Source organism: Microbacterium sp. HA-8 (assembly GCF_046111165.1).
Lineage (GTDB): Bacteria > Actinomycetota > Actinomycetes > Actinomycetales > Microbacteriaceae > Microbacterium.
Window position 1 is genome coordinate 1,086,259 of sequence record NZ_CP162025.1, and the last position, 456,367, is coordinate 1,542,625.

Genomic DNA, 456,367 nt, shown 5'->3' on the forward strand with positions numbered 1-456,367 from the left:
TCGCGCACGGTGTGATCCCTTTCCCGGCAGACGGACACGGCGCCGCACAACCTCCGCGATCATCCCGAGCGAAGGTTAACGATTGGTGCCTGAGCGGTGAATACTACCGGCGCGCCGACGGGGGCAGAGGGGGCTTGCGCGATCGGCGCGAGTCCGTGACCGTACGCTGGGGTCTTATGGACCCCGTGCAGATCGCGCTCCTTGCGCTGCTGGGAGGAGTCGTCATCGGCGTCGGTCTGACGGCGATGATCTTCACCGCCCTCCGTATCGCGCAGCGCGCCGAGGCGGCGGCGTCGGCGATCGTGCCCGACGGCGTGCTTCAGGTGCTCGATGCGATGGAGGGTGCCGCGTCGGTCGTGGATGCCTCCCTCACGGTGGTCGCCGCATCGCCCGCCGCGCCGAGTTTCGGGATGTCGTCGGGCGAGGTCGTCACGGTCGAGGACCTCCGCGCGCTGGTGCGTGCGTCGCGGGCGTCGGGGCAGCCGCAGACGTCGCGTTTCCGCATGCGTCGTGCGGCGGGAGGGTCCGGCTCCCTCGCGACGGAGGGACGTCTGGTGTCGGCGCGCGCGGCGGCGCTCGATGGCACGCACGTGCTGCTCGTGGTCGACGACGTGACCGAGCAGGAGCGTCTCGAGCAGATGCGCTACGACTTCGTCGCCAACACCAGTCACGAGCTGAAGACGCCGGTCGGAGCCGTGAGTCTGCTCTCGGAGGCCATCGAGTCCGCCGCCGACGACCCGCCGCAGGTCCGCGTCTTCGCGGCCCGACTGCAGGCGGAGGCGGCGCGCCTGACGCGTCTGACCGGCCGCATCATGGATCTTTCGCGGCTGCAGTCCGCCGACGAGCTGCCCGAGCCTCGCGACGTGTCGATCGACGAGGTCGTCGCCGCCTCGGTCGAAGCCCACGCGGTGCAGGCCGACTCGGCGGGCGTGAGTCTTGTTCGCGGCGGCGATCGCGGTGCGGTCGTGCGCGGCGATCCGACGATGCTCATCGAAGCGGTCGGCAATCTGATCGCCAACGCCATCGCCTACTCGCCGCGCGGCGGTCGCGTGGGGGTGGGTGTGCGCGCCGACGACACGATCGTCGAGATCGCGGTGGCCGATCAGGGCATCGGCATCGCCGAGAGTGATCAGCAGCGCATCTTCGAGCGCTTCTATCGCGCCGATGGTGCACGCTCGCGCCGCACCGGCGGCACCGGGCTGGGCCTCGCGATCGTCAAGCATGCCGTGCAGCGTCACGGCGGTGAGGTTCGGGTGTGGTCGCGGCCGGGCCGGGGGTCGACGTTCACGATCCGGCTGCCGCGCATCGCCGCCGAGAGTCATCCCGAGAAAGCCAAACGCCGCCGTCGCGGCGCCGACCCGCTCGCCCGCAAACGACGCCAGGCCGCACCGTCGCGACCGGCCGCTGGCGGCACGACACGCACGACCACCACCGAGGGAGAAGCAACGACATGACCCGGGTTCTGCTCGTCGAGGACGAGCCCGATCTCGCCGATCCTCTCGCCTATTTGATGCGGCGCGAGGGCTATGACGTGGAGATCGCCGAGGACGGTCCCGCGGCGATCACGTCGTTCGAGGAGCACGGCTGCGACATCGTGCTGCTGGATCTGATGCTGCCCGGCATGCCCGGCACGGAGGTGTGCCGGCGCATCCGTCAGACCTCCGCGGTGCCGATCATCATGGTGACGGCCAAGGATTCCGAGGTCGACATCGTCGTGGGGCTGGAGCTCGGTGCCGATGACTACGTCACCAAGCCCTACTCCTCGCGTGAGCTGCTCGCGCGCATGCGTGCGGTTCTGCGGCGGACCGCTGAGCCCGAGGTCGATCTCGAGGACCACATCCTCACGGGGGGCCGGGTCACGCTCGACATCGACCGGCACGCGGTGTCGGTCGATGGCGCCGAGATCAGCATGCCGCTCAAGGAGTTCGAGCTGCTCGAGGTGCTCATGCGCAACGCGGGGCGCGTGCTCACGCGTGGGCAGCTGATCGATCGCGTGTGGGGGAGCGACTACTTCGGCGACACGAAGACGCTCGACGTCCACATCAAGCGCATCCGCTCCCGCATCGAGCGCACGCCCAGCGAGCCGTCGATGCTGGTGACCGTGCGCGGGCTCGGCTACCGCTTCGAGTCCTGAACGTGGCACGGTCGCTTCGGCAGCATCGCTGACGGCGTGGGCGGTGCTGGCGGTGCTGGGCCCCTGGCGGTGCTGGGCCCCTGGCGGGGCCGGGGTGGCTGGGGTCGGAGCTGGCTGGCGCGTCCGAGGTCGGGATCAGAAGGGTGCGTCCTCAAGGTCGGGCACGAATCCGATGGTGACCGGTGGTGGGGTGTCGATGTAGTGGAGTCCGCCGGGTGATATCCACTCGATCACCCCGCCCGGATGATGTTTCACCCGCCAGGGCGTCTCACCCTTCAGAGTGTGATGTCGTCGACACAGCGCGCAGAGGTTTCTGTGGTCGGTGGCTCCGCCGAGGGCGAAGTCTTGGCCGTGGTCGACGTCGCAGCGGTGGGTGGGCATGCGGCAGCCCGGGAATCTGCAGTGCGGATCCCTCACCCTCAAATGTCGGGTCAAGTCCGCCGAACGCGTGTACCTGTCGACGGCAAGGACTCCGCCGGTGATCGGATCAGCCAGCACCCGTTCCCATCCCGGTACCGAGGCGGCGAGTATTCGTGCGGTGTCGAGGTCGATCGGCGCCCGCCCCACCAGCTCCGCGGGGTCATCCGTCACCCCAGCGAGTGCGAGGGCGGGGACGGTGACGTTGACCGTCGCGCGGATCGACGCGAGCTCACCGTGCCCGTCACCGAGCCCTTCACCGGTCTCGGTGTCGATGCGGTGGGTGAGGACCATCTCCATGAGCACGTCGGCACGCACCTGATCCAGCGTCCGAGAATCCACCGGGGCTTCGCACTCGGCGTCGGACTCCTCATCAGCCCCGGCATCCGCGGCTTCAGCCGCGCCCGCGTCCGCGGCTTGAGCCGCGTCCGTGTCTTGGGCGGCGTGTGCGGTGTTGAGGACGTCGCGGGCGATGTGGGTGATCATGTCGTGGATGCCGTGCACGGGCACCGCCGGGCCCCGGAGGAGGAGTTCGGTCATGCCGTCGGCGACGTCCTGCACCCACACCCCGCGTCCTTCCCGCGCGGTCTTGTGGCGCTCGGCGAACGTCGTCGGCTGCACCTGCTCCACGAGCCGCGCGAGCTGCGGTCCGAGCCGCCCGGGCGTGGTGGACGCGGCCCGCTCCAAAGCCTCGACCTCGAACGAGGCCCGAATCTTCGGGTCGGTGAGTTTCACCCCGTGTTCGACGATCGCCCGCACATGCCCGACCGACACGACACCCGCGGCCAGCGCCTCAAACGACGCCGCGAAGCGCGTCACGAGGGTGTGGGCGTCGTTCATCCGCCGCTGTACCGACCGGTCGGGTTGCCGTGCACACGCCCCCAGCTCCGCAGCGAGGGCCCGTAGCGGAAGTTCGGCTTCGCGGCCAGCGCTGCGGGGGATCTCCGCGACCCGCTCCAAACCCACCGCCTGCGCCTCAGCCAGCACCGCCATGACCTCAGCTTCGGCCGAGGCCACCCCTGCCACCGCGGCCGCGTACTTCGCCGCAAGGGCCGCCGCGACAGCATCCACACCGTCGACGCCAACGCCCTCGACGTCAACGTCAGCGTCCACGCCGACGGCGCTGTCGACACGATCGACGTTGTCGTCGGGTGCGTCGCCGCCCGGTCTGGTGTTCATATTCGAACTCTAAGCGGATCCTCCGACATTGACCGTCGAAGCTATGTACTTCCGACGCCCCGCGGCGAGATACTTAGTGAGAATGCTTTCATCTAGGGCGCGTGACGGGTATGCGCCGCCCTTCGACGAGCTCAGGGCGCGTAGCACGGGCTCACGGGGGCCCTTCGACAAGCTCAGGGCGCGCCACGCACGGCCACCCGTCGAGGACGTCAGGATGTGAAGCGGGGCCCGCGTTCACGGTGACACTATCTGGCCTCGAAGAGCCCCGCCGCAGAGACTTGGATCCGGGGTACCGAAGGGCGAGGGTCGGTCACCGCCTTCGTCAAGCTCGCGGCGCAGCGGCACGCTCCGAGCAGTCCCTACGGGACGAAGGGCGCCAGGTACTCGACCGATCCGTCGAGCACTGGAACCTGGATGAGCTCGCCCTCGGCATCGCCGGACTGGAAGTAGATCGGCAGCGTCGCGCCCGGAGGTGTGTCGATGCCCTCGAGCAGAATTGGCTCGCCGCCGTCCACGCGCCCCTCGGCCGTCTCGGAATCCGCGTCCGGGTCCATGCCCAGGCTGATGCTGCTCATGGCGGGGATGCGCAGAGTCTCGGTCGAGGACGACCCCTCGAACTCGATGCTGACCGTCTGGGCCTCGTCGCTCTCGTTGGTGAAGGCGGCGATGAGGTTGCCGTCCTCACCGTCCTCCGAGACGACGACCGCGTTGCTGACGACCACGGAGCCCGTCGTGGCGCCCGCGCCCTCGGCGGGGTTGTACTCGATCGTGGTGGCCTGCGGGGCGAGCATCGCGCATCCCGACGTGCCGACCATGACGGCGGCGATGAGGGCCAGGGGTGCAAGCCGACGGGATTTCACGGGTCCTCCAGGGAGATGACGGGCGTTCATTGCATTCTAGGGCGTCGCACGGGCGGACCCTCGGACCGTGCTCGGCGAACCTTAGCGTATGGCCCCTGTGGTATTCTGTTGGTTGCCGAAAGGACATAACTGCATGCTTTTTGAGGTTGGCGAAACGGTCGTTTACCCGCACCACGGGGCGGCCACCATCGCCGAAGTGAAGACTCGGATCATCAAGGGCGAAGAGAAGATCTATCTCAAGCTCAGGGTGACGCAGGGTGATCTGACCATCGAGGTTCCGGCCGACAACGTCGACCTCGTCGGAGTTCGCGATGTGATCGGCAAGGAGGGTCTCGAGCGCGTCTTCGAGGTGCTGCGCGCCCCGTTCACCGAAGAGCCCACGAACTGGTCGCGTCGGTACAAGGCGAATCTCGAGAAGCTCGCCTCCGGCGATGTGATCAAGGTCAGCGAGGTCGTGCGCGACCTGTGGCGCCGCGATCAGGACCGCGGTCTGTCGGCGGGTGAGAAGCGGATGCTGGCCAAGGCCCGGCAGATCCTCATCTCCGAGCTCGCCCTTGCAGAGAAGACCGACGAGGAGCGCGCGAGCGTCGTCCTCGACGAGGTCCTCGCCAGCTAGGCTCCCGGCGTGAGCATCACGCCATCGCCGCGCGTCGGCATCATCGTCGTCGCCGCCGGATCGGGCACCCGACTCGGCGCGGGCGAACCCAAAGCGCTCGTCGGCATCGACGGCAGCAGCATCCTGCATCACGCCCTTCGGCGAGTGCTTCGGGCCCCGTCCGCGCAGATCGTCATCGTCGCACCATCCGGGCGCGAGGGTGACGCGCTGACCGAGGCGCTTGCCGTCGCCGACGCGATGGATGCCGTCACCCCGCCTCCTTCGGGGCGCCGGCGGGATCTGGTGCATGTCGTCGTCGGGGGCGCGACGCGTCAGGAGTCCGTCGCCGCGGGCCTCGCGGCCCTGTGGGCCGACGTCGAGGTCGTGCTCGTGCACGACGCGGCCCGCGCGCTGACACCGCCGGCGGTGTTCGAGAGGGTCGTCGCGGCGGTCGAGGAGACAGCATCCGGCGTCGTCCCGGTGTTGCCCGTCATCGACACGCTCAAGCGCGTCGAGGGCACCGCGGTCGTCGAGGCCGTCGATCGCGAGCCGCTCGCGGCCGCACAGACACCGCAGGGCTTCCCGCGCGCGATGCTCGTGGCGGCATATCGCGCCGCGACGCGCGAGTACACAGACGACACCGCGCTCGTGGCGGCACAGGGCCACGCCGTCTCGACGGTCGAGGGCGACGCGCGGGCGTTCAAGATCACGACGCCCGCGGACCTCGAGCGGGCGCGGGCGCTGGTGACGGATGCCGAGCCCGGAGCCGAGCCGGAGCCGCCCGTTGCGCTGGAGGCCGCTATCGCTGCGCCGCGCGTGGGTATCGGCACCGACGTGCACGGTTTCGGGGGCGAGGGCGATCTGTGGCTGGCGGGGCTTCGCTGGCCAGGCGAGCAGGCGCTGTCGGGTCACTCCGACGGCGATGCCGTGGCGCACGCGATCGTCGACGCGGTGCTCTCGGCAGCCGGTCTCGGCGACATCGGCACGCACTTCGGCACATCCCGTCCCGAGTTCACCGGCGCGCATGCCGAGGCGTTCCTCGCCCGCACGCGTGCGCTCGTCGGCGAGGCGGGCTGGCGCATCGGCAACGTGACGGTGCAGGTGCAGGCCAACCGGCCACGCTTCGCGGGGCGTCGCGCGGAGGCCGAGCAGGTGCTCTCGGCCGCCCTCGGCGCGCCGGTCGCGGTGTCGGCGACGACCACCGACGGGCTGGGCTTCACGGGTCGGGGCGAGGGTGTCGCGGCGTTCGCCGTGGCGCTGCTGCTGCCCGTCTGACCTGACCTGACCTGACCGCTCGCCGTCGCTGCCCGGTCAGTACCCGCACCGGCGTGACGCCGCCGCCGTCGCTTGCGGCGCCTGCGATCGCCAGCACCCCGAACCCACATTTTTGCAGCGAGCCACCATGCGACGAGTGTGGGCTCGCTGCAAAAATGTGGGTTCGCCGCCGCGGCGCGCCGGGCGCGCCGGTCGCGCGGGTCGCGCGGGCCGCGCCGGACGGAAGGGGCCCGCGTCAGCGCTGAGCGATATCGAGCGTCATGAACACCGAGAACGGGTCCTCGACGTACGGCGGGAAGGGCCCGCAGGTGACAAACCCCTCGCTCGCGTAGAGCCGGCCGGCGGGTTCGAACGAGTCCGGCGACCCGGTTTCGAGCCAGAGGCTGCTCAGCCCCGCGACACGCGCGGCGGCAATCGCGTGGCGCAGCAGCGCGCGCCCGACACCGCGCCCCAGAAATCGATCATCGACGCGCATGGACTTGAGCTCGCCGCGCTCGTCGTCGAGGCGTTTCAGCGCGGCCACGCCGGCGAGCTCAGCCCCATACCACGCCGACCACACCCGCATCCCGGGCCCCGTCAGGGCGTCGATGCCCAGCGCGTGCACGCTCTCCGGCGGCGAGTCCTCGTGCATCCCGGCGAGGTGACGCGCGATGAGGGCTCGGGTCGCCGAACCCGTCAGGTCGTCGTCGCGGATCTCGAGCGGGGCGTCGTGTGCGTGCGGCATGGCGCTCACGCCTCCACGGCGAAGGGCTTCGGGTCCCGGGGCGTCCGCGAGCCCCACGCGAGGGCGGCCAGGCCCGCGGCGAGCACGATCAGCCCCGCGATCGCCAGGGCGCTGAGCCGCTCGCCGAGAACGCTCAGACCCAGGATGCTGGCGGTCAGCGGTTCGCCGAGCGTCAGCGTCGCGGCGGTCGCCGCCGTGAGCCCGTTCAGGCCCCAGGTGAACAGCACGTAGGCGATCGATATCGTCGCAAGGCCCAGCCACAGGGCCATCACGAGGCCGGCCGGCTCGCCGAGCCAGCGGAGGTCGACGAAGGGCAGGACGAGAGCGGACAGGCCCGCAGAGCTCGCCCCCATCGCCCCGACGACCGTGAAGGGATCCCAGCCCGCGTCGAGCAGCCGGCGCTGCGCGTTGGCGATGATCGCGAACGTCGCGCCCGCCCCGACCGACCCCGCGATGCCCAGCATGTCGGTGCCCCCGGTGCCCCCGGCATCCGCGCCTCCGCCGAACCCGAGCAGCACTACCCCGGCCGTGGCGAGACCGGTCGCGACCATCCAGGTGGCGCTCGGCATGCGGCGGGTGAGGGCCCATTCGAGCAGTCCCGCGAGGATGGGGGCCGAGCCCAGGGCGATCACGGTGCCCACGGCGACGCCGTTGCGGTCCGTGCCGAGGAAGAAGAGCGGCTGGTAGAGCGCGAGGCACAGGCCCGTGAGCACCATCAGGAGGATCGGCTCACGCCCGAGCCGGGGGTTGGGCGCGGCGCGGCCGCGCCGATGCGCGCGTGCCGCGAGCGCGAAGGCGAACACCGCGAGCCCCGTGCCCCCGACGACGAGACGCACTGCGCCGATCGACAGCGGAGTCGTGCCGTCGGGGCCGAGTGCCTGAGAGGTGCCCGTGGTGCCGAAGAGCATCGCGGCGGCGAGGACGGCGAGGGCGGAGATCACCTCTCAGTTCTATCGCGTCGCGACCGCTGCGCCCGCCGCGTCCGCTGCGCGATCCCCCGGGCGGCGGGGGCCGCACGGGTAGGCTGTGCGGGTGACTGTGCGGCTCTACGACACCAAGGCGCAGGCCCTGCGCGAGTTCGTGCCGCTCGACGCGTCGAAGGTGACGATGTACGTCTGCGGCCCGACCGTCCAGTCCGGCCCGCACATCGGCCATGTCCGCGCGGCGCTGAGCTTCGACATCCTGCGACGCTGGCTCGCTCACCGTTTCGGGCGGGTGACTCTCGTGCGCAACGTCACCGACATCGACGACAAGGTGCTGCAGAACGCGACCGACGACGAGCCGTGGTGGGCGCTGGCCTATCGCATGGAGCGCGAGTTCACCGCCGCCTACAGCGCGATCGGGATCCTGGCCCCCACGTACGAGCCGCGTGCGACGGCGTCGATCCCGCAGATGCAGTGGCTCATCGAGCGACTGATCGAGCGCGGGCACGCCTACCCCGACCCCGCCGGCTCGGGCGACGTGTACTTCGACGTGCGGTCGTGGTCGTCGTACGGCACGCTGACCAATCAGTCGCCGGACGCGATGGAGGCGGCCGAGGACGCCGATCCGCGCGGCAAGCGCGACCCGCGCGACTTCGCGCTCTGGAAGGGTGCGAAGGCCGGTGAGCCCGAGAGTGCGGTGTGGGATTCGGCGTGGGGTCCGGGACGCCCCGGCTGGCACATCGAGTGCTCGGCGATGTCGCGCCGGTATCTGGGACCGGACTTCGACATCCACGGCGGCGGACTCGACCTGCGTTTTCCGCACCACGAAAACGAGCTGGCGCAGTCGACGGCGGCCGGCGACGGGTTCGCGCGGTACTGGGTGCACAACGGCCTGGTCACCGTCGACGGTCAGAAGATGTCGAAGTCGCTCGGCAATTTTGTGCTCGCCGAGGACGTTCTCGAGCGCCACGATCCGATCGTCGTGCGGTATGCGCTGGCCGCGGCGCACTACCGATCGACGCTCGACCTCTCCGAGCGTTCGTACGAAGAGGCCCGAGCGGCCCTCGAGCGCATCGAGGGGTTTCAGCAGCGCTACCTGCGCGCGGTCCCCGCCGACGAAGAACTCTCATTCGCGTGGTTCCGTGGCCAAGCCCTTCCCGAGGCCTTCGCCGAGGCCATGGACGACGATCTCGGCGTGCCCCAGGCGCTCGCGGTCCTCCACGAGACGGTGCGGGAGGGCAACGCCGCGCTCGACCGGGGCGATCGGGATGCTGCCGCGACGGCGTGGACGCGCGTCCACGCGATGCTGGACGTGCTGGGCATCGACCCCCGGCAGTCCCGTCGCCGCACGGATGACGCGGCGCAGCGGATGGATGCGGCGCTCGACGCGCTCGTGCAGACGATGATCACGCAGCGTGCCGAAGCGCGCGCCGCGAAGGACTGGGCGGGGGCCGACCGCATCCGCGACGCGATCGCGGCGGCCGGCATCGCTCTCGAAGACGGTCCCGAGGGGACCCATTGGAGTGTTCAGAATGGCTAAACCAGCACGCCCGGGCGCAGGCAAGGGCAAGAAGAAGGGGCCGCTGAAGGGTACCGGCGGTCTCGGCCGCAAGGCCCTCGAGGGCAAGGGGCCCACGCCCAAGGCCGAGGATCGCAGCTGGCACGTCGCCGGCAAGCGCAAGGCCGCGGCCGAGCGGTACGCCGCGGCGGGAGGCCGGGGAAAGCCGCCGCAGAAGCCGGGTTCCAGCGGGCGCCCGCGCGCGAAGAAGGACGACGACACCGAGGTGGTCACCGGCCGCAACTCGGTGCTGGAGGCGCTGCGCGCGAAGATCCCGGCGACGGCGTTCTACATCGCCCAGCGGGTGGAGATGGACGACCGCGTGAAGGAGATGCTCTCGATCGCGACGCACCGCGACATCCCGGTGCTCGAGGTCACCCGCCCCGAGCTCGACCGCATGGCCGGATTCGACGGTGTGCACCAGGGCGTCGCGGTCAAGGTGCCACCGTACGAGTACGCGCATCCGCACGATCTGCTCGAGAAGGTGATCGGCGAGGGGCGAGTGCCGCTCTTCGTCGCCCTCGACGGCATCACCGACCCGCGCAACCTCGGCGCCATCATCCGCTCGACCGGTGCGTTCGGCGGCGACGGCGTGATCGTGCCGCAGCGACGGTCTGCGAGCGTCAACAGCGCCGCCTGGAAGACGAGCGCCGGCGCCGCCGCCCGCATCCCGGTCGCGGTCGCCCCCAACCTCACCTCGACGCTCAAGGACTTCAAGCGCCAGGGGGTCTTCGTGCTGGGCCTGGACGGCGGCGGAGACGTCTCTCTTCCCGCGCTCGAGCTCGCCGACCGGCCGGTCGTCATCGTCGTCGGCAGCGAGGGCAAGGGGCTCTCGCGTCTCGTCACCGAGACGTGCGACCAGATCGTGTCGATCCCCATCGAGGCGGCGACCGAGTCCCTCAACGCCGGCATCGCCGCATCCGTCGCCCTGTACCAGGTGTCGACGATCCGCGCCGCCGCCGCGGGCTGAACGATCGGGAATGCGCCCGCGCGGGCGCGCCTTGTCTCTGACGAACCCCACGCGAGAGGAACAGACGTGACACGTATCGCCGTCATCGGAGGAACCGGCTACGCCGGCAGCCACATCATCGACGAGGCGGTGCGCCGCGGTCACACCGCCGTGTCGGTCGCCCGCACGGTGCCCGCCGAGCGCGCCCCCGGCGCGACCTACATCGAGGGCACCCTGCTCGATGTGCCGAGCCTCGTCGCAGAGCTCGAGGGCGTGGATGTCGTCGTGGTGTCCGTGCCCGCCCGCGGCGACATGCTCGGCAAGGTGCGTCCCAACGTCGCCGAGCTGCTGCGGGAACTGCCTTCGTCTGTGCGGGTGGGTGTGATCGGCGGCGCCGGCGGCAGCCTCGTCGCGCCCGGTGGCCCGCGCGTGATCGACACTCCCGGGTTCACCGAGGAGTACAAGCCCGAGGCGTTCGAGGCCATCGGCGTGCTCGAGGACCTCCAGACGCAGCCGCACGGCCACGACTGGTTCTTCATCCACCCGGCCGGCGGCTTCGGGGCTTGGAACCCGGGGGAGCGCACGGGCACGTACCGCGACGGGGGCGAGGTCATCGTGACCGACGACGCCGGCGAGTCGTTCATCTCGGGTGCCGACCTCGCGGTCGCGGTGATCGACGAGATCGAGACGCCGAAGCACTCGCGCGAGCGATTCACCGTCGGGTACTGAGCCGACCCGCGGGACCGTCCCGGTGCACGGCTCGGTCCCGCGTATGGTCGCGGGGTCGCCGGGGCGACAGGTGCCGCTCAGACCAGATCGCGCCAGTCGACCTTGTCGGCCTCCTCGTCGGCGACCGGGATGCTGTCGGTGATCACCGGGATCGCCAGCGTCTCGGTCGGCGGACCCATGATCGTCGCTTCGTCGCGGCGATGACGGAGCACGTCGTTGACGTATGACGTGAGCGACTCGGCGAGGGGCACGGAGGTGCCGCGCTCCTGAGACAGGTACCAGCGGTGCTCGAGCACCTGGTGGTACACCTCGGCGGGTTCGAGCTTGGCGCGCAGGTCGTAGGGGATCGCCTTGACGACCGGCTCGAAGACGCGGGTCAGCCATTCGTGCGCAACCATCTCTTCGTCCGCGCCGAGTCGCGAGATGCGCAGCGCGAAGTCATCGAGGTCGTTGAGCAGTCGGCGCGCCTGGTTCTCCTCGACGTCGAGTCCCGTGAGCCGGATCAGGCGACGCTGATGGTGGCCGGCGTCGACGACCTTGGGCTGGATCGAGACGCGGGTGCCGTCGGGGGTCGCCTTGATCGACATCTCGCCGATGTCGAACCCGAGGGCGTTCAGCCTCTGCACCCGCTCGGTGATGCGCCACGACTCGGTCGAGGAGAACGACTCCTGGTCGGTCAGGGCCGCCCACAGCGACCGGTACGACGACACGATGCCGTCGGCGATCGTGAGCGCGTCGACCCCGCCCTCGAGGCGCCCGCCGGCCTCGAGGTCCATGATCTCGCCCGCGATGTTGGTGCGCGCGACGTCGAGGTCGTGCTCGCGCTGGCCCTTGGTCAGCCCCGCCTCGTGCAGCTCACCGGTCTCGGCATCCACGAGGTAGGCGGCGAAGGCGCCCGCGTCCCTGCGAAAGAGGGTGTTCGAGAGCGACACGTCGCCCCAGAAGAAGCCGACGTTGTGCAGGCGCACGAGCAGCACCGCGAGGGCGTCGACGAGGCGGGTGGCGGTGTCGGGTCGCAGTACCTGTGTGAACAGAGCCCGGTAGGGCAGTGAGAAGCGCAGATGCGCGGTCACGAGCGCCGCGGGCAGGGCTGTGCCCTCGGCATCCGCCCGCCCCGCGATCACCGCGACGCGATCGACGCACGGGATGTCGAGCCGATGCAGGTTGCCGAGCATCTCGTACTCGCGGCGGGCCATTTCGGCCGTGGTCTCCTTGACGGCGACGACGCGGCCGGAGAGGTTGGCGAAGCGCACGAGGTGGCGCGAGATGCCTTTGGGCAGCGACACGATGTAGCTGCTCGGCCACTCGGCGAGGGGCGTCGACCACGGGAGCGTGAGAAGCCCCGGGTCCACCTCGCTCGCGGTGATGCTCAGTGCGTCGGTCAATGGAACCTCCCTGGACGGCGGCCTCGATTGTGGCACAGCCGAGGTGGGCGCGCTCTGTGCGCGGGCGCAAGTCCCACGCGCCGTGTCCGGAATGCGCAGCGGCGCGGGTGCCCGAGGGCCCCCGCGCCGCTGCGCGTGATCAGTGCCTCACGCCGAGGCGATCGCCTTGTCGTTGAGGCGCTCGCCCGACTCGGCGTCGAACACGTGCACGTGCCCGGGGATCGCCGAGAGCGTGACCGTCTCGCCGGCGTGCGGGTGACGACGACCGTCGACGCGGGCGACCAAGTCGGTGCGCTTGCCGTTGATGTCGGCGTGGCCGTAGAGGTAGCCGTCGGCGCCGAGCTCCTCGACGAGGTCGACGACGACCGAGAGGCCGGTGCCGTCGGCGGGACCGACCTGGACGTCCTCGGGACGCACGCCGACGGTGACCTCGGTGCCGTGCGCCTTGCCCAGGGTGTCGGCCTCGATGGGGACGACGCCGTTGCCGAACTGCACGCCGCCCTCGGCGAGGTGCACCGGGAACAGGTTCATCGCGGGGGAGCCGATGAATCCGGCGACGAAGACGTTCTTGGGTGTCTCGTACAGATCGCGCGGGGTACCCACCTGCTGCAGGAGGCCGTCCTTGAGCACGGCGATCCGGTCGCCCATGGTGAGGGCCTCGGTCTGGTCGTGCGTGACATAGACGGTCGTGACACCGAGGCGGCGCTGCAGCGACGCGATCTGTGTGCGGGTCTGCACGCGCAGCTTCGCGTCGAGGTTGGACAGCGGCTCGTCCATGAGGAACACCTGCGGCTGGCGGACGATGGCGCGGCCCATCGCGACGCGCTGACGCTGACCACCCGAGAGGGCCTTGGGCTTGCGGGTGAGGTACTGCTCGAGGTCGAGCAGCTTCGCGGCCTCGAGCACGCGGGCGGCGCGCTCTTCTTTGCCGATGCCGGCGATCTTGAGCGCGAAGCCCATGTTCTCGGCGACGGTCATGTGCGGGTACAGCGCGTAGTTCTGGAAGACCATCGCGATGTCGCGATCCTTGGGCGGCACGTCGGTGACGTCGCGATCGCCGATCAGGATGCGGCCGGAGTTGACCTCTTCGAGACCCGCGAGCATGCGCAGGGAGGTCGACTTTCCACAGCCGGAGGGGCCGACGAGGACGAGGAACTCGCCGTCGGCGACGTCGAGGTTGAGCTTGTCGACCGCGGGGCGAGTGCCCCCCGGGTACAAGCGCGTAGCGTTGTCGAACGTCACGGATGCCATGACTCTTCTCCTTCACCGGCAGGTACGTGCCGGACGATCCGTAGTGAATGGAAACGACGGGGGTCAGCCGCCGGGACCCGCCATCGGGCCTCCAGTGAGTATGGCACAGCGAATCGCCTCCCGTCTGGGTGTTTCCCAGGGTGGATCGTTAGCATCGGATCCGGAAAACGTCGCACCCCGTGCCGCGATCCCCGCCCGGGTCCCGCCTTCTGCGGATCCGGGCCCACAGTCAAGACAAGAGGTTCCATGTCGAGCGATGAGACGCCCCACGTCCCCGCGCGCCGAGAGCGGCGCGAGGCGGTCCGCGAGAAGGCGGCAGCGGTTCAGGCCCGCCAGCGCCGCGCGCGCGTGATCCGCACCGGCGTCGTGGCAACCGTCGTCGGCGCCCTCGTCGTCGGCGCGGGGCTCACCGTCGCGTGGACCCTCACCTCCGACGCGTCGCAGCCCGAGCTCGCCCCCGCCGGAATGCAGGACGACGCGATCGTCATCGACACGATCCCCGCGAGCGTGAAGGCTTCGTTCTCCGGCGGCGGCGCAGACGCCCCCGCTGCCCTGTCGGCAGAGCAGACACCCGCTACCGAGGCGGAGGAGTCGCCGACCCCCAGCGCCACGCCCGGCCGGCTGACGATCGACGTGTACGTCGACTACCTCTCCGAGTCGTCGGCGCAGTTCCAGCTCGCGAACGCGCAGCAGCTCACGGAGTGGGTGTCCGAGGGTGCAGCGACGATCTCCTACCATCCCGTCGCGCTGCTGACTGCGAAGTCGAACGGCACGAAGTACTCGCTGCGTGCCGCGGCCGCGGCCGCGTGCGTCGCGACGCACTCGCCCGACACCTTCTTTGCCTTCAACCACGAACTGCTGGCCGAACAGCCCGAGATCGACACCGACGGTTTCAGCGACGAAGAGCTGGCCACCCTCGCGCGGGCGACCGGTGCCGACAACGCCAAGCTTGTCTCGACCTGCATCCAGGAGGGCAGCTTCGTCCCGTGGGTGCAGCAGGCGACGGCGCGCGCGCTCAGCGCTCCCCTCGGCGACACCGAGGCCACGCTGACCGGCCCGACGGTGCTTGTCGACGGCTCGCCCTTCGTCGGCGACCTCGCCGACCAGAAGGAGTTCGCGCAGTTCGTCCTGACGCTCGCGAGCGACGCGTATTACTCGACGCCCACGCCCACTCCGTCGCCGACCGCGACGACGGAGCCCAGCCCCGCGTCCTGACGCGTGCCTCGGCGCCCGTCCTCGGCGCCGTTAGACTGGACCCTCCGCCGGCTTGGCGCAATTGGTAGCGCACCTAACTTGTAATTAGGGGGTTGCAGGTTCAAGTCCTGTAGCCGGCACGCATGAGGGGGTCGCGGGTGCACCGACGGCTTCCCGCTCCGGTCGCCGTGGGCGGCGCCGTGCTGGTGGGGGCGCTCACCGCCGTGCAGACCCACATGAACGGCGCGCTCGGACGCGCGCTGGATGACGGCTTCGTCGCCGCCGCGATCTCGTTCGGGTCGGGACTCGCCCTCGTGCTCGTCCTCGTCGCCGTGCTGCCCGCGGGCCGCGCGGGAGTCGGCCGGCTCGTGCGCGGCATCCGCGTGCGCGGGGTGCCGTGGTGGATGCTGTGCGGCGGCGCCGCCGGAGCCTTCACGGTCGCGAGCCAGGGCTTCACCGTCGGTGTGCTCGGCGTCGCCCTCTTCACGGTCGGGGTGGTGGCGGGGCAGACCGTGTGCGGGCTCGTGCTCGATCGCGCCGGCTTCGGACCTGGCGGCGCCGTCGCGGTGACGCTCGGCCGCACGGCCGGCGCGGCGCTGGCCCTCGCGGGCGTGGCCGTTGCGGTGGCGGGAGTTCCGGCGGGCGTGCCGTGGCCCCTGCTCGTGCTGCCGTTCCTCGCCGGCGCCGGTATCGCGTGGCAGCAAGGTACGAACGGGCGCCTGCGCCAGCGGATCGACTCGGCGATCGTCGCGACCGCCGTGAACTTCGCGGGCGGCACGCTCCTGCTCGTGATCGCGGCGGCGGTGCGCGTGGCGGTCGTCGGACCGCCCGAGGCTCCACCGGCCGATCCCTGGGTGTGGCTGGGCGGCGCGACCGGTGTGGTGTACATCGCCCTCTCTGCCGCCCTCGTCCGCCACACGGGCGTGCTGCTGCTCGGGCTGGGTTCGGTCGTAGGCCTGCTGACCACCTCGCTCGTGCTCGACGCGCTCGATCCGCCGGAGGGAGGCGGCGCGCTCGTGCCGGCGGCGGTCGCCGCGGCGATCGCCCTACTGGGTGTCGTGGTGGCGGCGCGCCCGTGGCGCCGCCGGTCGCGTCAGGGCTGAGGCATCCGCGAGACGAAACGGCGCGCGTCGACGCCGCGCCGGTACCCGCCCCGGCGCCGGTCGGGTTTGCCGCCGACATAGAGCCAGCCGAGCAGGTCCTCGCTCTTCTTGAGCCCGTGCGCCTTGGCGACCGCTTTCGCGCGGGTGTAATGGCCCGTGCGCCAGATGACCCCCCACCCCGCCTCGTCGAGCAGCAGGCTCAGCACGTGGGCGACGCCCGAGGCGACGGCCTCCTGCTCCCAGCGCGGCACCTTGTCACTCTTCCGGGGGCTCGCCACGACCGCGATCAGCAGAGGGGCGCGCAGCGGCTTGCTCGAGATGCCCTTGTCGCCCTCGGCCTTGGCGATGGCGCGGCCGAGGGTGTCGCGGTCTTCGCCGCGCAGCTCGATCAGGCGCCAGGGGGCGACGAGACTCAGCTAAAAGGTCCGGGAAGGGCTGCGCGTGCCTCACGTAGGAATGTCCGCGTAGTTCCCTGGGGTGATGAGCAGGGAGTTGTCGATGGCGGCGCGCCGTGAGATCACGAAGAAGTTCGCCCGCGAGTATGCGAAAGCAGGCAAGGAAGAGAAGGGCCGGCTGCTGGACGAGCTTGTGCACGCGACAGGCTGGACGCGTGATCACGCGCGCCGCGCGATCCGTGCCGCGAACGCACGCAAAGGTGCCGCGCGCGATCAGCAGCGTAAGCCGCGTGAGCGGAAGTACTCCTACGATGCGCTCGTGGTGCTGCAAGAAGTCTGGCGGCTGTCCGGGCAGCCGTCGGGAAAGTACTTCGCGGCGATCATGGACGACACCCTCGAACGCCTCGTCCGCTTCCGTGAGCTCGGCAAGGTCGAGCAGCGGGTCACACCGGAGGTGCTGGACGAGTTGCGATCGATGAGCGCCGCGACGATCGACCGGTACCTGAAACCGCACAAGGACGCCGCCTACCCGGTCGCGGTCTCGGGCACGAAGCCGTCCCACATCCTGCGCTCTTCGATCCCGACGCGCACCAGCATGGACGCCCCGCTGACCGTCCCGGGGTTCCTGGAGCTGGACACCGTCGCGCACTGCGGCCACTCCCTCAAAGGCGAGTTCCTGCGCACCCTGACCGGCACCGACCCGGTCGCGGGGTGGACGATGCTGCGCACGATCCGCAACAACGCCTACGTGCACGTGCACGGCGCCCTGGAATGGATGGTGAAGAACGCGCCCGTCCCGGTCGCCGGGCTCGACTTCGACAACGGATCCGAGTTCATGAACTGGGGCGTGATCGCCTGGGCGGACAAGAAGGAGATCCCCGTCACCCGGGGGCGTCCCTACAAGCACAACGACAACGCGCACGTCGAGCAACGCAACGGCGACTGGGTCCGCAAACACGCGTTCCGCTACCGCTACGAGACCGAGGCGGAGATGACCCTGCTCAACGAGCTCTGGGATTTCGTGATGGCCCGCAAGAACCATCTGCTGCCCTGCGTGAAAGCGATCGACTGGACCCACACCGCAGCCGGCCGGAAGAAGCGCGTCTACGACAAGCCACGTACCCCCTACCAGCGGTTGCTCGACGCCGGTGTGCTCGACGAGAAGACCCGCGCCCGACTGGAGCGCGAGCATGCGAAGCTGAACCCGGCACGGATCACCCGACGGATCAACCAGATCCAGCAACAACTCATCGAACTCGCCGCCGCCCGCACCCAGGGCACCCGCCCCGCCGCCTGAGCTACGCGGACATTTCACGTGAGGCAAGCATCACTCACTCCCGGACATCTTGACGTGAGGCAAGACGGGGGGTGAGGCCCGAGTGGTCGGCGACGCGCCCCGCAGCCGAGACGAGCTCGAGCAGTTCGGCGTGCGAGGGCGCCTCGGCGGTCACCTTCGACCAGGAGCGACGGGCGCGGACGGCGTCGAAAGCGGTCACGAGGCTGCGGTGAACCCGAGCGCAAGCGAGTTCATGCAGTAGCGGTCGCCGGTCGGCGTGCCGTAGCCGTCGGGGAACACGTGGCCGAGGTGCGATCCGCAGGTGGCGCAGCGCACCTCGGTGCGCAGCATCCCGTGCGTGCGGTCCTCGATCAGCTCGACCGCCTCGGGGCGGACGGATTCGTAGAAGCTCGGCCACCCGCAACCCGAGTCGAACTTGGTGCCGCTCCGGAACAGCTCTGCATTGCACGCGGCGCAGGTGTACAGGCCCGCGCGGCTCTCGTCGAGCAGCTCGCCCGTGTAGGGGCGCTCGGTCGCGGCCTGGCGCAGCACGGCATACCGGTCGGCGTCGAGCTGCTCACGCCACTGCGCGTCGCTCTTGTTGACGGCGTAGGTCATGTCTCCTCCTGTTCGCCTTCTATTCAACCCCGGATCTGTCGGGTCGGTTCCCGGTTCGCGGGATTGAATGGGGGGATGCCGTCACACGATGCCGCTTCGCGCTACGCGCGGTTCGCCCGCGACGAGGCGCCGGGCCGCTCGCCGGTCTACGAGGAGTGGGCGCGTGCGGTGGCGGACTCCGCGTCGGCGTGCGCCGTGATCGACCGGCTGCCCGCGAACCGGCGCCAGCCGCCGCTCGTGTTCGCGGTGGCGCGGATGCTGGGGGCGCGGCCCTTGCCGGGCGTGCCGTTCGTGGAGTGGCTCGTGCGTCACGCGGACGCGCTCGTCGCCGAGGCCGCTCGACGCTCGGTGCAGACGAACGAGCCGCAGCGCTGTGCGGCGCTCGTGCCCGCGCTCAGTCTGATCGAGGGGCCGATCGCCCTCATCGAGGTGGGGGCCTCGGCCGGGCTGTGCCTTCAGCCCGACCGGTACGCCTACCGGTATCGCGGGGCGGCCGAGGTCGATCTCGACCCCTCGGGTGGGTCCTCTGTCGTGCTCGAGTGCGAGGTGCGGGACAGCAGCGTGCGGGGCCGCGGCGTGCCCGCGCTGCATCTGCCCGAGATCGTCTGGCGCGCGGGCATCGATCTGGCACCCCTGAACGCGGCGGATCCGAGTGATCGGGCGTTCCTGACGACGCTCGTGTGGCCGGGCGAGACGGGCCGCGAGGCGCGCATCTCCGCGGCGCTTGACGTCGCCGCGGCCGACCGACCGACGATCGTCGCGGGCGATGCGACGGATGCCGGGGCGCTCGAAGCCCTCGCCGCCCGGGTCCCATCGGGGGCGACACTCGTCGTCTCGACACCCGGCGTGCTCCCGCACGTGCCCTTCGCGGGCCGGCAGCGCATGCGGGCGGCGATCCGCGATGTGGGCGCGCGCTGGGTCTCGCTCGACCCGCCGGGGCTCGAGGCGAGTGCGGGGGAGGGGGTGGACGGGGCGAGGTGGCCGGGCTTCGTGCTCGGGCTGGACGGGCACGCGCTCGCCGCGTGCGACCCGCTCGGGGGCTGGCTGGAGTGGCGTAACGGCTCGTCGCGCGCCGCGGGTTAGCGTGGGGCCATGCCCGAGCCCCTCACCGACGACGAGCGCGCGATCCTCGCGTTCGAGGGCGAATGGCTGCGGCACGCGGGCGCGAAGGAGCAGGCGATCCGCTCCGACCTGGGGCTCGCCCCGGCCCGGTACTACCAGCTGCTCGGCCGGCTCATCGACTCGCCCGCCGCCCTCGCGCACGACCCGATGCTCGTGGGGCGACTGCGCCGACTGCGCGACCAGCAGGAGCGCACCCGGCGCGCGCGGGAGCGGGCGCTTCCCGCCGAGTTCCGGGGCTGACGCGCCCCGACCTCTGCCGGGCCTCGCCCTGACGCGCCCCGCCCCCTGCCGGGGCCGCGGGGACGCCGCCGGTAGCATTCTCTGGTGCCCACGCCCCCGAAGGACCGATTCGACGACCTGCCGCCGTCCGCCGGTCGGGTCGGGGCGCACCGCGCCGAGAACCCTCGCGTGCGCGGGTGGGTCGTCTTCCTCTGGGCGCTGGTCGCCACGATCGTGCTCGTTGCGGCCGGCATCTTCGCCACCCTCCTCGGGCAGGGCCGGATCGTGCTGTTCCCCGAGCCCGTGCCGACGGTGGCACCCACACCCACCGTCGCCCCCGTGGTCGATACGTCCTATTCGGTGCTTGTGCTCAACGGCACCCCGCAGGACGGTCTGGCCACTCAGCTCAAGGACGAACTCGTCGCGCAGGGCTGGGCGGACTCGAACGTCATCGCCAGCAACGCCGGAGACCGCGAGTTCGCCACGACGACCGTCTACTACGCCGCGTCCGAGGCCGAAGCGGCCGCCCGCGGACTGGCCGATCTGATCGGCGCGGCCGAGGTCATCCTCGACCCCGAGTACCCGCTGCCGGGCACCGCGGCGACGCAACTGACGGTGGTCATCGGTCTCGATCGAGCGACCGAGGCCCCCGCTCCCGAGGAGTGATCCGCACCCGCTGAGGGGTGGATGCCGCCCCTGATGTTTCCGCGGAGTTAAGAGTTCGCGGCCTGCATGTCAACAGTGGCGCCAGCGGCGTTTCAGGGCGCGCGGCGCTGGTTATTCTGGCGCAGACGCACCCCCCCGCAGCACAGGAGTACACGCATGGCCCAAGGCACTGTCAAGTGGTTCAACGCCGAGAAGGGCTACGGATTCATCACCGTGGCGGACGGCGGTCAGGACGTCTTCGTCCACTACTCGAACATCGACATGACGGGTTTCCGCGTGCTCGAAGAGGGACAGGCCGTGGAGTTCACGGTCGGCTCGGGGCAGAAGGGCCCCCAGGCCGAGTCCGTCCGCGTCGTCGCCTGACCCCGACGTGATCGGGTCCTCGCGGAGGACACATCGCGCCCGTGCCGCCGTGTCGACCGGTCTCGGTCGTCGCCGCCGCCTAGTGTGACGCGCATGATCCCGACCGCGCGCCGGCGCGCGACCTCATCGCGCGCGCCCCGCCGCCGCTTCGTCATCGCCGCGACGTCTCTGGCGATATCGCTCTCCGCCGTGCTCGCCGGGTGCGCGGGCGCACCGGTCGCAGACCGCACGAGCGCGGCAGCCACCCCGACCGCCACGCCCTCCGAGACGGCCACCCCCACCCCCACGCCCGAGCCGCCCGCGACGGCGCTCTCGCCGCTGCGGGGAACCGAGGTGCTCGCCGACTCGATCACCGGTCCCGCCCTCACCGCCAAGATCGACAACCATCCCGCCGCCCGCCCGCAGGTGGGGCTCGAGCGTGCCGACATCGTGTTCGAGGAGCTGGTCGAGGGGGGGCTGACCAGGTACGTGGCCGCGTGGTACTCCGATGTGCCGGAGCAGATCGGACCGGTGCGCAGCATCCGCCCCATGGATCCCGACATCGTGAGCCCGTTCGGCGGGGTCATCGCCTACTCGGGCGGTCAGCAGCGGTTCGTCGACATGATGGTCGCAACGAACGTGCACAACGCCATCCACGGCGGCGCCGACGATGCCTACATGTTCCGCACGCGGACCAAAGCCGCCCCGCACAACGTGCTCGTCGAGGCGCAGCGGCTGCGGGCCGCCTATGCCGGCATCGCCCCGCCCGCGCAGCAGTTCGCGTACTCCGCGCGGCCGCAGACGGCCTCCGCGGCGGCGTACGGGTCGCCGGCCGCGGGCTTCGACCTCTCGTTCTCGCCGCGCGAGACCCGCTCGTGGCGGTGGGATGCGGCATCCACGCGTTATCTGCGTGCACAGAACGGCGTGGCCGATCTCGACGCGTCGGGGGCGCAGCTGGGAGCGACGAACGTCGTCGTGGTCTCGGTGGACATCGACTGGGCCTACGGCGAGATCCCGCGCACCGTCATGGTGGGCTCGGGCACCGCGTGGATCGCGACGGGCGGCAAGGTCGTGCAGGCGACGTGGACCAAGCCGTCGCGAGAGGCCCCGATCGCGCTCACGAACGCGTACGGCATGCCGATCTATCTGGCGCCGGGCAACACGTGGGTCGAGCTCGTGCCGGCCGGATACGGCGGGGCGGTGGGCGTCGTCTGAACGCCGCGCCACGGGGCGGCGCACGGCGGCTTGCACTCTCCAGGGGCGAGTGCCAGAATGGGTTAGCACTCGATCAAGTTGAGTGCTAAGTCCAAACGCCTACGTCCGGGAGGGACGACACACTTATGGCAAAGATCATCGCTTTCGACGAAGAGGCCCGCCGTGGCCTCGAGCGCGGCCTGAACATCCTCGCCGACGCCGTCAAGGTGACGCTCGGCCCCCGCGGTCGCAACGTCGTGCTCGAGAAGAAGTGGGGCGCTCCCACCATCACGAACGACGGCGTCTCGATCGCCAAGGAGATCGAGCTCGACGACCCGTACGAGAAGATCGGTGCGGAGCTCGTCAAGGAGGTCGCCAAGAAGACCGACGACGTCGCGGGTGACGGCACCACCACCGCGACCGTGCTCGCTCAGGCGCTCGTCAAGGAGGGCCTGCGCAACGTCGCCGCCGGCGCCGACCCCATCTCGCTCAAGAAGGGCATCGAGAAGGCCGTCAAGGCCATCACCGACGAGCTTCTCGCCAGCGCCAAGGAGGTCGAGTCCAAGGAGCAGATCGCTGCGACCGCCTCGATCTCGGCCGCTGACCCCACCATCGGCGAACTCATCGCCGAGGCGATCGACAAGGTCGGCAAGGAGGGTGTGGTCACCGTCGAGGAGTCGAACACCTTCGGCACCGAGCTCGAGCTCACCGAGGGCATGCGCTTCGACAAGGGTTACATCAACCCCTACTTCGTCACCGACCCCGAGCGCCAGGAAGCGGTCTTCGAAGACCCGTACATCCTGATCGCGAACCAGAAGATCTCGAACATCAAGGACCTTCTGCCCATCGTCGACAAGGTGATCCAGGAGGGCAAGGAGCTCCTCATCATCGCCGAGGACGTCGAGGGTGAGGCTCTCGCGACCCTCGTGCTCAACAAGATCCGCGGAATCTTCAAGTCGGCCGCCGTCAAGGCCCCCGGCTTCGGCGACCGTCGCAAGGCGCAGCTGCAGGACATCGCGATCCTCACCGGCGGCCAGGTCATCACCGAAGAGGTGGGCCTCAAGCTCGAGAACGCGACGACCGACCTGCTCGGCCGCGCCCGCAAGGTCATCATCACCAAGGACGAGACCACCATCGTCGAGGGTGCCGGTGACTCGGCTCAGATCGAGGGTCGCGTGACCCAGATCCGTCGCGAGATCGACAACACCGACAGCGACTACGACCGCGAGAAGCTCCAGGAGCGCCTCGCCAAGCTCGCCGGTGGCGTCGCCGTCATCAAGGCGGGTGCCGCGACCGAGGTCGAGCTCAAGGAGCGCAAGCACCGCATCGAGGACGCCGTGCGCAACGCGAAGGCGGCCGTCGAGGAGGGCATCGTCCCCGGTGGTGGCGTCGCGCTCATCCAGTCCGGTCGGGTCGCCCTGGCCACGCTGGAGCTCACGGGTGACGAGGCGACCGGTGCGAACATCGTCCGCGTCGCGATCGAGGCCCCGCTCAAGCAGATCGCCCTCAACGCGGGTCTCGAGCCCGGTGTCGTGGCGAACAAGGTCGCGGAGCTGCCCGCGGGTCACGGCCTCAACGCCGCGACCGGCGAGTACGGTGACCTGTTCGCGCAGGGCATCATCGACCCCGCCAAGGTGACCCGCTCGGCGCTGCAGAACGCCGCGTCGATCGCCGGCCTGTTCCTCACGACCGAGGCCGTCGTCGCCGACAAGCCCGAGAAGGCCGCCGCCCCCGCCGGTGGCGACCCGACGGGTGGCATGGACTTCTGAGTTCCCGCCGCTAGATCGACAGAAGGGCCCCTCCATTGCGGAGGGGCCCTTCTTCGTGCGCCCGGCGTCGGTGTTGTCAGCGGAAGAGGCTGAGAGCGGCGAGCTCGGTGTCGGCGTACTGCCGACCTGCTGCGGCGAGCGATTGTGTGATCGCGGCGAGCGAGTCCTCGACCTGGCGCTGCGTCGCGCGCCACTGGTCGATGACCTGCTGGAACGATCCCGCGGCTTGACCGGTCCAGGAGGACTGCAGCTGGGTCAGCTGCGCGAGCATCGCCTGCGACTCGGCGTGCAGGCGATCGACGGTCGCGCGCACGGCGGCGGACTGCGTGAGGATCGCGTCGGAATCGACGGTGAAGACGGCCATATGTTGCTCCGGATCTCGAAGGGACGTGTCGCGCCAGGCTATGAGCGCTGTGCATCGTGCACGCGCCGAGGCGACAGCATCCGTGGAGCCCGTTCTTCGCGCCGGCGTCGGGGAGGAGTCGCGTGCGGCGCGGTTCGCTGTCATCGCGCGCTGGCCGAGCCCGCCTCGCGCGGTGGAAGTGCGTCGCCCGGCCGAGGCGCATCGGCCGGGGATGCTGCTCGCCTGTCGCGTTGTGCGGGTGTGCGGGGCTGCGACCCGCATTTCGCGACAGGGGAGCGGGCGGGCTGCGCGCGGTGGAGGGGGGCGCGCCGGGGATGCTGCTCGCCTGTCTCGTTGTGCGGGTGTGCGGGGCTGTGACCCGCAAGAAGCGACAGGGGAGCGGTCGGGCTGCGCGCGGTGGAGGTGGACGCGCCGGGGATGCTGCTCGCCTGTCGTATTGTGCGGGTGTGCGGGGCTGCGATCCGCATTTCGCGACAGGGGAGCGGGCGGGCTGCGGCGAGCGTGAGGTCAGGCGGAGGGCGCGGAGAATTTGGGCAGGGGCTGCGTGTCGAGGTAGAGGGTGGCCTCGCGGGCGAGCGGCAGGTAGACGCGGAATGTCGCGCCGCCGCCGGGAGTGTCATCGACCTCGACGGCACCGTGCAGGGCATCGACGATCGACGCGACGATCGCGAGTCCGAGCCCGGTGCCCCCGGTCTCGCGCGTGCGCGAGGTGTCGGCGCGCCAGAAGCGCTCGAAGATGCTCGAGCGGATCTGCTCGGGGATGCCCTCGCCGTGGTCGGAGATCGCGATCCAGCCCATGCCGATCGGGGCATGTTCGCCGGTCCGGCTCGGATCGGTGCCGACGGTGATCTCGATGGGGGAGTCGTCGGCCGTGAACCGGCGCGCGTTGCCGAGCAGATTGGCGACGATCTGACGGATGCGGTTCTCGTCGCCGAGGACGACGGGAGGCAGGGAGATCGCGGGTCCGACGGCATCCGTGTCGAACGACAGGGGTGTCGGCAGTGCGGCCTCGCCCGCGGCGGCGCGCGGGGCCGGCACAGGCCGTGAGGCGCGCCGCAGAAGCGAGCGGCGGTTCGTTCCCGAGCCGCCGCCGCGGCCGGCCCCGCCACCGCGGCGACGGGGGAGCGCAGCGGTGTCGGTCGTCGGCTCCTCGCCCGTGCCCGTGCCCGCACCCGCTGCCTCGCCCGCTACGGGGCGTGGGCGCGGCGGTGCCGCCGAGAGGTCGATCACCGTGACCGTGCGACCGGGAGCGGCCGCGCGCACATCCATCGCGGCGTCGCGGGCGACGGGACGCAGATCGACGGGGGTGATGTCGACCTCGCGCTTCTCGTCGAGGCGGGCGAGGGCGAGCAGGTCCTCGACCATGCCGCCCATGCGGATCGCCTCTTTCTCGATGCGCTCCATCGCCTGCGCCGTGCTCTCCGCGTCGCGGATCGCACCCATCCGGTACAGCTCGGCGTAGCCGCGCACGGTCACGAGCGGCGTCCGCAGCTCGTGACTGGCATCGCCGATGAATCGACGCATCTGCCGCACACTCGAATCGCGTTGCGACAGCGAAGCATCCACCCGATCGAGCATCGTGTTCAAGGCACCCGTGAGCCTGCCGACCTCGGTGTTCGGGTCGCCGGGGGTGAGGCGCTGGCCGAAGTCGCCCGCAGAGATCGCCATCGCGGCGCGTTCGACCTGCCCGAGGGCGCGGAAGGTCTGCGTCACGAGGAATCGCGTGAGGAACGCGCCCGCGAGGATCGTGATGAAACCCAGGATCGTGAACGCGCCGAAGAAGGTGGCGAGCGTGCGGTCGATGGGCGCGAGAGGCAGAGCGATCACCTGCGTGTACAGCTGCCCGCCGAGCTGCAGGTCGAGGGGACCCGCGCTCGCGTGGAATACGTCGCCGTCCTCCGACACGAGGGCGAAGGGTGCCGTGCCCTGCGTGATCGTCTTCTCGAGCGGAAAGGACTCCGGCCAGATCGGGCCGCCCGCGGAGGGCACGCTGCCCTTCGACTCGCCCTCCGGGGTGTACACGGCCACGTAGTAGTCGGTGGCGGCGGCCTCGGCGGTGAGGGTGATGCCTACCTCGCCGGTCTCCTCGTCCGCGGTGATCTCGAGCAGGCCGGCGGCGAGGTCGGACTGGGCGCGGGCGATGAGCTGCTCGTCCTGCGCCGTCACCAGCGCGTTGCGCACGAACCCCAGCGTCGCGATCCCCGAGGCGAAGAGCCCGATCGTGAGGATCGCGACGGTGACCCCCGTGACCTTGGCGCGGAGGCTTATGCCTCGCCACCAGAGGGTGAGGGTGTCGGGTTCTTTGTGCTGCGCCAGGAGGTGCCCCCTAGGCGGGCTTGCCGGCCTTCAGCATGTAGCCGAAGCCCCGCTTGGTCTGGATGAGCGCTTCGGAGGAGTGCGGATCGATCTTGCGGCGCAGGTACGAGATGTAGCTCTCGACGATGCCGGCATCGCCGTTGAAGTCGTATTCCCACACGTGGTCGAGGATCTGCGCCTTCGACAGCACCCGGTTCGGGTTGAGCATGAGGTAGCGCAGGAGCTTGAACTCGGTCGGGCTGAGGTCGATCGAGATCTCACCGACCTTGACGTCGTGCGTGTCCTGGTCCATCGACAGCTCGCCGGCGCGGATCACGGCTTCTTCGTCGGCCTGCATCGTTCGGCGCAGGATCGCCTGGATGCGCGCGACGATCTCGTCGAGGCTGAACGGCTTGGTGACATAGTCGTCGCCCCCGGCGTTCAGGCCCTCGATCTTGTCTTCGGTCTCATCCTTGGCGGTGAGGAAGAGGATCGGCGCCGTGTAGCCCGCGCTGCGCAGGCGTTTGGTGACGCTGAACCCGTTCATGTCGGGCAGCATCACATCGAGCACGATGAGGTCGGGTTCCTCCTCGAGCACGGCCGAGATGGTCTGGGCGCCGTTGGCGACGGCCCTGACCTGGAAACCCGCGAACTTCAGGCTCGTGATGAGAAGGTCGCGGATGTTCGGCTCGTCGTCCACGACGAGGATGCGAGGTGCGCTCATCCCCCCATTATCGCGATATGACCCCTCGGGATGCTGGACGTCACCCGCTGCGGCGGGTCACGGCATCCCGACGCCCGGCCGATCAGTCGAGGCAGGCCCGGACCGCACGCTCGATGACCGGCCGGATCTGCGCGTCGGGGTCGACGGTCAAGCGGTGGAAGGTGATGCCGTTGCCGGCGGCGAGGAGGAAGCGCGCGGCGGGCACGGGATGCTGCGCCCCGACATCGCGCAGCAGGTCGGCCATCCAGTCGACGAAGACCTCGCGCTGCCGCACGAGCGGTTCGATGAGGTCGGGATCGAGCGAGGCCTCGAGGGAGAGCGCCAGACGGACGCGGGTGCGAGCCGCCGATTCGCCGGTCTCGACCTCGATGAACCGGCACAGCATGTCGACGAGTTCGCCGGGCGTGCGGGGCCGCGGTCGCGGGCCGCGCGCGGCGTCGGAGCGCTCGCCCTCGGCGATGGCCGTGATGAGTCCCGCGATGAGCGCGGCGCGGGTGCGGAACCAGTTCGACGTCGAGCCCTTCGGCAGCCCCGCCCGCTCGTCCACGCGGGCGTGTGTCAGGGCGCGGATGCCCTGCTCGCCGACGAGGTCGAGGGCGGCGTCGAGTGCGCGTTCGCGGGTGGTGGCCATGCAGGCACACTATGCGCAGCATCCACACTATGAAAGTAGTGACACAGCACTATGGAAGTAGTACCATGCACGCATGGAGTATCTGGTGCTCGCCGCCTGGATCGTGCAGGGCTCGGTCGGGGTGTGGCTTCTGATCGGCTGGGCCCGTCACGGCCGCCGATACGCGGGCGCGATGATCGCGCACGTGGCTGCGGTCTTCGTGATGCTCGCGCTGTGGATCACCTTCCTCGTGACGGGTGCTGTGGCCTTCGCCTGGGCGGCCCAGATCGTGCTCGCCGCCGGGATCCCGTTCGGCGAGACGATGATGGTGCGCCGCTCCCGCGAGCTGCGTGGCATCACGACCAAGCGCCTCTCCGACTACGGCGGTGCCGTCGTCGACGTCTTCCGCGGCCGTCTTCCGGGCCCCGTGGTCTTCCACGCGCTGTTCGCCGGGGTGGTGTTCTTCTCTGCGCTCGGCGTCTGCATCGGCGCGACGATCTCCGCCGCGGCGCAGTGACGCGTCCTCCCGCCGAGTGCACGACTTCTCTCCGAGTGCACGACGTGGATGCTGTAGCCAGGTCGTGCACTCGGCGACAGCCCGTGCACTCGGCGGAGAAAGAGGAACGGGCGAGGGTCAGGCGGCGAGGGCCGAGCCGTCGAGGATCGTGTAGGCGTAGCCCTGTTCGGCGAGGAACCGCTGGCGGTTCTGCGCGAAGTCCTGGTCGACGGTGTCGCGCGCGATGAGGGTGTAGAAGCTCGCGGTGTGCCCGTTGGTCTTGGGGCGCAGCAGGCGGCCGAGGCGCTGCGCCTCCTCCTGGCGCGATCCGAACGACCCCGACACCTGGATGGCGACGGATGCCTCGGGCAGATCGACCGAGAAGTTCGCGACCTTCGACACCACGAGCACCGAGAGCGAGCCCTCGCGGAACGCCTGGAAGAGCAGCTCCCGCTCATCGACGGGGGTCGCTCCCGTGATCTTGGGGGCGCCCAGGGCCTCGGCGAGCACGTCGATCTGATCGAGGTACTGGCCGATGATGAGGATGCGTTCGCCCTCGTGCCGCTCGACGAGGGAGCGCACGACGTCGATCTTGGCGTCGGCCGTGGCGGCGAGGCGGTAGCGCTCGTCGTCGGCGGCCGCGGCGTACTCGAGCCGGTCGGACGCGGGCAGGTCGATGCGCACCTCGTAGCAGGCGGCGGGGGAGATGAAGCCCTGGGCCTCGATCTCCTTCCAGGGGGCGTCGAACCGCTTCGGGCCGATGAGGCTGAACACGTCGCCCTCGCGACCGTCCTCGCGTACGAGGGTGGCGGTCAGGCCGAGGCGCCGGCGCGCCTGCAGGTCGGCGGTGAGCTTGAAGACGGGGGCGGGCAGCAGGTGCACCTCGTCGTAGACGATGAGGCCCCAGTCGAGCGCGTCGAGGAGCGCGAGGTGGGCGTACTCGCCCTTCCGCTTGGCGGTGAGGATCTGGTAGGTCGCGATGGTGACCGGTTTGACCTCTTTGACCTGGCCGGAGTACTCGCCGATCTCCTCGGGCGTGAGCGAGGTGCGCTTGAGCAGCTCGTCGCGCCACTGGCGGGCCGAGACGGTGTTGGTGACGAGGATCAGCGTCGTCGTCTTGGTGTCGGCCATCGCGGCGGCACCGACGAGGGTCTTGCCGGCGCCGCAGGGAAGCACCACGACTCCCGACCCGCCGTCCGAGAAGCTGTCGACCGCCTGCCGCTGGTACGGCCGCAGGTTCCAGCCGTCCTCGGCCAGGTCGATCTCGTGCGGGGTGCCGGGGCTGTAGCCGGCGAGGTCTTCGGCGGGCCAGCCGATCTTCAGCAGCTCCTGCTTGATGTGTCCGCGCGCCCACGCGTCGACGGTGAAGGAGTCGGGCGTCGGGTGCCCGGTCAGCAGCGGCTGGATGCGCTTGTTGCGCGCGACCTCCGACAGCACGGCGCGGTCGGTCGATCGCAGGACGAGGGTGCCCTCGTCGTCGCGCTCGATGACGAGACGTCCGTAGCGCCCGACGGTCTCGCGGATGTCGATCGACACCGAGGGTGGCACCGGAAAGCGCGACCACCGATCGAGCGTGTCGAGCATGTCGTCGGCCTGGTGCCCTGCAGCGCGCGCGTTCCACAGGCCCAGTCGCGTCACGCGGTAGGTGTGGATGTGCTCTGGGGCGCGCTCCAGCTCGGCGAAGACGGCCAGCTCGTGGCGGGCGGTCTCGGCATCCGGGTGTGCGACCTCGAGGAGCACGGTGCGATCGCTCTGCACGATCAGGGGGCCGTCAGACATAGCCTTTGAGTCTACCGGGGCGGGCGGGTTGCGGGCTCTGCGGGTCAGTGGCGGCGAATGCCGCGGATGCTGGAGACCGGCAGTGTGCGCTCGACGTCGGTGCCGCGCTCTCGGCCCCGCAGTCGGCCGCCGCCGAGGCCGGTGGCCTCGAGCGTGAACACGCGGGTCTCGCCCCCGGGCAGCGCGACCTCGACCTCGAGCACTCCCCGGGCGCGGACGGCGGATTCGAGTTCGCGGCCCATCCAGGCGGCGTCGGCGTCGCCGGAGTCCGCGCCGCGCAGCATCGCGATCAGCGGCGCGTACGCGACCTGCGGGTCGGGATGCGGGGTGGGGCCCGCAGCAAGGCGGTGCCGGGTGAGCGGTTCGATGGCGCCGTCCGCGTCGACCGCGACGGCGGGGTAGCGCGCGTCGACGAGAGCCCACAGCACGGCGTTGCGCTCGACCCGGGTCGTCAGGGCCGAGCCGTCGTCGGTGCGCACGAGCCCGAGTGGCCGGAGCGCCTGGTCGACGGCGATCGTCTCGAGCACCTGCGCATCGGGACTGCGCACGACCGTGCGCGAGGCGCCGGAGCTGTCGGGCGGAGCCTCCGCCACCCGCACGAGACCGTGCGATTCGGCGGTGGTGCGTACGAGGTACTCCAGCGGCTGGGGTACTCCGGTCAGCGACAGCGTGGTGAGGAACTCGAGCATCGACGGTTCGGTCTCGCCCTCGGTGAGGGCGGCGGCGACGCTGTCGGCGGTGAACCGGTAGGTGGATGCCTGGGCGTGCGATTCGCGGCGCGCCATGCGTCGCAGCCGCACGTCCAGCCCCGCCGCCAGCGGGCCGGGCGAGATCGCGGTGAGGTCGTTCTGCAGATAGATGCGGTCGACTTCGTGCGGCAGAAGGGCGGCGAGCGCGGTTTCGGCGGACTCGGCGTCGTGCGGCATCAGCAGCATCCATCGGGGGAGCGTGTCGTCGGCGGCGACGAGCCCCCACACTCGAGCCTGGGCGCGCAGCGCGCCGGCGAGTTCGGGCCACGCGGGGTCGGCGGGGTACGCGAGGGGCCACTCCTCGGGGGCGACCCATCCGGACTCGGTGCGCAGGCCGCGGGCGAGCCCCTCGCTCCAGCGTCGAGCCACGAGCGCCCAGCGTCTGGTCGTGCCCTCGGCGAGCCAGTCCTCGCCGGCGGGTGTGGGGAGGAACACCCGCCCTTCGACCGAGAGCAGGCCCGCGCGCTCGGCGAGCGCGACGAGGGTGTCGAGATCCTCGGGGCGGGTGAGGTCGTCGGCGATGCGCCGGCGATCGGCCGCCCCCAGCGCCCCCGAGCCGATGCGCGACAGGGGCGTGTGCAGCGCCTGGATGATGACGTCGCCGAGAGCGGCGACGCTCGTGAAGGCGCGTTCGGCGGCGGCACCTTCGGCGGCCGGTGCGGCGGACCGTGCGGGGTGAGAGGCGTGCGGGGAGGCCGTGCCCGCACGTGCGGCCAGCAGTCGCTGAACCTGCGGCAGGGGTCGGCCCTCGGCATCCATCAGCGCGAGGCGCCGGGCGGCGGCATCGTGGCCGTCCGCGGGGTGGCGGGCCGCGGCCGGATCCATGGCGGCCTCGAGGGCCGTGAGCTCATCGGCGGTGAGCTGTTCGAGGGCGCGCACGAGCGAGGCCTCATCGGTCAGGCCCTCGGCGGCGTCGAAGAAGTCGCGCCACGGCGCGGTGGGCGACACCCGCCGCGCGGCGAAGAGGGCGGCGAGGGTGGGATCGTCGAGCGCCGCGAGCGTCGCGGCGAACTGTCTCGGCCCCGCGCTCACGGCGGGCCTCAGCCCTGAGCCTTGTTGGCCCGTGACCTGCGGATCCACGTGATGACGAGCAGCGCGATGATGAGCACGAAGGCCAGCGGCAGGCCGATGCTCGGCAGCAGCGCGACCATGGGCCAGATGCCCGAACCGAAGTCGTCGGCCGTCATTCCGGCCGCCGTGCCGATCATGATCGCGAAGAAGCAGCCGATCGACAGCAGCGCGATCCCCAGCGACATGAAGGCCAGGACGCGGTCGAGCCGTCCCGGCGCAGGCTGGGGGGAGTCGGGAGACGTGCTCATCCGTCACAGCCTAGTGCTGCACGGCAACGGCATCATCCCGCGCGCGGGGAACCGGTGGCGTAGGCTGGTGCGTCGGGGCGTTCGTGGCCCCTTGTTTTCGCGCCCACAGGCGCCCGATCAGCGAGGTTTTGCGATGCCCACCGGCAAGGTCAGGTTCTACGACGAAGAGAAGGGGTTCGGCTTCATCACGACGGATGACGGCCAGGACGTCTTCTTGCACGCCACGGCCCTGCCCGCAGGGTCCGCGCCGCCCAAGACCGGCGCGCGGCTCGAGTTCGGCGTCGCCGACGGCAAGCGCGGGCTGCAGGCGCTGTCGGTGCGTGTGCTCGAGGCGCCGCCCAGCCTGGTCAAGGCCAAGCGCAAGCCCGCCGACGACATGGCGATCATCGTCGAGGATCTCGTGAAGCTTCTCGACGGCATCGGCGGGGATCTGCGCCGCGGCCGCTACCCCAGCGGTTCGCACGCCAAGAAGGTCGCCGCGGTGCTGCGCAAGGTCGCCGATGAACTCGACGCCTGAGGCCGATCCCGCGCTGCTCGAGGCGCACGACGTCGCTCTGGCTGCCCTGCGCGAGATCACCCACGCCCACACGATCGGCGACCCCGTCGGTCACCGTGTCGAGGCCGACGGCGTGGTGTCGCTGCTGTTCGCCAACCGGATGCCGGGATACCCGGGCTGGTTCTGGACCGTCTCCCTCGCCCGTGTCGAGGGCGAGGCGCCCACCGTGCTCGAGGTCGAGCTGCTGCCCGGCGAGAGTGCGCTCGTGGCGCCCGAGTGGGTGCCGTGGGCCGTGCGCCTCGCGGACTACCAGGCGCATCAGGCGCAGGTCGCCGCCGAGCGCGAGGCCGAGGGCGACGCGGAGGGCGATGAGGGGCTCGACGACGTCGACGACCTGGATGCTGCCGACTTCGACGACGACGGATCGCCGATCCTGCACTCGGGCGATGTCGACGGCGTCGACATCGACGGGTTCGACGAGGACTCCGAGGACGACTCGGACGACGACGAGGACGACTCGGACGACGATGAGGATGACGAGGACGACTCGGACGACGACTCGGACGACGACGATTCCGAGGACGACTCGGACGACGACGACGACGATGACGACTCGGGCGACGACGATTCCGACGACGACGAAGACTCGGATTCCGACGACGATTCCGACGAGCTCGACGACGACGCGTTCCTCTCGGACGAGGACGACCTCGGCGACGGCGAGCTGAGCGAGCGCTGACGCCTCACCCGGGCGCGGCGTCGGCCGCACCCGGGTGCGCAGATCAGATGTGCTCGAGCGTGTAGTCCACGCAGCGGATCAGCTGGCGCACGTCGTCCGGGTCGATCGAGACGAACGTCGCGATGCGCAGCTGGTTGCGCCCGAGTTTGCGGTAGGGCTCGGTGTCGACGATGCCGTTTGCGCGCAGCGAGGCGGCGATTGCCGCAGCATCCACACTGTCGTCGAAGTCGATCGTCACGACGACGGGCGAGCGGTCGCCGGGCTCGGCGACGAACGGCGTGGCGACGGCAGACGCGCTCGCCCAGTCGTAGAGAGCCTGGGACGACTCGGCGGTGCGCTGGGCGGCCCAGCTGAGCCCGCCCTGGTCGTTGATCCATGACAGCTGCTCGCGCAGCATGAACAGCGTGGCGACGGCCGGCGTGTTCAGCGTCTGGTTGAGCCGCGAGTTGTCGACGGCGTTCTTGAGGCTGAGGAACTCGGGGATGTAGCGGTCGGAAGCGGCGATGCGCTCGATGCGCTCGATGGCCGCGGGGGAGGCGACGGCGAACCACAGGCCGCCGTCGGAGCCGAGGTTCTTCTGCGGCGCGAAGTAGTAGAGGTCGCTCTGGCTGACGTCGACGAAGATGCCGCCGGCGGCGCTCGTGGCATCGACCACCGTGAGCGCGCCGGGGTCGCCCGCAACGCGGGTGACGGGGGCGGCGACACCGGTGGAGGTCTCGTTGTGGGGCCACGCGTAGACGTCGACGCCCTCGAGGGGCTCGGCGACCGCGCGGGTGCCGGGCTCGGCCTTGCGCACGTCCGGCGCCTCGAGCCACGGGGCCTTGGCTGCGGCGGCGAACTTGCCGCCGAACTCGCCGAACACGAGGTTCTGGGCGCGCTTGTCGATGAGGCCGAAGGCGGCGGCGTCCCAGAAGGCGGTGGATCCGCCGTTGCCCAGCAGCACCTCGTAACCCTCGGGCAGCGAGAAGAGGTCGCCGAGGAGGCGGCGCACATCGCCGACCAGGTTCTTGACGGGCGCCTGGCGGTGCGAGGTTCCGAGCAGCGACGCGCCGGGGCCGGCGAGCGCCTCGAGCTGCGCCGCGCGCACCTTCGAGGGGCCGCATCCGAATCGTCCGTCGACGGGCAGGAGTTCAGTGGGCAGCGTCACGTGGGGCATGGCACGATTCTAGGGTCGTGGCCCGTTGGCGCCGGGCTTCGTGTCGGCTGCCCGGGTTAGGATTGCCTACATACCTCGCAGAGCAAGGAACGCACCCGCATGACCGATCTCATCGACACCACCGAGATGTATTTGCGCACGATCCTCGAGCTCGAAGAGGAGAACATCGTTCCGCTGCGCGCGCGCATCTCCGAGCGCCTGGGCCACTCCGGGCCGACCGTGTCGCAGACGGTGGGGCGCATGGAGCGCGACGGGCTCGTCGTCGTCTCCGACGACCGGCGGCTCGAGCTCACCGACGCGGGCCGGCAGAAGGCCGTCGACGTGATGCGCAAGCACCGACTCGCCGAGCGCCTGCTCTCGGATGTCATCGGCCTCGACTGGGCGTACGTGCACGAGGAGGCCTGCCGCTGGGAGCACGTGATGAGCGAGCAGGTCGAGCGCCGGCTCGTCGAGCTGCTCGGTCACCCCACCGAGTCGCCCTACGGCAACCCCATCCCCGGTCTCGACCAGCTGGGCGACGTGCCCGCGGCCACGTTCGCGCAGGGTGTCGTGGGTCTCGTGCGTCACCTCAACGAGGTGGGCGGTCCGATCGAGGGCACCGTCCGGCGCCTGGCCGAGCCCGCCCAGGTCGATCCCGAACTTCTCGAGCAGCTGCGCGGCGCCGGGGTCATGCCGGGGGCGCGCGGTCGCTACCGTTACAACGAGGGCTACGTGCTCGTGGAGATGGACGGCTCCGACGAGGGGCTCGAGCTTCCGATCGAGGTCGCGGCTCACATCTTCCTGGTCGACACCACCGCCTGACGCGCCCGCGCGCCGGTCGCGATCCTTCCTCCTCTTCTCGGTCCTGGAGGCCGCCGTCCACAGGGCGGCCGCCACGGAAGTGACAGAATCGTTACCTTCCGGTACCCTCGAAAAGTCCGCCGACGAGAAGCCAGTCGACGGAACCCGACACGTACGCCCCACAGGTTCGTCACCCGAGTCGGCTGAATCCACGCCCGATCGTGCCGACGAACCGCCGCCCACCCGAGGGCGCAGGGGCCGGAGGACCAGCTTGGCTGCACACGACCAGACGCCTGAAGGCGAACCCGACGCGCAGGCGCACCGCCTGAACGACGGAGCACAGCCTGCGCGGCGCGCGGCCGGCATCTTCTCCCTCTCCCGCGCGGTTCGTCCCGCGCGTACCGCGGTCGCCGTCACCTCTCCGGCGCCGAAGCCGCCGCGGGCCGCACGCCGTGGTCCCGTGCGCAGCATCCTCACCATCGCGGTCGTCACCGGTCTCGTCGCGACGGTCGCGATCCCCGCCTACGCCGCCGTGCAGCCGCAGGAGGCGACCACGACGATGCAGCAGCTGGCCGCCGAGGGTGCGCAGTCGCTGGTCGTGGCCTCCGAGGTCGAGTCCTCCGCCCTGACCCGCGGCTCCTACGCCGCGACCACTCCCGACGAGATCGCGCAGAAGAAGGCCGAAGAGGCCGCTGCCGCGGCTGCCGCGGCTGCTGCCGCCGCGCGCGCCGCCGCCGTCTCATCGAGCTCGAGCGGTGGCTCCTACGCCGTGCCCGCGGGTGTTCCCCTCGTCGCTCCCGGCTCGGGTGTCGTGCGCCGTCCGCTTCCGTACTTCAACAACTTCGGGGCGCCCTACGCAGGCCACCGCGGCACCGACTACATGGTCGGGCGCGGCACACCCATCTACTCCGTCGCCGACGGCGTGGTGACAGCATCCAGCGATGGTGGCGGTGGCCTCGGCGTCACGATCACGATCATGCACAACATCAACGGCCACGCCGTGCAGTCGGTGTACGGGCACATGCTGCCCGGCAGCCGCACGGTCAGCGCGGGCGCCACGGTCAGTGCCGGCCAGATGATCGGCCAGGTCAGCGACACCGGGTTGGCGTTCGGCACGCACCTGCACCTGATGATCCACGTCGACGGCACGCGCGTGGATGCCGAGGGCTGGCTTGCGGCGAACGCGGGCTGATATGCGCAATCCTCTGGCGAAGAAGGCTCCCGCGCGCCCGCTCGATGGCGCTGCCTCGGGCGTGACCGACGCGACCGCACGCGGCGTCCGCACGTCGAGCGATCGTGCGGGCGGCAGCCGACGCGGTCCTGTGCGCAGCGTGCTGACGATCGCTGCCGTGACCGGGCTCGTCGCGACGGTCGCGATCCCCGCGTACGCTGCATGGCAGCCCGAGAGCGGGTCGACGACGCTGCAGCAGCTGGCCGAAGACGGAGCGCAGACGCTCGTCGTCGCCTCCGATGTCGCGGACTCCGCGCTCACCCGCCATTCGTACGCCGCGACCACCCCCGATGAGATCGCCAAGAAGAAGGCCGAGGAGGCCGCAGCCGCCAGGGCTCGGGCCGCGGCGGCGTCGGGCGGAAGCGCCAACATCGACCTCAGCAGCATCCCGGCCGGCAGCGGAGCGCTGAGCTGGCCGCTGCGCAACATCACCAACATCAGCGACCGCTACGGCGCGCGCGGGGGCAGCCACCGCGGTGTCGACATGCTGGCGCCGGCGATGTCGCCGATCTACGCCTCGGCCGACGGCGTCGTCAGCCAGTCCACGGAGGGTGGCGGCGGCGGGTACGGCGCGTACGTGCGCATCGAGCACGTCATCGACGGGCAGCGCATCAGCACGCTGTACGCGCACATGTCGTACGGCACGCGCACGGTGTCGCCGGGCGAGACGGTGAGCAAGGGTCAGGTGATCGGCGGGGTCGGCAGCACCGGTTACTCCACCGCCAACCACGTGCACTTCGAGGTGTTCGTCGGCAACACCAAGGTCGACCCGATGCCGTGGCTCGGGGCCTACGGCAGCTGATCGACCGGGCCGCAGCATCCCCTCGGCTTGTCGCGGGGTGTCGGATGAGTGGATGCTGCGACACGAGGCTGTTCACCGGCCGTTGGATCTGGCGGTCGCTGGAGTGATGTAACCTGACCCCGAACGCGTGAGCGAGCGAAGGGGGGAGCCGATGGATATGAAACCCCGCATTCGAACCAGGAATGCGCAAGGTCGTTATGTCCTTCGGCATCGTGTGCACACCTGCCGCGGTTCTGCCGTGGTGACTGGGCGCTGTCTGTAGACAGCGCCTTTTTTGCGCCCGAAATCCTCTCTCGCGAGTTCGCGCGTCGCTGATTCGAATACCGCTGAAGCCGTCACGGGCTATTCGAGAGGACACCCGATGCGCACTCTGGTGCTGAACGCAGGATACGAACCACTGGCCGTGGTCTCGTTCAAGAGAGCCCTGGTGCTCGTCATGAACGCCAAGGCCACCATCATCGAGTGCGCCGAGGGCGACCCCGTCTGGGGTGTGCGCGGGGCGCTCGACCGGCCGGCGGTGATCGTGCTCACCCGCTATGTGCGCGTGCCGCAGTCGCGCCGTGTGCCCGTCACCCGACGCGGGGTGCTGCGCCGCGACGGGCATCGCTGCGGGTACTGCGGCAAGGGGGCGACGACGATCGATCACGTGCTCCCGCGCTCGCGCGGGGGAGCGGACTCGTGGGAGAACCTCGTGGCCGCCTGTCTGCGCTGCAACAACGTCAAGGGTGATCGGACGCCCGCCGAGATGAACTGGGAGCTGCGGATCACGCCGCGTCCTCCCCACGGCGCGCAGTGGACGGTGCGTGGCACCGAGCGTGCCGACCCGCGGTGGGAGCCGTACCTGGCGCTCGCGGCGTGAGGTCTGGACTGCGGGCCGGGCTCGGCTTGCGCGTGCGTCGCGCGGCGCGCGGCGTGCGCATGCACAGGTGCGGACGCGTCGGCCGCTGCCCCGGCGTGTCGGCGCGCTTGTCCGGCGTGTCGAGGCTCGGGTCCGCAGCTGCGCTCGCGGTTGGCGTGACCTCGGCCGGTAGACTTTCGGGGTCAGCCTCTGTAGCTCAATGGAAGAGCAGCTCCGTCCTAAGGAGAGGGTTGGGGGTTCGAGTCCCTCCAGGGGCACAGTGCGCCACCGTTAACCGACCGACTCAGTAGTGGGGGCCCGGCTTTGGAATGGGACCCGCCCCCGGTGTCGCGAGATGTCAGAACGAGATGTATCTTCCGTTGTCGTAGAGCATGAATGACTGAGCGGCCTCGGGCACGATGTACGCCGTATACCCCGTGAAGACAGAGCCTGGGTAGAGAGTCGGGCCGTCTGACATAGAAGCCATGCCGTCGCCCAGCACGATGAACTCACTCGAGTATCGATTGCCTTCGTCAGTGGCGAGATAGAGATCCAACTCCGCCAGGGACGGCTCGACGCCGTCGGGGTTGATTCCAGTCATGGTGAGTTCTACGACGACGTACTTGAAGCCGGCCGGGGCATCGGAGTTGAACTGGTTCCAGCCCTCGACAAGCGCGTTAGCGTTCGGATCCATGATCCGGCCAGTGAGACTGTAGTTCTCGCCTCCGAGCCACCCTTCTGCTACATACGGTTGAGAGAGAGGATTCTGGGCTGTTCCGTCAGCGGAAGGCTGTTCGGGCTCCGCATCGGACGGTTCCGCAGCGGATTGCTCCGCATCCGGCGCGCCCGCGACCGCGTCGCCCTCCGTATCCGCCGCGTTCGCAGATTCGTCGCCGACTTCCGCGACCGAGGCGCTCGAGGTGGAGGCCGTGCTCACGAATGCAGAGAACGCGACTGTGATGACCAGCGCCGCGATGAGCGCAATTCCGCCGAGCGCAAGCCCGGTAACTGCCATGCCTTTGGGCTGCCGCTTGGCCAGCGCGAAAATTCCAAGGACGACCGCCGCGACGGCGACAGCGAGCCCAAGCCACGGAATCAGACTGGTCAAGAACGCGACGATACCGAGGACCAGTGCCGTGATCGCGAGGCCCTTCGCCTGTCCTCGCGAGGGGCTTGGCCCAGAGCCCGACGGTGCGTGTTCGGTCAGCGTCGTCGTGTGTGCCGCCGCGGGTGGTGCGGATTCCGCCCATCGCTGACCATCCCAGTACCGAATCTCATTGTTGGCGTGCGGCGCCGGATACCATCCGGCCGTCGGCGTATCAGTCATCTGTCCCCCAGATCTTGATTGAAGTGAGCTTTCTGCCCATTGGCAGAGTAGCGAAGGGGCTCGGCTCCTGCGGCGCTGCTCGTGAGGGTTGCCCCGCGCATTTTGAGCATCAAGTGTCAACGGCCAGTAGGAATTGCCCATAGGCGGCCAGCGGAAGTGCCCGCTGGTGGCCAGTGGAACTGCCCATTCGCGGCCAGGAGTTCTGCCCACCGGGTTGTGGTGGCCCTGGCCGCGTGAGGCAGTCCCGCCGGGTCAGGTCATGGGGGTCACCCCCGTGCCGGCGAGGGCCTGCGCGAGGCGGATGGACTCGCCGGTGGTCTGCGCGAGGTGGGCATGGTGGAGGAGCCGGTCGACGGTCGCGGTCGCGAGGGTCTTGGGCATGAGCTCGTCGAACCCGGAGGGGTGCAGGTTCGAGCTGATCGCGATCGATCGTTTCTCGTAGGCGGCGTCGACGAGCCGGTAGAGGCCTTCCGCGGCGTCGTCGCCGACGCCGAGTAGACCGATGTCGTCAACGACGACGAGGTCGGCGCGGAGGATCCGGGCGACGGTGCGGGTGACGGTGTCGTCGACGCGGTGCGCGCGGATCAGCGCGCCGAGGTCCTCGAGCCGGAACCACGCGACGCGGAGGCCTTGTTCGACGGCGTGCTGGCCGAGCGCTTCGAGGAAGAACGTCTTCCCTGTCCCGGCGGGCCCGCAGATCACGAGGTTCTCCCGCCGGTGCACCCATTCCAGGGTCCGCAACGCCTGCTGGGTCGGCGCCGGGATCGTCGACAGGGACTGGTCCCAGGAGTCGAAGGTCTTCCCGGTGGGGAACCCGGCGGCCTTGCGGCGGGCGGCGAGCATGGACCGGGACCGGCCGGCGATCTCGGCGTCGAGGAGTGCTTTGACAACCTCCGCGGGTTCCCAGCGTTGTGCCCTTGCGGTCGCGAACACGTCGGGTGCGATGCCGCGGGCGTAGGGCATCTTCAGCTGCCGCATGGTCTGCTCCAACTCGGCCGGGATCGGCGGGGCGGCAGGGGTCGCGACGCTCACAGCTCGTCCTCCTCGTCCGTCGCGATGATCTCGACGACGGGGACGATCACACCCCGCGGCTGGCCGATCGCGGCCCACCCGGACGTGCCCTGCGCGAGCGACCGGGTCTCCGACGCCGCTCTCGCCGGCGTCGCGGTGATCCGGCTGCCGAGGATCGACGTGAGATCACCGGTATCGAACCGGCCATACGCGGCTGCGGTGCCGAGGGTTTCGTCGACGACCTCGATCCCGTGGATCCGGGCGAGCTGGACGGCTTCCCGCATCTTCTGGTTCATCCGCTGCGTCCCGGCCGCTGCGGCCTCGAGCAGCCAGGCCGCGGCGCCGTGACCGATACCGAGGAACTCCGCCTCCTCGGTGCTGCGGGCCTTGATCGTGTAGTCGCCGGGAACCTTCACCCCCGGCTGGGCGGGGAAGTGGGCGTCGTCGATCCTGGGGGTCCCGGGGCGGGCGCGGTCGTGTCGGGCGACCTCGACGGGCCCGTCGATGCCGTGGTGGACGATCACGACCCGCTCGGAGTCAGCGGCGCCCTGGACACGGACGAACACCTCCGCGCCCATCAGCAGGTGCGGGACGGAATACTGCCCGTTCTCGAACGCGACCATCGGCGTGTTCTCCCCGACCCGCCGGGACACTCCGAACGCGATGGTGTGAGCACGACCCGGGACCGGGTGCAGCCGCTGCTGCTCCTCAGCGAGCATCTCGACCGGGCGCCGCTTGGTCACCCGGTGCTCCCGCCCGTTGACGTCGTCCATGAACGCGTCGCAGGCCGCCTCGAGTTCGCCGAATGAGGCGTACTGGTCGCGGAGGTTCGCATCGGTGGGCACCAGGTCCGCTTTCGCGAGCTTCACCGACGCTTCCGCGCCACCCTTCGAGGCCGGGTCCGCGGGCTGACAGGTCAGCACCGTGACCCCGTAATGCGCGGCGAACGACACCGTCTGCGCGTTGCGGACCGGGACCCCCGCGATATGCATCGTGGTGACCGTCTTCTCGTTGTCGGTGAGGACATACGTCGGCGCGCCCCCGACCGCCCGGAACGTCCGATCCAACGCGGCGAACACGCTCGGGAGGGTCTTGTCGCGGATCGGGATCACCACCCGGAACCGACTGAACGCGAGCCAGGCGACGAACAGCACCGTCTTCACCCCGCCGACCACGGGCCCGTCGCCGAAGTCGTACTGCAACCACAGCCCCGGCTCGGTGACCCACGGCCGATGCACCCGACGGTTCCCCGCCCGCCACGACGCCTTCACCGCAGCGACCGCCCGCCTGGTCGACCGCTCCGACCCTTCGAACCCGATCGAGGTCAGCACCTCGTGGACCTTGTCGGCCCGAACCTTGCCCTTCGTCTTCTCGACCAACTCCTCGACCTTCGGCAGGAACTCGTCGATGACGCGCGGCCTGCGCGCCGCAGCGCCGACAGGCCGGCCCGCGTCCCGCGCCGCGACATACGCGGCGACCGTGTGATGAGAGCAACCCGCGAGCTGCCCCGCAGCCCGATACGACCCCGTCGCATCGAACGCTTCCAGAATCTCCATGACTTCTCCGTCAGACTTCAACACAGCCCCTTCCCGGGCGACGACGACCTAAGCACCCGTCATCGAACCGGGAAGGGGCCCCACCATCGCGACGACGCGCGGGGCGGAACCATCAGACGTGGGCAGAACTCATGGCCACCAACGGGCAGTTCTCCTGGCCACCTACGGGCAGGTCTCGTGACCGCCTACGGGCAGTTTTCCATGGCCACCGACAATCAAGACAGACTCAGCCCTCTATACCAACGAGGGGCAGCTAGGGCGACTCGCCTCGAACGCGAAGGTGCCGGTTCGCGATGGGATTTCGGGGAGGCGCGGGACGAGGTCGAGCGGGGATGAGGATTACGCGAATGGCGCTACATCTTCAGGACTCGACTTGTCAGATCTGTGATCACCTGATCCAGGGCCTCGCGTGCAGCCCGGTTCCTCGCGCCAAGGTCGGACATTGACCTCGGCTCCGCGGAAACCTCCCGACAAATCCTGATCACATCTTCAGCCGAGGCAATGAGTGCGGCGTCGCTCTCGGGATCGCTCACGAGACGTAGCCGGTAGAGAGCTGAGCTTGTCCGGGTCCGCTGATCGTAGGCGTCTTGACGCGCTCGTGCCCTCAACTCACCGTCCTCCGACGAGAGACGGCGCTTCGCGCGGTTGTACTCGACCTGGATGAGTTGGGAGGCGGCTGTCGCGAAGTCCGCCGCGGCGGAAATGAAGTCCTCTCGTCGACGCTGTCGCCGCGCTTGATGTGAGGCGTAACGCTGGGTGGCGAATCCGACTAGCGCGCCGACCACAACGCCCAGCAATGCCAAGAAAGGCGCCCAAGGCTCAATCATCGCCCCAGAATCCTCTGTTTCGTGGGCGGGCCCGAAATGTAAGGACGTGCACCTCGATGGTCGATCTCAGCAACATCACTCAGGTCCCCACGCTGTCAGCCACGACGAGGATGCGCGCGAGAGGCAGGACGGCCTTCCAGATCTCCGGGAGATCCGCGTAGTTGTCGAGGACGAGGCTGACGACATCCTCGCCGGAGAGCAGCCGCAGCCCCGTTCGCTGGCGTTCGATTGCCAGTGCGTCGCGCGAGTAGCCTCCGAGCGTGACGAATATCGACAGGTCGCCCACGCCCTGTGTTCCGATCAACTGCTGGACTTCAGGAGCGCTCACGGTGGCTGTCCGGTGCTTGCATTGCACCTTCAGCTGGGGCGGCTCGACGCCAAGGGGGTCTCGATGTGCGATGACATCAACACCGCCGTCTTGGGAGAAGGGCGTCACGCGAGCTTGATAGCCGAGCGTTCTCAGCAGCGCGGCGGTGAACTCTTCGAACTCGCGGTGGGTCAAATCTCTATGAAGGGTCTCAAGCACGAAATCCCGTGTGTGCCTTTCGATCCGGGAGGCGCGCGGTTCGTCGCTCTCGCCGTCGATTTCGGTCTTGTCGACGACGTGGTCTACGGCCTCTGCGAGGTCGTCTACCGAGCCCTCCGCGCTGTGGAAGGCGGTCAAGAACTCCTGTTCATGGCGACGGATTCGGAACACTGTAAGTACCGAACCGATTTCATATAGCGCGGACTGCGAGAACACTGTCCGCGGAAGTCCAACTTTGCGCCACTCGACTCGTCGGCGATGGCGGTGGGTGACGGCGCCGGGTTCGTAGTAGTACTCGCTGGTGACAACGCCCAGGTTGATTGTCGATTCGGGCTTGTACGGTGCGACGACCAAATCACCCTGCTGCATCTCGTCGCGGAACCTCAAGAGGACGCCTGCCTGGCCCGCGATGGATCGCGGTTTCGCGTCGGGGTCGTGCTTGGTCAAGGCCTTCTTCAGTCCCTCTCGACCGTTCGGGATAGTGGTCAAGTCCGGAAGGCCGTCCCATCCCACGCTGATGAATCCGTCGTCCACGAGTTCGGTCGTGAGCGAGTCGTTGTGCACGCCCCATATGTCCATCGACGGGTCCTCCGGTTTCAGCCTGCATCGAGCCATGCGCGGGCGCGTGCTCTTCAAGCATGCCAGTCAGCGCATTCTTGGCGTGCCGGGCGTTGCCCGTACCCGTCGCGGGGCATCACCCGGCAGGTCTCATCGAGGTCTTCCAGTAGCGCAATAAGTGGTAGTCGAGACTGCTCGCCCGGCGCGCGGACCGATCGACCTCGTGCTGCCGCCGCGATCGACGGGCAAGATCGCGGCGGACGACTTCCCATATACCGGCGACGGCGACGTCGGTGAGCGCAAACGCCTGCGCGACAGCATCCTGCCTCTGATCGCGCCCGACCCGCGCTTTGCTCGCTCTTTCGCACGGGGCGTCGAATGCCGGTGATACGGTCAGCCCGTGGTGAGCGAACCGGTTGCGGCTGAAAAGCGCATGCGTCTGCGCTACGCAGGCACTTGTCGGCTCTGCGGCACCGAGCTGCCCGCGGGGCAACACGGGATCTACGCGCGCGAGACGAAGACCGTGCGCTGTGTTCAGTGTGAATCGCGCTGGGTTTCGTTCCGTTCTTGAAGTAAGGATGGAACCTGATGAACCAGAAGTATTCACCGGAGATGCGTGAGCGTGCGCTGCGGATGCTGGATGAGGCCAAGCCCGACCACCCGAACCTGATGGCCGCGGTACGGCATGTTGCGGACCTGCTCGGGATGAGCGCCGAGACGCTGCGGGTCTGGCACCGTCGCCGGGAGGTCGACGCCGGCGAGCGTCCGGGCGTGCCGACCGATGTCGCCGAGGAGAACAAGCGGCTGCGGCGGGAGAACGCGGAGCTGCGGAAGGCGAACGAGGTGCTCAAGGCTGCGAGCGTGTTTTTCGCGAAGGAGCTCGACCGCCCCTCGACGAGATGATCCGGTTCATCGACATGCACCGGGATCAGTTCGGGGTCGAGCTCATCTGCCGCGTCCTCAAGGACGCGGTGCGAGGGTTCCTCACGTCCCGCGGGTATCGGGCCGCGAAAGCCCGCCCGGCGTCGGCGCGGCAACTGAAAGACGAGTCGCTCGTGCCCGAGGTCGCGCGGCTGCACGCGGAGAACTACGGCGTCTATGGCGTGCGGAAGATGCATGCGCTGCTGCGCCGGCAGGGCTGGGACGTCGGCCGCGACCAGACCGCCCGCCTGATGCGGCTGGCGGGAGTGCGTGGGGTGAAGCGGTCGAAGAAGGTGTTCACGACGAAGCCCGATCCGACGATCCCGCAGCCGCAGGACCTCGTGAAACGGAACTTCACCGCGCCCGCGCCGCGCAGGTTGTGGGTCGCGGACATCACGTATGTCGCGACGTGGGCGGGATTCGCGTACGTCGCGTTCGTGGTCGACGTGTTCTCCCGGAAGATCGTCGGCTGGAACGTCGCGTCGACGCTGAAGGCCGACGTGCTGCCGCTGCAAGCGCTGAACATGGCTGCGTTCACCGCGACCGGCCCCCTCGACGACCTCGTCCATCACGCCGATCACGGGTCGAACTACCTCTCCGTGGTCTACACAGACCGGATCGTCGAGATCGGCGCGAAGCCCTCCACAGGGACCGCGGGCGACAGTTACGACAACGCCCTCGCCGAAGCGGTCAACGGGCTCTACAAGACCGAACTGATCCGCCGTCGCGGACCCTGGCGGACCATCGAGCAGGTCGAACTCGCGACCCTCGAATACGTGTGGTGGTGGAACAACTCCCGCCTCCACGGCGAGCTCGGCTACCGCACCCCCGCCGAGGTCGAGGCCGCGTACTACGCTGGCCAAGAATCAGCCCAACTAGCGATCGCTGGACAGGGAAACCGATAGGAACGAAACCCAGGGCGATTCATTCCGCCAGGTTACGGAAGAACGTGTGCAACAAGACCCTTGTTCGCGCGCCGACCGGATCAGCACGGCTGATTCAGAGCCGCGCCGTCACGGTGTCGACCGGTTCTCGGGGATGCTGATGGGCCGGATGGTTCGGATGGGCGGGTCACGCGGCGCCAACGGGGTGGGCGGCCACCCAGACGCGATCGGGGTCGACCGACTCGCGCACGCGCACCAGTCGCTCCCAGGACTCGGCGTCGAACGCGGTCTCGACGTCGATCGTGTGGTCGGCGAAGTTGAGGAAGTGCTGCCGCGAAGCCCACGGGGCGAGGGCGGCGACCACAGCTCGGGTGGCCTCGGTGCCCGCGGCCACGAACTCCGGGGTGGGCGCCATCGCCAGGGCGAACAGCAGGTAGGCCGCGTCGAGTCGCGAGGTCGCGCCGCCCTGGGGTGCGGCCAGGGCGCCGCCGAGGTGCCGCAACTCGACAGACATGACCAGGCTCTGAGCCTCGGGGCCGGCGACCGCGAGCAGAGCGTCGATCGCAGCATCCGAAAGCTCGGCGACCAGTGCGTGGTGGGCGACCGCACCCGATGGCTCGGGCGGATCCATGTGCAGAGAGAGCATCGCCGCTGCCGGGATGCGCGTGCGCAGCCGCCGCGAGCTGATCTCGCGGGTGTACTTCGACCAGTACGTGCCCCGCAGGGGCGGTGACGTCGGGCCGACCGGCTGGTTCGCCTGATCGCCTGAGTATCTGCACGCCGCTCACCTCGCCACGCGGAGGTGTGCCTCCAGTCGGTTGGTGGCAGCATCCAGCTCCTGGTGTGTCAACGACAGCGCCCGCGGACACGTGCCCACTACCCTCGACCTTCTGCCCAGGTGCGTCGCAGCTCATCCCGGCCGGCCGACTTTGAGAGAGTGAGACGTGGTCTTCCGGCGAGTCTCAGCATTCCCGTTTGTCGGAGCGATGGGGATCGTTCTTGCACTCGCCGCCTGCACTCCAGCTCCTGCTGCGACCGCCCCGGCATCCGCCTCCCCACCGCCGCCCGCGACCGCCGAAACCGTCGCGTTCGCCGCGGTGATCGACGGCGACACGATCGAGACCAGCGCGGGCATCGTGCGCATCATCGGGATCGACACTCCCGAACGCGGTGAATGCGGCTACGACGAGGCATCCGCCGCTCTGGGACGTCTCGTCTCCGTCGGCGATCCGCTGGTGCTCTCGCTGCCGGCCGCCCAGAACGACCGGGACGACTACGGCCGGATGCTGCGCAGCGTCGCCACGGCCGACGGCACAGATCTCGGCCGCGTGCAGATCGATGCCGGCAATGCGGTGGCGCGATACGACTCGAGCGACGGTTACCCGGCGCATCCGCTCGAGGCCGAATACCGCGCGGCGCAGACCGCCGTGCTGGATGCGGGCCGCAACGTGGTCACGGCCGCCTGCCAGGGCGAGATGGTGCCCGCTCCGTCGCTCGGCGACAGCTGGTGGCAGGCGTACTCGTCGTGCACGAAGCTCTCACGCAACGAGGTCGGGCATCCGACCGGGCCGTTCGACCGCGACGATCCCGCCGAGGCGGCGATCTACGACTGGTTCGCGTTAGGCACCGGAAACAACGGCGACGGCGACGGGGACGGACTCGCCTGCGAGTAGTGCGACGGCGGGGGCCGTCGGACTACTCATCGCGATCGTGCTGTACCTCGGGATGCTCGCGCTCACGCTGTGGGTGTTCTCCCTGATCATCCGCACGGCCGTGAAGAACGGCATCCTGAAGGCCGACGAGGAGCGTCGGCGCCGGTCGTATCCTCTCTGCAGGAGGTCGGAAGCAGGGCGACGCGTCATCCCGTCTACGCCCACACGAGGCCGGCTAGCGCCGCTTCTCTGACTGCGGCATCCCATCAAGGCACGTCAGGCTGAGCGCTCCCGAGCCTTCACGGCAACCACCTGGCCGACGAAGATCGCTGCGGCCACCGCGGCGGCGACGACGACCGTGAGCAGGTCATCCTGGATCTTGAGGATGGTGAAGGGGATCAGGATCGCGAGGTCGAGGACGATCGTGAGCACCGGCAGCCAGCGCACCGCGTGGATCTTCTGACGCAGATGCCGGATGACGCCCCACTGCACGGCGATGTCCATCGTCAGGTACAGCAGGGCGCCCATCGAGGCAATCTGCGTAAGGTCGAGGAATGCGGTCGTGACGATCGCGAGGCCCGCCGTGATGATCAGCGGCTGGTGGTGCACCTTCGCGGGCAGCGCCGGCGCCTGGCGCATGTCCTGCAGCATCGCGAACAGCCGAGAAACGGAGTAGAGGCTCGCGAGCAGCCCCGAAACGGTCGCGACGACCGCGATCGCCACCGTGATTCCCACACCCCACGACCCGAACAGCGGCTCGGCCGCCTGCGCCAACGCGTAGTCGCGGGCGTCGGTCGCGCCCTCCGCGCCGATGCTCGAGGCGACGGAGATCGTGATGAGCAGGTACAGGGCCGCGCAGATCGCGAGTGAGATCATGATCGAGCGGGCGATGTTCTTCTTCGGGTCGCGGATATCGTCGCCTTGATTGGTGATCGTCGTGAAGCCCTTGTAGGCCAGCACGCACAGGGTCGTGCCCGCCAACAGACCGAACACGTCGGGCGCATCACCCGAGGCGTGGGCGAAGAGCCCGTCACCTGCGACGGCGGTGCCGACGATTCCGGCGATGGCAAGGACGGCGATGCCCAGGATCTTCGCCACGGCCGTGGTGGTGGCGGATGCCTCGACCAGCCGGTTGCCGACGAGATTCACGATCGCGGCGGCGGCGATCACGATCACGCCGAGCAGCGGCACGAGCACGGCCGAGTCCTGCAGGCCGAAGGGCCGGAGCAGGTACGTGCCGAACGTACGGGCGAGCAGACTCTCGGCGACGACCATCGACACGTACATGAAGAGCGAGAAGGAGCCGGCGATCACACCCGGGCCGTAGGCATCCTTCAGCAGCATCGCGATGCCGCCCGAACTCGGGTTGACGCTGGAGTATCGGATGTAGGAGTAGGCGCTCGCACCCGCGACGATCGCGCCCAGCAGAAAGGCGAGGGGGAACCAGTCGCCCGCGAGGCCGGCGACCTGGCCGACGAGCGCGAAGATGCCGGCGCCGATCATGACGCCGGTGCCGAGCGAGACCGAGCCGGCGAGCGAGATCCGGGCCTTGTCGTCGCTCATGCGTGTCTCCCTGATCGCTACGTCGGCAACCGGCCTCCCCGCGCTGCGTCGGCCACGGTAGCGGGGTGACCCCGCGATGCGCACGCCCTTGACACGGTCGCGATACGTCTCCGAGGCGCTGAGAGATACGCGTGGCTGCTATTCCGGTTCAGGCAGCTCACCGGAATAGGGCTGCGCACTGTTCCGACTCAGCGCCGCATAAAGACCCCACCCGGATCGTGCGCGCTTCGCGCGTCGTCGAGCCGCGTGCGCTGGTCGGCGCTCCACGCGTTGGCGAAGGCATCCGGAGCGTTCGCGCGTCCCACGAAGTTCACCAGCGGAGTCGGCGCGTGCCAGGGCGCGGTCGCGTCGAGCACCGAGCGGGCGGCGGCCAGGCGCACCTCGTCGGTGAGCGTGTGCACCGGCGCGGCATAGACATTCAGCAGGTGCTGCGTGGAGCGGGCGCCCACGGCGTCCGGGTCGGATGCGTGCCGCGTCGCCCCGCCGATCGTGCGGATCTCGACGGCGGACAGGGGCAGGTCGACGTCGAGCCCGCCGGCGAGATCTCGCGGTTCTGCGCATGCCTGAGGGTGAGCGCGATGCGCACTCGTGTTCGCGTCTCTCGGGGCGCCCCTCAGCGCACGGTGGGCTTCCCGTCCGCGGCCCACGCCACTCCCAGGGCGAACAGCGTCGACACCCCGTACTGCTCCATCGCCGCCGCGATGCGTCGCCGGCCCGTGCGCGGATTGATCCCGAGCCTGCGGGATGCAGCATCGAGCGTGACGCCCTGCTTCATCAGCGCAAGGAGTGGCGTCCACGGCTGCTCCACACCGCCGATCGGCTCGCCGCGACGCCAGAGCTCGCGGTACAGGCTTCGCCCCAGCTCGGCGAGCGACGCGCTCCGGAGCCCGATCACGCTCGACGGCCATCCCTCGCCCCACTCGATCGGCAGCGCGAGCACCTCCCCGTCGATCCAGAACCAACTGGGCAGGTCGTCGAGCAGGCGGAACTCCACGCCGACGGCCCCGTAGCGCTCGGCGATCGCCACGAGCCGAGCGTCCTCGGCCATGGAACGCGGGACGAGCGCTCGCACCGACCGCTTGCCGGCGAACACCTCGGCGAACCGGCTGGCGCGCGCGGGATCGGTCTGCAGGAAGCGTCCGAGATCGGGAAGTACCGCCCAGGCCGTGTCGCTCTGCTCCCGTGCGATGTCATACCAGAGGTCTTCTGCCGCCCGCGGTCCGTGTCGCACGAAGACGGGAACGACGTCGCCGGATGCTTCGCCCACGGCCCAGTGGCGCAGCAGGCCTGGAAGATCTGCGACGAGTGCCTCGATCTGCGTCGCGGCCTGGTCTGCCTTCTGCCGCATCGCACGGATCTCGCTTTCGACGACATCGGCCGTCCACACCGCCGGCGTCGCATACGCGATCGCGCCGTCGCGCACCGAGACCGCGCCTTCCCGCGCGAGCCGCGCAACGGCTTCGGCGGTGTCACCCTCATCGGCGTGCGCGGTGGTGGCGAGCTCCGCCACCGTCTGCGGGCGGCTGCGATAGATCAGTTCGAGAAGGGCCCTATCGTCCATGTCGACCTCCGGAGCACGCGTGGACACCATCATGACGCATGTGACCGCATCCGGACGTCCTCTTGAGGTCATGGCCGGAAGCGGAGCTTGTGATGTCCGCTTCCGTCCAGCCACACTGACGACTGTGGGGGGACTCGGGGCCCATGGCTTCGTATGCGGGAATAGGGAGTCATGGGTCCGCCAGCGACAGACAACGGGGGAGCCAGTGACGTGAACGGTATGAGCAGCAGCACGAGCAAGGGCATCGTCCGCTTCGTCGCCGTCTCGGCGGTGGCAGCACTCGCGCTGGGAATCACGGGGTGCACCTTCGAGGCGGACGACAGCGAGTCGTCAGCGAGCGGGCTGCCCGTCGCCCTCGGGCAGGCGCCCAGCCAGGACGTCGTCGATCTCTACACGGATCGCGACACGGCAGTGTCCGCGGCCGTCGATGCGCTTCCCGAGTTCATCGAGAAGGCGCTCGAGCAGACCGGAGTGCCCGGCGCGGCAGTCGCCGTCGTCTCGAATGGCGAGGTCGTGTTCGAAGAGGGATACGGCGTGCGGGACGTGACGACAAACGAGCCCGTCGACGTCGACACCGTGTTCCAGATCGCGTCTTTGTCGAAGCCGCTCTCGTCGAGCGTCGTGGCCAAGGCGATCACCGACGACGCCGATCTGTCGTGGGAAGATCCGGTCATCGAGTACCTCCCGGACTTCGCGCTGAAGGATCCGTACGTGAGCGAGCATGCGAAGATCGCCGACTTCTTCTCGCACCGCACGGGCATCCCGACCGGTGGCGGCGACGACCTCGAGGACATCGGCTTCGACGTCGACTACATCATGGCCCACATGGACCAGATTCCCCTGGCATCGTTCCGCGACACGTATCAGTACTCGAACTTCGGGCTGACGGTGGGCGCCGAGGCGGTCGCGGCGTCGCGCGGCCAGTCCTGGGCCGAGACGGCGCACGAGTTGCTGTTCGATCCGCTCGGCATGACGTCCACGACAACCGTCCACGACGAGTACCTCGCCGCGGAGGATCGTGCGGCCATGCACGCGCGCACCGGAGAGGGTCAGTACGAGCAGCTGTTCGACCGTGACGCCGACGCCGAGGCTCCCGCGGGTGGCGTCGCCTCCACCGCCGGCGACATCGCGAAGTGGATGACCATGGTGCTGGCGGGCGGCGAAGTCGACGGCGCGGAATTCATCGACCCGCTCGTGCTCGCGAAGACCTACTCCGCCCATTCGATCACGGGCGGCGATGCCCAGAACCTGACCTCGCGCACATCGCACTACGGCTTCGGCATGAACGTCGGTACCACCGTGGCCGGCCGCGTGAGCATCAGCCACTCCGGCGCCTTCGGGTGGGGCACCGCCACCAACGCCACGATGATCCCCGACCTCGACATCGGGATCGTCGTGCTCACGAACGGAGCCCCGTCGGGAGTTCCCGAGGCGATCGCCTCGGAGTTCGTCGACCTCGTGCAGTTCGGGGAAGAGACGCGACCCTGGCTGGAGCTGTGGCCCGCCCAGTTCGCGCACTTCGCCGACCCGGCGGGCGACCTCGTGGGCGAGGAGCCCCCGACGGATGCCGCGGCGGCCGGCCCTGCCGGCGACTACGTCGGCACCTACACTAGCCCCTATTTCGGCGACTTCGTCGTGACAGAGGAGAACGGCACCTTGACCGGCGCGCTCGGCCCCGAGGGCGGGTACACGTTCGAGATCCTTCCGTGGGACGGCGACACCCTGTCGTTCGTGCCGACGGGGGAGAACGCGCTCCCCGGATCGCTTTCCTCGGCGGTCTTCGTCCGGGAGGGTGGACAGATCACCGGAGTCACCCTGACGTACTTCAACACGTTCCCCGCGCCCGGTCAGGAGCCGAACGGGCTCGGCGTCTTCACGAGGGCCGGCTGACGTCCCGCGACAGCGGCGCCCGCTACGTCAGCTGGTCATCGAGCCGGTCGAGCATGCGCTGCGCGGTGAGGATGCGTGGGAGAGGTGACACGCCCGGCCGGTGCTCAATAACATGCCGTCCATAGACGTCGTCAATCCCGTCGTGGTCGGCCGGGCGACCGAGCTGGGGCGCTTGAGTGCCCTGGCCGCTGCGGCGCGCAACGGGCACGGCGCGGCGTTGCTCATCCGGGGTGACCCGGGCATCGGCAAGACGGTACTGATGACGGAGCTGGCGCGGACGGCGCCGGGCACGAGGGTGCTGCGCGCAGACGGATTCGACGCCGAATCGGAGATGCCCTACGCGGTGCTGCAGCGCATCGGACGGCCGCTCACGGCCCACCTCGATTCGTTGCAGCCGACGCATGCGATGGCTCTGCGCATCGCGGCGGGCATCGCCGAAGGTCCGCCGCCGGACCGTTACCTCGTGGGTCTCGGGATGCTGTCGCTGCTGGCAGCCGCCGGCGAGCACGAGCCGATCACCTGCCTCGTCGATGACGCTCACCTCGTCGACACGGAGTCGCTCGAAGTGCTGGCGTTCGTCGCCCGGCGGCTCGAAGCCGAGCGGGTTCTGCTGGTTCTCGTCGCCCGTCCCGATGCCCGAGTGGATCTCGTTGCCGCGGGTGTCCCGGTTCTCGAACTCGAGGGACTCGACACGCTGTCGTCGGTGCAACTGCTGAATCGGACTGCGCCCGTGCCTCTCGATCCGCTGCTGGCGACCCGCGTCGCGGAGCAGACGGGCGGCAACCCGCTCGCGCTCGTGGAACTCTCCCGGGAATTCACGGCCGCGCAGCTGACACATTCCTGGGCCGCGCAAGAACCCGTGCCCGTGGGGTCTCGTTTGGAAGCCCACTACGTGCAGCGCATCGAACGGCTTCCGCGGGATTCCCGGCGCTGGCTGCTCCTCGCCGCGGCCGAGTCCGTGGGCGACATCGGGCTCATCACGTCGGCCGCCCGACGCCTGGGGCTCGCCCCGGGCGCATCCACAGCTGTCGAGTCCGCGCAGCTGGCCACCGTGCGCGACGCGGTGGTCTTCCGCCACTCGCTCGTCAAGTCCGTCGTCTACAACACCGCGACGGACGCCGATCGGCGTCGCGTGCACGACGCGCTGCGCGCGGAATCGGATGCTGTCGGGCGCGCCGATCTGGCGGTCTGGCATGCCGCCGCCGCCAGCGCGGGGGCCGATGAAGCGATCGCCCTGCGGCTGGAGTCGGCAGCCGAGTCGGCGGGCGAACGCGGGGGCAGTGCCTCACAGGCGCGACTGCTCACGCGCGCCGCCGAGCTGACCACCGGGGGGTCTCTTCGCAGCGGGAGACTGCTCAACGCGGCCGAGGCGGCGGCACAGGCGGGCGCCGTGACGCTGGCCCTCGACCTGATCGATCAGATCGATATCGACGGTCTCGACCCGGTCAGCAGCGGCCGGGTTTTGCAGCTGCAGGCGCTCGTCGCCCTCTTCGTCGCCGACCGCGAGGGCGTGGTCACCGGCGCGGCGCACATGCTTCGCGCCGCGGAGCTGTTCCACGGGGCGGCGCCGGAGCTCGAGCAGCGCGCTCTCATCCGAGCGTTCGAGATTCTGCTGGTCGCGGAGTGGGCGGCGCAAGACGTGACGCTGCCCGAGCTCGGCAAGAGGCTTGCCGACGGCGTCGGTGTTCGCGACGGCCCGATGTCACGCATCCTGCGTGGACTGAGTGCACACATCCTGCTGCCGTATGAGCAGGCCGTGCCTCTCATGCGGGACGCGCTGGCCGCCCTTTCCGCTATGGATGACGAGGGGTTCGACAGCGGCACGGTCGGTGTCGCCCTGACCATGGCGCTCTGGGACGACCGAGCCTGCGTGGAGCTTCTCGACAGGTCCCTCCGGACTGCACGCGACCGCGGGCGCCTGCGCGAGGTCGACACCACACTGTGGTTGCTGGGCTTGGTCGAACTGGTCCGCGGCGACCCCGCGACGTCCGACCGCTACATCGAGCAGGTCCGCGAGCTGCGGCGCGCCATCGGGTACAGCGCCGAGCAAGTCGTCAACGCAGCGTTCCTCGCATGGGCGGGCGCGCAGCTGGCAGAAGTCGAGTCGATCGCGGACGGGGCCTTGGTGACCGGGTTCGCAGGCGCGTGGACGATCGCGATGATGGGCGTCAGCATCCGCGACATCGCCGACGGGCATTACCGCGACGCCTACGAGAGACTCCGTCCGATGGTCACCCGCGAATTCCTGCAGGTGACTTATCAGCAGTTGCCGGAGTACGTCGAAGCCGCGGTGCGAAGCGGCCATGCCGAGCAGGTGCGAGGATCGGTCGACAGATTGGCGGAGTTCGCTCGGCACGCGGGCACCCCGTGGATCCGCGGGGTGGCGGCGCGCAGCGCGGCTCTGCTGGCGGAGGACGACCGGGCGGAAGCGCTGTATCTCGAAGCCATCGCGCAGCTCTCCGCCTCTACGCTGGTCGCCGATGTGGGGCGGGCACACCTGCTGTACGGCGAGTGGTTGCGGCGCGGCAAGCGCCGCCACGATGCCCGCGAGCACCTGCAGAAGGCGCTCCTCATTTTCGAACGCTGCCATGCACCGGCTTTCGCCGGGCGCGCCCGCCGTGAGCTGGAGGGGACCGGCGTCAGGGCCGGTGTTGATGCATCCCGATCGGCCGACGACCTCACCCCGCAGGAGTCCGCCGTCGCGCGTCTCGCCGCCAGCGGTCGCACGAATCCCGAGATCGGCGCGGCACTCTTCATCAGTGTGAACACCGTCGACTATCACCTGCGCAAGGTCTTCCGGAAGCTGGGTGTCACCTCCCGGAGGCAACTCTCCGAACGGTTCCCCACGGACTGAGTCGTCACGACTACGTGAACCACGTGGTTCGCCGAACCTGCGGCCCAAGGGAGCATGGGGCATCCCCATCAACCCCATGCCGAGGAGGGACATCCCATGCCTTACGTCGTGACCGATGACGGTGCGCAGATCTTCTACAAGGACTGGGGAGGTGATGGATCTCCCGTCATCCTGAGCCACGGGTGGCCGCTCAACGCGGATGCGTGGGAAGCGGCAGCGCTCTTCCTCGCCCAGCATGGACACCGCGCGATCGCCCACGACCGTCGCGGTCACGGACGCTCGAGCCAAACGTGGGACGGGAACGAGATGGATACGTATGCCGACGACCTCGCGCGCCTCATCAACCACCTCGACCTCACCTCCATCACGCTCGTCGGCCACTCCACCGGGGGCGGAGAGATCGTCCACTACATCGGTCGGCACGGGACGGACCGCGTCGCCAAACTCGTGCTGGTCTCGGCGGTGCCGCCGTTGATGCTCGAGCGGGATGACAATCCCGACAGCGTGCCGTTCGCGGTCTTCGACGGACTGCGCGCCGGCGAAGCGTCCGACCGCTCCCAGCTGTACCGAGACCTCGCCAACGGTCCGTTCTTCGGTCACAACCGCAACTCCGACATCTCGCAGGGCGTGCGGGACGCCTTCTGGCTGCAGAGCATGGCCTGCGGACATCGTGCCGCATACGAGTGCATCGCCGCCTTCTCGGCAACCGACTTCCGTCCCGACCTCGCACGAGTCGACGTCCCCACCCTCGTGATCCATGGTGACGACGATCAGATCGTGCCCTTCGCGGTGGGCGGCCAACGCTCCGCCGCGGCAATCCCGGACGCCCAGCTCCTCGTCTACGAGAACGGGGCGCACGGGCTCCCGGACACAGAGCGCGAACGCCTGCACGCGGATCTGCTCGCCTTCATCGATTCCTGATCGACCGACCGTTCCACACCGCTGAAAGGAACCCGCATCATGACCGACAACGCAGACGCCCCCGACACCATCGTCCTCGTGCACGGACTGTGGATGACCCCGCGCAGCTGGGAGGGCTGGAAAGCGCACTACGAAGCGAAGGGCCTCACGGTTCTCACGCCCGCGTACCCGGGTTTCGAGATCGAGGTCGAGGCCCTCCGCGAGAATCCCGACACCATCGCGAATCTGACCGTCCCCGAAACCGTTGAGTACCTCGCCGCACAGATCGACGCGCTGCCCAAGCCCCCCATCATCATGGGGCACTCGTTCGGCGGGACGCTCACCCAGTTGCTGGTCGCACGCGGCCTCGGTGCAGCGGCGGTCGTCGTCGATTCCGCGCCGACCGAGGGCGTGCGCGTGACCCCCCTCTCGCAGGTGCGCTCGCTGTTCCCGGCGCTGAAGAATCCCGCGAACATCCACCGGGCCGTCGCGTTCACGAAGGATGAGTTTCACTACGCGTTCACGAACACGCTGTCTCGCGAGGATTCGGATGCGGTGTGGGAGCGGTACGCGATCGCTGCCCCCGGCAACTGGGTGTGGGCATACGGGCTGATTGCGAACTTCAAGCCCGGGCGGCAGGAGACGTGGGTCGACTACTCGCAGGAGCGTGCCCCGCTGCTCTTCATCGGCGGCAGCGAAGACCACATCATGCCGCCGGCGGTGAACAAGTCCAACGCCAGGCACTGGGCGAAGTCTCCATCGCTGACGGAGTACCACGAGTTTCCCGGCCGCTCGCACTGGATCTGCGCGGAACCCGGATGGGAAGAGGTCGCCGACTACGCGCTGGAGTGGGCACTCGCGCACGCCGCGCCGTTTCGCATGCCCGCTACCTGATCCGGCTCGGCGTTCCGGGCAGGTCGTCGATCGCGGGCCAGCGCTTCACGGGCAGACGCGGACGCTGCGCCCTTCGAAGGTGACGACGTCGCCGAGCTGCAGCTGTCGACCACGGCGGCGGTCGACCTCGCCGTTGACGAGCACGAAGCCGTCGATGATCGCCTCTTTGACGTCTCCGCCGGAGTCGAGCAGACCCGCGAACTTCACGAACTGACCGAGGCGGATGGTGTCGCCGCCGATCGGGATGTCGTCGATCGGTGGCGGGGCCGTCATCCCGAAATGGTAGACCGTCATCGGTCGCGTCGCCCGCGTGACCCCCGCCGGCACCGGAATGGCGCACTCGATGTGGCGACAGCATCCAGCCCTGTATGCCGCGCGACGCCCGCAGTAGGTTGAGGACCGTCCGGTCACGCCGTGCCGCGGAACTCGAGGGAGAGCGACGAGATGAGACCAGTTCGGTATGCGATCAACGTCACGATCGATGGATGCTGTCATCACGAGGCCGGGGTCGCGCCCGATGCGGAGTCGATGCGCTTCTGGGTCACCGAGGTGGGGCGGGCGGATGCGCTGCTGTTCGGGCGGGTCACGTACGAGATGATGCAGTCGGCGTGGAGACGACCGGGCACGGGTGTGTGGCCGGACTGGATGAAGGAGTGGGAGATTCCGTTCGCCGAGACCATCGACACGGCCAAGAAGTACGTCGTATCGAGCGCCCTCGACGGCGTCGACTGGAATGCGGAGCTGCTGCGGGGCGATCTGGCGGACGCGGTTCGGCGCCTCAAGGAGGGGTCGGGTGAGGGCCTCTTCGTGGGTGGTGTGACGCTGCCCCTCGCCCTGGCGGATCTGGGACTGATCGACGAGTACGTCTTCATCGTTCAGCCCGTGCTTGCGGGGCACGGCCCGACGCTGCTTGCCGGTCTGCGCGAACGGATCGCGCTCGAGCTGGTGGATCGTCACGAGTTCCGGTCGGGGGCGATGGCCGTGCGGTACCGGCCGGTGCTCGTGGCGGGCTGAGGTGTTCGTCCCCGCGTGACGGGCACCGACTTCGCTCGTGCGTCAGCGCGGCCGCGAGTGCCTGACGGACCGTCGACGCGCCGCCCGCGATGTGGAAGCCCGCGCCGCCGGCGACCTCGCGCCCGGGCGTAGGCGGCATCGAAGCCCTCCGTGACGAGCGGCGGCGCTCTCCCAGTGCGCCTCTCGGCTCAAACCGGTCAACATTCCGGACCCGTGCCGCCGCTGGATCCCGATCGGGGGCGATCCATGCTGAGCCGCCCGATCCCTCCGGATCTTTGGCACGCAAACCGATCTTCTGCACTGCTCGATGGAGGTCCTGCGTCCCCGAGCGCACCCGATCCTGCCGGCCGACCGGCCTGCGTGGAGCGTCCGATACTGCAGGGCATGTCCGCCCTGCGTCCCGAACGCCGCCGCCAAACGCCGCTGCGCCGCAGGGCTGGAGGCGGCGCCCGTCGGGATCAGAAGGGTGCGGGCTCGAGTTCGCACTCGGGATCGGGCGCGAACGCGATGCGACTGATCGGAGTGTCGGTGTAGCGGCGACCGGTGGGGCTGGTCCACTGGAGCACCCCGCCCGGCAGCTGTCTCACCGCCCACGCGGAATGGTGCTTGAGGATGTGGTGCCGCCGACACAGCAGGGCGAGGTTGTCATCGCCGGTGCAGCCGCCGTGCGCGGCATCGATCGTGTGGTCGGCGTCGCATCGATGCGGGGGCATACGACACCCCGGGAACCGGCAGTGTTGATCGCGGACCACCAGATGTCGGCGCAGCTGTTCGCTCGGCCGATATCTGTCGACGGCGAGCACCTGGCCCGAGATCGGATGTGTCAGGATGCGATCCCACCCGGGCGCCCCCGCCGCGAGCATGCACGCGGTGGTGTTGTCGACGGGCGAGCGACCCGCGAGGAACGGCGACTCGTACGGATCGGTGACCGCCTGATCGATGAGGCTCATGACCGGCACCGTGATCTGCACGCTGGCGCGGATGGCCCCGAGTCCCGTGGGCCCGCCGTCGTGTGCCGCGGGGTCGGCCGCCAGCAGCAGATCCGCGAAGATGTCGGCGCGCACCTGATCGGTCGAGCGGTCGTCTGAGTCCGCGTCCGCGCCCGCGCCCGCGCCGGCATCGGTGTCGACGGGCTCGGCGTCGGGTTGCGCCTGGGCGCCAGCATCCACCGTCTCGCTGCCGGTGACCGGTGTGCGTGCGTCGGTGACGGTGCGCGCCATCTGTGAAAGACGATCGTGGATGCCGTGGGCCACGACCGCGGGAAGCACCGCGCGCAGCTCTGCCATGCCGTCATCGAGGTCGGTGACCCAGACGGTGCGGTCGGCGAGGGAGCGGCGGTGGCGCTGTTCGAAGGTCGTCTCGGCGAACCACTCGGCCCGGCGCTTGGCGACCGGAGTCAGCCGCGACGCCGACTCGGCGCAGGCGAAGGAGAGGATCTCTTGCTCGTACTCGGCGCGCAGCTCGGGCTTGTCGATCACGGCCCCCGCCGACATGATCGCCCGGGCATGCGCGATCGAGATCTGCCCGGCTTCGAGGGCTCTGGTCGTCGCGGCGTAGGTGGCCACGAGGGTGGCCGCCTCGTGGATCTGGCGCTGCACGGTGCGATCGCTGACCCGCCACGCCGCACCGATCTCGGCGGCGACCGTGCGATGCGCGAGATCGGCACCGGACCCCGAGTGCCCGCTGCCGGAATCGGTCGTCCAGTCATCGGCGATGCTGCGGGCCTCGGCCAGCAGACGAGCCTCTTCGGCCTCGAGCTGCGCCTTGCGCACTCGCACATCGATCAGCCGCGGCAGCAGTGCATCGAGCCGCGCATCGGCTCGGAGCAGGGCCTCTCGTGCGGCTTCGGTCATGCTTTCATCTTGCCCGGGGCCACCGACATTCCAGCATCGAATAGTGCCTGGATCAGGGCTTTGAAGATGAGAAGCAGGTGAGAATGCCGTCATCTTCGGGTGCCGCGACGGTCGCAGGAACGACCCCGCACCGTTACGGCCGCGCGGGCGCTCCACGTGGCAGCTGCACCGTCACGATCGTGCCCTGGTCCGCGTCGGAGGCGAGGCCGATCGTGCCGCCGTGGGACAACGCGACGGCCTGTGCTATCGCCAGCCCGAGACCCGTACCCGTGCGTCGGTCGCCGGTGACGAAACGGTCGAACGCGCGCTCGCGCACCGACGGCGGGATGCCGACGCCATCGTCGGCCACCGTGAGCGTCACACGGCCCCGCCCGCCCTCAGGTGGAGCGCCCGACGCGCGATCCGCCCCGCTTCCCTGCGCGCTCTCGAGCGCGATGGTCACCGAGGCATGCCGACCGGCGTGCACAAGCGCGTTGCCGACGAGGTTGCGCACCAGCTGCGTGAGGGTCAGCCGATCACCCTCGACGAGGGCGCGGTCGGGGGCGTTCACGGTGATGCGGCGATCGGGATCGAGCAGGGCCGCGTCGTCTGCGGCCTCGCGGCAGATCGCCGCGAGATCGACCGTCTCCGACAGACCGGGCGCGCCCTCGGCGCGCGCGAGTTGTGCGAGGCGATCGACAAGCGAGCGCATGCGCTCCGACTCTTCGACGATGCTCGCGAAGGCGCGATCGGTGGTGTCTGCATCGTCGGGGCTCTGGAAGTGGAGCTCCGACCAGCCCTGGATCTTGGTGAGCGGGGTGCGCAACTCGTGCGATGCATCCGCGACGAAGTCCCGCAACTGTCGCTCCGTCGCATCGCGCCGGGCATCGAGGCGAGCGATCGCGGTCGAGATCGCGTGCGTCTCGGAGAACTCCGAGAATCCCGAACCCCCCGAACCCCCCGAGACGCTCGGTCGCCCCGACGCTTCGGTCGCCGCCGTGTCGAGCATCCCGTCGAGGCGGCCGTCCTCGACCCGGGCGGTCAGCTCGGTCAGCGATCGGGTGGTGCGGGTGACGACGAGGGTCACAACCACCCAGACCGCGATCAGGACGCCTGCGATGATGCCCACCGCAGCCAGCGCGAGGGCTGCGACCAGCCGGTCCGAACCCTCGACGCTGATTCCGACCAGCGCCCGATCGACCGGGGTGCGCTCGCCGTCGTCGACCACGGCGCCCGGGGGCAGATCCACCGCGGCGAACAGCGTCGTGCGTCCGTCCACATCCACGCGAGACGTGCGCCCCGCACCGGTGTCGGCGGCGATGCGCTCGAGAGACGAGACTGTCGCCGAGGGGGCCGAGCTCGCTGCGACGACCCGATCGTCGGGGCCGAGCAGAGCGACGATCGTGGATGCTGCAGCCGCATCCGCGAGACGATCGGTATTGATGACCCTGTCGCCGTCGTCGTCGGTGCCCCAGGTCGCGACCGCCTGCGCGGCGATGTGGACCTGTCGTTCGGCGTTGATATCGGTCACGATGCGGATGCCCCAGACGCTGGCGACTCCCACCAGCAGCACCGCGATCGCGACGACGAGGAGCAGGCGACGCCGCAGCGTGCGCACCATCGTCCGCGGTGCTCGAGCCACCCTCATGCGATCTCCGTGCGGAGGCAGTAGCCGAAACCGCGCACGGTCTGGATGAGCGGCTGACGGCCGGCATCCACCTTCTTGCGCAGGGTCGAGATGGCCTTCTCGACGACGTCGGCCCCGGTCGCCAGGTCGTACCCCCACACATGCTCGAGAAGCTGACCGCGCGAGAGCACGCGCTCGGCGTTCGCGGCCAGGAAGGCCAGCAGCTTCAGTTCCGTCGGCGTGACCGGCAGCACCTCGCCGGACCGGCGGGCGCGGCGACCCGCCACATCGATCTCGAGGTCGGCGTAGCGGACAGTCTCGGGGTCATCGGCCGCGACCTGTCCCCGCCGGCGCACGGCGTCGATCCTGGCGATCACCTCCGAGACGTGGAACGGTTTGGTCAGAAAATCGTCCGCACCGGCCCGGAGGGCCTGCACCCGCCCGTCGACGTCGTCGACGGCGCTCAGCATGATCAGGGCCGCGGCGGGCGCCGCCACCCGCAGTGGTGTCAGCAGCTGCACCGCATCGACCTCGGGCAGGAACCGGTCGAGCAGGATCACGTCGTACGCCTGCGCCCGCGTGGCGACCAGCGCCTCGGCCGCGCCCGCCACGCCCGACGTGTCAAAGCGAGGAGCGGCGAGGATCGACTGCAGCAGGACGCGGATGCCCTCGTCATCGTCGACGACGAGCACGCGCACGGCAGCGTGGGCGCTCGCGGATTGCTCCATGCGCCCATGGTAGGGATCAGCCCCCGCCCCGCGAGCGCCGTCGGCCGCCGTGCCGAGATCGTCAGGATTTCGTCAGCATCACGTCCGGGTGTCGAGAGGTCGGGCCGTTTTGCTGGCCACATGCTCACCCGACGTGCCCGCAGATGGACAGTGGCGGCCGGCGCCGCGGCGATCGTGCTCGTCTCCCTCGGCGTGAGCGTCGAGCTCGCCGCCCGCGAGCGCGTCGAGGCGCGTCTCTCCACATTCGAGCAGAGGATGCCGGGGGTCGATGCTGCGCTCGCAGACACCCCCGCTCTCTGGCAGCTGGCCACGGGCCGCATCGCGCTGCGGGTGACGGTGCCCGATGCCGCGCTGGATGCCGTCGTGCGGTGCTCGTCGGAGCAGGAGATCGATGTCCGCTCCGTCCCGGACGGTCTGGTGATGACGCGTGAGCGCGCCCTGGGTGGCGCCTCCCTGCCCGTCGAACTCCTCCTCGTCCCGCAGCGCAGGCCCGACGGGGGCTGGCTGCTCGTCGCGGACTCGGTGAGCGCGGGTGGCATCAGTATTCCGGCCGACCGAGCCCTGCGGATGCTCTCCGGGCGGGCCGGCGACGATGCGGGGTTCGCCTCCCGTCTGCTCGATGGCATCCCGCTCCCGAGCGGCGGAGGGCTGACCGTCACAGGCATAGCGTTCGCCGACGGGTCCGCGCAGCTCGACCTGAGCATCCCGACCACCAGAACCGACCCCTCCCCGGGCGACGCGCTCGAGCACACCCGAAGCTGCATGGGGAGCCCCGAGAGCCCGGAGGGCTGATCTGTGAAGAACCTCGTCTCGACCATCGCCCGAGCGTGCGCGCGGCACCGCTGGCTCACTCTCGCCTCCTGGGTGGTCGTGGTGGCGGCTCTGTTCGGCACGGCCAGCCTCATCGGGCCGGACCTGCAGGACGAGGTCGAGGTGATCGGCAGCGACAGCTGGGCCGCGGCGCAGCTGCTGGACGAGCGTGCCGAGCCCGACGAGGAGCCCGAGGCGCCGTCGAGCCGGATCGTGATCGCCGGCGACGACATCGTCGCTCACACGGACGTCATCACCGAGGTGGTCGACGAGCTGGCCGAGGCGTCCGGCGCCGCCGTCGACAATCCGCTCGACGATCCAGAGACCGCCGCGCGCTCGGGCTCGATCGCACCCGATGGCGACGCCCTGCTGCTGACCGTGCGCGGCGACCCGAAGGAGGAGGGCCGGGCATGGCAGGCGGCGGTCGACTCGGCGCTGGATCCCGCCCGGGGCGCGGGCCTGGACGTGGCGATCGGCGCCCCGCTGGGCACCCAGGTCGATCAGGCAGGAACCGTCAACAGCGAGCTCGTCGGTGTCGTCGCCGCGCTCATCGTGCTCTTCATCGCCCTCGGGTCCGCGCTCGCGGCGCTCGTCCCGGTGGGTACGGGGGTCATCGCCGTCGCCGGCGGTGTCGGCATCGTGTGGATGCTCAGCCACGGGTTCACGATTCCCGACAGCGCCATCACCCTCGCGATCATGGTCGGCCTCGGCGTGGGCATCGACTACGCCCTGTTCCTGCTCTCGCGCTTCCGGCAGGCGCTGCGCGAGGGTGCCGAAGTGGTCGAGGCCGTCGCCAAGACCGGGCACGGCGCGGGCGAAGCCGCGATGGTCGCCGGGATCACCGTCGCCGTGTGCACGGCGGGCCTGGCGATCTCGGGGGTCGAGTTCGTCGCCTGGCTCGGCTATGCCACCGCGATCGTCGTGCTCGTGGCCGTGGCATCCACCCTCACACTGACTCCGCCCGTGCTCGCGCTGATCGGTCGCCGAGCCCTGCCGCGACGTGAGCGCGCGTCCGTGCCGGCTGCGCAGGCGGCGCCTCGCCGCAGCGTGTGGGGACGCCTCGCTCCGCGCCTCACACGCCATCCGCTCGCCGCGGCGGTCGCCGCACTCGTCGTGCTGGCCGCGATCTCGCTGCCGACACTCGCGCTGCAGCTCGGGCAGTCCAGCCCCGGCAACGCCGTGCCCGGCTCCAACCAGCGCACGTCGTTCGATCTCACCGCTCAGCACTGGGGCGCAGGCCAGAACGCGCCCCTGCTCGTGGTGGGCGAGGGGGAGGACGCTGCGGCCTGGGCGGACCTTCGTGAACAGATCGCGCGTGTGGAGGGGGTGGCATCCGCAGCGCCGCCCGCGGCAGCGGACGGCGTGATCACGATGCAGGTGCTGCCGGAGACCGGGCCGAGCGATCCCGCTACGGCCGATCTCGTACACACCCTGCGCACGGATACGATCGCCGGCAGCGGTGTCGACGCGCATGTCGGAGGCGCCGTGGCGAACCGCATCGACCTCAGCGATCGTATCGCCGACCGCCTGCCCTGGCTGATCGGAATCGTCATCGCCGCGGCGATGGTGCTCGTCGCGTTCACGTTCCGGTCGATCCTGCTCCCCATCAAGGCGGCCCTGTGCAACGTGCTCTCGATCACCGCGGCGTTCGGGGTGGTCGTCTGGGTGTTCCAAGAGGGCCACGGTGTCGAGCTGTTCGGCCTGGACGGGCCGGTGCCGCTCGATCCGTACGTGCCGATGATGCTGTTCGCCGTGCTCTTCGGTCTGTCGATGGACTACGAGGTCTTCCTGCTCACCGCCGTGCGTCAGGCGTGGCTGCGCGGCGCGACGGCCAGGGACGCCGTCACGCGCGGACTCGCCGAGACCGGCAGTGTCATCTCGGCGGCGGCGATCATCATGATCGCCGTGTTCCTGAGCTTCACCTTCAGCCCCAACCCCGTGATCAAGGTGTTCGGCGTGGGTCTGGCCGTCGCGGTGTTCGTCGACGCGACCGTCATCCGGCTGCTCCTGGTGCCCTCGATCATGACCCTGATGGGGCGCGCTGCGTGGTGGTGGCCCGGCCGCGGGCGGACCGGACCGGCGGACGCCGACGCCGGCGCGCGGGCCGTATCCGCTCGCGCGAAGGATGCCCGGCCTGCCGATACCACTGGGCGCACAGAACGGTGAGGAGAACGGCATCCACCACGTCGCCGCCGTAGTACATGATCAATGCCCCCGCCCGGCCGTCCACCACGGGGACTCCGTCCGGCGGCGATGCGTAGATCAGCTTCGCGAGCACGTTGTGCGCCGCGAGGGCCGCGACCAGGACGAGGAGGCGCGTCGGGAACGAGGCGCGATGCGGGGACGGATCGAACGGGATGACGGCGACGGTGAAAAGCACGCCCGCGAAGAGCACGTGCGTCATCACCGCCAGATGCAGCAGCAGGCTCACCTGCATCCACTCGTACAGGTCGGTCCGGTACAAAGCCCACATGCCGCCGAGGTTCAGGAGGGTCGCCACGGCGGGAGACACGAGGAATCCGACGGGGCGGCTGCGCAGCACCCTGGAGATCTGTCGCGCTCTGCGGACATGCAGTGACCGCAGAGCCAGGGTGACGGGACGTGCGATCACCAGGAGCACGGGCGCGAGCATTCCCGCCAGAAGATGCGACCACATGTGGGGGACGAACCCCTGGGGAGCGGACACGAGAGGACCGACGAACGCGAATGCGGCCGCTCCCGCTCCCGTCAGCCACGACAGCGTCCGGTACCAGGGCCATCGGCGCCCGGACCGCAGCTGGACGCCGACGCCGCCGCAGTAGAGCAGCGCCGCCAGCGCGAAGGGCAGGCCGAAGAGCAGAACGATGCCCGACGTGCCGCCGGCGCTATGGTCGTGCACGCTCACCCCGCGCGGGGATCCTCGATCGCCGCGTGCGGACGATGAGGACGATGCCGGCAACCAGCAGGCCCACGGCGACGAGGTTCCAGACCACGTCGTATACGAGCAGTTCCGGGACGTATCTGATCTGGTGGATGCCGAGAACCTTGTGCTGGATGAGGCCGTCGTAGAGCTGGAAACCACCGGCTCCCGCGAGCACGCCGCCGCACCATCGGGTCAGCCAGAAGGCGCGACGACGGCGCAGATCGGCGAGCAGGAACAGTCCGCCGATCGTCGCCGCCCAGCTCAGCGCGTGGAAGAAGCCGTCCGACACGAGACCGATGTCGGTGGTGGAGAGATCGTAGAAGTGGTGCCAGTGCAGGACCTGGTGGAAGAGCGTCTCGTCGAGAAAGGCGACCAGTCCGATCCCGAACAGGATGCCGGACCACGCGTTCCGCGAGGACAGCCGCGCTCGCTCCGCCAGATCGATGTCGCTCGGCGCTGCCGTCCCCGTGGCCATCAGCCGTTCCTCTCCACCGTCCAGCCCGTTCGCCGCGCAGTCTCCGCCGCGCTCCCGCGTGCCCAGGATGCCCCGGCCGCGGATGCCATCGCAGGGGGTTGCGCCCACGTGCGAGGCATGTCAAGGGCGAGATCGGGCTGAGCGGTCTGACCTAACCTGAGCAGATGACGTCCAGGCCGGCCGAGCGTGCCGATTCCGATACGCCGTCGACGGCGGCGGTGAGCGACGGAGCGGGGCGGGCGTATCGGGCAGACGGCGTGCAGTGGCGCGAGAGAAGCCGCCTGGTACGCGCCGTGAGGATGTGGCGCACCCGAGATCCCCGCACCTTCCGCGAGAAGGTGCGGTACAAGATGCTGCGCGATCGCCGCGCGCTCGTCGTCACGTTCGCTGACAAGGCCGCGGTCCGCGAGTACGTCGCCGAGATCGTCGGCCGAGAGTTCCTGCCCACGGCGTATGCCGTGGTGGACGACCCGGACGATCTGCGCCGACTCGACCTGCCGTCCGCCTACGTCGTCAAACCCACGCACGGAAGCGGCGCCGCCCTGGTGGTCTCCGACGCCGCGCCGGCCGATGCGCGTGTCCCGAGCGAGCCCGGCAGCTGGGTCTACAGCCATGTGCGGCCCTCGCGGATCGATGCGGACGAAGTGGTCCGACTCGGTCGGGGCTGGGTCGCGCAGCTCTACGGCCAGGGCCCCAACCGGGAATGGGCGTACGGGCGGGTACCGCGGCGCGTGATCGTCGAAGAACTCCTCGTCGGTGCGGACGGGGGCATCCCCGATGACTACAAGTTCTTCGTCTTCCACGGTGCGTGCGCGTTCATTCAGGTGGACTCCGGCCGCTTCGGTCGCCGCACCCAGGATTTCTTCGACCCGGCGTGGACCCGCCTGCCGCTGAGCGGCGGACCACCGTGGGCGGACCCGACGCCCGCCGCGCCCGACCGGCTCGTCGAGATGATCGACATCGCGCAGCGGCTCGGTGCAGACACCGACTTCGTTCGTGTGGACCTCTACGACATCGCCGGTCGCATCGTCTTCGGCGAGCTGACCAGCTATCCGGCCGGCGGTGACAGCCCGTTCTTCCCCGCGAGCTTCGACGAGGAGTTCGGTCGGCCATGGACCGTTCCCCGGCGGTACCGATGACGCTCGCGGGCGGGGTGGCACCGAGCGAGCGCTGGCTGGTCGCGACCACGGAATACGCGGGGCTGACCTCGTATACGGGCGGGATCGGGCGCCACTACGCCGCCCTGCTGCCGGCCCTCGTGCGGCAGGGTGTGGAGATCGACCTGGTGGTCTTCTCGGATGCGCAGCCCCGGGCCGACGCGGAACTGCATGGGGTTCGTCTCGTCGCATTCGAGCGCGCGGGCGGGACCGCGCCCATCCGGACGCTGTTCGCGAATGCACGCCGTGTTCGCCATCTCTACGAGGCCGGCGCGTACGATCGCGTGTTCGTGCCGGAGTGGTGCGCGCTCGGGGCCGCCCTGCCGCGGCGCGCGCCGCTGCTGACCAACCTCGCCACCAGCGCGAGGCTGGCGAACCGCGTATCCGGACTTCGGCTGAGGGACCTGCCCCGAGCGCGCCGCCTCCCCGTCGCCCTGCAGATGCACCGGGAGTCCCGTCAGATCCGCCGTTCCGCGGGACTGATACCGATTTCCACCGCGATGCTCATCCGAGCGGGCGTGGGCGCGTCGTCGCGGGCTGCCGTCGTGCGCAATTGCATCGACGTCGAACACGTCCGGGCTGCGTCGACGGCGGCGGCACTTCCGCCGGGCTGGCCGGAGGGTGGCGACCCCGTCATCCTCTTCCTGGGCCGTTCGGAACGCCGGAAGGGCGTGGTCGATGCCGTCGCCGCGTTCGGGCGGCTGAACGATCCTCGCGCCCGTCTCGTGCTCGCCGGTGCCGGCGGCGACGCCCGGTTCGAGCCGACCCGGGCCGACCTGCTCGCCCTCGTGCCCGCTCCGGTACGGGAGCGCATCACCTGGCTCGGCCATGTGCCGGGAGATGACCTGTACGTCGCCATCCGGGAAGCCACCGTTGCCATGTGCCCGTCGCGCTGGGAGGGCTTCGGCAACGTCGCCCTCGAGGTCAAGGCGATCGGAACACCGCTGGTTGTTACGTCCGGCAGCGGGTTCGACGATTTCTGCGTCGACGGCGAGGACTGCCTCATGGTTCCGCCCGCCGATCCCGACCGGCTCGCGCTCGCGCTGCGTGCTCTTCTCGACTCACCGGTTCTGGCCCGGGAGCTGGCCGCGCGTGCGCGACGGGGCATCGATCGATTCGCCCCCGATCCCGTCGCGGCCGACCTGATCGCGGCCGCGGATCGTCTGCTCGGCGGATCGGGGCGACGCCGAGGCGGGGAGTGACGGGCTAACCGCCGCGGGAGGACCGGGGATCCGGCGCTGACCCGGTACGTCGCCAGGCCGATCCGTCCCACGCCACCGCGCCGGCCTCGGCAAAGGCCTCGAGCCAGCCCGTCATCGGCCACTCTCCCCAGCGCGCCGCGAACCGTGCGCCGTTTCGCAGGATGTCATCGAGGTGCTGCCACGGCGGTGTGGATGTCGCGTGATGCTGGTGGTACACGTGTGCCCCTCCGACCCACACGAGGGGGATGCCGGCGCGGCGCAAGCTGAAGCCGAAGTCGGTGTCCTCGCCGCCATATCCCTCGTACCCCTCGTCGAATCCCCGGGTACGCGCCCATGTGCGGGCGGTGGCGGCGAAGGAAAGCGACCAGAACAGGGCGTACTCGGCGGATGTCGCCACCCGCGTGCGCCCCGGGGGCGGGTCCGGCCGGGACGGGTGCGGTGCCGTCGCTGCGGCGAGCGTGCCCGGATCAGTCACATCGACACCCGCGGGCAGGTAGGTGACCGGACCGCTGAGGACAGCATCCGGGTGCGATGAGGAAGCCGCCCGATAGCCCGCGATCAGGTCGGGGCCCGGTACACAATCGGCATCCAGGAAGACCAGCAGATCGGCGCCCGCGGCTCGGGCGGCAGAGGCGCCGGCGTTGCGCGCGGCCCCCAGGCGCCACCCGTCCGCGCCGGGCGGCACGCGGAGGACGGACTCCGCTTCCAGCGCCGGGGGGTCCTCCTCGGTGATCCACACCACGATCCGTGCGAGGTCGCGCTGATGACGCAGCGCGGCGAGCTGGTTGCGCACATGACCGACCCGAGCGGAGGAGCAGAGGGTGACCACCGCCGTCGCGCCTGCGAGCGCCGCGGTCATGGACGCGGGCTCGCGGTTGCGCGGATGGCTTCGGCGGCGCGGGCAGCGGCCCCCTCCACCTGCCACTGCGACCAGTCCGGGTGCAGCGAGGCGGCGTCCTCGATGAGTTCCGGCCAGGCGCTCGCCGGGGGCCAGCGGGTGACGACGACCGCGAGCCCGGCGCGTTCGACCGCGTGCGCCGTCTCGAGCTGCTCCGAGAACGGGCGGTCCTGGGGGATGACCACCGCAACCGCCCCGGCGACGGCGAGGTCGGCAATGGAGTTCTGACCCGCCCATGCGACGACGATCCCCGCCGAGGTGAGATCCTCCCAGGGATCGGTCGTCCACGGTGCATCCGGTGTGGCGCCGAGGTTGCGCCAGGTGAGCCCCGTCGCGGCCGCGGCTTCTGCCACCGCCGCGTCGGTCACGTCGCTGCCACCGCGTCCGCCCAGCACCACCACGTCCCGGCGGTCGGCCCCGTCTCCCGTCCTCTGTGGGCGAGGTCGATGCTCGAATCGGCTGATACCGCCCGTGTACACGACCTTGTCGGCCATCGCGTCGAGGTGCGCCGGCTGCAGAAGCGCCCGAGGCCACGGTGCCAGGATCGTCGTCGCTGCCCGGTAGCCGAGCCGATGCGGGACGTCGTCGCGGCGTCCGGGCTGGGCGATCACCACGGTGCGGATCCCCAACAGGCGCACGAGCACCGCTACTTCCACCGAGACGTCCACGACGAAGGCATCCCAGGGGGATCGGGAGAGAGTCGCGGCGATGGCGGCCAGCCTTCCGAGATGCCCGGGATGTCCCAGAGGCGCCCAGTGGAGCAGCCCCCCCGCGGTCGGGTCGGCATCGGCGGGCGCGGTGATGCCCGCCCGTACGTCGTCGTCGCGCTCCAGCACGATCCATGAGCATCCTGCCGGGAGCGTCTCCGGCTCGGGCAGCGAACTGAAGCACGTGATCTCGGCGTCCAGATGACGTGCGATCGACAGCATCCGGGCGAGGTGTCCGCCGCCGTGGTGGTGCACATACCAGCCGATGCGGAGCGTCATGCGGTGAGCCCTTCTGCGAGCGGGGTGCCGGCGGCGAGTTCGGTGAGGACATCCTCGAGCACGCCGATGCGCCGTTCGAGCGAGAAACGGCGGAGCGCGCTCGCGCGAATGCGACGCCGGAAGGAGGCATCCTCGGCCGTACGTTCGATGAGTCTCTCGGCACGTTCGGCCATGGCGTCCACATCGCCGGGCCCGACGATCTCCATGCCCGTGCTTCCCGCTGCGATCTCAGGCACGCCGCCCACGGCGAAGCTCACCACGGGCGTTCCGCACATGAGCGCTTCGGGCGCGACGAGTCCGAAGGGCTCTGCCCACGCGGGTGTCGACAGCGCGGCGGCACCGCCGCCGACGATCGCGGCGAGCTGGGCGGGTGCGAGGGCGCCGGTGACGGTCACGTCGTCGCCGATCAACGGGAAGAGCACGCGTTCGGCGTAGGCGTGATCGCCGATGCGTCCCGCGATCGTGAGCCGTCGACCCAACCGGCGGGCGACGTCGACGGCCAGGTGGGGAGCCTTTTCGGGCACGATCCGCCCGAACCAGACGATTCCCTCGCCGCCTCGGCCCTCCGGCCACGCGTGGGGGTCGACTCCGTTCGGCAGCACGTCGGAGTGCAGCCCCGCGCGCGCCCACTCCCGGCGGGTGAAGTCACTGACGGCCAAGAAGGCGCTGCCCCCCGATCCGGCGGTCGCATGCGCCGCGATGAACGCGGCATCGGGCGGCGTGTGAAGCGTGGTGACCATGGGGGTCCCGAGTTTCGCAGCCCATCTGAGGGGGAGGGGATGCAGGCAATGATTCGATACGACGTCGAAGCTCTGCGCGCCCAAGGCGAGCGCCTCGAGCGCCCGCTCGAGCGCCGGCACCGTCGTCGCTTCGTAACTGAGGGGATAGGTCATGTCGGACAGCGCTGCGCCCCGTGGCCAGTCGAGGATCGGCAGCTCGAACGGACTGCCGGGGATGACGAAGTCCGAGCCCCGGACGGCGACCATCGTGACCTCGTGTCCGCGAGCGCGCAGAGCCGTGACCTCGGACCACACTGCGGATTCCAGCCCGCCCGAGTGCGGCGGGCGGATCGGAAACCGCAGGGGGGCGATCACGGCGATCCGCAGGCCGCCGGCGCCGCTCACGCGACCGATCCGTTCGCCAGCAGTCGGCGGTACAGCGCGGCGTGGGTTTCGGCTGCCGCGGCGTCCGAAGCGCGGCGCCGCGCACGCCGAGCGATGCGGAGATCGGTTCGCGCGGGGGAGCCCGCCCGGTTCGCATCCGCATCGTCGAGCAGCGCCGTGAGGGCCGCAGCCAGGCCGGCGACCTCACCGGGCGCGTAGGACGCCACGGAATCGTCCGGGTGCTGCTCGGCGTAGAAGCCCACGGCGGGCGCGACGACCGGGACGCCGAGATCCCAACACAGCTCCAGCCAGCCCGAATGCGTGCCGTGCCGGTACGGCAGCACAGCGACATCGAGCCTGCTGAGCGCGACGTCCAGCTCGGCGTCCGACAGGCGCTCATGCTCGACGAGGGTCGCATGATCGTCCTTCGCGCAGAGTCTGCGGACCTCGCGACGGGAGTCCTCGTCGCGAACCCCATGGTGCAGGCGCACCTCCACGCGAGCGTGCACGCCGTGTGAGCGCAGTTCGGCCGCCGCCTGCAGAAGCGTGCGGACGGTGCCCGGCCCGTCCACGTTGGGGCGGATGTCCTTCAGATGCACCCCCATCAGCGTCTCGTCAGACGTGCGCACGCGCGGCGGGAGGGCATCCGGTGCGACCATCGAGGGATGCGGGATGACAAGGCACTCCCGGTTCCATCGTCCCGCGATGGCCGATGCGGCGCCGGGAGTCAGGGTGATCACGGCGTCCGCGCCGCCCACGAGCACGTCGAGTTGTTCCGCATATCTCGTCTGATCGCCGAGCTGGGGGTGATCGAGGTCATGCACGGTGAAGACGACCGGCCAGCCCGCATCATGAGCGGCATCGATGGCCGCCGCCAGCTCACCGGCTGAGTACGACTCGGTGCCGAAGTGGATGTGCAGCAGCTGCGCCGACGACGCGTTGCGCGCGATCCAGACCGGATCGAGGACCGCGGGGGGCCACCAGACCCCCGCGGGTGCTCCCGGGACCGGCGGGTCGGGCAGGAGCGTGATTCCCGGGGCAGCGGTGATCCGGGCGACGAAGGGGTGTCCGGCCGGGGCCGAGGCGACGGTGACGGCACCGACGGGGCGCACCGATTTGTCGGGGGGTGCCACGGGAATCGCGGAGGTCGCCATCGTGTCCCTTCTGGGTGACGGGCCGGGAACCCGGCGCGCTGTCGCGTGTCGAGCACATCGAACGATAGGGGGGCGGAGACGGCACCGGAGGCGGCTTGACGCGGAGGGCCCCGGCGTATAACCATGAGCCGAATGACCCGCGTCCCGCCGCTCCAGCTGATCGTGGGCCCCGAAGGGCACGGTGTCGTGGCCTACGCCGCGGATGTTGCGGCCGCGCTGCGTGAGACCGACGACCGGACCGAGGTGGCGTGGGTCGACAGCCTGCCCGACGCGCAGGCTGTCGCGCGACGTGCAGGGCGAGTCCACCTGCACGTCACCGATCGCCTCCTCGGGCGCTCTCCCGAGGAGGCTGCCGACAGGCTCGAAGGCCTCGCCTCCGTCACGGCGCTGACGGTGACGGTGCACGACGTGCCGCAGACCTCCGACGGCACGGGTCTCGAGCGGCGGGTCGCTGCCTACACACGCATGTTCGCCGCCGTGGACGCCGCCGCGGTGAACAGTCAGCACGAGCAGAGGCTGGTCGCCGACTTCCTCCCCGGCGTCGCCACTCCTCACGCGATTCCGCTCGGCGCTCGCCGCTCCTCACCGTCGGGCTTGCGCGCCCGAGAGCACGATGCGGCACGAAGCGGTCGCCGCGACCTCGTCGTGCTCCTCGCCGGCTACATCTACCCCGGCAAAGGGCACGCGCAGGCCATCGAGGCGGCCGCGGACGCGGCGCGTGCGCTCCGCCGCGCGGGCGAGCCGGTGGGGGCGGTCGTCGTCCGCGCCATCGGCGCGCCCTCGACCGGACACGAGGGTGATGTCGCGGTCGTGCGCAACGAGGCCGAACGCCTCGGCGTGCGCTTCGACGTCACCGGCTTTCTCGCCGACGCCTCGTTCGACGAGCGCATGATGGACGAGGGCATCCCGCTCGCCGCGCACGAGCACGTGTCGGCCTCCCGATCGATGCTCGACTGGGTGGAGGCGGGGCGGCGCCCCCTCGTGGTCGACTCGCGTTATGCGCGGGAGATGGATCGGCTGCGTCCCCGCACGATCGCCCGGTACGAGCCGGCCGAGCTGGCGCTCCGGCTTGTGGAGGCGTGGCGCGATCCGGAGCGGACCGCGCTGCCTGCCGGGGCGAGCCTACGACCGACACTCGCCGATGTGGCGGCGGATTACCTCTCCTGGTGGAACGGACCGGCACGGTGACAACGCCTCCGGCCGGCACCGCGCTCCCCGGCAACCGGTGGGATCTGCTCGCGGGCGTACGCCCTGATGTGCCGCCGATGGTGTCGGTCGTCGTCGCGCACTACCGCCAGCCGCAGCAGCTGGCGCGCACCCTCGCCGCGCTGCGGCGGCAGGATCACCCGTCCCACCGCCTGGAGGTGATCGTCGCCGATGACGGCTCGCCGGAGCGTCCGCGCGTGCCGGACGACGTCGTGCTGGTGCGGCAGGAGGACGCCGGCTTCCGCCTGGCTGCGGCGCGTAACCTGGGGGCGGCGGCCGCTACCGGAGAGATCCTCGTCTTCCTCGACGCCGATACGACTCCCGAACCGGCGTTCGTCCGAGAGCTGGTGCGGCTTCCCGCCCTCGCACCGGATTGCGTGACGGTGGGTCGCCGTCGTCACGCGCGTCTGGACGGTGTGCCGGTGACCGAGGACATCGAGCTCGCAGTCGCGGGGCGCGAACTGGTCGAACCGCCCTGGCTGAGAGAGGCGTATCGCACCTCGCGCAACCTGCTCGATGCCGATGACCGCAGCTACCGCTACGTGATCGGTGCCGCTCTGGCCTGCTCGCGGCGGCTGTTCGCCGAGGTCGGCGGCTTCGACGAGACCTTCACGTCCTACGGAGGTGAGGACTGGGAGTGGGCCTATCGCGCGTGGATCGGCGGGGCGCTGCTGGCCCATGCACCCACGGCCGTCGCCTGGCACGACGGTCCCGACGCCTCTGAGCGCCCGGCGGCGGGCCGGAGCGCGAAGAACGCCGAGGCGATCCGGCTCTCGGACCTGATACCCGTTCCCGGGTCGCGCGGTCGCGGACTGCGCAGCGCGAAGGTCGATGTGGCCGTAAGCGGGCCGCCAGCACCCGCGACCCCCGCTGATGTGTTCGTGAGCGTCGACAGCGTGCTGGCGGCGATACCCGGCGCGGAGGCGACCGAAAGCGAGACGGGCACCCGAGCCCCCCTCGGACGAGGACGCTTCGATCGGGTGCGGGTGCACCTCGACATCCTCCGCCCGGTCCTTGCCGTCGGTGGTGCGCTCGCCGCACAGGTCTCGCACGTCGGGCGCGGACAGCTCGGCGAGCTCCTGATCGTGGACGACGCCGGTACCGAGCTGATCCGGATCTCCTCGATGCGCTCACGGGCGCGACACCTGAGGTGGGCTCGCGACGATCTCTTCTCTCGGGGACGCGCGACGTGCGACGGCGTTCGCGCGCTGGAGGGCGAGGTGGACGTCGAGGCCTATCTCGGTGGTTGGACCCGGGGTTGATCGGCCGCGCGAGTGCGCCGTGCGATCAGGCATCGTGCGTCCGCCGAGGTGCCGGAGTCAGGGGGCGTCGTGCGCAGGCGGTGCGAAGTGCGGGATCGGCTGCGGCTTCTGTGCCTTGCTGCGAGAAGCGGAATCGTGACCGGCCGGGCGTGGGGCGTCGACCGTGGCGGTGCGGACCGGGGCATCCCCACCCATGCGCGGCCGCATTCCCTCGGGCGAGCGGAATCGGCGACCGGACACCGAGGCGGGGGTGATGCGCACGAAGTTGTGCTTCTCGGTCGGTGTCCATGTCACGAGGTCGAGCACCCCCGACGCCTCGATCTCGTCATCGGCGTCGAGCCGATCGGCTGTGCCTCGGATCACGACGCTCCAATGGTGACCGTGTTCCTGCCCATCGATCTCGAAGGCGACGGAGGGGCGCTCCGACAGCGCGCGAAGCTTCGACCCCGGCGCGGAACGCACGAAGATGCACCCGTCGTGCACGAGGTAGTTGAGGGGAAAGACATCGGGTGCACCGTCCGGTCCGCCGATCGCGAGCCGACCGAGCTGATGGGACTCGATGAGGCGCCAGGACTCGCCGGTCGACAACTCCTCGATGCTCTGGTGGGCGGTTCGCGGGGCGGCTTCGTGGCGTGCGGCGTCCATGGCGTGTCCTCTCTTCTCACCTGAAAGCACACACCCGCACGCGGCGCCGCGCAAGAGGTCAGGCCACGGGCGGCGGCTGGATTCTGCGCCCGCGAGTTGCCCGTGTCACCGCGTCATCGAGCGAAGCGGTGACACGGGCGCGGATCACCCGAGGACGACCACGAAACCGAGGACGGCGCTGACGATCGAGACGACCGCGAGCACGATGGCCGGGGTCGCGGCTTCCTTGCGGCGCACGTGCACGACCGCGGCGGCGATCATCACGATCGCAAGGCCCACGGCCGCGATCGGGGTGAGGATCGGTGCGATACCCGTCAGCAGCGGCACGATAAGACCGACCGCGCCGATGACCTCGAGCGCTCCGATGAGCTTGACGCTCGGGCTGCCGAAGTCCTCGGTCCAGGCCATACCCGACGCGGCGAGGGCGGGCTTCGGCCGGGCGAGTTTCATCAGGCCCGCGCCGAGAAAGGCGAAGGCGAGCAGTGCGTTGACGATCCAGAGTGCGATCAGCATCCGGGTTCCTTTCATGACGATGCGCGACCGAGAAGCGGCCGGCAGATGGGGGGATTCGGCGACGGCCGCACGCCACCGAGTGCACGGCGTCCGACGGTGACCTAGAGTGCCTAACGGCCGACGATGCGGAATAATCCCGACGGCGCTCACGCACTTTGAAGTGCGTGAGCCGAGAGAGAAAGAGGTCGATGCCATGGCGAACTCCCTGCAGGCGCTTCCGGATGTCATGGTCGACGGCTGTGACGCGGATACGCGCGACCTCGTGCGCGAGATGATCGTGCGGATGGCCGACAAGTGGAGCCTTCTCCTGATCGAACACCTCTCGCACGGTCCCGAGCGCTTCACCGGGCTCATGGCCGCCGTGCCCGGCATCTCGCATCGCATGCTCACCCACACCCTGCGCACTCTCGAGCGCGACGGCATGGTGACGCGCACGGCCCACGCCGAGGTGCCACCGCGTGTCGAGTACGCGCTGACTGATCTCGGCATGAGCCTGAGCGCGCCCGTTGCCGCCTTCGTCGTGTGGGCACATGAGCACCACTCGGAGGTCGCCGCTCACCGTGCCACGTTCGACGCGCGCGGAGGCCGCTCCGAGCGTTGACCGCGGTCGGAGCGATTGTCAACCCCCGAGGAGCCGAGGCCCGACCTCGTTACGGTGACCGGAGGGCGCGATCCGCGCAGGGCGGTCGCGGGAGGGAACCCGATGAGCGATCCGACGCGCGCCGACACGGGCACGCAGGAGCTGCTCGATGGTCGCTACGTGCTCGGCGAGTGTCTCGGTGAGGGCGGCATGGCGCGCGTGCACCGTGCCGAGGACGTCGTACTCGGGCGGGTCGTCGCGGTCAAGATGATGCGCGAGAGCTCCGACCCGGCTCTGGACTCGGGGCGCCTGCGCACCGAGTCGACGCTGCTCGCCTCGCTCGCGCACCCCTCGCTCGTCACGCTGTACGACGCGCGCATCGTGCCCGGCGAACGCGGATACCTCGTGATGGAACTCGTCGAGGGCCCCTCCCTACGAGAGCGCACCGATTCGGGACCGCTGCCGGCCACAGCGGTGGCGGCGCTCGGCCGCGACCTCGCCGACGCGCTCGCCACAGTGCACGCCGCCGGCATCGTGCACCGCGACGTCAAGCCCTCGAACATCCTGCTCGCCCCTCCCGGCGCGTCCGGCGCACCGTTCCGGGCCAAGCTCGCGGACTTCGGGATCGCCTACCTCACCGACGCGACCCGGCTGACGGCGCCCGGCACCGTGCTGGGCACGGCGGCGTACCTGGCTCCCGAGCAGGTGCGCGGCGCACCCGCCGGTCCCGCCGCCGACATCTACGCGCTCGGTCTCGTGCTTCTCGAGAGCCTCACCGGCGACCGCGCCTTTCCGCACTCTTCGGGCGTCGCATCCGTTGTCGTACGGCTCTCACAGAGCCCCGGCATCCCGGATTCGCTGCCCCGGCCTTGGCGTGAGCTGCTCGCGGCGATGACGGCGATGGATCCTTTCGCCCGGCCGAGCGCCGCGGCCGTGGTGGATGCGGTGACCGCTCTGGATGCCGCGGCCCTCGCGTTCTTCGCCGCCGACATGCCGCCGGCGCCTGCACCGGATGCCCCGGAGGCGACCCGGCGGTTCGACGCGCTGCCCGCGGACGCCCCGGCCTCGGCTTCGCTCCTGACGCCCGAGGGCGCGCCGCCGCACACGCGCGCGGGAGCGCGGAGCGCGCGGCGCCGACGCCGGCCCGCCCTCGTCTGGGGTGCGGTCGGAGCGTCGGCCGCGGGCATACTGGCCCTCGCGCTGGCCCTCGCACCGGGCGCGGGGGACACGGTCGATCCGGCCCCGTCGATCAGCCCGGTCGCGGAGGACGAGGGCGTCGCGCCCACCGACCAGCCGTCGGAGGACGAGAGCGTGCCGGAGACGGTCGACACCGTGCCCGAAGAGACCATCGTGGTCGACCCGCAACCCGACATCGTGCCGGAGGCGCCGGCCGAGCCCGCGGCCCCCATCGATGCGCCGGTTGACCCGCCCGGCCAGGACAACCGCGGGCCGGGTAACAACAACGGCGACGGGGGCAACAATGGCAACGGCAGAGGGAGCGGGTGACGCCGAGCCACGAGCGGCGTCATCGGTCCGTGGGTGTCACGTGCGCACGAATGCCCGGAGCGCCGATGCCACGGTGCGCGGGGCCGAGTGCTGCACGGCATGATGATGCCCGGGGACGAGGATCAGCTCGGCGGCCGGCGCGAGGTCACGCAGCCGTCGGCACCATCGCAGACCGGCGATGGGGTCGCGAGATCCGCGCATGACCAGGACGGGCATCGGGAGCGCGCACGCGATCCTCGATCGGGTATCGGAGCATGTGGCGCAGCTGTCTCGCGTACCAGCGCGGCCCGCATCGGGCGTAGTCCGCGAACGCGACGGCGTTGACGCATGGCGGCTCGCAGAAGGTGTCGAGCGCGAGTGACCCCAGCTGAGCGAAGAATGAGCGGCGAGCGGCGTCGGTGACCGCACCGATCACGACGACCCGAGACACGAGCTCCGGCCGCCGTGTGGCCACTTCTATCGCCCATTGCGCGCCCATAGAGTGCCCGACCAGTACCGCCGGACCGAACCGTGCGTCCGCCAGAAGCTCGCCGAGGACGCGGGCCGCGGTAGCGACGTCCATGTCTGCCGAGGGCTTGGGAAGCCCGCCGAAGCCCGGCAGGTCGACCGAGTACACAGGTCCTTCCGCCGCCAGCAGACGATGCAGACCCGCGAAGGAGCGGTGCGACATCCCGATTCCGTGGATGAGCACAACGGCAGGCTGTTCTGAGACCGTGGGCCCGGATCGGAGGACGCGGAAGGAAAGCGATCCGGGTTCGAATCGCCGGCGATAGACGCGGGGCGGTGGGGGGTCGAGCGCGCGGATGTCGGGCATCCTGCACACGGTACCCGGTATCGCGGCGCGCACGACGAAGCCCCCGCCGCGCAACGCGACGGGGGCTTCGAGAACCTGTCTCAGGCCTGGCTGGCGAGGGCGAATCGCACGGATCCGTCTTGGCCGACCTCGGCATCCAGGATCTTGTCGTCAAGCTGAAGCGCTGCCTGCTGGTCGACGAAGACGCGGGCCGAGCTCTGCTCGACTACGGCGTCGCCGGCCTCGGCGGCGGGGACGACGGCCAGCTCGTAGCCGGCGTCGGGGGTGCCGTTGCCTCGGATGCGCAGGCCGCCATCGGCGGTGTCGGGCACCTGCGAGACGATCGAGCGGACGGCGGTGGCGGCGTTCTCGGTGAGGGTGAGCATAGGGCTCTCCTTTCCCATAGGGGACGACGAGTCAGCCACGATTCCGAGAATCCGGGCGCGGATCAACCTCACGCGCGCATTCGGAGGGTTCTCACATGTTCGGCGCGATGCCGCGCGGCAAGGCTCGTCCGAGGGCGGGTCAGGCGCCCTGGGCGGCTTCGTAGGCCTCGATGACGGATGCCGGAACCCGGCCGCGCTCCGACACCTGGTGGCCGTTGGCCCGGGCCCACTCGCGGATCGCGCCGTAGTCCTGCTGCCCCGTACGCCGCCGCTTGCGTGCGGGCCCCGTTGCCGCGGCGCCGCGCGTGGAGACGGGGCGAGCGGCGGAGATGAACCGGTCGAGCGCGCCGCGCAGCGCAGCGGCGTTCTCATCGGTGAGGTCGATCTCGTAGGCGATGCCGTCGAGCGAGAACAGCACCGTCTCGCCTTCACCGACTTCGAGGAGGGAGCCGTCGAGGTCGTCGACGAGCTGATGCACGATTCTGCGGGCCATGCCGACACCTTAGCGAGTGCGGCGGGCGAGGCGGCGGTCGCCACGGCGCGGGCGCGTCGGCCGGGTCAGGGCAGCAGACCCGCGCGGCGTGCCTTGGCCACCGCGGCGTGCCGCGTGGAGGCATCCAGCTTGGCCATCGCCGTCGACAGGTATGCCTTCACCGTGCCCTCGCGAAGGCCCAGGGTCGCGGCGATCTCGGCGTTCGTCGAACCGAGCGCCGCACACGCGAGCACGTCGGTCTCGCGCGGGGAGAGCGCCACATCGCTCTCTGCCGCAGCGCCGTCGTCGTCGCCCGAGAGTGTGGCGAGCCGGCGCTCGATGTCTTCGATGCGAGCGCGCACCTCGGGGTCCGGCACGCGCGCTGCGATCAGGCGCAGCTCGGCATAGCTCGCGCGCAGCTCTTCACGGTGCGACGCCGACAGGCCGTGGACGATCGCGGGGGAGGGAGCGGGGGCGACCGGTTCGAGTTCCGCGAGCCGACGCTCGACGTCTTCGCGCACCCGCAGCTCGGCTGCGAGGGCGTCGGCGACCTGGAACGCGGGGGCGGCGATCACATCTCCGACGTCGGAGGACACCCACGCGCCGCCGTAGAGGACCCCGCGTGCACGACCGCGCACGACCACGGGGACGGCGAGCAGCGACGCGATGCCCTCGCCGAGCACGTGACCGTCGTAGTCATGCGTGATGCCGCGGGCGGTGCGGTAGTCGGGCGTCATCCGCGGGCGCAGCTCGATCATGGCTCGGCCGCCGAGTCCGCGTTCGGGGCGCACGCTCAGCCCGTCGAGGCTGCGGGTGCGGTTTCCGACGATGCTCGTCACGCGCACCGTGTCCTCGTGCACCAGTCCGCCGAAGGCGATCGGAAACCGCGTCCGACGGGCGAGTTCGCGCACCGCGCCCGCGACGAGCTGGGCCTGCGTGGGATACCTCTCCTGCGTAAGCATCGCTACCTACCTTCGGGGGCGACGGCACCGTCGCCGCCGTTCGTAGCGTCGACCATATCACCCGCCGGGGGCAAGGAATTCGGTCGGAACCAGGCTCATTCGTCGTGCGTTGACGGCGGTTCCGGCCTGCCCGAAGGCGCGGCGGGACTATAGGGACGGGTGTGGACGGCGGGCGGCCTGCACGCCCTCCGTCCACACCCCGCTGGTGCCGCGCCGATGGCTGTCGACGAGGTGCGTGTCGACGATGCCGACCGCCTCCATCAGCGCGAACGCGGTGGTCGGCCCGACGAAGCGGAAGCCGCGGGCCTTGAGTGCGGCGGCCAGAGCGATCGACTCGGGTGAGGTCGTCGGCACCTCCTGCGGCGTCCGGGGCGCGGGCGTGCGGTCAGGCTGGAACGACCAGATCAGGTCGGGCAGGCCGCCGGCGGCGCGCAGGTCGATCGTGGCTCGCGCGTTGCCGATGGTCGCGAGGATCTTCGCGCGATTGCGGATGATGGCGGCGTCGCCGAGCAGTCGCTCGATGTCGCGCTCGCCGTACGCGGCGACGAGGTCGGGGGAGAAGCCGGCGAACGCCGCGCGGAACGCGGGGCGCTTGCGCAGCACCGTTGCCCACGACAGGCCGGACTGGAACGCCTCGAGGCTGATCCGCTCGAACAGCCCCCGCTCGTCGCGCACCGGCATGCCCCACTCCGTGTCGTAGTACTGCCTGAGGAGAGGATCGGCCGATGCCCACGCCGGTCGGGCGAGCCCGTCGTCGCCGACGACGACGCCCGTGCCGGCCATGTTCTCGGCCTCGCTTCCCGTGCCCTGATCGGCGCCTCCCGTGTTCCGGGCCTCGCCTCCCGTGCCCAGGGCCTGTCGAAAGGCATTCATCGCTCGGCCTGGGCGGCCAAAGTGAGCGCGTGCACTTCGAGATCGAGCAGAAACCGTTTGGTCTCGGGGTCGCCGCCGTACTCTCCGATCGAGCCGTCCGCCCGGACGACGCGGTGGGCCGGCACGACCACCGAGATCGGCGTGCGGGCGCAGGCCGACCCCACGGCTCGGGCGGCGCCCGGGGCCCCCGCCCGGACCGCCACCTCGCCGTAGCTCGCCGTCTCGCCATAGGCGATCGTGCAGATCGTCTCGAGGGCGGCGCGGACGAAGCCGTGGGTCTGCGAAAGGTCGAGGGGGATGTCGAAGTCGCGTCGCTCGCCGGCGAAGTACTCGTCCAGCTGCATGAAGACAGGTGTGAGGGATGCCTCGTCGTGCGTGAGCGGGGTGCGCCAGGCGAGTGCCGCGCGTTCGAGGACGTATTCGGGATCGCCATCACCGAAGTGCAGCATCCCGAGGCCGGTATCGGTGAGGACGGCGGTGGCGATGCCGAGAGGAGTGGGGGCGCTCGCGTGACGAAGGGGCATGCGCCCATCCTGCCCCGCGGGGTCGTGCCGGTTCGAGGCGCCGGCGTCGATGGGGGTGCATGCCCGCCCCGGGGCGCCTGTGGAGGAGCCGAGCGCGCCGCCGGGCTCAGTGCCCATCGCCCCGCCGCCCATCGCCCCGGCGTTGGGGCGTCAGAATCGCGTTGGGGCGTGCTGCAGCGCGCCCCAACGGCGTTTCAACGCCCCAACGGCGTTTCAACGCCCCAACGGGGATGAGAACGCCCCCGCCGGCGAGAAGAACAGTGCGCAGACCGGCCAATCCCGCGAAACCCGGGCCGCTATGCGCCCGTCTGGGCAGCGGGAACGTAGGGTGACCCTGTGTGGCGAGCAGAGGGCAGCACTATGGGCGCGGATGAGATGATCCCCGACCCCGGCGCGGCGTCCCCGGATGCCGAGCGCGGCGAGCGTATCGAGCCCCACGACCTGCGCATGAGCGAGCCGGGTGTGCGCGTCGCGCACATCGCGTCGGACGAGCGCACGCGGCTGCGGGCCCAGGCCTCCGAGCTGGGCGGTCGCTCGCCCCTGCTGCAGTACGTCGACGCGCCCGACACGGGCATCGACATGACCAACGCCCACCCCGGCAGCCTGCCCGCCTTCATCACCGGGCAGTCGACGCTGCTGTCGGGTCTGTTCCGCGACGAGGTCGCGCTGCGCACGGCGCGGCTCGCGGCCGAGGCCATCACCGCCAAGAACGTCGAGCTGCGCACCGTGCGCTCGATCGATGCCGTGCACCTGGCCGTGGGACTCGCCTCGTGGCGCATCGGCGGAGTCGCCTATACGGCGCCCGTTCTGCTGCGCCCGCTGGCGATCCGCCGCCACGGAGCGGACTTCGAGCTCAAGCTGCACGGCGGCTTCCACATCAACCCGGAGCTCGCCTCGGTGTCGCGCGAGCACTTCGGCATCACCCTCGACGGTCCGGGGCTCGCCGCCCTCGCCCACGAGAACGGCGTCTTCAAGCCGCAGCGGGTGATCGACCGCCTGCGCGCGATCACCGCGCCCGTCGACACCTTCACCGTGCAGCCCCGTCTGCTCGTGTCGACGTTCGCCGACGTCGCCCGGGCGATGGTGCGGGATGCTGCCAACCTCGACGCGCCCGTCCTCAACGCGCTCGCGGGTCACGCCGGCGACCGCGCCGCTCTGCTGCAGCAGCGGGAGGAGGTGCGCAGCGTCGGCCCCGATGAGCGCTCGCCCGCCTCGGACACCCTGCTGCTGGACGCCGACGCGGAGCAGGAGCGGGTGCTCGCGCAGATCACCGCCGGACGCTCGATCGCGGTGCAGACCCTGCCCGGAACGGGCGGCACCCAGACCGTCATCAACGCCCTCGGCGCCCTCGTGCAGGATCACAAGCGCGTTCTCGTCGTCAGCGCCCGGCGCTCGACGATCGAGGGCGTGCGCCATCGCCTGCAGCAGGTCGGTCTCGCCGGACTCGCGTGCTCGCCCGTGCACGTCGCGCGCGACCTGGTGCGCGCGATCGGGCGCAACGAGAAGGCCACGGCGCCCCAGCTCGCCGACGTCGACGATGCGCTCGTGCGCCTGCGCGCGCTGCTGATCGCCTACCGACGCTCGCTGACCACCCCCGCTGCGGGCCTGGGTGTGAGCCCGCTCGACACCCTGCGCGCACTCGTGCAGCTGCAGCAGACCGAGCGACCCGGCACCACCACGGCGCGCTTCGACCTCGAGACCCTCACCCGCCTGGCGGGCGACCGCTCGAGCGCCGCGGCCAAGCTCGAGCTCGCCGCGTCGCTCGGCGAGTTCCGCTTCGGTCCGGGCGACTCGCCCTGGTACGGCGCCAGCTTCGCCACGACCGACGAGGCCCAGGCCGCGCACGCGCTGGCCAAGCGGCTCCAGCTCGGCGAGGTGCCGCGTCTGCTCGAGCGCGGCTACGAGCTCATCGCCCAGACCCGCATGCGACCCTTCGCCTCGATCGACGAGCTCGGGGAGTACCTGCGGCTGCTGATCGACATCCGCGATTCCCTCGATCGATTCAGCCCCAGCGTATTCGAGCGCCCGCTCGCCGACCTCATCACCGCCCTCGGCTCGCGCCGCGACTCGGCGACGATGCGCGGCGGCGAGCGCCGGCGCCTGCGCCGCCTCGCCCGCGAATACGTGCGACCCGGGGTGCACGTCGCCGACATGCACGAGGCGCTCGTGCGCATCCAGCGCCAGCGCACCCACTGGCAGCGCTTCGTCGACGCCGGGGTGGCGCCCGAGGTGCCGCTCGGGCTCGCCGATGTCCACGTCGCCTGGCAGCGCGTGGCGGCAGAGCTCGCCGAGCTCGATGCGCCACTCGGCCGCGCCCACGATCAGCGCCTCGCCGCTCTCCCGGTCGACCGTCTCGTGCGCACGCTCGCCGGCCTCGCCGCCGAGTCCGAGGTGCTCGAGAACCTCATCGAGCGCACCGCGCTGCGCGCCGATCTCGCGCGACTCGGCCTCGGCCCTCTGCTGGCCGAGCTCTCGGTGCGGCACGTGCCCGCCGACCGCGTCGCCGGCGAGCTCGAATTCGCCTGGTGGCAGTCCGCACTCGAGCACATGCTGCGCAGCGACAAGGCTCTCCTCGGCGCCAACACGAGCGTCGTCGACCGTCTGGAGCGCGACTTCAGGCTCGTCGACGAGGCCCATGCGGCAGCATCCGGCCCCCTTCTGGCGTGGCAGCTGGCCCGCCAGTGGAAGATCGGGCTCGTTGATCAGCCCGGCGAGGCCGACGAACTGAAGAAGCTGCTGACCGGCCGTGAGCCCACGGCCCTGGGCCTCAGCATCGTCGCGCCCACCCTCGGCCGCGCGCTTGCGCCGGTCTGGCTGGCCTCGCCGTACGACGTGCCCGAGCTGCCCGAGACGCTTTCGTTCGACACGGTCATCGTCGCCGACGCGGGCGGGCTGAGCCTCGCCGAGGCGGTGCCCGCCCTGCGGCGCGCCCGCCAGATCGTCGTGCTCGGCGACCCCGTGACGCAGAGGCCCTCGCCGTTCGCGCTCGCTGCGGGATCGGTGCCGCAGGAGGAGCCCGAGGTGCCCTTCGACGAGACGTCGCTGTTCGAGCGGCTCGCCGACATCCTGCCCGTCTACACCCTCACCCGCAGCTATCGCGCGGGCGGCGAAGACCTCGCCGAGCTCGTCAACGACGCCTTCTACGGCGGCGAGATCGTCTCGTGGCCGTGGGCGGGCTCGTACCTCGGGCGCGGCAGCCTGACCGTGGACTACGTGGAGGGCGGCTTCGGCATGCCCGACCCCGTCTCCGGCGCCGTCGAGAGCCCCGAGACCGAGGTTGCGCGGGTCGTGACGCTCGTGATCGAGCACGCCGTGAACCGGCCCAACGAGTCGCTCATGGTCGTCACCGCGAGCGCGCGCCACGCCGAGCGCGTCCGCGCCGCGGTGAACACGGCCTTCGCAGGCCGCTCGGACGTCTCGGCGTTCGCCCTGCGCGACACCGCCGAGCCCTTCGCGGTGCTGACCCTCGAGCAGTCGGTGGCCGAGAGTCGCGACCGCGTGATCTTCTCGCTCGGGTTCGGGCTGACCAAGCACGGACGCGTGCTGAGCGACTTCGGCGACCTCTCCACCCCCGACGGCGAGCGCCTGCTCACGGTCGGCATGACGCGCGCCCGTCGCTCGATGGTGATCGTGTCGTCGATCCGCCCCTCGGCGTTCGACGACGGACGACTCGAGCACGGAGCGGCGACGCTCATGTCGATCCTCGGCGGCATGGCCTCCCGGCAGCGCGAGGCCCGCCTCGAAGACCTCGCCGATCCCCTCACGCGACGGCTCGCCGACGAACTGCGGCGCCTGGGCGTCGCGGTCGACGTGCAGTACCGCGGCCTGCTGCCCCTGGTCGCCCAGCACGCGGGCAAGGCCGTCGTCGTCGAGAGCGACCCCGAGACGCACGACGAGTCCCTGCGCGAGGCGCTGCGCCTGCGCCCCCAGTTGCTGCGGCGACTGGGCTGGCACTACGTGCGCGTGCACTCGTTCGACCTCTACACCGACCCCGCGGCCGTCGCGTCGCGGATCGCGGCGATCCTCGGCATCGAGCCCGACGCGGCGGTGGCCGACGGGGCGACCCAGCCCGTCGATGTCATCGAATAGCGGGGCCGAACCCGAGCCGCGGCAGCGGGTGGTGCGGGTGCCCGGGTCGCGGCGCGCGCGGCTGACGCCGGCGCCGGGCGCGATCGGCGAGCCGGACGCGCGAGAAGACGACGGGGATGCTGTCGCGACAGCATCCCGCGACACCCCCACGGTCGAGCGCGGTCCCAACGACGAGCGGCTGCGCCGCGACGTCCCGCCGCACTACTGAGCGCCGGAGCCCGTGTCAGGGCCTGGCAGCGGTGCCCTGCTTCTCGAGCAGATCGCGGATCTGCACGAGGATCTCCTGCTCGGTGGGCAGCTTCGGCTCCTCGGCGGCCTCGCTGAGTCCCGCGCGGGCGGCGGCGCGCTCCTTGAGGCGGTTCATCGGGTAGACGAAGACGAAGTAGACCACGACCGCTACGGCGAGGAAGCTGATGACGGCGCTGATCAGATCGCCGAGCGGAAAAACGACCGTCTGCCCGTAGAGGCCGGTGAGGGTGGGGCCGAACTGGCCGTCCTCGTTCGGCTGGTAGAACAGCGCGACGATCGGATTGATGACGCTCGCGACGATCGAGTTGACGACGGCGGTGAACGCACCGCCGATGACGACCGCGACCGCGAGGTCGATGACGTTGCCGCGCAGGATGAATTCTTTGAAGCCCTTGATCATGCGATGCTCCCCCTCTCGCCGACCCGCGCTCGCGCCCGTGCCGGTCTGCCTATGACGAGGCGCTCGCCCCGGACTTCGATCCTGTCGAAGATGACCCGGAGCCGCCAGCCGACGAGCCGGAGCCCGACGAAGACGTGCCGGACGAGGACGTGCCCGACGAGGACGTGCCCGAGCCGGAGGTGCCGGAGCCGGCCGCGGAGGCCGAGGATCCGGCATCCGCCCCCTTCGAGCCCTTGCCCTCGCCCGCCCGCGAATCGGTGCGGTAGAAGCCGCTGCCGTTGAAGGTCACACCGATCGAGCCGTACTCCTTGCGCAGCACGCCGCCGCACTCGGGGCACTCGGTCAGCGTGGGCTCGGAGAAGGACTGCACGGCGTCGAAGCGGTGTCCGCAGCTCTTGCAGGCATAGGCGTAGGTGGGCATGAGGGCAGCTCCAGGGTCAGCGCCGGGTCGGCGCGAAGGTGACGGTGCGGGCGGGGGTGACGGCCCCCGAGACAGGCTGATCGTGCACGTCTCGAGGCACCTCGTCGAGGATCTCGGAATCGAACACGACCGCGTAGACCGGGGGGCAGCGCTGCATCGACCCGATCGTCTTGTCGAAGTACCCGCGGCCCCAGCCGAGCCGCATGCCCGAGCGGTCGATCGCCGCCGCGGGGATGATCATGAGGTCGACGTCGTTCACCGCGATGGGCCCGAGCAGTTCGCCGACGGGCTCGGGCAGACCGAAGAGGCCCTCGGCCACGTCGCCCTCCTCGGTGGCGACGACCCAGTCGAGCAGGCCGTCGGCCCGTGTCACGGGCAGCAGCACGCGGATGCCGCGGCCCACCGCCGAGGCGACGAACTCGCGGGTGCCGGGCTCGGTCGAGGTCGAGAGGAAGCACGAGATCGACCGCGCACCGAGGCCGTCGACGAGGGCGTCGAGCTGCGCGCGGACGCCCTCCGCGGCGGCGTCGCGCTGCGCCTCGGAGAGCACCTGGCGGCGCTCGCGGAGGTCGGCGCGAAGGGCGCGTTTGTCATTGTCGATGTCGTGCGACACGCCGCCCATCATATGTCGCGGGCGCCTCGTGTCCCCCGAACGGAGGATCCGGCTGTCCCCCGAATGGGCCGGTTTGTCCCCCGAATGGGCCGGATTTGCGGGCTCCCGCGGGACTATACGATGGGCGCATGCCCACAGCGAAGTTCAAAGCCGTCATCCCTGCCGCCGGACTCGGCACGCGCTTTCTCCCCGCGACAAAGGCCATGCCCAAAGAAATGCTGCCCGTCGTCGATAAGCCCGCGATCCAGTACGTGGTCGAGGAGGCCGTGCAGGCCGGCATCGAGGATGTGCTGATCATCATCGGCCGCAACAAGAACAACCTCTCGAACCACTTCGACTCGGTGCCCGAGCTCGAGGAGAAGCTGCGCGCCAAGGGCGACACCTCCAAGCTGCAGAAGGTCATGGCCTCTTCCGACATGGCCGACATCCACTTCGTGCGCCAGGGTGAGCCCAAGGGCCTCGGCCACGCCGTGCTGCGGGCCAAGGCACACGTGGGCACCATGCCCTTCGCGGTGCTGCTCGGTGATGACCTCATCGATGAGCGCGACCCGCTGCTGACCAAGATGCTCGAGGAGCAGACCAAGCGCGGGGCGTCGATCGTCGCCCTCATGGAGGTCGACCCCGAGCAGATCCACCTCTACGGCGCCGCCGCGGTCGCAGCGACCGACGACCCCGACGTCGTGCGCGTCACGGGCCTCGTCGAGAAGCCCGCCAAGGAGGATGCCCCCTCCAACCTCGCCATCATCGGCCGATACGTGCTCAGCCCCGAGATCTTCGATGTCCTCGAGCACACCCAGCCCGGCAAGGGCGGCGAGATCCAGCTCACCGACGCGCTCGAGGAGCAGGCGGCGGATGCTGCCGGCCCCGGCGTGTTCGGCGTCGTGTTCCGCGGTCGCCGCTACGACACCGGCGATAGGGTGGATTACATCAAGGCCATCGTGCAGTTGGCCTCGGATCGTGACGATCTGGGACCGGAGCTGCGTCCCTGGTTCAAGGAGTTCGCCGCGGGCCTCTAGCCCGGTTCGAGGGGAGTGTGCATGGAGCTCTCACTCCCACGCGAACACGAACAGATCTCGATCCGCCTGATCAAGCCGCGCGACGCGCGGGTGCTGCAGCAAGAGCTGCTGAGCAACCGCACGTGGCTGCAGCAGTGGGAGGCGACGAGTCCCGACGGGCCGGTCTCGTTCGACATGCGCCTGGGCGTGCGCCGGCTGCTGCAGCAGTACCGCGATGGAGCCGGCGTCCCCCTCGTGATGGAGTACGGCGGGCGGGTGACCGGGCAGCTGAACGTCTGGGGCATCGCCCGCGGGTCGCTCGCGAGCGCAACCATCGGGTACTGGGTGAGCGAGCGCTTCGCGGGCAAAGGCATCACCCCGACGTCCGTCGCGATGGCCACCGACCTCTGCTTCACCGATCTGCGCCTGCACCGCATGGAGATCTGCATCCGCCCCGAGAATCGTGCGAGCCTGCGCGTGGTCGAGAAGCTCGGCTTCCGCTACGAGGGGCTTCGTCGTCGGTACATCCACATCGACGGTGACTGGCGCGATCATTACGCCTTCGCGCTGACCCGCGAGGAGGTGCCGCACGGCGTGCTCGACCGCTGGGTGCGGGGCCAGGCACCGCGCGACGCCGCGACCGTGCCGCCCGCGGACCGCCCGACTCCGGCCGTCGGCCCGTCGGGAGCCGCGGGCGCATAGCGTCGCGCCCCCGCCCGCGCAGAAGTCGGCGCGAAAGGGGTCGGCGACACGCGCCGGGATGCCGGGGGATCGCCGTGCCGTCGCATACCGTTGTCGCCATGGGTGGGCAGGTTCTCGGCGGCGGAGTGATCGTGCTCGTCGCCGTGCTCCTCTGGCTCGTCTATCTCCTGCCCACGTGGCACAGCCGGCATCAGTTTCACGCCGCCGAACGCAACGCCGTGCGGCTGAACCAGGCGCTGCGCGTGCTCGCCGAGACCAGCGAGACGCCCGCCGAGGTGCGGCTGGAGCTGACCGCGCGCACCGCGCTCGCGCAGCAGAAGCTCGCCAAGCGCCTGCAGGCCGAGAAGCAGGCCGCCGAGCTCGAAGAGCTGCGCGCCGAAGTCGAGGTCGCCCGACACGCACCCGCCGCCCGCCGTGCACGGGCCCGACGCCGCGCGCGACTCGTGGCGACGGGGCTGCTCACCGCCGGTCTCGCCGTGATCGGGGTCGGCGTGTGGCAGACCGTGCAGTCCGGCTCGCAGCTTGCCCTCTGGTCGGGCGTGGGCATCGTCCTGCTCGCTGTGGCGGTGCTGCACCGCATGGCCCGGGTCGCCACGCGCGCCGTCATGCGGGAGAGCGCACCCGCGATCGTCCGTACCGCCGCCGTGATGCAGGACGTGCAGCTGGCCGAGCAGTCTCGCGCCTGGACACCCCGCAGCCTGCCCCAGCCTCTCGCCTCGTCGGCGGGATCACGTGCTGCGGCAGAACTCGACGCCGCCGAGGCGCGCGACGCGCTGCGCCTGGCCGCGCAGGCCGAGGCGATGCGCGCCCAGGCAGAGTCTCTCGCGCCGGTGCCGATCACGGCCGCGAGACCCGCGGCGCCTCCTATGGGCCCGTCTCGATATGCGGCGATGGGCGTCGTCGACGACGCCGAGATCGAAGCGCACGTGCGCCAGCTGCTCCGCTCCCGCGCCGCGGGCTGAGGTCTGCGTTCGCCTGTCGCGTTCTGCGGGTGCGTGGGGTGTGGATGCGCAGTTTGCGACAGGGGAGCATCCCGGGGTGGATGCTGCGGCCCGCCGCACGCCGAAGCGGCCCGCCCCCGTGGGGAACGGACCGCTTCGGCTGATGGGATGCCCTACTTGAAGGCGTCCTTGACGTTGTCGCCGGCCTTCTTGACGTTGGCGCCGGTCTGGTCCGCCTTGCCCTCGGCCTCGAGGCGCTCGTTGTCGGTCGCCTTGCCGGCGGCCTCCTTCGCCTTTCCGGTGAGGTCTTCGGCGGTGTGCTTGATCTTGTCTCCGATGCCCATGTGAGGCTCCTTCCGTTTCCTTCTTCTCCAGCCTGCGCCTCTCGGGCGCAGGACGTCAGTGGGTTGTCTTTCGGGGGGTGAGGGTGCTACGCATCCCGTTCGTGAGGTGCACGACGACGGGCAGGCCGCGGTGAAGGTTCGGGTGAGCCGGGTGCTCGTCTCGGGCGGCGGCCTGGGGGCGGCATCCGGGGTCTGATCGCCGTGATAACCTAACGGAGGTCTACGGGCCTGTGGCGCAGTTGGTAGCGCGCTTCGTTCGCAATGAAGAGGTCAGGGGTTCGAATCCCCTCAGGTCCACCATAGGAGGCTTACTCGAAACAGCACCTGCTGCAGAGCCGGTGAAGAGTGAGCTCCAGGCCGTTGTCGCGACTGTTGAGTTGTCAGCAAAGAGACCGCCCTTCGGGGCGGTCTCTTTGTGTTTGGCGGGGATGGTCTGGCCCTGGCTGCGGGCGAAGGCAGCGGCGAAGTGCTGCCGGATGGCGTCCTCGTTCAGGCCGAGGGTAGCGGCCTGGTAGGCAGCTTCGGTGGCGAACAGCGCGTCATGCGGAGAGGTGAGGCGGCTGCCGACGACGTCTTCGTCGGTGATGTAGATCGCGCCGAACACGGCCTGGTTGAGGCGGCGGCGGACTTCGTCGGTGGTGTTCTTGTACAGCTCGTGCGGGTTCTCCAGCAGGCTGAGCTGGGAGTCGAGGAACTTCGCCCCGGAGGTCAGGTCGACCGCGACGGCGTCGCGTTGCGTGGTGAGCCGTTCGCGTTCCTGCCCGATCTTCCGCAGTCGCACCTTGATCTTCCCGGGGGCGACGGTGCCGTCGGCGGCGAGGTCGAGCAGGTTCTCTTCCTGCACGTCGAGGGCGTCGAGTTGGCCGTCGAGTTGCTTCTTGAGGAGTCGCTGGGCTTCGTCCTGGCTTCCGAGGGTGTCGGCCATGAGCGCGCGGAAGGCGCGGAGGAACTCGGGCGTGTAGCGCTTGGTCTTGTAGTGGCGTTCGACGGCGTCCTCTACGCGGTAGAGGTTGTGGTGCGGGCTGGTGCAGGTGCCGTCCTTGGTGCCGGGGCAGAAGTAGTAGAAGTACTCCTGCCCGTTCTTGCCGACCGTGCGCTGGACGAGCAAGCGCCGGTCGATGTCGCGTTCCTGCTTGCACTGCCCGCAGAACACGGTGCCTTTGAGGTAGTGATGGTGCTCACGGCGGCGTTCGCCGGATTTCCCGCGGATGCGGCTGACCTCTTGCGCCTTGTCGAAGAGCTCCTGGCTGATGAGCGGGTGGTGCTTGCCGGGGATCTGCTCGCCGTCGTACGTGACCACGCCGGTGTAGTACGGGTCGCGGAGCATCTGATGCACCTTGTTCACGGACACCGGCCCGGCCGGGCGCTTCGCCGTGGCCCGGGTGGTGAGGCCGCGGTCTGTGAGCTCGTCGACGATGTCGTTCAGCGTGTACTCGCCGGTGGCGTAGAGCTCGAAGGCGAGCTTCACGAACGGGGCGCGTTCGGTGTCGATTTCGATGGTGCGGATGTCGCGGCCTTCGGAGATGTCGCGGACGTTGAGGTAGCCGAGGCGGGCGCGGCCGAGGGTCTGGCCGCGTTTGGCGGCGGCTTCCATCTTGCGTTTGATGTCGGCACCGCGGGAGGTGGACATCATCTCGTTGAACACGGAGATCATGCCGCGCATGGCCTTGCCTGCCGGGGTGTCGTCCATCGGCTCGGTGACGGAGATGAGTTGCACGCCGAGGGATTGGAACACGATGCCGAGCACGGCGTCCTCCCACTGGTTGCGGGCGGCGCGCTCGAACATATAGACCAGCACGACGTTGACGTCTCGGCGGGCCTGGATGCGGGCGAGCATCTGCCGGAACACGGGCCGCTTCTCGATCGACATCGCGGACTTGCCGGGCTCGACATACTCCTCGATCACGGTGTAGCCGAGGGCGGTGGCGCGTTCGTAGCAGAGCTGCCGCTGGGTCTCCATCGAGGCGCCGTTGGCGTAGTCCCGGGACGTCTTGGTCTGCGAGGGGTCGGAGACGCGGAAGTACACGACGGCGCGCTGGCCCTTCGGCACCGCGTCCAGGTCGAGCGTGGCGTCCAGGACGTTCCCGAGCTGGAGCTGGCGGACGTGCGGCGCGGTGAGTTTGTCGAGGTCGGGCATGCCGGGCAGGTCCGGCAGGCCGTAGTTGATGCGGGGCGTCATGCTGCTTCCTCCATCGGGTCGAGGCGGTCGGTCGGGATGAGGCTGAGGGGGAACGCGGCGCGGGTCTGCTGCGCTGTGTGTGCGTTGCCGAGCACCTCGCGGAGCGCGATGAGGTCACTGAGAGCGGCCTGCAACCGGGGTGCCGATGCGACGGTCGATGTGACGATCTGACGGCAACCGTTGACGGCAACCGCGCCGAACAACTGGTTACGCGCGCGTACTTCCAGCAACACGATTTGGTCGTGTGGAAGGTCCGCGAACACGGAAATAACAGGGGTCGAATGTGGTGCCCCGGAGCGGATTCGAACCGCTGGCCTGAAGATTAGAAGAGCGCTAGGGTCGTTCGGCTTCTCATGCTCTGCATCACGTTGCGACCCCTGTAGAACGGTCGCTGTGAGCGGGAAATCGTTGACGGCAACGTCGGCGTCCTGACGGCTACCGCGCGAGTCTTCCGCAGACTCCGACGCGCTCGTGGACACGTCCGGCGACGGTTGCCCGAGGCGTGCTTCCAGGGTGTTCGTGACGGCCATGATGGCGTCGCGTCGGCGCTCGTGGTTGCCGTGCTGGTATATCTGCATCGTCGTGGAGACGTTGGAGTGCCCGAGGATCATCTGCACGTCCTTCGGGTCGATCTGGAGCCCGCCGAGCAGTGTGGCGACGGTGTGGCGTGCCTGGTGCAGGGTGATGCGGCGAAGTCCCGCGCGTGCGGTAAGGATGTCGAAGGTGCGCAGGAGGCCACGAGGTTCTACAGGCGTGCCGACCTTACTGGTCAGCACGGTGCCTTCCGTCGTGAACGTCTCCGGCGGGATCGGTGACAGGTGCTCGTTGATCACGGCGCTGGTCGCCGCGGCGTGCTCGAGCAGGGCGTGCCTGATGAACGGGACGAGCGGCAGCCGCCGGTTGCCCGCGTCGGTCTTCACGGACGCGGCCCGGAGCGAGCCGTCGATACGGCTGATCTGCTGCCGGACGGTGATCTGGTTGGTAGCGAAGTCGACGTCCGCCCAGCGCAGCCCGGCGATCTCTCCGGCTCGGAGACCGTAGGTCAGGGCGATGAGGTACCCGATGTACCACGGGTGCCCGTGCGCGATGCGCAGGAACGTCGCGACGTCATCGGGGTTCCAGGGCAGGAACTCCTTGCGCTTGGCCATCGGCAGTTCGATGAGGCGTGCGACGTTCCGGCTGACGAGCTCGTCGCGCATAGCCCGGGTCAGGGCTGCGGACAGCACCGTGCGGAACTTCTGCGCGGTGCGGATCGAATGGCCGTCGTCGAGCAGTGCATACGCGGCGTTCTGGACGTCGCGCACCGTGAGCTGGGTCAGGCGCTTGTCGCCGATGCGAGGCACGATGTGCAGCCGGACGACGCCCTCGTAGCCCCGCGCCGTGTTGCGCCGGTTGCGGCGCGGCACGACAGACTCCAGCCACTGCTGCAGGTACTCGGCCACCGTGACCTGCGAGTTCGGGGTCAGGAGGCCGCGACGCACTTCCTCGTGCTTGGCGACGAGCTTCTCGTGGGCTTCCTTCCGCGAACGGGCGTAGAAGCGGACGCGCTTCATTCGCCCGTCGAGTGTCGGCACGTAGGAGGCGGCCTCCCAGCGGCCGTCCTTGCGCAGGGTGATGGTTCCTTCGCCGTTCGCGCGCTTAGCCATGATGCGCTCCTGGCCGCTGGGCGACGCGCTGGTGTGTGAGGAACCGCTCGAGGTCGGACTCGAAGATGAAGCGGCGGGCAGCGATCTTGACCGAGGGGATCTCCCTGTCTCGGATCAGCCGATACAGCGTCGCCTTGCTCACTCGTAGCCGTTCCATGCTCTCCGGGAGCGTGAGCAGGCGCCCGGTGGCGGTGTGTTGGATGGTGTCGTTCATGAAGGGATTCCCCTCCTTTCGTTAGAGGTCAGTGATCTTGTTGATGAGGTTCAGGTCGTTCAGGCGCAGCACGACGCGGTGCTTGGGCACGTCGAAGTGCTTCGCGAGTGAGCCGGTGGTTGTCAGCCCGTCGCGGATGGCGCGGCGCATCTCGGCCGCGGGCATGAGGACGCAGGCGGCGAAGTGGTCTCCGGCCATCTGCGCCTGCAGCGGGCCGCGACGGAAGTGCGGGTCGTAGAGATGGACGGACTTGCCGTGATCGAGGATGTGCTTGAGCTCGTGCAGGATCAGGAACCGGCGAGACGCGGACGAGCGGGTCTCCACGATCTGGATGACCCAGCGCTTCGCGGTCACATCCCAGTGGCTCTCGCTGGAGCGCGGCAGGTCAGGCACGAAGCGGACGACGATCGCAGGGAGGTTCTTCACGAACCCGACCGGGTCGGTTGCTGCGGTGCGGGCCAGCCGACGCAGCAGCGAGGATTGGTGCTCCGCGATGCGCTCCGCGGCGCGCCAGCTGAACGGGAAGCTCTGCTCGGGCACGAGCTTGCGCAACCGGCGCAGCACGGATCGGCGGGAGACCTGCGTGGTCGTCGTCGCTTCAGATACTGCGGCGTGTGTCAAAGGTGTCATTGGTTGTTTCCTCCTTCCCCCACCCGGGAGTGACTGGTTGTTGTGGTGTTCGCAGCTTGCGCTGCGGGTCTACTGCTCGTCTTCGCCGGGAGCGGGGCCGTCGACGAGGACGCCTTCACGCTCCGCGAGGGTGCGGAAGTAGATGTCGAGTTCGGTGATCGCCTGTACCGACAGTCCCTGGTAGCGAGCGCGCAGGTACGGCGCGAACGACGGCAGTGCCGTGACTGTCGGGTAATTCGCCAGCGAGTACAGATCGGGTACGGCCAGGCCGAGGGCCTCTCCGAGAGCATGAAGAATGTCCGGCCGAGGACGTTCGAGCTTCTCCTGCTCGATGCGTTCGATTGTGGTGCGGGGAACGCCTGTACGTTCCGCGAGCCGGCGGAGAGAGAAGCCTTGTTGGGTGCGCGCCTGTTTTATGGAAGGGCCCAGGCGCATAGCCGCTGTCGCGCTATTCATGGTGCGGGTCTCCACTTACATATCTCACCCATTTTACTCCCTTGTTGTGGAAAAGTCCTGATTAAAGGCATTTTTTACAACACTTTCCGTCTGCCTTCGGCGAACTCCGGCTATTGCGCTTATGCATCTGACAGGGGTGCTATTTCGTTATCTCCTCCTCCGCGTAGTGGTTCTTCTTGAACAGGTGGATCTGTCCTGCGACAGCGACGGCGCTCCAGTGCTCACCGGCGCCCTCGTGCAGCTGACGCCGTGCGTCGTCGCTGAGCTCGCGGTATGAGACCGGGGTCGTGTGGTTGTCGTCATCGAGCTGGAAGACCCTGGTCGTCGTGTCGAACAGCTCGGCCAGGTCGGCGTAGGAGCCCACGTAGTCCGACGCGAAGCCACGCTCGACGTCGGGCCGACTCGTGTCGGTGGTCGGGAGTCGCAGGTAGGCGACTCCGGGGATGCCGTGATCGAGTGCGAACCGCTCGGCGCGGTCGAGCACCGTGCCGTCCTCGAACAGGGCCTCGTCGCCTCGGCCGTGGATCGCGACGGTGAGGCCGAGATCCTCCTTGTAGGAGATCAGGTGCCGCCACTGCGTTTCATCGGCGGGAAGCTCGGGACGTAGCTGCGGCACGACGGCGTCGAGAAGGTGCCCATCCAGCCAGTTGAGGACTTCGCGGGTTTCCGGGTAGACGTTCGGACGGGACGCGAGTTCGAGGCATTCGGAGCGGACCTCGTCAACGTCGACTTCGCGGCCGTCAGCGAAGTCGCGCAGTGCCGTGCCTTTGTCGATGCCGAGCGCGAGGAAGTGCGCGACGCCGCGGGCGTCCTCCGTGCTCAGGGGCCGGCCTTCGGTGTGGGCCATGACGCAGGCGCCCATCATCGCGCCGATGACCTCGATGGCGCGGTGCGAGGCGTGCTCTCCGGTCCCGGGCAGCCGCTCGATGATCTCGGCGCGCAGGTGCTGGTCGTCGGGGCGACGTTCCGGGTCTCGGGGGATGTGGCTATCGCGTTCCATTGCCAGCCTCCTCACCTTCTGCCAGGCGAGCGTTGTCACGCTGAACCAGGTAGGTGCCGAGCCAGTCGATCCATTCCTTCGCGTGAGCCGGGATGGTCGGGTCGGCGTATAGCTCGAGGTACTCCTCACGCAGCTTCAGGTAGTCGCCATCGCCGGTATCGGAGAAGTGCTCCAGCGCGGTGTTCGGTCGTCCGAGGAGCCGGACGAGGCCGTGCGCGATCGCCTTGGCGGCATCGGTAGATATCTCGCTGTCGGCCTCCTGCGCAGCGGCGATGCCATCGCTGGCGATCCGATCGATGGCGTCAGCGGGTTTAATACGACTCTCGGCTTGCTCGGGGCCGTGATCCTGGGGTTGTTGTTCCATAGGGGTTCCTCCTTTCGAGGGATGAGTGGCTATTGATCGAAGACGTGGAATCTGCCTTCGTGGAAGATGACGTCCTTGTGCTCGCGGAGTTCCTCGAGGAGTCCGGCTTCGTCGAACTCGACCCAGTAGCCGCCGACGAATCTGTCTCGGAGCCCGTCCAGGACGTCGCGGATCTGCGGGGCGTCGGTGAACGCATCGAGCAGCTGCTTCTCGCTCTCGAACGCGCCGCGGTAGCTGGCCTCGAAGGCCTCCACGAGGTGATCCGAGGCGGCGTCGACGTCTGGCAGGGCGAGGAAGAGCCGCCACGGCACAGGGTCTTGAGTCATCAACGGACCCAACCGCTCACCGAGGGTCTCGACGGCCTCGACCGGAGTGTCGGCGCGGACACTGACCGAGAGCAGAGCCTCATCGACGGTGATGTCGGTCTGCCAAAGGATATTCCGCAGCTTCGGGGAGCCGGGTGGCCGCTTGACCGGCGTTGGGCGGGCGTTGTCCGCCGTGACCAGGTGCGCGCCGAGCCAGTCGATCGCCTCGGTGACTTCCTCTGGCGCGCCCGGCTGGTGGTAGATCGGCAGGTACTCCGCCCGGAGTGAGGCGTTGGTGCCTTCGCCGGTGTTGGCGAATCGGGCCAGTGCGGAATCCGGCGAGGGTTGCAGGAGCGACGCGAACATGCGCGCGGTTATGACGTCGATGTCGCGGCCTTCGCGGCGCGCGACCTCGATGTCGTGCATGGCGAGGAACTCGCTTGCCAGCTTCGCGAGGTCGTTCGGCTGCTCGCCACTGGGAATCAGCTCGTGTTCCATCACAGGTCGTCCTCCCGCTCGGGCAGCCCGAACTTGCGGGTGAAGACGTGGACGCGGCCTTGGTGGCCGTCGAGGACGAGCCATTCGCGGCGCAGCCGTTCCTCGTGTTCATCGACCGTGTCCTCGCGAGCTTGGGTGGCGACCTTTCCGGCGGCTTCGACCGCGGCGGCGAGCCCTTCAGTGTGATCGGCCATGAACTCGGTGATGGTGTCGTAGGTGTTCTCGTAGCGGATCGAGAACGCGGCAGGCCCCACCGGGTATCCGACGAGCCGAGCGAAGACGCCGTAGGCCTCGCCGTAGCGGCGGATGCCGTCCGCGTAGGTGATGACGTCGGCAGCGCTGGCGTCTTCGGGGATGTCGATGCCGTGGAAGCCGACGGAGGCGGTTACGACGATGCGGTCGCTGTATGGGGCGTGCTCGGTGAGGAGCTGTTCCATCTGCTCGCGGAGTTCGGCGGCGGGTACGTCGGTGTGCAGCCAGGCGCCGCCGGGGCGTGGTCCGATGTCGGGGTCGTCGGCCTGGGCGAAGACCATTGGGGCGGGTTCGACGTGCTCGGTCTCGATGAGGTCAGGGTCGGCTCCCTCGATGCGTTCCAGGAAGTCCCAGAGCGCGACGACCCAGGGCATATGCTCGAGGCCGAGGCTGCGGATCTGATCCAGCTCGGACAGGACGCCATCGGGGTTCAGATCGCCGGTGGCGGCAAAGCGCTCCATGTGCGTGCCGTGGCCGTTGTGCAGCGCTGCGGCGATGATCCGCGCGGTGGAGGCGCTGAGGCCGAGCCCTTGCCTGTGGGCATCCTCGATGCCTCGGGAGATCAGGGTGGTGGCGTGCTCCTCGTGGTAGCTGTTCACGAAGCTCGGCACGTCAGCGGTTCGTTGGCGGACGGGGTGTTCGCCGGGTGTTGGTGATGGTCGTTCCATGCGGGGTTCCTCCTCTCTTCGGATCGCGGTGAACGTGGGGATGGTCGATGCGTTAGCCGTGGAAGACATAGCTGCGTCCTCCGATCTCGACGGTGCTCCAGGTGATGGGGTGCGTGCTGTCGGGCGCGTTGCGGACGGCGTCGAGCTCGTCTCGCTCACCGATGTAGGCGGTGCGGAACAGCGCCTCGATGTCCGGTGCGGTGGCGTCGACAGCCGGGGCGCGCAGGAACGCGACGAGCGGCTCGCCGTGATCATGAGCCAGCCGGGCCAGGCGAAGGCCGAGCGCAGCAGCTCCCAGTTCGCCGACCTGAGCGCGGGTCTTGAACAGCAGGCCGTCGCGGTGGCCGTCGGCGTGCGTGAGAAGCGCGAACAGCACTCGTCCCATCCGCCGCGCCCGATGACGCTGCCGTGGCCGGTCGCCTTCCCTGTTCGCCAGGTAGGTGCCGAGCGAGTCGATGAGCAGATGCTCTTCGGGCTCCATCGCCTGGTGTTCGCGCAGCGGCAGGTACTCGGCTTTGAGGTGCTCGTGTGAGCCGATTCCGGTGGCGAAGAAGCGTCGGAGCCGTGCGGTCTCCAGCTCGTCCGGGGCGTGCGCGGTGAGGTTGTACGCGATCAGGCGTGCCGTGATCGGGTCGATGTCCTGCCCGGCGGCCTGCGTCTCGAAGATGACGTCCTGGGCCTTGTCAGAGAACATCGCCGTGACGAAGATCCCTGCCTCCTTCGGCTCCGGCAGCGTGTGCAACAGTTCTTCCAGCTCGGGCAACTCGTCGCGGCGTTCGGGGTCCGGGGTCGGTCGTTCCATCACGACTGCCCTCCAGTGAGGCCGGAGACGTCGAAGACGTGGATGCGGCCGTTCAGGTCGATGGCATCGATCGCCACCGGCAGCGCCGGGTCGTGCAGATCATCGGGAGTGTCGACGGTGGTGACATAGGCCGCCTGGAACTTCGCGACGAGGGCTGGGTCTTGGGCGTTGACGCCCGAGAGTCGAAGGAAGGCGCGGAAGGGCTCGCCGTGTTCGCTGACGTGGGCTGACAGCTGTTCGTGGAGCGTCTCGTGTTCTGCTTCGGTCAGCTCGTTCTGGGTGGTGTAGGCGATGGTCTTCCAGATGCCGTCGCGCTCCGCGGGGCTATCCGGGAACCGCACGACGGCGTCGGCCATCAGCGGGAGCGGGCCGCGTGCCAGCTGCGGATGCTGAGCATGGATGAGGTGGGTGCCCAGCCAGTCCGCCGTGGTGACCGTCTCGCGGCTGTGCTCGCCCCGGTAGGCGGGCTGCAGGCTGGCGCGCACCTCGGCCGGGTCGCCGCTGCCGGAGATCATGAAGCGCTTTCGGATGTCGATGTCGCGGGCGTCGTCGCCGGCAGGGATCGTCGATATCAGCAGGCGCGCTTCCGCATGGGTGAGCGGCCGCCCTTCGGCGAGCGCGCCGAGGATCGCTTCGCGGGTGCTGTGCTGGAGGGCCTCGATGAGGAAAGCCATCCTGTCCTCCGGGAGGCTTTCGCCGGTGTCGGCGTGTTCGTGCTGCGTGGTGTTTCTGTGCTCCTGGTCGCCGTGGCCGGCGCCGGATCGTGGAATGTGTTCCATAGGGGGTGTCCTCCTTTCAGAAGGTCAGGGGTTGGTGGTGGTGAGGTGCGCGGCGAACTGCTCGGTCGTGACGACGCGGAACAGGTCGTCCGGGAGCGAGGGGTCGCCGCGGATGGCGCGGATGAGCTGCGCCTGGCGGGCCTTATCGGGTACGACCCAGAGCACGATCGGGAAGACGCCCGCGGACTGCTGCTCGATGCCGGTGGCGGCGTAGCGCGCGTAGAGACGGCACTTGGCGAGGATCACGGGAAGGTGCTCGGTGGAGCGGTCGGCTTCCACGAACCAGGAGTCCTCCCACGCCCCAGCCGCGGTGACCGCGTACAGGTCCGGCTTGAGCGTGAGGACGGTGCCGTGCGGGCCGGTGAACTCGCGCCAGCAGCTCGGCTCCGTCTCGACCTTCAGCAGCTCGACCTGACGCTCGCGGTCGAGGACGCGCAGCGTGGTGACGAGGTCGGTGACGGCGAGCGTGTGGTCGACGAATTGCGTCGAGGGCTCGGTGTAGCGACGGCGTCCCTTCTCGCCTCTTCGGGCGCGCTGGATGCGATCGCCCAAGCTCGTGAGTTGCCAGATGAAGCCCTGCGACCCGCGCCGGGCTCCTCCCACGCGCCGGGCCAGATGCGAGATGAGGCGTTCGCCCTTCAGCCGGTTCAGCACGCGCATCGCAGCCCTGGTGGCGCCGGTCATCGTGGCATGGGCGTCGGGGGCGACCGGGAAGTGCAGCTGCTGGATGGAGCGGGACGTCAGCAGGCGCAGCTGCTCGAGGTCGTCCAGGATCGCGAGGTCGCGGGCCGAGAGCGTGGCGAGCAAGGCGGCATCGACGGGGTTCATGCTCCCCTCCTCGTGCTGGTCGGGATGCTCCGGTACCGGCGTCTGGTCGGCGGCTCGGCGCAGCTGGCGTCACCCCTGAACAAGGGGTGAGTCCCATCCGGGACAGAGGCGACAGGGGCGGAAATACGCGGGTATCGGGGCATCGTGAGCGTCGCGATGTGACGGTCGGTGAGACGGTCGATGCGACGAGGCGCGTCCGTCTCCGCCGCCCTGCGCTCGGGTCGGGAGAGGGCGTTCATGGCTGCCTCCTGCGGCGTCCGAGCGGCCCCGGTGCGGGCTGGAGCAGGTCGGGCGGCGGCTCCGTTTCCTCCAGCCCCGGCGTGACGTCGACAAGGTTCTCGTGGTCGAACGGCACGGGCTGATGGTGCTCGCGGGAGGCGTGGCGTACCTCGGTCACCTTGTGAGCACCGGCGACGGGCGGCAGGGTCTTACCGAGCGCCCAACAGGTGGTGATGCCGTCGACCAGGGGTCGGAGGTAGACCTCGTACTTGCCGAGGCTCATGAAGTCCAGCGGCTCCAGGTCCGGAGCGAGCTTGGCGATCGTGCGAGCGTCGTCCTCGTCTTCGAGCCGGTAGATGACCTTCGTTCTCGCGTTGGACTTGATGGCGGACTTCATCTCCTTCGGGAGCTGATCCCAGTACTGGGTCGAGAGCGCCCAGCCGACCGAGAGCGACCGACTCCGCGCGAGGGCGTCGGCCAGCGACACGGTGAGGGTGCCGTTCATGAAGCGGTCGGCCTCGTCCACGAACACGAACCCCGGACGCTTCTGATGCCCTTCTTCCGAAGCGCGCTCCTGGGTGGCTTGCCAGGCTTCGGCCATGATGAGCCCGCCGATGAGGTTCGCCGTCATGGGGCCGATGAGGGCCTCGTTGAGCGGGACGATGACGATCTTCCGGTCGCGGAAGATGTCTCGGAGCCGGAAGGCGGGCCGTCTCTGTCCGAGGATCTTCACCGCGCCGGGGCGCAGCAGGATCTGCCGCAGCCGGTTCATCACGGGCGCGACGACGGACATCTGCGCGGCGGGCTTGAGGGACTCGTACCAGGCCCAGAAGCCGGCGAGCGTGACGTCGCCGGCGATCTTGCCTGCCTGCACTCGACGGAACGTGGCGTCCGTCCAGAGCCGGGGCAGGTCGAGGATCGTGTTCGGCTTCTCGGGAGTTCCGGTGCGAAGCAGCGTCCTGACGGAGGCGCTGAGGATGTCCGAGGTGCGCGGGCCGAGGTCGATGAAGACCTTCTCGAACACCGCCAGGATGCTGTCGGCCTGTACGTCGGGATCGCGGTCGCCGGGATCGAACGGGTTGAAGCCGTTCGGATGCTCGTCGGCGGCGTTGATCTCGTAGACGTCCGCCCACCGCTCCTTCGGGATGCGGGGCAGCAGCGCCGCTGGCGTCTGGTCTTTCGGGTCGAGGATGAGCGTGGCATGCCCCGCCTCGATGACCGTCGCCATGAGGTGTTCCAGCATGGTGGTCTTGCCGACGCCGGTCGGGCCGAGCGCGAACAGATGGTGCATGGCGGCGGCGAACGAGATGCCGAGGCTTCGGTTGTCGCCGGGAACGAGGGAGGTCGCGATGGCGAGTGGGCCGTCCGAGACGTTGCTCTCGGCGCGCAGCAGCTTCGGATGCGCGGGCGGCATCCCGGGAAGCGGATCGGCGCCGAGCGGCCAGCCGGAGAGCGGCACGAGCTCGGAGACGGCCAGGTGCGCCGTGAAGGAGCGCGGGCGGCTTGGGGTGTTCAGCGTCGAGGACTGGTCACGGTACAGGCGGATGCTCGTGCCGGCGGACTCTGCCAAGCGGAGCCCGGCGAGCAGTTCCAGGCCGAGGCGGCGGCGCTTGTCGTCGTCCACGGCGTTCACGCCGATGCGGATCGTGCCGTCGATGCCGTACTGGGCAGCACGGTCGCGCACCGCGTTGCGGATCTCGTTCGGCGCGTCGGTCTTCCCCTTCGTGAGAGCCTGCCAGACGCCCATCCCGCCCGGCGGGGCGATCTTCGGCGGCACCTGACGCGGCGGGATGCCGGGGCCGAGCAGCACGTGCAGGACGACTTGTTCGCCTGGCTGGAAGCGGCGCGAGAGCGTCGAGTAGAGGGCGCGGCTGATCCGGTCGGGGTCGTGCACGTTCAGCGGCAGTCCGACCGGCGTGATCTTCACGGTGCCGCTGGTGCGCAAGGGACTACGGACATAGCCGTCGAGGCCGGTCATGAGGGTGCCAGGGATGAGATCGCCGAGCAGCCGGCGCAGCTCTTGGACGTAGGTTGCGTCGCAGCCGACGAGGTGCACGATGCCCTCAGAACTGGCGCGGGTCTCCAGGATGACGGGTTGATCGCGGCGGTCGGAGGCAAGACGAGTCAGGAAGGCCTCGACGTGATCCGCGGGGAGCGGATGCGGCAGGAACAGGCGGGAGAACACCAGGGAGGACGTGGGCTTAGGCATCGGGGGCCTCCGTGTTCTCCATCGCCAGCTCCGGCCGGAATCCGGCCAGCTTCTGCACCCCGGCGAGAAGACCCGCCGGGCGGTGCTCCGCGTCGGCCTGAGCTTGGGCCGTGTGCAGCCGCAAGGCGTCAGCCAGCGCGAGCATGTCGGTCTGGTACGTCGGGTCGGAGAATGCGCGCAGCTGATGGTCGCTACTGCGATATGCGCGCTTGGTGGCACGCTGGGGCTTCGGATTAGGCATGAGGGTGGGTCTCCTGCTTACGGTTGCTATTACTTGAGCGGAATGACAGACCCACCGTCTGTTGTCCACAAAATGGGACAGTCCTTCCCGACTTGCTTATACGAAATAGGGTGCGAATCGTCAAGAGGTGTTGCGTATTCCACAACATCCCTTCAGAGGTGAACGTGCTCACGCTTTTCACCACCGATTCCGGCGTGCCATCCAAATGCGGAAGGCGATCCATCCGGCCGCGAAAGCCGCGAGCCCGATGACGACCCAGACCCAAATCTGGGACAGCAACTGGATCGCCAGGGCGAGGACGATGACCCCGCCGAGGATCAGCAGGCAGGCGTTGAAGAACTTCTGGCTCATGGTGTCCTTCTTCTTTTCGTCGTGCTTCTTGTCGTCATTGCTGAACCAGGACATGGGTCAGCTCCTCTCGGTCTGGTCATCGAAGTCGCTCGGAACCGGGTAGTCCGGGATCGAGATGTCGGAGTCGATCTCGTTGCCCCACGCGCTCCACGGGCTGTCCGGTGTCTGCGGTGGACGGCGCCGTGCGAAGAGCTCGAGCTTCGGGCCGGCGCCGCTGACCAGTTCGATGGTCGAGAACTGGGCTTCCGGCTTGTGCGAGTGGTCGGTGGTCGGCGCGGTGAACCAGGTCGGCTGCGAACGGTACTTGACCGGTGCTTTGCCGCGGGTGGCGAACAGCAAGTGCTCGGTGTTGTTCCGCAGGTAGTTCCCCAGACCGATCCGCGGCCACTTCACCCAGGTCAGCGGACTGCGCACGGTGAAGCCCCAGGCTTCGGCCACGTCGTACCCGTCGCGCAGCGTCGCGTTCGTCACCCAGAGCCAGAGGTGCGCATCCTCGGTCGCGATCTGCTCTATGGGCATTGCCTTGATCTGGTCGAGCGTGAGGAGGTCGTACTTGCGCTCGGCGCCCCTCGCGCCCTTCTGCTGCACATCCCAGGGCGGGTCGGCCAGGATGGTCGAGAAGCGCGGGCCGGTATAGCGAGAAGACGGTGCTGTCTTCTCTGGTGGTGGAGTTGTGGTTATAGCGGGTGTATTCCTTTCTCCCGGCGCGAGCTGATGAAGAGTTCGCCTCCTCGATGATCGAGGGGGCGATGAATGGCCGGGTGCCGTCGTTTGTTATACGTGACGGTTTCGGAGACACAACCGTCTCATCGCATGTCACATCGGGAGAACAGAGGTAACGATTCCCGACTTTCCCTGGAATGCGACATGCGCTATCGCCCACCGCGACAAAATGTCGCATTTCTCTTGCGGAAATGTCGCGGTTGGGAGTGTGTGTCGCAAACGTGTATTCGCCTCCCGAGTATTGGAATGCGCGGCGAAATGAAGTAAAATACATGCAGAAGTATGGAAAAGAGTTCGAAGCCGACACCATCACCAGTGCAGATGACACCTCCACAGAAGAAGGTGCTGATTGAAGCCGCCGTGAAGCGGACGGTGAAGCGCTACCGCAAGACACTGGAGCTCCTTGCGCGTACGTGACGGCTGCGCTGACGATCGCTGACGCCGAGGTCGCGTTCGAGAGCGCGCAGTTGCTGCTCACAACGGAGCCGATGCCCGCGCTCCACACGCGCGCCCCGCACCGACTCGAAGCGGTGCTGGCTGCGCCGTTCGCCTCGTTCGACGGGCGCGAGCAGTACCCGAGTCTGGAAGAGAAGGCCGCCGTGCTGTTCTATGCGGCCTGCAAGGATCACCCGTTCCAGAACGGCAATAAGCGCATGGCCGTCGTTCTGACCAACACCTTCCTGATGCTCAACGGCGCGGAGCTCGACACCGACGCACTCACGCTCTACGACGTGGCCTACGAAGTCACCGAGACGATGAGCGACCGGCGTCCGGAGGCGCTCACCTACCTGACGCGCTTCGTCCAGGAGAACGTACGAGCACTCGACGTCGGCGACATCCACGAACCCCTCGCCGCCTAACACGAGGCCCCACTCGAGGGCACGAAGAACCCGCCCGCCTGTAGCGACAGGCGGGTTCTTCGTATAGGCGGCCGCGATCACGTCCGCGCCGTCCAGTGCGTCGGCTCGACGGGCGTCTCGGCCGCAGTCGTGATGTCGATCCCGATCGGCAGCACCTGCGGGGCGAGCTGCCCGGTGCGGGCCATCTCGGCCAGCACGGCGTCCTCGACGCCGAACCGGAGGTAGTTCACGATGAAGGCGCGCTGGTCGATGAGGAACTCGCGCCGGACAGCCCAGTGCAGCACCTGGCCCACGGCATCGGCATGGAGCAGCCGCCAGGGCAGGCTCCCGCGCTCCAGCCCGTGACGCTCCGCCTCCCAGAGGTGGAAGACGGCCATGTCCAGCTCGTGCGGCGACGTGAAGTCCCGTCCCCGCTCCAGGTGCGTCACGTCGTGCCAGAAGCGGTACGCCCAGTTCGCCTCCGGGCCGGCAAAGATGACGGCGTCGGAGCCGCCGTCGAACACCGGCAACGGTTCCCTAGTGGCGAGGCTGTGCTGCCAGGCGGTCTTGAGAGCGCGCCAGGTGTTCGGCGCGTCCGGGTGCGGCGTCCAGCCGAAGCCGAGTCGCTCCTTCGTCTGGTCGGCCATGAGGTGGACGAACTCGGTGAGCTCGATGCGGGCCTGGAGCAGCTCGCCCTCGGTGAATGAGAGCCGGGGCAGGTCGTGGGTGCGCATCAGCGGTTCCCCTTCCGGGAATGCTCGGGCGAGAGCGGCGGGATCGATGGACGGGTCCGGTCGGCGTGCAGTACCGACAGGCGTCGGCCACGCCGGGTGGCCGTGAGAGAGCGGTGGATCGCCGCCGACAGCGCGCCAGGGGCGTCTCCGTGCGCGATCTCGGTGATCGTGATGTTCTCCCCGGCCAGATCCGGCGGCGCGGGGGCGTTCAGCAGCACGGCGTGCACCTGCCCAGGGAAGTCCGCGAGCCGCTTGAAGACGTTCTCCGGGTCGAGGTCGGTGATCTGGAAGTCGCTGAGGATCGTGAAGCGCACGTCATGATCCGGATGCGCCTTGGCGAGTTCCTCCGCCACCGTCAGCGACGGGGCGAGGTTGCTCGACCCCATCGCGTCGATCGGCACCTTCAACGCGGCGGCGAGTTGCCGCCCGGCGTGCGTGGAGTTCAGCGGCACCGCGCCGCTGTTCCCGGCCGAAGGCTGGTCGAAGTGGATGACCGCGACCTTGGGGCGGGACGTGTAGGTCCAGGCCTGCACGATGCGAATCGCCTGCTTCGCCTCCAGGAACCGGCGCCCGATGGGGTCGGTGCCGCCAGGGGCGACGACGGAGCCGGAGTGGTCGAAGCAGAGGATGTCCAGGCTCGGTCGCACCGGGTCGAGGCCGGGGAAGCCGAGTTCGAACCACGGCTCCCCCCGCTCGCGCCCATAGACGGTCACAGGGACTGGCAGGAGCCCTGCGGGCTGCAGCCGGGGCGGCTGGATGCGCGGAGTCACCGGGAACCACCCCCGCCCTGCGTGCGGTCGGTGCGCCCGACCGGCCCAGGGACACCCGCAGCGGGGCCGTGACCGGCGACGCCAGGGTTGCGGCGCAGGATGCCCCACTTCGTTGCCCGGATGCGGTGCCCCGCAGCCTCGCCACGCTGGATGTGCTCGTCGATGACCGAATCAGCGTCGGCGCGCCGCTCGAGCTGGGTGCGCCACGGGCTCGATGCGGCGAGGCGCTCGTGGCGGGCGATCTCCGCGTCGTAGGCCTTCGCGGAGCCGTCGATGACGTCGGCGATCTCGTCGGCGTGCATGAAGGACTCGATGAAGCTCGCTCCCGCGACGGCGAGGGCGATGCCGCCGTAGAGGGCACCGACCAGGCTGCCCTCGATCTCAGCGCGTCCAGCGAAGATCGCCGCCGCGATGAGCGCCGCGGCCGTCAGGGAGATGCCGGTGACGAGCTTCAGCATCGAGCGGCCGAAGTTCGCGCCGGTGAACAGGTAGCGGAAGGGCTTCTGCTTCTCGGTGAGCGCGTCAGGGTCGCAGGCGCGGCGGTCGGCTGCCTGGAGCACCCGGTACTCCGCCCCGACCAGCCCCGCCGTGACGGCGGCGGTCGCGGCGGAGACGGACATGAGGCCGGCGAGCAGCGGGTAGTCCCCGATGTTGATGCCGAGCAGGGTCACCCCGACCGCGTCCCCGAGCACCAGCGCGCCCTTGATGGCGTAGTGGATGAGCTTGCCGCCGGTTCGGCGGCGGAACGGCGCAAGCGCCTCCTGCGTATCCACGTAGCGGGCGGCGGCCGCTTCGAGCACCGGCGTATGCCCGGTGACGATGCGCTCTGCGGCGTCGGCGGCGGGCTGGAGGCCAGCGGCCTCGACCTCGACAGGGCGGGCGGTCTCGATGCCCGCGGCCGTCCAGGAGGGGGCCTGTTCGGTTTCGAGGTCGTCGTACTCCTGCTCGACCCAGGTGCCAGAGATGTTCCCCGGCTTCGCCACCGCAGCGGCCTCATCGACGCGCTGCAAGGTGATCTGCTCAGCGTCCTGGAGCTGCTCCAGCGCCGCCACGCTCGGCCCCGGGATCGGGGACGAGACGCGGCGGACGAGGAGGCCCAGACGGTTCTGATGGGTGCTCATCGTGGTCACCGCCAGTCCGTCACAGCGAGGCAGGAGGCCGCGCCGGTGCGCTCGCAGAGGCGGTCGTAGTACGCCACCAGCGCCTCGGCCAGGTGCGAGGAGACCGGGGCGCCGGCGACGCGCCCGATGCCCGCGACGGTCACCTCGGCCCCGTCGAGTTTCGGCACCGTGATCTGATCGGCCAGAGTGGTCGCCCGCTCCGGCGTCAGGCCGGCGTCGAGCGTGACGCCGACGTTGTCGAGCCCGTCCGTGAGGTTGACGTACTGGAACTGGTAGCCGTCACCCAGCTGGGCCTGCTGCTCGCTGGCGAGACGCCAGACGCCCGTGATGTCCGAGCCGTCCGTGGGCAGCGAAGCGAGCGCGTCCGGGTAGGCGTCCTTGATCTCGGTCATGAGATCCTCGACGGCCTGGGGGACGCGGCGCAGCTGCGCGTTGGAAGTCGCGCCGGGCATGGTGATCTCGGCGTCGTAGAGCGTGACGGTCGCGCCGGAGGAGGACGAGTAGCCGGTCACGGTGAAGTGGCCGCCGCAGATGGCGACCTCCGTGGCGAGCTCTCGATGATGGCGAGGCGCTCCGTGTCGAGCTGGGTGGAGCGGCCGGAGCCGGTGCCGTCCCAGTCGACGCGGGTGGCGACCTTGAGGCCGTCCGGGCAGGACTGGAGCTGCTGCTGGAGCTGCCCGAGCTGGCCCGGCGCGTTGTAGTCGCCGCAGGCCGTGAGGGCCAGCGCCGCAACGCCGGCGAGCGTGACCGCCGCGAGAGCGCGGGGTACCGTGATGTACGTCATGAGAGATGCCTTCCGTGTTCGTTTTCGCAGATGGATGGGGTGGGTTTTCTTGAGGTGACAGGGAGCGATCGGAGGGCCTAATCCCCGATCGCTCCCGCCGTTTCACGAGGCGAGAGCGCCGCGCGGATCGAGAGGGCCAAGGCCCAGCGGGCGGGCGAAGACGAAGGTGTCCTGTCCGACCGTGATGAACTGCAGCAGGTTGAGCGCGTCGAGCAAGGGCGCGTTGGTGTCGCCGGTCACCGTGCTCATGAGCGCCTTGAGGAAGCGGCTGGCGTCGTTCCAGTCCGTGAAGGAGCCGACGTAGCAGGAGCGGTACGCACCGTCGAGGGCGTCCGGGGTGAAGTCGTCGTCGCTGGCGACGAGGAGGACGTAGACGGTGAAGCTGGTGCCGTGGCGGCTGATGCCCTCCTCGATGGCGCTCGCCAGCGCGCGGGAGGTCGTGATGCGCGCGACGCGCTCCACGACCTCCACGTCGACGGAGAGCGCGACGTCAGAGAGGTCGAGCGACTCAGCCACCGGCGGGCTCCCCGTCGGCCTGGTTGGCGATGGCAGTGAGCGCCTCCGCGAACGCCGTGGTGATGCCGGCGAGCTCGTGAGCAAGCTCGAGCGTGGAGGCGTCGATCGAGAGGCGCCCGTGGATCTCGAGCTCCTCCGTCACGACGGTCATGGCGCGCATCGCGGCGGCGTTCGCGTCGCTGACGTAGAAGATGACGATCGGGTCGACCTTCGGCGGGATTGCCGGGGGCGACGTGGGGTTGGCGGTGGGTTCGAGCGTGGGAGCGATGCTGTTCATGCCATCGACTCTGGCTGGCATATCGGCAGACTCAACGGGACGGTTCTGCCGTTGTGCCGAGGTTCTGCCAGTCGGCTTCACTGCCGCATCCGGGCATGAGAAAGGCCCCGTGCCGATGATAAGTCGGTACGGGGCCGGTGGCCCATTGCTGATGGTTTGGTGGGTTCAGTTCAGCTCGTAGCTGGCCTGTCGCCTTCTTCGTGCGTGCTCGTACGTCTCGCGCTGAACTGCGGGATGCAGCAGTGTCGGCACCGGAGGCAGCGGCTGGAAGCCGAACAGGAGCTCGGCGGCAAAGCTGCGCGGCTTCGCCTCTTCCAGCGTGAGGATGTCGGTGAGCTTGCCGCCGTATACGGCGACGAGTTCGCCGACGGAGGTGAGGTACTTCTCGTAGGTGTCGAGGAAGTCGACGGCGTTGCCGTGCAGCACCCAGACGTGGACGAGCTCCAGGATGCCGATCTTGGATGATCCCGCGAGCTCCTCGGCGCTGGCCTTGCGGTCGCCGTAGAAGATGAATAGCTCCTCGAGTGCACTCGCGGCGAGCGAGTGCATCTGCGAGAGGCGGTTCGGCGAGGATGGGATGGTGAACGCCGGGCGTCCAGGTCGTGTGTGTGAATGGGCCATTGTGGGGTGGCCTCCTTCCGGATTGGAGGGGCCACCCTCGACTGCGTATTATATCACTAATGATAATGATTGTCAATAAGGCGACGAGACTCAGCTAAAAGGTCCGGGAAGGGCTGCGCGTGCCTCACGTAGGAATGTCCGCGTAGTTCCCTGGGGTGATGAGCAGGGAGTTGTCGATGGCGGCGCGCCGTGAGATCACGAAGAAGTTCGCCCGCGAGTATGCGAAAGCAGGCAAGGAAGAGAAGGGCCGGCTGCTGGACGAGCTTGTGCACGCGACAGGCTGGACGCGTGATCACGCGCGCCGCGCGATCCGTGCCGCGAACGCACGCAAAGGTGCCGCGCGCGATCAGCAGCGTAAGCCGCGTGAGCGGAAGTACTCCTACGATGCGCTCGTGGTGCTGCAAGAAGTCTGGCGGCTGTCCGGGCAGCCGTCGGGAAAGTACTTCGCGGCGATCATGGACGACACCCTCGAACGCCTCGTCCGCTTCCGTGAGCTCGGCAAGGTCGAGCAGCGGGTCACACCGGAGGTGCTGGACGAGTTGCGATCGATGAGCGCCGCGACGATCGACCGGTACCTGAAACCGCACAAGGACGCCGCCTACCCGGTCGCGGTCTCGGGCACGAAGCCGTCCCACATCCTGCGCTCTTCGATCCCGACGCGCACCAGCATGGACGCCCCGCTGACCGTCCCGGGGTTCCTGGAGCTGGACACCGTCGCGCACTGCGGCCACTCCCTCAAAGGCGAGTTCCTGCGCACCCTGACCGGCACCGACCCGGTCGCGGGGTGGACGATGCTGCGCACGATCCGCAACAACGCCTACGTGCACGTGCACGGCGCCCTGGAATGGATGGTGAAGAACGCGCCCGTCCCGGTCGCCGGGCTCGACTTCGACAACGGATCCGAGTTCATGAACTGGGGCGTGATCGCCTGGGCGGACAAGAAGGAGATCCCCGTCACCCGGGGGCGTCCCTACAAGCACAACGACAACGCGCACGTCGAGCAACGCAACGGCGACTGGGTCCGCAAACACGCGTTCCGCTACCGCTACGAGACCGAGGCGGAGATGACCCTGCTCAACGAGCTCTGGGATTTCGTGATGGCCCGCAAGAACCATCTGCTGCCCTGCGTGAAAGCGATCGACTGGACCCACACCGCAGCCGGCCGGAAGAAGCGCGTCTACGACAAGCCACGTACCCCCTACCAGCGGTTGCTCGACGCCGGTGTGCTCGACGAGAAGACCCGCGCCCGACTGGAGCGCGAGCATGCGAAGCTGAACCCGGCACGGATCACCCGACGGATCAACCAGATCCAGCAACAACTCATCGAACTCGCCGCCGCCCGCACCCAGGGCACCCGCCCCGCCGCCTGAGCTACGCGGACATTTCACGTGAGGCAAGCATCACTCACTCCCGGACATCTTGACGTGAGGCAAGACGTAAGGCGACTGTGGTGCGCGGCTGAGGGAAACAGGTGCTCTCATACGATGAGAGGCATGGCCTTCGACTCCGCGACCGTAGTGAGCGAGCTGCGTCACCTGCTGATCGGGCAGTACGAGCGCGAAGGACAGCGGCGCGGCACGCGCACCGTCGACGCCTTCACCACTGTCGTCGGATGCCCGAAGACGAACGAGGAGTTCATCGCTGTCTCGGGCGTCGGCGTCGAGTGGACGAAGGAGGACACCTGGCAGCAGGTGAAGCGCGTTCTGGAGGCGCCGCGATCTGACTCGCCAGAGGCGAACGCCGCTCGGTACCTGCTCTACCTGCAGAAGATGTGGGTCACGCCCGGCTCGGTCGACGAGCGGGAGTGGCGACAGCAACGAGCGGCCGAAGTCCTGGGCCTGGACTGGGACAGCAACAAGTTCCGGTTCCGCGACGACCGCACGGTCAAGTTCGCGTCGGACATCGTCGACCGCGCCCTGATCGCGCTCCAGGATGCCCTCCTGACTGCGACGCAGTCGGCCGCGGCCCGCGCATCCGCGGCGGCGTCGCTGCACGCCGAGCATTCGATCGTTGCCTCGGGGTGGACGGAGGACGTCGAGGCGGAGCTTGTGCGTCGTCTTGCGCGGCTGCCGCTGCACTACCCGGCCCATCTGACGACCTCGATCCTCGCGCCGATGCTCAACCCGCACATCCGCGTTCCGGCAGACGACCCCGACCCGGACGCCGTACCGACCTTGCCGCCACTGTGGCGAGACGAGTCGGAGGACACGAGCGAGCTCCTGCGGGCCGCCGGCGCGCGGGCCTACGTCGTGGGCGAGCCGGGCACGGGCAAGTCGACCCTGCTGCGGAGTATCACCCTCACGCAGATGAAGGAACTGCCCGGCGCGGTGGGCGTGTTTGTACCGTTGATCGACTTGGCCGAAGAGCTCCCCGAACGCACCTTGCCGCTGCCGGAACTGCTCGGCGTTCTAATCGATCTCAGCGCACGCCTTTACGCCCCCGTCGACGCCGAGGCCCGGAAGCAGGTGCTGCGACGGCTGGAGGCCGACGACAGCACTGTGCTCTGTCTGGATGGCCTCGACGAGGTTCCCGAGGGCGCTCTCGCAGATCGGGTGCGGCGTGCGATCGAAGCTCTGGCGGACGTCCCGGGCGCGGTGGTCGTGTCCTCGCGGCCCGGGCCGCGGGTGAGCGTGCCCGCAGGCTGGGACACGGTCACGATGCAGTCGGTGCGCAGCGAGAGCGCGAAGCAGCTCCTCGAGTTGTGGTTCGAGAGCGCGGACGACCCCCGGAAGGCGCGGGCGCTCGCGATTCTGGAATCGGATGTCGCCTCTGACATCAGCGGCAGTCCGCTGCTGCTGGGGTTCGTGGCCTACGCGGCGAGCTTCGACCGTGAGTTCGACTCGCTCTCCGACCTGTATGAGCAGTACATCGCACTGACGCTCGAACGGATCTGGAAGACTGCCGGCCTTCACGAACCGAGCGACGTCGTCATCGAGAACCTGATGCACCTGGCCAGGCTCCTCGCCTGGCGGATGGCATACGGCGACGACGACCAGAAGGACGCAAGTCGGTGGCGCGAGAGCGAGACGCTCAGTCAGATACTCCGCACCGTGGAACGGCCCGATCGCGAAGACCTGGCTCGCATCGTGCAGGCCGAAGGTCTGTTCACGATGGCGGTCGCAGCAGCGTCGCGCCTGCACACCTCGTATCGCTGGGTGCACCGCACCGTGCAGGAGCATCTGGTCGCCATGTACATGCAGGAGCGTGAAGGCGGCGATCCATCGACAATGGTGGAGCGGCTCCTCGGGTTGCTCGCCAGCGGTGACGACTGGCGCGTGGTCGCTACCCACCTGTTCACGCGAATGACGTCGGACGCGCAGTTGGCGCTCATTCGCCGGCTCATCGACGCCCAAGACGACCCCCGATACATCACAGGAGAGCCGGACAAGCTGCTCGAAGGCCTCGCCGAGCATTTCCAGGACGAAGCCGCTCTGGCGATGCTTGCCGAAGACGCGCGCCAGCGCGGCGCCTGGCCCGCCTGGTTCTACGTCGACCCAGATGGCGCGCGTACCGCGCTCCTGGCGGCCGCAGACACCGAGGCCCCGATCGACGTCATCGGGGCCGACGCACCGCAGACCAGCCAGCACTTCGATGTCGACTATCTGCGCGACCTCATCTCGCGCCTAATCAAGAGACCGAAGCAGCACTACGGGGCGCTCCTGGAGGCGTGCACGGCGCTCGAATCCCGTGAACCGCTCGCCGGGGTGTTCGCATTCTTCGACGTCATCGCGGCCGGGCCGCCTGGACTTGCTCGGCACCCCTGGCCGAAGGATCTGCTGGAAGGCATGGACCTCGCGACCGTCGCGCAGCGGATCAGCGAGCATCCCGACCGCGCGGTGCGCTGGCGGCTGCTGCACTTCTTCATGTTCTGCCTGCACGGTATGGCGTCATTGTTCCTCGTGCCCGAGGGGCCACTCGACCCCGTCGACTTCGACCTGGTGCAGATCGTGGAGAAGAAAATCATCGGCAGCGCGCACCGCCTCGGCAACACCATGCGGGGCGCGATAGCCGGCGACTACGGCGACGTCATCGCCTACGTCGCAGCCAAGGGACTTACCGCTGATGCCGTCCGAGAAGTCGTCGAGCATCCCTGGGGCATTGTCGGCGCCTGGGAGCACGTCCTGATCAACGGCGGCAACGCCGGGGGAACCGCCCTAATCCGCGACGAACCGCACAGTGCTGTCGAGGTGATGGCTGCGTATGACTCGGGGTGGCGCTCCGACCCTGAGCGGATGCGCCAGCTCTACCGGGCGTTCGCGGAGAGCATGCTCCGCCCGGACACCGTGGACACCGCAACCTTCACCGAGCTCTACCGGAAGGTGCTCTGCGACCCTGATCGCTCAGAGTTCGACTATGTGAACGCCCGTGTCGCCATTGAGGCGATCGAGAAGACTCTCGACGCGGTCATTCGTATCCGCGGGTACGTCGACATCGCGGAGGAGATTCTTCGGCAGGAGCCAGAAGCCTGGGCGGGCTCGGACGGCCGGATTCCCGTGCTGGAGGCATACCTCTCAGACCGATACCGCCAACGGGAAGACGACTGGGGCGACGAGGAGTACGAGCAGCACTGGCATGAGGTCTCCCAGGTGTTTTACGACGTCACGAACTGGGGTGCTCGCGCCGGCCTGCCCCTGATGCCGCTCTTCGTCACCCACTTCATGGAAGCGCCAACCACCAGAGAGCTGACCCTCGGCTCACTCAACCGGGACGTGCTCTCCATTCCGAGGAACCTCTCGTGGCTCGACCACACGATGATGCTCTTCTACCGATACTTCTGGCGTGAGAACCGATCGAAGTACCTCGCACCTCTGCTCACAGAAGGGACAGGCACCGATGGGCCTGCTTGACGATGCCGATGCACTCGAACGACGGAGGGCGGAGGAGGCTGCCGCGGAGCTTGCCCGAGCGGCCTCGCGGAAGGCTGCCTGGGTTCCCGAGTGGGCCCCGGAGCTCATAGCGCTGCTCGAAGAGCGGGGTATCACGCCTGTGCCCGTCTATGTGACTCACTCATTGAGCGCGGAGACACTGACGTACTCCTTCCGCGTCTTCGGTGGGAACCTCTTCCATCGGACAGCCACGAGCGAGTTCTGGGGCATGGCTTGGGCACTCGAGGGACGCCGTCAGGACAGCGAATGGGGCTGGCAGACTGTGTCGATCCTGCTCGGGCAGGACGGTTCCGTATGGAGCAACGGTAGCTACTACCCGGCGATCACAGCATGGTGGGTGGAGATCGTAAGCTCCGGCTCCTGGGCGCAGAAGTTCGGCCCTTATCGGCGGAGTGGGGCCGGAGGCATGATCGCCTATCCGCAAGTTGCCCAGAGCCACTGGGCCGGATTCCTTGAGCTCCAGCAATCTCGCCCAGAGACCATCAACCCGTCTGCCCGCGAGGATCTTCGGGAGTGGGTTGCAGTTCCGCTGGTTGCCGACATCGTCGCCGGCGCAGTAACGACTGAAGGCAGGGTACGACGCAAGACCGATCTGGGACGCTCAGACAGCGCAGTCACCGGCGCGCCCTCGGTATCCAGCTACACAGCCAGGCAGCGTCAGAAGATCCTCGAACGTATCGACCAAGCGAAGTCGGCGGAGCGAGAGGCGTTGGAGGAGGAACTGCGACTCTTCGACGGCTTCACACAGTAGGAATTCGGGCAGCTACCAGGACTCAGTCGAGGTGACTTTGCAGCCGTTCGTGCTCCTGTCGCTGGTGCACGACCGCGAGCACCTCGATGACCTGCAGCTCGTCGTGGATGCGGTACCAGACGAGGTACGGGAAGATCCTCAGCGCGGCGCGGCGGGCGTCACGGCGAAGAACGCGGAACGCATAGGGCGACTGGCGGATCGAGGTAATAGTCGCGGCGAGGTCGTCGGTGAAGCGGTCGACTTGCTCCGGGGCGTGCAGGGAGTACCAGTCCTGGGCGCGTTCGGCATCGCGTTCCGCGTTGTGGCGGAACAGGACGGAGTAGCTCACCGGACTCGGGCGCGCAGCGACGCCTCGACCTCTTCCCACGACCGGCCCGCGAGAGGCTCGGCGTCGGCCTCGGCCAGGCGCTGGTCGATGAGGGCAGCTTCTGCGGGGGAGACGGGCAGCACGTCGGCGTCGATGGAGGCCCAGAGCTCGTTGATCAGCTCGACGCGCTCGGCCACGCCGAGGCCCTTCGCCTGGGAGAGGAGCGTCTGATCGACCATGAGCACATGCTACCCGCCCCTGTCGACATCGGCGGGGACAATCGGGGGATGCGGATCGGCGGCGGGATCGTGCTCGGCATCGTGGCGACTGTCGTCGGGGCATCTGCGGCGTTCTGGTTCGCGCTCTCGGGGCTGATCTGGTCGGGCGGGTTCGCCCACGGCTACGGCTGGGAAGAGGGCGAAAGCGAACTCGGCGTCGCCCTCGGCGTGGCGGGGCTGTTCGGATGGCTGGTGCTACTCGCGCTGGCGATGGTCACGTTGCTCGCCGGCGCCACACGCCGCCCGCGGTCGTCACGGGTCACAGCGACGCTGGTCGTTGTCCTCAGCGCGGCCGTGGTGGCGACGTTGTGCGTCCTGGCGCTGCTGACGCCGCAACCGGCGAGCGAGTACCCGCTCCCGCCGTGGAACCGCGCGTGACACGTACAGCACGGCGTAATGAGCATCAGGAGTCCTTGAGCCATTCCTCCGGGAAAGCCGAGGGCTCTTCTTCGTACTCGTCCTGCAGACGGAGGATCTCGGCGGCGTGTGCCGTCGAGATACCGAGCAGGTGCGAGTAGTCGGCCAGGGTGAGATCCCAGGTGTCGAGGTCGGTCGCAGCAGCACGCAGCAGCAGCGCCACGCCAAGCCGATCGTCCTCGATCAGCTTGCGTATCCGCACCCCGAGCTCAGCGAAGGAGGCGATGCCGGTACGTGCGTCCGAGTAGTCGTACTCCAGCTGGATCGGCTCGACGAGCGTGCCGACGCTGGCGGCCCCGTCGTAGAGGCGGATCGTCTCGCGCACCAGGTGATCGAGAGCCTGGAGGTCGGGCGCGTGAATCGTCGCATCGGGCACGGCCGGGATCGTGGCCGTCCACTCGGCTCCGCTGAACGCGACGCGGACGCCGAAGCGGCTGGGCGACGCAGGCGCGCTCTCGGACTCGGTCATGGTGGAACGCTACGCGGCGCGTGTTGTGATTTCCACACTCTCGGGCGACCACTGGTGCCGCCGAGAGGACGCCGCACAGGCCTTGAAAGAACGGCCGCGATTCCTCATAGTCAGGGACGGATATGTAACGGAGCAGCTGCTCCAGGAGACCCCGACCATGAAAGGCAAACAGCTACACGACTTCCTCTTCGCCCTCTTCGACTACGCCGACACCATCGCTGAGATGATCCAGCCGGAGACGCAGGGATCGGCCGGCGAGCGAGAACAGGCGCACTACGCGAACACCAGGTACTTCCTCACACTCGTCTACGTCGAGTGGATCTTCGACAAGTACGCACGCGAGACCCTCTACGTCGCAGCCAAGGAATCCGGAGAGCTCGATCCTTCCGCCACGCTCCAGGAAGCGAACCGACGCCTTGATCTTCTCCGTCAGCGTCTCGACCACCTCACGCACGAGTACGACTTCGATGCCGACATCGATGGCACCCTGGACAAGCTCGCCGGCGAATGGCGCACCGCTGAGCGCGGCACGAGCGCGCCAGCTGCTACGAGCATCGAGCCGTCGGCTCAGTGAGCAGCGTTGTACGCCTCAAGGACGGTCGCGGGCACCCGGCCGCGGTCGCTGACCGTGTAGCCGTTGTCGTTCGCCCAGGCACGGATGGCGGCGAGGTCGGCCTTCTGGTCGACGCCCCGCTTGGTGCGCGAGCGATCTGACTTCGCCACGGCAGGGACAGGCGTCGCCACCTCGATGAAGGGCGCGAGCGCGTCGCGGAGCTTCTGCGCGTTCGGCGCGGACAGGTCGATGTCGTAGGAGCGGCCTTGGAGGGAGAAGCGGATCGTCGTCCCCTCGCCCTCATCGAGGACGGCACCGTCGAGGTCGTCGATGTACTGGGTGATCTGCTTGCGAGCCATGTCGTTGATTATGCCGAGAGGGACGCTGACACGTGGGGTTGCGCGCCGCCCCCAGCCTCAAAGCCGCAGAGCACGCTTCTCCTCTTCGCGAAGGTAGTAGACGGCCTTGTCGACCTTGGCGGTCAGTTCCTTCTGCGCGTCGATCTGGGCATCGCCGTGAAGTCCAGCTCGCGTCGAGGCCTGCGAGACCTCAGCACCCACGCCACGCACTTCCGCAGCGAGCGAGTTGATCGAGGAGTTGAGCGAACTCGACATGCGGCTGACGGCGCTCTCAAGATTGGCGAACCCGGCGATGACGGCGGACGTTGTGCGCCGCTGCTCCCAGATCTGAGCGAAGATGGCGTCGCGCTGTGCCTCGTAGACGATCTTGTTCAGAGTGCGAGTGATCGTCTCGGCAGCCTGTGTCGCGTTCGCGGCGTCAAGCTGTACGGGGAATGCCGGGAGCCGTTCCGTCCCGCCCTGACGGATGTAACTCCGCACCGCCTCAGCATGCTGGCGCAGGAGTTGAGCGATCCTCGTGAGGCGCTGGTTATAGTGGCCGAGGCAATCGTAGGCGTGCTCGACCGACTGCCAGAACGGCGAGTAGGCGTGCTGGCTGAAGTGCTGCCGAGCCTCGGCGCTCCAGCCGCGAGCGTTCGAGAGATCGGCCGGAAGCTGCTCGAACGCTTGCACGGCTTCGTTGCAGGCGTTTCGTGCTTGCGTAGCGGTTCCGTTGAGCTGGTCACGACGGCTACGCTCGCCCTCCTCGCGAGCACGGACTTCCCGCTCGCGCTGCGCGTTCGCTTCCTTTGCGTGTCCGGCTGCGGCTTCGATGCCGAAGATGAGCCCGCCACCGATTGCACCGACTATGGCGCCGGCAATCATCAGGTTGAAGCTCGAGGAACCGAGGAAGTGGATGCCGGTGAAGATGTCAAGCACGATGCCGACGACGAGACCGGCGATTCCCAGCCAGAAGCCGCAGACGATCGCCATCCATAGGGTGAATGCAACCGACCCCGCCTTGGTGTTTGCCATGTCTTCCTCTCCATCCCGAAGAGTAGCGGTAGCGGAGTAGCTGGAGAGATCGGGCTCACCGCCACCCGATCCACCGCTGCGCGATGTAGTCGAGCCGCTCCCAGAGCGTCGGGGCGATGTCCGGTGCCGCGGGCACCACCTCTGCGACGCGCGCAAGTATCTGCTCGTCGCGATCGTCGTCGCCGGTGAGCGCGATCTCGACCGTGCCTTTGCCGTCGCGGCGGAGGAGGATCAGCTTGCGGCTGATGTCGTTGAGGCGGTCTGCGGGGTACTCGATGATCTTCCAGGTGGCGAACTCGTTCAGGTTGCGCTCGATCGTGAGGCGCCCGCGCTTCGCGTCACGGACTTCGAGGAGCTGGCGGTTCAGGCGCGCTTCGTACTCACGCGACGGTGCGAGCGACGTGCAGATCACGATGCTTGCCCAGAACAGCATGCTGAGCAGCGGGACGAAGGTGTCTCGGGAAGGCAGGTAGATGAAGAGGCCGATGGCGAACGCGATGCCGAGCACTGCGGCGTACCACTGCCAGGGCCGAGTCGGCGGCCCTTCCCAGTAGCGCCATTCGAAGATCGCTTCGTCTTTACGGCGTCGGTCTTTCGTGTTCTTCGGTTTCTGGCTCATTCCTTTCGTCTCTCCTGGCATCTCGCCGTTACGTTCACTCTGCTGCGGGGCTAGATCGAGCCCATGATGTCTTGCGTGTACTTCCTCGTTGCTACGGCGCGAGTCCTCGTGAGAGGTTCTCGATCGCCGTCGCATTGTGCTTGATCTTGCCTCGGAGGGTGTCATTGCCCTTCACCTCGAGAGCTGCATCACGAAGCATCTGCTGACCCCTCGGGCTGGCATTCGCGTGGGCGAACTTGAGATCGCCATTGCTGGCGCCAACGGTCTTTTCTGCGGACAGTACGCCTTTTTCGACGTTGTCGCGCACGGTGAGCGCGACGGTATTCGGTGCGCCGGCTCGGGTGGCCAACGTACCGGTAGCGATGGCGTCAATGTCCCCAGCCTTGAAGAGCTGGCTATCGGCCGCAACAGCTCTCGCCACTGTCTGCCGCATGACGTTGGTTTCGGCGTCATTGCCGGTTGTCGCACCAACGCTGTCGACTATGTCGTGGTAGTCCGCAGGATCTCCGATCGTGATGGCCCTTTCAGCGAGGGCGGCCCGTCGCGCGGCAGACGCAATGTGCGCGCCCGAAGCGTCTCTCGCGTTGAACTCGGCTTTGAGCGCAGTAACGTCCGTCATATTCGCTACAGACGAGCGTTCAGCTTCTACATCGTCAGCAACGGCCTTCTGCAGGGTGTGCTGCGTAGATGCGAGTACACGGCTCTGCGCCGCCGCCCCACCGATGCCTGTCGCGCGGCTGAGCAACGCCGGATCGGTCTGCACCTGCCTTGCATACTCCTGCTGCTGTAGGCGTCCGGCAACGTTCGTTGCTTCGCTTGCCAGCGCGGCATCGGTGTGAGCCGCGTGGAGGTCGTGAGCTATCGACAGGTCGCCACCCGCTCGCAGACTTGCGCGGTACTCCAGTTGCGCCTTCTTGACAGGATCTGATTCGTTCGCGGCCTGAGCCAAGAGGGTCGCCGCTTCGACTGCCGCTTGATTGGTCTGGGCCTTCTCAACCTTCAGCTGCTCATCGGCGAGCTTCGCCTTGAGCTTCAGATCCAGCGGAGCAGTCGCTTCGAAGTTGGTCTCCCTGGCCTTCTCGTCGATCGCGTCCTGGAGCGTCGCGGTGCGCAGCGCCGCATCAGCAGCCTGCCCAGCAGGGGTGTTGGCGTAGCCACGCTTGACGTCCATCTCGTTCGCTTTCGTGTGCACTTCGTCCGCGTGCTTCGATGCGCCGAAGGTGTTGAGGACACCGCCGACCAGCCCTCCGGCCGAACCGCTGATCTTGCTCAATGTGGTCTCTTGGCCGCGACGGTTGTATCGGCGCGTGATCTGCCCGGACTGGAGGCGGCTCATAGCCAGCTTGCGCTTGCGGTCCGCGAACGGATCGGAGTACTTGCGGACGCCGTTGATCGCCTTCATGCCCGACGCGCGGAGCTTGCCGGCCAACGCGCCCAGCTGCGAGCCGCTGAACTTGCCAATGAGCGTGAAGAGGAAGAAGAACGGTAGCACCATCACCAGCTGGCCGACGATGATCGCGAGTCCGGCAGCAACCGGATCGGTGGCACCCTCAGCCGTCGAGAGGATCGCGAGTCCGGCTACTTGAGCACCGCCGAAGACGAACGACACCAACGGGAACATGGTGAGCATCGTCATCAGCAGCTCGAGCCACTTCTTGTAGTACTTCTCGGTGTTCGGGAAGAGCATCGCGACGAACGCGAGCGGCGAGATCATGATCAGGATGATGACGATGGCCTGGCGGGCGATGAGTAGGAACGCAACGACGAACACCGCCAGCACGGCCAGCAGCAGCATCGGCAGGGCTGTCAGCACGACGGCGAGGATGCCGCTCGATCCCGCGGCCCAGGCGGCGAACCCGAGTACCGCGGCCGAGCCGATAACCAGGGTGCCACCTTGGACAGCGAGCGCTTGACCAGCGAGGAGGCCAACGATGATGTTCCCCCAGTTCTCACTGATGCCGATGTTCATTCGGTTCTTCACGGACGCGAAGATGTCGTAGATGCCGTGACCGATGATGTTGGAGACGTCGACGGCGATAGCGCCGATCCAGTACGAAACGTTGACGAGGATGGCGACGACGATGAGCCGAGGGAGCAGCTTCTTCACGCCGTAGTTCGAGACGCCGGTGCTGGTGAGCTGCGAGTAGATGATGACCAGGAACGCGATCACGAACACGACATTGGCAAGCTGGCGCATGATATTCCATGCGTTGTAGGCGCCATTCGAACCGTCATCCACATTGACGTTGATCGGTGGAACCTCAAGAATGTTAGCGACCATTCCGTAGATGGAGTCGGTAACGTTGGCGAGGAAGATCGCGGCCGAGCAGATGATCCAGCCGACGCCGTCGATGATGCAAGAAGTGGCCGACTCGCTTTCGGAAGACTCCTCGGTCGAACCCGGAGGCGGAGTCACCTGATCGGCGTTCTTCTCCGCCCACAGACTGTAGGCGTTGGCGTAGCTCGATCCCGGCTCAACTAGCGCAGCGAGCTCGTCACAGGTCTTCTCCGCATTGGGATTCGTAGTTGCCCACCGCTTTGTGCTGCCTTTCTGATCGCCTACGTAGTAGACACTGGAGACAGCGCCTGTGGCGGCGACAGATGCGATCTCGTATACCTGCGATCCTCCAGGGTCGCTCGTCAACGGAGTCGCGCCGTAAGCGCAACCATTCGCGAAGGTATCGCGGTAATAGATGAAGTTTGCCGCGCCGCTCAATGACGGAGTTGCGCCGCCATACACCTGGGACTCGATGAAGGTCTGGAAGGCTGTTCTCTTCGCGTCCCCGCTCATCCCTGACTCTTTCCAGCTGAAGCCGCCGTTGCCGCCATCGCAGGTGGTGTCGTTGCTGCGTTTGAAGAACGTGCCGCAGGCCAGCTCCGTGCCCGAGATGCCCCAATGTGCCAGTGCGGCGCGCAGGAGCTCGTTGTCGTTCGCGGCGCAGTTCATGAGCCCGTCGTCACCGATGTCCGAGAGCACGTCACGCATCAAGAAGCCGCCGGGGCCGTCTCCAACTGAGCTGATCGTGAAGCCGGAGTAGTACCACTTCCCGGCTGTGATGTCGCTGCCGTCGCCTGAGACGTTCCAGGAGCCCACCGACCCCATGCACTGCGAGACCGCGTCGTAGTACCACTTGGACTGCGCGAGCCAGGTGAGATCTTTCGCTTTGCTCGCCGCGCTCGTTGCGGCCTGTGCGTTCAACGGAGAGAGCACTGTCGAGAATGCGATCACTGCGACACCGAGCACCACACCGAAGCGAAGGATCTTCTTCCTGTTAAACAAAGAAAGGCAAGCCCTGATAGGGCTTGCCTTTTCTAGTACTAGAAAAGCTCTCCGAGAATGGTATTCAGTTTTTGGGCGCATCATGCCTATGGCTATTGAACCACAAGCGGGGCAATCTGTGAAGAGCTGGATGCTATGAGGATGGTTTGAAGTCCATTATGCCTTGGACTCTCTCGTGTGAACCGTCGGTGACGAATGCGACGTTCCAGAAACCCTCAATTCCTTCAGAGAGGGACTGATTGTCACCCAAGGCGGTATTCTTGTCACCGTTAGCCTTTTCGACATACGCGATCTGCAGAGAGCGGGTTCCGTCCTCTGTCTGATAGGTAGATACATCCTTGACGCTTACGAGTTCACGCCACCGCAAATAGGGTTCAGTGTCTTCTGGATCGAGGTCGGGGAAACTCGTTCGCACGTAGCGATATATGGAGTCTGCGTTTATCTCCTGCATGAGCGCGAGGAGGGATAGATTGCCTTCGGAGGTAATTGCCTCCTCGGCAAATAGTGCGGGTGAGATCGCATCCTCGTTGTTTGAAGCGACGGCGCCGTACTCCGTTAGCCAACCATCACTGCCTTTCCACCTGTCCGCGAGCCACTCTGCGGCCCGCTCCGGGGTCGCTCCGTACATCATCCATGCGTTCATGCGGTCGATGAAGGCTTGCGCGAGTTCCTCATCGCTGAGGCCGGCGGGGATCTCGAATGCTGCGGTGAGAGCTTCACCTTCGAGGTTGGGCTCGATGCCTCCATATGCCTCGGCGGTCACCGCAGGAGTCGGCGTCGGCTCCTCCTCGACTTGGGTCTGCGTTGTCTCGGACGGATTCGGAGCGGCACCAACGTTGTCGGCGGCGCAGCCGGTCAGCGCGAGCGTGGATAGCGCACCAATGGCGGCGAGGCGATGCAGCCCAGTGAGCCGGTTCTTCTTGTCGATGTTTGTTTCGGTCGTGTTTGTGTGAAGGAGTTCATGCTGCTGCTTCACGGCGCTTGGTTCCTTGCCGCTCGAAGCGGCGGTTACTGATGACCTATCCGGAGCCGGGAGGCTATCGCCTGCGACCGGAGCTACTGCGGGTAGTTGTGTATACATTAGCACATTTGTTCGATTTTGTAAAGACATTGGACTCTCGCTCGCACTTGTGCTTAGCGGAGGAGGGTCGCGTAGAAGATGACGATGATGCCGACCCCGATCCAGCCGATGATGATCGCGGCGAGGGCGAGACCAGCGCCGCTCTCCCCGGTACGCCGAATCTGCGAGCGAGCGACGTGGCCGAGGACGATCCCCACCACCGAGCCGATGATGGAGAACACCAGGGCGAGAATCGCCAGCTTGTTCATGCTGCCTGTGCTGGTGATGACGTTCACGTTCGAGATCGGCGGGTAGGAGCCGGCTGGAGGGCGTTCACCGTTGTGGGTCAGGGCATAGGCGTCTTCCCACTTCTGGATCTCGGCAGCGCGCTGGTCGTCGTTTGGCATCACTATCAGTTCCCTGCCTACGTGTTCGGCCACTCGATGGCGAGCTCTTTGGTGAGCTCCTGGTTCTGGTGGATCGCGATGACAGATCCCAGCAGAGACACGAAGCCCTCGGTACGCGTGGGGATCATTGCCGTCGCGGCAGCGGCGGCGGTGACGAGTGGGTCTTGTGCGCCCGTGGTCGCGTCGAAGAGGTCGAGTCCGTCAACTCCGCTGATCCACACCACCCCGTCGGTTGCGCCGAGCAAGCTTGGGTTGTCGAGGGCGGCGAAGTTGTCGGCGCTGATCGAGAACGTGACGTTGCCCGAGGCGTCCGCAACGTGTAGCCCGCTCTGAGAGTCGCCGTCGAACGTGCCGACCGCGACGAAGCGTTCCGTCACGGCGTCGTAGAACACCGAGGACTGGTAGCCGGGCACCTGGAGGACTGCGTTGCCGGTGCTGGTGTCGATGACGACGTTGAGGAAGTCGTTCTGGTAGTCGCCGGTGGACGCGAGGATGTAGCCGTTGCCGAGGGGCTTCTCGAAGTTCCAGAACGTGAAGCCCGCGTCGGCGAGCGTCCAGACCGGCTGGCCCGTTGCGGCATCGATACCGGCGAGGTCGCCGTCGATCTTCCCGTTTGCGCCTTCCCAGTGGCCGATGGCGGTGGTGAGGATGCCATCTCGGGCGTAGTACACCTCGGAGTCGGCTTCGCGTTGCCAGGCGATCGAGCCGTCCTTGTTGACGCCGATCAGGATGCGGTTGTAGTCGGCATCGGTGTACGCGAGGGCGACGATGTCGCCCACGAGCCACACGTTGACGAGGTACTTCCCATCGAACTGGTCAATGACCGGCGCCGCCTCACTGATGGCGTCGCCGTTCCCGTCGAACTGCTTGACCATGATGATCGTGTTGTGCGGTTGGGCTCCTGCGGCAGGGATCTCGTCGACATAGGCGATGACGAACCCCGGGTCGGCATCGGTGTTGGCCTGCGCGCCGTATACGGCGTCGCTGATCGAGCCGGTCGCACTTGAAGCAGTGACGGTGGCTGACGTGTCAACCGCGACCTTGCCGGGAGGAACGGCGACCATCCGGAACTCGCGAGTCGTCTCCGCCTGCTTGTTGTCGCCAGCGGCGTAGATGACGGAGTGCGGCCCGATGGCGTACTCGTCCCAATCGGCGATCAGGCCGCCTGCGGTGGAGACAGTGATCGTCGCCAAGTAGTCCTCGGGCTCTGGCTCTTCCGCGACATCCGTGTCGGCGCCGGTTGCGGTGTCGACCGTGTAGTCGCCGTCGCAGTTCTCACGGACGTAGGCGTCGACGCGGGACATCGAGCCGCTGTTGAGCAGCGCGGTGGTGATGGAGGCCATCCAGTTGCCGGCCCCGGCGTTGTCTTCCTGCTTCTGCCAGGCCTCGCTGACCGCTTCGACATCGGTCTGGATGTCGCTGGGCGCGACCTCAGCGAGTTCCTTCCACATGAGCTTCAGGTCGCCCACGGCGCTGATGGCGGTGAGCAGGCCGTCGATGCCGGCCCCCTGCGCCGCTTCCATCTGTCCGAGGTAGGCCTGCTTGTGTTCCTCCATCGTTGAGCAGAATGCCTCGACGCTTCGGGTCGATCCGCTGCACGCGGTGAGGCAGCCCGCGGCCGTGCTGACGAGTGCCACTGCCGCGATGACGCGCCCGATCTGCCGAGCCATGCCCGTTCCTCCCCAGCTCGCCCACGACCAACGGCGGCGGTTGCCGCGTCGTCTCGCCCAGAGGTGGCCAGCCTTCGGGACTTTACCAATTCCTATTGGTTCTCACCAACTCTTATTGGTCACAACCTGGGGTGATGGTGATCGGTCCCGAGACGCGCGAGGAGTGGGCGACGTTCTCTCGGGAGCTCGGACACCGTCTCCGCCGCGCCCGGGCCGGTTCGGGTCTCACGCAGGAGCAACTCGTTGAGCTGGCGGGAATCTCGCTGTACGCCTATCAGCAGTACGAGCGGGGCGCGGCGACGAAGGGCGGGACGCCGACGAATCCGCGGTTGGCGACGATCCTCGCCATCTGCCAGGTGCTCGACATCGGGATCGACGCGCTGCTTCCTGACGTGCCGAAGCTGACGACGCGGTAGCGCGGGACTCGTCGGCGCCTGGCGTCACGCCATGCGGCGCAGCAGCCCGTCGAGTTCGGCGTGGAGACGCTTCGCGTTCTCGTGGGAGAACTCGAGCTGCTGGGTCTCCGTGGCAATGGCGATCCAGGTGTCGCGCTCGCCTACGTAGCGGACCGCAACGACGCAGAACTCGGTCGCGGTCGGGAAGCGGGTCGGGTGGTGGCCGTCGTGGTCGCGGTGCTGCATCACGGCGGGGTGCCAGTGCGGCGGGGACTGGTGGTGGCGGTCGGCCGGGTACTGCTGGCCGTCGTGGTCGCCGCTGCACCACGCGGGGCAGGGCTCGGTCAGCCAGTCGGGGCGCTCGGTTGGCATGGGGTCTTCTCCTCTCGCCCCGTCGCCTTGTGCGCCGGGGCCAGGAGAACAGACAGCCCGAACCCGGCGCGGAAGGCCAGCAAGATCGCTGAAGGAGAACGGGCGCGGCACTGCTGGCCGTTTCTCGCATTTGAAGAAGGCCCCCGCCTCTACCGCGTTGTGCGGGAGGCGGGGGCCTGGGGGTGGTGCTGTCAGCCCTCGATGGGGCCGACGGCACCCTGGTGGCGGCCGGCGTGGTAGTAGAACTCGATGTGCTTGTGCTCGATCTTCGTCACGCCGAGCAGCATGCTCAGGTAGCCGTTCAGCATGAAGGACTGGCCGGAGCCGTCCTCGTACTGGAGGCCGTTGAGGCCGACCTGGAAGTCGATCGGGAAGTCGTCGGGGATGACCATCGTCCCGATCAGCTCGGTGGCGTCGCGACGGGTCGCGATGCCGGTGAACCGGAGTGTGCTCGGTCGTGATGCGGCCGCCGTTGACCATCAGCGCGGCGAAGAGCTCCTCGCGGCTCGGACCGTCGATGATGGCGATCTTCTCGAGCGCCAGCTTGGACAGGGTGTTCGTGGGCATTGCTGCCGCCTTTCAATGTGCGTGCCGGACGGTCCCAGTGATGTCTGGCACTCCTCTTCCGGGAGCGGATCTGACCGTTTCGGCAGACCGAGGCGCGTTCACGTCGTTGTGAGCGGGCTTCGGCGGGTCGAAGAGGTGTGTCCGCCCGGCCCCGACCGTCACCGCATGATGCGGGAGGTCGGGGCCGAAGCGGGGTGAACACTAGGCGTTCTGCGCGACGCGGTCGTCGATCGGCTGGAAGCGCGAGGCGCTGGTGAGGCGGGTCTCGTGCTCCAGGCGGCGGTTGAATCCTGCGTTGTGCTGAGCCGCGCGCTGCGCGATGTCGACCGAGACGTACCCGGCGGGCATCATCGACTCGGCGAAGGCCATCGGGATGGCCTGGTCGATGAGGACGAGCCGGCCGTAGCTGGCCATCAGGTGTCCGCGCCGCATCTCCAGCACGGAGAGGGGCAGGTGCCACCACTGCCGATTCTGGATCTGGGACTGGGTGCGCCGCAGCTTCTTGATGATGCGCAGCTGCGCCTTGCTGGGGTTGCCGGCGAGGGCGCTGGTGATCGTGTCGAGCATGGTGCTGTCCGTTCTGCGAGGAGGAATGCCGTGCCCGATTGGGCGACCTCTCCCTGCAGGAGTGAGAGGGCGGCGCACCAGGCCCCGACCGCGTGAGTCAGGATCGGTGCGCCACCCTCGCGTGGACCGTCCGTAGGTATGACACATCTGCCTCGCTACGTCAAGAGCGCGACGGCCGCCGAGCAAGCCGCCAACAGGGGCCGAGATGCCTGTCGTGAAATGCACAACAATGACGCGCCCTGAATGCCTGTCGTGGCGGGCATCACGCCAGTTCCGGTGCTCCGCTCATCCAGCCCCGCGCGACGACGGCACGAGAGCCGCAGCGTCGCGCTTGGCGGTGGGGCCGGCGCGGCCAGCAGGAAGCGGTCTGGCCGTGGGTCGACGCGCTACTTGCCGGGTCGACCATCCGGGGTGCTCGCGTCGCCGCGCGACACGCTGAACCGGCCCGAGTAGGCGTTCTATGGTATGTGTAGTCTAAGAGGCCATATACAGGATGCATCTGGGCCTTGTCTGGGGGCTTCCCAGATTGAGCCTGGAGGTGTATGGCGTGGCCGTGCGAGTCGTCGATGTGCGTTGTCCGGGGTGCGGCAGCGCCTGGAGCACCAACCAGCAGTTCTGCCAGTACTGCGGCCGCCAGGTGCTCATCAGCTCGATGTCCGACCTGATCAGCCTGGATGCACGCGACCTCAAGAAGCACGTCCGCACCTACGAGGACGCGCTGGACGAGGGCGCTGACGATCCGAGCGTGCATGCGGCGCTCGGCATGTGCCTGCTCAAACTCGGGCTGCGGGACAAGGCATTGGCGCACTTCGAGGACGCGCTGCTCGATGACATCGAGAACTCGGAGCCGTACTTCTACGCTGCTGTCGCGTCGCTGGGTGGCAAGAAGCCGTTCCTGGTTCCACTGGCGGGCATCCGCCGCGCTGAGGAGTACCTCACGGCGGCGCTGCGGCTGGAGGAGCGCGGGATCTATGCCTATCTCTACGGCTACATCCGCTTCGACTACTACGAGCGCAAGTCGCTGAACGTCGAGCCGTCATACCAGCACTACCTGCAGCAGGCGGTGCTTCGCGGCGTGACCGATCTGGACATCCAGACGCTGTTCGAGCTGCTGGAGATCGACCCTTCGTCCGCTTCCATTCCGACCAGCGTTTCCGCCTGACCCTGTACTAACCACCAGAGAGAGGTTCCTCCGCAATGGCCATCAACTACGAGCGCAACAAGAAGTACTTCAAGCAGTCCAGCCCCAAGGCCGGCATCATCCTGATCATCATCGGCATCATCCTGACGCTGATCCTGTCGCAGACGGCGGCGATCTTCATCGGCCTCCTGGCAGTCGCCGGCGGTATCGCGCTGCTGTACTTCACCTTCGCGGGCAAGCCGACCGACGCGGACATCGACTCGGATGCGGCCAGCGCCATCGCGGACGTGAAGAAGCGTGCGCTGGGCAAGCTGGGCCTGGACGAGGACGAGGTCAAGCTCATCGACCCGGTCATCGTGCACGGGTACTACTACAAGAACATCGCCTCCGGTGTGCAGGTCAAGCAGGGCAAGGACCGCGTCTTCCGCTCCTCCAACTACGAGGGCATCGTGCTGTTCTTCAGCGAGCACCAGCTGCACGCCTACAAGTTCCAGTTCTCCCTCGTCACCCCGCAGGAGTCCCGCGAGCAGACCGACGAGTACTTCTACAAGGACATCGTGTCGGTCTCGACGCAGTCCGAGACCTTCCAGGTGAGGGACATCAAGAACATCCAGCAGCAGGTGAACTTCGAGGAGTTCAAGCTCACCACCACGGGTGGCACCTCGATCACCTCGTCGATCCGCGACGAGGGCTCGGTCAGCCGCGTCATCTCCGGCGCGCGCACCCTGATCCGCGAGAAGAAGATCGCGTCCTGACCCCGAGTTCCCCGCGCGCCGGAGCCGGTAGGCAATCGCCACAGGCTCCGGCGCACCGATTCCGCTGCCCGGGTGACGTGAGGAGTGTGCCGTATGCCTGCAAGCGACGCGCCCCTGACGTTCACGCCGCTCGCGCAGGGTGAAGTAGCCGCCGCAACGGTGGTCGAGGTCGTCCGCATCCCGCACGTCTCGGTGCTGGGCGACGACCCGGCTGCCGAGCTGGTGCAGCAGTCCAAGCGCGACTTCGTCAGCCTGCTGTTCGAGGCGTACCAGTCGTACCGGGGCCAGTATGAGGACGGCCCCGACCGGGCACGGGAGTGTGCCCTGGAGCTGCTCTGGCAGGCGCACGCCGTCGAGGGGCAGCCACACGCCGCCGACCTCAACCTGTACGTCATCGTCCGCGCTCTTGGCGGGAACCGGGATGATGCGGCGGCGGCCGTTGCCGAGCTGCGCGCCGTCGTGATCAGCGCGCTCACGCTCGGCGGCTTCGACTACGCTGACCGACCTGCCTCCGTACTCGGTAACCGGAAGGCGGAGCGGTCAGTGGGGCTGGTGAAGGAGGAGTGGATCGAGAACCTCGGCAACCAGATCCTGCCGAGCGCGTTCGCCTTCCACCGCATCCCGGCAGGCAGTCGTGACCTCTCACGGATCGCCAGCGCCCTGACCGAGGTGCCCGGTGCGTCCCTGTCGATCCAGCTCATCCCCGCGACGCTGGAGCCCGATGAGCGGGCGGCGATCGAGCAGCTGACGCTGGCGCTGACGACCCTCGCCAACGGTGTGATGGATCAGTCGATCGGCACGGTCAGCTTCACCGCGGCGAAGCGGCTGTCGGAGATGTACTCGTATCTGGACGGGCATAAGGACTCACCTCTGTTCCTGTTCAACGTCGTCGTCGCAGGGCCGCGGGCCGCGGTGCCGGTGATCGCCAACCGGGTGCTCGGCCACCTCTCCGCCGACGCCGAGGACGGTGCCCTGGCAGCGCGCTTCGTAGATGCCACGCCACTCGTGCCCCGCGGCGATGCGTCCTTCGCGGCCGCGCCGTGGCAGCTGAACGAGATGCTGCTCGACCAGACGCGTGACCCGTCGCTGTGGGCCGCGGGGCGCAATCCGGGGGAGGTGTTCTACCGGCTGCCGTTCCTGCTGACCGCGTTCGAGGCATCGGAGCTGTTCCGCCTGCCGATCGGCAGCGACACGGTCGGCGCCGGCCTCACGGTGAACACCACGACCCGGCACTCGCGCAACTACTCGACCGGAGTGATCGGCAGCACCAGCATCGAAGCCGGACGCCTCGCCGGGACAGCCGACGTCTCGATCGGGTTCGGGCACACCGACCTCACCAAGCACGCCTTCGTCACGGGCACTCCTGGTTCGGGAAAGACCACGTTCACGGTCGGACTGCTCGACCGACTCTGGCACGACCACGGCATCCCGTACCTCGTCATCGAACCGGCCAAGAACGAGTACCGGGCGCTGATCGAGACGACCCCAGACCTGCAGGTGTTCACGCCGGGCAAGGATCACCTGTCGCCGCTGGTGATGAACCCGTTCCTGCCGCCCAAGGGGGTACGGGTGCAGAGCTACAAGTCGACCCTCAAGACGGCGTTCGCGGCCGCGGTGACGATGACGAGCCCGCTGGACAAGATCTTCGAGGACGCCCTGTCTGCCGCGTACTCACGCTTCGGCTGGTTCGACGCCGACACGGCAGCCGATGGCCGCGAGGTGTTCTCCATCCGCGACTTCCTCACCGTGTTCCAGGAGACCTTCGCCCGCATCGGCTACACCGGCGACGCGGCGAATATCGGACGGGCGGGCCATGTGCGCCTGCAGAGCCTCGTCGGCCTGTTCGATACCTACCCGTCGATCCCGGTCGAGGATCTGCTGAGCAGGCCCACTGTGATCGAACTCGCGGGAATCGAGAACAGCGACGACAAGGCCCTCTACATCGCGCTCATCCTGCTGCAGATCCTCGCCTACGTGAACGCCAACGTCGCCGGCGACGGGAAGCTCAAGCACGTCCTCCTGCTCGAGGAAGCCCACGTCCTGCTCGACGCCGACGACGCCACCGGCCCGGGCGAAGCCAACCCCGCCGCGATCGCGAAAAAGCTGCTCAAGCGGATGCTGGCCGAGATCCGCTCCTACGGCGTCGGCATCGTCGTGGCCGACCAGTCGCCGCGTAAGGTCGGCTCGGACGTGGTCGCCCTGACGAACATCAAGCTCGGGTTCCGGCTGGTCGAAGCGGCAGACAAGGAGATCCTGGCCGAGAGCACCAACATGAGCGAAGCGCAGCGCGAGCGCCTGGCCCGACTCCGTCCCGGCGAGGCGCTGCTGTTCTACGACCGCCTCGAAGACCCCGAAGAGATCGCCACCGCCGACTGGCGCGCCCAGCGCGGCATCCCGACCTTCGTCCCCGACGACGAGATCGCCCGCAAGGTCACCTACTGGCCACGGCACCCGGAACTGCTCGTGCCCTACCCGGAGAGCACCTACGTCGGCAGCTGGGACGCCTCCGTCGCCGGTGCGGGCAAGGAGATCGCTCGGCGTCTCTTCGCCGCACACGTCCCGGCCGGTGACTTCGGCGTGAAGAAGTTCGGCGCCCTTTACCGGCAGCTCGATGCGCTCATCGCGGCGGAGCTGCCCGCGTCGATCCCGAACACGCCCGCTCTCCGGCGAGCGGTCAAGGTCAACTTCCTGCGGCTGGTCAAGTACGAGTCCCAGATCCCGCTCTCTGACGCCACCATCCGCAAGACCCTCGAAGCCGAGAGGAGCCGGACAGCATGAGCGACTACGGCACCGACATCGCCGACGCACCCACCGAACCCGTCGACACCGGCGCAGACGTCAGCGCACCCGATACCGCGGACTACACCGACGAGCCGGTCGATCTGACCGACACCCCTCCTGAGCCGGAGGTGCCCGAGGTCGAGGAAGCACCGCCCGCAGAAGACCTCTCTGATCCCACAGCAGACGAGTACAGCGACCCCGTGGAAGCACCGGCAGAGGCCGAGGAGCCCGTCGACCTGGGTGAAGCCCCGGAAACGGCCAACCTCGCCCCGGAAGAGCCCCAGGACTGGCAGGAGGGCGAGGTCGTGGATTTGGGCCACGACGCGGCCCCTGACGGTCCCCAGGAGGCCGAAACGGCGGAGGCGGACGACCTCGCCGGGGCGGACTTGGGCGAACCCGACGTGGCCGACACCACGGTGCCCGATGCGCCTACGGATAGCGCCGGGGAGGATCTGACGACGCGAGTCGACGACGAACCCGACGCGAGCGAGGCACCGACTGGCGATCTGGCGGAAGCCGCCGCTGAGGGTGTCGAGGAGAGCCACGAGACCGAGCCGGAAGCCACCGAGAGGGAGTCAACCCCGGACGCCGACGCGCAGGAACCTGACACGGCAGAGATCGAGCCCGAAGCCGCAAACGAGGCGGTAGATGCCGAAACGGAACCTACGGTCGATGAGTTGACCGAGGTCGCTCGTGATGAGGCTCGACCCACCTACGAGCTGCGTGCCGAGTACGACGCCAATGTGGCCGATGTGCTGGCCGATGACACGCCTTCCCATGCCGAGCCGACCGAGACGCAGGACGCCCCCGAGGCAGACGCTGCCGAGGTACCGGAGACGAGCGATCAGACGGATGCACCCGCCGACCTCGGCAACTCGCCGGAGAACGAGGCGCTGACTTCGGCGCTGGCGGATAAGGGACTGTCGTTGGAGCCGGTCGAGCGGTTCGACTACAGCGACAACCCGATCCTCGGCTACCGCGAGTCCGCCCCGCCCGAGGACGTCGCCTACGCCGTCAACGCATGGAATGACCAAGTCGCGCCCGGCATCGCGGCCGGTGCCACCCGGGAGGACTTCGCCGCCTACGACCACGAGCACGGTCTCGAAGGCCACCAGCAGCTGGCCGGCGTCTACGACTACATGCTCGGAGACGACGCGATCAAGAGCGGCGGCGAACGCGAGGACGGTTCGCTCGACGTCACAGGCGGCAGGCACCGCCTCGAACAAGCACGCCAGAACGGCATCCAGTACCTGCCCGTGAGGAAGTAGCCGACCCGGCACCCGAGCCGACGAAAGCGAGCACGCATGAAGATCTACGACGTCATCAAGAACGAGACCGGCCTCCTCAACGACAGCCTCGGCACGAAGGCCGTGCTGGCGTGGAAGTTCACCGGCGAGGACTTCAACGACAACACCCAGCTGATCGTCTCTGAGTCCGAGGAAGCGATCTTCATCCGCGACGGCATCGCCGTGGCGACCTTCGGCGGCGGCCGCTACACCCTCAACAGCAACAACCACCCCTTCATCGGCAAGCTCCGCAACCTGCTCTCCGGCGGCGTGAGCGCGTTCAGCTCCCGGGTCTACTTCGTCAACATCGACCACAAACTCGAGCTGCTCTGGGGCACCGACAGCCCGATCCAGCTGCGTGACCCGGTCTGGGGGCTGCAGACCAGCGTGCAGGCGCGCGGCTCGTACTCGATCCAGGTCGCGGACGCGAAGAAGTTCCTGATCAAGCTGCTCGGCACCAACATCCAGGTGTTCGACGAGCAGCAGTTGGCTGGGTACTTCCGCAGCGCGTTCTCGCAGCACATCCGTGGTCAGATCGCCCGCTACATCCGCGACGCCGGTCAGGAGATCCTGGAGATCACGTCGGATATCGAGCTGCTGGCCGAGCAGTTGCACCCGAGGCTCGCACCACTCCTGGACGAGTACGGCGTGAAACTCGTCAACTTCTATATCGCCGCGATCGACATCCCCACCGACGACCCGAACCGTCAGGTGCTGGAGAACTCGATCGCCGAGAAGCAGGCCAAGCTCCAAGGCGCGCAGGGCGACAAGGCCGTCATGGGTCTGCTCGGGGAGGACTGGGCTCGCCAGCAGTCGGCCACCATCCTCACCGAGCTCGCCAAGAACCCCGGCGCCGGCGGTGTCGCCTCCGCGGGCGCTGCAGCGGGCGTCGGCCTGGCGGCGGGCAGTGTCTTCGGAGACATGGCTTCGCAGATGTTCACGCGCCCCGTTCAGCCCGCAGGCGACCCGATGGCTGGCAATGTCGGTCGCAACCGCACCTCGCGCTTCTCGCCCGCCGAGCCAGCCGCACAGGCCGCGACGGAAACGTGTCCGGGCTGCGGCGCGAGCGTGGCAGCAGGAGCGAAGTTCTGCCCGGAGTGCGGCAACCGCCTCGCGCCCCAGCAGGTGCTGTGCTCGGGCTGCGGAACCGCCATCGCCAGCACCGCGAAGTTCTGCCCCGAATGCGGAACGCCGAACAACCAGGGAGCATCCTCATGATCCGCATGATCCTGCGCGCCGTCCTGTGGCTCGTCCCCGTCGCCGTCTACATCGCCATCTTCCTCATCCTTGAGGTAGAGCAGAACGCGACGTTCTGGACGTCCGTACTGGTGCTGGCGTTCGCCTACGTCATGCTCGCCGTCAGCTTCGTCGCCGTGCCGCGCAGCCGGATCGCCGCGATCCTCGCCATGCCACTCATCCTGGTGGCCAGCATCTACTTCACCGCCGAACTCATCGCGGCGAGCATCTTCATCTACGTGCCGGACATCCCGTACCCGTGGGTGATCATCACGCAACTGATCCTGGCCGCGCTCTTCCTCGTCGTGTTCCTCACCACGATGTCCTCGAACGAGGCCATCGCTACGCAGATCGAGACGCAGCACGCCGACGTGCTCGTGATCAAGAGTGCTGTCACCCGCATCACCGCTCTCGGTCGGGTTGCCCACGATCCGCGTCTGGCGAAGTCGCTGGAAGGACTGGCCGAGGAGTTCCGCTACAGCCCGACGATGCGCTCCAACCAGGTGCGCGAGGTCGACGCGCAGATCGCCGTGCAGCTCGAACGGCTGGAGAGTCTCGTTCACATCCAGGCATCCCAGGAAGAGACGGTCGGTCAGATCGCGGCGATCTCCGGCGCGCTTGCCTCACGCAACGAGGCGATCAAGCTCCGCCAGTAGGAGGAGGTGCATACGGCAGACCAGCACGCAGATCCGGCCACGGCTGCGGCACCAGCTCGTCGAGCGTGACGCCGAGCACCTGAGCGATGGCCATGATATTGCGCAGGCTCGGGTTGGCCGGAGTCTCCGGCATCGACTCGCCCTTCTCGAACTTCCGGAAGGTGTAGCGCGTGAGGCCCGCGGCATAGGCGACCTGCTCCTGGGTGAGCCCACGATCGATCCGGTGCCGCTGAATGCTGGCACCGAGCTCGCGCGCGTACTAGGCCGTGTTGATCAAGTCGCTTTTGATCCAGATCAGGGTGGTGGCGAGGCTGATGGCGGCTCGGTAGCTGCGGGCGGTCTTGTCTGATCGCATGGCGATGCCGCGCCACTGTTTGAGCTTGTTGAAGGAGCGTTCGACGACGTTGCGGCCGCGGTAGCGGAGCTTCTGCTCGTCGCCGAAGTCGATCGGGCGTCCCGGCTTCTTGCGGCGGTGAGCGATCTGGTCGTCACGCTCCGGGATGGTCGCGGCGATCCCTCGCTGACGCAGCCAGGCACGGTTCGTCTTCGACGGGTAGCCCTTGTCGGCGAGGACTCGATCTGGTCGCGTTCGTGGTCTTCCGACGCCTGGGCGGGGGACACGGATGTGTTCGAGGGTGGTCGCCAGCATCGTGGTGTCGTTGATGTTGCCGCCGGTGAGCACCCATCCCAGCGGCCGCCCCTTGCCATCGGCGACCAGGTGAATCTTGCAGGTCAACCCGCCACGGGACCGGCCAATCGCGTGGTCAGGCGGCTCGAACCACGGATTCTTGTGATTCGGTGGAGCCCCCTGTGTCCCGGGCGAGGGTCGCACCGTGCTGATGCACGCGGGTGATCGTGGAGTCGATCGACACCACCCAATCGAGCCGGCCCGCCGCGTCGGACTGCCGCTGCACCTCGGCGAGCAGCCTGTCCCAGGTGCCGTCGTGCGCCCACCGGGTGAACCGCTTATAGACCGAGTTCCACTTCCCGAACCGCTCCGGCAGATCACGCCACGGCGCACCCGTCCGGTACTTCCACGCCATCCCCTCAACCGCGAGACGATGATCCGTCCACGGCCGCGACCTCCCCGTCACCGTCGGCATCAACGGCTCCAGAACGGTCCACACCTCGTCAGAGACCTCGCGACGCGTCATCCCTCAAGACTCGCCCATCGACCACCGAAACCACTTGATCAACACGGCCTAGGTGCGTGGGTCAGATCCTTCCGTTAACGCGCCGGGGTGAATCCGGTGGATAGCGCGGGGTGCTGGGAGAATCGATTCATGACGGTGACTGCCAGCCTGGAGGGTCTGTTCGAGGTCGAGCCGGGTGAGGCGCGGGCGCCGGGATCGGCTGCACCGGCGGGTGCGGGCAAGACGTTCCGTGGGTATGACCAGGGGCAGTGTTTCCTGCTCCCGCCGAGTCTGGATGACTGGCTGGACGAGGATGATGAGGCCCGGTTCATCTCCGAGGTCGTCGAAGAGCTCTTGGATCTGACGCCGGTCTACGCGTCGTACGCGTCCGCCTCGGGTGCGCCTCCGTATGACCCGCGGATGATGTTGAAGCTGCTGCTGTTCGCGTACGCGACGGGCGTGACCTCGTCTCGTGAGTTGGAGCGGCGCTGCAAGCGCGATATCGCCTTCCGGTGGCTGTCGGGCAACCAGGCGCCCGACTACCGGTCGCTGGCCCGGTTTCGTCGGCGTCACCTGGATGCCCTGCCGGGGTTGTTCCTGCAGGTGCTGCGGGTCTGCGCGGAGGCGGGGCTGGTGCGGTTGGGGCGGGTCGCGCTGGATGGCACGAAGCTGGCTGCGAACGCGTCGCGGCATAAGGCGATGAGCTATGACCGGATCGTGCCGAAGATCGATCAGCTCCAAGCCGAGGTCGCTGCGCTGCTCGCCGAGGCGGAGGCGGTCGATGAGGCCGAGGATCAGCAGTTCGGCCAGGACCGGCGCGGGGACGAGGTCGCCCCGGAGCTGGCCCGCCGTGAGGGGCGCCTGGCAAAACTACGTGCCGCGAAGGACGCGATCGAGGCCGACGCCGCCGAGAAGGCGGCAGCCGTGGCGCGGAAGAAGGCCGACGCCGCCGGTCAGCCCCCTGAGCAGGCCGACGCGGCCGTCGCGACTGCGGTGGACACGGCGGCGCCGAAGCCGAAAGCGCAACGCAATTTCACCGATCCTGAGGCGCGGATGATGAAGACGGTCCGCGGCTTCGATTACGCGTTCAACGCGCAGGCCGTTGTCGATGAGGGCCACCAGATCGTGTTGAGCGCCGAGGTCACCCAGCAGGCCACCGATATCCAGCAGTTCGTCCCGATGGCCGAGCAGACCCTACGGAACCTCGACGCGGCAGGAATCGAGCGTTCCCCAGAGGTCGTCCTCGCTGACGCGGGCTACTGCTCGGAAGCCAACCTCGAAGCCGCCGACGATCTGGACGCACAGGTGTTGATCGCGACGGGACGGCAACGTCACGGCGAGAGCTTCCCTACCGCCGGCGCCCCGGACCCGGCCCCAGAGGACGCGAGCCGGCGGGAGCGGATGGCGCACGCGCTGCGCACCGAGCAGGGCCGCACCGACTACGCGCGCCGCAAAGCCATCGTTGAACCCGCGTTCGGGCAGATGAAGACCCGGCAAAACGCCGGACAGCTCCGGCTACGCGGACTCGCCGGCGCCCAAGGCGAATGGCTACTCCACACGATCTGCCACAACCTCCGCAAGCTCCGCGTCGCTACAGCCGCCGGGCTGGCGCCCGCATAGGCCTCCCCAGGGGTCCCTGGGCGTCACAGCACGCACCGACAGTCGCCACGAGCCCCTCGCCGTGCGATCCCGCACGCTCTCACACCGCAACGGCCCGCCCGTTCCCGTTCGCGACCGTCAGCGCGCGATGCCAGAGTCAACGCCGCGCGCCACGCCACCCGATTCTGACCCGCGCACCTAGTGCCAGGGGCCATCGGGTCGTCGCTTCGCCATCACCCCAGGCTGAGCAGATGGCCTCCTGCAACGAACCTCCTGTATATGACAATGGGTCTGCGCTGCCAGGCGATTCGCGTGCCGCCACGATCGGCGCGCCAACGAAATAGCCCAGGAGTCGCTCCGGCCGAGGACTCGTGGTTCTCAAGGCCGGAGTGAACTCCCGGGCGGGCGGCGGGCTGACGAATCAGCCGCTGGATGGTGAGACGGCGCGGATGCGGGTCTCGTGGAGGGCGGGGTCGCGCTCGAGCAAATACATCGCCCAGAACGCAGCGTCGGTGTACGTTGCGTGCAGATCCGGATGGGTCTGCCAGCCGCGCGCGGCGGTGCGCCGGTAGTCGACTTCGTATGGCCCTCCGTGGAGAAGTTCCTGTACGAGCGATGCCGGAACGTCTCCGACGGCGAGCGTGCTGCCGACGTCCCCGACGAGGAGAACGTCGCCGTGCAGCGCCGGGAGCCGTCTGGTTTCTGCGCTCCAGAACCAGCGCAGCGATGAGGCGCGCAGGTTAATCTGGAGGCCGTTTCGGCGGTCGTCGGCGTCGACCACATCGTGACTCCTCGGCTCTCGATGTCGATCGGGATCACCAGATCAGCGAGTCGCTGAATGTCCGCGAACCCTGCGACCTCCTGCGTCTCGAGCGGCCGCTCGATCTGCGCCGGGATGAGAACAGCCGTGACGGTCTTGGCGTTCACGACGGCTCACCCGCAGTGAGTCCGCGCTCGATGCCTTCCTGCTCGGTGAGCGGGAGGATGCGCACGGCCTTGGCCTGTGTCCAGCGCTCCAGGAGCGTCATGGCCCAGACGGCGGCTTCGAAGTAGTCCGGATAGCTGGCCTGGTTGCCATACCACTTCGGATCGCCGTGAGTCAGCACTTCGACGCGATGGCCGTAGGGGCTGAGCAGGCTGGCCGCGAGCGGCTCCGGGACATCGGTCTCGTCGCCGCGCTGGTCGGACGAGCCGACCAGGATCGCGTCACCCACGAGCATCGCCTTGTATCGGGCGGCAGGTACCCAGAACCACCAGAGGAACGTCGCCCTCGGGTTGAACGGCAGCTTGCGGAGCAGCCCTTCCTCATTGACGAAGAGCGTTGCGCCGGCCTCGGGGAGATCGACGGCTTCGATGTAACCGCCGACCACCGTCTGGTAGTCCTCAAGCCCTTGGAGTTCGCGGTGTTCCAGCGGCGCCTCCTGGTCGGCGGGGATGTAGATGCCTTTCGGCATGGTGCACCTCCTTGATGCGAGCGGCCGGCGATCCGGAATGGATCACCTGGGAAGCCGCAGGGCAACAACGAGTGGGAGAGAGCGGGAAGCCGCCCCGGAGGAGACCTCGATCAGTCTCGACTCCGGGGACAGCTTCCCTCGGGTGGTGGTTCAGCTCGCCTTGCGGCGCGGGGTACGCGTCTGCTTGACGGGCGTCTCGGTCGCCTCGGCGTTGTCGCCGGGCTCCGAGTCGGCCTCCTCGGCGGGCGGGGTGTCCTGCTCGGAAGCGGACTCCTCCTGCTCCACCGGCTCAGCCTGCTCCGTGAACTCGACGTCGTCGAACTCCGACTCCGGGTCGTACTCGGCTTCCTCGGAAGCCTGCACATCGAACTCGTCGTCCAGCTCCGGCTGGGTGCCGTCGACACCGAGAACGGCGGCGATGGCCTGGCGGCGGTGCTGGGCGTCGCGCTCGGCGGAACGGCGCTTCTGCTCGACCTCGCGGTCGATCTCGGCGCGGACACGATCAGCACGCTCCTTGAGCGAGGGATCGGTCTTCGCCTTCTCGACCCAGTGCTCCAGCGCCAGACGAGTCTCCTCGGTGACGCTGCGGTTGTTGAGCTGGGCGAGGACGTCGAGCTGGGCGCGGACGCTGTCGCGCATCCGTACAGACAACGGACGAATCTCGTCGTATGCCGGTCGGCCGGAGTTCGGGACGTAGCCGTCCCCGTCTCCGGTGAGGGACATCTGGCTCATCTGAGCCACCTCCTTGATGTGAGCGGCCCGCGATCCTTGTGGATCACGTTGAAGCCGCAGGGCATCAACGAGGAGATTCGGGGCGGATGTCTCCGCCCCTATTCATGAGAACGTGACGCGCAATCCACTCGCGTCGTCCAGGCCGCATCCGGCGCGGACTTCCCTTGTTATACAGAACGGTTTCGGAGGATCAACCGTCATATCGAACCGTTGTAAAAACCACGGCGATTCTGACCGCCTACGCGCGTGACGCGGCATGCGTGCGGCGCTCCACTCCGGCGTCATCGAGTGTCCGGGCGACCACGCGCTCGGTCGCGCCGAGCGGTGTGGAGATCCGCCGCACCGACAGCATGGAAGCGCTGGAAACTGTTGGGGTCCGCCGTCTCGATCTCCCACCACACGATGCCCGCCATGACTCCATGCCTATGACTCTGGCTCGCAGGCGATACCGGCGACCAGACGAACTTCTGTCATGTCGAAGCCGCTCTTTGTATCGACTTGCGCGGCCCTCGAACAGTGCTGACCGCTTCGGTAGCCTTGGGGCGACGGAGAACAGGACCACGTGGGCCGAGTTGGATGCGAGGAGACACACGGACCATGGGAAGAAGACGGAACAACGCCGAACTTGTCGACGAGCTGATCGATCGGCGGTGGGATACCACGATGAGCGATGAGGAGTACACCGAGAAGTACGACTCGTTGAGTTCTAGCGACATGTCGAAGGTGTCCGCGGCGATCTACAACATGGAGGACGAGCTCATGGAAGATGACGACGAGGACTAGGGGTGTAGCTGTCTGAACCGGCCCCTGTTCATGCCGCGTCGTTCCGGGCCTGCTCGAACTCGGTGAGAGGTCGTCAGGGAGGTTCGCTCCGGGGGTCAAAGCTGCAACCCGCCGCAGCACGTAGTCTCTTGCTGACTTGGCTCTCGTTTCGGAATGTGAGCGGGGCTGGCGCTCACCCAAGACCGGGCCGCAACTGGGCTCAGATAGAAGGCTGTCGTCGTGGAACGGTTCAATCCGCTGCGAGCTCAGCTTGAGGCGCACGAGAATACGCTCGGCGAACTGCGGGTGACGCAGGCGGCCTTGGCTGCGGACATGGCGTGGTACGACGAGTGTGATCCCGCCAAACTCACCGCACAACTTGCCGCCGAGCAGGAGAGCGTCGCCGCCTACGACGTGCAGCTTGAGGAGATCAAGACCACCCTGCGCGATGTGGGCAGGCGCGCCAAGGAGTTGATGCCGGCGACGCGCATGGGCTGGAATCCGGCGTACTGGATGTCGAGCGAACGCTCTGCCGCGAAGTCTGGCCTGGCAAAGCGAGTTGCAGAGATCCGACGGCTCCAGGCTGAACGCGATCGTGTCTCGGGAGAGCGAGAGATCGCCGCACAGCGTCTCAGCGATGTCGAGGCAGCGGTGGCCCGTTACGCAGGGTTCAACCGACCGAGTGCTGTCGGTGCACTCTCGCAAGCGGAGGCAGAGGTCTCGTCGCACAGCGCTTCGATCGAAGACCTGCGCATGCGTGCTGATGCGCTGGACGAAGAACTGGACGCTCCACGAACTCAGTTCGTAGCAATAGGCGAAGAAGTCGAGGAGCTCACACGCGACCTGGGCCGTGCTGAACGCCTCCTCCGCGAACTCAAACATGCTGACAACAGCTATGAGCGAGCGATGGTGCACCAAGAGTGCGAACGCCGGTTCGGGACAGGCAGTCCGGCGGCGGCAATTGGTCGTCTGCAGAAGGAGCTCGCTGCGAAGGAGCGTACGAGCGAGAAGCTGGAGCGTCGGCTTCATGACATCGCACGGCGCGGATCGCGGGAGATCCGCTCGCTGGTCATTGACGGGAGCAACCTCTGTTACGAAGGCGACAAGCTCGTCGGCCTCTTCGCGCTGAGGGAACTCTGCGCTCGGCTGCAGGACGAGTATGAACTCACGGTCATCTTCGATGCTTCGATCCGTGCGCGGCTGGGGCTGCCGAGCGATGATCGGCTTCGCGAGCAGCTCTCCGGCGTGACGGTGCACGTGACAGCCCCGGGCACCAGCGCTGATGAGACGATCCTTGACCTCGCTGATGATCCGATGACGTTCGTCGTCAGCAACGATCGGTTCGTCGATTTCCCGGAGAAGGGAGCGGTGCGTGATCGTCGAGTCATCCGCCACGAGATCGTGGGAGGCAGAGTCTTGGTGCGCGATTTGAAGGTCGATGTCGAGTTCAGCAACCGCACGTCATAGGCGGTGGTTACGCAGTGGTCATTCGAGGATCGTCCCACCGCGTCGATCCCAGACCATTGCCCAGAACTGCTGGCTCCAGTTTGTTGCGTGGCCATCGAGGTAGCGCGACTTACCTAGCGCGTCGCCGACGCGCTCCACCAGCTGGCGGAACTCCGCATCATCGGGCCGACTGGTCGCGACAATGCGGCCGAGGACGTAGGAGATGAGTCCGTGGAAGAGCGTGATGCGCGTCGCCTTTTGCGCGTCGTATGCGCGTGGCGTGAGCTCAATGACCGTGCTCAACTCTTTGCTCCCATCGTCGTTCGACGGTAGCGGGACGTGATGCAGCCGGTACTGCCACTGCAGGAGAGGACTGCTGTAGTGTGCATAGGGCTGGATGGCGCTAGCGAACTCTCGCATGAAGTCCGACCAGTGCTCGTTCCAGAGGCCCGTTCCATACTGGGGCCAGACGTTGGCCTGCAACCAAGCTCGCAGCTTTCCGGGTGTTAGTTCATCGGCCTCCCACTTATGCAGGGTTGCCTCGGCGTCGGGGTGCCCGCAGATGCCGAGTTCGATGATGCTCATTGCCTAGACGCACTGCCTGGTCAGGGCGAGGGCGTTAGCGTGCATCCCGGCACGGTTCGCCTGATTCGCGAGCAGAAGGCCATCGAGAAGGAACCAGTGCGCGAGCGTCGGGAGAGCTTGGACTTGTGGTGCCATCGCGTTGGCCGACACCGCTTCGGAGACCCTGCTCATGATCTCCGTTGTGGCTGCCTCGGTGAGACGGAACCACGGTGACGTCCCTCTGTGTGGATGCTCCTATTGCTGTCAAGCGGCCAGTGGTGGGCTGATTCGTTCCAGGACGGCGGTCGCTCGAGCTTCGAGGTCGGGGTCGGCGCGGGTGCCGATCTCGAGTCGTCGTAGCCGCTGGTAGGGGACGCCGAGAGTGGCGGCGAGGACGCTGATCGGGATGCCGATCGCTTGTCGGCGGGCTCTGAGCTCGCGCCCGGCTGGGTTGTCGGTGGCGGGGTTGAGCAGGGCGGCGTAGACCTCGTTCGCGACGTGCCGTTTGAGACAGCGCATGATGTCGCGGTCGGTGAGCTGCTCCGCGCGGCGCCGTTCGAAGTAGGCCATCGTTCGAGGCTCGCGGTGTCGCATGCGTAGAAGCACGATCCGGTGCAGGGCGGCGTTGGCGTGCCGGTTGCCGCCGCGCGAGAGCCGGTGCCGCGTGCGTTGTCCGGACGAGGCGGGGATCGGGGCGACGCCGGCGAGAGCGGCGAAGCTCGCGCGGGTCCCCAGCCGCTCAGGGTTGTCGCCCGCGGCGACCAGGAGCGTCGCCGCAGTGACGGGACCGACTCCGCTCAGAGACAGCAGTGTGGGGTTGACCTGCCGGACGAGCAGCTCAAGCTGGTGTTCGATCAGGTCGATCTCGGCTTGCATCGTGAGGTGCCGGACCGCGAACCGCCGTAGCGTCTGGCGGGCGACGACCTCGGGATCGGGGGACGCGATCGCTCCGGGCCTGGTCTTGGCGAGCGTGGTCACCAGTCGCTGCCCGCTGAGGGCCCGGAACGCTTGTCGCACCAGCTCGGGCGCGGTGATCAGCAGCGCATGGATCTGGTTCATCACCTGCGCCCTGGCCTTCGCCGCGGAGCGTCGCTCTGCCAGCAGGATCCGCATCGACTCCACTGCCCCGTCACCAGTCTTCGGAATCGCGGTGTCGGTGCCGGCGAGCACGGCGACAGCAGCCTGGTGCGCGTCGAGCGGGTCGGACTTGCCTCGACGCCGCCGGGCTTGCCGGTCCTGCCGTGCGACTTCGACGACGGTCAGCCCCGCGGCGTTCAGCGCGCGTGAGAGACCAGCCCCGTAGGAGCCTGTGCCCTCCACGCCGACGCGCACGACGTCGCCGTGCGCGCGGAGGAACGCGATGACCTGCGCGTAGCCGCGACCATCAGCGCGGAACTCACGGTCGGCGACGGGTCTGCCGACGAGATCCAGGATCGCGACGTGATGCGTGTTCTTGTGCGTATCGACGCCGGCGACCAGCTCGACCGCTGGAGACAGCGGGTTGGGCAGCGGCGGGCCGAGTGTCATGCTCGTCATTGACGGGATTCCCTTCCAACGGTGATGAACGTCACCGCGGGTCGGGTGAGTGCAGACAGCACAAAGGTGAGACGACTTCCCGGTCAGGCTCCTATCAAGTCATGTGCCCGCCCGGCCCGCAGCGACCCCGGCGTCGACGGACAGATCCACAAAAAGACAGCCGCGAACGGCGTCCGTGTAATTTCGGGTCACGCCGGCGCCGGAGCCGAATCCATCATCTCTGTGGAGTTTCTCGACACCGTGCGAGGTCAGTTGTTCTGATTATGCCGCGGTCAGTTCCGGGATGCTCACCTCCTCGGGTTCGGCGAGTAGGAGTTTCATGGAGTGCTCGCTGAAGTAGCGTCGGTCGGCGCCGTCCCATTCGTCGTGTTGCTCGATGAGGACGTGCCCGGCCAGGCGCAGGAGTGCTGCGGGGTTGGGGAAGGTGCCAACCACGTCGGTGCGGCGCTTGATCTCCTTGTTGACCCGTTCGAGCGGGTTCGTGGACCAGATCTGACGCCAGTGCTGAAACGGAAACTGGCAGAACGCGAGCAGATCGTCCTTGGCGTCTTCGAGCATGTCGGCGATCTTCGGGTGTGACCGGCCGAGCATGCGCACGACCTCGTGGAACTGGGTGAACACGTGCTGGGTGTCGGGTTGGGCGAAGATCGTGCGGATGATCGACGCGACCATCGGCCCCGATGCTTTCGGAACGTTGGAGAGCACGTTCCGCATGAAATGCACCCGGCAGCGCTGCCAGGACGCGCCGGTGAACACGGTCTCGATCGCGGAGATCAGCCCGGTGTGCGCGTCGGAGATGACGAGCTTCACCCCGCCCAGCCCGCGCGCTTTCAACGAGCGCAGGAAGGCGGTCCAGAACGGTTGCGACTCGGTCTCCCCGACCTCGAACCCCAGGACTTCCCTGCGCCCGTCCGCGGCGACACCGATCGCGACGACAACTGCTTGGGAGACGACGCGGCGGCCGACGCGGGCTTTGCAGTAGGTCGCGTCGAGGAACACATACGGGTAGGTCGTGTCGGCGAGGGGCCGGTCGCGGAACGCGGCGACGTCCTCGTCCAGGTTCGCGCAGATCCGCGACACCTCCGACTTCGAGATCCCGGTATCCGCGCCGAGCGCCTTCACGAGATCGTCGACTTTGCGGGTCGAAACGCCGTGAACATACGCCTCCATCACCACGGCGAACAGTGCCTGATCGACTCGCCGTCGCCGCTCCAACAGCGAGGGGAAGAACGAACCCTGCCGCAGCTTCGGCAGTCGCAGTTCGAGGTCTCCGGCAATCGTGGTCAGAGTGCGCGGGCGGGTGCCGTTGCGTTGCGCGACACGGTCCGGGGAGCGTTCGAATGGGGCGGCGCCGATGAACGCGGCAGCTTCCGCGTCGATCAACTCCTGATAGAGCGTCTCGGTCGCTGTCCGGATCCGGTCGGTGACGTCGGTGAGTTTCAGTTCCCCGAGGAGCTCGAGGAGGGCAGACTGGTCAAGAGCCATCGTGCGTGTGTCCTTCTGTGAGTAGCTTTAGCCGGTTCTCACTGACCATCGCACGATGGCTCATCCACGTCCACGACGCCGACGCCACCACCGAGAACTACACCACCCCAGGGGGCGTCACCCGGAACCACTCAGGCTCGGAACGTGGTGGCATGCCATCAGCGTACGGAGTGTGTGGGACGAATCATCCACTGAAGGTGTGCCGGCGTCGGCGACGAACGAGTACGCACAGCCTGGGATCATCTGCGCCCGCCCCGCCCCCGGGCGTAGGTGTGGCAGAACGACCGGTCCGCACTGGTCGCCTCACGTCGTTGGGCCGCCGAAGAACAGCTCTTCGCGCTCGCCAAGTCCGAGCACGAAGCCGACCGCGAACAGAGCTGCACCTATGTCAAGCTCTTCGCCGCAAGCACCGACGAGCGCATCCGGCGCCTCGGCAGGCGACTCGAGCGCGACCTCGCAGCGTAGCTCCGGTGCCTTCCGTCGTCTTCCGAGAGCAGGGAGTCGAGCATCATGGTCTCGATAGCGCCGTATGGCGTCGGTCACGTGGGCGGCGGGATGTTCATGGGAAACTCTCCTGAACGGCGCAACGACCCGGGAGGTCCATTCATGAGCATGTTGACGTTGCGGGTCGTCCCCATCGGCCCCATGTCCGATAGAGCTGTTCCGCGGATCGGGCCTCTTACGCGGGGGCTTCCGCTTGCAATGACGCTCGTGCGCGTTCCGATGGTGCTCGGCATCGTCCTGGCATACCTCGCCGGTGCGCCCTGGACGGCCGTTGGCTTGCTCGCGCTCTTCATCGTCGTTGACATCCTGGACGGAGACGTCGCGCGTGCTTTGAACGCGGAGACGTCTGTCAGGCGGCTTCTCGATGGCACGCTCGATCGGCTCAGCGTCCACGCGGTCTGTGCCGTGGTGAGCCTGAGTGTGGAGGGGATGTGGCCGCTATGGGTGTTCATGATCGTCCGAGACCTCGCTCAGGCAGGAATCGGCGGGCGGGTGCTGGCGCGAGCCAGGGTCGTCGCCGCCGGTGCCCCGTGGCACCGCTCATACACACTTTCCATCGCACTCTGGGGTGCGTTGGTCATGCTGACCGACACTGCAGTCTGGCCGTTGGCGATTCTCGTGGTCGCAACGGGCATCGCGACGCTTGCGGACTATACCGTTCAGACTCGCAAGATCAGTGCAGGCCACCGGGATGCGGGGGCCGGGGGGACTGCGTATGTCCATCGCCGTTGAGCAGCCGGACGATGAGAACCAACGACTCGCCGGGGGCGCGCCCGTCGACGCCCTGGGCACCATTGATTCGGTCGATGAGATAACGACCGCGGAGCAAGCCTTCGCGGTGGTCATCGCGACCGCATTGTCGCTCGGCACAGGGATTATCACACAGTTCTTCATCCCTGGTGTCGATCCTCACTGGCTTCCACTGCTCTGGCAGGTTCTGGGGATCGTCGGAGTCGTCTACGTCGGGTTCGGATGGGACGCGACCCGACGGTTCCTCGCGCGCCACCTGACCATCTTCGAGCGCCAGACGCCCCCGCTGCTGCTCACCCGGCTGCAGACAGCGGCGCTGTTCATCGCGTCCGTGCAGTGCGTGATCATCCTCGGCTATTTCACGACGTTCACGGGAGGGACGTTCCATAGCCCCTACTCGCAGTCGCTGATCGCAATGGCGCTCCTATCACCGCAGATCGCAAAGACGAAGAACACCGTCGTAATGATGGGGCTCGTCGTGTTCGCCGCTTTCGCGGCCTTCGGAGACTGGACAGGCACCTCGCCAACTGCAGACCTCAGCATCCCCGCGTGGTTGTACTTTGTCATGCCTTTTATCGCGGCGATCATCGCTTTGCTGAACCCGCTCGGAGGGAAGCCCCGCCAAGCCCCCTTGGTCTGGAAGGGTTTCTCATGGTCGTCGTGGGGACGTCACTGAGCAGCGAGGAACTTGCAGGAATGTGAAGAGCCCCGCGCCCGTGACCAAGCGGTCAACGGGGCGCGGGGCTGGGTGAGGTTAGGACGTGTGACGATCACGCGCTTGCTTCCACGTCGAATACTCTGCTGCAGTCACGGTCGCCAGTAGGTGGATCAGGACGGCGATCCAACAGACCACGCTTATCCAGATAGCCTGGAATAGTTCGTGGATGCTCGGCTGCCCTTGGACGATCATCATGACCAGCCCGAAGGCGAACATGAGTGCGACCAGGCCCATACACCAGGCGATTCCGCGTAGCTGGAACCGTGGACGGAAGGACTTTCTCATCCTCTACCCCTCTCGTGCCTGATTCCGCAGGCAACACGGGGCCGACGTTACGACGACCGCGAACGGCTGGTGTTCAGCCCAGCGCGGTGGCCATAACGTGACACAAGTCGGAGGTCACACCGCAAGGGACTTCTCCGCGTCTTGCTGCGTGAGACTATGAGGCTTCTGCCACGCCCTGTCAAGCGCGGTCACGCGAGGCGGGCTGAGTACGTACGACGCTCCACTCCGGCGTCATCGAGTGTCCGTGCGACCACGCGCTCGGTCACACCGATCAGCGTGGCGATGCGTCGCACCGACATCCCCGCCTGCGCAGCCTTTAGCGCGCGCTCACGATCCTCATCGCTCAGAACGACCAGCCGCACTGTGCGCGTGGGCACGCCTGCGCGGTGTAGGTGCTCGGAGACCGTCGTGCGGTGGATGCCGAAACGGCGTCCGAGCTCGTAGACCGTGGCGCCTTGCTTGTATGCCTCGATGAGCGCCGCGGTCTCCGCTTCCGACAGCCGCTTGACGCGCTCCTGGAGAGTTTTCCCGTTTCGATTCCCCGTAGGTGTCTGGCGTGGTTGCTGACACCGGCGAGCGTCCTCGATCAGCGTCAGGGCCGTGTTTCCGCCACCCCTGAGATTCGAATAAGTTCCCAGCATTTCCACCGACGGCACAAGGCTCGAACCCTTGCCAATGGAAACTTTGGCGGGGGTTCGGGCCTTGTTCGTGTCTGCGGCCCGGGTGAGAGCGTTGGCGTTGACCTGGGGGTCGAGCAGCATTTCGAAGGGCCGGTTGTGCTCGACGCGCAGCTCGTTGTCCTCGTCGATGTAGACCTTCGTGAAGAACGCCTGGTTGCATAGCCGTCGGTTGGTATCGTCGCAGCGGGCGTAGATGTCGGCGCAGTTGGCGAGGAGCCCGAGGGCGTCGTCGAGGTGGGCGCGGGCGTCGGCGTAGTCGCCGAAGTGGGCGTCGATACGTCGGGTCACCTTGTCGAGTTCGGCGAGGATGCGGTCCTGCTCGCGCTTGAGCACGGTCAGCGGGATCGCGTCGGCATAGTGGGCCTGCATGAGTCGGTCTTGCTCGCTTTCGAGCCGGTCGCGGTTGGCCGTGAGACGCGCGAGTTCTTCGGTTTCGGCGGCCATCAGCCGGTCGAACTCGTGGTGGAGCATCCCGGCGAGGGCGTCTTGCTGGGCGGGTGTGATCTGGACGCGGGAGTAGTAGTCCTCGACGAGCTTCTCCACGTCCTCGATGAGCATGGCCTGGCGCGTGCACTCGGTCCGCTTGGAATGCCGGCCGGAGCAGACGAAGTAGCAGTACACGTTGCCGTGGCGGTTCTTCGCGTTGGAGACGATGAGCCGCGACCCGCATTGGCCGCAGTGGATGGTGCCTTTGAGGTAGTGACCGTGAACCTGGGTCGCCTCGACGGCGCACTGGTGCGCGGTGAGCACGGACTGGACCTGGTACCAGACCTCGGCGGGCACGAGCGCGGGGTGGTTCCCCTTGTAGCGGGTGCCCCGGTAGACGACATCGCCTTTGTAGTAGGGGTTGGTGAGGAGCCGGTGCACGGTCGAGACGGCGAGAGCCTTCGCCGCTCGCTTCGGGGTTGGCAGGCTGCGGAGTCCGCGTGAGGTGAGTTCGTCGTGGAGCTGGCTGACGCTCCAGTTCCCGGAGGCGTATGCCTTGAAGGCCCACTCGATCATGGGCGCGCGTTCGGGGTCGAGCTCGATGGTGCGGAGCTCGCGGCCCATCTCGTCGCGCTTGCGGACGTTGAGGTAGCCGATGGGTGCTCGCCCGTTCGTTCCTCCACCGATGGCTTTCTGCGTCATGCCTTTGGTGACTTCGGTGGCGAGGTTGCGGGAGTAGAACTCGGCGATCGTGGACATGATGCCGTGCAGCAGCATGCCCGAGGGCGTCTCGTCGATGTTCTCTGTCGCGGAGACGAGCATGACCCCGCACTGTTGGAGTGCGAGGTGGATGCTCACGTCGTCGGCGCGGTTGCGGGCGAGTCGGTCTACCTTGTGGACGATGCAGTAGGAGACCTTGTTGGCCTTGACGTACTGGATCATCCGCATCAGCTCGCGCCGGTCGGATGACTTGGCGGAGGCTCCTGCGTCGATGAACTCTTCGACGATGCCGGCGCCGAGCTGTTCGGCCTTGCGTCGGGTGGCATCGCGCTGTGCGGGGATCGAGAATCCCTCGTCGGTCCCGCCCTTCTCTGCTTGCTCTCGGGTGGAGACCCGGAGGTAGGACACTGCGACGGCAGCGGTCCGGGGTGGGTCGATCAGGCTGGCTGTTGGATCATCGGCGACGGTGGTCATCGGGGGCTCACTCTCACGCGGTTCGACCCTCGCGCTCCCACTGCGGTGGGATGGGGCGTTGATCGTGAGAGCAGCCGGTGAAGGCTGTAGGGCGAGACCCGATGGTCTCGGTGCGTGTTGCCCGCCAGATGACGAGGTTTGGGCCACAACGCCCCGCGTCGCGAGGCTTGCAAGGTTCATTCTACCGGGCGGCCTCTGAGGCGACCAGGCCATCGGGAGTCGCCCGGTAGGTGTCGGGCACCCGGACCGCTTCGCGGGCGGCTCGGCTCTCGCCTGTCTCCTGCAACGTCAGCCGGATCAGCACTTCGGCGAGCTTGTGCAGGTCGGCGCGGTCGCGATGCACGGCCCGGACGGAGAATGACCGCTCGTCGTAGGAGCGTCGGTCGGTCTTCTTGACATAGCGGCTCATCGGTCTACGGAGCCCCGTCGTCGGCGAGATTGGCGTAGAACTCGTCTTCGGCTTCCTGCCGCTTGCGGACCTGAGCGATCACGAACTCGACGAACTCGCTATCCCGGTCGGTGAACTTCACGTCCTGGATTGCGGGGGCCGGCTCCTCGCCGGGCCAGGCCGCTTGCCGGGTGGGGCGGTCGCGGTCCCCGTGCGTGCCGCAGGCGGTGACCCAATCGCGGAGTCGCTGGCGGGCATCGGCGAAGTCGCGGTGCCAGCCGAGGGGTGCGGACGCGTTCTGCTCGGGGTCGTAGGCAGCCAGCCAGTGCAGGTGGAGCGCCGAGAGTTCCCAGACGAGCTCGGGATGGTGATGCCAGAACGGCGGGATCACGGCGACTTGGAGACCGTAGGTGCGGCGCAGCCAGTCCACCCACCGGTTCAGCGCGAGCCATTCCTGCTCCAGCTCGTGAGCCGTCAGCAGGTTCCAGTTCACCGGATGGGGCGGTTCGGGAATGTCGGCGTTGGTGACGCGGGGCGGCCCGTCGAACACGTCGGGCTCATCCACGTCGGACGGACTAACGGGGACATCTGGCGATGTGGGTTCTTGGTTCTGATCGTTCGTCATGGCCTGGCTCCCGAACTCACATGCTCACCGGCGCGGCCTGGGCCGCGGCGGTCGTCCGTTGCGGCGACTCGTAGGCGGCGGCGTCTCGTCCGGCCGAGTTGCGCGGGGTGCGGTCCACCTCGTAGCGGGTTCGCGCGGCGTCGTGGCCGATCTTCTTGGCGATGAACTCTTCGCCCTCGATCGCCTGGCCGTTGCGCTCGTAATTGACCGGGCGCGTGTAGCCCTCGGCCACGAAGTTGTCGCCCTGGGCGAAGTTCGCGTGCGCATGCTCGGCCGACCGTCCGAACATCACCAGGTGGTGGTAGGTCGTCTCGGTCTGGGTGAACGAGCCGTCTTCCTCCCGGCGGAAGTGCTCCTTGCCGATGCGGGCGAAGAACCTCGCATCGCCCTTGGACGTCTCGGTGAGCAACGGCTCCGAGGCGATGAAGCCTGACAGTGATTCCTGGGTGTGAATGGCCATGATGGCGTCCTCCTGAACTTGGGCGGCCAGCTGCATGTGGTCGCTGTGTCAGGCAGGTGCGCCCCAGCACCCAGAGTCGTCAGGGTGCGGGGCGGCGCAGGAGGACTTCGAGCTCGGCGCGATCGCTGCGGAGTTGCGCGGCATCCTGCCGGCTGGGCCAGGCCCGCAGGTTGGTGACGATGGGTGGTGCGGAGCGGAGCATGGTGATGCCGGTGCCAAACGGCAGCGTGCGAATGCGGTCGGGCGGCAGGATCGGCACGCGGCGGATGGAGCGCTGGTTGGAGCGCGTGCCTCGGTCGCCGAGGGTGATGCTGTCGGTGTACTCGTCTCGCTCGCCGATGAGGGTGGAGAGGTCTTGGAGGTCGCGGCTGTTGGATGCGCCGCCGAGGATGATCTTGACGATGCTGGCGTCCCAGATCGCGCCGGCCTGATGTTCGTTCCACCGGTCGCGGGCTTGGGCGAGCGACTGCAACACGGGCATGGTCGTGATCCCGGTGCCGCCGCCCTCGGCCATGAGCATCGGGAGCGACGGCAGGGGTGCGAGGTTCCCGATCTCATCGAGCGCGAGCAGCAGCGGCGGATCGAGCCTGGCTCCAGGCGAGCGGGCGCCGAGCCTGCGGGCAGTTTCAATGAGGTCCTCGACGAACGCCGCGACCAGCGATGCGGATGCTCCCGCGCCGGCGCCGGTGGCGAGCAGGTAGAGGGTGCCCTGTTCGGTGAGGAAGGTCTCGGGGTCGAACTGCTCGTGCGGGCCAGGTGAAACCGCGTCGAGCACGCGTGGGTCAGCGAGGGCGGTGAGGGCGAGGGAGACGCCTTGCCAGATGCTGTCGCGGGTCTTGGGGTCGGCGTCGATCATCGCTGCCAGTGAGTCGTCCCACCCCATCGCCGCGTTCGGATGTGAGTTGAGGATCGCCACGGCTTCGGACGCAGCCGAGGGGTCGAGGGTCCACCTGAACAGCTCGGCTGGTGGTCGGCCGTCGAGCGCGGCGGCGTGCAGCAGGCTCTGAAGCGCGGTGCGGGTCTTCCCCTCCCAGAAGCCGCCGGACTCGACCCCTCCAGCGCTCAGGCCGGTGGCGGCTGCGAGGCCGTTGGCGCGGATCATCGCGGTCAGCGGCTCGTGGCAGCCGCGAATGGGTGACCAGCGCAGCCCTGCGGGGATGCCTTCGGCGAGGTGTTGGGGGTCGAACACGGCGACCGGCCCGCCCTTGCGGCGGCGGGCGCGGAGGGTGGCGGTGAGGTTGTCGGGCCTGGTGCTGGTGGTGACGACCGCGCCGGGTGCGTCGAGGATCGCGTTGATGACGACGTGCAGACCCTTGCCCGAGCGGGGCGGGCCGATCAGCAGAATCGAGTCCTCGACCGATGCCCATACCTTCGTGCCCCGACTGGCCCCGAGGAGGTAGCCGACATCCTGCGGGGCTGGTGACTCCAAGGAGGGCCGTAGCGTGGCCGCGCGATGAAGCAGTGCCTTCGCGGACGCTGCGGTCTTGACTTCATGGCTGGTCGCGATCCCGGCGAGTCGGTGCGGATCGGTCTCGGCCTTCCTGGTGTGGTGGCGCAGCATGATCCAGACCCAGACGATCCCGGCGGCGAGCCCGCCGAGCATGACCGCACTGACGAGCCAGTACAGGATCGGGTTGAGTCCTTCGGCGCTGAGCGCGGTCGCGGGGTCTGCGGGGTTGAACAGCACCCCGAGCCCCGCAGCCGGGCCGGCGTCGGGTTGTGGCAGGCCGGTGAGGAACGCGGTGACGCTACCGGCTGCGCGCAGCACGAGCGCGATGCCGAACATGCCGATCAGCCCGACGAGGGCGGCGTTGGTGAGTTCGTCGCCCATGCCCCCGGCTTGTCGCTGGTTCATGTCAGCCGCCGCACCGTGAACGTGCCCGAGATACGCCCGAGCAAGATGACTTCCTGCCCAGTGGCGTCGGGGAGTGTGTCGAGGTCGACGAGCGCGCGGGCGTCGCCGGTTCCGGTGGCGTCGGTGTGGGAGACGATTGTCGCGACGGCGACATCCTCACCGGGGACGAACCCGTCGGCGGCGACCTCCATCAAGCGCGGCACCCGGCGTGCGTGACGACTCCGCCGCGTCTCCGGCACCGGCTTCTCCGGCAACGCCACGGCGCGGCGGGGTGTGCGGGGGCGGATGATGTCGGTGAAGACGCTTCCGTCGTTCTCGCGAACTTCGACGCGGACGGCGATGGTGCGGTCCTTGGTGGTGGCATCCATGAGCGGTCCGAACGTCGCCCGCGTCCACGCGCTCCCGTCCGGCGACGGGAATGGTGTTCCATCGACCGTCGCGGTGAGGGTGCCGTCTTCGGCGACAGTCACGAGAGCGTGCGGTAACTCGACGGGAGCCGTGGCATCTTCGTCGCTTGGGATGGATCGGCGCGGGCCGGTGAGGTTCATCGGTGGCCTCCTGCGGCGCGGCTGCTGGTGTCGAAGAGTGCGAGTTCGTCGGGGTGGAGTTGGTGTTGGCAGACGAAGCTCCTGGCCTTGATCCGCCACAGGCCTTGGCCGACGCCGAGGTTCGGCAAGAGCTGCTGCTCGGTGCCGGTCAGGCCGAGGGCGGTCGCGGTCGGGCCGAGCTGGTCGGACTCCTGCCGGTACACGATTCGCGTCTCGGCGTTCGCCAGAAGCGAGTTGGACAGGGACCGCATGGCGGAGCCTTGGTCGCCCACGTTGTCGAGGTCGGTGAGCTTGTGGAAGATCAGCATGTTCGCGATTCCGTAGTGCCTGGCAAGTCGCCAGTGCGCATCCATCCGCCGCAGCAGAGCCGGGTGGGACATGAGCCGCCAGGCTTCGTCGTAGATCACCCACCGTTGCCCCCCGTTGGGGTCGAGCAGTGCGGATTCCATCCACGCCGAGGAGCACGTCATCAGCACCGAGATGAGGGTCGAGTTCTCGGTGACCCGTGAGAGGTCGAGTGAGATCATCGGCAACGACGGATCGAATGCGACCGTCGAAGGCCCATCGAACAGACCGGCCAGATCGCCGGCCACGAGGCGGCGCAGCGCATGGCCGACGAGCCTGCCGTCCTCGGCCAACCTGCCGTCGGAATCCGCGCTCGGGGCGAGGATGCGGTCAACGACCATCGGCAAGATCGGTACGTCGTTCTCCCTCACGGTCTGGGTCAGGGCGACGTCAATCGCGGTGTGCTCCAGCGGCGACAAGCCGCGCGCGAGCACGGTCTCCGCGAGCGCGCCGATCAGATCACGCCGCCGGGCCGCTACGGTCGAGGCCCACTGCTCATCCGAGAGTCCGCTGGGCCGGTGGCCTTCATCGAGCGGGTTCAGCCGGGTGTTGAGGCCGTGCCCGAGGACGATGGCTCTGCCGCCGACGGCGTTGGCGACGGCGGTGTGTTCGCCCTTCGGGTCGCCGGGCACGTACACGCGCCGCCCGAACGGCAGCGACCGCGTGTAGAGCGACTTGGCCAGCGAGGACTTGCCGGAGCCGACGATCCCGGCCAGCACCACGTTGGGCGCGGTGATGATACCGCGCGCGTAGAGCACCCACGGGTCGTAGACGAAACTCCCGCCCGAGTAGAGGTCTTGGCCGACGAACACGCCGTCGGCACCAAGCCCACCCTCGGCGACGAACGGGTACGCGCCCGCCAGTGTCGCCGACGTGTCCTGGTGCCGCGTCAGATGGAACCGGCCCGGGGTGCGAAGTCGAGCAGGGCCAGGCTCGCCGGCCGTTGGTAGGTAGATCGTGGCGCGGCGCTCGGCCCGCTCGCCCTCGGCCTTCGCCTTCGCTGCGGCGAGCGTGGTCCTTCGCTGCTCGGCGTGGAGGCGGGCTTCGGCTTTGCGGCGCTGCTTGCGGAGTTTGCGCCGTTCCTTCGATGGTGCCACTAGGACAGCGGTGTGCAGCCGTGCGCGATCCTCGGTCACCGCGCCAGCCCCCGCGCCTGCTTGACAGCCGTGATCTTGGCCGGCTCGAACCACGACCCATCCCGCTTCGCCGTCGGCAGATCGGCCCATTCCGGGGCGCCCGGCGACGAGTACGACACCAGCAGCTCCGGCGCGCTCTGTACCGGAGCGGGCTCGACCTGCCCGACGTCCTCGGGCTCTGCCTCCGGTGCGGTGTAGCGGCGCAAGAGGGAGACGTAGCCGACGTGCGGGTTGACGACCAGCGCGTAGTCGCCCGAGATCATCACCCGGTCGTTGGTGCCCTCGCCGGGCTCGTCGTAGACGTAGCCGTTCTCCAGCGCAGCCTGCGTGGTCTCGTCGCCGTAGTCCCACTGCGCGAGGTAGTCCACCGCATCGACATGTCCCAGCTCGCCGAGGATGCGCAACGGCCTGTCGGCCTCGTCACCCTGGAGGAACACCACGTTGGCCCACCTCGACGGCGCGGCCTCCTCGACGGCGGGGTCGGGGTGCCATACGATCCTGCCGGCCGCGATGAAACCCTCGGCGAGCCGGTCGTAGGCCCGGTCGACGAGGTTCGCCGCCTGGCGCAACTCCTCCGCAGCAGCCAACGCGTCCCGCCCCCCGGCCTCATGGCTCCCGTCGTCGTTGAACGCATGCGCTGCCTTGCGCTCATGAACATCGGCGATCTGGTCGAGCACCTGCCGCAACGACCGCATCCCCGACGAGAGGTCACCGATCACCCCATACATCTGCGCGGGCTGAACGAAGGCCCGGCTCGCGTGAGCCAACCCCCGCAGCGCCTCGGACGCCTCAGCAGCGTCGGCAGTCGAATCGAAGAACGTGGGCATGGTCGGCCTCCTCGGGAGTCGTGTGATGAGGAGGTGCGCTGCCTAGCACCCCGGCGCTGTCGGAGGCGGCTGACATACTTGATGGAGGCGTCGGAGGGAGGCACACGGCAGTCACCGGCGAGAAGGAGAGCCCACATGGACGACGCGCGCGACGAGTCCGGTAGCGACGAGGCTATTGGCGGGCAGGCCGAGGAAGATGGGCAGATCAGGTCCGACGCGCTTGAACTCGCGACGTCCACGACCCTCGTCGAGGTGACACCAGGTGTCGCAGTCGTATTCGGCGAAGTCCCCGACGGGCTTGAACTCATCAGCCTCGACATGGTGCCTTCCTTTGACCGCGCTCAGCTCTCCACCGCTCTTGGCTCCCTCGGCAACGCAGGCACCATCGTCGGAGACGTTGCGGAAGCTGTATCGAGCGCGCAAGGCCTCTTCCGCGTCAACGACGCCACGCTGTCCCTGCTCAAGAGCGGCGGCCAGATGGCAGCAAAGGACGGCGCCAAGCTCGGGGCGATCTTCAAGAACGGCGAACTGGTCGCCCAGGCGCGTTTCATCCCCGCTTCAATGACAGCCGCTACAGCGATCGCAGCCATCGGGCCGGCCGTCGCCATGATCGCGCTCCAGATGCAGCTCGGCGAGATTTCCGGCCTCGTCCGCTCCAACATCCAGCTCACGACGCAGACGCTCAAGGCCATCCGAAACGAGCAATGGGCAGAGCTTGAAGGACTGGCGGAGTCCGTCGATGAGGCAGTCAAGGAGACCCGCGAACTCGACGCCATCACAGACTCTGTCTGGGAGCCCATCGCTCCCAGCGGCCCCAACATCCGCAAGCAACTGAAGCTGTACCGCAAGAACGTGGCAGGCCACGTTCAGGAACTCGGGAAGGTGGAGGGTCGCGCTCGCCGTCAGTACCTCGAATCCAACGCCGAAGCAATCGTCTTCGATACCTACGCGCTGCTCAGCTCGCTGAAGACCCACGCGGAGTACCAGGCTGTCCGGGCTGCCCTCGCCAGAACACGAAGGACCAATGACGAGAGCGAAGCGCAGCTCTTCGACCGGATCGTCCGGAACACGCCCGCCGAGATCAACGAGTCGCTCTCCGAAATCCGCGCGTTGACCGAGTCACTCGTGCGTGAGTTGAGGATCATCGCGGAGCTCCCCGGTCGCGCTACCGTGCCTCTCACGAAGAAGCGGAAGGATGCAAAGGCGTCTCAGCTCACGTGCAGGCAGCTCCTCGAAGCCATCGAGCCTTTGGCCGACATGCTCCAACCAGCAGTCGAGATGCCAGCAGTGCCGGCCACGGTGTGCGCACCCGAGGGGCTCGATCTTGATCCCTATCTGCACGTGCTTCGGTGGTTCCTGGAGGACGGTGAACAACTCCGCAGCATTGCGTTCCCGTACGAGACCGGCGCACACAACCTCACAGGAGTGGTGCCAGTGCTCCTGGCCAAGCGTGTCGATACGGCCTGGGACGCGCTCGCCCCCGGAAGGGCCGGCGCGATGGCCGAAATGCTCACGTCCAGCACCTTCGTCGCGGTGACAGACCTTCGAATCGTCACCGCGACACCGAAGGCGCTTCTACGTCGTGGCGAGCTCGGCACCACGTACCCACTCGATGAGGTGAAGTACGTGCGTCCGAGAACGAATCACGGAGAGCGAGTGCGGCCAACCATCGGCGTCACTACAGAACGAAGTGATGTCCAGTGGATGTTCCCTGCTGACGCCGACCACGAGAGCATCGATGCCCTGGTGACTGTGATCGCAGATGGCGCTTCTGGTCGCACCGAAGCTCCGGCTGCCATTGCCTCTGCTGCTGAGTTGCCGTCCGCGTAGCCTCTACACCTTGCGACAGAGCGGTAGCGCGGCGGCAGTGAACGCGGCGGCTTGCTGCCCGACGAGGAGCCGGGTCTCGCAGGATGCTTGGATCGCGGCTTGCTCGATGGCGGCGACTGCGGCGTCGAGTTCTTCCACGGTGGGTGCAGAGACGGCGATCAGGCCGGTGTAGCGCAGGATGCCGTGGCCGGCGGTGAGGTCGGCTTCCTGCTGGAGCACGTCGTGGTACTCGGCGGTCTGGGAGGCGTCGTCGATCTGGCCGATCTTCGCGCGCTGGACTTGGTCTGAGATGTACTCGACCTTCTTCTTGCGGATGTCCCGGGCGGCCTGGTCGGAGCGCATCGGTGTGCAGATCAGCGAGAACGACCGCTGGATGCCGGTGGACAGCAGTACCGGCGACAGAAACCCCGGATACACCAGCGACCGCGGCCACTCGCTGACCCAGAGCACCGCGTGGTGAGCGGAGTCGGTGCGCAGCCGGCTCCAGGTCTCGGTGACTGCGACCGGTCCTGCCGTCGCGAGCGACTGGCCGAGCCTGCCGTGACGTTCCAGTGTCGCAGCGATGGCCGGGTCATATGCAGAGCGCAGCATGACCGCGATCTGCCCTGGGGTGAGCCATCCCGACGGTGACAGGTCGGCAGAGCGGAGAGCTGCGACGAGGGTGTTCATCTCTTGCCGCAGCACGGCGGCGGCACCACGTATCCCGCCGCCGGCGGTTCTGATCTGCCGGGCGCTGGCCCGCATGTCCAGCGACAGCGAGAGCGTGGTGGCGTGGCGCTCGCCGGCGGGTCCGGCGCGTTCGATGAGTTCGGAGTAGGTGTCGGCTGCCCACGATCCGTCCGGGGTGCCGTGCGTGGCCCACCATTCGGCGAGCCCGGTTCCGGAGTCTGGGAGGGTGCGTTCGAGGACTTGCAGGGTCGCGATGCGCCCGGACCGGCAGACGGTGGCGAGGACGCGGCCCCAGGAGGTGACGCGCCGTTCTTGCTCACCGGGGTCGAGGAGCACGAACGCGGGATGGGTGACCTCGCACACTACGGTCAGGGTGGCGGCGTGTGGGTCGTGGATCATCCCGGCGCCCGTGTCGGGGTCGGTGTACTCGCGCAGCCGCGCCATGTCACCGGGCAGCGCGAGTGTCCCGACGGGGCGCGGCACGACGATCCTGCGTCGGTACAGCAGTTGGCCGCCGGTGGTGCGCCACAGCCACCAGCAGGCGATGGGTAGCCATTCCACGATCGGTCGGCCCGCGATGGGTATCCAGGTCAGTGCGGCGGCGAGTACCCAGATCGGGGCGGTGTAGGCGAGCAGTATCCCGCCTCCGGCGTAGAACGCGCCGATGAGGGTGGCTCCGCCGATGGCGAGGGTGATGAGCTGGGTCAGCGAAAGGCCGAGGAGGACACCGCGGCGGGTGAGGCGGGAGAACTTCACCGGCACCAGTTCGCCCGCGGTCTGCCGGTCGTTGTTCGTGCTGCTCATCGTCTACTCCTTCGGTGGGCGTGGCGCGGGCGGCGGGGTCTGCTTCGGCGGTGGCGGCGATGAGTCAGCGCTTGGCGGGCGCGGCGCGGGGCTCGACGGCGGTGCCACCCCTGGCGTCGCGGACGGTGGCGGTGGTGGTGTTTGCGCGGCTGCGTCGGCGGCGTGCTCGCCCTGGGCTCCCAGTGCCGTCCCGGCCTTGGGGCCGGCGGTGGCGGCGCCCTTGGCGACGCTCGCTCCGATCACGACGCCCGCGGCGACTGGGCCGGCGGCGGCTGCTCCGCCTCCGCCGGCTGCGCCGCCCCCGCCCACTGCGGCCCCTCCACCAGCGGCGGCACCTCCGCCGCTCGCGGCGGGTCCTGCTGCCGGGGTCTTCGGCGGTGGCGGTGCGCTGCTCCCACCGCCAGAGGCTCCGCCCGTGTTCCCACCTCCGCCGCTTGTTCCGTCGAGTACCTTCTTCGGGTCGCCGCCGCCTTGCGGCTTGGTCGGGACGGGGATCGGGCGGTTGAGGGCGCTCTTGGCGTCCTGCTCGGAGCCGATCGCGTGGTACATGTCGAACCCGACGAACGCGATGAACTTGTACGTGAGATACGGGGCGAATGCGGCCATCGCCATCAGCACGATTCCCGCGATGGGGTCGCTGACCGAGGCGAGGTCGGCGTCGATCGGTGCCGAGACCTGGGTGATCGCGACGAGGAACATCACGACGAGGACGAGCTTGGAGCAGATCAGGGCGACGACGAACATCGCCCACTTCCCGATCCACCCCCGCGAGGCGTCCCACGAGGCACCAGAGAAGGCGAGCGGCGCGAACACGACCGCCACCAGCAGGAGCGCTTTCCTGACGAGGAGGGACAGCCACACGATCGCGGCGGCGGTGATCGCAAGGCCGGCCATGAAGATCGTGATAATCGCGCCCACGCCGGGAGCGGCGATGTTGATGCCGACCAGCCCTGCGGCGAGGAGGGCGATCTTGTCTCCCATCGACTGGGTGGTCTCTCCGGCGGCCTGCACGATCCCGATGCACAGTTGATCGACGATTTCCAGCAGCAGCGCGGTCAGCGTGATGACCACGAATGACCCGAGGACGGACTTCGCCAGGCCGAGGGCGGCGCGGGTGAGTGCGGTGGGGTCGCGTCGGATCAGCCCGGTGATGAGTTGGAGGCAGAAGAAGATCAGCATCACGAAGACCGCGATGCCGAACAGCAGGTTGTAGACGGCGATGTAGCCGGGCTTGGTGACATCCACAAGGGTCGTGGTGTCGAAGACCGACCAGACCGCCTCGAACAGCCACCCTGCGGCGGCACCCATCGCCTGGGCGAGCCAGTCGAACGGGGCCGCGACCAGAGACGCGGCTCCTTCGCCGACGGCATCGCAGACCGAGGAGATCACGGGAACGTCGCACACGCCCATCACGAACACCAGCTCTCGCCGACGGGGCGGGTCAGACGGACTGGCCGACGTTCCAGAAGAAGTTGATCAGCGTCACGCTCGCGCCGCAGATCACCGCTGCGCCGCAGGAGACGAGGACGCCGATCTTCCCGCGCGAGGCGAGGTGCGGGTTCGAGGAGTTCGCACCGAAGCCCCACACGATCGCGGACACGATCAGCGCGAGCACGGACAGGATGAGGCCGACGGTCATCACCGCGCCGACGATGGTGCGCAGCTGATTGATCCCCGGCAGGCCGTCGGTGTTGGGGTCGATGTTGATGTCCATCGGCACCAGTAGGGGCGCGGACATGACGTTGGTGAGCAGATCGAACACGGTAGGTCTCCTTGGCGACGGGCGGTCCGCCCGCGAACTCGCAGACGGGTACACGCGACAGGTGCGCTCTCGTCGCCGTCCCCGTCGGTGGACGCCCGTAGCCTTGGAGCATCTGTGCGTCGCTCGCCCGCACGGGACCGCTGAATCGAGGGGTGCAAGGAACATGAGTCAGTACGGGGTGGATTACCTCCAGCGATTGCGTGCCGCCGTTGAGAAGTTCGAGGAAGCCTTCGACGCCTGGATGAGCACTCAGGTTGAGTCGGATCACATGTCGGCGCGCGGCCTCTTTCCTACTGTGTGGACAAAGGAAGGCCAGGATCAGAGCGAGGTTCAACGTCTCGAACTCGGTGTCGCGGAGGCTGCTGGCCTGGCAGCGAGCGCAGTGTCAGTGACCGGCGCCTACATTGGGATCGCTGGTCTCGGAGCGATCGACCCAATCTCCAACTGGTCATTTATGTCTGCACCCAAGGCCCCCATCGCGCCTCGGGATATTCGGACTACTACCGCCAACGTCAAGGGCAGGCTCGACGCGATGATCGTCGACGCCGAGTCACGTACGGACTCTGACCTTCCGACGTTCGCTCCCGCACAGTTTCACCCCGTGGTCTGGGCTGGTGCCTCCGCCCATTGGACGACGCATCAGTACCGAGTTGCAGTTCGTGAAGCGGCCGAAGGCCTCACGGTCCACTGGAAGGAACGTCTCGGCAGGAACGATGTCGATGACACGGTCTTCTGGCAGCAGACGTTGTCGCCAGGCGCACCTGAACCGGGCAAGCCGAAGCTCACCTGGCCGGGAGGGTCGGATGACAAGACGGTGAAGAGCATGCGCGGTGGTCTTGAGCCGCTCGCGAAGGCACTCAACGCGCTGGCCACTGGTCTGAACCTCACGGTCCGCAACGTGACGACCCACACGCGCACCGAACTGTCCGAGCAGGAAGCGATGGAGCGCCTCGCGGCGTACAGCTACCTCGCGCGCCTGCTCGACCGGTGCGAAACAGCGAGCGCCGACGCGGAGGAATCGGATCAATGACCGCAACGCTACAAACTCGACCCGACTGTGAGTAGCCAGTTCATCCAGGCGACGCCGCCTCCGGCGAGGACGGCGGCACCGACGGCGACGAGGACTCCGATGCGGCCTTTGCTGGCGGTGGCGTAGTTGCCGTGGGCTGTCGCGATGGCCCAGACGATCGCGGAGACGATCAGCATGAGGATGGCGTCGATGAGGACGAAGGTCAGGAGCGCGCCGACCACGGCGCGGAGGTCGCCGATGCCGCCGAGCCCGTCGAAGTCGGGGAAGACACCCATCGTCGATCACCCAACCGGCGTAGGCAATTGTTCGGAGCGTTCGTATTCCATGCTGATGAGGTGCGCGGGCACCCTCGTGGCGTAGCGAACTTCCGATGCGTAACGGGGTGACCCGTCTGGTGGCGCGGGTGTTCTGCCTGCGCCACCAGTGCGTGGGGTGAGTCGATCAGGTTGTCGGTTGCTCTTCGTCGTGAGTGGCGTGCGGGACGAGTTTGAGTCCGACGACCGCAGCGATGATGCCGGTGATGAAGATGACCTTGCCGAGGGAGATCGACTCGGTGCCGGTGGCCATCGCATAGGCGACGGTCAACGCCGCACCGACCCCGACCCACACGGCGTAGGCGGTGCCGATCGGGATGTGCTTGAGCGACCAGCCCAGTCCGACCATGCTGATCGCCAGGGCGATGAAGAACACGATCGTGGGTGCCGGTTCGGTGAAGCCGTTGGACATACCGAGTGCGGTGGCCCAGATCGCTTCGAAGACGGCGCTGAGGAGCAGGATGACCCACGGCATGGCTTAGCTCACCGCCTTCAGGCCGATGACCGAGCCGACCAGCAGCACCAGCAGTAGTAGGCGGGCGATGGTGGGCCGCTCCTGTTTGGTGAGGAATCCCCATAGCACGGTCAGGGTCGCGCCGATGCCAACCCACACGGCGTAGGCGGTGCCGGTTGGAAGGTCGGTCATCGCCCAAGCAAGGCCGGCCATGCTCAGTGTGAGCGCGATGAAGAAGACCACAGTGGGTCTGCGTTTCTTGAAGCCCTTGGACTCTGAGAGCGCGACGGCCCAGACGGCCTCCAGCGCACCAGAGATGATCAGAATGGTCCAGGCCATGACGAGACGTGCCCCTTTCGTGGCAGTCTTGTCGTGGTGCGGGTACTGCTCCCTCGTCCGCGAGCCCGGATGCGGGCTCTGATCTCAGATTTTACCTGACTTCACTGCGTTTGGGCTGGTCAGATTGATCACCATCAGCGCGGGCGTTCACGTCGCGATGCTTGCTGACTGTTTGTCCTGATTGGCACGTGGGCGGCGTAGTTGTTCCAGGCGGCGCCGGTGAGTTCGGCCCAGCGGGTGGCGGTGGTGATGTGGATGCCGACGAGGGAGGCGAACACGGCCGGTGGAGTCGTGGCAGCCAGGTGCAGCAGCGCGGTATTCCTGCTGGCGCGAGTGGTGATCCCGAGCCGGTTCATCCGCGCCATCAGCGAGGTGGGGTGCAGGTGGGTGCCGGCGTTCTTGCTGGTGAACAGCCACCGGGGGTCGGCCAGGGTGCTTGCGGTGCCAAAGGGTTTGGCGACCGGCAGCGCCTTGACCATAGCGTCCAGCGGCGGGATGAGTAGCAGGGGTTCGGGGCCGAGTGTGAGGTAGGTGCCTGCGTCACGGACCTGGATATCGCTGGTGGTCAGAGCGGCGATCTTGGTGACGGGTTGGGCGTAGAGCAGGATCAGGCAGGCCGCGGCACGGTCTTCCACGCTGGCGGCGTCGGGGTCGTGCAGGAGCCGGCGGGCAAGGCCGAGCTGTTCCTCGGGGTCGACGTCGTGACTGGGGTCTTTCTGCCTGATGGGGTCGGGCAGTTGGCATCGGGTCAGGTAGCCGCCTTGTTTGAGCCAGCGGATGAACCCGATGCGGCGGGTTGAGTCCCTGCTCAGCCATGTCTCGAGCTGGGCTTGCGGGAAGTCGTGGAGGGTATGGCCGCTGGCGGTGAGGTGGTCGATGAAGTTGCGGGCGCTCTGGATGTTGGCCTTGGCTCGTCCGGCGGTCGTCGGTGAGATGTGGCCATGGCGGTTGGTCTTGACGCGGCCGATGACGTGCCAGCGGGCGTAGCGGGACAGCGCCCCGCGGAATTCGGGGTTGGTGATGTCGGTGGCAGCTTCGGCGGCGTAGCGGCGCAGCCGGACGGCGTTCTCGTCGCGTGGTGGGAGTGCGTCGGCGGCGACGAGCATGGCGCGCAGGTAGGTCACCGAGAAGACCTGCGGGCGGGCATCGAGAGCCTCGTGGCTCAGCTCGAGCCGGCCTTGGGCGATATCGCTGAGTAGATGCAGGCTCGACAGGTTGTGCCAGTTCGTCAGCAGTGACCGGGGCCGATCACTCGCGGCCAGAGCGTCGCGCACGGGCACCAACTCGGGGCGGATCAGCCCGTCGGGGCCAGTGAGCGCGGCGTCGATCTGGCCGATGGTCTGGCAGGAGAAGCAGCGGGGCCGGCCGTGGTTGGTGGTGCGCCGGCCCAGGGCCTGTTGGCCGCAGATGGAGCAGTCGACGACTGGGGCCTGGTAGCAGGTCGGGCAGATATCGGGGCTGGTGTCGGTCGCCTTCAACGCCACTCGCCTGTGTCGACCGCAGACGCCGCAGAGCCGTCGTGGATAGCGGTAGCAGCGTGCGCACAGGTTCTTGCCGGCGTTGGTGCTGGTGGTGGTGCGTCCATCGGCTCGTGTTTGCAAGGGTGCGATCTGTCCACACTCATCGCAGGGCGTGGTGCCGGTGCGGGCCTTGGCGTAGCAGGTCGTGCAGATCGCGCCGCCGTCGTCGGTGCGGGCATTGATGCGACGCTGCTGGCCGCAGACCACACACGGTGCGGTCGGTGCCTGCTTGGCCCGGCACGAACGGCAGTACCGGCGTCCGTCGACCACCGATTGCTTGACCGAACCGGGCCGGCCGCAGCCGTCGCAGGGTTGCTGTGGTCGGGCGTGTTCGTGGCAGCGCGAACAGATCGGCTGCCCGTCGGCGGTGCGGGCCTTGATGCGCCGATCTTCACGCCCGCAACCCGAACAGGTCGCGGTGTGCTGCCGGCTGTAGCAGCTGGTGCAGATGCGCTCACCGTCGCCGTGGGTGTGGAAGAGGGTGCGGGGCCGCGAGCACAAGGCGCAGGAGGGTGAGACGAGCCCGTCGATGCCAGCGGCGATAGCGGCGTAGATGAACTCGCTGACGACCTTGGGCATCCGCGATCCGCCTGCGGTGAGCACGCCCGGCTCGGCGGCAAGATGTTTGACGAGCTGCGATCTGGCGTTGGCGGCGGGCGCCACCGAGGCCAGTAGTTCCTCGACGAGTTCATGGCTCATGCTGGCATCAACGGTGCGCAGCAGGTCGAGAATCGTTGCGTGCTGGGCTTCGCGTTTCGCGGCAAGACGAGCGGTGGCGAGCCGTTTGTCGCTGCATCGGCATCGCGGGCCAGGAACGTTGGAGCGTTGGATCGGCAGGCCGCAGTCCGGGCACTGCCGCATGCCTGCGCTCAGGACTCGTCAGCGCCGCGGATGGTGGCGCGCTTGGGACGGTTCTTGCTGGGTTTGGGCGGCGTCGCGCCGGTCGTTCCGGTCTTGTGTCCACGGCGGGAGTTGGTCGCGACGTAGGGCTCGATGAGATCGTTGGGGGTGACGTCGAAGATGTCGCAGAGTGCGGCGAGCATCCGCATGTTCAGCCGCTCGGGCTCACCGACCACGATCCGGTAGACCTGCGTGGAGGTCATCACCACGCCCCGGTCGGCCAGCAGCGGCACCAAGTCGGTTGTGGACTGCATGCCGTGTTCGTTCATCACCTTGCGCAGGTGCCAGTGGTAGGCGACGGCCTTCGTCATATCGATCAGACCTCCTCGGTCGCGGGCGGGGTGAACGCGCCATCGAGTGCGCGGCGCAGGGTGCGGTTGCGGTAGTCGCCGGACACGCCGGTGTAGAGGGCGGTGGTCGAGCCCCAGCGGTGCCCGACCTGCTGCTGGACGAACAGCGGGTCGAAGCCGTCCTCGATCAGATGCGTCACATAGGAGTGCCGCAGGCAGTGCGGGTGCAGCGCGGGATCGAGGCCCAGCTCGTCGCGGTACTCGGCGAACCGTATCCCGATGTAGCTGCCCGTGATCCGCGACTGTCGTTCGGTCGGCCAGAGCATCGCAGTTCCGCCGGTGTCGAACAGCGGCAGGACCTCGGTGACGTACTCCTCGATCACTGGGCGAGTCCAGTCGAACACCGCCAGCACCGTCCGACGCCTGGGCTGGGAACCGCGGCTGGCCTTGGCCCAGCGGACGTTGCAGACCCCGAACCGGCCGAACTCGGTGGCCGTGGGATTACGAGTGAAGTCGTGCAGGTCCAGCATCGCGACCTCACGGCGACGCAGGCCAAAGGCATAGATCATCTTGAACAGCGTCGCGTCGCGAAACAACGACTTCCAGCCCTTCTTGCCTCGCGTGCGGGCCCGGTCCACGCGATCGTCGGCATAGTCGAAGAACTCCTGGACCTCGACCCGCGACAGCGGCCGCACCGCCGGGCGTGCCTCGTGATCGCTCGTGTGGATGACGGTGTTCCACTCATGGCAGACCTGCACCGGGTGTGTGCCGAACAGTTCCTCGCACCGCTCGGTCCAGCCGTAGCGGCGGTCGGTCAGGTAGTCGCAGAACAGCGCGACCGCATTCTGATAGGAGCGGATCGTGCCATGCGAGCACGGACGTTCACCGGAGACCAGTTCGGTCGTCCACTCCTCGACATCGGCCGGCGTCCACTCCCACGGCAGGCTCCCGCAGAACCCGGCGAACCGGCGCACCTGAGCCAACCGCGCCCGGATCGTGTTCGGGTTCAACATCCGCGAGGACTGCTGTGCCGACCAGCCCGCGAGCATGTCATCGAAGACCTGCTCGGCCGGGCGCAGCAACGCTACGTTGCCCGGCCTCAACGCCGTCACCGATCCAGGCTGCTTACCGTCCTCTAGGTCCACCCTGCAAGTCTTACATCTAATGTAAGAAAAGTACATCTGATGTAAGCCTGGGCGCGTTTCCCCTGGTCAGAGGCGGCTTTCGAGCACGCCAACGTGCTTCACTGATACCCTTGCCTGACCAGGGAACCGCATGATCCCGGCCGTCGCCGCTTACATCTAATGTAATAATTGCTAGTTTGCCTTGACTGTGACGTGGAGGTGGTCGTAGTGGCCTCCGGTGATGGAGGCGGGATCGTGCATGCCGCCGCCGTTGTAGGGTCGCCAGCCCTCGGCGTCGCGGGCGAGGGACCAGATTTTCCCTTGCCAGATCAGGTATTCGATGCCGAGCACGTCGGCGTTGTCTTTCATCCAGTTGGTGACCTTCCAGCCGGCGTCGAGTTGTGCTGGGGTGGGTCGCTGGCTGATCCGGTTGCCGAAGGTGATGTCGCACGCCCTGCCGAGCGGATGCTCCGACTTGGTTCCGGGGCGCGGCGAGTAGCAGCCCCAGCCGGTGTCGGGGAACGCGGCGGGGGTCTGCTGGTAGAGGTGGAGCAAGCGGGCGGTGATCTTGCCCGAGCTGGTGGGATCGTCGATGAGCCGATCGGGATCTCCATCGACACCGGTCGGCGCGCCCGCGGCGCTGTTGTTGCAGGCGGCGGGTGATCCGCTGGTCGCCGTCGGCAGGTTCGCAGCCCCGTGCTCGTTGAGCCAGGCGGCGGCGTCGATGGTCTCGCCGTTCGTGCCGCCGGGCCGGACCTCGAAGTGCAGATGTGCACCGGTGCTCATGCCCGAGGAGCCGACATCGCCGATGTGCTGCCCGGCGCTCACCCGGTCTCCGGGACGGACGTGGATGCCGCTCTGCCACATGTGCGCGTACGCGGTCGCGATGGTCTTGCCGTCCATGGTGTGCTCGATGACGATGAGGCCGCCGTACCCGCCGGAGAACTCCGCGACGGTGACGGTGCCGTCCGCGGCGGCGAGGATCGGCGTGCCGTCGGGTGCTGCGAAGTCGGTGCCGGTGTGCATCTTCCGTTCGCCCGTGATCGGGTGCACGCGCATCCCGAACGGCGAGGTCAGCACCCAGGTGCCCTCGGGTAGCGGGAACACCACCCGCGACGACGAGACGGCCGGACCACCCACACCACCAGCGGTACTGCCTCCGCTGGTGAGGGCGGCGAGGATGCTGTCGGCGACGGGCGCGTAGTTGCGGTAGCGGTCGGGGTAGGCGGACACTTCGACGGCTTGGGCGGCTTCGCCGGCGTCCATCTGGTGCCAGCCGGGGATGTCGAGCAGGCCACGTGGCGAGGGGTAGTTCGGGCCGGTCGGCCCGCCGAAGAACGCTCGCGCCTGGTAGGTGGGGTCCATGAGTTCAGCGACCGAGCCCCACCCGGACCGCGGGCGCATCTGGAACAGGCCAAGTGAGTCGTGGTCGCCGCCGTTGCCGTCGTTGGGGTAGTTCGCCGACTCGGGGTAGGTGCCGGTGTTGGTGAGCATCCGCAGCGTGGATTCGGTGAGTGCGGCCATCAGCGCGATCTTGATTCCTGGTCTGCCCATGTCGGTGATGCCGTTGCCGACGGAGATGATCGTGGCCGCGTGCCTGAGCTGCTGACGGTTCAGAGTGAAGGTCTCGCCGTTCGCGGTGGTCACGGTGAGCGAGTCCGGGATCAGTCCGAGGTTCACAGTCCCGGTAGGCGTGGCGCAGTAGGCGGCAGCGGGGTTCATCAGCACCCCGACGCCGAGGAGTGCTGCGGCGGGGGCGAAGAACAGCAGCGCCAGGGCTGCGATGGCGGCTTTGCGGAACACGACACCATCCCCGTCAGCGCAGCGGGTTGTCGAGCTGCGACAGCCGCAGCAGATGGCACGTCGGATAGGTCGGTGCGCAGACGACGAACACGGTGAAAGCGACCTGATGCTCGCTGGTCACCGGTTGGCCGTTCCAGACCCCGGCACGGTGACGAGTGCCCTCGATCGTGACGGCCGTCGTGCCTGCCGCGAGCTGCCCCGGCTGTGCCTGCGCTACCGCGTCGGCCCAGGCGTCGGGGACGTACGCGACCTCGATGGTGAGCCGCTGGCGGGTAGCGTACTGCCGCAGCTCGATCCAGGCGTCGCGGGTCGGCAGGTACGTCGCTACGTCGGAGGCCAGACCGGCTTGCTCTTCCCCGCTGGGGTCACCGACCGTGAGGATCGCCGAGGTGTAGTCCAGCGGCCACAGACCCGAGGCCGTGTCCCAGGCGAACAGCGTGGACGCGACGCCCCGAGCGAAGGTCTCGGGATTGGCCGAACGCGGAACCGCTGGAATTTGCGGTGGCCGGGGCGTGCGCGGGGCCATCGTCGGCGGTGCCGTCGTGGTTGGGCCGGGCTCCGGGTCAGGATCGGGGCTGGTGCTGCTGCCGGGGCCGGTGAGGAGTCCGTAGACGCCGACGCCGGCCAGGAGCAGCAGGACGATGCCGGCGGTGATGAGGGCGACGAGTCGGCGGCGGTTCCAGGGATCGGTGGGTGCAGGGCTCATGCCGAGCAGGTGCGCACCCGGCACCTGCGCCTGCGGTCAGAGCGCGCGGAGTCGGGGCCGATCCGCCGTGCCTTCGCGGGCGGCTCGGAGGGCGTCGGCGAATCGGACGGTGCCGTCGGTGGTGGCGAGGAAGTTCTCGAACTGCTCGTCGGTCAGCTCGGATGCGAGGGTGTCGGCGTCGTAATGGGCCCACCAGTCGGCCAGTTCTCCCCAGGTCTGGACGAATGCCCGGACTGGGTAGCGGACTGGTTGCCCGTCGTCGGTGACGAGCGGCAATGGACGGGGTGGGGTGCGCTTGCCCTTCTTGATCGACTTTGCGTGGGCTACGGCTGCTTCGGCGCGGGCGTGCAGTTCGGCTTCGCGCCGCTCCCGCTCGGTGGTGTCGGCTTCGCGGATCGCTTGGTAGATGGGATGCACCGGGTCACCGGCCTCGATCCGTTCCAGCCCGGCGGCGGCCTCGGCGCGCAACGTCTCGGGCTGAGCGGGGTTGTTGGCGATGTCTTCGAGGTAGCCGATCTTCTCCAGTGTCGTGTGCGAGGCACCGCCGGGAATCATCGCGGCCGCTTGCCCCCGCGCATCGCCGAGTGCGCTCGACGGTCCCGCAAATTTTGCGGGACCGTCGTTTCCCGGCTGGTTTTCGCTGCTGAACTGGGTGGCGCTCTTGCGGCGGGCGGCGTCTTCGGCCATGACTTGCTTGATCTCGCGGTAGAGGCCGGCGGCTTCGAGCTGGGTGTAGGTGTCCCGCGTCAAGTAGTTGGCAGGGATTCTTCGATTTCGAAGTTGGGGATGGTCGGGTCGGCCAGGCCCATGTGCACCTCTATCGGCCGGTTCCAAGCGATCGCCTCATGAGGGCGGGTCTCGTTGTACTCGATGCGGTAGTCCTCGGCGCGTTCGACGAGGGTGAGCGCGTCGGGGATGTCGTCGAGGAACAGCCGTTCGTACTTCAGCGTCCCGAAGCCGCGTTCGCGTGATCCGTTCTGCCCCGGTGACTTCACCCTGGTGCGGACGTGTCGCAGTTCGGGGTGGCGCATGATGAACAGCTCGAAGTTCATCGATCGGAATGGACCGCCGTTGTCTGTGACGATCGTGACGACCGGCAGCAGCTCGCCGGTCTCGTCGTCGACCTGACATTGGTCGACGAGGGGGTGGCCGAACAGGGTCACGTAGTCGACGAGGGCGAGTTCGATCGCGGCGATCGCGTCGTGCTGGTTCGCGGTCGGCGAGGTGTGAAACGGGTGCTCGAGCTTCGAGTACCAGTCCCGGCAGCCGGCGATCCTCCAGATCCCACCCTGGGTGGTCTCGAACTCGCTGAAGTCCAACTGCCATACCTGGTTCGGGCCGGTCGGGTTTCGTGCGAACGCGGCCTTGCGGTTCTTCGCGAGTTCTCGACGCTGCTTCTGGTACTCCGATGGCAGGATCAGCCCGTCATCGCGCAGCAGCCGCAGCACGGTCGCCTGGGACACCTTGTGTCCGTCATGGCGGGTCATCGCCCAGATCTTCCGGTGGCCCCACTCCGGCTTCTTCAACGCATGCGCGACCACCAGCGGCCGGGCCGCGTCTCGCGCCGGCTGCGGCCACGGGCCCTTCGGCGGCCGGTCAGTCTTCGCCTTGGCCTGCCAGCGCCGCCAGGTGCGTTCGGGCATGTCGATCAGCTGACAGAACCTCGCGGTCGACATGCCCGCCTCGGTGCGGATCACCTCGAGGTCCTCGAAGGGCCCAGGCGGCCCTCGGCGCTCTTCTTCCAGACCCGGATCTCGACCGCGGCCTCACCCAGCGCCTGGGTGAGCTCGGCGACCTCGTCCTCGAGCTGCTGCTCGCGGGTCGAGGGCTTGGACTTACCCGCCTCGATGCCGGCTCTGCCGCCCTCGAGGAACTGGCGCTTCCAGTTCCCGATGGCCTGCTCCGAGACCTTCTCACGGCGGCCCGCTTCAGCGATCGTGATCTCGCCCTGCAACACGGACAACACGATGCGGAGCTTCTTCTCCACGGGGATCGTCGGTGGACGACTCATGACATTCAGACCTCTCAGCTGGGGCGTTACATCAGCAACTAACTACCCCTGCCAAACATTCTGACGCGCGACATAGGGCTTGTGGAGCATGTTGTCGTCCTGCTCGGCGAGGAGTTGCCCAAGCCGGTCGGACAGGCCACTGCGAACCCAGACGTTGACGGTGCGCCAGCCGAGCTTCTTGATCGCGGTCAGGCGTCGTGCCCCACACACGAGCACTCCGTCGATGGTGATCGTGAGAGGTTGCAGCAGGCCGTCGCGGTCGATGGATGCCGCGAGGGCGTCGATGTCGCCGAGATCGGCGCGGTGCCGTGTGCCGACGAGGATCGAATCGACGGTGCGGTCGAGCTGGATGCTGCCGACCTGTGGCTCGGTCACGACGACTCACCGCCCCCACCGCCCGGAGCAGCCAGTGCGAGCGCGAGGATCAGATCGTCGTCCCGGAGCAGCAGGTCGAGGGTCTCGCCGAGCAGCAGCCGGAGCAGGACACCTCGACCGCTGCTGGTGGCCACGTAGGCCGGGTGGGGGTTCCCGAGTAGCGCTTTCAGGAGGGCGGACCAGGAGCGGCGCGGCAGGTCGAGCAGTGCCCGCGCGTGCCGGTCGCGGCGCAGCGCCTCGTAGGCAGACTGTCGGGTTCCGGCCTTCATCAACGCGCCGCAGACGTGCTCGACAGCGGCCCTCGCCGTGTCGGTCGGCCAGTGGAGCAGGCACAGCATCGCGATGGCGTCCTCGGCCGCCGATCCGGCGGAGATGCACGCCTGCGCTGACCCGAGTCCGTCGCGCGGCTCCGGTTCGAGATCGCTGGGACGCATGTCAGTGGTGTGGAACGCGGGATGGTAGTCGGCCAGCGCGGTGTCGCGTTCGGAGAACCGTTCGGGATCGTGGAACGCCGAGACGTGCGCGCGGCGCGCCTGGTGCACCGAGCAGAGCAGCCCTTGGGCGCGTTCCTCGTAGACGCAGGTGATCCGCACGGCGTGGGTGATGATCGCCCACGGATCGTTGGCTTCGCGGGTCGAGCGGTACTGCATCGCGTCGAACGCCGCCGTGACCGCTTCCCAGGTGTCGAGCTTGTGCTTCCTCGCGAGAGCGCGGTACTTGTCGGCTGCGAACTCCATCAGGTCGCGGGCCACCGGGTCGTGAACCCAGGCATCCTCGCCACCCTCGGCGAGGCGATTGAGCAGGGCGCGCACGCCCTCGCTGGTGGTGAAGTCCTCACCCCCGCGGTCTGGCGGCTGCGCGGTGTTGGTGCGGGTTGGTGTGGTCATGGTGTCGGCACCTCCTGGCAGGCAGGTGCGCACTCGCTCCCAGGAGTGCGTCCTGCATGCCGATGCCGTCGCAGCCATGACCTCTCACCGCCGTCAACTCATCGAGACCCCGGAGCGGGACACTTGCGAGGCAGGCGCGGTGCTGCGCCCGAACGCCGAGATCGGAGGCAGTCGCCGGGCACGGCCCCCGAGACGACGAACTGCGGCCCCGAGCGGGGTGCCAGTACGGCGTGCCAGCTCGGCCTGGAAGTCGAGGCCACGGCCGGCTGCGTGCGCGGAGTGCCGGGCGATCAGGTCGGTGGGGCGTACCCACTCCACGCCGCGCCCGCGAACGATCGCGTGCTGCTTGTCGTCGCGGGCGACCTGCGCGGCCTGCACCGCCTCCGGCGTGCTCGCCGGTTCGACTGGCTCGGGGCGCTCCCGCGGCTCCTCGAGGACCAGCCTCGCCGGATCGGGCCTTACCGAGTCGGTGTGCTGCGCGTTGTCGCTGGTGTTCATGGGGTCGTCTCCTCCCGCTCGTCGGCGGTGTCATTTGTGTCAGTCAGGTGTGCGACGGCGAACCAGCGGCCTACGGTCGAGGGATGCACCCCGAGTTCGCGGGCGATCCGCTTGTTCGACCAGCCCGCCTCCCGCAGCTCCCACCCCAGCGCCCGCCGATCCACCACACCATCGTCGCGACGGTTCGGTTCCGGCTCGCCAGACGGCAGCGCTGGCATCGACTCCGCAGCGACCGTCGGACGCGAGGCGGCAGGTTGCGTGTCGGGGTCGGGGTCGGGTGTGCGGGTGAGGATCACTGTCAGGTGCGTGATGGCGAGCAGGACGACGGGCGGCACGGCGGCGACCGAGGCCGCGAGCATCCTTGGGACGTCGGCGTCTGCGGCCACGACGGCGTGAATGGCGTTCGCCGTCACCGACACGAGCGCGCCGCCGACCAACAGCGCCCACGGATACCAGGCCGAGTGCTGCCCGGCGAGTGCGACGACGGCGACCGTGGCGACGACAATGATGCCGTCCACGATCAGCGGCCACGCCCACGCCTGCCCCGCCCCGATCCCGGAGCGAGCGGCCAGATCGGCCAGCGACGTGAACGACAGCCAGAACGCCCCGGCGGCGATGAACACCGTCCCCGCGACCGCCGTCATGGCGGCCCAGCGCCGTCCTTCCGATTCACGCCTCACAACCCAGCCCTCCCAAGGGCTGGGGACGGTGGGCTCGCCGAGTAGCCGAACCACCGATCCGCGCTCTGCATCCGGCGGCCTGACGTGGCCTCCGATGGAGGCTGGGTGGCGCGGTAGGCCGAGCGCACCGTCGTGGCGATCTCGCGATCGCCCAGACCCGCCGACTGTGCCGCAGCACCCAGGGCATCGAGCGCGTCGGCGGCTGAGACACCGTTCTCGGCGAGGCGGCAGGCGGCCCAGAACAGGCCCCGGTTCCGCTCGCCCTCGCCCCGCCTGGCGACCCACGCCGCCAGCCGCTTCCCATCCACGGCGACCGAGGTGTCGTTGGCGCGTGGTCGGGTGACGGGGCGCGGGTCGAGGAAGTCCCGCAGGCGGGTCGCGTCCACCGTGCCCACCGAGTGCGCAGCGATGTCGGCGACCTCGTAGCGGCGGACGTTGCCGTCGATGATTCGCCGGGAAGGCGAAGCGATGATGTAGCCGCCGTCGCCCCGGAAATCGACGCCCACGTCAGCTGCCTGCCACGACCGCTGCTCCCTGCCCTGTGTCGCCGGGAAGTACACGTGCGCGCCACCGGTGGGTGTGCGCACCAACAGACCCGCTCCATCGACGAGCCCCGCCTCGGAGGCGCGCTCGAATGCCGCGCGGCCATCGTGGGGGCCATGGACATCGACATCGACGACGACAACGCCCGATGCAGCGCCTGTCGGGATGCTGATGTTCGCGTCCGGTGTGCGCGACCACCACGCCGCGACCTGTTCCGGGTCGCTGCTCGCATCGAGGAACCCACGACGGGTCAGCGGACGCTTCCCCTCGACCAGACACGGGAACACGGGCACGCCGGCCGCCGCGAGGGCGCCCGCGGCGAACGCCAGGCTTGGCGCGCGATCCACGCGAATCAGCGCCGCGAGGACATCGATTGGCTCGGGCATCACAGCACCCGCCCCGACAGCGCCGGCACCGGCGCAACACGCGGACGATTCGCCTCCACCGCAGCCGCACGGGAAGTTCGCGGACTGGGGGCGTCGCGTTCGAGGCCGGGCGGGGTGCCGTCGCCGACCTGGAGCGTGTCGAGCTGGTCGAGGATCGCCAGCGCGGTCTTCCGCACCCGCTCGCCGGTGCCCTGCACCACCTGGGCGGGCTCTTGACCGTCCACGCGGGTGGCCCAGGTCGAGACGTACGGGATCGTGTACCGGGCGGTGTCCATGCCGTGCGCGGCGCCAATCATCAGCGCGACGGACTCGGCTTCGACCTCGCGGATGCCGCGATGCTGCCGCGCCTCTTCGTCGTCGGGATCGTGCATCAGCACGTGCGCCAGCTCGTGCGCGAGGGTCTTGACCTGCGCGGCAGGGTCCATGTTCTCCCTCACCGCAACCGTGCGCGCCGCGTAGTCGGTCATGCCGTTCGCGCCGGAGATCATCCCCTCGTGCGGCATCCGCAGCACCTCGAACCCCGCGCCGCGAATCTGCCCGGCCAGCCCCTCCCACAGCCCCGTCGGTGCTTCGCCTTCCAGCAGCGTCGGAGCGGGCGGCACCGGCAGCGGCTCGCCGTCGGTCTGGGAGGCATCCCACACGTAGGCCGGCCTGGCCCCGACCATCCGCGAGCGCACCACCTCGCCGGCCTTCGGCTTCTCCCTCGGCCCGAGTCGTCGCCACGATCCCGCATCGGCAGGGGTCGCGGTAGCGAACCGGCCCGTCACGGGCGCGAAGATCATGTACCCCAGCTGGCCCTTCATCACCTGCCGCCCGAGCCCTTGCCACTGCCGGTATCCGGCGACCAGGGTGGGGAAGGGTTCTGGCACCCGGCCCGCCTCGTAGGCGGCTTCGTGCTGCACCCAGATCAGCATCGTGTTGTTGAACGACCGCGACCGGAACCGTGCCGCGAACGCGAGCGCCTGCCGCCAATCGTCACCCGAGACCAGCGACTCGACCGCTCCGGTCAGCTTCTCGTGCAGCTCGTCGAGCTTCGCCTCTCGCGCCGCGCGGGCGTCCTCGTTCGATGCCATGCTCTGGCCTCCTCTTCGGCGGGCCGCGACGCAGCTGCGCGCGGCGGTACACCTGGCAGGTAGGCGCGAACACCCGCGCCCGAAACGTGAGCTGGACATCGTTCACCTCCTTGAGGCAGCCCAAGCCGAGACCGGGACGCCTACATTGAGCATGCTCAAATGTCCCAGAGTCCTGTTCTAACATCGACGTTGAGCATGCGCAAGCCTTGATTTGTGCATGCTCAACAAGTACGGTTGAGCATGCACAACCACCCTCCGGGTGGCCCACATCGATGCCTTGCCCGTCGCGAAGGGAAGGGGGTCAGCCACCATGACCGAAGACGAGAGCCAGGCTGCGGCCGAAGACCTCGCCAAACGTCTGCGGCTCCTGATGGATGTCGCCGTCGCCGAGTCCGGCACGGAGCCGACCTACTCGCAGATCGCCGGCTACCTCCAAGAACGAGGCACCAACCTGTCGCGGTCGCGCTGGACGTACATGGTCAACGGCCACCGCTACGTCCAAGACCCCGCCGTCTTCGAAGGGCTCGCGGAGTTCTTCGACGTGGACGCCGCGTTCCTGCTCGGCGAGGACGGTGCTGCCACTCCCGAGAAGGTCTCTGCGCAGCTCGACCTGGTTCGGTCCATGCGTGTCGCGAAGGTGAAGTCCTACGCTGCCCGCACCCTCGGCGATATCTCGCCGAAAGCACTCCACGCCATCACCAAGTTCCTGGACGAGGAAATGACACACATGCCCGAGCACTGACCGGTACCGCGCGACGGAGCCGCCACCGGTCCCTGCTCCCTACAGAGAAGGGGCGAACCGTGAACATCGAACAGACCGTATCGGCGGCCGTCGCGGGCCTTGAGCTCGGCAACACCTTCGCCCTTGACGATCTCCTCCACACCGTCCAAGACCGGCGGCACCGTAGGCTCCGCGTCGTTGAACTCGCCGGCCTCGACACCCACGATGGCCTCTGCGCGCTCTGGCTCTCCACCGATGCCGAAGACGTCGTGCTTCACGCCCGCAGCGACTCCGCGCTGCATCGCCAGCAGTTCGTGCTCCACGAGCTCGCCCACATGATCCTTGGCCACGGCGAAGGCGACGACTGTGCAGTCGGGGAAGCACTGCTGCCCAACATCCCGCCGTACACCAGAGGTCGCCTGCTCAGGCGGCAAGACCTCGACAGCGAAACCGAGATCGCCGCCGAGTCCCTCGCCGACCGGCTCGCCGCCGGCATCCGAGGATCGGTGTTCGCAGAGTCCAGATACTCGGAGATATTCGGATGATCCAGACGCTCGTCGCAACGCTCATGTGGGCGCTCGTGGCGAGCCTGCTCATCTTCCGACGCAAACGCACCGACCGAAGCATCACCTATGCCGCCCTCACGATCGCCATCGCGATGACGCTCAACGTGGATGCCGCCTACAGCGCCGTCGATCGACTGCTCGGTGGCACCAACCTCGCCACCCTGATCGCGGACGCGCTCCTGATGACCGGGCTGTTCTTCCTCGGCCGCGGCGTCATGAAGACCGGCGAGTACCGGCCCAGGCTCGTCCGAGCCGCCGTCAGCATCCCCGTCCTGCTCGTCGCGCTGCTCGCGATCACCGCATCGTTCCTGCTCATCGACCGCGGCACCACTACCACACGATTTATGATCGACCTCGGCGCACAGCCAGCGGCGGCGGTCTACTCGATCATCAACTTCATCTACTGCCTCGTCATTGTCGTGGCGATGCTCGTCCTCGCCATAAGGCAGTACCGGCACAGCACCGGCATCCAGCACCTCCCCGCGGCACTGTTGAGCCTGGGCTCGGCGTTCGGCGTCGCGCTCTGCCTCGCCGTAATCGTGATGGACATTGCCCACGCCACCGGCCATCTCGACCTCATGCACACTATCCAGTCCGCCTACGATCCGCTCTCCGTCCTGACCTTCGTGTTCCTCTGCGCCGGGTTCGCGATCCAGCCTGCCGTCCGTCGCGCTCAGCACCACGCCCGGCAGAGGCAGACCGTCGCCCTCACAGCGCAGCTGGAGTCGCTTTGGCACCAGGCGACGCGCGCACGGCCCGGGCTGAGCCAGGCCGACCCCCTCGCCGCCAGTAGCGAAGACCCCGAAGGGCACCTCCATCGAGTGATCGTCGAAATCCGCGACGCGATGATCGACCCCCGCATCACCTTCGACATCGACGCCGACGACCGCGACCTGCTCGAACGCGCCGAGAGCCACCTCGTCGGAAGCGACAGCGCCCTCGCGGCGACCTCGCCCGTTCCCTACGTCGAGGAGCGGGAGTCGTGATAGGCCGCATCGCTCTCGGCGCTGGGGCCGCGGTGGCAGCGGCTGCCTGGGTCGGCTGGGCCATCGCGCGGCGGCTCACCGCACCCGTCGGCCCACGAATATTCGACCTCACCGTTCGAGGCGTCGAGCACGCCGACGACGGCGACCTGATCGTGCTCGACCGCACCGACCAGGCCACCGCGCCAGGCATCTACAATCTCTGGTTCGAGCACGGCGGCTGGGCGCAGCTCTCCGCAGATACCGTCGATCGCGGACCCACCCGCGTCGCTCGCAGGATCACGGGCACCACATCGGGTTTCACTCCGAAGACCGGCGATTGCGCCTCCTGGAGCGGCATCTACTACGCCACCCCAGCCGACGCCGGACTCCGCGCACGCGACATCACCATCACGACCCCCGCAGGACCATGCCCGGCCTGGCGCATCGACGGAGACCTCGCGACCTGGGCCATCCACATCCACGGCCTCGGCAGCACCCGCGCCGGCACCCTCCGCGGCGTCCTCGCCGCAACCGAGCTCGGCTACACCTCCCTGCTCGTGAGCTATCGCAACACCGACGAAGGGCCACGAGTCGGCACCGGCCGGACGACCCTCGGCTACGCCGAGACGAGCGACGTTGACGAGGCCATCGGATACGCCGTCCGACGCGGAGCGCAGCAGATTGTCCTGTTCGGCTGGTCGATGGGGGCCGCTGTCGCTCTCCAACTCGCCGACCACCCGCGACATCAGGGACTGATCGCCGCGCTCATACTCGACTCCCCAGTCCTCGACTGGACCGAAGTCATCAAGACCAACTGCGCCCGCAGCGGATGGCCTGCAGCAGCCGGGCACCTCGCGATCCCGTGGCTCACCCTCGACCCACTGGCACGCACAGTCGGCCTGCCGGGACGCGTCCCACTTCCCACCTTCGACTGGACATCCCGAGCCGTAGAGCTCAACACGCCGACCCTGATCGTCCACGGCACCCGAGACGACTCCGTGCCGATCCGGCTCTCACAAGCACTCCGAAACGCTCGCCCGGACCTCGTCGAGCTTGAGACCTTCGATGCCGGCCATACCCTCTGCTGGAACAGCGATCTGGACCGCTGGCAGAACACAGTGACCGCCTGGCTCAAGGTGCGCATCCCACGCTGATCGGTAGAACGCAGCGGCGACTCTCGAAACCTGTCTCGTTCGGCCACGCCCGGAGAAACCCAACTCAAGCCGTACCTCAGCCGGTATCATCGTGGGTGTTGGCCTGCCTGGGCCATTGAGCGAGGGAGGACCAACGTGGCTGAGCCGTGGCTGTCCGCAGACGACATCGCCGCCCACCTCGGGATCACCAAAGACACCGTCTACACCTGGATCGCCGAGAAGGCGATGCCCGCCCACAAGGTCGGACGCCTCTGGAAGTTCCAAGCCAGCGAGATCGACGACTGGGTGCGCGCGGGTGCGGCGGCCAGTGACCAAGATCTCCCCCTAGCCCATCCCGGTGTCGGTGGTCGCTCCTACGCTCATGACAACGACGAGCACGGGGAGGGGTGAAGATGAACCTGAAAGACGCCCAGCGCTTGGTGAAGTCCAAGCAACGCGTTGCGGACCATGGCGAGGTGTTCACGCCGGCGTGGATGGTCGAGGACATGCTCGACCTCGTTAAGCACGAGTCTGAGCGGATCGACTCCCGCGTGCTCGAACCGACCTTTATGCGCAAGTCGGGTGTCTCACGAGACAGGGCCGCGCCCGGCCCTGGTGCTTCGTCAGGCCTTGATGAGTTCGTAGAGCGACCCGTGCTTGCTCGCCATGGCGGCCTCGACGGAGGTGGCGAGGGCGGTGTCGCGGACGAGGATGCCGAACTCGACGTTGCGGTTCTCGGCAGAGTAGCTGAAGTTCGCGCTGGTGATCAGCAGCAGCTCGTGGTCGACCACGATGAACTTCGCGTGGCTGACGACCTGCTTGCCGTTTGCCAACGCCGCTGAGCGGTAGACCGTAGCTTGTGGGAGCTGCCCCTTCACAGTCGAGGCATCGGCGACTGCGGCATCCAGGTACACGGTGACGACGACGCCGGGTTGCTCGGAGGCTGCCTTTAGCGCCGTCCACATCTGCGACGTGTCCTGGAAGTTGTAGGTAGCCGCCGTCACCGACTGCCTCGCAGCTCCGACAATGCGGTGGAACTCGCTGGTCAAATGGCCGGTGTTGGCTTCGTTGCCGGGCATCGTCCATACCGGGGTCAGCTCGCGCAGGACGGCCTTGGCGCCTGCGATCGCGCGCAGCACACTGACAGCGCGGCTGCGATCGCTGGGACCAACCCCTGAGGCAGCGAGTAGCGCCTTCACGTTCTCGCGTCGGGCGATCGCGATCTCGCGCACGGCGACGCTGACCGGCGTACCGGTTTCAAACTGCAGGGCGAGGCGCTCCGCTTCGGTCGCGGTGAGGAAGCTGCCGAGTTCGGTGAGCGGATCAGAGGCCATAGTTGCCGAAGAACCCTGGCACGGTCGACCCGTTCGCGGTCGGGAGGTCGAGCAGGAACCGGCGGTCGAGGAAGCGGTTGGCCTTCTCGCACGAGGTCTCGGAGGCGAAGCAGCAGGTGTGGCAGGCGGCGCCGTGCAGGAAGTCCTCGGGGTCCGACGGCGTCCGCTGGGCGCAGATCGGGTCAGAGGAACAGCGCCAGGCCCGGCGGACCGCAGAGAGGACGATGCCCTGAAGCTTGTCCGGCTCGGACAGGGCCACCAGCCCTCCGAGTGTGCCTTCACTGTCGGAGGCGGTCGTGCAGATCAGTAGTCCTGCCGCGGCCTCGCGTCCGGGCTCCTCCTGCCATGCGTAGATGCGTTCGGTCAGGCTGGCTGCTCCGTACCCGGAGTACATCGCCATCTCGCGGATGAGGATGTGGGACAGGGTGTGGAGGAGCCAGTAGCGCGGCCCCGGCAGACGGGTGTCGGGGTTGATCGCTGCGGCGGTCTCGGAGAATCGGCGGGCGAAGTTGCGGCGGTGGGCCTCGAGGTGGGCGTTCCAGAGCGGGGTGGTCTCGATGTGTCGTTCCCACTGTGCGACGGCGTCGAGGTCGAGTTGCAGGAAGATGCCTTCGCCGCGGTCTTCGGTGGCGGGCACCCAGGTGGGCTTGCCGTTGCGGGTGAGGTTGACCAGGCGGGACGCGACGTCGTTGACGCGGTCCATCTCATCGAGGCGTGTGAATCCGAGGACGGCGTTGACGCGCTTCATCCGGTTGACGCCGACAACACGCTTGACGCGGGGGTGCAGCTCGGTACCGCGTTGCATCTCGGTGACCATGAGTCCGGTGGTGTTCTGCTGTTCGGGGAATAGGGCCGGCTTCTGGAGGTAGCGCCATTCGGGGATGAGTAGTTCGATCGGGTCCCAGTTGGCGCGGCGCTCCTCGCGGTCCTCCTCGGACTCCGGTGGTGCGAGCACGTCCGCGACGGCCGTGGTGATGTCGTGGTCGGTGAGTCCGGTGACGTCGATGTTGCGTGCTCCGGAGAGGGCGCGGATGACCGGGATCTGGTCGGCGAACTGCCGGATCTGGTCGATGCCGAGTTCGACGCGGAGTTGGTCGGCGAGTGCTTCCTTCTGTTCGGCGTCCGAGCGCGGCATGACGATGATGCTCTGCGTCGAGGGGAACCACAGGTTCGAGGCACCCATCATGATGAGCGCGGGCTGCGCCTTGCAGCCGGGGAAGAACGCTCCGAGGTGGGGGTGGCGTCCGCGGCAGGTCTGGGGCAGCTTGAGCCGCCCCTTCGCCCCTTGGGCTTCCGCCATACCGCGAGTGGCGTTGCACGACTGGCAGATGATCGTGGAACCGACGCTCTTGCCGACGTTGGCGTCGCGCATCTTGAGGTCGGGGTTCTCGGCGTTCGGGCACTTCTGGCCGCGGTGAACCCAGAGTGTGTAGGGGAACTCGTCGAGATGTCCGTTGGTGCAGGTCAGCAGGTGCTGTGCGGGAACCGCGGGGCTGCCCTCGCGGCGACCTCGTCCGCCGCGACCAGGGCAAGGCTTGTGCGTGAACTGGGCGAGGTCAGGCCGGAACGGATGCGTGTTCGTGTAGGTGAACCGGGTGAGCGGGCCAAGGTAGTCGCAACCGGTGCACCTGAACCACTGCGGGAACACCCGCGCAGGAAGGCCGAGGTCCGAACCTTCGGTCGACATCGAGCCCTTCTTGGGCTGCCACGGGAACGGTCGCAGCGCGTCGACCTGTGGGCCGAGATGGAGCCGGACGACGTCGAGTAGGCGCGGTTCGACGATCGTCGGGACGACCTCGCGGCGCTTCCAGATCGGCTCCCAGTCGTCGAGTCCGGCGGGCATGACCGAGAAGTTCGGCAGGTCCATGATCGCGCCAGGGCCGTAGGTGTACAGGAGCGATGAAGGACGTGCGGACCCGACCTTGGCACGGTTCTTCGCGAGGCCTTCGTCGGCGTCGCCGAGCGGGTCGAGGGCGTCGTTGTTGTCGGCCAATGGCGCGGTGGTGGTGTCGGTCATCAGTCGTCCTCCCCGGTGGGCAGTGCCCAGTTGTCGACGCCCACGGGAGTCCTGGCGAAGAGTCGGTCTGATACCGGCGAGACCAGGATGTTGATCTCCGGCTGCACTTCGCGCATCGAGTTTGCGATCACGAACGGAGCTTCACTGGTGCTGCCGACGTTGGCGCGGTGGTTCTCGGGGCTGATGATGAGCGGCAGGTACTTGTCGCCCTCGCCGGTGCGTTCGTAGACGAGTGTCTGGTGCCGTTCGCTGGCGTATCCGGCGCGGCTCGCCCACCGGTCGACGCGGTTGGTCAGCAGGTCGCTGGCCTTCTTCGTGAGGTCATCGTCCTGGGACGCGGCGAGAATCCGCGCCTTCAACCGGTCGATGATCCCGTTGACTGCGGGATGCTGCGAGGCGATCTTGCCCGCCTCACGCTCGGGTGACAGACCGTCGGCGACGGTCGCCTGGGCGACGCGCGCGGCGCTGACGAGCAGCCCATCGATGCCGCGTTCCAGCGAAGTCGGCGAGAACGGCGTGACGGAGAGCGCCTCGACCTGCTTGTAGAAGGTGTCGTGGTAGTGCCGGAACTGCTCGAAGTGGGCGAGGTCGCGTGGCCGCGCCCAGTTCCCCAGCGACACGACCAGGCCCGGGCGTGCCGCATCGCGGCCCACTCGCGATGACGCCTGGATGTACTCGGCGGTGTTCTTCGGCTGGCCGACCACGAGCATGAGCCCGAGTCGCTGCACGTCGACACCGACCTGGAGCATCGACGTGGCGAGGACGACGTCGAAGGGTGCGTCGCCGTCGCGCTTGGGCGCCGCCTTGTCTTCTCGGCGCAACGCGATTCGCGCCTGGAACTCTGCGGTCGTGTCATAGCCCGGGTCGAACTCGAGCCCGAGCTTGTCGAGGGTCTTGCCGATGTCGGCACCCGAGATCCGTGATGTCAGCTCCGCCACGTTGAGGTTTCCGAACGCGGTGCCATAGCGCCTCGGGAATCCGGAGTCTCGGCGGGGGTTGCCGACGCGTGTGCTGACGTCGTCATCGACGTAGCGGCGCATGCCGGCTAGCTCTCGCGTGGCGTTGAAGTACCCGACGAGAGTCATGTAAGGGTCCGCCTCGATGCCGGTGCGGTCAAGCAGCAACTGGCCTGCGAGCAACAGCACCTCAGCAAGGCGGATCTCTGCGCTCGAGAGGCGCACACCCGGCGCACTGACACCGATGTAGCGACGACCGGGGTTCTCCTGGGAGACTTCGACCTCACGTGAAAAGAAGGTATCGGCGACATCGAGCACCTGCGGCGGGAAGATCTCCACTTTGCGTCCGTAGAGCTGGCGCACCTGCTCGACCGCGTTGCGCACAGTGGCCGTTGAGGCGACGATCAGCGGCTTGACCGGCTTGCCTTCGGGCGTCTCCCACGAGCACAGCGTCTCGACGGCGACCTCGAACAGACCGACGGCCGTGCCGAGGGCCCCGGTGATGAGGTGCAGTTCGTCCTGGATGATCAGATCCGGCGGACGCAGTCGGCCGACGGGCATGACCGTCGCGGCAGGATGGCCGTGGTTCGCCGGGTGTGACTGCACAGTGCAGCCGGTGTAGTCAGGGTGGACGTAGCCGTGCCGCCCGCAGCGCCTGCTCACGAACCCGAACAGTGAGGCGGCCTCGCCCTCGCGTGCGAGCCGGGCGAACTTGTCGACGGTAGCGATGACGAATGCTGGGGTGAGCCGATAGATCTCCTCATCGATGGTGAGCACCGGGAGCCCCTCGGGCACGCCGCCGCCCTTAGAGAACGGGCACCGGCCAAGCTCATCACCGCAGTGCACGAACACCCGACGGCTGGTGGCGTCACCCTTCACGTTTGCCGCGGTGATCTCGGTCCCGCACCACGGGCACCGCTGAATCTGGAGGACTGTGAGTCGGTGTGAGGCACCGTCGTTGACCTTCTTGAGCTGCTCGTCGGCCTCCTCGAACCGCTTCGGGCTGACATCGGTACCGACCCAAAGGCCGATGCGGAACGGTTCGGCGCCCCAGGTCGACTCGTCCTCACGGCGGGCGAGTTCGGCGGCGCAGACGAGCGCGGTCGCGCGCTGGAACTGCTGCGCCGTCAGTAGGCGCAACGTGTAACGCATCAGCACCGACACCCCATCGCTGCCGTTCAGAGGGCCGTCGGTTGATTGCACGACTGCCTGCCGCCGGCGGATCGCGAACGTGTAGGCGGCCAGGCCCAGGTATGCCTCGGTCTTGCCACCGCCGGTCGGGAAGAAAAGCAGCTCCACGCGAGCCTGATGTTCCGCACTGCGGAGTGCGGCCGTCGGGTCAGTCAGCGACCCGAGCTGCATCAGGATGAACGCGAGCTGGAACGGACGCCACGACGCGACAGGTCTTCCATCAGCCTCTGCAGCTTCAACGCCCTGCCGTGCCTGCGCGATCGACAGTGCCGAATCGGACTTCCGCGCTTCGGCAACCTGCGAAGCGAGGCGCTGATCGCGCATGACCCGGTTCATGAACTGGAAGCACTGAAGCCCAGTTGCGTCGGAGGCGACGAACTCCAGCCCTTCGACAAGGCGCTGGTGCGCCTGCCGAGCCTCCCACAGCACCACGTCGGCGATCTCCCGCAAGTGCTCGGGAAGCTGCGCCGCCACGCCTTCCTGCCGGTCGAGCCAGGCCCCATAACCGGAGACCAAGGGGGCGAGCCCGGCGCGCAACTCGTCAGGAGCGACGGAGGCCAGCGTCTTCATCGATAGCGTCGCGCTCTCGACCTCGCCGGCCCTGGTCTGCGGAGTCTCGACCTTCGGCAGCCATGTCGTCGACACCGACGTCGCCCGCCGCGAACCCTTGCGCACGACCCAGTCGGCCGAGCAGGTGCGGCCGATCGCAAACTCGAGCCGGTCCTTGTATTGGAGGTCGAGCCGCCGGACCTCGTCGTCGTGCTCGGGCCAGTCCTGCTCCAGCACGTCTCGCACCGGCAGGAATGCTTCGGTGCCACGGGCGTCGATGAGGAGCTTCGTCTGGAACATCCACATGTTCGACGGGATAGGAAGTGGCGTCTCGCGGTCATTGCACAGCGCGATCTCTATGAGCACCCGTCCGTACTTGGCGTCGTCGTAGCGGTCGATCCGCAGGCAGATCGCGTCTCGGAGCACGACCGTCTCGGTGCGACCGGGAGTCAGCGCCGCGAGCGTCATCGTCCGGGTCTCCTCGACCGGGGTGCGCTGGTACTTCCGGATGGGACGTCCGGCCTTCGACACTTCGTCCGTCTCGACAGTCTCGTAGGTGCCCCACGAGGCCGTGACATCGAACGACGCGAGATCGCTGGGCACCTGGAACCGCAGTCCCATCGACGCTGGAATCATCAGACCCTGCTTGGGTGCCCGGTCCTCGACGTCGTCCTCTTCGGCATCCGCCTCGCTCTCGTCGGCCGCAACCGTCGGGACTCCGCGCCCTTCGGTCACACCGTCCTCGTCGAGACGCACCTCGGCCAGGTCGTCGGCGTCGTCCTGATCGAGCCCCGATTCATCGGTGCTCGTGAGCTTGACCGGCGCGATCAGCCCGACGAGATACATCTGTTTCGGGCTGAACGGGAGCAACTCCTTCTCGCCGTGGATCGGCCCCAGCAACTCTCGCTCCAGGATGTCCACGAGGTTCTCGCGCACGCTGAAAGACGCGCCGTCGGTAGGGAAGTTGAGCACGTAGCCCGTGTCCGCTGGGGTGGGCGTGTCCGTGCTGTCTGCCATGGGCACCAGTCTGCCGCATGCGTCCGACCGTGATCATTGTGATCGCATCGATTCACCCGCCCACTGAGATGCGATTATTGGGCAATGGAAGAGCTGCCCGACGCCTTCGCGGTCGCGCTTGGTCGAGTCCTGTACCTCGGTGGCCGAGTTGAGCTGCTACTTGACCGACTGCTCGACCCCTCTGCCGCCCAGCCACCACGCCGGGGACTGAGCGGAGCCACTCTCGTCAAGGAGCTCAGGAAGGTTTCCGATCCGGACAGCGAGCTCGCACACATCGTCGACGGATACGAGGCCCAGCACGAGTGGCGAAATCACCTTGTGCATGGGTCGCACCATTACGCGAACGAGGTGCTCTGGACATGGCGCGAACCCACGAGGGCCAAGGGTAACGCTGCGTTCAGCTTCCAGTTCACGTTGCGACAGCTGCAGGGGATCGCTCAGAACTGGCAGAACCTGGCCGACGCCGCTCACCTGGAGCCTCACCGGCTGGCTGGCCACGTGACTGACGAACCCGCCGGCACTACTTCTCAGCAACTACCCTGAGATCCGCGGTCGCCACGACAGCAGAACTCGCTCCTCATCGAAGTAGCGCCCGACGACGCCGCGGCGGATGACGAGCGTGTCCAGCTGAGACACCAGCACCGCGCGCCGTGCCACGTCGTCGTGGCCGGCGCGCGCCCAGGCCTCGTCGACCGCGGTGTCGCCGATCAATTCGTCGGGGCGCTCGATGAGGAGCCGGTCGATCAGGTATGCGTCGAGCGCGGTACGTCCGATCGTCTGGCGGCACTTCGGGCAATAGAGAACCGGACGCTTCTGATTCGTACCGCGGCAGAGGTACACCGCGCACTCATCGCATCGGGCCACTCGCGATAGGAAGGCGCTCGTGGACTGGCGCTCGGCCTGCTTGCGGGCCTGAGGCACGGTTCGGGTGTCGAGCAGCCGTTGCAGGGTCGCGAACTCCTCGGTCGTGATGATCGCGAGAGTTGGGTTGATCGTGGGTTGTCCCCGCTCGTCTCGAAGCACGGCGAACGGGTCGACCCGCTTGGCGCTCTTGGCGCGGCCCGGGTTGTGCGGCGTCATCCCGGCCAGCACGGGGTTCCGCAGGAGACCGTCCACGGTCTGGCGATTCCACGATGTGCTTCCCGATATCCGTTCAGTGCGGCGCGCGGGAAGCGGGGCACCGCTGTCGGTGAGCCAGCTGGCGATCGCGTTCACCGTCTCGCCCCTCAGCGCCTTGGCAACGACGCCAGAGAGCCACTCGATGCGTTCATCGTCCTTCACCAGCACACGGCCGGGACCGTCGGGGTTCGGAACGGACTGGTATCCGTACGGGATGCCACCGCCGGGCCAGCGGCCGTCCTTGAGGATCTGCACGCGAGCAGCACGTACCCTGGCACGGGTCGCCTCGGCTTCCATCTCGCCGAAGACGGCGAGCATGACCGCGAACGCGCGGCCCTGGGGGCTGGTCATGTCGATCGGGTCCTCCACGGCAACCAGACCTGCGCCGCGCTTCTGAAGGGTCTCGTCGGCGTGGAGGAAGTCGAGCACCCGACGGGCAAGTCGGTCGACCTTCCAGATGATGACGGCATCGAAGTCACGAGCAGCGAGCAACGCCTTCCACCCGTGGCGCTCCTCGGGTCGGTTGGACGTGGCAGAGACGCCGTCATCGACGAACTCGCCGACGATCTCCCACCCGCGGGCTTCGGCGTAGCGGCGGCAGGACTGGAGCTGACGGGCGATTGAGACGGACTCCTCCTTGGTGACACTGAGGCGGGCATACAGGACGCAGCGGCGTGCTTGGTTGAGGTTCATCCGGCCAGCACATCGGCCCTTGCCGTCGCCGTGCGACCTCTCTCTTGCAGGCGAATGGCACGCTTGGGCTGATCGCGACGAACACGGTCGCGCAGGGCGACTCTCGTGAGGTCGGACTTGATGCAATGGTTGCGGACGGGTTCATCATCACGCGCGCAATCCAGAGCCGCTCGTGGCCCGCGGCCAGCGCCAACCTTGAGTACGCGGCAGTGTGGGGCACACGCGGCTCCGTGAACGACGAGCTGCCTCGCATCGCCGATGACGTCAACGTTCGACGGATCAGTACCCTCCTTGAGGCCGCTGGTCGTGTGGACAGGATGCCAGAGCGTCTCGTAGAGAACGCTGGGCTGGCCTTCATCGGCTGCTACGTCCTGGGCATGGGTTTCGTCGTGGAGCCGAACGAGGTGCAAGAGTGGATTGCCGCCGATCCCCGCAACGCTGAGGTGCTATTCCCGTACCTCAATGGCGAGGATCTCAACCAGCGACCCGACGCCTCTGCCTCTCGATGGGTCGTCGACTTCAATGACTGGTCGGAGGAGCGAGCACGCGCGTACTCGCTCCCGTACCGCCGGCTCGTCGATCGCGTGAAGCCGGAGCGACAGCGCCTGAAGCCGGATGGTGAGTACGCACTCCGTAAACCCTTGCCCGAGCGGTGGTGGCAGTACGGAGAGAAGCGACCCGCACTCCGCAAGGCGATCGCGGACTTGTCTGAGGTCTTGGTCATCGCGCTTGTCAGCAAGACCGTCATGCCGATGCGCGTGTCCACTGGGCAAGTCTTCAGCCACATGCTTGGCGTGTTTGCGATTGATGACTACGGCGCCCAAGCAGTCTTGTCATCGACACTGCACCGGACTTGGGCAATCACCTATGGGTCCACGTTGGAGACGCGCGTTCGCTACACACCTTCAGACGTCTTCGAGACTTTCCCGCTCCCCCCGAGCACGCGGCGACTCGCCGCTGCTGGTCGGACCCTCGAGTGCGATCGACGGGAAGTGATGCTGCGCCGCAACTTGGGGCTCACGAACCTCTACAACCTCATCGATGACCCCGCGGTTCAGGGGGACGCCGACGTCGCGCGGCTCAGGAGCATTCACGTCGAGATTGACGAGGCCACTGTGGAGGCTTACGGCTGGAGCGACCTCCGGCTGAGTCACGGCTTCCACTCCTACCGTCAGGTCGAGAGGTGGTTTATCAGCCCCACAGACCGCGTAGAGACGCTCGATCGTCTGCTTCTTGAGAATCAGCGGCGCGCCACCGCCAGCGGGATCGGCGGCGGGCGCCTATTGACGACCAGGCCCGCCTCGCAGACGGAGATCCTCTTCGACTGACTCATACGCAATAGTGCTACCTGAACAGCAGGCCGCCCTCGTCATTCTCGTTGTCCTCGACACTAAAGGCTGCTCCCTCGCTGAGTGTTGCGTTCGGGGACTCGTTTTCGGCTCGCCGGTGGTTCTCTTCAAGCAGACGGTCTAGGAGTTCGACGCGCGCAGCTGTGCTGACAGTCCAGCGCTGCATCTTCCTGAAAGTGTGAAATCCATGGTCAGTTCTGATGTCCGACCATCCGTAGGCGTCGAGAACGGCGCGATCCAGCTCAACGTGTAGCTCGCGCATGCGGTGCACATCGCGATCCGAGGCCGCGCTCACCTCTGGATCGTTCACCAGGTTGTAGAGCTTCGTGAGGCCAAGGCCCCTGCGAATCATGATCGCTCGGCGCTCACTGTCGAGTGCCATCCCCAGACCCGTGACCTCACCGGTTGCATCAGGTCGCGGGAAGGTTTCGAAAACATCGGAGGGTGTGTATCGGGGATCGTTCCGCATCCCAGAGCCGTACGTGATCGCCCAGAGTTGGTGCAGGCTCGATGACAAGACTGCTTGGGCACTGTAGCTGTCGGACGCGAAGACGACGCACGCCTCACTCGGCACCTGCCCGGTCGGAACACGCATCGGCATGACGGTCTTGCTGACACGCGCGATGACCAAGACCTCAGACAACTCCGCGATGGCTCCGCGCATCGCGGGACGGGATCGTAAGAAGAGCCACCAGGGTGCTTCACGGACGGCTTTGGGCTTGCGCGCTCGCTCCGGCCGAACCTGCTCGGAAAGTCGTTGGTACGGTAACGGGAACCCGGCGGATTCTTCCTGCGAGCGACCATCGAAGTCGACGACCCATCGAGAGGCAGAGGCGTCGGGTCGCTGGTTGAGATCCTCGCCATTGAGGTACGGGAACAGCACCTCAGCGTTGCGGGGATCGGCGGCAATCCACTCTTGCGCCTCTTCCGGCTCGAGCACGAACCCCATGCCCAGGACGATGCAGCCCTGGAACGCTAGGCCAAGGTTCTCTGCAAGGCGAACCGGAGTGCCCTCGGCTCGACCTTGCGCTTCAAGCAGTGTGCTGACCCTCCGGACTTCGGTGTCATCGGCGATGCGCGGTACGTCCTCGCCTACCGGGCTGAGGCTGCCCCACACTGCGGCGTACTCGAGGTTCGCGCTTGACGCTGGCCACGACCGGCTCTGAATCGCCCGCGTAATGGTGAACCCGTCGGCGACCATCGCATCGAGTCCGACCTCGCGCGAGTCACCTTGCGCGACGGTGTTGGTCGCGATGAGGCCGAGGGTGCCCTTCACCTGCAAGAGCGAGGTAGCGCGCAGGAAGAAGTAGGCGACGAGGTCGGCGCTTCCGCGGCGTCCTCCGGCCAGCACGTTGACGAACCAGTCGCGAACGTTCGTGCCCATCGCGCCGGTGAGCTTCTGACCGCCGAGGAACGGCGGGTTGCCGATGATGGCGTCGAAGCCTCCATGGTCGACCATCACGTCGGCGGCTTCGATGATCCAGTGGAGCGGTTGCCAGCGGGTGTAGTCGGTCTCGACAGTCGGAGTGAGCCCTTGGTCGATCTTCGAGTCGAGCCAAGTGGAGTCGGCTTCGCCGCGATCACTGGGGTATGCCTTGCGCGCCGCTTCGCGCAGGTCCTCGTAGGCAGCGTCGAGCGCACGGCCGGGTTTGCCGCCGAGTGCTAGTCCGGTGGCGACCACGCCGTCGGCGAGCTTGCGAAGATCGGCCGTGACCTCGTGAAGCTGCGCGAGCTGTCGCCGCTTTGCGGCCGCGGATCGGGCCGGACTGTCCTCAGGCTCGACCGGAGACGCCAGGCCTTCCCGTAGCTCGACCGTGCGCTTGATGATCGAGTCGGTGTCGACCTCGAAGATGTCGAGCATGCCCTGCTGCCGGTTGGCCTTGGCCGGATCAATGTGCATAGCTCGGAGTTGCTCGAGGTCGGTGAGGCCGAGCAGCGAGTTGCCGAGGAACACCTTGTCATCGACGAACGAGAAGGGTAGGTCGCGGTCGAGGGAGACGAGCCAGAGTGAGAGCTTGCACATCTCGATCGCCATCTCATTGATGTCGGCACCGTAGAGGCACTTGGCGACGACCTCGCGGATTGCAAGGGTCCGCAGGTCCTTGCGGCCGGTCCACAGGGCGTTGTCCGCGACCCATGCCTCAACGAGCCGGTCGGCGAGAAAGCGTGCCGCCGCCACGAGGAACGCACCCGAACCGCAGGCGATGTCCGCCACCTTGAGGTTGAGGATGTCCGAGGGGGTCTTGAGCTTCCACTCCTCACGGCTTACCGTTTGATGCGGACCGGGGGCGTACACGAGCGGCTCCAGTGCGTACTTGACCACGTCTTCGGCGAGCGACTTTGGCGTGTAGTGCGCTCCGGCATTCTTCCGCGACGGCGTCTCCGTGACTAGGAGCGCACCTTCGAGGACAACAAACGGTCGATTGCGCAGGTCAAGCCGTACGAGCCCGAGCCAGGGCTTGACGCGTTCACGTAAGTCAGGGTCGTCGCCGACAGCCTGGGTGAGGGCACTGACGATTCCTGGGTCGACCGCGGCGTCGATGGCCTTGGCGATGGCGGCCTCGGACGACGGCTTCGCCGATGGTTGGTCGGTCCCGATCCACTCGCGGATCGCCTTGGCGAGCTGCTTGCGGTCATTGTGCGTGGCGGCGAGTTCCTCCAGCTTCGCCAAGGGAATCTCGGGTTCCTCGCCGCGGGTGCCGAGTACGCCGAGCACCACTTCGGGGGCGACCGTTGCGGTGTACCCGAGCAGGCCCTCGTACATGTAGCCGATCTGCTCGACGTCGATGTCGCGGAACGAAATGTGACGCGCCTCGCCCTTGATCTGGGCAATCTGCACCGCGCGGAGGACATGCAACATGACACGATCGGAGACGGTCACGCCGAGGGTTCCGACCTCGCTCGTCGCGGTCAGAAAGGGGAACCGCGCCGGGTCGAACAGCGAGCCGCCGTAGGCGGGCATTCGCAGGTTCTCGAAGGTCGCACCGCGGTAGAGGGCGTTGCTGGTCGCCAGCAGCCGGTGCCAGGTGAGGGAGGTGGCGTCGAGGGCCTCCTCGCTCTCGGCCGACTCGCGGGCGATGAGCTGGTCGAGTTCGCCGGCGATGCCGTAGCCCTGGTCGAACAGCTCACCCTGCGGCAACAGCCCGCGCTCTTCGGCAAAGAGCAAGAAGACGACGCGCATCATCACCGTGACGGCAGCCTCGTAGCTGTCGTGCGGGCGGCGCGGGAGAGGGTCGGGGAGGCTGCGCCGCTTCGCGTCGGCCGCGGACTCGGAGAAGGACTGGATGAGTAGCTCGACCGCACGGCGCACCTGGGCGCCCAGCGCCTCGGTGATCTCCTCGGCAGCGGCGACGGACTCTTCGAAGAGCACCGGAAGTCGCTCGGCGGGGTCGCCTCCGATGAGGTACTGGCGTCCGATCAGGGCCAGGAACGCATCGCGGGTGCGCGGTTCCTCTGTCCACGTGAGCGCGTCGACGACGCCGGAGGCGACCATCGCGTTCTCGCGTGCGCAGACGAGCCCCCACCATCGGCCGTCGGTGACGATGCCGATCGGCACCCTGCTCTCGCGCAGCATCGCCTCGACACGATCGACGGGGTTGGCCGCCCACAGGTCCCCCGGGACTTCGCGCAGGGAGTCGACCGGGTCGATCGTATGCACGATGGCGCCGATCCCGTCGTCTCCGTCGAGAGCCGCCTGCGCGCGGACGGTTACCGCGCGATTTGGTGACTGTGCGGCGATACCCGGGACGTCACCCCACGTGAGTGACTCGGCCCAGCCTGCGACGTCGCGCAGCACGGTCTCGACCCACTTGTCGCGGGCCGCGCGATACGTGTCTAGTGCGATGTCGGACCCGGGGCTGCGGTCATAGCGCTCCCAGGCGGACTCGAAGTCCTTGCGGGCGTCCGAGAGGGCGGACTTACGCGCCTCGGCGAGCTGTGGCATCCCTTCGGGCCAGACTCGCTTAAGCGGCGGGATGGCGAGGAACGGGCCTTCGGTGTCGACGAGTTCGAGCCAGACGCGGTGCAGTTCGGCGGCAGTCTTGGCAGGGCGGTCGCGTACGGGTCGGCGTACCATCAGTCGCGCCACCCGTCTGCGTCGTTGCGGGTGAGTGCGAAGACGACGGCGGCGGCGGTCGTGTGGGGCTTCACGTCGGAGTACCTGTCCTTGATCGCGGTGATCTCTCGTGCCTCTTCGTCGTCGAGCTCATCGAGGCGGCGCTGCATGGCCTCCCGGTCGCGTCGCCACTGGCGCTCCTGGTCGGCATCGGTGAACAGCTGCCCCTGCGCTTCGGTCTCCTCCGCGCGGAGCCGCGCGAGGGAATCGCGGAGGTTCGCGCGGAACGCAGCGAAGATGTCCCGTGCGCGTTGCACGTCGGCGGCCTCGCGGCGCTGGAGCTGCTCGGTCACCTGGGCCTGCTTGCGATCCGCACGCGCCCGCATGGACTCCTCCAAACGGAGACGGAGCGGCGCGTCGGGCACATTCCACAGGTCGCAGAGCTGGTCGCGCACGCGATCATCGGCGAGGGCCAGGTCTTCCTGGTCGAGTGCGGCATCGAGTGCGGCCTCCGCGCGTTCTTCGGCCATCGCGCGCCGCCCGCGCAGACGGACACCGGCGAGGAACACCTCTTCGTGGAGTCGGACGCCCCCGCGTCCAACGAGCACCATGCGCGTGACTGCCGCGACGAAGGACTCCTCAAGGTCATCGACGACGACCGCCGTAACGCGGCGCAGCGTGGAGTCAATGCTCCACAATGAGCGCCGTAGAAGGCGCTGCGCCTTCTGAACGATCGGGTGCCCGAGGTGTACGTACACGAGGTCGGCTCGACCGTCGGCGGCATCCGGGTCGAAGGTGATCGGTCGAAACACACCCGGGTCGAGCCGGGTGTCGAGGCCGCGCAGCGTGTCACGCCACCCGGCAGTGAGGCTCGGCACGGTGAAGACCTCGGCGTCGGTGTCCTGGGCGAAGTCGTAGTTCGGGACGAGCGGCGACTGGTGGTTGATTAGCAGCGCGGTATCGACGACGCGGCGCAGGTTCGCCGGATCGAGGTGCATCTCCGTCCGGGACGCGTCGTATCCCTGCTCAAGCTGCGTCAGGCGGGCGTTGAGTTCCATGCCGCCGGCCAGCGCCTGGTTGATCACCTCGTTGGTGTCCACGCCCTTCGACTTCGCCTTCGTCGCGGCACGCTTGCCGAAGTGGCCCTGGATCTCCGCGCCGACGACGTGGTTGGCCGAACCGAGGTCGTACTCCACCTGCGCGATCTTGCGGGCGATGATCTCCATGAAGCGTAGGTCCGAGCCGTAGGTCGAGGACTCCTGTTCGGGCACGAAGTGCCAGACCTCGGGCTGCTGAGTCTGGCCGTATCGGTCGATACGTCCGATGCGCTGTTCTAGGCGCGACGGGTTGAAGGGGATGTCGAAGTTCACCAGCCGGTGGCAATAGGTCTGCAAGTCGATGCCCTCGCCCGCGGCGTCGGTGGCGAGCAGCACTCGCACCGGTTCCTTGGACGGATCGGCGGTGAACTGGGAGCGGATGTACTCGCGCTCCTCCGGCGGGGTCGAGCCCTGGATGACCGCCAGTCGGTCGTCGTTGTACCCCTTCTGCCTAAGCACGCGCGTCAGCCACTCGACCGTGTGAGCATACTCGGTGAACACCACGATGCGCTCGTTTGACCAGAGCTTGCCGTCGGGGCGGCAGACACCATCAAGGAATCTGATCAGTTGGTCGAGACGGGAGTCGGCGCGGCTCTCATAGCCCAGGCCCCAGTTCGCCAGGGTCTCAAGCTGGCCTGGCTCGGCGGCGCTGAGTGGATCGGACTGCTTGGATTCGCGGAGCTTCTCCGACTCGTCCTGCTCCCACAGGCCCTCTTCCTCGTCAGATTGTCCCTCGCCGAAGATGTCGTCGTACTCGTCCTCGGACAGCCCGCGACCCGCCTTCGAGGCGAGGTAGTTGCTCAGTGTCATCCCGAACGCGAACGGGCTTGACAAGAACCGCTTCTTCAGCAGCATCGTCACGATGTCGCCGGTTGGCTTCGTGCCATTCAGCTTCGCGCTCCTCGTCACGATCTCATCGAGCAGGGCAAACATCCTTTGCTCGTCGTCAGCCGGATCGAACGGGATCATGCTGACCTTGCGCTTCTTGAATCCCTTCCCGGTCAAGTCGGTCTTCAGGCGACGAACCGTCACGTCCTTGAGCGCAGTCGAGTCGAGGTTCGCGCCACGGGCGAATCGGCGAGGGTCGATCATCTCCATCAGCGCGGTGAACGACTCGGGGTGGCCATTGTGCGGCGTCGCACTCAGAAACAGCCGATGCTCGCACTTCTCGGCGAGCTCGCGCACGGCGACCGTGCGCTGGGTGTCGACGGCATACCCGCGTCCACCGGCAATCGCCGACGGGCTCGACGGTGCGACGTGGTGCGCTTCGTCGACCACCAAGACGTCGAACGCATACCGACTGCCGGTCTTCGGGTTGCCCGTCTGCGTGTAGACGTCGCGCAGCAGGCGCTGCGCCCGCACCTGGGGCAACCACGCCATGCTCACGATCACCCGCGGGAAGATCTGGAACGGGTTGGCCTGAAGCCCATGCGTGCGGCGAACCTCAGCCATCAGCTCAGAGTTCACGATGGTGAACTCCAGGCCGAACTTCTCGCGCATCTCGTCCCGCCACTTGAGAGCCAGGCTCGGCGGGCACACGATCACCGCCGTGCGGGCACGGTGCCGCAGGAACAGCTCCTGGATGACAAGGCCTGCTTCGATCGTCTTGCCGAGCCCCACGTCGTCCGCGAGCAGAAGGTTCGCCCGCGGCGCTCCGAGCGCGCGGCGGAGCGGTTCGAGCTGGTACGCCTCCACATTCGCGCCCGACCAGAAGGGGGCTTGGTAGCGGTTCGGGTCCGCACTTGTGACGGCTCCCCACCGCATCGCGTCGATAAAGCCCGCGAGCACTTCCGGTGGGTCGAAGTCACTGGGGTGGATCAGATCGGGAAGCCCCTGCGCTGGCGTGACCGTGTGGCCGACTTCGAGCTCCCACACGACGCTCAGCTGCGCGCCAAGGCTGCCCTCGTCGAGGGACTGAAGATCGACGACATGGCTCAGCTGTGCGACGGCGTCGTCAGCAGGGCTGCGTGGCAGTCCCTGTGTCTGGACGTTCGAGACCGCCCACGTGCTCCCGCGGACTTCGACGACCTGCCCTGCCTCAGGGAGTGGCGGGGTTGTGGTGATGCTCGACACGTGGGCTACCTCTTCGGTGACGGGGTTCAATTGACCTTCTCACATCGACAGGGTCTGGGCCTGTTGACAGCAAGTTCGGCGCTCGACTCAGCCAGACGACGTGTCAGCACCTGGGTGTCCTAGTCTCGACCTACGTCGACGATGTGAAGCACCGAGGAGCGCAACGACTTGGACGCCAAGACCTACCCACTACAGGAGATCCTCAAGCCCGAGCGGCGCTACGTGATCCCCACATTTCAGCGCGACTACGAGTGGACGCGAAAGGGGCAGTGGGAGCTACTCTTCGACGACCTCGCCACAACCGCCGACCGGCTTATCGATGTCCGGACGAGTGGAGACGAAGGTTCGAAGCTCAAGACGAGAGAGCAGTCGATATCCCCCCACTTCTTGGGTGCGATCGTCTGTGCGAGCCTTCCTTTCGCCACGGGCGGCGTGGCGCTGAGATCAGTCATCGACGGTCAGCAGCGGCTGACCACCATACAGCTGCTCATACGGGGTCTGCTCGATGTGCTCACCGAGACGGGAAGTGAGCGTGCGAAATCCGTGCGACGCATGTTGTTCAATCCTGATGACGTGGTCGAGGCGCCCGATGAGATCTACAAGCTGTGGCCGCGACGCAAAGATCGAGAGGTCTGGCCGTCCGCGATGGGGGATCCCGTACCGAACAATGGTGCAGACCACCTCTATCTGGACGCGAGGCGATACTTTGCCGAGGCATCGAGAGACTATGCCCTTGTCGACGACGAGATTGACCCAACTCGGTTGGCTGCTCTGGCAGACGCAGTGTCGAGCCTGTTCAAGCTGGTTGTCATCGATCTTGACGAGAACGATGACGCCCAAGTGATCTTCGAGGTTCTCAACGGCAGGCAGACGCCGTTGTCGGCGATCGACCTCGTCAAGAATCTTCTCTTCCTACGAGCCGAACTCGATGAAGAGGACGTGGAGTCGCTCTACAACACCTATTGGGCACAGTTCGACGACAAGTGGTGGAAGGAGAACGTGGGGCGAGGCCACGCTGCGCGGGGCAGGCGCGATGTGCTGCTATCTGTTTGGCTCACGGCCGCGCTTGGCGAGGAGGCCAATGTCGGTCACCTCTACCGAGAGGCAAGGACGTATCTCAATGACGGTCCGTCGACAGAGCAGGCCCTCAAGGAACTGGACGCCTTCGCGGAGGCGTACCGAACCATCTACGAGAAGCTTCCGGCACCCGCTCGGCGCCTCACCTTGGCGTATCGAAGGCTCCGCGCGCTCGATATCACCACGACGGTTCCGCTCCTGACGTGGCTCGCGACATTGGATGACTCCCAACTGAGCCTGGCCGACCATGTTCGGACTGTTCTGGCTATCGAGTCGTGGGCGCTTCGTCGCGCGTTTGTCGGCTGGCAGACCCGCGGCTACGGCTCACTGCTGGCCAGGGTGCTGAAGGATGCGAAGTCTGCGCTGAGCGAGGGTCGCCCAATCGTAGACGAGATTGAAGGCGCGCTCCAGGCCGGCGCGCTCGCGTGGCCGACCGACGATGACGTGCGCCGAGCGTTCGGAGGTCGACAGTTCTACAACGGGATGTCGCAGGCTCGCATCCGCCTACTCCTCGGCTCGATCGACCAGCAGCTTCGGGACGAGGACCCTCACGAACCCGACGCGATTGTTGAGTATGACAATCTCCAGATCGAACACGTCATGCCGCGTTCCTGGGTGTCGCACTGGCCTCTGCTGGCCGACGACGCCACGCCCATCGTTGCGGATGAGGGCGATCCAGATTGGGTGGTCAGGAGCCGCGAGCGCGGTGTCGCCGTAGACCGCATCGGTAATCTCACTCTGGTCACAGGGACCTTCAACAACGCGGTGTCGAATCTGTCCTGGGACGTCAAACGCCCAGAGTTCCAGAAGCAGCGAAGCCTTGTGATCAACTACGCGATCGCCGCGTCAGACGCCTGGACTGAGAGCGAGATCGCGTCGAGATCAACTGCTCTGGCTGAGGTCGCGATCCGCATCTGGGGATCACCGCCAGCGCCGGTGGCCACGTCTGCGTCGCCGCTAGGTTGAGGGACTTTCTGGCGCGGTCTGCGGCCCGAGCGCCTCGAGAAGCTCCTCGAGCTGGATGCGGAGTACCTCGTAGCCCTGCATGTAGAACATGTGATCCATGGCGGGCAACGGAGTGTCGTCCAGATCCGCGACGAGCTCACGCGCTTCGCGAATCGCTGTCTCGAGCCGCGTCTCAATGCCCGGAAGCCCTTGAATCCAGCCATCGATCACGCTGAACGGAATCGGGGCGTAGTCGTGGGCGTCGACGCCGACGTGAAACTGGTGACCGCTCGGCCCGTGGTCGCGCGAATGCGTGTGGCCGTGGAGAAGCGGGACACCGTCGTCCCAGCGCGGGCGATGCGACGTGTGTCGATCCTGTTCCTGGCTGTCGCCGCCGTAGGGGTAGTGCGAGGCGAGTAGTAGGTATCCGTGCCGCGTTCCTTCGATCACCTCGGGGAGGATCTCCCACCCCGCCGCTTCGTACATAGGCGTGAATCTCTCGATTGCCCGTTTCGACTGGGTCGCGGGCGAGACGCGATCGTGGTTCCCGGGCACGAGCAGCCTGCGCCCGTTGAGCCGCGCGGTGAGCGCGATCGATTCCTCGATCGGGCCGAGCGCCACGTCGCCCAGGTGGAGGACGACGCTGCCGGGTGAGACCGCGTCGTTCCACCGGCGTACAAGGTCGTCGTTCATCTCGTCGACCGTGGAGTATGGCCGACCGGCCAGCTCGCTGATGCGGGCGTGGCTGAAGTGGGTGTCGGAGGTGACGAAATCGACCTGGTTGAAGTCGAACGTCGGATAGTCACGCATCGGCTGAAGCCCCGGTGTCAGGTCCGTTGAGGCCGAACGCCCGCCGGAGAGTGCGCTCCGCGTCGCCTGCGGGCTCGGGAGGCAGCTGGGCGATCTCGCTCTGTAGCTGCTCCCACGCATCTTCGATGAGTCCACGGTTCTCGTCGCGCCACTCCCGAACGCCAGAGTTGCGGAGAAGCCCATGCTCTGCACTCCCGTCGTATCCGAGTAGTAGCTCTGTGCCGAGGGCGGATGCCATGACGCGTGCATCGACGGTGCGGCTCGCGCGCAGGATAGACAGCGTCGTTGAGGCATCCGCGCCCGCCACGTCGACGCGGTAGTTCTGGATGTCGCCGTGCTCGGTTGTCTCGGTGTTGACATGAGTGACGACGATGGTGCGATCGCCGATGATGATCTCGCGCATGCGACCTCCTGACATCGAACCGGCCAAGCTATCAGCAATTGACACAGGTGCGGCCGTGGATGCGCCCTGGCCGAACGACGTCGTCGTGTCCCGGAATGTAGGCAATCGCGCCGAGTCGGGACCAGTAGCTGATCAGCCAGCGGTGCAAGAGATCGGTCTGCTCGCGGCGTTCAAGCAAGGTTCGGTCCGGGTCTTCGATGATGTCGTCCCAATTGGGGCTCGAGAACACGGCATCGATCAGCTCGGCGCACGATGGGCCGGTTCCGTGTCGATCCCACCACGCGAGAGTCAGTCGCCCCGCTTGGGTTGCGTTCGTGGAGCCCCCGGGTTCTTCGATCGTGCCGATGAGCGCGCTCAGGTAGGGGTCCCCGGCAGCCAGGATGAAGGAATCTTGGTTCAGGTCCGCCGCGCTCATACAGTGCAGAATGCCATACGGACTAGGCCTCCTGCGGTAGGCGGCGGCGCCTCGGCGCCCACCGTTGGAATCAGCGGATTGTGAGATCAGGAGTGTCGGCCGGCAGGAGGTCGCCAATCTCCACGTCGAGCACCTGCGCTACGGCCAACAGTGTCCTGACCGACGGGTTCGCGGGAGTGCCTGGCCGAGACTCGCCCTTCTCGAGCTTCTGGTACGTGTAGCGGCTGAGATTCGCCTCGTACGCGACACGATCTTGGCTGTAGCCGACGCGTGCACGCTCGCGCTGAATATTCTGACCAAGCTCGCGGGCGTATCGTTCCCAGGCAGTCGGTGGAGTCGCGTGGGAGGGCACGCACCCAGGCTTCCGATTAGGCCTTCGCGAGTAGGCCTAATCGGTATGGCAATCTCGACCTGCAGCGAGAGTCCCGGCGCGTGAAGCGGTCAGCTGCCGCGAGGCGTGGGTGCGGGGGAACGCTTCATTGGGGTGACGTTGCGCGTTGGGTCTTCACCGCGGAGCAGCTGATTCTCGACGTGTAACTCGGCCACCGCGGTCGCGGCGATCGTGAGTTGCGCCTCGAGCTCGCGAATACGCGCGCGGAGGCCCGCGATCTGTGTCCCACGGTCCGCGAGTGATCGGTTGAGCGCTTCGAGTTCACGATCGCGCGGCTGGGTTCCGCCTGCCCGCAATGCCCACTCTTCGAGCACGGACTTCGCGCGGTTCATCGTCGCGCGGCTGACACCGGCTTCGCGGTAGAGGTTCTCCTTGATGAGACGGCCGTCGGTGCGCACTGCTGTGCCAGCGAAGAGCCGCTCCATCGCATCGCGGAGCTTGCGTTCCGACGTGCTGATGGGTTCAGGCATCCGTGAATCTCCTCGTGATCTTGCGTACGTCTTTGAGTTCGGCCTCGAGCTGCTCGCGATTGTGCGACGCCATGCTGCGGTCGCGGAGCTTTGCCACCAGATCGCGCTCTTCGGCGACCCACACGGGCGCGTGTTCATCGGTCACGACCGAATTGCCGCAGGTGGTCGGCTTGCACCGGTTGGGGATCACACCGCTTGCGGCAGCCTCGGCAGACAGACCTTTGAGGCAGGCCGCCTGTTCCGGATCGCCGAGGCAGTGGTTGATCGTTCCCCACCGCAGCGTGCTGAAGCGGTCACGCAGCAGAGTGCGCAGAGTCCGCTCATCTCCGACCTTCACTGCGATGTCGACCTCGGCGGTGGCGTTCACGAGCTCGTCTCGGAAGCGTTGTGCGCCTGCGCCGGCGAGCTTGATGTCGTCGACAGAGTCGGACGACCACATGCCGACGAGGCGTGAGGCGACGGCCTCCTGCAGTTCGTGCTCGAACTCGGCGGCCCACTCGGGCGTTTCGCTCGCATACCCAGACGTTGTGCCGTTCGCTACGGCCCGACGTGCTGCGTGCTTCAGCTGGATACCGAGCGCGACTTCGCCATCCGGTTGTTGGGCAGTGATGACGGCCATCGTGCGTCGAAACATGTGCGGGGCGAGATGAAAGTGTGGGATCGGCTCGAAGCCGGCCTCTCGCCCAATGTCGTTGAGCTGGGGTATGAGCTTCTTCAACTCGTCGTGCCGGTCGAAGGTCACCAGTTGGCCTTCGCTCTTCTGGCTGCGTCGACTCGATCCGAAGACGGCTTCGCCCACCGCGAGCCGCTCGGCGACGCTGATCGCCTGTGCTACCGGCTCGATGATCCACCAGTTGCGGCGATGCGTTCCGCGCTTGCCTTTCCGTAACTGGGATGCGACCGCGGGCGCACCGTAGAAGGTCGTGAGCGCTCCCTTCTTGATGCTCAGCAGCTCGGAGTCGCGCATCATCGAAAGTGCCGCACAGAAGACGTAGCACGCGTTGCGAAGAACCTTGAGTTGAACTCGAATCGTGGCCGGATCGAAGCCATCGATCCAAGGGCCGGTGGAGCCGTCGGCCTTCCGCACGTCCGTGATCTTCGAGCGCAGGCCACCGCGCGCAGTGGAGATCTCGCCGGCGTCGATGGCTCTGGCGATTCGTTCGCGTCGGCGCCGCACCTCACTCCGTGATGTCTCGGCGAATAGGTGTTTGCTGTGGCCATCGGAAACGAGCAGCGATAGGAGAGTCCAGTGGATCTCACCTTCCGTGAAGCGGCCGGCGGACATGCGATGGAGGGGAACAGTCGACCCGGCGGCGACGAGCCAGGTCTCGATTGCGTCGTCGGGATCGCGGACAGCACGGCGTTCCTCGGGTGGACGCTCGAGAGTCGACCATTTGTCGGCGGCCGCGAAGATGTCGTGCGAGAAGACATCGATGTACTGCCAGCAGGCGCGAAGTAGCGGCCACCAGACGTGAGGTGGGATGACGGGCGTGCTCAGCTCCTCGCTGAACTTCTGCCCGCTCAGCGCGATCGTGGTCGCCTCACCCCACGGGCGGAACGGGATCCCTCCACCTGTGATGACCCGGTCGTACTGGTGGAGCGCACGGACGGACTCAATCGCTGCGCGCGTGGAGGACGGGGGAATGCTCGGCTTGATGTCACCAAGGAAGCAGTCGAGATCCGCTTGGTGGAGCTCATTCAGGGGGACACTGTCGAGGTGCTCGGCAAGCCAGGACGCGAATCTCTTGAGTCCGTCGAGTCTTGTGCGGATCGTCTTGGTCTGCGCGGGCGCGGCGGTCAGGTAGAGGCTCTGATCACGAAGGACCTGGTGTCCCGGATTGAGCATGGCCATCGCGATCTCGCGGGCGCGAAGATTCCAGTCTCCGGTGAACGCGCCGAAGAGCAGCACCGCTGAGTGGCGCCCCGCCGCGGGGTTCCAACCGAGTGCGCGCAAGTCCCAGCGGGAGTCGTCACCGAACGAAGAGACGGGGTACGGCTCCTCTCGATAGTGATGAGGGAGCACAGATTGCTGGGCGCGCCAGTAGGTGCTGGCGGGGGCGAGTCTCGAGGCATGGCGTGCGGCAGAATCAAGACTCACAGGTGGACTCCTCGCTGAGCGATGGGGACGTGGACGACTGCGTCGAGATCGTGGGAGCGTTGCGCTCGCTCTCGCTCCGCCGGAGTGAACTCATCCAGGATGCGCTCGATGTTCCTGAGCTGCTGTCCATGGGTTGCCGCGAACTGGGCGGGTTCCATCTCGTTCTGGTGTCCGCGAAGGATCTCGCGATAGGCGAGGATTCGAGGCAGGTGGTCGGTGAACACGATCGCGTTGGGGCACGCGAAGCACATCGATGGCCGATGCTCGCATAGACGCCCGCTTCGGCCGTAGGGAGAGTCGTACGGTGAGCTGCAGTGCGCGACGTTCATGGCTCGATCCGTCGACGTCGACTCCAACTCGGCAACCGCAGCCACCGCAAGCTCGGGTCGCTCACCAGCCCGGATCGACGCAGCACTGGCCTTCACGAACACTGGGCCGCTGACACGGTCGAAGACCTGCTGTTGAGCTGCGTTGACCGCTGCGCCGGCCAGCACGTGAACTGTCGTCGTCTGCGCGTAGTGGCGCTGGTAGACGGCGATGCTGTGGTCATCGCCTGCCGCAATGTCGGCGCTTCGGAGCACCGCCGCTCGCACACTCTTGACTGTCTTTCGCAGTCGGCGCGCGTCGTGAGGTCTGGAGATGGCAGGTGTGATCGACGTCAGAAGGGACGAGAACGACTTCGAGAACGAATCTGGGCGTACCTCAAGGCGTCTTGACGAAGTTCGGAACACGCTCAAGAACAGGGCGTCATGCACCGGCGACGGGCTGGCTTCCCTCAGTTCCCTCGCCCTGGAAGTCGCAGCGAGAAACCGCTCGATGAGATCGCCCGACTTCCATCCGCTGCCGCTGGCAGATCCGGACGTGGCGCAGCGTACGATCCGGCTGCGGTGGGCGCGGGCCTTGTACAGACGGACGCGTAGCGTGTCGGGGTCCGAGATGTCGATGTCGCTCAGTGAGACGTTCGACCACTCCTCGGGAGCGGCGCCCGTCTCGAGCTGCAGCAGCGTCCTGAACGCGACCAGGTCGTCGCTCGAGGGATAGAGATATGACAGCAATCGCCTGACAACCCGGCCGGAGCCTCCATACGTCGTCGCGTGTTCGGTTTCGAACGCCTCGTGCAGGTCGTTGAGGACGCCTCGGTCGCACGCCAGCATGGCCTCGCGCTCCACCATGATGCCGTCCGTCCGTCCCAGGTGGTGGATGCCCCAGAGGATATCTTCCGCGCGTGACCACCCGTCACCGCGAGGATCGCGCCCGACCTCGAGCAGTTGATGTCCGATCGAGAGTCGCTCCTCCAGCTCTCGGATGCGGCTGCGGCAGGTATCACGAATCGCAAGACGCTCGGCATTCGAGAACTCGTCGAGAGGCGTCGCGCCGCCGCCCTGATGCAAGACCTGCCCGTCGGCCCACCGCTCGACGTCGAGGCCGACGTCTCGACCGTTCGCGATGTGGACTCGGACCAACCTTCGAAGCTGTCGACCGTACTTGTACGGCATGGTGCTCTCGGCGGGGTACGCGGCAGCCAGCCCCGACTCCCACTCATGGATCCCGTCGACCACGACGCGATCGGCCCATGCGAGGCTTGCGGTTCGCGGGCACGCATTGGTGAGACTGCGAAGGAGACTGATGACCGCAACACGGTACTGATATGCCGTCCCGTCAGCCAGCGCGAACGTGCGTCTCATGTCGACGAGTGCGTCCGAGAGCTCAGCGGCCAGGATCGGGTGCGCGAAGTCCAGCGGTCTGATCGTGCCGTCGTTGCTCCCGCCCGCGATCGTGAACGTCATCCGACGAGGGGAGAGGTCGTGGCCGGTCATTCTGCCTTCCGATCCGCGAGGACGGCGTCGGCGAAGGTCGCGGCCTCGTCGCTCCAGCTCTCGAACACGTCCTGGATGAGTGCGTCTGTGTCCTCGATGTATCGCAGGTAGATCATGGTCGTGGCAGGGTTCGAGTGGCCAAGAAGCCGCTGCACAGTCAGTCTCGGGTTGATCGCTATGTGCTCGGACAGAGTGGCCGGTCCGAGGTTGCCAGCGCGGCGGTCGGCCTCACGGGCGAGCGCGACATCGGTGAGTGCCTTGAGGAGCACGACGGCGAAGGTGTGACGCAGATCATGCGGTGTGATTTGCGCTCGGCGCCCTCCCATCTCAACTTCAGCGAGCTCAAGGGTGCGACGACTCGCCGCGGCAAACGTGGCATGCCAGGCTCGTCGACTTATCGGTAGCCCCCCTCGGCCCAGGAACAATCCCAGCGCCTCGAGCCCGTGATCGCGTTCGATCACCGCGATTCGGCGCAGGTGCGGCGGGAGGAGATGTAGTGGCCATCTCGACCGGCGCCCGTCGAGCCGCCCACGGATGACGCCGGCAGAGACGTCGAGCTCGTCGACGACAAACAGATCGGCTCGACGCGACCATAGTGAGTTGGCAGATGCGCGAACGACGGCACGGCGCTCCGTTCGGCGATAGAGGTCGACGGCGCGCAGTGCGGTGAGCGGAACATGGACACGGCGCCGCTTCTGGTACTTGGCGCATGCTTCGAGGAGTACGGAGGCACCCGTGCCGGCGGGTGCGGGCAGCTCGGCATCCAGCAACGTCGAAAACTCGCCGAGTCGCATCCCTGTCGTCACGGCGACCTGCGCGCCAGCCTGGGAACGCAAGCTCGTTCTTCCCCGCCAACTCGCATCCAGCTCGCCGAGTGCGGTTTGCCCACCGAGGCCGATGTCGCGGAATGCGCGCCACTGCGCCTGACTCAACGGGCGTATGTCTGGCTCACTCCGCCACGGGTTGCGAAGCGCTGACGATCTCCCGATGGTGATCCACGGCTCACGACGAACCTGCCCGGTCTGCACGAGAAGCTGGTAGATCCCGTGAACGACGACGACGTCGCGTCGCCAGGTTGCCGGCGAGACTGCGCGATCCCCACCGCCGAGCCGCCACTCTCGGTACGCGACGATATCGTCGGCCGACGCGTGCACCACGTCAGTCCCACGATCTTCGAGGAATCCAGCGAAGCGAAGCGCGTCGTACGCGTAGTTGCGCACTGTCGACGTTGACGTCGAACCCGCAATGATCCGGAAGTAGGTCTGCCAGGGCTCAACCGGTCGCCATCGATCGTCGAGCAGCACGGGCAGTCCGTCGGGAAGCGAACGTGAGCTCGCGTAGACGTCGCGCGTGTCTTCGTCGACGTCAGTGGGCACGGCGAGTTGGTGGTTGATGAAACGCAGATGCATCGCTCTCCGAGGTTGTTCGGGTGGTCGATTGAGACACTGACCGAACGTACACATAACCGCCTGCGGCTCGGGCAACTTTCTCATCCCCGTCCTGGCTCGCAAGCTCGCCACGGTCGAGCTTCGGCATGGCAAGAGCGAGTTCGAGAAGCGCCATTACGCACTGTTCGCGCTGATGTGCACCTACGGTATCGAACTTCTCGCAGACAACGCCGAAGAGTGCCGCGACAACCTCGCCGAGGTGTTCAACACGTTCTTGGGTATCGGCAACGATGACCAGTGGGCGCGAGCGGCCCGCGCGGTTCTCGCCGTGAACATCGTCCAGGGCGATGCCTTGACCATGACCGTGCCAAGCGGCCAGCCGATCACCTTTCCCGAGTGGGGCTACCTCGGCAAAGGCAAGTTCCAGAGGCGCGACTTTCGCTACGACGACCTCACTCAGCGCGCCTCGTACGAGGGAACCCTATTCGGCGAGCTCGATGACGAGGACCTGTTCGTCCCCGCGCAGACTTACCCGACGATGACCGTCAGTCAGATCGCCCGGGCCGCCGCGTGACCCTTGCACCTTTCGCCCTCCGAGGGCACAACCCGGATGTCTTGACCTGTATCGCGAACCTCTCCAACGATGAGGTCTTCACCCCGCCGGAGTTTGCGAACCAGATGCTCGACACGCTTGCTGCCGCGTGGGCAGACGCCAACGACGGTGCCGACATCTGGGCCAACCCCGATGTCACGTTCCTCGATCCGTTCACCAAGTCCGGTGTGTTCCTCCGCGAGATCGTGCGCCGGCTCACCGACGGACTGATCCTGACGATCCCCGACCTCACCGAACGCGTCGATCACATCCTCACCCACCAAGTGTTCGGCATCGGGATCACCCAGCTCACGGCGCTGCTCGCGCGCCGGAGCGTCTACTGCTCGAAGTTCGCCAACGGACCGCACTCGATCGCTAGGTCATTCACGACCGAGGACGGCAACATCTGGTTCGAGCGCACGGAGCACACCTGGGGCGGCGGGAAGCGGGAGTTCCGTGCTGATCCACTGACCAGCGAGGAAGTCGCCGTCTATACCAACCGCAAGTGCATCTACTGCGGGGCGGGCGAGGATGACTACGCCCGTGGTGACGACCTTGAGACTCACGCCTACGCCTTCATCCACACCGACGACATCAAAGCCCGCATCGCGGAGCTGTTCGGAGACACCATGCAGTTCGACGTCATCATCGGGAACCCGCCCTACCAGCTCAGCGACGGCGGTCATGGGACCAGCGCTGCGCCGATCTATCAGCTCTTCGTAGAGCAGGCCAAGAAGCTCGACCCGCGATTCCTGACGATGGTGATACCGTCCCGCTGGTTCTCCGGAGGCAAAGGTCTCGACGAGTTTCGAGAGTCGATGCTCAAAGACGGTCGACTCCGCTCCATCGACGACTTCCTCAGCGCTTCGGATGTGTTCCCCGGTGTCGGCCTCAAGGGCGGTGTGAGCTACTTCCTCTGGGACCGCGACCACCCCGGGACTTGCGAGGTCACGACCCACTTCAAGGGATGGGAAGACTCGGTCGATACGAGGCCACTACTCGAGGCCGGTGCCGACGTGTTCATTCGCTTCAACGAAGGGGTCTCCATCCTCAAGAAAGTTGTGGCCACCGACACAGGAACGTCCGACGGCCTCACACTCCCTCCGGGGCAACGGTTCGAGGAACTGGTTAGTTCTCGAAAGCCGTTCGGTCTTGAGACGACGTTCCGTGGCAAGACGACGCGCGGTGCAGATGATGTTTTGGTCTACCAGAATGGCAGCCCAGGCTACATCGCAAGAGACGCCATCCCCTCGGGCAGCAACCTGGTCGACAAGTGGAAGGTGTTCGTCGGCTATGCGGCGCCTGGCACGGGAAATAGGGACACCTACCCCCATCGAGTCATCAGTACCCCGTTCCTCGGCGAACCCGGCACGATTTCGTCTGAAACCTACTTGTGCATTGGACCGTTCGACTCTAGGAGCGAGGCCGAGAGCGCCCTCTCATACCTGTCGTGCCGACTGCCGCGGTTGCTGATCCAACTCCGAAAGGCATCTCAGCACGTCACGAGTAAGGTTTACGGTTTCGTGCCCAGGCAGGAGTGGACGCAGCGCTGGACCGACGCCGACCTATATGCCCGGTATGGCCTTACCGACGACGAGATCGCCTTCATAGAGAAGGTCGTCCGCCCGATGGACTTGAACGCAGATGAGTAGAGACATCGGCGAGCTTTTCCCAGAGAGGCCCGAAGCGAGGCTGCGTATCTACGCGTGGTCGCCGAACGATCCACCAGCAGGATATGCAGGACTTCTCAAGGTCGGGCAGACAACGAAGACGGATGTGAATGTGCGCATCCGAGAGTCTCAAGGGCAGATGCAGCAGGCCTACATGCTGCACGTTGACGAACTCGCCGAGCGCGGTGACGGGTCGGTCTTTCGCGACTTAGATGTGCGTCAACGGCTGATCGACAAGGGCTTCGAGAACCCGATCTTCGGCTCAGCACGAGAGTGGATGCGCTGCACCCCGGACGATGTCCGTACGGCGATCACTGAGTTGCGTACGGGCGTGACGCTCAGTGGCACCCATCACGAGACGTTCCCGATGCGCCCGGAGCAGGTCAGCGCCGTCGATAAGACCGAGGGCTACTACGAGTCCATCTGGGCCGAGGACTCTCACGCGGTGCCACGGTTCCTGTGGAACGCCAAGATGCGCTTTGGGAAGACCTTCGCCTCCTACCAACTCGCGAAGCGGCTCGGCGCCAAGCATGTCCTCGTGGTGACCTTCAAGCCCGCAGTGGAGGATGCCTGGCAGACCGATCTGGAGTCTCACGCCGACTTCGACGGCTGGCAGTACCTCTCCTCGGCCACCGGGGGCAGCCCGGATGAGGCGGACAAGACTCGGCCACTGGTCTACTTCGGTTCGTTCCAGGACCTGCTCGGGCGAGATCGGAAGACCGGCCTCATCAAGGCGAAGAACGAGTGGGTTCACACCACCAACTGGGACCTTGTGATTTTCGATGAGTACCACTTCGGTGCGTGGCGTGAGTCGGCCAAGGAGTTGTTCGAGGGTGAGGACGAGAAAGTCAAGCAGAAGGAACTGGCCGCGGAGTACAACGATGGCCTCGTGGCCTTCGATGAGGAGCTTGACGAGCTCGGCAACGATGAGGACGACTTCCTGCCGATCACAACCCGCGCCTACCTGTACCTGTCGGGCACGCCGTTCAAGGCGCTGGCAACTGGTGAGTTCATCGAGGAGCAAATCTTCAACTGGACCTACACCGACGAGCAGCGCGCCAAGGCCGAGTACGCCGTCGCGCAACCGGACGCCTGGAACCCGTACGGGGCACTCCCGGAGATGCGTCTATTCACGTACCAGATGCCTGACGAGTTGATTGCCGTTGCGAATCAGGGGGAGTTTGACGAGTTCGACCTCAACGAGTTCTTCGAGGCAAAGGGAATCGGCAAGGACGCCGAGTTCGCCCACAAGACCGACGTTCAGAAGTGGCTCGATCTGATCCGCGGCGCTCACCTGCCCACGCAGGTCGACGCCATGCGAATGGGTACCCGTCCGCCATTCCCGTACTCCGATGTCCGGCTCCTGCCGTACCTGCAGCACTCGTTCTGGTTCCTGCCCAACGTTGCTGCTTGCGAGGCGATGGCGAACCTGCTTGCGGAGAAGCAGAACGTGTTCTGGCACGACTGCAAGGTCCTAGTCGTCGCGGGCGCTGGCGCGGGCATCGGGCTGGATGCTCTCCCGCCGGTGCGGGCGGCGATCGGCGATGGCCATGACACGAAGACGATCATTCTGTCGTGCGGCAAGCTCACCACGGGCGTCACCGTCAAGCAGTGGTCCTCGATTCTGATGCTGCGCAACCTCAACTCACCGGAGACCTACTTCCAGGCAGCGTTCCGCGTGCAGTCACCGTGGTCGATCAAGAATCCCGAAGGGGACGACCCAAACGCCGAAGCCGTTCTCAAGCCGGTGTGCTTCGTGTTCGACTTCGCCCCTACTCGTGCGCTCCGTCAGATCGCCGACTACGGGGCCGGTCTCTCGCCGGAGACGCCGAACCCCGAGCAAGCGGTCGAGGAGCTCGTGAAGTTCCTACCCGTGTTGGCGTACGACGGGTCGAACATGACTCAGGTCGATGCTGGCGGCATCCTCGACATCGCCATGTCGGGCACCTCCGCGACCCTCCTGGCACGCAAGTGGGAGTCCGCGATCCTCGTCAACGTCGACAACGACACCCTGCGCAAGATCATGAACACCCCCGACGCCCTCAACGCCGTCATGAACATCGAAGGCTTCCGCGCGCTCGGCAACGACATCTTCGAGACCGTCGTGAACAAGAGCGACGCCGTGAAGAAGGCGAAGAAGGAGAAAGGCGAAGACATCACTCCGGCGGAGAAGAAGGAGCTCACGGCGGAAGAGAAGGAGTACAAGTCCAAGCGGAAGCAGATTCAGGAGAAGCTGGTCAAATTCGCCACCCGCATTCCGGCGTTCATGTACCTGACCGACTTCCGCGAGAATACTCTTCAGGACGTCATCACCAAGCTCGAACCGGGCCTGTTCCGTACCGTGACAGGGCTGACCGTCGAGGACTTCCATCTGCTCGTAAACCTTGGCGTCTTCAACGCGACCCACATGAACCAAGCCGTCTTCGCCTTCCGTCGCTATGAAGACTCGTCCCTGTCCTACACCGGCATCGAGTCCCACAAGGGTCTGCGTCGCTACGGCCTCTACGACACCGTGGTCGCCGTCAATGACGATGCCATCGCCTGACCATCTGCCCGCCTGACCGAGAGAGTCCGCATGTCCTTTCAGACCCCGCGCAGCATCGAGGAGATGCTCACTGCTATCCATAGGCGCGAGTACCTGATGCCGGCGATCCAGCGCGAGTTCGTCTGGGGTGCCGATCAGATCACCAAGCTCGTCGACAGCCTCATGCGTGGCTACCCCGTCGGGTCGTTCCTGCTTTGGGACGTCAAGCCCGAAACCGCGCAGTCCTACACGTTCTACGAGTTCCTCACGAACTACCACGAGCGCGACAACCCCTACGCGGACAAGGCAACGGTTCCTTCGGGGAACGGCACGACGGCAGTGCTCGATGGGCAGCAGCGGCTCACCTCGCTGAACATCGCGCTGTACGGCAGCTTCGCGGAGAAGAAGAAGTACGCCTGGTGGAACAGCGCGGATGCGTTCCCCGTCAAGCGCCTCTACCTCAACCTCGTCGACGAGCCCGACGACGAAGAGCTCGGCACCAAGTACGACCTACGGTTCCTCACCGACCGGGAGGCGGCCCCGGCGGACGGCGAGGCTGACAAGTGGTTCCGGGTAGGCGCGGTTCTCGATCTCGCCAACGCTGGCCCGGCGATCATGCGGGAGCTGGAGCAACGGGGCATCGCCGGATCGGCTGACGCGTTCCAGCGGCTTTACGACCTGTACGAGGCGGTGCGGGTTCTCAAGCCGATGAACTACTTCCTGGTCACCGATCAGGACGCCGACAAGGTGCTCGAAATCTTCGTCCGCGTCAACAGCGGCGGCACCACGCTCTCGTACTCCGATCTGCTGCTGTCGATGGCCACGAACCAGTGGCAAGAACTGGACGCCCGTGAGGAAGTCCGCTCGCTGGTCTCCGAGATCAACAGCAACGCCGGACGCCAATTCTCGTTCTCCAAAGACGTGGTGCTGAAGACCGCGCTGACGATCGCGGACGTGGACGTGCGATTCAAGGTCACCAACTTCACCCAAGGCAACATGGCTAAGGTGGAGGCCGCGTGGCCGCAGATCAAGGGTGCGTTGCTGCGTGCTGCGACGTTGCTTCAGCAGTTCGGATACAACGAACGCAATCTCACCGCGAACAGCGTGATCGTCCCGGTCGCGCACTACCTGCACTTGCGGGGTGCAGGCGACTCCTACCTCGACTCCACTGCGGACGCTGCCGACAGGCTCGCCCTCCAGCGATGGGTGACCCGCTCGCTGGTCAAGCGTGGCATTTGGGGGTCGGGGCTCGACACCCTGCTCACCCGCATCCGCGATGTCCTTCGGACCAACTCGGCGAGTGGCTTCCCGGTTGCGGCGGTCGAGGAGGCGATGGCGGCCGTCGGCAAGAGCCTCGCGTTCGACAACGCAGAGATCGACGAACTGCTCAACCTCAAGTACGCCGGCCAGCGGACGTTCTCCGTCCTCTCGGTGCTGTACCCGGGACTGGACCTGAGCAAGAAGTTCCATGAAGATCACATCTTCCCCAAGTCCCGGTTCACCAAGAAGAAGCTCCTCGACGCCGGGGTCCCGCTCGACAGCATCGACGACTACCTGGCTGCCGTGAACCTCCTGCCGAATCTCCAGTTGCTTGCTGGGACTGCCAACATCGAGAAGCAGGATGGCCTGCCCGCAGAGTGGATCGACACCGCCTTCCCGAGCGAGGACAAGCGAGCTACCTACCTTGCCGAGAACGACCTCGACGGCCTTCCGCTCGACTTGGCCGACTTCACCTCGTTCTTCGAGCAGCGCAAGCAGCGGGTCCGAGCTCGCCTGCTCGCCGCTCTGGGAACGGCACCGGGGGCACCGGACGACGCGGCGCTCTCATAGCCCACGGGACAGAGCGGACACAACCTGGAGGGGTAACACTCCGTTGCCAAGCGCGGTTATCTGCTGGTTCTGCGACAGTTCGCTGGCATCGGTGCCCCATCCAGTCGGCAGGCCCAACAGCCGAACGCGGGTGCTGGGCGGGGCCTTCGGTGTCGTTCAGGAGGGCCGGCTGGCCTTATCAACCTGATCTGGCCCCGGGGTGACGGTTTGAAGTGGCCCCGTTGAGCTGTCTGCTATCAGGCGCAGCAGGAGGTCGGGAGTTCGTTACGGAATAGGTTCGCAGTGAGGCGGATGCTTTCGGCCATGGTGAGGTACGGCGCCCAGGTGTCGGCGAGCTGAGTGACAGTGAACTCGGCTTTGATGGCGTAGGTCGCGGCGAGCATCATCTCACCCGCGGTGTCGGCGAGGGCGTGGATACCGAGCACTCTTCCAGTATCGGCGTCAGCGACGATCTTGAGGCCACCGCGGGTGTTGCGGTTAGTGATGGCCCGAGGCACGTCGGCCAGTCGCAGGTAACGGCAGGCGCACCGGTATCCGGCGGCGATGGCTTCGGCTTCGGTGATGCCGGCGGAGGCGAGCTGGGGTGAGGTAAACAGGACGGTGGGTAGCCCGGTGTAATTGACCTGTTCGTGGTGGCCGAGGGCGTTGCGGGCGGCGATCTTCCCGGCCATCGCGGCGACATACACATACCCCGGCGCGTCGGTGACGTCGCCGGCCGCGAACACGGCTGGGTTTGTGGTCCGCTGCTCCTCGTCCACGACGACGAAGCCGCGCTCGTCGGTCGCGATGCCCGCCGCGCCGAGTTCGAGCCGCTGGGTTCGTGGTGTGCGGCCAGTGGCGATGAGGACACGTTCACCGGTGGCTTCCTTCCCCGTGCGGGTGACGACTCGGGCCAGGCCGTCGTGATTGGTGATCGCTGCCGCACGGTCGCCCGTGACGGTGATTCCCTCGGTCAGGAAGGCTTTGCGGAGCTCGGAGGAGAGTTCGGGTTCGGCGTGCGGGGCGAGCCGGCCGATGATGGTGACCTCAACTCCGAGCCGTGCGAAGAGCTGGGCCTGTTCGAGACCTACGAAGCCGCCGCCGATCACCACGAGTGAAGCGGGCAGCTCGGTGAGTTCCATGGCTGTGGTCGACGTGAGGTAGTCGACCTGGTCGAGCCCTGGGATCGCGGGGACGTGGGGCTCGGCGCCGGTGGCGACGAGGTACGATCTGGCGCGAACCGGTCGTCCGTCGACGAGAAGGGTCTCCGCGTTGGTGAAGGTGGCGGTGCCGGGGATGATGTCGAACCCGTAGGCGGCGGCGATGTCGGCGTATTTGGTCTGTCGGAGCATCCCGACCAGTTCATCCTTCTGCTGCACGAGCGCTCCGAGATCGACCGTGTCGGCGGAGGTGGGGGCGCCGGGTGTCGCGCGTCAGAATGTTTGGCAGGGGTAGTTAGTTGCTGATGTAACGCCCCAGCTGAGAGGTCTGAATGTCATGAGTCGTCCACCGACGATCCCCGTGGAGAAGAAGCTCCGCATCGTGTTGTCCGTGTTGCAGGGCGAGATCACGATCGCTGAAGCGGGCCGCCGTGAGAAGGTCTCGGAGCAGGCCATCGGGAACTGGAAGCGCCAGTTCCTCGAGGGCGGCAGAGCCGGCATCGAGGCGGGTAAGTCCAAGCCCTCGACCCGCGAGCAGCAGCTCGAGGACGAGGTCGCCGAGCTCACCCAGGCGCTGGGTGAGGCCGCGGTCGAGATCCGGGTCTGGAAGAAGAGCGCCGAGGGCCGCCTGGGCCCTTCGAGGACCTCGAGGTGATCCGCACCGAGGCGGGCATGTCGACCGCGAGGTTCTGTCAGCTGATCGACATGCCCGAACGCACCTGGCGGCGCTGGCAGGCCAAGGCGAAGACTGACCGGCCGCCGAAGGGCCCGTGGCCGCAGCCGGCGCGAGACGCGGCCCGGCCGCTGGTGGTCGCGCATGCGTTGAAGAAGCCGGAGTGGGGCCACCGGAAGATCTGGGCGATGACCCGCCATGACGGACACAAGGTGTCCCAGGCGACCGTGCTGCGGCTGCTGCGCGATGACGGGCTGATCCTGCCATCGGAGTACCAGAAGCAGCGTCGAGAACTCGCGAAGAACCGCAAGGCCGCGTTCGCACGAAACCCGACCGGCCCGAACCAGGTATGGCAGTTGGACTTCAGCGAGTTCGAGACCACCCAGGGTGGGATCTGGAGGATCGCCGGCTGCCGGGACTGGTACTCGAAGCTCGAGCACCCGTTTCACACCTCGCCGACCGCGAACCAGCACGACGCGATCGCCGCGATCGAACTCGCCCTCGTCGACTACGTGACCCTGTTCGGCCACCCCCTCGTCGACCAATGTCAGGTCGACGACGAGACCGGCGAGCTGCTGCCGGTCGTCACGATCGTCACAGACAACGGCGGTCCATTCCGATCGATGAACTTCGAGCTGTTCATCATGCGCCACCCCGAACTGCGACACGTCCGCACCAGGGTGAAGTCACCGGGGCAGAACGGATCACGCGAACGCGGCTTCGGGACGCTGAAGTACGAACGGCTGTTCCTCGACGACATCCCCGACGCGCTCACCCTCGTCGAACGCGCCGAGGACTACCGCATCGAGTACAACGAGACCCGCCCTCATGAGGCGATCGCTTGGAACCGGCCGATAGAGGTGCACATGGGCCTGGCCGACCCGACCATCCCCAACTTCGAAATCGAAGAATCCCTGCCAACTACTTGACGCGGGACACCGGGGAACGGGTTCGTGAGGGCGGCGTGGCGGGTGTGCGTAGCTGCGAGGAGCGTCTTCGAGGGCACACAGCCGACGTTCACGCAGGTGCCGCCGAGCGTTCCGGACTCGATGGCCACCACGCTGGCCCCTTCGAGCCGGGCGTGGATCGCCGCGGACATCGCCGCCCCGCCCGTGCCGATTACCGCAAGATCGAGCTCGCCGTGCTGTGTCATGATGCCTCCTCGTGGTGGACCCGGACCGCTCATCCGGGCACGTATGACAGAATTGACCTTCAAGCATGCTTGAAGGTCAAGCCCGCGGCGGAGGTGCCAACGATGCGGATCGGAGAGCTCGCGGAGCAGGCGAGGACGAGACCGTCGACGGTGCGGTATTACGAGGAGCGAGGGCTGCTGCGGCCGCCGGAACGCACGCCCGCCGGCTACCGCGACTATGGTGACGAGACTGTGCAGCGGCTGGAGTTCATCGACCGGGCTCGGGCTGCGGGACTCACCCTCGCGCAGACCGCGGAGATCCTTGATATTCGCGATGCGGGACGTTCCCCGTGCGCGCACGTTCAGGACCTGCTTGACCGACGACTGGTGGAGATCGACGAGCAGCTTGAGCAGCTGAGTGCCCTGCGAGGGAGCATCGTCGAGCTTCGCGCGCAGGCGGCCGCAACGGCGTCCGAAGCCTGCACACCGGAGTCCATCTGCCGCTACCTCTGAACTGCTCGTGGATCACTACTGTCGCTGACGTGTGTGATTGAGCCGGTAGGAGGTGGTGCCGGTTTCGATGATGGTGCCGTTGAAGGTGAGCCGGTCGACGATCGCGGCGCACAGCGGCGGGTCAGTGAAGGTCTTGGTCCACCCCGAGAAAGACTCGTTCGAGGCGATCGCGACGGAGGCTTTCTCTTCGCGTTCGGTGAGGACCTGGAAGAGGAGTTCGGCGCCGCGGCGGTCGAGTTCCATGTAGCCGAGCTCGTCGCGTGAGGACAGCAGCCCACGGACGTTCTCGATGACGACCTATTCGGGCTGGAGCGCGTCGATTGCTGCGGCCATGTGTGCCCAGAGCCCCCGAGCGCGTGCCCGGTGCGATGCCGACGCGCTTGCCGACGGTGGATATGTCTTGGCAGGGGAACCCGCCGATGAGGATGTCCACGGGTTCGACCTGGTTCCAGTCGATGGTCGTGGATGTCGCCGAGGTTCGGGGCGTCTGACCAGTGGTGTGAGAAGACGCGGGCGACGGGCTCGTTGAGTTCGGAGAACCACGCGGTCTTGGCGTTGAGAACGTGCTCGACGGCGAGGTCGAGGCCGCCGTAGCCGCTGAACAGCGACCCGATCCTGAGTCGCGATTCGCCGTCGGCGTTGAGGTCGTGCATGAAGTCTGCTCCGGTGACGGTCGTTCTCGGCATCCGTGCCTCATCGAGAACTGATGCCGAGCTGGTCACCTGTCAGGTGCACGGCTCCGACACGCGCCTGCTGCTCGAATGAGCCCTCGCTTGCCGCCGCCCGAGGTCCTCCATCTCCGGCCTCAGCTCCGACCGCCATCCGAGGTCACACGCGTCTTGCAGATCGAGGTAAAGCCGGGCATTACCGCGGCAGAAGTCACCGGACAGGGTGCTCACCTGCTCACCAGGAGCGGAGGCGAGCATGACGGTTTCAATGCGCGTGATGTCGGCGGGTGATGGCTACAAGTACCTGCTCAAGACGGTCGCGGCAGCCGACGGCGACAGGCCACTCTCCACGCCGCTCACTCGCTACTACATGGAAGAAGGCACACCGCCCGGCCGCTGGCTCGGCGCAGGCGTAGCGGCCCTCGGCAAGGGCGAGATTCAGGTCGGCGACCGAGTATCGGAACACCAACTCCAGCTCCTGATGGGGACTGGCCACGATCCGATCACCGACCAACCACTCGGTCGTGCCTTCCCGACCTACAAGAGCCAGGAAGCGCGGATCGAAGCGCGGATCGCAGACCTCGAGCCGACGATGACGCCTGGCGCCAAGGGCGAGGCCGTCGCGCAGATCGTTGCCGAGGAGACGGTCCGGAGCACACGCCGTGCGGTGGCCGGCTTCGACTTCACCTTCTCGATCCCGAAGTCCGCGTCGGTGCTGTGGGCGGTAGCCGATGCGGGGGTCCAGGCACTGATCGCGGAGGTGCATCATCGTGCGGTTGCGGAGGTGGTTGCGTTCATGGAGCGCGAGGTTGCAGCCACGCGGACGGGTGCAACCGCCGGGGACGGCGCGGTTGCGCAGGTCGATGTCACCGGACTCATCGCGACCGCATTCGATCACTTCGACTCCCGAGCCGGCGACCCCCACCTCCACACGCACGTGGTCATCAGCAACAAAGCCAAGACCGTCCTCGACAGCAAGTGGCGCTCGCTCGACGGCAGACCCATGCACGCCGCCGTCGTCGCGCTCTCCGAACTACACGAAGCCGTGTTCGCCGACCACATGACCCGCACCTTCGGCGTCTCCTGGGAAGCGCGCGAGATGGGTCGGGACCGGAATCCGGCGTGGGTGATTACGGGGGTTCCGGAAGAGCTGGTCTCGGAGTTCTCGACCCGTGCCCGTCACATCGACGTCGAGAAGAACCGGCTCATTGCCGAGTACGTCGCTCAGCACGGACGCCAACCTTCGAACGCGACGATCCTCAAGCTCCGGGCCCAAGCCACGCTGGCCACGCGGCCTGAGAAGCAGGTCCGGTCCTTGGCGGACCTCACCACGGAGTGGCGAGCCCGCGCAACGAAGACGCTGGGGCGGGACGCGACGACGTGGGCGCGCCAGGTCACCGACAACGACAAGCCGCTGCTCCTGCGCGCGGACGATGTGCCGCTCGACGTGATTGGCGAGTTGGGACGCTCGGTCGTCGAGGTGGTCGGTGAGAAGCGCTCGACCTGGCGACGATGGAATCTCATGGCCGAGGCATCCCGGCAGACGATGGGCTGGCGGTTCGCCGCCATGCAGGACCGGGAAGCCATCGTCGCGATGGTCGCCGACGCCGCCGAGCTCGTCTCGCTCCGCCTGACACCACCTGAACTCGCCGCGTCGCCAGTTGTGTTCCGTCGGTCAGACGGCAGTTCGGTGTTCCGTCCGAAGGGTTCGACCGTGTTCACCTCCGAGTCCCAGCTCGCTGCGGAGGACAGACTCCTCGAACGAGCCGCCAACCTCGACGGGCCGATGGTGCAGCTCGCAACGGTCGAGAGGATCACGCGCAGCCCCGACGCGGACGGCCGGATGCTCGGGGACGACCAAGCCGACGCCTTGACCCGCATCGCAGTGTCAGGACGGATGCTCGACGTGCTGGTCGGCCCCGCCGGGGCGGGCAAGACAACCGCCATGAGCGCGCTCCGCCGCGCCTGGGAAGCCGAGCACGGCCCCGGTTCCGTCGTCGGTCTCGCACCGTCAGCGGTCGCCGCACAGGTTCTCGCCGACGACCTCGGAATCGCAACCGAGAACACCACGAAGTGGTGGCAGAACCACCTCATCCACGGCACCACCTTCGAGGCGGGACAACTCGTCATCATCGACGAAGCCTCCCTCGCCGGCACCCTGTCACTGGACCGCATCACCCACCTCGCCCAGGACGCCGGAGCGAAGGTGCTGCTGGTCGGCGACTACGCCCAACTGCAATCCGTGGACGCCGGCGGCGCGTTCGCGATGATCGCCAGAGACCGAGCCGACACCCCCGAACTGGTCGACGTCCACCGCTTCACCCACCCCTGGGAGAAGACCGCCTCACTCGAGCTACGCCACGGACGCACCCCGGCCATCGACACCTACCTCGCCCACGAGCGCATCAAAGACGGCGACGCCGAGGCCATGACCGAAGCCGCCTACAACGCATGGCGCGCCGACCGCGACGCCGGGCTCGTCTCGGTGCTGATCGCCGAAACCCACGAAGACGTGACCGCTCTGAACGGTCGCGCCCGCGCCGACCTGATCCTCAACAAGACGCTGAACCCCGACCGTGAAGTCGAGCTGCGCGACGGCACCGCCGCAGGCGTCGGCGACACCATCATCACGCGACAGAACAGCAGGAACCTCCGCACCCTGGCCGGGCGGGACTGGCTGCGCAACGGCGACATCTGGACCATCACCGCCGTCGGCGACGACGGAACCATCACCATCGCACGCGACTACGGAACCGGCGCCACCGTCCGCGACGACGGAACCATCAAGGCCCGCAAGCATGGACGCAGGTTCGGCGGCAGCATCCTCCTCCCAGCCTCGTACGTAGCCGAACATGTCGATCTCGGCTACGCAGTCACCGCCTACCGTGCCCAAGGCGTCACGACCGACACTGCGCACGTACTGGTCGAACCGACCTCGACCAGAGAGACCTTCTACGTCGCGATGACCCGAGGACGGCACTCGAACCACGCCTACGTGGCTCTCGACCGCGCAGACGACCATGCGCAGCCGCACCCCGGCGACGATCCGCATGCTACGGCGCGAAGCGTGTTGTACGGCGTTCTGCAGCACAGCGGGGCCGAACTCTCGGCGCACGAGACCATCGTGGCCGAACAGGAACAGTGGGGCTCCATCGCTCAACTCGCCGCCGAGTACGAGACCATCGCCGCCGCAGCTCAACACGACCGCTGGGCCACCCTCGTCCGGGGCTCCGGGCTCACCGAGGACCAGGCCGAGAGCGCCATCGAGTCCGAGGCGTTTGGCCCGCTTACGGCCGAACTGCGCCGCGCCGAAGCCAACCACCACAACGTCGATACGCTCCTGCCCCGCCTCGTCGCCGCGCGCGGGTTCAGCGACGCCGACGACATCGCCGCCGTCCTTCATTACCGGGTGGAGCGTGCGACAGCGCGTCCCGCAGGCTCCGGCAGGACTCGCAAGCCACCGCGACTCATCGCCGGCCTCCTTGCACAGGCGCATGGAGTCATCGACGTCGAGATGCGAGCAGCGCTCGACGAGCGAGAGGAGCTGATCGAGGCACGCGCCGACGCCGTACTCGACGGCGCGCTGACCGAGAGCGTGCCGTGGACGAAGGCCCTTGGAGCGCAGCCGAACGACCGACGACGAGCGGCGACCTGGCGCAAGGCCGCCCGCGTAGTCGCCGCCTACCGAGACCGCTACCGCATCACCGACGACGCACCGCTCGGAGCCCCGCCCGAGTCGGCCGTACAGAAGATCGACGCCGCAAGGGCGCGCGCCGCGCTCGACCAAGCGCGAGTGGCCGCTGAAGCCCTGGATGATGCTCATGTGGTTCGGAGCCCGTCAAGAGGCGGTCCGTCGCGGGCGCTGTAGGGCCAGTGGCGGCTCCAGGGTGCGGACGGTCGAATGTCGGCGCGGCCAAGTAGCCTCGGAGCCACACGCCAGTAGACTTGAACCCACATGACGACACGGCTGAAGGAGGCGGGACGATGGCGCGCGCTGATCTACTCCTAGACCTCGTCGAGGCCGAACGCCGCGGTGATCGGGAACGCTTCAAGGTGCTGGTTGAGTCGGTCATCGCCGAAGAGCGCGCCAACCAGCATCATCTTCTCGCTGATCGGCTCTCGCAACTCATCACGACGACGGGGCAGGGACCCGTCCGTGACGACCGAGCAGCGGCGATCCGCGATCTCGTGCATGAGGTCGTACCGAACCGTCGGCTACATGAACTCGAACTTGCACCGGTCCCGCAGCGAGTCGTTACCGAACTGATCGAGGAGCAGAAGCGCGCGGAACTTCTGCGTAGTTACGGTATTGAGCCGCGCAACCGCCTTCTGCTGTCCGGCCCGCCTGGAAACGGGAAGACGAGTGTGGCCGAAGCGATCGCGGCAGAACTGATGCTTCCCTTCTACGTGATCCGCTACGAAGGTGTGATGTCGAGCTTCCTCGGCGAAACGGCCGCACGGCTTGACAACGCCTTTGAGTTCGCGCGGACTCGCCGTTGCGTGCTGTTCTTCGACGAACTGGACACCATCGCCAAAGAGCGAGCGGACGAGCATGAGACCGGCGAGATCAAGCGAGTGGTGTCGACGCTGCTGCTCCAAATCGACAGACTGCCACCCCACGTGATCCTCGTTGGCGCAACGAACCACGGCGAGCTGCTGGATCGGGCGGCATGGAGACGGTTCCAGATTCGGACGGAGTTGGGAGCGCCTAGCCGCGCACAGGCGACGAGATTCCTCGAACGTCTCGCTGAGCGCCTCGGAGGCGACCTCGGTTTCGCTCCTCGGACCCTCGCTGACAAGTTGGCCGGCGCGAGCTTCGCCGAGTTGGAAGAGTTCGCACTTGATGTGCGCCGCCGTGCGGTACTGGAACTTCCGGATGACAACATCCGCCGGATCGTGCAAGAACGGCTTGAACACCGCCGAGGTCAGGCGGCAGGGTGACAGTTGAGCGTAGACCGCTCCTTGCGTTCGGGCCGGCGGAGGTTGTAGCGCGGCCAACTCAGACCCCGCGTGATCTTCCACGTCTGTCAAGGCCGGGCGCTGGGCGACAAGGTGAACGCCTGACTCCTCAGTTCAAGGACTTGGCCGCGGCTTTCGAAGCCGAACGTGCCCGTCTGAGCGCAGACACCCCAGAGGAGATCGACCCCGCACTCGTGGTCGTGTTTGATCTGGCGGGAAGCGTCAAGGACTTCCGCAACGCGATGTCATGTCTCACGACATCGGTGACGAGTCTGCATCAGGACATCGGTGACAGTTCGGGGCTGTTTGGTGGTGACACTTCTCCTCTATTTGTGAGGGATGAGCCGTGTTGAGCCTGTCGATCCTCGTGTCCGTCTCGCGATCGCGCAGTGGCCGCCGGATGCGCCGCGTGGGGTAGTGACGACGTTCTGCGCGGAGCATTCGATCTCGCGGAAGACGTTCTACGCGATCCGCAATCGCGCCCTCGTCGAGGGGCAGGCCGCGGCGCTCGAGCCGCGGAGCCGGCGACCGAAGTCCAGCCCGACGGCCATCGCCGACGACGTCAAGGTTCAGGCAGTGGGGGTGCGGCGCGCGCTGGAGGAGTCCGGGCTGGATCACGGGCCGATCAGCGTGCACGACAAGATGATCGCCCTGGGGATGGCACCGGTGCCGTCGATCGCTGCTCTGGCGCGGATCTTCCGGGAGGCCGGTGTCGCCCGAGTCGAGCCGAGGAAGAAGCCGCGGGCCGCGTATCGCCGGTTCGTGTATCCGGCGCCCAACGCATGCTGGCAGCTCGACGCGACCGAGTACGTCCTCGCCGGCGGCCGCAAATGCGTGATCTTCCAGCTCATAGACGACCACTCCCGCTACGCCGTCGCGTCCCACGCCGCCGTCGGCGAGACCTCCAGAGACGCGATCCGGGTGGTCCGCAAGGCGATCAAACGTCACGGTGTTCCTCAGCGGCTGCTGTCGGACAACGGCATCGCACTGAACCCCTCACGCCGCGGAATCATCGGGCAGCTCGTCGAGTATGTGTCCCGGCTCGGCGTCGAACCGATCACCGGGAAGCCCTACAAGCCGACCACGCAAGGCAAGAACGAGCGGTTCCACCAGACCTTGTTCCGCTACCTCGACAAGCAGCCCATCGCCGGCAACCTCCGAGAACTGCAGGCTCAGGTCGACCGGTTCGACCACATCTACAACACCGAACGCCCGCATCAGGCGTTGCCCGGCCGGATCACACCGTTGCAGGCGTGGGAAGCGACACAGAAAGCGACCCCGCCCAGACCTCGAACCATCAAACGCAAGCCGAACGATCCGCTCCCGCCGGCACCCTCGCCGAACGGTCGGGTGCTCGACGGGATCCGCGTCGCGACAGTCCATCCGAACGGATCAATCAAGGTCCGCGGCTGCATCTTCAACATCAGCTACCCGATGCGCGGACAGGACGTGTTCGTCCTCTACGAGCCCGCCGGGATCATGGTCTTCGACGAACGCGGCACCCTCATCGTCGAACACCTCTGGCCACCACCCGGCATCCGCTACGTCGGCAACGGCAGGCCCCGCGGACCCAAACCCAAAGAACTGCCACCGATGTCCTGATACAAGAAGTGTCACCGATGTCCTGATGCAGAACCGTCACCCATGTCCTGAGACATCACACTTCCGCAACGCGATCAACCGGATCGATGGCCTGGAGTTTCTGTCTGAGCTTCTCGGGGATCAATCTGACCCCGACGACGATTTCCACATGAGGGAGCGTGAAGCTGGACGGACCGACAAGCGCGTCACGCACTCGCTGTACCTGGTCATGTCCAACACCAAAGCGATCGACGAACTACTCCGGCTCTTCGCTCAATGGCAGGCCGACCCGTCCGCGTCGTTCGAGCACGGGCTCGGCAAGTTCAAGACGGCCTTCCAGCAACTGACAGCGATACGTCGGTGGGGCGCTGAGGACCGCATCCGTGAGACTGGTCTACGAGAGCGCTGGGAAGAGACTCTCAGCATGGTCGGTCAGTCAGTAAGCACCGTCCTCGTCGAAGTCGAGCTCTGGCATAGGCGTGATGCCGCCCAGCGTGCGGCTGCCGAGGCGCACGTCGAGGAAGTCATCACTTCCAGCGCCGGGCGAGTCTTGGATCGCTCGCAGATCGGAGAGATCGAGTACCACGCGCTCCTGGCTGAACTCCCGATCCAGCAGGTCCAGTCCGTGTTGACCAACGGAGCTTCGGCCATTCGGCTCCTCACGACTGATGATGTCATGTTCGTCAGCCCCTTCACCCCGATGAGCGTTGCGCCAGGGACTCTTGAGCCAGTTGCTCAAACCCAACTTGCTCGCAGCGACAGAATCGAAGGCAAGCCTCGGATCGCGCTGCTCGACGGGCTGCCGTTCACCAACCACGACGCGCTCCAAGGTCGGCTCTCGATCGATGACCCTGATGAGATCGGTGAGAACTACCCCGTCGCGGCTCGCCACCACGGAACCGCCATGGCGTCACTCATCATTCACGGCGACCTCACTGATGGCGGTCCACCGCTTGATCGTCCGCTCTACGTACGACCGATCCTGCAGCCCCACGAGTTCATGCCTGGACACGAGCAGGTAGTCCCAAATCGTCTGCTCACCGACGTCCTTCACCGCGCAATCAGACGGATTGTGAAAGGCGAGGGGAACCAACCTGCCGCAGCGCCGAGCGTCCGGGTTGTGAACCTGTCCATTGGCGCGCAGACGCGAGCACTCACGCGCCGAATGAGCCCCGTCGGGCGCCTGCTGGACTGGCTCGCCCACTCGTACAATCTGCTGTTCGTCGTCAGCGCGGGCAACCACACCGACGAGTTCACGATCCCCGCCGATGCCGCGCACGACACCGAGGCCGCTCGCCTGGCTGCAATGCGGGACGGCTTCGAGACGGCGCTGCTGCGCGGCATCCTTCCGCCTGGCGACGCCCTGAACGCCCTCACCGTCGGCGCCACGCACTCAGACGGCCTCGGTGAGATCGAGGTTCCGGACACGGTATGGGACATCACCCACCCGGACGCTCCCGCACACTATGGGTCTGTTGGGCCCGGCGTCGATCGGTCGGTCAAGCCGGACCTTCATCACTCCGGAGGTCGCGCCCTCTACACGCGCCCCATCGTCCTGCCCGGTCAGACTGACGTTGCCGTCGGCCTGGCTCATACCGCCGCGACGGGACCCGGCTTGCAGGTGGCCGCTCCGGGACGAGGCGGTGCTACCAACAGCACGGTGTTCACGAACGGCACCAGTAACGCGACCGCGCTCGTCACCCGTGAAGCCAGCAGGCTGTTTGACCTCCTTGAGTCCGACAACCGCGACCCCGAAGACGCACCCCTTCCTGATCCGCAGTACCACCCGCTGCTCGTGCGTGCCCTCCTTGCCCATGCAAGCAGCTGGGGCGCCTGGGAGAACAGCCTGCGCAACGGTCTTGGTCTCAATGGCCAGGACGCTCGGCGGCAGCTGACGGCTCTGCTCGGCTACGGTCGCCTCGACCTCAGCAGACTCGGCGAAGCCGCATCCAACCGAGCGGTCCTCGTTGCCGGCGGTCAAATCGCACGGAACGAGCGCCATACTTACGGCTTCCCACTGCCTCCCTCACTCCGAGCGAAAGCGGAATGGCACCGCTTCACCATCACGCTGGCATTCATGGCTCCAACGGTCGGCCAGCTCACTCGGTACCGCAGCGCCAAGGTCTACTTCAGCACGCCGGACACGACCCTGGCGGGTGGAGACCGAACCGATGCAGAGCACAACGCCGTGCGGCGAGGCAGCCTTCAACACGAGATCGTGCAGGGCACCCGCTCGATGTCTTTCGTAGATGGCGATGCCTTCCCGATCCACGTCGAGTGCATGGACGATGCCCAACGACTCCGTGCCGGTAACACCATCCGATATGCGCTGGTCGTGTCAGCAGAGACTGCCGAACAGACATCAAACACGATCCACGATGAAGTTCGCGACAGACTGCGACTCCGCGCGCGCGAGCGTGCCCGTGATCGCATCCGCTCGTAGCGCGATCTGAGACAGCGGCCTACAGCTGCCGCACTTCCCGAGCGCTGCTGACTGTGCGTTCAGGCATCAACAGAGATGCAGAACTCCCGCGCTCGACGTCGCGGGTCTCCAAGGGTGTGTCAGATTAACGGTGGATCTGGCCTGGCGCATTTCAGTTGATTCGGCCTTCGAAGGTGATCGCGAAGGCGTTGAGTGCGGGCTTCCACCTGGTGACCCAGCGTGCCCGACCCCGGCCGGTCGGGTCAAGCGACCGCGTCACGAGATACAGGCACTTCAGCGCGGCGGCGTCGTTCGGGAAGTGCCCTCGCGCTCTGACCGCTCTGCGGTAGCGGGCGTTCAGAGACTCGATCGCATTGGTGCTGCAAATGATCTTGCGGATCTCGACGTCGTAGTCCAGGAACGGGATGAACTCCGTCCACGCGTTCTCCCAGAGCTTGCGGATCGCCGGATACATGGTGCACCACTTCTCCGCGAACTCCTCGAACCTCGCCCGTGCCGCGGCCTCGGTCGGCGCGGTATACACCGGTCGGAGGTCGCGAGCGATCTGGTCCCAGTACTTGCGTGACGCGTACTTGAACGTGTTCCGGATCAGATGGATGATGCACGTCTGCGTGACCGCGTGCTCCCACGTCGTGGTGATGGACTCGGGCAGACCCTTGAGTCCGTCGCAGACGACGATGCAGACGTCCTCGACGCCGCGGTTCTTGATCTCGGTGAGCACGCCGAGCCAGAACTTCGCTCCTTCGCCGCCGTCGCCGGCCCAGATCCCGAGGATGTCTCTCTCACCGTTCACGGTGACTCCGACAGCGACGTAAAAAGGTTTGTTGCGGACCTGCCCGTCGCGGACCTTCACGACCAGGGCGTCGATGAACACCACCGGATACACGCGATCCAACGGACGGTTCTGCCACTCCGTCATCTCCTCGATGACCTTGTCGGTGATCTTCGAGATCGTGTCCTTTGACACCGAGGCACCGTAGACGTCGTCGAAGTGAGCCGCGACCTCACCGGTCGTCAGCCCTCGCGCGGTGAGCGAGAGGACGATCTCATCGATCCCGTCCAGCCGCCGTTGCCGCTTCTTCACGATCTTCGGCTGGAACGACCCGTCCCGATCCCGCGGCACCTCGATCACGACAGGACCCACCTCGGTGAGCACGGTCTTGGAACGCGTCCCATTCCGCGCGTTCTCACCAGTCGAGCTGCCGTGCTTGTCGTAGCCGAGATGCTCGGTGATCTCCGCCTCGAGCGCGGTCTCCAGCACGGTCTTCGTCAGCCCGCCAAGCAGGCCACCGGGCCCGACGAGGCTGACGCCTTGCTCCTTCGCCTGCGCAAGCAGCTGCTCGGCGATCTGTTGCTGATCAATGATCTCTCCCGTCACAGGATCGATCATCTCGATGGTCTGGCTCACAGCCCTTCCTTTCGGTCAGGCCAGTCCCAGATCCACCGTTTTCCTGACAGTCCCACTAGCGGGGGCAGCGTTGCGGGCTGCAGCATGCAGCAGTTGGTGCAGCCTGTCTTGGAGCTCGGGCACCCGCAGGTCGCGCACGAAACTGTCGCCGCGCGGAATGTCGCGCGTCACCTCCACCTCGCCGGTGATGGTGCCCGGCGCGGAAAGCACAAGCACCCGGTCAGACATGCGGATCGCCTCTCGAATGTCGTGGGTGATGAGCAGGATGCTCCACCGATTCTCCGCCCAGATGTCGAGCAGCCACCGCTGCAGTTCGTCGCGCGTGATCGCGTCGAGCGCGCCGAACGGTTCGTCGAGCAGCAGCACCGGTCTGCGCTGCACGACGGTGCGCAGAAAGGATACGCGCTGCCGCATCCCGCCCGACAGCTGCCGTGGGTAGAGCTCCTCCGTGCCCTCCAGCCCGAAGGGTGCCAGCAGTTCGGATGCTTTCGCGCGCGCATCGCGTCGCGAATGTCCTGCAACCTCAAGCCCGATTGCGGCGTTGTCGAGGATGCGACGCCACGGCAGCAGCACATCACGCTGCGGCATGAAGGCGAACGGTCGAGCGCGATCGGCAATCGGCACGCCGTCATACCGGATGCTGCCCGCATCCGGTCGCTGCGCCCCCGTCAGCTGCGACAGCAGCGTTGACTTACCACTGCCACTCGGACCCACGAGGCCGACAATCTCTCCCTTAGCGACCTGAAAGGACACATCCGTCAATACCGGCTTTGTGCCGAACGACTTCGCCAGCCGTTCAATCTCAAGGACCCCGCCGCTCATCAAAGCTTCCCCTGTTCGATGCGCAACCAGGGCACAAAGAGGCGTTCCAGCAGCACGGCAAGCCCGTAAAGCACGAGGGTGAGCAGCGAACTGACGACCACGGCCGCCAACACAAGGTCGGTGCGGAAGACGTTCTTCGCCGACTGCATGTACACGCCAAGGCCCGCCACCGCCCCGGCGTATTCCGCAAAGATTGCCCCGACGACCGCGTAGGTGATGGAGATGCGCAGCGCCGAGAAGAACGACACCGTGCTGGCAGGCAGCCGAATCATGCGGAAGATGGTCACCCGCGAGGCACCCATCGACTTCAGGAGATGCTCCGCCTCGGGGTCGGCGGAGGAGAACCCGCGAAGGAACCCCACCACCATCGGGAAGAACGTAACGAAAGCGACCAGCAGCACCTTTGGCAGCAGACCGAAGCCGAACCACAGCACGACTAGCGGTGCGAGGGCGATCATCGGGAGGGTTTGACTGACCACGACGAGCGGCAGGATGGCGCGGCGCAGCGGTGCCGAGAAGTCGAGCAGCGTCGCGGTGACGAACGCGACTGTCACCGACAGGCTGAAGCCGAGAAGCGTGGCGAGTAAGGTCGGCACGGCGTGATGCAGCAGGGCCTCGTTTTCGGCGACCCCGACCGTGGCGATGCGCACTGGCGATGGCAGCATGTCGGCCGGCACGAGCCCGACCGTCGACACAGTGTGCCAGATCGCGAGCAGCAGGAAGAAGGCGAGGAGCGGGGGCGCGACGGCACTTGCCAGTCCGCGCGCAGCCACCCCCACCCTCGTCCTGTCGCTCATGCTCACTCCAGCAGGTCGTCCGTGTAGTACTCGGTCCAGTCGGGAGCCTCGGTAACGACGTCTCCCGAGGAGTCGCTCAGGAACCCACCGTCGATGAGGAAGGAGCCGAACTCTTCCCACGCCGTCGGGTCTACTTCGCCGATCTGGCGTCCCTCGGCCACGAAGTAGCCCTCGGTTGCCATCAACCGGGCACTCTCGCGCACCAGCTCCTCAGCAGCGCCCAAGGTTTCGGGGTTGGCCTCGATGAGAATGTCGGCCGCCTCGTCAGGGTTTTCGACCGCGAACGCGTACCCGCGCTGCACCGCCTGCACGAACGCCGCGGCTGCCTCCGGATGCTCGGACACGTACGCGTCGCTGGAGATGATCCCCGTCGACTGCTGCTCGGGAACGCCGAAGTGCTGGTACCGCCACTCCCGGTAGGGGTGACCATCAAGCTCCATCTGGATGTTTTCCCACGTCGCCACCGACAGGGTGAAGTCGATGCGCCCCTGGCGGAGGGCCTCATAGGCGCCCGTGTCAAGGACGACCTCCTCGAATGTGCCTTCGCCACCGTCACCCTGGATGGTCGCGGCCGCCAGCGCCGAGTACAGCGGGGCGCCGAACCCGCCGAAGATAAGACCGTCAAGATCGGCCGGGCGGGTGACATCGTCGCGGTCACCGAGCACCACGAGGCGGCCCGTGTCGGTCTGCGTGACCCGGAACACCGAAACCACGTCGAGCCCCGCGGTGCGAGCAGTTTGCACGCTCGCCTGTCCGCCGATACCGAAGTCGGCCTCTCCCGCCGAAACCAACTGCGGGGAGGATGCCGACCCATACGGGAGGATCGTCACCTCGAGACGCGCCTCTCCGAAGTAGCCCAGAGCATCCGCCACATAGACGCCAATGTGGTTCGTGTTGGGCGCCCAGTCGAGGGCGAAGGTCACCGGAGTGAGTTTGTCGCCGTCTTCTGATGACCCGCCGCCGGATACGGTGCACCCGGCGAGCGCCACCGTGACGGCGAGCAGAGCGGATGCCGCGCCCAAACGCGCGCGGCGGGATGATGGAATACGCATGATGCGTGCCCTTTCGATATGTGTCGGGGCACGGGGTTTTTGAGATGCCTCCCTGCGCTGGCATTACCCAGATCAGGTTCGACGGTCGAAGGTTGGATGACCTTCCTCTCAGCCCGGCTCACCGGACTCCCGTGTACCTCCATGGTAACCAGATCTGGACGCAGGCGAGCACCGCTAGTGTGGTAGCCGTGACAGTACCGACTAATACCCCGGCAGAGTCCATGACCCCGCAGGAGTATGGGGTCGGAGCGCGCTTCACCGTTTCGGTGTACGACTCCGACTACGTCTCGATCATCCTGGGCGCGCTGCGCGAGGCGGATGCTTCGGCGCTCACCGTGGAGACGAACGACATCTCGACCTTCGTGACCGGTGCGGAGGCGGATGTGCTGGGCTACATCCGCGACGTGGTTGCCGGGGCGGCAAGGGGCGGCGCGCATGTGTCCGCGAGCATCCTGCTGTCGCGAGGCTGCCCTGGCGAACTGCAGTGCGAGCTACCTCCCGGGGTGTTCGCCCTCGCCGCCGACCCGATTTCGCTGGAACCGGCGGGCATCCGTGCGCGGGCGCACTGGTCGCTGTACCCGCTCCTCGACGCGGGCAGCGAGGGGGTAAGCAACCACATGGCACCCATCTACGCGGCCGTCGAGCGGGCGAAGGAAGACGGCGCCTACTCGGGGTCCGACCACTACGCGACGCGGCTCGACGGCGACTTGGCCGCCGTGCTGCAGACCGCCACGAACGCGTGGATCGCCGTCGGTCGCGAGGTGCAGCACGTCACGACGCACCTCACGGTCTCGCTGAACAGCCCCACCACAATCACGGACTGAAGCGCTCAATGACGCAGCGTCGGATGCATTTCGTCGGCATGGTGAACCCGCCCACCAGCCAGTACGCCGAAAACTGGCGCAACCCGCTCGGCCGCTCTGACTGGCTCCGGGGCGACTTCTATGCTGACCTTGGTCGTACCCTCGAGCGCGGGTTGTTCGACATGATTTTCTTCGCGGATGCGCTGGCCGTTCCCGAAGACCGGGACGGCAATTTCGCGACAACACTCGAAACCGGCGGCAAGGGCAGCATCTACCTGGACCCGATCGCGACCGTCTCACATGTGGCCACCGCAACCACCCACATCGGCTTGGGTGCGACCGTCTCGACGAGTTTCCTGCCCGCGTACGCAATCGCCCGTCAGCTCCTCACGGTCGACCACCTCTCCGGCGGCCGGGCCGCGTGGAACATCGTCACCTCCACCACCAACGCCGAGGCTCGCAACATGGGCCGAGAGGCAATCGCAGACCCGGCATCCCGCTACGACCAGGCCGATCAAGTTGTCGACACCGTGCTCGACCTGTGGCGCTCGTGGAAACCCGACGCTCTCGCGCTCGACCGCGACGAGCGCCGGTTCGCCGATCCGACCGGTGTGCGCCGCATCCGGTACGACAACCCGCTATCTCGCGGGCCTCTCACCCTCCCACCGAGCCCGCAGGGGCATCCGGTGCTGATGCAGGCGGGATCATCCCCTCGCGGCCGCAGCTTCGCGGCAGGCTGGGCCGAGGTCGTTTTCGCAATCGGTGACACCGAGGAGGGGATGCGCGACCTGCGGCGCGAACTGCGCGATCGGGCCAGACTCGACCATGGCCGTAACCCCGACGACCTCCTCGTGCTCCAGGGTCTCCAACCGATCGTGGGGTGGACGGATGCGGATGCCACGACAAAACTTGCGGCACTCCGCGAGCAGATCGACCTCCCAGAGGCGCTGACTAAGCTCGCACGGCTGCTGCACGCCAACGCAGCCGGCCTGGACCCGAGCGCTCCGGCGGTCGATCTGCTCGCGGCGCACCGCGGAGCCACCGGCAGTGTCGGCTTCGAGGACATGCTGGCGTCGGTCAGCAACAGGCGACGGTTCACCGTGGCAGACCTGGCGATCGAGCAGGCGCTGAACCAACTGCATCCGCAGGTCGTCGGTTCCCCCGCGACCCTGGCCGATGAGCTTGAACACCTGTTCCGAAGCGAGGCCGCAGACGGGTTCATCATCATGCCGGCGCTGTACCACTCGTCGTTCGAAGACTTCGTCTCGGGCGTGATCCCCGAGCTGCAGCGCCGCGGACTCTTCCGGAGTCGTTACGCAGCCAAGACTCTCCGGGAGCACCTCCGGGATTAACCGAGGTTTAGTCTTTGGACCGCTCGGCTCCGCTGGTCTCACCTTCGGTGACAGTGGTTGACGGATGCCGCTTGGCATAGACCTTGGTGACGAACTTGCCGCTCTTGGCCGAGCGAACGACTGTCTTGCCCGAGCTTGTGGCCGATTCTTCAGCGTATGTCATGCTCCGACTGGCCCGTGTGAGGCTTGGCCGGATAGCCGGCTGCTTCGGTTCGGCTATCGCGTCGATCATCGACATCGTGCGGGTGGCCGACGGAGCCCGCGGCGATGTCGACCCGCGGATCGACCCGATCGAACTCGCCATCCTCGGACCGAAACGGCGAGTGACCACGACGGCATCGATGACCCTGTCGGTGGACCACCCGCTGCCGGAGTCCGGAGAGTTCGACGTGGTCGTCGTCCCTGCGCTTGGAACCCTCACGGCCGCCGCGACCCACGACGCCCTCCAGAGTCGAGATGCTCGTTCGGTCATCGCCTCACTCGGGCGCCTCGACGACGCGACCACCCGGATCGCCGCGGCGTGCACCGGCGTGTTCGCCGTCGCCGAGACAGGACGGATGCATCATCGGCGGGCGACGACCAGCTGGTTCCTGGGGCCGGAGTTCCGGAAGCGCTATCCGACCGTCGCCCTCGATCTCGACACCATGGTCGTGGTCGACGGGAACCTCGTCACCGCCGGCGCCGCCTTCGCCCACATCGACCTCGCGCTCTCACTCGTGCGATCGATCAGCCCCGACCTGGCCCAACATGTCGCCAAGCTCCTCATCATCGACGAGCGCCCGTCGCAGGCGGCTTTCGTCGCCTACGAACATCTCCGGCACGAGGACCCGATCGTCGTCGAGTTCGAACGCTTCGTGCGCGCCCGCCTGGACGAACCGTTCAACGTCGCCTTCGTCGCGCAGTCGCTCGGCACCAGCCGGCGCACCCTCGAACGACGAGTCCGTGCGGCGCTCAACCTCACTCCGCTCGGCTTCGTCCAACGGCTTCGCACCGAACGAGCTCGACACCTCTCAGCAACCACGGACCTCACCTCCGCCGAGATCGCGCTACGGGTCGGCTACGCAAACGCCGAGACTCTGCGCTCCCTCCTGCGCAGGGAGCGACGCCGTTCCTGACCTATCGCCATACCTGTAGCTTGTGTCCTAGCGCTCGGTTGGAACCACCTCTCAGCACGTCGCGTCGACGCTCCTGCGTCGCCCCTGGACTACCCACTCGACACGCCCGCAGCACAGCCCATGTGACGTGCCCCGGCTTCCCGGACGGTCGGGGTTGGGTGGCTGTGATGTCGCTGCGTTCTCGTCGAGAGGGTCAGCAGACCCGATCAGAGCCGATTGGGATGAGCCGCGAAGGCGGTTAGGTCAAGGCGGCCGAAGCCGGCCGGCGGGGTAGCGTCGGGCACGTCGAGGTCTTTCGGATGGATGGCGTAGGAACCTCCATCGTCGGGAGACCTCGACGTCTATCTGCGGACCGACGCGCCCGGCCGACCTACACCTTCATCTGGGAAGAGCCAGCAACTCCCGCACTCCTCCGGCGCCGCAGGTAAAGTCTTCCGCAGTGCGGGACTGCAGTCCCGCATTGCGGAACCAGCTAATTCATCTGCATAAATTGGCGACACCGGTGATGTGCAGCGATGTGGAACTCGCCTGTGGCGACGGAGCATTCGAGGATCGCCCTGATGCTTGCCTCAAGCCCGAAGCCACCGCGCGAGCGGGTCGAGCGCGGCGGTCCTAGTGGAGAGCGAAGCGCTCGCATCGGAGCCAGAGACCGCGGTTCCGAAGACTCCTCCGATCGCAACCACATGCCTCAACAAACAACAGCTTTCTGAGACATCGGCCGGATCCCGGCTGCGTGATCGCTGCTCCTGGTGATCCCGGGTCAGCGCCTGTCTCAACAATCCGTCTCACCGGAAAGTGTCTTAGCCTGGTAACTCGGAGGGGTTTCTGAGTCACAATGGCTGAGTGAGACTTCTTGGATACACCCGCGTGAGCACAGCGACTCAGGATGCGCAGCTTCAGCTCGACGCCCTCGTGACGGCCGGCGTTCAGAAGCGCGACGTCTTCGCCGATGTCACTTCTGGCAGCAAGACTGCGATCGAGCGCCGTGGGATGAAGAAGCTCCTTGATCACGCAGTGCCCGGTGACACGGTCGTCGTCTGGCGCGTCGATCGCCTCGGCCGCTCCCTCATCGACGTGTTGAACACCGTGAACCTGCTACGCGAGCGCGGTGTTCACGTGCGTTCTATCTCGGATGGAATCGATCCAGCGACATCGACCGGCCGGTTGATGCTGAACATGCTCGCCACCCTCGCCGAGTACGAGCGCGAACTCATTGTCGAGCGGGTGAATGCCGGCATCGCCGCAGCCAGGCAGAACGGCACCCGCTTTGGTCGACCACTCTCGGACCCAGCGGTAATCGCCGACAAGCTCGCGATCGCAGCCGATGCCCGAGCGAAGGGGCGCACCGCCGAAGATGCAGCACGGCTCGTCGGGTGGAGTCGCGCCACGCTCTATCGCCACCAGCAAGCCCTCGCCGGCCGCGAGAGCACCACCATGTAGCGATGTCATGAGCGGCGAGGAGCGGTGGCGGATTCTTCGACTACACGTCGAAGACCAGATACCTCTCACCGCTCTCGCCAGAGAAACCGGGATTGGCCTGCGCACGCTGCAACGCTGGCACCAGCTCTACCAAGAGCGCGGCATCACTGCCCTCGACCCTCATCCGAGAGCGGACGCGGGGACTCGTCGCACGGCGGGCGGATTGGTTGCGTTCATCGAGCACCTCGCGTTGACCAGGCCGAGGCCGGCACTCGCGACGCTGCATCGCCTTGTCAGCGCAGAAGCAATGCGGCAGGGCCTGACGGAGCCCAGCTACGCCACCGTCAGAGACATTGTGCAGTCCCTCGATCCGGCTCTCGTGACGCTCGCCCTGGATGGACCCGCCGCGTATCGTGATCGGCACGAGCTGGTGTATCGGCGTCGGGCCGACCGACCCAACGAGATCTGGCAGGCCGACCACACCGAACTCGACATCCTCACTACCAGCGCCGCGGGCGGGAAGCCTGATCGGCCTTGGCTCACGATCGTGATGGACGACCACTCACGCGCGATCTGCGGCTTCACCGTGTTCACCGGTGCCCCTTCCGCGATGAACACGGCTCTCGCGCTCCGGCAGGCGATCTGGCGGAAGACCGACCCAACGTGGGCGATGTGTGGCATTCCCGACGTGCTCCATGTCGACCATGGCTCCGACTTCACCAGCCACCATCTCGAACGCACCGCCATCGAGCTGCGCATCCGGATCATCCACTCGACCGTGGGCCGGCCCCAAGGCCGCGGCAAGATCGAACGCTTCTTCCGCACCATCAACACCGAACTCCTCTCCACCCTCCCCGGACACCTCGGCCCCGGCAGCAACCACCCTCACCCCGCCCTCGATTTGGCGAGGCTGGATCAGGCGATCGGCGCGTTCATCGGGATGTACAACGCGCGTCCGCACCGCGAGCTTGGAGTTTCACCTAGGGACGCGTGGGTCGCTGACGGCTGGCTTCCCCGAATGCCCGACAGCTTGGAGCAACTGGACGGTCTTCTGCTCACCGTCCCGAAGAATCGGGTCGTGCAGCGCGACGGCATTCACTTCCAGGGCCAACGCTACCTCGCCCCAACACTCGCCCCTTTCGTCGGGCACACGATCACGATCCGCTACGACCCGCGCGACATCTCAGAGATCCGCGTGTACGACCGCGACACCTTTGTCTGCGTCGCCGTCGACGAAGCCCACCCCAATCTCCGCCTCAGCCTCCGCGACATCGAAACCGCGCGCCGAGCCCGCCGCCGAGAACTCCGGCACACCATCAACGACCGCATCCCCACCGCCGTCACACGCGACGAGCCACGCGACGCCGCGCCCGTCCCGCATCGTCGACGGCTCCGGACCTATGAAGAGGACGAGTGATGAACCAGGCCTTCATCGTCACCAAGGAGCACCGACGCTTCACCGAGTTCGCGAACGCCGTCCGCAAAGAGAAAACCATCGGCATCTGTCACGGCGACGCCGGAGTCGGCAAGACCAACTCCGCCCGCCGCTACGCGAGCTGGGATGCGCTTGAGCCTTACATCAATGCGTGGGGGCCTCGCGGCGAGCACGACGCCAAGTACTACGCCCTCGCCAACCGGTCCCGCACCGTCTTCTATACACCCGAGGTCCTCTGCCGGCCCAAAGACCTCATGCACGACATCGACCGCTGGCAGGCAAAGGTCGAGATCTGCGCCGACGAACACCTCCGCTCACGGGAGACTGAACCGACCACCACGGCGATCGGCATGTCTCACCTCGTCGACCTGCTCATCATCGACGAAGCCGAACGACTCACCCCGACCGCGCTCGAGCTGCTCCGCGACCGCCACGACCGCGAACACCTCTCCATGATCCTCATCGGTATGCCCGGAATCGACCAACGCTTCCGCCACTACCCACAGCTCTACAGCCGACTCGGCTTCTCCCACCATTACCGAACCCTCGGCCGAGAAGAACTCCTCTTCGTCCTCGACCGGCACTGGAAACGCCTAGGACAACAGCTTGACCCCGAAGACTTCACCGACGCGCAAGCCATAGCCGCCATCGAGCGCATCACCCGCGGGAACTTCCGACTCCTCGAACGACTCTTCCCTCAAATCGCCCGAGTGCTAAAGATCAACGGGCTCGAGACCATCACCGACGATGTCATCGAAGCCGCAGCCAGCATCCTCGTCATCGGCACCTAACGCCACGGCGTTCATAGAACACCGCCGGTCTGCCAAAGTTCGAAGTCAGTCCCATCCGTGGTGCATGGCGCTCCGCCCGTGTCGCGGATCGGCTCGACGTCCGTCTGGCTGTTGACTTCAGGAGATGATCAGCCAGATCAGGGCGATCAGGTTGACCGCGGCGGTGACTGCAGGCCCAACTGTCTTCAAGCGGTCCGAGATCTTCGCGCCCACGACCGCGTCGAGCGCCTGGACGGCGATCATCGCAAGAGCAGCTGCGGCGAGAAAACCGATCGACCCAGCGAACAATGCAACGGTCGCGACCAGTACGAGGGCGACGCGGCGCGCCAGAGCGTACATGGACGGAACGCGGGCATCACCCGTGGCGGCGCGCAGACCTGCGACGGCATAGCCCGCGCTGACGACGGAACTAACAACGGTCACCGCCGCGCACACCCAATAGGCAACACTCACCCCGCAACCCTAGCCGCGCACGAGCTTCCAGACGCACTCGCCCGCGTCCGTGACCGCGACAGTAAGCGATCCAAAAAAGCCGCCTAGAAGCGGGAAGATCCACAGCGCAGTCCTTGTCGCGCAGCAGGCGGTGCGGCCCTGCGCTTGTTGCGCTGGTCACCGGACCGGGTACCGCGCCAACAATCCGCCCCAACTCTTGGGCGCGCTCTGCCACCTTCATTGATCCTGAGCGAGCTCCGGCCTCGACAACGACAGTCGCTGTGGAGAGCGCGGCCATCAACCGCGCCCGTGCAATGAAGCGGTGGCGCGTCGGAACCGCGCCTGGTGGAACCTCGCTGACCAGGAGGCCGAGGTCAGCCACCCGCTCAAGAAGTTCACGGTGACCGATTGGGTAGGGGCGATCAACGCCGTTCGCCACGACTGCAATCGTGTCGCCGTCGGATGCCAGCGCCGCTCGATGGGCAGCCCCTTCGATGCCGTACGCGCCGCCGGCCACGACTATCCGCTCCGCGTTGGCGAGATCGGAGGCCAGTTCCGCGGCGACATGCTCGCCGTATGAAGTCGCGGCCCTCGCCCCGGTGATCGTGACGAGATCATCGAGTGGTCGCGCGAGGAAAGATGTCGTGCCACGAGTCCACAGGACGTATGGCCGCCGGTCGCCAAGATCGTCGAGTGCGGATGGCCACTCCCCGTCGCCGGGGATCAGGGTGCCGATGCCAGCGCGCTCGGCGTCGACGATGCGCTGCCCAAGTGTCCGAGCGTCTGAGCGCTCGAACTGGGCGCGCCACACCTGAGCGTCAACAGCACTGAGGCCCGGCACCGCGTCATCACGCTCAGCAAGCCGAAGCAGCTCAAACGCCCCCAGCTCGCCCAGGAGACGGCCTGTCACGGCGTCGTCTGGTTCGACGGTCATCGACAGCAGCATCCGTGCTGTGCGCTCCTCCTGGACTACGTGGCTCAGGTTCGTCATCGTCGGGTCCTCTCACTCCTACAGAGAGGTGCGCGCGGCGACGCGGGAGCCCAAGGGTTCCGTGAACGCCGACCCCGGCGTACAGTGGATGGTGAGGCAGGTTCTCCTCATATTGCGGGTCCTCCGGGACGGCCTTCGGGCACTCACACACGTTCTGCCTCCTCGACGGAGTAACACGTGTGACAAGAGGCCGTCATGTTCCGCCTTATCTGGACGCTCAGCGTTCGCACTCGCGACTATCTGCACCGCTACATGCCGAGCAACCGGCTGCTCGCTGCTGTCCGCACCCGTCGCGGACTCAAGTGGGGGATGCCCGCGATGCTGGTCGCGCTTCCGTACATCCTGATCGCCAGCGTCTGCTCTGGCTCGGCAGCCGACGGTGGCCCCGGTTGGCTCCACCTCATCGTGCTGTGGGCCTGCTGGAACGCACTGAAGTTCATCATCATGGGACCCGTGAGCGTCGTTCTGCTCATCCGCGCGCGCCTGCGCGAGGCTGCGATCCGTCGTCGCCAGCGCCACGACTCGCTCGCCGAGGCAAGCACGCATGAGCCAGATCTTCGTGTCTAGGCTCAACTGCCCACGGCAGCGGCTGCTTTGATCCGAGAACGGCGGCCACCAGGTCGGATCACGACACCGTGCGATGCGAGCGCTTGCCGGACCGCCTGAGGCCCCGCCCCGACCTTCATGCCGACCTCTACCAGCGTCAACCCGCTGAGGTAGAGGTCGGCTGCTTCGTGGATGCGGGACGGATCGAACCGACCGCGGCGGATGGTGACCTCCCGACGGGTGAGGTGGGTGGCGACCGTGCGGCGGTTCACTCCGAACACGGATGCCAACTCCACGAGCGTCGCGCCCTCGCGGTACTGCGCCACCAGATTGTCGACCTGCTCGGGCCGTAGCAGGGTTTGAGCCATCCCAAGTGATCGCACCACTCGACCCCTGGAGTCGGAAACGGTAGGCTCCGAGGAGCGATGGTCGTGGTCGTAGAAGCCCCGTGACCTGCGCAAAGACAGGGTTTTCAGGTGTGGGCAGGGGTTCTCAAACTCTCTACGGAGGTCCACCAAAAGGAAAAGCGCCCCTCGCGGGCGCTTTTCCTTTTGGTGGACGTGCGTCTCCTCTTGTCGTGCGTGTGGTGACCTTCGCTACGCAGGGACGGCGGTGCCGGTCGCCGCGCGCAGGCGCCCGGCTGCGAGCGCCTCGGCCGCCTCGAGCGGGGTGACGCCGCGTTCGGCGGCATCGGCGTAGACCCGGCGCAGGGTCGCGCCGATACCCGCGACCCGCGCGAGGATCTCGTCGCGGGTTCCGAGCCCCTTCGCGACGAGATCGAGATAGATCACGCCGCCGGCGTTGACCACGAAGTCGGGCGCGTACAGGATGCCGCGGCTGGCCAGTCGATCGGCCCCGCGGCGTTCGGCGAGGGGATTGTTGGCGGGTCCGCAGACCGCGCGAGCATCGAGCGCGTCGATCACGTCGTCGGTGAGGAGGCCGCCGATCCCCGCCGGCACGAAGACATCGGCGGGCACGAGGTGCTCCTCGCCGGGCGGCACCCATGCGGCCTCGAGATCGTGTGCGAGGTGCCGCTTGAGGGGATCCACATCCGTCACGGTCAACCGGGCCCCCTCCGCCGACAGCCGCACCGCGAGCCGGCTGCCGACCTGACCGAGTCCCGAGATCGTGACGGCCCGGCCGGCGACGTCCGCCACGCCTGTGAGCTGTTCGAGCGTCGCGCGGATCGCCTCGTAGACGCCGAGGCTCGTGGGCCCTGCCGGCTCGCCCGACCCGCCGACGCGGTCGGGCAGCCCGACGACGTGGGCCGTGCGCTCGCTGACGACGAGCATGTCGTCGGTGGTGGATCCGACATCCTCCGCCGTCCGATACAGCCCGTCCATCGCCTCGACGGCATCGCCGAGATCGAGGAAGGCGGCGCGGCGCCGCTCGGCGTCGAGCGTCGTGCCGGGTGCGAGGCCGATGACGGCCTTGCCTCCACCTGCGTCGAGACCGGCGGCCGCGTTCTTCAGCGTCATCGCAGCCGACAGGCGCAGGACGTCGCCGAGCGCGTCGCTCCACTGCGGGTAGGTCCAGAGGCGAGCGCCACCGAGGGCGGAGCCGAGTGCGGAGGAGTGCAGCGCGACGGCGATGAAGAGGCCGCTGCGGTGACCGGTGATCACCTCCACGCGCTCGTGGGTGAACTCGGGCAGGGGCAGGGCGGTGGTCATCGCGGTCCTTTTCGGCGGGCCTTGTGGGCGCTGTGCTCGGGAGCGCGCGGCGTTGCGGCTCCAGCATCCATTCTGCTCCTTGTCGGGGCGCGGCGGGCGCTCGGCGGCGCGCCGTAGGCTGGCGGGGTGACCGCGCACCTTCCGCCCCGCAGCCGCATCGTCGCCGACCGCCTCGCCGAGGCGGGGATCGCGGGGGAGATCGTCGTCCTGCCGGATGCCGCCGCCACCGCCGCCCTCGCCGCCGCGGCGCTCGGGGTCGAGGTCGGGGCGATCGCGAACAGCCTGGTGTTCTGGAGCGAGGGCGAACCGCTGCTGGTGATGACCAGCGGCGCGCACCGGGTCGACACCGCGGCGCTCGCCGCGCGCCTGGGCCGCGGGAACATCGCGCGGGCCAGCGCCGAGCAGGTGCGCGCGGCGACCGGACAGGCCATCGGCGGCGTCGCCCCGACCGGGCACCCCGCGCCGCTGACCACCGTGGTCGACGAGGCGCTGGCGACGTTCGCCGAGATCTGGGCGGCCGGCGGCACGCCGCACACCGTGTTTCCGCTCACCTTCGACGAGCTCGTCGCTCTGACCGGGGGCACGGTCTCGAAGGTCGACTGACCGCGGCGCCCGGAGGGGCTATGCCGGGTTCAGGACGCGCGCGGGATGTCGTAGGTCCAGCGCACGGGCCGCGCGTCTCGCACGTCCGCCCATGCGTCGACGTCGAAGTCGAACACCGCCACCGCGCAGGTGGGCATGTGCGGGATCGCGTCGCCGTCCGGGAAGCCGGAGAAATGCTGAGCCAGGCTCGACAGGCCGGGGTCGTGGGCGACGACGAGGATGCTGTCGACGTCGCGCTCGTCGACGATGCGCAGCAGTTCGGCGGGCGCGACGCCGTAGAGTCGCGCATCGTGCTCGACGGGCACGCCCAGCGCGTCGGCGAAGGCCTGGGCGGTCGTCGCGGCGCGCACCGCCGTGCTGGAGAGGATGACGGCGGGGACGAAGTCCGTGGCCGCCAGCCGTGCCGCCATGCGCGGGGCGTCGGTGCGCCCGCGGTCGTTCAGCGGGCGGTCGTGATCGTCGAGATCGGCGTGGTCCCAGCTGGACTTGGCGTGTCGCACCAGAGCGAGGGTCTTCATCCGGCCACTCTACGCAGGCGGGGGTACCCGGGCAGGTGTGCGGTCAGAAGCCAAGATATATCGGGCGCGGGATGGACGGGGCGGTGCGCGGTGCGGTACGTATGAAGAGCACGATATGCGGGAATGCGTTCTGGGGATGCATTCCGATCGGCCCGCTCGCCGTCCCCTGTTGAGGCCACCCCCTCGGCAGCGTGACGTACGGCAGGCCCTGGCGCTTTCGCAAAGGGGCGGGGGTGCGGTCACGAGGCTCTGCCCCCCACCGCCTCGGGACCGCGCTCCCCGGCGATCCCTCTCGGCGCCCTGTGCCGCCCGGCATCCGTGTGCCGCCCGGCATCCGTGTGCCGTGCACAACTGCGGACGCGAGGATGCGACGCGCCGGAAGTGTGCCCGCGGGCCCGGCGTGTCGGCGGTTGCGTCCGCAGCTGTGCACACGCGCGGCATGGCCGAGCGGACAGAGGGTCAGATCTGGGCGACGTAGACCCAGGCGGGGGTGCCCGAGTCGAGCACGACGTGCTCGCGGCGATACCCCGACACCTCGTACTCGTCGGCCGCCTCGAGCTCGGCTTCGCTGAGTCGCACGAGCTTGCCGACCACCTTGTCGAGCCGGGCGCCGGTCCGGCGCAGGATCGGATGCACGTCGTGACCGCTCACGCCCGTTACGTGCGGATCGTCGATCTCGAGGTAGTCGATCGTGTACCCCGTCAGGACGTCGTCCTCGGCATCCAGCAGACGCCCGAACGTGTCGAGCTGCACCGACGGCAGCTGCAGCGTGCCATAGGTGAACAGGGCGACGTCGGGGGATGTCTCATCCACAGCATCAGGGTATCCACGCGCGGCGGCGGCGCGATGTACGACGCGAGAAGGGCGTGTTACGAACCGAGCAGCGCGTGGGCCACGGTGTAGATCGCCAGGCCCGCGAGAGCACCGACGATCGTGCCGTTCAGGCGGATGTACTGCAGGTCGCGACCGACCATCAGCTCGATCTTCTCGGTCGTCTCGGCCGGATCCCAGCGCTCGATGGTCTCGGTGATGATCGAGGCGATGTCGTGGCGGTAGCGCGCGACGACGAATGTCGCGGCATCGACCACCCAGGTGTCGACCCGGTGCTGCAGCGCAGCATCCGTCGTCAGCCGCTCGCCGACCTCGGTGAGGGCGTCGCGTGCGCGGCTGCGCAGGGCGCTGCGGGGGTCATCGAGCGCGGCGAGCAGGCCGTTCTTGGCGGTGTTCCACGCCTCGGCGGCGAGCGAGCGCACGCGCGGGCTGTCGAAGAGCGAGCCCTTCGCGCCCTCGAACCGTGCGATCGTTCCGGGGTCGTGCTGCAGGTTCTCGGCGAGTCGGGCGAGGTAGCCGTCGATCGCGGCACGGGCGGGATGCTGGGGGTCGGTGCGCACGGCCGCGACGAACTTGACCGCCTCGCTGTAGACGGTGTCATCGACCAGACGGTGCGCGATGCTCGGCACCCAGCCGGGAAGCCGGCGTGAGACGAGCCCCGTGAAGGAGTCGCGATTGGCGTCCAGCCACGCGGCGATCGTGTCCGCCGCGAGGTCGACGGCGGCGTGATGGCCCCCGCCGTCGACGATGCGACCGAGCCAGCCGCCCGCCGCCGGCGCCCACTCGGGCTCTATGAGGTGCTCGCGCGCGAGCTCGCTGATGACGTCGCGCACATCGTCGTCGCTGAGGGCGCGCAGCACCCCCGCGGCGATCGTCGAGCCTTCGGCGGCCACGCGTTCCGCGTGCTCGGGATGCCGCAGCCAGGCGCCCACGCGCCCCGAGACGCCGATGCTCTCGAGCTTGCCGCGCACCACCTCGGTGGAGAGGAAGTTGGTCTCGACGAACTCACCGAGGGTGCGTCCGATCTCGTCCTTGCGCCGGGGGATGATCGCCGTGTGCGGAATCGGCAGGCCCAGCGGTCTGCGGAAGAGCGCGGTGACCGCGAACCAGTCGGCGAGGGCACCCACCATGCCGCCCTCGGAGGCGGCACGCACGTACGCGAAACCGGGCACGCGCTCCTGCAGCGCGAACGCGACGACGAAGACGGCGGCCATCAGGATCAGCGCGCCGAGGGCGACGGCCTTCATGCGCCGCAGTCCGCGCCGTCGCTCGAGGTCGGCGGGGCTCAGCAGTGCAAGCGGGGCGGAATCCGTCGAGGTGGCCGGCATGCCGTCATCCTCGCACGGAGCGAGGACGATGCCGCGGAGGGCGCCGTGGTCGGAGCCCGCCCCATCCTCGGCTCAGGACGGGACCGGCCCGAGCCAGGCCGTCGCCGCCGTCGCGTGCGCGGATTCGGGGTCCGAGGGGTGGAAAGCGCCCGCGAGGACATCCCGATAGAGGCGCGAGAGCTCGGAGGAGGCGAAGTACGATGATCCGCCCGCGACGAGCATCGCCTCGTCGACCACGCGCTTCGCGGTCACCGTCGCACGGTGCTTCAGGCCCGACAGCAGAGAGAACCAGCGCGGGCCGTGATCGGCGGCGGCATCCACGTCGTTCGCCAGCGCCGCGATCTGCGGGGGCAGCGCATCGTAGGAGATCGCCATCTCGGCGACGCGCCAGCGGATGTCGGGATCGGCGCTGTAGGGGGCGCCGGTCTTCTTCGACCGACGCGTGGCCGCGGTCTGCACGGCGAGATCGAGCGCGCGCCGCGCGATGCCGGTGTATACCGAGGCGAGCATGATCTCGAAGACGCTGAAGATGCCGAAGACGATGGGGTCGGGATTCGGGCCGGGATCCACGCGGCGCACCACCCGGTCCGCGGGTGCCACCGCGCCGCGCAGCTCGGTCGTGCGACTCTGCGTGCCACGCATTCCGAGCGTGTTCCAGTCGTCGCGCGTGTGCACGGCGTCTTGGCGCGGCACGAAGGCGTAGACCATCTTCGGGCCGTCCGGCGACGTCGTGTCGAGTCCGTGGAGCCCCAGATGATCCCACGCGGGGGCGAGCGAGGTGAAGATCTTCGTTCCCGTGAAGGCATACGACCCGTCCGGGCGGGGTTCGGCGTCCGTGTCGCTGCCGAAGAGCACGAGGTCGTTGCCGGCCTCGCTGATGCCGAACGCGAACACCTCGCCCGCCGCGGCGCCGTGCTGCACGAATGCCAGGTCGTCGATGTCGCGCTCTCGCAGCACTTTGGCGACCCCCGTCCAGACGAGGTGCATGTTGACCGCCAGGGCCGTCGCGGGGGATGCCGTCGCCAGGCGCTGTTGAAGCGCCGCGGCATCGGCGAGACCGAGGCCTGCACCGCCCCGGTCGGTCGGCACGAGGATCGACAGGTAGCCCGCCGCCCGCAGCTCGTCGAGGTCGTCGTGCGGGAAGGTGTTCTCCACGTCGTGCGTCGCGGCCCGCGAGCGGATGCGCTCGAGCAGGTCGTCGGGCAGAAGAGCAGCCGGATCGGCGGGGTGGGGTGCGGGGTCGGATGTGCTCACGCGAGGATCTCCAGAAGCATCTGCATCGTGATTTCGGGCTTGTCGCGGTGCGGCGAGTGCCCCGCGCCCGGCACGATCGTCAGGGTGAACAGCGGATTGGCCGCGAGGATTCCCTGGGCGAGCTCGCCGGTGAACAGGCTGTACACCGCAGGGTCGGCGCCGAGTACATCGACGGGCACGCGCACGCGTGCGGCCTCGGCTCGCACGTCCCACGGATCGTTCTGGATGCTGGTCTGCGCAATCGCGAAACGGCTGGCCCCGCGCGCCGCACTCGCCTTCAGTTCGATGTCGTGGGGATGCCACTCGGGATGCTCGGCGCGCACCGCGTCTTCGGTGGGATCCGCGAGCGCCCGCTCCTGGCTGGCGCGAACGATCTCCGCATCGCGTCCATCGACCACCAGACCCGGATCTATGAGAACGAGGCGGCGGGTCCATGTCTTGTCCTCCGCGCTCGCTACGACGGCCGCCGCACCGCCGAGTGAGTGGCCGATCACGAGATCCCAGGGGCCTGCAGCATCCGGTGTCGTGGCGGCGATGTCGGAGGCGTACGCGGCGATCGAGTAGTCGAGGGCGCGCGGTGCGGCACCGTGGCCGCGCAGATCGACGGCGCTCGCGTGCCAGCCGGCGTCGGCCAGCGTCGTGCCGATGCGCCACATGAGCGCTCCCGTGGAGCCCAGTCCGTGGACGAGAAGGGCGCGGCGGTCGGCGCGGGGATCGCCCCACGACAGCACGGGGAGGGTGAGGGGTGCGGGCATGGACCCAGCCTACGAACCGAGGTGGAGTGCGGTGGCGAGGCCTTCGAGTGCGGCGAGGAAGGGGGCGGGTTCGCGGGGCGGGTCCTCGCTCAGCCACGCCTCGAGGATGCCGATCACCCCGTTCGCGATGAACCGTGCGGTGCTCTCCTCATGGAAGCGGACGGATGCGCCGGGAGCATGAAAGGGCGGACGGACGACACCCGTCGCCTCGAGGGTGCGCATGCTGTCGCGGAAGTGCTCCGCGAGCATGGCGCGCAGGTCGCCGCCGCCCGTCGAGAGGAGCGCGCGCTCGTAGATGGCGCCGTGGTCTTCGACGTGTGCGAGAACGGCCAGCGTGACGGCGACGACGGCGTCGCCCGCGTGGGCCGGGGGCGCCGTGAGGTGTTGTGTGCGAATGTCGTCGAGCTGCTCGCGCAGGGCGCGGCGGAGCAACTCGGCGGGGGAGGTCGCGTGCTCGTAGAACGTCGAGCGGTGCACGCCGGCCGCGAGCGCGACCTCGGTGGCGGTGATCTCCTCGACGGGCCTGTGCGCGGCAAGGTCGAGGACGGCGTCGTAGAGGGGCCGCCAGGCCCGGCGCGGCGCGGCCATGCTGTCCTCTCCCGTGCCCCGCGGTCGGCGGGGGCGTAGGATCACATTATCCGACAAACGTCGGATAAGTATCGCGCGCCGCGGCGCGCAGACGGGAGAACGGAAATGGCAACGTACGACGTGGCGGGGCGCTCGGCGATCGTGACCGGGGCGGCATCGGGGATCGGGCGCTCGATCGCGCTGACCCTCGCGGCCAGCGGGGCGGCCGTCGTCGTGGCGGATCTGCGCACCGAGGCGGCGCAGACCGTCGTCGACGAGATCACGGCGGCAGGCGGCACGGCTATCCCCTTCGCGGGCGATGTCTCCGATCCCGGCGTCGCCACCGCGATGGTCGCTGCTGCGAGCGAACTCGCACCGCTCGGCATCGCCGTCAACAACGCGGGTATCGGCGGCGCGGCCGCTCCCGTCGGGGACTATCCGATCGAGAGCTGGCAGAAGGTCATCGAGATCAACCTCAACGCGGTGTTCTACGGCCTGCGTGCACAGCTGCCGGTCATGGCCGAGAACGGCGGCGGCGCCATCATCAACATGGCCTCGGTGCTCGGGTCGGTGGGCATCCCCATGTCCTCGGCCTACGTCACAGCCAAGCACGGCGTCGTCGGCATGACCAAGAACGCCGCGTTGGAGTACGGCGACCGCAAGGTGCGCGTCAACGCCGTCGGCCCCGGTTTCATCCACACCCCGCTTGTCGACGCCAACCTGGATGCCGAGGCGCAGGCCGGTCTCGCCGCCCAGCACGCGCTGGGCCGGCTCGGCACTCCTGAGGAGGTCGCGTCGCTGGTGGCCTTCCTCGCCTCGGATGCTGCGTCCTTCATCACCGGCAGCTACCACCTCGTCGACGGCGGCTACGCCGCACACTGATCCGCTCGCGGGGGCCGGATGCGCTCGTCCGGCCCCGACGCCCGGAGAAGTTGTGATCATGGAGCCCATGATCTCGACGGAGATGGCGCTGGCGCTGCGCGAGGCGGGCCTGATCTGGCATCCGCGTTCGGGTGACAGGTTCCAGTTGGACGAGCCCGAGTTCGAGGCCGACGTCTTCACCGTGAGCGAGATGACGATCGAGCCGCGTGCATATCCGACGGGCACGATCCTCGCCTTCAACGGCACGACGGAGTGGGCGCTGGATTCCGTCGCCCTCGAGGATGCGCTGTGGCTGCCGCGCGAGGATCAGCTGAGAGAGCTGCTGCGCGGCACGTTCCGCGCGCTTCGGCGGCTCGCCGACACGCACGAGGTCGAGATCGAGATCGGCGGCAGCCGGCGGATATTCGAACACCCGGAGCCGGCGGATGCGTACGCTCTCGCGGTCGCGGAGCTGCTGCGGCGGGTGAGCTGACGGCATCCGCTGGGCTGACGGCATTCGCTGGCGAGACGGCATCCACCGAGCCGTCTCGGCTCAGGTGATCGTGGGCACCGGCTCGGTATCGGGGATCGGGCTGGCGTCGCGCCCCCGCAGATCGGGGAAGGACCGCACGAACACCACGGAGACGGCCACGCCGACGGCTGCGAACGCGGCCGCCGCCCAGTAGGCGCCCGAGGGTCCCGCGCCGTCGATGAGGAATCCGGCGATGGCGGAGCCCGCCGCCGCGCCGATCAGCTGCCCGGTGCCGATCCAGCCGTAGGCCTCGGCGGTGTCGCTGAACTTCACGCTCGCGCTCGTGATCGCGAAGATCACCGCGAGCGCCGGGGCGATGCCGATGCCGGCGAGGATCAGCGTGCCGCCCAGCCAGAACGCGTTCAGCGAGAGCGTCGTGAGGGTCAGGCCCACGGTCACGATCGCCATGCGACGAGCCATCGCCCAGGGACCGATCGGGATGTGGCCGAAGGAGAGCCCGCCCGCGAGGCTGCCCACCGCAAAGAGGGCGAGGATGATGCCCGCCTCGAACCCGCCGTGCCCGAAGCTTGCGACGACTCCCGCCTCGACGGCGGCGCACGCGCCGATGAGGAGGAATCCGATGACGGTGCCCAGGAGCACGGGCGCCTTCGCGAGCACCTTGCCGATCGAGCGGCGGCTGCGCGGGATGCGCACGCGCCCGAGCTCGGGCGAGGCGATGAACCAGGCGCAGCCGCCGAGCAGGATCACGACGATGAGCAGGAGCGCGGGCACGGTGCCGACCTGGAGCGCGACGAAAGTGATCACGACGGGCGCGAAGACCCAGATGAGCTCCTGCAGCGAGGCGTCGAGAGAGAAGAGGGGGGTCAGCTGGCGGGAGTTGACCATCTTGGGGTAGATCGTGCGCACCGCCGACTGCACGGGCGGCGTGGCCAGGCCCGCCAGCAGGCCGAGGGCCATGTAGGCGGGCACGGGCAGGACGATGAGCGCGATCGCCGTGATCGCGAGGGCGCAGACGATCATCGTGAGGGTCAGCACTGGGCGCATGCCCCACACGCCCATCCAGCGGCTCGTCACGGGCCCCGCGACCGCCTGCCCCACGGATGTCGCGGCCAGCACGAGGCCGGCGGCGCCGTAGGAGCCCGTGATGTGCTCGACGTGCAGCAGCAGCGCCAGCGAGATCATGCCGTTGGGAAAGCGCGCCGTCAGCTGTGCGGCGATGATGCGGCCGACGCCCGGCGTGCGCAGCAGATCACGGTAGGCGCCCACGAGGATCAATCGTACGACCGGCCGCCGACGTCCGTGCAGGAGCGCGACATCGGGGCGCGCGCCGGGGGATGCGCGGGGCGCGGGCGGGGTTCGCGACAGGTGCGCGACACGCCCGCGACACGCCGCGGTCGAGTTTCCACAGCGTGTGGATGTCGGAGACCCCGCGTAGCGTGCGGATCTGTGGACAGCTGCGGCGACAGCATCCGTTCGAGGCGTTTTTCAGGGCTTTTCGCGGATGCTGCGAGTCGCTCGGGCTGTGAATGAAACGGTGGACAACCTGTGCGATGCGGGGGAGGGGCGGTGGAGAACTACATGAATGTAACTACTACCCCTTGTGGTGCTATCCGATGTCCGTACCCATATGTAGTATTGGTCTCCCGGTGGGGGGACGCCGGCCAACAACAGAACCAGAACGAATCCGAAGGGGATGAAGGCCGCCATGGCGATCACCGTCTACACCAAGCCCTCGTGCGTCCAGTGCACCGCCACCTACCGTGCGCTCGACTCGAAGGGGCTCGCATACGAAGTGCTGGACCTCTCGCAGGACCCGTCCGCACTCGAGCAGGTCAAGTCCCTGGGCTACCTGCAGGCTCCCGTCGTCATCACCGACGAGGACCACTGGTCGGGCTTCCGTCCCGACAAGATCGACGAACTGGCCAGCCGCCTGGCGTAGATCTCGAGAGGTCGCCCAGCGCGGCTTCACGATCGGCGGTGGCGCGTTCGCGCGGCGTCCCGACCGTCGGGGAGGGAGAGTCATGCCCACCATGACGCAGGTGCCGCTGCTCGTCTACTTCTCGAGTGTGTCGGGCAACACGGCGCGTTTCATCGAGAAGCTCGGGCTGCCGGCCCGGCGCATCCCCCTCCACCCCACCGAGCCGCCCCTGCACATCGACGAGCCGTACGTGCTCGTCACCCCGACCTACGGCGGGGGAGCGGGGCGGGGCGTCGAGAAGGGCGCCGTGCCCAAACAGGTCATCCGGTTCCTCAACGATGACGCCAACCGGCAGATGCTGCGCGGAGTCATCTCGGCGGGCAACACGAACTTCGGCGAGGCCTTCTGCCTCGCCGGTGACATCATCAGCCGCAAGTGCTCTGTGCCCCACTTGTACCGGCTCGAAGTATTCGGCACTCCAGAAGACATCGATCGCGTGAGCGACGGATTGGAAACATGGTGGAGACAGCACTGACCGAGGCGACCTTCAAGCACAACACCGCGTTCGAGGGGATGGACTACCACTCCCTGAACGCGATGCTCAACCTGTACGGCCCGGACGGCAAGATCCAGTTCGACGCCGACAAGCGCGCGGCGCGGGAGTACTTCCTGCAGCACGTCAACCAGAACACGGTCTTCTTCCACTCCCTCAAGGAGCGTCTCGACTACCTCGTCGAGAAGGAGTACTACGAGGGCGCGGTGCTGGAGAAGTACCCCTTCGAGTTCATCCAGCAGCTCAACGACCGCGCCTACGGCAAGAAGTTCCGCTTCGAGACGTTCCTCGGCGCGTTCAAGTACTACACGAGCTACACGCTCAAGACCTTCGACGGCAAGCGCTACCTCGAGCGCTTCGAGGACCGCGTCGTGATGACCGCGCTCGGTCTCGCCGACGGCGACCAGAAGCTGGCGACCGAGCTGGTCGACGAGATCATCTCGGGCCGCTTCCAGCCCGCCACACCGACCTTCCTCAACACGGGCAAGGCCCAGCGCGGCGAACTCGTCTCGTGCTTCCTGCTGCGCATCGAAGACAACATGGAGTCGATCGCCCGCGGCATCAACTCCGCCCTGCAGCTGTCCAAGCGCGGCGGCGGCGTCGCCCTGCTGCTGTCGAACATCCGCGAGGCCGGCGCCCCGATCAAGCAGATCGAGAACCAGTCCTCCGGCATCATCCCCGTCATGAAGCTGCTCGAAGACAGTTTCAGCTACGCCAACCAGCTCGGCGCCCGTCAGGGTGCGGGCGCGGTGTACCTGCAGGCGCACCACCCCGACATCATGCGGTTCCTCGACACCAAGCGCGAGAACGCCGACGAGAAGATCCGCATCAAGACGCTCTCGCTCGGTGTCGTCGTGCCCGACATCACCTTCGAGCTGGCCCGCAACGACGAGGACATGTACCTGTTCTCGCCCTACGACGTCGAGAAGGTCTACGGCGTGCCATTTGGCGACATCTCGGTCACCGAGAAGTACCGCGAGATGGTCGATGACCCGCGCATCAAGAAGACCAAGATCAACGCGCGCGAGTTCTTCCAGACCCTCGCCGAGATCCAGTTCGAGTCGGGCTACCCGTACATCATGTTCGAAGACACGGTGAACAAGGCAAACCCGATCAAGGGCCGCATCAACATGTCCAACCTCTGCAGCGAGATCCTGCAGGTGAACACCCCGACCACGTACAACGAAGACCTCTCGTACGCCCAGATCGGCAAGGACATCTCCTGCAACCTCGGCTCGATGAACATCGCCCTCGCGATGGACGCCGATGACCTGGGCCGCACCGTCGAGACCGCGATCCGCGCCCTCACCGCGGTCAGCGACCAGAGTCACATCGGCTCGGTCCGCTCGATCGAGGACGGCAATGACCGCTCGCACGCGATCGGGCTCGGGCAGATGAACCTGCACGGCTACCTCGCCCGCGAGCACGTGCATTACGGCTCCGCAGAGGGCATCGACTTCACGAACATCTACTTCTACACGGTGCTCTTCCACGCGCTGCGCGCCTCCAACGCGCTCGCGATCGAGCGGGGAGTCGCGTTCGAGGGCTTCGCCGACTCGACGTACGCGTCGGGGGAGTTCTTCGACCGGTACATCGACCGTGCGTGGGTGCCCGAGACGGATCGCGTCGTGGAGCTCTTCGCGGGCAAGCACATCCCCACACAGGACGACTGGCGCGCGCTGAAGGACAGCATCCAGAAGCACGGCATCTACAACCAGAACCTGCAGGCGGTGCCGCCCACCGGCTCGATCTCGTACATCAACAACTCGACGTCGTCGATCCACCCGATCGCGTCGAAGATCGAGATCCGCAAGGAAGGCAAGCTCGGCCGCGTCTACTACCCGGCGCCGTTCATGACCAACGACAACCTGGAGTACTACCAGGACGCGTACGAGATCGGCTACGAGAAGGTCATCGACACGTACGCGGCGGCGACGCAGCACGTCGACCAGGGTCTGTCGCTGACGCTCTTCTTCAAGGACACCGCCACGACCCGCGACATCAACAAGGCGCAGATCTACGCGTGGAAGAAGGGGATCAAGACGATCTACTACATCCGCCTGCGGCAGATGGCCCTCGAAGGAACGGACATGTCCGAGTGCGTCTCGTGCATGCTCTGACCACGTCGACTCGCCTCGCTCGCTCAACGACCGACAACAAGGACCGATCATGACCCCGCCCGAAAGCCTGAAGCTGCTCAGCCACGTGCAGGCGATCAACTGGAACCGCATCGAGGACGACAAGGACCTCGAGGTCTGGAACCGACTCGTCAACAACTTCTGGCTGCCCGAGAAGGTGCCGCTGTCCAACGACATCCAGTCGTGGAACACGCTGACCCCCGACGAGCAGCTGCTGACGATGCGCGTGTTCACGGGGCTGACGCTGCTCGATACGGTGCAGGCGACGGTGGGCGCGGTCTCGCTGATCCCCGACGCGATCACCCCGCACGAGGAGGCGGTGTACACCAACATCGCCTTCATGGAGTCGGTGCACGCCAAGAGCTACTCGTCGATCTTCTCGACCCTCGCGTCGACGAAGGAGATCGACGAGGCCTTCCGCTGGTCGGTCGAGAACCCGAATCTGCAGAAGAAGGCGCAGATCGTCATGGAGTATTACCGAGGCGACGAGCCACTCAAGCGCAAGGTCGCCTCGACCCTGCTCGAGAGTTTCTTGTTCTACTCGGGCTTCTACCTGCCGATGCACTGGTCATCGCGTGCCAAGCTCACGAACACGGCCGACCTGATCCGCCTCATCATCCGCGACGAGGCCGTGCACGGGTACTACATCGGATACAAGTTCCAGAAGGGGCTCGAGAAGATCACGCAGGCCGAGCGCGACGACATCAAGGACTACACGTTCTCGCTGCTCTACGAGCTCTACGACAACGAGGTGCAGTACACGCAAGACCTCTACGACGGTGTCGGGCTGACCGAGGACGTCAAGAAGTTCCTGCACTACAACGCCAACAAGGCGCTGATGAACCTCGGCTACGAGGCGATGTTCCCCTCCTCGGTGACGAACGTGAACCCGGCGATCCTCGCCGCGCTCTCCCCGAATGCCGACGAGAACCACGACTTCTTCTCGGGGTCGGGCTCCTCGTACGTCATCGGCAAAGCCGTCGCGACCGAGGACGAGGACTGGGAGTTCTGAGCGGATCGGGCCGCGCGCGGCTCTGACAGACGAAGGGGTGGATGCTGCAGCATCCGCCCCTTCGTCGTGCGTGCGGGTCGGCCGCGTCCGGTGCCGGCCGGGACCGTTCGACGGCGGCGTTGACGGCAGCGTTGACGGCAGCCCGGCGGCGGCCCAGCGGCCGAACCCACACTTTTGCAGCGAACCCACTCTCGTCGGATGGTGGCTCGCTGCAAATTTGTGGGTTCGGCAGGGGCGGGCGGGGTCGGGCGGGTTCGGGCGGGTTCGCGCGGGGTCGGGCGGGGCTGGGCGGGGCAGCGCGGGTTCGGGCGGGGGCGGGCGGGCAGCGCGGGCCGAGCGCGTCAGCGGCGCGTGGAGGCCGTGACGGTGAACTTGGGGTTGCGGGCGATCTGCCGGGTCGGGCCGACGAGGCGCTCGAGCGCGGGGCGGTACTGCAGCGGCGAGTTGAAGACCGTCCAGAGTTCGCCGCCGGGCCGCAACACGCGCGCGGCATCGGCGAACAGGCGCGGCCCGAGACCCTCGTGGATCGCGGCCCCCGCATGAAACGGCGGGTTCAGCGTGATGAATGACGCACTCGCATCCGGCAGCGCCGAGAGCGCATCGTCGCGTTCGACCCGCACACGATCGGCCACGCCGTTCGCCTCGGCCGTCGCGCGGGCCGAGGCCACCGCGGCCGCGGACTGATCGCACGCATAAACGCGCAGGTCCGGATGCTGTCGTGCCAGCGCCGCGGCGACGACACCGGATCCGCAGGCGAGATCGATCGCCGCGTCGGCGCGCGCGCCGGCGATCCGGTCGGGCAGATTCTCCAGCAGCAGGCGCGTGCCGATGTCGATCGAGGTGCCCGCGAAGACGCCCCCGTACGCGCAGACGACGAGCCCCGCGTGCGTGGCGCGCCGAGGCTCGGGATCGTGGCCGTCGTACGGTCCGCGGGCGATCAGCACGCGGGACTTCTGGCGCGCGTGCGAGACATCGATCGCGTCGAATCTCTCGCTCAGCACGTCGTTCATCGCGAGCGCCATGTGCTTGACGCGCCGGCCGGCGTAGACGGCGACGTCGGGCGCGGCGTGTGCGGCGATGAGTGCGGCGGTGTCCCGCAGCTGATCGAGCGCGCGCGGCAGTCGCATCAGCACGATCCGGGCGTCGCGCACGAGTGCACCATCGAGCGGGTGAGAGGTGACCCGGCCCGCGAGCCCCAGCCGCTCGGCGTTGGCGATCAGTGCTCGCTCGCCGAGCAGGGCGTCCTGGTGTGCGCGGATCGCGCCGCCCACCGCGCGGACCGCGCCGCCGCCCGCCCCGCCCACAGCCGAGTCGCGCGAGTCCGCGGCCGCGCCGAGCGCGAGCGCGCCGTGCGTGTCGCCGATCACGACGATCTGCCCCGGATCTATGCCGACCCTCGCGGCGGCCGATTCGTCGAGGATCAGGCGGTCGGCAGCATCCCACGCCCGGAGGTCGGGGCCCTCGATGTCGGGCGCGCGGCGCAGATCATCGAGGTCGAGAGGCACCGCCCCACGCTACCGCCCGCCGATCAGGAGGATGTCCCACTTTCTGTCGCCCGGCGCAGCCGGAGGCGACAGAAAGTGGGACATGCAGAGGGCGCGCGGGGCCGGCGGGTTCAGGAGTCGCCGGGCTCGGCCACCCCGCCCACGCGGCCGGCTGCGCCCACCGCGCCGGGCGCCTCGAGCACCGACCGCGCGAGCAGCGTCGAGCCCGCGACGGCGGCCGGCATCGTCGCGACCGCGCCGAGCGGCACGAGAAAGCACAGCTGCGTCGCGACGCCGAAACCCAGCGCCCGCGCGCGGTGCCGGCGCAGCAGCATCCGGCGCTCATGACTCGGGATGCCGCGCGCAGAGAGTGCGCGTGAGGTCAGCTCGTCGGCGAGCAGCCACCCCGTGAGCGTCACACCCAGCACGGTTCCGAGCAGGCCGCCCACGAGCGGCACGAGTCCCACGAGCCCCGCCGCGATCGCCACGGCGACGCCCCGCGCAACGAGGGAGAGTGCATCGCCCACGCCGCGCCAGAAGCTGTACGCGGCATCGGGCACGTCGCCGCCCGAGTCGCGCTCGACTCCCCGCCAGATGCGGTCGTAGAACGGCTCGCCGACCACCAGCGTCAGCGCCGTGAACGACACCGCCACGATCACGAGTGCCGCCCCGAGCATCGCGGTGCCGGCGGCGATGCGGATCACGGTGACCCACAGCCCCGGCCATCCGTCGGCGAACGGTGTGATCGCCTCGGCGAGTACGGGCAGGTGCAGCGCGAGGGCCACCACCGCGCCGAGCAGCACGATGCCCACGAGCGCAGCGGGAATCAGGCCCAGAGCCATGAGGCCGCCCCGGCGCCGCCAGAACCCGAAACCGCGCCCCAGCATCGCCATCCCGGCCGCGAACTCCCGCATGAGGCCCAGCCTAAGCGCGCTCTCCTCGCGCGCGACGACCGTCACCCCCGCCGCTCCGTAGGCTTGGGGGCAGACCCGAAGGAGACCCGTGTTCCGCACCCCCCTGTCGCTGTTTCGCACCCTCGCGATCGCCGAGGCGATCTCGTGGACGCTCCTGATCACGGGGCTCATCCTTCGGGCGACCGCCGATCTGGCGATCGCCGTCACGATCGGCGGCGGCATCCACGGGTTCGTCTTTCTCGCCTACGGTGCGACGGCGGTTCTCGTGGCGAAGAACCAGCGCTGGGGTGCGGGGCCGACGGTCACCGCAATCGTCAGCGCGATCATCCCGTACGCGACGATCCCGACCGAGATCTGGCTGCACCGCACGCGTCGACTCGAGGGCGCGTGGCGTCTGCAGGCCACCGCAGACCCCCGCGACGCCGCCTGGCACGACCGGCTCATGCGATGGTTCCTGAACCGGCCCTGGATGCTGGGTGTCCTCCTCGCCGCGGCCGTCGTCGTGATCTTCGTCGCGCTGCTGATCATCGGCCCGCCCGGCGGACGAGAGTAGCGGCGGCGCATGAGGCTGCGGACGACATCCACGCAGCGCACGTACCGCTACGTGCGACTGAGCCTGATCGGCGCGGTCCTGCTGGTGGGTGTCTCCTTCGCCGCGGTGGCGGCGATCGACGGCGCTCCCACCTCGCTCAGCGCCGCGTTCTACACCCCGGGGCGCGACGTCTTCGTGGGCGCGATCTTCGCGGTCTCGCTCGCGCTCCTCGCCCTGTCGGGGCGCAGCCTCGAGCAGGCGCTCCTCGACTACGCGGCGATCCTCGCTCCCCTCATCGCCATCGTTCCGACGCCGCTGGCCGTGGGCGACGTGCCCGGGCTCGCGCGGGCGTGCCCCGACACCGCGCCATGCGTGCCGCCCGAGTTCCTCCCGGGCGTCGCGGTCGGCGTCGCCTCGCTCGTGCTGATCGGGATGCTGGGGCTCGTCGCCGCGATCGTCCTCGCGCGCGTGCAGCACACGCTCACGCGCGGGTTCGTGGTCGCCGTGTCGGGCGCGGCGGCGCTCATCCTGGGCATCGGCGCGTGGGCGCTGATCGACCCGCCCGGGTTCGTCCGCGGCGCGCACCTCCTCGCCGCGGTGACGTTCTTCGGGCTCATCGCCGCGGTCGCCTCGCTGGCGGCATTCGGCCCGTCGCGGGCGCGCTCGCGCGGCGGCATCCGGGTGCTGTACGCGGTCGTCGCCGTCGGGATCGTCGTGACAGTGACGGGACTGCTGCTCGTGATCGTGCTGACCCTCGGCGGGGTCGACGTCGCGGGCGCGGTCGGTGCGCCCCTGATCCTCATCGGTGAGGTCCTCGTCCTCGCACTGTTCGTGGTCTTCTGGATCGCTCAGACGATCGAGCTCTGGAGCGCGGCGGATCCCTCGCTCCGGGCCTGATCGGGGCACCTCGGAATACGCCGAGCATCTCTGCGTTGAGTTGATACGTCGAAACTCAACTTCTAAAGTTGACAAGGCATCACTCAAGTTAGATCAGGAGATTTCGTGTCCGACGACTTCACGCCCGAGACCGGCGACGGCGGCAACGCGTTCGACGACTTCCTCGCCCGCTACCTCGAGGGCGAGCGCGCCCGCGCCGCACGATCGATCGACCTCGCCCGGTTCCTCAGCGCCCGCACGCAGCAGATGCTGCAGCAGGCGGGTCGCTTCGCGCTCACCCGCGGTCAGCGCGAGCTCGACGCCCTGCACGTGCTGCGGATGCTGGTGACCGAGCAGCCCGCAAGCGACGCCGTGCGCCGGCTCGGCGTCGACCCCGGCGCGATCGCGCGGGCGGCCGAGGAGCGCCTGCCGGCAGCATCCACCCCCGCGCCGGTCGACGGCGCGGTCGTGACTGCTTCGGTGCAGCGCGCGCTGTTCCACGCCTTCCAGGTGGCGCGCGCCTCGGGCTCGACCTACGTCGATCCCGAGCACCTGTTCTTCGCGCTCGTGCTCGCGCAGGACACCCCCGCCGGCCAGATCCTCGCCGAGGCGGGTGTGACCGCGGACGCGCTCACCCACAACGCTCGCGAGACGATCGCGCCCGAAGCTCAGGGCGCCCCCGGGGACGAGGGGGCGGGCTCCGCCGTGACCCCGATGCTCGAGAAGTACGGGCTGGACCTCACCGCCCGCGCCCGCGAGGGCATGATCGACCCTGTCATCGGGCGCGCCGACGAGATCGAGCAGACGATCGAGATCCTCTCGCGACGCACGAAGAACAACCCCGTGCTGATCGGCGAGGCGGGCGTCGGCAAGACCGCGATCGTCGAGGGCCTCGCCCGCGCGATCGTCGAGGGCGCCGTTCCGGAGCAGCTGCGCGGCAAGCGCGTCGTCTCGCTCGACCTGCCCGCGATGCTCGCGGGTGCCCGGTACCGCGGCGACTTCGAAGAGCGTCTGACCGGCACGATGGACGAGATCGCCGCGCACGCCGACGAGCTCATCGTCTTCATCGACGAGGTGCACACCGTCGTCGGTGCGGGAGCCGGGGGCGAAGGAGCGATGGATGCCGGAAACATCCTCAAGCCGCGACTCGCCCGCGGCGAGCTGCACCTCGTCGGCGCGACAACGCTGAGGGAGTACCGCACGATCGAGAAGGACCCGGCGCTCGAGCGCCGCTTCCAGCCCGTGCGGGTGGGCGAGCCCTCGATCGAGGACGCCGTGCAGATCCTGCACGGGCTGCGCCCCGCGTATGAGGAGCACCACGCCGTGACGTACACCGACGATGCGCTCCGCGCCGCCGTCGAGCTGGCGGATCGGTACCTGCCCGATCGTGTGCTGCCCGACAAGGCGATCGACCTGATCGACCAGGCGGGCGCGCGGCTGCGCCTGCGCCTGGGCGCGGCGGTCGACGTGTCGGCGCTCATCGAGCGACTCGCGCAGCTGGAGGCCGACAAGAACGCCGCCGTGCGCGCCGAGCAGTACGAGGAGGCCTCGCGGGTGCGCGATGAGATGCGTCAGGTGCAGGAGCGCCTGGACACCGCGACCTCGGGGGCCCCTCCGACGGGCTCAGGGGCCGCGGGGGTGGGCTCGGTGACCGTGGGGACGGGCTCAGGGGCCGTGGGGACGGGCGCGGACGCTGTGGCGGCGGGCTCAGGGGCCGCGGGGCACGAAGCCGTCGTGGGTGAGCCCGAGATCGCCGCCGTGATCAGCCGGGCCACCGGCATCCCCGTGTCGAGGCTGACCGAGTCCGAACGCGAGCGCCTCGCCGATCTCGAGGGCGAGCTGCACGCGCGCGTCATCGGGCAGGATGATGCGGTCGCCGCCGTCGCCAAGGCCGTGCGCCGCAACCGCACGGGCATGGGCGATGCGCGTCGCCCGATCGGCTCGTTCCTGTTCCTCGGGCCGACCGGCGTCGGCAAGACGGAGCTGGCCAAGGCGCTCGCGGCGAGCGTGTTCGACGACGAGGGTGCGGTGATCCGCTTCGACATGAGCGAGTTCGGCGAGCGTCACACCGTCTCGCGGCTGGTCGGTGCCCCTCCGGGGTATGTCGGCTACGACGAGGCAGGTCAGCTCACCGAGCGTGTGCGCCGCAACCCTTACGCGGTCGTGCTGTTCGACGAGATCGAGAAGGCGCACCCGGACGTGTTCAACCTGCTGCTGCAGGTGCTCGACGACGGACGCCTGACCGACGGCCAGGGCCGCACGGTCGACTTCCGCAACACCGTGATCGTGATGACCTCCAACCTGGGCTCGGAGTTCCTCGCCTCCCGCGCCGGCGCGCTGGGATTCGTCGCCGACGGCGGCGGGGCGACCGGGTTCGGGTCAGAAGATGACCTGCGTGCGCGCGTGATGGGCAAGCTCCGTGAGGCGATGCGTCCGGAGTTCCTCAACCGCATCGACGAGATCGTGCTGTTCCGCAAGCTCGAACGCGTTCAGCTCCGGCGGATCGTGTCGCTCGTGCTCGACTCCACGCGGGCCAGGCTGCGCACGCGCGACGTCGACATCGAGGTCACTGAAGCCGCGATCGACTGGCTCGCCGAGCACGGCTACGAGCCCGAGTACGGCGCGCGGCCGCTGCGCCGGCTCGTGCAGCGCGAGGTCGATGACCGCGTCGCCGACCTCTTCGTCTCGGGCGCTCTCGCGGACGGGGGAGCGGTGCGGGTCGATGCCGGCGCCGACGGGCTGGCTGTGCACCCGGCATCCATCACCCTCGCCGCCTGAGCCGCCCGGCCGCTGCCGGGCCGTGCACAGCTGCGGACCGCACCCGCGACACGCCGGGCCGGGCTCGCTCCGCCCGGCGTGTCGTGCGCCCGCGTCCGCAGCTGTGCACACCCGGCACCGAGGGTGCGAGCGGCCGGGGTGTCAAGCCCGTGGCGAGTCGTCGCGGCGGCCCCTAGCGTCGAAGGCATGACCCCTACGACTGCTTTCGCTCCCACGCGCGCCATCGTGACGGCATCCGATTCGGGCATCGGTGCCGCGACCGCACTCGCCCTCGCCGCGGCGGGGATGGATGTCGGCGTCACCTGGCATTCGGACGAGGAGGGCGCCGAGGCGACGGCCGAGGGTGTGCGACGGCTGGGTCGTCGTGCCGCCGTCACGCGCTTCGACGCGACCGACCTGGACGCCGTCCCGGGGGTCGTGAACGGCCTCGCCGACGAACTCGGCGGGCTCGACGTCTTCGTCAACAACGCAGGTGGCGGCACCGGCGGCCCCTTTCTCGACGCGACGCTCGAGGACTGGCGGCGCGTGGTCGCCCTCAACCTCGACGGGGCCTTCGTCGGCCTGCAGGCGGCGGCGCAGCGCATGGTGCAGCACGGCGCCGGCGGCAGGCTCATCGCGGTCACGAGCGTGCACGAGCACCAGCCCCGTGTCGGATCCGCAGCGTACGTCGCCGCCAAGCACGGTCTCGGCGGCCTGCTGAAGGTGATGGCGCAGGAGCTGGGCGTGCACGGCATCACGGTGAACGCCGTCGCGCCGGGCGAGATCGCGACGCCGATCAACGACATGGACGCCGACGACGCCGACGAGGTGCATCGCCCCGGCATCCCGCTCGCACGCCCGGGCGCACCTCGCGAGATCGCCGACGTCGTCGCGTTCCTCGCCTCGCCCGCCGGCTCCTACGTGACGGGTGCGTCGTGGGCCGTCGACGGTGGCATGCTGCAGATGGGTCCGCAGGCGGGCTCGCACCTGACCTCCGACGACTGGCGCGAAGGGTGAGGCGTGCGGCCCGACGTCGCGGGCGACCGGCCTCGACAAGGACGCGATCGTCGTCGCGTCGGGCGCGGTGGAGGTGCTGCTGGGCGCGGCGCTCATCACCCTGCCTCGGGAGCGGCGTCGCGTGGGCGCGGCGGTGGCGGCGTTCTTCGTCGCGGTGTTTCCGGGCAACGTGCACCAGTGGCGCACCGGGCGTTCCGCGCCGATGCTGCGCACTGACGGGGCGCGGCTGGGCCGGCTGTTCCTGCAGCCGGTGCTCGTGGCATGGGCGTGGTGGGCGACGCGGCCGGCGCGGTGAGGTGCCCGCCGCCCCGGTGTTTCGGTGTCCCGATTTCTGTCGCCGGAGGCATGCGCCCGGCGACAGAAATCGGGACACCGGGGCGCGCGGGACACCGGGGCGCGCGGGACACCGGGGCGCGCCGGACACCGGGGCGCGCCGGACACCGGGGCGCGCCGGTGCGCGCCGCGCGCCGGGGGCTGAGCGCGGCCGGCGCGATGACATGATGCGCTCATGCTGATCGCAGAGATCGTCGAGGTGTCCGAGGCTGTCGGCGCGACACGATCGCGGCTGGCGAAGATCGACGCGCTGGCCCGTCTGCTCGCCCGCCTCGATGAGGGCGAGATCGTCCCCGCCGTCGGCTTCCTGCTCGCGCGGCCGAGACAGGGCAGGCTCGGCGTCGGGTGGCGCGGTCTCGCGGCTCTCGGTGCGACCGGCGACGCGGTGCACGCTCCCACGCCCCGCCTGAGCGTCGGCGACGTCGACCGCGCGCTGGAAGGCCTGGCGACAGCATCCGGTACCGGCTCTTCTGCCGCGCGCGCGAGCATGCTCTCCGATCTCGCGCATGCCGCGACCGCGCGGGAGTGGGATTTCATCACGCGGGTGATCCTCGGCGAGCTGCGCACGGGCGCGCTCGAGGGCGTGCTGCTCGACGCGATCGCCCGCGCCTCGCAGACCGATCAGCCGCTGGTGCGCAGGGCCGCCATGCTCTCGGGAGATCTCGGCGAGACCGCGCGGCTCGCGCTGTCGGGGGCCGACCTCGCCGCTCTCACGCTGCGGGTCGGTCGGCCCGTGCTGCCGATGCTCGCCACGACCGCGCCCGACGTGGCGGCGGCTCTCGCACTCACGGGCGAAGCACTCGTGGAGTACAAGCTCGACGGAGCCCGCATCCAGGTGCATCGCGACGGTGACACGGTGGGCGTGTACACCCGCAGTCTGGCCGACATCACCCACCGCGTGCCCGAGATCGTCGAGGTCGTGCGCGGATTGCCTGCAACGCGGGTGATCCTCGACGGCGAGACCCTGTCGCTCGACGAGGACGGCGGCCCGCGTCCCTTCCAGGACACCATGGCGCGCTTCGGCTCCCACGGCGACGGGCCGGGGGTCTCGGCGGTGCTGCGGCCCTGGTTCTTCGATGTCCTGCACATCGACGGTCGCGACCTGCTCGACGAGCCCCTGTCGGTGCGCCTGCACGAACTCGAACGGATCGCCGCACCGTGGCGGATGCCGGGGCTCGTCACCCACGATCAGATCGCTGCGGCGGGGGTCTCGCGCGACGCGCTCGCCGCGGGGCACGAGGGTGTGGTGATCAAGGCGCTGGATGCGCCCTATGCGGCGGGGCGACGCGGCAAGAGCTGGGTCAAGGTCAAGCCGGTGCTGACGTTCGATCTTGTGGTGCTCGGGGTCGAATGGGGATCGGGTCGACGCGCGGGAGCGCTCTCGAACCTGCACCTCGGCGCGCGCGATGCGGCGGGGGAGTTCGGGCCGCCGGGCGGATTCGTCATGGTGGGCAAGACCTTCAAGGGGCTCACCGACGAGCTGCTGCGGTGGCAGACCGGGTATTTTCCGACGATCGAGACGCGCCGCACCCCGAGCACGGTCTTCGTGCGTCCGGTGACGGTCGTCGAGGTCGCGATCGACGGGGTGCAGCGCTCGGTGCGCTATCCGGGCGGGGTGGCGCTGCGATTCGCGCGGGTGAAGAGCTACCGGCCCGACAAAGCACCGACCGAGTCCGACACCATCGCATCGCTGCGCGCTCTGCTGCGCTGACGGCAGCGGGGGTGTGTCCCGATTTCTGTCGCCTGCGGCCTGCCGCGGCGACAGAAATCGGGACACCCAAGAGCGGGGCGGCGGTCGATTTGACAGATGACTGTCGGTAGTGTGCAAAATATTGCATGCCACTGCCCCAGGGACTCGCGCCCGCGGACCGCCCCCGATCGCTGCGCGATTACGCGTACGAGAAGCTGCGCGACGCGATCGTGAGCGGCGCCCTGGCCCCGGGCGAGCGCCTGCGCGATCCCGAGCTCGAGCAGTGGCTGGGCGTGAGCCGCACCCCGATCCGCGAGGCCATCGCACGTCTCGAGTCGGCGGGGCTCGTGCACACCCGCCGCGCGAAGCAGACCGTCGTCGCCCCGCTCGATGCCCGTGCGGCGTTCGCCGCGCAGCGCATCGCGGCGGGGCTCCACGAGCTGGCCGTGCGCGACGGCGTGCCCCAGATGACGGATGCCGACATCGACGCACTGCGCGCCGCCAACTCCCGCTTCGCCGAGGCCCTCCGCGCCGGCGACGTCGCCGCGGCGATCGCGGCCGACGACGACTTCCACGCCGTGGCTGTCTCAGCCTGCGCCAACCCGCTGCTCCCGGGCCTGTTGGAGCAGGTCACACCGCTGCTGCGCCGCCTCGAGCGCGCGCGATTCGAAACCCTCGCCGGCCGCGGCAGCGTCGCCGACCACGAACGCATCATCGCCCTGAGCGCCGCCGGGGACGCGGAGGCGGCCGCGGCCGCCACTCGCGAGAACTGGCTGACGCTCGAGCGCCTGCTGCCGGCATCCACCCCGGACTGACCACACCACCCCAGGAGATCCCATGGCCCTCGCCGACTTCGCCCGCCACAGCCTCATGTTCGGGCCGAGCCCCGTGCACCCCCTGAACCGCCTGAGCGATCACCTCGGCGGCGCCCGCGTGTGGGCCAAGCGCGAAGATGTCTCGAGCGGCCTCGCCTACGGCGGCAACAAGGTGCGCAAGCTCGAGTACCTCGTCCCCGACGCGATCGCGAAGGGCGCCGACACTCTCGTCTCGATCGGAGGTGTGCAGTCCAACCACACGCGCCAGGTCGCCGCGGTCGCCGCGCACCTCGGCATGAAAGCCGTGCTCGTGCAGGAGAACTGGGTCGACTGGCCCGACTCCGTGAACGATCGGGTGGGCAACATCCTGCTCTCGCGGCTGATGGGCGCCGACGTGCGACTGGATTCGTCGGGGTTCGGGATCGGCTTCAAGGACTCGTGGAAGCAGGCGATCGCCGACGTCGAGTCCGCCGGTGGCACGCCCTACGCGATCCCCGCGGGGGCGTCGGACCACCCGCTCGGCGGACTCGGGTTCGCGAACTGGGCCCACGAGGTCGCGGCACAGGAGGACGAGCTCGGGGTCTTCTTCGACACGATCGTGGTCTGCAGCGTGACGGGGTCCACCCACGCCGGCATGATCGCGGGCTTCGCCGACCTCGAGCACAACTTCGGCGGCCGCCCGCGGCGCGTGCTCGGCATCGACGCGTCGGCCAAGATCGACGAGACGCGTGACCAGGTCGCGCGCATCGCGCGTCGCACCGCCGAGGCGATCGGCGTCGGCCGCGAACTGCGCGATGACGAGATCACCGTGCTCGAGGGCTGGGCCGGCGACTACTACGGCATCCCGGTCGCGTCGACCGACGAGGCGATGTTCCTGACCGGCCGGCTCGAGGGCGTCATCATCGATCCGGTCTACGAGGGCAAGTCGATGGCGGGTCTGATCGATCTGGTCTCGTCGGGCGAGATCCCCAAGGACTCGACGGTGCTCTATGCCCACCTCGGCGGGCAGCCGGCGATCAACGCCTACAGCGGCCGGTACCACTGAGGGGATGCTCGACGGCGCGGCGCGCGTTCCAGGCGCAGCCGAGGGTGCGCTGAGCCCTCGTGCCGGCGGTCAGGCTTTGTCGGGTGCCAGGCGGATGCGCACGATGTTGGTCGTCTCGTCGAGCTCGGCGATCGCGGGATAGGCCTTGACGAAGTCCGAGAAGGACTTGTAGCCGAGGCTCTTCTCGCTGAAGGCCGGGTCCATGCGGCGCAGCAGGCTCTTGACCTCGGAGGCGTGCTGCCAGGCCGAGTCGTCCTTGTCGTGGCCGAGCCGCAGCGCGCGCTCGAGCAGCTCGGCGGTGGGGTCGGCGGCGCGGCGGCGGCTGCGCGCGCGGCTCGGTGCCGCAGCATCCGTCTTCTGCTCGTCGGGTGAGGGGCGCACGACACCCGGCAGCGTGTCGTAGGCATCGAACTCGTCGCACGCGGCCGCGAGGGACTTGGCGGTCGACCCCGCCACGCCCACGCCGACGACGTGGCGACCGAGGCGCTTGCAGCGCTGCGCGAGGGGGACGTAGTCCGAATCGCCGGCCACGATGACAACGTGGGTGAGGTCGGGAAGCCGGAACATGTCTTCGACGGCATCGACGGCCAGGCGGATGTCGGCACCGTTCTTGGCGTATGCCGCGGCGGGAAACAGCTGCACCAGATCGACGGCGCGAGACACCAGCTGCGCGCGATACTCGGCGTTGACCGGGGCCGACCAGTCGGCGTACGCCCGGGTCAGCACGAGCGTGCCGAAGGAGGCGGCGTAGTCGATGATCGCGCCGACATCGACCGTGGCCCGTGCCAGCTTGTCGGCGACGTCGGGATCGTTGGTGCTCTCGTTGATCTTCTGCCGGTCGCGCGAGTACGAGTTGCGGCCGTGCACGCGGTCGTACCACGACATCACGATGTTGTCGAAGTCGAGGTAGACGGCGACGCGGCCGCTCTGGGCGTCTGCCATCTCAGGCGCCGCCGGGGTAGACGACGCCGATCTGGCGTCGGATCTCGTCGAGGGTGCCCATGATCTCGACGCTCTCGTCGATCGGGAGGATGTCGCCCTCCCATCGCCCTGCGGCGACGAGTCGCTCGGCGGCCAGGGCTTGGAACTGCATGCCGCGGCCGTCGATGCGCGAGACATAGGTCTCGAGCACCTCGCCGTCGGGCGCGATCACGCGGAACGACGTGGCGTTGTACCAGATGCGGTCGATCTCGAGTCGCGCTTCGGTGCCGATGATGGCGGCAGTGTTGGGGCCGGCGGCGCGCGAGGACGACAGGGTCGTCGACACCGCGCCGCCCGCGTGGGTGAAGACCGTGGCGACCTCGGTGTCGGCGCCGGTCTCGCCCAGGCGCGCGCTCGCGGTGATGGTCTGCGGTGCTCCGAGGACGTCCCACACGAAGGAGACGGGGTAGATGCCGAGGTCGAGCAGGGCACCGCCGCCGAGCTCGAGGGCGTTCAGGCGATGGGCCGGGTCGCTCGAGATGCGCTGCGTGTGATCGGCGGTCACCGCGCGGATCTCGCCGAGCGTGCCCGCCGAGAGGATCTCGCGGATGCGCACCATGTGCGGCAGGTACCGGGTCCACATCGCCTCCATCGCCAGCACGCCGCGCTCGGCGGCGGCGTCGCGGATGGCGGCGGCCTCGTCGCGGTTGAGCGTCAGCGGCTTCTCGATGAGCACGTGCTTGCCCGCGGCGATCGCGGCGAGCGCCCCCGCGACGTGCGCGGGGTGCGGGGTCGCGATGTAGACGATGTCGACCTCGGGGTCGGCGAACAGCGCCTCGTACGAGCCGTGCGCGCGCGCGATCGCGAACTCGGCGGCGAACGCCTCGGCCGAGGCGCTCGATCGCGAGCCCACGGCCGTGAGGTCGAGGCCGGCGGTACGAAGATCACGTGCGAACGAGTGGGCGATGCCGCCCGTTGCGAGAATGCCCCAGCGCAGTCCAGTCATGCCCTCGAGCCTAGCGGCGGGGTGCGACACGGCGCGGGGGCTCTTCGGAGACGCCGCAGAGGAAGGCGACCATGCGCAGCGAGGTGTCCGCCAGCACCGGGCCGTGGCCGAACTCCCAGCCGTCGTCGAGGGAGCGGAGGGTGTGTCCCCCCACGACGGCGCGGATGGCGAGGGGCGCGGAGGTCGCGCGGTAGAGCGCGACCGCGCCGGAGGTGAGCGGTGCGAGCGACACGGTCGACCCCGTGTCACGGGCGAGCGCGAGCAGGGCGCCGACCGCGCGGGAGAGATCTCGCACCCGCCGGCGCCTGCCGTCGCGCACGGCCTCGCTCAGCCCGGTGAGGCTGTCGGCGGCACTCTCCCGGGCGAGGCCCGCGGAGACCAGGAAAGAGCGCGCGTGGCGGTCACGATCACCGCCCGGCAGGCTGCCCAGGATGCCGGCGGCCGAGTGCACGACGTCGGCGAGCTGACCGCGCCAGTCGCCCGTGACCTGCGACTCGTCGCGCGGGACGCGCCCGCTCAGCGGCAGGTCGCGGAACAGGTCGGACATGCGCACAGCCTAGGCCGCGGCATCCGTGTGACACAGGGCCTTTTGTCACATCCGCGCCGTCCGCCCGCATAATGGGGGGGAGATTCGTGTGACCGTGCACATCAACGGGCCAGGTACGAAGGAGCACCGACCCATGAGCGACCCCACCCGGGGACGACCCCCCAGCATCCGGGACGTCGCGCGGATCGCGGGCGTGTCGCATCAGACGGTCTCGCGCGTGCTCAACGACCATCCGAGCGTGCGCCCCGACACCCGCGAGCGGGTGTTCGAGGTCATGCAGGAGCTGCAGTACCGGCCCAATCGCGCGGCGCGGGCGCTCGTGACCAGCAGGTCGCAGACGATCGGCATCCTCTCGGCGTCGAGCACGCAGTACGGACCGGCCGCCGGCATCGCCGCAATCGAGGCCGCGGCGCGCGAGCGCGGCTACTGGGTCAGCACCGCCAACATCGATGCCGCCGATCCCGAGTCGATCGGCGCGGGCCTTGCGCACCTCGTCGCCCAGTCGGTCGAGGGGCTCGTCGTGATCGCTCCGCAGGTACGGGTGTTCCGCGTGCTCGCGGCCTTCGAGATCGATGTGCCCTACGTGACTCTGCAGTCGACAGGGCTGGGGGAGGAGCATGCCCTCTCGGTCGACCAGATGGCCGGGGCGCGGCTGGCGACGCGCCACCTGATCGACCTCGGGCACCGCTCGATCTACCACCTCGCGGGACCGCAGGACTGGATCGAGGCCGAGGCGCGGATGCGGGGCTTCCTCGAGGAGATGGGCGCGCAGGACATCCCCACGACCGCCCCGATCCTCGGCGACTGGACCGCGGAGTTCGGATACTTCGCCGGGAGGGAGCTGCTGCGGGTGCGCGATTTCACGGCGATCTTCTCCTCGAACGACCAGATGGCGCTGGGTCTGATCCACGCGATCCGCGCGGAGGGGCTGGATGTGCCGCGAGACGTCAGCGTCGTGGGGTTCGACGACATCCCCGAGGCCGCGCACTTCTGGCCGCCGCTGACCACGGTGCGTCAGGACTTCGCCGAGCTCGGCCGGCGCTGCGTCGACCTGCTGCTAGGACCCAGCGACGGGTCAGCGCCCGATCCGCGGCACACGATCATGCCCGAGCTGGTCGTGCGCGCCTCGGTGGCCGCTCCTTCGTTCTAGGGCCGTTACGCATCCGAGACCGTGTCGACTTGACACGGGATGCCGAGACCTGGCTAACATGACGCGATGTGAACGGTCACATGATCTGTCACACCGATCGTCACATCGCAGCATCCCGGTCCCCGTCGGGCCACAAAGGAGTGAGCCGTGAGTACTTACGGACCCAAGGTCGAGGTCGCGGTGGCGCGTACCCGCGAGGATGTGGCCCGTCTGCATGGTGAGTTGGTGCGGTATGGGCTGGTGGTGTGGACGGGTGGGAATGTGTCGGGTCGTGTGCCGGGTGCGGATCTGTTCGTGATCAAGCCGAGCGGGGTGTCGTATGAGGATCTGGCGCCGGAGAACATGATCGTGTGTGATCTGGACGGGGTTGTGGTGCCGGGGACGCCGGGCAGTGAGCGGTCTCCGTCGAGTGATACGGCGGCGCATGCGTATGTGTATCGGAATATGCCGGGTGTGGGTGGTGTGGTGCACACGCATTCGACGTATGCGGTGGCGTGGGCGGCGCGGGGTGAATCGATTCCGTGTGTGATCACGGGGATGGCGGATGAGTTCGGGGGTCCGATTCCGGTGGGTCCGTTTGCGGTGATCGGGGATGACTCGATCGGTCGGGGGATCGTGGAGACCCTCACCGGTCACCGGAGCCGTGCGGTGTTGATGCGCAATCATGGGCCGTTCACGATCGGGGTGTCGGCGAGGGATGCGGTCAAGGCCGCGGTGATGTGTGAGGACGCGGCGCGCACGGTTCATATCGCGGCGCAGGCGGGTCCGCTGGTCCCGATCCCGCAGGAGAAGATCGACGCTCTCTACGGCCGGTACCAGAACGTCTACGGCCAGACCACCGACGACCGCCGCGAGCGGTGACAAGCTTCCCGCGGCGTGACCGCGGGTGGATCCATAACTGAACATCGACCACCAAGACAACGAAGTCCTTTGAGAGGAACCACAGTGAAAGCGAAGAAGACACTGCTGGCAGCGGTCGCCGCGGGCGCCCTGCTGCTCACGTCCTGCGCCGGCGGCAGCGGGGGCGGAGAGGGCGAGGGCGATGGCGGGCTGATCGGCGTCGCGATGCCCACCAAGAGCTCGGAGCGCTGGATCCAGGACGGCGACGCCGTCAAGGCCGCGCTCGAGGAGCAGGGTTTCGAGGTCGACCTGCAGTACGCAGAGGACGACATCCCGACCCAGGTCTCGCAGATCGAGAACATGATCACCAAGGGCGCCGAGGCGCTGATCATCGCCTCGATCGATGGCACCACCCTGTCGCAGGTGCTGCAGGACGCCGCCGACGCCGACATCCCCGTCATCGCCTACGACCGCCTGATCCGCGATTCGGAGAACGTCGACTACTACGCGTCGTTCGACAACTTCGTCGTCGGCCAGCAGCAGGCGTGGTCGGTGCTCAACGGCCTCGGACTGACCGAGCTCGACGGCACCCCGATCGAGGGCGCACCCGCGGGTCCGTTCAACATCGAACTGTTCGCGGGCTCGCTCGACGACAACAACGCGTTCTTCTTCTTCGACGGCGCGATGGACGTGCTCCAGCCGCTGATCGACGACGGCACGCTCGAGGTCAAATCCGGTCAGACCGACATCGAGCAGGTCGCGACGCTGCGCTGGGACGGAGAGACGGCACAGAGCCGCATGGAGGACATCCTCACCGCGAACTACTCGGACGGCTCCACGGTCAACGCGGTGCTCTCGCCCTACGACGGCATCTCGCGCGGCATCATCTCGGCCCTCACCGACGCCGGATACACGGTGGGCGAGGACTGGCCGATCATCTCGGGTCAGGATGCCGAGCTCGACTCCGTGAAGGCCATCAACGCCGGTGAGCAGTACGCCACCATCTTCAAGGACACCCGCGAGCTCGCGGCCGTGGCCGTGGACATGGCGGTCGCGCTGCTGAACGGCGAGGAGCCCGAGGTCAACAACACGACCGACTACGACAACGGCGTGAAGGTCGTCCCGTCGTACCTGCTCGACCCGGTGATCGTCGTCAAGGACAACATCGTCGAGGTCCTCGTCGACTCCGGCTACTGGACCGAAGAAGAGATCAACGGCTAGAACCAGTTCATGCGGTCGGGCGGCGACCCCGCCCGACCGCATGGCTCGGTCTCGATGAGGAGAAGAACATGACGCAGCCCATTCTCGAGATGCGCGGCATCACCAAGACGTTCCCCGGGGTGAAGGCGCTCGCCAACGTCAACCTTTCGGTCCAGCGCGGCGAGGTGCACGCCATCTGCGGTGAGAACGGCGCCGGCAAGTCGACTCTGATGAAGGTGCTCTCGGGGGTCTACCCGCACGGCACCTACGACGGCGACATCGTCTTCGAGGACGAGGTCGTCGCCTTCCGCGGTCTCGGCGACAGCGAGGCCAAGGGCATCGTCATCATCCACCAGGAGCTGGCCCTGAGCCCCCACCTCTCGATCGCCGAGAACATCTTCCTCAACAACGAGGTGCGCGGCCCGCTCGGGCTGATCGACTGGAACAAGACGAACTTCGAAGCGTCCAAGCTGCTGGCCCGTGTCGGCCTGCGCGAGAACCCGACCACGAAGATCAAGAACATCGGCGTCGGTAAGCAGCAGCTCGTCGAGATCGCGAAGGCGCTGTCTAAGCGGGTCAAGCTGCTCATCCTCGACGAGCCGACCGCCGCGCTCAACGACGAGGACTCCGATCACCTCATCGATCTGATCCTGCACCTGAAGGGTCAGGGCATCACGTCGATCATCATCAGCCACAAGCTCAACGAGATCAAGAAGGTGGCGGATGCTGTCACCGTCATCCGTGACGGAAAGACGATCGAGACGATCGCCAAGACCGACGTGACCGAGGATCGCATCATCCGTGACATGGTCGGGCGCGACCTCGAACACCGCTACCCGGACCACACCCCCGACATCGGCGAGGAACTGCTGCGGGTCGAGGACTGGACGGCGTATCACCCGCAGGACGGCACGCGCGTCGTCGTCGACAACGTCTCGATCAACGTCAAGGCTGGCGAGATCGTCGGCATCGCCGGCCTCATGGGCGCCGGGCGCACCGAGTTCGCGATGAGCCTGTTCGGGCACAGCTACGGCTCGAAGATCACCGGCCGGGTGTACCTGCGCGGCAAGGAGATCAAGACCCGCACGGTGTCGGAGGCGATCGCCAACGGCCTCGCGTACGCGACCGAGGACCGCAAGACCTACGGCCTCAACCTCATCGAGGACATCAAGCGCAACGTCTCGATGGCGGCGCTGCGCAAGCTCGAGAAAGCCGGCCTCGTCAACGACAACGAGGAGTACAAGGTCGCCAACGAGTACCGCCGCGACCTCAACATCAAAGCCCCGAACGTGCTGGTCAAGACCGGCAAGCTCTCCGGCGGCAACCAGCAGAAGGTCGTGCTGTCGAAGTGGATCTACTCCGATCCCGATGTGCTGATCCTCGATGAGCCCACCCGCGGCATCGATGTCGGGGCGAAGTACGAGATCTACACGATCATCAACAAGCTCGCAGCATCCGGCAAGGGGATCATCGTCATCTCATCGGAGCTGCCCGAGCTGCTGGGCATCTCGGATCGCGTCTACGCCCTCTCGGAGGGACGCATCACCGGCGAGCTGCCCGTCGCCGAGGCCACACCCGAGGCCGTCCTCAAGCTCATGACCATGGAGAAGCCGCGCTGAGGCGCGGTCGCACACAGGAGTGACAATGTCCAACCCCACCCCTCCCCAGACCGAGTCCACCGCGGTCGGCGCCAACATCAACCCCGTCCAGAACCGATTCACGTCGTGGCTCACGCACGTGCTGTCCGATCTCGGCAAGAACGGCATCTTCATCGCGCTGCTCGCGGTGATCGTGCTGTTCGCGATCCTGACCGAGGGCATCCTGCTGCGCCCGCAGAACATCTCGAACCTCGTCGTGCAGAACGGGTACATCCTCGTGCTCGCGATCGGCATGGTGATGGTGATCATCGCGGGCCATATCGACCTCTCGGTGGGGTCCGTGGCCGCGTTCGTCGGTGCCTGCTCGGGGGTGTTCGCCGTCTCGTGGGGCCTGCCCTGGTGGCTGGCGGTCGTGCTCTCGCTGCTGATCGGCGCCCTCGTGGGGGCCTGGCAGGGATTCTGGATCGCGTTCGTCGGCATCCCCGCCTTCATCGTGACCCTCGCCGGCATGCTGATCTTCCGCGGTCTCGCCCTCGTCGTGCTCGGCAACTCCAACATCGGATCGTTCCCGACCGAGTACCGCGCGCTCGGCAACGGATTCGTCTCGGGCATCTTCGGCGAGACCGATCCCGACCTCATGACCCTCGGCGTCGGGCTCGTCGCGATCGTCCTGCTCGTAACGCAGCAGGTGCGCACGCGAGCGGGGCGGCGCAAGTACGGTCAGGAGGTCGAGCCGCCGGTCTGGTTCATCGTCAAGCTCGTGCTGATCTCGGCCGCGATCGCGTTCTTCGCCTACTCGCTCGCCACCTACAAGGGCATCCCCGTCACGCTGATCATCCTCGCGATCCTCGTTCTCGTGTACGGCGTCGTGATGAACCGCACCGTGTTCGGTCGCCACATCTACGCCATCGGCGGCAACCGTCACGCGGCCGAGCTCTCCGGCATCAAGACCCGCCGGGTCGACTTCTGGCTGTTCGTGAACATGGGTTTCCTCGCGGCGCTCGCGGGCCTCATCTTCACCGCGCGGCTCAACCTCGCCGGCCCCAAGGCCGGTGACGGATTCGAGCTCGAGGCGATCTCGGCGGCCTTCATCGGCGGCGCGGCCGTGCAGGGCGGGGTCGGCACCATCGGCGGGGCGATCATCGGTGGCCTCATCATCGGCGTGCTCAACAACGGCATGTCGATCCTCGGGATCGGCATCGAATGGCAGCAGGCCGTCAAGGGACTCGTGCTGCTGCTCGCCGTCGCGTTCGACGTCTACAACAAGCGCCGTTCGGCGAACTGACCCGGGCGGGTGCAGACCTCGCTCAGGCCCGGGACAGGGCCTGGGCCAGGTCTGCCGTCAGATCGGCGGGGTCTTCGAGACCGATCGAGAGGCGGATCGTCGTCGGAGAGATGCCCGCGGCCGCCAGCTGGTCGGGCGTCATGTGGCTGTGGGTCATGGATGCCGGGTGTGAGACCATGCTGCGGGCGTCACCGATGTTGGCCACCAGGCGGATGACGCGCAGCGCATCGACGACTCGCTCGACGAGCTGTTGATCACGAGTCGCATCACCCGATCCCGCGAGGTCGAAGGCGAAGACGCCAGAGGTTCCGCGGGGCAGATACCGCGCCGCCGCGCCGTGCCAGGGGTTGTGTGAGAGCCCCGGGTGGTGCACCCGCGACACCGAAGGATGCGCGTCGAGCACGCGCGCGACCTCGAGGGCGTTGTCGCTGTGGCGTCGCATGCGCAGATCGAGGGTCTCGATGCCCTGCAGCAGCTGCGAGGACGAGGTGGCTGCCAGCGTCGGGCCGAAGTCGTGCACGAACTTCGTCTTGATGTACACGGTGAGCGCCTGCCCAGCGGCGCCGAAGCGCTCCCACAGGACGAGATCTCTGAATCGCGGATAGGGGCGCGTGAACTGCGGCCAGCGGTCGGGGTCGGCCGCGAAGTCGAACCGGCCGATGTCGACGATCACGCCGCCCAGGGCGGCGCCGTGACCGCCGAGGTACTTCGTGGCCGAGTGCACGACGATGTCGGCGCCGTGGTCGCCCGGACGCAGCAGGTACGGGGTCGCGACGGTGTTGTCGACGATCAGGGGCACACCGGCCTCGTGTGCGGCGTCCGCGATCGCGCGGACGTCGAGCACCGTGGCGAGCGGGTTGGTGATCGTCTCGGCGAAGAAGGCGCGCGTCTCGGGCCGGGCTGCTGCGCGCCATCCCTCGACGTCGTCCTGATCGACGAACGTCACCTCGATGCCGAGGTCGGCGAGCGAGTCCGCCAGCAGATCGATCGTGCCACCGTACAGCTGGCGGGCCGCGACGATGTGATGGCCCTGCGAGGCGAGCGCGAGGATGGCACCCGCCGACGCCGCCTGCCCCGAGCCGACCGCGACGGCGGCCGTGCCGCCCTCGAGCCGCGCGACGCGCTCCTCGAGCACGAGCTGGGTCGGGTTGGCGTTGCGGCTGTAGACGTTGCCGACCGTGCGGAGCGCGAAGACGTCCCGCGCGTGCGCGAGCGAGGGGAACTCGTATGCGTTTGACTGGTAGATCGGGGGGATCGCGGTGTTCTGGGCGATGCCGGGTGTGTACCCCGCCTGCACCTGAAGGGTCGCGAAGCCGCCGTCGGCAGCATCCGGGCGCGCGGGAAGACGGGCATCGCTCATGCCCACATCGTCACACGCCGGACCGCGCCGCGCGCAATGCGTGTGTCACCGTATGTCGCCGGGGCCGCGCGGCCCGTGTGGGTGTCCCATTTTCTGTCGCGCGGCGCCGCCGCGGGCGACAGAAAATGGGACACCCATGGGCCGGGTTCGGGGGCCGGGCGGGCAGATGGTGCAGGCTCAGGGCAGGAGCACGATCTTTCCGTCGACGCCCGCCTCGATCGCACGGTGCGCGTCGCACGCGGCAGCCAGCGGGAACGACGGGCCCTCCTCGATCTGGAATGCGCCCGCCGCCATGAGCGCCACGGTCACGGGAAGCGCCTCGGCCCGCCAGGCGAGCTCCGTGTCGCTGAGGGGAGCGGGTCCGCCGCCCGAGAACGCGCGGATGCCGAAGTCCGCCGCATCCGCGCCGCGCACGAGGGTCGCGATGCGGTGAGGATCGGGCACCAGGGCGAGCGAGGCCTCGATCGCCTCGTCGGTTCCCGCGGCATCGAGGGCGACCGTCACGCCCTGCGGGGCCGCGGTGCGCAGGCGTTCCACCAGCCCGTGGCCGTACGCCACGGGCATCGCACCGAGAGCGCGCACCCGATCGAAACGGCGCTCGCTCGCGGTGGCGATCACGGTCGCGCCCCAGAGCACGGCGTACTGGATGGCCGCCTGGCCGACGGCGCCCGACCCGGCGTGCAACAGCAGGGTGTCGCCGGGGCCGACGGCGAGGGACTTGAGGGATTGATAGGCCGTGCCGACGGGGATGCCGATGCCCGCCGCCGCGGCCGCCGTGACGTGCGGGGGCCGCGGCACCGCGTGCGAGGCCTGCACGAGCACCTCGCTCGCGTACGCCCCGCTGGTGTCGCGGAACGCGACCGGTTCGCCGACGCGGAAGCCCTCGACATCGTCGCCGACGGCGACCACGACGCCCGCGCCGTCGCGGCCGACGTGTCGCGGCTTCGTCAATGGCGCGGACGCGCGCCGGCCCGCGCGCAGCTTGGCGTCGATGGGATTGACCCCGGCGGCCTCGACGCGCACGACGATGTGGCCGGGGCGCGGTTCGGGGGTCGGGATCGTCGCCAGGGTGAGCACCTCGGGACCGCCGAAGCTGGTGTACACGATCGAACGGGTCATGGGGATCTCCTCATCGATGAGCGCGTGTGTACGTTCGAGGCTACCCGCGGAGCGCCTTCGTGATGCGCTGGGGCGAGACCGGCTCGGCCGTGCCGAGCGACTGCGCGAAGAGACTGATGCGGTACTCCTCGAGCAGCCAGCGCGCGTGCGCGAGCCCCGAGGGCGGGTGCGGCGGAAGCGGAACGGCGCCGCCCGCCTCCGCGAACGGGGCCCACGCACGCTCGAACTCGCTCATGCGCGCGCGGTCGCGCCCGGGATTGTCGGCGAGCCCCTGCAGTCGCTGCAGCGCGCCCTGCAGATACCGCGGCAGGTGCGCGAGGCGCGCGGTGCCCAGACGCGACACGAACCCGGCGAACACGAGACCCCCGACCTGCGCGCGCACATCGTTCAGCGCACCCAGCACGGTCAGCGCGTTCTGACCGCGCAGCGCACGATCGACGTCGCGCTGCAGGAGGAGGATGCGCGCCACCTGTGACACGCAGGCGAAGAGCGCATCGACGATGCCCGCCGAGACAGCATCCCGCACCCGCTCGAAGTCGGCGTGGGTGCGCACGATGCCGCCCGGCGCGACGGACTCGATCAGCGCGTCGGCGGCGGCGGCGCGGCAGTCCTCGATGAGGGCCTTCGCCGACGGGTACGGCGATGCGGCCAGGGCGAGCTTCTCGTTGGCGGCGAGATGCTCCTGCACGTACGACACCGGAGAGGGCACGGCGAGCAGCACCAGGCGACGGATGCCGCCCCGCAGCGCCCGCGCGGCGGCCTCCGGTGTCGTCTCGACCCGCAGCGCCACGCTCGTCACCTCGTCGACGAGGGTCGGGTATCCGCGGACGACGCCGCCGGCGACCCGGGTGTCCACGACCTCGGGCAGCGAGCCGAGATCCCACGTGGTGATACCCGAGCGCTCCGTGACCGTGTGGCTCGACGCCTGCGCCGTGCCGGGCGAGGCCGGGGACGCGCCCGCCACGCGCCCGGGCCGGGCCGCGGGGGCCGGTGCGCTCAGCCGTGAGGCGACGCTCTCGCGCGCCCGGCCGGCGAGCCGCGCCTGCAGCTCGGCGAGGTCACGGCCGGCGCCCGCGGTGCGCCCGCGGGCATCGACGACGCGGAAGGCCATCCGCAAGTGCGCGGGCACGCGGTCGAGCTCGAAGTCCGCCGCCGTCACCGGCTGGTTCGCCACGCGCTGCACGCGCCGTGCGAGGGCGTCCACGAGCGTGTCGGAGGGGAGGCCGGCGTGGTCCTCGGGCCCGGCACCGGCGAGGTCGTCGGCGAAGCGCGCGGCCCAGTCGGCGGCGGGCACGACGTTGCGGCGGATCGCCTTGGGCAGCGCGCGCAGCAGCCCGGCGATGAGCTCGGCGCGAAGGCCCGGCACCTGCCAGTCGAAGCCGTCGGCGCGGAGCCCCGCCAGCAGCGGCAGGGGCACGACGACGTTCACGCCGTCGTCCTCGGCGCCGGGCTCGAACCGATAGGCCAGGGTCAGGGTCTGATCCCCCTGCGTCCACCGCGTCGGGAACTCGCGGGCGTCGGCGCGCGCCTCGCCCTCGACGAGGTCCTGCTCGCGCATCGACAGCAGATGCGGCGTGCGTCCCTGCTCATCGCGCCACCACGTCTCGAAGGAGCGGACGTCGAAGACGTCGCGCGGGATGCGCGCGTCGTAGAAGTCGAACACCGCCTCGTCGCCCGCGAGGATGTCGCGGCGCCGCTCCCGCTCCTCGACCTTCTCAAGGCGCCGCCGCAGTTCGTGGTTCGCGCGCACGAACGCCGTCAATCGCTTGTCGAGGCGATCGGCGTTCCACTCGCCCTCGACGAGCGCGTGCCGCACGAACAGTTCGCGGGCGCCGGCAGGGTCGATCCGGGCGAACTGCACCCGGCGGCGCGGGATGATCTCGACCCCGAACAGCGTCACCTTCTCGTCCGCGACCGCGGCTCCGGCATCCTTCGACCAGTGCGGCTCGTTGACCTGACGCTTCGCGAGGTCGCCGGCGAGGGACTCGGCCCACGCGGGATCGATCGCCGCGATCGTGCGGCCGTACAGGCGCGAGGTCTCGACGAGTTCGGCCGCCATGATCGCCGCGGGGCGCTTCTTCTTCAGCCCCGAGCCTGGAAAGACCTGGAATCGCACACCGCGCGCCCCGAGATACTCGGCGGGCGCCGGCCGCCGGTCGCGCCGCTCGTTCGTCGCCTTCGCGAGTGCGCGGGCATCGAGCACGCCGATGTGCGAGAGCAGGCCGGCGAGGATCGCGCGGTGCAGCGCGTCGGGGTCGGCGGTGGCCCCTTCGACGGGCTCAGGGGCCGTGCGGGGCGCGGGAGCCGTGCGGCGGTCTCGCTCGGGATCGCGCACGAACGAGCGCAGCTGGCGATGCACGTCGAACCACTCGCGCACGCGCACATAGTTGAGGTGCTCGGCGCGGCACAGGCGCCGGAAGGCGCTGGAGCCCAGCTCGCGCGCCTGCTCCTGCAGGTGGTTCCAGAGGTTCAGCAGGGTGAGGAAGTCGCTCGTGGGATCGACGAAGCGCGCATGCAGGCGGTCGGCCTGCTCACGGGCTTCTTCCGGGCGCTCGCGCACGTCCTGGATCGACATGCCGGCGACGATCGCGAGCAGCTCCCGGGTCGTTCCCGTGCGCTGCGACTCGATGAGCATGCGCGCGAACCGCGGGTCGATCGGCATCCGCGCGATCTCGCGTCCGATCTTCGTCAGCCTCGGCTCGGCGCCCGGGCGCAGCGTGACGGCGCCGAGTTCGACCAGCAGATCGAGCGCCGCCATCACGCCCCGCGAGTCGGGCGGGGTGAGGAAGGGGAAGGCCTGGATGTCGCCGAAGCCCAGGGCGAGCATCTGCAGGGTGACCGAGGCGAGGCTCGTGCGCAGGATCTCGGGCTCGGTGAACTCGGGACGCGCCGCGAAGTCCTCCTCCGAATAGAGACGGATCGCGACGCCGTCGCTCGTGCGCCCCGCGCGGCCCGACCGCTGCTGTGCCGACGCCTGGGAGACGGCCTCGATCGGCAGACGCTGCACCTTGGCGCGCGTGCTGTAGCGCGAGATGCGGGCGGTTCCGACATCCACGACGTACTTGATGCCCGGCACGGTGAGGCTCGTCTCGGCGACGTTGGTCGCGAGGACGACGCGACGGCGCACGCCCGCGACCTTCGAGCGCTCGAACACGCGATGCTGCTCGGCGGCGCTCAGACGGCCGTACAGGGGCAGCACCTCTGTGGGGGAGGACGCCTGCGCGTACGCTCCGCGCACGGCCTCGGCGGCATCGCGGATCTCTGCTTCGCCGGGCAGGAACACCAGCACGTCGCCGGCGGGCTCGCGATCGAGCTCGCGCAACGCCTGCACGATGCCCGCGATCTCGTCGCCGTCGACGTCGTAGGTGGCGGCTTCGTCGTCGGCGACGAGCGCGCGATACCTCACCTCGACGGGGTAGGTGCGCCCCGAGACCTCGATGATCGGGGCGGGGGTGCCCCCGGCATCCGCGAAGTGCGCCGCGAAGCTCTCGGGATCGATCGTCGCCGAGGTGATGACGACCTTGAGATCGGGGCGCTCGGGGAGGATGCGCCGCAGGTACCCGAGGAGGAAGTCGACGTTGAGGCTGCGCTCGTGCGCCTCGTCGACGATGATCGTGTCGTATCGGCGCAGCAGCCGGTCGCGATGGATCTCATTGAGCAGGATCCCGTCGGTCACGAGCGCCACCCGCGTCGCGTCGGAGACCTTGTCGGTGAAGCGCACCTTGTAGCCCACGACCGTGCCGAGCTCGACCTCGAGCTCGTCGGCGATGCGCTCGGCGATGGTGCGCGCGGCGATGCGGCGCGGCTGGGTGTGCGCGATCCTCTCGCGGCCGAGCTCGAGGCAGATCTTCGGCAGCTGCGTGGTCTTGCCCGAGCCCGTCGCGCCGGCGACGATCACGACCTGGTGGTCGCGGATCGCGGCGGCGATCTCGTCGCGCGCGGCGCTGACGGGCAGCTCGGGCGGGAACGAGATCACGGCGTCGATCTTGGCGGCGGGCACGGACATAGCCCTCCATCGTATGACGGCGCACCGCCTCTAGGCTGAGCGCATGACGACCCCGGGATGGCATTCGGTCCGCTTCATCGGCTACGCCCTCCCCACTTCTCCCGCACAGATGTCGACACTCGGCGGCCCGAACGGGGGCGGCGCGTTCGGGGGCACCTACCTCGGGTTGCCGGATGCTGCGGCCGACATCGCGGGCCGCATGGGCATCCTCCGCTCGGCCGTCGAGACGGCGCGCGCCGCGCTGCCCGCGCAGGAGAGCGGCGTGCTGAACGTCTTCGTCGCCCCGGAGTTCTTCTGGCACGGCGCGCAGGGCCCGTACCTGCACGCGACGGACGGTCCCGATCCGATCGTGCACCTGCAGGAGCGTCTGGCCGAGGAGTTCTCGCCGGCGGACTACCCGGACTGGCTGTTCGTGTTCGGCACGGCGGTGTCGGCCGCCGCCGACGATGTGCGGGAGGTCTTCTCGCGCACGACCACCCTCGTCCGCAACGGCGTGGTCGCCGACCTCGCGCACCGGTACCGGCAGGCCGACGGCGAGGACGCCGCCAAGATCTTCGAGGTCGTCGAGGACTATCTGCAGTGGGGGCACGCCCATCCCGTCCTGCAGGTGCGCAACCGGGCGATCATCCAGGGACCCGATCTCGGCACCGCGGCGGGCGTCTTCGCCGGCGCACCCGCCTCGGCGACCACCGAGAAGTACTACGACGCCGCGGCGGACTTCGTGCTCTGGGACACCACGGGACGTGACGACGTCGTCACCGAGCAGATGATCGCGCACCCCTATATCGACCTGTCGGCCGGAGACCTCAAACGCGCGGCGGGCGATCCGCATGCGATCCTGCGTCTGGCTCCGGATGCTGTCACGCCGGTCGACGTCGGGGTCGAGATCTGCCTCGACCATGCCGACGCGCGGTTGCGCCGCGGTCTGCCGCGCAACCGCTGGCCGCGCGACGCGGGGGAGGGCCTCGAGCTGCAGATCGTCCCCTCGTGCGGGGCGGTGCTCGCCCCGGCATCCCTCGCCGCGGCCGCGGGCGGGTACGTCTTCCACGTCGACGGGCAGTCCGCGGTCGGCGATGGCGTGTCTCCCGCGGGCGCGGGCGTGGTCTACGGCGTGCGGTGCGCGTTCGGCAGCTACATCGATCCCGCGAACCCCCGATACCAGGCGCACTCGCAGCTGGCCCGGGTCGCGCAGGCCGCCGTCGGGGGCGAGGTGAAATCGCCGAGTTCGGCACCCGCGGCGCTCGAGCGCCTGCCGGCCGATACGGTCAGCATCCTGCCCCTCTCGCCGCGCCCCACGCACGACACGTTCTTCGCGGGAGGACCGGGCGCGCTGCACGTCTTCGGCCTGAATGCCCCGTTGCCGCTGCGCAGTTCCTAGGCTGGGGGGATGACGATTCCCGCTCTGCGACTGAACTCCGGCTTCGACATCCCCCAGCTCGGCTACGGCGTCTTCAAGGTGCCCGCCGACGACACCGAGCGCGCGGTGTCCGAGGCGCTCGCGCTCGGTTACCGCCACATCGACACGGCCGCCATCTACGGCAACGAGGAGGGCGTCGGTGCGGCGATCGCGGCCTCCGGCATCCCTCGCGACGAGCTCTTCATCACCACGAAGCTGTGGAACGACCGGCACGAGGGCGACGAACCGGCCGCGGCGATCGCCGAGAGCCTCGCGAAGCTCGGTCTCGAGTACGTCGACCTCTACCTGGTGCACTGGCCGACGCCGGCGAACGACAACTTCGTCGACGCGTGGAAGGCCCTGATCGCCATCCGGGATGCCGGACTCGCCCGCAGCATCGGAGTCTCGAACTTCCTCGTGCCCCATCTCGAGCGCGTCGTCGCCGAGACCGGCGAGGTGCCCGCCGTCAACCAGATCGAGCTGCACCCCGCTTACCAGCAGCGCGACGTCGTCGCATGGGCGGCGGAGAACGGCGTGCTCATCGAGGCGTGGGGGCCGCTCGGTCAGGGCAAGTACGACCTGTTCGGCCTTCCCGCGGTCGCGGCGCCCGCGGAGGCGTACGGGAAGACTCCCGCGCAGGTCGTGCTGCGCTGGCACATCCAGAAGGACAACATCGTCTTCCCCAAGTCGGTGCGCGCCGAGCGGCTGCGCGAGAACCTCGACGTCTTCGACTTCGCACTGACGGATGCCGAGATGGACGCGCTCGACGCGCTCGACCCCGGCGACGGCTCGGGCCGCGTGGGTTCGCACCCCGACGACGTCAACTGACGCGCGCGCCGCGCGGGCGGTGGGGCGCCCCAGCGCCGCCCCTCGCGGCGCCGCGCGGGGCGCCATTGCTGAGAAGAGGAGATCAGCGCGAGGGGAGGGCCCGATCTCGTCTGAGACTCCTCGTCTCGTGCGGATCTCCTCGTCTCGGGCAACCGCGTGGGCCCCGGAGGGCCCGCGTCGGGCGTAGCGTGAAGCGATGGCCTCCCGCCTCGATGACTCCCAGAGCCCGTACCTGCGCCAGCACGCCGGCAACCCCGTCGCGTGGTACCCGTGGGGCGAGCGGGCGTTCGCCGAGGCGCGTCGCCGCGACGTTCCCGTGCTCGTCTCGATCGGCTATTCGACCTGTCACTGGTGTCACGTCATGGCGCGGGAATCCTTCGCCGACCCCGACACGGCCGCCCGCATCAACGACGGCTTCGTCGCGATCAAGGTCGACCGGGAGGAGCACCCCGAGGTCGACGCGGTATACATGGCGGCCGCCGCCGCGTTCACTCCGCACCTGGGCTGGCCTCTGACGGTGTTCAGCACGCCCCAGGGCGTCCCCTTGTATGCGGGCACGTACTATCCGCCCGAGGCGCGGCCCCCGATCCCGGCCTTTCGCGATGTGCTCGCCGCCGTGCGCGAGGCATGGACGCAGCGCCGGGGCGAGGTCGAAGCCTCCGCCGAAGCGATCGCCGATGCGCTGCGCCGACCGCCGGCGGTCAGCGCCGGCCCTGGCGGCGACGGCGCGTCCGGCACCCCCGCCGCCCCGTCCGCGGGCGCCCTCGTCGCGGCCGCCCGCGCTCTCGCCGCGCACGAGGACCCCGAGGAGGGCGGGTTCGTCTCCCGTCCCGGGGCGACCGGGCCGGGAGCGGACGCCCCCAAGTTCCCGATCGCGACGGCGCTCGGGTTCCTGCAGACGCCGCTCGTGCGACAGGGCGCGCCCGATGCCGCGGCGGTCGCGCCGCGTGCGCTCGCCGCGATGGCGGGCTCTCCCCTGCGCGACCCGGTCGAGGGCGGCTTCTTCCGCTACGCCACCCGGCGCGACTGGAGCGTGCCCCACTACGAGCGCATGCTCACCGACAACGCGTTGCTGCTGGATGTCGCGCTCGCGGTCGGAGACGCCGCGACGGCGCGGGGCATCGCGGGGTTCCTGATCGAGGTGCTCCAACGCCCGAGCGGGGGTTTCGGGGCAGCCCAGGACTCCGAATCGCTCATCGAGGGCGCCCGCAGCGAGGGTGGATACTACGCGCGGGATGCTGCCGGGCGGTCAGATCTTGCCCCACCGGCCGTCGACGACAAGGTCGTGACCGGTTGGAACGGCCTCGCCATCGGCGCGCTCGCCCGCGCGGGCATGCGCCTGGCCGAGAGCTCGTGGATCGATGCGGCGAGACGCGCGGCGCTGGATGTGATCGAGAACAACATCGGCCCCGACGGCTCGATGCGCCGGGCCTCGCTGGATGAGATCCCCTCTCCGGCGGCGGCGACGCTCGCCGATCACGGCCAGCTGGCCCGTGGCCTCATCGCCCTCGCCGCGGCCGCGGGCGAACCGGCGTTCGCCATCCGGGCGCGCGAGCTGGTCGACGCCTGCATCGACGGGCGCGGAGAACCCACGGTTCCGGGCGGTGGTGACGTCGTGCTCCAGGCGCAGCGGATGACCCTCGCGCCGGACGCCTCGGACGGCGACCAGCCCTCGGGCCTCTCGGCGCTCGCGGCCGCCTCCCTGGATCTCTGGATGCTCGGGGCCGGCGAGCACTACCGCGACCTCGCCGCGAGGATCGTCGCCGCGCACAGCACCGAAGCCCTGGCGCGCCCGCTCGCCTTCGGCGAGCAGCTGCGGGTCGCCGCGCTGCTGGCCGAGCCGCCTCGACAGCTGGTGGTCGTCGGTGGCGGGCCCCGGCATCCTCTCGTCGAGGCCGCGCGCGCCGTCGACAGCGACGTCACGGCGATCGTGTCGGCCGAAGCGTCTGCGCGCCTCGCCGACGCGGGCTTCGCCCTCTTCGCGGGCAAGGTCGCCGCGCGAGGCGACGAACCCCTCGCCTACGACTGCCGTGCGCTCACCTGCCGGCTGCCGACCGGCGACGTCCTGGAGCTGGTCAGATCCAGGTGAACATCCAGTTGTGCAGGCGCCAGAAGTCGTAGGGCACATCGATCGCCGTCCACACGGGATACCAGAACGCCGAGAGCAGCGCCGCGACCGCGAGGAAGACGAGCACGACGCCCTGCCCGCTCGTGCGGCGGTGCACGGTCGCCTCGCGGGGCCCGGCGACACGGCGCAGGGCCAGCACGAGCGCGAGGATGAGGAACGGGACGATCACGACCGTGTAGAACTGGAAGATCGTGCGCTCGGCGTAGAGCAGCCACGGCACGTAGGTGGCGGCGACCCCGACGAGCACAAAAGCCGCGGCCCGGTCGCGCATCCGCCCCGCCGCGGGACGGATGAACCGCACGGCGAGGTACACGACCGCCGCGACCCCCGCGTACCAGATCAGCGGGTTGGGGATGCTCGAGACGGCCTGCACACACCCGCTCGCCGCGTCGCATCCGGCGGTGCCGGCCTCGGTCTTGTTCCAGTACATCGAGGTGGGCCGCAGCAGCAGCGGCCACTGCCAGGCGGGCGAGGCGTACGAGTGCTCGCTGGTGAGGCCGACGTGAAAACGGTAGATCGCCTCGTGGTAGTTCCACAGCGCGGCGAGGGCGTTCGGATCGGACTGCCGGTCATAGCCGCCGGCGGTCAAGAGCCACCCGGTCCACGAGCTCAGATACACGAGGGCGGCGACGGGCACGAGCAGCACGAAGGCGACGGGGCCCTGCCGGAGGGCGGCATCCATCGCCCACCGCGACACGCCCGCGGACCGTCGTGCCAGCGCATCGGTGACGACGAGGTAGATGCCGACGGCGGCCAGGACATACAGCCCCGACCATTTGACCGCGGTCGCGCAGCCGAGCGCCGCGCCCGCCGCAAGCACCCACGGGCGCGCCCAGACGACGGGTCCCCACGACACGGGCTCGCCGGCGCCCGCGGCGGCGACGGCGACGCCGATGCGTGCCGTCTGCCGGTCGCGGTCGATCAGCACGAACCAGAACGCCAGCAGCACGAAGAACGCGAGCAGCCCATCCAGCAGGGCGACGCGCGAGAGGACGATGCCGAGCCCGTCGATCGCGAGCAGTCCGCCGGCCACCGATGCCCAGACCGTCGACCCGGTCAGGCGTCGCGCGATCAGGAACAGCACGAGCACCGAGGCGGTGCCGGCGAGCGCGACGGCGAGCCGCCAGCCTGCCGCATCGTCGGCACCGAGCGCCCACAGGCCCAGCGCGATCAGCCATTTGCCCAGCGGCGGATGCACGACGAAGCTGCTCTCGGGCAGGAACGACATGACATCGCCCGCGACGAACGCGGCGTCGGCTTCGCTCGGCCACGAGCCCTCGTACCCGAGGTGGAGGAGGGTCCATGCGTCCTTGACGTAGTAGGTCTCGTCGAACACGAGGGCGTGCGGATGTCCGAGATTCCACAGCCGAAGCACGGCGGCGAGCAGCGTCACGAGGGTCGGCGCGAGCCAGCGCCACACGCGCGCGGCGGCCGGGGTCGGCGACAGTCTCAGCCGCAGGCGCTCGAACGGCGTGAGCGCCGGGGATGCCGGGAGCGGGGCGATCTCGCCTGTCCGGGTGTCGTCCTGCCGCTGCACGCGACCAGCCTACGGCGGCGCGGGTGTCAGACTGGCGGCATGCTGATCCTCGCCGCGACCCCGATCGGCAACCTCGGGGATGCCTCGCGCCGCCTCATCGAGGCGCTCGAGTCCGCGACCGTCATCGCCGCCGAGGACACCCGAACGACCCAGCGCCTGCTGGCCGGTCTCGGTGTCGGCAACAGGCCTCGCCTGATCGCGCTGCACGATCACAACGAGAAGCAGAAGGCCGCCGAGATCGTCGAGCTCGCGACCGAGGGTGACGTGCTGCTGCTGAGCGACGCGGGCATGCCGGTGGTGAGCGATCCGGGTTACGGCGTCGTCGCCGAGGCCGCTGCGCGCGGCGTGACGGTGACCGTGATCCCGGGTCCGAGCGCCGTGCCCACGGCCCTGGCCCTGTCGGGTCTGCCCTCCGACCGGTTCACGTTCGAGGGGTTCGCGCCCCGCAAGCCGGGTGAGCGCCGCAGCGTGTTCGCGGGCCTCGCCGACGAGCGCCGCACGATGGTGTTCTTCGAGGCGCCCTCGCGGGTCGAAGCGACGCTGCGTGCGATGGGGGTCGCGTTCGGTGGCGCGCGGCGCGCTGCCGTCTGCCGCGAGCTGACGAAGCTGCACGAGGAGGTCGCCCGCGGCACGCTCGACGAACTCGCCGTCTGGGCCGAACCCGGCGTGCGCGGCGAGTGCGTGCTCGTCGTCGAGGGGGCGCCCGTGCGCGCCGTGCCGCTGGCGGAGGCGGTCGCGCAGGTGCTCGAGCGCACCGCCGCCGGCGAACGGCTCAAGGACGCCTGCGCCGCGCTCGCCGGTGCGACCGGCCACAGCTCCCGCGAGCTCTACCAGGCCGCCCTCGCCGCCCGCCCGCACCCCTAGAGCAGCACCGACCCCCGCGCCGTTCCCGCCTCGCCGCCGATGATCCGATGCCGGACGGCGGCCGAGAGCTGGTCGACGATGATCGTCACGATGATGGTGACGACGAGCGCGATGCCGAGCCTGGCCCATTCGCGCCCGTTGAAGAGCTGATCCAGCAGAAAGCCGATGCCGCCCAGGCCCAGCGCGCCGAGGATCGCGCCGGCGCGGATGTTGATCTCGAAGCGGTACAGCCAGAACGCGATGATCTCGGGCAGCACCTGCGGCAGCATGCCCCAGCGCAGCACCGCGAGCTGGCCGGCCCCGGTGGCCCGCAGCGCCTCGACGGGTCCGGGGCGCAGGCCCTCGATCGCCTCGCTCGTGAGCTTGCCGAGCGTGCCCACCGAACCCACGCCGAGCGCGATCGCGCCCGCCGAGGGCTCGAAGCCGTACAGCGGCAGCAGGAACACGATCGCGATGATGAACTCGGGGATCGCCCGGATGACGTTCAGCACGGTGCGCGTGATGCCGACGATCCACGCGGGGGCGACGTTGCGGGCCGCGAGAAAGCCCATCGGCAGCGAGAGCAGCGCGCCGATGAGGGTCCCGACCCACGCGATGTAGACGGAGTCGAGCATGAACTCGAACGAGATGCTCCACCACTCGCTCTGCGGTTCGTCGAACGGGTTGAGGAACAGTCCCTGCGAGAGCAGCCCCACGTAGGTGACGACCGACTCGGGCAGACCCAGCAGGCGCGCCCAGTCGGCGTCGAGAAGGTACACGCAGCCGACCACGAGCAGGGCGGCAACGACGAATCCGATCGTGGCGGGAAGCTTCGAGGGCGGCGTGGGCCGGACGCCTCGGGCGGGGCGGGCGGGGGCGGATGCTGTCATCAGATCAGCCGCTTCCGCACGATCCGCGACACCACGTCCAGCGCGATGACGATCACGATGAGCCCCACGACCATGGCCGAGACGTTGTCGTAGTTGAAGCGGGCGCGCTCCACCGCGATGACGGCGCCGATGCCGCCGGCCCCGACGAGGCCCATGATCGCCGACGCGCGCAGGTTCAGCTCGAACACGTACAGCACGTACGAGAGGTAGCCCGGCCAGATCTGCGGGAGCACCGCGGTGATCGATCGTTGCGCGGTGGTCGCACCGGCAGCATCCGCCGCCTCGAGGGGGCCGCGCGCGACGCCGTCGATCGTCTCGCTCGTGAGCTTGGCGATGATGCCGACGTTGAAGATGGCCAGTGCCAGGAACCCCGCCAGCGTGCCGGTGCTCACGAGCGCCACCATCAGGTAGGCGTATCCGATCTCGGGGAGGGAGCGCAGCACCGAGAGGAACCACCGCACGATGCGCACGAACCAGGGGGAGCGGTTGGTGGCCCGCGAGGCGAGGAGGGCGAAGCCGAGCCCCACAATCGCGCCCGCAAGCGTTGCGAGGATCGCCATGACGATGGTCTCGACCCAGGCGTCCCAGACGCGGAACAGGAACGACCAGTTCGGCGTGAGGTAGGCGGCGATGATGTCCCACGCGCGCGGGTTGCCCTCGAACAGCGGCACGAGCGAGAACTGGATCTGGAGCGCCGACCAGATCGTCAGCAGCACCGCGACGATGCCGACGATGACGAAGAACGGCCGGGGGCGCGGCCTGCGCGGGCGGGCCGTGGGTGCCGCGGATGCGGGGGTGCTCACGAGGGATCGCTCAGGATGTCGTCGGAATTCAGCCGCCGACCGTAGATCTGCTCGAACACGCTCTCGTCGGTCTCGGCGGGCGTGCCGTCGAAGACGACCCTGCCCGCGCGCATCCCGATGATGCGCTCCGCGTAGGTGGTCGCCAGATCGAGGAAGTGAAGGTTGACGACGGTCGTGATGCCGAGCTCGCGGTTGATGCGCTGCAGGTCGCGCATGACGAGGTTGGCGGTGGGTGGATCGAGCGAGGCGACGGGCTCGTCGGCGAGGATGACCCGCGGCTGCTGCGCCAGGGCGCGGGCGATCGCGACGCGCTGCTGCTGACCGCCCGAGAGCGAGGAGGCGCGCGTGTAGGCCTTCTCGACGATGCCGACGCGCTCGAGGGCCTGAAAGGCGATCTCGGTGTCGGCCGCGCGCCACGCGCCGAGGAGCGCCCGCCAGGTCGGGGTGGCGTGCAGACGCCCCGTGAGCACGTTGTCCATCACGCTCGCCCGCTCGACCAGGTTGAAGGACTGGAAGATCATGCCCACGCGGGTGCGCAGGCGTCGCAGGCGCCGACCCGATGCGCCGTCCACGCGTTCGCCGTCGACCTCGAGGGTGCCCCCGCTCACCGGCACGAGGCCGTTGATGGTACGCACGAGCGTCGATTTGCCGGCTCCCGACAGACCCACCACGACGACGAACTGGCCGTCGGGGATCTCGAGGCTGACGCCGTCGAGACCCTTCGTCCCGCCGGGGTAGGCGACGGTGACGTTGTCGAATCGAATCACGGATGCTGCTTCCTGCGTGTGCGTGCCCGGCCGGCCGATCGCCGGCCGGGCACGCGGGGGATCACTCTTCGCCGAAGTTCTGTTCGACCTGGCGGGCCGCGTCGAGCGCGTCGAGGTCGGCGGGCGCGAATCCCTCGATGTTGTAGACGGCATCGAGCACGGCGAGGCCGTCCTCGGTGTCGGCGATGGCCATGAACGCGTCGGCGATGCGCTCCTGCCACTCCTCCGAGAGGTCCGAGGAGACGGCGATGCCGTCGTTGGGGATGTTCGTCGACCACGCGAACACGGTGACGTCGGAGCCGATGCTCGGGCGCTCCTCGACGACCTCGCTGCGGGCGTCGTTGAAGCTCACGCCGACGCTCGCGCTGCCGTCGGCGACGGCGAGCACCGCGTTGGGGTGACCGCCCGCGAAGAACGCGCCGTTCAGGGCGAAGGGATCCAGGCCCGCCTCCTGCAGCTGCGTGGCGGGGTAGTAGTAGCCCGACGCGCTGCCCTCGTCGACGAACGCGATCGTCTCGTCCTGCGTGATCTCGGCGAGGGCGTCCTCGCCGACGGGGCCCTCCTCGGCGCTGTCCGTGCCGTTGCAGAACGTGTAGCCCTCGTCGTCGGTCACGATCTCGTCCATGCAGAAGCGGTCGGGCTCGTTCGTGTACCACTGCGTGACGTAGGTGTCGGAGCCGAAGCGCACCGACTGCAGGATCGGCACCGCCCCGGCCTGGTCGGCGGCCTGGACGAGCGCGATCGGGCCGAACATGCCGATCTGCGCCTGTCCCGCCTGCATGGCGGTCACGAGAGCGGTGTAGTCGGTCGTGACCTCGGCGGTGACCGGGATGCCGAGCTCGTCCGAGAGGAGAGTGCCGAGCTCTTCGGCGTCGAGCACGAGCTGGTCGACGTCCTGCGAGGGCACGAGGCCCAGGACGAGCTCGGTGGGCTCGTCTCCGCCGGCCCCGGCGTCGCCGCCGTCATCGGTCGATCCGCCGGCGCAGCCGGCGAGGACGAGGGTGGTCACGGCAGCCGCGGCGATGGCCGCCGGCATCCTGAGCTTCATGGTTCCTCCTGGTGGGTCATCGCGTGGCGACGAGCGGTGCACATGTGATCTCGGTGTCGCCGGTGGCCCGGCGGCTCAACGAACGTAACCCCGCGCGCCGCCGCGCCCGCCGGAAGTTCACACGCTTGTAACCCGCCGGTCGGAGCCCGCTCACGCGCCCGTCGCGCCCTCGATCCAGCGCTGAACCCACATGTAGAGGTCGGGCATTGCACGCACCCGCACATCTGGTGTTCCGGGCTGATTCCCGTGCCCGTCGATGAGGGCCGTGGCCGCGCCGCGCCGGTGCGGAACGCTCAGGTCGTTCACCCAGATGTCGCCGATGCTCAGCACCGTCGACGCCTCGCCGGCGATGTCGTCGAGCACGGCGTGCATGCCCCCCGGCTTGCCGGCGTCGGCGATGACCCGGTCGAAGCACGCGTCGATCCCGAGCAGTGCGAGGATGCTGTCGAGTCCCTCGCCGGGAGCGTTGGTGACCAGCAGCAGCCGCGCTCCGCGCTCGCGCAGATCGCGGGCGAACGCGGCGAAGCCCGCCGGAGCGTGCACGCCGAGCCCCTCCTCCGCCAGGCGCCGCCGAGCGCCGCCGAACGCCGCCGCGATACGGGCCGGATCCACCCCGGCGGCGCTCGCCGCGCCCTGCACCGCCTGGTAGCCGTCGACGGCCCCGGCGAACTCCGCCAGCGCGTCGCCGGCGAGGTGGCGAGCGACCCGGTGCTCGAGGTCGGCGAGCGAGGGATGCGCATCGGCGACCCCGCGCGCGTACTCCAGGGCCGGGCCGTCGCCCAGGCACACCGTGCCGTCGAAGTCGAAGATGATCGTGCGCTCCACCCCTGGCACGCTACCGCCCGGGCGTCGTCACACGCCCGGGCCCCGGCATCCGCCCCGCCTAGAATCGTCGGGTGAGCAACGGCCGTTCCTTCTACATCACCACCCCGATCTACTACCCGAGCGATGTGCCCCACATCGGGCACGGGTACACGACGGTCGCGGTCGACACGCTCGCGCGCTGGCACCGCCAGGCGGGCGATGACACGTGGATGCTGACGGGAACCGACGAGCACGGGCAGAAGATGATCCGGGCGGCGTCCGCCAACGGCGCGACGCCGCAGGAGTGGGTCGACAAGCTCGTGTCGGAGTCGTGGTTTCCGCTGCTCGAGACGCTCGACGTGGCCAACGACGACTTCATCCGCACGACGCAGGAGCGTCACGAGACGCGCGTGCAGGAGTTCCTGCAGGCGATCTACGACCGCGGCTACATCTACGCCGGCGAGTACGAGGCGCTCTACTGCGTCGGCTGCGAGGAGTTCAAGCCCGAGTCCGAGATCGTCGACGGCACGGGGCCCTTCGAGGGTCTCAAGGTCTGCGCGATCCACTCCAAGCCGCTCGAGCTGCTGCAGGAGAAGAACTACTTCTTCAAGCTCAGCGAGTTCGCCGAGCCGCTGCTCGCGCTCTACCGCTCACAGCCCGACTTCATCCGACCCGAGTCGGCACGCAACGAGGTCGTCTCGTTCGTGCGCTCGGGGCTGAAGGACCTCTCGATCTCGCGCTCGACGTTCGACTGGGGCATCAAGGTGCCGTGGGATGAGAACCACGTCATCTACGTGTGGGTCGACGCCCTGCTCAACTACGCCACGGCCGTGGGCTACGGAGCCGACCCGGCCACCTTCGAGCGCCGGTGGCCCGCCTACCACGTCGTCGGCAAGGACATCCTGCGCTTCCACGCCGTGATCTGGCCGGCGATGCTCATGGCCGCGGGCGTCGATGTGCCCCGCGGCGTCTTCGCGCACGGCTGGCTGCTCGTGGGCGGCGAGAAGATGTCGAAGTCCAAGCTCACCGGCATCGCCCCGACCGAGATCACCGACGTGTTCGGCTCGGACGCGTACCGGTTCTACTTCCTCTCGGCGATCGCGTTCGGGCAGGACGGGTCGTTCTCGTGGGAGGACCTCTCGGCGCGGTACCAGGCCGAGCTCGCCAACGGGTTCGGCAACCTCGCCTCGCGCACCGTCGCGATGATCGGCAAGTACTTCGACGGCGTCGTCCCCGCCCCGGGGGCCTACACCGAGGCCGATCTCGCGATCCAGAAGACCGTGGCCGATGCCGCGGCCACCGCCGACGCCGCCGTGGAGCGGTTCCGCATCGACGAGGCGATCGAGTCGATCTGGACGATCGTCGACGCCCTGAACGGCTACATCACCGAGAACGAGCCGTGGGCGCTGGCGAAGGACGACGCGCGCCGAGAGCGGCTGGGCACCGTGCTGTACACGTGCGCCGAGGGCCTCCGCGCGCTCGCCGTGCTGCTCTCGCCGGTCATGCCCGTGGCGACGCAGAAGCTGTGGGCCGCACTCGGCGCCGAGGACGCGCTCGGTGCGCTCACCGAGCAGCCGCTGCGGGATGCCGGAGCCTGGGGCGCGCTGCAGCCGGGCACGCAGACCCGGGCCCTGGCCCCGCTGTTCCCGCGCGTCGAGCAGGCCGGATAGTGGCTCTGCTGCACAACATTCCGGAACAACAGTCCTGCGGGGGTGCTCGAACCGCGTCGGGCGGCGGTGGGGCGCCGTCCTTCCGGAATGTTGTCCGCTTTCCGGCGCTGACAGAGGTGCCCCGCGCGTGAGTGACCCGTCGCAGTACGTGCGGGAGCGGACGCAAGAGGGGCGGCGTGACCTCCGATACCCGGATCAGCCCGAGCCGCTCGCCGTGCCGGTCTACGACAACCACTGCCATCTCGAGATCGCCGACGGCGACGGTGATGGCCTGAGAGTCGACGAGCAGCTCGAGCGGGCCGCCGCGGTCGGCGTGATCGGCGTCGTGCAGGCCGGGGGCGACATCGAGTCCAGCCGCTGGTCGGCGTGGGCGGCGGCATCCCACCCCCGTGTTCTCGCGGCGGTGGCGATCCATCCGAACGAAGCGCCCGCCTACGCCGACGCCGGCCGGCTGGAGGAGGCGATCGCCGTCGTCGACGAGCTCGCCGCGCAGCCTCGCGTGCGGGCGATCGGCGAGACGGGGCTGGACTTCTTCCGCACCGACGAGGCGGGGCTGCCCGCGCAGTTCGAGAGCTTCGAGGCGCACATCGCGCTGGCCAAGAAACACGGCATCGCGATGCAGATCCACGATCGTGACGCCCACGAGGCCGTGCTCGAGACGCTGCAGCGCGTCGGCGCTCCCGAGCGCACGGTCTTCCACTGCTTCTCGGGCGATGCCGAGATGGCGCGGATCGCGGGGGAGCGCGGCTACTGGCTCTCCTTCGCGGGAAACGTGACGTTCAAGAACGCGCAGAACCTGCGCGACGCCCTCGCGGTGATCCCGCGCGAGCGCATCCTCGTCGAGACCGACGCGCCGTTCCTGACGCCCGTGCCCCACAGGGGGCGCCCGAATGCGCCGTATCTGATCCCCGTGACGGTGCGCTTCATGGCCGCCGAGCTCGGCGTGGAGGTCGACGAGCTCTGCGCGCAGATCGCGGCGAACACGGTCGAGGTCTACGGCGAGTTCTAGGCCCGGGCACTCTGCGCGCCCTGAGCCCGTCGAAGGGCTCCGGTCACCGGCCGGCGCGTGCCGCCTTGGGCTTCGTGGCGAAGAGGGTCTCGGTCTGCTCGAGCTCCATGCCCTTGGTCTCGGGGATCTTCGCCAGGACGTAGACGAAGGACAGTGCCGCGAACAGGGCGTACATCGCGTAGGTGAGCGGCAGAGACCAGCCCGACATCGCCGGGAAGCTCACGGTGATCAGGAAGTTCGCGATCCACTGCGCACCGGCGGCGACGCCCAGCGCCTTGCCGCGGATGCGGCTCGGGAAGATCTCGCCGAGCAGCACCCACACGAGGGGGCCCCACGAGGCGCCGAAGCCGATCACGAAGACGTTGGCGGCGACGAGCGCGATCGGTCCCCACGCCCCGGGCAGCGAGACCTCGCCGTCGACGGTCTCGGCGAAGGCGAACGCCAGCGCCATCGTCCCGAGGGAGACGGTCATCATGACCGAGCCGGTCAGCAGGATCGGCTTGCGGCCGACGCGGTCGACGAGCACGATCGCGACGATCGTGACGAGCACGTTGGTGACCGAGGTGATGACGCTGATCAGCAGTGAGTTCGACTCGGTGAACCCGACCGCGCGCCACAGTGTCGTCGAGTAGTAGAAGATCACGTTGATGCCGACGAACTGCTGGAACACCGACAGGATGATGCCCACCCACACGATCGGCTGCAGGCCGAAGCGCGGTCCCTTCAGCGACACGCCCTTGGATTTGCGGTCCTCGGCGATGCGCTTCTCCAGCTCTCGCATGGTCTGCTCGAGATCCGCCTCCGGCACCAACCGCGCGAAGATCTCGCGGGCCTCGTCGTAGCGGCCCTTGGCGATGAGGTAGCGCGGGGACTCGGGCATCGTGAAGGCGAGGATGCCGTACACGAGCGCCGGCACGGCCTCGACGAGCAGCATCCATCGCCAGGCCTCGAGACCCAGCCACAGCACCTCGGAAGAGCCGCCCGCGACGCCCGCGAGGAGGGCGTTCGAGAGCAGCGCACCGAAGATGCCGAGCGTGATCGCCAGCTGCTGCAACGACCCGAGCGTGCCGCGGATCTGGCGCGGGGCGACCTCGGCGATGTATGCCGGAGCCACGACGGATGCGATCCCGATGCCGAGGCCTCCGATGAAGCGCCAGACCGTCAGGTCGACGGCGCTGAAGGCGAGGCCGGATCCGATCGCGCTGATGAAGAACAGCACGGCGCCGATCATCATGACGCGCAGGCGACCCCAGCGGTCGCTGAGCACGCCCGCGAGCACCGCGCCGAGCGCGCAGCCGAGCAGCGCGATCGCCACGACGAACCCGGTGACGACGTCGTTCAGGCCGAACTGGTTCTCGATCGAGTCGACCGCGCCGTTGATGACCGACGAGTCGAAGCCGAACAGGAAGCCGCCCACGGCCGCGGCGATCGAGAGCGCAACGGCCCGTCGCCCGAAGGGACTCTTCATCGAGAACGCATCAGTGGGGATCGTGCCTGTTCTGCTCACGTGCGCCACCATACTCCGCGCTTCGCGGGCCCTGCCCGTAAGGTGAAGGCATGTCGGTGCACCTGCTCGGCGCGACCGAGATCCGCGCCCTCGCGACCGAGCTCGATGTCACCCCGACCAAGAAGCTCGGTCAGAACTTCGTCGTCGACGCCAACACCGTGCGCCGCATCGTGCAGGTGGCGCGCGTCGCACCGGGTGACCGCGTCGTCGAGGTGGGGCCGGGGCTCGGATCCCTGACGCTGGCGATCCTCGAGGCCGAGGCATCCGTCACCGCCGTCGAGATCGACCACCGCCTCGCCGAGCGGCTGCCCGAGACCGCACGCGCCCACGGTGTGCCCGAGGGTGCGCTGACGGTGGTGGATGCCGACGCCCTGCGCGTGCGGGAGCTTCCGGGCGATCCGGAGGTGCTCGTGGCGAATCTGCCCTACAACGTCTCGGTGCCGGTGCTGCTGCACCTGCTCGAGACGTTCCCGCGATTGGAGCGCGGTGTCGTCATGGTGCAGGCCGAGGTCGGGGAGAGGCTCGCGGCGCCCCCCGGCTCGAAGGTCTACGGGGCACCGAGCGCGAAGGCGGCCTGGTACGGACCCTGGCGGCTGGCCGGCACCATCTCGCGGCAGGTGTTCTGGCCGGTGCCGAACGTGGATTCGGTGCTCGTGGCGTTCGCGCGCGATGCGGAGCCCCGCGGCACGGAGGACGAGCGCCGACGCACGTTCGCGATCATCGACGCGGCCTTCCAGCAGCGCCGCAAGATGCTGCGCCAGGCGCTCTCGTCGGTGCTCGGCGGCTCCTCCGCCGAAGCATCGGCCGCGCTGGAGGCGGCGGGGGTGGCCCCCACCGCGCGGGGCGAGGAGCTCGGGGTCGAGGACTACCTGCGCGTCGCCCGTGTCTCTCCCGGTCGCTAGCCTGGAGCGGTGACAGAGAAGCCGCGCTTTCGCGCAGATGTGAAAGACATCCATCGTCCCTACGCCGCCGCAGCCGACCGCTACGGCGCGACCACATACCGGCAGGTCGGCACGTCGGGCCTGTATCTGCCGCCGATCTCCCTCGGACTGTGGTGGAACTTCGGTGACAACATCCCGTTCGACAACCAGCGTGCGCTGCTGAGGCACGCGTTCGACTCGGGGATCACCCACTTCGACCTGGCCAACAACTACGGTCCGCCCTACGGATCGGCTGAGACCAACTTCGGGCGCATGATGCGCGAGGACTTCGCGCGCTACCGCGACGAGATCATCGTCTCGTCGAAGGCGGGCTACGACATGTGGCCCGGCCCGTACGGCGATCTGGGCTCGCGCAAGTACATCCTCGCGAGCGCCGAGCAGTCGCTCACGCGCATGGGGCTGGACTACGTCGACCTCTTCTACTCCCACCGGGTGGATGCCGTCACCCCGATCGAGGAGACGATCGGTGCCCTCGACACGCTCGTGCGGCAGGGCAAGGCCCTGTACGTGGGCATCTCGTCGTACAGCGCAGAGCGCACGGCCGAGGCCGCGGCCGTGGCTCGGTCGCTCGGCACACCCCTGGTCATCCACCAGCCCTCGTACTCGATCCTCAACCGCTGGGTGGAGGACTCTCTCACGGGCGTGCTGCGGCAGGAGGGCATGGGCGCCATCGCGTTCACGCCGCTGGCGCAGGGCCTGCTCACCGACAAGTACCTCGGCGGCGGCCCCGCCGACCGTGCGCAGAAGCGCGGATCGCTCCCGGACCGTCCGCTCTCGGAAGCCGGGCTCGCCACCCTCCGCGGCCTGGACGTGATCGCCAAGGAGCGCGGGCAGACGCTGGCCCAGATGGCGCTGCAGTGGGTGCTGCGCGACGGGGTCGTCGCCTCGGCGCTGATCGGGGCATCCCGCCCCGGCCAGCTCGACGAGAACATCGCCGCCCTGTCGGGCCCCGCCTTCGACACCGAGGAGCTGGAGCGCATCGACGCCCTCGCCGGCACGATCGACGTCGACCTGTGGGCGGACTCGGCGACCACGTGATCCCCCTCGACGACACCCCGCGCGTGCACGTGCGCGCGCCCGGAAAGATCAACCTCTTCCTCGAGGTCGGTCAGGTGATGGACGATGGCTACCACGAGCTGGCCACCGCCTTTCAGGCGGTGTCGTTGTACGAGGATGTCTGGGCGAGCGAATCCGATGACTTCACGGTCGCGGTGCACGGCGCCGTCGACACATCGGGCGTGCCGCTGGACGAGCGCAATCTCGCGCTGCGCGCGGCCCAGCTGGTGGCGCGCGCGACCGAGCAGTCGGGTGGGGTGCACCTCGAGATCCGCAAGGGTGTGCCCGTTGCCGGTGGGATGGGCGGCGGGTCGGCCGATGCCGCGGCGGCGATCGTCGCGTGCGATGCGCTCTGGGGCACGGGTCTGAGCACATCGCAGATGCACGCGATCGCCGCGAGGCTCGGCGCCGACGTGCCCTTCGCCCTGCAGGGTGGCACGGCCGTCGGCACCGGCAGGGGCGACGAGCTGAGCCCGGCTCTGGCGCGCGGGCGGTTCGAGTGGGTCTTCGTCGCCGACGCCGGGGGACTGTCGACCCCCCAGGTCTACACCGAGCTGGATCGCCACCGCGAGCGGCATCGTGTCGACATCGCGCCCGCCGTGCGGCACCCGCTCGTCGATCCCGATGTCCTGCATGCGCTGCGGGCGGGCGACCCGGTGCGCCTGGCGGCGGTGCTGCGCAACGACCTGCAGGTGGCCGCGCTGAACCTCCGTCCCGAGCTCGCCGACCTGCTCGAGCTCGGCGAGCGCGCGGGGGCGCTGGCCGGCATCGTGTCGGGCTCGGGACCCACCGTCGCATTCCTGTGCGCCGACAGCGCCGCCGCCCTCGACGTGCGGGTGGCGCTGTCGGCGACGGGCCACGAGGCCCTGCACGCACACGGCCCCGTGCCCGGGGCGCGGGTCATCCCGGGCTGAGGGCGATCAGCGGCGCATCCACGCCTCGCGCGCCGTGGTGCGCAGCAGGGCGCGGTCGGAGCGCTCGGTGAGAGTTCGGTCGGCCCGTTCGCGGGCTGCCCGGGCGGCTCGGGCGAACTCGTCGGCGTGTGCGGGGCAGCTTGCGGCGCACGCGGCGAGCGTCTTCTGCAGCCGCACATGCACCTCGATCATGCCGGCGCCGTCCCGCGCGATCGGGCGGAAGCCGTCCTCGATCAGATCGCGGATGCCCGGGGCCGGTGCGTGCACCCGGTCGCAGGCGTCATCGTCATCGGGCGCCGCCGCGAGCACGGCGAACACCCGCTCCAGCGCGCCCAGCACCTCGATCGCCGTGCCCGGGTCGTTCGTCGACGGCGAGAGGGCGCGGCTGGCGATCTCGGCGAGGGCGATCACGCCCAGGCGCGGGTCCTGCTCGTAGGTGCGATGCGGATCGACCGAGAACGCGCGGCGCAGGGTGCGGCATCCGTCGTCGTCGAGGTCGCCCTCGATGTGTGCGAGAGGGCGCACATGATCGGCCATGGTGCCCGGGATGGCCGCGACGTGGACGATGAGGTCCTCGGACTCGGCGAGCCGCTGCAGCCTGTCGACGTCGACGGCGGTGACGTAGCCGATGTCGTCGGCGAACACGGCGCGGGCCCGCGTCGGCACGGGGACCCCGGGGCTGGCGCCGAGGTGGGGCCGCGCGGCGAACGCACGCGCGGCGCGGGTGGCGGCCTGCTCAACACGATCGATGACATCGGCCATGCGTCCGAACTGGGCCAGATGCGCGATCCAGCGCAGGAGCGTGATCGCGATGATCGCGATGACGGCGAGCGTGCCGAAGAAGAGCACGGTGCGTCCCTGCTCGGTGTAGTAGCCCGTCGAGAGGGCGACGATGCCGACGATCGAGAACAGGAACGAGCCGATGAACGTCGACAGGGCGTTCTGCGAGGTGGGGTCGGCGACGAGCAGCTGGGTCGCACGCGGCGTCGCCGTCGTCGTCGCGGCCGAGTACGCCGACACCATCGCCGTCAGGGAGAAGGTCGTGACCGCGAGCATCGACGAGGCGATGATCTGCAGGATGCTGTCGACCGAGTTCTGCCCCAGTTCGACCGCCAGCGCGTCGGGCAGGAAGGGCCCGAGCACCCCCGCGAGCAGCGCGAGGGCGATCGCGGCGAGGCTGAACATCGCGGCCCGGAACCAGATCCGGCGCACCAGCCTGCCGAGGAAGACACGCCATCCGCGCACTCGACCACCCCCCCGGCCCACCCTAGCCGCGCCGGAGCGCGACACTCAGCCGAACAGGCGCGCGAACAGCCCGCGCCTCTCCTCGGCCTCGTGCCCGCGGCAGCGCTGGCCAGCGGGCACTCCGCGCATCACCTGGTCGACGTGCTGACCGCATCCGGCCCAGGTCGTCTTTCCGCATCGTCTGCATGCCACGGCTCTGCACATGGTCTCTCCTTCAGGTCGTGGTTCAGTCGGACGCCGGTAGCGTAGCAGATACCCCTGGGGGTATAGTTTCGCTTGTATTCTCCGCCCGCTCGACGAAAGGACGACCCGTGCGTCGCCTGCTCTCCCTCCTCGCGCTCGTCCTGGGATTCGGTCTCGCCCTCACCGGGTGCGCGCCGACCGCCGCGCCCGCAGCGCTCGCCGCGGACACCGTGATCATCGACGTACGGACGCCCGAGGAGTTCGCCGCGGGGCACCTCGAAGGAGCCGTCAACATCGACGTGACGGCATCCGACTTCGATGCCCTCGTCTCGGAGCTGGATGCCGACGGGTCCTACGCGGTCTACTGCCGCACGGGAAACCGCTCCGCTCAGGCCGTCGAGCGCATGGCCGGTCTGGGATTCGACGACGTCGTCGATCTCGGCTCGCTGGAGGAGGCCGAAGCGGCGACGGACATCACCATCGTCACGGGCTGAGCCGCGAGGCGGGGCCGCGCGCAGTCGCGGGCGAACGGCACGGACCCTAGCCGTCACCGATTCGTCATGACAACCCCGGCCCCGGTGTCGGCGAGGGCCTATAGAGTCGAAACCCCGTCCGTCGCCCCAGGAGGAACGATGCGCGCAGTCTGGCGCGATCACGTGATCGCCGAAGCCCCCGAAGAGGATCTCGTCCGGATCGAGGGCAACTGGTACTTCCCGCCCGCGAGCATCGGCGAGGGTGTGCTCGAGCACAGCCCCACCGCGTACACGTGCTCGTGGAAGGGCGACGCGCAGTACTTCTCGGTCGTCACCCCCGCGGGCCGCTTCGACGACGGCGCGTGGAGCTACCCCGAGCCGATCCCGTCTTCGCTCGAGCGGGTCGGCACCGACTACTCGGGCTACGTCGCGTTCTCGCGCGGCGTCGAGATCGCGGCCTGAGCGCCGCGACCGCTCACCGAACGCAGCGCCCGACGAGGGGATACCGCCCGTGATCGAGTTCCGCAACGTATCGAAGGTGTTCCCCGACGGTACGCGCGCCGTCGGGGACTTCAGCCTCGCGATGCCCTCGCACAAGACGACCGTCCTCGTCGGGTCCTCGGGCTGCGGCAAGACGACGCTGCTGCGCATGATCAACCGCATGGTCGATCCGACCGCGGGTGTCATCGCGATCGACGACGAAGACATCGCCGCCCGGCCGCCCGTGCAGCTGCGCCGCAGCATCGGGTACGTCATGCAGAACTCGGGCCTGCTGCCGCACTTCACGGTGATCGACAACATCGCGACCGTGCCCGTGCTCCAGGGCACACCGCGGCGGCAGGCGCGCGAGCGCGCGCGGGAGCTGATGGACACCGTCGGCCTCGATCGCTCGATGGCCGACCGCTACCCGAGCCAGCTCTCGGGCGGTCAGCAGCAGCGCGTCGGAGTCGCCCGCGGGCTCGCCGCCGACCCCAACATCCTGCTCATGGACGAGCCGTTCGGTGCGGTCGATCCGATCGTGCGTGCCGAGCTGCAGGAGGAGTTGCTGCGCCTGCAGCGCGAGATCGGCAAGACGATCGTGTTCGTCACCCACGACATCGACGAGGCGTTCCTGCTGGGCGATCAGGTCGTGATCCTCGAGAAAGGCGCGGCGATCGCGCAGGTCGGCACGCCCGACGAGATCATCGAGAATCCCGCGAGCGACTTCGTCGCCAGCTTCATCGGCGCCGACAGGGGTAAGCGCGCGCTGCACCTGCGCGAGACCCCTCGCGGCACGGTCGTCGTCGATGCCGACGGGCGCACGCAGGGTGCGATCGTGGGGGAGCGCACGGCGTGAACTGGGTCGTCGAGAACCTCGACCTGATCTGGGAGCTCTCGCTCGACCATCTGCGGCAGAGCGTGCTGCCGATCATCCTCGGATTCCTCATCGCGATCCCGCTCGGGTGGGTTGCGTTCCGTTTCCGGCTGCTGCGCAGCGGCATCATCACGATCATCGGGCTGCTGTACACGATCCCCTCGCTGGCGCTGCTCATGCTCATGCCGGCGATCTTCGGCTACAGCGCGATCAGCGAGACCAACCTGATCATCGCGCTGACCATCTACGCCCTCGCGATCATGGTGCGCTCCGTCTCCGACGGGCTGCAGTCGGTCGACCCGGGCGTGCGACAGGCCTCCACCGCCCTCGGCTACGGTTCCCTGCGGCGTTTCTTCGCCGTCGAGTTCCCGCTCGCGGGTCCGGTCATCCTCGCGGGACTGCGCGTGACCGCCGTGAGCACCATCTCGCTCGCCACCGTGGGCATCCTGATCGGCGTCACGAACCTCGGCTATCTCTTCACCAACGGTCTGCAGCGCCGCATCATCCCCGAGGTCTTCGCGGGGGTGGTGGCCGTCGTGATCATCGCGCTCGTGCTCGACGGGCTGCTCGTGCTCGCGGGACGCACGCTCATGCCCTGGGCCCGCACACCCGGCAGGCGTGCACGGCGACGGGCGCGCCGCGCCGTCGCGGCGACGGAGGTGACCGCGTGAACCTCATCGCCGAAGCGTTCGCCTGGATGCTGTCTCCCGAGCGCTGGAGTGGACCCGCGGGCATTCCGGTCGCCCTCGCCCAGCACCTCGGCTTCACGTTCGTGTCGGTGCTGATCGCCGCCGCGATCGCGGTGCCGGTGGGGTGGGCCATCGGTCACACGGGCAGGGGACGCGAGATCGCCGTGGCCGTGTCGGGGGCAGCCCGCGCGGTGCCCTCGTTCGGTCTGCTGATCCTCCTCGTCCTGCTTCTGGGCGTGCTGCAGACCCCGACCGCCGCCGTCATCACCTTCGTGCTGCTCGGGATCCCCTCGATCCTCGCGGGCGCCTACACCGGGTTCGAGGCGATCGATCGACGCGTCATCGATGCCGGCCGGGCGATGGGCATGACCGAGTGGCAGATCCTCTGGCGCATCGAGGTTCCGCTCGGGCTGCCGCTGCTCGTGTCGGGCCTGCGCGCCGCGACCCTGCAGATCGTCGCGACCGTGACGATCGCCGCCTACGTCGGGCTCGGCGGACTCGGGCAATACATCATCCAGGGCATCCCGCTCCGGCGGTTCGATCAGGTGCTCGCCGGTGCGATCCTCGTCGCCGTGCTCGCCCTCGTGCTCGATGCCGTGTTCGCGATCCTCGAGCGTGTCGTCGTCCCGCGGGGCGTCGTCGCGGGGCGCGCGGGCGGATCGGGCCCGCGCACGCGCCGCCGTCGCGCGCGTGATGAGGCTGCAGCATCCCCCCGCTCGTCGGCACCCGCGCCCGCCTGACGACGCGCTCATCCCTCAGACCACAGCCCCACCCACAGAGAGAGAAGAACAGCACCATGTTCACAGCGAAGAAGAGGCTCGCGTTCGGCGCGGCCATCGCCGCGAGTGCGGCCCTCGTGCTCGCCGGCTGCTCATCCAGCAACCCCCTCGAGGAGGAGAACGGCGGCGGCGGAGAGCCCGCGGGCGACACGATCGTCATCGGCTCGCAGGACTACTACTCGAACGAGATCATCGCCGAGATCTACGCCCAGGCGCTCGAGGGTGCCGGGTTCGAGGTCGAGCGTCAGTTCACCATCGGGCAGCGTGACGCGTATATTCCCGAGCTTGAGTCGGGGGCGATCACGCTGTTCCCCGAGTACACCGGCAATCTGCTGCAGTTCTTCGACCCCGAGACCGAGGCGCGCACGAGCGAAGACGTCTACGCGGCGCTGCAGGATGCGCTGCCCGAGAACCTCACGGTGCTCGACCAGGCCGAGGCGAGCGATCAGGACTCCTACACCGTGACCGCGGAGTTCGCCGAGGCGAACGGCCTCACGACGATCGCCGATCTCGCGAACGTCACCGAGCCGCTGACCCTCGGCGGACCGCCAGAGCTGGCCGAGCGCCCCTACGGCCCCGCGGGCCTTGCCGAGACGTACGGCGTCGAGGTCACCTTCTCGGCGACCGGTGCCACGACGGTCGAGAGCCTCGTCGCGGGTGCCGTCAACGTCGCGAACGTCTTCACGGCCGATCCGATGATCCAGACGCAGGACCTCGTCGTGCTCGAAGACCCCGAGGGCCTGTTCCTCGCATCGAACGTCGTGCCGGTCGTGAATGCCGACGTGGCTGACGAGATCGCCGACGTGATCAACGCGGTCAGCGCCGCTCTGACGGCCGACGCCCTCGTCGCGCTCAACGTGCAGAGCACCGAAGAGATGATGTCGCCCGACGACATCGCCGCCGCCTTCCTCGAGGAGAACGGCCTGCTCTAGGCATCGATCATCACGACCAGATTGCCGAGACTCTCATGGCCCCAGGCCGCGAGGGCCTCGGCGATCTGCGTGAAGGGCAACTCCCGGTCGACGATCACCCGCAGACCGTCGTCGACGAGGGCGACGAGACGCTCGAGGCCGGCACCTGTCGGATAGGCGGCGATCGGCACGAGCGTGATCCCCGGATGCGCGAACGCGTTCGGGTCGAAGACGAGCGGTGAGATCACCCGGCCGCCGGGCGCCGTCACCCCGCGATCTCGTCGATGTCGCCGCTCAGATGCACGGCGTCATCGACGTGTCCCCGACCGATGCGGGCGAGCTCGGGCTTCAGGCCCCGTGTGTAGTCGATGGCGGCGGTCGCGCCGAGATCGATGAGCGTCTCGCGACCGGTGGGCGTGCGCCCTGTGGCGATGATCGTGGCGCCGGCGCGCGCGGCGAGCTGCACGAGGAGCGTGCCGACGCCGCCGGTGGCGCCGACCACGAGCACGGTGCGCCCGGCCACGTCGACGCCCAGGGCGTCGAGGATCGTGAGCGCCGTGGTGCCCGTGTGTCCGAGGCTCGCGGCCTCGGCGACATCGATGCGGCCGGGCGCGTGCCGTGCGCCGTCGGCAGCCGACACCGTCGTGTGCTCGGCGAACGCACCCTCCCGCAGGAACCGCTTGCTCACGACGCCGAACACCGCGTCGCCGACAGCGAATCCGACGGTGCCCTCGCCGAGGGCGTCGACGACCCCGGCGAACTCCCGGCCGAGGATCACGGGATAGCGGTACTCGAAGAACGGCGCCATGGCGCCCATCGATGCGGCGACATCGAAACCGTTCACCGACGCCGCGATCACCCGCACGCGTATCTCGCCGGGCTCGGGCTCGGGGACCGGCAGATCGACGATCTCGGGCGGCCTTTCGGGTGCCATGAGGGCGAAGGCTTTCATCGGGGTCTCCATCCCCGCGGGACGGGCGCCGCTCCGTTGCGGCGCGCACACGGCACCGCGTCGCCTCAGGAATACACCCGGCGCACCACCCCGGCAAGACCAGACGCGCACCGGACCCCCTGCCGGCTCGCTCGTCCGCAACGCTGCCGGGGTCAGCCGCTAGGGCCCGGGGGCCGGGGGTGGTGTCCCACTTTCTGTCGCCCGCCGCGGGCGTAGGCGACAGAAAGTGGGACATCCGTAACGGGGCGGGGGATGCCGGCGAACGGCGGGCGCCGCGCCGCGTAGCCTGGAGCGGATATGGCGCATCTTCTCGGGGCCGAGGCCCTGCACCTCGAATTCCCCACCAAAGTCGTGTTCGGCTCCGTCTCACTGGGCGTGAACGAAGGCGACCGCATCGGCATCGTCGGCCGCAACGGCGACGGCAAGTCGAGCCTGCTGGCGATGCTCGCGGGGCGTCTGCAGCCCGACGGAGGCCGAGTCACCGCCCGCGGCGGTGTGCACATCGGCGTGCTCGATCAGGCCGACGTGCTCGATGACGACGACACGATCGGTCACGCCGTGGTCGGCGAGATGGCCGAGCACGAGTGGGCGGGCGTCGCCCGCATCCGCGACGTCATCGCCGGGCTTCTCGGCGACCTGCCCTGGGACGCCCGCCTCGGCACCCTCTCGGGCGGACAGCGGCGCCGCGTCGCCCTCGCGCGCCTGCTCGCCGGCGACTGGGACATTCTCGCTCTCGACGAGCCCACCAACCACCTCGACGTCGAAGCCATCGCCTGGCTCGCCGAGCACCTGCAGCGCCGCTGGTCGGCCGGCGCGGGCGGCCTGCTCGTCGTCACGCACGATCGCTGGTTCCTGGATGCTGTCTGCACAGCCACGTGGGAGGTGCACGACCGTATCGTCGAGCCCTTCGACGGCGGGTACGCGGCGTACATCCTGCAGCGTGTGGAGCGTGATCGGCAGTCCGCGGCGATCGAGGCGCGCCGGCAGAACCTCGCGCGCAAGGAGCTCGCGTGGCTGCGCCGCGGAGCCCCCGCCCGCACGTCGAAGCCGAAGTTCCGCATCGACGCCGCCAACGAGCTGATCGCCGACGTGCCCGAGATCCGCGACCGGGTCTCGCTCCAGTCCCTCGCCCTGACGAGGCTCGGCAAGGACGTCGTCGATCTGCTCGATGTGTCGGTGTCGTACGACGGCACCTCCGTGCTCGATGACGTCGAGTGGCGGATCGCCCCGGGAGAGCGCACCGGCATCCTCGGCGTCAACGGTGCAGGAAAATCGACGCTGCTCGGCCTCGTCGCCGGCACCGTCGAGCCCACGTCCGGTCGCGTCAAGCGCGGTAAGACCGTCAAGGTCGCAACCCTGACGCAGCAGATGGACGCGCTGGATCCGCACCTCGATGACCCCGTGCGCGTGGTGATCGCGGGTCTGCGCACGAGCTACACGATCGGCTCGGGATCCAAGGCGCAGGACCTCACCCCGGGCCAGCTGCTCGAGCGCATGGGTTTCGCCGCCGAGCAGCTCTCCACCCCGGTGAAGGACCTCTCGGGTGGTCAGAAGCGACGCCTCCAGCTGCTGCTCATCCTGCTCGACCAGCCGAACGTGCTGATCCTCGACGAGCCGACGAACGACCTCGACACCGACATGCTCGCCGCGATCGAGGACCTGCTCGACTCGTGGGCGGGCACACTGCTCGTCGTCAGTCACGACCGGTACTTCCTCGAGCGCGTCACCGATCAGCAGTACGCGATCCTCGACGGCCGCCTTCGTCACCTGCCCGGTGGCATCGAGGAGTACCTGCGGCTGCGTGCGGAGTCGACCCGTGCGGGCGGCCGGGGCGACTCGTCGCGCCCGGACCGCGCCGCCGAGTCCGCGCAGGCGCCGCGACGCTCGGGTGCCGAGCTGCGTGCCGCCCAGAAGGAGCTCGCCGCGATCGAGCGCCGGATGGCCAGACTAACCGACGACGTCGCGCGCAAGCGCGCCGCCCTCGCCGATCACGACCAGTCGGACTTCACCGGGCTCGGCGAGAAGATGACCGAGATCGGCGCGCTCGATGCGGAGAACACCGCTCTCGAGGAGCGCTGGCTCGAACTGTCCGAGTCGCTCGAGTGACACGCGACACCCGAGCGCCGCGGATCAGGAGTCGAACCCGAGGCTGAGCTTGCGCAGAAGCGCGGCGAGGCGCTCGCGGTCGGCGCGGGAGAGGGTCTCGAGCAGCGCGGACTCGGCGTCGACGAGGCGTGTGATGGCAGCATCCACTCGTGTGCGGCCCTCGTCGGTGAGCGTGACGAGGACGCTGCGACCGTCGGCGGGGTCGTTCTCCCGCCGCACGAGCCGGCGGCCGACGAGCCGGTCGATGCGGTTGGTCATCGTGCCGCTGGAGACGAGCGTCTGCTGCAGCAGGCTCTTGGGGCTCAGCTGAAAGGGTTCGCCGGCACGGCGCAGGGCCGACAGGACGTCCCACTCCCAGGGTTCGAGGTCGCTGCGGCCGAAGGCGACCCGCCGCGCGCGGTCGAGGTGCTTCGACAGGCGATCGACGCGCGAGAGCACCTCGAGGGGCGAGAAGTCGAGGTCGGGGCGCTGGGTCTGCCAGGCGCCGACGATGCGGTCGACCTCGTCGCTCTCCTTCGGCATCCGACCATCATGGCATCGGTGGGCGAGCGGACGCGGGGTCACAGCCTCGCTCTGGCAGACTTGTCGGGCGGCGCCCGCCCTCCGGCAGGGCCCGCGGTCCGCCGTGGTGTAATGGCAGCACGACAGCCTTTGGAGCTGTGAGGTTCAGGTTCGAGTCCTGGCGGCGGAGCATGACCGATCGAAGCCTTGCCGTCATCGTCCTCGCCGCTGGCCAGGGCACGCGCATGAAGTCCCGTACGCCCAAGGTGCTCCATCACGTGGGCGGTCGCCCGCTCCTCGGGCACGTGCTCGACACGGCGGGGGCCCTCGATCCGCAGCGACTGCTGGTCGTCGTGCGGCACGAGCGCGACCTCGTCGCGCAGGCGGTGACGGATGCTGCCCCCGCAGCGATCGTCGTCGACCAGGACGAGATCCCGGGCACAGGGCGCGCCGTGCAGGTCGCGCTGGCGGCTCTGCCGGGGTTCGACGGCGACGTGCTGGTGCTCAGCGGCGACGTGCCGCTGCTCGAGGCCGACACGCTGACCTCGCTGATCGCGTCGCACCGCGACACCGGCGCGGCGGTGACCCTGCTCAGCGCCGTCCTCGAGGATGCGTCCGGCTACGGCCGGGTCGTCCGCGACGCCGAGGGAGGGGTCACGCGCATCGTCGAGCAGAAGGACGCCTCGCCCGAGGAGGCGGCCCTGACGGAGATCAACGCGGGGGTCTACGTCTTCCAGGCGGGGCCCCTGCGCACCCACCTCGACCTCGTCGGCACCGCCAACGCGCAGGGAGAGCGCTACCTGACCGACGTCGTGGCGCTGCTGCGCGATGCGCGTCACCGCGTGGCCGCGGCCGCGGCACCGAGCGCGGATGCCGCTCTCGGGGTCAACGACCGCGTGCAGCTCTCGGCCGCCGCCGCGACGCTCAACGCGCGCACCGTGCGCCGCTGGCAGCTCGAGGGCGTCACCGTGCTCGATCCCGCCACGACCTGGATCGACGTCACCGCAACGCTCGCCCCCGACGTCACCGTGCTGCCGAACACGCACATCCTGCGCGCCACCGCGATCGCGGAGGGTGCCACCGTCGGCCCCGACACGAGCCTCGTCGACTGCGAGGTCGGGGAGGGGGCGACCGTCACCCGCACAGACGCGACCCTCGCCGTCATCGGCGCGGGCGCGAGCGTCGGGCCCTTCGCCTACCTGCGTCCCGGCACGGACCTCGGCGCGAAGGGCAAGATCGGCACCTTCGTCGAGACCAAGAACGCCGTGATCGGCGCGAACAGCAAGGTTCCGCACCTGTCGTACGTCGGCGACGCCGAGGTGGGTACGGGCGCCAACATCGGAGCGGGAACGATCGTGGCCAACTACGACGGCGTCGACAAGCACCGCACGCAGGTGGGCGATGCGGTGCGCACCGGCGCCCACAACGTGTTCGTCGCGCCCGTTAGGATCGGGGATGGCGCGTACACGGGCGCCGGCACGGTCGTGCGGAAAGACGTTCCGCCGGGCGCGCTGGCGGTCGTGACGGGCTCGCAACGCAACGTCGAGGGCTGGGTCATCGCGCACCGTCCCGGCACGGCCGCGGCCGAGGCCGCAGAGAAGGCGGCTCATGGCTCGCAAGAAGAAGACGGTTGACCTCGACAGCGATCGCGGGATCGCACCGGGACTCGTCGCGAAGACCAAGAAGCGCCTCGTCGTCGTCTCGGGCCGATCGCACCCGACGCTCGCGACCGACGTCGCCGACGCGCTCGGCACGCAGCTGGCGCCGACCGAGCACCGCACCTTCGCCAGCGGTGAGATCTACACGCGCTTCGAGGTCTCCATCCGCGGGTGCGACGTCTTCGTGGTGCAGTCCTTCGGCAATCCCGTCAACGAGTGGCTTATGGAGCTGCTCATCATGCTCGACGCCCTCAAGCGCGCCTCCGCCAAGCGCATCACGGTCGTCGCCCCCTACTTCCCCTACTCCCGGCAAGACAAGAAGGGTCGGGGCCGCGAGCCGATCAGCGCGCGTCTGGTCGCCGACCTGCTCAAGACCGCCGGCGCCGACCGCGTGATGAGCGTCGACCTGCACGCCGCGCAGATCCAGGGCTTCTTCGACGGGCCCGTCGATCACCTCTTCGCCAAGCCCGTGCTGCTCGAGCACTTCGAGCAGACGCTCACCGCCGCCGACCGCGCGAAGCTCACCGTCGTCTCGCCCGACATGGGCCGTGTGCGCGTCGCCGACACGTGGTCCGACAGCCTCGGGGCACCGCTGGCGATCATCCACAAACGCCGCGACCCGAAGGTGGCCAACCAGGTCACCGTGCACGAGATCGTCGGCGAGGTCGAGGGGCGCGTCTGCCTGCTGGTCGACGACATGATCGACACCGGCGGCACGATCGTCAAGGCGGCCCAGGCACTCAAAGCCAACGGCGCCGAGAAGGTCATCGTCGCGGCGACCCACGCGATCTTCAGCGGCCCCGCGCTCGACCTGCTGCAGGACGCCGCGGTCGACGAGGTGGTCGTCACCGACACGGTGCCCCTGCCGCCCGAGCGGCGCTTCCCGGGTCTCGTGGTGCTCCCGATCGCGCCGCTGCTCGCGCGGGCCATCCACGAGGTGTTCGAGGACGGCTCGGTCACGAGCATGTTCGACGGCGCGGCCTGAGCCGCGGAGGGTCGCCATGACCGACACATCGATCGCTGCGCCCCTCGAGATCGAGCGGCCGTACGCTCTCGAGATCGACGAGACGCTGACCGCGCTGGACGCGGGCGCGGGTGGGCTCACCGCGGGCCAAGCATCCCGTCGCCTCGCCGAGGTCGGGCCCAACCTGCTGCCGGAGCCGCCGCGGCGCCCCGCGATCCTGCGATTCCTCGTGCATTTCAACGACACCCTGATCTACATCCTGCTCGGCGCCGCCGCGATCAAGGCGATCATGGGCGACTGGCTGGATTTCTGGGTCATCATGGCGGTCGTGATCATCAACGCGGTGATCGGCTTCGTGCAGGAGGGGCGCGCCGAAAAGGCCCTCGCGGGCATCCGCGGGATGCTGTCGGCCGATGCCTCCGCGCGTCGGGACGGTGCGTGGTCGACAGTGCCGGCCGCGGATCTCGTGCCGGGCGACATCGTGCGGCTCGCCCCCGGCGACAAGGTCCCGGCGGATGTGCGGCTGATCCAGGCCACGCAGCTGCGCGTGGACGAATCGGCGCTGACGGGGGAGTCGGCGCCCGCCTCGAAGTCCCTCGACCCGGTCGACCGCGATGCGGGCGTCGGCGACCGATCGTCGATGGCGTTCTCGGGCACGATCGTGTCGGCCGGGCAGGGCCGTGGCGTCGTGACGGCCACGGGGTCCCGCACCGAGATCGGCACGATCCAGGCGCTCGTGGGCGAGGCCGGCAGTCTCGACACGCCCCTGACCAAGCAGCTGGACTCGTTCGGTCGCGTGCTGACGCTCGTGATCCTCGCGATGGCGGTCGTGATGCTCGCGATCGGCCGGTACCTGCACCAGATGCCCTTCGCCGAGTTGATCTCGGCGACGATCGGGTTCGCGGTCGCGGCGATCCCCGAGGGACTTCCGGCGCTGGTGACCATCACCCTCGCGATCGGTGTGCAGCAGATGGCGGGGCGCCACGCGATCACGCGCAAACTGCCGGCCGTCGAGGCGCTCGGCTCGGTGACCACGGTGTGCTCCGACAAGACCGGCACGCTCACCAAGAACGAGATGACGGTGCGTCGCATCGTCACCGCGGCAGGGGAGTACGAGGTCACGGGCCTCGGCTACGCGCCCGAGGGCGAGATCCTGCCCGCGCGCGCAGGCCGCGCCTCGAGCCGACCGGCGGGCGCCCCCGCCGACCTCGCCGCGATCCTCGCCGTCGGCACGCTGTGCAACGACGCGCACATCGTCGTCGACCCCTCTGCCGGCGCCGGATCTGCGGGCTCCCCGGGTCCGTCCGTGGCGGACCCCGCGTCCGCGCAGCGGTGGATGCTGGTGGGCGAGCCCACCGAGGGGGCGCTCAAGACCGTCGCGATGAAGGGCGGCGCGGGCACGGCGGATGCGCGGCGCCTCGCGGTGGTGCCCTTCGATTCCGCGCACAAGTTCATGGCGACCCTCCACGAGGCGGCCGACGGATCGCGCGCGATCCTCGTCAAGGGTGCGCCCGATCGACTGCTCGAGCGCTCGGCGACACAGCGCGGCGAGGAGGGGCCGGTGCCGGTGGATCGCGCTCGCTGGGAGGCTGTGATCGATGAGCTCAGCGGCGAGGGCCTGCGCGTGCTCGCCGCCGCCCGCCGCCCCGTCGATGCGCGCACCGATGATCTGACCGCCGACGACCTGCATGACCTGGAGTTCCTCGGGGTGTGGGGCATCCTCGACCCACCCCGACCCGAGGCGATCGCGGCCATCGCCGACTGTCATGCCGCCGGCATCCGCGTGAAGATGATCACCGGTGATCACGCGGGCACCGCCCTGGCGATCAGTCGCGAGCTCGGCCTCGTCTCCGGCGACGACCCCGAGGTGCTCACGGGTGCCCAACTGGAGCAGATGAGTCAGGAGCAGCTGAAGGCGGTCGTGCGCGACGTCGACGTGTTCGCGCGGACGAGCCCCGAGCACAAGATCCGCATCGTGCGGGCGCTGCAGGCACACGACGAGGTCGTCGCCATGACCGGCGACGGCGTCAATGACGCCCCCGCGCTGACCCGTGCCGACATCGGCATCGCGATGGGCATCAAGGGCACGGAGGCGACCAAGGAGGCCGCCGAGATCGTGCTCGCCGACGACAACTTCGCCACGATCCGCTCGGCGATCCGCGAGGGTCGGCGCATCTACGACAACCTGCGCAAGTCCGTCGTGTTCCTGCTGCCGACCAACGGCGCGCAGTCCCTCGTGATCCTCGTCGCGGTCGTGTTCGGCCTCGCGCTGCCGCTGACGCCCGTGCAGGTGCTGTGGGTCAACATGATCACCGCGGTCACCCTCTCGCTCGCCCTCGCCTACGAGCCCGCCGAGAAGGGCATCATGCAGCGCCCGCCACGGCCGACCGGCGGTTCGATCATCACCGCCCGCGAGCTCGGGTTCGTGCTCGTCGTGTCGCTGCTGATCGGTGGCGCGACCCTCGGGGTGTTCTACGGCGTCGCCTCGACCGGCGTCGACATCGACTATGCGCGCACCGAGGCGGTCGCGATGCTCGCGCTCGGACAGTTGGCCTACCTCTTCAACTGCCGCTTCCTCGGACGGTCGAGCCTGACCCCCGGCATCCTCCGCGGCAACCGGGTCGTGTGGTGGTCGGCGCTCGCCCTGCTCGCGCTGCAACTGGTGTACACGTACGCCCCGTTCATGAATGCGCTGTTCGGCTCGAGACCTCTCGCGGCGCACTCGTGGCTGCTGCCGATAGGCCTCTCGATCGTGATCTTCCTCGCCGTCGAGGGGCTCAAGACCCTGCGGCGCCCGGGGTCGTTCAAAGCTTCCTCATAGGCGGATCACCGACGATGGCGAAGCGCGCTCCATACGCTCGCATACGACGGCCGCTCCGGCCCGTTCCCCCCGACGAAGGAGGACCCACATGATCCGCCCCGCCGCTTCCCGCCCGCTCCGCTACACCGCGGCATTCGTCGGTGTCGCCGGCACCCTCGCCCTCGCCGGCTGCGGCGCCGCGACCGCCGACACCGCCGACACCGACACCGACTCATCGAGTTCGACCTCCACCGGCGGAGCGTCGTCGGGATCGTACGACGACGGCACGTACACCGCGAGCGGCTCGTACGTCACACCCGAATCCGTCGAGACGATCGAGGTGTCGCTCACCCTCGAGGGCGGCGTCGTCAGCGACGTCGCGGTCACGGGCGATCCCCAGGCCCGCGAATCGCAGGACTACCAGTCCCGCTTCATCGGGGGCATCAGCGACGAGGTCGTCGGCGTGAGCATCGACGACCTCGCCGTCGACCGCGTCGCCGGATCCTCGCTCACCAGCGGCGGCTTCAACGAGGCCGTCGAGGCCATCAAGGACGAAGCGGCGGCGTGACCGTGTCGGCGCTCGCCGCCCCGGATGCGGGCTCCCGCACCGCGTGGACCTTCGACGCGATCGGCACGCCCTGGCAGATCGAGACGTCGGGGGAGCTACCCTCCGACGCGCGGGCGACCGTCGGCGCGTTGATCGATCGATTCGACGCGGAGTGGTCGCGCTTCCGCGACGACTCGCTCGTCTCGCTGCTCGCGCGTGGCGCGGGCGCCGTGCCCGCGCCACCCGATGCGAAGGACATGCTCGAGGCGTTCGACGAGATCTCTACGGCGACATCCGACGCCGTCAACCCGCTCGTCGGGGCGTCGCTGGCGAGCCTCGGATACGACGCGGCCTACACCCTCGAGGCCGGCCACGCCGTGCCTGCCCCCACAGATTGGCGGGCGCGGCTGAGGGTCGACGGCGATCGCCTGCGCCAGAGCGGCGGGGGCGTCGTCGACGTGGGTGCGCTCGGCAAAGGACGGCTCGTCGACCGGGTGGCCGATGCGCTCGCCCCCTGGTGCACGGACGGTCCGCTCGTCGTCGACGCGGGCGGAGACCTCGCGGTGCGGGGCGCGACCCGCCGGATCGGCCTCGAGCATCCCTACGACCCCTCGCGTGCGATCGGCGTGTGGACCGTGACGGATGCTGCGCTCTGCGCATCGGCGACGAACCGGCGTGCGTGGGGCGATGGCCTCCATCATGTGCTCGATGCCCGGACCGGACTGCCGGTGCGCACGGTTGTGGCCACGTGGGCGCTCGCCGCGTCGGCGATGCGCGCGGACGCCGCCGCCACCGCGCTGTTCTTCGATGGCGGGGCCGAGCTCGCGCACCGCTGGGGGGTCGCGTGGGTGCGGATGCTGTCGAGCGGGCGCGTCGAGTGGTCGCCGGGCTGCGCCGCCGAGCTGTTCACGCGCGCGGGTAGCGTGGGATCGTGATCGCCGCCCTCACCGCCCTGTGGACCCGAGCGCGCGGGTACCTCGGCCGCTTCTCGATGTACCGCCTCGTGATGCTCGCCCTCGCTGCGCTGACGCTGATCGCGCTGGTGCTGTCGCTGTTCGGCCTCGTCGTGCCGACACCGCTCGAGCTGCTGGCGACCGTCGCGGTGCTCGGCATCGCGTGCGTCGGTGCGAACGCGCTCATCCAGCGGATGCTGCGGATGCCCGTCCGCTACGAATCGTCGCTCATCACCGCGTACATCCTGCTGTTCGTGCTGCGGCCCACGCTCGTGCCGCTCGACCTGCTGTGGATCGCCCTCGCGGGTGTCGTTGCCGTCGTGTCGAAGTACGCCCTGGCCTGGCGCGGCCGGCACATCCTCAACCCCGCGGCGGTCGGGGCGAGCGTCCTCACGATCTCGGGGCTCGGTTCGTCCGCGTGGTGGGTGGGTGCGCCCGTGCTGGCGCTGCCGGTGATCGTGCTGGGGCTCGCGGTGCTCGTGCGTACCGAGCGCCTGCGCATCGTCGCGATGTTCTTCGTCGTCGCGGTGGGCATCTCGGTGGCGAGACTCTCGGTGCAGGCGCAGGCGGCGGGCGTCGATGTCGACGCGGGGCAGGCGCTGAGTTTTGCGCTGTGGTCTTCGCCGTTTCTGTTCCTCGGGGCGTTCATGCTGTCCGAGCCGCTGACGCTGCCCCCGCGCCGGTGGCAGCAGCTGACGGTCGCGGCGGTCGCGGGTGTGCTGGCGGGCTGGCCCATCCCGATCGGGGATGTCACCCTCGGTCAGGAGCGGGCGCTGCTCGTCGGCAATCTGCTGGCCTTCGTCTGGGCGGCGCATCACACGGTGCGCCTACGCCTGCGGGACGCGTCGATGATCACCCCGACCGTCCGGCAGCTGACGTTCGAGTCGGCCCGCCCGGTGCGCTTCTCGGCGGGCCAGTACGTCGAGCTCGAGGTGCCGCACGCGCACCCCGACGCGCGCGGGACCCGCCGGGAGTTCAGCATCGTCTCGGCGCCGAGCGACGCCCCCACGGTGCGGATCGCCTACCGGGTGAAGGAGGGCGCGAACGAGAGCTCGTACAAGCGGGCCCTCGGCCGTGCCGAACCGGGCGTCGACTATGCCGCGACCGGCGTCTGGGGCGACTTCCTGCTGCCTCGCGATCCGTCGGTGCCCGTCCTGCTCGTGGCGGCCGGCATCGGCGTCACCCCGTTCGTCTCCCAACTGCGCGAGGCCGCCGCACGTGGCGAGGACCGCGATGTCGTGCTCGTGTACGTCGCCGGCACCGCGGCGGAGATCGCCTTCCGAGACGAGCTCGCCGCGACGGGCGCCGAAGTGATCGTCGTGAGCCGCGACGACCCGTCACCCTTGCCGCCGCGCTGGCGATGGGGGCGGGGCGTGCGCCTCGACGCCGACGGCCTGCAGCACGAGGTGCCCGACCTCACCGCGAGACACGCCTACATCTCCGGTCCGCCCGCGCTGGTCGCCGACCTCGCGCCTGCCCTCGAGAAGGCCCGCTCGCTGACGACGGACGCGTTCGCGGGGTACTGACCCGCCCGGGGCGCGGGGGCGCGCTGGCGATGGGGCGCTTTGCTGCCGGGGGCGCGCTGCTGCCGGGGGCGCGCTGCTGCCGGGGGCGCGGGTGAGGGGCGCGCACGGTGTCGGTGGCGCGCACGGCGCGGAAGCGCAGCATCCACACTTCTCGTCGTACCCGTGCGTGACGGCGAGTTTTCGATCGCCTGTCGCGAGTTGCGGGTGTTGCGGCGGTGCACCCGCAGTTTGCGACAGGGGAGCATCAACCGGGACGCTGAAGTTCCGCTCGCCTGTCGCGAGTTGCGGGTGTTGTGCCGCCGGACCCGCAGTTGGCGACAGGGGAGCGAGGCAGCGCGAGCGGCGTCGCTGCCGGCGGTGGTGATCGCCTGTCGCGAGTTGCGGGTGTTGCGGCGGTGCACCCGCAGTTTGCGACAGGGGAGCATCAACAGGGTCGCTGAAGTTCCGTTCGCCTGTCGCGAGTTGCGGGTGCTGCGCACCAACACCCGCAATTCGCGACAGCTGAGCATCGACAGCGCGAGCGCCGGCACACGGCGCGCCCGCGGCAGAGAACGCCCCGCACGGATGCTGCGCCGCGGCGCCCGCGTCAGGCCCCGGGATCGCGGGGCTTGGCGGGCAGCCGCACCTCGAACGTCGTGTCGCCGGGCACGCTGCGCACCGCGATCTCGCCGCGGTGCGCCTCGACGATCGCGCGCGCGATCGAGAGCCCGAGGCCGGATCCGCCGGTCTGGCGAGCGCGCGACCGATCGGCGCGGGCGAAGCGCTCGAAGAGCTCGGCCTGCAGCGCCGGATCCACGCCGGGGCCATCGTCGTGCACGCGCACGACGGCCGTGTCGCCCTGACGGGCGACGCTCGCTGTCACGGTCGTGCCCGCGGGGGTGTGGGTCCGCGCATTGGCGAGCAGGTTCGCGACCACCTGATGGAGCCTCGCGGTGTCACCGGCGATGAGTACGGGTTCGTCGCCGACATCCAGCTGCCACTCGTGGTCGGGACCCGCGGCCTGGGCGTCGCCGACGGCCTCGACGACGAGGCGCGAGATGTCGGAGGTGCCGTAGACGAGTTCCTGACCCTCGTCGAGCCGGGCCAGCAGCAGCAGGTCCTCCACGATGCCGGTCATGCGCACGGACTGCGCCTGGATGCGCTCGAGCGCCTGGGCGCTGTTCTCGCTCAGAGTCCGGTCGCGCAGCGACAGCTCGGAGTAACCGCGGATCGAGGCGAGCGGGGTGCGCAGCTCGTGGCTCGCATCCGCGACGAAGGTGCGCATGCGCTCCTCGTTGCGCTGGCGCGCGTCGAGCGAGGACTCGACGTGGTCGAGCAGTGTGTTCAGCGCCGCACCCACCCGTCCGATCTCGGTGCGATCGTCGGACTGCGCGGCCGGAACGCGTTCGGTGATCGACACGGCGCCCTGGTCGAGGGGCTGCTGCGCAACACGTGCGGCGGTGTCGGCGACCGCGCGCAGGGGCTTCAGTCCGGATCGGATCGTCCACGCGGTCGCCAGCACGAGCACGAGCAGGCCCGCGGTCGTCACGAGCGCGATGATCGTCAGGATCTCGCCGATCGTCGCCTGCACCTCATCGAGCGGCAGGCCTACGACACCGGTGTATCCCGTGTTGGGCGAGATGATCGGCACGAGGCGATAGGCGCCCAGGTCGGCCCCGAGACCCGCGGAGGTGAACCCGCCCGCCTCGGTCGCGCCGAGGATCTCCTCGACCTGCGTCGCCGAGAGCTCCTCGACGGAGTCGATGCCGGTCACGACGGCTCCCGACGAGCCGTCGGGCGTCTGCAGCACGAGCAGGAACCCCGGCTGCTGGCGTCCGCCGGCCAGCACGGCGTACGCATCGGGTTCGCCCTCGGTGGTGCCGGGGAAGAGGGGCAGATCGAGGCCGCGGCCGGCGTCCGCCGCGGCCGCGCGGATCTCGTCGTCGAGCTGACGCTGCAGCACGCTGCCCAGCATCGCGCTGGTCACGATCGCCACGACGACGAGAATGAACGACACGATGCCGATGATCGTGAGGATCAGACGCCGCTGCAGCGTCATCGGCGGGCGCCGCGACGTGGCCGACGCCGCGGTCGCAGGCGCCGGCGTGGATGCTGTCGTGACAGCATCCGTCGCGGGTGAGGTCATTGCGGGGCCTTGATCATGTAGCCGACGCCGCGGACGGTCTGGATGAGGGGCGTGCGACCCGCGTCGATCTTCTTGCGCAGGTACGAGATGTAGAGCTCGACGACGCTGGACCGGCCGCCGAAGTCGTAGTTCCAGACCCGATCGAGGATCTGGGCCTTCGACACCACACGGCGCTGGTTGCGCATGAGATAGCGCAGCAGCTCGAACTCCGTCGCCGTCAGCTCGATCTCGGTGCCGGCGCGCTCCACCTCGTGGCTGTCCTCGTTCAGGGAGAGGTCGGCGACACGGAGGATCGGCTCAGCCTCGCTGGCGAACGCCGACCCTGCGCGGCGCATGAGCCCGCGGAGCCTCGCGACGACCTCTTCGAGGCTGAACGGCTTGGTGACGTAGTCGTCGCCGCCCGCCGTGAGGCCCGCGACCCGGTCGGCCACGGCATCCTTCGCGGTGAGGAACAGCACGGGGGTGTCATCGCCGGACTGCCGCAGGCGCTGCAGCACGGCCATCCCGTCGAGGTCCGGCATCATGATGTCGAGCACGAGCGCGTCGGGTGAGAAGTCCCGCACCAGCTGCAGCGCCTCGAACCCGCTGCCTGCGGTCCGTACCTCCCAGCCCTCCATGCGCAGCGCCATCGAGAGCAGATCGGTGAGCATCTGCTCGTCGTCGACGACGGCGATACGCAGGGGCGTCCCGTCGGGACGGTGCAGGGCGGGAGTGGGCGCGGCGGTGGTCATGGCATCCATTCTGCGCGTCAACCTATGGGATTCCTATGCCGTCGGCTATGGCTTGGCTGTGAACCTGCTTCCGTTGCGCATAGCTCTCGCATAACCGCCGCTGGGCGCGCACATCGACGGCCTCCCTAGCGTCGGCACCGGTCCGGCCGCGGGGTCGGCGAGAGGGAGAAGGATGTACGGAACCTATCTGCGGCGCGAGCTTGCCGGCCGCAAGAAACAGACGATCATCGTCGCGGCGGGCCTCGGCCTTGCGATCGCACTCGTCATCATCGTCAACGCGCTTTCGGCCGGGGTGCGGGATGCTCAGGCCCAGGCGCTCGAGTCCGTCTACGGTGTCGGCACCGACCTCACCGTCACCGGCGCGCAGGCGCAGCCGGGAGAGGGCGGGGGCGGTCCGCAGTTCGAGTTCGAGGACGGCGCCGGCGAGAGCACGGATGGCACGACGACGCTCAGCCAGTCCCGCCTGATGGCAGATCGCTCGCGCGGCACCCTCGAGGCCTCGACCCTCGGCACCATCTCGTCGATCGACTCCGTGGCGGCAGCATCCGGCGCTCTGAGCCTGACGAACACGACGTTCTCGGGCGAGATGCCGGACCGGTCGCAGATGGCCGCTCCCGGCGAGGGAGGCGAGCCGCCCGCCGGCGGACCGGACGGCGCGGGCGGCAGCGCCTTCGGCCTCGACTCCTTCGCCGTTCTGGGTATCGACCCCACCGCCACCGCCGTCGGCCCGCTCTCCGCGGTCGAGCTCACCGAGGGGCGCGCGCTCGAGGCGAGCGATGAGGGCGCGTACGTCGCGATCATCGATGCCACCTACGCCACGACGAATTCGCTCGCCGTGGGGGACACGGTGGATGTCGGGGGCACGGGGGTCGAGATCGTCGGCATCGTCGCCTCGACCTCCAGCGATGCCGACACGGCGGCCGACGTGTACATCCCGCTGGATGTCGCGCAGACCCTCGCGGGCCTCGAAGACGTCGTCTCCACGATCTACGTGCAGGCCGAATCGTCCGATGCGATCGCCGCCGTGCAGGCCGCGATCGCCGACGAGGTGCCGGAGGCGACCGTCAGTTCGCAATCCGACCTCGCGGCCACGGTGTCGGGATCGCTCTCGAGTGCCTCGTCGCTGATCACCAGCCTCGGCACATGGCTGTCGGTGATCGTTCTGGCGGTCGCGGTGCTGCTCGCCGTGCTCTTCACGATCTCGGGCGTCTCTCGCCGGACGCGGGAGTTCGGAACCCTCAAGGCGATCGGCTGGTCGAACCGCCGCGTCGTCGCACAGGTCGCCGGAGAGTCGGTCGTGCAGGGCCTGATCGGCGGCGCCGTGGGGCTCGTGCTGGGGCTCGCGGGAGCACTGACGATCACCCTCGTCGCCCCGACCATCTCGTCCGCCACCGCGGCCGAGACCGCCGGGCCCGGTGGGGCGGGTCCCGGCGGCATGGGCGGCTCGGGTGGCTTCGGCGGGGCGCAGACCGCGCAGACCGCCTCGGACATCGTGCTGCAGGCGCCGCTGACGATCGGTGTGATCCTCGCCGCGATCGGCCTGGCCATCGCCGGGGGACTCGTCGCCGGAGCGTTCGGCGGCTGGCGCGCCGCCCGCCTGAGCCCCGCCGAAGCCCTGCGATCGGTGGGCTGAGGCATGGACGAGCAGACACTGACACCCGACACGACGGAAGAAGCTGACATGACACTCGCAGACACCCACACAGAGGACGCAGGCTGGGAGGCGGCATCCCCGCTGTACCGGCTGTCGGGGGTGGTGAAGACCTACGCCCAGAAGGGGCGGCAGGTGAAGGCCCTGGTCGGGGTCGACATCGAGATCGCGGCGGGCGACTTCGTCACGATCCAGGGCCCGACGGGCGGGGGAAAATCGACGTTCCTCCAGCTGCTCGGGGCACTCGATCGTCCGACGGCGGGTTCGGTCCTGCTGGGAGAGGTCGACATGGCGACGGCGTCGAACGCCGAGCTCGGGAGACTGCGCGCGCACGAGATCGGCTTCGTGTTCCAGGGATTCAATCTGATTCCGACGTTGACCGCGCACGAGAACGTCGACATGGCTCTCGAGCCCCTCGGGCTGCCGCGGGCGGAGCGCGCGACGCGCGTCAGCGAGGCGCTGGCGCACGTCGGACTCGCCGAGCGCGCCGACCACCTTCCGGGCGAGCTGTCGGGCGGTCAGCAGCAGCGCGTCGCGATCGCGCGGGCGATCGTGGGGCGACCCCGGGTGCTGCTGGCAGACGAGCCGACCGGCAACCTCGACGAGTCGATGCGCGACGAGATCCTGGCGCTGCTGGAGGGGCTCAATGCCGAAGGTCTCACTCTCATCGTGGTGACCCATGACTCGGCCGTCGCGCGCCGCGCGCGGCGCCGGCTGCGGCTTGACCGCGGCGTGGTGCGGGACATCACCGGCTGAGCCCGCCGAACCGGACAACATTCCGGAGACATGGGCGCGGGTCGGGTGCCCGGGCGCCCGGACGTCGCCCGGGGTGGCAATGCTCCGGAATGTTGGCACGTTCGTGGCCGGGACCCGCGGTCGCGCCCCGGCTGCACGACGGCATGGTGTCCCATTTTCTGTCGCCGGCGCCTGCGCCAAGCGACAGAAAGTGGGACACGCAGGGGTCGCGCGGCAGACGGCCCACATAGACGAAGGCGCCGGCGCACGATGCGCCGGCGCCTTCGAGGCCTATCCGGGGATCAGTGCGTGTCCTCGGCCTCGATCTCGGTGCGGTCGCCCGACCACAGCGTGTGGAAGGTGCCCTCCTTGTCGACGCGCTTGTAGGTGTGCGCCCCGAAGAAGTCGCGCTGACCCTGGATCAGCGCCGCCGGCAGCCGCTCCGCACGCAGACCGTCGTAGTACGCCAGCGACGACGAGAACGCGGGGGCCGGGATGCCGGCGCCCGCCGACTGCGACACGATCCGGCGCCATGCGTCCTGAGCGCGGCCGAGCGCCTCGACGAAATACGGCGCCGTCAGCAGCACGGGCAGACCGGGCTCGGCGGCGTACGCGTCCGAGATCCGGTTGAGGAACTGCGCGCGGATGATGCAGCCCCCGCGCCAGATCTTCGCGATCGCGCCCAGGTCGATCGACCAGTCGTACTCGGCCGCGCCCGCACGGATCTCGTCGAAGCCCTGCGAGTACGCGACGATCTTCGAGGCGTAGAGCGCCAGGCGCACGTCTTCGATGAACGCGTCGACGTCATCGATCGACAGGCCCGCGGAGGGCCCGGGCAGGTCGCCTGACACGGCGCGCTGCTCGGGGTGCGAGGAGAGCGAACGGGCGAAGGTGGCTTCGGCGATGCCCGAGACCGGCACGCCCAGCGAGAGGGCGGTCTGCACGGTCCACGCTCCGGTGCCCTTGGCGCCGGCCTGGTCGAGGATCACGTCGACGAGCGGCTGACCGGTCGCGGCGTCCACCTGGCGGAGCACCTCGGCGGTGATCTCGATGAGGTAGCTCTCGAGCTCGCCGCGGTTCCACTCGGCGAACACGTCGGCGATCTCGGCCGGCGACTTGCCGGTGCCGCGGCGGATGAGGTCGTACGCCTCGGCGATGAGCTGCATGTCGGCGTACTCGATGCCGTTGTGCACCATCTTCACGAAGTGGCCGGCGCCGTCATGCCCGACGTGCGTCACACACGGCTCGCCCTCGGCGACGGCCGCGATGGACCGCAGGATCGGGCCGAGCGTGACCCACGACTCATCCGAGCCGCCGGGCATGATCGAGGGGCCGGTCAGGGCTCCCTCCTCGCCGCCCGAGATGCCGGCGCCGACGAAGTTGATGCCGGTCTCGCGAACCGCCTTCTCGCGGCGGATGGTGTCGGTGAAGAGGGCGTTGCCGCCGTCGACGATGATGTCGCCCGGCTCGAACGCGTCGACGAGCGCGTCGATCACGGCGTCGGTGGCCTTGCCGGCCTTGACCATGATGATCGCGGTGCGCGGCTTCTGCAGCGACGCGGCGAACTCGTCGTACGAGAACGCGGGCACGAACTCGGCCTCGGGGTGCTCGGCGACCAGCTCGTCGGTCTTCGACCGTGAACGGTTGTAGATGGCGACGGTGTTGCCCTCGCGCGAGGCGAGGTTGCGGGCGAGGTTGGATCCCATGACCGCCAGGCCCACGACGCCGATGTTGGCGATGGGGGCGCCGGCGGTGTCGGGGCCGGCGGGAGTGGGCGCCTCGCGGGGCACATCCTCGGGCGAGGGTGCACCCTCGTGCGCCTCGGCCGAGCCCGGCTGGTCGTCTCGATCGGTGGACGTGTTGGTGCTGTTCATACCTCTCCTCGTGCGTGCCGACCTGCGGTGCGCCGCGACGTGGGCCGCACCCGTAGCCGGTCCTAGCGTAGTGCGAGCGCCGGGTGTGCCCCCGCGAGTGTGACGGCCTCTTTCGTCAGGCGTGCGACCTCGTCCCATTGACCGCGACGGATGCTGTCGGCGGGCAGCATCCACGAACCACCGACCGCGAGCACGGCGGGGATGCGCAGGTAGTCGGCGAGGTTCGCCGGTGAGATCCCGCCGGTGGGGACGAAGCGCACGCCGCCGAACGGGGCGGTGAGAGCACGAAGCGACCCGGCGCCGCCGGAGGACTCGGCGGGGAAGAACTTGACGGCGTCGACGCCGAGTTCGAGTGCCGCCTGGATCTCGGTCGCGGTGACGGCGCCCGGTAGCACGGGGATGGCGTGCTCCCGGCAACGCTCGATCACCGCCCGCGACGTGCCCGGCGAGACGATGAACGACGCCCCGGCAGTCACGGCGGCGTCGACCTGCTCGGGCCGGATCACGGTGCCCGCCCCGACGAGCACGTCTCCGCGGGCGGCGATCGCCGCGATCGCGTCGGCCGCGGCGTCGGTGCGGAAGGTGACCTCGGCGACGGGGAGACCGCCGGCGACGAGGGCCGCGGCGATGCCGGCGCCCTCGAGGGGTGTGGTCGCCGTGACGACGGGGACGATCCTGTGCTGCGCGATGCGCTCGAAGAGGGGGGTCATCATCTGCTTCCGCCGAGCGCGGCCGTCGCGCGTGGACGAAATGATCATATCATTGTGGGGCAACGACGCCCGCGTCCGCGCTCCGGCCGCCCTTCCGACGATGGAAACAGGACCCATGCTCATCCTTGCTCTCGAAGCCAGTACGACATCCGCGAAGACGATGCTCTTCGACACCGAATCGGGAGTGCTCGCGGTGCGCAGCCGTCGGTTCGAGGTCGATGGACCCGATTCCGCGGTGCGGGACGGCGATGCCATCTACACGCAGATGATGGCGCTCGGGCGCGAGAGCGCCGCGGGCCGTGCCATCGATCTGATCGTGCTCAGCGGCACCTGGCACGGTCTGACGCTGCGCCGCGCCGACCTCTCGCCCGTCACCCCCGTCATGGAGTGGCCCTACACCGGGGCTCAGGACCTGTGCGCCCGGCTGCGCGCCGACCAGGAGTTCATGTGGTGGTTCTACGAGCGCACCGGCTGCATGGTCAACGCGATCTATCCGGTCTTCAAGCTGCTGCACCTGGCCGAGGGTGGACACGACCTCGACGGCCTGCTCGCGCTCGACCAGTCCAGCCTCAACTTCGCCCGACTGACCGGCGAGGTCTGGACCAATCCGTCGCTGGCCTCGGGCACCGGACTGCTCAACGCCCACACCGCGGACTGGGATGCCGAGGTCATCGCCCGCCTGGGGCTGGAGGGCGTACGCCTCCCCGAACTGCGCTCGGCGACCGACACGGCGCCGCTCGCGCCCGACGCCGCCGTCCTGCTCGGGTTGCGCCCGGGGATCCCGGTGCTCACGCCGGGTCCCGACGGCGGCCTCAGCCAGGTCGGCGATCTCGCCACCGAGCCCGGCGACATGACCTTCTCGATGGGCACGAGCGGCGCCCTTCGCTTCTCGACCCTGCACCCCTCGCTCTCGCCGACGCTCAGCACCTGGTCCTACCGCTCGCCCGTCGGGGCGCTCAGCGGCGCGGCGACATCGGGGTGCGGCAACTGCGTCGACTGGGCGAAGGAGCGGCTGTTCGGCTCGTCGACCGACTACGCCGAGATCGAGCCGCTGCTGTCGGCCGACAAACGGTCGCTGCCGGTGTTCATGCCCTTCCTCTTCGGCGAACGCAGCCCCGGGTGGCAGGATCAGCGTCGCGGCGGCCTGCTCGAACTGCAGCCGCAGCATTCCCGCGCCGACATGTATCAGGCGGTTCTCGAGGGCATCGTGTACTCGCTCTACCACTGCTATAAGGAGCTCACGGCGCTCAACGGCACACCGCGGCGCATCGTGCTCTCGGGTGGCGTGCTCTCCTCGCCCTACTGGACCCAGCTCACATCCGACGTCTTCGGCGCGCAGATGGAGGTCTCGTCGCGCCAGCACAGCTCGGTCGTCGGCGCGGTGCGCATGGGCCTTCGCAGCGCGGGGCTCGACGAGCGGCATCCCGCACTCGATGACGCGGCGCCGCGCATCGTCGCGCCACGTCTGGAGCGTAGAGAGCAGTACGACGAGGGCTTCGCGCGATACCTCGACCACTACTCGCGGACGCTCCCGGGCGCGGGGGAGGGCGCACGATGAAGATCCTCGTCACGCCCACGTCCCTCTGCCGCGACCGCGAGGCGCCGAGCCTCGATCCGCTGCGCGCGTACGCCGACGAGCTCGTCTTCAACGACACCGGCCGGCCGATGACGGAGCACGAGCTCATCGAGGCGCTGCCGGGGGTGGATGCTGTCGTCGCCGGCCTCGACGACTACACCGCTGCCGTGCTGCGCAGCGCCGACGCGCTCCGCGTCATCTCGCGCTACGGCGTGGGGGTGAACAACATCGACCTCGCCGTCGCCGCCGAGCGCGGCGTCGTCGTCACGCGCACGCCCGGCGCGAACGCGCTCGCCGTGGCGGAGCTGGCGATCGGGTTGACGTTCTCCGCGGCACGCAGCATCCCTCGTCTGGATGCGGGGGTGCGCGCGGGGGACTGGGTCCGAGGCGACGGGTTGGAGTTGACGGGGCGCACGTTCGGCGTGATCGGATTCGGCGCGATCGGGCGCCTGGTCGCCGAGCGTGCACGCGGGATCGGCATGCGCGTCGTGGCATATGACCCGATGCTGCCCGATGCGGTCTTCGAGGGGGCGGGCGTCGAGCGCGCCGATCTCGACGACCTGTGCCGCGCGAGCGACGTCGTGAGTGCGCACGTGCCGCTTCTGGATTCGACCCGGCACCTGCTCGATGCGCGCCGACTCGCGCTGCTGCGGCCGGATGCGATCGTGATCAACACCGCCCGGGGCGGGCTGCTCGACGAGGCGGCGGCGCTGGCCGCGCTGGAGTCCGGGCACCTGCACGCCGTCGCGATCGACGTCTACGAGACCGAGCCGCCGAGCGCGTCCGTGCTGGTCGGGCATCCCCGGGTGATCTCGACACCCCACAGCGGCGCGCACACGCGCGAGGCGATCGTGCGCACCGCGACCCAGGCCGTCGCGGACGTGCTCGCGGTCCTGCGCGGCCAGGCGACGCCGAACGCGGTCACCACCTAGACAGCACAGGGCGCGCACGCCGCTGCTCGGCAGGGGGCGCGGATGCCGGGGCTCAGCGATGCAGCCCGCGACCTACCGGGCCCCGCGCACCTCGCCGAGCACGGTGTCGACATATCGGCGCGTGTGATGCTCGGCGGCATCGGCGTCGCCCCGCGCGATCGCGGCCGCGGTCTGGACGTGATTGTGCAGCGCTTCCGAGTGCGGCACCCCGGGGGTCAGGCCCAGGTGCGAACGCCCGGCGATGACCGCGGCGATCGCGGGCTTGGTCGCCGCGAGCATGAGGTTGCCGCTCGCGTCGAGGATGAGGTCGTGGAAGGCGATGTCGGCGGCCAGGTATTCGTCGGTGTCGCCGAGACCGTCGTGCCCGAGCTTCTCGAGCCGGTTGGCGAGCCGGAGGATCTCGGCTCGCTGCACGTCGCTGGCCCGCTGCGCGCTCAGACGTGCGGCGATCGGCTCGATCGCCGCACGCAGCTCGGTCACGACGACCAGCTGCTGGTCTCGGCCCGGCCCCTGCAGCTGCCAGCCGATGAGCCGCGTGTCCAGTGCGCTCCACTCCGACGGCGGGCGCACCGTGACGCCCACGCGGCGGCGTGATTCCAGCATCCCCATCGCCTCGAGCACCCGGACGGCTTCGCGGATCACCGTGCGGGAGACGCCGTACTCCGCCTCGAGCCCCGCGAGGGTGAGCACGGACCCGGGGAGGAGCTCGCCGGCGGTGATGCGCACGCCCAGATGGTCGAGCACCGGGCCGTGGGATGCCTGGGCCAACGAGCACTCCGATCAAAAATATGACGACAGGTTGAAAAAGATACGATCTTTGTGTGAGGATTCACAGAACCTCGGTCAGGCGTTGACGCCGGGCCCGAGGAACGCTCGAATCCTAACGCGGGTGCATCGGCCTTCACGGCGGCACCCGGTTCCTCACTATCAATGGAGATCCAGATGGAAGATTGGACCCAGACTCTGGGTACGGGGCCGCTGCTGCTGATCGCAGCCGGCGCCATCGCGCTGATCCTCGTCATGATCATCGTCTTCAAGGTGCACGCCTTCCTGACGCTGATCGTCGTCTCGCTGCTGACCGCCCTGGTCGCCCGCGTGCCGATCGGCGAGATCGCGACCACCCTGACCGGCGGCTTCGGCGCAACCCTCGGCACGGTCGCGCTGCTCGTCGGTCTCGGCGCGATGCTCGGCCGCCTCATCGAACACTCGGGTGGCGCGAAGGCGCTCGCCGACCGCTTCGTCGAGATCTTCGGCGAGAAGCGCGCTCCGTTCGCGCTCGGCATCGCATCGCTGATCCTCGGCTTCCCGATGTTCTTCGACGCCGGCCTCGTCATGATGCTGCCCATCATCTTCGCGATCGCACGCCGCGTCTCGAAGAACAACGTGCTGCTGTTCGGCCTGCCCGCCGCCGCGGCGTTCTCGGTCATGCACGTCTTCCTGCCCCCGCACCCGGGCCCGGTCACGGCGACCGAGCTCTACGGCGCGAACCTCGGCATCGTGCTGCTGGTCGGCCTCATCATCGCGTTCCCGGTCTGGTACGTCTCGGGTTACCTCTGGGGAAAGTTCGTCGCCGCGCGCATCCCGCTGCCGGTGCCCACGATCTTCGGCGAGATCGACGACGACCAGCCCGTCAACCCGCCCAAGCCCCGCACGATCATCCTGCTGCTCCTGCTGCCGATGTTCCTGATTTTCCTCAACACGGGGCTGTCGACGCTCGCGACGGCCGGCGCCGTCGACGGCGACAACATGTGGATCCAGCTGCTCATCCTCCTCGGCAACTCCGCCGTCGCACTGCTCATCACGGTCATCGTCGCGATGGTCGTGCTGGGCACGCGCCGCGGTGAGAACGGCACCGCGATCGAGAAGATCGTCGACTCGGCCCTCGGACCCGTCGCCTCCGTGATCCTCATCACGGGCGCCGGCGGCATGTTCGGCGGCGTCCTACGGGCCTCCGGCATCGGCGATGCACTCGCCGACACCCTCGCCGACATGGGCCTGCCGATCATCTTCGCGGCATACATCATCGCCGTCGTGATCCGACTGGCTCAGGGCTCGGCGACGGTGGCCCTGGTAACCGCGGCGGGCCTTGCCGCGCCGGCCGTGATCGCCGGCGACTTCAACCCGCTCCAGATCGCGGCGATCACGCTCGCGACCGCGGCGGGCTCGGTCTTCGCCGGACACGTCAACGACTCGGGCTTCTGGCTCGTCGGCCGCCTGATGGGTATGGACGTCAAGACCACGCTGAAGACCTGGACCGTGCAGCAGACCATCGAGTCGGTCCTCGCGTTCGCGCTCGTGCTCGTGGTCTACGGCATCGGCTCGATGCTCTAGTCCCGCGCCCCGGCATCCACACCCCGAACAGGAGAACCCTCATGTCCGCCCTCTTCGACGTCTCCGATCGTCTCGCGCTGGTCACGGGCTCGTCCCGCGGACTGGGCCGATCCCTCGCCCTCGCGCTCGCGCGCGCCGGCGCCCGGGTCATCGTGCACGGGCGTGACGCGGATGCGCTCGAGGCGACGCGTGCGCAGGCGCAGACCCTGTCCGGCCGTCCCGCCGTGTCGGTCACCTTCGATGTGACCGACGCGGCGGCGGTCGAGGCCGGGGTGGCCGATCTGCTCGCGCGGGTCGGCACCCCCGACATCCTCGTCAACAACGCCGGCGTGCAGCGCCGCGCGCCCATCCAGGACTTCGCGGTCTCGGACTGGGACGACATCATCGCCGCGAACCTCTCGGGCGTCTTCTACGTCTCGCGATTCGTCGCGCCCGCGATGATCGCCCGCGGCTCCGGCAAAATCGTCAACGTCGCCTCGGTGCAGTCGCACCTCGCGCGGCAGACGATCGCCCCGTACTCCGCGTCCAAGGGCGGCGTCGCCCAGCTGACCAAGGGCATGGCGGCCGACCTCGCCCGCCACGGCATCCAGGTCAACGCGCTCTCACCCGGCTACTTCGCCACCGAGATGAACCGCGCGCTCGTCGAGGACGCCGACTTCACCGCGTGGCTCACCCAGCGCACCCCCGCCCAGCGCTGGGGGAACTTCGCCGAGCTCGACGGTGCCCTGCTCTTCCTCGCCTCCGACGCCTCCAGTTTCGTGTCGGGACAGAACATCTTCGTCGACGGCGGCATGACCGCGGTCGTCTGACCCCGAAAGGCCCGCACATGCGCGCAGCGTTCATCGACGCGAAAGAGACCCTCGTCGTCCGCGAGGTCGACATCCCGCAGCCCGGGCCCGCTCAGGTGCGGGTGCGGATCGACTACGTCGGCATCTGCGGGTCCGATCTGCACTACTACTTCGAGGGTGCCAACGGCGCCTTCGTCGTGCGCGAGCCACTCGTTCCCGGCCACGAGGTGTCGGGTCGCATCGACCTCGACCCGACCGGGGAGTGGGCTCCCGGCACGCCGGTCACGGTGCACCCCGCCACCTTCGGCACGCCCACCGCCGACCTCGACCCGCATCTCTGGCCGGGCGGCGCCTACCTCGGCAGCGCCTCCACCTGGCCGCACACGCAGGGCGGTCTCGCCGAGCATCTCCTCGTCGCACGCGAGATGGTGCGGGTGCTGCCGGCATCGCTGCCGGTGCGTCGCGCGGTGCTCGCCGAGCCCCTCGCGGTCGCGCTCCACGGCCTCCGCAAGGCGGGCGACGTCGCGGGGCGCCGGGTGCTGGTGACGGGGTCCGGTCCGATCGGCCTGCTCGCCGTCGCGGCGGCCGTCGCGGCGGGTGCGGCGGAGGTCACCGCCACCGACGTTCTCGAGGGTCCTCTGGAGAGGGCGCGGATGCTGGGAGCCGCACACGCGGTCGACGTCTCTCGCGAGCAGCTGACCGAGAGCGCCTACGACGTCGTGCTCGAATGCTCCGGCGTCGCGCCCTCGATCTCCGCGGCGCTGCGGGCGGCTCGGCCAGGGGGGACGGTCGTGCAGGTGGGGATGGTGCCCGACGAGGCGCGTCCCGTGAACATCGCGCCCTTCATCTCGAAGGAGCTGCGCTACTTCGGCACGTTCCGGTTCTTGGACGAGATCGATCGGGCCATCGCACTGCTGGATGCGGTGCCGGAGATCGAGCGCGTCATCACGCACGAGATCGCCGCGGACGATGCAGTGCGCGCGTTCACGGTGGCGAAGGACTCGCAGGCCTCCGGCAAGGTGATCGTCGCTGTCTGGCCCGCGGAGGACTGAGACGGATCAGTCCTGGCGGTAGGCCGAGCGTCCCATCGCGACGAACGCGCCGACGACCAGGACACCGCCGAGCGTTGCGAGTGCGCCGATCGTCCAGGCGATGAGGTGCGAGAGCATGGCGCCGTCCACGGGGTCCTCCAGGTTCGGGGGCGAGCCCCCGGGGGCTCGCGATGTGCGATGTCTTCACGCTATCGCAGGCTCGGGTAGGATGGGGGAGACCTCGGCGAGGGATGTCTCGCACGGCCGCGCGGCCGGTGCCCCCGACATCCGTGATCGACGCGGTGATGCGGGCCCTGCGGCCCTCCTCACGTGTGTGCGTTCGATCCGTTCGACCACCGATCCACGTTCGAGTCGACACCTGCAGACCCCCGCGACACCGGATCGACATCGAGAGTGTGCGCGTTCCAGAAGGAGAACACCCATGTCGAAGGACACCACCCCCGACACCACGGTCCACGCCGAGCTTCGCGAGAACTTCGGCAAGGGCTTCGCCCGCCGCCTCCGCGCCGCCGGCAAGATCCCCGCCGTCATCTACGGTCACGGCGCAGACCCCGTGCACGTGGCGATGCCCGGTCACCAGACCGCGCTGCTGATCCGCCGCGCCAACGTCGTGCTCGAGCTCGACGTCGCGGGAGCGCAGCACCTCGTGCTCGTCAAGGACGTGCAGAAGGACCCCGTGCACCAGATCATCGAGCACATCGACCTGCTCGTCGTCCGCAAGGGCGAGAAGGTGCAGGTCGACGTGCCGGTCTCGGTGCAGGGCGAGCCCTTCCCCGGCACGATCACGAACCTCGAAGCCAGCACGGTGCTGCTCGAGGTCGAGGCGACGAACATCCCGCAGAACGTCGAGGTCGACGTCGAGGGCCTCGAGGACGGCACGCACATCACCGCCGCCGACCTGAAGCTGCCCGCCGGCGCGGCGCTCGCGGTCGACCCCGAGACGCTCATCATCGCCATCTCGGTGCCCGCGTCCACGCTCGCCGCCGAGGACGAGATCGCGGCGGCAGACGCCGAGGTCGCCGCCGAGCAGTCCGAAGAGGCCGCGGAGTAATCCTTCACCCGCACGAGGGGGGCACTCCGCGTTCGCGCGGGGTGCCCCCCTCGCCGTTCGGTAGCCTGTCGATGCCGCCCGATCGCGTCGATCCCCGCACCCCTGGAGAGAGCACATGCCCGAGACCTGGCTCGTCGTGGGCCTCGGCAACCCCGGTCCGCGGTACGAGGCGACCCGGCACAATGTGGGCCAGATGGTGCTCGACGAGCTTGCGACCCGGCGAGGTGCGGCGTTCAAGAGTCACAAGGCGAACGCCCGCGTCGCCGAGACCTGGTTGCGCCCCGGCGCCGCCAAGCTCGTGCTGGCCAAGCCCAACTCGTTCATGAACGTCTCGGGCGGCCCGGTCGCGGGACTCGCGCGGTTCTTCGGCGTCGACGCCGACCACGTCGTGGTCGTCCACGACGAGCTCGACATCCCCTTCGACACGCTCAAGCTCAAGGTCGGCGGGGGGCACGGTGGGCACAACGGCGTTCGGGATGTCGCCAAGGCGCTGGCCACGGCGGATTTCGCGCGGGTGCGGGTCGGTATCGGGCGTCCCCCCGGACGGCAGGATCCCGCGGACTGGGTGCTCGATCCGTTCGGGGCGACCGAACGGCAGGCGCTGCCTCTGCTCGTCTCGGACGCGGCGGATGCCGTCGAGCGGCTCGTCGACGAGGGTCTGCTCGCCGCGCAGCAGCACCACCACGCTCCGCGCGCGTAGAGGCCGGGTAGGCCGTCGCCATCGCGCGACTCAGACGTACGGCGCCGTGCCCCCCGCGAGGCCGAGCGGGAACGCGAGCTGCACCACGACGTAGCTGATCGGCACCAGGATCACCGCGACGACACCCCACGCGCGGCCGCGGCGGGTGGCGATCGCGATCACGCCGAGCACGAGCGCGGCGATGGCCGACAGCATCCACCCGCCGTTGCCGATCGCGAGCCACACGCTGCTCTGCTCGACCAGGGTGCGCGCGGCCGCGGGCAGGGTCTCGGGGTCGAGGCGCTCGCCCGCCGTGCCCATCGCGGTGAGGTCGACGTGGGCGCCGATGCCGCCGAGGATGTATCCGCCGACGACCACGACGGCGGGGGCGAGCGCGGCCGCCACAGCGGCGAGCGAGAGGGCGATGACGCCGAGGGTGCGCGGTCGTCGCGGTCGCGCGGGCGGGGCGGGAGGCATCGGATCAGGGGCCGAACGGCGCGCCCGCGGCGAGCCCGGCGAAGAAGAAGCCGCTCGCGACACTGACGAACACGACGAATCCGATCGGCGCGATCACGACCGCGGCGATGCCCTGGCCGCGGCCGCGTCGGCGGGTGATCGCGACGATCGCCTGCGCGATCGCCCAGATTCCGAGCACCGTGCCGGCCCAGAAGGCGATCTCGCCGACGAGCACCCAGCTCCGCACCGGGGCCAGGACCGCGAGGTCGGACGGAGGGACGGGGCTCGCCAGCGCCGGCGCGACCTCGAGGCCTACGGTGAACGCCGCCGGTCCCACCGCGACGGTGGGGGCGACGAGCGCGATGATCGCGAGCACGAGCGCCACGATGCCGAGCGCCGGGCGTCCGATCGGGCGCGGCGCGGCGGGGGGCTGGGGGTGCACCGGGTACGGCTGGTGAGCCTGCGGGTGCGGGGGGTACGGCGGCTGCGCGGGGGCGTATGCCGGGTACGGCGGCTGCGCGGCGGGGGGCGAGGGGGGCTGTGCCTGTGGGATGGGCAGAGGCGGCACGGGGGGTGGGGGAGGCGCGGAATCGGAACCCGGTGCCGGCTGCTCGCTCATCCCCTCATCCTAGGCCGGGCTCCCCGAGGGTCCCCGGGGAGGGATGTCGGAGGAGGCTCCTAGACTTGTGCGGTGACGATTCACGGGATCACGCGCGCCCTCGCGCGCTCAGGCGCGTTCGCAGACGGCGGGGCTCCGGCATCCGTCGACGCCGACTTCTCGCTCGTCGAGGGCCTTGTCGCGCCCACCCTCGCCGCGCTCCTCGACAAGCGGGCCCGCGCGCAGAAGCCCCCCGTGCTGCTCGCGATCACGCCCACGGGCCGCCGCGCCGACCAGCTCGCCCCCTCACTGCAGGCGTATCTGCCCGGCGCGACGGTGCTTGCTTTCCCGGCATGGGAGACCCTGCCGCACGAGCGCCTCAGCCCGAGCGCCGAGACCGTCGGCGCGCGTCTCGAGGTGCTGCGCCGCATCGCCGCGCACGCCGGCGATGCACCCCTCGTCGTCATGGCGTCGGTGCGCGCTGCGCTGCAGCCGATCGCGCCGGGCCTCGACACGGTCGAACCCGTCGTCCTGCGCGCGCAGGGGCGCGGGTATGAGCTGCCCGAGCTCGCCGAACGCCTCGTCGAGCTGGCGTACGCCCGCGTGGACATGGTCTCGCGACGCGGCGAGTTCGCCGTGCGGGGCGGAATCCTCGACGTCTTCCCCGCGGTGGCGGAGCACCCCTACCGAGTGGAATTCTTCGGCGACGAGGTCGACCAGATCCGCGCCTTCTCCGTCGCCGATCAGCGATCGCTGCCGGGTGAGGTCCACGAGGTGCGGCTGCCGCCCACGCGCGAGCTGCTCCTGACGACCGAGGTGCGCGAACGCGCGCGCGGCCTGCAGTCGAGCCTGCCGGGCCTCTCGAGCATGCTCGAGCGCATGGCCGAGGGCATCCCCGTCGATGGCATGGAGTCGCTCACGCCCGCCCTCGTCGACCACCTGCTTCCGCTCGTCGACTATCTGCCCGCGGGCACTGCGGTCGCGCTCGTCGACCCCGAGCGGGCCATCGCCCGCGCCCTCAACCTGCAGGAGACCAATCGCGAGTTCCTCGAGGCTGCGTGGAGCGCCGCGACCGCGGGCGCCGACACGCCGATCGATCTGGGTGCGGGCGACTTCCTGACCCTGCCGCTGCTGCGCGAGGCCGCCCGTGAGCGCGGGGGAGTGTGGTGGACCTTCAGCGCCTTCGACTCGGGTGCGGCCGACGCGGCGGCCGAGGGCATCCTCGACGTCTCGGCCGACGACGAGGCCGCCCCCCTGCGGGTGCCGGGCACCGCGGTGCCCTCGTTCCACGGCAATGTCGACGGCGCCACCGCGCACGTCGGCGACCTGCTGGCCCGCGGCTGGAGCGTCGTGGTGGCGGCGTCGGGGGCGGGGCTGGTCGACCGCGCGCGCGACGTGCTCGCCGAGCGCGGCTTCGCGGCGCGGGTGACGGATGCCGTCATCGAGCCGCCCGAGCCGGGTGTGGCTCTGCTGGTCAAGGCGCAGATCGAGGCGGGCTTCGAATCCGCCGAGGCGCAGCTGGCGGTCCTGACGGAGTCCGACTTCTACGGGCGCACCATCGGCGGTGATTCCCGCGTAGTCAAGAAGCTCGCCTCTCGCCGCCGCAACGTCGTCGATCCGATGCAGCTGAAGGCCGGCGACTTCGTCGTGCATGCCACCCACGGGATCGGCCGCTTCGTCGAGCTCGTGCAGCGCGAGGTCTCCTCCGGCGGCCGCAACCCCGTCAAGAGCACCCGCGAGTACCTCGTCGTCGAGTACGCCCCGTCCAAGCGCGGGTATCCCGGCGACAAGCTGTTCGTGCCCACCGATCAGCTCGACCTGCTCTCGCGGTACGTCGGCGGCGAAGCCCCGACCCTGTCGAAGATGGGCGGCAGCGACTGGGCGCAGGCCAAGGGCCGCGCGCGCAAGGCGGTGCGCGACATCGCCGTCGAGCTCGTCAAGCTCTACTCGGCGCGCATGTCGGCCAAGGGTCACGCCTTCGGGCCCGACACGCCCTGGCAGAGGGAGCTCGAAGAGGCCTTCCCGTTCGCCGAGACGCTCGACCAGCTGCAGACGATCGACGAGATCAAGGCCGACATGGAGCGCCCCATCCCGATGGACCGTCTGCTCTCGGGCGACGTCGGATTCGGCAAGACCGAAGTCGCCGTGCGGGCGGCGTTCAAGGCGATCCAAGACGGCAAGCAGGTCGCGATGCTCGTGCCCACGACGCTCCTGGTCAAGCAGCACCTCGAGACGTTCACCGAGCGCTTCGCCGGGTTCCCCGTGCACGTGCGCGCCCTCTCGCGGTTCCAGACCGACAAGCAGGCGCGCGAGATCGTCAAAGGGCTCGCCGACGGGACCGTCGACATGGTGATCGGTACGCATCGCATCCTCACCGAGCAGGTGCTGTTCAAGGACCTCGGCCTGATGATCATCGACGAGGAGCAGCGCTTCGGCGTCGAGCACAAAGACGCGCTCAAGAAGCTCAAGACCAACGTCGACATCCTGGCCATGAGCGCAACCCCCATCCCCCGCACGCTCGAGATGGCGGTCACAGGGATCCGCGAGATGTCGACTCTCGCGACGCCGCCCGAGGATCGGCATCCCATCCTCTCCTTCGTCGGCCCTCGCAACGACAAGCAGATCGCGGCGGCGATCCGGCGCGAGCTGCTGCGCGAGGGCCAGGTGTTCTACGTGCACAACCGCGTGCATTCGATCCAGCGGGTCGCGGCGCACCTCGCCGAGCTCGTGCCCGAGGCGCGGATCGCCGTCGCACACGGGCAGATGGGTGAGCACGCGCTCGAGCAGGTCGTCGACGACTTCTGGGAGCGCAAGTTCGATGTGCTCGTCTCGACGACGATCATCGAGACGGGCCTCGACATCGCCAACGCCAACACGATCATCATCGACCGGGCCGACAAATACGGGCTCTCGCAGCTGCATCAGCTGCGCGGGCGGGTGGGACGCGCGCGCGAGCGCGCCTACGCCTACTTCTTGTACGACGAGATGAAGCCCCTCTCCGAGACCGCCGCCGACCGTCTCGAGACCATCGCGGTCAACAACGATCTCGGCTCGGGCATGCAGGTGGCGCTGAAGGACCTCGAGCTGCGGGGCGCCGGCAATCTGCTGGGCGCCGAGCAGGCGGGGCACATCGCCGGCGTCGGCTTCGACCTCTACCTGCGCATGATCGGCGAGGCGGTCGCGACGTTCCGCGGCGAAGACACCGAGGGTCCCGCCGAGCTGCGTCTCGAGCTGCCCGTACAGGCGCGCGTGCCGGAGACCTACATCGAGAGCGAGCGCCTGCGGCTCGAGGCCTACCAGAAGCTGTCGGCGGCCGCTGCCGCCAACGCAGAGCCCGACGCGATCGACCTCGTCATCGACGAGCTGCGCGATCGTTACGGCGAGCCGCCGGCCGAGGTCTCGGGCCTCGTGCAGGTGGCACGACTGCGCCGGCGTGCGGCCCGGGCGGGTCTGACCGACGTCGTCGCGATGGGTCCGAATCTCCGCGTCGCGCCCGCGCAGCTGCCGGATTCGCGACGCGTGCGGCTGCAGCGCCTGTATCCGAACGCCAAGCTGGTCCAGGGTGGCGACGCTCTGGTCGTGCCGATGCCGCGTGTCGGTGGCGAGCCGCTCGGCGATGACGAACTGATCGCCTGGGTCAGCCAGCTGCTGACGGCGCTGTTTCCCGAGCCGGCGGCGGATGCGCCCGCGGCGGACGGTGCGCCGGCCGGCTCCGATGCGCCCGACGGCGCGCGCGGCTCGACCGCCGTCCCGTCGCCCCGATAACTCCCCTTCGGTGTCCAAATTTCTGTCGCCCGCCGCGGGCCATAGCGACATTGTTCGGGACACGCTCACCGCGGCGGGATGCCGCGCCTCAGCTCGCCGGGGTGATGTCCCACTTTCTGTCGCCCACCGCGCCCCGGAGCGACCGAAAGTGGGACATGGTCACCAGGGTGTGGAAGCAGGGTGCGGGAGCAGGGTGCTGGAGCGGGGTGTGGAAGCAGGGTGCGGAAGCAGGGTTCGGGAGCGGGGCCGGCGCGGGTGGCCGCGCGAGCCCGGCGCGGCTAGGGTGAGGCCGTGCAGTTCGAGCATCTGGGCGCGAGGCCGCGCATCCATCCGACGGCGGTCATCGCCGAGACCGCGGTCGTGTCGGGGGATGTCGAGATCGGCGCCGACTGCCAGGTTCTGCACGGCGCGATCATCACCGCCGAGGGCGGCCCGATCACGCTCGCCGAGAGCGTCATCGTGATGGAGAACGCGGTGGTCCGGGCAAGTGCCGCCGACCCCGTGCACATCGCCGACCACACCCTCATCGGTCCGGGCGCCACCGTCAGCGGTGCGACGATCGGGGCAGAGGTGTTCCTCGCGACGGGCACGCGCGTCTTCAACGGAGCCCACATCGGCGACCGCTGCGAGGTGCGTGTCGGCGCCGTCGTGCATCTGCGCACGACACTGCCGCCCGAGACCGTGGTGCCGATCGGTTGGGTGGCCGTCGGCGACCCGCTCGGCATCCACCCGCCCAGCGCGCACGACAAGATCTGGGCGGCGCAGCAGGAACTCGACTTTCCCGGCTACGTGTTCGGCCTGGACCGCGACACGCCCGACCTGATGGTGCAGCTCACCGAGCGCTACGGACGCAGCCTTGCCCGGCATGCGCACGACCGCCGCATCGGCTGAGACCCGCCCTCCACCCGGGTACGGCCCCATTGGGCGTGCACAACGGCGGATGCTGTCGCCGACACGCCGCGCCTCGGCCAGAGCCTCCGGCGTGTCGGGCGATCTGTCCGCAGCTGTGCACGCCGCTCGCGTCGGGCGACGCCCGGGCCCGCGATTCTCACCCCGTGTTCTGCAGCCCCGCCGCGACACCCGAGACCGACAGCAGCAGCAGGCGCTGCTGCTCGCGATCGGGCTTCTCGCCCTCGGCCGTGGCGCGCAGCGCGCGCAGCGCACGCAGCTGCAGCAGTGACAGCGCGTCGACGTAGGGGCTGCGCATCTTGACCGCGCGCCCCAGGACGGGGCGGTTCTCGAGCAGATCGTCACCGCCCGTGATGCGGATCACCCATGCCCGCGTCAGCTCCATCTCGCCCGCGACGAGATCGGCGAGGTCGCTGCGGTCGCCGAGGTCGAGATAGCGCTTGGCGATGCGCGCATCGGCCTTGGCGAGGCTCATCGCGACGTTGTCGATCATGGTGCGCAGCAGCGGCCACTGCTCGTAGGCCTCGCGCAGCAGCGCCTCGTCGCCGACCGCCTCGAGAGCGGTGCCCAGGCCGAACCAGCCGGCGAGGTTGATGCGGGCCTGCGTCCATGCGAACACCCACGGGATCGCGCGCAGGTCCTCGAGCGACTCGACCGACAGGCCGCGCCGCGCGGGCCTCGAGCCCAGAGCGAGCAGCCCGACCTCCTCCATCGGCGTGACGGTGGCGAACCACGGCGCGAACCCCTCGGCCTTGACGAGGGCGAAGAAGCGCTCACGGGATGCTGTGTCCAGCGTCGCCGCGATGTGCGCGTATTTCTCCGCCGCGGCCTCGTTCCGCTGCTCGATCGAGGGGGAGGAGGCCAGCAGGGTCGCGGCGGCGACCTGGTCGATGTGGCGCATCGCGATGGCGGGGTCGCCGTACCGGGCGAAGATGACCTCGCCCTGTTCGGTGAGCTTGAACCGGCCGTCGACGGAGTGCGGCGGCTGCGCGAGGATCGCCGAGTTGGCGGGCCCGCCGCCTCGGCCGAGAGCACCTCCGCGGCCGTGGAAGAGCGTCAGCTCGATGCCGGTCTCCCGGGCCCAGGCGGCGATCTTCGCCTGCGCTTCGTACAGCGCGAGGTTGGCCGCGACCGGACCGACGTCCTTGGACGAGTCGGAGTATCCCAGCATCACCTCGAGCCTGCGGCCGGTCGCCTCCAGCCGCGCGGCGAACATCGGATGCTCCACGATCTCGGCGAGGATCCCGGGCGCCGCCTGCAGGTCGGCGAAGGTCTCGAACAGCGGGATGACGTCGAGGGTCGGTCCCTCGGCATCCGGGCCCACCGCGTAGCGGGCCAGGCGGTGCACGTTGGCGAGATCCTCGGCCGACTGGGTGAACGAGACGATGTATCGGCCCGCGGCGCGGGGGCCGAAGCGGTCCTGCACGAAGGCGATCGAGCGGAAGACGTCGAGCACCTCCTCCGCCAGGTCGCTGCGCGCGGCGCCCGGCGCGAGCGCGTCGAGCTCGGCGAGCACCGTGCGATGCACCTGCGAATGCTGGCGCACCTCGAGTTCGGTCAGATGGAAGCCGTAGGTCTCGACCTGCCAGATCAGCTGCTGCAGCGCGCCGTACGCATGGCGGGCGGCGCCGGCGGACGCGAGCGAGGTCTGCACCGTGCGCAGCTCCGCCAGCAGCTCGTCCGGCTCGCGGTAGGCGAGGTCGGCGTCGCGCGTGCGCGTCGCGGCGATGCGGCGCGCGATCAGGAGCAGGATGCGCCGGTGCGGCTCGGAGGGCGAGCGCTTGGCGATGTCGGCCGCCGCGTCCTCGTCGGCGGCGCGCAGCCTGTGCCACAGCGCGACGAGTGCGTCGCTCGGCGGGGTCGTGTCGGCGTCGAGGGTCAGCGCGCGACCCACCCTCTCGGTCGTGCGCTCGAGACCCCGCAGCACGTGCTCCGACGCGATGCCCGCAGCCTTGCGCGTGACCTTGGCGGTGACGAAGGGGTTGCCGTCGCGGTCGCCGCCCACCCACGAGCCGATGCGCACGAAGGGACGCACGACGGGAGGCCGCTGACCGGCCGCGAGACCCTGGAGGGCGTCGTCGATGCGGCGGTACACGTGGGGGACCGCCGTGTACAGGGTGTCGTCGAAGACGGCCATGACGGCGCGCACCTCGTCGGTGGGCGAGGGCTTCTCGGCGCGGAGCGGGGCGGTGCGCCAGAGCGTGTCGATCTCCTCGAGGATCCGGCGGCGGGCGCGGCGCTCGTCGGCCCCTCCGCGCAGCGACGCGTCGAGCTCCTCGAGCAGCGCGGCGATGCGGCGCACGCTCGTCGAGATCGCGCGGCGGCGCGCCTCGGTGGGGTGCGCGGTGAAGACCGGGTGGAACCGCAGCGCCTGCAAGCGCGCGAGAGCCGTCTCGTCGCCGACTTCGGCCGATAGCCGCACGAAGGCCGCCGCGACGGAGTCGGTGGCATCCTCCTTCTCGGGGCGTCCGTCGCGCTCGCGCAGGATGCGCACGCGCTGGTGCTCCTCGGCGAGGTTGACGAGGTGGAAGTAGCACGTGAACGCGCGTGCCACCTCGTCGGCGCGGGCGACCGTGAAGGACTCCACGATCGCCGCCGCGCGGGCGAACGCTTCGGGCGAGGTGTCGGTGTAGGCCGCGATCGTGGCGGTCCGCAGGCGCTCGACGTCTTCATACAGGCCCGGGCTTCCGCTCTCGCGCAGCACCTGACCGAGCAGCGACCCCAGCATGCGCACATCGGCACGCATCGTTTCGGGCAATTCTTGACCGGCATCGAAGCGTCCGACGAGGTCGATGGCTTCGGTGGGGGTGGGATCGAGCATGATTTCCACGTTAGCGCGAGCGTGTTTCCTGTTCGTCACGCGGGCGGGCCCCCGGGGAGGCGGCAGCTCGCCGGGTAGACTGGGAACCTGGTGTGCCGGGAAGTCTGGTCGGCGGCGGTGCGCGCGCGCCCACCGCGACCCCCGACGAAAGGACCCGTGTGTCCCTGCTGCGCTCTGCCCGTTTTCCCGCGATCATCCTGCTCGCGGCCGCCATCGCCGCCCTGATCGTCGCCAACTCGCCGGCCGGTCCGGCGGTGGGCGCCCTGAAGGAGACCTATCTCGGCATCCCGGGCGTGTTCGAGATGTCCATCGGGCACTGGGTGCAGGACGGCCTGCTCGCGATCTTCTTCTTCGTCGTCGCGGTCGAGCTGCAGTTCGAGCTCACCAACGGCGAGCTCAATTCGGCCCGAAAGGCCCTCCAACCGGCGATCGCCGCGACCGGCGGCGTGCTGATCCCGATCGCCGTGTTCCTCGCGTTCGCCGCGGGGTCGGACGCGTCCTCGGGCTGGCCGATCCCCACCGCGACCGACATCGCCTTCGCGCTTGGCGTGCTCGCCGTCTTCGGCAAAGGACTGCCCGCCGGCATCCGCATCTTCCTGCTCGCCCTCGCGATCCTCGACGACATCGTCGGCATCATCTTCATCGCCGTGCTCTTCACCACCGACGTCAACGTCGGCCTGCTCGCGCTGGCCGCGGTGCTCGTGGTCGTCTTCGGCATCCTGAGCCGCCTGCTCGACACGCGGGCGCGCGTGCCGCTCGCGATCGTGCTCGTGCTGCTGGGCATCGCCACCTGGGTGCTGGTCTATCTCTCGGGCGTCCACGCGACGATCGCGGGTGTGGCTCTGGGCCTTGCCATGTTCCAGCGCCCGGCCCTCGCCACCCGCCACGCGCTCGAGCCGTGGGTCAACGGCATCGTGCTGCCCCTGTTCGCCTTCTCGGCCGCGCTCGTCGTGATCCCGCAGGTCTCGCCGACCGAGCTCTCGCCGGCGTTCTGGGGAATCCTCGTGGCGCTCCCGGTGGGAAAGATCATCGGCATCTCGATCTTCGGCTGGATCTCCCTCCGGGTGGGCAACCGGGGCGCCACGCCGCACCTCTCGTTCGCCGACCTGCTCGCGGCCGGTGCGCTCGGCGGCATCGGGTTCACCGTGTCGCTGCTGCTGTCCGAGCTGGCGTTCGCGGGCGAGGCGCTGGTGCGGGACGAGGCGACGCTCGGCGTGCTCGCCGGGTCGGCGGTCTCCCTCGTGATGGCCGCCGTGCTCGTGTCCCAGCGGGCGCGGCACTACCGCCGGCTCGCCGACACCGAGGCCGAGGCGCAGCAGGTTCCGCACACCCCGACGCCCACGGGCGGCCAGCTTAACTGACGCGGGGCGCCGGCGCGGGGCGCGGCGAGCACAGGATCGGAGCCGAGCACAGGATGATTCGGCGCCGTTCGTCCTGTTCTCGGCTCCTCTCCTGTCCTGGCCGCACGAGAATGGGTCGATGACCCCTTCCGACGACGTGGATGCTGTCACCGCACACCGCGCGCGGGCGCTGGCCGACGCGGCCGAGACCATGCGCATCGTCCGCGAGCGCTGCGTCTGGACGCAGCAGATCACCCATCGCGAGCTGGTGCCCTACCTGATCGAGGAATCGCACGAGCTGATCGACGCCGTCGAGAGCGGATCGCGCCCGGAGCTGCGGGAGGAGCTCGGCGATGTTCTGTGGCAGGTGCTCTTCCACGCCGAGCTCGCGTCGCGCGATGCCGAGGCGCCCTTCGACATCGGGGATGTGGCCGCGGACCTGACGGACAAGATGGTCCGCCGGCATCCGCACGTCTTCGCCGGTGAGACCGCCGACACGCCCGAGCGTGTGCGGGAGCTCTGGAACGCCGCGAAGGCCGCCGAGAAGCGGGAGCGCGTGAGCGTCCTCGACGGTGTGGCCCGCGGCATGCCCGCGCTCGCGCTCGCGCAGAAGATGCTGGGCAAGGCGGCGGCGGTGGGCACCGGCCCTTCGACGGGCTCAGGGTCCGCTGCCGGCCCTTCGACGGGCTCAGGGTCCGCTGCCGGGATCCGATCCGAGGCCGAGCTCGGCGACGCGCTGCTGCGCCTCGTCGCGCAGGCGAGAGAGAACGGGTGGGATGCCGAGCGCGCCCTGCGAGAGCGGCTGCGCGCTCTCGAGTCCGAGATCCGCACCGCAGAGCGGCGGACGAGGCCGGCGGACGCGACCTGAGAGGATGGGGGGGTGCCACCCGTGAACCCGCCGCGCGGCATGCGCGACTTCCTGCCCGCCGACAAGGCCCGCCGCGAGCGTGTGCTCGCGATCATCCGCGACCGCTACCGTGCGCACGGGTTCGAGGAGATCGAGACCCCCGTCGTCGAGGACTACGACCGGCTCCACGCGGGCATCGGCGGCGACAACGAGAAGCTCTCCTTCAGCGTGCTCAAGCGCGGCCTCGACGCCGACGGCATCCGGGCCGCGGCCGATGATCCGGCGGCGCTCGCAGACCTGGGCCTGCGGTACGACCTGACCGTTCCGCTCGCCCGGTTCTACGCCAGCCACCGCGGCGACCTGCCGGGCGTCTTCCGAGCCATCCAGATCGCGCCCGTGTGGCGTGCCGAGCGCCCGCAGAAGGGCCGCTACCGGCAGTTCGTGCAGTGCGACATCGACATCATCGGCGATGCCTCAGCGCGCGCCGAGGCCGAGCTCATCACCGCGACGCTCGACACCCTCGACGCGCTCGGGCTCGAGGGTGCGCGGGTGCGCATCAACGACCGCCGGGTGCTCGATGGGATGCTGGCAGCCTTCGGCTTCGCGCCCGATCAGCGCCCCGGGGTGCTCATCACGATCGACAAGCTCGACAAGATCGGTGCGACGGGCGTCGCCGCCGAGCTGCGCGAGCGCGGTGCGGACGAGGCCGCGGTCGATGCGTTCGAGCGGTTCCTCACCCGCCCGCAGACCCAGGAGCTGATCCCCTACGGCGAGCGGCAGATCCGCCGCGCACTGCCCGAGGGCATCCCCGACGACGTCGTGGCTCACCTCGTGGCGCTCGGCGAGGCCGTGGCCGCGGCCCGGCCGCCGGTCGACGGCGGCGAGGGTCTCCCGCTCGTGTTCGACCCGTTCCTCGTGCGGGGCATGGGCTACTACACCGGCACGATCTTCGAGCTCGCTCATCCGTCGGTGTCCTTCTCCCTCGGGGGTGGGGGGCGCTACGACGGCATGATCGGGCGGTTCCTGGGCACCGATGTGCCCGCCGTGGGATTCTCGATCGGGTTCGAGCGCATCGTCGATCTGGTGTCGGCGGACGAGGCGGCCACAGCATCCGCCGTCGTTCTCGTGCACGATCGCGACATGCCGCTGCCGCGGCTGCTCTCGCTCAAGGCGGCGCTCGTGGCCCGGGGTTCGCGCGTGCGCGTCGAACAGCGCACGAAAAATCTCAAGGCGCCGCTCGAGCGCGCCGCAGCCGACGGCTACACGGCGTTCGCGATCGTCGGGGCAGAAACGGCACCCGACGCGATCGACCTCAAGCCGCTCGACTGAGACGCCGGCGATTCCGGAGGTCACCGGATCGTCGCTGTCCGTTCACCGGCGGGGTGTGCACTTCACCCATGGGACGCACCAGAGCGGTCGGTCAGGCGCTCGCGCTTCTCGTCGTCGCAGGTCTTGGGGGCTTCGCCGTGCGAAGCCTCCTTGCCCGACAGGCTGCCATTGCGCGACGGCGCATCGGCAAGCCGCTCGGGGAGATCGCCGTCGACGCCGACCGGGTGTGGCGCCGCCGGCTCGAGGGGCGCCCGCTCGAGCTGCTGCTCCTGGGTGACTCGATAGCCGCAGGGCTCGGCGCGGAGCGGCGCAAGGACACGCTCGGCGCGCGCCTGGCGAAGGGACTGGCGCGGCGGCTGCACCGGCCGGTGCGCCTGCGCACGGCGGCGGTCGTGGGCTCCGAATCGTCCGCCCTCGCGGTTCAGCTCGAGAGCCTCGACGATGGCTACGCGCCCGATGCGGCGGTCATCGTCGTCGGCGGCAACGATGTGACGCACCGTGTTCCGGTGCGCGAATCCGTCGCTCATCTGCGCGCGGCGATCGAGCAGCTGCACGCCCGCGGCGCGGCCGTCGTGGTCGGCACATGCCCCGATCTCGGGGCGCTCCGGCCGGTGCCCCAGCCGCTGCGCGCGCTCGTGTCGCGCCTGTCCCGCCAGCTCGCCGCCGCGCAGACCGCGTCCGCGCGGCACGCGGGGGCGCGCGCGGTGTCGCTGCGCGCGGCGGTGGGGCCCTTCTTCGTCCTGCAGCCCGATGAGATGTTCAGCCTTGATCGCTTCCATCCGAGCGCTCTGGGCTACCGACGTACCGCCGATGCGCTGCTGCCTGCCCTCGTCGAGGCCGTCACCGACCCCGGACGGCGCCCGTAGGCTCGCGGGGCGCACGACGCCGGTCTTGGCGCACGAGGGTTGACGCGGCGCGCGCCTGCTTGTTGGCTGGGCCCATGAGCGAGCCCACCGTCGATGCGTGGCAGCGCGTCGACGCCTATCTGACCGCCACGCTCGTCGGGCACGACCCCGATCTCGACCGGGCGATCGCCGCACAGAGCGCAGCGGGACTGCCGCCCATCGAGGTCGCGCCGGTCAACGGCAAGCTGCTGCATCTGCTCGCCCGCATGACGAACGCCCGCCGCGTGCTGGAGATCGGCACGCTCGGGGCCTATTCGACGATCTGGCTGGCGCGCGCGCTGCCCGACGGCGGCCGTGTCGTCACGATCGAGGCCGAGACCCGCGTCGCCGAGATCGCGCGCTCCAATCTCGACCGCGCGGGCGTCGGCGACCGCGTGGAGATCAGGGTGGGTCGCGCCGTCGACGTGCTGCCGACGCTCGAGGGCGTCGAGCCGTTCGATCTGGTGTTCATCGACGCCGACAAGGAGTCCAACACGATCTACCTCGACTGGGCCGCCAGGCTCGGCAGGGCGGGCGCGGTGGTCGTCGTCGACAACATCGTCCGCTCGGGCAGGGTCGCCGACCCTGCGACCGACGATCCGCAGATCCTCGGCGTGCAGCGCGGACTTGAGATGCTCGCCCGCGACCCGCGCTTCGAGGCCACGGCGATCCAGACGCTCGACGCGAAGGGGTGGGATGGCATCGCGATCGCGGTGCTCACCTGAATCGGACCCCCAAACCCGACACTGCGCCTCGCTAGACTGGCCCGCGGATCGACGACGCTCCCATCCACCTTCAGTCCACGACAAAGGAGCAACCCCGTGGCACTCATCGAGGCAGTAGGCGCACGCGAGATTCTCGACTCGCGCGGAAACCCGACGGTGGAAGTGGAGGTGCTCCTCGACGACGGTATCGTCCAGCGCGCAGCCGTCCCCTCCGGCGCATCCACCGGCGCCTTCGAGGCGTACGAGCTACGCGACGGCGACAAGAAGCGCTACGGCGGCAAGGGCGTCCTCAAGGCGGTGGCGGCCGTCATCGACGAGCTCGGCCCCGCGATCGAGGGCGTCGAGGCCAGCGAGCAGCGCCTCATCGACGAGATCCTGATCGCGACCGACGGCACCGAGAACAAGAAGCGCACAGGCGCCAACGCGATCCTCGGCGTCAGCCTCGCCGTCGCCAAGGCCGCCGCCGACTCGGCCGACCTGCCGCTGTTCCGCTACCTCGGCGGACCGAACGCCCACGTCCTGCCCGTGCCGCTGTTCAACGTCATCAACGGCGGCGAGCACGCCGACAACGGCATCGACTTCCAGGAGTACTTCCTCGCCCCCACGGGTGCCGACACCTACGCCGAGTCGCTGCGCTGGGGCACCGAGGTCTACCACGTCCTCAAGGGCGAGTTGAAGGCCGCCGGCTTCTCCACGGGTCTCGGTGACGAGGGCGGCTTCGCCCCCGATCTGCCCAGCAACCGCGAGGGTCTGGACTTCCTGATGAAGGCGATCGAGAAGGCCGGGTTCACGCCCGGACGCGACATCACCGTCGGTCTCGACGTCGCCGCGACCGAATTCTTCAAGGACGGCGTCTACACCGTCGAGGGCAAGGCCTGGTCGGCCGACAAGCTGACCGACTACTTCGCCGATCTCGTCGCGAACTACCCGATCGTCACGATCGAGGACGCCCTCGCCGAGGACGACTGGGACGCGTGGAAGTCGCTCACCGACGCCATCGGCACCAAGGTGCAGCTCGTCGGCGACGACCTGTTCGTGACCAACCCCGAGCGTCTGCAGCGCGGCATCGACCTGGGCGTGGGCAACGCGCTGCTGGTCAAGGTCAACCAGATCGGCACGCTCTCCGAGACCCTCGACGCGATCTCGCTCGCCACCCAGAACGGCTACCGCTCGATGCTCTCGCACCGTTCGGGCGAGACCGAGGACACCACGATCGCCGACCTCGCCGTCGCGGTCAACGCGGGTCAGATCAAGACCGGCGCGCCCGCCCGCAGCGAACGCGTCGCGAAATACAATCAGCTTCTGCGCATCGAAGAGGAGCTCGGCGACGCCGCGGTCTTCGCGGGTCGCGGGGCGTTCCCCCGCTACAAGGGCTGAGCGCACCGCACACGCAATCGGAGGGGGGAGTCATGGCGAAACGGCCGGCTCCCCCCTCCGGGCTTTCAGGCGATGCCACGACGACGCGGGATGCTGCCGTCACGACACCCCCGTCCGCCCGGGGCCGCGCGGGCCGACCTCGGCGGGATCGGCCGCCGCGGCGACAGGTCGATGTGCGGGGCTGGCTCGGCGGCATCCGGCTCTCGGGTTTCATGGTCGTGATGCTCGGCCTGGTCGTGCTCGCGGCGTTCGTGCTGGTGCCCACGGTCGGCACGTTCGTGCAGCAGCGGCAGCGGATCGCGGCCCTCGAGGCGTCGGTGCAGCTCGGTCAGCAGGAGGTCGCCGACCTGGAGGCGCAGCAGGAGCGCTGGAGCGACCCCGCTTACATCACGACGCAGGCGCGCGAGCGGCTGTACTACGTGCGACCCGGCGAGGTGGTCTACCTCGTCGTCAACGATCTCGAGGCGGCGTTCCAGCCCGCGCTCGACGAGCCCGTCAGCGCCGAGGTGACCGAGACCCGCACCGACTGGATGACGCAGATGCTCTCCTCGGTCGCGACCGCGGGGCTCGCCCAGACCGTCCGCGGGCCCGAGGCGCCGGCGCCCTGAGGGCGGCGACTACCCTGGTGGGGTGACCACCCCGCCCTTCGCCGCGCCCACCGACGCCGAACTCGCTGTCGTCACCGGGCAGCTGGGTCGCCCCGTGCGCGGGGTCGTCGGTATTGCCGCGCGCTGCGTCTGCGGCAATCCCACCGTCGTGGCCACCGCTCCGCGGCTGCCGGACGGCACGCCGTTCCCGACGTTCTACTACCTCACCCACCCTGCGGCGACGGCGGCGATGAGCGAGCTCGAGGCCACGCACGTCATGGCCGAGCTGCAGGAGACCCTCCAGGCCGACGACGATCTGCTCGCCGGCTACGCGGCCGCGCACCGCGCTTATCTCGCCGACCGCGCCGGATTCGGCGAGGTCCCCGAGATCGAGGGCATCTCCGCCGGTGGCATGCCCAGGCGGGTCAAGTGCCTGCACGCCCTCGCCGGCCACGCCCTGGCGGCCGGCCCCGGGGTCAATCCCGTCGGCGATCTGGCGCTGGCGCGCTCGCGCTGGTCCCCCTCCGTCTGCGTCTGCGCCGATCCCGGAGCCGCCGGGTGAGGGCAGGGCGAGCGCGCGGACTGCGCGCGAGTGCCGCGGCGCTGCTGGTCGGGGCGATCGTGCTCGCGGGCGGTGTGGCGCCCGCGGCGGCTACGGCCACGGCATCCGCCCCCGTCGTCGAACCCGCGTTCGCGGATGACACCGCCGATCCCGTCCGCCAGGCAGAGTACTGGCTCGATGCCCTCGGCGTGCGGCAGGCGTGGCAGACCACCCGTGGCGCGGGCCAGCGCATCGCGATCATCGACACGGGTATCGGCGCGGGTCCGCCCGAGTTCGCGGGCGCGGTCGTCGGCGGCACGGACGTGTCGGGGGCGGGATCGGCCGACGGCCGCACGCCCATCGGTGCCGTCGATGCCAACCACGGCTCGTGGGTCGCCTCGCTCGCCGCGGCCCGCGGCACCGCGGGCGGAACCGGCATGGTGGGTGTCGCGCCCGAGGCCGAGCTGCTCTCGGTGTCCGTCGGTTTCGGCACGACGGCCCGGGTCTCGTTCGTCGACCAGGTCGCGGAGGCGATCCGCTGGTCGGTGGATGCCGGAGCCACCATCATCAACCTCTCTTTCACGACGAACACCCTCGACTGGGACCCGCGCTGGGACGACGCGTTCCTCTACGCCGCCGAGAACGACGTGCTCGTCATCGTCGCGGCCGGCAACAGGGGCAGCGGCACGACCCGCGTGGGCGCGCCCGCGACGATTCCCGGCGTGCTGACGGTGGGCGGGGTGGACCCGGCCGGAAACGCGAGCGAGCAGGCGTCGACGCAGGGCATCACGATCGGAGTCTCGGCGCCCAGCGAACAGCTGCTCGGCGTCTCCGCCGACGGACGCATCGTCACGTGGAGCGGAACGAGCGGGGCGGCGCCGATCGTGGCGGGCATCGCGGCGCTGGTGCGCGCGGCCCACCCCGAACTCGACGTCGCTAATGTCGTGAATCGCCTCATCCAGACGGCGAAACCGGCCGAGGCTGCCACCGCGCGACCCGATCCGCTCTACGGCTATGGCATCGTCGACGCATCTGCGGCAGTGCAGGCCAGCATCCCCGCTGTCGCGGAGAACCCGATGGGTAGTATCGAGGAGTGGATCCGGCTCTACCGCCGAGCCGATATCGAGCCGGCGCCGGACCCCACCGCGGCGCCGGTCGAGATCGAGGCGCTTCCTCCGGCCGGCTCCCGAACGGAGGCCGGTTCGGCGTTGCTCCCGTCCCCGGACAGTCTGCGGTACGGGACACTGCCTCTCCTGGCTTCGACCCTGGCTGGTATCCTGGTAGCGCTCGGCGTCACCGCAGCTGTCCGACGCATCCGATCGGCGCGCCCACACCGCGCACCGACTCCGTGATCCTTTGAGGAGTTCCCCCCATCGTGACAAGCACCGTGACACCTGCCGTGCCCAAGATCCTCATCGTCGGCGGCGGCTACGCCGGCTTCTACACCGCGTGGAAGCTGGAGAAGCACCTTCGAAAGGGCGAGGCCGAGGTCACGATCGTCGACCCGCTGCCGTACATGACCTACCAGCCCTTCCTCCCCGAGGTCGCGGCCGGATCCATCGAGGCGCGCCACTCGGTGGTGGCGCTGCGCCGCCACCTCAAGCGCACGACCGTCGTCACGGCCAAGGTGACCGGCATCGATCACGCCAACAAGACCGCCACGATCACCCCCGAGCTGGGCGAGCCGTGGCAGCACGAGTACGACCAGATCGTCGTGACCGCGGGCGTCGTCTCGCGCACGTTCCCGATCCCCGGCATCGCCGACAACGCGATCGGGCTGAAGACGATCGAAGAGGCCGTCGCGATCCGCGACCGCCTCATGTCCAACTTCGACAAGGCGGCGACACTGCCGGCCGGCCCCGAACGCGAGCGTCTGCTCACCGTCGTCGTCGTCGGCGGCGGATTCGCCGGCATCGAGGTGTTCGCCGAGCTGCGCTCGTTCGCCTCCGCGCTGCTGAAGGACTACCCGCAGCTGACGTTCGACGACACGAGCTTCCACCTGATCGAGGCGATGGGCCGGATCATGCCCGAGGTCTCGCTCAAGACGAGCGAATGGGTGCTGAAGGACCTCGCTACCCGCGGCGCCTACGTGCACCTCGACACGCAGGTCAAGGGCGCCGTCGACGGCAACGTCGAGCTCTCCACCGGCGAGACCATCCCCGCTGACCTGATCATCTGGACGGCCGGTGTCATGGCCAACCCCACGGTAGTCCGCGGCGGCGACCTCCCGGTCGAGGAGCGCGGTCGCATCCGCACCCGCGCCGATCTGCGCGTGGGCACCGACGAAGAGATCGTCGAGGGCGCCTGGGCGGCCGGCGACGTGTCGGCCGTTCCCGACCTCACGGGCAAGGGCGTCGGAGGCTACTGCGTGCCCAACGCGCAGCACGCCGTCCGCCAGGCGAAGCTTCTCGCCAAGAACCTCACCGCGGTGCTGCGCGGCGAGGTGCCCGTCGACTACATCCACCACAACCTCGGTGCGGTGGCGGGGCTCGGCCTCTACAACGGCGTGTTCCAGTCCAAGGGCATCGCGCTCAAGGGCTTCATCGCGTGGCTCGCCCACCGCGGCTACCACGGCATGGCGATGCCCTCGTGGGAGCGCAAGATCCGCGTCGTCTGGGGCTGGATCAACAACTTCTTCCTCGGCCGCGATCTCGTCAACCTCTCCACGGTGCAGAACCCGCGCTACGTGTTCGAGGAGTTCGCCGCACGGCCGCGTCCGGCCCAGCCCGAGGCGGCACCGGCGGTCACCCCGCCCGCCGTCCCGCGCGAGGCGGGCAAGGCGGCCGATGCGCCCGAGGCCGTCGAATCCGACGCCAAGGCAGCAGCCGCCGCGCGCTGAGCGGCCTGCTCCTCCCGTACTGCGCCGAAGGCCGCGCGGGGCACCTCCGTACGGTGCCCCGCGCGGCCTTCGGCGATACTGGGGAAGGTGCCGGTGTTCCGGCGACGCCCCCGTAGCCCAATGGCAGAGGCAGGCGACTTAAAATCGCCCAAGTGTGGGTTCGAGTCCCACCGGGGGTACTGACAGCTGGTCGGATCGGCCCGGGGATCGTCGCTTACCTCGGCCTCCAGCATCCCGCGCCGCCGACGACCCGCGCCTCCCGCGTCCCGTCGACCCGCGCCTCCGGTCGACCCGCGCCTCCGGCCGACCCGCGCCTCCGGCCGACCCGCGCCTCCGGTCGACCCGCGCCTCCGGTCGACCCGCGCCTCCGGCCGACCCGTGCGTCCCGCCGAACCCACATTTTTGCAGCGAGCCACCACACGTCGGAGGGTGGCTCGCTGCAAAAATGTGGGTTCGGCCCGCGGCCGGGCCCGAGGCCCGGGCCCGGCGGGCGCGCATGACGGGATGCCGGGACTCAGCCGCGCCCGTCGCGGGCACCCGCCGCGCGCTCGGCTTCGTCGTCGTAGCGGATCTCACCCTCGACGCCCTCGCCGCGCACATCATCGACCTGCTCGTCGAGGCTCGGTGCGCCCGAGCTGGAGTCTGCGTCGTCCCACGCGGGATCGTCGTCGCTGCGCTCGTCGCGGCGGGTCTTCACGAGGCTGGCCACCGTCGCGACCGCGATCGTCGCGGCGATGAACAGCAGCGAGAACCAGATCGGGATCTCCGGTGCCCACTCCACCGGCTGCCCGCCGTTGACGAAGGGCAGCTCGTTGACGTGCAGGGCGTGGAAGACGAGCTTCACGCCGATGAAGGCGAGGATGACGGCGAGCCCCTGCGCGAGGTAGACGAGACGCTCGAGCAGCCCGCCGATGAGGAAGAAGAGCTGACGCAGCCCCATGAGGGCGAACGCGTTGGCGGTGAAGACGATGTAGGCCTCGTTGGTCAGCCCGTAGATGGCGGGGATCGAGTCGACGGCAAAGATGAGGTCGATGAATCCGATCGCGATGATCGTGAGCATCATCGGTGTGACGAACAGCATCCCGCCCTGGCGCACCGTCAGCCGGTCGCCGTGATACTCCTCGGTGACGCGGAGGTGGCGGCGCACGAACCGCATGAACCTGCCGTCGACGGGGTTGCTGTCGTGGTCCGAGAAGGCCTGACGCCAGGCGAGGAACAGCAGCAGCGCCCCGAAGAGGTAGAAGATCCAGGAGAAGTTCTCGATCAGCGACGCGCCCACGGCGATGAAGATCCCGCGCAGCACGAGGGCGATCACGATCCCGATCATGAGCACCTTCTGCTGGTACGCCTTCGGTACGGCGAAGCCCGCCATCACCAGCAGGAACACGAACAGGTTGTCGATCGACAGGGCCTTCTCGGTCAGATACCCCGCGAAGTACTCGCCGCCGAAGTCCCATCCCGAGACCAGGCCGATACCGATGCCGAACAGCAGCGCGAGCGCGATGTAGAACGCGGACCACCGCGCCGATTCGCCGATCGTCGGCTCGTGGGGCTTGCGCACGTGGGCGAAGAACTCATAGACGAAGAACGCGATCGTGACGGCGATCGTGATGATCCACACGAGGGGGGTGATGTTCACGGGTACTCCAAGAGACGATGACGGATGTCGTCAAGGTCTCTTCCACCCGAAGGCCGGCGGGCCGGGACACCTCATCGAGTCCGTAGTGACGGGTCCGCCGCAGTGGGAGTACTCCCCTTGTGCAGGACACTCTAACCCCGGTTCACCCCGGTGCGCACGTCGGCGACGAGACTCAGCTAAAAGGTCCGGGAAGGGCTGCGCGTGCCTCACGTAGGAATGTCCGCGTAGTTCCCTGGGGTGATGAGCAGGGAGTTGTCGATGGCGGCGCGCCGTGAGATCACGAAGAAGTTCGCCCGCGAGTATGCGAAAGCAGGCAAGGAAGAGAAGGGCCGGCTGCTGGACGAGCTTGTGCACGCGACAGGCTGGACGCGTGATCACGCGCGCCGCGCGATCCGTGCCGCGAACGCACGCAAAGGTGCCGCGCGCGATCAGCAGCGTAAGCCGCGTGAGCGGAAGTACTCCTACGATGCGCTCGTGGTGCTGCAAGAAGTCTGGCGGCTGTCCGGGCAGCCGTCGGGAAAGTACTTCGCGGCGATCATGGACGACACCCTCGAACGCCTCGTCCGCTTCCGTGAGCTCGGCAAGGTCGAGCAGCGGGTCACACCGGAGGTGCTGGACGAGTTGCGATCGATGAGCGCCGCGACGATCGACCGGTACCTGAAACCGCACAAGGACGCCGCCTACCCGGTCGCGGTCTCGGGCACGAAGCCGTCCCACATCCTGCGCTCTTCGATCCCGACGCGCACCAGCATGGACGCCCCGCTGACCGTCCCGGGGTTCCTGGAGCTGGACACCGTCGCGCACTGCGGCCACTCCCTCAAAGGCGAGTTCCTGCGCACCCTGACCGGCACCGACCCGGTCGCGGGGTGGACGATGCTGCGCACGATCCGCAACAACGCCTACGTGCACGTGCACGGCGCCCTGGAATGGATGGTGAAGAACGCGCCCGTCCCGGTCGCCGGGCTCGACTTCGACAACGGATCCGAGTTCATGAACTGGGGCGTGATCGCCTGGGCGGACAAGAAGGAGATCCCCGTCACCCGGGGGCGTCCCTACAAGCACAACGACAACGCGCACGTCGAGCAACGCAACGGCGACTGGGTCCGCAAACACGCGTTCCGCTACCGCTACGAGACCGAGGCGGAGATGACCCTGCTCAACGAGCTCTGGGATTTCGTGATGGCCCGCAAGAACCATCTGCTGCCCTGCGTGAAAGCGATCGACTGGACCCACACCGCAGCCGGCCGGAAGAAGCGCGTCTACGACAAGCCACGTACCCCCTACCAGCGGTTGCTCGACGCCGGTGTGCTCGACGAGAAGACCCGCGCCCGACTGGAGCGCGAGCATGCGAAGCTGAACCCGGCACGGATCACCCGACGGATCAACCAGATCCAGCAACAACTCATCGAACTCGCCGCCGCCCGCACCCAGGGCACCCGCCCCGCCGCCTGAGCTACGCGGACATTTCACGTGAGGCAAGCATCACTCACTCCCGGACATCTTGACGTGAGGCAAGACGGTCGGATGCGGATACTCACTGCTCTGCCAGGCCCGAGCGCGCCCTCCTCGGTACGATGAGAGAGTCCATGTCGACGCGCGCAGGAGACTCACATGTGGGAATGGCTCATCCCGGTTCTGATCGTCGTGGCGCTCGTCGTCTTCGCCGGCATCTACCTCTGGGCGACGTACAACTCCCTCGTGTCGCTGAACGTGCGCGTCGATGAGGCCTGGAGCGACATCACCGTGCAGCTCAAGCGCCGCGCCGACCTGCTGCCGAACCTCATCGAGGCGGTCAAGGGGTACGCCGCACACGAGAGGGCGGTGTTCGAGAACGTCACCCGCGCCCGTGCCGAGACCCTGGCGGCCGATTCTCCAGGGCAGGCGGGCGTCGCGGAGGGGCATATGCAGCGTGCGCTGAAGTCGCTGTTCGCCGTCGCCGAGGCGTATCCCCAGCTGCTGGCGAGTCAGAACTTCTTGCAGCTGCAGCAGTCGGTCGTCGACACCGAAGACAAGATCCAGGCATCCCGTCGCTTCTACAACGGCGGTGTGCGCGAGCTCAACACCAAGATCAAGGTCTTTCCGAACAACCTGTTCGCCCGCAACCTCGGCTTCCACGAGCGGGAGTTCTTCGAGGTCGAGAACGGTGCCGCGATCTCGGAACCGCCACGCGTGCAGTTCTGAGCCGCGAGCTCACCACACCTCGAGCACGAGCTCGTCGCCGACGAAGTCCATGCCGCCGCGCAGCATCCAGTTCGCATCGCGGTAGGTGAGGGATGCCGGCGAGCCGTCATGTGCGGTGCCCTCGACGGTGACGACCACATCGCCGCCGGAGGCGGTGAACGTCTGCGGGGCGGGATCGAGCGCCAGCTGGGGGCGAGTCTCGACGCGGTAGGAGAACCGCGTGACGGCGGCGAGATCGACGCCCCAGGGGATCACGATGCCGCACCGCGAGGGGATCTCGGTGCCCCCGGTCGTGCACTCATCGAGGTAGTCGTCGAACTGCTGCTGCGCCAGTGCCGCCGCGCCGGGGGAGAGGGTCGCATCGATGTGCACCTCGACCGGACGATCGCCCGCCACGACGGCGACGGACTCTCCGTCGATGAGCTCGGCGGGTGCCGCCCGCACCGGATACTCGGCGGGGAGGAGGGCGACCTCGCCCGCCGCGACGAAGGCATCGCCCACCTGCACCGCGTCGCCGAGGCTCGTGCTGACCCGGAGCGTCCCGAGATGGTCGGCGGCGAGCTGCCATCGCCCGGTGGCGCGGGAGAGCACGAAGAACAGCTCGCGGCGCTCGTCGCCCAGCTCCACCCACGCGCTGAATCCGTGGGAGTCATCGGATCCCGCGCCGTGATCCTCGAGCTCGACCGCGGTGACGAAGCCGCTCGCGCCCGCGAACGCGTCACGCACGGTCTGCGTGTCGCCCTCGAAGGCGCCCAGGTCGGCGAGAGCGTCGATGTCACCGGCGGCGAGCGCGGTGACGTAGTCGTCGGCGGCGTCCGCGGCGGAGGGCGTGAGTGACGACACCCACCAGGCCGCACCGATGCCCGCCAGTGCCAGTGCCGACACCGCCGCTGCGATCGCGATCACAGCGCCCCGTCTCACACGATCACCTGCGCGGCCGCGGGTTCGTCGGCTGCGGGTTCGACCGGCTGCGGATCGACGCGGTCGTGCCGTGCCGCGTCGGACATGACGCGGGCGAGATCGTCGACCGCGTCGCCCCAGCCTGAGATCGACACGCTTTCCAGGCCCTGCCACGTCGCGGCGTCGCGCAGCACCCCGGCGAGCGACTCGGCCGCGTGCGGGGGCGCGCCCGGCTCCCACCATGCGGACTGCACGAGCAGCCGCGACCTCGTGCGGTCGGCCTTCAGATCGACGCGTCCGACGACGTCGTCGCCGACGAGGACGGGCAGGGAGTAGTACCCGAAGCGGCGCTGGGCCGACGGCGTGTAGATCTCGATGCGGTAGTCGAAGGCGAAGAGGCGTTCGGCGCGCTCGCGGAACCAGACCATGGGATCGAAGGGTGTCAACACGGTCGCCGCCTCGACGCGGCGCGGCACCACCGCGTCGCGATGCATCCAGGCGGGCAGGGCACGTCCTCCGCGCTCCCACCCCTCGACCGCCACAGGCAGGAGCTCTCCCGCCTCGACGAGCTCTGCGATCGCCCGGCGCACCTCGCCCCGGCGACGCAGGCGCCAGTAGTCGTCGAGATCGGACTCGGTTGCAACGCCATAGGCGGCGGCTGCTCGCCGGACCAGCTCGCGCATCGCCTCGTCGCGCGCCACCGGCTGGACGTGGGCGGGGATGACATCGTGCGCCAGCGCGTAGCGGCGCTCGAACCCCCGTCGGCCCGCGATCGCGACCTCGCCGAACAGCCACAGGTACTCGAGGGCGCGCTTGACCTCGTTCCAATCCCACCACGGCCCCCGTGCGGCGGCGTGCGCGTCGCTCTCGATCTCGGCGGGACGCAGCGGCCCTCGCGACGCCAGCTCGGCGCGCACCCACTCCACCGTCGCCGTGTTCTCGGCGAACCATGTGGCCGGCCCCGCGTAGCGCGCACGGTGGTCGTCCATGCGGAACGCGAACAGCCCCCAGTCCTCTGCGGGGATGAACGATGCCACGTGCGCCCAGAACTCGACGTACGGGGCGCGACGCGCGAACAGCAGACGATCCAGGCGCCCGGTGTCGTACGGACCGAGTCGGGAGAAGAGGGGCATGTAGTGCGAGCGCGCGAAGACGTTGACCGAGTCGATCTGCAGCACGCGCATTCGCCGCAGCTCGGCATTCATGCGCCTCGTGCCGGGATCGCCCGCAGCGCTGCCGCCGGGTCGCGCCCCGAATCCCTGCGCGGCCAGCGCCGCACGCCGCGCCTGCGCCGCACTCAGGGTCTGCCTCACGCGCGTCAGCCTAGCCCCGGCCGCCGACACGGGCCCGGGAGCCGGGGGTGTCCGCGCGAGATCCTAGACTTGCCGGGTGAGCGAGTCCCCGCAGCAGCCGCGTCGGCGTTTGGCCGACATGCTTCGCGAGCGCACGGTCGTCAGCGACATCGCCCCCGGCATCCCTCGCGGTCTTCGTGTGGCGACGGCGTATGCGTGGCGCCTGCTCGTGATCGCGGGGGCGATCGCCGTGGCCATCTGGATCGTCATCCAGCTCAAGCTGCTCGTCGTCCCGCTCCTGATCGCGATCCTCGTCACCGCGCTGCTCTGGCCCGCGTTCACATGGATGCTGCGCCACCGCGTACCCCGCTGGCTCGCGATCGTGATCTCGGTGCTCGGCACGCTCGCCGTGGTCGCCGCGCTGTTCTGGCTGGTCATCTGGCAGGTGTCACGGCAGTGGGCGAGTGTCCAGGATCGCACGGTGGACGCGGTCCTGCAGCTGCGCCAGTACCTCATCGACGGGCCGCTGCACCTGACCGAGGGGCAGATCGACGACTGGCTCCAGCAGGCCTGGACCTTCATCCAGCAGCAGGCCGAAGTGCTGCTCTCGGGGGCGCTCGCGTTCGGATCGACGCTCGGCCACGTCGTCACCGGCGCCCTGCTGGCGCTGTTCATCCTGCTCTGCACCCTGGCCGACGGCGGCGGTATCTGGAAGTGGACGCTGCGGCTGTTCCCGCGAGAGGCCCGTCCGGCCGTCGACGGGGCCGCGCGCTCGGGCTGGGTGACGGTGGTCAACTACGCCCGCACGCAGCTGCTCGTGGCCACGATCGATGCCGTCGGCATCGGCCTGGGCGCTTTCCTGCTCGGGGTGCCGCTCGCGATCCCGGTCGCCGTGCTGGTCTTCCTCGGCGCGTTCGTGCCGTTCATCGGAGCGATCGTCACCGGCACCGTCGCGGTGTTCCTCGCCCTGGTGTACAACGGCCCCTGGATCGCCTTCTGGATGCTGGTGGTCGTCCTCGGTGTGCAGCAGCTCGAATCCCACGTGCTCCAGCCCATCCTGATGGGGTCCGCGGTCAAGGTGCATCCGTTGGCGGTCGTGCTCGTCGTGGCGGGCGGCGCGATGATTGCGGGCATCCCGGGTGCGCTGTTCGCGGTGCCCCTGGCCGCGTTCGTCAACGTGTTCGCCGTCTCGATCGGCTCGCGCGCGTGGGAGGATCCGGAGCGGGCCGTGCGCGGTGACCTGATCTGGAGCACGGTGCCCAGACCCCGAAGGAGTACCCGATGAGCGTTCCCGAGCCCCTCGTGCAGTCGATGCCGACGCTGGCGGAGTTCGAGGACGCGGCGGCCGAGCTGCACGGAGTCATCGGGCACACGCCGCTCGAGCTGTCGCAGCACCTCTCCGACGTCTTGGGGGTGCCGGTGCATCTCAAGCTCGAGAACCTGCAGCGCACCGGCTCGTTCAAGATCCGCGGCGCGACGTACCGTCTCTCGCGGCTCAGCGCCGAGGAGCGCGCGCGGGGAGTGGTGGCGGCATCCGCCGGGAACCACGCCCAGGGCGTCGCGCTCGCGGCGCAGGAGCTGGGGATCGCGGCGACGATCTTCATGCCGCTGGGAGTGCCGGTGCCCAAGCTCCTCGCGACCAGGGGCTACGGCGCCGATGTCATCCTCGAGGGGGCGACCGTCGAGACGCCGCTGCGGCTGGCGGCGGAGTTCGCCGAGCGCACGGGCGCCGTGTTGATCCCGCCCTTCGACCATCGCGACATCGTCGTCGGGCAGGGCACGCTCGGTCTCGAGCTGATCGACGATCTGCCCGAGGTCGAGACGATCCTCGTCGGGATCGGCGGCGGCGGGCTCATCGCCGGCGTCGCCGCCGCCGTCAAGGGGCGGGCCGCCGCAGAGGGGCGCACCGTGCGCATCATCGGCGTCCAGGCCGAGAATGCCGCGCCGTACCCGCTCTCGCTGCGCGCGGGTCACCCGGTCGAGGTCGAGACTCGGCCGACGATCGCCGACGGAATCCTCGTCGCGCGCCCCGGCGACATCCCGTTCGGCATCATCCGCGACCTCGTCGACGACGTCGTGACGGTCACCGACGACGACATCGCCCGGGCTCTTCTGGTGCTGCTCGAGCGTGCCAAGGTCGTCGTCGAACCCGCCGGCGCCGTCGGCGTCGCCGCGATCCTCGCGGGCAAGGTGCAGGCGCAGGGTCCGACGATCGCTGTGCTCTCGGGCGGCAACATCGACCCGCTGCTGCTGCAGCGCGTCGTTTCACACGGGCTGGCAGCATCCGGCCGGTACATGACGATGCGCATCCCGTTGCCCGATCGTCCGGGTCAGCTCTCGCGGGTGTCGGATCTCATCGCGCATGCCGGGGCCAACGTCATCGAGGTGCTGCACACCCGGCACGGCCAGGGACTGCAGATCAGCGAGGTGATCCTGCAGATCAGCGTCGAGACGCGCGGCGAGGAGCACAAGGCTCTGACCCTGCAGACGCTCAAGGACGCGGGCTTCGACCCCGTGGTCGTGCCCGACTGAGGCGCGGTCCTTCGCGCAGACTTGCGTGTCCCGATTTCTGTCGCTGTGGCGTCGATCGAGCGACAGATTGTGGGACGTGCATCCGGCCGGCCGCCGCGCGCAGACTTGCGTGTCCCGATTTCTGTCGCTGTGGCGTCGATCAAGCGACAGAAATCGGGACACGCTCACCCACGCGCACCAACCGCGAACCCGAGAGGGTGAGGCGCGGGATGCTGTCGCTCAGTCGCCCGCGTACGTCTCGACCTTGACGATCTCAACGGGCATGTCGCGGCCGTTGGGGGCGGCATAGGTCGTCGTGTCGCCCTCCTTCAGTCCGAGGATCGCGGCGCCGATCGGGCTCGCCTCGCTGTACACGGAGAGGGCCGAGTCGGCGGCGAGCTCGCGGTTGGCGAGGAGGAACCGCAGTTCGCGTCCGGCGACGTTTGCCGTGACGACGGTGCCCGGCACGACGGTGCCATCGGATTCGGGGGCATCGCCGACGACGGCGGACTTGAGCAGCTGCTGCAGGTTGCGGATGCGCGCCTCCTGGCGACCCTGCTCGTCTTTGGCGGCGTGGTAGCCGCCGTTCTCCTTGAGGTCGCCCTCCTCGCGGGCGGCCTCGATGCGCGCCGCGATCTCCTCGCGCCCCGTGGTGGCGAGGTGCTCGAGCTCGGCGGCGAGACGATCGTAGGCGTCCTGCGTGAGGAAGGTCACCGGGGCATCGTTCGACACGGTGTGCTCCTTCGTTCAGAAGTGGGTATCCGGGGGCGCCAGGCCCACCGACTAATCAAAACGCCCCGGCATCGTGCCAGGGCGTGTCGTGGTGTGGCTGAAAGCCTAGGTGACCCAGCAGGAGTTCACCAAACCCGTCGTCGCGCGCGCGAGCGTCGGCACGGTCTCGGTGAACGCCCGGGTGGCCTCGGCGGCGGGGGGCAGCACGATGACCTTCCACCCGACCACGCCGAACTCGGGATCGAGTGCCTCGAGGGCGCAGGCGATCTCCCGCCCCGTCGGCCCGCTCACCTGGAACGACACCGACACCGCGTGCTCGTCGACGACGGTGAACCCCGTGTCGTCGGCGCGCACGTCGTCGAGCGTCGAGCTGATCGTGACCCACGCGAGCGCACCCACGGCGAGCGCCGCGACGGCGATGACGGCGACCCACGCCGCGCGCCGGCGACCCGGGCGGCGAGTGCGGCCGTAGCGGTCATCGAGGTGTTCTTGCGCGGTCATCGGTCGATCCGGGGGAGAAGTTAGGCTGGAATCTCCAGGCTATGCGTTCGCGGAGGCCCCGACGTCACCGTCGCGGCGACCGTGCGGAACAGGACCCCGATGTCGTTCATCCCCTTCACCGTTCTCGGCGTCCTCGCGGCGACCCCCGTGCCCTCCCCGTCGCCCACGACACCGCCCGATGAGCTGGTGACCCCGGGCTTCGGAGGGTTCGCCGTGATCGCGGTGCTCGTGGTCGCGGTGTTCGCCCTCGTCTGGGACATGCAGCGGCGCATCCGCCGCACCCGGTACCGCTCCGAGATCGACGCCGAACTCGACGCCGAGCAGGCCGCCCAGGCGGATCGAGACGCGCGGCCCGCCGCCGACGGGCCTACCACGGGGGATGCCGCCGACCCGGGCACCGCCGCCGGCGAGGAGCCGCGCGGCCCGGGCGAATCCGGTCCGCCGCGCGGCTGAGACAGGACGACTAGGCGTTGTAGACGGGATTCAGCGCGATCAGCAGGGCTGCGGTCCAGTGGCAGAGGAACGCCAGGACCGTGCACACGTGGAAGATCTCGTGGAAGCCGAAGTGACCCGGCCAGGGGTTGGGCCGCTTGAGTGCGTAGACGACGGCGCCGGCGGTGTAGAGCAGCCCGCCGATGACGACGAGGATCATCATCGCGAAGTTGGCCTGCAGCAGATCGCCGAAGTACATCACCGCCGCCCACCCGAGCACGAGGTAAAGGGCCACGTAGAGCCAGCGCGGGGCACCGATCCAGAAGACCCGGAACAGGATGCCGAGCACGGCGCCGCCCCAGACGAGAGTGAGCAGCAGCATCCCCTTCTCGGGCGGGAGTGCCAGTACGGCGATCGGGGTGTAGGTGCCGGCGATCAGCAGGAGGATGTTGGCGTGGTCGATCCGCTTGAGCACGGCCTTGGTCTTGGGGCCCCAGGAGAACCGGTGGTAGAGCGCCGAGTTGCCGAACAGCAGCAGGGAGGTGGCCATGAACACCGCGGACGCCCACGTAGCGGCGGTGCCCTGAGCGAGCACGATGAGCACGATCCCCGCCGCGATCGCGACGGGGAAGGTGGCGGCGTGGATCCACCCGCGCCACGTCGGCCGGATCTCGATGCTCGCGTCGACGTCAGCCGCCTCCATGAGGGGAAGGGCGGGGACCTCCGGGGCTCGGGTGCGGGATCGACGGCGGCTCACCCCTTCAGGGTAAGCGCCCGTGCATGCCCCCGGCGGCACATGGCCGGTAGCGTAGGAGGGTGAGCACAGGCCGTTCGAACGAGGGACGCGGTCCCCTCTATCGCCTGTACATCAATCGTCTGCGCCGGCGCCTGCCCGGCGATGCGGTGCCGCACCACGTGGCGATGATGATCGATGGCAACAGGCGCTGGGCGCGTCAGCTCGGGTACGACTCGGCGGCGCACGGGCACCGCGCGGGCGCCGCGAAGATGCGCGAGTTCCTCACGTGGTGCGACGACGTGGGAGTGGGAGTCGTATCGCTGTACCTGCTCTCGCACGACAACCTGGCCAAGCGCGATTCGCGGGAGCTCGGCGATCTGCTCGAGATCATCGCCGAGCTCGCCGAGTCGCTCTCGCGCGAGCGCGACTGGCGCGTGCAGCACGTGGGTCGTTCGGCGAACCTGCCTCCCGAGCTCGCCGAGGTGCTCAGCGACGTGCAGGAGCGCACGCGGATGCACACCGGCATGCACGTCAACCTCGCCGTGGGCTACGGCGGTCGCAGCGAGATCGTCGACGCGGTGCGCAGCATCATCGCCGCACACCACGAGCAGGGCGGCTCGCTCGAGGAGCTGGCCGAGAGCCTCACCCCCGAGCAGATCGGCGAGCACCTCTACACCGGCGGTCAGCCCGATCCGGATCTTGTCATCCGCACCTCCGGTGAGCAGCGTCTGTCGGACTTCCTGCTGTGGCAGAGTGCGCACAGCGAGTTCTACTTCGTCGAGGCGCTCGGGCCCGACCTGCGCGAGGTCGACTTCCTCCGCGCGATGAGGGATTTCTCGTCCCGCGATCGGCGCTACGGCTCCTGACCGCGCCCGCTCGGCGCGTGCCAGAATGAGGCTCGTGAGCACGATCGAGCAGTACCAGGCGACGTTCGATCTCGAACCGGGTTACCTCGACTGGGCGGCCTTCGGCCCGCTCTCCCCGACGGTGCGCGAGGAGAGCGCCGCCGATCTCGAGCTGCTGGGCACCGGCCGCCGCTCGAGCATCGAGCATGTCGACGAGCACGCCGAAGCCGCCACAGGACTGATCGCGGGGATGCTGGGAGCCCGTGCCGACGCCGTCACCCTCCAGCCGTCGACCACCGACGCCCTGATGCACGCAGCTTTCGGTGTCACGGGCGGTGTCGTTCTCTCCCGCCTCGACTTCTCCAGTCTCACCGTGGCCGTGAGCCGGGCTGCGGAGGCGCTGCACGCGGCGAACGCGCAGTGGGTCGATCCGCCTGCGGGGTTCATGACCCCCGAGGTCGTGCGCGATGCGCTCACCCCCGAGACGCGGGCCGTCGCCGTCAGCCTCGTCGACTACCGCACGGGCTACCGAGCCGATCTCAGCGCGCTGCGCGAGGTCATCGGCGACCGTCTGCTCATCGTCGACGCCATCCAGGGTTTCGGTGTCGTCGAAGCCGATTACGCCGCGGCCGACGTGGTGTGCGCCAGCGGATACACCTGGCTGCGAGCGGGTCGTGGCACCGGCTTCGCCTGGTTCTCGGATCGGGCGCTCGAGCACCTCGTTCCCGTCTTCTCGGGTCGTACCGGCATCGTGCCCGGCACGGGTGATGTGCCGCCACCCGCGCACGCCGCATCCGCGTTCACGGTCAGCCCGCCGGATCAGATCGCCGCCGCGCGCCTGACCGCGTCGCTGCGCGAGGTGCGGGACGTCGGGGTCCCCGCGATCGAGCAGGCCCTGGCCGAACGGACGCGAGACGTGCTCTTCCTCGCGGAGCGTCACGGACTTTCCACCGTGACCCCGCGCGAGCCGTCGCGCCGCGCAGGCATCGTCGCCCTGGCACCGGACCCGGCCGATGTCGCGACCCTCGCCGCGTCGCTGTCCAATCACGGCATCACCTGCACGGTGCGCGCGGGCCTTGTGCGCCTGTCCCCGCATGTGGGCACCGGGGGAGACACTTTCCTGATGCTGGGCGACGCGCTCGCGGCCTTCGCGCAGGCGCGCTCCTGGTGAGCGCTCGCGGCACGTCTCATCGAATTTACCCCGCCGTAACCTGCCGCGGGCGTGTCGGATTGGCACCTCCGCGACCCGCGGTCGTACCTTCATCTCATCGGGCAAGGCGCCCGGTCGGGTCGGCCACCAGAGTGCGACTCGTAACCCTCGTGGTCGACTAGCGGATACCGGGGATCACCCCGGGTCGGGAGCAGGTTGTGACCACAGGGGCAGCGCGCCAGCAACACACGACGACCTCGCACGAGACGCGACACTCGCACGCATCTCACCGCCACGACGACACCGGGGAGTTGCTGCGCACGTACGTGCTCGACACCTCTGTGCTGCTGTCGGACCCGCGGGCGTTCTTCCGCTTCGCGGAGCACAACGTCGTCATTCCCGTCGTCGTCGTCTCGGAGCTCGAGGGTAAGCGGCACGATCCCGAGATCGGCTATTTCGCGCGGCAGGCCCTGCGCCACCTCGACGAACTGCGCGTCGAGCACGGACGGCTCGACTTCCCCGTGCCGGTGGGACAGGGTGGCACCCTGCGTGTCGAGCTGAACAACACGGACCAGACCGTGCTGCCCTCGGGCCTGCGCCTCTCCGACAACGACACCCGCATCCTCGCGGTCGCGATGAACCTCGCCCAGGACGGTCAGGAGGTCACCGTCGTCTCGAAGGACCTGCCGATGCGCGTCAAGGCGGCATCGCTGGGCATCCAGGCCGAGGAGTACCTCGCCGAGCAGGCCGTGGATTCCGGGTGGACGGGCATCGCGACCCTCGACCTCTCGGGAGACGAGCTGAGCGACCTCTACGAGAGCGAGGTCGGTGCGCACGAGAACGTGGCGGGCCTGCCGGTGAACACGGGCCTCATCATCCATTCCGAGCGCGGGTCGGCTCTCGCGCGGGTCACGGGGGAGGGCGAGTTCCGGCTCGTGCGCGGCGACCGCGAGGCCTTCGGCCTCCACGGTCGCTCCGCAGAGCAGCGGATCGCGATCGATCTGCTCCTCGACCCGGAGGTGGGCATCGTCTCGCTCGGAGGGCGTGCCGGCACGGGCAAGTCGGCGCTCGCGCTGTGCGCCGCGCTCGAATCGGTGCTCGAGAGGCAGCAGCAGCGCAAGATCATCGTCTTCCGCCCGCTGTTCGCCGTCGGCGGTCAGGAGCTGGGCTACCTGCCCGGCGATCAGGCCGAGAAGATGAACCCGTGGGGCCAGGCGGTGTTCGACACCCTCGGATCGGTCGTCTCACCCAACGTGCTCGAGGAGGTGCTCGAGCGGGGCATGCTGGAGGTCCTTCCTCTGACGCACATCCGCGGGCGCTCGCTGCACGACGCGTTCGTGATCGTCGACGAGGCGCAGTCGCTCGAGCGAAATGTGCTGCTGACGGTACTCAGCCGGATCGGTCAGAACTCCCGCGTCGTGCTCACCCACGACGTCGGACAGCGGGACAACTTGCGTGTCGGTCGGCACGACGGGGTCGCATCGGTCATCGAGACGTTGAAGGGCCATGGGCTCTTCGGGCATGTGACTCTGCAGCGCTCCGAGCGTTCGGCGATCGCCGCACTTGTGACCGACCTGCTGGAGGCCGGCGAGCTGGCCTGAGCCGCCCCGAAGCGGGGGGGAGCGCTGCTCCGCCCCCGCTTCGGCGTTCAGAGGGCATTCATGCGCAGGAATGAGAGAACTCTCATGCCATTTATCGGCATCTTCTCATGCCCGTTTGTCATTCTGTACATGCAAACTTCCATAGGCGCCCGCTCCGGCGGGTCAGGAATCCGCTTCCGGTCTCCCCAGTCCGGCCGGCGGATCCGAGAAAACCAATCCCGCCCCCTCCCAATCCGGCGGGATTGTCCCCCGAGGCCCGATCCCCCAGTACGAGGCCTCGCCCAGCCCCCGGTGTCCCCCAGCACCGGGGGCTTCTCGTATCCGCCGGCGTCGGCTGTGTGCGCCGTGCTCCCACGGCGACCTGCGTCTCTGCGCCGTCCGGCGCGACGACTCACTCCCAGCGGTACCCCGCGCCGCGCACGGTCGCGATGCGCTCGGGCCCGAACTTCGCGCGCAGGTAACGCACGTAGACATCGACCACGTTGGATCCCGGATCGAAATCGAGTCCCCACACGCGGCTCAGCAGCTGCTCGCGGCTGAGGACCTGTCCGGGATGCCGCAGAAACTGCTCGGCGAGAGCGAACTCGCGCGCGGACAGGTCGAGCTCCTTGCCGTCCACCCGCGCGCGCCGCGTGAGGGGATCGAGACTGATGTCGCCGTAGACGACGCCGATGCTGCCGGTGCTGACGTTCTCCCGCAGGCGCGAGCGCACGCGGGCGAGCAGCTCGTCGAATTTGAACGGCTTGGCCACGTAGTCGTTGGCCCCGGCATCCAGCCCCTGCACCGTGTCACGGGTGCTGCTGCGGGCCGTGAGCATGACCACGGGCACCGTCGAGCCCTGACCGCGCAGGTGGCGCAGCACTTCGAAGCCGTCCATGCCGGGAAGCCCGACATCGAGCAGGACGAGGTCGATGTCGCCGCTGAGAGCGAGTTCGAGCGCATCGTCGCCGTTGCCGACGATCGTCGTGGTGTACCCGGCGGACTCGAGCCCGCGGCTCACGAATGCCGTGATCCGCGGTTCGTCGTCCGCGATGAGGATGTGCGTCATCCCGTCGCCTCTCTCTGCAACACCACGTCGCCGGCGCGGACGGGTGAGGGAAGCGTCTCGGCCCCCGCCTGTGAGACAGGCAGGTGGATCGTGAATGTCGCCCCTCCCCCAGGAGTGTCGGTGACGACGCACGTTCCCTGATGCGCTTTGGCGATCGCGTCCACGATCGCCAACCCCAGACCCGATCCTCCCACGGTCCGGTGGTCGGCGCGTGCGAATCGATGGAAGATGCGTCGCCGCGCGGCGGGCGGGATGCCGGGACCGTGGTCGCGCACCCACAGCCGTGCCGTCGTGATGTCCAGATCGCTGCCGATCTCGATCGGCGCGCCCTGAGGCGTGTACTTGGCCGCGTTGTCGGCGAGTTGCAGCCACGCCTGCAGCAGTCGGTCCTCGTCGCCCTCGATCACGCCCCGCGCCGCGTGCACGACCTGCCACGGGTGGCCCGGGATCGCGCCGACGAGATCGCCCACGCGCAGGGTCAGATCGCCCACCTCGACGAGCGAGATGTCGAACTGGTCCGCTTCGGCGGACGAAAGCAGGTCGATGTCCTCCACGAGCCGGGTCATGCGATCGAGCTCGGCGATGCCGATGTCTCGGGTGCCGGCGACGTCGGCCGGGTTCTCGACGTCCATCATCTCGAGGTGGCCGCGCACGATGGTGATGGGGGTCTTCAGTTCGTGCCGCACGTCATCGAGCAGCTGGCGCTGACTGTCGATCGACCCCTCGAGTCGGTCGAGCATGGAGTTGACCGTGCGGCTGAGATCGGCCAGGTCGTCGTTGCCGTCGGTCGGCAGGCGCGCCCGCAGATCGGTCGGCGTGATGGCGTTGGCGGTCTCCCGCATGCGCTGGATGGGCGAGAGGATGCGGCCGGTGACGAACCAGCCGACGACGCCCATCGCGCCCAGAGTGACCAATGCCGCTCCCGTGAAGGTGACGAGGGATGCTGTCACCGGGGCGAGTTCGGCGGCGGCGTCGATGGCGCGGATGTAGACGCCCTGGCGGTCGTCACCGCTCACGGGGACGGGCACCGCGATGTAGCGGACGGTGCCCGGCACGGCGGCGGCGTCCGTGATCTGTGCGCTCTCGGGATCGGCGGCAGCCTCGACCGCGGCGGCGATGAAGTCCTCGTCCGCCGCCAGCTGCGCGCTGAGGTCGTTCGCCGCGCGATAGGCGACGACACCGTCGATCACACCGATGGAGGCCTCGTGGGGTCCGGTGATCAGGCGTTGGACCGCGGCGCGCAGGAACTCCGAGACGTCGGCGAACTCATCCGCGGGCGTGCGCACGGCGTTGCCGGGGCCCTCGTCCGTGCCCTCGACGACCACCCGCAGCTCGGCCACCTGGCTGAGCGCATCGATCTGGCTCAGCAGGCGATCGTCGATCTCCTGGACCGTGCGGTCGCGCTGGGCGAGAAAGGTCACGCCCCCGACGATGGCGAAGCCGAGTGCCGCGACGGCGAGGATCGCGCCGAGGATCAGCACCCTCGCCGGGATCGTCCGTCGCCCGCGCACGCTCATGCGCTCATTATCCGGCCTCGACACCCCGCCGCGCGCCGGGGGCGCCCATCTCAGCCGGCGTGGGTCATCGAGAGCAGGTCGAGCTTCTCGTCGAGCTGCTCGGCCGTGATCTCGCCCCGTTCGAGGTAGCCGAGGTCGATGACCGCCTCGCGCACCGTGATGCCCTGAGCGACGGAGTGCTTGGCGATCTTCGCCGCGGCCTCATATCCGATCAGCTTGTTCAGCGGGGTCACGATCGAGGGGGACATGCCGGCGAACGCCGCGGCGCGCTCGAGGTTGGCCTCGAGGCCTCGGATGGTCTTGTCGGCGAGCACACGGACGGTGTTGGCGAGCAGTCGGATCGACTCCAGCAGCGCCGTGCCCATCACCGGGATCGCCACGTTGAGCTCGAACGAGCCCGACGCCCCCGACCATGCGATCGTGGCGTCGTTGCCGATGACCCGGGCGCACACCATGAGGGTCGCCTCGGGCACCACGGGGTTGACCTTGCCCGGCATGATCGACGAACCCGGCTGCAGATCGGGGATGTGCAGCTCGCCGAGGCCCGTGTTGGGGCCCGAACCCATCCAGCGGAGGTCGTTGTTGATCTTCGTCAGCGACACGGCGATGGTCCGGAGCGCCCCGGAAGCCTCGACGAGTCCGTCGCGGTTCGCCTGCGCCTCGAAGTGGTCCTTGGCTTCGGTGATCGGCAGCTCGGTCTCTGCCACCAGCAACTCGAGCACTTTCTGCGGAAAGCCGAGGGGAGTGTTGATCCCGGTACCCACCGCGGTGCCGCCGAGCGGTACCTCCGCCACGCGGGGCAGCACCGCCTGCACGCGCTCGATGCCGAGCCGCATCTGGCGGGCGTACCCGCCGAACTCCTGGCCGAGGGTGACGGGCGTCGCATCCATCAGGTGAGTGCGGCCGGATTTGACGGCGCCCTTCCAGAGCTCTGCCTTCTCCTCGAGAGCGACCGCCAGGTGATCGAGCGCGGGGATCAGATCGTCGATGAGCTCCTGCGTCACGGCGATGTGCACGGATGTCGGGAAGACGTCGTTCGAGGACTGCGAAGCGTTGACGTGGTCGTTGGGGTGCACCGGCGCGCCGAGGCGCTGCGTCGCGAGCGCCGACAGCACTTCGTTCATGTTCATGTTCGACGACGTGCCGCTGCCGGTCTGATAGACATCGATCGGGAACTGGTCGGTGTGCCGGCCCTCGATGACCTCGTCGGCTGCCGAGGCGATCGCGTCGGCGATCGCGCCGTCGAGGGTGCCGAGCTGCTTGTTGGCGAGCGCCGCAGCCTTCTTGATACGGGCGAGGGCGACGATCTGCGCCGGATCGAGGCTGTCGCCCGAGATGGGGAAGTTCTCCACCGCGCGCTGGGTCTGCGCGCCGTAGAGCGCCGAGGCGGGCACGCGCACCTCGCCCATGGTGTCGTGCTCGATGCGGTATTCGGTATCCGTCACGTCTTCGTTCCCTCCGGATTCATGGTTCAGGCGGTCGCGTCCGTCGCGAGGCCCAGGATCACGTCGGGCACGGCCGTGCCCTCGCTGAGTCGATAGTTGGCGCCGACGATCGCGAGCGTGCCGGCGGCCACGGCGTCGCTGATCAGCTCGGACGAATGCAGCAGTTCGGCGACGGTGTCGCGCAGGTGCTCGCGCCCCACGTGCTCGGGGTCGACCTCGGTCGCCACCCCGCCCTCGGCCACGAGTTCGCGCTGCACGCGGCGCACGGCGGGAACGATCGGCGCGATGAGTCGCCAGATGTGCGCCGGAAGCGCGGGGGAGTCGGCAGCCGTGCTCTCGATCGCGGCGCGCACGGCGCCGCACGCGTCGTGACCGAGCACGACGATGAGCGGCACGCCGAGCACGGCGACGGCGTATTCGAGGCTGCCCACGACCGAGTCGGAGATGACCTGGCCGGCGTTGCGCACCACGAACAGATCGCCGAGCCCCTCGTCGAAGATGATCTCGGCGGCCAGGCGCGAGTCGGAGCATCCGAACAGGGCCGCCCGGGGGGCCTGGGCGGCGGCCAGCTCGTGCCGCCGGTCGACATCCTGGCGCGGGTGGCGCGGCTCGCCCGCGACGAAGCGGGCGTTGCCCTCCTGCATCTCGGTCCAGACTGCGAGGGGGGTGGGGGCTGTCACGGTGTAGCGCTCCTCAGCTCGGCGACACGGGGGGCGATGATCTCGGCGATCTCGCCGACGGTGTCGGCGGAACCGGAGCCCGAGACCAGGACGTAGTCGGCGCCCGCCTGCGTGCCCAGCGCGTAGGAGATGTTGCCGGCCGCGTCGGCGTCGGCGGGCTCGAAGACCTGCCAGACGATGCCCGCGATCGTCGCGCTGCCGGAGGGGGCGGTGCCGCGCAACTCGCTGCGCGCCCACGCCTCATCGGCATCGAAGGCCTGCGAGAACCGCACGAAGCTGGTGTCATCGGGCACGTATACGATCGTCCATGCCGTCGATCCATCGGCCTCGGCGGCGACGGCCGCGGAGTTGACGCGCCACGCGTCGGGCACGGCGGGATCGATGACCGCCCGGTCGTACGTCTCGGCGACATCTGCCGCTACGGGAGCGGTGTCGATGCTCTCGCGCGCGGGCAGCTCACCGCGGGGCACACCGAAGACGACGGCGAGCACCACGAGGAGCGTGGCGATGAGCGCCGCGATGAGATTGCGGAACGTCTGGCTGGAGCGGTAGACCCGCGAGGACTCCGCCTTGCGTGCCGCCGTCTCGTCGGGAGTCTCGGGGCGGCCGAGCTCAGCGACGACCCGTTGGCCGGCCATCAGGAATCCTCCGCCGCGGGAGCGTCGGTGCTGGCGCGGGCGGCGTCGAGTCTGCGCTTGGCGCCCACGAGCCACTCCTCGCAGTGCCGGGCGAGCGCCTCGCCGCGCTCCCACAGACCGAGCGATTCTTCGAGACTGGGCGAGCCCTGCTCGAGCCGGACGATGACCTGCTGCAGTTCGTCGCGCGCCTGCTCGAACGAGAGCTCGGCAAGGGGGGCCTGCTCGGTCATGGTCACCATCCTATTCGGGGCATCGGACACCTCAGCGGCGCTCACTCGCCGCGCTCGCCGTGGGAGGTCGCGGCGAAGCTCCCGCGGGCGACCGTGACGATCGCCTCGGCGCCCTCGGGCGCCTGTCGGGCATTGCGCACCACCTCGCCGGCGATCTGCACGATCGCGTAGCCGCGATCGAGGGTGTGCTGGGGGCTGAGGGCGCGCAGCGAGGCTCGCAGCTGTGCGATCTCGGCGTGACCTCGAGTGAGGGCGCGATCGGCGCTCGCGCGGCCGCGCGCGAGCGCCTGGTCGACCCATGCGGCGCGATCCTGGATCAGGCTCTCGGGCGCGCGCAGGGCGGGTCGCGAGCGCAGCTGGGCGAGATGGACCTGCTCGTGCTGCAGCCTCTGCGAGAGACGGGTGGTCAGGCGCGCTCGCGCCTGGCGCACGAGCGCGAGCTGCTCGGCCACGTCGGGGACGACCCGCTTGGCGGCGTCGGTCGGGGTGGATGCCCGCAGGTCGGCCACGTCGTCGAGCAGGGGCCGGTCGGCCTCGTGGCCGATCGCGCTGACGATGGGGGTGGATGCCGCGGCCACGGCGCGCAGCATCCGCTCGTCGCTGAAGCCGAGCAGATCCTGAAAATCGCCGCCGCCCCGCGCGATGACGATGACATCGACCTCGGGGTCCTCGTCGAGCGTGCGGAGCGCTGCGAGCACCGAGGGAACACACTGGTCGCCCTGCACGACGGCGTGCACGACCCGGAAGCGGACATGCGGCCAGCGCAGCTCGGCGTTTCGTAGCACGTCTTTCTCGGCGTCGGTGTTCTTGCCCGTGATCAGGCCCACGGTGTGGGGCAGGAAGGGGAGCCGACGCTTGCGGCCGGGATCCAGCAACCCCTCGGCGCGCAGCCGGGATCGCAGGCGCTCGAGGCTCTCGAGCAGGTCGCCCAGCCCGACGTGCTTGGCCGAGGACACGACGTACGACAGGTCGCCGCTCTTGAGTCGGTATTCGGGTTTGGCGCACACGACGATGCGATCGCCCGCCTTGATGTCCTTGGGGATGCGGTCGCGCACCCGCGACCAGATCGTGAGGGAGATGACGGCGTCGCCGTCGATGTCGCGCAGCCGCGCGAAGGTGCCGACGGCGCGCACGTTCCACTCGGTCACCTCGCCCTCGATCCACGGGGAGCCGAGTTTGGCGACGTAGTCGCGCACCACCGTCCCGAGCGCCGCGACCGAGCAGGGGCGGTCGGGGGAGGAGTCCCGCGGATGGACCTGGCCACCCGCCGGGGCGAACGCGGGACGCGCGGCGGTATCGACCATCGGCGTTCCTCTCGGAGAGGGCGCAGGATCGCGCCCGTAGAATCGAGGGGTGACTACCCCCACCGTGCGTATGCCCATGCCCCGCGTTCCGGGGCGATCCGGGCGCCTTCAGGATATCCCGGTGCAGGGACGCAAGCGGGTGCTGCTGGCCGCTCCCCGCGGATACTGCGCGGGGGTGGACCGCGCCGTCGTGGCTGTGGAGAAGGCGCTGGAGCGCTACGGAGCGCCGGTGTACGTGCGCAAGCAGATCGTGCACAACATCCACGTCGTCACCGAGCTCGAGGCGCGCGGCGCGATCTTCGTCGACGAGGTCGACGAGGTGCCCGAGGGTGCGCATGTGGTCTTCAGCGCTCACGGGGTGTCGCCGGCCGTCGTCTCGGCCGCCGCCGACAGGGGACTGCAGGCGATCGATGCGACCTGCCCGCTCGTGACCAAGGTGCACCGCGAGGCCGTGCGGTTCGCACGCGACGACTACGAGATCCTGCTCATCGGCCACGAGGGGCACGAAGAGGTCGAGGGCACGGCTGGCGAGGCGCCCGAGCACGTCACCGTCGTCAACTCACCCGATCACGCCGACATCGTCGAAGTGCGTGACCCCGACAAGGTCGTGTGGCTGTCGCAGACCACGCTGTCGGTCGACGAGACCATGGAGACCGTGCGGCGGCTACGCGTGCGGTTTCCGCAGCTGCAGGATCCGCCCTCGGATGACATCTGCTACGCGACGCAGAACCGTCAGGTCGCGATCAAGAAGGTCGCCGTCGGGGCCGACCTCGTGATCGTCGTGGGATCGGCCAACTCCTCCAACAGCGTGCGCCTGGTCGAAGTCGCCCTCGAACACGGTGCGAGGGCCGCCTACCGCGTGGACTACGCCGACGAGGTCAAGCAGGAATGGCTCGAGGGTGTCGAGACCGTCGGCGTCACCAGCGGCGCGTCGGTGCCGGAGGTGCTCGTGCAGGAGGTGCTCGCCGACCTCGCCGGCGCCGGCTACCGCGACATCGAAGAGGTGCGCACCGCCGAGGAGGACCTCATGTTCTCGCTGCCCAAAGAACTGCGTCAGGACACCCAGGATCGCCGGGGCGGCCGCACTGCCGCGGAGCGGAGTCGCTCGTGAGCGAGGGCGAGACGCCCCGCCCGCGCCCCCAGTTCGGCGAGTACGCGAGCCCCGAGGAGCAGCGCGCCCGCATCCAGCAGCCCGACGCGACGTGGGCTCTGGAGACCGGACAGTCCCTCGACGACCCGGCCACTCCGCCCGCCCCGCCGGTGTCTGCACCGGCACCGGTGCAGACACCGGCGGCGACAGCATCCCCCCGCCCGCGCCGCGTCGACCGGATCGCGACCTTCGCCCTGCTCGGGTACGGGCTCTTCACCGTGCTCACCTCGATCCCGTCGCTGGCGGACTATTCCGGCTATGTCGACACGCTGCTGGGCGTCATGGGCGTCGAAGCCGAGTACAGCGTCCCGGCCGGAGCGCAGATCTGGGGCATCGCCGCCGCGCTCGTGCTGGGTCTGGGCTGGATCGTCACCGCGGCGCTGTCGTGGACGAATCTGCGGCGCGGCCGCCTGACCTGGTGGATCCCGCTGACGGCGGGCGTGGTGTTCAATCTGATCGCCGGCGGCCTCATGCTCGTGCCCATCATGAGCGATCCCGCGCTGTGGAACGCGCTGATGGCGGGCGTGACGGGCTGATCGCCCTACGATGAGCGGATGCCTCGTCTCCTCGCCGTCTGCGCCGTGCATCAGCTGCTCCCCGACGCGGGAACGGCGGGGGTGACCGGGATCGACAAGCGTCCGATCGAGGGTGCGGTCCTCATCGGCCCATACGGCGTGCGCGGCGACGTGCAGGTCAATCGCAGACATCACGGCGGATTCGACAAGGCCCTCTACGCGTACGCGCAGGAGGACGCCGACTTCTGGGCCCGGGAGCTGGATCGCGAGATCGCGCCGGGCGCGTTCGGTGAGAACCTGCGCGTGGAGGGGCTCGATGTCAACGCGGCGCTCGTGGGCGAGCGGTGGCGCATCGGCGATCGTGTCGAAGTCGAGGTCACGATGCCGCGCACGCCGTGCGCCACCTTCTCGCGCTGGATCGGCGGCGCCGACGAGCGCGGCTGGGTCAAGCGGTTCGCGGCCGAGCGCCGACTCGGACCCTACCTGCGCGTCATCCGCGGGGGATCCGTGTGCGCCGGAGACGAGATCGTCGTGATCGATCGCCCGGAGGGTGCACCGGGCGTGCTCGACGGGTTCCGCGCGCCCTGACCGGGAGCGCACGAGAGAAGCCCCGACCCGAAGGCCGAGGCTTCTCTCTGCGTGGTCCGGTGCGCGGGTGAGCGCGTGCGGTCAGCTCTGCGACTTGCCGGCCGAGCCCAGCTGCTGCGTCGCCTGCACGACGCGGGCGGCCATCGCGGTCTCGGCGATCTTGCCCCAGGCGCGCGGGTCGTACGCCTTCTTGTTGCCGACCTCGCCGTCGACCTTGAGCACGCCGTCGTAGTTCTGGAACATGAACCCGGCCACCGCGCGCGTGAACGCGTACTGCGTGTCGGTGTCGATGTTCATCTTGATCACGCCGTTCGCGACCGCGAGGGCGATCTCCTCGTCGGTCGAGCCGCTGCCGCCGTGGAAGACGAGGTCGAGCGGCTTGGGGCCGGTGCCGAAGCGTGCGGCGATGCCCTCCTGGATCTCGCCGAGCAGCTCGGGGCGCAGCTTGACGTTGCCCGGCTTGTAGACGCCGTGCACGTTGCCGAAGGTGAGCGCCGAGATGTATCGACCGTTCTCGCCCAGGCCCAGCGCCTCGACGGCGGCCGTCACATCGGCGACGGTCGTGTAGAGGGCCTCGTTCGAGCCCTCGTGCTTGACGCCGTCCTCTTCGCCGCCGACGACGCCGATCTCGACCTCGAGGATCGCATTGATGTTCTTCAGACGCGGCAGCAGCTCCTTGGCGATCTCGATGTTCTCATCGAGCGGCACGGCCGATCCGTCCCACATGTGGGACTGGAAGATGGGGTTGCCGCCGTCGGCGACGACCTTCTCGGACTCGGCGATCAGCGGCAGCACGAAGTCCTCGAGCGCGGGCTTCGGGCAGTGGTCGGTGTGCAGCGCGACCGTGACGGGGTAGCTCTTCGCGACCTCGTGCACGAACTTTGCGAACGCCAGCGCACCGGTCGCACGGCCCTTGACCGTGTGGCCGGCGAAGTAGTCGGCACCACCGGTCGTGACCTGGATGATGCCGTCCGATCCCGCCTCGGTGAGGCCCTGGAGGATGGCGTTGACGCTCTGCGAGCTCGAGGCGTTGAACGCGGGGTAGGCGAAGCCGCCGGCCTTCGCGCGGTCCAGCATGTCGGCGTACTGCTCGGGGGTGGCGACGGGCATGTCGGCTCCTTCGGGATCGGATCGTGACCGACGTTCAGCCTAGCGAAGCCCCCGGGGCGGACGGGGAGTGGGCCTGGATGCTGTCCTGATAAGAATCGCGATTCCTTCGCATCCGCTGCGCCGAAATTCTCCCGTGCACGCGGGTGGGCGTCGCTAGGCTGGCGACATGGTGAGCATCACGGGCGATATGAGCCCCCTCCACCCCGACCGCAACCTCGCTCTGGAACTCGTGCGTGCCACGGAGGCGGCATCCATTCGCGCCGTGCCGTTCATCGGACGCGGCGACAAGCTCGCCGCGGACGCCGCCGCCGTCGACGCGATGCGCGCGTTCTTCACTACCGTCAACTTCGACGGCGTCATCGTCATCGGCGAGGGCGAGAAGGATGAGGCGCCGATGCTGTTCAACGGAGAGAAGGTCGGCAACGGCCGAGGGCCGCAGTGCGACGTCGCCGTCGACCCGATCGATGGCACCTCGCTGACGGCGGCGGGTCGGCAGAACGCGCTCTCGGTGATCGCGGTGTCGGATCGTGACACGATGCTCGACGCGTCGTCGGTGTTCTACATGGACAAGCTCGTCACCGGCCCGGCGGGCGTGGGCGTCGTCGATATCCGTCTGCCCGTCGGAGAGAACATCCGACTGCTCGCGAAGGCGCTCGGCAAGCCGGTCGACGAGATCGTCGTGTCGGTGCTCAACCGCCCGCGGCACGAGCAGCTCATCGCCGACATCCGTGCGGCGGGAGCGGGCACGCGCCTGATGTCCGACGGCGACGTCGCGGGCGGAATCAACGCCGCGCGCCACAACGCCCGCACCGACATGTGCGTGGGCATCGGCGGCAGCCCCGAGGGCATCGTCACGGCGTGTGCGATCAAGGCGCTCGGCGGGCACATCCAGGGCCGCCTCTGGCCGCGCGACGACGCGGAGAAGCAGAAGGGCGCCGATGCGGGGCTGCGCACCGACGGTCACGTCTACGAGGCCGACGAGCTGGTCAAGGGCAACAACACGATCTTCGTGGCGACCGGCGTCACCGACGGCCAGCTCGTGGCCGGCGTGCGTCGCGAGGGCGACTTCATCTACAGCGAGAGCGTCGTGCTGCGCGGCCGGTCGGGCACGCTGCGGCGCATCACGTCGGAGCACCTGACCTCGAAGTGGCTGTGACGCGGAGCATCTGCGACCCGATCGTTACCTGACGAACGGCGGCCGGTCTGCGACAATGGATGCTGCCAGTCAGCGTCGACGGTGACCCCAGCACAGCAGACACAGGACGGTTTCGCATGAGCACGAGCACTGCGCAAGAACCGAGGACCGGCGCGATCGCGGTCGTCGCCGATGCCGTCGATCCCGCACGCCGCTCGGACGTGCTCCTTCGCGTGCGGCGCGAAGAGGGGCACGAGATCAGCGTGTGGTGGATGGTCGGCGCGTTCGTCGCGGTTTCGGGCACCGTCGTCGCACTCATGAGCCTCATTCCCGGCGGCGGGGCCTGATCAGTCTTCCGCCGCGATCCGGTCCCTGAGGTCGCCGACGTCGGCGCTTGCGACGAACTCGGAGCTCGTCAGGGGTCGGGTGCGCTCGGTGAGGGGAACGGCCTCCGGAAGCAGCTGGGTCTCGTCGATGCCGGGGAACTGGCGTGCGGTGACGAGGACGCGCGACTCCAGTGAGCCGGCGAATCGGTTGTAGCTCTCGACGGTGCGCTCGATCGACCGACGCAGGGCCTCGGCATGTCCCGCGAGCGAACCCAGCCGCTGGTAGAGCGTCGAGCCGAGGTCGAACAGCCGGCGGGCCTCGACGGAGACGTCCTGCTGCGTCCAGGCGAACGCCACGGTCTTGAGGACGGCCCAGAGGTTGACGGGCGACGCGAGGGCCACCCGGCGCGTGAAGGCGTAGTCGAGCAGGGCCGGATCCTCTTCGAGTGCCGTCGCCAGCAGGGACTCGTTGGGGATGAAGCAGATGACGAACTCGGGCGCCCCCTCGATGCCTGTCCAGTACGCCTTCTTCGCCAGGGCGTCGATGTGCACGCGCACCGCGCGCACGTGGCGCTGCAGCAGGGCGGTTCGGCGCTCGGCCTCGTCGCCCGACGCGGTCACCGGGATCGCGGTGGCCTCGAGGTAGGCGTCGAGGGGAACCTTGGCGTCGACGGGGATCGCGGCGTCACCCGGGAGGCGGATGACCATGTCGGGCCGTCCCGCGCCCTGATCGGTGGCGATGTGGGTCTGCAGGGTGAAATCGACGTGGCGTGTGAGGCCCGCCGATTCGACGACCCGGCGCAGGGCGGTCTCGCCCCACACCCCGCGCGTGCCGTTGGAGCGCAGCGCCCCGGCGAGCGACTCGGTCGTGCGCCTGAGCTGCTCGTCGGTCTCGAGCGACAGGCGGAGCTGTGCCGAGATCGCGCCGTACTGTGCGCCCCGTTCGCGCTCGAGGTCGGTGATCTGCCGCTGGACGCTCTGCAGCGTCTCGCGCACGGGGGAGAGCGCCTGCAGCACGGCCTGGTCGCGGCGCTCGCGTTCGGCCCGGTCGGCGTCGGCCGCGCGCTGGTGCGCGAGCTGCTCGCGCAGGCCCGCGACGAGTGACTCGGCGCCGCCCGCGCGGGCGCGCAGGGTGGCGAGCTCCGTCTGCGCGCGGCCGCCCCGTGCCAGCCAGCCCAGCAGCGCGCCGAGAACGAGGGCCGCGAGGGCCACGACGAGTGTCAGCGGTTCCATGCCCTCATGCTGTCAGCGACCTCGGACATCCCGGTGTCGGGCGCGCTGCCCCGGGGACGTCAGGCGACCCGCGCGACAGCCGCGGCTGCCTCGAGCCGCGACACCCGCACGCCCGCGGCAGCCGTGAGCGCCGCGAGGTCGTCGGCGCCGTGCCGCGCGGCGGCGTCGATGACGATGCGAGCGCAGGCCTCGGCATCCGCGGTGGCGTCGTGGTGGGCGAAGCCCGAGAAACCCGCCTCGGCGGCCACGAACGGCAGCCGGTATGACGCGAGGGCGTAGGTCTTGCGCGCGATCTGGAGCGAGCACGCGTATCGGTACGGCGGGCATTCGTCACCCGTCGCGGCGCTCGCGCGGCGCAGGACGTTCATGTCGAAGCCCGCATTGTGGGCGAGCAGCACATCGGCGCCGGCGAACGCGCAGAGGTCGCCCAGCTGCTCGGTCCAGCCCTTCGCGCGAACGACGTCGGCGGCGCGGATGCCGTGGATGCCGGTGTTGAACGGGGCGAATTCGTCGTGCCCCGCGGGCGGCCGGATCAGCCATCCCGCCCGGGCGACCACCCGACCGTCGCGCACCCGCACGAGTCCCACGGCACATGCGGATGCGGCGCTGGAGTTCGCCGTCTCGAAGTCGATGGCGGTGAAATCCAGGGGCACGACCCCACCCTCGCGGCGCGGGGCGGCGGCGGGGCGCAGGCGCGCCGTGCATCCGCGGGGTCGACCCCCGGCATCCGTCGCGCGTATCGCCCCGCGGGCCGGCCGGGGCATCCGCGCCTAGACTGAGTGCCCGTGGCTCTCACTATCGGCATCGTCGGCCTGCCCAACGTCGGCAAGTCCACCCTCTTCAACGCCCTGACCAAGAACAACGTGCTCGCGGCGAACTATCCGTTCGCGACGATCGAGCCCAATGTCGGCGTGGTGAACCTGCCCGATTCACGTCTGGCGAAGCTCGCCGAGGTGTTCGGCAGCGAGCGCATCCTGCCCGCGACGGTGTCGTTCGTCGACATCGCCGGCATCGTGCGCGGGGCGAGCGAGGGGGAGGGGCTGGGCAACCAGTTCCTCGCGAACATCCGCGAGGCCGAGGCGATCGCGCAGGTCGTGCGCGGCTTCACCGACGACGACGTCGTGCACGTCGACGGTGCGGTCAACCCGCAGAACGACCTCGAGACGATCAACGCCGAGCTCATGCTCGCCGACCTGCAGACCCTCGAGAAGGCGATCCCGCGCATCGAGAAAGAGGTCAAGACCAAGAAGACCGAACCCGCCGCCCTCGAGGCCGCCGTCGCGGCGAAGGACGCGCTCGAGCGCGGAGTGCTGCTGTCGGGGTCGGGCATCGACCTCGCGCCGATCCGGGAGCTGGGCCTGCTCACCGCCAAGCCCTACATCTACGTCTTCAACGTCGACGAGGCGGTGCTGACGGATGCTGCGCGCAAGGCCGAGCTCGAAGCACTCGTCGCGCCCGCCCAGGCCGTCTTCCTCGACGCCAAGATCGAGTCCGAGCTGATCGACCTCGACCCGGAGGACGCCGCCGAGCTGCTCGCGTCGACGGGGCAGGAGGAGTCGGGTCTCGACCAGCTCGCGCGCATCGGGTTCGACACCCTCGGACTTCAGACCTATCTCACCGCGGGGCCCAAGGAGTCGCGCGCGTGGACGATCGGCAAGGGCTGGAAGGCCCCGCAGGCGGCCGGGGTCATCCACACGGATTTCGAGAAGGGCTTCATCAAGGCGGAGGTCATCTCCTTCGGCGACCTGATCGCCGCCGGATCGGTGCTCGAAGCCCGCGCCAAGGGCAAGGCCCGCCTCGAGGGCAAGGACTACGTCATGCAGGACGGTGACGTGGTGGAGTTCCGGTTCAACGTGTAGCGCGGACAGCCGGCATGGGACGATCCTTTGACTCCACGGCTTCGGAAGATCGCACAGAAAGAGGAATCGAGCGTATGACGAGCATGCAGGTCTTCGAGCCCGAGGGGCGCGCCGTGCCCTACGCCGCAGAGGGGGAGGGTCCCGCGCTCGTCCTGATCGCGGACCGCGGACTGGCCGCAGAGTACCTCGAGCCGCTCGCGCACTCGGTCTCGCAGGAAGACTTCCGCGTCGTGCGGATCGGACTGCGCGAAGGCGCGATCGACGATCTCGCTCAGGATGTCGTCGACGTCATGGATCTCCTCGACATCGACGACGCGTGGGTGGGCGGACACGGCGCCGGCGGCTCGATCGCACGTCAGCTCTCCCTGGTGCATCACGCACGCGTCAACGGCGTGCTGCTGCTCGGCGTGGAGGCGCCCGAGGCCGCGCCACCGCTTGCGGAAGGGGTCCCCGTCCTCGTGATCCAGGGCACCGCGGACGATGTCACCCCGCCGGGCAACGGCGACGCGCTGCGGGCATCCGCGCCCGGCCTCGTCAGCGTCGTGCCGATCGAGGGCGGCGAGCACATGTTTCCCGCGACGCATGTCGGCGCGACATCCTGGGCCATCGAGGACTACCTCGACTGGGATTGAGCCCGACGGCGGCACACTGGCGTGCTACCGCCCTTGACGCTTCTTGAACGGCTTCGGCTGACCCTTCACGACCGGCGCGCGGCCCTTGCCCTTGGAGGCTTTCGCCTTGCCCCCGGTCGATGCCATGGGCTTCGAAGCGGTCGGGGGCGCCTCGGCGATGCGTCGCGCGGCCTCGTCCTGCAGCAGACGGCCCGCCGGCGTCAGCCTCCATCCCGACTTCTCGCGCGCGAACAGCGGCTGACCGACCTCGGTCTCGAGCTTGTCGATCGAGGAGTAGAGCGCGGCGAGCGGGATGCCGAGCTCGTCCGCCGCGCGCGGAACATGCAGATCGGCGTCGATCACGGCGATGAACCGCCGCAGCTGGGTGATCTTCACCGGGATCCTTCGTTCGATGGTGCCGCTCGGGGCGACCTCTCGATCATCTCAGGCGCGCGTCCTCACCAGCCGTTCGTGTTGAACCACTGCGCGCGGGCGTCGGCCTCGGCATCCGTCCGCGCTCCGGCGAAGGCGTCGTGAGTGGCGAGACGATCCCCACGGGTCAGGGGGACGAACTCCGTGCAGACAGGGCACAGCGCCCGGCCGTGCGGGAACCCGTCCGGCAGGAGCGCGGCCGGAGCGGCCGTACGCCGAGACCCTGCGCACCGCGGGGGGTCGGCTTCGCGGTCCGTCCACATCGCGCCCGTGCCGCGACGATTGTGCAACCCCGCGTGCCCGGGCGGCCGACTGCAGATCACGCCGTTGCGGCGGCTGAAGCACCAGGCTGCCCGGGCATCCATGGTGGGGGTGGTGATCAGGCGTGCTGGCCGGAGTGCTTGCCCTCGGCGATCTCCTCGATCACCTTGTCGTTGAAGGCCGGCAGGTCGTCCGGTGTGCGGCTCGTGACGAAGCCCTGGTCGACGACGACCTCCTGATCCACCCAGTCGGCGCCGGCGTTGCGCAGATCCGTCTTCAGGCTCGGGTAGCTGGTGAGCGTGCGACCCTTCACGACGTCCCCTTCGATGAGCGTCCACGCGGCGTGGCAGATCGCGGCGACCGGCTTGGACGCCTCGAAGAAGGCGCGTGCGAAGGCGACGGCCTTTTTGTCCATGCGCAGATGGTCGGCGTTGACGACGCCGCCGGGAAGCACGAGGGCGTCGTAGTCGGCGGCGTTCGCTGCGGCGGTCGTGAGGTCGACGGTCTGGGTGTGACCGTTCTTTCCCTCGATGGAGCCGGCCTCGGGGGCGATCAGCACGGCGGTGGCGCCGGCGCTGGTCACAGCATCCCAGGGGGAGGTCAGTTCGCTGTCTTCGTATCCGTCGGTCGCGACGAAGGCGACCTTCTTTCCACTCAGATCGTTCATGTCGTCGACGCTACGCCGGGCGCGGTGCGGGTGGCGGGGGCTTGACAGGCCGAGCCTTGCCTCACCCGCGTTGGGGCGTCGGAATCACGGTGGGGCGTGCTGCTCCGCGCCCCACCGTCGCGCCGACGCCCCACGGTGGGCCTGTTGGTCGCTGTCGGCCCTTGCGCCCCGCGTCGGGGCATCCATGTTCGGTCGCGCGTGCGGGCCGAGGGCGTGTCCCGATGGTTGTCGCCATGGAGCGGCCAGGCCGACAGAAAGTGGGACACCAGGAAGACCCCGGTGGGACATCGACTCGTGCGTGCGCGGCCCGGGCCGCGCGGAGAGGTGTCTACGATGGGGGCATGACTTCCACGCCCGAGAACACCCCGCTGCAGACCCTGCGTCCCGTCGCCGACGAGAAGAACCTTCTCACGACGACGGATGCTGCCGCGTCATGCTGCGGTGGAGGCTGCTGCTCGACCAGCTGACCCCGCCGCAGCACGCGGCGGTCAGTCCTCCGGGTCCTCCAGGCGGAACCCCACCTTGAGGGTGACCTGGAAGTGCAGGACCTGCTCCTCGTCGGCGTGACCGCGCACGGAGACGACCTCGAACCAGTCGATGTTCCGGATCGTCTTCGATGCGCGGGCGATGGCATTGCGGATCGCCGCATCCATGCCCTCCGGGGAGGAGCCGACGATCTCGCTGACGCTGTAGGTGTGTGTGCTCATGCGGGTGACGTTACGCCCGAATGGGCCGCGTCGACAGGCCGTTGACACGCACGGCGCGCGCCTCTAACCGGCCGGTCTCAGTGCACCATCGGCGGCCCGACCGAGTCGGCGGGCTTGCGGATGAAGAACGACAGTACGACCGTCGGCGTCGCGATGATTGCGGCGGGCAGGAACGCGACCTGGGTTCCCGCGGCCTCTCCCGAGACCTCGGTGCCGCCGCCGGCCACGACGCCCGCGGCGACGCCCGACATGACGGTGATGAGCAGGGCGATGCCGGCCGCCCCGGCCACCTGCTGCACGGTGGAGACGATGGCGCTGCCGTGCGAGTAGAACCGACGCTCGAGCGACCCGAGCGACGCCGTGAACAGGGGCGTGAATGACAGCGCCAGACCGATCGAGAGCAGAGTCTGCGCGACCGCGATCACCCAGATCGGGGTCGTGACGCCGAGCGTCGTGTAGAACCAGAGCAGGGCGCTGGCGATGATCGACCCGGGCACCAGGAGAAGACGCGGTCCGCGCTTGTCGTAGATACGGCCGATGACCGGTCCGAGCAGGCCCATGGCCAGGGCGCCCGGCAGCACCACGAGACCCGTCTCGAGGGCCGAGACGCCGAGCACGCGCTGCATGTACAGGGGCACGACCGTGATCGCGCCGAAGAACGCCATCGAGATCAGCAGGAACTGCACCACCGCCAGTGAGAAGTTGCCCGAGCGGAAAACCCGCAGATCGAGCAGGGCGTCGTCGCTCTTCTGCAAGCGCAGCTGACGCCAGACGAACATTGCCAGCGAGGCGACGCCGACCGAGAGCGCGACGATCAGCGCCACGGTCGAGGATGCGGATGCGGCCGCTGCGTCGGCTCCGCCGCCGTGACTGGCGGCTCCGCCGATCTGGCTGAGGCCGAAGACGACGCCGCCGAATCCGAGGGCCGAGAGGATCACCGAGAAGACATCCAGCGGGGCCTTCTTGACCTCGCCGACATTGACCATCCAGCGTGCGCCCGCGATCAGCGCGACGAGGGCGATCGGCAGGATCAGCCCGAAGATCCAGCGCCACCCCACGGTGTCGAGCAGCACGCCCGAGACGGTGGGGCCGATGGCGGGAGCGAGCGAGATGACGACGCTGACGCGGCCCATCATGCGCCCGCGGGTCTGCGGCGGAACGAGGTTCATGATCGTGGTCATCAGCAGCGGCATCATGATCGCCGTGCCCGACGCCTGCACGACGCGGGCGACGACGAGCATCTCGAATCCCGGAGAGAGGAACGCCAGGAGCGTTCCGAGCGAGAACAGCGACATGGCGAGCAGGAACGCCGTCCGTGTGGTGAGCCGCTGCAGCAGGAATCCGGTCGTGGGGATCACGACGGCCATCGTCAGCATGAAGGCGGTGGTCAGCCACTGGGCATCGAGCGCCGTGATGCCGAGGTCGGTGATGAGGTGGGGGATCGCCACGCCCATCGTCGTCTCGTTGAGGATCGCCACGAACGCCGCGCCGAGCAGCAGCCAGATCAGGCGGTTCTCGCGTGCGCCGAGCGTCGGGACGGATGCTGTCGCGGTGCCCTGCGTGGGGATGCTGTCGGTGCTCGTCGCTGACATCGGGGCGGCTCCTTGGTGCGGGGTGGGACGTCACACGGGCCGGGGTGCGGCGGGTGCGGGATCGAGGCGGCACAGACACTCCGCGACCTCGACGAGGCGTCACCCCACGGGGGCGAGCTTCAAGGGCAACGGCGGGACGGGGCAGAGAATTCCCTGCCCGGAGGATTGCCGGCGCGACTGCTCGCTCCACCCTAGCGAGAGCCGTCGACATCGGCGCCCAGCGCCCGGCTCCCATCTGCATGTATATTGACATGCATATGTCTTCCCTTCCTCGCCGCCGCCCGTGTCGCGAGCCTGACCTAGGCTCGGCACCATGAACATGGGCCGTGGCGGCATGGGCGGGGGGCTCACCCGCAACGTGGATGCCGAGGCGCAGCGCGCGGCAAACGCCGAAGCTCCCCGCATCCCGAATCTCGGTCGACGCACCGTCGCGCTCTTCGCGCCGTATCGCGCGCGCCTCACGGCGACAGCGGGGCTCGTGGTGGTCAGCGCCGGCATCGCCGTCATCCCCGCGCTGCTGATCGAGCTCATCTTCGATTCCGCGCTTTTTCCCGCCGACGGCACAGGGCCCGACCTCACTCTGCTCGCCGAGCTCGTCGCCCTGATGATCGGGTTGTTCATCGCCTCGGCGGGGCTGAACGTCCTGCAGACCTGGCTGACCTCCTCGGTCGGAAACCGCGTCACCGGCGATCTGCGGGTGCGGCTGTTCTCGCATCTGCAGCGCATGGATCTGTCCTTCTTCACCCGCACCAAGACCGGCGTCATCCAGTCGCGGCTGCAGAACGACGTCGGCGGCGTCGCGGGCGTGCTGACGAACGCCATGACCAGCATCCTCGGCAACGCCGTCACGGTCATCGCCTCCCTCGTGGCCATGGTGCTGATCGACTGGCGGCTCACCCTCATCGCGATCGTGCTGATGCCGGGGCTCGTGTACGTCCAGCGGCGGGTGGGTCAGGTGCGCGCGCGCATCGCCGCAGAGACGCAGGAGTCGCTGTCGCAGCTGACCGCGATCACGCAGGAGACGCTGTCGGTCTCGGGCGTCCTGCTCGCGAAGGCCTTCAACCGGCAGCAGTCCGAGATCGGCCGCTATACGGGCGAGACCGGCACGCAGGTGGGGCTCCAGGTGCGCCTGGCGATGACCGGGCAGTGGTTCTTCGGCCTGGTCAACGTGATCATGTCATCCGTGCCCGCCGTGATCTATCTCGTATCAGGACTGCTGCTCACGGGCGGCTCGACCGACATCTCGGCGGGTGTGATCGTCGCCTTCACGACCGTGCAGGCGCGCCTGCTGTTCCCGCTCATGGCCCTGCTGCGCGTCTCGCTCGAGGTGCAGACGTCCAAGGCGCTGTTCGCGCGCATCTTCGAGTACCTCGACCTCACGCCGTCGATCGTCGATTCTCCCGGCGCGCACACGGTCGACGGTGCCCCCGGTCCCGTCGGTCGCATCGAGTTCGACGACGTGACCTTCCGCTACCCGGACGCGGGACCCGATGCGCGCCCGACCCTCGACGGGGTCTCGTTCGTCGCCGAGCCGGGCAGCCACGTCGCCTTCGTCGGTCCGAGCGGCGCGGGCAAGACCACCATCCTCTATCTCGCTCCGAGGCTGTACGAGGCGACCGGCGGCACCGTGCGCTTCAGCGGCAGCGATGTGCGTGAGCTGACGCAGCGCTCGATCATCGATCACATCGGCATCGTGTCGCAGGAGACCTATCTCTTCCACGCGTCCATCCGCGACAACCTGCTCTACGCCAAACCCGACGCCACCGACGCGGAGCTCGAGGCCGCGTGTCGCTCCGCGAACATCCATCACGTCATCGAGGGGTTCGCCGACGGGTACGACACGGTCGTCGGCGAGCGCGGCTACCGCCTCTCGGGCGGCGAGAAGCAGCGCGTCGCCATCGCCCGCGTGCTGCTGAAGGACCCGCCCGTGCTCCTGCTCGACGAGGCCACGAGCGCTCTCGACACCGTGTCGGAGCGCGTCGTGCAAGAAGCGCTGGATGCCGCCTCCCGAGGTCGTACGACGCTCTCGATCGCCCACCGGCTCTCGACCGTCGTGGGAGCCGACGTCATCCACGTCGTCGAGGCGGGCCGCATCGTCGAGTCGGGCACCCACGCGCAGCTGCTGGGCGCCGGGGGCCTCTACGCCGACCTGGCGACCAGGCAGGTCGAGGCATCCATCGATCTCTCCGCGCCCGCCTGACGCGCGCTCACCACAGCAGCGCGGCCGACACGGCGTGCTCGGATGCCGCACTCAACGCCCCCGCCGGCAGCGGTGCGCGCTCCCACAGCGCGCGGGCGAAGGCGCCCACCGCGCGCCGATAGGCGTCATCGGGGTGATGCTGCGCGATCCCCGCGAGGCGTGGCACATCCATGTCGAGCATCAGGCGCACGCGCGCCGCTGCCGCCCGCGGTGCCCCCGCCGCATCGAGCACCTCGAGCCCCTCGCTCATCGCGGCGAGGCAGTCCCTCAGCACGGGCAACGCCGACTCGCGCTGCGTGATCGAGCTGCCGTCGGCCCGGACGCGCCAGTGCATGACGACGTCGGGGATCGTGTCGAAGGCTCGCGCGCGGGTGTACATGCGCTGTGCCAGGGCCTGGTCCTCGTAGAGCCGGTCTTCGGGGAACCGCAGGCCGGCGCGATCCCAGAAATCCCGCCGGCTGATCTTGGACCACGCCACGACGTTGCCCGTGACGTCGGGATGCTGCGCCACGGTCGTCCCGAGACGTTCGGGGTCGGTGGCGGCCGAGACCCACGGCTGCACGGCGCCCGGCAGGTATGTGCCCCCGGCATCCGCCCGAAGCCGGACGTAGGCACCGACCGCGAAATCGCTGCCCGTGCGCTCGAGCGTGCCGGTCAGGCGCGCGAGGGCGCCCGGGGCGAGCACGTCGTCGGCGTCGAGGAAGCCGAGCAGGGGAGTGTCGACGAGATCGAGCCCGGTGTTGCGGGCGGCGCCGAGTCCCCGCTGCTCGTCGTGGGCGACGAAACGCAGGCGCGGGTCGGCGTCGGCGGCCGCGGCGAAGATCTGAGCGGTTGCATCGGTCGATCCGTCATCGATGAGGATGGCGCGCCAGTTCGTCATGTCCTGCATGCGCAACGAGGCGAGCGCGGCGTCCGCGTATTCCGCGACGTCGTGACCGGGCACGATGATCGTGACGAGGGGGGCGCTCACGCGGTCGATTGTACGGCCGCGACCGATGCCGCCAGAGCGTCCGCGACGTCATCGAGCGGTTCGTCGAGCGTGCGCGGAAACGTGAAGCGCACGGCGGTCTGCGCGAGCGCGGCGTGTACGCCGAGTGCGATCAGCACGTGCGAGGGCTCATCGCTGCCGGCAGCGCACGCCGAACCGCTCGAGGAGATCACCCCTCGGCGCTCGAGGTTCAGCAGCACGGCCTCGCCGCTCGTTCCCGAGAAGGTGAAGCTCGCGGTGCCGGGCAGCCGGTGCACGGGGTCGCCGGTGAGGCGCGCCTGCGGAATCAGGGTGAGCACGCGGGCGACGAAGGCATCGCGCAGGGCCGAGACGCGCGCCGCCGCCTCGACACGCTCGCGGTCTGCGAGCCCCAGGGCGGTGGCGAGGGCGACCGCACCCGCGACGCTCTCGGTGCCGCTGCGGCGACCACGCTCCTGACCGCCGCCGTGGAGGAGCGGTTCGACGGGCAGGCGGCCGCGCACGGCGAGGGCGCCCGTCCCCTGCGGGGCGCCGAGTTTGTGACCTGCGATCGATATCGCGTCGACACCGAGCTCGGCGGCCGACAGATCCAGCCACCCCGCGGCCTGCACCGCGTCGATGTGGACGGGCACGCGACGCTCGTGGGCCACCCGGGCGAGGACCCCGACATCCTGGATGGTGCCGACCTCGTTGTTGGCGTAGCCGATGCTGACCAGTGCGGTGTCTTCGCGGATGGCGTCGGCGAGGTCGTCGGGATCGACCCGACCGTGTGCGTCGACGGGCACGAACGTTGCGGAGAAGCCGTGCACCCGCTGCAGGTAAGCCACGGACTGCAGCACCGACTCATGCTCGATCGGCGTCGTCACCAGGTGCCCCGCGTCGCGACCGAGCTGCGCCGCGATCGCGATGCCCTTGATCGCGAGGTTGTTGGCCTCGGTGCCGCCCGAGGTGAACACGACGTCGGTGCGGCGCATGCCGAGAGTGCGCGCCACCGCCGCGCGCGCATCGGCCAGGGTCGCTGCGGCGCGCTCGCCGATGGTGTGGTGGCTCGAGGGATTGCCGAACTCGGTCGTGAGGTGGGGCAGCATCGCCTCGAGCACTTCGCGCCGCACCGGCGTCGTGGCCGCGTTGTCGAGGTAGAGCATCCTGTCCCTAGTCTGCGCCCTGCCGGCCCGCGGCTTCTACCGCGACGTCGAGTCCCAGATCGAGCGCGGCCGCCGAGTGAGTGAGGGCGCCCACGGAGATGACGTCGACGCCCGTCTCGGCGATCGCCTGCACGGTCTCGAGCGTGACGCCGCCGCTGGCTTCGACGATCGCGCGCCCGCCGATCTGCTCGACGCCGCGGCGCAGTTCGGCGAGCGAGAAGTTGTCGAGCATGATCGTGCCGATGCCGGCCGCGAGCACGGGCTCGATCTGGTCGAGGCGGTCGACCTCGACCTCGACGTGCGTCGTGTGCGGCAGGCGGGCGATCGCCCCCTGGAGTGCGGCGGTCACCGACACCCCTCGCTGCGCCAGCACGGCGAGGTGGTTGTCCTTGGCCATGACGGCGTCGGACAGCGAGTAGCGGTGATTGTGGCCCCCGCCGCACACGACGGCGTGGCGCTCGAACGCGCGCAGCAGAGGTGTCGTCTTGCGCGTGTCGGCGATGCGCGCGCCGGTGTGGGCGACGCGGGCGACGTAGCGCGAGGTCAGGGTCGCGATGCCCGACATGCGTTGGACGAAGTTCAGCCCGATCCGCTCGGCCTGGAGCACGGCCCGTGCCCTGCCCTCGACGACGGCGAGCCTCGCCCCGGGCGCGAACTCCTCGCCGTCGGAGGCGACGAGCGCCACCGCCGTGGCGGGATCCGTGAGGCGGAAGGCGGCGGCGAACACCTCACCGCCGCTGAACACCCCGGGCTCGCGGGCGATCAGCTCCGCACGCGCCGTCGCATCGGCCGGAATCAGCGTCTCGCTCGTGACATCGCCCCACGGCGCGTCCTCCTCGAGCGCGGCCGCAACGACGCGGTCGATCTTGGCGCGGGTCAGCATGCGGGGGCTCCTGCCAGGGTCAGCGAGGCGGCGGGTGCGACAGCATCCCGGGTCTGTGTCGGGTCGTCGCGGCGGTGGTGGGCACCCACCGACTGCCGGCGCGCGGCCGCAGCCTGGACCATGGCGGCGGCGACGGCGAGCAGGTTGTCGTCCTCGAACTCGCGTTCGGTACCCGGCACGCGCGGTTCGGCGCGCCAGGCTCGGATCATGGACGCTGCGCGGGCGAGTCCCTCGGCGTCGCGGACGAGCCCGACGTCGGCCCACATCAGGCGCTGCAGCGCCCCGCGGGAGAAGGGCTCGGTGCTCGTCTCGGCTCGTTCGCCTGTCACGATCTGCGGGTGTGCGGCGCCCGCATCCACGATTCGCGACAGGGGAGCGGCGACCGCGAGGTCTGCGGTGGGCCAGGAAGCGCCGACAGGCCAGGAAGCGCCGACGGGCCAGGAGGCGCCGACGGGTGCGGCAGCGAGCACGGCTGCCGCTCGCGCACCGAACACCGCTCCCTCGAGCAGCGAGTTCGACGCGAGCCGGTTGGCGCCGTGCACGCCGGTGCGTGCCACCTCGCCGACGGCGTACAGACCCGGCACCGAGGTGCGTCCGTCGAGATCGGTGACGACGCCGCCCATCAGGTAGTGCGCGGCGGGGGTCACGGGGATCGGCTCGCGCGCCCAATCCAGCCCGCGCTCGCGCACGGCGCGATCGATCGTCGGAAACCGGCGGGCGAGGAAGGCCGCGTCGTCCTCGCCGTGCACCGCTCCGAGGCCGCGGGCATCGAGCAGCGCCGGCCGACCGCCCTGCCGCTGCATGCAGCGCGCGATCGCGCGGGCGACGACGTCGCGGGGTGCGAGCTCGCCGTCGGGATGCGCGTCGAACGTGAAGCGGCGACCGTCATCGTCGACGAGGATCGCGCCCTCGCCGCGCACGGCCTCGGAGACGAGGAACGCCTCGCCCGCGGCGAGCACCGTCGGGTGGAACTGGAAGAACTCGAGATCGGCCACCGCCGCGCCCGCGCGCATCGCCGCGGCGATGCCGTCACCCGTGGCGACGACGGGGTTCGTGGTGTGTGCGTAGAGCTCACCGGCTCCGCCCGACGCGAGCACGACCGCGTCGGCGTCGATCCGCACCCGCCGGGCGTCGTCGACGAGCAGATCGATGCCGACGACGGCACCCGAGTCGACCACGAGGTCGACGAGGAAGCCGTGCTCGATGATCTCGACACCCGCCGCGCGCACCGCGGCCACGAGCGCCCGCTCGATCGCCGTGCCGGTGGCGTCGCCGCCGGCGTGCAGGATGCGCGGGTACGAGTGCGCCGCCTCCAGGCCCTTGACGAAGGCGCCCGCCCCGTCGCGGTCGAAGGCGACACCGAGCGCGATGAGCTCGCGGATGCGCGCGGGACCCTCCTCGACGAGCACCCGCACGGCGGCGGGGTCGGCGAGGCCGGCGCCGGCGGTGAGGGTGTCGCGCACGTGGTCGGCCACGCGATCGTCGTCGAACATCACCCCGGCGATCCCGCCCTGCGCATAGCGGGTGTTCGCGTGCTCGAGCACGTCCTTGGTGACGAGGGCGACGCGGATGCCGCTGTCGGCGGCGTGCAGCGCGACGGTCAGTCCCGCGATGCCGCTGCCCACGACGACCGCGCTGGTCACGGGGTCACCTGCGGGGAGGGCTTGGCCGCCAGCATCCGCTCGAGGGCGACGCGTGCCGGATCGGCGACGTCGGCCGGCACGGTGATGCGGTTGACGACGCTGCCGGCGACCAGGCTCTCGAGCACCCAGGCGAGGTACCCCGGGTGGATGCGGTACATCGTCGAGCACGGGCATACGACCGGGTCGAGACAGAAGATCTCGTGCTGCGGATGCTGGGCCGCCAGGCGCTGCACGAGGTTGATCTCGGTGCCGATCGCGAATGTCGTCGGCTCGGTCGCCGCGTCGATGGCCTTGCGGATGTAGTCGGTCGAGCCCGCCTCGTCGGCGGCGTCGACGACGGGCATGGGGCACTCCGGGTGCACGATGACGCGCACACCGGGGTGCTCGGTCCGCGCCTTCTCGATCTGGTCCACGGTGAAACGGCGGTGCACGCTGCAGAAGCCGTGCCAGAGGATCACTCGGGCATCCTCGAGCGCCCCTTCGTCGTTGCCGCCGAGGGGCCGATGCGGGTTCCACATCGGCATCTGCTCGAGCGGCACCCCCATCGCCTTCGCCGTATTGCGGCCGAGGTGCTGGTCGGGGAAGAACAGCACGCGGCGTCCCCGCGCGAACGCCCACTCCAGCACCGTGCGCGCGTTCGAGGACGTGCACACGATGCCGCCGTGCCGTCCGACGAAGCCCTTGATCGCCGCCGAGGAGTTCATGTAGGTCACGGGCACAACGGGCACCAGCCCGTCGGCGTCGACAGCATCCATCGGTCCGTAGACGTCCTCGAGCGCCTCCCAGCACTCCTCGACCTGATCGATGTCGGCCATGTCGGCCATCGAGCAGCCGGCGGCGAGGTTGGGCAGGATCACCGCCTGGTCGGGGCCGGAGAGCAGGTCGGCGGTCTCGGCCATGAAGTGCACGCCGCAGAAGACGATCGCCTCGGCCTCGGGGTGCGCCTTCGCGGCGTTGGCCAGCTGGAAGGAGTCGCCCACGTAGTCGGCGTGGCGCACGACCTCCTCGCGCTGATAGAAGTGCCCGAGGATCACGACCCGGTCGCCGAGCGACTGCTTCGCGGCGACGATGCGCGCGTGCAGGTCCTCCTCACCCGCCTCCCGGTACTCGCGGGGCAGCTCGCCCTGGCGCGGGGCGCCGGTGGGGATGACATCCCCCATCGACGATCCTGGGCCGTAGCCGGGCCGGCTGTCGAAGTTCCAGGGCCCCGCGGCGAGGTCGGTGTTGCAGGTCTCCGCGTCCGACGCACCCGCGACGATCGCCTGGATCTCATGGTCGACGGATGCGTCGAGGGGGCGCGGCTGCAGGGTGAGGGGTGTTGCGGACATGACTACCTCGATTCGAGGGATGCCGGTGCCGCGGCCGCGAGGGGTCCGCGGTCCGAGAGCTCGACATCCTGGTTGTAGCGGTACAGCCGCGCGGGACGGTGGCTGCCCGTGCGGAACGACTGGGTGGGGATGAGGGTGCCGGACCCCTCGACCTGCCGCCGGAAGTTGGCGGGGTCGAGACGGCGTCCGAGGATCGCCTCGTAGGCCTCGCGCAGGTCGGCGAGGGTGAACTCGTCGGGCAGCAGGCCGTGCGCGATGCGGCTGTAGCCGACCTTGTTGCGCAGGCGCCACAGCGCGTAGTCGACGATCTGGTTGTGGTCGAACGCGAGATGCGGGAGCGAGGCTGCGGCGAACCATTCGACGTTCTCGGGGGCCGTCAGGCCCGCGGCGTGTGCGGCGACCTGCGCATCGACCTCGTCGGCGCGCAGCAGAGCCCAGTAGACGATCGAGACGACGCGGCTCGGCGAGCGGCCGACGTCGCCGAACGCGTAGAGCTGCTCGAGGTAGCTGGGCGTGAGGCCGGTGGTCTCGGCGAGCGTGCGGGATGCCGCCGTGTCGAGACCCTCGGCGGCGTCCAGCCATCCGCCGGGCAGCGCCCACAGACCCTCGAACGGATCGCGCGTGCGGCGCACGAGGGGCAGGACGAGTGCGGGGCAGTCGGCGCCGGAAAGGCGCCGCAGCGTGAAGATGACGGTGGACACGGCGACGCGCGCTTCGTCGACCGCGGCCGGGGTGGCGGCCGCAGTGCGGGTTGCCTCTGGAACGGTTCGTGTCATAGTGACCATTACTCCTCGAGCGATCTTAGTGTCGACATGACATGAAGTGCAAGCGGCCAGCATCCCGCGCCTTCTCAGACATCCCGCCTAAGCTCGCCCTGCCGGATCGCGTGAGGGGAGAGCGAGTGCTCGTCGTCGACATCGTGCTGATCGTCGTTCTCGTCGTCGCGCTGATCATCGGCGTGCAGCGGGGACTGTTCGCCAGCCTCGGCACCCTCGTCGGCGTCGCGGGCGGCGGCATCGCCGCGTTCTGGCTCATCCCGATCGTCAACGACGCGGTGCCGTGGCCGCAGTGGCGCGGCCTCATCGTGCTGGCCGTCGCGGTGCTCGTCCTCGTGACGGGGGCGCTTCTGGGGTCGGCCCTCGGAATGGCGATCCGCCGCGGGGCCGACCGCATCAGACTCAAGGGCATCGAGCGACTGCTCGGCGGCGCCGTCAGCGTCATCGTCGCGGCGCTCGCCATCTCGCTCGTGGGCCAGAGCGTCGCCGCGACCGGCATGCCGATCGTGTCGCAGGCGCTCTCGTCGTCGCAGGTGCTCCGCACGATCGAGGAGATCACCCCCCGCCCCGTGCAGGCCACGCTCGCTCAGCTGCGCGGCGCCGTGCTCGACGAGGGGCTGCCGACGCTCGGCACCCTGCTCGATGGCGCGGTCTCACCCGGCGCACCCGAAGTAGCCCTCGACGACCCGGCGCTCGCCGCAGCCGCTCGATCGGTCGGTCGCGTCTCCGGCGTCGCGTACGCCTGCGGCACGAGCGCGACGGGAACAGGTTTCGTCATCGCCCCCGACCGGGTGGTGACGAACGCGCATGTCGTGGCCGGGGTCGAGACGCCGGTGGTCGAGCTTCCGGGCGTCGCCGCCCGCGAGGGGCGGATCGTCTACTTCGATCCCATCGACGACCTCGCCGTGATCGCCGTCGACGATCTCGGGGCGGATGTGCTGCCCGTCGTGCCGACCCTCGCCGCCGGCGCCGGCGCGGTGGTGCAGGGATACCCCTACGGAGGGCCATTCGAGATGGGGGGAGCCGAGGTGATCTCGGTGGGCCCCGCGCAGGTGCCCGACATCTACGACGACGCGACCGCCGAGCGCGAGGTCTACGCCCTCGCCGCGACGGTGCGTCCCGGCAATTCGGGGGGTCCGCTGCTCACGACCGCCGGCGAGGTGGCCGGTGTCGTCTTCGCCCGCGCGGAGAACGACGACAACCTCGGCTATGCGATGACGACCACCGAGCTCACGCCGGTGCTGGCGCAGGCCGAGGGCCTCGACGCCGCGGTCTCGTCCGGCCGCTGCGCGGGCTGACGGCCTGACCCGGGACCCTGTCGGCGGCCTGACCCGGGCCCTGTCGGCGGCCTGAACCGGTCCCCCCGATCGGCGGCCTGACCCGGTCCCCCCGATCGGCGGGGCTGACCCTGCCCCTGTCGCGGCCCAGCCCGGGACCCTGGCTGCGGCCTGACGGGGCCCCTATCGGCGGCCCAACCCGGACCCTGTCGGCGAACCCACATTTTTGCAGCGAGCCACCACGTGTCGTGTGGTGGCTCGCTGCAAAAGTGGTGGTTCGAGTGGATGCTGGAGCCTGCGCGGCGGGGCCCGCCCGGTCGCGCGGCGGGGGGACCCGGGCACCTGTCGGCGGCCCGTCGCGGCCCCTTGCCGGCAGCCCGACGCGGCCCATTGTCGGCGGCCCGACCCGGGACCTTGTCGGCGGCCTGACCCGGGACCTTGTCGGCGGCCTGACCCGGTCCCCCCGATCGGCGGGCTGACCCTGCCCCCGTCGGCGAACCCACATTTTTGCAGCGAGCCACCACGTGTCGTGTGGTGGCTCGCTGCAAAAGTGGTGGTTCGAGTGGATGCTGGAGCCTGCGCGGCACGCCCGGCCCGGTCTCGCGGCGGGCCGGGATCGTCGTCAGCAGACCGAGGTCAGGGCGCCGGGATCAGCAGACCGCTGTCGGCAGGCCGGGATCAGCAGACCGCCGTCGGCAGGCCGCCTTCAGCAGGCCGGGATCAGCGGCCGCCTTCAGCAGGCCGGGATCAGCAGGCCGGGATCAGGAGGCCGGGATCACGAGGCCCGCGTATGTCTCCTCGATGAACGCGGCGGTCTCGGCCGAGGTCAGCAGCTCGTAGAGCGCGACGACGCGGGGGTCGTCGACGAGCTCGGCGCGAGTGGCGAGGATGTTGAAGTAGGGGCTGTCGGTCGACTCGCTGAGGATCTGCAGGTCGCCCGAGAGGCCGGCCGCCGCGGCGAAGCTGAAGTTCACGATCGCGGCGTCCTGTTGGGCGAGGGCGGCGGGCAGGCTCGCCGCGTCGATCTCCGTGAAGACGAAGTCGTTCGGGTTGGCGGTGATGTCGGCGACCGTCGTCGGGTTCTCGGTGGTCTCGATCAGGCCCGCGTCGGCGAGCAAGAGCAGTGCGCGCGACTCGTTGCTCGCGTCGTTGGGCAGTGCGATCTCGGCGCCCTCGGGCAGATCCTCGATCGCATCGACGGTCTCGGAGTACAGCGCGAGCGGGGGCAGGTAGATCTCGCCGACCGAGACGAGGTCCTCGCCCGAGTCCTCGACGAACAGGTCGAGGAAGGGCCCGTGCTGGAAGAGGTTCACATCGGTCGCACCCTGCGCGAGCGCGGGGTTGGGGGTGTTGTAGTCGCTGAACTCGGTGATCTCGATCTCGAGTCCGGCGTCCTCGGCGAGGTTCTCCTGCACGAAGGTCAGGATCTCGCCCGCGGGCACAGCGGTCGCGCCCACGACGATCGTGCCCAGGCTCTCGCTGTCGGAGGCGGGCTCGCTGGATCCGTCTGCGCAGCCGGCGAGGGCCAGGGCGGCGGTGGTCAGAGCGGCGAGGCCGGCGGCGGGGCGCAGCAGACGGGGCATGGGAGTGTCCTTTCGAGGGGCGGTGCAGGGGATGCGGCGGCGTGTGTCCGCCGTGGATCTCAGGGCTTCTCGACCCGGGCGCGGCGGCGCGTGCGGGGACGCTCGTGGTCGAGTCGTCGCGCGAGCAGGCCGCCGGCGGACTGCAGCGCCTGGACGAGCACGAGCAGCACGATCACGACGGCGACGATGTACTCGGTGCTGTAGCGCTGGTAGCCGAAACGGATCGCCAGGTCGCCGAGGCCTCCGGCGCCGACGACGCCGGCGATGGCCGAGAAGTTGATGATCGAGACGACGGTCGTGGTGAAGCCCAGCACGATGGCGGGCATCGCCTCGGGCACGAGCACCTTCGACAGGATCTGCCAGCGCGTGGCTCCGAGCGCATCGGCGGCCTCGATCTTTCCGGCCGAGACCTCGCGCACGGCGATCTCGACGATGCGGGCGAAGAACGGGATCGCGGCGATGCTGAGCGGCACGATCGCGGCCGTCGAGCCGAACGACGTGCCGATGAGTACGTAGGTGAACGGGATGAGCGCGATCATGAGGATGACGAACGGCACCGACCGCGTGATGTTCACGACGACCGCGATCACGACGTTGACGATCCGTCCGAGCGCGCGGCTGCCGAACGGCGCCTGCAGGATGCCGCCGCGGTCGGTCGCGACGAGGAGGACGCCGATCACGAGACCCACGACGAAGGTGACGAGCATCGTCACGCCCACCATGTAGAGGGTCTCGAGGGTCGCCTCCCAGAGGTTCGCGGCCATGTCGGACCAGAAGTCCGGGTCATCGACGTCGATCACGCGGCCACCTCCTCGACGACGATGCCCTGAGCCGTCAGCGCGCGCACGACGGCCGTCGCGTCGGATCCCGGAGGAAGCTCGAGCCGGGTGCGCCCCGTCTGCACGCTGTCGATGGTCTCGATGGCCGCTCCGAGCAGCCCGATGTCGAGGCACTGCTCGCGGGCGAGGCGGGCGATGACGGGCTCGTGGGCGACGAGCTCGGTGAACGTCAGATCGAGCACCGTCGCACCCGGGCGCGCGGGGGTGTCGCCGAGTGGGAAGAGCTGACGCGCGATGACCGAGCCCGGCGTGCGCAGGATCGTCCGCAGTCGCCCGCTCTCGACGATGCGCCCCGACTGCATGAGCGCCGCGGACGAGCAGATCGCCTTGACGACATCCATCTCGTGCGTGATCAGCAGGATCGTCAGGCCGAGCTCGCGGTTGAGATCCCGCAGCAGCTCGAGGATGCTGCGGGTCGTCTCGGGGTCGAGGGCGCTCGTCGCCTCGTCGGAGAGCAGCACCCGCGGCCGGGACGCGAGGGCGCGCGCGATGCCCACGCGCTGTTTCTGCCCGCCCGAGAGCTCGGAGGGGTACGCGTCGGCCTTCGTCCCGAGCCCGACCAGGTCGAGGATCTCGCCGACGCGGCGTCGGCGATCGGCACGGGTCATGGCCTGCGCCTCGAGTGCGAGCGAGACGTTGCCCGCGACCGTTCGGCGCGAGAGCAGGTTGAAGTGCTGGAAGATCATCCCGATCCCGTGCCGCGCTTCGCGCAGCTCGCGTCCGGAGAGGCCCGTGATGCGGGTGCCGGCGACATCCACCGTCCCCGAGTCGGGGCGTTCGAGGCCGTTCACCGTGCGGATCAGCGTGCTCTTGCCGGCGCCGCTGGTTCCCACGACGCCGTAGATCTCGCCCTCCTCGACCTCGAGCGAGACGTCGTCGAGGGCGCGGACATCGCCGCGGAAGGTCTTGGTCAGGTGCGCTGTCGTGATCATGGCTGCATGCCGGGGCGCACCGTCCGACGATCGGCGGGGCACCGCCGTCGGTGTTCGGGAACGCTCCAGCTTCGCCTGTGCGACGTCGGGCCGCGGCATCCTGTTACGGCGTGTGACGGGCGCAGCGCAGACGAAGGCGGCAGAACGCGGCGGCGCGGCGGTGGCCAGGGCTGCGCGCGGCCGATAGGCTGGCGCGCACAATCGCATATCGGCCTCATCTCGAGCGGGAGAGCCCCGGACGCACAGCCCGGGCACCGAAGGAGCAAGCCTCCCCGCCAATCTCTCAGGTACCGCGTACCGCTCGAGCCGGCCACTCTGAAAAGCGATCCCGAGCCGCGCTCGACGATCCGCCGACGGTGAAAGCCTCCGCATCCACCCCCCTCGCACGGGGATGCGGCGGCGAAGCTCTCAGGCCCATGACAGAGGGGGAGTTCGACAGGCGCCGCCCGGTGCCTGCCCGCACGATCACGGGAGAACTCGATGTCAGAACCTGTCTTGCGCTCGACCCCGCTGCGCGGCGCGCACGAGCGCCGCGGTGCCTCGTTCACCGACTTCGGCGGCTGGTGGATGCCGGTGCGCTACACCTCCGACCTCGCCGAGCACCACGCGGTGCGCACGGCCGCGGGTCTGTTCGACGTCTCGCACATGGCGGAGTTCGTCGTCGAGGGCCCGGGTGCCGGGGCGTTCCTCGACGCCGCGTTGGCGGGGCGGCTCTCCGTCGTGCCCGTGGGACGGGCGACCTATACGCTCCTGCTCGCCGAGACGGGCGGCATCGTCGACGACCTCATCGTGTATCGCCTCGCCGACCAGCGCTATCTGGTCGTCGCCAACGCCGGCAACCACGATGCCGTCGCGGCCGCGCTCGAGGAGCGGATGGCCGGCTTCGAGGCGAGCGTCGTCGATGCGAGCGACCAGTACGCCCTGATCGCGCTGCAGGGGCCGGCGGCGGCGGCGGTGATGGATGCTGTCGCCCTGACCGACCTCGGACGCCCGCTCGCCGAGCTGTCCGGCTACAGCGTCACGCAGGCCCGGTTCGAGGACGCCCCTCTGCTCGTCGCCCGCACGGGGTACACGGGCGAGGACGGGTTCGAGCTCTACATCGGCGCCGCACACGCCGAGGGCCTGTGGGAGGCGATGCTGGCCGCGGGTGCGCCGCTCGGTCTCGTGCCGGCGGGGCTCGCCGCGCGCGACACCCTGCGGCTCGAGGCCGGCATGCCCCTGTACGGGCATGAGCTCTCCCTCGATGTCCTGCCCGTGCAGGCGGGACTCGCCCGCGTGGTCGCGAGCGACAAGGACGCATTCGTCGGCGGCGCCGCGCTGGCCGCGATCGTCGACCCGGGTGCGCGCGTCCTCGTCGGCCTGAGCGCGGAGGGGCGTCGCGCGGCACGCGCAGGCTATGCCGTCCTGGCCCCGGGCGCCGACGCCGATCTTGTCGCCGTCGGCGAGGTCACCAGCGGCGCCCTCAGCCCCACCCTCGGCCATCCCATCGCGATGGCCTACGTCGATCCTCGCGTCAGCGCCCCCGGCACCACCCTGTTCGTGGATGTGCGGGGAACGCCGATTCCCGCCACCGTCACCCCCCTGCCCTTTTACCGGAGGAAGAAATGACCGATCTCGCCGCCCTCTCCTACACGACCGAGCACGAGTGGATCGCCCTCGACGGCGACGTCGCGACGGTCGGGATCACCGACTTCGCGGCCGACAAGCTCGGCGACGTCGTCTACGTCGACCTGCCCGCCGTCGACTCCGGTGTGACCGCCGGCGCGGTGTGCGGCGAGATCGAATCGACCAAGTCCGTCGGCGAGCTCTACGCCCCACTCACCGGCGTCATCGTCGCGGTGAACGAGGCCGTCGTCGACGATCCCGCGCTCGTGAACTCCTCGCCGTTCGAGGACGGCTGGCTCCTGAAGATCCGGGTCGACTCGTCGGCGACCGCCGACCTGCTCGACCGCGACGCGTACGCCGCGCTCACGGGGGAGGGCGCGTGAGCGGCGACGCATTCTCGGCGCGGCATATAGGGATCGACGCCGCCGCGCAACGCCGCATGCTCGACGCCGTGGGGCATGCCGACGTCGATTCCCTCGTCGATGCGGCGGTGCCCGCCGCTATCCATGCCCGCCCGCGGGCCACGAGCGACATCCCGCGGGCTGCGACCGAGGCCGAGGCGCTCGCCGAGCTGCGCGCGTTCGCCTCGGCGAACAGGGCCGCGCGGCCGATGATCGGCCTCGGCTACTACGACACGCTCACACCGGCGGTCATCACGAGGAACGTCCTCGAGAACCCGTCCTGGTACACCGCCTACACGCCCTACCAGCCCGAGATCTCCCAGGGGCGCCTCGAGGCGCTGATCAACTTCCAAACCATGGTGACCGATCTCACGGGGCTCGCGACCGCCGGCGCGTCGATGCTCGACGAGCCCACCGCCGTCGTCGAGGGGATGCTGGTGGCCCGGCGCTCGTCCAAGGCCGCCTCGAACGTGTTCGTGGTCGACGCCGACGCGCTGCCGCAGACGAAGGCCGTGCTGCGCGGGCGGGCCGAGGCGGTCGGCATCGACATCGTCGAAGTCGACCTCGCGCACGGGGGGATGCTGCCCGACGCGCTCTTCGGCGTGTTCGTGCAGTACCCGGGAGCGTCCGGCCGGGTGTGGGATCCGTCGGCCGTCATCGACGCCGCGCACCTCGCGGGCGGCCTCGCCGTCGTCGCCGCCGATCTGCTCGCGCTGACCCTGCTCGCCTCGCCCGCGTCGCTGGGCGCCGACATCGCCGCCGGCACGACACAGCGCTTCGGTGTGCCGCTGGGCTTCGGCGGCCCCCACGCCGGCTACCTCGCCGTGCGCCAGGGGCTCGAGCGGCAGCTGCCGGGCCGTCTCGTCGGCGTGTCGCAGGACGCCGCGGGTCACCCGGCGTACCGGCTGTCGCTGCAGACCCGCGAGCAGCACATCCGACGCGAGAAGGCGACCTCCAACATCTGCACGGCGCAGGTGCTGCTGGCCGTCATGGCGGCGATGTACGCCGTATACCACGGGCCCGACGGGCTGCACCGGATCGCGACATCCATCGCCCGCCGCGCGGACGCGCTGGCGCGCACCCTGCGCGCGTACGATCTGCCGCTCGTGGCGGAGTCGTTCTTCGACACGATCCGCGTGGTGGTGCCGAGCTCGGCCGACCGGGTGATCGAGCGGGCGCGCTCGCGGGGGTACCAGCTGCTGCGGGTCGACGACGCGATCGTCGGCGTCTCGATCGATGAGACGACCACCGACGAGGACCTCGCGCACGTCGCGTGGGCGTTCGGTCTGCCCGATGACCACGAGTTCTCCGTCGACGGGGCGCATGCGCTCTCGGGCGCACCGACGTCGATCCGCCGCACGGACTCCTATCTGCAGCATCCCGTGTTCAACACCCACCGCAGCGAGACGTCGATGATGCGCTACCTCAAGCAGCTCGCCGATCGGGACTACGCGCTGGACCGCGGGATGATCCCGCTCGGGTCGTGCACGATGAAGCTGAATGCGGCCACCGAGATGGCGGCGGTGTCGTGGCCGGAGTTCGCGCGGGTGCATCCCTTCGCTCCGGCGTCGGATGTCGTGGGGTACCTCGGGCTGATCGAGCAGCTCGAGACGTGGCTGGCCGAGGTGACCGGGTACGACGCGGTGTCGCTGCAGCCCAACGCCGGATCTCAGGGTGAGCTCGCGGGGTTGCTCGCGATCCGCGGCTGGCACCGGTCGCGAGGCGAGGAGGGGCGCGATGTCTGTCTGATCCCGTCTTCTGCGCACGGCACGAACGCCGCCTCGGCGGTGCTGGCGGGCATGCGCGTCGTCGTCGTCGCGTGCGACGAGGCCGGAAACGTCGATCTCGACGACCTGCGTGCCAAGATCTCGGCGCACGCCGAGACGCTCGCGGCGCTCATGATCACCTACCCCTCGACGCACGGCGTGTACGAGCACGACGTGCTCGAGATCACCCAGGCCGTCCACGACGCGGGCGGACAGGTCTACATCGACGGCGCCAACCTCAACGCCCTGCTGGGGTATGCGAGATTCGGCGATCTCGGCGGCGACGTGTCGCACCTGAACCTGCACAAGACCTTCGCGATCCCGCACGGCGGGGGCGGGCCGGGGGTCGGTCCCGTCGCGGCGAAGGCGCACCTGGCCCCGTTCCTGCCGGCCCACCCGTTCGCGCAGCGCGCCGACCACGCCGGCGGGTTCGTGTTCGAGGGCGCGCCGGTGGCGGGGGCGGGGTACGGTTCTGCCGGCATCCTGCCGATCTCGTGGGCGTACGTGCGCATGATGGGGGCGGACGGCCTCCGCGAGGCGACGGCCACCGCCGTGCTCTCGGCCAATTACATCGCGGTGCGGCTGCGCGACCACTTCCCGGTGCTGTACACGGGTGAGGGCGGGCTCGTCGCGCACGAGTGCATCCTCGATCTGCGTCCGCTGCGCGAGCGGACGGGCATCACGGTCGACGATGTCGCCAAGCGCCTGATCGACTACGGCTTCCACGCCCCGACGATGTCCTTCCCCGTCGCCGGCACGCTGATGGTCGAGCCGACCGAGTCGGAGGACCTCGCGGAGCTCGACCGCTTCTGCGACGCGATGATCGCGATCCACACCGAGGCGCTGAGGGTCGCGGCGGGGGAGTGGCCGGCCGATGACAACCCCCTGGTGAACGCGCCGCACACGGCCGAGACGATCGCGGCGGCCGAATGGCAGCATCCGTATTCGCGAGAGGAGGCCGTGTACCCGGTGCGCTCACTCGTGCGCACGAAGTACTGGCCGCCGGTGCGCCGCATCGACAACGCCTACGGCGACCGCAACCTCGTGTGCGCCTGCCCGCCGATCGAGGCCTTCGCCTGACGGGGTCGGCCCGCCGAACCCACATTTTTGCAGCGAGCCATCAGCCGACGCGTGGTGGTTCGCTGCAAACGTGTGGGTTCGCGCGTCGGCGGGCGGGGGCGGGTCAGCGAAGCGGGCGGATCGTCGCGAGCATGGCGCGGTCCCGGGGCATCACCTGCGGGAGCCCCGCGTGCCGCAGTTTCTTCTCCAGCAGTGTCACGCGGTGCGCGTCGCGCCAGTCCCACCGCGCGAATCCGTCCGACTGGCGTCGTAGGCGATCTTCGCGCACCTTCTCCCGCACGATCTTGCGCACCGCTTCTTCCGCGGTCTCGGCCCTGTACTTGCCGTAGCCGTCGGACTCGCCGATCGCGCGATAGGTCGGCCACCAGAAGTCGGACCGATCGTCGACGCCCTCCGCCGAGAAGACCTGCTGCAGCACAGGAACGGGGAACCCCAACCACGAGATCACCGCGCGGCTGACGGATTCGCCCGAGGATTCGGCGCGGCCGTCGGCAAACTCCCACGCCCACGCCAGCATCCGCTCATTGCGGCGGTCGGGGTCCGCCGCCGACCAGTCATGCAGATCCGTCGTGTTCATGCCACGGCGAAGGCTCGCGTCGATCACGGCGAGCGCGTAGGCGGGAGTGAGATACCGACTGGTGTCGACGACCGTCGAGACCAGGTCGGTGACCAGCCGTCCATCGAGCCGGATGACCTCGCGGTGCCCGGTGAGGGCGTGCACGACGACGTCGCCGAACGTGCGCGTGCTGCGGCGGCTCGGATCGAACAGGTGGATGAACGCGGGATCCCCGAAGATCGGGAGCCCGTGAAGGGCGGCGGCGGACTCGCGCATGAATGCTGAGCCGGGAAAGACGAGTGCGGCGGCTTTGACGCGCTCGACGTATCGCGCGTGCGGTTCCAGCCCTCGCCACCACGCCGTGGGGGCGTACACGCCGGGCCGCACACGGATGAGTTCGCGGGAGCGCACGCGACCGTACATTCCGATCGGCATCCGTCGCTCGTCTGCTGCGAGGAGGAAGGAGTCGGGTGCGGCCGCTGTCGGAGGAGTCATCGGGCCACCATGGCCCACGGTGCCCGCGCCGCGAGCGTCGCCGAGCGCTGTTGAAGCTCGTGGCCGCCGCCGCGCGCGATGTGGAGGAGCCGTGGCCGCTTCGCGAACCCACATTTTTGCAGCGAGCCGACATCGGACGATTGGTGGCTCGCTGCAAAAATGTGGGTTCGGCGGATGGCCCGGCCGGGACGGGCGCGGGCGCGGGCGCGGCGGGGGCGGCCGGGGGCGGGGTGGATGCCGGGGGCCGCGACCGCGCGGGACCGCAATGGTGCGGCGGCGGGTCAGGGTGCGGACGTCGTCGTCACCGCGGGCGTCGGCGTCGACGACGGCGCGGCGGGCGGCGCGAAGACATCGGGCCAGAGGGCCGCGGCGAGCGGATACCCGACGAAGGCGATCACATCGATCAGCGTGTGCGCGATGACGAGGGGCATCACGCGCCCCCAGCGCCGGTAGCACCAGCCGAAGACGATGCCCATCGCGAAGTTCCCGAGCATGGGGCCGAAGCCCTGGTAGGCGTGATAGCAGGCGCGCAGCGCCGCCGTCGCCAGGATGATCGGCCACCATCCCCAGCCCAGGCGCCGCAGTCGGTCGAAGAGGTATCCGAGCATGATGACCTCTTCGACCAGTCCCGCCCGCAGCGCCGAGAGCACGAGCAGCGGCACGGTCCACCAGGACGAATCCAGCGGCGATGCCGCCACCGCCACCGTCACTCCTAGCGAGCGCCCGACCGCGTAGAGCGCGAGCCCCGGCACTCCGATCACGACGATCAGCAGCATCCCGCGGGCGAGGTCGCCGCCGAAGCGCGAGAAGTCGAGCCCGATGCGCCGGAGGGCGTTCGAGCCCGGCTCCCACAGCAGGTACACGACGAGCGCGACGAGCGCGAGGTCGAAGAAGACCGACAGCACCTGGTAGACCGCGTCCCAGATGGCGAGGGCGTCGCGCGAGGGGTTCAGCTGCGTCTGCTGCTGGGACAGCGGGATGGATGCCGTCACCCGGCGCAGCAGCGTCAGCAGCGAGTAGAGGGCCGACTGCCCGATCGTGACGGCCAGGATGATACCGAGTTCCCACCGCAGACGTACTCGCTCCGGGTCGGTTCCCAGCGGTCTCGGATCGATCACCCCGTCAGATTGCCACATGAGGGCGCCGATGAGTAAAGGCTATGTAACGGTTATGCCAAAGATTTGGAGCAAACCCATCAGGATGCCTAGGGTTTCCGTATCCCGCGCAGTGTCACCCGTGTGACGCCTGCGCGAAAACACCTTTCCTGATGGAGGAACACGTGAAGCGCAACAAGATCGCCCTGTCGGGCATCGCGCTGCTGGGCGTCGGTGGGCTCACGCTCGCCGGCTGCGCCGGTGGCGGGTCGACCGACGACGGCACGGATGAGGGCGCCACCAGCGCCGCGATCATCACCACGAACGGCTCGGAGCCGGAGAACCCGCTGATCCCCACGGCGACCAACGAGGTCGGCGGCGGCAAGATCCTCGACGCGATCTTCGCGGGCCTGGTCTCGTACGAGGCCGACGGCACCCCGGTCAACGACATGGCCGAGGAGATCACGGTCGATGACCCGCAGAACCTCACGGTGAAGATCAAGGAAGGCCAGTACTTCACCGATGGTGAAGAGGTCACGGCCGACAACTTCATCAACGCCTGGAACTACGGCGCACTCGCCTCGAACGCCCAGTACAACAGCTACTTCTTCGAGGACATCGAGGGGTTCAGCTACGACGAGGACTCGGAGCTGACGGGCCTCGAGCAGGTCGATGACTACACGTTCACGATCGCGCTGAACAAGCCCGCCTCGGACTTCGCGCTGCGCCTGGGCTACTCGGCGTACTATCCGCTGCCCGACGCTGCGTTCGAGGACATGGCCGCGTTCGGTGAGAACCCGATCGGCAACGGCCCGTACATGCTCGACGGCGAAGGCGCGTGGCAGCACGACGTGCAGATCGACCTGGTCAAGAACGAGGACTACCAGGGTGTTCGCCAGGCCGAGAGCGGTGGCCTGAGCATCGTCTTCTACGCGTCGCAGGACGCCGCGTACGCCGACCTGCTCGGCGGTACGGTCGACGTCATCGACGCGATCCCGCCGTCGGCGCTGGCCTCGTTCGAGTCCGACCTGGGCGAGCGGGCGGTCAACCAGCCCGCCGCGGTGTTCCAGTCGTTCACGATCGCGCAGAACCTGCCCCACTTCGAGGGTGAGGAAGGCCAGCTGCGCCGCGCCGCCATCTCGATGGCGATCAACCGCGACGAGATCACCGAGACGATCTTCCAGGGCACCCGCACCCCCGCGAGCGACTTCACCTCGCCCGTGATCGACGGCTGGTCGGACTCGCTCGAGGGTGCTGAGGTCCTGGAGTACAACCCCGAGCAGGCCGTGGAGCTCTGGGCTCAGGCCGATGCCATCTCGCCGTGGGAGGGCACCTTCCAGATCGCGTACAACGCCGACGGCGGCCACGACCAGTGGGTCGACGCGGTCTCGAACTCGATCAAGAACACGCTCGGCATCGAGGCCTCGGGTGCTCCGTACCCGACCTTCGCAGAGCTGCGCGAGCTCGTGAACTCCCGCACGATCACGACGGCGTTCCGCACCGGATGGCAGGCCGACTACCCCGGTCTGTACAACTTCCTGGGGCCCCTCTACGCGTCCAACGCGGGCTCCAACGACGGTGACTACTCGAACCCCGAGTTCGACGACCTCATCGCCGAGGGCATCTCCAGCACCGACCCGGCCGCGGCCAACGAGCTCTTCCAGCAGGCGCAGAGCGTCCTGCTGCAGGACCTCCCGGCCCTGCCGCTCTGGTACTCGAACGTCACCGGCGGCTACGCCGAGACGGTCGAGAACGTGGAGTTCGGCTGGAACTCGGTTCCGCTGTACCACCAGATCACCAAGGCCGAGTAAGGCCTGATCTCTGCTCGCGAGGCGGTGACGAACCACGTCACCGCCTCGCGACATGTTTCCCCTTGGGTATCGCGCCGGTCGCACCCGACGCGGCACGATGCTCTTAGCGGACGCGCCCGCGAACCCGCAGACGCGCCCGACGATCCCGGAGGGAGAAGAGGGTGGCCAGCTACATCCTCAGACGACTGCTGCAGGTGATCCCCGTGTTCTTCGGGGCCACCCTGCTGATCTACTTCATGGTGTTCGCCATGCCGGGCGATCCGATCCTCGCCCTCTTCGGCGACCGGACGCCCAACCCCGCCCTGCTCGAGCAGATCCGGGAGCAGTACCATCTGAACGACCCGTTCATCGTGCAGTACTTCTACTACATCATCGGGGTCTTCCAGGGTGACTTCGGCGTGAGCTTCTCGGGGCAGCCGGTGAGCGAGGTGCTCGCCCGCACCTTCCCCGTCACGCTGCGCCTGGCCGCGATGGCCATTGCCATCGAGCTCGTGCTCGCGATCGTCATCGGCACGATCTCGGGCATCCGCAAGGGCAAGATCTTCGACAACGCCTCGCTCGTCATCGCGCTCGTCTTCGTCGCGGTGCCGGTGTTCGTGCTCGCCTTCCTCGCCCAGTACTTCCTCGCCATCCAGCTCGGCTGGTTCCGTCCGACGGTGGGCGCCCAGAACGACTGGGGCGACCTGTGGCTGCCCGCGATCGTGCTGGGCCTGAGCCTCTACGCCACGAGCATGCGCCTGACGCGAGCCTCCGTGATCGACACGCTCAACCAGGACTGGGTGCGCACCGCCTACAGCAAGGGGCTGCCGCGCCGGCGCGTCGTGCCGGTGCATGTGCTGCGCAACTCGCTGCTGCCGGTCATCACCAACACCGCCACGAACTTCGGCGTGCTGATGGTGGGCGCCACGGTCACCGAGGGCATCTTCAACGTGCCCGGCGTCGGCAACACCCTCTATCAGGCGATCACGCGCCAGGAGGGCCCGACCGTGGTCTCCTTCGTGAGCGTCTTCGTCATCGTCTACGTGCTGGTCAACCTCGTGGTCGACCTGTTCTACGGCCTGCTCGACCCGAGGATCCGCTATGCCAAGTGATCAGCTCTCCCCGACGCACTTCGTCGCACCGGTCAAGGACGCCGAGGTCACCGTCGATGCGGTCCGCATCGACGCGAAGCCCCGAAACCTCTGGACGGACGCCTGGGCCGACATCCGCCGCCGCCCCACGTTCTGGATCACGAGCATCGTGGTCTTCATCGTGGTGCTGATGGCCTTCGCCCCGACGCTGTTCACCCAGGTGCCGCCGAACAACGACTGCTTCCTCAGCAACAGCAACGGCGGTCCCGCCCCCGGGCACCCGCTGGGCTTCACGTTCCAGGGCTGCGACATCTGGTCGCGCATCGTCTGGGGCGCGCGCACCTCGCTGCTCGTCGGCATCCTCGCCACCATCATCGGCACGGTCATCGGCGTCATCATGGGCGCGCTCGCCGGCTTCTACGGCGGGTGGCTCGACTCGGTGCTCTCGCGCGTGGGCGACATCTTCTTCGCGATCCCCTACATCCTCGCCGCGATCGTCGTCATGAGCGTGTTCTCGCAGAACCGCACCCCTCTGCTGCTCGCCTTCGCGATCGGCGGCTTCGCGTGGGCGTCCACGGCGCGGGTCATCCGCGCCGAGGTGCTGCGCGTTCGCCAGGCGGACTTCGTGACGGCATCCCGCGCCCTCGGCCTGTCCCGCTTCCGCACCCTGGTGAGCCACGTGCTGCCCAACGCCCTCGCACCCGTCATCGTGATCGCGACGATCACGCTGGGCGCGGCGATCTCGGCCGAGGCGACCCTGTCGTTCCTCGGCGTGGGACTCGGCAGCGACACCATGTCGTGGGGCCTCGACATCAGCCAGGCGCAGTCCTCGCTCCGGGTCGCCCCGATGGCACTGATCTATCCCTCGATCGCCCTGACCGTGACGGTGCTGGCGTTCATCATCCTGGGCGAGCTTCTGCGCGACGCCCTCGACCCGAAGGCGAGGGCCCGCCGATGACCGTGTTCACCGATGCACCTCTGCTGTCGATCCGGGACCTCACGGTCGACTTCGACGCCGGCAAGGTCTCGCGCGAAGTGCTGCACGGCGTGAGCATCGACATCCATCCCGGCGAGACCGTGGCGATCGTCGGCGAGTCGGGGTCGGGCAAGTCCACGACCGCGTCCGCGATCGTCAATCTGCTGCCCGGAACGGGACATGTCACGGGCGGCTCCATCACGCTCGAGGGCCGGGAGCTGACCGATCTCACTCCGTCGCAGATGGAGAGCGTGCGCGGCCGCGAGATCGGCTACGTCCCGCAGGATCCGATGTCCAACCTCAACCCGGTGTGGAGCATCGGCTTCCAGGTCAAGGAGGCGATCCGCGCCAACGGCATCGCCACCGGCCGCAAGGAGGTCGAACAGCGCGCGATCGAGGTCCTCAAACAGGCGGGGCTGGCGGACGCCGAGCGGCGCCTGCACCAGTTCCCGCACCAGTTCTCGGGCGGGATGCGCCAGCGCGCCCTGATCGGCATCGGCCTCGCCGCCGACCCGAAGCTGCTGATCGCCGACGAGCCCACCTCGGCCCTCGACGTCACGGTGCAGCGGGTCATCCTCGACCACATGGCGTCGCTGACGCGCGAGAAGGGCACCTCGGTGCTCCTCATCACGCACGACCTGGGGCTCGCGGCGGAGCGCGCCGACACGATCGTCGTGATGAACCAGGGTGAGATCGTCGAATCGGGGCCGAGCCGCGAGATCCTCGAGAACCCCCGGCATCCGTACACCCGGCGCCTCGTCTCCGCCGCGCCGAGCCTGGCGTCCCAGCGCATCCAGGCGCGCGCCGAGACCCGCGGCGCGCAGGACGGGGCGGATGCCGCATCCGCTGCCCCCGCGGTCGTCGTGACCGACCTGGTCAAGGAGTACAAAATCCGTCGCGGCGGGTTCCGCAGCGAGCCCTTCCGTGCGGTCGACGGGGTGTCGTTCCAGATCCCCCGCGGCAAGACGCTGGCGCTGGTGGGCGAGTCGGGATCGGGCAAGTCCACGATCGCGAAGATGGTGCTCAAGCTCGAGGAGCCCACCGAGGGCTCCATCGAGATCGACGGGCAGAACATCGAGAAGCTCTCGGGACGCGAGGCCTTCGCGCTGCGCCGCCGGATGCAGCCGGTGTTCCAGGACCCGTACGGCTCGCTCGATCCGATGCGCAACATCGGCGGCACGATCGCCGAGCCGCTCGATATCCATCGCGTGGGCGACCGCGCGTCGCGTCGCGCGCGCGTCGAGGAGCTGCTGGATCAGGTCTCGCTGCCGCGCGAGCTCGCCTCGCGGTACCCGAATGAGCTCTCGGGCGGTCAGCGCCAGCGTGTCGCGATCGCGCGCGCGCTGGCGCTCAAGCCCGACCTCGTGGTGCTCGATGAGGCGGTCTCGGCGCTCGACGTGCTCGTGCAGGACCAGATCCTCCAGCTGTTGGCGGAGCTGCAGTCCGAGCTCGGACTGACCTACCTGTTCATCACACACGACCTCGCCGTCGTGCGTGTGGTCGCCGACCTCGTCTGCGTCATGGAGCGGGGCAGGCTTGTGGAGCAGGGAACGGTCGACGAGATCTTCGCGAACCCGGCCGAGGGCTACACGCGTCGCCTGCTCGACGCGATCCCGGGCGCATCGATCCCGCTCGGCGGAGCCTGAGGGTGAGTGCCGGCCCCGGCGGAGGGCGCGGGATGCCGTCGGATCGCCGCGTCTTCCGCGCACCGTCGGCGATCGTCGCCCTCATCGCCTCGGCCGTCGTCGCGGTGCTGCTCCTCGGTGATGCGGCGCTGCGCGCCGGCGTCGCCGAGGCGCTGCTCCTCGCGCCCTGGGTCCTGCTGGCCCTCTGGGGCGTCTACGTCGCGGTCTACGTCTCGCACATCCGCATCGACGCCGATGGTGTCCGCGTGCACAACATGCTGCGCATCACCGACGCGGGCTGGGGCTCCGTCGACGAGATCGAGCTGCGCTGGCAGGTGATCTTCGACCTGGTCGGCGGTGGCGCGGTGAAGAGCTACGGCGGACCCGTCGCGGGCCGTCCCGCTCGGCCCGGCATGCGACCGGGGGCTGCCGAGAGGCGTCAGGCTCCGGCCGTACGCGACCTCGATCTGATTCGCGAGCAGTGGTACCAGGCGCGGGATGCCGGAGCCGCGCCCGCGGGGGTGCGCCGCTCCTGGGATGTTCCCGCGCTTGTCGCGCTCGGGGCCATCGCCGTCTGGGCAGTGAGCGCTGTGCTGATCACCCGGTGACCGTTCATCGATGGCACGATTGAAAGGCATGAGCCACCAGCACGTTCGCCGCAGTCGGATCGTCGCCATGACCGCGGCGGCGCTGATACTCACCGGGTGTACCGCGGACGTGGACCCACCGCCGCCGGACCCACCGATCCCGACCTCCCTCCGCGACGGGACCGCCTGGGATCGGGAAGAACGCCTCGGCGTGGGGGACGGCGGTGTCCTTTCGCTCGCCATCGAACGCATGCCATCGAATTTCAATCCCTTTCGACTTCTCGGCAACGAGTCCGACACCAACGACATCGTCGAGACGACCCTCGGCGGGCCGTTCACCATCGACGAATCCGGCGCCCCGGTCATCAACGAGAACTACGCCTCGTCGGCCGAAGTGACCACCGAAGACCCGCAGGTCGTCGAGATCATGCTCAACCCCGACGCTGTCTGGGAGGACGGCACGCCCGTCACCGTGGCCGACTACGCCGCGACCTGGCAGGCCAACAACGGCTCGAACGAGGCGTTCATCAACGTCTCGACCGCCGGCTGGGATCAGATCGAATCCGTCGAGCAGGGCGATGACGAGTACCACCTCGTCGTGACCTTCTCGTCGGTCTACGCCGACTGGCAGGGGCTGTTCCTCTCCGTGCTCAAGGAGAGCGTCGCGAGCGACCCCGCCGCCTTCAACGAGGGCTTCCTCACGACGGCGATGCCCTCGAACGGTCCCTTCACGATCACGAACGTCGACACGACCGGGCAGGTCATCACCGCCGAGCGCAACCCGCTCTGGTGGGGCGAGACCCCCAAGCTCGACCGCATCCTGTTCCAGGCCGTCAGCCAGGACCAGCAGGGCTCCTCGTTCGCGAACGGCGAGATCGACGCGCTGTACATCTCCTCCAACGCCGACCTGTACGAGACGGCGCAGACCGTCGAGGGCGCCGACATCCAGGCCACGAACGGCCTGACGTGGACGCACGTGACGATGAACGCCTCGGACGGACCTCTCGCCGACGTCAACGTGCGCAAGGCGGTCGCCTCGATCGTCAACCGCGAGCAGATCGCGGCCGCGGCCAACACGCCGGTGGGCGTGCCGCCGGTCACGCAGGGCGACTACATCTTCATGCCCGGTCAGGACGGGTACGTCGACGCGGGCCTGCCCTACGACACCGAGGCGGGCGCGGCGTTCCTCGAGGAGGCCGGCTACACGCAGGAGGGCGACGAGTGGGTCAAGGACGGCGAGGCCCTCGAGCTGACCGTCACGGTGCCCGCGGACACCGCGACCAACATCCAGCGCGCCGAGCAGGTGCAGGCCGACCTCGGCGAGTTCGGCATCCCCGTCGAGCTCGTCACCGTTCCGGTCGCCGGCTACTTCAGCGAGTACGTGATCCCGGGCGACTTCGAGATGGTCTCGTTCTCGTGGGTGGGCACGGCGTTCCCCATCTCGTCGACCGAGGCGCTGTTCTACCCGCTGGATTCCGAGCAGAACTTCACCGGCACCACCGATGAGACCCTCGGCGACCTGTGGGATCAGGCCAACACCGAGCTCGACCCCGAGGCGCGCATCGAGATCGCGAACGAGATCAACGAGACCATCTGGGGCTACGTCCCGATGTTCCCGATCGCTCCGCTGCCCGAGGTCTGGGCCGTCGCCGACGGACTGGTCAACTACGGTGCGACCCAGTTCGAGACGATCGACTGGACGCTCGTGGGCTGGGCCGCCGAGTAAGACCGCGGCACCGCTGCGGCGGGGCGGGATCCCTCGGGGTCCCGCCCCGCTTCGTGTTCGTGCGGGATGCTGTCGCCCCGCGACTGCGAACCACCATTTCTGCAGCGAACCACCACGCGACGGATGGTGTCTCGCTGCACGATGGTGGTCTCGCCCGGGGCGAGTGCCGCGACAGCATCCGTCGTCCTCTCAGCCGCCTGCGATAGGCTGGGGAGGTCTGGACCCATCGGCATCGGCCGTCACGCGCGATGCGCCGCGGGTCCGCCTCTCACACTTCCCTCTCACTGCAAGGACCTCTTCATGGCGCGCGCCTTCCGCTCCGACCTCCGCAACGTCGCGATCGTCGCGCACGTCGACCACGGCAAGACCACACTCGTCGACGCCATGCTGCGTCAGACCGGCTCCTTCGGCTCGCACGAGCACATGGAGGAGCGGGCGATGGACTCGAACGACCTCGAGCGTGAGAAGGGCATCACGATCCTCGCCAAGAACACGGCGATCACTTACTCGGGCGTCCACTCCGACGTGCCCGTCACCATCAACGTCATCGACACCCCGGGCCACGCCGACTTCGGCGGCGAGGTCGAGCGCGGCCTGTCGATGGTCGACGGCGTCGTGCTGCTCGTCGACGCGTCCGAGGGCCCGCTGCCGCAGACCCGCTTCGTGCTGCGCAAGGCGCTCGAGGCGAAGCTGCCCGTCATCCTGCTCGTGAACAAGACCGACCGCCCCGACGCGCGCATCGTCGAGGTCGAGGAGGAGAGCCACGACCTGCTGCTGGGTCTCGCGTCCGATCTCGTCGACGACGTTCCCGACCTCGATGTCGACGCGCTGCTCGACGTGCCGGTCGTCTACGCCTCCGGTCGCGCGGGCGCCGCCTCGCGCAACCGCCCCGACAACGGCGCGCTGCCCGACAACGACGACCTCGAGCCGCTCTTCGAGGCGATCCTGCAGCACGTGCCCGCCCCCGAGTACGACGACGAGGCGCCCCTGCAGGCGTGGGTCACCAACCTCGACTCGAGCCCCTTCCTCGGCCGCCTCGCGCTGCTACGCGTGTTCAACGGCACGCTGAAGAAGGGCCAGACCGTCGCCTGGGTGCGCGCGGACGGCTCGACCAGCAACGCCCGCATCACCGAGCTGCTGAAGACCCGCGCGCTCGAGCGCTACCCGGCCGACGACGCCGGCCCCGGCGACATCGTCGCGATCGCGGGCTTCGAGGACATCACGATCGGCGAGACGATCGCCGACCCCGACGACGTCCGGCCGCTGCCCGCCATCACGGTCGACGACCCCGCGATCTCGATGACGATCGGCACGAACACCTCGCCGCTTGTCGGCAAGGTGAAGGGTCACAAGCTCACCGCGCGCATGGTCAAGGACCGCCTCGACCGCGAACTGATCGGCAACGTCTCGCTCAAGGTCGTCGACATCGGACGCCCGGACGCCTGGGAGGTGCAGGGGCGTGGAGAGCTCGCCCTCGCCATCCTCGTCGAGAACATGCGCCGCGAGGGCTTCGAGCTCACCGTCGGCAAGCCGCAGGTGGTCACCAAGCAGATCGACGGCAAGACGCACGAGCCCTTCGAGCACCTCACGATCGACGCCCCCGAGGAGTACCTGGGCGCGATCACCCAGTTGCTCGCCGCTCGTAAGGGCCGCATGGACAACATGACCAACCACGGCACCGGCTGGGTGCGCATGGAGTTCATCGTGCCCTCCCGTGGCCTCATCGGCTTCCGCACCGAGTTCCTCACCACGACCCGCGGCACGGGCATCGCCAACGCCATCTCGCACGGTTACGAGCCGTGGGCGGGCACGATCACGACCCGTCAGAACGGGTCGATCGTCGCCGACCGCTCGGGTGTCGTCACCCCCTTCGCGATCATCGGCCTGCAGGAGCGGATGTCGTTCTTCGTCCAGCCGACGCAGGAGGTCTACGAGGGCATGGTCATCGGTGAGAACTCCCGCGCCGACGACATGGACGTCAACATCACGAAGGAGAAGAAGCTGACGAACATGCGCGCGTCGACGTCGGACTCCTTCGAGTCGATGACGCCGCCGCGTCAGCTCTCGCTCGAGGAGAGCCTCGAGTTCGCCCGTGAGGACGAGTGCGTCGAGGTCACGCCCGAGATCGTCCGCATCCGCAAGGTCAACCTCGACGCCACCGAGCGCGCCCGCGCGACGGCGCGACTCAAGCGCCAGGGCTGAGCTGCGGCATCCGCGCGTCGCCCTTCGCAGGCGGCGGCGGATGCTGCGCTCTCGCCCCGCGAGGATCTCGGGCTCGAGCGCCTCGAGCATGTGCGCGGGCAGGTCGCCGTCTACGCCCGTCGCGTTGAGCACGATCGCGACCGAGATCCCGGAGGCGGGGTCGTGCATCGCCAGGGCCTGGTATCCCAGGCCGTTGCCGGTGTGACCGATCCAGTCGCCGATGCGCCCGATCCCGAGACCGTAGGCGTCGTAGTACGGACTCTGCGCATCGGCCGTGGTGGGGCCGAACGCCGCGAGCCGCTGCTCGAACGTCTCGGGTCGCAGCAGGGCGCCGGTGCCGAGCGCCTCGGCCCACTCTGCGAGGTCGGATGCCGTGCCCCACAGTCCGCCGGCGGCGGAGAACGCGCTTGCGCGAACCCAGGGCAGCGCTTCGGGCGCGCCGTCGGGGTCGAGCTGGAACGGGCTCGCCGCATCCTCGGGCGGTTCGGGCGCGTCCCCCGGATAGGTCACGCTGTCGAGGAGGAGGGGCCCCGCGACGCGCTCGAGCACGACGTCCGCCCACGGCTGGCCCGTTGCGCTCTCGATCGCGCGGCCGATGAGCAGCGTGTTGGTGTTGGAGTACTCGTAGCTCGTCCCCGGGGCGAACACCTCGCCGAGCCCCTCGACCAGAGCGAAGAGGTCGTCGTCGGTGAAGGAGCGGTCGGGCTCGGCGCTGATCGCCGTCATGAGGCCCGGCTGCGCGGAGTAGTTCGGCACGCCCGAGGTCATCGCCGCGAGCTGGCGCAGAGTCGCCGTGTCGGGCACGCCCGTGACGGGCGCGGGGCTCGGGGCGTCGAGATCGAGGGCCGCATCGCCCGCGAGCTGCAGGAGCGCCGTGACGACGAAGGACTTCGTGATGCTGCGGTAGGCGAACAGCGTCGCGTCGGACACGGGGGTGCCCTCCGCATCGGCGACGCCGACCGGATAGGCGAGGGTCTCATCGCCCGTGCGTACGGCCAGCACGCCGCCCGGCACCCCCGCCTGCTCGAGCTGCGCCGCGAAAGCCTCGGCCAGTCCCGTCGCCGGTGTCTCGCTCGGGCTCGGGCTCGGGGGCGTCGTGGGCTGGGGGGCGGGTGCGGCGCATCCGGCGAGCAGCACCGCCGCCACGGCCAGGGCGGACGACGCGCGTCGCGTGCGCGCGAGGGACGACGACAGCATCCCTTCACACTAGGGGCGTGTCGGCGCGCGTCGCATCCAGGGCCGGCGGTGCCCGATCGGACCCCCGGCGCACGGGCGGACCGCGGATAGGCTCGGATCATGCGTGCCGAGCCCGATCCCGAGGTGCGGCGCGCGTGGCGGCAGGCCCTCGGCGTCGCGCTCGCGACGAGCGTCTACGGGGTCTCGTTCGGTGCGCTCGCGGTCGCATCGGGGCTCGATGTGTGGCAGACATGCGTGCTGAGCCTGGTCATGTTCACCGGCGGGTCGCAGTTCGCCTTCGTCGGCGTGCTCGGGGCCGGCGGCCTCGCCGCGGCGCCGGCGGGAATCGCCTCCGCCGCGCTGCTGGGCGTGCGCAACGTCGCCTACGGCATGCGGATGTCGCCCGTCATCGGGCCCGGCCCGCTGCGTCGCGCGGGCGCCGCGCACTTCACGATCGACGAGTCCACCGCCGTCGCGCTCGCGCAGACGACCCCCCGAGCGCGGACTCTGGGGTTCTGGCTCACGGGTCTGGGCATCTACGCGGGCTGGAACGCCACCACCTTGATCGGCGCGCTGCTCGGCGACGTGCTGGGGGATCCGCGGGCGTACGGTCTTGATGCCGCGGCCGCCGCGGCGTTCCTCGCGCTGTTGTGGCCCCGGCTCCGCGGCCGACAGGCGATCGCCGTCGGGGTGGCCGCCGCGGCCGTGGCGACCGTGCTCACACCGGGTCTCATGCCCGGGATGCCGGTGCTCATCGCCGCGGTCGTGGCGATCGTGGTCGGCTGGTTCAACTGGCTCGGGCGCGATGAGCTGCCGCCCCCCGAACCCGACGACGTGCCCGAGCGGGAGGGTCTGCCGTGACCCTGTGGACCGCCGTGCTCCTGGCGTCGGTGATCTGCCTCGCGCTCAAGGCGATCGGCTACCTCGTGCCCGCCCGGTGGGTCCAGGCGCCGCGGCCCGCCCGCATCGCCGACCTGCTCACGGTCGCGCTGCTGGCCGCGCTCGTCGCCGTGCAGACGCTCGCGCAGGGCCAGGCGCTCGCCGTCGACGCGCGCGTGCCGGCGCTGCTCGTCGCCGCCGGACTTCTCCTCGTCCGCGCCCCGTTCCTCGTCGTGGTGACCGGTGCGGCCGTCGTCGCCGCGCTGCTGCGCCTGTGGGGACTCGCCGAGTGAGACCGCCGCTCTCGGATGCCCCGGGGGCGCCCCGCGCGGATAGGGTCGGAGGGTGAAGACTTCGCTCGGCGCGCGCATCGGGATGCTGGTGCTGGCCGCTTTCGCCGGCGCGGTGTACGGCGTGGTCGGCACCGTGGCCCACGCCTCGACCCTCGTCGGTCTGCCGATCGGCCTCGTGCTGGGCATCATCGGCGCGGGCGCCCTGCTGCTTGCGATCCGCCTGTTGTCCGACCGCTGGGCCGCGATCGCCGCGGGCGCGGGCATGACCATCGCGATCGTGCTGTTCTCGGGCGAGGGGCCGGGTGGTTCCGTGATCGCGCCGGCGGGCCTCGCCGCGACGATCTGGACCATCACCGTCCCGCTGATCGCCGTCGCCATCGCGATGTGGCCGCAGATCCCCGAGCCGCGAGCCGCCTCCGGTGCCGGCGTCGGACGAGAAGTCCCGCCCGACGTTTCGCGGTGAGTCGCGCCCGATCATCCTCGGGGCGCCCGCGAACTAGACTGGACGGGTGACTTACGTGATCGCCCTCCCGTGTGTCGATGTCAAGGACCGCGCCTGCATCGACGAGTGCCCTGTCGACTGCATCTACGAGGGGGAGCGCTCGCTCTACATCCACCCCGATGAATGCGTGGACTGCGGCGCGTGCGAACCCGTCTGCCCCGTCGAGGCGATCTACTACGAAGACGACCTGCCCGAAGAGTGGTCGGACTACTACAAGGCCAACGTCGAGTTCTTCGACGACATCGGCTCGCCCGGCGGCGCGGCCAAGGTCGGGGTCATCCACAAGGATCACCCGGTCATCGAGGCGCTGCCCCCGCAGGAACACTGACCGTGGGGGTGCAGGGGCTGCCCGACTACCCCTGGGACCAGGTCGCGCCCTACGCCGAACGCGCTCGCGCGCACGCGGACGGCATCGTCGATCTCTCGATCGGCTCGCCCGTCGATCCGACACCCGAGATCGTGCGTCACGCGCTTTCGGCCGCCACCGACGCTCACGCCTACCCGCTGACGGTCGGCACGCCGGCCCTGCGCGAGGCGATCGCCGAGTGGTTCGCGCGCCGCCGCGGTGTGCCGGGGCTCGAGCCTCGGCACGTCCTGCCCACGATCGGCTCCAAAGAGCTGGTGGCGCTGCTCCCGCTGCTGCTCGGGGTCGGCGAAGGCGACGCGGTCGTGCACCCGCGCGCCGCCTATCCGACGTACGAGATCGGTGCGCGCGTCGCGGGCGCCGAGCCCGTCGCCGCCGATGAGCCCGAGGACTGGCCCGCGCACACGCGACTGGTCTGGATCAACTCGCCCGGCAACCCCGACGGCGCGGTGTGGGATGCCGAGCGACTGGCCCGCGCGGTCTCCCGTGCCCGCGAACTCGGTGCGGTCGTCGCCGGCGACGAGTGCTACGCCGAGCTCGGCTGGGAGGGCCGCTGGGCCGACGAACCGGTTCCGAGTGTGCTCGATCCGCGCGTGACCGGCGGCGATCTCACCGGCGTGCTCGCGGTGTACTCGCTGAGCAAGCAGTCCAACCTCGCCGGCTACCGCGCGGCTTTCCTCGCGGGCGATCCGGCCCTCGTCGGTCCCCTCGCGAACGTGCGCAAGCACCTGGGGCTCATGCTCCCCGCGCCCGTGCAAGCCGCCATGGTCACGGCCCTCGGCGACGAGGCCCACGTGCAGGAGCAGAAGCAGCGGTATCGCGCTCGCCGATCCCGCCTCAAACCGGCGCTCGAGGCCGCGGGATTCCGCATCGATCGCAGCGAGGCGGGGCTGTATCTGTGGGCGACCGAGGGGCGGGACGCCTGGGAGTCGATGAGCCGGCTCGCGGATCTCGGCATCCTCGCAGGCCCCGGGCACTTCTACGGCCCGCACTTCCCGCAGCACGTGCGCCTCTCGCTGACGGCCACGGACGGCCGCGTGGCCGCCGCGGCCGATCGGCTCACAGCATCCGTTTCGTAGATGTCCGCCATCAACATCGGGCAGGCTTTGGCGCGTGCAACAGTAGGCGTTCGCGGCGGCTAGGCTGTACGAGCGGATGCCGTGGGATCCACCCTCGGGGCAACCGCTGCAGGGCCCTCCGGGCGCACGAACGCCCGCCGGGACCGGCGGCCGCGAGAATGCGGCGACACCCCGACGACGACAATCGCAAGGAGGCGCCGTGAGCGATGCGGTCGCGCAGCCCGAGAAGGCCACTCTGACCATCGGCGAGAAGACCGCCGAATTTCCGGTGCTGCGGGGCAGTGACGGGGTCCCGAGTGTCGACATCTCGACCTTCACACGCCAGACCGGGCACACGACCCTCGACTACGGCTTCGTCAACACCTCCGCCACCAAGTCGGCGATCACCTTCATCGACGGCGACAAGGGCATCCTGCGCTACCGCGGATACCCGATCGAGCAGATCGCGAAGCACTCGAGCTATCTCGAGGTGGCGTGGCTGCTGATCTACGGCGAGCTGCCCAGCGCCGACGAACTCGCGGCGTTCGATGACCGCATCCGCCACCACACGCTGCTGCACGAAGACCTCAAGCGATTCTTCTCGGCCCTGCCGCACACGGCGCACCCGATGTCGGTGCTCTCCTCCGCCGTGTCGGCGCTGTCGACGTACTACGAGCGCGAGTCCGATCCCAACAACCCCGAGCACATCGAGCTGAACACGATCCGCATGCTCGCGAAGCTCCCGGTCATCGCCGCGTACGCGCACAAGAAGAGTGTGGGGCAGGCCTTCCTCTACCCCGACAACGGGTTGAGCTTCGTCGACAACTTCCTCAAGCTCAACTTCGGCGTCCTCAGCGAGATCTACGATGTCGACCCGGTGATGTCACGGGCGCTCGAGCGGCTGCTGATCCTGCATGAGGATCACGAGCAGAACGCGTCCACCTCGACCGTACGGCTGGTCGGCTCGACGGGGGCCAACCAGTTCTCGTCGATCTCGGCCGGCATCAATGCCCTCTATGGTCCGCTGCACGGCGGCGCGAACGAGGCGGTGCTCGACATGCTCGCGCGCATCCGCGACTCGGGCGAGAGCGTCGAGCGCTTCGTCGAGCGGGTCAAGAACAAGGAGGACGGTGTCAAGCTCATGGGCTTCGGGCACCGCGTCTACAAGAACTACGATCCGCGCGCCAAGCTCGTGAAGGAGTCGGCCGACGAGGTGCTCGAGGCGCTCGGTGTGAGTGACCCGCTGCTCGATCTCGCGAAGCAACTCGAAGAGATCGCGCTCAAGGACGACTACTTCCGTGAGCGTCGGCTCTACCCGAACGTCGACTTCTATACGGGCGTCATCTACAAGGCGATGGGCTTTCCGACGCGCATGTTCACGGTGCTCTTCGCGATCGGCCGTCTGCCCGGGTGGCTCGCGCACTGGCGTGAGATGCAGCTCGACCCGCAGACCAAGATCGGCCGGCCGCAGCAGCTGTACACGGGGGCGCCCGAGCGGCAGTATCCCGGCGCCTGAGGGCCGCTGTCTGACGGGCCTGGCCGTGGCCCAGGCCCCGCACCCCGTACCCCGTACCCCGTACCCCGTACCCCGTACCCCGTACCCCGTACCCCGTACCCCGTACCCCGTACCCCGCACCCCGTACCCCTCCCTCGCTGAGCCCGACATCTGCACGAGAGGTGGGGCAAGAGTCGACGCACGTTGCCCGTGGTGTGATGCGCACATGACCGGTCGTGCAGACGTCGCTCCGGCACCCGCGGCGGGGGGGGTGTCCCGATTTCTGTCGCTGAGCGCGCGCTCTGGCGACAGAAAGTGGGACACGCACGCACGCACGCAGGCCCGCACGCGCGCAGGCCCGCACACGCACGCACGCACGCACGCAGGCCCGCACGCGCGCAGGCCCGTACGCACGCAGGCCCGCGCGCGCGTACGGGCTCAGGCGTGCAGAGCCTCGTTGAGCGTGACGCCCACGCCCGACCGGCGCACCGCCTCGATCGCGCCCGAGAGCGAGTTTCGGCGGAACAGCAAGCCCGCAACGCCGGACAGCTCCGAACCCTTGACCGTGCGGCGCGTGCCGTCAGCCCGGGGCGCGTCGTCGGCGAGCACGATCTTCGATCCCGCCGTGACGTACAGGCCCGCCTCGACGACGCAGTCGTCGCCGAGCGAGATACCGATGCCCGCGTTCGCGCCGAGCAGCGTGCGCGCGCCGATCGAGACGCGGTGGGTGCCGCCGCCCGAGAGCGTGCCCATGATCGACGAGCCGCCGCCGATGTCACTGCCGTCGCCGACCACGACGCCCTGCGAGATCCGACCCTCGACCATCGAGGCCCCGAGCGTGCCGGCATTGAAGTTGACGAACCCCTCGTGCATGACGGTGGTGCCGGGGGAGAGGTAGGCACCGAGTCGCACGCGCGACGCGTCGGCGATGCGGACACCCGGCGGGGTGACGTAGTCGGTCAGCCGGGGGAACTTGTCGATGCCCTGGATCTGGATGCCGTCGCGCAGGAGCAGCGGGCGCAGGCGCGTGGCGTCGTCCGGGTGCATGGGTCCGGCGTTGGTCCACGCGACGTTGGGCAGATGCCCGAAGATGCCGTCGAGGTTGAGGTCGTTCGGCCGCACGAGACGGTGCGAGAGTGCGTGCAGACGCAGGTAGGCGTCGGATGTGGATGCCGGAGCCTCATCGAGTGAGATCTCGACCGTGATCGCTTCGATCGTGACCGCCCGCCGGTCATCCGGTGCGGCGAGACGATCGAGGTCGTCGGGCACGATCGCGGCGTCGCGGCCGAGGGGGATGCGACCGAGCGACGGGTGCGGGTACCAGGTGTCGAGCACCGTCCCGTTCTCCGAGATCGTCGCCAGTCCCTCGCCCCACACGTGCCGTTCATCACTCATGCTTCCAGGCTAGCGGGGGCGCGCTCGTAGACTTGCCGCATGACCGTGCTCGATCTGTCCCTCACCAGCGTCGAGCTGACCCGTCTCATCTGCGACGTCCCGAGCGTGTCGGGTGACGAGCAGACGCTGGCCGACCTCATCCACGATGCGGTGCGGGCGCTGCCGCATCTCGATGTCTACCGGGACGGCGACACCATCGTGGCCCGCACCGGCCTCGGCCGCGCGCAGCGGGTCGTCATCGCGGGCCACATCGACACCGTGCCCATCAACGGCAACGTGCCCACGCGTGACATCGAGGTCGACGGCGTGCCTCACATCTGGGGGCGCGGAACCGTCGATATGAAGGCCGGCGTCGCGGTGCAGCTCAAGCTCGCCGCCGAGCTCACCGAGCCCCGGGCCGACATCACGTGGATGTGGTACGACCACGAAGAGGTGGATGCCGATCTGAACGGCCTGACGCGTCTCGGGCGCACGCGCCCCGACCTGTTCGCCGGAGACTTCGCGATCCTGGGCGAGCCCTCGAACGGCGAGGTGGAGGGCGGGTGCAACGGAAATCTGCGGGCGCGGGTGCGCACGCGCGGAGTACGCGCACATTCGGCTCGCGCGTGGGTGGGGGAGAACGCGATCCACGCGGCCGCGCCGATCCTCGCGCGTCTGGCCGAGTACCGGCCGCAGACCGTGACGGTCGACGGCCTCGACTACCGGGAGGGGCTGAACGCCGTGCGGATCACGGGAGGGATCGCGGGCAACGTGATCCCCGACGTGTGCGAGGTCGAGGTCAATTACCGTTTCGCCCCCAGCCGCTCGCCCGAGCAGGCCACGCAGCACGTGCGCGATGTCCTGGCGGGCTTCGACGTCGAGATCGTCGATCTCGCCGCCGGCGCGCGGCCGGGCCTCGATGCACCGCTCGCGCAGGAGTTCGTCGCGGCGGTCGGGGCCGAGCCCCGCCCGAAGTACGGATGGACGGACGTCGCCCGCTTCTCTGCCCTCGGCGTGCCGGCCGTCAACTACGGCCCGGGCGACCCGCACCTGGCCCATCACGACGAGGAGCGCGTGCCGATCGATCAGATCATCGCCGTCGAGCGCGGGCTACGGGCGTGGTTGCAGGCCTGACCGCGGATCCCACCAGCCCGCGTCCCCGCGCGGGGTGGGCGCATCCCGCGGTGCGCATCGCGATCATCTATCTTGCCGCCCGCGCCGCAACGACCGGGCTGTTCGTGCTCGCGGGCGCCCTCTCGCCCCAGGGGTCGCGACTCGGCCCGGGCGCCGATCTTGCCACGTACGTGCTCGCCTGGGACGCGCAGTGGTATTGGCTGATCGCCGTCGAGGGGTATCCGACGCAACTGCCCCGCACCGAGGACGGCGACGTCGCCCAGAACGCGTGGGCGTTCATGCCGCTCTTTCCGATGCTCGCGCGCATCGTCGGCACTCCACTGGGGTCATGGGGGGCGGGCGCGTTCCTCGTGGCGCTCGCGGCGGGCTACCTCTGCTGTCTCGTCCTCCGCGACGTCCTGAAGGATCGCATCGGCGAGTCCGCGGCCCTGTGGGCCGTCGTCTTCTTCGCGGCCGCGCCCATCGCTCCACTCCTGCAGATCGGGTACGCCGAATCGCTCTTCCTGCTGTTCGTCCTGCTCGGCATCCGCGCCCTCCAACGCCGTCGATACGGATGGCTCTATGCGATCGTGCCGCTGATGGGTTTCACCCGCCCCGGTGTCCTCGCTTTCGCGCTCCTGATCGGTCTCTTCGGAATCTGGCGCCTGTTCGCACGCCGTCGTGAAGCGCTGCGCGTCGCCGAGATCGTCCACATCGTCGCGCTCGGCGCGCTCGCCACCCTCATCGGGTTCGCCTGGCCCGCGATCGCGGCGCTCGCGACGGGAGAGGGCGACGCGTACTTCGAGACCGAGCTCGCCTGGCGCCGACTCTGGGTGGGGGATGCCGGTGCGTTCTCGCCCTTCGAGGGCTGGTTCCAGGCCGCGGACTTCTGGTTCACGCAGTGGGGCGCGGGTCCCGTCGTCGGCATCGCGGTCGCGGTCGCGATCGTCATCGCGATCGCCGCCCTGCTGCTGTTCGAACCGCACGTGCGTCGCCTGGGCGTGGAGAATCGTCTGTGGGCCGCAAGCTATGTGCTCTATCTCTTGGCCGTCTTCTTTCCGCAGTCCAGCGTCTTCCGCCTCCTTTTTCCGCTCTCGCCGCTCTGGGGCGCGCTGGCGGTGCCGCGCTCGCTGATCTGGCGAGTGGGCGTGCTCGTCGTCGCGCTCGCGGGCCAGTGGTGGTGGATCTGGAACATGTTCGGCCTGGGCCAGATGTTCTGGCAGATCCCCTGATATACGACCAGGCTCTCGACGTCGGGGATGCAGGATAAACTGGTCTCGCTAGATTTCGTGACGAAAGGGGCCCTTGATGGCAGCCATGAAGCCGAGGACCGGCGACGGACCGATGGAGGCCGTGAAGGAGGGTCGCCTCATCATCGTGCGGGTGCCGCTCGAAGGCGGGGGACGCCTGGTCGTCTCCGTCAACGATGCCGAGGCCAAGGAGCTGCACGATGTGCTCTCCGGGGTGGTCGCACCCGCCTGACGGCAACCCTCGACAAGCCGGTTCCGCGCGATGCGCGGGGCCGGCTTCTCTCGTGCCCGCTATTCGGTGATCTTGGTCAGCTGCAGGAGGCCGTCGCCGACGATCGACAGCGCGGGGATGACGGCCTGCGAGCCCTGCGTCTCCTGGATGAGGGTGCGGAAGGCGACGGTGACCGCGTCGCGGGCGACGGGATCGGCCACGCGTCCGCCCTGCAGCGCGCGCGGCACCAGCACGGTGCCGCCCACGCGAACGAGTCGCAGGCCGTGCGCGACGTCCTCGAGCACATGCTCGGGATCGGCGTCGACGAGGACGATGTCGTATGCCGACTCGTTCATGCGGGGAAGCACATCGGCGGCGCGCCCGGTGATGAAGCGCGAGCGCGCGGCGGGGATGCGCGCGTCGGCGAACGACTTGCGGGCCGCCGCGAGATGCTCGGGCTCGGCATCGATCGTGGTGAGGATGCCGCGCGGCGCTGCATGCAGCAGCCACAGCCCGGACACACCTGCTCCCGTGCCGATCTCGACGAGATTGAGGGCTCCGGTCGCGGCGGCGATGACGGCGCACTGTGCGCCGACCGCGGGATCGATGGGCGTGACGCCGATCTCGAGCGAATGCGCGCGGGCCCGGGCGATGGTCTCGGGCTCGCTGACCTGCTCGCTGGCGTACCGCCAGCTGGCCTCTCGTGCACTCATGCGTCCTCCTCCGGAGCGCGACGCTCGTGCGTTCCGCCGCGGACCCCGGGTGCCCAGACTACGGCCCTGGTTGCGGGGCGGCCCCCAGGCGCGGCGGGTAATCTGAACTCATGTTCTTCGGGCTCACGATCGAGAAGCTTCTGCTGATCGGCGTGATCGCCGCCCTCATCGTGGGGCCCGAGCGCATGCCGAGATATGCGGAGGGTCTCGCGCACCTCGTCACCCGTCTGCGTGACTTCCTGCGCGGTGCGAAGACCCGCGTCCGCGATGAGATGGGCTCGGACTTCGACGACGTGGACTGGCGCAAGCTCGATCCGCGGCAGTACGATCCTCGTCGCATCATCCGCGAGGCGCTGCTCGATGAGCCCCCGCTGCCGGCTGTCAAGCCGGTGTCGGCACCGCCGATGCCCGCCGCGGGCGCTGCCGCCGCGGGCGCTGCCGTCGCGGCGCGGCGGGACCCGACCGCTCCGCCGCCTTTCGACAGCGAGGCGACCTGAGCGCGGGTCAGGTGAACGAGAGCACCGTGGTGCCCCAGGCTTCGCGCAGCTGCCTGTCGAGGTCGGCCTCGAGGCGGTCGGTGCGATCGATGACGAGGGTCTCGCGCGCGGTGATCGTGTAGGCCTCCCACGGGGCGTCGTTCTCACCCGCCCGCGGGGCTCCGCCTGTCGCGAATCCGATCCAGCGCGCCTGCATCCGTGCGGAGATCATCCGCCCGGTGCGCAGCCCGCCGAGCTTGAAGGTGATGTCCTTGCGCCCTCCGACGAGGTTGCCCCACAGGTACGGAAGCTCCGTCGCGTGGGTCGCGCCGATTCCGAGCAGGTGCAGCATGGGTGTCGCCCAGTCGAAGCGGTACAGATAGGTCGGCGCGATCGGCGCGTGTCCCTCGACCAGCCAGAGCGTCGGCATCCTGAACCCGAGATCGCGCGAGATCGCGGGGCCCTGCTGCTTGGGCCGGAGTCCGGTGTATGCCGCCTGGATCTCGGCATCGGCGGGGATGTCGAGGTCGGGCCGGTCGGCACGCAGCTGTCGCGAGACCTGTTCGAGTGCCTCGCGGGTCACCGGCATGAGGGGCGATTTCATCATTGTGAACAGCGACGTCTCGTCGTGGTTCGTGCCGATCAGGAGGGGAACCGGGTGTGCTCCGCCGCGGGCGAAGACGTCGACCGGGGCTTCGGGTATCAGGTCGCCGTCGATGACGGGGGTGAAGGCGAGGGTCCCGGGATCGCTCACGGGCGTCTCGCGGTAGACCGTCATGCCCGCCTCGATCAGGCGGGCTGCGGGGAGTCCGCGCAGGCTCGCGAGCACCTGCGGGTCGGCGGGGTCGACGCCGAGCTCGGCGAGTACGTGCCGCGTGACACGTTCGGCGCGATCCTGCCCGTACACACTCGTCGCGGGGGAGCTCTCGGCGATCGCGCGATGGAACAGGCCTTCGGTGGCGGGCGAGGTCATGAGCGTCGTGACGATGCCGCCGCCCGCCGACTCGCCCGCAAGCGTCACGGCGCCGGGATCGCCGCCGAAGGCCCGGATATTGGCCCTGACCCACTGCAGCGCCGCGACGACATCGTGCAGGGCGACGTTGGGCTCGAACCGCTCGTCGCCCGCGCCGAAGCGCGACAGATCGAGGAAACCGAGGGCGCCCAGGCGGTAGCCGACCGTGACCAGCACGATCTCGCCGCTGGCCGCGAGCGACCGGCCGTCGTAGAGCTTCTGCGCCGTGCTGCCGAACATGTACGCGCCGCCGTGCACCCAGACCACGACCGGGACGTCGTCGCCGGGCTCGATGCCCTCTGCCGCCCAGACGTTCAGGGTCAGGCAGTCCTCGTTCTGGACGACATCGTCGGGCAGAGCGATCGCGGGGCTCGGCCCCTGGACCGGTGCGGGGCCGAACACAGTGGCGTCGGCGGGCTCCGTCCAGGGCGCGGGCGGGTGCGGGCGTCTCCAGCGCAGCGCGCCCGTCGGCGCCGCTGCGTAGCGAATGCCCTTCCACCACCGCACGTGTCCGTCGCCGGATCCGCGCACGGGTCCATGGGCGGTCTGCACGATGCTGTCGGTCATGGTGCGCCTTTCGAGGTTGGAGATCAGCGCGCGCGGAACGGCAGCGAACGACCCGCGAGCCCCCGGGGTGCTGCGACCAGGCGCTCGGCGGCTTGCACGATCGCGCGCGCAGCGGCGTCGTCGGGCACCCCCGTCACCACCGGTGATCCGGTGTCGCCGCCCGAGCGCAGGGCCGGGCTGAGAGGGATCGACGCGAGCACGGGGACGGGTTCGGCATCCGTCGTCAGCGCGGCGGCCACTTGGGCGCCGCCGCCGGATCCGAAGAGATCGAGCACCTCGCCGCCGGGCAGGGTCATGGCCGCCATGTTCTCGATCACACCGACGACGCGCTGCCCGGTCTGTCGCGCGACGAGCGCGCTGCGGACGGCGACCTCGGATGCTGCCGCCTGCGGCGTCGTGACGACCACGACATCGGCGTGGGGCAGCAGCTGGCCCACCGAGATCGCGACGTCGCCCGTGCCCGGGGGCATGTCGAGCAGCAGCACGTCGAGGTCGCCGAAGAAGACGTCGGTGAGGAACTGCTGCACGGTGCGGTGCAGCATCGGCCCGCGCCACGCGACGGCGGCCCCCTCTTCTCCCTCGCGCAGGAACATGCCGATCGAGACCACCTTCACGCCGTAGGCGATCGGCGGCACGATGAGATCGTCGATGCGCGTGGGGCGCGTGGTGCGGCCCTCGGCGTCGACGAGGCCCATCAGCCCGGGGATCGAGAAGCCGTGCACATCCGCGTCGATCAGACCGACCGACAGCCCCTGGGCGGCGAGGGCGACGGCGAGGTTGGCGGTGACGGTGGACTTGCCGACGCCGCCCTTTCCGCTGGTCACGGCGATGACCCGGGTCAGTGACTCTGCGGTGAACGGGATGCCGCGGGCCGCTCCGCCGCGCAGGCGCTCGGTCAGCTCCGCGCGCTCGGCCGGGGTCATGACCCCGAGGCTCACCTCGACGTCGGTGACCCCGGGCACCGTCGCGGCGGCGGCGCGCACCTCGCGTTCGATGCGGTCGGAGGCGGGACAGCCGACGATCGTGAGCGCGATGCCCACGTGCGCGCGACCGTCGTCGACCGAGATCTCGCGAAGCATGCGCAGATCGGCGAGCGGCCGTCGCAGCTCGGGGTCGGTGACCGCGCCGACGGCCGTGCGCACGGCGTCGACGACGGGGGTCTCAGCGGGCATCGGCGACCCGGGTCTCGTTGCGGTCGGCGGGGCCGTGCTCGTCGTCGCGGTCGAGCCGCTCGATGAGCGCCTTCAGCTCGCTGCGCAGCACGTCGCGCGTGACGACCTGATCGTTGATCTCGGTCAGCGCCATGCGCAGTGCGACGATCTCGCGGGCGAGGTACTCGGTGTCGGCGAGATTGCGCTCCGCGCGCTGGCGATCCTGCTCGATCTGCACGCGGTCGCGGTCGTCCTGCCGGTTCTGCGCGAGCAGGATGAGGGGAGCCGCATACGATGCCTGCAGCGAGAGCATCAGGGTCAGGGCGGTGAAGCCGTTCGCGGCGGAGTCGAAGCGCAGCTCGATCGGCAGCAGGGTGTTCCAGGCGAGCCAGAGCACGCAGAACAGGCTCAGCAGCAGGAGGAAGGCGGGCGTGCCCATCGCCCGGGCAACCCACTCGGTGAACCGGCCGAACCGATCGCGTGAGGGCGCGGGCGTGCGCGGGCGCACCCCGCCGAGGCCGCGGGGCGCGTCGAGCGCCGCCTTGCGCGCGGGCCGCGCCATCAGCGTCGCCTCGTTCCGACGGCACGGCTGCGCGGGGTGGTCGCGGGTTCGGCGTCGTCGTCGGCGTCGTGCGAGCGCCAGTCGTCGGGCAGCAGGTGGTCGAGCACGTCGTCGACGCTCACCGCGCCGACCAGGCGGTGGGCCTGGTCGACCACGGGCAGAGAGACGAGGTTGTAGCTGGCCAGCAGTCGGGCGACCTCGGCGGCGGATGCTGTCGCGGGAACCGGTTCGAGGGAGTCGTCGATGATCGTGCCCAGTCGCTCGTGCGGCGGGTAGCGCAGCATCCGCTGGAAGTGCACCACCCCGAGCAGCCGCCCCGTGGGGGTCTCGTACGGCGGGAGGGTGACGAAGACGGCGGCGGCGAGGGCGGGGTGCAGCTCGTGCCGGCGGATGAGGGCGAGCGCCTCCGCGACGGTCGCCTCGGCGGAGAGGACGATCGGCTCGGGGGTCATCAGTCCGCCCGCCGTGTCGGGGCCGTACGCGAGCAGGGCGCGCACGTCGTCGGCCTCATCCGGCTCCATCAGATCCAGCAGCTGCTCGGAGCGACTCTCGGGCAGCTGGGCGAGCAGGTCGGCCGCGTCGTCGGGCTCCATCGCGTCGAGGATGTCGGCCGCGCGCTCGTCGCCCAGGCGCTCGAGGATGCGCGCCTGCTCCTCCTCGGGCATCTCTTCGAGCGCATCGGCGAGGCGATTGTCGGGCAGTTCGCCGGCCACCTCGATCATTCGCTCTTCGGGCAGATCGAGCAGGGTGTTCGCGAGGTCGGCCGCGTGCAGCTCGGAGTACGAGGCGACCAGCTGCTCCGCGGACTGCGATTCGCCGGGCGCCTGGTTCTCGCGCACGTCGTTCCAGCCGGCGAACGTCGTCGAGCCCTTCGCGAACGGGGAGGCGCTGGTCTTGGGGCGCCGGAGGAACAGCTGGCCGATGGCCCATTCGCCGATGCGGTTGCGCTCGATCGCGACGTCTTCGATGACCGCCCCGCCGGACCCGTCGACGAGGAACACCCGCCGGCCGAGCAGTTCGGCGAGCACCCGCACCTCGCCGCCGCGCTGTTGGAAGCGTCGGACGTTGATGAGTCCCGTCGTGATGACCTGGCCGGTGACGATCGAGGTGACGCGGCCGATCGAGACGAACACGTGCCGTCGCCCGGGAATCTCGACGACGAGGCCCACCACACGCGGCGGATCGTCCTTGCGGTACACGACCACGACGTCGCGGACCTTGCCCAGCCGATCGCCCGCGGGGTCGAAGACGGCGCACCCGGCCAGGCGCGCGACGAAGACCCTCTGCGTGCTCACTCGACCAGCGTAGCCCCGACATCGTCGGCGCTCAGGAACGGCGTGGAAGAATGGCCGGATGACGATGATGGGACCGGGAGCAGCGGGCAAGCGCGCCGACCAGGTCGGGGAGACCGTCGCGAGTTTTCCGACGTACGAGGGTGCGCAGAAGGCGGTGTCGGCGCTGATCGCGGCCGAGGTGCCCGCACGCGACATCGCGATCGTGGGCATCGGCCTGCGCTCGGTGGAGCGGGTGACGGGCAGGCTCGGCTATGCGACCGCGGCGCGGTCCGGCGCGATCAACGGCCTGCTGATCGGACTGTTCTTCTCGGCGATCCTCGTGCTCGGATCGCCGTCCGTCCCGATCCAGGCGTTCGTCGGGGTGCTGTTCGTCGGCATCGCGATCGGGATGCTGCTGAGCATCGTCACCTATTCCTTCGTGCGCCGGCGCCGCGATTATGCCTCGGTCATGCAGGTGCTGGCCGACCACTACGAGGTCACCGTCGACGCCGGCACCGCAGGCAAGGCGCGCCAGGCGCTCGGCAACCGCGCGGTCGCCGCCGCGCCTCGGGGCGTCGGAGCACCGGCGGGTCAGCCTCCTGCGCCCGGCGCCGCGCCGCCGATGCCGCCCGCTCCGCCGGCGCCCGGACCGATCGGGCCCCCGCGGTACGGGGAGCGCATCGATCCCCCCGTCGCTCCCGAGCCCGACGAGCCGACTCCCGGCGCCGAGGGCGACGCGCCGCCCTCGCGCGACGCCCCGGCGTGAGGCTCGACCTCGAGGTCGAGCTTCGCGCGGGCCCCGTCGCGGTGAGCGCGGAGTACGAACGGCCCGCGGGCGCCTGGGCGAGCGTCGTCGTCGCGCACGGGGCCGGCGCAGGGTACGACCACCCGTTCCTGACGGGATTGACGGCGGGGCTGGCCGCGGAGGGTCTTGCGACGCTGCGCTTCAACTTCGCCTACGTCGAGGCGGGACGGCGCATGCCGGGGCCCGCCGCGCACGCGGTCGCGGCGTGGCGCGCGGCGGTCGCGGCGGACGCAGAGCGCGTCGAGGTCGCCGAGCCGATCTGGGCGGGTGGAAAGTCCTACGGCGGCCGGATGGCGTCGATGGCATGCGCGCAGGGCGAGATCGATGTCGCGGGCCTGGTGTACCTCGGCTACCCGCTGCACCCGCCCGGCGACCCCGGCAAGGCGCGGGCCGCGCACCTGCCGGCCATCGCGGTGCCGCAGCTCTTCCTTTCGGGAACGAACGATCCCTTCGTGGATCCGCACGAGCAGCTCGTCGAAGCGGTCGCGTCCTGTCCCGACGCGAGCATCGAATGGGTCGAGGGCGCAGGCCACTCCTTCGAGGTCACCGGCGCACGGCGCCCCGCCGACGAGGTGGGCGCCGGCCTTGCCCCGCGCGTCGCGGCGTTCGTGCGGGCCCGAGCCCGCTGACGGTGAGAGCGATCACGGGGCGCCGAGGCGCAGCATCCACGCCTCGACGTCGTCGGCCGTGCGGGGGATGTCGGCCGAGAGGTTGACCGGGCCGTCGACGGTCATCAGGATGTCGTCCTCGATGCGCACACCGATGCCCCGGTACTCCTCGGGCACGGTCAGATCATCGATCTGGAAGTACAGACCCGGCTCGATGGTGAACACCATGCCGGCCTCGAGCACCCCGTCGTAGTACATCTCGCGTCGGGCCTGCGCGCAGTCGTGCACGTCGATGCCGAGATGGTGGGAGGTGCCGTGCACCATGTAGCGGCGGTGCTGTCCGCCCACGCCCTCGGCGAGTGCTTCGTCGGCAGTCACCGGCAGCAGGCCCCACTCCGCGACACGCGTCGCGATGACGGCCATCGCCGCCTCGTGCACCTCGCGGAACCGCGCCCCCGGGCGAGCGGCGCGGAAGGCGGCGTCAGCGGCCTCCCGCACCGTCTCGTACACGCGCCGCTGCACGTCGGTGAACCTGCCCGACACGGGCAGCGTGCGGGTGATGTCGGCGGTGTAGAGGCTGTCGACTTCGACTCCGGCGTCGATGAGGATGAGATCGCCGGGCACGACGGCACCGTCGTTGCGCGTCCAGTGCAGATAGCACGCGTGAGGCCCCGAGGCGGCGATCGTGTCGTAGCCCTCGCCGTTGCCGTCGCTGCGCGCGCGCTGGTGGAAGACGCCCTCGACGACGCGCTCGCCGCGGGGGTGGGCGATGATGCGCGGCAGCTCGCGGATGATGTCGTCGAAGCCGTCGGCGCTCGCCCGGACGGCCAGACGCAGCTGCTCGATCTCGTACTCGTCCTTGACCAGGCGCAGCTCCGAGACGGCGCGCGTCAGATCGTCGTCCGCGTCGACGACACGATCGCCCGGCAGAGCGGTGAACTCGTCGAGGGGCGCCGTCGCGAGCGCGAGCTCGGCCGCGACACCCGCCCGGGAGGGGCGGGGGCCGATCCAGAACTCGCCGATCGAGGCGTCCGAGTAGAACTCCGCCGTCGTGCGGTCGGCGCGCTCGCGGAAGTACAGCGTCGCCGTGTGCCCCCCGTCGGTGGGATCGAGGACGAGCACGGAATCGGGCTCGGCATCCCTCTCCCACCCGGTCAGGTGGGCGAAGGCGGAATGCGCGCGGAAGGGGTAGTCCGTGTCGTTGCTGCGCTGCTTGAGGGACCCGGCCGGAACGACCAGGCGCTCGCCGGGGAACGACGCCGACACGACGGCGCGGCGCGCGGCGGCGAAGGATGCCTGGGCGCGGGCGGACGGAAGGCTCTCGGGCCGCTCGGCCCAGCCGGTGGAGATGGTGTCGAGGAAGCCCTGCCCGTAGCGCTGGCGGCGGTTGGTGTTCGCCTGCTCTTCGCGCTGCGCGGTCTCGTCGGCGGTGTCGATCGTGCGGGTCTCGCCTGTCGTGCTCATCGCTCCAGTCTCGCACGGCCCTCGCGCCCGCAGGGGGTCAGTCGACGGGCTCGAGCTGCGCCACGAGGGGACGGTGATCGCTGCCCGAGTCGTCCATGGATTTCAGCACGATCGAGCCTGTGACCTGCCAGTGCGAGGAGTACATGACGTGGTCGATGGGCGCGCCCAGCAGTGCCGGCACGCGGGTCGACCACGTGCCGAGGGCGCCGTTGCCGGAGTCGGCGGCGGCATCGCGGCAGTGGCCGAGGGTACCGCCGTCGACGCCGAGGCGCTGCATGTGATCGATCGTCGCGTTGAAGTCGCCGGCCATGATGACGTCCTCGTCGACGCACTGATCGGCGAGCCACCGCAGGTCGTCGCGCCACTGGTCCATGTACTCCTCGCGCGGGGCGACCGCGTGCACGGCGACGACGATGGGTCCCTCGCCGTCGATCGGCATCGCCACCGCGCTCGGCAGAACGGCGGTGTTGCTCGTGCCGTCCTGCGACGACGCGATCACGGAGTAGTCGCCGAGTTCGGGGGTGATCAGCAGGGTCGTGGAGCGCGCGTCCCAGGAGTCCACGCCGAACTCGACGTGATGCGCCCACATGGGACTGCCGAGCTCGCGCATGGCGATGGCGATGGCCTCGCCCGTCTCGATGGTCGTCTCGGGCAGGGAGATGATGTCGGCGCTCATGGCGACCGCCGTCTGGGCGACGGCCGCGGGATCGGTCGCCTCGCCGGCCGTGTTCCACGTCATGACCCGCACGCTCGTCTCGGTCTCGGCGGGCAGCTCGGTGGTGCCGAGGCCCCGCGAGACGAGGGTGGCCGCCCCGATGCCCGCCGCGACGAGAGCGATGGCCGCGATGGAGAGGGCGAAGCCGCGCAGCGGACGCGCGAGTGCGAACAACAGGAACACGAGCGCGGTGACCGCGAACCCGGCGACGATCAGCGGCCGGAAGGAGATGGCCTGCGCGAGGGGGAACATCTGGTCGACCCGGAAGAAGACGGGCCAGGTCAGCACCGCCGCCGCGATCGCGAACAGCACGGCGAGCAGGACCCCGAGCACGCGCAACACGCCCCCGACACTACGAGCACAGCCTGGGAGAACAGCGGATGCCGGCGCCCGGCGGGTGGCACCCGGCCGGTCGGCGTGCGCTCCGCTGTACGCTCGTGGGGTGATGGGTGAGCGGCGCTTCGAGGGCCCGAGCGACCTGCACCTGCACTCGCTGCGATCGGATGGCACCGAGCCGCCCGAGGGGGTGGTGCAGTCGGCGCACCGCCATGGCCTGCGCACGATCGCCCTGACCGACCACGACACCACCGCGGGCTGGGCGGAGGCCGCCCAGGCCACATCGTCGCTGGGCATGACGTTAATCCCCGGGATGGAGCTCAGCGCCAAGCACGAGTGGCGGAGCGTGCACGTGCTGGCCTACCTCTTCGATCCCGACGATGCGGCGCTGCGTGCCGAGATGGACCGCATCCGCGACGACCGCGTCGGACGCGCCGAGCGCATCGTCCGCAACATCTCCCGCGACTACGACCTCACCTGGGACGACGTCGTGGCCCAGACATCCCACGGCGCGACCGTCGGGCGTCCCCACATCGCCGACGCGCTCGTGGCGCGCGGGCTCGTGCGGGACCGATCCGAGGCGTTCGACAGCATCCTCCACCCGCGCGAGGGCTACTACGAGCCGCACTACGCGCCGGGTCCCGAGACGGCGGTGCGCCTGGTCGTCGCCGCGGGTGGGGTGCCGATCATCGCCCACCCCACACCGGCGGGCCGCGGACGGATGCTGCCCGTCAGCGTCATCGAGCGGCTCATCGCCCTTGGGCTCGCGGGTTTCGAGATCGATCACCGCGAGAACACCGCCGACGGAAAGCGCCTGCTCCGGGACATCGCGGCACGCCACGACCTGATCGTCACGGGATCCAGCGACTACCACGGCCTGGGAAAGCCCAACCTGCCGGGGGAGAACACGACGTCGGACGAGATGGTCGCGCGGATCATCGAGCGGGGCTCGGGCACCTCGCCCGTGCGGGCCTGACACCGGGAGCACGAACGGCCCCCGCCCCCCCCCCCCCCGAAGGCGGGGCGAGGGTCGTTGACCGGCGGACCGCTCAGTGCGAGAGCGCGCGCGCCTTGATCTGGTCGTACTCGGCCTGCGTGATCGTGCCCGCATCGAGCAGGGCCTTTGCCTTGGCGATCTCGTCGGACGGGCTCGTGCCGGCGGCCTGCTTGATGTACTCCTCCTGCGCGCGGTGGATGGCCTGAGCCTGCGCTGCGCTCCGCTCGCCCATGCCCTTGCCCCGGGCGATGAGGTAGACCAGGGCGCCGAGCCACGTGGTCACGAGCAGGAAGACGATCCACAGCGCCTTCCACCAACCGCTCAGCTTGTGGTCGCGGAAGAGGTCGCTGATGATCGAGAACAGCACCATCAGGTAGGCGAAGAAGATGAAGATGGCCAGGAACCACCAGATGAGGTCCCAGAAGGAGCCCCAGAAGCCCTGGTACTCGTAGCTGATGGGCGTCACGGCCTCGGTGAGGATGCGCACGGTGTGCCTTTCGACGGGGGGAGTCGACGCCTGCGGGCGTCATCGCTCAAGATAGCGCTCCGCGCCGCGTGCGCGCGTCACCGACGCCGTAACAATTGCCGCCCGGTCAGGCCGCCCCGGCCGTGCCGGACGGGCGACGCCGCCGCCGGCGACGCCGGGCGGGTGCGGGGTGGCCGTCGTGGTGCTCCGCTCCGCCGCCGTCGTGCGTCCCGCCGCCCTCGGCGCGGGCTTCGTCTGCGCCCGCGGGCGCCGCAGAGTCGCCCGCGGAACCGCCGCGCGAGCGCGACCGGCGCCTGCCCGGACGCTCCGTCGAGGTGGAGGTGGCAGCATCCTGGGTCTTGACCGCCTGCGTCTTGGGCGCGGTGACCAGGCGTCCCTTGGTGCCGGCGGGGATGTCGAGGTCGCTGAAGAGGTGCGGGCTCGAGGAGTAGGTCTCGACGGGCTCGGGCTGGCCGAACTCGAGGGCGCGGTTGATGAGCGCCCACTTGTGCAGGTCGTCCCAGTCGACGAAGGTCACGGCGATGCCGGTCTTCCCGGCACGACCGGTGCGGCCGGCGCGGTGCAGGTAGGTCTTCTCGTCGTCGGGGATCGTGTGGTTGATGACGTGGGTGACATCGTCGACGTCGATGCCGCGCGCCGCGACATCCGTGGCGATCAGCACGTCACGCTTGCCGGCCTTGAAGGCGGCCATCGAGCGCTCGCGGGACTCCTGGCTCATGTCGCCGTGCACGGCGGCGGCGTTGAATCCGCGGTCGCCGAGCTCGTCGACGAGCTTCTGCGCGGCGCGCTTGGTGCGCGTGAAGATGACGGTCTTGCCCCGGCCCTCGGCCTGGAGGATGCGGGCGATGACCTCGTCCTTGTCGAGCGAGTGGGCGCGGTACACGAGGTGGCGGATGTTGGCCTGCGTCAGGCCCTCGTCGGGGTCGGTCGCCCGGATGTGGATCGGGTTGGTCATGAACCGGCGCGCCAGGGCGACGATCGGGCCGGGCATCGTCGCGCTGAACAGCTGCGTGTGCCGGATCGCGGGGACCTTCTGGAAGATCTTCTCGATGTCGGCGAGGAATCCCAGGTCGAGCATCTTGTCTGCCTCATCGAGCACGACCTCGGTGGCGTTCGAGAGGTCGAGCAGGCGCTGGCCCGCGAGGTCGATCAGACGGCCGGGTGTTCCCACGACGATCTGCGCGCCGGCCTTGAGCTGCTCGATCTGCCCCTCGTAGGCCTTGCCGCCGTAGATGGCGACGACCGAGGTCGGGCGGTTGCGGGTGAGCATGTCGATGTCTTCGTACACCTGCACCGCGAGCTCGCGGGTGGGCACCACGATGAGGGCCTTCACTCCGGGCTCGGGGTGGGGACCCAGACGCTGCACGACCGGGATGCCGAAGCCGAACGTCTTGCCCGTTCCGGTCTTGGCCTGCCCGATGATGTCCTGCCCGGGAAGGCCGAGCGGGATGGTCTGCTCCTGGATGGGGAACGCGTCGACGATGCCCTTGGCGGTGAGGGTGTCGACGATGTCCTGGTCTACGCCCAGTTCGGCGAAGGTCGTCACGGTAGGTGTGCCTGTCCGGCAGTGAGAAGCTGCCTGTGTGCTGCCCCGAAGGGACGGGATGCGATCCACGCCCTTCACTCAGCCACAGGCGCGGGGTCCCGATCCGACGCCGGGACAGCGTCCACCCTACCCGAGGGGTTCCGCGGGGCCGCACTAGGCTGAGGCGCGTGCTGAACTGGTTCCGCCGCACCCGCACGCCCGGGCGCGTGCTCACGCTGCGCTCGCGCGGCGAGGCCTCGGGGGCGACACGGGTCGACTTCTCCGAGCTCGCACCCGACGTCGACACGTTCCTCGGCCAGGCCGCCTACCTGCAGCTGGGCTACTTCGAGACGCTGACACAGCTGATCGCGGCGACGCCGGAGTTGTCGCAGAAGGAGTCCCTGTCGCGGGCCGCGGGGGCGGCGCTCACCAAGCATCAGGCACTCGTCGCGCTGATCCGCGACCGCGGCGACGATCCGACAACTCTCATGCTGCCCTTCCGCGAGCAGCTCGACGGGTTCCGGCGCGTCACGCACGGCGTGCGCACCATGGAGACCCTCCTGAGCGTGCATCTGACGGCGGGGCTGCTCGATGACTTCTATCACGCGCTCGCCTCCAGCTACGCCGACACCGGTCGCCGCGTCTCCCGCATCCTCGAGGCCGACGACGACCGCGGGGTGATCGTCGAGATCATCGCCGAGACGATCGCCAGCGACGAGGAGTGGCGCTCGCTGCTCTCGCTCTGGGGGCGGCGCCTGGTCGGCGACACGCTGATCGTCGCGCGCGCCGCGCTCGAGACCGGAGAAGCTTTGGATTCGGCGGCCGAGAAGCGGGTCGAGCCGGTGTTCACCGAGCTGATGGCGGCCCATGCGCGCCGGATGGACGCGATGGGCCTGAACGCCTGAGCCCCGCGGGGTCGGCCGGAGGGCCGCCCGGGGTCAGAGGATGCCGAGGCGCTCGCGTTCGCGGGCGTCGTGCGCCGTGCGGGCCCGGGTGAGCAGCCCCAGCATCCCGGCGGTCGCGGCCGGGGGGACCAGGAGCGAGGCGGCCCAGATCCACGGGTTGTCCTCAGTCAGACCCGCCCACGTCAGGGCGGTCCAGATCACGCCCGCCAGCGCCGCCGCGAGGATCGGCGCGAGTGCCGCTGCGCGCAGCGCTCGTCCGGGGAGGGCGTAGTGCAGGCCGAGGCCCGCGGCCGCTCCGACGACGAGCGCCAGGACGATCAGCATCCCGCGGTCAGCCGACGAACCCGACCCGGCGCAGCTCTTCGGTGCCCAGTTCGACGTAGGCGAGGCCGGCGGTGGGGATGATGTAGGAGTTGCCCTTGGAATCGGCGAACGACACGTGGGTCGCGCCCGCATCGAGGGCTCCCGTCACCGAGGCCCGCACCGTCTCGGCGGGCTCGGAGGTCTCGAAGGTGAGCTCCCGGCCGGTGTTGGCGATGCCGATGCGAATCTCCACGGATGACTGCCTTTCTCTCCGCGCCGGGGTGGCGCCGGGCGACACCAGAAACTCTACGACACGGCCCGCCGGTGCCACCCCGTGCGCGTCACGCTGAGGGCGAACGTGCCCGGGGTCGGGTGCACAGCTGCGGACAGCGGGCGTGACGCGCCGCGGCATGCGGCTCCTCGCCGGCGTGTCTCGGTGTCGTGTCCGCAGCTGTGCACACCCGCGGGGCGAACGGGGCGACGGGGGATGTCGGAGTCGGCGTCTAGGTGCGCGGGTCAGAATCGGGTGGCGTGGCGCGCGGCGTTGACTCTGGCATCGCGCGCTGACGGTCGCGAACGGGAACGGGCGGGCCGTTGCGGTGTGAGAGCGTGCGGGATCGCACGGCGAGGGGCTCGTGGCGACTGTCGGTGCGTGCTGTGACGCCCAGGGACCCCTGGGGAGGCCTATGCGGGCGCCAGCCCGGCGGCTGTAGCGACGCGGAGCTTGCGGAGGTTGTGGCAGATCGTGTGGAGTAGCCATTCGCCTTGGGCGCCGGCGAGTCCGCGTAGCCGGAGCTGTCCGGCGTTTTGCCGGGTCTTCATCTGCCCGAACGCGGGTTCAACGATGGCTTTGCGGCGCGCGTAGTCGGTGCGGCCCTGCTCGGTGCGCAGCGCGTGCGCCATCCGCTCCCGCCGGCTCGCGTCCTCTGGGGCCGGGTCCGGGGCGCCGGCGGTAGGGAAGCTCTCGCCGTGACGTTGCCGTCCCGTCGCGATCAACACCTGTGCGTCCAGATCGTCGGCGGCTTCGAGGTTGGCTTCCGAGCAGTAGCCCGCGTCAGCGAGGACGACCTCTGGGGAACGCTCGATTCCTGCCGCGTCGAGGTTCCGTAGGGTCTGCTCGGCCATCGGGACGAACTGCTGGATATCGGTGGCCTGCTGGGTGACCTCGGCGCTCAACACGATCTGGTGGCCCTCATCGACAACGGCCTGCGCGTTGAACGCGTAATCGAAGCCGCGGACCGTCTTCATCATCCGCGCCTCAGGATCGGTGAAATTGCGTTGCGCTTTCGGCTTCGGCGCCGCCGTGTCCACCGCAGTCGCGACGGCCGCGTCGGCCTGCTCAGGGGGCTGACCGGCGGCGTCGGCCTTCTTCCGCGCCACGGCTGCCGCCTTCTCGGCGGCGTCGGCCTCGATCGCGTCCTTCGCGGCACGTAGTTTTGCCAGGCGCCCCTCACGGCGGGCCAGCTCCGGGGCGACCTCGTCCCCGCGCCGGTCCTGGCCGAACTGCTGATCCTCGGCCTCATCGACCGCCTCCGCCTCGGCGAGCAGCGCAGCGACCTCGGCTTGGAGCTGATCGATCTTCGGCACGATCCGGTCATAGCTCATCGCCTTATGCCGCGACGCGTTCGCAGCCAGCTTCGTGCCATCCAGCGCGACCCGCCCCAACCGCACCAGCCCCGCCTCCGCGCAGACCCGCAGCACCTGCAGGAACAACCCCGGCAGGGCATCCAGGTGACGCCGACGAAACCGGGCCAGCGACCGGTAGTCGGGCGCCTGGTTGCCCGACAGCCACCGGAAGGCGATATCGCGCTTGCAGCGCCGCTCCAACTCACGAGACGAGGTCACGCCCGTCGCGTACGCGAACAGCAGCAGCTTCAACATCATCCGCGGGTCATACGGAGGCGCACCCGAGGCGGACGCGTACGACGCGTAGACCGGCGTCAGATCCAAGAGCTCTTCGACGACCTCGGAGATGAACCGGGCCTCATCATCCTCGTCCAGCCAGTCATCCAGACTCGGCGGGAGCAGGAAACACTGCCCCTGGTCATACCCACGGAACGTCTTGCCCGCACCCGCCGGTGCAGCCGATCCCGGCGCCCGCGCCTCACCCGGCTCGACCTCGAACAGACCCTCCAGGCTGGCAGTCACCGTCATGAATCGATTCTCCCAGCACCCCGCGCTATCCACCGGATTCACCCCGGCGCGTTAACGGAAGGATCTGACCCACGCGTCTAGCGTGGAGGCATGACCTCGCAGCACCCCGGTCTCGACACCGCACAGCGCGCCGTCGTGGAGCTGCCGCCCGAGGCATCGGGAGTCGTCATCGGTGCGCCCGGCACGGGCAAGACCCGGGCGCTCGTCGACCGTGTGCGGCGGCTGCTCGCCGCGGAGGGCGGCGCGGGACTGCTGCCGGAGCAGGTGCTCGTCCTGACGCCGACGCGGCAGACGGCGACCGCGCTGCGCGATCGCCTGGCGGTCGTCGCCGATCGTGCGACCTCCGGCGCACTCGCCCGGTCGATGTCGGCGTTCGCCTTCCAGGTGGTGCGCGCCGCGGCCGTGCACGCCGGCGACGAGCCGCCCGTGCTGCTCAGCGCGCCCGACCAGGACCGCATCATCGCCGAGCTGCTCGAGGGCGACGCCGCCGATGCCCAGGCGGGCCTGCCGTCGCGCTGGCCGGCCGGCCTCGACGCGGGAGTGCGCGCGTCCCGCTCCTTCCGGGCCGAGTTGCGCGCCCTCTTCGCCGAGTGCGGCGAGCTCGGCGTGGGCCCCGAACGTCTCGCCCAGCTCGGCCGCGCTCGACGGTCCGACGAGTGGGTGGCGGCGGCATCCTTCCTCTCCGATTACCGCTTCGCGGCGGCATCGATGCGCTCCGCCCACCGCGACCCCGCCGACCTGCTGCGCGAGGCGGCCGCGCTGCTGGGCGGGTCGGGTGGCTTCGGCGGGGCCCCGATCGGCCCGGCCGCCGCGCTGCGGGCGGTGCTCGTCGACGACGCGCAGGAGCTGACCCGTGGTGGCCTCGCGGTGCTGCGCGCGCTGCGCGCCCGGGGGGTCGCCGTGCTCGCCTTCGGCGACCCCGACATCGCCTCGGGAGCGTTCCGCGGGGCGAGCCCCGAGCTGTTCGCCAGACTGTGCGATGCTCTCGGCGCGGTGCACGTGCTCGAGAACCCTCACCGCGCGACGCCCGCCCTCACGCGACTGGGGCGCGAGATCACCGCGGCGATCGGGGCCTCCGGCCGCGTCGAGCATCGCCGACCGCCGGGGCCCGTCGTGCCGGACGCCGGAGTGCGCACGATCCTCGCGCCGTCCGCGTTCGAGCAGATCGATCTGATCGCGCGCACGCTCCGCGAGTGGCACCTGCTCGATGACATCCCGTGGTCTCGGATGGCGGTCATGGCCCATGACACGCGCCAGGTCGCCGAGCTCGAGGCCGAGCTCGGCGCGCGCGAGGTGCCCACGCGGGCCGCGAGCGTACCGCGACCGCTCGGTGCCGAGCCGGTCGTGCGCGACCTCGTCGAGATCGTGCGACTCGGCATCGCACCGCCCCATGAGCGCGACCCGGACGCGCTCATGGCGGCGCTGCGTTCGCCGTTCGGCGCGCTCGACGCGGTCGGGCTGCGTCGACTGCGCGCCCGCCTGCGGCACGCCGAACTGGCCGCAGAGGGCACGCGCCCGGCGCGCGAGCTGCTGCGCGAGGCGATGTCGCGCCCGCTCGAGCTCGCCCTCATCGACACGCCCGAGGCCCGCGCGGCCGAGCGCCTCGCGCTCAGCCTGCAGATCGTGCACGACGATGCCGCGCGGGGCGCGACGGTGCACGAGTTGCTGTGGACGGTGTGGAACAGGGCGAGGGATGCCGGCGGGCGGCCGCTCGCGCGCGCCTGGCACGAGGCGGCCACATCCCACGGGGGCCAGGCTGCCGAGACGGGGCACGCCCTCGACGCGCTCGTCGCCCTCTTCGACGCCGCCAAGCGCGCCATCGAGCGCTCACCCGACGAGAGACCCGAGTCCTTCATCCACCGCATCCTCGACAGCGACGTGCCCGAAGACACCCTCACCGCCCCCGAGCGTCCGGAGACGGTGCGTCTGCTCACTCCCGCGGCCGCGCTCGGCACCGAGTTCGAGGCGGTGGTCGTGGCGGGGGTCCAAGAGGGCGTCTGGCCGAACGTGCGCGTGCGCGGCGGGCTGCTCGGCACCTGGCGCCTCGCCGACGACCTGCAGGCCTGGCGCGAGGGCGACCCCGATCGCCCGGAGCCGGCCGTGCTCGATCGTCGCCGCGCCGCGCTGCACGACGAGCTGCGCCTGCTCGTCCGTGCGGTCTCCCGCGCGCGCTCCCGCTTGGTCGTGACCGCTGTCGACGACGACGATCAGGGCCCCAGTCCCTTCCTGTCCTTCCTGCCCGAGCCCGACGTCGAGATCGACGCCCTGCCCGGGCACCCGCTCACGCTGCGCGGACTCGTGGCCGAGCACAGGCGCACGCTGACGGCATCCACGTCGGCGGCAGCGCGCGCACACGCGGCGGGTCAGCTGGTCGTGCTCGCGCGCGAGGGGGTGCCCGGCGCCCCCGTCGATCAGTGGTTCGGCATGGCCGCGTCCACCTCGACCGGACCGCTGCGCGATCCCGCCCGCGGCCCGGTGCACGTCTCTCCTTCGCGTCTCGAGGGCTTCGAGACCTGCGCTCTCGACTGGGCGATCCGGGCGCTCGGCGGCGACACCCGCTCGTGGTCGGCGGGAGTGGGCACGATCCTGCACGCCGCGCTCGAAGAGGTGCCCGGGGGTGAGGAACACCTTCTCCAGGCGGTCGTCGACCGGCGTTGGGGTGAACTGGATTTCGAGGCGCCGTGGATGGGTGACAAGGAGCGCGCCTGGGCGACGGAGCTGGTGGGCCGGCTGCACGCCTACCTCGCACGATTCCATCGAGAGCAGGGGCGCACGCTCGGGGCCGAGGCACGTTTTCGCATCGCCGTCGACATGGATGCGCGCGGCGAGACGGGCGAGCCGGTCGTGCGCGCGCTCGCCGACGGCACTCTCCGAGACGACACGGGGGGTGCGCGTCTCGCGCTGCTCAGCGGATCCGTCGACCGTGTCGAGGTGTATCCCGACGGGCACGGCGAAGACGTGCCGTACGGCCAAGGCGGGGGAGATCGGGTGATGATCGTCGACCTCAAGACCGGTCGTTCGGAGACTCGCGTGTCGGACGAGAAGGTCGAGGGCGATCCGCAGCTGGCCGCCTACCAGCTCGCGCTCCTCGAGGGACTCATCCCGGGCGCCGACCCGGCATCAAACGCCGGCGCCCGGCTGCTCGTGCTCTCCAAGACCCTGAAGAACACGCGGTACCGCCTCGCTCGGCAGGCACCCCTCGACGCGGCCGGGCGCGCCCGATTCCTCGACGCCATCGTCGCCGTCGCCGAGGGAATGGCATCGCACGTGTTCGAGGCGAAGATCGACGCCCACTGCAATGACGACCGTTTCGCGGTGTGCCGTGTGCACACCATCAAGGCGGTGTCGGCATCATGACCAGCGACGCCATGTCTGCGTCGGCGACCGCCGCGCGCGCCTGGAGCAGGCCGCTCGCGCTCTCGGCGGCGCAGGTCGCGGCCGCGCTAGGGCTGCCCACACCCACGCCCGAGCAGCAGCGGGTGATCGAGGCGCCGCCGACTCCGGCGCTGGTCGTCGCGGGGGCCGGCAGCGGCAAGACCGAGACGATGGCGGGGCGAGTGGTGTGGCTCATCGCCAACGGGCACGTGCGCCGCGACGAGGTGCTCGGGCTGACCTTCACCCGCAAGGCCGCGGGTGAGCTCGCCGAGCGTATCGACCAGCGCCTCGCAGTGATGGGCGAGTACGCGCGCAGGGGGCTGCTGGCGCAGGTGCCCGCCCTGATCGCCTCGGGACGACTCGGCCGGTTCTGGGCGGGCGTCGACGGCGCGTCGCCGCGGGAGCGCCGCGCCGCTCTTGCGGTCCTGCTCGACGACATCGCCGCGGCCGCCGATGCCCATCAGACCGACGTGCACCCCGCCGCGGGGCACGACCGCAGCGACGATCTGCTGCTGCGGCCGAGGGTCGCCACCTACAACGCGTTCGCCGACGCGATCGTGCGCGAGCACGGTGCGCGCATCGGCCGGGACGCCGACGCGGCGCTGCTGAGCCAGTCCGGCTCGTGGCTGCTCGCGCGGCGTGTCGTGGTGGCGGCCGACGATCCCCGCCTCTCCGCGCGCGCCGAGGCGTTCTCGAGCGTCGTGGATGCCGTGCACCGGCTCGCCGGCGAGATGCTCGACAACCGGGCCGACCCCGACGCGGTGGCCGCCTACGGCGAGAGATGGGGGCGCGCGCTCGAGCAGTTCGTCAATCCCGCACTCGCCAACCCCGGTCCGATCGAGAAGTTCCACGCCGCGATGACGGGGCTCCCCGTGCTGGCCGGTCTCGTGCGCGAGTACGCCGCCCGCAAGCGGGCGGATGACACCCTCGACTTCGCCGACCAGGTCTCCGGTGCGCTCGAGATCGTCGAGGGGTCACCCGAGGTGACCCGGACGATCCGCGAGCAGTACCGCGTGGTGCTGCTGGACGAGTATCAGGACACATCCGTGATCCAGACGACGCTGCTCTCGACGATCTTCGCCGACGCCGCCGTCATGGCCGTGGGCGACCCGCACCAGTCCATCTACGGGTGGCGCGGCGCGTCCGCCGACAACCTCGCCGCGTTCCCCCGGCTGTTCGCCCGCGAGCTGCCGTGCGGCAGCCACGGTCTGATGGTCAGCTGGCGCAACGACCTCGAGATCCTGCGGGCGGCCAACAGCCTCGTCGCGGGTGCCGAGGCGTCGGGTGTGCCGGTTGGAGCTCTCGAAGCCCGACCGGGCGCGGTATCCGGCCGGGTGGCGTGCCGCTTCCTGCGCACGATCGATGACGAGGCCGAGGAGGTCGCCCGCTGGTTCGCCGACGTGCGCGGGCGACACGAGCACAACCAAGCCGTGCTCGCGGCCGAGGCCGTCGCCGCCGGCCGCGAGCCGGTTTCGCCCCGCGCCCACTCCGGGGCGATCCTCTTCCGCACGAAGCGACACATGAACGCGTTCGCCGAGGCGCTCGCGCGGCATGACATCCCGCACCGCATCCTCGGTCTCGGCGGGCTGCTGACCACCCCCGAAGTCGTCGACGTCGTCGCGGCGCTGCGGGTCATCCACGACCCCACGCAGGGATCATCGCTGATCCGTCTGCTGGTCGGACCGCGCTTCGGCATCGGCGTCGCCGACATGGCGGCCCTGCACGAGCTGGCCGACACGCTCTCCCGGCGCGACGGGTCGCTGATGCCGCTGCCGCCCGAGCTCGCGGCCCGCGTGCGCGGCTCCGCGGGCGCCGATGAACAGCTCTCGATCATCGACGCGCTGGAGTTCGTGCGCCAGGCGCGGGCGGACTACCGGCTGCTGGAGGGATTCACCGACGAGGGGCGTGCCCGGCTGCGTTCGGCCGGCGAGATGTTCGAGCGCCTGCGCCGCGCGGTGGCTCAGCCCATCCCCGACCTGATCCGCCTCATCGAGCTCGAACTGCGCCTCGACATCGAACTCGCGGCCAACGAGAGCCGCGGCCCCGCGCGCATCGCGTCCGCGCAGCTGCGCGCCTTCCTCGACGAGGTGCGCGCCTTTCTCACCGCGGACGAGCGGGGATCGATCGGATCGCTGCTGGCTTGGCTCGACCACGCCGAAGACACCGACGAGCTCATGCCCCGTCCCGAGCCGCCGCAGCCCGGAGTGGTGCAGCTGCTGACGATCCACGGATCGAAGGGCCTCGAGTGGGATGCCGTCGCCGTCGTGCGCCTCGTCGCCGACGAGCTGCCCAAGGCGCCCCGCAGCGTCGGCGGCTGGACAGGGTTCGGAGTGCTGCCGACGGCGTTCCGCGGAGACGCGGACGCGCTGCCCGCCCTCGCGGTCGACCCGTCCGGCATCCCCGACGCCCCCGCGCTGCGCAAGGCGTTGACGGCGTTCCGCGAAGACAGTCGCGCCCACCAGGAGGCCGAAGAACGCCGGCTGGCCTATGTCGCCGTGACGCGAGCGCGCTCCGAGCTGCTGCTCACCGGTTCGCAGTGGGGCGGGCAGCGCAGCGCCCGCCGGCCCAGTCCGTACCTGGACGAGATGGTGGCGGCGCTCGGCCGCGAACCGATCGACCCGGGCGACGCCGGCGAGAACCCCTACCTCGAGCGCGGCGGCCAGGTGCTGGCCTGGCCGCTCGATCCGCTGGGCGAGCGCGGGGCTCTCGTGCGGCGCGCGGCCGAACAGGTGCGCGAGGCCGCGTCCGAGACGGGGCCGTCGACCGCTCCCGACCCGATCCTCGCCCGGCTGCTGGCCGAGCGCGAGCGCCGGGCGCGCGGACCGGCCCTGGACGCCCCCACCCGCATCCCCGCTTCGCGGTTCAAGGACTATGTCGGCGACTATCGGGCGACCGTCTCGGCGATCAGCCGACCCCTTCCCGAGCGTCCGTACCGGCAGACGCGTCTGGGCACGCTCTTCCACGCCTGGGTGGAGCGCCGCTCCGGCCGTGTGACGGGCGGCCCCTCTCTCGACGATGCGCTCTGGGAGACCGATGACGAGGTGAGCGAGACCGAAGCGTCGGCCGCGGACGCGGTCGACCTGGCGCTTCTGCGCGCGAACTTCGAGCGCTCCGAGTGGGCGCCGCTCGCCCCGCTCGAGGTCGAGGCCGAGATCGACTTCGCGCTCCGGGGCGCCGACGGGTCATCGCACGTGGTGATCTGCAAGCTCGACGCCGTCTATCGGCGCGACGACCGCGGCGGGCGGATCGAGATCGTCGACTGGAAGACGGGGCGCGCCCCGCGCACGGCCGCCGAACGCGACGAGCGGATGCTGCAGCTGGCGCTGTATCGCGTCGCCTATCATCGCGCGCACGGCGTGCCGCTCGATGAGATCGACGTCGCCCTCTACTACGTCGCCGACGACCTCATCATCCGAGGTTCCGAGATCTACTCCGAGGCCGACCTGGCCCAGCGCTGGAACGCGGCGCGTGAGGCGCGGGCGGCCTCCACCGCTTCGTCGGTCTCGGGTGCGGCATCCGGGGTCGAGGCATCGGCGGGCGCGGCCTCGGGTGGGGCCTCCGTGCCGGGCTGACGGGTGCCCGTCCAGCTCGAGAGGGAGATCGGCTCGATCGGTGCGGTCTCGTCCGCCGCGTCGCCGACCGCCTCGATGCGGGCGGGTGCACCCAGCCCCTCCGCGCGCGTGACCGGCGTGGGGGCGGTCTCTCCGCGCTCGCGCATGCTCGCCTCGAAGAGCGACACCATCTCAGGGTCGTAGGCGTCTGTCTGCATCGCGATCGATGCCTCGTGCTCTTGTGCGGCGGTGCGCGGTGCGGCGTCGGCGAGCACGGCGATCGCGTCGTCGACGCCTCCGACCGCGGCCGGAGCAAGGCGCGACGCCGACGAGCCGAGTCCCTCGACCAGCGCGTCGAGCAGCCCGACGGCGTCGTCGACGATGTCGGCGCGGTGCTGCTCGTGACCGTGGAGCAGCCACTTCGCGAACTCGAGCTCGGCATACAGGCGCGCACGCGTGCGCAGGTTGGCATCGGGGGAGCGGTCGGCGGCTTCGGCGTAGGCCGCGTAGATGTCATCGGCCGCCTCGGCGGCGCCCGCGATCCAGTGCAGATCGACGGCGGGATCGCCCACGCTGAAGGCCTGCCACCCCAGCACCCCGACGACGGTGGGCACGTCGCGGCGGTCTTCGAACACGAACGAGAGCGCCGACGCCTCGCCCAGGACCACGCAGGACTCGAACCGCCACAGATCGTCGTCGTCGACGGCCCGTCGCCAGCGCGTGGCGAGGGCGGCGGGCAGGCGGCGGGTGTCGGCCGTGCGCTCGATGAGCGTGCGCACGGCGTCACGCACCTGCTCCGGTGTGCGCACGGGCAGGCCCTCCGCGCGGACCACGGACGCCGGCAGCGCGTGCAGTGCCGCGAGCGAGATGCCGATCGACTGCGCCGCTCCCGGCCCCCCGGGCAGATCCGCCGCCTCGACGCGGTATCCGGGCAGCAGGTCGGTCACGAGCGCTCGGGCCTCGCCGAGGATGGCTTCGCCCAGGAGCTCGGGGGCGCGGAAGGGCAGGAGCGCACGGGCGCCCGAGGTGAGCGCCCGCAGTGCCAGGGCCTCGGCGGCGAGGTCGCTCGCGGCCGACGGGTCGACGGGAACGCGCACGACGACGCGTCGTCCGTCGGCGAGACCGACGGCGGCGCTGTCGTAGCGCCCCGACTCGCCCGCCGAGAGCGGCGCGGCCGAGATGGCGGCCGCCCCGGGCAGGGCCGCGCTCACCGTCGCGGCTAGAGTGAGGGGGGAGCGGGTCATGCCTAAAGGGTAGGTCGAGCGCTCGCCGCTCTCCCCACGCCACGCCCGCGAAAGGGGTCATCCATGCCGCTGACGGGCGCCCCCGACGGACTCCTGCCCGTCGGGACACCGATCGATCGAGCCGCCGCGCTGCGCGATCAGCCGGGGATCCTCGACGAACTCGCCGAGGATCCGACCAGCCGCGTCCTCGTGCTGCGCGGCGCCCGGGCCCCGCTCACCGCGGACGGGCTGGGGCTGCAGCTGCGCCCCGTGCACGACACCGACCTCGTTGTGCGCGCCCTGCTCGGGCGCGACGACGCGGGAGCCGTCCTGCTCGCGCTCGAGGACGACGATGCGGATCCCTCCTGGCGGCCCCTCGGCGGATGGGCCGAGCTGCGCACGGTCGGCGGCACGCTGCGCGCCCGGGACGCGGATCTGGCCACCCTCGCGATGAGCGTCGCGCGCTGGCTGCGCGACGCGGAGTTCTGTCCGGCGTGCGGAGCGCGCACCGAGGTGCGCCAGGCCGGCTGGTCCCGGCACTGCCCTTCCTGCGGTCGGGAGCACTTTCCCCGGACCGATCCCGCGGTCATCGTCGCCGTCACCGACGGCAATCGCCTCCTGCTCGGCTCCAACGCGGCCTGGCCGCAGGGTCGCTATTCATGTTTCGCGGGCTTCGTCGAGGCGGGCGAATCTGCCGAGGCCGCACTCGTCCGCGAGATCGAGGAGGAGTCGGGCGTGCGCATCGCCGCGGTCGAGTACCTCGGCTCGCAGGCCTGGCCCTACCCGCGCTCGCTCATGCTGGGATATCTCGCGCACACCTCCGACCCGGATGCCGCGCGCCCCGACGGCACGGAGATCGTCGAGGTGCGCTGGTTCGAGGCCGACGAGATCGGCGCCGCGCTCGCGGGAGAGGGCGACGTCACGCTGCCGGGCGCAGCATCCATCTCCCGCGCCCTCATCGAGCACTGGCACCGCACGGTGCGACGCGGTCGATGACGGACGCGGCAGACGGAGCGGAACGGGCGCTCGCGGATCTGGACGAGCGGCAGCGGGAGGCCGCGTCGACGGTACGGGGGCCGGTGTGCGTGCTCGCGGGAGCCGGCACCGGCAAGACGCGCGTGATCACGCACCGGATCGCCTACGGCGTCGACACCGGGATCTACTCGCCGCAGCGCGTGATGGCCGTGACGTTCACGACGCGGGCCGCCGGCGAGATGCGGGGCCGGCTGCGCGCCCTCGGGATCGAGGGGGTCGCCGCGCGCACCTTCCACGCGGCGGCGCTGGCGCAGGTGAACTACTTCTGGCCGATCGTCGCGGGAGGTGAGAGCGCGCCCCCGGTGTCGCCCAACAAGGTGCGCGTGCTCGCCGATGCGGCCTCCCGCAACGGGCTCTCGCTCGATACTCCGACGCTGCGCGATGTCGCGTCCGACATCGAGTGGCGCAAGGTGTCGATGCTGACCCTCGAGGACTACGCCCGTCTCGGCCGGGCCGGAATCGGTCGGCTGAGCCCGGGCGCCGTGATCGACATGCACGATGCGTACGAGCGTCTCAAGGACGAGCGGCGTCAGCTCGACTTCGAGGACATCCTGCTGACCTGCGCCGGCATGATCGAGTCCGAGCCTCGCGTCGCCCGGGCGGTGTGGGAGCAGTACCGCCACTTCACGGTCGACGAGTACCAGGACGTCTCGCCGCTGCAGCAGCGCCTGCTCGAGCTGTGGGTCGGAAAACGCGACGACCTCTGCGTGGTCGGCGACGCCAGCCAGACCATCTACTCGTTCGCGGGCGCCGACCCGCGCTATCTGCTCGATTTCGAGCGCCGCCATCCCGGAGCCCTCGTCGTGCGTCTCGAGCGCAACCATCGCTCCGACCAGAGGGTGCTGGATGCTGCCAACGCGCTCATGCGCGGCAGGCCCGGGGCACTGCAGCTCGTGGCCGCCGCCGCAGCACGCGACGAGCCCGCCGCGGCTCCGGCAGCCGATGCCGTCGCGGCGGCGCCCGCCCTGCCGGATATCGCGGTCCGGGCCGCAGAGGATGAGATGGACGAGGCGCAGGCGGTCGCGGCGCAGATCCGGCGCCGGATCTCTGCCGGCGCCTCACCCGACGAGTTCGCGATCCTCTACCGCTCCCATGCGCAGTCGGCCGCGCTCCAGCGCGCCCTCGCGGCGGCCGGCATCGCGGCGAGCGTGCTCGGCGGAAAGCGCTTCTTCGAACTGCCCGAGGTGCGCGAGGCGGTCATGATGCTCCGCGGGGAGTCCGTCGCGGGAGGGCGTGGCCCGCTCGTTCCGGCCGTGCGGGACGTGCTGCGCTCGCTGGGTCTGACGGAGCAGCCCCCCGAGGCGGGCGGAGCGCTGCGCGACGCGTGGGAGGCGCGTGCGGCTCTCATGCGCCTGGCCGAGCACGCGGAGCCCGGGACGACCCTGCGCGCGTTCACCGACGATCTGGCGGCGCGTGCGAAGGACCAGCACGAGCCGGGGCTGCGTACGGTCACTCTCGCGACGGTGCACGCCGCGAAGGGACTGGAATGGGAGCGCGTGTTCATCGTCGGTCTCTCCGAGGGCCTGCTGCCGATCTCGCACGCGCGGGGACTCGATCAGATCGACGAGGAGCGGCGGCTGCTGTACGTCGCCCTCACGCGGGCACGGCGCGAGGTCGGGCTGTCGTGGTCGCGGCGGGGCGAGCGGGGGGACCGGGAACCGTCGCGATTCCTTGCGGAGCTCGGCATCCGCACGACGCGTGCGGCGGGTGATCCTGCACGGACGGCATCGCGTGCCCCGCGCGCATCAGCACGGACGAGCCGGAGCGAGGTGCGCTGAGAGCGCGCAGCACCGCGGCGGCAGCCCGGTGCATGAGCTCGACGGGCACCGGCGGGCTGGGCGCGACGAGCAGCTGGGTCGCGATGCGCGGCCACGCATCGTCTCGATCGCGTTCGGCGAGGTCGACGCACGTCGTACACGCCGTCTCGCCCGGGATGACGAGCGGGCCCACGCGCACGGTGCGTCCCGAGGCGATCACGGGCAGATGCGGTCGATCCGCGCGCAGGTGCACGGCGGCGCGCCGCGGATCGACGACGTGGCGGGCGAACAGCACGACGGCATCCACGCGGGGCTCCGTCCCCGCCACCCACTCGGACACCGCCCGCCCGTCGGCGTGCAGTGCCCGGCGCACGGTCTCGATCAGTGCTCCGGCGCCGGCCTCGCCGTCCACGCTCTCCAGGCCGACGCGGGCGAGCACCGGGGGTCGTGGCGCGTCGGGGTCGGTGCGCAGGAGGATCGCACCGAGGTCGTCGAGGAACCGTCGCACCTCCCGGGTGTGCACCCTGTGCAGATCGGCCCAGACGTCGATGCCCGATTCGGGGAACCCCCGCGCGAGCTCGATGAGAAGGCGCTCCTGCCATGGCGACGGGTCGGTCACGACGGCGACGGCGTCGCGGCCGATCTGGAGCGTGTCGGCGTCCCGCCAGAGCGGAAGGTGAGCGGGGTCGAGGCGCAGCATGAGCGTCATGCGCTGATTCTGGCGATGACAGGCCGCCCGGACGGTCTTCTCCACAGCGACCCGGGCAACCGACGCCCGGGTCATGCCCTGGGGAGGGGGCGCGGACCTATGCCGGACGCGGAGGCTCTTCCTCGCCCGTGGCGTCGTCCGAGGGGCTCGTCCCCTCACCCTCGCCGTCGTCGGGCGCCGGCTCCTCGCCCGCGAGGATGCGTGCGATGGCGTCGTCGAGTTCGTCGGCGCTCACCTGCTCACCGCGGGCGCGCGCCTGCAGCCGCGTGATGAGGGCGTCGGGGTCGTCGATGTCTTCGGCGGTCGGCATGAAGTCGGGGTAGTCCCAGAGGGAGTCCCGCGCCTCGATGCCGACGGCGTTCGTGACGGCGCGCCACATCGCTGCGGCCTCGCGCAGACGCCGAGGCCGCAGCTCCAGTCCCACGAGAGATCCGAGTGCCTGCTCCGCGGGTCCGCCTGCCGCGCGGCGGCGGCGCACCGTCTCGGCGATCGCGCCCGCCTTGGGCAGGCGCGCCGTCGCGTCCTCGGTGACGACATCCACCCAGCCTTCGACGGTCGCCAGCAGGGTCTCGAGCCGGCCGAGCGCCTGGCGCTGCGCCTCG

Annotated in this window: 422 protein-coding genes, 5 tRNA genes, 10 pseudogenes and 4 riboswitches (2 of these 441 running past the window's edge); of the genes and pseudogenes, 206 read left to right on the plus strand and 231 right to left on the minus strand. The window is 69.1% G+C overall.

The annotated features are described in order from the left end of the window. Positions 1-8, minus strand: partial view of a phosphate signaling complex protein PhoU gene (gene phoU / locus AB2L57_RS05155; RefSeq protein ID WP_292815688.1) — the start only. It extends 652 nt beyond the left edge of the window; the window shows 8 of its 660 coding nt (coding positions 1-8); its start codon is at positions 6-8; the stop codon falls past the left edge of the window. Positions 9-176: 168 nt separating this feature from the next. Between phoU and AB2L57_RS05160 the strand changes: the two genes are divergently transcribed. After that, the gene (locus tag AB2L57_RS05160; RefSeq protein ID WP_292815695.1) at positions 177-1,454 is read left to right on the plus strand and encodes a cell wall metabolism sensor histidine kinase WalK; all 1,278 of its coding nucleotides are present in this window, start codon (positions 177-179) and stop codon (positions 1,452-1,454) included. After that, positions 1,451-2,134, plus strand: coding sequence for a response regulator transcription factor (locus AB2L57_RS05165; protein WP_292815691.1), 684 nt, complete (start codon positions 1,451-1,453; stop codon positions 2,132-2,134). The genes AB2L57_RS05160 and AB2L57_RS05165 overlap by 4 nt, the downstream gene beginning before the upstream one ends. A gap of 135 nt (positions 2,135-2,269) precedes the next feature. Here the strand turns inward: AB2L57_RS05165 and AB2L57_RS05170 are convergent, their stop codons facing one another. Together AB2L57_RS05170 and AB2L57_RS05175 are read right to left on the minus strand one after the other, a co-directional pair. Then, a complete protein-coding gene (locus AB2L57_RS05170; protein ID WP_409048233.1) occupies positions 2,270-3,730 on the minus strand; it encodes a DUF222 domain-containing protein in 1,461 nt (486 codons plus the stop codon). Positions 3,731-4,089: 359 nt separating this feature from the next. Beyond that, positions 4,090-4,590 carry a DNA modification methylase gene (locus AB2L57_RS05175; protein ID WP_409048234.1) on the minus strand — a complete coding sequence of 167 codons (501 nt, stop codon included), beginning with the start codon at positions 4,588-4,590 and terminating at the stop codon, positions 4,090-4,092. A 133-nt stretch (positions 4,591-4,723) separates the two neighbouring features. Here AB2L57_RS05175 and AB2L57_RS05180 point away from each other — a divergent pair, with 133 nt between their 5' ends. Then, positions 4,724-5,206 carry a CarD family transcriptional regulator gene (locus AB2L57_RS05180; protein ID WP_292813880.1) on the plus strand — a complete coding sequence of 161 codons (483 nt, stop codon included), beginning with the start codon at positions 4,724-4,726 and terminating at the stop codon, positions 5,204-5,206. Positions 5,207-5,215: 9 nt separating this feature from the next. Further along, positions 5,216-6,460: a 2-C-methyl-D-erythritol 4-phosphate cytidylyltransferase gene (gene ispD / locus AB2L57_RS05185; protein ID WP_292813883.1), complete on the plus strand. Its 1,245-nt coding sequence runs from the start codon at positions 5,216-5,218 to the stop codon at positions 6,458-6,460. 235 nt (positions 6,461-6,695) lie between these two features. Here ispD and AB2L57_RS05190 read toward each other — a convergent pair whose 3' ends face one another. Together AB2L57_RS05190 and AB2L57_RS05195 are read right to left on the minus strand one after the other, a co-directional pair. Further along, positions 6,696-7,184 carry a GNAT family N-acetyltransferase gene (locus AB2L57_RS05190; RefSeq protein WP_409048235.1) on the minus strand — a complete coding sequence of 163 codons (489 nt, stop codon included), beginning with the start codon at positions 7,182-7,184 and terminating at the stop codon, positions 6,696-6,698. 5 nt (positions 7,185-7,189) lie between these two features. Further along, the gene (locus AB2L57_RS05195; RefSeq protein ID WP_292813888.1) at positions 7,190-8,125 is read right to left on the minus strand and encodes an EamA family transporter; all 936 of its coding nucleotides are present in this window, start codon (positions 8,123-8,125) and stop codon (positions 7,190-7,192) included. A gap of 91 nt (positions 8,126-8,216) precedes the next feature. Here AB2L57_RS05195 and cysS point away from each other — a divergent pair, with 91 nt between their 5' ends. The 3 genes from cysS to AB2L57_RS05210 all read left to right on the plus strand — a co-directional run bounded on the left by cysS (position 8,217) and on the right by AB2L57_RS05210 (position 11,343). Continuing rightward, positions 8,217-9,647, plus strand: a complete 1,431-nt coding sequence (gene cysS, locus AB2L57_RS05200) for a cysteine--tRNA ligase (RefSeq protein WP_292813889.1) — start codon at positions 8,217-8,219, stop codon at positions 9,645-9,647. Beyond that, positions 9,640-10,635, plus strand: coding sequence for a 23S rRNA (guanosine(2251)-2'-O)-methyltransferase RlmB (rlmB, locus tag AB2L57_RS05205; RefSeq protein ID WP_292813892.1), 996 nt, complete (start codon positions 9,640-9,642; stop codon positions 10,633-10,635). Before cysS ends, rlmB begins: the two co-directional genes overlap by 8 nt. Positions 10,636-10,701: 66 nt before the next feature. Next, complete coding sequence (locus AB2L57_RS05210) at positions 10,702-11,343, plus strand: NAD(P)-dependent oxidoreductase (protein WP_292813895.1); 642 nt, start codon at positions 10,702-10,704, stop codon at positions 11,341-11,343. A 77-nt stretch (positions 11,344-11,420) separates the two neighbouring features. Here the strand turns inward: AB2L57_RS05210 and AB2L57_RS05215 are convergent, their stop codons facing one another. Both AB2L57_RS05215 and AB2L57_RS05220 read right to left on the minus strand, forming a co-directional pair. Beyond that, positions 11,421-12,728: a DUF4032 domain-containing protein gene (locus tag AB2L57_RS05215; RefSeq protein WP_292813898.1), complete on the minus strand. Its 1,308-nt coding sequence runs from the start codon at positions 12,726-12,728 to the stop codon at positions 11,421-11,423. A gap of 147 nt (positions 12,729-12,875) precedes the next feature. Beyond that, a complete protein-coding gene (locus AB2L57_RS05220) occupies positions 12,876-13,979 on the minus strand; it encodes an ABC transporter ATP-binding protein (protein ID WP_292813901.1) in 1,104 nt (367 codons plus the stop codon). 246 nt (positions 13,980-14,225) lie between these two features. On the opposite strand from AB2L57_RS05220, the gene AB2L57_RS05225 reads away from it, so the two are divergent. From AB2L57_RS05225 to AB2L57_RS05235, 3 genes are all read left to right on the plus strand, one after another. Beyond that, a complete protein-coding gene (locus tag AB2L57_RS05225) occupies positions 14,226-15,194 on the plus strand; it encodes a thioredoxin domain-containing protein (protein WP_292813904.1) in 969 nt (322 codons plus the stop codon). 46 nt (positions 15,195-15,240) lie between these two features. Then, a tRNA-Thr gene (locus AB2L57_RS05230) sits at positions 15,241-15,313 on the plus strand. Positions 15,314-15,316: 3 nt separating this feature from the next. Then, entirely contained in the window at positions 15,317-16,276 is a 960-nt protein-coding gene (locus AB2L57_RS05235) for a DMT family transporter (protein ID WP_292815161.1), read from the plus strand. Here AB2L57_RS05235 and AB2L57_RS05240 read toward each other — a convergent pair. Then, a complete protein-coding gene (locus tag AB2L57_RS05240) occupies positions 16,267-16,554 on the minus strand; it encodes a nitroreductase family protein (RefSeq protein ID WP_409048236.1) in 288 nt (95 codons plus the stop codon). The two genes, AB2L57_RS05235 and AB2L57_RS05240, sit on opposite strands and share 10 nt — an antisense overlap. A 202-nt stretch (positions 16,555-16,756) precedes the next feature. On the opposite strand from AB2L57_RS05240, the gene AB2L57_RS05245 reads away from it, so the two are divergent. Continuing rightward, positions 16,757-17,968 carry an integrase gene (locus AB2L57_RS05245; protein ID WP_409046856.1) on the plus strand — a complete coding sequence of 404 codons (1,212 nt, stop codon included), beginning with the start codon at positions 16,757-16,759 and terminating at the stop codon, positions 17,966-17,968. 67 nt (positions 17,969-18,035) lie between these two features. On the opposite strand, the pseudogene AB2L57_RS05250 reads toward AB2L57_RS05245, so the two are convergent. Continuing rightward, positions 18,036-18,167, minus strand: a pseudogene (locus AB2L57_RS05250) (nitroreductase); the annotation flags it as partial. Continuing rightward, a complete protein-coding gene (gene msrB / locus AB2L57_RS05255) occupies positions 18,164-18,565 on the minus strand; it encodes a peptide-methionine (R)-S-oxide reductase MsrB (protein WP_292815155.1) in 402 nt (133 codons plus the stop codon). The gene msrB and the pseudogene AB2L57_RS05250, both read right to left, overlap by 4 nt. Positions 18,566-18,640: 75 nt before the next feature. Between msrB and AB2L57_RS05260 the strand changes: the two genes are divergently transcribed. From AB2L57_RS05260 to groL, 6 genes are all read left to right on the plus strand, one after another. Then, a complete protein-coding gene (locus tag AB2L57_RS05260) occupies positions 18,641-19,648 on the plus strand; it encodes a DUF2332 family protein (protein ID WP_409048237.1) in 1,008 nt (335 codons plus the stop codon). 9 nt (positions 19,649-19,657) lie between these two features. After that, positions 19,658-19,927 (plus strand): DUF3263 domain-containing protein, encoded by a 270-nt coding sequence (locus tag AB2L57_RS05265; RefSeq protein ID WP_409048238.1) that lies wholly within the window; start codon positions 19,658-19,660, stop codon positions 19,925-19,927. Positions 19,928-20,011: 84 nt separating this feature from the next. Next, entirely contained in the window at positions 20,012-20,572 is a 561-nt protein-coding gene (locus AB2L57_RS05270; RefSeq protein ID WP_292815148.1) for a LytR C-terminal domain-containing protein, read from the plus strand. A gap of 156 nt (positions 20,573-20,728) precedes the next feature. Then, complete coding sequence (locus AB2L57_RS05275; protein WP_292815145.1) at positions 20,729-20,935, plus strand: cold-shock protein; 207 nt, start codon at positions 20,729-20,731, stop codon at positions 20,933-20,935. A 93-nt stretch (positions 20,936-21,028) separates the two neighbouring features. Continuing rightward, positions 21,029-22,129 carry a DUF3048 domain-containing protein gene (locus AB2L57_RS05280; protein ID WP_292815142.1) on the plus strand — a complete coding sequence of 367 codons (1,101 nt, stop codon included), beginning with the start codon at positions 21,029-21,031 and terminating at the stop codon, positions 22,127-22,129. Between the two features lie 125 nt (positions 22,130-22,254). Next, positions 22,255-23,877, plus strand: a complete 1,623-nt coding sequence (gene groL, locus AB2L57_RS05285; protein ID WP_409048239.1) for a chaperonin GroEL — start codon at positions 22,255-22,257, stop codon at positions 23,875-23,877. Positions 23,878-23,953: 76 nt separating this feature from the next. Here the strand turns inward: groL and AB2L57_RS05290 are convergent, their stop codons facing one another. The 4 genes from AB2L57_RS05290 to AB2L57_RS05305 form a co-directional block, all read right to left on the minus strand. Next, a complete protein-coding gene (locus AB2L57_RS05290) occupies positions 23,954-24,241 on the minus strand; it encodes a WXG100 family type VII secretion target (protein WP_292815516.1) in 288 nt (95 codons plus the stop codon). Positions 24,242-24,748: 507 nt separating this feature from the next. Further along, on the minus strand, positions 24,749-26,422 hold the full coding sequence (locus AB2L57_RS05295) for a cell wall metabolism sensor histidine kinase WalK (RefSeq protein WP_292815513.1): 1,674 nt from the start codon (positions 26,420-26,422) through the stop codon (positions 24,749-24,751). A 145-nt stretch (positions 26,423-26,567) separates the two neighbouring features. Next, positions 26,568-27,260 (minus strand): response regulator transcription factor, encoded by a 693-nt coding sequence (locus tag AB2L57_RS05300; RefSeq protein WP_292815510.1) that lies wholly within the window; start codon positions 27,258-27,260, stop codon positions 26,568-26,570. 82 nt (positions 27,261-27,342) lie between these two features. Beyond that, complete coding sequence (locus tag AB2L57_RS05305; RefSeq protein ID WP_292815507.1) at positions 27,343-27,891, minus strand: TetR/AcrR family transcriptional regulator; 549 nt, start codon at positions 27,889-27,891, stop codon at positions 27,343-27,345. Positions 27,892-27,964: 73 nt separating this feature from the next. Here AB2L57_RS05305 and AB2L57_RS05310 point away from each other — a divergent pair, with 73 nt between their 5' ends. Beyond that, entirely contained in the window at positions 27,965-28,387 is a 423-nt protein-coding gene (locus tag AB2L57_RS05310) for a hypothetical protein (protein WP_409048240.1), read from the plus strand. Between the two features lie 117 nt (positions 28,388-28,504). Here AB2L57_RS05310 and AB2L57_RS05315 read toward each other — a convergent pair whose 3' ends face one another. From AB2L57_RS05315 to AB2L57_RS05325, 3 genes are read right to left on the minus strand one after another with little or no spacing between them, the layout of a single operon-like run. After that, positions 28,505-30,145 (minus strand): DNA repair helicase XPB, encoded by a 1,641-nt coding sequence (locus tag AB2L57_RS05315; protein WP_292813986.1) that lies wholly within the window; start codon positions 30,143-30,145, stop codon positions 28,505-28,507. A 44-nt stretch (positions 30,146-30,189) separates the two neighbouring features. Further along, positions 30,190-31,926 (minus strand): helicase-associated domain-containing protein, encoded by a 1,737-nt coding sequence (locus AB2L57_RS05320; protein ID WP_292813988.1) that lies wholly within the window; start codon positions 31,924-31,926, stop codon positions 30,190-30,192. 8 nt (positions 31,927-31,934) lie between these two features. Next, complete coding sequence (locus AB2L57_RS05325; protein ID WP_292813990.1) at positions 31,935-32,213, minus strand: multidrug ABC transporter ATPase; 279 nt, start codon at positions 32,211-32,213, stop codon at positions 31,935-31,937. Positions 32,214-32,346: 133 nt separating this feature from the next. Here AB2L57_RS05325 and AB2L57_RS05330 point away from each other — a divergent pair, with 133 nt between their 5' ends. Together AB2L57_RS05330 and AB2L57_RS05335 are read left to right on the plus strand one after the other, a co-directional pair. After that, positions 32,347-32,730: a cold-shock protein gene (locus tag AB2L57_RS05330; RefSeq protein WP_292813993.1), complete on the plus strand. Its 384-nt coding sequence runs from the start codon at positions 32,347-32,349 to the stop codon at positions 32,728-32,730. Then, positions 32,714-33,448 carry a DUF3027 domain-containing protein gene (locus AB2L57_RS05335; protein WP_292813995.1) on the plus strand — a complete coding sequence of 245 codons (735 nt, stop codon included), beginning with the start codon at positions 32,714-32,716 and terminating at the stop codon, positions 33,446-33,448. Before AB2L57_RS05330 ends, AB2L57_RS05335 begins: the two co-directional genes overlap by 17 nt. Before the next feature lie 43 nt (positions 33,449-33,491). Here AB2L57_RS05335 and serC read toward each other — a convergent pair whose 3' ends face one another. Further along, positions 33,492-34,604: a phosphoserine transaminase gene (serC, locus tag AB2L57_RS05340; protein WP_292813998.1), complete on the minus strand. Its 1,113-nt coding sequence runs from the start codon at positions 34,602-34,604 to the stop codon at positions 33,492-33,494. A 99-nt stretch (positions 34,605-34,703) separates the two neighbouring features. Here serC and AB2L57_RS05345 point away from each other — a divergent pair, with 99 nt between their 5' ends. The 5 genes from AB2L57_RS05345 (at position 34,704) to AB2L57_RS05365 (ending at position 38,533) form a co-directional block, all read left to right on the plus strand. Next, entirely contained in the window at positions 34,704-35,405 is a 702-nt protein-coding gene (locus AB2L57_RS05345) for a metal-dependent transcriptional regulator (RefSeq protein ID WP_292814000.1), read from the plus strand. Positions 35,406-35,655: 250 nt separating this feature from the next. Further along, positions 35,656-36,576 (plus strand): M23 family metallopeptidase, encoded by a 921-nt coding sequence (locus tag AB2L57_RS05350; protein WP_292814003.1) that lies wholly within the window; start codon positions 35,656-35,658, stop codon positions 36,574-36,576. Position 36,577: 1 nt separating this feature from the next. Next, on the plus strand, positions 36,578-37,417 hold the full coding sequence (locus AB2L57_RS05355) for a M23 family metallopeptidase (RefSeq protein ID WP_292814006.1): 840 nt from the start codon (positions 36,578-36,580) through the stop codon (positions 37,415-37,417). Positions 37,418-37,778: 361 nt separating this feature from the next. After that, the gene (locus tag AB2L57_RS05360) at positions 37,779-38,276 is read left to right on the plus strand and encodes an HNH endonuclease (protein ID WP_292814008.1); all 498 of its coding nucleotides are present in this window, start codon (positions 37,779-37,781) and stop codon (positions 38,274-38,276) included. A gap of 185 nt (positions 38,277-38,461) precedes the next feature. After that, a tRNA-Arg gene (locus AB2L57_RS05365) sits at positions 38,462-38,533 on the plus strand. An 80-nt stretch (positions 38,534-38,613) separates the two neighbouring features. On the opposite strand, the gene AB2L57_RS05370 is transcribed toward AB2L57_RS05365, so the two are convergent. The 4 genes from AB2L57_RS05370 to AB2L57_RS05385 form a co-directional block, all read right to left on the minus strand. Further along, positions 38,614-39,582, minus strand: a complete 969-nt coding sequence (locus AB2L57_RS05370; protein WP_409048241.1) for a DUF4190 domain-containing protein — start codon at positions 39,580-39,582, stop codon at positions 38,614-38,616. A 252-nt stretch (positions 39,583-39,834) separates the two neighbouring features. Then, entirely contained in the window at positions 39,835-40,614 is a 780-nt protein-coding gene (gene istB, locus AB2L57_RS05375; protein WP_198159083.1) for an IS21-like element helper ATPase IstB, read from the minus strand. Further along, entirely contained in the window at positions 40,611-42,170 is a 1,560-nt protein-coding gene (istA, locus tag AB2L57_RS05380) for an IS21 family transposase (RefSeq protein WP_409046926.1), read from the minus strand. Before istA ends, istB begins: the two co-directional genes overlap by 4 nt. An 885-nt stretch (positions 42,171-43,055) precedes the next feature. Then, a complete protein-coding gene (locus AB2L57_RS05385; protein WP_409048242.1) occupies positions 43,056-44,138 on the minus strand; it encodes a restriction endonuclease in 1,083 nt (360 codons plus the stop codon). Between the two features lie 100 nt (positions 44,139-44,238). Between AB2L57_RS05385 and AB2L57_RS05390 the strand changes: the two genes are divergently transcribed. After that, positions 44,239-44,448: a hypothetical protein gene (locus AB2L57_RS05390; protein ID WP_409048243.1), complete on the plus strand. Its 210-nt coding sequence runs from the start codon at positions 44,239-44,241 to the stop codon at positions 44,446-44,448. Between the two features lie 200 nt (positions 44,449-44,648). Then, positions 44,649-45,886 (plus strand): IS3 family transposase gene (locus tag AB2L57_RS05395; protein WP_409047706.1). Its coding sequence is split into 2 segments (ribosomal slippage): positions 44,649-44,928 and positions 44,928-45,886, totalling 1,239 coding nucleotides; the frame shifts between segments, so codons are not numbered across the junction. 166 nt (positions 45,887-46,052) lie between these two features. On the opposite strand, the gene AB2L57_RS05400 is transcribed toward AB2L57_RS05395, so the two are convergent. Continuing rightward, on the minus strand, positions 46,053-46,496 hold the full coding sequence (locus tag AB2L57_RS05400; protein ID WP_292815745.1) for a BBE domain-containing protein: 444 nt from the start codon (positions 46,494-46,496) through the stop codon (positions 46,053-46,055). Here AB2L57_RS05400 and AB2L57_RS05405 point away from each other — a divergent pair. Continuing rightward, a complete protein-coding gene (locus tag AB2L57_RS05405; protein ID WP_292815742.1) occupies positions 46,495-46,626 on the plus strand; it encodes a hypothetical protein in 132 nt (43 codons plus the stop codon). The genes AB2L57_RS05400 and AB2L57_RS05405 overlap by 2 nt on opposite strands. A gap of 225 nt (positions 46,627-46,851) precedes the next feature. Next, positions 46,852-47,538, plus strand: coding sequence for a thermonuclease family protein (locus tag AB2L57_RS05410; RefSeq protein WP_292815739.1), 687 nt, complete (start codon positions 46,852-46,854; stop codon positions 47,536-47,538). Between the two features lie 255 nt (positions 47,539-47,793). Here AB2L57_RS05410 and AB2L57_RS05415 read toward each other — a convergent pair whose 3' ends face one another. The 3 genes from AB2L57_RS05415 to AB2L57_RS05425 all read right to left on the minus strand — a co-directional run bounded on the left by AB2L57_RS05415 (position 47,794) and on the right by AB2L57_RS05425 (position 50,641). After that, positions 47,794-49,080: an APC family permease gene (locus tag AB2L57_RS05415; RefSeq protein WP_409048244.1), complete on the minus strand. Its 1,287-nt coding sequence runs from the start codon at positions 49,078-49,080 to the stop codon at positions 47,794-47,796. A gap of 188 nt (positions 49,081-49,268) precedes the next feature. Next, on the minus strand, positions 49,269-49,727 hold the full coding sequence (locus AB2L57_RS05420) for a hypothetical protein (RefSeq protein WP_409048245.1): 459 nt from the start codon (positions 49,725-49,727) through the stop codon (positions 49,269-49,271). Continuing rightward, the gene (locus AB2L57_RS05425; RefSeq protein ID WP_292815525.1) at positions 49,694-50,641 is read right to left on the minus strand and encodes a hypothetical protein; all 948 of its coding nucleotides are present in this window, start codon (positions 50,639-50,641) and stop codon (positions 49,694-49,696) included. Before AB2L57_RS05425 ends, AB2L57_RS05420 begins: the two co-directional genes overlap by 34 nt. Before the next feature lie 219 nt (positions 50,642-50,860). On the opposite strand from AB2L57_RS05425, the gene AB2L57_RS05430 reads away from it, so the two are divergent. The 4 genes from AB2L57_RS05430 (at position 50,861) to AB2L57_RS05445 (ending at position 57,179) form a co-directional block, all read left to right on the plus strand. After that, positions 50,861-52,531 (plus strand): serine hydrolase, encoded by a 1,671-nt coding sequence (locus AB2L57_RS05430; RefSeq protein ID WP_292815528.1) that lies wholly within the window; start codon positions 50,861-50,863, stop codon positions 52,529-52,531. Between the two features lie 112 nt (positions 52,532-52,643). Continuing rightward, positions 52,644-55,385, plus strand: coding sequence for an AAA family ATPase (locus tag AB2L57_RS05435; protein ID WP_409048246.1), 2,742 nt, complete (start codon positions 52,644-52,646; stop codon positions 55,383-55,385). 96 nt (positions 55,386-55,481) lie between these two features. Continuing rightward, positions 55,482-56,306 (plus strand): alpha/beta fold hydrolase, encoded by an 825-nt coding sequence (locus AB2L57_RS05440; protein WP_409048247.1) that lies wholly within the window; start codon positions 55,482-55,484, stop codon positions 56,304-56,306. 39 nt (positions 56,307-56,345) lie between these two features. Continuing rightward, a complete protein-coding gene (locus tag AB2L57_RS05445; protein WP_292810070.1) occupies positions 56,346-57,179 on the plus strand; it encodes a carboxylesterase in 834 nt (277 codons plus the stop codon). A 45-nt stretch (positions 57,180-57,224) separates the two neighbouring features. Here AB2L57_RS05445 and AB2L57_RS05450 read toward each other — a convergent pair whose 3' ends face one another. Next, a complete protein-coding gene (locus tag AB2L57_RS05450; protein ID WP_409048248.1) occupies positions 57,225-57,452 on the minus strand; it encodes an RNA-binding S4 domain-containing protein in 228 nt (75 codons plus the stop codon). 171 nt (positions 57,453-57,623) lie between these two features. Between AB2L57_RS05450 and AB2L57_RS05455 the strand changes: the two genes are divergently transcribed. Further along, the gene (locus AB2L57_RS05455) at positions 57,624-58,193 is read left to right on the plus strand and encodes a dihydrofolate reductase family protein (protein ID WP_409048249.1); all 570 of its coding nucleotides are present in this window, start codon (positions 57,624-57,626) and stop codon (positions 58,191-58,193) included. A gap of 458 nt (positions 58,194-58,651) precedes the next feature. Here the strand turns inward: AB2L57_RS05455 and AB2L57_RS05460 are convergent, their stop codons facing one another. The 3 genes from AB2L57_RS05460 to AB2L57_RS05470 all read right to left on the minus strand — a co-directional run bounded on the left by AB2L57_RS05460 (position 58,652) and on the right by AB2L57_RS05470 (position 62,380). Next, on the minus strand, positions 58,652-60,046 hold the full coding sequence (locus AB2L57_RS05460) for an HNH endonuclease signature motif containing protein (protein WP_292810064.1): 1,395 nt from the start codon (positions 60,044-60,046) through the stop codon (positions 58,652-58,654). Between the two features lie 133 nt (positions 60,047-60,179). Then, on the minus strand, positions 60,180-61,673 hold the full coding sequence (locus AB2L57_RS05465) for a sensor histidine kinase (protein WP_409048250.1): 1,494 nt from the start codon (positions 61,671-61,673) through the stop codon (positions 60,180-60,182). Beyond that, positions 61,670-62,380 carry a response regulator transcription factor gene (locus AB2L57_RS05470; RefSeq protein ID WP_292810060.1) on the minus strand — a complete coding sequence of 237 codons (711 nt, stop codon included), beginning with the start codon at positions 62,378-62,380 and terminating at the stop codon, positions 61,670-61,672. The genes AB2L57_RS05465 and AB2L57_RS05470 overlap by 4 nt, the downstream gene beginning before the upstream one ends. A 120-nt stretch (positions 62,381-62,500) precedes the next feature. Between AB2L57_RS05470 and AB2L57_RS05475 the strand changes: the two genes are divergently transcribed. Then, on the plus strand, positions 62,501-63,172 hold the full coding sequence (locus AB2L57_RS05475) for a hypothetical protein (RefSeq protein WP_409048251.1): 672 nt from the start codon (positions 62,501-62,503) through the stop codon (positions 63,170-63,172). Between the two features lie 231 nt (positions 63,173-63,403). Next, positions 63,404-65,206 (plus strand): annotated as a pseudogene (locus tag AB2L57_RS05480) (MMPL family transporter); the annotation flags it as partial. A 4-nt stretch (positions 65,207-65,210) separates the two neighbouring features. Here AB2L57_RS05480 and AB2L57_RS05485 read toward each other — a convergent pair. Together AB2L57_RS05485 and AB2L57_RS05490 are read right to left on the minus strand one after the other, a co-directional pair. Continuing rightward, positions 65,211-66,074 carry a cytochrome c oxidase assembly protein gene (locus AB2L57_RS05485; RefSeq protein ID WP_292810056.1) on the minus strand — a complete coding sequence of 288 codons (864 nt, stop codon included), beginning with the start codon at positions 66,072-66,074 and terminating at the stop codon, positions 65,211-65,213. Next, positions 66,055-66,567: a DUF2243 domain-containing protein gene (locus AB2L57_RS05490; RefSeq protein ID WP_292810054.1), complete on the minus strand. Its 513-nt coding sequence runs from the start codon at positions 66,565-66,567 to the stop codon at positions 66,055-66,057. Before AB2L57_RS05490 ends, AB2L57_RS05485 begins: the two co-directional genes overlap by 20 nt. A 164-nt stretch (positions 66,568-66,731) precedes the next feature. Between AB2L57_RS05490 and AB2L57_RS05495 the strand changes: the two genes are divergently transcribed. Together AB2L57_RS05495 and AB2L57_RS05500 are read left to right on the plus strand one after the other, a co-directional pair. Continuing rightward, the gene (locus tag AB2L57_RS05495) at positions 66,732-67,706 is read left to right on the plus strand and encodes an ATP-grasp fold amidoligase family protein (RefSeq protein ID WP_292810052.1); all 975 of its coding nucleotides are present in this window, start codon (positions 66,732-66,734) and stop codon (positions 67,704-67,706) included. Beyond that, the gene (locus tag AB2L57_RS05500; RefSeq protein ID WP_292810050.1) at positions 67,679-68,926 is read left to right on the plus strand and encodes a glycosyltransferase family 4 protein; all 1,248 of its coding nucleotides are present in this window, start codon (positions 67,679-67,681) and stop codon (positions 68,924-68,926) included. Before AB2L57_RS05495 ends, AB2L57_RS05500 begins: the two co-directional genes overlap by 28 nt. 4 nt (positions 68,927-68,930) lie before the next feature. On the opposite strand, the gene AB2L57_RS05505 is transcribed toward AB2L57_RS05500, so the two are convergent. Genes AB2L57_RS05505 through AB2L57_RS05520 form a run of 4 tightly spaced genes read right to left on the minus strand, consistent with a single transcriptional unit; the run spans position 68,931 to position 73,067 of the window. Further along, the gene (locus tag AB2L57_RS05505) at positions 68,931-69,785 is read right to left on the minus strand and encodes a galactosyltransferase-related protein (RefSeq protein WP_292810048.1); all 855 of its coding nucleotides are present in this window, start codon (positions 69,783-69,785) and stop codon (positions 68,931-68,933) included. Further along, positions 69,782-70,810: a glycosyltransferase gene (locus AB2L57_RS05510; protein WP_292810046.1), complete on the minus strand. Its 1,029-nt coding sequence runs from the start codon at positions 70,808-70,810 to the stop codon at positions 69,782-69,784. Before AB2L57_RS05510 ends, AB2L57_RS05505 begins: the two co-directional genes overlap by 4 nt. Continuing rightward, the gene (locus AB2L57_RS05515; protein WP_292810044.1) at positions 70,807-71,934 is read right to left on the minus strand and encodes a glycosyltransferase; all 1,128 of its coding nucleotides are present in this window, start codon (positions 71,932-71,934) and stop codon (positions 70,807-70,809) included. Before AB2L57_RS05515 ends, AB2L57_RS05510 begins: the two co-directional genes overlap by 4 nt. Beyond that, complete coding sequence (locus tag AB2L57_RS05520) at positions 71,931-73,067, minus strand: hypothetical protein (RefSeq protein ID WP_409048252.1); 1,137 nt, start codon at positions 73,065-73,067, stop codon at positions 71,931-71,933. Before AB2L57_RS05520 ends, AB2L57_RS05515 begins: the two co-directional genes overlap by 4 nt. 132 nt (positions 73,068-73,199) lie before the next feature. Here AB2L57_RS05520 and AB2L57_RS05525 point away from each other — a divergent pair, with 132 nt between their 5' ends. Both AB2L57_RS05525 and AB2L57_RS05530 read left to right on the plus strand, forming a co-directional pair. Then, positions 73,200-74,255 (plus strand): hypothetical protein, encoded by a 1,056-nt coding sequence (locus AB2L57_RS05525; protein WP_409048253.1) that lies wholly within the window; start codon positions 73,200-73,202, stop codon positions 74,253-74,255. Continuing rightward, positions 74,252-75,535 (plus strand): glycosyltransferase, encoded by a 1,284-nt coding sequence (locus tag AB2L57_RS05530; protein WP_409048254.1) that lies wholly within the window; start codon positions 74,252-74,254, stop codon positions 75,533-75,535. Before AB2L57_RS05525 ends, AB2L57_RS05530 begins: the two co-directional genes overlap by 4 nt. A 57-nt stretch (positions 75,536-75,592) precedes the next feature. Here the strand turns inward: AB2L57_RS05530 and AB2L57_RS05535 are convergent, their stop codons facing one another. Beyond that, entirely contained in the window at positions 75,593-76,180 is a 588-nt protein-coding gene (locus AB2L57_RS05535) for a pyridoxamine 5'-phosphate oxidase family protein (RefSeq protein WP_409048255.1), read from the minus strand. 144 nt (positions 76,181-76,324) lie between these two features. Next, positions 76,325-76,693, minus strand: a complete 369-nt coding sequence (locus tag AB2L57_RS05540; RefSeq protein WP_409048256.1) for a DoxX family protein — start codon at positions 76,691-76,693, stop codon at positions 76,325-76,327. A 193-nt stretch (positions 76,694-76,886) separates the two neighbouring features. On the opposite strand from AB2L57_RS05540, the gene AB2L57_RS05545 reads away from it, so the two are divergent. Continuing rightward, positions 76,887-77,294: a helix-turn-helix domain-containing protein gene (locus tag AB2L57_RS05545; RefSeq protein WP_292810036.1), complete on the plus strand. Its 408-nt coding sequence runs from the start codon at positions 76,887-76,889 to the stop codon at positions 77,292-77,294. A 102-nt stretch (positions 77,295-77,396) separates the two neighbouring features. Further along, on the plus strand, positions 77,397-78,779 hold the full coding sequence (locus AB2L57_RS05550) for a serine/threonine-protein kinase (protein WP_409048257.1): 1,383 nt from the start codon (positions 77,397-77,399) through the stop codon (positions 78,777-78,779). Between the two features lie 36 nt (positions 78,780-78,815). Here the strand turns inward: AB2L57_RS05550 and AB2L57_RS05555 are convergent, their stop codons facing one another. From AB2L57_RS05555 to AB2L57_RS05585, 7 genes are all read right to left on the minus strand, one after another. Next, the gene (locus AB2L57_RS05555; RefSeq protein ID WP_409048258.1) at positions 78,816-78,995 is read right to left on the minus strand and encodes an alpha/beta fold hydrolase; all 180 of its coding nucleotides are present in this window, start codon (positions 78,993-78,995) and stop codon (positions 78,816-78,818) included. Continuing rightward, positions 78,925-79,470 (minus strand): alpha/beta fold hydrolase, encoded by a 546-nt coding sequence (locus AB2L57_RS05560; RefSeq protein WP_409048259.1) that lies wholly within the window; start codon positions 79,468-79,470, stop codon positions 78,925-78,927. The genes AB2L57_RS05555 and AB2L57_RS05560 overlap by 71 nt, the downstream gene beginning before the upstream one ends. A 203-nt stretch (positions 79,471-79,673) precedes the next feature. Further along, on the minus strand, positions 79,674-79,958 hold the full coding sequence (locus tag AB2L57_RS05565; protein ID WP_292810030.1) for an iron-sulfur cluster assembly accessory protein: 285 nt from the start codon (positions 79,956-79,958) through the stop codon (positions 79,674-79,676). A gap of 139 nt (positions 79,959-80,097) precedes the next feature. Next, complete coding sequence (locus AB2L57_RS05570; protein ID WP_292810028.1) at positions 80,098-80,451, minus strand: Lsr2 family protein; 354 nt, start codon at positions 80,449-80,451, stop codon at positions 80,098-80,100. A 65-nt stretch (positions 80,452-80,516) separates the two neighbouring features. Next, positions 80,517-81,392: a LuxR C-terminal-related transcriptional regulator gene (locus tag AB2L57_RS05575; protein WP_292810026.1), complete on the minus strand. Its 876-nt coding sequence runs from the start codon at positions 81,390-81,392 to the stop codon at positions 80,517-80,519. A gap of 147 nt (positions 81,393-81,539) precedes the next feature. Beyond that, positions 81,540-82,175 carry a DNA-3-methyladenine glycosylase I gene (locus AB2L57_RS05580; RefSeq protein ID WP_292810076.1) on the minus strand — a complete coding sequence of 212 codons (636 nt, stop codon included), beginning with the start codon at positions 82,173-82,175 and terminating at the stop codon, positions 81,540-81,542. 86 nt (positions 82,176-82,261) lie between these two features. After that, positions 82,262-82,789 (minus strand): methylated-DNA--[protein]-cysteine S-methyltransferase, encoded by a 528-nt coding sequence (locus AB2L57_RS05585; protein ID WP_292810024.1) that lies wholly within the window; start codon positions 82,787-82,789, stop codon positions 82,262-82,264. Between the two features lie 360 nt (positions 82,790-83,149). On the opposite strand from AB2L57_RS05585, the gene AB2L57_RS05590 reads away from it, so the two are divergent. Further along, on the plus strand, positions 83,150-86,878 hold the full coding sequence (locus AB2L57_RS05590; protein ID WP_292810022.1) for a DEAD/DEAH box helicase: 3,729 nt from the start codon (positions 83,150-83,152) through the stop codon (positions 86,876-86,878). Continuing rightward, entirely contained in the window at positions 86,865-87,086 is a 222-nt protein-coding gene (locus tag AB2L57_RS05595) for a hypothetical protein (protein WP_292810020.1), read from the plus strand. The genes AB2L57_RS05590 and AB2L57_RS05595 overlap by 14 nt, the downstream gene beginning before the upstream one ends. Before the next feature lie 15 nt (positions 87,087-87,101). Here the strand turns inward: AB2L57_RS05595 and mscL are convergent, their stop codons facing one another. The 3 genes from mscL to AB2L57_RS05610 are packed head-to-tail and all read right to left on the minus strand — an operon-like array spanning position 87,102 to position 88,561. Then, positions 87,102-87,527: a large conductance mechanosensitive channel protein MscL gene (gene mscL, locus AB2L57_RS05600; protein WP_292810018.1), complete on the minus strand. Its 426-nt coding sequence runs from the start codon at positions 87,525-87,527 to the stop codon at positions 87,102-87,104. A gap of 49 nt (positions 87,528-87,576) precedes the next feature. Continuing rightward, positions 87,577-87,948, minus strand: coding sequence for an FmdB family zinc ribbon protein (locus AB2L57_RS05605; protein ID WP_292810016.1), 372 nt, complete (start codon positions 87,946-87,948; stop codon positions 87,577-87,579). 16 nt (positions 87,949-87,964) lie between these two features. Next, the gene (locus AB2L57_RS05610) at positions 87,965-88,561 is read right to left on the minus strand and encodes a 5-formyltetrahydrofolate cyclo-ligase (protein ID WP_292810014.1); all 597 of its coding nucleotides are present in this window, start codon (positions 88,559-88,561) and stop codon (positions 87,965-87,967) included. 128 nt (positions 88,562-88,689) lie between these two features. Between AB2L57_RS05610 and galU the strand changes: the two genes are divergently transcribed. The 3 genes from galU (at position 88,690) to AB2L57_RS05625 (ending at position 91,220) form a co-directional block, all read left to right on the plus strand. Further along, the gene (gene galU / locus AB2L57_RS05615; protein WP_409048260.1) at positions 88,690-89,577 is read left to right on the plus strand and encodes a UTP--glucose-1-phosphate uridylyltransferase GalU; all 888 of its coding nucleotides are present in this window, start codon (positions 88,690-88,692) and stop codon (positions 89,575-89,577) included. A gap of 21 nt (positions 89,578-89,598) precedes the next feature. Next, on the plus strand, positions 89,599-90,258 hold the full coding sequence (locus tag AB2L57_RS05620; RefSeq protein ID WP_292810011.1) for a GNAT family N-acetyltransferase: 660 nt from the start codon (positions 89,599-89,601) through the stop codon (positions 90,256-90,258). Between the two features lie 98 nt (positions 90,259-90,356). Then, positions 90,357-91,220, plus strand: coding sequence for a hypothetical protein (locus AB2L57_RS05625; protein ID WP_292810009.1), 864 nt, complete (start codon positions 90,357-90,359; stop codon positions 91,218-91,220). A 152-nt stretch (positions 91,221-91,372) separates the two neighbouring features. Here AB2L57_RS05625 and AB2L57_RS05630 read toward each other — a convergent pair whose 3' ends face one another. Next, the gene (locus AB2L57_RS05630; RefSeq protein WP_292810007.1) at positions 91,373-91,543 is read right to left on the minus strand and encodes a CsbD family protein; all 171 of its coding nucleotides are present in this window, start codon (positions 91,541-91,543) and stop codon (positions 91,373-91,375) included. A 224-nt stretch (positions 91,544-91,767) separates the two neighbouring features. Between AB2L57_RS05630 and AB2L57_RS05635 the strand changes: the two genes are divergently transcribed. Then, positions 91,768-91,843: transfer RNA gene (locus tag AB2L57_RS05635), tRNA-Ala, on the plus strand. Between the two features lie 976 nt (positions 91,844-92,819). Here AB2L57_RS05635 and AB2L57_RS05640 read toward each other — a convergent pair. The 16 genes and pseudogenes from AB2L57_RS05640 to AB2L57_RS05715 all read right to left on the minus strand — a co-directional run. Next, positions 92,820-93,722, minus strand: a pseudogene (locus AB2L57_RS05640) (recombinase family protein); the annotation flags it as partial. Then, positions 93,719-95,368, minus strand: coding sequence for a tyrosine-type recombinase/integrase (locus tag AB2L57_RS05645; RefSeq protein WP_409048261.1), 1,650 nt, complete (start codon positions 95,366-95,368; stop codon positions 93,719-93,721). The gene AB2L57_RS05645 and the pseudogene AB2L57_RS05640, both read right to left, overlap by 4 nt. After that, complete coding sequence (locus tag AB2L57_RS05650) at positions 95,361-95,582, minus strand: helix-turn-helix domain-containing protein (RefSeq protein ID WP_409048262.1); 222 nt, start codon at positions 95,580-95,582, stop codon at positions 95,361-95,363. Before AB2L57_RS05650 ends, AB2L57_RS05645 begins: the two co-directional genes overlap by 8 nt. A gap of 21 nt (positions 95,583-95,603) precedes the next feature. Then, a complete protein-coding gene (locus AB2L57_RS05655; protein ID WP_409048263.1) occupies positions 95,604-96,212 on the minus strand; it encodes an ImmA/IrrE family metallo-endopeptidase in 609 nt (202 codons plus the stop codon). A 69-nt stretch (positions 96,213-96,281) separates the two neighbouring features. Beyond that, a complete protein-coding gene (locus AB2L57_RS05660) occupies positions 96,282-96,683 on the minus strand; it encodes a helix-turn-helix domain-containing protein (RefSeq protein WP_409048264.1) in 402 nt (133 codons plus the stop codon). A gap of 124 nt (positions 96,684-96,807) precedes the next feature. Continuing rightward, positions 96,808-97,668, minus strand: a complete 861-nt coding sequence (locus AB2L57_RS05665; RefSeq protein WP_409048265.1) for a hypothetical protein — start codon at positions 97,666-97,668, stop codon at positions 96,808-96,810. Continuing rightward, positions 97,655-98,032, minus strand: coding sequence for a hypothetical protein (locus AB2L57_RS05670; protein ID WP_409048266.1), 378 nt, complete (start codon positions 98,030-98,032; stop codon positions 97,655-97,657). Before AB2L57_RS05670 ends, AB2L57_RS05665 begins: the two co-directional genes overlap by 14 nt. A 29-nt stretch (positions 98,033-98,061) precedes the next feature. After that, positions 98,062-98,835, minus strand: a complete 774-nt coding sequence (locus AB2L57_RS05675; RefSeq protein ID WP_409048267.1) for a hypothetical protein — start codon at positions 98,833-98,835, stop codon at positions 98,062-98,064. Beyond that, complete coding sequence (locus AB2L57_RS05680) at positions 98,835-99,698, minus strand: hypothetical protein (RefSeq protein ID WP_409048268.1); 864 nt, start codon at positions 99,696-99,698, stop codon at positions 98,835-98,837. Before AB2L57_RS05680 ends, AB2L57_RS05675 begins: the two co-directional genes overlap by 1 nt. Positions 99,699-99,807: 109 nt before the next feature. Beyond that, on the minus strand, positions 99,808-100,557 hold the full coding sequence (locus AB2L57_RS05685) for a hypothetical protein (RefSeq protein WP_409048269.1): 750 nt from the start codon (positions 100,555-100,557) through the stop codon (positions 99,808-99,810). Continuing rightward, a complete protein-coding gene (locus AB2L57_RS05690; RefSeq protein WP_409048270.1) occupies positions 100,557-101,231 on the minus strand; it encodes a hypothetical protein in 675 nt (224 codons plus the stop codon). The genes AB2L57_RS05685 and AB2L57_RS05690 overlap by 1 nt, the downstream gene beginning before the upstream one ends. Positions 101,232-101,360: 129 nt before the next feature. After that, positions 101,361-102,164: a replication-relaxation family protein gene (locus tag AB2L57_RS05695; RefSeq protein ID WP_409048271.1), complete on the minus strand. Its 804-nt coding sequence runs from the start codon at positions 102,162-102,164 to the stop codon at positions 101,361-101,363. Between the two features lie 235 nt (positions 102,165-102,399). After that, positions 102,400-104,592: a type IV secretory system conjugative DNA transfer family protein gene (locus AB2L57_RS05700; RefSeq protein ID WP_409048272.1), complete on the minus strand. Its 2,193-nt coding sequence runs from the start codon at positions 104,590-104,592 to the stop codon at positions 102,400-102,402. Further along, the gene (locus AB2L57_RS05705) at positions 104,585-104,833 is read right to left on the minus strand and encodes a hypothetical protein (RefSeq protein WP_036288677.1); all 249 of its coding nucleotides are present in this window, start codon (positions 104,831-104,833) and stop codon (positions 104,585-104,587) included. The genes AB2L57_RS05700 and AB2L57_RS05705 overlap by 8 nt, the downstream gene beginning before the upstream one ends. A 177-nt stretch (positions 104,834-105,010) precedes the next feature. Beyond that, positions 105,011-105,238, minus strand: a complete 228-nt coding sequence (locus tag AB2L57_RS05710; protein WP_036288674.1) for a hypothetical protein — start codon at positions 105,236-105,238, stop codon at positions 105,011-105,013. A gap of 3 nt (positions 105,239-105,241) precedes the next feature. Next, complete coding sequence (locus AB2L57_RS05715; RefSeq protein WP_036288671.1) at positions 105,242-105,865, minus strand: MT-A70 family methyltransferase; 624 nt, start codon at positions 105,863-105,865, stop codon at positions 105,242-105,244. 455 nt (positions 105,866-106,320) lie between these two features. Between AB2L57_RS05715 and AB2L57_RS05720 the strand changes: the two genes are divergently transcribed. Further along, positions 106,321-106,767: a type II toxin-antitoxin system death-on-curing family toxin gene (locus AB2L57_RS05720; protein WP_409048273.1), complete on the plus strand. Its 447-nt coding sequence runs from the start codon at positions 106,321-106,323 to the stop codon at positions 106,765-106,767. 77 nt (positions 106,768-106,844) lie between these two features. Here AB2L57_RS05720 and AB2L57_RS05725 read toward each other — a convergent pair whose 3' ends face one another. From AB2L57_RS05725 to AB2L57_RS05760, 8 genes are all read right to left on the minus strand, one after another. Beyond that, the gene (locus tag AB2L57_RS05725) at positions 106,845-107,480 is read right to left on the minus strand and encodes a hypothetical protein (RefSeq protein WP_409048274.1); all 636 of its coding nucleotides are present in this window, start codon (positions 107,478-107,480) and stop codon (positions 106,845-106,847) included. After that, positions 107,480-108,250: a hypothetical protein gene (locus AB2L57_RS05730; protein ID WP_409048275.1), complete on the minus strand. Its 771-nt coding sequence runs from the start codon at positions 108,248-108,250 to the stop codon at positions 107,480-107,482. Before AB2L57_RS05730 ends, AB2L57_RS05725 begins: the two co-directional genes overlap by 1 nt. Beyond that, complete coding sequence (locus tag AB2L57_RS05735; RefSeq protein WP_409048276.1) at positions 108,247-109,371, minus strand: hypothetical protein; 1,125 nt, start codon at positions 109,369-109,371, stop codon at positions 108,247-108,249. Before AB2L57_RS05735 ends, AB2L57_RS05730 begins: the two co-directional genes overlap by 4 nt. A gap of 5 nt (positions 109,372-109,376) precedes the next feature. Next, positions 109,377-109,883 (minus strand): hypothetical protein, encoded by a 507-nt coding sequence (locus tag AB2L57_RS05740; protein WP_409048277.1) that lies wholly within the window; start codon positions 109,881-109,883, stop codon positions 109,377-109,379. Beyond that, positions 109,880-110,155 (minus strand): hypothetical protein, encoded by a 276-nt coding sequence (locus tag AB2L57_RS05745; RefSeq protein WP_409048278.1) that lies wholly within the window; start codon positions 110,153-110,155, stop codon positions 109,880-109,882. Before AB2L57_RS05745 ends, AB2L57_RS05740 begins: the two co-directional genes overlap by 4 nt. Before the next feature lie 102 nt (positions 110,156-110,257). Beyond that, a complete protein-coding gene (locus tag AB2L57_RS05750; RefSeq protein WP_036288660.1) occupies positions 110,258-110,671 on the minus strand; it encodes a hypothetical protein in 414 nt (137 codons plus the stop codon). After that, on the minus strand, positions 110,664-110,948 hold the full coding sequence (locus AB2L57_RS05755; protein WP_036288658.1) for a hypothetical protein: 285 nt from the start codon (positions 110,946-110,948) through the stop codon (positions 110,664-110,666). The genes AB2L57_RS05750 and AB2L57_RS05755 overlap by 8 nt, the downstream gene beginning before the upstream one ends. 165 nt (positions 110,949-111,113) lie before the next feature. Next, positions 111,114-111,497, minus strand: a complete 384-nt coding sequence (locus AB2L57_RS05760) for a hypothetical protein (protein ID WP_409048279.1) — start codon at positions 111,495-111,497, stop codon at positions 111,114-111,116. Between the two features lie 230 nt (positions 111,498-111,727). Between AB2L57_RS05760 and AB2L57_RS05765 the strand changes: the two genes are divergently transcribed. The 3 genes from AB2L57_RS05765 (at position 111,728) to AB2L57_RS05775 (ending at position 117,206) form a co-directional block, all read left to right on the plus strand. Further along, positions 111,728-112,939, plus strand: coding sequence for an integrase (locus AB2L57_RS05765; RefSeq protein ID WP_409046856.1), 1,212 nt, complete (start codon positions 111,728-111,730; stop codon positions 112,937-112,939). A gap of 123 nt (positions 112,940-113,062) precedes the next feature. After that, positions 113,063-116,416 (plus strand): NACHT domain-containing protein, encoded by a 3,354-nt coding sequence (locus AB2L57_RS05770; protein WP_409048280.1) that lies wholly within the window; start codon positions 113,063-113,065, stop codon positions 116,414-116,416. Then, on the plus strand, positions 116,403-117,206 hold the full coding sequence (locus AB2L57_RS05775; RefSeq protein ID WP_036288639.1) for a hypothetical protein: 804 nt from the start codon (positions 116,403-116,405) through the stop codon (positions 117,204-117,206). The genes AB2L57_RS05770 and AB2L57_RS05775 overlap by 14 nt, the downstream gene beginning before the upstream one ends. Positions 117,207-117,228: 22 nt before the next feature. Here the strand turns inward: AB2L57_RS05775 and AB2L57_RS05780 are convergent, their stop codons facing one another. Then, entirely contained in the window at positions 117,229-117,534 is a 306-nt protein-coding gene (locus tag AB2L57_RS05780; RefSeq protein WP_036288637.1) for a type II toxin-antitoxin system RelE/ParE family toxin, read from the minus strand. Then, positions 117,531-117,752: an addiction module protein gene (locus AB2L57_RS05785; RefSeq protein ID WP_036288634.1), complete on the minus strand. Its 222-nt coding sequence runs from the start codon at positions 117,750-117,752 to the stop codon at positions 117,531-117,533. Before AB2L57_RS05785 ends, AB2L57_RS05780 begins: the two co-directional genes overlap by 4 nt. 6 nt (positions 117,753-117,758) lie before the next feature. On the opposite strand from AB2L57_RS05785, the gene AB2L57_RS05790 reads away from it, so the two are divergent. Further along, positions 117,759-118,169: a hypothetical protein gene (locus tag AB2L57_RS05790; protein WP_155947546.1), complete on the plus strand. Its 411-nt coding sequence runs from the start codon at positions 117,759-117,761 to the stop codon at positions 118,167-118,169. 25 nt (positions 118,170-118,194) lie between these two features. Here the strand turns inward: AB2L57_RS05790 and AB2L57_RS05795 are convergent, their stop codons facing one another. Further along, positions 118,195-118,677, minus strand: coding sequence for a hypothetical protein (locus tag AB2L57_RS05795; RefSeq protein ID WP_036288629.1), 483 nt, complete (start codon positions 118,675-118,677; stop codon positions 118,195-118,197). Between AB2L57_RS05795 and AB2L57_RS05800 the strand changes: the two genes are divergently transcribed. Next, positions 118,676-119,251, plus strand: coding sequence for a hypothetical protein (locus tag AB2L57_RS05800; RefSeq protein ID WP_155947545.1), 576 nt, complete (start codon positions 118,676-118,678; stop codon positions 119,249-119,251). The genes AB2L57_RS05795 and AB2L57_RS05800 overlap by 2 nt on opposite strands. On the opposite strand, the gene AB2L57_RS05805 is transcribed toward AB2L57_RS05800, so the two are convergent. The 7 genes from AB2L57_RS05805 to AB2L57_RS05835 all read right to left on the minus strand — a co-directional run bounded on the left by AB2L57_RS05805 (position 119,245) and on the right by AB2L57_RS05835 (position 127,639). Next, the gene (locus tag AB2L57_RS05805; protein ID WP_036288623.1) at positions 119,245-119,589 is read right to left on the minus strand and encodes an Lsr2 family protein; all 345 of its coding nucleotides are present in this window, start codon (positions 119,587-119,589) and stop codon (positions 119,245-119,247) included. The genes AB2L57_RS05800 and AB2L57_RS05805 overlap by 7 nt on opposite strands. A gap of 57 nt (positions 119,590-119,646) precedes the next feature. Further along, positions 119,647-120,603 (minus strand): hypothetical protein, encoded by a 957-nt coding sequence (locus tag AB2L57_RS05810; RefSeq protein ID WP_409048281.1) that lies wholly within the window; start codon positions 120,601-120,603, stop codon positions 119,647-119,649. A 55-nt stretch (positions 120,604-120,658) separates the two neighbouring features. Continuing rightward, positions 120,659-121,222 (minus strand): hypothetical protein, encoded by a 564-nt coding sequence (locus AB2L57_RS05815; RefSeq protein WP_409048282.1) that lies wholly within the window; start codon positions 121,220-121,222, stop codon positions 120,659-120,661. Positions 121,223-121,313: 91 nt separating this feature from the next. After that, positions 121,314-124,502: a hypothetical protein gene (locus AB2L57_RS05820; protein ID WP_409048283.1), complete on the minus strand. Its 3,189-nt coding sequence runs from the start codon at positions 124,500-124,502 to the stop codon at positions 121,314-121,316. Between the two features lie 133 nt (positions 124,503-124,635). Then, complete coding sequence (locus tag AB2L57_RS05825; protein ID WP_409048284.1) at positions 124,636-125,478, minus strand: hypothetical protein; 843 nt, start codon at positions 125,476-125,478, stop codon at positions 124,636-124,638. Positions 125,479-125,636: 158 nt separating this feature from the next. Beyond that, positions 125,637-125,969, minus strand: coding sequence for a DUF4190 domain-containing protein (locus tag AB2L57_RS05830; RefSeq protein ID WP_409048285.1), 333 nt, complete (start codon positions 125,967-125,969; stop codon positions 125,637-125,639). Positions 125,970-125,986: 17 nt separating this feature from the next. After that, on the minus strand, positions 125,987-127,639 hold the full coding sequence (locus AB2L57_RS05835; RefSeq protein ID WP_409048286.1) for a hypothetical protein: 1,653 nt from the start codon (positions 127,637-127,639) through the stop codon (positions 125,987-125,989). Positions 127,640-127,773: 134 nt separating this feature from the next. Between AB2L57_RS05835 and AB2L57_RS05840 the strand changes: the two genes are divergently transcribed. Further along, the gene (locus AB2L57_RS05840) at positions 127,774-128,055 is read left to right on the plus strand and encodes a helix-turn-helix domain-containing protein (RefSeq protein WP_409048287.1); all 282 of its coding nucleotides are present in this window, start codon (positions 127,774-127,776) and stop codon (positions 128,053-128,055) included. Between the two features lie 24 nt (positions 128,056-128,079). Here AB2L57_RS05840 and AB2L57_RS05845 read toward each other — a convergent pair whose 3' ends face one another. From AB2L57_RS05845 to AB2L57_RS05855, 3 genes are all read right to left on the minus strand, one after another. After that, positions 128,080-128,406 carry a DUF6907 domain-containing protein gene (locus AB2L57_RS05845; RefSeq protein WP_409048288.1) on the minus strand — a complete coding sequence of 109 codons (327 nt, stop codon included), beginning with the start codon at positions 128,404-128,406 and terminating at the stop codon, positions 128,080-128,082. A gap of 191 nt (positions 128,407-128,597) precedes the next feature. Next, positions 128,598-128,798 carry a hypothetical protein gene (locus AB2L57_RS05850; RefSeq protein ID WP_409048289.1) on the minus strand — a complete coding sequence of 67 codons (201 nt, stop codon included), beginning with the start codon at positions 128,796-128,798 and terminating at the stop codon, positions 128,598-128,600. 376 nt (positions 128,799-129,174) lie between these two features. After that, the gene (locus AB2L57_RS05855; protein WP_409048290.1) at positions 129,175-129,540 is read right to left on the minus strand and encodes a hypothetical protein; all 366 of its coding nucleotides are present in this window, start codon (positions 129,538-129,540) and stop codon (positions 129,175-129,177) included. Positions 129,541-130,066: 526 nt separating this feature from the next. Here AB2L57_RS05855 and AB2L57_RS05860 point away from each other — a divergent pair. The 6 genes from AB2L57_RS05860 to AB2L57_RS05885 all read left to right on the plus strand — a co-directional run bounded on the left by AB2L57_RS05860 (position 130,067) and on the right by AB2L57_RS05885 (position 137,395). After that, complete coding sequence (locus AB2L57_RS05860) at positions 130,067-130,702, plus strand: hypothetical protein (RefSeq protein ID WP_409048291.1); 636 nt, start codon at positions 130,067-130,069, stop codon at positions 130,700-130,702. Positions 130,703-130,737: 35 nt separating this feature from the next. Next, a complete protein-coding gene (locus AB2L57_RS05865) occupies positions 130,738-131,436 on the plus strand; it encodes a hypothetical protein (protein WP_409048292.1) in 699 nt (232 codons plus the stop codon). Between the two features lie 93 nt (positions 131,437-131,529). Next, positions 131,530-134,214: an ATP-binding protein gene (locus AB2L57_RS05870; protein ID WP_409048293.1), complete on the plus strand. Its 2,685-nt coding sequence runs from the start codon at positions 131,530-131,532 to the stop codon at positions 134,212-134,214. Continuing rightward, positions 134,211-135,485 carry a hypothetical protein gene (locus AB2L57_RS05875; protein ID WP_409048294.1) on the plus strand — a complete coding sequence of 425 codons (1,275 nt, stop codon included), beginning with the start codon at positions 134,211-134,213 and terminating at the stop codon, positions 135,483-135,485. The genes AB2L57_RS05870 and AB2L57_RS05875 overlap by 4 nt, the downstream gene beginning before the upstream one ends. 36 nt (positions 135,486-135,521) lie before the next feature. Beyond that, the gene (locus AB2L57_RS05880) at positions 135,522-136,721 is read left to right on the plus strand and encodes an SPFH domain-containing protein (protein ID WP_409048295.1); all 1,200 of its coding nucleotides are present in this window, start codon (positions 135,522-135,524) and stop codon (positions 136,719-136,721) included. Further along, positions 136,718-137,395 carry a hypothetical protein gene (locus AB2L57_RS05885; RefSeq protein ID WP_409048296.1) on the plus strand — a complete coding sequence of 226 codons (678 nt, stop codon included), beginning with the start codon at positions 136,718-136,720 and terminating at the stop codon, positions 137,393-137,395. Before AB2L57_RS05880 ends, AB2L57_RS05885 begins: the two co-directional genes overlap by 4 nt. Here AB2L57_RS05885 and AB2L57_RS05890 read toward each other — a convergent pair. Then, a pseudogene (locus AB2L57_RS05890) lies at positions 137,379-137,633 on the minus strand (helix-turn-helix domain-containing protein); the annotation flags it as partial. The gene AB2L57_RS05885 and the pseudogene AB2L57_RS05890 overlap by 17 nt on opposite strands. Positions 137,634-137,654: 21 nt before the next feature. Continuing rightward, positions 137,655-138,549 (minus strand): IS5 family transposase gene (locus tag AB2L57_RS05895; RefSeq protein ID WP_206599970.1). Its coding sequence is split into 2 segments (ribosomal slippage): positions 137,655-138,203 and positions 138,205-138,549, totalling 894 coding nucleotides; the frame shifts between segments, so codons are not numbered across the junction. Between the two features lie 156 nt (positions 138,550-138,705). Between AB2L57_RS05895 and AB2L57_RS05900 the strand changes: the two genes are divergently transcribed. Then, entirely contained in the window at positions 138,706-140,148 is a 1,443-nt protein-coding gene (locus tag AB2L57_RS05900; RefSeq protein ID WP_081766114.1) for an IS1182 family transposase, read from the plus strand. A 400-nt stretch (positions 140,149-140,548) separates the two neighbouring features. Here the strand turns inward: AB2L57_RS05900 and AB2L57_RS05905 are convergent, their stop codons facing one another. The 3 genes from AB2L57_RS05905 to AB2L57_RS05915 all read right to left on the minus strand — a co-directional run bounded on the left by AB2L57_RS05905 (position 140,549) and on the right by AB2L57_RS05915 (position 142,313). Further along, positions 140,549-140,908, minus strand: coding sequence for a hypothetical protein (locus AB2L57_RS05905; protein ID WP_409048297.1), 360 nt, complete (start codon positions 140,906-140,908; stop codon positions 140,549-140,551). Positions 140,909-141,050: 142 nt separating this feature from the next. Continuing rightward, entirely contained in the window at positions 141,051-141,581 is a 531-nt protein-coding gene (locus tag AB2L57_RS05910) for a DUF3846 domain-containing protein (RefSeq protein WP_409048298.1), read from the minus strand. Positions 141,582-141,731: 150 nt separating this feature from the next. Further along, positions 141,732-142,313 (minus strand): hypothetical protein, encoded by a 582-nt coding sequence (locus AB2L57_RS05915; protein WP_409048299.1) that lies wholly within the window; start codon positions 142,311-142,313, stop codon positions 141,732-141,734. A gap of 597 nt (positions 142,314-142,910) precedes the next feature. On the opposite strand from AB2L57_RS05915, the gene AB2L57_RS05920 reads away from it, so the two are divergent. Together AB2L57_RS05920 and AB2L57_RS05925 are read left to right on the plus strand one after the other, a co-directional pair. Next, on the plus strand, positions 142,911-143,096 hold the full coding sequence (locus AB2L57_RS05920) for a hypothetical protein (protein WP_036290000.1): 186 nt from the start codon (positions 142,911-142,913) through the stop codon (positions 143,094-143,096). Between the two features lie 219 nt (positions 143,097-143,315). Next, positions 143,316-144,542 (plus strand): hypothetical protein, encoded by a 1,227-nt coding sequence (locus AB2L57_RS05925; RefSeq protein ID WP_036289830.1) that lies wholly within the window; start codon positions 143,316-143,318, stop codon positions 144,540-144,542. An 18-nt stretch (positions 144,543-144,560) separates the two neighbouring features. Here AB2L57_RS05925 and AB2L57_RS05930 read toward each other — a convergent pair whose 3' ends face one another. The 4 genes from AB2L57_RS05930 to AB2L57_RS05945 form a co-directional block, all read right to left on the minus strand. After that, positions 144,561-145,106: a hypothetical protein gene (locus tag AB2L57_RS05930; RefSeq protein WP_409048300.1), complete on the minus strand. Its 546-nt coding sequence runs from the start codon at positions 145,104-145,106 to the stop codon at positions 144,561-144,563. Positions 145,107-145,109: 3 nt separating this feature from the next. Next, positions 145,110-145,277, minus strand: coding sequence for a hypothetical protein (locus AB2L57_RS05935; protein ID WP_409048301.1), 168 nt, complete (start codon positions 145,275-145,277; stop codon positions 145,110-145,112). A gap of 72 nt (positions 145,278-145,349) precedes the next feature. Then, the gene (locus tag AB2L57_RS05940) at positions 145,350-146,621 is read right to left on the minus strand and encodes an IS110 family transposase (protein WP_409048302.1); all 1,272 of its coding nucleotides are present in this window, start codon (positions 146,619-146,621) and stop codon (positions 145,350-145,352) included. Between the two features lie 261 nt (positions 146,622-146,882). Beyond that, a complete protein-coding gene (locus tag AB2L57_RS05945) occupies positions 146,883-148,106 on the minus strand; it encodes an IS256 family transposase (protein WP_409048303.1) in 1,224 nt (407 codons plus the stop codon). Between the two features lie 270 nt (positions 148,107-148,376). Here AB2L57_RS05945 and AB2L57_RS05950 point away from each other — a divergent pair, with 270 nt between their 5' ends. From AB2L57_RS05950 to AB2L57_RS05960, 3 genes are all read left to right on the plus strand, one after another. Next, entirely contained in the window at positions 148,377-148,571 is a 195-nt protein-coding gene (locus tag AB2L57_RS05950) for a hypothetical protein (protein WP_409048304.1), read from the plus strand. Positions 148,572-148,808: 237 nt separating this feature from the next. Continuing rightward, positions 148,809-149,342, plus strand: a complete 534-nt coding sequence (locus AB2L57_RS05955; protein ID WP_036289825.1) for a CDP-alcohol phosphatidyltransferase family protein — start codon at positions 148,809-148,811, stop codon at positions 149,340-149,342. After that, positions 149,326-150,036 (plus strand): hypothetical protein, encoded by a 711-nt coding sequence (locus tag AB2L57_RS05960; RefSeq protein WP_155947566.1) that lies wholly within the window; start codon positions 149,326-149,328, stop codon positions 150,034-150,036. Before AB2L57_RS05955 ends, AB2L57_RS05960 begins: the two co-directional genes overlap by 17 nt. Positions 150,037-150,551: 515 nt before the next feature. Here AB2L57_RS05960 and AB2L57_RS05965 read toward each other — a convergent pair. From AB2L57_RS05965 to AB2L57_RS06000, 8 genes are all read right to left on the minus strand, one after another. Further along, a complete protein-coding gene (locus AB2L57_RS05965) occupies positions 150,552-152,663 on the minus strand; it encodes a recombinase family protein (protein ID WP_409048305.1) in 2,112 nt (703 codons plus the stop codon). A gap of 181 nt (positions 152,664-152,844) precedes the next feature. After that, positions 152,845-153,072 (minus strand): hypothetical protein, encoded by a 228-nt coding sequence (locus AB2L57_RS05970; RefSeq protein ID WP_259801163.1) that lies wholly within the window; start codon positions 153,070-153,072, stop codon positions 152,845-152,847. A 4-nt stretch (positions 153,073-153,076) separates the two neighbouring features. After that, positions 153,077-153,676 (minus strand): hypothetical protein, encoded by a 600-nt coding sequence (locus AB2L57_RS05975; protein WP_409048306.1) that lies wholly within the window; start codon positions 153,674-153,676, stop codon positions 153,077-153,079. A 16-nt stretch (positions 153,677-153,692) separates the two neighbouring features. Further along, positions 153,693-154,136, minus strand: a complete 444-nt coding sequence (locus AB2L57_RS05980; protein WP_259801165.1) for a single-stranded DNA-binding protein — start codon at positions 154,134-154,136, stop codon at positions 153,693-153,695. A 79-nt stretch (positions 154,137-154,215) separates the two neighbouring features. After that, positions 154,216-155,991 (minus strand): TraM recognition domain-containing protein, encoded by a 1,776-nt coding sequence (locus tag AB2L57_RS05985; protein ID WP_409048307.1) that lies wholly within the window; start codon positions 155,989-155,991, stop codon positions 154,216-154,218. After that, positions 155,988-156,539 (minus strand): hypothetical protein, encoded by a 552-nt coding sequence (locus tag AB2L57_RS05990; RefSeq protein ID WP_409048308.1) that lies wholly within the window; start codon positions 156,537-156,539, stop codon positions 155,988-155,990. Before AB2L57_RS05990 ends, AB2L57_RS05985 begins: the two co-directional genes overlap by 4 nt. Further along, positions 156,536-158,020 (minus strand): ATP-binding protein, encoded by a 1,485-nt coding sequence (locus tag AB2L57_RS05995; RefSeq protein ID WP_259801159.1) that lies wholly within the window; start codon positions 158,018-158,020, stop codon positions 156,536-156,538. The genes AB2L57_RS05990 and AB2L57_RS05995 overlap by 4 nt, the downstream gene beginning before the upstream one ends. Then, positions 158,017-158,847 carry a hypothetical protein gene (locus AB2L57_RS06000; protein ID WP_409048309.1) on the minus strand — a complete coding sequence of 277 codons (831 nt, stop codon included), beginning with the start codon at positions 158,845-158,847 and terminating at the stop codon, positions 158,017-158,019. The genes AB2L57_RS05995 and AB2L57_RS06000 overlap by 4 nt, the downstream gene beginning before the upstream one ends. 135 nt (positions 158,848-158,982) lie before the next feature. Here AB2L57_RS06000 and AB2L57_RS06005 point away from each other — a divergent pair, with 135 nt between their 5' ends. Further along, positions 158,983-160,677 (plus strand): hypothetical protein, encoded by a 1,695-nt coding sequence (locus AB2L57_RS06005; protein WP_409048310.1) that lies wholly within the window; start codon positions 158,983-158,985, stop codon positions 160,675-160,677. 3 nt (positions 160,678-160,680) lie between these two features. Here AB2L57_RS06005 and AB2L57_RS06010 read toward each other — a convergent pair whose 3' ends face one another. Genes AB2L57_RS06010 through AB2L57_RS06020 form a run of 3 tightly spaced genes read right to left on the minus strand, consistent with a single transcriptional unit; the run spans position 160,681 to position 163,888 of the window. Beyond that, positions 160,681-162,150, minus strand: coding sequence for a PrgI family protein (locus AB2L57_RS06010; RefSeq protein ID WP_259801156.1), 1,470 nt, complete (start codon positions 162,148-162,150; stop codon positions 160,681-160,683). A 3-nt stretch (positions 162,151-162,153) separates the two neighbouring features. Then, entirely contained in the window at positions 162,154-163,560 is a 1,407-nt protein-coding gene (locus AB2L57_RS06015) for a conjugal transfer protein TrbL (RefSeq protein ID WP_409048678.1), read from the minus strand. Between the two features lie 31 nt (positions 163,561-163,591). Then, positions 163,592-163,888 carry a DUF6112 family protein gene (locus tag AB2L57_RS06020; protein WP_375544631.1) on the minus strand — a complete coding sequence of 99 codons (297 nt, stop codon included), beginning with the start codon at positions 163,886-163,888 and terminating at the stop codon, positions 163,592-163,594. Between the two features lie 187 nt (positions 163,889-164,075). Here AB2L57_RS06020 and AB2L57_RS06025 point away from each other — a divergent pair, with 187 nt between their 5' ends. Further along, complete coding sequence (locus AB2L57_RS06025; protein WP_144588998.1) at positions 164,076-164,942, plus strand: TIGR02391 family protein; 867 nt, start codon at positions 164,076-164,078, stop codon at positions 164,940-164,942. An 8-nt stretch (positions 164,943-164,950) separates the two neighbouring features. Here AB2L57_RS06025 and AB2L57_RS06030 read toward each other — a convergent pair whose 3' ends face one another. The 17 genes and pseudogenes from AB2L57_RS06030 to AB2L57_RS06110 form a co-directional block, all read right to left on the minus strand. Then, positions 164,951-165,217 carry a DUF6112 family protein gene (locus AB2L57_RS06030; protein WP_144588996.1) on the minus strand — a complete coding sequence of 89 codons (267 nt, stop codon included), beginning with the start codon at positions 165,215-165,217 and terminating at the stop codon, positions 164,951-164,953. 166 nt (positions 165,218-165,383) lie between these two features. Then, positions 165,384-165,731, minus strand: coding sequence for a multidrug efflux SMR transporter (locus tag AB2L57_RS06035; protein WP_300345725.1), 348 nt, complete (start codon positions 165,729-165,731; stop codon positions 165,384-165,386). A gap of 3 nt (positions 165,732-165,734) precedes the next feature. Further along, complete coding sequence (locus AB2L57_RS06040; protein WP_300345727.1) at positions 165,735-166,049, minus strand: multidrug efflux SMR transporter; 315 nt, start codon at positions 166,047-166,049, stop codon at positions 165,735-165,737. Positions 166,050-166,065: 16 nt separating this feature from the next. Next, positions 166,066-166,131: riboswitch (guanidine-III (ykkC-III) riboswitch) on the minus strand. A gap of 52 nt (positions 166,132-166,183) precedes the next feature. Further along, positions 166,184-168,268 (minus strand): hypothetical protein, encoded by a 2,085-nt coding sequence (locus tag AB2L57_RS06045; RefSeq protein ID WP_409048311.1) that lies wholly within the window; start codon positions 168,266-168,268, stop codon positions 166,184-166,186. Between the two features lie 170 nt (positions 168,269-168,438). Next, a complete protein-coding gene (locus AB2L57_RS06050; protein ID WP_300345731.1) occupies positions 168,439-168,780 on the minus strand; it encodes a helix-turn-helix transcriptional regulator in 342 nt (113 codons plus the stop codon). 5 nt (positions 168,781-168,785) lie between these two features. Beyond that, positions 168,786-169,904 carry a tyrosine-type recombinase/integrase gene (locus AB2L57_RS06055; protein ID WP_409048312.1) on the minus strand — a complete coding sequence of 373 codons (1,119 nt, stop codon included), beginning with the start codon at positions 169,902-169,904 and terminating at the stop codon, positions 168,786-168,788. A 171-nt stretch (positions 169,905-170,075) separates the two neighbouring features. Continuing rightward, positions 170,076-171,686: a M23 family metallopeptidase gene (locus AB2L57_RS06060; RefSeq protein WP_409048313.1), complete on the minus strand. Its 1,611-nt coding sequence runs from the start codon at positions 171,684-171,686 to the stop codon at positions 170,076-170,078. A 13-nt stretch (positions 171,687-171,699) separates the two neighbouring features. Then, positions 171,700-172,392, minus strand: a complete 693-nt coding sequence (locus tag AB2L57_RS06065) for a hypothetical protein (RefSeq protein WP_409048314.1) — start codon at positions 172,390-172,392, stop codon at positions 171,700-171,702. Positions 172,393-172,428: 36 nt separating this feature from the next. Continuing rightward, on the minus strand, positions 172,429-173,079 hold the full coding sequence (locus AB2L57_RS06070) for a hypothetical protein (protein WP_409048315.1): 651 nt from the start codon (positions 173,077-173,079) through the stop codon (positions 172,429-172,431). 59 nt (positions 173,080-173,138) lie between these two features. Then, entirely contained in the window at positions 173,139-174,089 is a 951-nt protein-coding gene (locus AB2L57_RS06075; protein WP_036296135.1) for an integrase core domain-containing protein, read from the minus strand. Continuing rightward, entirely contained in the window at positions 174,086-174,403 is a 318-nt protein-coding gene (locus AB2L57_RS06080; protein ID WP_081766164.1) for a helix-turn-helix domain-containing protein, read from the minus strand. The genes AB2L57_RS06075 and AB2L57_RS06080 overlap by 4 nt, the downstream gene beginning before the upstream one ends. Positions 174,404-174,478: 75 nt before the next feature. Then, a pseudogene (locus AB2L57_RS06085) lies at positions 174,479-174,778 on the minus strand (ParB N-terminal domain-containing protein); the annotation flags it as partial. Then, positions 174,775-175,665: a hypothetical protein gene (locus AB2L57_RS06090; RefSeq protein ID WP_409048316.1), complete on the minus strand. Its 891-nt coding sequence runs from the start codon at positions 175,663-175,665 to the stop codon at positions 174,775-174,777. The pseudogene AB2L57_RS06085 and the gene AB2L57_RS06090, both read right to left, overlap by 4 nt. 93 nt (positions 175,666-175,758) lie before the next feature. Continuing rightward, positions 175,759-176,163: a hypothetical protein gene (locus tag AB2L57_RS06095; RefSeq protein WP_144588144.1), complete on the minus strand. Its 405-nt coding sequence runs from the start codon at positions 176,161-176,163 to the stop codon at positions 175,759-175,761. Next, complete coding sequence (locus AB2L57_RS06100; RefSeq protein WP_409048679.1) at positions 176,160-176,807, minus strand: DUF2637 domain-containing protein; 648 nt, start codon at positions 176,805-176,807, stop codon at positions 176,160-176,162. The genes AB2L57_RS06095 and AB2L57_RS06100 overlap by 4 nt, the downstream gene beginning before the upstream one ends. A gap of 32 nt (positions 176,808-176,839) precedes the next feature. Further along, on the minus strand, positions 176,840-177,772 hold the full coding sequence (locus tag AB2L57_RS06105) for a bifunctional DNA primase/polymerase (protein ID WP_409048317.1): 933 nt from the start codon (positions 177,770-177,772) through the stop codon (positions 176,840-176,842). After that, entirely contained in the window at positions 177,772-178,845 is a 1,074-nt protein-coding gene (locus AB2L57_RS06110; RefSeq protein WP_259801025.1) for an ImmA/IrrE family metallo-endopeptidase, read from the minus strand. The genes AB2L57_RS06105 and AB2L57_RS06110 overlap by 1 nt, the downstream gene beginning before the upstream one ends. Before the next feature lie 310 nt (positions 178,846-179,155). Here AB2L57_RS06110 and AB2L57_RS06115 point away from each other — a divergent pair, with 310 nt between their 5' ends. From AB2L57_RS06115 to AB2L57_RS06135, 5 genes are all read left to right on the plus strand, one after another. Continuing rightward, on the plus strand, positions 179,156-179,587 hold the full coding sequence (locus AB2L57_RS06115; RefSeq protein WP_293787884.1) for a hypothetical protein: 432 nt from the start codon (positions 179,156-179,158) through the stop codon (positions 179,585-179,587). Positions 179,588-179,646: 59 nt separating this feature from the next. Then, on the plus strand, positions 179,647-180,111 hold the full coding sequence (locus AB2L57_RS06120; protein ID WP_293787885.1) for a hypothetical protein: 465 nt from the start codon (positions 179,647-179,649) through the stop codon (positions 180,109-180,111). Then, positions 180,108-181,118 (plus strand): MAB_1171c family putative transporter, encoded by a 1,011-nt coding sequence (locus AB2L57_RS06125; protein WP_409048318.1) that lies wholly within the window; start codon positions 180,108-180,110, stop codon positions 181,116-181,118. The genes AB2L57_RS06120 and AB2L57_RS06125 overlap by 4 nt, the downstream gene beginning before the upstream one ends. Further along, a complete protein-coding gene (locus tag AB2L57_RS06130; protein ID WP_409048319.1) occupies positions 181,115-182,251 on the plus strand; it encodes an alpha/beta hydrolase in 1,137 nt (378 codons plus the stop codon). The genes AB2L57_RS06125 and AB2L57_RS06130 overlap by 4 nt, the downstream gene beginning before the upstream one ends. Positions 182,252-182,386: 135 nt before the next feature. Continuing rightward, complete coding sequence (locus tag AB2L57_RS06135) at positions 182,387-182,641, plus strand: helix-turn-helix domain-containing protein (protein WP_409048320.1); 255 nt, start codon at positions 182,387-182,389, stop codon at positions 182,639-182,641. 212 nt (positions 182,642-182,853) lie between these two features. On the opposite strand, the gene drmC is transcribed toward AB2L57_RS06135, so the two are convergent. From drmC to drmA, 3 genes are read right to left on the minus strand one after another with little or no spacing between them, the layout of a single operon-like run. Further along, the gene (gene drmC, locus AB2L57_RS06140) at positions 182,854-183,564 is read right to left on the minus strand and encodes a DISARM system phospholipase D-like protein DrmC (protein ID WP_409048321.1); all 711 of its coding nucleotides are present in this window, start codon (positions 183,562-183,564) and stop codon (positions 182,854-182,856) included. Continuing rightward, entirely contained in the window at positions 183,554-185,581 is a 2,028-nt protein-coding gene (gene drmB, locus AB2L57_RS06145) for a DrmB family protein (RefSeq protein ID WP_409048322.1), read from the minus strand. The genes drmC and drmB overlap by 11 nt, the downstream gene beginning before the upstream one ends. Then, complete coding sequence (gene drmA / locus AB2L57_RS06150) at positions 185,581-189,294, minus strand: DISARM system helicase DrmA (RefSeq protein ID WP_409048323.1); 3,714 nt, start codon at positions 189,292-189,294, stop codon at positions 185,581-185,583. The genes drmB and drmA overlap by 1 nt, the downstream gene beginning before the upstream one ends. Positions 189,295-189,378: 84 nt before the next feature. Between drmA and AB2L57_RS06155 the strand changes: the two genes are divergently transcribed. Further along, positions 189,379-189,837 (plus strand): hypothetical protein, encoded by a 459-nt coding sequence (locus AB2L57_RS06155; RefSeq protein ID WP_409048324.1) that lies wholly within the window; start codon positions 189,379-189,381, stop codon positions 189,835-189,837. Here AB2L57_RS06155 and AB2L57_RS06160 read toward each other — a convergent pair. Further along, positions 189,829-191,106, minus strand: a complete 1,278-nt coding sequence (locus AB2L57_RS06160; protein ID WP_409048325.1) for a recombinase family protein — start codon at positions 191,104-191,106, stop codon at positions 189,829-189,831. The genes AB2L57_RS06155 and AB2L57_RS06160 overlap by 9 nt on opposite strands. A 230-nt stretch (positions 191,107-191,336) precedes the next feature. On the opposite strand from AB2L57_RS06160, the gene AB2L57_RS06165 reads away from it, so the two are divergent. After that, positions 191,337-192,434 carry a type IIL restriction-modification enzyme MmeI gene (locus tag AB2L57_RS06165; RefSeq protein ID WP_409048326.1) on the plus strand — a complete coding sequence of 366 codons (1,098 nt, stop codon included), beginning with the start codon at positions 191,337-191,339 and terminating at the stop codon, positions 192,432-192,434. A 16-nt stretch (positions 192,435-192,450) separates the two neighbouring features. On the opposite strand, the gene AB2L57_RS06170 is transcribed toward AB2L57_RS06165, so the two are convergent. Then, positions 192,451-196,530 carry an Eco57I restriction-modification methylase domain-containing protein gene (locus AB2L57_RS06170; protein ID WP_409048327.1) on the minus strand — a complete coding sequence of 1,360 codons (4,080 nt, stop codon included), beginning with the start codon at positions 196,528-196,530 and terminating at the stop codon, positions 192,451-192,453. Next, positions 196,530-199,679, minus strand: a complete 3,150-nt coding sequence (gene drmD, locus AB2L57_RS06175; RefSeq protein WP_409048328.1) for a DISARM system SNF2-like helicase DrmD — start codon at positions 199,677-199,679, stop codon at positions 196,530-196,532. Before drmD ends, AB2L57_RS06170 begins: the two co-directional genes overlap by 1 nt. 168 nt (positions 199,680-199,847) lie before the next feature. Here drmD and AB2L57_RS06180 point away from each other — a divergent pair, with 168 nt between their 5' ends. Further along, positions 199,848-201,722: a DUF262 domain-containing protein gene (locus AB2L57_RS06180; RefSeq protein WP_409048329.1), complete on the plus strand. Its 1,875-nt coding sequence runs from the start codon at positions 199,848-199,850 to the stop codon at positions 201,720-201,722. Here the strand turns inward: AB2L57_RS06180 and AB2L57_RS06185 are convergent. From AB2L57_RS06185 to AB2L57_RS06220, 8 genes are all read right to left on the minus strand, one after another. Next, positions 201,714-202,511, minus strand: coding sequence for a hypothetical protein (locus AB2L57_RS06185; RefSeq protein WP_409048330.1), 798 nt, complete (start codon positions 202,509-202,511; stop codon positions 201,714-201,716). The genes AB2L57_RS06180 and AB2L57_RS06185 overlap by 9 nt on opposite strands. After that, positions 202,504-202,914 carry a hypothetical protein gene (locus AB2L57_RS06190; protein ID WP_409048331.1) on the minus strand — a complete coding sequence of 137 codons (411 nt, stop codon included), beginning with the start codon at positions 202,912-202,914 and terminating at the stop codon, positions 202,504-202,506. The genes AB2L57_RS06185 and AB2L57_RS06190 overlap by 8 nt, the downstream gene beginning before the upstream one ends. A 31-nt stretch (positions 202,915-202,945) precedes the next feature. Next, positions 202,946-203,329 carry a hypothetical protein gene (locus AB2L57_RS06195; protein ID WP_409048332.1) on the minus strand — a complete coding sequence of 128 codons (384 nt, stop codon included), beginning with the start codon at positions 203,327-203,329 and terminating at the stop codon, positions 202,946-202,948. A gap of 70 nt (positions 203,330-203,399) precedes the next feature. After that, entirely contained in the window at positions 203,400-203,681 is a 282-nt protein-coding gene (locus AB2L57_RS06200; RefSeq protein WP_409048333.1) for a helix-turn-helix transcriptional regulator, read from the minus strand. Between the two features lie 89 nt (positions 203,682-203,770). Continuing rightward, complete coding sequence (locus AB2L57_RS06205; protein WP_409048334.1) at positions 203,771-204,190, minus strand: hypothetical protein; 420 nt, start codon at positions 204,188-204,190, stop codon at positions 203,771-203,773. Beyond that, positions 204,183-206,288: a hypothetical protein gene (locus AB2L57_RS06210; protein ID WP_409048335.1), complete on the minus strand. Its 2,106-nt coding sequence runs from the start codon at positions 206,286-206,288 to the stop codon at positions 204,183-204,185. The genes AB2L57_RS06205 and AB2L57_RS06210 overlap by 8 nt, the downstream gene beginning before the upstream one ends. Beyond that, complete coding sequence (locus AB2L57_RS06215) at positions 206,285-208,075, minus strand: hypothetical protein (protein WP_409048336.1); 1,791 nt, start codon at positions 208,073-208,075, stop codon at positions 206,285-206,287. The genes AB2L57_RS06210 and AB2L57_RS06215 overlap by 4 nt, the downstream gene beginning before the upstream one ends. A 26-nt stretch (positions 208,076-208,101) precedes the next feature. Further along, positions 208,102-209,589 carry a tyrosine-type recombinase/integrase gene (locus tag AB2L57_RS06220; RefSeq protein WP_409048337.1) on the minus strand — a complete coding sequence of 496 codons (1,488 nt, stop codon included), beginning with the start codon at positions 209,587-209,589 and terminating at the stop codon, positions 208,102-208,104. A 97-nt stretch (positions 209,590-209,686) separates the two neighbouring features. On the opposite strand from AB2L57_RS06220, the gene AB2L57_RS06225 reads away from it, so the two are divergent. The 4 genes from AB2L57_RS06225 to AB2L57_RS06240 are packed head-to-tail and all read left to right on the plus strand — an operon-like array spanning position 209,687 to position 216,109. Continuing rightward, on the plus strand, positions 209,687-210,067 hold the full coding sequence (locus tag AB2L57_RS06225; protein ID WP_409048338.1) for a hypothetical protein: 381 nt from the start codon (positions 209,687-209,689) through the stop codon (positions 210,065-210,067). A gap of 41 nt (positions 210,068-210,108) precedes the next feature. Further along, a complete protein-coding gene (locus tag AB2L57_RS06230) occupies positions 210,109-211,737 on the plus strand; it encodes an Eco57I restriction-modification methylase domain-containing protein (RefSeq protein WP_409048339.1) in 1,629 nt (542 codons plus the stop codon). Beyond that, complete coding sequence (locus AB2L57_RS06235) at positions 211,730-214,300, plus strand: DEAD/DEAH box helicase family protein (protein WP_409048340.1); 2,571 nt, start codon at positions 211,730-211,732, stop codon at positions 214,298-214,300. The genes AB2L57_RS06230 and AB2L57_RS06235 overlap by 8 nt, the downstream gene beginning before the upstream one ends. 30 nt (positions 214,301-214,330) lie before the next feature. Beyond that, a complete protein-coding gene (locus AB2L57_RS06240; RefSeq protein WP_409048341.1) occupies positions 214,331-216,109 on the plus strand; it encodes a DUF262 domain-containing protein in 1,779 nt (592 codons plus the stop codon). Between the two features lie 236 nt (positions 216,110-216,345). Here the strand turns inward: AB2L57_RS06240 and AB2L57_RS06245 are convergent, their stop codons facing one another. Further along, positions 216,346-217,467 (minus strand): FAD-dependent oxidoreductase, encoded by a 1,122-nt coding sequence (locus tag AB2L57_RS06245; RefSeq protein ID WP_409048342.1) that lies wholly within the window; start codon positions 217,465-217,467, stop codon positions 216,346-216,348. A 118-nt stretch (positions 217,468-217,585) separates the two neighbouring features. On the opposite strand from AB2L57_RS06245, the gene AB2L57_RS06250 reads away from it, so the two are divergent. After that, positions 217,586-217,903, plus strand: coding sequence for a helix-turn-helix domain-containing protein (locus AB2L57_RS06250; RefSeq protein WP_081766164.1), 318 nt, complete (start codon positions 217,586-217,588; stop codon positions 217,901-217,903). Beyond that, positions 217,900-218,850: an integrase core domain-containing protein gene (locus tag AB2L57_RS06255; protein WP_036296135.1), complete on the plus strand. Its 951-nt coding sequence runs from the start codon at positions 217,900-217,902 to the stop codon at positions 218,848-218,850. The genes AB2L57_RS06250 and AB2L57_RS06255 overlap by 4 nt, the downstream gene beginning before the upstream one ends. Here AB2L57_RS06255 and AB2L57_RS06260 read toward each other — a convergent pair. Then, the gene (locus AB2L57_RS06260) at positions 218,748-219,107 is read right to left on the minus strand and encodes an FAD-dependent oxidoreductase (protein WP_409048680.1); all 360 of its coding nucleotides are present in this window, start codon (positions 219,105-219,107) and stop codon (positions 218,748-218,750) included. The two genes, AB2L57_RS06255 and AB2L57_RS06260, sit on opposite strands and share 103 nt — an antisense overlap. 69 nt (positions 219,108-219,176) lie before the next feature. Between AB2L57_RS06260 and AB2L57_RS06265 the strand changes: the two genes are divergently transcribed. Continuing rightward, positions 219,177-219,566 (plus strand): heavy metal-responsive transcriptional regulator, encoded by a 390-nt coding sequence (locus tag AB2L57_RS06265; protein ID WP_409048681.1) that lies wholly within the window; start codon positions 219,177-219,179, stop codon positions 219,564-219,566. Positions 219,567-219,581: 15 nt separating this feature from the next. Here the strand turns inward: AB2L57_RS06265 and AB2L57_RS06270 are convergent. Continuing rightward, positions 219,582-219,824 (minus strand): annotated as a pseudogene (locus AB2L57_RS06270) (ATP-binding protein); the annotation flags it as partial. A gap of 148 nt (positions 219,825-219,972) precedes the next feature. Continuing rightward, positions 219,973-220,263: pseudogene (locus AB2L57_RS06275) on the minus strand (hypothetical protein); the annotation flags it as partial. A 227-nt stretch (positions 220,264-220,490) separates the two neighbouring features. On the opposite strand from AB2L57_RS06275, the gene mobF reads away from it, so the two are divergent. The 4 genes and pseudogenes from mobF (at position 220,491) to AB2L57_RS06295 (ending at position 229,217) form a co-directional block, all read left to right on the plus strand. Beyond that, positions 220,491-224,102: a MobF family relaxase gene (mobF, locus tag AB2L57_RS06280; RefSeq protein WP_409048343.1), complete on the plus strand. Its 3,612-nt coding sequence runs from the start codon at positions 220,491-220,493 to the stop codon at positions 224,100-224,102. Positions 224,103-224,218: 116 nt separating this feature from the next. Continuing rightward, the gene (locus AB2L57_RS06285) at positions 224,219-225,175 is read left to right on the plus strand and encodes an AAA family ATPase (RefSeq protein ID WP_055344166.1); all 957 of its coding nucleotides are present in this window, start codon (positions 224,219-224,221) and stop codon (positions 225,173-225,175) included. Between the two features lie 435 nt (positions 225,176-225,610). Next, positions 225,611-226,821 (plus strand): annotated as a pseudogene (locus AB2L57_RS06290) (integrase core domain-containing protein). After that, positions 226,821-229,217 carry a S8 family peptidase gene (locus AB2L57_RS06295; RefSeq protein WP_409048344.1) on the plus strand — a complete coding sequence of 799 codons (2,397 nt, stop codon included), beginning with the start codon at positions 226,821-226,823 and terminating at the stop codon, positions 229,215-229,217. The pseudogene AB2L57_RS06290 and the gene AB2L57_RS06295 overlap by 1 nt, the downstream one beginning before the upstream one ends. A 151-nt stretch (positions 229,218-229,368) precedes the next feature. On the opposite strand, the gene AB2L57_RS06300 is transcribed toward AB2L57_RS06295, so the two are convergent. Genes AB2L57_RS06300 through AB2L57_RS06315 form a run of 4 tightly spaced genes read right to left on the minus strand, consistent with a single transcriptional unit; the run spans position 229,369 to position 233,296 of the window. Beyond that, positions 229,369-230,607: an IS256 family transposase gene (locus AB2L57_RS06300; protein ID WP_409048637.1), complete on the minus strand. Its 1,239-nt coding sequence runs from the start codon at positions 230,605-230,607 to the stop codon at positions 229,369-229,371. Between the two features lie 33 nt (positions 230,608-230,640). Then, positions 230,641-231,447, minus strand: a complete 807-nt coding sequence (locus AB2L57_RS06305) for an ABC transporter ATP-binding protein (RefSeq protein WP_409048345.1) — start codon at positions 231,445-231,447, stop codon at positions 230,641-230,643. Next, entirely contained in the window at positions 231,447-232,220 is a 774-nt protein-coding gene (locus AB2L57_RS06310; protein ID WP_409048346.1) for an ABC transporter permease, read from the minus strand. The genes AB2L57_RS06305 and AB2L57_RS06310 overlap by 1 nt, the downstream gene beginning before the upstream one ends. A 26-nt stretch (positions 232,221-232,246) precedes the next feature. Beyond that, a complete protein-coding gene (locus AB2L57_RS06315) occupies positions 232,247-233,296 on the minus strand; it encodes an ABC transporter substrate-binding protein (RefSeq protein WP_409048347.1) in 1,050 nt (349 codons plus the stop codon). Positions 233,297-233,327: 31 nt separating this feature from the next. Next, positions 233,328-233,439: riboswitch (TPP riboswitch) on the minus strand. 45 nt (positions 233,440-233,484) lie between these two features. Between AB2L57_RS06315 and AB2L57_RS06320 the strand changes: the two genes are divergently transcribed. From AB2L57_RS06320 to AB2L57_RS06345, 6 genes are all read left to right on the plus strand, one after another. Further along, a complete protein-coding gene (locus AB2L57_RS06320) occupies positions 233,485-234,120 on the plus strand; it encodes a YkoF family thiamine/hydroxymethylpyrimidine-binding protein (protein ID WP_409048348.1) in 636 nt (211 codons plus the stop codon). 8 nt (positions 234,121-234,128) lie between these two features. After that, on the plus strand, positions 234,129-235,451 hold the full coding sequence (locus AB2L57_RS06325) for an NtaA/DmoA family FMN-dependent monooxygenase (protein ID WP_409048349.1): 1,323 nt from the start codon (positions 234,129-234,131) through the stop codon (positions 235,449-235,451). A gap of 179 nt (positions 235,452-235,630) precedes the next feature. Beyond that, positions 235,631-236,566 (plus strand): GlxA family transcriptional regulator, encoded by a 936-nt coding sequence (locus AB2L57_RS06330; protein ID WP_409048596.1) that lies wholly within the window; start codon positions 235,631-235,633, stop codon positions 236,564-236,566. A gap of 843 nt (positions 236,567-237,409) precedes the next feature. Then, positions 237,410-238,006: a recombinase family protein gene (locus tag AB2L57_RS06335; protein ID WP_409048350.1), complete on the plus strand. Its 597-nt coding sequence runs from the start codon at positions 237,410-237,412 to the stop codon at positions 238,004-238,006. 7 nt (positions 238,007-238,013) lie between these two features. After that, positions 238,014-239,402, plus strand: coding sequence for a Mu transposase C-terminal domain-containing protein (locus tag AB2L57_RS06340; protein ID WP_409048351.1), 1,389 nt, complete (start codon positions 238,014-238,016; stop codon positions 239,400-239,402). Further along, on the plus strand, positions 239,402-240,211 hold the full coding sequence (locus tag AB2L57_RS06345) for an AAA family ATPase (RefSeq protein ID WP_409048352.1): 810 nt from the start codon (positions 239,402-239,404) through the stop codon (positions 240,209-240,211). Before AB2L57_RS06340 ends, AB2L57_RS06345 begins: the two co-directional genes overlap by 1 nt. Positions 240,212-240,328: 117 nt before the next feature. Here the strand turns inward: AB2L57_RS06345 and AB2L57_RS06350 are convergent, their stop codons facing one another. Together AB2L57_RS06350 and AB2L57_RS06355 are read right to left on the minus strand one after the other, a co-directional pair. Next, positions 240,329-240,664, minus strand: coding sequence for a hypothetical protein (locus AB2L57_RS06350; RefSeq protein ID WP_409048353.1), 336 nt, complete (start codon positions 240,662-240,664; stop codon positions 240,329-240,331). Beyond that, positions 240,621-241,634 (minus strand): DNA-processing protein DprA, encoded by a 1,014-nt coding sequence (locus AB2L57_RS06355; RefSeq protein ID WP_409048354.1) that lies wholly within the window; start codon positions 241,632-241,634, stop codon positions 240,621-240,623. The genes AB2L57_RS06350 and AB2L57_RS06355 overlap by 44 nt, the downstream gene beginning before the upstream one ends. A gap of 195 nt (positions 241,635-241,829) precedes the next feature. Between AB2L57_RS06355 and AB2L57_RS06360 the strand changes: the two genes are divergently transcribed. Next, a complete protein-coding gene (locus tag AB2L57_RS06360) occupies positions 241,830-242,201 on the plus strand; it encodes a sulfate permease (protein ID WP_068478797.1) in 372 nt (123 codons plus the stop codon). A gap of 2 nt (positions 242,202-242,203) precedes the next feature. Here AB2L57_RS06360 and AB2L57_RS06365 read toward each other — a convergent pair whose 3' ends face one another. Continuing rightward, positions 242,204-242,548 (minus strand): hypothetical protein, encoded by a 345-nt coding sequence (locus tag AB2L57_RS06365; RefSeq protein ID WP_235812663.1) that lies wholly within the window; start codon positions 242,546-242,548, stop codon positions 242,204-242,206. A 228-nt stretch (positions 242,549-242,776) separates the two neighbouring features. Further along, the gene (locus tag AB2L57_RS06370; RefSeq protein WP_409048355.1) at positions 242,777-243,850 is read right to left on the minus strand and encodes a Glu/Leu/Phe/Val dehydrogenase dimerization domain-containing protein; all 1,074 of its coding nucleotides are present in this window, start codon (positions 243,848-243,850) and stop codon (positions 242,777-242,779) included. A 126-nt stretch (positions 243,851-243,976) separates the two neighbouring features. Between AB2L57_RS06370 and AB2L57_RS06375 the strand changes: the two genes are divergently transcribed. Then, entirely contained in the window at positions 243,977-244,453 is a 477-nt protein-coding gene (locus tag AB2L57_RS06375; protein ID WP_409048356.1) for a YbaK/EbsC family protein, read from the plus strand. 29 nt (positions 244,454-244,482) lie between these two features. On the opposite strand, the gene AB2L57_RS06380 is transcribed toward AB2L57_RS06375, so the two are convergent. The 6 genes from AB2L57_RS06380 to AB2L57_RS06405 all read right to left on the minus strand — a co-directional run bounded on the left by AB2L57_RS06380 (position 244,483) and on the right by AB2L57_RS06405 (position 249,727). After that, the gene (locus tag AB2L57_RS06380) at positions 244,483-244,971 is read right to left on the minus strand and encodes a SixA phosphatase family protein (RefSeq protein WP_409048357.1); all 489 of its coding nucleotides are present in this window, start codon (positions 244,969-244,971) and stop codon (positions 244,483-244,485) included. A 459-nt stretch (positions 244,972-245,430) separates the two neighbouring features. Next, complete coding sequence (locus tag AB2L57_RS06385) at positions 245,431-245,784, minus strand: gamma-glutamylcyclotransferase family protein (RefSeq protein WP_292810000.1); 354 nt, start codon at positions 245,782-245,784, stop codon at positions 245,431-245,433. A gap of 56 nt (positions 245,785-245,840) precedes the next feature. Next, a complete protein-coding gene (locus AB2L57_RS06390) occupies positions 245,841-247,130 on the minus strand; it encodes a DUF445 domain-containing protein (protein ID WP_292809998.1) in 1,290 nt (429 codons plus the stop codon). Positions 247,131-247,202: 72 nt separating this feature from the next. Beyond that, positions 247,203-248,384: an acyl-CoA dehydrogenase family protein gene (locus AB2L57_RS06395; protein WP_292809996.1), complete on the minus strand. Its 1,182-nt coding sequence runs from the start codon at positions 248,382-248,384 to the stop codon at positions 247,203-247,205. After that, positions 248,381-249,139 carry an alpha/beta fold hydrolase gene (locus tag AB2L57_RS06400; RefSeq protein WP_292809994.1) on the minus strand — a complete coding sequence of 253 codons (759 nt, stop codon included), beginning with the start codon at positions 249,137-249,139 and terminating at the stop codon, positions 248,381-248,383. The genes AB2L57_RS06395 and AB2L57_RS06400 overlap by 4 nt, the downstream gene beginning before the upstream one ends. A gap of 9 nt (positions 249,140-249,148) precedes the next feature. Then, complete coding sequence (locus AB2L57_RS06405) at positions 249,149-249,727, minus strand: TetR/AcrR family transcriptional regulator (RefSeq protein WP_409048358.1); 579 nt, start codon at positions 249,725-249,727, stop codon at positions 249,149-249,151. 105 nt (positions 249,728-249,832) lie between these two features. Between AB2L57_RS06405 and AB2L57_RS06410 the strand changes: the two genes are divergently transcribed. After that, complete coding sequence (locus AB2L57_RS06410; RefSeq protein WP_409048359.1) at positions 249,833-250,588, plus strand: SDR family NAD(P)-dependent oxidoreductase; 756 nt, start codon at positions 249,833-249,835, stop codon at positions 250,586-250,588. A gap of 67 nt (positions 250,589-250,655) precedes the next feature. Further along, complete coding sequence (locus AB2L57_RS06415) at positions 250,656-251,060, plus strand: pilus assembly protein CpaE (RefSeq protein ID WP_292809992.1); 405 nt, start codon at positions 250,656-250,658, stop codon at positions 251,058-251,060. Positions 251,061-251,120: 60 nt separating this feature from the next. Here AB2L57_RS06415 and AB2L57_RS06420 read toward each other — a convergent pair whose 3' ends face one another. Next, positions 251,121-252,326: an MFS transporter gene (locus tag AB2L57_RS06420; protein WP_292809990.1), complete on the minus strand. Its 1,206-nt coding sequence runs from the start codon at positions 252,324-252,326 to the stop codon at positions 251,121-251,123. Between the two features lie 439 nt (positions 252,327-252,765). Here AB2L57_RS06420 and nrdH point away from each other — a divergent pair, with 439 nt between their 5' ends. The 4 genes from nrdH (at position 252,766) to nrdF (ending at position 256,681) form a co-directional block, all read left to right on the plus strand. Then, complete coding sequence (nrdH, locus tag AB2L57_RS06425; protein WP_409048360.1) at positions 252,766-252,999, plus strand: glutaredoxin-like protein NrdH; 234 nt, start codon at positions 252,766-252,768, stop codon at positions 252,997-252,999. Positions 253,000-253,081: 82 nt separating this feature from the next. Next, positions 253,082-253,513: a class Ib ribonucleoside-diphosphate reductase assembly flavoprotein NrdI gene (nrdI, locus tag AB2L57_RS06430; protein ID WP_409048361.1), complete on the plus strand. Its 432-nt coding sequence runs from the start codon at positions 253,082-253,084 to the stop codon at positions 253,511-253,513. Next, positions 253,495-255,651: a class 1b ribonucleoside-diphosphate reductase subunit alpha gene (gene nrdE / locus AB2L57_RS06435; RefSeq protein ID WP_409048362.1), complete on the plus strand. Its 2,157-nt coding sequence runs from the start codon at positions 253,495-253,497 to the stop codon at positions 255,649-255,651. Before nrdI ends, nrdE begins: the two co-directional genes overlap by 19 nt. Positions 255,652-255,700: 49 nt before the next feature. After that, a complete protein-coding gene (nrdF, locus tag AB2L57_RS06440; RefSeq protein WP_409048363.1) occupies positions 255,701-256,681 on the plus strand; it encodes a class 1b ribonucleoside-diphosphate reductase subunit beta in 981 nt (326 codons plus the stop codon). A gap of 341 nt (positions 256,682-257,022) precedes the next feature. On the opposite strand, the gene AB2L57_RS06445 is transcribed toward nrdF, so the two are convergent. Both AB2L57_RS06445 and AB2L57_RS06450 read right to left on the minus strand, forming a co-directional pair. Then, on the minus strand, positions 257,023-258,186 hold the full coding sequence (locus AB2L57_RS06445) for a class I SAM-dependent methyltransferase (protein ID WP_409048364.1): 1,164 nt from the start codon (positions 258,184-258,186) through the stop codon (positions 257,023-257,025). Positions 258,187-258,296: 110 nt separating this feature from the next. After that, the gene (locus AB2L57_RS06450; RefSeq protein ID WP_409048365.1) at positions 258,297-259,124 is read right to left on the minus strand and encodes an EI24 domain-containing protein; all 828 of its coding nucleotides are present in this window, start codon (positions 259,122-259,124) and stop codon (positions 258,297-258,299) included. Positions 259,125-259,167: 43 nt separating this feature from the next. On the opposite strand from AB2L57_RS06450, the gene AB2L57_RS06455 reads away from it, so the two are divergent. From AB2L57_RS06455 to AB2L57_RS06490, 8 genes and pseudogenes are all read left to right on the plus strand, one after another. Next, the gene (locus AB2L57_RS06455; RefSeq protein ID WP_292813254.1) at positions 259,168-259,632 is read left to right on the plus strand and encodes a DUF3817 domain-containing protein; all 465 of its coding nucleotides are present in this window, start codon (positions 259,168-259,170) and stop codon (positions 259,630-259,632) included. 9 nt (positions 259,633-259,641) lie between these two features. Next, positions 259,642-260,508, plus strand: coding sequence for a hypothetical protein (locus tag AB2L57_RS06460; protein ID WP_292813257.1), 867 nt, complete (start codon positions 259,642-259,644; stop codon positions 260,506-260,508). 105 nt (positions 260,509-260,613) lie between these two features. Next, the gene (locus AB2L57_RS06465) at positions 260,614-263,265 is read left to right on the plus strand and encodes an ATP-dependent Clp protease ATP-binding subunit (protein ID WP_409048366.1); all 2,652 of its coding nucleotides are present in this window, start codon (positions 260,614-260,616) and stop codon (positions 263,263-263,265) included. 186 nt (positions 263,266-263,451) lie between these two features. Continuing rightward, on the plus strand, positions 263,452-264,261 hold the full coding sequence (locus AB2L57_RS06470) for an SDR family oxidoreductase (RefSeq protein WP_292813262.1): 810 nt from the start codon (positions 263,452-263,454) through the stop codon (positions 264,259-264,261). Between the two features lie 31 nt (positions 264,262-264,292). Beyond that, positions 264,293-264,556: pseudogene (locus AB2L57_RS06475) on the plus strand (hypothetical protein); the annotation flags it as partial. Positions 264,557-264,769: 213 nt separating this feature from the next. Next, positions 264,770-266,305, plus strand: a complete 1,536-nt coding sequence (locus AB2L57_RS06480) for an ATP-dependent DNA ligase (RefSeq protein ID WP_292813265.1) — start codon at positions 264,770-264,772, stop codon at positions 266,303-266,305. 125 nt (positions 266,306-266,430) lie between these two features. Beyond that, positions 266,431-267,099 (plus strand): GntR family transcriptional regulator, encoded by a 669-nt coding sequence (locus AB2L57_RS06485; protein ID WP_292813267.1) that lies wholly within the window; start codon positions 266,431-266,433, stop codon positions 267,097-267,099. A 22-nt stretch (positions 267,100-267,121) separates the two neighbouring features. Continuing rightward, on the plus strand, positions 267,122-268,144 hold the full coding sequence (locus AB2L57_RS06490; RefSeq protein WP_292813270.1) for a 1-aminocyclopropane-1-carboxylate deaminase: 1,023 nt from the start codon (positions 267,122-267,124) through the stop codon (positions 268,142-268,144). 69 nt (positions 268,145-268,213) lie between these two features. On the opposite strand, the gene AB2L57_RS06495 is transcribed toward AB2L57_RS06490, so the two are convergent. Genes AB2L57_RS06495 through AB2L57_RS06505 form a run of 3 tightly spaced genes read right to left on the minus strand, consistent with a single transcriptional unit; the run spans position 268,214 to position 270,618 of the window. Next, the gene (locus AB2L57_RS06495) at positions 268,214-269,086 is read right to left on the minus strand and encodes an NYN domain-containing protein (protein WP_292813273.1); all 873 of its coding nucleotides are present in this window, start codon (positions 269,084-269,086) and stop codon (positions 268,214-268,216) included. A 1-nt stretch (position 269,087) separates the two neighbouring features. Then, positions 269,088-270,071, minus strand: a complete 984-nt coding sequence (locus tag AB2L57_RS06500) for a Gfo/Idh/MocA family protein (RefSeq protein ID WP_292813276.1) — start codon at positions 270,069-270,071, stop codon at positions 269,088-269,090. Between the two features lie 10 nt (positions 270,072-270,081). Next, on the minus strand, positions 270,082-270,618 hold the full coding sequence (locus tag AB2L57_RS06505; RefSeq protein ID WP_409048367.1) for a hypothetical protein: 537 nt from the start codon (positions 270,616-270,618) through the stop codon (positions 270,082-270,084). Between the two features lie 133 nt (positions 270,619-270,751). Here AB2L57_RS06505 and AB2L57_RS06510 point away from each other — a divergent pair, with 133 nt between their 5' ends. The 5 genes from AB2L57_RS06510 (at position 270,752) to mmsB (ending at position 276,691) form a co-directional block, all read left to right on the plus strand. After that, entirely contained in the window at positions 270,752-271,768 is a 1,017-nt protein-coding gene (locus tag AB2L57_RS06510) for a LacI family DNA-binding transcriptional regulator (RefSeq protein WP_292813282.1), read from the plus strand. Between the two features lie 147 nt (positions 271,769-271,915). Beyond that, positions 271,916-272,629: an L-ribulose-5-phosphate 4-epimerase gene (locus tag AB2L57_RS06515; protein ID WP_409048368.1), complete on the plus strand. Its 714-nt coding sequence runs from the start codon at positions 271,916-271,918 to the stop codon at positions 272,627-272,629. An 84-nt stretch (positions 272,630-272,713) separates the two neighbouring features. Next, positions 272,714-273,829, plus strand: a complete 1,116-nt coding sequence (chvE, locus tag AB2L57_RS06520) for a multiple monosaccharide ABC transporter substrate-binding protein (RefSeq protein WP_409048369.1) — start codon at positions 272,714-272,716, stop codon at positions 273,827-273,829. Positions 273,830-273,897: 68 nt separating this feature from the next. Continuing rightward, positions 273,898-275,427: a multiple monosaccharide ABC transporter ATP-binding protein gene (gene mmsA, locus AB2L57_RS06525; protein WP_409048370.1), complete on the plus strand. Its 1,530-nt coding sequence runs from the start codon at positions 273,898-273,900 to the stop codon at positions 275,425-275,427. Positions 275,428-275,452: 25 nt separating this feature from the next. Next, the gene (gene mmsB / locus AB2L57_RS06530; protein WP_409048371.1) at positions 275,453-276,691 is read left to right on the plus strand and encodes a multiple monosaccharide ABC transporter permease; all 1,239 of its coding nucleotides are present in this window, start codon (positions 275,453-275,455) and stop codon (positions 276,689-276,691) included. Positions 276,692-276,713: 22 nt separating this feature from the next. Here the strand turns inward: mmsB and AB2L57_RS06535 are convergent, their stop codons facing one another. The 3 genes from AB2L57_RS06535 to hrpA all read right to left on the minus strand — a co-directional run bounded on the left by AB2L57_RS06535 (position 276,714) and on the right by hrpA (position 283,176). Continuing rightward, positions 276,714-278,051 carry an O-acetylhomoserine aminocarboxypropyltransferase/cysteine synthase family protein gene (locus AB2L57_RS06535; RefSeq protein WP_292811935.1) on the minus strand — a complete coding sequence of 446 codons (1,338 nt, stop codon included), beginning with the start codon at positions 278,049-278,051 and terminating at the stop codon, positions 276,714-276,716. Positions 278,052-278,228: 177 nt separating this feature from the next. Continuing rightward, on the minus strand, positions 278,229-279,170 hold the full coding sequence (locus AB2L57_RS06540) for an NADP-dependent oxidoreductase (RefSeq protein ID WP_292811933.1): 942 nt from the start codon (positions 279,168-279,170) through the stop codon (positions 278,229-278,231). 40 nt (positions 279,171-279,210) lie between these two features. After that, positions 279,211-283,176, minus strand: a complete 3,966-nt coding sequence (gene hrpA, locus AB2L57_RS06545; RefSeq protein WP_292811931.1) for an ATP-dependent RNA helicase HrpA — start codon at positions 283,174-283,176, stop codon at positions 279,211-279,213. A 43-nt stretch (positions 283,177-283,219) separates the two neighbouring features. Here hrpA and AB2L57_RS06550 point away from each other — a divergent pair, with 43 nt between their 5' ends. From AB2L57_RS06550 to AB2L57_RS06560, 3 genes are all read left to right on the plus strand, one after another. Next, complete coding sequence (locus AB2L57_RS06550; RefSeq protein WP_292811929.1) at positions 283,220-284,554, plus strand: hypothetical protein; 1,335 nt, start codon at positions 283,220-283,222, stop codon at positions 284,552-284,554. Positions 284,555-284,563: 9 nt separating this feature from the next. After that, positions 284,564-285,400: an aldo/keto reductase gene (locus tag AB2L57_RS06555; RefSeq protein WP_292811927.1), complete on the plus strand. Its 837-nt coding sequence runs from the start codon at positions 284,564-284,566 to the stop codon at positions 285,398-285,400. Between the two features lie 196 nt (positions 285,401-285,596). Beyond that, complete coding sequence (locus AB2L57_RS06560; protein WP_292811925.1) at positions 285,597-287,489, plus strand: thioredoxin domain-containing protein; 1,893 nt, start codon at positions 285,597-285,599, stop codon at positions 287,487-287,489. Here AB2L57_RS06560 and AB2L57_RS06565 read toward each other — a convergent pair. Next, positions 287,476-289,065: a dolichyl-phosphate-mannose--protein mannosyltransferase gene (locus AB2L57_RS06565; RefSeq protein ID WP_292811923.1), complete on the minus strand. Its 1,590-nt coding sequence runs from the start codon at positions 289,063-289,065 to the stop codon at positions 287,476-287,478. The two genes, AB2L57_RS06560 and AB2L57_RS06565, sit on opposite strands and share 14 nt — an antisense overlap. A gap of 39 nt (positions 289,066-289,104) precedes the next feature. Between AB2L57_RS06565 and rsmI the strand changes: the two genes are divergently transcribed. Then, complete coding sequence (gene rsmI, locus AB2L57_RS06570; RefSeq protein WP_292811920.1) at positions 289,105-289,929, plus strand: 16S rRNA (cytidine(1402)-2'-O)-methyltransferase; 825 nt, start codon at positions 289,105-289,107, stop codon at positions 289,927-289,929. Here the strand turns inward: rsmI and phnE (AB2L57_RS06575) are convergent. From phnE (AB2L57_RS06575) to AB2L57_RS06595, 5 genes are all read right to left on the minus strand, one after another. Next, positions 289,926-290,798 carry a phosphonate ABC transporter, permease protein PhnE gene (gene phnE / locus AB2L57_RS06575; protein ID WP_292811918.1) on the minus strand — a complete coding sequence of 291 codons (873 nt, stop codon included), beginning with the start codon at positions 290,796-290,798 and terminating at the stop codon, positions 289,926-289,928. The two genes, rsmI and phnE (AB2L57_RS06575), sit on opposite strands and share 4 nt — an antisense overlap. After that, entirely contained in the window at positions 290,798-291,601 is an 804-nt protein-coding gene (gene phnE / locus AB2L57_RS06580) for a phosphonate ABC transporter, permease protein PhnE (protein ID WP_292811915.1), read from the minus strand. Before phnE (AB2L57_RS06580) ends, phnE (AB2L57_RS06575) begins: the two co-directional genes overlap by 1 nt. Continuing rightward, positions 291,598-292,368 carry a phosphonate ABC transporter ATP-binding protein gene (gene phnC / locus AB2L57_RS06585; RefSeq protein ID WP_292811913.1) on the minus strand — a complete coding sequence of 257 codons (771 nt, stop codon included), beginning with the start codon at positions 292,366-292,368 and terminating at the stop codon, positions 291,598-291,600. The genes phnE (AB2L57_RS06580) and phnC overlap by 4 nt, the downstream gene beginning before the upstream one ends. A 61-nt stretch (positions 292,369-292,429) precedes the next feature. Continuing rightward, a complete protein-coding gene (gene phnD, locus AB2L57_RS06590) occupies positions 292,430-293,416 on the minus strand; it encodes a phosphate/phosphite/phosphonate ABC transporter substrate-binding protein (RefSeq protein ID WP_409048372.1) in 987 nt (328 codons plus the stop codon). 150 nt (positions 293,417-293,566) lie between these two features. Further along, the gene (locus AB2L57_RS06595; protein WP_409048373.1) at positions 293,567-294,241 is read right to left on the minus strand and encodes an HAD family hydrolase; all 675 of its coding nucleotides are present in this window, start codon (positions 294,239-294,241) and stop codon (positions 293,567-293,569) included. Between the two features lie 71 nt (positions 294,242-294,312). On the opposite strand from AB2L57_RS06595, the gene metG reads away from it, so the two are divergent. Both metG and AB2L57_RS06605 read left to right on the plus strand, forming a co-directional pair. After that, positions 294,313-295,890 carry a methionine--tRNA ligase gene (gene metG, locus AB2L57_RS06600; protein ID WP_292811907.1) on the plus strand — a complete coding sequence of 526 codons (1,578 nt, stop codon included), beginning with the start codon at positions 294,313-294,315 and terminating at the stop codon, positions 295,888-295,890. Between the two features lie 127 nt (positions 295,891-296,017). Continuing rightward, complete coding sequence (locus tag AB2L57_RS06605; protein WP_292811905.1) at positions 296,018-296,899, plus strand: TatD family hydrolase; 882 nt, start codon at positions 296,018-296,020, stop codon at positions 296,897-296,899. Between the two features lie 43 nt (positions 296,900-296,942). Here the strand turns inward: AB2L57_RS06605 and AB2L57_RS06610 are convergent, their stop codons facing one another. Continuing rightward, positions 296,943-298,367: a sugar porter family MFS transporter gene (locus AB2L57_RS06610; protein WP_409048597.1), complete on the minus strand. Its 1,425-nt coding sequence runs from the start codon at positions 298,365-298,367 to the stop codon at positions 296,943-296,945. A gap of 89 nt (positions 298,368-298,456) precedes the next feature. On the opposite strand from AB2L57_RS06610, the gene rsmA reads away from it, so the two are divergent. From rsmA to AB2L57_RS06625, 3 genes are read left to right on the plus strand one after another with little or no spacing between them, the layout of a single operon-like run. After that, positions 298,457-299,308: a 16S rRNA (adenine(1518)-N(6)/adenine(1519)-N(6))-dimethyltransferase RsmA gene (gene rsmA, locus AB2L57_RS06615; RefSeq protein WP_409048374.1), complete on the plus strand. Its 852-nt coding sequence runs from the start codon at positions 298,457-298,459 to the stop codon at positions 299,306-299,308. Between the two features lie 9 nt (positions 299,309-299,317). Continuing rightward, the gene (gene mgrA / locus AB2L57_RS06620) at positions 299,318-300,385 is read left to right on the plus strand and encodes an L-glyceraldehyde 3-phosphate reductase (protein ID WP_409048375.1); all 1,068 of its coding nucleotides are present in this window, start codon (positions 299,318-299,320) and stop codon (positions 300,383-300,385) included. Beyond that, on the plus strand, positions 300,382-301,317 hold the full coding sequence (locus tag AB2L57_RS06625) for a 4-(cytidine 5'-diphospho)-2-C-methyl-D-erythritol kinase (protein WP_409048376.1): 936 nt from the start codon (positions 300,382-300,384) through the stop codon (positions 301,315-301,317). Before mgrA ends, AB2L57_RS06625 begins: the two co-directional genes overlap by 4 nt. Before the next feature lie 6 nt (positions 301,318-301,323). Here AB2L57_RS06625 and AB2L57_RS06630 read toward each other — a convergent pair whose 3' ends face one another. Further along, entirely contained in the window at positions 301,324-302,562 is a 1,239-nt protein-coding gene (locus AB2L57_RS06630) for a DUF2254 domain-containing protein (RefSeq protein ID WP_409048377.1), read from the minus strand. Between the two features lie 311 nt (positions 302,563-302,873). Here AB2L57_RS06630 and AB2L57_RS06635 point away from each other — a divergent pair, with 311 nt between their 5' ends. The 6 genes from AB2L57_RS06635 to AB2L57_RS06660 all read left to right on the plus strand — a co-directional run bounded on the left by AB2L57_RS06635 (position 302,874) and on the right by AB2L57_RS06660 (position 306,972). After that, positions 302,874-303,239, plus strand: a complete 366-nt coding sequence (locus AB2L57_RS06635; protein WP_292809626.1) for a rhodanese-like domain-containing protein — start codon at positions 302,874-302,876, stop codon at positions 303,237-303,239. 138 nt (positions 303,240-303,377) lie between these two features. Further along, complete coding sequence (locus tag AB2L57_RS06640; RefSeq protein WP_292809628.1) at positions 303,378-303,680, plus strand: DUF427 domain-containing protein; 303 nt, start codon at positions 303,378-303,380, stop codon at positions 303,678-303,680. Positions 303,681-303,729: 49 nt separating this feature from the next. Then, positions 303,730-304,554, plus strand: coding sequence for an ABC transporter ATP-binding protein (locus tag AB2L57_RS06645; RefSeq protein WP_292809630.1), 825 nt, complete (start codon positions 303,730-303,732; stop codon positions 304,552-304,554). Continuing rightward, entirely contained in the window at positions 304,551-305,243 is a 693-nt protein-coding gene (locus AB2L57_RS06650; RefSeq protein WP_409048378.1) for an ABC transporter permease, read from the plus strand. Before AB2L57_RS06645 ends, AB2L57_RS06650 begins: the two co-directional genes overlap by 4 nt. Then, positions 305,240-306,001, plus strand: coding sequence for an ABC transporter permease (locus AB2L57_RS06655; protein WP_409048379.1), 762 nt, complete (start codon positions 305,240-305,242; stop codon positions 305,999-306,001). Before AB2L57_RS06650 ends, AB2L57_RS06655 begins: the two co-directional genes overlap by 4 nt. Positions 306,002-306,057: 56 nt before the next feature. Further along, positions 306,058-306,972: an ABC transporter substrate-binding protein gene (locus AB2L57_RS06660; protein WP_409048380.1), complete on the plus strand. Its 915-nt coding sequence runs from the start codon at positions 306,058-306,060 to the stop codon at positions 306,970-306,972. Here the strand turns inward: AB2L57_RS06660 and AB2L57_RS06665 are convergent. Both AB2L57_RS06665 and AB2L57_RS06670 read right to left on the minus strand, forming a co-directional pair. After that, on the minus strand, positions 306,969-307,220 hold the full coding sequence (locus tag AB2L57_RS06665) for a hypothetical protein (RefSeq protein ID WP_409048381.1): 252 nt from the start codon (positions 307,218-307,220) through the stop codon (positions 306,969-306,971). The two genes, AB2L57_RS06660 and AB2L57_RS06665, sit on opposite strands and share 4 nt — an antisense overlap. Further along, a complete protein-coding gene (locus tag AB2L57_RS06670) occupies positions 307,217-307,903 on the minus strand; it encodes an alcohol dehydrogenase catalytic domain-containing protein (protein WP_409048382.1) in 687 nt (228 codons plus the stop codon). Before AB2L57_RS06670 ends, AB2L57_RS06665 begins: the two co-directional genes overlap by 4 nt. A 297-nt stretch (positions 307,904-308,200) precedes the next feature. Here AB2L57_RS06670 and AB2L57_RS06675 point away from each other — a divergent pair, with 297 nt between their 5' ends. Then, positions 308,201-310,009 (plus strand): ABC-F family ATP-binding cassette domain-containing protein, encoded by a 1,809-nt coding sequence (locus tag AB2L57_RS06675; RefSeq protein WP_409048383.1) that lies wholly within the window; start codon positions 308,201-308,203, stop codon positions 310,007-310,009. Positions 310,010-310,033: 24 nt separating this feature from the next. Here AB2L57_RS06675 and AB2L57_RS06680 read toward each other — a convergent pair whose 3' ends face one another. Then, positions 310,034-310,531: a MarR family winged helix-turn-helix transcriptional regulator gene (locus AB2L57_RS06680; protein ID WP_292809640.1), complete on the minus strand. Its 498-nt coding sequence runs from the start codon at positions 310,529-310,531 to the stop codon at positions 310,034-310,036. 97 nt (positions 310,532-310,628) lie between these two features. Here AB2L57_RS06680 and AB2L57_RS06685 point away from each other — a divergent pair. From AB2L57_RS06685 to AB2L57_RS06715, 7 genes are all read left to right on the plus strand, one after another. Beyond that, positions 310,629-310,700 (plus strand) — tRNA-Gln (locus AB2L57_RS06685). Between the two features lies 1 nt (position 310,701). Beyond that, positions 310,702-312,144, plus strand: a complete 1,443-nt coding sequence (gene glmU, locus AB2L57_RS06690; protein ID WP_409048384.1) for a bifunctional UDP-N-acetylglucosamine diphosphorylase/glucosamine-1-phosphate N-acetyltransferase GlmU — start codon at positions 310,702-310,704, stop codon at positions 312,142-312,144. Further along, a complete protein-coding gene (locus AB2L57_RS06695) occupies positions 312,119-313,153 on the plus strand; it encodes a ribose-phosphate diphosphokinase (RefSeq protein WP_292809644.1) in 1,035 nt (344 codons plus the stop codon). The genes glmU and AB2L57_RS06695 overlap by 26 nt, the downstream gene beginning before the upstream one ends. A 16-nt stretch (positions 313,154-313,169) precedes the next feature. Further along, the gene (locus AB2L57_RS06700; protein WP_292809646.1) at positions 313,170-315,953 is read left to right on the plus strand and encodes an HAD-IC family P-type ATPase; all 2,784 of its coding nucleotides are present in this window, start codon (positions 313,170-313,172) and stop codon (positions 315,951-315,953) included. 88 nt (positions 315,954-316,041) lie between these two features. After that, a complete protein-coding gene (locus AB2L57_RS06705) occupies positions 316,042-316,500 on the plus strand; it encodes a hypothetical protein (protein WP_292809648.1) in 459 nt (152 codons plus the stop codon). Positions 316,501-316,502: 2 nt separating this feature from the next. After that, a complete protein-coding gene (locus AB2L57_RS06710; protein ID WP_292809767.1) occupies positions 316,503-317,414 on the plus strand; it encodes an FAD:protein FMN transferase in 912 nt (303 codons plus the stop codon). Next, complete coding sequence (locus tag AB2L57_RS06715) at positions 317,411-318,958, plus strand: FAD-dependent oxidoreductase (RefSeq protein WP_292809650.1); 1,548 nt, start codon at positions 317,411-317,413, stop codon at positions 318,956-318,958. The genes AB2L57_RS06710 and AB2L57_RS06715 overlap by 4 nt, the downstream gene beginning before the upstream one ends. 586 nt (positions 318,959-319,544) lie before the next feature. Here the strand turns inward: AB2L57_RS06715 and AB2L57_RS06720 are convergent. Together AB2L57_RS06720 and AB2L57_RS06725 are read right to left on the minus strand one after the other, a co-directional pair. Continuing rightward, the gene (locus AB2L57_RS06720; protein WP_363331320.1) at positions 319,545-321,083 is read right to left on the minus strand and encodes an ATP-binding protein; all 1,539 of its coding nucleotides are present in this window, start codon (positions 321,081-321,083) and stop codon (positions 319,545-319,547) included. Continuing rightward, positions 321,080-321,814 carry a response regulator transcription factor gene (locus AB2L57_RS06725; protein WP_409048385.1) on the minus strand — a complete coding sequence of 245 codons (735 nt, stop codon included), beginning with the start codon at positions 321,812-321,814 and terminating at the stop codon, positions 321,080-321,082. The genes AB2L57_RS06720 and AB2L57_RS06725 overlap by 4 nt, the downstream gene beginning before the upstream one ends. 172 nt (positions 321,815-321,986) lie before the next feature. Between AB2L57_RS06725 and AB2L57_RS06730 the strand changes: the two genes are divergently transcribed. Together AB2L57_RS06730 and AB2L57_RS06735 are read left to right on the plus strand one after the other, a co-directional pair. Then, positions 321,987-323,447 carry an ABC transporter permease gene (locus tag AB2L57_RS06730; protein ID WP_292809654.1) on the plus strand — a complete coding sequence of 487 codons (1,461 nt, stop codon included), beginning with the start codon at positions 321,987-321,989 and terminating at the stop codon, positions 323,445-323,447. A gap of 48 nt (positions 323,448-323,495) precedes the next feature. Next, positions 323,496-324,221, plus strand: a complete 726-nt coding sequence (locus AB2L57_RS06735) for an ABC transporter ATP-binding protein (RefSeq protein WP_292809656.1) — start codon at positions 323,496-323,498, stop codon at positions 324,219-324,221. Positions 324,222-324,502: 281 nt separating this feature from the next. Here the strand turns inward: AB2L57_RS06735 and gndA are convergent, their stop codons facing one another. Then, on the minus strand, positions 324,503-326,074 hold the full coding sequence (gene gndA, locus AB2L57_RS06740; protein WP_292809658.1) for an NADP-dependent phosphogluconate dehydrogenase: 1,572 nt from the start codon (positions 326,072-326,074) through the stop codon (positions 324,503-324,505). 62 nt (positions 326,075-326,136) lie between these two features. Next, on the minus strand, positions 326,137-326,787 hold the full coding sequence (gene eda, locus AB2L57_RS06745) for a bifunctional 4-hydroxy-2-oxoglutarate aldolase/2-dehydro-3-deoxy-phosphogluconate aldolase (RefSeq protein ID WP_363331321.1): 651 nt from the start codon (positions 326,785-326,787) through the stop codon (positions 326,137-326,139). 112 nt (positions 326,788-326,899) lie between these two features. Between eda and AB2L57_RS06750 the strand changes: the two genes are divergently transcribed. Both AB2L57_RS06750 and AB2L57_RS06755 read left to right on the plus strand, forming a co-directional pair. Then, a complete protein-coding gene (locus AB2L57_RS06750; protein ID WP_409048386.1) occupies positions 326,900-328,342 on the plus strand; it encodes a gluconokinase in 1,443 nt (480 codons plus the stop codon). Beyond that, complete coding sequence (locus AB2L57_RS06755) at positions 328,339-329,292, plus strand: phosphoglycerate dehydrogenase (RefSeq protein ID WP_409048387.1); 954 nt, start codon at positions 328,339-328,341, stop codon at positions 329,290-329,292. The genes AB2L57_RS06750 and AB2L57_RS06755 overlap by 4 nt, the downstream gene beginning before the upstream one ends. Positions 329,293-329,364: 72 nt before the next feature. Here AB2L57_RS06755 and AB2L57_RS06760 read toward each other — a convergent pair whose 3' ends face one another. After that, complete coding sequence (locus AB2L57_RS06760) at positions 329,365-330,060, minus strand: FadR/GntR family transcriptional regulator (RefSeq protein ID WP_409048388.1); 696 nt, start codon at positions 330,058-330,060, stop codon at positions 329,365-329,367. Between the two features lie 174 nt (positions 330,061-330,234). Between AB2L57_RS06760 and AB2L57_RS06765 the strand changes: the two genes are divergently transcribed. The 3 genes from AB2L57_RS06765 to AB2L57_RS06775 are packed head-to-tail and all read left to right on the plus strand — an operon-like array spanning position 330,235 to position 333,463. Further along, complete coding sequence (locus tag AB2L57_RS06765; RefSeq protein ID WP_409048389.1) at positions 330,235-331,623, plus strand: GntP family permease; 1,389 nt, start codon at positions 330,235-330,237, stop codon at positions 331,621-331,623. Positions 331,624-331,664: 41 nt separating this feature from the next. After that, positions 331,665-332,432 (plus strand): SDR family oxidoreductase, encoded by a 768-nt coding sequence (locus AB2L57_RS06770; protein ID WP_292809668.1) that lies wholly within the window; start codon positions 331,665-331,667, stop codon positions 332,430-332,432. A 17-nt stretch (positions 332,433-332,449) separates the two neighbouring features. Continuing rightward, the gene (locus AB2L57_RS06775; protein WP_409048390.1) at positions 332,450-333,463 is read left to right on the plus strand and encodes a zinc-binding dehydrogenase; all 1,014 of its coding nucleotides are present in this window, start codon (positions 332,450-332,452) and stop codon (positions 333,461-333,463) included. A gap of 6 nt (positions 333,464-333,469) precedes the next feature. On the opposite strand, the gene AB2L57_RS06780 is transcribed toward AB2L57_RS06775, so the two are convergent. Further along, complete coding sequence (locus tag AB2L57_RS06780; RefSeq protein WP_409048391.1) at positions 333,470-333,592, minus strand: hypothetical protein; 123 nt, start codon at positions 333,590-333,592, stop codon at positions 333,470-333,472. Between the two features lie 292 nt (positions 333,593-333,884). On the opposite strand from AB2L57_RS06780, the gene AB2L57_RS06785 reads away from it, so the two are divergent. Beyond that, positions 333,885-334,514 carry a 50S ribosomal protein L25/general stress protein Ctc gene (locus AB2L57_RS06785; RefSeq protein ID WP_292809674.1) on the plus strand — a complete coding sequence of 210 codons (630 nt, stop codon included), beginning with the start codon at positions 333,885-333,887 and terminating at the stop codon, positions 334,512-334,514. Between the two features lie 115 nt (positions 334,515-334,629). Next, a complete protein-coding gene (pth, locus tag AB2L57_RS06790) occupies positions 334,630-335,214 on the plus strand; it encodes an aminoacyl-tRNA hydrolase (RefSeq protein WP_292809676.1) in 585 nt (194 codons plus the stop codon). Positions 335,215-335,244: 30 nt separating this feature from the next. Here the strand turns inward: pth and AB2L57_RS06795 are convergent, their stop codons facing one another. Together AB2L57_RS06795 and AB2L57_RS06800 are read right to left on the minus strand one after the other, a co-directional pair. Further along, a complete protein-coding gene (locus AB2L57_RS06795; RefSeq protein ID WP_409048392.1) occupies positions 335,245-335,670 on the minus strand; it encodes a hypothetical protein in 426 nt (141 codons plus the stop codon). A 4-nt stretch (positions 335,671-335,674) separates the two neighbouring features. Next, on the minus strand, positions 335,675-336,091 hold the full coding sequence (locus AB2L57_RS06800) for a hypothetical protein (RefSeq protein WP_409048393.1): 417 nt from the start codon (positions 336,089-336,091) through the stop codon (positions 335,675-335,677). A gap of 249 nt (positions 336,092-336,340) precedes the next feature. Here AB2L57_RS06800 and mfd point away from each other — a divergent pair, with 249 nt between their 5' ends. Next, a complete protein-coding gene (gene mfd, locus AB2L57_RS06805; protein ID WP_409048394.1) occupies positions 336,341-340,012 on the plus strand; it encodes a transcription-repair coupling factor in 3,672 nt (1,223 codons plus the stop codon). Positions 340,013-340,303: 291 nt separating this feature from the next. Next, entirely contained in the window at positions 340,304-340,903 is a 600-nt protein-coding gene (locus tag AB2L57_RS06810; RefSeq protein WP_292809684.1) for a gamma carbonic anhydrase family protein, read from the plus strand. Between the two features lie 157 nt (positions 340,904-341,060). Here AB2L57_RS06810 and AB2L57_RS06815 read toward each other — a convergent pair whose 3' ends face one another. Next, positions 341,061-343,742, minus strand: coding sequence for a phosphoenolpyruvate carboxylase (locus tag AB2L57_RS06815; protein WP_409048395.1), 2,682 nt, complete (start codon positions 343,740-343,742; stop codon positions 341,061-341,063). 158 nt (positions 343,743-343,900) lie between these two features. Here AB2L57_RS06815 and AB2L57_RS06820 point away from each other — a divergent pair, with 158 nt between their 5' ends. The 11 genes from AB2L57_RS06820 (at position 343,901) to AB2L57_RS06870 (ending at position 354,390) form a co-directional block, all read left to right on the plus strand. Continuing rightward, positions 343,901-345,103, plus strand: coding sequence for a Na+/H+ antiporter NhaA (locus AB2L57_RS06820; protein WP_292809688.1), 1,203 nt, complete (start codon positions 343,901-343,903; stop codon positions 345,101-345,103). A gap of 118 nt (positions 345,104-345,221) precedes the next feature. Continuing rightward, positions 345,222-345,950: a MazG family protein gene (locus AB2L57_RS06825; protein ID WP_292809689.1), complete on the plus strand. Its 729-nt coding sequence runs from the start codon at positions 345,222-345,224 to the stop codon at positions 345,948-345,950. A 39-nt stretch (positions 345,951-345,989) separates the two neighbouring features. After that, positions 345,990-347,258 carry a histidine--tRNA ligase gene (gene hisS, locus AB2L57_RS06830; RefSeq protein ID WP_292809773.1) on the plus strand — a complete coding sequence of 423 codons (1,269 nt, stop codon included), beginning with the start codon at positions 345,990-345,992 and terminating at the stop codon, positions 347,256-347,258. Positions 347,259-347,326: 68 nt separating this feature from the next. Next, complete coding sequence (locus AB2L57_RS06835) at positions 347,327-348,124, plus strand: SGNH/GDSL hydrolase family protein (protein ID WP_292809691.1); 798 nt, start codon at positions 347,327-347,329, stop codon at positions 348,122-348,124. A 74-nt stretch (positions 348,125-348,198) separates the two neighbouring features. After that, positions 348,199-348,867, plus strand: a complete 669-nt coding sequence (locus AB2L57_RS06840; RefSeq protein ID WP_292809693.1) for an O-methyltransferase — start codon at positions 348,199-348,201, stop codon at positions 348,865-348,867. 96 nt (positions 348,868-348,963) lie between these two features. Then, positions 348,964-350,244 (plus strand): phosphopyruvate hydratase, encoded by a 1,281-nt coding sequence (eno, locus tag AB2L57_RS06845; RefSeq protein ID WP_292809695.1) that lies wholly within the window; start codon positions 348,964-348,966, stop codon positions 350,242-350,244. 32 nt (positions 350,245-350,276) lie between these two features. Further along, positions 350,277-350,852 carry a septum formation initiator family protein gene (locus AB2L57_RS06850; protein WP_292809697.1) on the plus strand — a complete coding sequence of 192 codons (576 nt, stop codon included), beginning with the start codon at positions 350,277-350,279 and terminating at the stop codon, positions 350,850-350,852. A gap of 22 nt (positions 350,853-350,874) precedes the next feature. Further along, positions 350,875-351,393, plus strand: a complete 519-nt coding sequence (locus AB2L57_RS06855) for a DUF501 domain-containing protein (RefSeq protein WP_292809699.1) — start codon at positions 350,875-350,877, stop codon at positions 351,391-351,393. After that, positions 351,390-352,724: a S8 family serine peptidase gene (locus AB2L57_RS06860; protein WP_292809701.1), complete on the plus strand. Its 1,335-nt coding sequence runs from the start codon at positions 351,390-351,392 to the stop codon at positions 352,722-352,724. Before AB2L57_RS06855 ends, AB2L57_RS06860 begins: the two co-directional genes overlap by 4 nt. 47 nt (positions 352,725-352,771) lie before the next feature. Further along, complete coding sequence (locus AB2L57_RS06865; RefSeq protein ID WP_409048598.1) at positions 352,772-354,211, plus strand: NAD(P)/FAD-dependent oxidoreductase; 1,440 nt, start codon at positions 352,772-352,774, stop codon at positions 354,209-354,211. A gap of 106 nt (positions 354,212-354,317) precedes the next feature. Next, positions 354,318-354,390 (plus strand) — tRNA-Leu (locus AB2L57_RS06870). A 335-nt stretch (positions 354,391-354,725) separates the two neighbouring features. Here AB2L57_RS06870 and AB2L57_RS06875 read toward each other — a convergent pair. Next, positions 354,726-355,850 carry a TerC family protein gene (locus tag AB2L57_RS06875; RefSeq protein ID WP_292809703.1) on the minus strand — a complete coding sequence of 375 codons (1,125 nt, stop codon included), beginning with the start codon at positions 355,848-355,850 and terminating at the stop codon, positions 354,726-354,728. Between the two features lie 240 nt (positions 355,851-356,090). Between AB2L57_RS06875 and AB2L57_RS06880 the strand changes: the two genes are divergently transcribed. Together AB2L57_RS06880 and AB2L57_RS06885 are read left to right on the plus strand one after the other, a co-directional pair. Continuing rightward, positions 356,091-357,302 (plus strand): integrase, encoded by a 1,212-nt coding sequence (locus AB2L57_RS06880; RefSeq protein ID WP_409046856.1) that lies wholly within the window; start codon positions 356,091-356,093, stop codon positions 357,300-357,302. A gap of 159 nt (positions 357,303-357,461) precedes the next feature. Beyond that, positions 357,462-358,031, plus strand: coding sequence for a LemA family protein (locus tag AB2L57_RS06885; protein WP_292809705.1), 570 nt, complete (start codon positions 357,462-357,464; stop codon positions 358,029-358,031). Positions 358,032-358,040: 9 nt separating this feature from the next. On the opposite strand, the gene AB2L57_RS06890 is transcribed toward AB2L57_RS06885, so the two are convergent. Together AB2L57_RS06890 and AB2L57_RS06895 are read right to left on the minus strand one after the other, a co-directional pair. Continuing rightward, positions 358,041-358,937 (minus strand): hypothetical protein, encoded by an 897-nt coding sequence (locus tag AB2L57_RS06890; RefSeq protein WP_292809707.1) that lies wholly within the window; start codon positions 358,935-358,937, stop codon positions 358,041-358,043. Between the two features lie 11 nt (positions 358,938-358,948). After that, entirely contained in the window at positions 358,949-360,244 is a 1,296-nt protein-coding gene (locus AB2L57_RS06895) for a winged helix-turn-helix domain-containing protein (RefSeq protein WP_292809708.1), read from the minus strand. Between the two features lie 118 nt (positions 360,245-360,362). Between AB2L57_RS06895 and AB2L57_RS06900 the strand changes: the two genes are divergently transcribed. Together AB2L57_RS06900 and ilvA are read left to right on the plus strand one after the other, a co-directional pair. Next, positions 360,363-361,508 carry an AI-2E family transporter gene (locus AB2L57_RS06900; protein ID WP_292809777.1) on the plus strand — a complete coding sequence of 382 codons (1,146 nt, stop codon included), beginning with the start codon at positions 360,363-360,365 and terminating at the stop codon, positions 361,506-361,508. Next, positions 361,505-362,755, plus strand: a complete 1,251-nt coding sequence (gene ilvA / locus AB2L57_RS06905) for a threonine ammonia-lyase (RefSeq protein ID WP_409048396.1) — start codon at positions 361,505-361,507, stop codon at positions 362,753-362,755. The genes AB2L57_RS06900 and ilvA overlap by 4 nt, the downstream gene beginning before the upstream one ends. Before the next feature lie 219 nt (positions 362,756-362,974). Here ilvA and greA read toward each other — a convergent pair whose 3' ends face one another. Both greA and AB2L57_RS06915 read right to left on the minus strand, forming a co-directional pair. After that, positions 362,975-363,466 (minus strand): transcription elongation factor GreA, encoded by a 492-nt coding sequence (greA, locus tag AB2L57_RS06910; RefSeq protein ID WP_292809712.1) that lies wholly within the window; start codon positions 363,464-363,466, stop codon positions 362,975-362,977. Positions 363,467-363,571: 105 nt separating this feature from the next. Then, entirely contained in the window at positions 363,572-363,967 is a 396-nt protein-coding gene (locus AB2L57_RS06915; protein ID WP_292809714.1) for a DUF4307 domain-containing protein, read from the minus strand. 99 nt (positions 363,968-364,066) lie between these two features. Between AB2L57_RS06915 and AB2L57_RS06920 the strand changes: the two genes are divergently transcribed. Further along, positions 364,067-364,420: a hypothetical protein gene (locus AB2L57_RS06920; RefSeq protein WP_292809716.1), complete on the plus strand. Its 354-nt coding sequence runs from the start codon at positions 364,067-364,069 to the stop codon at positions 364,418-364,420. 10 nt (positions 364,421-364,430) lie between these two features. Here AB2L57_RS06920 and trhA read toward each other — a convergent pair whose 3' ends face one another. Further along, positions 364,431-365,102 carry a PAQR family membrane homeostasis protein TrhA gene (gene trhA, locus AB2L57_RS06925; RefSeq protein ID WP_292809779.1) on the minus strand — a complete coding sequence of 224 codons (672 nt, stop codon included), beginning with the start codon at positions 365,100-365,102 and terminating at the stop codon, positions 364,431-364,433. 113 nt (positions 365,103-365,215) lie between these two features. Here trhA and AB2L57_RS06930 point away from each other — a divergent pair, with 113 nt between their 5' ends. The 3 genes from AB2L57_RS06930 to AB2L57_RS06940 all read left to right on the plus strand — a co-directional run bounded on the left by AB2L57_RS06930 (position 365,216) and on the right by AB2L57_RS06940 (position 368,731). Next, the gene (locus AB2L57_RS06930) at positions 365,216-366,001 is read left to right on the plus strand and encodes an isoprenyl transferase (protein WP_292809718.1); all 786 of its coding nucleotides are present in this window, start codon (positions 365,216-365,218) and stop codon (positions 365,999-366,001) included. A gap of 25 nt (positions 366,002-366,026) precedes the next feature. Then, the gene (locus tag AB2L57_RS06935; protein ID WP_292809720.1) at positions 366,027-367,151 is read left to right on the plus strand and encodes an aminotransferase class V-fold PLP-dependent enzyme; all 1,125 of its coding nucleotides are present in this window, start codon (positions 366,027-366,029) and stop codon (positions 367,149-367,151) included. 290 nt (positions 367,152-367,441) lie between these two features. Further along, entirely contained in the window at positions 367,442-368,731 is a 1,290-nt protein-coding gene (locus AB2L57_RS06940) for a PhoH family protein (protein WP_292809722.1), read from the plus strand. Between the two features lie 391 nt (positions 368,732-369,122). On the opposite strand, the gene AB2L57_RS06945 is transcribed toward AB2L57_RS06940, so the two are convergent. From AB2L57_RS06945 to xseA, 7 genes are read right to left on the minus strand one after another with little or no spacing between them, the layout of a single operon-like run. Further along, positions 369,123-369,779, minus strand: a complete 657-nt coding sequence (locus AB2L57_RS06945) for a response regulator transcription factor (protein WP_292809723.1) — start codon at positions 369,777-369,779, stop codon at positions 369,123-369,125. Next, a complete protein-coding gene (locus AB2L57_RS06950) occupies positions 369,776-371,296 on the minus strand; it encodes an ATP-binding protein (protein ID WP_409048397.1) in 1,521 nt (506 codons plus the stop codon). The genes AB2L57_RS06945 and AB2L57_RS06950 overlap by 4 nt, the downstream gene beginning before the upstream one ends. A 50-nt stretch (positions 371,297-371,346) precedes the next feature. Further along, positions 371,347-372,741 carry an aspartate ammonia-lyase gene (locus tag AB2L57_RS06955; protein WP_292809727.1) on the minus strand — a complete coding sequence of 465 codons (1,395 nt, stop codon included), beginning with the start codon at positions 372,739-372,741 and terminating at the stop codon, positions 371,347-371,349. A 26-nt stretch (positions 372,742-372,767) separates the two neighbouring features. Next, entirely contained in the window at positions 372,768-373,385 is a 618-nt protein-coding gene (locus tag AB2L57_RS06960; protein ID WP_292809781.1) for a carbonic anhydrase, read from the minus strand. Positions 373,386-373,417: 32 nt separating this feature from the next. Next, complete coding sequence (locus AB2L57_RS06965) at positions 373,418-374,059, minus strand: DUF4245 family protein (protein ID WP_409048398.1); 642 nt, start codon at positions 374,057-374,059, stop codon at positions 373,418-373,420. Then, positions 374,059-374,298 (minus strand): exodeoxyribonuclease VII small subunit, encoded by a 240-nt coding sequence (locus AB2L57_RS06970; protein WP_409048399.1) that lies wholly within the window; start codon positions 374,296-374,298, stop codon positions 374,059-374,061. The genes AB2L57_RS06965 and AB2L57_RS06970 overlap by 1 nt, the downstream gene beginning before the upstream one ends. 32 nt (positions 374,299-374,330) lie before the next feature. Further along, entirely contained in the window at positions 374,331-375,593 is a 1,263-nt protein-coding gene (gene xseA / locus AB2L57_RS06975; RefSeq protein WP_409048400.1) for an exodeoxyribonuclease VII large subunit, read from the minus strand. A 76-nt stretch (positions 375,594-375,669) separates the two neighbouring features. Between xseA and AB2L57_RS06980 the strand changes: the two genes are divergently transcribed. From AB2L57_RS06980 to AB2L57_RS06990, 3 genes are read left to right on the plus strand one after another with little or no spacing between them, the layout of a single operon-like run. Continuing rightward, entirely contained in the window at positions 375,670-376,704 is a 1,035-nt protein-coding gene (locus tag AB2L57_RS06980) for a 4-hydroxy-3-methylbut-2-enyl diphosphate reductase (protein WP_292809783.1), read from the plus strand. Next, positions 376,701-377,279 carry a DUF6264 family protein gene (locus AB2L57_RS06985; protein ID WP_409048401.1) on the plus strand — a complete coding sequence of 193 codons (579 nt, stop codon included), beginning with the start codon at positions 376,701-376,703 and terminating at the stop codon, positions 377,277-377,279. Before AB2L57_RS06980 ends, AB2L57_RS06985 begins: the two co-directional genes overlap by 4 nt. An 18-nt stretch (positions 377,280-377,297) precedes the next feature. Beyond that, positions 377,298-377,846: an MOSC domain-containing protein gene (locus AB2L57_RS06990; RefSeq protein ID WP_292809737.1), complete on the plus strand. Its 549-nt coding sequence runs from the start codon at positions 377,298-377,300 to the stop codon at positions 377,844-377,846. A gap of 81 nt (positions 377,847-377,927) precedes the next feature. Here AB2L57_RS06990 and fbaA read toward each other — a convergent pair whose 3' ends face one another. Beyond that, the gene (gene fbaA / locus AB2L57_RS06995; RefSeq protein ID WP_409048402.1) at positions 377,928-378,956 is read right to left on the minus strand and encodes a class II fructose-bisphosphate aldolase; all 1,029 of its coding nucleotides are present in this window, start codon (positions 378,954-378,956) and stop codon (positions 377,928-377,930) included. A 166-nt stretch (positions 378,957-379,122) separates the two neighbouring features. Between fbaA and glpX the strand changes: the two genes are divergently transcribed. Together glpX and AB2L57_RS07005 are read left to right on the plus strand one after the other, a co-directional pair. After that, positions 379,123-380,112: a class II fructose-bisphosphatase gene (gene glpX, locus AB2L57_RS07000; RefSeq protein ID WP_409048403.1), complete on the plus strand. Its 990-nt coding sequence runs from the start codon at positions 379,123-379,125 to the stop codon at positions 380,110-380,112. 116 nt (positions 380,113-380,228) lie between these two features. Then, on the plus strand, positions 380,229-380,438 hold the full coding sequence (locus AB2L57_RS07005) for a UDP-N-acetylmuramyl pentapeptide phosphotransferase (RefSeq protein ID WP_292809743.1): 210 nt from the start codon (positions 380,229-380,231) through the stop codon (positions 380,436-380,438). Here AB2L57_RS07005 and AB2L57_RS07010 read toward each other — a convergent pair whose 3' ends face one another. Both AB2L57_RS07010 and AB2L57_RS07015 read right to left on the minus strand, forming a co-directional pair. Next, positions 380,439-381,650 carry a DNA recombination protein RmuC gene (locus AB2L57_RS07010; RefSeq protein WP_409048404.1) on the minus strand — a complete coding sequence of 404 codons (1,212 nt, stop codon included), beginning with the start codon at positions 381,648-381,650 and terminating at the stop codon, positions 380,439-380,441. Between the two features lie 59 nt (positions 381,651-381,709). Continuing rightward, positions 381,710-382,303 (minus strand): exonuclease domain-containing protein, encoded by a 594-nt coding sequence (locus AB2L57_RS07015; RefSeq protein ID WP_409048405.1) that lies wholly within the window; start codon positions 382,301-382,303, stop codon positions 381,710-381,712. Positions 382,304-382,435: 132 nt separating this feature from the next. Here AB2L57_RS07015 and ychF point away from each other — a divergent pair, with 132 nt between their 5' ends. Both ychF and AB2L57_RS07025 read left to right on the plus strand, forming a co-directional pair. Continuing rightward, complete coding sequence (gene ychF, locus AB2L57_RS07020; RefSeq protein ID WP_292809749.1) at positions 382,436-383,509, plus strand: redox-regulated ATPase YchF; 1,074 nt, start codon at positions 382,436-382,438, stop codon at positions 383,507-383,509. Between the two features lie 74 nt (positions 383,510-383,583). Then, entirely contained in the window at positions 383,584-384,141 is a 558-nt protein-coding gene (locus AB2L57_RS07025) for an alpha/beta fold hydrolase (RefSeq protein WP_292809751.1), read from the plus strand. A gap of 24 nt (positions 384,142-384,165) precedes the next feature. On the opposite strand, the gene AB2L57_RS07030 is transcribed toward AB2L57_RS07025, so the two are convergent. The 3 genes from AB2L57_RS07030 to AB2L57_RS07040 form a co-directional block, all read right to left on the minus strand. Then, complete coding sequence (locus AB2L57_RS07030) at positions 384,166-384,516, minus strand: LysR family transcriptional regulator (RefSeq protein WP_292809753.1); 351 nt, start codon at positions 384,514-384,516, stop codon at positions 384,166-384,168. A gap of 62 nt (positions 384,517-384,578) precedes the next feature. Next, positions 384,579-384,917: a hypothetical protein gene (locus tag AB2L57_RS07035; RefSeq protein WP_292809755.1), complete on the minus strand. Its 339-nt coding sequence runs from the start codon at positions 384,915-384,917 to the stop codon at positions 384,579-384,581. Between the two features lie 14 nt (positions 384,918-384,931). Further along, positions 384,932-385,480, minus strand: a complete 549-nt coding sequence (locus AB2L57_RS07040) for a type 1 glutamine amidotransferase domain-containing protein (protein WP_292809757.1) — start codon at positions 385,478-385,480, stop codon at positions 384,932-384,934. Positions 385,481-385,821: 341 nt separating this feature from the next. On the opposite strand from AB2L57_RS07040, the gene AB2L57_RS07045 reads away from it, so the two are divergent. Then, positions 385,822-385,947 (plus strand): hypothetical protein, encoded by a 126-nt coding sequence (locus tag AB2L57_RS07045; RefSeq protein ID WP_292809759.1) that lies wholly within the window; start codon positions 385,822-385,824, stop codon positions 385,945-385,947. 21 nt (positions 385,948-385,968) lie between these two features. Here AB2L57_RS07045 and AB2L57_RS07050 read toward each other — a convergent pair whose 3' ends face one another. Further along, positions 385,969-386,187 (minus strand): dodecin, encoded by a 219-nt coding sequence (locus AB2L57_RS07050; protein ID WP_292809761.1) that lies wholly within the window; start codon positions 386,185-386,187, stop codon positions 385,969-385,971. Between the two features lie 77 nt (positions 386,188-386,264). Next, on the minus strand, positions 386,265-387,779 hold the full coding sequence (locus AB2L57_RS07055; RefSeq protein WP_292809763.1) for an MDR family MFS transporter: 1,515 nt from the start codon (positions 387,777-387,779) through the stop codon (positions 386,265-386,267). Between the two features lie 319 nt (positions 387,780-388,098). On the opposite strand from AB2L57_RS07055, the gene AB2L57_RS07060 reads away from it, so the two are divergent. Then, the gene (locus tag AB2L57_RS07060) at positions 388,099-389,979 is read left to right on the plus strand and encodes an ABC transporter ATP-binding protein (protein ID WP_292811984.1); all 1,881 of its coding nucleotides are present in this window, start codon (positions 388,099-388,101) and stop codon (positions 389,977-389,979) included. A gap of 7 nt (positions 389,980-389,986) precedes the next feature. Here the strand turns inward: AB2L57_RS07060 and AB2L57_RS07065 are convergent, their stop codons facing one another. From AB2L57_RS07065 to AB2L57_RS07090, 6 genes are read right to left on the minus strand one after another with little or no spacing between them, the layout of a single operon-like run. After that, the gene (locus tag AB2L57_RS07065) at positions 389,987-390,949 is read right to left on the minus strand and encodes a glycosyltransferase family 2 protein (RefSeq protein WP_292811938.1); all 963 of its coding nucleotides are present in this window, start codon (positions 390,947-390,949) and stop codon (positions 389,987-389,989) included. After that, positions 390,946-392,091: a cysteine desulfurase family protein gene (locus AB2L57_RS07070; protein WP_292811940.1), complete on the minus strand. Its 1,146-nt coding sequence runs from the start codon at positions 392,089-392,091 to the stop codon at positions 390,946-390,948. Before AB2L57_RS07070 ends, AB2L57_RS07065 begins: the two co-directional genes overlap by 4 nt. A 7-nt stretch (positions 392,092-392,098) precedes the next feature. After that, positions 392,099-392,974 carry a carboxylating nicotinate-nucleotide diphosphorylase gene (gene nadC / locus AB2L57_RS07075; RefSeq protein WP_292811942.1) on the minus strand — a complete coding sequence of 292 codons (876 nt, stop codon included), beginning with the start codon at positions 392,972-392,974 and terminating at the stop codon, positions 392,099-392,101. Beyond that, the gene (gene nadB, locus AB2L57_RS07080; RefSeq protein ID WP_292811944.1) at positions 392,968-394,617 is read right to left on the minus strand and encodes an L-aspartate oxidase; all 1,650 of its coding nucleotides are present in this window, start codon (positions 394,615-394,617) and stop codon (positions 392,968-392,970) included. The genes nadC and nadB overlap by 7 nt, the downstream gene beginning before the upstream one ends. Continuing rightward, positions 394,614-395,945, minus strand: a complete 1,332-nt coding sequence (gene nadA, locus AB2L57_RS07085) for a quinolinate synthase NadA (RefSeq protein ID WP_292811946.1) — start codon at positions 395,943-395,945, stop codon at positions 394,614-394,616. Before nadA ends, nadB begins: the two co-directional genes overlap by 4 nt. 2 nt (positions 395,946-395,947) lie before the next feature. Next, positions 395,948-396,721: an NrtR DNA-binding winged helix domain-containing protein gene (locus tag AB2L57_RS07090; RefSeq protein WP_292811949.1), complete on the minus strand. Its 774-nt coding sequence runs from the start codon at positions 396,719-396,721 to the stop codon at positions 395,948-395,950. Positions 396,722-396,846: 125 nt separating this feature from the next. On the opposite strand from AB2L57_RS07090, the gene AB2L57_RS07095 reads away from it, so the two are divergent. Further along, positions 396,847-398,019 carry a MarP family serine protease gene (locus AB2L57_RS07095; RefSeq protein ID WP_292811951.1) on the plus strand — a complete coding sequence of 391 codons (1,173 nt, stop codon included), beginning with the start codon at positions 396,847-396,849 and terminating at the stop codon, positions 398,017-398,019. 740 nt (positions 398,020-398,759) lie between these two features. Here the strand turns inward: AB2L57_RS07095 and AB2L57_RS07100 are convergent. The 3 genes from AB2L57_RS07100 to AB2L57_RS07110 are packed head-to-tail and all read right to left on the minus strand — an operon-like array spanning position 398,760 to position 401,352. Beyond that, positions 398,760-399,581 carry a MetQ/NlpA family ABC transporter substrate-binding protein gene (locus AB2L57_RS07100; protein WP_292811953.1) on the minus strand — a complete coding sequence of 274 codons (822 nt, stop codon included), beginning with the start codon at positions 399,579-399,581 and terminating at the stop codon, positions 398,760-398,762. 59 nt (positions 399,582-399,640) lie between these two features. Next, the gene (locus AB2L57_RS07105; RefSeq protein ID WP_292811955.1) at positions 399,641-400,381 is read right to left on the minus strand and encodes a methionine ABC transporter permease; all 741 of its coding nucleotides are present in this window, start codon (positions 400,379-400,381) and stop codon (positions 399,641-399,643) included. Then, a complete protein-coding gene (locus AB2L57_RS07110; RefSeq protein WP_409048406.1) occupies positions 400,378-401,352 on the minus strand; it encodes a methionine ABC transporter ATP-binding protein in 975 nt (324 codons plus the stop codon). The genes AB2L57_RS07105 and AB2L57_RS07110 overlap by 4 nt, the downstream gene beginning before the upstream one ends. 214 nt (positions 401,353-401,566) lie before the next feature. Continuing rightward, positions 401,567-401,662: riboswitch (glycine riboswitch) on the plus strand. Beyond that, positions 401,663-401,782: riboswitch (glycine riboswitch) on the plus strand. Between the two features lie 50 nt (positions 401,783-401,832). Here AB2L57_RS07110 and gcvT point away from each other — a divergent pair. The 3 genes from gcvT to gcvP are packed head-to-tail and all read left to right on the plus strand — an operon-like array spanning position 401,833 to position 406,204. Then, positions 401,833-402,960 carry a glycine cleavage system aminomethyltransferase GcvT gene (gene gcvT / locus AB2L57_RS07115; RefSeq protein WP_292811959.1) on the plus strand — a complete coding sequence of 376 codons (1,128 nt, stop codon included), beginning with the start codon at positions 401,833-401,835 and terminating at the stop codon, positions 402,958-402,960. Then, entirely contained in the window at positions 402,957-403,340 is a 384-nt protein-coding gene (gene gcvH / locus AB2L57_RS07120; protein ID WP_292811961.1) for a glycine cleavage system protein GcvH, read from the plus strand. The genes gcvT and gcvH overlap by 4 nt, the downstream gene beginning before the upstream one ends. A 56-nt stretch (positions 403,341-403,396) precedes the next feature. Beyond that, the gene (gcvP, locus tag AB2L57_RS07125) at positions 403,397-406,204 is read left to right on the plus strand and encodes an aminomethyl-transferring glycine dehydrogenase (protein ID WP_409048599.1); all 2,808 of its coding nucleotides are present in this window, start codon (positions 403,397-403,399) and stop codon (positions 406,202-406,204) included. A gap of 103 nt (positions 406,205-406,307) precedes the next feature. On the opposite strand, the gene AB2L57_RS07130 is transcribed toward gcvP, so the two are convergent. Together AB2L57_RS07130 and AB2L57_RS07135 are read right to left on the minus strand one after the other, a co-directional pair. After that, entirely contained in the window at positions 406,308-407,255 is a 948-nt protein-coding gene (locus AB2L57_RS07130; RefSeq protein ID WP_292811966.1) for a hypothetical protein, read from the minus strand. 281 nt (positions 407,256-407,536) lie between these two features. Beyond that, a complete protein-coding gene (locus tag AB2L57_RS07135; RefSeq protein WP_409048407.1) occupies positions 407,537-408,391 on the minus strand; it encodes a CPBP family intramembrane glutamic endopeptidase in 855 nt (284 codons plus the stop codon). A gap of 143 nt (positions 408,392-408,534) precedes the next feature. Between AB2L57_RS07135 and AB2L57_RS07140 the strand changes: the two genes are divergently transcribed. The 7 genes from AB2L57_RS07140 (at position 408,535) to typA (ending at position 418,346) form a co-directional block, all read left to right on the plus strand. Continuing rightward, complete coding sequence (locus AB2L57_RS07140; RefSeq protein WP_409048408.1) at positions 408,535-410,160, plus strand: ABC transporter substrate-binding protein; 1,626 nt, start codon at positions 408,535-408,537, stop codon at positions 410,158-410,160. A 161-nt stretch (positions 410,161-410,321) separates the two neighbouring features. Next, entirely contained in the window at positions 410,322-411,251 is a 930-nt protein-coding gene (locus AB2L57_RS07145) for an ABC transporter permease (RefSeq protein WP_292811972.1), read from the plus strand. Beyond that, entirely contained in the window at positions 411,241-412,188 is a 948-nt protein-coding gene (locus AB2L57_RS07150; RefSeq protein ID WP_292811974.1) for an ABC transporter permease, read from the plus strand. The genes AB2L57_RS07145 and AB2L57_RS07150 overlap by 11 nt, the downstream gene beginning before the upstream one ends. Next, entirely contained in the window at positions 412,185-413,852 is a 1,668-nt protein-coding gene (locus AB2L57_RS07155) for a dipeptide ABC transporter ATP-binding protein (protein WP_409048409.1), read from the plus strand. The genes AB2L57_RS07150 and AB2L57_RS07155 overlap by 4 nt, the downstream gene beginning before the upstream one ends. A 32-nt stretch (positions 413,853-413,884) precedes the next feature. Then, entirely contained in the window at positions 413,885-414,439 is a 555-nt protein-coding gene (locus AB2L57_RS07160) for a hypothetical protein (protein ID WP_409048410.1), read from the plus strand. A gap of 229 nt (positions 414,440-414,668) precedes the next feature. Further along, positions 414,669-416,144 (plus strand): ABC transporter family substrate-binding protein, encoded by a 1,476-nt coding sequence (locus AB2L57_RS07165; RefSeq protein WP_292811981.1) that lies wholly within the window; start codon positions 414,669-414,671, stop codon positions 416,142-416,144. Between the two features lie 300 nt (positions 416,145-416,444). Then, a complete protein-coding gene (gene typA / locus AB2L57_RS07170) occupies positions 416,445-418,346 on the plus strand; it encodes a translational GTPase TypA (protein ID WP_409048411.1) in 1,902 nt (633 codons plus the stop codon). A 120-nt stretch (positions 418,347-418,466) separates the two neighbouring features. Here the strand turns inward: typA and AB2L57_RS07175 are convergent. Next, positions 418,467-419,543: pseudogene (locus AB2L57_RS07175) on the minus strand (serine hydrolase domain-containing protein); the annotation flags it as partial. 99 nt (positions 419,544-419,642) lie between these two features. On the opposite strand from AB2L57_RS07175, the gene AB2L57_RS07180 reads away from it, so the two are divergent. The 6 genes from AB2L57_RS07180 (at position 419,643) to AB2L57_RS07205 (ending at position 424,134) form a co-directional block, all read left to right on the plus strand. Further along, positions 419,643-420,383 carry an AzlC family ABC transporter permease gene (locus AB2L57_RS07180; RefSeq protein ID WP_292812602.1) on the plus strand — a complete coding sequence of 247 codons (741 nt, stop codon included), beginning with the start codon at positions 419,643-419,645 and terminating at the stop codon, positions 420,381-420,383. Continuing rightward, positions 420,380-420,694, plus strand: coding sequence for an AzlD domain-containing protein (locus AB2L57_RS07185; protein ID WP_409048412.1), 315 nt, complete (start codon positions 420,380-420,382; stop codon positions 420,692-420,694). The genes AB2L57_RS07180 and AB2L57_RS07185 overlap by 4 nt, the downstream gene beginning before the upstream one ends. Before the next feature lie 52 nt (positions 420,695-420,746). Next, positions 420,747-421,157 carry a histidinol dehydrogenase gene (locus tag AB2L57_RS07190; RefSeq protein ID WP_409048413.1) on the plus strand — a complete coding sequence of 137 codons (411 nt, stop codon included), beginning with the start codon at positions 420,747-420,749 and terminating at the stop codon, positions 421,155-421,157. A 46-nt stretch (positions 421,158-421,203) separates the two neighbouring features. Beyond that, positions 421,204-421,524 (plus strand): ferredoxin, encoded by a 321-nt coding sequence (gene fdxA / locus AB2L57_RS07195; RefSeq protein WP_292812609.1) that lies wholly within the window; start codon positions 421,204-421,206, stop codon positions 421,522-421,524. Positions 421,525-421,526: 2 nt separating this feature from the next. Next, positions 421,527-422,639 carry a succinyldiaminopimelate transaminase gene (gene dapC, locus AB2L57_RS07200; protein ID WP_409048414.1) on the plus strand — a complete coding sequence of 371 codons (1,113 nt, stop codon included), beginning with the start codon at positions 421,527-421,529 and terminating at the stop codon, positions 422,637-422,639. A gap of 199 nt (positions 422,640-422,838) precedes the next feature. Further along, entirely contained in the window at positions 422,839-424,134 is a 1,296-nt protein-coding gene (locus AB2L57_RS07205; RefSeq protein WP_292812614.1) for a citrate synthase, read from the plus strand. Between the two features lie 417 nt (positions 424,135-424,551). On the opposite strand, the gene dapD is transcribed toward AB2L57_RS07205, so the two are convergent. Beyond that, on the minus strand, positions 424,552-425,508 hold the full coding sequence (dapD, locus tag AB2L57_RS07210; protein ID WP_292812616.1) for a 2,3,4,5-tetrahydropyridine-2,6-dicarboxylate N-succinyltransferase: 957 nt from the start codon (positions 425,506-425,508) through the stop codon (positions 424,552-424,554). A 39-nt stretch (positions 425,509-425,547) separates the two neighbouring features. Here dapD and dapE point away from each other — a divergent pair, with 39 nt between their 5' ends. From dapE to AB2L57_RS07225, 3 genes are all read left to right on the plus strand, one after another. Then, entirely contained in the window at positions 425,548-426,621 is a 1,074-nt protein-coding gene (gene dapE / locus AB2L57_RS07215; protein ID WP_292812618.1) for a succinyl-diaminopimelate desuccinylase, read from the plus strand. Continuing rightward, positions 426,606-427,832 (plus strand): hypothetical protein, encoded by a 1,227-nt coding sequence (locus tag AB2L57_RS07220; RefSeq protein ID WP_409048415.1) that lies wholly within the window; start codon positions 426,606-426,608, stop codon positions 427,830-427,832. The genes dapE and AB2L57_RS07220 overlap by 16 nt, the downstream gene beginning before the upstream one ends. Positions 427,833-427,908: 76 nt before the next feature. Then, positions 427,909-428,082, plus strand: coding sequence for a DUF3117 domain-containing protein (locus AB2L57_RS07225; RefSeq protein ID WP_292812625.1), 174 nt, complete (start codon positions 427,909-427,911; stop codon positions 428,080-428,082). Between the two features lie 59 nt (positions 428,083-428,141). On the opposite strand, the gene AB2L57_RS07230 is transcribed toward AB2L57_RS07225, so the two are convergent. Continuing rightward, on the minus strand, positions 428,142-428,774 hold the full coding sequence (locus AB2L57_RS07230; protein WP_292812627.1) for an O-methyltransferase: 633 nt from the start codon (positions 428,772-428,774) through the stop codon (positions 428,142-428,144). A 110-nt stretch (positions 428,775-428,884) separates the two neighbouring features. On the opposite strand from AB2L57_RS07230, the gene AB2L57_RS07235 reads away from it, so the two are divergent. Continuing rightward, complete coding sequence (locus AB2L57_RS07235) at positions 428,885-429,271, plus strand: Sec-independent protein translocase TatB (RefSeq protein ID WP_292812630.1); 387 nt, start codon at positions 428,885-428,887, stop codon at positions 429,269-429,271. A gap of 7 nt (positions 429,272-429,278) precedes the next feature. Here AB2L57_RS07235 and AB2L57_RS07240 read toward each other — a convergent pair whose 3' ends face one another. Genes AB2L57_RS07240 through AB2L57_RS07255 form a run of 4 tightly spaced genes read right to left on the minus strand, consistent with a single transcriptional unit; the run spans position 429,279 to position 433,837 of the window. Then, positions 429,279-430,829, minus strand: a complete 1,551-nt coding sequence (locus tag AB2L57_RS07240; protein WP_292812632.1) for a carboxylesterase/lipase family protein — start codon at positions 430,827-430,829, stop codon at positions 429,279-429,281. Positions 430,830-430,852: 23 nt separating this feature from the next. Beyond that, a complete protein-coding gene (locus AB2L57_RS07245; protein ID WP_409048416.1) occupies positions 430,853-432,001 on the minus strand; it encodes an Mrp/NBP35 family ATP-binding protein in 1,149 nt (382 codons plus the stop codon). Continuing rightward, positions 431,991-432,542: a DUF1003 domain-containing protein gene (locus AB2L57_RS07250; RefSeq protein ID WP_292812637.1), complete on the minus strand. Its 552-nt coding sequence runs from the start codon at positions 432,540-432,542 to the stop codon at positions 431,991-431,993. The genes AB2L57_RS07245 and AB2L57_RS07250 overlap by 11 nt, the downstream gene beginning before the upstream one ends. Then, positions 432,542-433,837, minus strand: coding sequence for a magnesium transporter MgtE N-terminal domain-containing protein (locus AB2L57_RS07255; RefSeq protein ID WP_292812640.1), 1,296 nt, complete (start codon positions 433,835-433,837; stop codon positions 432,542-432,544). The genes AB2L57_RS07250 and AB2L57_RS07255 overlap by 1 nt, the downstream gene beginning before the upstream one ends. Before the next feature lie 58 nt (positions 433,838-433,895). On the opposite strand from AB2L57_RS07255, the gene AB2L57_RS07260 reads away from it, so the two are divergent. Next, positions 433,896-434,582, plus strand: a complete 687-nt coding sequence (locus AB2L57_RS07260; protein WP_409048417.1) for a general stress protein — start codon at positions 433,896-433,898, stop codon at positions 434,580-434,582. Continuing rightward, positions 434,579-435,250 (plus strand): alpha/beta family hydrolase, encoded by a 672-nt coding sequence (locus AB2L57_RS07265; RefSeq protein WP_409048418.1) that lies wholly within the window; start codon positions 434,579-434,581, stop codon positions 435,248-435,250. Before AB2L57_RS07260 ends, AB2L57_RS07265 begins: the two co-directional genes overlap by 4 nt. Positions 435,251-435,262: 12 nt before the next feature. On the opposite strand, the gene AB2L57_RS07270 is transcribed toward AB2L57_RS07265, so the two are convergent. Together AB2L57_RS07270 and AB2L57_RS07275 are read right to left on the minus strand one after the other, a co-directional pair. After that, positions 435,263-436,693: an aminopeptidase P family protein gene (locus tag AB2L57_RS07270; protein WP_409048419.1), complete on the minus strand. Its 1,431-nt coding sequence runs from the start codon at positions 436,691-436,693 to the stop codon at positions 435,263-435,265. Between the two features lie 37 nt (positions 436,694-436,730). Next, a complete protein-coding gene (locus tag AB2L57_RS07275; protein ID WP_409048420.1) occupies positions 436,731-437,750 on the minus strand; it encodes an endonuclease/exonuclease/phosphatase family protein in 1,020 nt (339 codons plus the stop codon). A 103-nt stretch (positions 437,751-437,853) separates the two neighbouring features. On the opposite strand from AB2L57_RS07275, the gene AB2L57_RS07280 reads away from it, so the two are divergent. Then, complete coding sequence (locus AB2L57_RS07280) at positions 437,854-438,720, plus strand: PHP domain-containing protein (protein ID WP_409048600.1); 867 nt, start codon at positions 437,854-437,856, stop codon at positions 438,718-438,720. A 73-nt stretch (positions 438,721-438,793) separates the two neighbouring features. On the opposite strand, the gene AB2L57_RS07285 is transcribed toward AB2L57_RS07280, so the two are convergent. Further along, complete coding sequence (locus tag AB2L57_RS07285; protein ID WP_292809861.1) at positions 438,794-439,228, minus strand: SHOCT domain-containing protein; 435 nt, start codon at positions 439,226-439,228, stop codon at positions 438,794-438,796. 106 nt (positions 439,229-439,334) lie between these two features. Continuing rightward, complete coding sequence (locus AB2L57_RS07290; protein WP_292809859.1) at positions 439,335-440,774, minus strand: DEAD/DEAH box helicase; 1,440 nt, start codon at positions 440,772-440,774, stop codon at positions 439,335-439,337. Positions 440,775-440,941: 167 nt separating this feature from the next. On the opposite strand from AB2L57_RS07290, the gene AB2L57_RS07295 reads away from it, so the two are divergent. After that, the gene (locus AB2L57_RS07295; protein ID WP_292809857.1) at positions 440,942-441,658 is read left to right on the plus strand and encodes a ferritin-like fold-containing protein; all 717 of its coding nucleotides are present in this window, start codon (positions 440,942-440,944) and stop codon (positions 441,656-441,658) included. 33 nt (positions 441,659-441,691) lie between these two features. Here the strand turns inward: AB2L57_RS07295 and AB2L57_RS07300 are convergent, their stop codons facing one another. The 3 genes from AB2L57_RS07300 to AB2L57_RS07310 all read right to left on the minus strand — a co-directional run bounded on the left by AB2L57_RS07300 (position 441,692) and on the right by AB2L57_RS07310 (position 444,088). Further along, on the minus strand, positions 441,692-441,982 hold the full coding sequence (locus tag AB2L57_RS07300; protein ID WP_292809855.1) for a hypothetical protein: 291 nt from the start codon (positions 441,980-441,982) through the stop codon (positions 441,692-441,694). A 7-nt stretch (positions 441,983-441,989) separates the two neighbouring features. After that, complete coding sequence (locus tag AB2L57_RS07305; protein ID WP_292809853.1) at positions 441,990-442,214, minus strand: DUF3107 domain-containing protein; 225 nt, start codon at positions 442,212-442,214, stop codon at positions 441,990-441,992. Between the two features lie 431 nt (positions 442,215-442,645). Next, on the minus strand, positions 442,646-444,088 hold the full coding sequence (locus AB2L57_RS07310) for an IS1182 family transposase (RefSeq protein ID WP_081766114.1): 1,443 nt from the start codon (positions 444,086-444,088) through the stop codon (positions 442,646-442,648). A 117-nt stretch (positions 444,089-444,205) separates the two neighbouring features. On the opposite strand from AB2L57_RS07310, the gene AB2L57_RS07315 reads away from it, so the two are divergent. The 4 genes from AB2L57_RS07315 (at position 444,206) to AB2L57_RS07330 (ending at position 455,077) form a co-directional block, all read left to right on the plus strand. Continuing rightward, complete coding sequence (locus AB2L57_RS07315) at positions 444,206-447,472, plus strand: ATP-dependent DNA helicase (protein WP_292809851.1); 3,267 nt, start codon at positions 444,206-444,208, stop codon at positions 447,470-447,472. Continuing rightward, entirely contained in the window at positions 447,469-451,062 is a 3,594-nt protein-coding gene (locus tag AB2L57_RS07320) for a UvrD-helicase domain-containing protein (RefSeq protein WP_409048421.1), read from the plus strand. Before AB2L57_RS07315 ends, AB2L57_RS07320 begins: the two co-directional genes overlap by 4 nt. Positions 451,063-452,348: 1,286 nt before the next feature. Further along, positions 452,349-453,260, plus strand: a complete 912-nt coding sequence (gene nudC / locus AB2L57_RS07325; protein WP_409048422.1) for an NAD(+) diphosphatase — start codon at positions 452,349-452,351, stop codon at positions 453,258-453,260. Beyond that, the gene (locus tag AB2L57_RS07330) at positions 453,257-455,077 is read left to right on the plus strand and encodes an ATP-dependent helicase (RefSeq protein ID WP_409048423.1); all 1,821 of its coding nucleotides are present in this window, start codon (positions 453,257-453,259) and stop codon (positions 455,075-455,077) included. The genes nudC and AB2L57_RS07330 overlap by 4 nt, the downstream gene beginning before the upstream one ends. Before the next feature lie 785 nt (positions 455,078-455,862). On the opposite strand, the gene AB2L57_RS07335 is transcribed toward AB2L57_RS07330, so the two are convergent. After that, positions 455,863-456,367, minus strand: partial view of a zinc-dependent metalloprotease gene (locus AB2L57_RS07335; RefSeq protein WP_409048601.1) — the 3' portion only. The gene runs 905 nt beyond the window's last position; 505 of the gene's 1,410 nt are visible here — the last part of the coding sequence; its start codon lies off the right edge, out of view — the gene reads right to left on this strand; its stop codon occupies positions 455,863-455,865.

Coding starts and splice junctions, on each gene's coding strand:
- gndA (WP_292809658.1), bottom strand. CDS start 326,074: ATGAACAGCACCAACACGTCCACCGATCGAGACGACCAGCCGGGCTCG.
- AB2L57_RS05405 (WP_292815742.1), top strand. CDS start 46,495: ATGTGCAGAGAGAGCATCGCCGCTGCCGGGATGCGCGTGCGCAGCCGC.
- dapD (WP_292812616.1), bottom strand. CDS start 425,508: ATGAGTGATGAACGGCACGTGTGGGGCGAGGGACTGGCGACGATCTCG.
- AB2L57_RS07035 (WP_292809755.1), bottom strand. CDS start 384,917: ATGGATGCCCGGGCAGCCTGGTGCTTCAGCCGCCGCAACGGCGTGATC.
- AB2L57_RS07005 (WP_292809743.1), top strand. CDS start 380,229: ATGAGCACGAGCACTGCGCAAGAACCGAGGACCGGCGCGATCGCGGTC.
- AB2L57_RS06795 (WP_409048392.1), bottom strand. CDS start 335,670: ATGCCTCCCGCCCCGCCCGCGCGACCGCGACGACCGCGCACCCTCGGC.
- AB2L57_RS06750 (WP_409048386.1), top strand. CDS start 326,900: ATGCTCATCCTTGCTCTCGAAGCCAGTACGACATCCGCGAAGACGATG.
- AB2L57_RS05440 (WP_409048247.1), top strand. CDS start 55,482: ATGCCTTACGTCGTGACCGATGACGGTGCGCAGATCTTCTACAAGGAC.
- AB2L57_RS06155 (WP_409048324.1), top strand. CDS start 189,379: ATGGAAGAGCTGCCCGACGCCTTCGCGGTCGCGCTTGGTCGAGTCCTG.
- AB2L57_RS06170 (WP_409048327.1), bottom strand. CDS start 196,530: ATGGTACGCCGACCCGTACGCGACCGCCCTGCCAAGACTGCCGCCGAA.
- AB2L57_RS06345 (WP_409048352.1), top strand. CDS start 239,402: ATGAACCAGGCCTTCATCGTCACCAAGGAGCACCGACGCTTCACCGAG.
- AB2L57_RS05475 (WP_409048251.1), top strand. CDS start 62,501: ATGCTCACCCGACGTGCCCGCAGATGGACAGTGGCGGCCGGCGCCGCG.
- hrpA (WP_292811931.1), bottom strand. CDS start 283,176: ATGTCCGTGCCCGCCGCCAAGATCGACGCCGTGATCTCGTTCCCGCCC.
- nrdI (WP_409048361.1), top strand. CDS start 253,082: ATGCCCACCATGACGCAGGTGCCGCTGCTCGTCTACTTCTCGAGTGTG.
- rsmA (WP_409048374.1), top strand. CDS start 298,457: ATGTCGGTGCACCTGCTCGGCGCGACCGAGATCCGCGCCCTCGCGACC.
- AB2L57_RS05280 (WP_292815142.1), top strand. CDS start 21,029: ATGATCCCGACCGCGCGCCGGCGCGCGACCTCATCGCGCGCGCCCCGC.
- AB2L57_RS05850 (WP_409048289.1), bottom strand. CDS start 128,798: ATGGTCATCCCCGACGACTTCCCGATCGACTTCCAGGTCGGCCTCAAC.
- AB2L57_RS06915 (WP_292809714.1), bottom strand. CDS start 363,967: ATGACCGCGCAAGAACACCTCGATGACCGCTACGGCCGCACTCGCCGC.
- AB2L57_RS06360 (WP_068478797.1), top strand. CDS start 241,830: ATGTTCCGCCTTATCTGGACGCTCAGCGTTCGCACTCGCGACTATCTG.
- AB2L57_RS07050 (WP_292809761.1), bottom strand. CDS start 386,187: ATGAGCACACACACCTACAGCGTCAGCGAGATCGTCGGCTCCTCCCCG.
- AB2L57_RS05415 (WP_409048244.1), bottom strand. CDS start 49,080: ATGAGCGACGACAAGGCCCGGATCTCGCTCGCCGGCTCGGTCTCGCTC.
- AB2L57_RS05880 (WP_409048295.1), top strand. CDS start 135,522: ATGAAGATCTACGACGTCATCAAGAACGAGACCGGCCTCCTCAACGAC.
- phnE (WP_292811918.1), bottom strand. CDS start 290,798: ATGACAGCATCCGCCCCCGCCCGCCCCGCCCGAGGCGTCCGGCCCACG.
- AB2L57_RS05435 (WP_409048246.1), top strand. CDS start 52,644: ATGCCGTCCATAGACGTCGTCAATCCCGTCGTGGTCGGCCGGGCGACC.
- AB2L57_RS05690 (WP_409048270.1), bottom strand. CDS start 101,231: ATGGCTTTCCTCATCGAGGCCCTCCAGCACAGCACCCGCGAAGCGATC.
- AB2L57_RS05770 (WP_409048280.1), top strand. CDS start 113,063: ATGGCCTTCGACTCCGCGACCGTAGTGAGCGAGCTGCGTCACCTGCTG.
- AB2L57_RS06340 (WP_409048351.1), top strand. CDS start 238,014: ATGAGCGGCGAGGAGCGGTGGCGGATTCTTCGACTACACGTCGAAGAC.
- AB2L57_RS07250 (WP_292812637.1), bottom strand. CDS start 432,542: ATGGCGCGGCCCGCGCGCAAGGCGGCGCTCGACGCGCCCCGCGGCCTC.
- AB2L57_RS05410 (WP_292815739.1), top strand. CDS start 46,852: ATGGGGATCGTTCTTGCACTCGCCGCCTGCACTCCAGCTCCTGCTGCG.
- AB2L57_RS06115 (WP_293787884.1), top strand. CDS start 179,156: ATGACCGAAGACGAGAGCCAGGCTGCGGCCGAAGACCTCGCCAAACGT.
- AB2L57_RS07070 (WP_292811940.1), bottom strand. CDS start 392,091: ATGCTCTACCTCGACAACGCGGCCACGACGCCGGTGCGGCGCGAAGTG.
- AB2L57_RS06040 (WP_300345727.1), bottom strand. CDS start 166,049: ATGGCCTGGACCATTCTGATCATCTCTGGTGCGCTGGAGGCCGTCTGG.
- AB2L57_RS06250 (WP_081766164.1), top strand. CDS start 217,586: ATGAGTCGTCCACCGACGATCCCCGTGGAGAAGAAGCTCCGCATCGTG.
- AB2L57_RS05835 (WP_409048286.1), bottom strand. CDS start 127,639: ATGGCTCGGCAGATCGGGCGCGTCATCGCGGCAGTGGCACTCGTCAGC.
- AB2L57_RS06110 (WP_259801025.1), bottom strand. CDS start 178,845: ATGGCATCGAACGAGGACGCCCGCGCGGCGCGAGAGGCGAAGCTCGAC.
- AB2L57_RS06010 (WP_259801156.1), bottom strand. CDS start 162,150: ATGAGCAGCACGAACAACGACCGGCAGACCGCGGGCGAACTGGTGCCG.
- AB2L57_RS05160 (WP_292815695.1), top strand. CDS start 177: ATGGACCCCGTGCAGATCGCGCTCCTTGCGCTGCTGGGAGGAGTCGTC.
- AB2L57_RS07135 (WP_409048407.1), bottom strand. CDS start 408,391: ATGTGGCAATCTGACGGGGTGATCGATCCGAGACCGCTGGGAACCGAC.
- nadA (WP_292811946.1), bottom strand. CDS start 395,945: ATGTCCGCAACACCCCTCACCCTGCAGCCGCGCCCCCTCGACGCATCC.
- nrdH (WP_409048360.1), top strand. CDS start 252,766: ATGGCGATCACCGTCTACACCAAGCCCTCGTGCGTCCAGTGCACCGCC.
- phnD (WP_409048372.1), bottom strand. CDS start 293,416: ATGAAGCTCAGGATGCCGGCGGCCATCGCCGCGGCTGCCGTGACCACC.
- AB2L57_RS06225 (WP_409048338.1), top strand. CDS start 209,687: ATGTGCACCTACGGTATCGAACTTCTCGCAGACAACGCCGAAGAGTGC.
- AB2L57_RS06080 (WP_081766164.1), bottom strand. CDS start 174,403: ATGAGTCGTCCACCGACGATCCCCGTGGAGAAGAAGCTCCGCATCGTG.
- AB2L57_RS05335 (WP_292813995.1), top strand. CDS start 32,714: ATGAACTCGACGCCTGAGGCCGATCCCGCGCTGCTCGAGGCGCACGAC.
- nudC (WP_409048422.1), top strand. CDS start 452,349: ATGCCGCTGACGGGCGCCCCCGACGGACTCCTGCCCGTCGGGACACCG.
- AB2L57_RS06125 (WP_409048318.1), top strand. CDS start 180,108: ATGATCCAGACGCTCGTCGCAACGCTCATGTGGGCGCTCGTGGCGAGC.
- AB2L57_RS06370 (WP_409048355.1), bottom strand. CDS start 243,850: ATGACCACCGCCCTGCCCCTGCCCGAGTTCACCCACGAGCGCGTGGAG.
- AB2L57_RS06500 (WP_292813276.1), bottom strand. CDS start 270,071: ATGACTGGACTGCGCTGGGGCATTCTCGCAACGGGCGGCATCGCCCAC.
- AB2L57_RS06555 (WP_292811927.1), top strand. CDS start 284,564: ATGACGATTCCCGCTCTGCGACTGAACTCCGGCTTCGACATCCCCCAG.
- glmU (WP_409048384.1), top strand. CDS start 310,702: ATGACCGATCGAAGCCTTGCCGTCATCGTCCTCGCCGCTGGCCAGGGC.
- AB2L57_RS05630 (WP_292810007.1), bottom strand. CDS start 91,543: ATGGGCATCGGAGACAAGATCAAGCACACCGCCGAAGACCTCACCGGA.
- AB2L57_RS06730 (WP_292809654.1), top strand. CDS start 321,987: ATGTACGGAACCTATCTGCGGCGCGAGCTTGCCGGCCGCAAGAAACAG.
- AB2L57_RS05920 (WP_036290000.1), top strand. CDS start 142,911: ATGGGAAGAAGACGGAACAACGCCGAACTTGTCGACGAGCTGATCGAT.
- AB2L57_RS05555 (WP_409048258.1), bottom strand. CDS start 78,995: ATGCCCGTCCTGGTCATGCGCGGATCTCGCGACCCCATCGCCGGTCTG.
- AB2L57_RS06265 (WP_409048681.1), top strand. CDS start 219,177: ATGCGGATCGGAGAGCTCGCGGAGCAGGCGAGGACGAGACCGTCGACG.
- AB2L57_RS06285 (WP_055344166.1), top strand. CDS start 224,219: ATGGCGCGCGCTGATCTACTCCTAGACCTCGTCGAGGCCGAACGCCGC.
- AB2L57_RS05315 (WP_292813986.1), bottom strand. CDS start 30,145: ATGTCTGACGGCCCCCTGATCGTGCAGAGCGATCGCACCGTGCTCCTC.
- AB2L57_RS05505 (WP_292810048.1), bottom strand. CDS start 69,785: ATGACCGCGGCGCTCGCAGGCGCGACGGCGGTGGTCACCCTCTGCTCC.
- AB2L57_RS06675 (WP_409048383.1), top strand. CDS start 308,201: ATGGCGCATCTTCTCGGGGCCGAGGCCCTGCACCTCGAATTCCCCACC.
- mobF (WP_409048343.1), top strand. CDS start 220,491: ATGACGGTTTCAATGCGCGTGATGTCGGCGGGTGATGGCTACAAGTAC.
- drmB (WP_409048322.1), bottom strand. CDS start 185,581: ATGACCGACACCACCACCGCGCCATTGGCCGACAACAACGACGCCCTC.
- AB2L57_RS06260 (WP_409048680.1), bottom strand. CDS start 219,107: ATGAGCGGTCCGGGTCCACCACGAGGAGGCATCATGACACAGCACGGC.
- AB2L57_RS05190 (WP_409048235.1), bottom strand. CDS start 7,184: ATGCCGCACGCACACGACGCCCCGCTCGAGATCCGCGACGACGACCTG.
- AB2L57_RS05940 (WP_409048302.1), bottom strand. CDS start 146,621: ATGACGAGCATGACACTCGGCCCGCCGCTGCCCAACCCGCTGTCTCCA.
- AB2L57_RS06090 (WP_409048316.1), bottom strand. CDS start 175,665: ATGACCACACCAACCCGCACCAACACCGCGCAGCCGCCAGACCGCGGG.
- AB2L57_RS06025 (WP_144588998.1), top strand. CDS start 164,076: ATGAGTCAGTACGGGGTGGATTACCTCCAGCGATTGCGTGCCGCCGTT.
- AB2L57_RS05670 (WP_409048266.1), bottom strand. CDS start 98,032: ATGGAACAACAACCCCAGGATCACGGCCCCGAGCAAGCCGAGAGTCGT.
- AB2L57_RS07150 (WP_292811974.1), top strand. CDS start 411,241: ATGCCAAGTGATCAGCTCTCCCCGACGCACTTCGTCGCACCGGTCAAG.
- AB2L57_RS06325 (WP_409048349.1), top strand. CDS start 234,129: ATGACGCAGCGTCGGATGCATTTCGTCGGCATGGTGAACCCGCCCACC.
- nrdF (WP_409048363.1), top strand. CDS start 255,701: ATGACCCCGCCCGAAAGCCTGAAGCTGCTCAGCCACGTGCAGGCGATC.
- AB2L57_RS05710 (WP_036288674.1), bottom strand. CDS start 105,238: ATGTCCTGGTTCAGCAATGACGACAAGAAGCACGACGAAAAGAAGAAG.
- AB2L57_RS06390 (WP_292809998.1), bottom strand. CDS start 247,130: ATGCCGGCCACCTCGACGGATTCCGCCCCGCTTGCACTGCTGAGCCCC.
- AB2L57_RS06960 (WP_292809781.1), bottom strand. CDS start 373,385: ATGCAGGAGGGCAACGCCCGCTTCGTCGCGGGCGAGCCGCGCCACCCG.
- AB2L57_RS05545 (WP_292810036.1), top strand. CDS start 76,887: ATGGCGAACTCCCTGCAGGCGCTTCCGGATGTCATGGTCGACGGCTGT.
- AB2L57_RS06315 (WP_409048347.1), bottom strand. CDS start 233,296: ATGCGTATTCCATCATCCCGCCGCGCGCGTTTGGGCGCGGCATCCGCT.
- AB2L57_RS07240 (WP_292812632.1), bottom strand. CDS start 430,829: ATGACCGACAGCATCGTGCAGACCGCCCATGGACCCGTGCGCGGATCC.
- AB2L57_RS05965 (WP_409048305.1), bottom strand. CDS start 152,663: ATGACCACCGTCGCCGATGATCCAACAGCCAGCCTGATCGACCCACCC.
- AB2L57_RS06825 (WP_292809689.1), top strand. CDS start 345,222: ATGACCCCTTCCGACGACGTGGATGCTGTCACCGCACACCGCGCGCGG.
- AB2L57_RS05450 (WP_409048248.1), bottom strand. CDS start 57,452: ATGACGGCCCCGCCACCGATCGACGACATCCCGATCGGCGGCGACACC.
- serC (WP_292813998.1), bottom strand. CDS start 34,604: ATGCCCCACGTGACGCTGCCCACTGAACTCCTGCCCGTCGACGGACGA.
- AB2L57_RS05500 (WP_292810050.1), top strand. CDS start 67,679: ATGGACCGTTCCCCGGCGGTACCGATGACGCTCGCGGGCGGGGTGGCA.
- AB2L57_RS06365 (WP_235812663.1), bottom strand. CDS start 242,548: ATGGCTCAAACCCTGCTACGGCCCGAGCAGGTCGACAATCTGGTGGCG.
- AB2L57_RS05595 (WP_292810020.1), top strand. CDS start 86,865: ATGTCATCGAATAGCGGGGCCGAACCCGAGCCGCGGCAGCGGGTGGTG.
- AB2L57_RS07235 (WP_292812630.1), top strand. CDS start 428,885: ATGTTCTTCGGGCTCACGATCGAGAAGCTTCTGCTGATCGGCGTGATC.
- AB2L57_RS06920 (WP_292809716.1), top strand. CDS start 364,067: ATGTCGTTCATCCCCTTCACCGTTCTCGGCGTCCTCGCGGCGACCCCC.
- AB2L57_RS05960 (WP_155947566.1), top strand. CDS start 149,326: ATGTCCATCGCCGTTGAGCAGCCGGACGATGAGAACCAACGACTCGCC.
- AB2L57_RS05465 (WP_409048250.1), bottom strand. CDS start 61,673: ATGAGGGTGGCTCGAGCACCGCGGACGATGGTGCGCACGCTGCGGCGT.
- AB2L57_RS05910 (WP_409048298.1), bottom strand. CDS start 141,581: ATGCCGAAAGGCATCTACATCCCCGCCGACCAGGAGGCGCCGCTGGAA.
- AB2L57_RS07100 (WP_292811953.1), bottom strand. CDS start 399,581: ATGCCCCGTCTGCTGCGCCCCGCCGCCGGCCTCGCCGCTCTGACCACC.
- msrB (WP_292815155.1), bottom strand. CDS start 18,565: ATGACCTACGCCGTCAACAAGAGCGACGCGCAGTGGCGTGAGCAGCTC.
- AB2L57_RS05455 (WP_409048249.1), top strand. CDS start 57,624: ATGAGACCAGTTCGGTATGCGATCAACGTCACGATCGATGGATGCTGT.
- AB2L57_RS05265 (WP_409048238.1), top strand. CDS start 19,658: ATGCCCGAGCCCCTCACCGACGACGAGCGCGCGATCCTCGCGTTCGAG.
- AB2L57_RS06775 (WP_409048390.1), top strand. CDS start 332,450: ATGCGCGCAGCGTTCATCGACGCGAAAGAGACCCTCGTCGTCCGCGAG.
- AB2L57_RS06100 (WP_409048679.1), bottom strand. CDS start 176,807: ATGACGGCGGTCGCGGGGACGGTGTTCATCGCCGCCGGGGCGTTCTGG.
- drmA (WP_409048323.1), bottom strand. CDS start 189,294: ATGGCAGACAGCACGGACACGCCCACCCCAGCGGACACGGGCTACGTG.
- AB2L57_RS07155 (WP_409048409.1), top strand. CDS start 412,185: ATGACCGTGTTCACCGATGCACCTCTGCTGTCGATCCGGGACCTCACG.
- nrdE (WP_409048362.1), top strand. CDS start 253,495: ATGGTGGAGACAGCACTGACCGAGGCGACCTTCAAGCACAACACCGCG.
- pth (WP_292809676.1), top strand. CDS start 334,630: ATGCCCGAGACCTGGCTCGTCGTGGGCCTCGGCAACCCCGGTCCGCGG.
- AB2L57_RS05355 (WP_292814006.1), top strand. CDS start 36,578: ATGCGCAATCCTCTGGCGAAGAAGGCTCCCGCGCGCCCGCTCGATGGC.
- AB2L57_RS06235 (WP_409048340.1), top strand. CDS start 211,730: ATGAGTAGAGACATCGGCGAGCTTTTCCCAGAGAGGCCCGAAGCGAGG.
- AB2L57_RS06480 (WP_292813265.1), top strand. CDS start 264,770: ATGCTGATCGCAGAGATCGTCGAGGTGTCCGAGGCTGTCGGCGCGACA.
- AB2L57_RS06880 (WP_409046856.1), top strand. CDS start 356,091: ATGAGCAGGGAGTTGTCGATGGCGGCGCGCCGTGAGATCACGAAGAAG.
- AB2L57_RS07130 (WP_292811966.1), bottom strand. CDS start 407,255: ATGACTCCTCCGACAGCGGCCGCACCCGACTCCTTCCTCCTCGCAGCA.
- fbaA (WP_409048402.1), bottom strand. CDS start 378,956: ATGCCCGTCGCCACCCCCGAGCAGTACGCCGACATGCTGGACCGCGCG.
- AB2L57_RS05180 (WP_292813880.1), top strand. CDS start 4,724: ATGCTTTTTGAGGTTGGCGAAACGGTCGTTTACCCGCACCACGGGGCG.
- AB2L57_RS06195 (WP_409048332.1), bottom strand. CDS start 203,329: ATGAGCGCGGCGGACCTGAACCAAGATTCCTTCATCCTGGCTGCCGGG.
- rsmI (WP_292811920.1), top strand. CDS start 289,105: ATGCTGATCCTCGCCGCGACCCCGATCGGCAACCTCGGGGATGCCTCG.
- AB2L57_RS06950 (WP_409048397.1), bottom strand. CDS start 371,296: ATGAGCGTGCGCGGGCGACGGACGATCCCGGCGAGGGTGCTGATCCTC.
- AB2L57_RS07045 (WP_292809759.1), top strand. CDS start 385,822: ATGACTTCCACGCCCGAGAACACCCCGCTGCAGACCCTGCGTCCCGTC.
- trhA (WP_292809779.1), bottom strand. CDS start 365,102: ATGGAGGCGGCTGACGTCGACGCGAGCATCGAGATCCGGCCGACGTGG.
- AB2L57_RS05685 (WP_409048269.1), bottom strand. CDS start 100,557: ATGGAACGACCGACCCCGGACCCCGAACGCCGCGACGAGTTGCCCGAG.
- AB2L57_RS05425 (WP_292815525.1), bottom strand. CDS start 50,641: ATGGACGATAGGGCCCTTCTCGAACTGATCTATCGCAGCCGCCCGCAG.
- AB2L57_RS06670 (WP_409048382.1), bottom strand. CDS start 307,903: ATGAAAGCCTTCGCCCTCATGGCACCCGAAAGGCCGCCCGAGATCGTC.
- AB2L57_RS06415 (WP_292809992.1), top strand. CDS start 250,656: ATGATCTCGACGGAGATGGCGCTGGCGCTGCGCGAGGCGGGCCTGATC.
- AB2L57_RS05990 (WP_409048308.1), bottom strand. CDS start 156,539: ATGAACCTCACCGGCCCGCGCCGATCCATCCCAAGCGACGAAGATGCC.
- AB2L57_RS07055 (WP_292809763.1), bottom strand. CDS start 387,779: ATGTCAGCGACGAGCACCGACAGCATCCCCACGCAGGGCACCGCGACA.
- galU (WP_409048260.1), top strand. CDS start 88,690: ATGCCCACAGCGAAGTTCAAAGCCGTCATCCCTGCCGCCGGACTCGGC.
- mscL (WP_292810018.1), bottom strand. CDS start 87,527: ATGATCAAGGGCTTCAAAGAATTCATCCTGCGCGGCAACGTCATCGAC.
- AB2L57_RS05290 (WP_292815516.1), bottom strand. CDS start 24,241: ATGGCCGTCTTCACCGTCGATTCCGACGCGATCCTCACGCAGTCCGCC.
- groL (WP_409048239.1), top strand. CDS start 22,255: ATGGCAAAGATCATCGCTTTCGACGAAGAGGCCCGCCGTGGCCTCGAG.
- AB2L57_RS06660 (WP_409048380.1), top strand. CDS start 306,058: ATGTTCACAGCGAAGAAGAGGCTCGCGTTCGGCGCGGCCATCGCCGCG.
- AB2L57_RS06035 (WP_300345725.1), bottom strand. CDS start 165,731: ATGCCGTGGGTCATCCTGCTCCTCAGCGCCGTCTTCGAAGCGATCTGG.
- AB2L57_RS05955 (WP_036289825.1), top strand. CDS start 148,809: ATGACGCTCGTGCGCGTTCCGATGGTGCTCGGCATCGTCCTGGCATAC.
- AB2L57_RS05745 (WP_409048278.1), bottom strand. CDS start 110,155: ATGACGTACATCACGGTACCCCGCGCTCTCGCGGCGGTCACGCTCGCC.
- AB2L57_RS07010 (WP_409048404.1), bottom strand. CDS start 381,650: ATGGAACCGCTGACACTCGTCGTGGCCCTCGCGGCCCTCGTTCTCGGC.
- AB2L57_RS05845 (WP_409048288.1), bottom strand. CDS start 128,406: ATGCCAACCGAGCGCCCCGACTGGCTGACCGAGCCCTGCCCCGCGTGG.
- AB2L57_RS06160 (WP_409048325.1), bottom strand. CDS start 191,106: ATGAACCTCAACCAAGCACGCCGCTGCGTCCTGTATGCCCGCCTCAGT.
- AB2L57_RS05430 (WP_292815528.1), top strand. CDS start 50,861: ATGAGCAGCAGCACGAGCAAGGGCATCGTCCGCTTCGTCGCCGTCTCG.
- AB2L57_RS06535 (WP_292811935.1), bottom strand. CDS start 278,051: ATGAGCGATGCCCGTCTTCCCGCGCGCCCGGATGCTGCCGACGGCGGC.
- xseA (WP_409048400.1), bottom strand. CDS start 375,593: ATGGTCGATACCGCCGCGCGTCCCGCGTTCGCCCCGGCGGGTGGCCAG.
- AB2L57_RS06695 (WP_292809644.1), top strand. CDS start 312,119: ATGGCTCGCAAGAAGAAGACGGTTGACCTCGACAGCGATCGCGGGATC.
- AB2L57_RS07260 (WP_409048417.1), top strand. CDS start 433,896: ATGACGATGATGGGACCGGGAGCAGCGGGCAAGCGCGCCGACCAGGTC.
- AB2L57_RS07025 (WP_292809751.1), top strand. CDS start 383,584: ATGACGAGCATGCAGGTCTTCGAGCCCGAGGGGCGCGCCGTGCCCTAC.
- AB2L57_RS05765 (WP_409046856.1), top strand. CDS start 111,728: ATGAGCAGGGAGTTGTCGATGGCGGCGCGCCGTGAGATCACGAAGAAG.
- AB2L57_RS05810 (WP_409048281.1), bottom strand. CDS start 120,603: ATGGCAAACACCAAGGCGGGGTCGGTTGCATTCACCCTATGGATGGCG.
- AB2L57_RS05520 (WP_409048252.1), bottom strand. CDS start 73,067: ATGGCGACCTCCGCGATTCCCGTGGCACCCCCCGACAAATCGGTGCGC.
- AB2L57_RS05675 (WP_409048267.1), bottom strand. CDS start 98,835: ATGGAACACGAGCTGATTCCCAGTGGCGAGCAGCCGAACGACCTCGCG.
- AB2L57_RS05645 (WP_409048261.1), bottom strand. CDS start 95,368: ATGGCTAAGCGCGCGAACGGCGAAGGAACCATCACCCTGCGCAAGGAC.
- AB2L57_RS05875 (WP_409048294.1), top strand. CDS start 134,211: ATGAGCGACTACGGCACCGACATCGCCGACGCACCCACCGAACCCGTC.
- AB2L57_RS05785 (WP_036288634.1), bottom strand. CDS start 117,752: ATGGTCGATCAGACGCTCCTCTCCCAGGCGAAGGGCCTCGGCGTGGCC.
- AB2L57_RS06105 (WP_409048317.1), bottom strand. CDS start 177,772: ATGCCCGAGCCAATCGATGTCCTCGCGGCGCTGATTCGCGTGGATCGC.
- AB2L57_RS06720 (WP_363331320.1), bottom strand. CDS start 321,083: ATGACCTCACCCGCGACGGATGCTGTCACGACAGCATCCACGCCGGCG.
- hisS (WP_292809773.1), top strand. CDS start 345,990: ATGCGCGACTTCCTGCCCGCCGACAAGGCCCGCCGCGAGCGTGTGCTC.
- AB2L57_RS06205 (WP_409048334.1), bottom strand. CDS start 204,190: ATGCCTGAACCCATCAGCACGTCGGAACGCAAGCTCCGCGATGCGATG.
- gcvT (WP_292811959.1), top strand. CDS start 401,833: ATGTCAGAACCTGTCTTGCGCTCGACCCCGCTGCGCGGCGCGCACGAG.
- AB2L57_RS05930 (WP_409048300.1), bottom strand. CDS start 145,106: ATGAGCATCATCGAACTCGGCATCTGCGGGCACCCCGACGCCGAGGCA.
- AB2L57_RS05980 (WP_259801165.1), bottom strand. CDS start 154,136: ATGGCCATTCACACCCAGGAATCACTGTCAGGCTTCATCGCCTCGGAG.
- AB2L57_RS05490 (WP_292810054.1), bottom strand. CDS start 66,567: ATGGCCACGGGGACGGCAGCGCCGAGCGACATCGATCTGGCGGAGCGA.
- AB2L57_RS06485 (WP_292813267.1), top strand. CDS start 266,431: ATGCCACTGCCCCAGGGACTCGCGCCCGCGGACCGCCCCCGATCGCTG.
- AB2L57_RS06640 (WP_292809628.1), top strand. CDS start 303,378: ATGCGCGCAGTCTGGCGCGATCACGTGATCGCCGAAGCCCCCGAAGAG.
- AB2L57_RS05460 (WP_292810064.1), bottom strand. CDS start 60,046: ATGACCGAAGCCGCACGAGAGGCCCTGCTCCGAGCCGATGCGCGGCTC.
- AB2L57_RS07315 (WP_292809851.1), top strand. CDS start 444,206: ATGACCTCGCAGCACCCCGGTCTCGACACCGCACAGCGCGCCGTCGTG.
- AB2L57_RS06045 (WP_409048311.1), bottom strand. CDS start 168,268: ATGAGCCATGAACTCGTCGAGGAACTACTGGCCTCGGTGGCGCCCGCC.
- dapE (WP_292812618.1), top strand. CDS start 425,548: ATGACCGTGCTCGATCTGTCCCTCACCAGCGTCGAGCTGACCCGTCTC.
- AB2L57_RS05805 (WP_036288623.1), bottom strand. CDS start 119,589: ATGGCTCGCAAGCAGATCACCCAGTACATCGACGACCTCGACGGTGCC.
- AB2L57_RS06020 (WP_375544631.1), bottom strand. CDS start 163,888: ATGTCCGCGCCCCTACTGGTGCCGATGGACATCAACATCGACCCCAAC.
- AB2L57_RS05735 (WP_409048276.1), bottom strand. CDS start 109,371: ATGAGCACCCATCAGAACCGTCTGGGCCTCCTCGTCCGCCGCGTCTCG.
- AB2L57_RS07160 (WP_409048410.1), top strand. CDS start 413,885: ATGCCGTCGGATCGCCGCGTCTTCCGCGCACCGTCGGCGATCGTCGCC.
- typA (WP_409048411.1), top strand. CDS start 416,445: ATGGCGCGCGCCTTCCGCTCCGACCTCCGCAACGTCGCGATCGTCGCG.
- nadC (WP_292811942.1), bottom strand. CDS start 392,974: ATGCTGACCCGCGCCAAGATCGACCGCGTCGTTGCGGCCGCGCTCGAG.
- AB2L57_RS05695 (WP_409048271.1), bottom strand. CDS start 102,164: ATGAACCCCGTCGATGCCGCCTTGCTCGCCACGCTCTCGGCCCGCGAC.
- AB2L57_RS06470 (WP_292813262.1), top strand. CDS start 263,452: ATGACCCCTACGACTGCTTTCGCTCCCACGCGCGCCATCGTGACGGCA.
- rlmB (WP_292813892.1), top strand. CDS start 9,640: ATGGCTAAACCAGCACGCCCGGGCGCAGGCAAGGGCAAGAAGAAGGGG.
- AB2L57_RS05760 (WP_409048279.1), bottom strand. CDS start 111,497: ATGCACTCGCTCGCCGCGAGTGCACTCGAGGAGCTATTCATCTTCTAC.
- AB2L57_RS06000 (WP_409048309.1), bottom strand. CDS start 158,847: ATGCCCACGTTCTTCGATTCGACTGCCGACGCTGCTGAGGCGTCCGAG.
- AB2L57_RS06610 (WP_409048597.1), bottom strand. CDS start 298,367: ATGAAGAGTCCCTTCGGGCGACGGGCCGTTGCGCTCTCGATCGCCGCG.
- AB2L57_RS05370 (WP_409048241.1), bottom strand. CDS start 39,582: ATGACTGATACGCCGACGGCCGGATGGTATCCGGCGCCGCACGCCAAC.
- AB2L57_RS05400 (WP_292815745.1), bottom strand. CDS start 46,496: ATGGATCCGCCCGAGCCATCGGGTGCGGTCGCCCACCACGCACTGGTC.
- AB2L57_RS06700 (WP_292809646.1), top strand. CDS start 313,170: ATGACCGACACATCGATCGCTGCGCCCCTCGAGATCGAGCGGCCGTAC.
- AB2L57_RS06705 (WP_292809648.1), top strand. CDS start 316,042: ATGATCCGCCCCGCCGCTTCCCGCCCGCTCCGCTACACCGCGGCATTC.
- AB2L57_RS05840 (WP_409048287.1), top strand. CDS start 127,774: ATGGTGATCGGTCCCGAGACGCGCGAGGAGTGGGCGACGTTCTCTCGG.
- AB2L57_RS06495 (WP_292813273.1), bottom strand. CDS start 269,086: ATGGCAGACGCCCAGAGCGGCCGCGTCGCCGTCTACCTCGACTTCGAC.
- AB2L57_RS05795 (WP_036288629.1), bottom strand. CDS start 118,677: ATGACCGAGTCCGAGAGCGCGCCTGCGTCGCCCAGCCGCTTCGGCGTC.
- AB2L57_RS06505 (WP_409048367.1), bottom strand. CDS start 270,618: ATGTCCGACCTGTTCCGCGACCTGCCGCTGAGCGGGCGCGTCCCGCGC.
- AB2L57_RS06005 (WP_409048310.1), top strand. CDS start 158,983: ATGGACGACGCGCGCGACGAGTCCGGTAGCGACGAGGCTATTGGCGGG.
- AB2L57_RS05665 (WP_409048265.1), bottom strand. CDS start 97,668: ATGGAACGCGATAGCCACATCCCCCGAGACCCGGAACGTCGCCCCGAC.
- AB2L57_RS05790 (WP_155947546.1), top strand. CDS start 117,759: ATGCTACCCGCCCCTGTCGACATCGGCGGGGACAATCGGGGGATGCGG.
- AB2L57_RS06050 (WP_300345731.1), bottom strand. CDS start 168,780: ATGACGAAGGCCGTCGCCTACCACTGGCACCTGCGCAAGGTGATGAAC.
- AB2L57_RS05800 (WP_155947545.1), top strand. CDS start 118,676: ATGGTGGAACGCTACGCGGCGCGTGTTGTGATTTCCACACTCTCGGGC.
- AB2L57_RS06490 (WP_292813270.1), top strand. CDS start 267,122: ATGGCCCTCGCCGACTTCGCCCGCCACAGCCTCATGTTCGGGCCGAGC.
- AB2L57_RS06885 (WP_292809705.1), top strand. CDS start 357,462: ATGTGGGAATGGCTCATCCCGGTTCTGATCGTCGTGGCGCTCGTCGTC.
- AB2L57_RS06030 (WP_144588996.1), bottom strand. CDS start 165,217: ATGGGTGTCTTCCCCGACTTCGACGGGCTCGGCGGCATCGGCGACCTC.
- AB2L57_RS06965 (WP_409048398.1), bottom strand. CDS start 374,059: ATGGCCGGCCAACGGGTCGTCGCTGAGCTCGGCCGCCCCGAGACTCCC.
- AB2L57_RS07165 (WP_292811981.1), top strand. CDS start 414,669: ATGCCATCGAATTTCAATCCCTTTCGACTTCTCGGCAACGAGTCCGAC.
- AB2L57_RS06405 (WP_409048358.1), bottom strand. CDS start 249,727: ATGGCCGCGCCGCGCCGGGCCTGGCGGCCCCTCTACGACGCCGTCCTC.
- AB2L57_RS06900 (WP_292809777.1), top strand. CDS start 360,363: ATGCTTCGCGAGCGCACGGTCGTCAGCGACATCGCCCCCGGCATCCCT.
- AB2L57_RS06190 (WP_409048331.1), bottom strand. CDS start 202,914: ATGCGCGAGATCATCATCGGCGATCGCACCATCGTCGTCACTCATGTC.
- AB2L57_RS07060 (WP_292811984.1), top strand. CDS start 388,099: ATGGGCCGTGGCGGCATGGGCGGGGGGCTCACCCGCAACGTGGATGCC.
- AB2L57_RS06015 (WP_409048678.1), bottom strand. CDS start 163,560: ATGGGCGTGTGCGACGTTCCCGTGATCTCCTCGGTCTGCGATGCCGTC.
- AB2L57_RS06510 (WP_292813282.1), top strand. CDS start 270,752: ATGAGCGACCCCACCCGGGGACGACCCCCCAGCATCCGGGACGTCGCG.
- AB2L57_RS05885 (WP_409048296.1), top strand. CDS start 136,718: ATGATCCGCATGATCCTGCGCGCCGTCCTGTGGCTCGTCCCCGTCGCC.
- gcvP (WP_409048599.1), top strand. CDS start 403,397: ATGCTCGACGCCGTGGGGCATGCCGACGTCGATTCCCTCGTCGATGCG.
- AB2L57_RS05975 (WP_409048306.1), bottom strand. CDS start 153,676: ATGACGAACGATCAGAACCAAGAACCCACATCGCCAGATGTCCCCGTT.
- AB2L57_RS05300 (WP_292815510.1), bottom strand. CDS start 27,260: ATGAGCGCACCTCGCATCCTCGTCGTGGACGACGAGCCGAACATCCGC.
- AB2L57_RS07320 (WP_409048421.1), top strand. CDS start 447,469: ATGACCAGCGACGCCATGTCTGCGTCGGCGACCGCCGCGCGCGCCTGG.
- AB2L57_RS07180 (WP_292812602.1), top strand. CDS start 419,643: ATGCGTGCCGAGCCCGATCCCGAGGTGCGGCGCGCGTGGCGGCAGGCC.
- AB2L57_RS05620 (WP_292810011.1), top strand. CDS start 89,599: ATGGAGCTCTCACTCCCACGCGAACACGAACAGATCTCGATCCGCCTG.
- AB2L57_RS06070 (WP_409048315.1), bottom strand. CDS start 173,079: ATGGCCGAAGACGCCGCCCGCCGCAAGAGCGCCACCCAGTTCAGCAGC.
- AB2L57_RS07110 (WP_409048406.1), bottom strand. CDS start 401,352: ATGATCACGACAGCGCACCTGACCAAGACCTTCCGCGGCGATGTCCGC.
- AB2L57_RS05590 (WP_292810022.1), top strand. CDS start 83,150: ATGGGCGCGGATGAGATGATCCCCGACCCCGGCGCGGCGTCCCCGGAT.
- AB2L57_RS06305 (WP_409048345.1), bottom strand. CDS start 231,447: ATGAGCGGCGGGGTCCTTGAGATTGAACGGCTGGCGAAGTCGTTCGGC.
- AB2L57_RS07090 (WP_292811949.1), bottom strand. CDS start 396,721: ATGACACGAACCGTTCCAGAGGCAACCCGCACTGCGGCCGCCACCCCG.
- AB2L57_RS05310 (WP_409048240.1), top strand. CDS start 27,965: ATGGAGTATCTGGTGCTCGCCGCCTGGATCGTGCAGGGCTCGGTCGGG.
- AB2L57_RS06185 (WP_409048330.1), bottom strand. CDS start 202,511: ATGCGTGACTATCCGACGTTCGACTTCAACCAGGTCGATTTCGTCACC.
- AB2L57_RS06850 (WP_292809697.1), top strand. CDS start 350,277: ATGGCGAAACGGCCGGCTCCCCCCTCCGGGCTTTCAGGCGATGCCACG.
- AB2L57_RS06815 (WP_409048395.1), bottom strand. CDS start 343,742: ATGCTCGATCCCACCCCCACCGAAGCCATCGACCTCGTCGGACGCTTC.
- AB2L57_RS05915 (WP_409048299.1), bottom strand. CDS start 142,313: ATGAGCCAGATGTCCCTCACCGGAGACGGGGACGGCTACGTCCCGAAC.
- AB2L57_RS05945 (WP_409048303.1), bottom strand. CDS start 148,106: ATGGCTCTTGACCAGTCTGCCCTCCTCGAGCTCCTCGGGGAACTGAAA.
- glpX (WP_409048403.1), top strand. CDS start 379,123: ATGGTGAGCATCACGGGCGATATGAGCCCCCTCCACCCCGACCGCAAC.
- AB2L57_RS05325 (WP_292813990.1), bottom strand. CDS start 32,213: ATGAGCACGTCTCCCGACTCCCCCCAGCCTGCGCCGGGACGGCTCGAC.
- AB2L57_RS05585 (WP_292810024.1), bottom strand. CDS start 82,789: ATGCCCCTTCGTCACGCGAGCGCCCCCACTCCTCTCGGCATCGCCACC.
- AB2L57_RS05345 (WP_292814000.1), top strand. CDS start 34,704: ATGACCGATCTCATCGACACCACCGAGATGTATTTGCGCACGATCCTC.
- AB2L57_RS06990 (WP_292809737.1), top strand. CDS start 377,298: ATGCCTCGTCTCCTCGCCGTCTGCGCCGTGCATCAGCTGCTCCCCGAC.
- AB2L57_RS06560 (WP_292811925.1), top strand. CDS start 285,597: ATGGCCTCCCGCCTCGATGACTCCCAGAGCCCGTACCTGCGCCAGCAC.
- AB2L57_RS07270 (WP_409048419.1), bottom strand. CDS start 436,693: ATGAGCACGACAGGCGAGACCCGCACGATCGACACCGCCGACGAGACC.
- AB2L57_RS05580 (WP_292810076.1), bottom strand. CDS start 82,175: ATGGCCGGCACGGGCGTCGTCGTCGGCGACGACGGGCTCGCCCGACCG.
- AB2L57_RS06725 (WP_409048385.1), bottom strand. CDS start 321,814: ATGACCACCGCCGCGCCCACTCCCGCCCTGCACCGTCCCGACGGGACG.
- AB2L57_RS05275 (WP_292815145.1), top strand. CDS start 20,729: ATGGCCCAAGGCACTGTCAAGTGGTTCAACGCCGAGAAGGGCTACGGA.
- AB2L57_RS05625 (WP_292810009.1), top strand. CDS start 90,357: ATGGGTGGGCAGGTTCTCGGCGGCGGAGTGATCGTGCTCGTCGCCGTG.
- AB2L57_RS06785 (WP_292809674.1), top strand. CDS start 333,885: ATGTCGAAGGACACCACCCCCGACACCACGGTCCACGCCGAGCTTCGC.
- ilvA (WP_409048396.1), top strand. CDS start 361,505: ATGAGCGTTCCCGAGCCCCTCGTGCAGTCGATGCCGACGCTGGCGGAG.
- AB2L57_RS06215 (WP_409048336.1), bottom strand. CDS start 208,075: ATGACGTTCACGATCGCGGGCGGGAGCAACGACGGCACGATCAGACCG.
- AB2L57_RS05305 (WP_292815507.1), bottom strand. CDS start 27,891: ATGGCCACCACCCGCGAACGCGCACTCGACGCCGCCCTCGACCTCGTC.
- AB2L57_RS06300 (WP_409048637.1), bottom strand. CDS start 230,607: ATGATCGATCCTGTGACGGGAGAGATCATTGATCAGCAACAGATCGCC.
- AB2L57_RS05540 (WP_409048256.1), bottom strand. CDS start 76,693: ATGCTGATCGCACTCTGGATCGTCAACGCACTGCTCGCCTTCGCCTTT.
- AB2L57_RS05870 (WP_409048293.1), top strand. CDS start 131,530: ATGCCTGCAAGCGACGCGCCCCTGACGTTCACGCCGCTCGCGCAGGGT.
- AB2L57_RS07245 (WP_409048416.1), bottom strand. CDS start 432,001: ATGCCCGCTGAGACCCCCGTCGTCGACGCCGTGCGCACGGCCGTCGGC.
- AB2L57_RS05245 (WP_409046856.1), top strand. CDS start 16,757: ATGAGCAGGGAGTTGTCGATGGCGGCGCGCCGTGAGATCACGAAGAAG.
- AB2L57_RS05830 (WP_409048285.1), bottom strand. CDS start 125,969: ATGCCAAACGACGACCAGCGCGCTGCCGAGATCCAGAAGTGGGAAGAC.
- AB2L57_RS07230 (WP_292812627.1), bottom strand. CDS start 428,774: ATGAGTGCACGAGAGGCCAGCTGGCGGTACGCCAGCGAGCAGGTCAGC.
- AB2L57_RS06540 (WP_292811933.1), bottom strand. CDS start 279,170: ATGACCCGTTCGATCGTGTACACCAGCTTCGGCGGTCCCGAGGTGCTC.
- AB2L57_RS06935 (WP_292809720.1), top strand. CDS start 366,027: ATGAGGCTCGTGAGCACGATCGAGCAGTACCAGGCGACGTTCGATCTC.
- AB2L57_RS06295 (WP_409048344.1), top strand. CDS start 226,821: ATGCAGAACCGTCACCCATGTCCTGAGACATCACACTTCCGCAACGCG.
- AB2L57_RS06355 (WP_409048354.1), bottom strand. CDS start 241,634: ATGACGAACCTGAGCCACGTAGTCCAGGAGGAGCGCACAGCACGGATG.
- AB2L57_RS06460 (WP_292813257.1), top strand. CDS start 259,642: ATGAGGCTGCGGACGACATCCACGCAGCGCACGTACCGCTACGTGCGA.
- AB2L57_RS06840 (WP_292809693.1), top strand. CDS start 348,199: ATGAGCGAGCCCACCGTCGATGCGTGGCAGCGCGTCGACGCCTATCTG.
- AB2L57_RS05575 (WP_292810026.1), bottom strand. CDS start 81,392: ATGCTTACGCAGGAGAGGTATCCCACGCAGGCCCAGCTCGTCGCGGGC.
- AB2L57_RS07280 (WP_409048600.1), top strand. CDS start 437,854: ATGGGTGAGCGGCGCTTCGAGGGCCCGAGCGACCTGCACCTGCACTCG.
- AB2L57_RS05815 (WP_409048282.1), bottom strand. CDS start 121,222: ATGAGCCAGAAACCGAAGAACACGAAAGACCGACGCCGTAAAGACGAA.
- AB2L57_RS07040 (WP_292809757.1), bottom strand. CDS start 385,480: ATGAACGATCTGAGTGGAAAGAAGGTCGCCTTCGTCGCGACCGACGGA.
- AB2L57_RS06680 (WP_292809640.1), bottom strand. CDS start 310,531: ATGCCGAAGGAGAGCGACGAGGTCGACCGCATCGTCGGCGCCTGGCAG.
- AB2L57_RS06970 (WP_409048399.1), bottom strand. CDS start 374,298: ATGGTGACCATGACCGAGCAGGCCCCCCTTGCCGAGCTCTCGTTCGAG.
- AB2L57_RS05865 (WP_409048292.1), top strand. CDS start 130,738: ATGGCCATCAACTACGAGCGCAACAAGAAGTACTTCAAGCAGTCCAGC.
- AB2L57_RS06945 (WP_292809723.1), bottom strand. CDS start 369,779: ATGACGCACATCCTCATCGCGGACGACGAACCGCGGATCACGGCATTC.
- mmsA (WP_409048370.1), top strand. CDS start 273,898: ATGACGCAGCCCATTCTCGAGATGCGCGGCATCACCAAGACGTTCCCC.
- AB2L57_RS07300 (WP_292809855.1), bottom strand. CDS start 441,982: ATGCTGATCGTCCTGGCGCTCGTCGTCGGAGCGGCCGCGGGCCTCGGC.
- AB2L57_RS05495 (WP_292810052.1), top strand. CDS start 66,732: ATGACGTCCAGGCCGGCCGAGCGTGCCGATTCCGATACGCCGTCGACG.
- AB2L57_RS05655 (WP_409048263.1), bottom strand. CDS start 96,212: ATGACACCTTTGACACACGCCGCAGTATCTGAAGCGACGACGACCACG.
- drmC (WP_409048321.1), bottom strand. CDS start 183,564: ATGGCCTCTGATCCGCTCACCGAACTCGGCAGCTTCCTCACCGCGACC.
- AB2L57_RS05220 (WP_292813901.1), bottom strand. CDS start 13,979: ATGGCATCCGTGACGTTCGACAACGCTACGCGCTTGTACCCGGGGGGC.
- AB2L57_RS05985 (WP_409048307.1), bottom strand. CDS start 155,991: ATGAACCAGCGACAAGCCGGGGGCATGGGCGACGAACTCACCAACGCC.
- mmsB (WP_409048371.1), top strand. CDS start 275,453: ATGTCCAACCCCACCCCTCCCCAGACCGAGTCCACCGCGGTCGGCGCC.
- AB2L57_RS06095 (WP_144588144.1), bottom strand. CDS start 176,163: ATGAACACCAGCGACAACGCGCAGCACACCGACTCGGTAAGGCCCGAT.
- AB2L57_RS05935 (WP_409048301.1), bottom strand. CDS start 145,277: ATGAGCAGGGTCTCCGAAGCGGTGTCGGCCAACGCGATGGCACCACAA.
- AB2L57_RS06550 (WP_292811929.1), top strand. CDS start 283,220: ATGACGACCCCGGGATGGCATTCGGTCCGCTTCATCGGCTACGCCCTC.
- AB2L57_RS06755 (WP_409048387.1), top strand. CDS start 328,339: ATGAAGATCCTCGTCACGCCCACGTCCCTCTGCCGCGACCGCGAGGCG.
- AB2L57_RS05525 (WP_409048253.1), top strand. CDS start 73,200: ATGACCCGCGTCCCGCCGCTCCAGCTGATCGTGGGCCCCGAAGGGCAC.
- AB2L57_RS05330 (WP_292813993.1), top strand. CDS start 32,347: ATGCCCACCGGCAAGGTCAGGTTCTACGACGAAGAGAAGGGGTTCGGC.
- AB2L57_RS05260 (WP_409048237.1), top strand. CDS start 18,641: ATGCCGTCACACGATGCCGCTTCGCGCTACGCGCGGTTCGCCCGCGAC.
- AB2L57_RS06065 (WP_409048314.1), bottom strand. CDS start 172,392: ATGAGCCCTGCACCCACCGATCCCTGGAACCGCCGCCGACTCGTCGCC.
- AB2L57_RS05755 (WP_036288658.1), bottom strand. CDS start 110,948: ATGAACAGCATCGCTCCCACGCTCGAACCCACCGCCAACCCCACGTCG.
- AB2L57_RS05225 (WP_292813904.1), top strand. CDS start 14,226: ATGTCGAGCGATGAGACGCCCCACGTCCCCGCGCGCCGAGAGCGGCGC.
- eda (WP_363331321.1), bottom strand. CDS start 326,787: ATGATGACCCCCCTCTTCGAGCGCATCGCGCAGCACAGGATCGTCCCC.
- AB2L57_RS05650 (WP_409048262.1), bottom strand. CDS start 95,582: ATGAACGACACCATCCAACACACCGCCACCGGGCGCCTGCTCACGCTC.
- AB2L57_RS06835 (WP_292809691.1), top strand. CDS start 347,327: ATGGGACGCACCAGAGCGGTCGGTCAGGCGCTCGCGCTTCTCGTCGTC.
- AB2L57_RS05170 (WP_409048233.1), bottom strand. CDS start 3,730: ATGAACACCAGACCGGGCGGCGACGCACCCGACGACAACGTCGATCGT.
- AB2L57_RS06410 (WP_409048359.1), top strand. CDS start 249,833: ATGGCAACGTACGACGTGGCGGGGCGCTCGGCGATCGTGACCGGGGCG.
- AB2L57_RS05550 (WP_409048257.1), top strand. CDS start 77,397: ATGAGCGATCCGACGCGCGCCGACACGGGCACGCAGGAGCTGCTCGAT.
- AB2L57_RS05700 (WP_409048272.1), bottom strand. CDS start 104,592: ATGCCTAAGCCCACGTCCTCCCTGGTGTTCTCCCGCCTGTTCCTGCCG.
- AB2L57_RS05725 (WP_409048274.1), bottom strand. CDS start 107,480: ATGCGCACCCACGACCTGCCCCGGCTCTCATTCACCGAGGGCGAGCTG.
- AB2L57_RS05970 (WP_259801163.1), bottom strand. CDS start 153,072: ATGAGCCGCTATGTCAAGAAGACCGACCGACGCTCCTACGACGAGCGG.
- AB2L57_RS05855 (WP_409048290.1), bottom strand. CDS start 129,540: ATGCTCGACACGATCACCAGCGCCCTCGCCGGCAACCCCAGCAAGGCG.
- AB2L57_RS05235 (WP_292815161.1), top strand. CDS start 15,317: ATGAGGGGGTCGCGGGTGCACCGACGGCTTCCCGCTCCGGTCGCCGTG.
- AB2L57_RS05570 (WP_292810028.1), bottom strand. CDS start 80,451: ATGGCCCGCAGAATCGTGCATCAGCTCGTCGACGACCTCGACGGCTCC.
- AB2L57_RS05565 (WP_292810030.1), bottom strand. CDS start 79,958: ATGCTCACCCTCACCGAGAACGCCGCCACCGCCGTCCGCTCGATCGTC.
- AB2L57_RS07330 (WP_409048423.1), top strand. CDS start 453,257: ATGACGGACGCGGCAGACGGAGCGGAACGGGCGCTCGCGGATCTGGAC.
- AB2L57_RS05605 (WP_292810016.1), bottom strand. CDS start 87,948: ATGCCCACCTACGCCTATGCCTGCAAGAGCTGCGGACACCGCTTCGAC.
- AB2L57_RS05535 (WP_409048255.1), bottom strand. CDS start 76,180: ATGGACGCCGCACGCCACGAAGCCGCCCCGCGAACCGCCCACCAGAGC.
- AB2L57_RS05510 (WP_292810046.1), bottom strand. CDS start 70,810: ATGACGCTCCGCATCGGCTGGTATGTGCACCACCACGGCGGCGGACAC.
- AB2L57_RS05705 (WP_036288677.1), bottom strand. CDS start 104,833: ATGCCTAATCCGAAGCCCCAGCGTGCCACCAAGCGCGCATATCGCAGT.
- gcvH (WP_292811961.1), top strand. CDS start 402,957: ATGACCGATCTCGCCGCCCTCTCCTACACGACCGAGCACGAGTGGATC.
- AB2L57_RS06770 (WP_292809668.1), top strand. CDS start 331,665: ATGTCCGCCCTCTTCGACGTCTCCGATCGTCTCGCGCTGGTCACGGGC.
- AB2L57_RS05165 (WP_292815691.1), top strand. CDS start 1,451: ATGACCCGGGTTCTGCTCGTCGAGGACGAGCCCGATCTCGCCGATCCT.
- AB2L57_RS06380 (WP_409048357.1), bottom strand. CDS start 244,971: ATGAAGACCCTCGCTCTGGTGCGACACGCCAAGTCCAGCTGGGACCAC.
- AB2L57_RS06980 (WP_292809783.1), top strand. CDS start 375,670: ATGCCCCGCGTTCCGGGGCGATCCGGGCGCCTTCAGGATATCCCGGTG.
- AB2L57_RS06765 (WP_409048389.1), top strand. CDS start 330,235: ATGGAAGATTGGACCCAGACTCTGGGTACGGGGCCGCTGCTGCTGATC.
- AB2L57_RS05775 (WP_036288639.1), top strand. CDS start 116,403: ATGGGCCTGCTTGACGATGCCGATGCACTCGAACGACGGAGGGCGGAG.
- AB2L57_RS05470 (WP_292810060.1), bottom strand. CDS start 62,380: ATGGAGCAATCCGCGAGCGCCCACGCTGCCGTGCGCGTGCTCGTCGTC.
- AB2L57_RS06735 (WP_292809656.1), top strand. CDS start 323,496: ATGACACTCGCAGACACCCACACAGAGGACGCAGGCTGGGAGGCGGCA.
- AB2L57_RS06400 (WP_292809994.1), bottom strand. CDS start 249,139: ATGCCCGCACCCCTCACCCTCCCCGTGCTGTCGTGGGGCGATCCCCGC.
- AB2L57_RS05445 (WP_292810070.1), top strand. CDS start 56,346: ATGACCGACAACGCAGACGCCCCCGACACCATCGTCCTCGTGCACGGA.
- AB2L57_RS06240 (WP_409048341.1), top strand. CDS start 214,331: ATGTCCTTTCAGACCCCGCGCAGCATCGAGGAGATGCTCACTGCTATC.
- AB2L57_RS07225 (WP_292812625.1), top strand. CDS start 427,909: ATGGCAGCCATGAAGCCGAGGACCGGCGACGGACCGATGGAGGCCGTG.
- AB2L57_RS05360 (WP_292814008.1), top strand. CDS start 37,779: ATGCGCACTCTGGTGCTGAACGCAGGATACGAACCACTGGCCGTGGTC.